This window comes from Formosa sp. Hel3_A1_48, assembly GCF_001735715.1.
GTDB lineage: Bacteria > Bacteroidota > Bacteroidia > Flavobacteriales > Flavobacteriaceae > UBA3537.
On record NZ_CP017259.1, the window covers coordinates 1 to 461,373 of the forward strand.

The 461,373-nt window shown below is 35.9% G+C and carries 396 protein-coding genes, 11 tRNA genes, 1 other RNA gene and 2 pseudogenes (1 of these 410 only partly in view); 179 read left to right on the top strand and 231 right to left on the bottom strand.

What is annotated here, in order from left to right; translation table 11 throughout:
• Positions 1 to 1,119, top strand: coding sequence for a DNA polymerase III subunit beta (dnaN, locus tag FORMA_RS00005; RefSeq protein ID WP_069673730.1), 1,119 nt, complete (start codon positions 1 to 3; stop codon positions 1,117 to 1,119).
• An 87-nt stretch (positions 1,120 to 1,206) separates the two neighbouring features.
• Here the strand turns inward: dnaN and FORMA_RS00010 are convergent, their stop codons facing one another.
• The 8 genes from FORMA_RS00010 to FORMA_RS00045 all read right to left on the bottom strand — a co-directional run bounded on the left by FORMA_RS00010 (position 1,207) and on the right by FORMA_RS00045 (position 9,772).
• Positions 1,207 to 2,823, bottom strand: a complete 1,617-nt coding sequence (locus FORMA_RS00010) for an ABC-F family ATP-binding cassette domain-containing protein (RefSeq protein WP_069673731.1) — start codon at positions 2,821 to 2,823, stop codon at positions 1,207 to 1,209.
• 22 nt (positions 2,824 to 2,845) lie between these two features.
• Positions 2,846 to 3,718: a succinate--CoA ligase subunit alpha gene (gene sucD / locus FORMA_RS00015; protein ID WP_069673732.1), complete on the bottom strand. Its 873-nt coding sequence runs from the start codon at positions 3,716 to 3,718 to the stop codon at positions 2,846 to 2,848.
• Positions 3,719 to 3,780: 62 nt separating this feature from the next.
• Positions 3,781 to 4,716: a UDP-3-O-(3-hydroxymyristoyl)glucosamine N-acyltransferase gene (locus FORMA_RS00020; RefSeq protein ID WP_069673733.1), complete on the bottom strand. Its 936-nt coding sequence runs from the start codon at positions 4,714 to 4,716 to the stop codon at positions 3,781 to 3,783.
• A 6-nt stretch (positions 4,717 to 4,722) separates the two neighbouring features.
• Positions 4,723 to 5,289 (bottom strand): elongation factor P, encoded by a 567-nt coding sequence (efp, locus tag FORMA_RS00025; RefSeq protein WP_069673734.1) that lies wholly within the window; start codon positions 5,287 to 5,289, stop codon positions 4,723 to 4,725.
• A 4-nt stretch (positions 5,290 to 5,293) separates the two neighbouring features.
• Positions 5,294 to 6,079, bottom strand: coding sequence for an acyl-ACP--UDP-N-acetylglucosamine O-acyltransferase (gene lpxA / locus FORMA_RS00030; RefSeq protein ID WP_069673735.1), 786 nt, complete (start codon positions 6,077 to 6,079; stop codon positions 5,294 to 5,296).
• Between the two features lie 15 nt (positions 6,080 to 6,094).
• Complete coding sequence (locus FORMA_RS00035; protein WP_069673736.1) at positions 6,095 to 7,498, bottom strand: bifunctional UDP-3-O-[3-hydroxymyristoyl] N-acetylglucosamine deacetylase/3-hydroxyacyl-ACP dehydratase; 1,404 nt, start codon at positions 7,496 to 7,498, stop codon at positions 6,095 to 6,097.
• On the bottom strand, positions 7,495 to 8,517 hold the full coding sequence (lpxD, locus tag FORMA_RS00040) for a UDP-3-O-(3-hydroxymyristoyl)glucosamine N-acyltransferase (RefSeq protein WP_069673737.1): 1,023 nt from the start codon (positions 8,515 to 8,517) through the stop codon (positions 7,495 to 7,497). Before lpxD ends, FORMA_RS00035 begins: the two co-directional genes overlap by 4 nt.
• Before the next feature lie 25 nt (positions 8,518 to 8,542).
• A complete protein-coding gene (locus FORMA_RS00045; protein WP_069673738.1) occupies positions 8,543 to 9,772 on the bottom strand; it encodes an HD domain-containing protein in 1,230 nt (409 codons plus the stop codon).
• Between the two features lie 98 nt (positions 9,773 to 9,870).
• On the opposite strand from FORMA_RS00045, the gene FORMA_RS00050 reads away from it, so the two are divergent.
• From FORMA_RS00050 to FORMA_RS00065, 4 genes are read left to right on the top strand one after another with little or no spacing between them, the layout of a single operon-like run.
• On the top strand, positions 9,871 to 11,421 hold the full coding sequence (locus FORMA_RS00050) for a T9SS response regulator signal transducer PorX (RefSeq protein WP_069673739.1): 1,551 nt from the start codon (positions 9,871 to 9,873) through the stop codon (positions 11,419 to 11,421).
• 6 nt (positions 11,422 to 11,427) lie between these two features.
• Complete coding sequence (gene tsaE / locus FORMA_RS00055; protein ID WP_069673740.1) at positions 11,428 to 11,847, top strand: tRNA (adenosine(37)-N6)-threonylcarbamoyltransferase complex ATPase subunit type 1 TsaE; 420 nt, start codon at positions 11,428 to 11,430, stop codon at positions 11,845 to 11,847.
• Positions 11,848 to 11,892: 45 nt separating this feature from the next.
• On the top strand, positions 11,893 to 13,092 hold the full coding sequence (locus tag FORMA_RS00060) for an alanine dehydrogenase (RefSeq protein WP_069673741.1): 1,200 nt from the start codon (positions 11,893 to 11,895) through the stop codon (positions 13,090 to 13,092).
• A 9-nt stretch (positions 13,093 to 13,101) separates the two neighbouring features.
• The gene (locus FORMA_RS00065; protein WP_069673742.1) at positions 13,102 to 13,467 is read left to right on the top strand and encodes a hypothetical protein; all 366 of its coding nucleotides are present in this window, start codon (positions 13,102 to 13,104) and stop codon (positions 13,465 to 13,467) included.
• Here FORMA_RS00065 and FORMA_RS00070 read toward each other — a convergent pair.
• A complete protein-coding gene (locus FORMA_RS00070; RefSeq protein WP_069673743.1) occupies positions 13,464 to 14,639 on the bottom strand; it encodes a proline dehydrogenase family protein in 1,176 nt (391 codons plus the stop codon). The genes FORMA_RS00065 and FORMA_RS00070 overlap by 4 nt on opposite strands.
• 74 nt (positions 14,640 to 14,713) lie before the next feature.
• On the opposite strand from FORMA_RS00070, the gene aroB reads away from it, so the two are divergent.
• On the top strand, positions 14,714 to 15,781 hold the full coding sequence (aroB, locus tag FORMA_RS00075) for a 3-dehydroquinate synthase (protein ID WP_069673744.1): 1,068 nt from the start codon (positions 14,714 to 14,716) through the stop codon (positions 15,779 to 15,781).
• Between the two features lie 3 nt (positions 15,782 to 15,784).
• On the opposite strand, the gene FORMA_RS00080 is transcribed toward aroB, so the two are convergent.
• Both FORMA_RS00080 and FORMA_RS00085 read right to left on the bottom strand, forming a co-directional pair.
• A complete protein-coding gene (locus FORMA_RS00080) occupies positions 15,785 to 16,267 on the bottom strand; it encodes an Lrp/AsnC family transcriptional regulator (protein ID WP_069673745.1) in 483 nt (160 codons plus the stop codon).
• Positions 16,268 to 16,368: 101 nt separating this feature from the next.
• The gene (locus FORMA_RS00085; RefSeq protein WP_069673746.1) at positions 16,369 to 17,502 is read right to left on the bottom strand and encodes a M14 family zinc carboxypeptidase; all 1,134 of its coding nucleotides are present in this window, start codon (positions 17,500 to 17,502) and stop codon (positions 16,369 to 16,371) included.
• A gap of 281 nt (positions 17,503 to 17,783) precedes the next feature.
• Between FORMA_RS00085 and FORMA_RS00090 the strand changes: the two genes are divergently transcribed.
• Both FORMA_RS00090 and FORMA_RS00095 read left to right on the top strand, forming a co-directional pair.
• Positions 17,784 to 18,173 (top strand): helix-turn-helix domain-containing protein, encoded by a 390-nt coding sequence (locus FORMA_RS00090; RefSeq protein ID WP_069673747.1) that lies wholly within the window; start codon positions 17,784 to 17,786, stop codon positions 18,171 to 18,173.
• A 28-nt stretch (positions 18,174 to 18,201) separates the two neighbouring features.
• Positions 18,202 to 18,570: a DNA topoisomerase IV gene (locus tag FORMA_RS00095; RefSeq protein WP_069673748.1), complete on the top strand. Its 369-nt coding sequence runs from the start codon at positions 18,202 to 18,204 to the stop codon at positions 18,568 to 18,570.
• Here FORMA_RS00095 and FORMA_RS00100 read toward each other — a convergent pair.
• The 5 genes from FORMA_RS00100 to FORMA_RS00120 form a co-directional block, all read right to left on the bottom strand.
• Complete coding sequence (locus FORMA_RS00100; protein WP_069673749.1) at positions 18,567 to 21,263, bottom strand: DNA gyrase/topoisomerase IV subunit A; 2,697 nt, start codon at positions 21,261 to 21,263, stop codon at positions 18,567 to 18,569. The two genes, FORMA_RS00095 and FORMA_RS00100, sit on opposite strands and share 4 nt — an antisense overlap.
• Positions 21,264 to 23,129 (bottom strand): DNA topoisomerase IV subunit B, encoded by a 1,866-nt coding sequence (locus FORMA_RS00105; RefSeq protein ID WP_069673750.1) that lies wholly within the window; start codon positions 23,127 to 23,129, stop codon positions 21,264 to 21,266.
• A gap of 131 nt (positions 23,130 to 23,260) precedes the next feature.
• Positions 23,261 to 24,355, bottom strand: a complete 1,095-nt coding sequence (gene ychF / locus FORMA_RS00110; RefSeq protein ID WP_069673751.1) for a redox-regulated ATPase YchF — start codon at positions 24,353 to 24,355, stop codon at positions 23,261 to 23,263.
• A 135-nt stretch (positions 24,356 to 24,490) separates the two neighbouring features.
• Complete coding sequence (locus tag FORMA_RS00115; protein ID WP_069673752.1) at positions 24,491 to 25,297, bottom strand: tyrosine-type recombinase/integrase; 807 nt, start codon at positions 25,295 to 25,297, stop codon at positions 24,491 to 24,493.
• Between the two features lie 371 nt (positions 25,298 to 25,668).
• Positions 25,669 to 26,022 (bottom strand): 4Fe-4S dicluster domain-containing protein, encoded by a 354-nt coding sequence (locus FORMA_RS00120; RefSeq protein WP_069673753.1) that lies wholly within the window; start codon positions 26,020 to 26,022, stop codon positions 25,669 to 25,671.
• A 70-nt stretch (positions 26,023 to 26,092) separates the two neighbouring features.
• On the opposite strand from FORMA_RS00120, the gene FORMA_RS00125 reads away from it, so the two are divergent.
• The 7 genes from FORMA_RS00125 (at position 26,093) to FORMA_RS00150 (ending at position 31,481) form a co-directional block, all read left to right on the top strand.
• Positions 26,093 to 27,154: an acyl-CoA reductase gene (locus FORMA_RS00125; RefSeq protein WP_069673754.1), complete on the top strand. Its 1,062-nt coding sequence runs from the start codon at positions 26,093 to 26,095 to the stop codon at positions 27,152 to 27,154.
• Between the two features lie 86 nt (positions 27,155 to 27,240).
• Entirely contained in the window at positions 27,241 to 28,302 is a 1,062-nt protein-coding gene (gene serC, locus FORMA_RS00130; protein ID WP_069675379.1) for a 3-phosphoserine/phosphohydroxythreonine transaminase, read from the top strand.
• Positions 28,303 to 28,308: 6 nt separating this feature from the next.
• Positions 28,309 to 29,259 (top strand): D-2-hydroxyacid dehydrogenase, encoded by a 951-nt coding sequence (locus FORMA_RS00135; protein ID WP_069673755.1) that lies wholly within the window; start codon positions 28,309 to 28,311, stop codon positions 29,257 to 29,259.
• Between the two features lie 151 nt (positions 29,260 to 29,410).
• A complete protein-coding gene (locus FORMA_RS00140) occupies positions 29,411 to 30,196 on the top strand; it encodes a GDSL-type esterase/lipase family protein (RefSeq protein ID WP_069673756.1) in 786 nt (261 codons plus the stop codon).
• A gap of 116 nt (positions 30,197 to 30,312) precedes the next feature.
• Positions 30,313 to 30,642 carry a DUF937 domain-containing protein gene (locus FORMA_RS09160; RefSeq protein WP_157505997.1) on the top strand — a complete coding sequence of 110 codons (330 nt, stop codon included), beginning with the start codon at positions 30,313 to 30,315 and terminating at the stop codon, positions 30,640 to 30,642.
• A gap of 74 nt (positions 30,643 to 30,716) precedes the next feature.
• Positions 30,717 to 30,938, top strand: coding sequence for a hypothetical protein (locus FORMA_RS09320; protein WP_197500765.1), 222 nt, complete (start codon positions 30,717 to 30,719; stop codon positions 30,936 to 30,938).
• 36 nt (positions 30,939 to 30,974) lie between these two features.
• Positions 30,975 to 31,481: a DUF6787 family protein gene (locus FORMA_RS00150; RefSeq protein WP_231924990.1), complete on the top strand. Its 507-nt coding sequence runs from the start codon at positions 30,975 to 30,977 to the stop codon at positions 31,479 to 31,481.
• A gap of 3 nt (positions 31,482 to 31,484) precedes the next feature.
• Here the strand turns inward: FORMA_RS00150 and FORMA_RS00155 are convergent, their stop codons facing one another.
• Both FORMA_RS00155 and msrA read right to left on the bottom strand, forming a co-directional pair.
• Positions 31,485 to 31,763, bottom strand: coding sequence for a hypothetical protein (locus FORMA_RS00155; protein ID WP_069673757.1), 279 nt, complete (start codon positions 31,761 to 31,763; stop codon positions 31,485 to 31,487).
• On the bottom strand, positions 31,732 to 32,292 hold the full coding sequence (msrA, locus tag FORMA_RS00160; RefSeq protein WP_069673758.1) for a peptide-methionine (S)-S-oxide reductase MsrA: 561 nt from the start codon (positions 32,290 to 32,292) through the stop codon (positions 31,732 to 31,734). Before msrA ends, FORMA_RS00155 begins: the two co-directional genes overlap by 32 nt.
• A 95-nt stretch (positions 32,293 to 32,387) precedes the next feature.
• Here msrA and FORMA_RS00165 point away from each other — a divergent pair, with 95 nt between their 5' ends.
• The 3 genes from FORMA_RS00165 (at position 32,388) to FORMA_RS00175 (ending at position 34,843) form a co-directional block, all read left to right on the top strand.
• Positions 32,388 to 33,050, top strand: coding sequence for an ABC transporter ATP-binding protein (locus tag FORMA_RS00165; protein WP_069673759.1), 663 nt, complete (start codon positions 32,388 to 32,390; stop codon positions 33,048 to 33,050).
• Positions 33,031 to 33,825, top strand: a complete 795-nt coding sequence (locus FORMA_RS00170) for a TIGR02757 family protein (protein ID WP_069673760.1) — start codon at positions 33,031 to 33,033, stop codon at positions 33,823 to 33,825. The genes FORMA_RS00165 and FORMA_RS00170 overlap by 20 nt, the downstream gene beginning before the upstream one ends.
• Before the next feature lie 349 nt (positions 33,826 to 34,174).
• Positions 34,175 to 34,843: a DUF2071 domain-containing protein gene (locus FORMA_RS00175; RefSeq protein ID WP_069673761.1), complete on the top strand. Its 669-nt coding sequence runs from the start codon at positions 34,175 to 34,177 to the stop codon at positions 34,841 to 34,843.
• Positions 34,844 to 34,858: 15 nt separating this feature from the next.
• On the opposite strand, the gene FORMA_RS00180 is transcribed toward FORMA_RS00175, so the two are convergent.
• From FORMA_RS00180 to rpsA, 6 genes are all read right to left on the bottom strand, one after another.
• Positions 34,859 to 35,764 (bottom strand): ribonuclease Z, encoded by a 906-nt coding sequence (locus FORMA_RS00180; protein WP_069673762.1) that lies wholly within the window; start codon positions 35,762 to 35,764, stop codon positions 34,859 to 34,861.
• Positions 35,765 to 35,775: 11 nt separating this feature from the next.
• Positions 35,776 to 36,108: a hypothetical protein gene (locus FORMA_RS00185; RefSeq protein ID WP_069673763.1), complete on the bottom strand. Its 333-nt coding sequence runs from the start codon at positions 36,106 to 36,108 to the stop codon at positions 35,776 to 35,778.
• Complete coding sequence (locus FORMA_RS00190) at positions 36,108 to 37,037, bottom strand: aspartate carbamoyltransferase catalytic subunit (protein WP_069673764.1); 930 nt, start codon at positions 37,035 to 37,037, stop codon at positions 36,108 to 36,110. The genes FORMA_RS00185 and FORMA_RS00190 overlap by 1 nt, the downstream gene beginning before the upstream one ends.
• Positions 37,038 to 37,040: 3 nt before the next feature.
• On the bottom strand, positions 37,041 to 37,580 hold the full coding sequence (gene pyrR, locus FORMA_RS00195; RefSeq protein WP_069673765.1) for a bifunctional pyr operon transcriptional regulator/uracil phosphoribosyltransferase PyrR: 540 nt from the start codon (positions 37,578 to 37,580) through the stop codon (positions 37,041 to 37,043).
• Between the two features lie 106 nt (positions 37,581 to 37,686).
• Positions 37,687 to 39,273 (bottom strand): NADP-dependent glyceraldehyde-3-phosphate dehydrogenase, encoded by a 1,587-nt coding sequence (locus tag FORMA_RS00200; protein WP_069673766.1) that lies wholly within the window; start codon positions 39,271 to 39,273, stop codon positions 37,687 to 37,689.
• 151 nt (positions 39,274 to 39,424) lie between these two features.
• Positions 39,425 to 41,251, bottom strand: coding sequence for a 30S ribosomal protein S1 (gene rpsA, locus FORMA_RS00205; protein ID WP_069673767.1), 1,827 nt, complete (start codon positions 41,249 to 41,251; stop codon positions 39,425 to 39,427).
• 269 nt (positions 41,252 to 41,520) lie between these two features.
• Between rpsA and FORMA_RS00210 the strand changes: the two genes are divergently transcribed.
• On the top strand, positions 41,521 to 41,898 hold the full coding sequence (locus tag FORMA_RS00210) for a LysM peptidoglycan-binding domain-containing protein (RefSeq protein WP_197500766.1): 378 nt from the start codon (positions 41,521 to 41,523) through the stop codon (positions 41,896 to 41,898).
• Between the two features lie 50 nt (positions 41,899 to 41,948).
• Here FORMA_RS00210 and cmk read toward each other — a convergent pair whose 3' ends face one another.
• From cmk to FORMA_RS00235, 5 genes are all read right to left on the bottom strand, one after another.
• A complete protein-coding gene (gene cmk, locus FORMA_RS00215; RefSeq protein ID WP_069673769.1) occupies positions 41,949 to 42,632 on the bottom strand; it encodes a (d)CMP kinase in 684 nt (227 codons plus the stop codon).
• Positions 42,632 to 43,651 carry a type IX secretion system protein PorQ gene (porQ, locus tag FORMA_RS00220; RefSeq protein WP_069673770.1) on the bottom strand — a complete coding sequence of 340 codons (1,020 nt, stop codon included), beginning with the start codon at positions 43,649 to 43,651 and terminating at the stop codon, positions 42,632 to 42,634. Before porQ ends, cmk begins: the two co-directional genes overlap by 1 nt.
• Before the next feature lie 84 nt (positions 43,652 to 43,735).
• The gene (gene lon / locus FORMA_RS00225) at positions 43,736 to 46,186 is read right to left on the bottom strand and encodes an endopeptidase La (protein ID WP_069673771.1); all 2,451 of its coding nucleotides are present in this window, start codon (positions 46,184 to 46,186) and stop codon (positions 43,736 to 43,738) included.
• 156 nt (positions 46,187 to 46,342) lie between these two features.
• On the bottom strand, positions 46,343 to 47,659 hold the full coding sequence (locus tag FORMA_RS00230) for an MFS transporter (protein WP_069673772.1): 1,317 nt from the start codon (positions 47,657 to 47,659) through the stop codon (positions 46,343 to 46,345).
• A gap of 56 nt (positions 47,660 to 47,715) precedes the next feature.
• Complete coding sequence (locus tag FORMA_RS00235; protein ID WP_069673773.1) at positions 47,716 to 48,534, bottom strand: M48 family metallopeptidase; 819 nt, start codon at positions 48,532 to 48,534, stop codon at positions 47,716 to 47,718.
• 127 nt (positions 48,535 to 48,661) lie between these two features.
• Between FORMA_RS00235 and msrB (FORMA_RS00240) the strand changes: the two genes are divergently transcribed.
• The 3 genes from msrB (FORMA_RS00240) to lpdA (FORMA_RS00250) all read left to right on the top strand — a co-directional run bounded on the left by msrB (FORMA_RS00240) (position 48,662) and on the right by lpdA (FORMA_RS00250) (position 51,002).
• On the top strand, positions 48,662 to 49,135 hold the full coding sequence (msrB, locus tag FORMA_RS00240) for a peptide-methionine (R)-S-oxide reductase MsrB (protein ID WP_069673774.1): 474 nt from the start codon (positions 48,662 to 48,664) through the stop codon (positions 49,133 to 49,135).
• Entirely contained in the window at positions 49,132 to 49,530 is a 399-nt protein-coding gene (msrB, locus tag FORMA_RS00245) for a peptide-methionine (R)-S-oxide reductase MsrB (RefSeq protein ID WP_069673775.1), read from the top strand. The genes msrB (FORMA_RS00240) and msrB (FORMA_RS00245) overlap by 4 nt, the downstream gene beginning before the upstream one ends.
• A 95-nt stretch (positions 49,531 to 49,625) precedes the next feature.
• On the top strand, positions 49,626 to 51,002 hold the full coding sequence (gene lpdA / locus FORMA_RS00250; RefSeq protein WP_069673776.1) for a dihydrolipoyl dehydrogenase: 1,377 nt from the start codon (positions 49,626 to 49,628) through the stop codon (positions 51,000 to 51,002).
• Positions 51,003 to 51,048: 46 nt separating this feature from the next.
• Here the strand turns inward: lpdA (FORMA_RS00250) and aroQ are convergent, their stop codons facing one another.
• Complete coding sequence (gene aroQ, locus FORMA_RS00255; RefSeq protein ID WP_069673777.1) at positions 51,049 to 51,465, bottom strand: type II 3-dehydroquinate dehydratase; 417 nt, start codon at positions 51,463 to 51,465, stop codon at positions 51,049 to 51,051.
• Between the two features lie 77 nt (positions 51,466 to 51,542).
• A complete protein-coding gene (locus FORMA_RS00260; RefSeq protein ID WP_083236529.1) occupies positions 51,543 to 52,523 on the bottom strand; it encodes an outer membrane beta-barrel protein in 981 nt (326 codons plus the stop codon).
• Between the two features lie 238 nt (positions 52,524 to 52,761).
• Between FORMA_RS00260 and FORMA_RS00265 the strand changes: the two genes are divergently transcribed.
• Complete coding sequence (locus FORMA_RS00265; RefSeq protein WP_069673778.1) at positions 52,762 to 54,276, top strand: M28 family peptidase; 1,515 nt, start codon at positions 52,762 to 52,764, stop codon at positions 54,274 to 54,276.
• Between the two features lie 184 nt (positions 54,277 to 54,460).
• The gene (locus FORMA_RS00270; RefSeq protein ID WP_197500767.1) at positions 54,461 to 55,510 is read left to right on the top strand and encodes a tyrosine-type recombinase/integrase; all 1,050 of its coding nucleotides are present in this window, start codon (positions 54,461 to 54,463) and stop codon (positions 55,508 to 55,510) included.
• Here FORMA_RS00270 and FORMA_RS00275 read toward each other — a convergent pair.
• Both FORMA_RS00275 and FORMA_RS00285 read right to left on the bottom strand, forming a co-directional pair.
• Positions 55,507 to 56,019: a hypothetical protein gene (locus FORMA_RS00275; protein ID WP_069673780.1), complete on the bottom strand. Its 513-nt coding sequence runs from the start codon at positions 56,017 to 56,019 to the stop codon at positions 55,507 to 55,509. The two genes, FORMA_RS00270 and FORMA_RS00275, sit on opposite strands and share 4 nt — an antisense overlap.
• A gap of 310 nt (positions 56,020 to 56,329) precedes the next feature.
• The gene (locus tag FORMA_RS00285) at positions 56,330 to 56,818 is read right to left on the bottom strand and encodes a hypothetical protein (RefSeq protein ID WP_157505998.1); all 489 of its coding nucleotides are present in this window, start codon (positions 56,816 to 56,818) and stop codon (positions 56,330 to 56,332) included.
• Positions 56,819 to 57,450: 632 nt separating this feature from the next.
• Between FORMA_RS00285 and FORMA_RS00290 the strand changes: the two genes are divergently transcribed.
• On the top strand, positions 57,451 to 57,774 hold the full coding sequence (locus tag FORMA_RS00290; RefSeq protein ID WP_069673783.1) for a hypothetical protein: 324 nt from the start codon (positions 57,451 to 57,453) through the stop codon (positions 57,772 to 57,774).
• Positions 57,775 to 57,941: 167 nt separating this feature from the next.
• Here the strand turns inward: FORMA_RS00290 and FORMA_RS00295 are convergent, their stop codons facing one another.
• From FORMA_RS00295 to FORMA_RS00325, 6 genes are all read right to left on the bottom strand, one after another.
• Positions 57,942 to 58,601 (bottom strand): hypothetical protein, encoded by a 660-nt coding sequence (locus FORMA_RS00295; protein WP_069673784.1) that lies wholly within the window; start codon positions 58,599 to 58,601, stop codon positions 57,942 to 57,944.
• A gap of 7 nt (positions 58,602 to 58,608) precedes the next feature.
• Positions 58,609 to 59,034 carry a hypothetical protein gene (locus tag FORMA_RS00300; RefSeq protein ID WP_069673785.1) on the bottom strand — a complete coding sequence of 142 codons (426 nt, stop codon included), beginning with the start codon at positions 59,032 to 59,034 and terminating at the stop codon, positions 58,609 to 58,611.
• Between the two features lie 485 nt (positions 59,035 to 59,519).
• Positions 59,520 to 59,595, bottom strand: a tRNA-His gene (locus FORMA_RS00310).
• Positions 59,596 to 59,664: 69 nt separating this feature from the next.
• Complete coding sequence (bshB1, locus tag FORMA_RS00315) at positions 59,665 to 60,384, bottom strand: bacillithiol biosynthesis deacetylase BshB1 (RefSeq protein ID WP_069675382.1); 720 nt, start codon at positions 60,382 to 60,384, stop codon at positions 59,665 to 59,667.
• A 5-nt stretch (positions 60,385 to 60,389) separates the two neighbouring features.
• Positions 60,390 to 61,547, bottom strand: coding sequence for a trans-sulfuration enzyme family protein (locus FORMA_RS00320; RefSeq protein WP_069673787.1), 1,158 nt, complete (start codon positions 61,545 to 61,547; stop codon positions 60,390 to 60,392).
• Positions 61,548 to 61,663: 116 nt separating this feature from the next.
• Positions 61,664 to 61,849, bottom strand: a complete 186-nt coding sequence (locus FORMA_RS00325; protein WP_069673788.1) for a hypothetical protein — start codon at positions 61,847 to 61,849, stop codon at positions 61,664 to 61,666.
• Between the two features lie 103 nt (positions 61,850 to 61,952).
• Here FORMA_RS00325 and FORMA_RS00330 point away from each other — a divergent pair, with 103 nt between their 5' ends.
• Entirely contained in the window at positions 61,953 to 62,612 is a 660-nt protein-coding gene (locus FORMA_RS00330; protein ID WP_069673789.1) for an HAD family hydrolase, read from the top strand.
• Here the strand turns inward: FORMA_RS00330 and ccsA are convergent.
• Positions 62,609 to 65,800, bottom strand: a complete 3,192-nt coding sequence (gene ccsA / locus FORMA_RS00335) for a cytochrome c biogenesis protein CcsA (protein WP_069673790.1) — start codon at positions 65,798 to 65,800, stop codon at positions 62,609 to 62,611. The two genes, FORMA_RS00330 and ccsA, sit on opposite strands and share 4 nt — an antisense overlap.
• A gap of 151 nt (positions 65,801 to 65,951) precedes the next feature.
• Here ccsA and FORMA_RS00340 point away from each other — a divergent pair, with 151 nt between their 5' ends.
• Genes FORMA_RS00340 through FORMA_RS00350 form a run of 3 tightly spaced genes read left to right on the top strand, consistent with a single transcriptional unit; the run spans position 65,952 to position 67,833 of the window.
• Positions 65,952 to 66,710: a Rossmann-like and DUF2520 domain-containing protein gene (locus tag FORMA_RS00340; RefSeq protein WP_069673791.1), complete on the top strand. Its 759-nt coding sequence runs from the start codon at positions 65,952 to 65,954 to the stop codon at positions 66,708 to 66,710.
• Positions 66,703 to 67,233 (top strand): KdsC family phosphatase, encoded by a 531-nt coding sequence (locus tag FORMA_RS00345; RefSeq protein WP_069673792.1) that lies wholly within the window; start codon positions 66,703 to 66,705, stop codon positions 67,231 to 67,233. The genes FORMA_RS00340 and FORMA_RS00345 overlap by 8 nt, the downstream gene beginning before the upstream one ends.
• A 6-nt stretch (positions 67,234 to 67,239) precedes the next feature.
• Positions 67,240 to 67,833 carry a Maf-like protein gene (locus tag FORMA_RS00350; protein WP_069673793.1) on the top strand — a complete coding sequence of 198 codons (594 nt, stop codon included), beginning with the start codon at positions 67,240 to 67,242 and terminating at the stop codon, positions 67,831 to 67,833.
• Here FORMA_RS00350 and FORMA_RS00355 read toward each other — a convergent pair.
• From FORMA_RS00355 to pabB, 3 genes are read right to left on the bottom strand one after another with little or no spacing between them, the layout of a single operon-like run.
• Complete coding sequence (locus tag FORMA_RS00355; RefSeq protein WP_069673794.1) at positions 67,807 to 68,766, bottom strand: YheT family hydrolase; 960 nt, start codon at positions 68,764 to 68,766, stop codon at positions 67,807 to 67,809. The two genes, FORMA_RS00350 and FORMA_RS00355, sit on opposite strands and share 27 nt — an antisense overlap.
• Positions 68,753 to 70,081: a tRNA lysidine(34) synthetase TilS gene (gene tilS / locus FORMA_RS00360; protein ID WP_069673795.1), complete on the bottom strand. Its 1,329-nt coding sequence runs from the start codon at positions 70,079 to 70,081 to the stop codon at positions 68,753 to 68,755. Before tilS ends, FORMA_RS00355 begins: the two co-directional genes overlap by 14 nt.
• 16 nt (positions 70,082 to 70,097) lie before the next feature.
• Complete coding sequence (gene pabB, locus FORMA_RS00365; protein WP_069675383.1) at positions 70,098 to 71,387, bottom strand: aminodeoxychorismate synthase component I; 1,290 nt, start codon at positions 71,385 to 71,387, stop codon at positions 70,098 to 70,100.
• Between the two features lie 99 nt (positions 71,388 to 71,486).
• Here pabB and FORMA_RS00370 point away from each other — a divergent pair, with 99 nt between their 5' ends.
• On the top strand, positions 71,487 to 72,836 hold the full coding sequence (locus FORMA_RS00370; protein WP_069673796.1) for a DEAD/DEAH box helicase: 1,350 nt from the start codon (positions 71,487 to 71,489) through the stop codon (positions 72,834 to 72,836).
• A 10-nt stretch (positions 72,837 to 72,846) separates the two neighbouring features.
• On the opposite strand, the gene FORMA_RS00375 is transcribed toward FORMA_RS00370, so the two are convergent.
• From FORMA_RS00375 to FORMA_RS00385, 3 genes are all read right to left on the bottom strand, one after another.
• Positions 72,847 to 73,434, bottom strand: coding sequence for an RNA polymerase sigma factor (locus FORMA_RS00375; RefSeq protein ID WP_197500768.1), 588 nt, complete (start codon positions 73,432 to 73,434; stop codon positions 72,847 to 72,849).
• 210 nt (positions 73,435 to 73,644) lie between these two features.
• Positions 73,645 to 75,045, bottom strand: coding sequence for a dihydrolipoyl dehydrogenase (gene lpdA / locus FORMA_RS00380; protein WP_069673797.1), 1,401 nt, complete (start codon positions 75,043 to 75,045; stop codon positions 73,645 to 73,647).
• Between the two features lie 62 nt (positions 75,046 to 75,107).
• On the bottom strand, positions 75,108 to 75,566 hold the full coding sequence (locus FORMA_RS00385; protein ID WP_069673798.1) for an Lrp/AsnC family transcriptional regulator: 459 nt from the start codon (positions 75,564 to 75,566) through the stop codon (positions 75,108 to 75,110).
• A gap of 150 nt (positions 75,567 to 75,716) precedes the next feature.
• Between FORMA_RS00385 and FORMA_RS00390 the strand changes: the two genes are divergently transcribed.
• Positions 75,717 to 76,916, top strand: coding sequence for an aminotransferase class I/II-fold pyridoxal phosphate-dependent enzyme (locus FORMA_RS00390; protein ID WP_157505999.1), 1,200 nt, complete (start codon positions 75,717 to 75,719; stop codon positions 76,914 to 76,916).
• A gap of 4 nt (positions 76,917 to 76,920) precedes the next feature.
• Here FORMA_RS00390 and FORMA_RS00395 read toward each other — a convergent pair whose 3' ends face one another.
• Entirely contained in the window at positions 76,921 to 77,943 is a 1,023-nt protein-coding gene (locus tag FORMA_RS00395) for a metal-dependent hydrolase (protein ID WP_069673800.1), read from the bottom strand.
• A gap of 135 nt (positions 77,944 to 78,078) precedes the next feature.
• Here FORMA_RS00395 and FORMA_RS00400 point away from each other — a divergent pair, with 135 nt between their 5' ends.
• Both FORMA_RS00400 and ppgK read left to right on the top strand, forming a co-directional pair.
• Positions 78,079 to 78,555 (top strand): hypothetical protein, encoded by a 477-nt coding sequence (locus FORMA_RS00400; RefSeq protein ID WP_069673801.1) that lies wholly within the window; start codon positions 78,079 to 78,081, stop codon positions 78,553 to 78,555.
• Between the two features lie 3 nt (positions 78,556 to 78,558).
• Positions 78,559 to 79,302, top strand: a complete 744-nt coding sequence (gene ppgK / locus FORMA_RS00405) for a polyphosphate--glucose phosphotransferase (protein ID WP_069673802.1) — start codon at positions 78,559 to 78,561, stop codon at positions 79,300 to 79,302.
• Positions 79,303 to 79,314: 12 nt separating this feature from the next.
• On the opposite strand, the gene holA is transcribed toward ppgK, so the two are convergent.
• The gene (holA, locus tag FORMA_RS00410; protein WP_069673803.1) at positions 79,315 to 80,316 is read right to left on the bottom strand and encodes a DNA polymerase III subunit delta; all 1,002 of its coding nucleotides are present in this window, start codon (positions 80,314 to 80,316) and stop codon (positions 79,315 to 79,317) included.
• Positions 80,317 to 80,343: 27 nt separating this feature from the next.
• Between holA and FORMA_RS00415 the strand changes: the two genes are divergently transcribed.
• The 4 genes from FORMA_RS00415 (at position 80,344) to pheT (ending at position 85,252) form a co-directional block, all read left to right on the top strand.
• Positions 80,344 to 80,805 (top strand): type I restriction enzyme HsdR N-terminal domain-containing protein, encoded by a 462-nt coding sequence (locus FORMA_RS00415; RefSeq protein ID WP_069673804.1) that lies wholly within the window; start codon positions 80,344 to 80,346, stop codon positions 80,803 to 80,805.
• The gene (locus FORMA_RS00420; protein WP_069673805.1) at positions 80,802 to 81,779 is read left to right on the top strand and encodes a glycosyltransferase family 2 protein; all 978 of its coding nucleotides are present in this window, start codon (positions 80,802 to 80,804) and stop codon (positions 81,777 to 81,779) included. The genes FORMA_RS00415 and FORMA_RS00420 overlap by 4 nt, the downstream gene beginning before the upstream one ends.
• A gap of 91 nt (positions 81,780 to 81,870) precedes the next feature.
• Positions 81,871 to 82,725 (top strand): OmpA/MotB family protein, encoded by an 855-nt coding sequence (locus FORMA_RS00425; RefSeq protein ID WP_069673806.1) that lies wholly within the window; start codon positions 81,871 to 81,873, stop codon positions 82,723 to 82,725.
• Between the two features lie 100 nt (positions 82,726 to 82,825).
• Positions 82,826 to 85,252: a phenylalanine--tRNA ligase subunit beta gene (gene pheT, locus FORMA_RS00430; RefSeq protein WP_069673807.1), complete on the top strand. Its 2,427-nt coding sequence runs from the start codon at positions 82,826 to 82,828 to the stop codon at positions 85,250 to 85,252.
• 16 nt (positions 85,253 to 85,268) lie between these two features.
• On the opposite strand, the gene trxB is transcribed toward pheT, so the two are convergent.
• Positions 85,269 to 86,219, bottom strand: coding sequence for a thioredoxin-disulfide reductase (gene trxB / locus FORMA_RS00435; protein WP_069673808.1), 951 nt, complete (start codon positions 86,217 to 86,219; stop codon positions 85,269 to 85,271).
• A 135-nt stretch (positions 86,220 to 86,354) separates the two neighbouring features.
• Here trxB and udk point away from each other — a divergent pair, with 135 nt between their 5' ends.
• The 11 genes and pseudogenes from udk (at position 86,355) to FORMA_RS00490 (ending at position 97,209) form a co-directional block, all read left to right on the top strand.
• Positions 86,355 to 86,963 (top strand): uridine kinase, encoded by a 609-nt coding sequence (gene udk, locus FORMA_RS00440; protein ID WP_069673809.1) that lies wholly within the window; start codon positions 86,355 to 86,357, stop codon positions 86,961 to 86,963.
• Positions 86,960 to 87,283, top strand: a complete 324-nt coding sequence (locus tag FORMA_RS00445) for an FtsB family cell division protein (RefSeq protein ID WP_069673810.1) — start codon at positions 86,960 to 86,962, stop codon at positions 87,281 to 87,283. Before udk ends, FORMA_RS00445 begins: the two co-directional genes overlap by 4 nt.
• Positions 87,280 to 88,638: a methylmalonyl-CoA mutase subunit beta gene (locus FORMA_RS00450; RefSeq protein ID WP_069673811.1), complete on the top strand. Its 1,359-nt coding sequence runs from the start codon at positions 87,280 to 87,282 to the stop codon at positions 88,636 to 88,638. The genes FORMA_RS00445 and FORMA_RS00450 overlap by 4 nt, the downstream gene beginning before the upstream one ends.
• The gene (scpA, locus tag FORMA_RS00455; protein WP_069673812.1) at positions 88,631 to 90,724 is read left to right on the top strand and encodes a methylmalonyl-CoA mutase; all 2,094 of its coding nucleotides are present in this window, start codon (positions 88,631 to 88,633) and stop codon (positions 90,722 to 90,724) included. The genes FORMA_RS00450 and scpA overlap by 8 nt, the downstream gene beginning before the upstream one ends.
• 75 nt (positions 90,725 to 90,799) lie before the next feature.
• Positions 90,800 to 91,561 (top strand): annotated as a pseudogene (locus FORMA_RS00460) (ParA family protein); the annotation flags it as partial.
• A 428-nt stretch (positions 91,562 to 91,989) separates the two neighbouring features.
• Entirely contained in the window at positions 91,990 to 92,772 is a 783-nt protein-coding gene (locus tag FORMA_RS00465) for a ParA family protein (protein ID WP_069673814.1), read from the top strand.
• On the top strand, positions 92,756 to 93,655 hold the full coding sequence (locus FORMA_RS00470) for a ParB/RepB/Spo0J family partition protein (protein ID WP_069673815.1): 900 nt from the start codon (positions 92,756 to 92,758) through the stop codon (positions 93,653 to 93,655). The genes FORMA_RS00465 and FORMA_RS00470 overlap by 17 nt, the downstream gene beginning before the upstream one ends.
• Positions 93,645 to 94,229 (top strand): DUF5683 domain-containing protein, encoded by a 585-nt coding sequence (locus tag FORMA_RS00475; protein ID WP_069673816.1) that lies wholly within the window; start codon positions 93,645 to 93,647, stop codon positions 94,227 to 94,229. The genes FORMA_RS00470 and FORMA_RS00475 overlap by 11 nt, the downstream gene beginning before the upstream one ends.
• A gap of 3 nt (positions 94,230 to 94,232) precedes the next feature.
• Positions 94,233 to 94,937, top strand: a complete 705-nt coding sequence (dapB, locus tag FORMA_RS00480) for a 4-hydroxy-tetrahydrodipicolinate reductase (RefSeq protein WP_069673817.1) — start codon at positions 94,233 to 94,235, stop codon at positions 94,935 to 94,937.
• Between the two features lie 50 nt (positions 94,938 to 94,987).
• Positions 94,988 to 96,589, top strand: a complete 1,602-nt coding sequence (gene lepB / locus FORMA_RS00485) for a signal peptidase I (protein WP_069673818.1) — start codon at positions 94,988 to 94,990, stop codon at positions 96,587 to 96,589.
• Positions 96,590 to 96,597: 8 nt separating this feature from the next.
• Positions 96,598 to 97,209 carry a WbqC family protein gene (locus FORMA_RS00490; protein ID WP_069673819.1) on the top strand — a complete coding sequence of 204 codons (612 nt, stop codon included), beginning with the start codon at positions 96,598 to 96,600 and terminating at the stop codon, positions 97,207 to 97,209.
• 2 nt (positions 97,210 to 97,211) lie between these two features.
• On the opposite strand, the gene FORMA_RS00495 is transcribed toward FORMA_RS00490, so the two are convergent.
• The 7 genes from FORMA_RS00495 to FORMA_RS00525 form a co-directional block, all read right to left on the bottom strand.
• Positions 97,212 to 98,102: an endonuclease/exonuclease/phosphatase family protein gene (locus FORMA_RS00495; protein WP_231924992.1), complete on the bottom strand. Its 891-nt coding sequence runs from the start codon at positions 98,100 to 98,102 to the stop codon at positions 97,212 to 97,214.
• A gap of 128 nt (positions 98,103 to 98,230) precedes the next feature.
• Positions 98,231 to 99,079, bottom strand: a complete 849-nt coding sequence (locus FORMA_RS09435; protein ID WP_069673820.1) for a rhomboid family intramembrane serine protease — start codon at positions 99,077 to 99,079, stop codon at positions 98,231 to 98,233.
• On the bottom strand, positions 99,080 to 99,901 hold the full coding sequence (locus FORMA_RS00505) for a rhomboid family intramembrane serine protease (RefSeq protein ID WP_069673821.1): 822 nt from the start codon (positions 99,899 to 99,901) through the stop codon (positions 99,080 to 99,082). It abuts the gene before it with no gap.
• Position 99,902: 1 nt separating this feature from the next.
• The gene (mutL, locus tag FORMA_RS00510; RefSeq protein ID WP_069673822.1) at positions 99,903 to 101,729 is read right to left on the bottom strand and encodes a DNA mismatch repair endonuclease MutL; all 1,827 of its coding nucleotides are present in this window, start codon (positions 101,727 to 101,729) and stop codon (positions 99,903 to 99,905) included.
• A complete protein-coding gene (locus FORMA_RS00515) occupies positions 101,729 to 101,920 on the bottom strand; it encodes a hypothetical protein (RefSeq protein WP_231924994.1) in 192 nt (63 codons plus the stop codon). Before FORMA_RS00515 ends, mutL begins: the two co-directional genes overlap by 1 nt.
• A gap of 278 nt (positions 101,921 to 102,198) precedes the next feature.
• Complete coding sequence (gene ribH / locus FORMA_RS00520) at positions 102,199 to 102,684, bottom strand: 6,7-dimethyl-8-ribityllumazine synthase (protein ID WP_069673824.1); 486 nt, start codon at positions 102,682 to 102,684, stop codon at positions 102,199 to 102,201.
• Positions 102,685 to 102,691: 7 nt separating this feature from the next.
• On the bottom strand, positions 102,692 to 103,459 hold the full coding sequence (locus tag FORMA_RS00525) for a tetratricopeptide repeat protein (RefSeq protein WP_069673825.1): 768 nt from the start codon (positions 103,457 to 103,459) through the stop codon (positions 102,692 to 102,694).
• Positions 103,460 to 103,597: 138 nt separating this feature from the next.
• Here FORMA_RS00525 and recF point away from each other — a divergent pair, with 138 nt between their 5' ends.
• Genes recF through FORMA_RS00540 form a run of 3 tightly spaced genes read left to right on the top strand, consistent with a single transcriptional unit; the run spans position 103,598 to position 105,383 of the window.
• Positions 103,598 to 104,677: a DNA replication/repair protein RecF gene (recF, locus tag FORMA_RS00530; protein WP_069673826.1), complete on the top strand. Its 1,080-nt coding sequence runs from the start codon at positions 103,598 to 103,600 to the stop codon at positions 104,675 to 104,677.
• Positions 104,674 to 105,090: a lipocalin family protein gene (locus FORMA_RS00535; RefSeq protein WP_069673827.1), complete on the top strand. Its 417-nt coding sequence runs from the start codon at positions 104,674 to 104,676 to the stop codon at positions 105,088 to 105,090. Before recF ends, FORMA_RS00535 begins: the two co-directional genes overlap by 4 nt.
• The gene (locus FORMA_RS00540; protein WP_069673828.1) at positions 105,087 to 105,383 is read left to right on the top strand and encodes a DUF721 domain-containing protein; all 297 of its coding nucleotides are present in this window, start codon (positions 105,087 to 105,089) and stop codon (positions 105,381 to 105,383) included. The genes FORMA_RS00535 and FORMA_RS00540 overlap by 4 nt, the downstream gene beginning before the upstream one ends.
• A gap of 49 nt (positions 105,384 to 105,432) precedes the next feature.
• Here the strand turns inward: FORMA_RS00540 and FORMA_RS00545 are convergent, their stop codons facing one another.
• Positions 105,433 to 105,852 (bottom strand): nucleoside-diphosphate kinase, encoded by a 420-nt coding sequence (locus tag FORMA_RS00545; protein ID WP_069673829.1) that lies wholly within the window; start codon positions 105,850 to 105,852, stop codon positions 105,433 to 105,435.
• A gap of 88 nt (positions 105,853 to 105,940) precedes the next feature.
• On the opposite strand from FORMA_RS00545, the gene FORMA_RS00550 reads away from it, so the two are divergent.
• From FORMA_RS00550 to FORMA_RS00560, 3 genes are read left to right on the top strand one after another with little or no spacing between them, the layout of a single operon-like run.
• Positions 105,941 to 106,954 (top strand): DHH family phosphoesterase, encoded by a 1,014-nt coding sequence (locus FORMA_RS00550; protein ID WP_069673830.1) that lies wholly within the window; start codon positions 105,941 to 105,943, stop codon positions 106,952 to 106,954.
• Entirely contained in the window at positions 106,954 to 107,481 is a 528-nt protein-coding gene (gldI, locus tag FORMA_RS00555) for a gliding motility-associated peptidyl-prolyl isomerase GldI (RefSeq protein ID WP_069673831.1), read from the top strand. The genes FORMA_RS00550 and gldI overlap by 1 nt, the downstream gene beginning before the upstream one ends.
• Positions 107,482 to 107,506: 25 nt before the next feature.
• Positions 107,507 to 108,676 (top strand): peptidylprolyl isomerase, encoded by a 1,170-nt coding sequence (locus tag FORMA_RS00560; RefSeq protein ID WP_069673832.1) that lies wholly within the window; start codon positions 107,507 to 107,509, stop codon positions 108,674 to 108,676.
• A 47-nt stretch (positions 108,677 to 108,723) separates the two neighbouring features.
• On the opposite strand, the gene FORMA_RS00565 is transcribed toward FORMA_RS00560, so the two are convergent.
• On the bottom strand, positions 108,724 to 110,187 hold the full coding sequence (locus tag FORMA_RS00565) for an aminoacyl-histidine dipeptidase (RefSeq protein WP_069673833.1): 1,464 nt from the start codon (positions 110,185 to 110,187) through the stop codon (positions 108,724 to 108,726).
• 70 nt (positions 110,188 to 110,257) lie between these two features.
• On the opposite strand from FORMA_RS00565, the gene FORMA_RS00570 reads away from it, so the two are divergent.
• From FORMA_RS00570 to FORMA_RS00635, 14 genes are all read left to right on the top strand, one after another.
• A complete protein-coding gene (locus FORMA_RS00570) occupies positions 110,258 to 111,328 on the top strand; it encodes a DUF3810 domain-containing protein (protein ID WP_069673834.1) in 1,071 nt (356 codons plus the stop codon).
• A gap of 69 nt (positions 111,329 to 111,397) precedes the next feature.
• Positions 111,398 to 114,370, top strand: coding sequence for an amidohydrolase family protein (locus FORMA_RS00575; protein ID WP_069673835.1), 2,973 nt, complete (start codon positions 111,398 to 111,400; stop codon positions 114,368 to 114,370).
• Positions 114,371 to 114,380: 10 nt separating this feature from the next.
• Positions 114,381 to 115,682, top strand: a complete 1,302-nt coding sequence (locus FORMA_RS00580; RefSeq protein ID WP_069673836.1) for an amidohydrolase family protein — start codon at positions 114,381 to 114,383, stop codon at positions 115,680 to 115,682.
• A 70-nt stretch (positions 115,683 to 115,752) separates the two neighbouring features.
• Complete coding sequence (locus FORMA_RS00585) at positions 115,753 to 116,550, top strand: TrmH family RNA methyltransferase (protein WP_069673837.1); 798 nt, start codon at positions 115,753 to 115,755, stop codon at positions 116,548 to 116,550.
• 88 nt (positions 116,551 to 116,638) lie between these two features.
• Complete coding sequence (locus FORMA_RS00590) at positions 116,639 to 118,855, top strand: RelA/SpoT family protein (RefSeq protein ID WP_069673838.1); 2,217 nt, start codon at positions 116,639 to 116,641, stop codon at positions 118,853 to 118,855.
• Between the two features lie 27 nt (positions 118,856 to 118,882).
• A complete protein-coding gene (locus FORMA_RS00595) occupies positions 118,883 to 119,338 on the top strand; it encodes a Fur family transcriptional regulator (RefSeq protein WP_069673839.1) in 456 nt (151 codons plus the stop codon).
• 8 nt (positions 119,339 to 119,346) lie between these two features.
• Positions 119,347 to 120,618 carry an adenylosuccinate synthase gene (locus FORMA_RS00600; protein WP_069673840.1) on the top strand — a complete coding sequence of 424 codons (1,272 nt, stop codon included), beginning with the start codon at positions 119,347 to 119,349 and terminating at the stop codon, positions 120,616 to 120,618.
• A 139-nt stretch (positions 120,619 to 120,757) separates the two neighbouring features.
• Positions 120,758 to 122,518: an OstA-like protein gene (locus FORMA_RS00605; RefSeq protein ID WP_157506001.1), complete on the top strand. Its 1,761-nt coding sequence runs from the start codon at positions 120,758 to 120,760 to the stop codon at positions 122,516 to 122,518.
• A gap of 53 nt (positions 122,519 to 122,571) precedes the next feature.
• The gene (locus tag FORMA_RS00610; protein WP_069675386.1) at positions 122,572 to 123,705 is read left to right on the top strand and encodes an aspartate aminotransferase family protein; all 1,134 of its coding nucleotides are present in this window, start codon (positions 122,572 to 122,574) and stop codon (positions 123,703 to 123,705) included.
• An 80-nt stretch (positions 123,706 to 123,785) separates the two neighbouring features.
• Positions 123,786 to 125,189 carry a tetratricopeptide repeat protein gene (locus tag FORMA_RS00615; protein WP_069673841.1) on the top strand — a complete coding sequence of 468 codons (1,404 nt, stop codon included), beginning with the start codon at positions 123,786 to 123,788 and terminating at the stop codon, positions 125,187 to 125,189.
• Positions 125,190 to 125,223: 34 nt separating this feature from the next.
• Positions 125,224 to 126,153 (top strand): DUF368 domain-containing protein, encoded by a 930-nt coding sequence (locus tag FORMA_RS00620; RefSeq protein ID WP_069673842.1) that lies wholly within the window; start codon positions 125,224 to 125,226, stop codon positions 126,151 to 126,153.
• Positions 126,146 to 127,162 carry a DUF368 domain-containing protein gene (locus FORMA_RS00625; protein ID WP_442856318.1) on the top strand — a complete coding sequence of 339 codons (1,017 nt, stop codon included), beginning with the start codon at positions 126,146 to 126,148 and terminating at the stop codon, positions 127,160 to 127,162. Before FORMA_RS00620 ends, FORMA_RS00625 begins: the two co-directional genes overlap by 8 nt.
• Positions 127,159 to 127,887 carry a shikimate dehydrogenase gene (gene aroE, locus FORMA_RS00630; protein ID WP_069673843.1) on the top strand — a complete coding sequence of 243 codons (729 nt, stop codon included), beginning with the start codon at positions 127,159 to 127,161 and terminating at the stop codon, positions 127,885 to 127,887. The genes FORMA_RS00625 and aroE overlap by 4 nt, the downstream gene beginning before the upstream one ends.
• Positions 127,888 to 127,973: 86 nt before the next feature.
• Entirely contained in the window at positions 127,974 to 129,923 is a 1,950-nt protein-coding gene (locus FORMA_RS00635) for a DUF349 domain-containing protein (protein ID WP_069673844.1), read from the top strand.
• Positions 129,924 to 129,926: 3 nt separating this feature from the next.
• On the opposite strand, the gene mazG is transcribed toward FORMA_RS00635, so the two are convergent.
• The 7 genes from mazG to FORMA_RS00670 all read right to left on the bottom strand — a co-directional run bounded on the left by mazG (position 129,927) and on the right by FORMA_RS00670 (position 139,787).
• Positions 129,927 to 130,700, bottom strand: a complete 774-nt coding sequence (mazG, locus tag FORMA_RS00640; RefSeq protein WP_069673845.1) for a nucleoside triphosphate pyrophosphohydrolase — start codon at positions 130,698 to 130,700, stop codon at positions 129,927 to 129,929.
• Positions 130,701 to 131,639: an NAD(P)H-dependent flavin oxidoreductase gene (locus tag FORMA_RS00645; RefSeq protein ID WP_069673846.1), complete on the bottom strand. Its 939-nt coding sequence runs from the start codon at positions 131,637 to 131,639 to the stop codon at positions 130,701 to 130,703.
• Between the two features lie 47 nt (positions 131,640 to 131,686).
• Positions 131,687 to 132,877, bottom strand: a complete 1,191-nt coding sequence (gene mnmA / locus FORMA_RS00650; RefSeq protein WP_069673847.1) for a tRNA 2-thiouridine(34) synthase MnmA — start codon at positions 132,875 to 132,877, stop codon at positions 131,687 to 131,689.
• Positions 132,878 to 132,917: 40 nt separating this feature from the next.
• On the bottom strand, positions 132,918 to 134,789 hold the full coding sequence (yidC, locus tag FORMA_RS00655) for a membrane protein insertase YidC (protein ID WP_069673848.1): 1,872 nt from the start codon (positions 134,787 to 134,789) through the stop codon (positions 132,918 to 132,920).
• A gap of 45 nt (positions 134,790 to 134,834) precedes the next feature.
• Positions 134,835 to 136,454: a CTP synthase gene (locus FORMA_RS00660; RefSeq protein ID WP_069673849.1), complete on the bottom strand. Its 1,620-nt coding sequence runs from the start codon at positions 136,452 to 136,454 to the stop codon at positions 134,835 to 134,837.
• A gap of 130 nt (positions 136,455 to 136,584) precedes the next feature.
• On the bottom strand, positions 136,585 to 137,517 hold the full coding sequence (locus FORMA_RS00665) for a peptidylprolyl isomerase (protein WP_069673850.1): 933 nt from the start codon (positions 137,515 to 137,517) through the stop codon (positions 136,585 to 136,587).
• A gap of 77 nt (positions 137,518 to 137,594) precedes the next feature.
• On the bottom strand, positions 137,595 to 139,787 hold the full coding sequence (locus tag FORMA_RS00670) for a RecQ family ATP-dependent DNA helicase (protein ID WP_069673851.1): 2,193 nt from the start codon (positions 139,785 to 139,787) through the stop codon (positions 137,595 to 137,597).
• Positions 139,788 to 139,927: 140 nt separating this feature from the next.
• Between FORMA_RS00670 and FORMA_RS00675 the strand changes: the two genes are divergently transcribed.
• The 4 genes from FORMA_RS00675 to lptB are packed head-to-tail and all read left to right on the top strand — an operon-like array spanning position 139,928 to position 142,828.
• On the top strand, positions 139,928 to 140,902 hold the full coding sequence (locus FORMA_RS00675) for a KpsF/GutQ family sugar-phosphate isomerase (RefSeq protein ID WP_069673852.1): 975 nt from the start codon (positions 139,928 to 139,930) through the stop codon (positions 140,900 to 140,902).
• Positions 140,903 to 140,904: 2 nt separating this feature from the next.
• Positions 140,905 to 141,708: a twin-arginine translocase subunit TatC gene (tatC, locus tag FORMA_RS00680; protein ID WP_069673853.1), complete on the top strand. Its 804-nt coding sequence runs from the start codon at positions 140,905 to 140,907 to the stop codon at positions 141,706 to 141,708.
• Positions 141,705 to 142,046 (top strand): carboxymuconolactone decarboxylase family protein, encoded by a 342-nt coding sequence (locus tag FORMA_RS00685; protein WP_069673854.1) that lies wholly within the window; start codon positions 141,705 to 141,707, stop codon positions 142,044 to 142,046. Before tatC ends, FORMA_RS00685 begins: the two co-directional genes overlap by 4 nt.
• 41 nt (positions 142,047 to 142,087) lie before the next feature.
• Complete coding sequence (lptB, locus tag FORMA_RS00690; protein WP_069673855.1) at positions 142,088 to 142,828, top strand: LPS export ABC transporter ATP-binding protein; 741 nt, start codon at positions 142,088 to 142,090, stop codon at positions 142,826 to 142,828.
• Here lptB and FORMA_RS00695 read toward each other — a convergent pair.
• Both FORMA_RS00695 and pssA read right to left on the bottom strand, forming a co-directional pair.
• Entirely contained in the window at positions 142,825 to 143,601 is a 777-nt protein-coding gene (locus FORMA_RS00695) for a TerC family protein (protein ID WP_069673856.1), read from the bottom strand. The genes lptB and FORMA_RS00695 overlap by 4 nt on opposite strands.
• Complete coding sequence (pssA, locus tag FORMA_RS00700; protein WP_069673857.1) at positions 143,594 to 144,298, bottom strand: CDP-diacylglycerol--serine O-phosphatidyltransferase; 705 nt, start codon at positions 144,296 to 144,298, stop codon at positions 143,594 to 143,596. Before pssA ends, FORMA_RS00695 begins: the two co-directional genes overlap by 8 nt.
• Before the next feature lie 155 nt (positions 144,299 to 144,453).
• Here pssA and FORMA_RS00705 point away from each other — a divergent pair, with 155 nt between their 5' ends.
• The 7 genes from FORMA_RS00705 to secA all read left to right on the top strand — a co-directional run bounded on the left by FORMA_RS00705 (position 144,454) and on the right by secA (position 153,535).
• Positions 144,454 to 145,485: a PorV/PorQ family protein gene (locus FORMA_RS00705; RefSeq protein WP_069673858.1), complete on the top strand. Its 1,032-nt coding sequence runs from the start codon at positions 144,454 to 144,456 to the stop codon at positions 145,483 to 145,485.
• A 2-nt stretch (positions 145,486 to 145,487) separates the two neighbouring features.
• Positions 145,488 to 146,666: a lipoprotein N-acyltransferase Lnb domain-containing protein gene (locus FORMA_RS00710; RefSeq protein WP_069673859.1), complete on the top strand. Its 1,179-nt coding sequence runs from the start codon at positions 145,488 to 145,490 to the stop codon at positions 146,664 to 146,666.
• Positions 146,667 to 146,676: 10 nt separating this feature from the next.
• On the top strand, positions 146,677 to 148,536 hold the full coding sequence (locus FORMA_RS00715) for an ABC-F family ATP-binding cassette domain-containing protein (protein ID WP_069673860.1): 1,860 nt from the start codon (positions 146,677 to 146,679) through the stop codon (positions 148,534 to 148,536).
• A complete protein-coding gene (locus FORMA_RS00720; RefSeq protein ID WP_069673861.1) occupies positions 148,533 to 149,096 on the top strand; it encodes a hypothetical protein in 564 nt (187 codons plus the stop codon). Before FORMA_RS00715 ends, FORMA_RS00720 begins: the two co-directional genes overlap by 4 nt.
• 31 nt (positions 149,097 to 149,127) lie before the next feature.
• On the top strand, positions 149,128 to 149,691 hold the full coding sequence (locus FORMA_RS00725) for a cob(I)yrinic acid a,c-diamide adenosyltransferase (protein ID WP_069673862.1): 564 nt from the start codon (positions 149,128 to 149,130) through the stop codon (positions 149,689 to 149,691).
• A gap of 143 nt (positions 149,692 to 149,834) precedes the next feature.
• On the top strand, positions 149,835 to 150,056 hold the full coding sequence (locus tag FORMA_RS00730; protein ID WP_069673863.1) for a DUF2795 domain-containing protein: 222 nt from the start codon (positions 149,835 to 149,837) through the stop codon (positions 150,054 to 150,056).
• Between the two features lie 122 nt (positions 150,057 to 150,178).
• Positions 150,179 to 153,535 carry a preprotein translocase subunit SecA gene (gene secA, locus FORMA_RS00735; protein WP_069673864.1) on the top strand — a complete coding sequence of 1,119 codons (3,357 nt, stop codon included), beginning with the start codon at positions 150,179 to 150,181 and terminating at the stop codon, positions 153,533 to 153,535.
• Positions 153,536 to 153,539: 4 nt separating this feature from the next.
• Here secA and FORMA_RS00740 read toward each other — a convergent pair whose 3' ends face one another.
• Positions 153,540 to 154,223 (bottom strand): peptidoglycan DD-metalloendopeptidase family protein, encoded by a 684-nt coding sequence (locus FORMA_RS00740; protein ID WP_231924995.1) that lies wholly within the window; start codon positions 154,221 to 154,223, stop codon positions 153,540 to 153,542.
• A gap of 107 nt (positions 154,224 to 154,330) precedes the next feature.
• Here FORMA_RS00740 and meaB point away from each other — a divergent pair, with 107 nt between their 5' ends.
• On the top strand, positions 154,331 to 155,425 hold the full coding sequence (gene meaB, locus FORMA_RS00745) for a methylmalonyl Co-A mutase-associated GTPase MeaB (protein ID WP_069673866.1): 1,095 nt from the start codon (positions 154,331 to 154,333) through the stop codon (positions 155,423 to 155,425).
• Here the strand turns inward: meaB and FORMA_RS00750 are convergent.
• From FORMA_RS00750 to ruvX, 6 genes are all read right to left on the bottom strand, one after another.
• A complete protein-coding gene (locus tag FORMA_RS00750; protein WP_231924996.1) occupies positions 155,399 to 155,971 on the bottom strand; it encodes a phosphatase PAP2 family protein in 573 nt (190 codons plus the stop codon). The two genes, meaB and FORMA_RS00750, sit on opposite strands and share 27 nt — an antisense overlap.
• Entirely contained in the window at positions 155,968 to 156,198 is a 231-nt protein-coding gene (locus FORMA_RS00755) for a hypothetical protein (protein ID WP_069673868.1), read from the bottom strand. Before FORMA_RS00755 ends, FORMA_RS00750 begins: the two co-directional genes overlap by 4 nt.
• Positions 156,195 to 157,577: an MATE family efflux transporter gene (locus FORMA_RS00760; protein WP_069673869.1), complete on the bottom strand. Its 1,383-nt coding sequence runs from the start codon at positions 157,575 to 157,577 to the stop codon at positions 156,195 to 156,197. The genes FORMA_RS00755 and FORMA_RS00760 overlap by 4 nt, the downstream gene beginning before the upstream one ends.
• Positions 157,578 to 157,600: 23 nt before the next feature.
• The gene (locus tag FORMA_RS00765; protein WP_069673870.1) at positions 157,601 to 158,023 is read right to left on the bottom strand and encodes a DUF5606 family protein; all 423 of its coding nucleotides are present in this window, start codon (positions 158,021 to 158,023) and stop codon (positions 157,601 to 157,603) included.
• A gap of 11 nt (positions 158,024 to 158,034) precedes the next feature.
• Positions 158,035 to 158,628: a peptide deformylase gene (gene def / locus FORMA_RS00770; RefSeq protein ID WP_069673871.1), complete on the bottom strand. Its 594-nt coding sequence runs from the start codon at positions 158,626 to 158,628 to the stop codon at positions 158,035 to 158,037.
• Positions 158,629 to 158,690: 62 nt separating this feature from the next.
• A complete protein-coding gene (gene ruvX, locus FORMA_RS00775; RefSeq protein ID WP_069673872.1) occupies positions 158,691 to 159,101 on the bottom strand; it encodes a Holliday junction resolvase RuvX in 411 nt (136 codons plus the stop codon).
• A 123-nt stretch (positions 159,102 to 159,224) separates the two neighbouring features.
• Here ruvX and FORMA_RS00780 point away from each other — a divergent pair, with 123 nt between their 5' ends.
• From FORMA_RS00780 to FORMA_RS00800, 5 genes are all read left to right on the top strand, one after another.
• Positions 159,225 to 160,040 (top strand): 2,3,4,5-tetrahydropyridine-2,6-dicarboxylate N-succinyltransferase, encoded by an 816-nt coding sequence (locus FORMA_RS00780; protein ID WP_069673873.1) that lies wholly within the window; start codon positions 159,225 to 159,227, stop codon positions 160,038 to 160,040.
• A 176-nt stretch (positions 160,041 to 160,216) separates the two neighbouring features.
• Positions 160,217 to 161,101 (top strand): ATP-grasp fold amidoligase family protein, encoded by an 885-nt coding sequence (locus FORMA_RS00785; protein WP_069673874.1) that lies wholly within the window; start codon positions 160,217 to 160,219, stop codon positions 161,099 to 161,101.
• Entirely contained in the window at positions 161,098 to 162,063 is a 966-nt protein-coding gene (locus FORMA_RS00790; protein WP_069673875.1) for a Stealth CR1 domain-containing protein, read from the top strand. The genes FORMA_RS00785 and FORMA_RS00790 overlap by 4 nt, the downstream gene beginning before the upstream one ends.
• Before the next feature lie 33 nt (positions 162,064 to 162,096).
• Entirely contained in the window at positions 162,097 to 163,173 is a 1,077-nt protein-coding gene (locus tag FORMA_RS00795; protein WP_069673876.1) for a UDP-N-acetylglucosamine 2-epimerase, read from the top strand.
• A gap of 2 nt (positions 163,174 to 163,175) precedes the next feature.
• A complete protein-coding gene (locus FORMA_RS00800; RefSeq protein WP_069673877.1) occupies positions 163,176 to 163,949 on the top strand; it encodes a glycosyltransferase family 2 protein in 774 nt (257 codons plus the stop codon).
• Positions 163,950 to 163,954: 5 nt separating this feature from the next.
• Here the strand turns inward: FORMA_RS00800 and FORMA_RS00805 are convergent, their stop codons facing one another.
• The gene (locus FORMA_RS00805; protein WP_069673878.1) at positions 163,955 to 164,713 is read right to left on the bottom strand and encodes a lipopolysaccharide kinase InaA family protein; all 759 of its coding nucleotides are present in this window, start codon (positions 164,711 to 164,713) and stop codon (positions 163,955 to 163,957) included.
• Positions 164,714 to 164,812: 99 nt separating this feature from the next.
• Between FORMA_RS00805 and FORMA_RS00810 the strand changes: the two genes are divergently transcribed.
• Genes FORMA_RS00810 through FORMA_RS00825 form a run of 4 tightly spaced genes read left to right on the top strand, consistent with a single transcriptional unit; the run spans position 164,813 to position 168,377 of the window.
• Positions 164,813 to 165,382 (top strand): L-threonylcarbamoyladenylate synthase, encoded by a 570-nt coding sequence (locus FORMA_RS00810; protein WP_069673879.1) that lies wholly within the window; start codon positions 164,813 to 164,815, stop codon positions 165,380 to 165,382.
• Positions 165,383 to 165,405: 23 nt separating this feature from the next.
• Positions 165,406 to 166,824, top strand: coding sequence for a CCA tRNA nucleotidyltransferase (locus FORMA_RS00815; RefSeq protein WP_069673880.1), 1,419 nt, complete (start codon positions 165,406 to 165,408; stop codon positions 166,822 to 166,824).
• Positions 166,821 to 167,861: a COX15/CtaA family protein gene (locus FORMA_RS00820; protein WP_069673881.1), complete on the top strand. Its 1,041-nt coding sequence runs from the start codon at positions 166,821 to 166,823 to the stop codon at positions 167,859 to 167,861. The genes FORMA_RS00815 and FORMA_RS00820 overlap by 4 nt, the downstream gene beginning before the upstream one ends.
• Before the next feature lie 12 nt (positions 167,862 to 167,873).
• A complete protein-coding gene (locus FORMA_RS00825) occupies positions 167,874 to 168,377 on the top strand; it encodes an IS1096 element passenger TnpR family protein (RefSeq protein ID WP_069673882.1) in 504 nt (167 codons plus the stop codon).
• Here the strand turns inward: FORMA_RS00825 and FORMA_RS00830 are convergent.
• On the bottom strand, positions 168,374 to 169,438 hold the full coding sequence (locus tag FORMA_RS00830; protein WP_069673883.1) for a hypothetical protein: 1,065 nt from the start codon (positions 169,436 to 169,438) through the stop codon (positions 168,374 to 168,376). The two genes, FORMA_RS00825 and FORMA_RS00830, sit on opposite strands and share 4 nt — an antisense overlap.
• Before the next feature lie 144 nt (positions 169,439 to 169,582).
• On the opposite strand from FORMA_RS00830, the gene FORMA_RS00835 reads away from it, so the two are divergent.
• The 5 genes from FORMA_RS00835 to uvrB all read left to right on the top strand — a co-directional run bounded on the left by FORMA_RS00835 (position 169,583) and on the right by uvrB (position 179,013).
• Positions 169,583 to 170,479 (top strand): ABC transporter ATP-binding protein, encoded by an 897-nt coding sequence (locus FORMA_RS00835; RefSeq protein WP_069673884.1) that lies wholly within the window; start codon positions 169,583 to 169,585, stop codon positions 170,477 to 170,479.
• Positions 170,476 to 171,300: an ABC transporter permease gene (locus FORMA_RS00840; protein WP_069673885.1), complete on the top strand. Its 825-nt coding sequence runs from the start codon at positions 170,476 to 170,478 to the stop codon at positions 171,298 to 171,300. Before FORMA_RS00835 ends, FORMA_RS00840 begins: the two co-directional genes overlap by 4 nt.
• Before the next feature lie 93 nt (positions 171,301 to 171,393).
• On the top strand, positions 171,394 to 175,410 hold the full coding sequence (locus FORMA_RS00845; RefSeq protein ID WP_069673886.1) for a T9SS type B sorting domain-containing protein: 4,017 nt from the start codon (positions 171,394 to 171,396) through the stop codon (positions 175,408 to 175,410).
• A gap of 3 nt (positions 175,411 to 175,413) precedes the next feature.
• Positions 175,414 to 176,934, top strand: a complete 1,521-nt coding sequence (locus FORMA_RS00850; protein ID WP_069673887.1) for a gliding motility-associated C-terminal domain-containing protein — start codon at positions 175,414 to 175,416, stop codon at positions 176,932 to 176,934.
• Positions 176,935 to 177,006: 72 nt separating this feature from the next.
• Positions 177,007 to 179,013, top strand: coding sequence for an excinuclease ABC subunit UvrB (uvrB, locus tag FORMA_RS00855; protein ID WP_069673888.1), 2,007 nt, complete (start codon positions 177,007 to 177,009; stop codon positions 179,011 to 179,013).
• Between the two features lie 74 nt (positions 179,014 to 179,087).
• Here the strand turns inward: uvrB and sucC are convergent, their stop codons facing one another.
• Together sucC and FORMA_RS00865 are read right to left on the bottom strand one after the other, a co-directional pair.
• Positions 179,088 to 180,281, bottom strand: coding sequence for an ADP-forming succinate--CoA ligase subunit beta (sucC, locus tag FORMA_RS00860; protein ID WP_069673889.1), 1,194 nt, complete (start codon positions 180,279 to 180,281; stop codon positions 179,088 to 179,090).
• 127 nt (positions 180,282 to 180,408) lie between these two features.
• Positions 180,409 to 181,074 carry a hypothetical protein gene (locus FORMA_RS00865; RefSeq protein ID WP_069673890.1) on the bottom strand — a complete coding sequence of 222 codons (666 nt, stop codon included), beginning with the start codon at positions 181,072 to 181,074 and terminating at the stop codon, positions 180,409 to 180,411.
• A 107-nt stretch (positions 181,075 to 181,181) separates the two neighbouring features.
• On the opposite strand from FORMA_RS00865, the gene lysA reads away from it, so the two are divergent.
• Together lysA and FORMA_RS00875 are read left to right on the top strand one after the other, a co-directional pair.
• Complete coding sequence (gene lysA, locus FORMA_RS00870) at positions 181,182 to 182,387, top strand: diaminopimelate decarboxylase (RefSeq protein WP_069675389.1); 1,206 nt, start codon at positions 181,182 to 181,184, stop codon at positions 182,385 to 182,387.
• An 89-nt stretch (positions 182,388 to 182,476) separates the two neighbouring features.
• On the top strand, positions 182,477 to 182,668 hold the full coding sequence (locus FORMA_RS00875; protein ID WP_069673891.1) for a cold-shock protein: 192 nt from the start codon (positions 182,477 to 182,479) through the stop codon (positions 182,666 to 182,668).
• Between the two features lie 60 nt (positions 182,669 to 182,728).
• Here the strand turns inward: FORMA_RS00875 and FORMA_RS00880 are convergent, their stop codons facing one another.
• Positions 182,729 to 183,934 (bottom strand): NAD(P)-dependent oxidoreductase, encoded by a 1,206-nt coding sequence (locus FORMA_RS00880; protein WP_069673892.1) that lies wholly within the window; start codon positions 183,932 to 183,934, stop codon positions 182,729 to 182,731.
• Between the two features lie 98 nt (positions 183,935 to 184,032).
• On the opposite strand from FORMA_RS00880, the gene ssrA reads away from it, so the two are divergent.
• Positions 184,033 to 184,426, top strand: a transfer-messenger RNA (tmRNA) gene (gene ssrA / locus FORMA_RS00885).
• Between the two features lie 43 nt (positions 184,427 to 184,469).
• On the opposite strand, the gene FORMA_RS00890 is transcribed toward ssrA, so the two are convergent.
• Entirely contained in the window at positions 184,470 to 185,372 is a 903-nt protein-coding gene (locus FORMA_RS00890) for a histone deacetylase family protein (protein ID WP_069673893.1), read from the bottom strand.
• A gap of 82 nt (positions 185,373 to 185,454) precedes the next feature.
• Between FORMA_RS00890 and FORMA_RS09245 the strand changes: the two genes are divergently transcribed.
• The 3 genes from FORMA_RS09245 to FORMA_RS00905 all read left to right on the top strand — a co-directional run bounded on the left by FORMA_RS09245 (position 185,455) and on the right by FORMA_RS00905 (position 188,610).
• Entirely contained in the window at positions 185,455 to 185,685 is a 231-nt protein-coding gene (locus FORMA_RS09245) for a hypothetical protein (protein WP_069673894.1), read from the top strand.
• A gap of 342 nt (positions 185,686 to 186,027) precedes the next feature.
• Positions 186,028 to 187,152, top strand: a complete 1,125-nt coding sequence (locus FORMA_RS00900) for a vWA domain-containing protein (protein WP_069673895.1) — start codon at positions 186,028 to 186,030, stop codon at positions 187,150 to 187,152.
• Complete coding sequence (locus FORMA_RS00905) at positions 187,153 to 188,610, top strand: AAA family ATPase (protein WP_069673896.1); 1,458 nt, start codon at positions 187,153 to 187,155, stop codon at positions 188,608 to 188,610.
• Between the two features lie 157 nt (positions 188,611 to 188,767).
• Here the strand turns inward: FORMA_RS00905 and FORMA_RS00910 are convergent, their stop codons facing one another.
• The 18 genes from FORMA_RS00910 to FORMA_RS00995 form a co-directional block, all read right to left on the bottom strand.
• A complete protein-coding gene (locus FORMA_RS00910) occupies positions 188,768 to 190,030 on the bottom strand; it encodes a DEAD/DEAH box helicase (protein WP_069673897.1) in 1,263 nt (420 codons plus the stop codon).
• Positions 190,031 to 190,176: 146 nt separating this feature from the next.
• Entirely contained in the window at positions 190,177 to 191,388 is a 1,212-nt protein-coding gene (locus tag FORMA_RS00915; RefSeq protein ID WP_069673898.1) for a carboxypeptidase-like regulatory domain-containing protein, read from the bottom strand.
• 4 nt (positions 191,389 to 191,392) lie between these two features.
• Positions 191,393 to 192,265: an alpha/beta hydrolase family esterase gene (locus tag FORMA_RS00920; protein ID WP_069673899.1), complete on the bottom strand. Its 873-nt coding sequence runs from the start codon at positions 192,263 to 192,265 to the stop codon at positions 191,393 to 191,395.
• A gap of 11 nt (positions 192,266 to 192,276) precedes the next feature.
• Entirely contained in the window at positions 192,277 to 193,950 is a 1,674-nt protein-coding gene (locus FORMA_RS00925; protein ID WP_069673900.1) for a sodium:solute symporter, read from the bottom strand.
• A gap of 14 nt (positions 193,951 to 193,964) precedes the next feature.
• Positions 193,965 to 195,290 carry a xylose isomerase gene (xylA, locus tag FORMA_RS00930; RefSeq protein WP_069673901.1) on the bottom strand — a complete coding sequence of 442 codons (1,326 nt, stop codon included), beginning with the start codon at positions 195,288 to 195,290 and terminating at the stop codon, positions 193,965 to 193,967.
• 3 nt (positions 195,291 to 195,293) lie between these two features.
• Positions 195,294 to 196,784, bottom strand: coding sequence for a xylulokinase (locus FORMA_RS00935; RefSeq protein ID WP_069673902.1), 1,491 nt, complete (start codon positions 196,782 to 196,784; stop codon positions 195,294 to 195,296).
• A gap of 117 nt (positions 196,785 to 196,901) precedes the next feature.
• Positions 196,902 to 198,092 carry a DUF1501 domain-containing protein gene (locus FORMA_RS00940; RefSeq protein WP_069673903.1) on the bottom strand — a complete coding sequence of 397 codons (1,191 nt, stop codon included), beginning with the start codon at positions 198,090 to 198,092 and terminating at the stop codon, positions 196,902 to 196,904.
• A 10-nt stretch (positions 198,093 to 198,102) separates the two neighbouring features.
• A complete protein-coding gene (locus FORMA_RS00945) occupies positions 198,103 to 199,488 on the bottom strand; it encodes a DUF1800 domain-containing protein (RefSeq protein ID WP_069673904.1) in 1,386 nt (461 codons plus the stop codon).
• A 77-nt stretch (positions 199,489 to 199,565) separates the two neighbouring features.
• Positions 199,566 to 200,597, bottom strand: coding sequence for a glycoside hydrolase family 43 protein (locus FORMA_RS00950; protein ID WP_069673905.1), 1,032 nt, complete (start codon positions 200,595 to 200,597; stop codon positions 199,566 to 199,568).
• 5 nt (positions 200,598 to 200,602) lie between these two features.
• Positions 200,603 to 202,042 carry an MFS transporter gene (locus tag FORMA_RS00955; protein ID WP_069673906.1) on the bottom strand — a complete coding sequence of 480 codons (1,440 nt, stop codon included), beginning with the start codon at positions 202,040 to 202,042 and terminating at the stop codon, positions 200,603 to 200,605.
• Positions 202,043 to 202,052: 10 nt separating this feature from the next.
• Positions 202,053 to 203,198, bottom strand: a complete 1,146-nt coding sequence (locus FORMA_RS00960; protein WP_069675390.1) for an endo-1,4-beta-xylanase — start codon at positions 203,196 to 203,198, stop codon at positions 202,053 to 202,055.
• 27 nt (positions 203,199 to 203,225) lie between these two features.
• Complete coding sequence (locus FORMA_RS00965) at positions 203,226 to 205,463, bottom strand: carbohydrate binding domain-containing protein (protein WP_197500769.1); 2,238 nt, start codon at positions 205,461 to 205,463, stop codon at positions 203,226 to 203,228.
• Between the two features lie 202 nt (positions 205,464 to 205,665).
• Positions 205,666 to 207,102: a sulfatase gene (locus FORMA_RS00970; RefSeq protein WP_069675391.1), complete on the bottom strand. Its 1,437-nt coding sequence runs from the start codon at positions 207,100 to 207,102 to the stop codon at positions 205,666 to 205,668.
• Positions 207,103 to 207,122: 20 nt separating this feature from the next.
• Entirely contained in the window at positions 207,123 to 208,781 is a 1,659-nt protein-coding gene (locus tag FORMA_RS00975) for a sulfatase-like hydrolase/transferase (RefSeq protein WP_083236594.1), read from the bottom strand.
• Positions 208,782 to 208,791: 10 nt separating this feature from the next.
• The gene (locus tag FORMA_RS00980; protein WP_083236533.1) at positions 208,792 to 210,192 is read right to left on the bottom strand and encodes a sulfatase family protein; all 1,401 of its coding nucleotides are present in this window, start codon (positions 210,190 to 210,192) and stop codon (positions 208,792 to 208,794) included.
• Complete coding sequence (locus FORMA_RS00985; protein WP_069673908.1) at positions 210,192 to 212,378, bottom strand: T9SS type A sorting domain-containing protein; 2,187 nt, start codon at positions 212,376 to 212,378, stop codon at positions 210,192 to 210,194. Before FORMA_RS00985 ends, FORMA_RS00980 begins: the two co-directional genes overlap by 1 nt.
• A gap of 18 nt (positions 212,379 to 212,396) precedes the next feature.
• On the bottom strand, positions 212,397 to 214,019 hold the full coding sequence (locus FORMA_RS00990; RefSeq protein WP_069673909.1) for a RagB/SusD family nutrient uptake outer membrane protein: 1,623 nt from the start codon (positions 214,017 to 214,019) through the stop codon (positions 212,397 to 212,399).
• Between the two features lie 11 nt (positions 214,020 to 214,030).
• Positions 214,031 to 217,192, bottom strand: a complete 3,162-nt coding sequence (locus FORMA_RS00995) for a SusC/RagA family TonB-linked outer membrane protein (protein WP_069673910.1) — start codon at positions 217,190 to 217,192, stop codon at positions 214,031 to 214,033.
• Between the two features lie 230 nt (positions 217,193 to 217,422).
• On the opposite strand from FORMA_RS00995, the gene FORMA_RS01000 reads away from it, so the two are divergent.
• Positions 217,423 to 221,556, top strand: coding sequence for a hybrid sensor histidine kinase/response regulator transcription factor (locus FORMA_RS01000; protein ID WP_069673911.1), 4,134 nt, complete (start codon positions 217,423 to 217,425; stop codon positions 221,554 to 221,556).
• A gap of 1 nt (position 221,557) precedes the next feature.
• On the opposite strand, the gene FORMA_RS01005 is transcribed toward FORMA_RS01000, so the two are convergent.
• From FORMA_RS01005 to FORMA_RS01030, 6 genes are all read right to left on the bottom strand, one after another.
• Entirely contained in the window at positions 221,558 to 223,495 is a 1,938-nt protein-coding gene (locus FORMA_RS01005; protein WP_197500770.1) for a cellulase family glycosylhydrolase, read from the bottom strand.
• A 51-nt stretch (positions 223,496 to 223,546) separates the two neighbouring features.
• Complete coding sequence (locus FORMA_RS01010) at positions 223,547 to 223,885, bottom strand: hypothetical protein (RefSeq protein WP_069673913.1); 339 nt, start codon at positions 223,883 to 223,885, stop codon at positions 223,547 to 223,549.
• Between the two features lie 2 nt (positions 223,886 to 223,887).
• On the bottom strand, positions 223,888 to 225,207 hold the full coding sequence (locus tag FORMA_RS01015) for a T9SS type A sorting domain-containing protein (protein WP_069673914.1): 1,320 nt from the start codon (positions 225,205 to 225,207) through the stop codon (positions 223,888 to 223,890).
• Between the two features lie 21 nt (positions 225,208 to 225,228).
• On the bottom strand, positions 225,229 to 226,095 hold the full coding sequence (locus FORMA_RS01020) for an alpha/beta hydrolase (protein WP_197500771.1): 867 nt from the start codon (positions 226,093 to 226,095) through the stop codon (positions 225,229 to 225,231).
• A 101-nt stretch (positions 226,096 to 226,196) separates the two neighbouring features.
• The gene (locus FORMA_RS01025) at positions 226,197 to 227,792 is read right to left on the bottom strand and encodes a sulfatase family protein (RefSeq protein WP_083236595.1); all 1,596 of its coding nucleotides are present in this window, start codon (positions 227,790 to 227,792) and stop codon (positions 226,197 to 226,199) included.
• 111 nt (positions 227,793 to 227,903) lie between these two features.
• A complete protein-coding gene (locus tag FORMA_RS01030) occupies positions 227,904 to 230,480 on the bottom strand; it encodes a sulfatase-like hydrolase/transferase (RefSeq protein ID WP_069673915.1) in 2,577 nt (858 codons plus the stop codon).
• A 154-nt stretch (positions 230,481 to 230,634) separates the two neighbouring features.
• Here FORMA_RS01030 and FORMA_RS01035 point away from each other — a divergent pair, with 154 nt between their 5' ends.
• Positions 230,635 to 231,531: an aldose 1-epimerase gene (locus tag FORMA_RS01035; protein WP_069673916.1), complete on the top strand. Its 897-nt coding sequence runs from the start codon at positions 230,635 to 230,637 to the stop codon at positions 231,529 to 231,531.
• 149 nt (positions 231,532 to 231,680) lie between these two features.
• Here the strand turns inward: FORMA_RS01035 and FORMA_RS01040 are convergent, their stop codons facing one another.
• The 3 genes from FORMA_RS01040 to FORMA_RS01050 form a co-directional block, all read right to left on the bottom strand.
• Positions 231,681 to 232,856 carry a hypothetical protein gene (locus tag FORMA_RS01040; RefSeq protein WP_069673917.1) on the bottom strand — a complete coding sequence of 392 codons (1,176 nt, stop codon included), beginning with the start codon at positions 232,854 to 232,856 and terminating at the stop codon, positions 231,681 to 231,683.
• Positions 232,857 to 233,124: 268 nt separating this feature from the next.
• The gene (locus tag FORMA_RS01045; protein WP_157506003.1) at positions 233,125 to 233,994 is read right to left on the bottom strand and encodes an Lcl C-terminal domain-containing protein; all 870 of its coding nucleotides are present in this window, start codon (positions 233,992 to 233,994) and stop codon (positions 233,125 to 233,127) included.
• 7 nt (positions 233,995 to 234,001) lie between these two features.
• Positions 234,002 to 234,475, bottom strand: a complete 474-nt coding sequence (locus tag FORMA_RS01050) for a T9SS type A sorting domain-containing protein (protein WP_069673919.1) — start codon at positions 234,473 to 234,475, stop codon at positions 234,002 to 234,004.
• A gap of 275 nt (positions 234,476 to 234,750) precedes the next feature.
• Here FORMA_RS01050 and FORMA_RS01055 point away from each other — a divergent pair, with 275 nt between their 5' ends.
• Both FORMA_RS01055 and FORMA_RS01060 read left to right on the top strand, forming a co-directional pair.
• Positions 234,751 to 235,335 (top strand): SOUL family heme-binding protein, encoded by a 585-nt coding sequence (locus tag FORMA_RS01055; protein ID WP_069673920.1) that lies wholly within the window; start codon positions 234,751 to 234,753, stop codon positions 235,333 to 235,335.
• Between the two features lie 17 nt (positions 235,336 to 235,352).
• Positions 235,353 to 236,309, top strand: a complete 957-nt coding sequence (locus FORMA_RS01060; protein WP_069673921.1) for an alpha/beta fold hydrolase — start codon at positions 235,353 to 235,355, stop codon at positions 236,307 to 236,309.
• 35 nt (positions 236,310 to 236,344) lie between these two features.
• Here FORMA_RS01060 and FORMA_RS01065 read toward each other — a convergent pair whose 3' ends face one another.
• Positions 236,345 to 236,725, bottom strand: coding sequence for a Fur family transcriptional regulator (locus FORMA_RS01065; protein ID WP_069673922.1), 381 nt, complete (start codon positions 236,723 to 236,725; stop codon positions 236,345 to 236,347).
• Positions 236,726 to 236,806: 81 nt separating this feature from the next.
• On the opposite strand from FORMA_RS01065, the gene FORMA_RS01070 reads away from it, so the two are divergent.
• From FORMA_RS01070 to FORMA_RS01080, 3 genes are all read left to right on the top strand, one after another.
• Positions 236,807 to 237,217 (top strand): MerC domain-containing protein, encoded by a 411-nt coding sequence (locus tag FORMA_RS01070; protein WP_069673923.1) that lies wholly within the window; start codon positions 236,807 to 236,809, stop codon positions 237,215 to 237,217.
• 202 nt (positions 237,218 to 237,419) lie between these two features.
• A complete protein-coding gene (locus tag FORMA_RS01075) occupies positions 237,420 to 239,651 on the top strand; it encodes a SulP family inorganic anion transporter (RefSeq protein WP_069673924.1) in 2,232 nt (743 codons plus the stop codon).
• Positions 239,652 to 239,781: 130 nt separating this feature from the next.
• Complete coding sequence (locus tag FORMA_RS01080) at positions 239,782 to 240,501, top strand: pirin family protein (protein ID WP_069673925.1); 720 nt, start codon at positions 239,782 to 239,784, stop codon at positions 240,499 to 240,501.
• A 28-nt stretch (positions 240,502 to 240,529) separates the two neighbouring features.
• Here FORMA_RS01080 and FORMA_RS01085 read toward each other — a convergent pair whose 3' ends face one another.
• From FORMA_RS01085 to galE, 7 genes are all read right to left on the bottom strand, one after another.
• Positions 240,530 to 244,912: a PEP/pyruvate-binding domain-containing protein gene (locus FORMA_RS01085; protein ID WP_069673926.1), complete on the bottom strand. Its 4,383-nt coding sequence runs from the start codon at positions 244,910 to 244,912 to the stop codon at positions 240,530 to 240,532.
• Positions 244,913 to 245,009: 97 nt separating this feature from the next.
• Complete coding sequence (locus FORMA_RS01090) at positions 245,010 to 245,537, bottom strand: SixA phosphatase family protein (protein ID WP_083236535.1); 528 nt, start codon at positions 245,535 to 245,537, stop codon at positions 245,010 to 245,012.
• 61 nt (positions 245,538 to 245,598) lie between these two features.
• A complete protein-coding gene (locus tag FORMA_RS01095) occupies positions 245,599 to 246,261 on the bottom strand; it encodes a hypothetical protein (protein ID WP_069673927.1) in 663 nt (220 codons plus the stop codon).
• Between the two features lie 76 nt (positions 246,262 to 246,337).
• Complete coding sequence (locus FORMA_RS01100) at positions 246,338 to 247,537, bottom strand: hypothetical protein (RefSeq protein WP_069673928.1); 1,200 nt, start codon at positions 247,535 to 247,537, stop codon at positions 246,338 to 246,340.
• Between the two features lie 334 nt (positions 247,538 to 247,871).
• Complete coding sequence (locus tag FORMA_RS01105) at positions 247,872 to 250,325, bottom strand: DUF5916 domain-containing protein (RefSeq protein ID WP_157506005.1); 2,454 nt, start codon at positions 250,323 to 250,325, stop codon at positions 247,872 to 247,874.
• Between the two features lie 189 nt (positions 250,326 to 250,514).
• On the bottom strand, positions 250,515 to 251,564 hold the full coding sequence (locus FORMA_RS01110; RefSeq protein WP_083236596.1) for a formylglycine-generating enzyme family protein: 1,050 nt from the start codon (positions 251,562 to 251,564) through the stop codon (positions 250,515 to 250,517).
• A 4-nt stretch (positions 251,565 to 251,568) separates the two neighbouring features.
• Positions 251,569 to 252,606, bottom strand: a complete 1,038-nt coding sequence (gene galE / locus FORMA_RS01115; protein WP_069673930.1) for a UDP-glucose 4-epimerase GalE — start codon at positions 252,604 to 252,606, stop codon at positions 251,569 to 251,571.
• Positions 252,607 to 252,696: 90 nt separating this feature from the next.
• On the opposite strand from galE, the gene FORMA_RS01120 reads away from it, so the two are divergent.
• From FORMA_RS01120 to FORMA_RS01135, 4 genes are read left to right on the top strand one after another with little or no spacing between them, the layout of a single operon-like run.
• Complete coding sequence (locus FORMA_RS01120; protein ID WP_069673931.1) at positions 252,697 to 253,695, top strand: GntR family transcriptional regulator; 999 nt, start codon at positions 252,697 to 252,699, stop codon at positions 253,693 to 253,695.
• Positions 253,696 to 253,698: 3 nt separating this feature from the next.
• Positions 253,699 to 254,604 (top strand): aldose 1-epimerase, encoded by a 906-nt coding sequence (locus tag FORMA_RS01125; protein WP_069673932.1) that lies wholly within the window; start codon positions 253,699 to 253,701, stop codon positions 254,602 to 254,604.
• Positions 254,601 to 255,752 carry a galactokinase gene (galK, locus tag FORMA_RS01130; RefSeq protein ID WP_069675397.1) on the top strand — a complete coding sequence of 384 codons (1,152 nt, stop codon included), beginning with the start codon at positions 254,601 to 254,603 and terminating at the stop codon, positions 255,750 to 255,752. Before FORMA_RS01125 ends, galK begins: the two co-directional genes overlap by 4 nt.
• 2 nt (positions 255,753 to 255,754) lie before the next feature.
• On the top strand, positions 255,755 to 256,774 hold the full coding sequence (locus tag FORMA_RS01135) for a UDP-glucose--hexose-1-phosphate uridylyltransferase (protein WP_069673933.1): 1,020 nt from the start codon (positions 255,755 to 255,757) through the stop codon (positions 256,772 to 256,774).
• A gap of 11 nt (positions 256,775 to 256,785) precedes the next feature.
• Here FORMA_RS01135 and FORMA_RS01140 read toward each other — a convergent pair whose 3' ends face one another.
• Together FORMA_RS01140 and FORMA_RS01145 are read right to left on the bottom strand one after the other, a co-directional pair.
• Positions 256,786 to 258,438: a sodium/sugar symporter gene (locus tag FORMA_RS01140; protein ID WP_069673934.1), complete on the bottom strand. Its 1,653-nt coding sequence runs from the start codon at positions 258,436 to 258,438 to the stop codon at positions 256,786 to 256,788.
• Between the two features lie 24 nt (positions 258,439 to 258,462).
• The gene (locus tag FORMA_RS01145) at positions 258,463 to 261,642 is read right to left on the bottom strand and encodes a glycoside hydrolase family 2 TIM barrel-domain containing protein (RefSeq protein ID WP_069673935.1); all 3,180 of its coding nucleotides are present in this window, start codon (positions 261,640 to 261,642) and stop codon (positions 258,463 to 258,465) included.
• Between the two features lie 203 nt (positions 261,643 to 261,845).
• On the opposite strand from FORMA_RS01145, the gene FORMA_RS01150 reads away from it, so the two are divergent.
• The 9 genes from FORMA_RS01150 (at position 261,846) to FORMA_RS01190 (ending at position 270,525) form a co-directional block, all read left to right on the top strand.
• Positions 261,846 to 262,790 (top strand): 2-dehydro-3-deoxygalactonokinase, encoded by a 945-nt coding sequence (locus FORMA_RS01150; protein WP_069673936.1) that lies wholly within the window; start codon positions 261,846 to 261,848, stop codon positions 262,788 to 262,790.
• A complete protein-coding gene (locus FORMA_RS01155; RefSeq protein ID WP_069673937.1) occupies positions 262,787 to 263,428 on the top strand; it encodes a bifunctional 4-hydroxy-2-oxoglutarate aldolase/2-dehydro-3-deoxy-phosphogluconate aldolase in 642 nt (213 codons plus the stop codon). The genes FORMA_RS01150 and FORMA_RS01155 overlap by 4 nt, the downstream gene beginning before the upstream one ends.
• A gap of 6 nt (positions 263,429 to 263,434) precedes the next feature.
• The gene (locus FORMA_RS01160; RefSeq protein WP_069673938.1) at positions 263,435 to 265,081 is read left to right on the top strand and encodes a sulfatase; all 1,647 of its coding nucleotides are present in this window, start codon (positions 263,435 to 263,437) and stop codon (positions 265,079 to 265,081) included.
• A 108-nt stretch (positions 265,082 to 265,189) separates the two neighbouring features.
• The gene (locus FORMA_RS01165; protein WP_069673939.1) at positions 265,190 to 265,705 is read left to right on the top strand and encodes a hypothetical protein; all 516 of its coding nucleotides are present in this window, start codon (positions 265,190 to 265,192) and stop codon (positions 265,703 to 265,705) included.
• Positions 265,706 to 265,729: 24 nt separating this feature from the next.
• A complete protein-coding gene (locus FORMA_RS01170; protein WP_069673940.1) occupies positions 265,730 to 266,527 on the top strand; it encodes a T9SS type A sorting domain-containing protein in 798 nt (265 codons plus the stop codon).
• A 5-nt stretch (positions 266,528 to 266,532) separates the two neighbouring features.
• Complete coding sequence (locus tag FORMA_RS01175) at positions 266,533 to 266,838, top strand: Dabb family protein (RefSeq protein ID WP_069673941.1); 306 nt, start codon at positions 266,533 to 266,535, stop codon at positions 266,836 to 266,838.
• Positions 266,839 to 266,858: 20 nt separating this feature from the next.
• Positions 266,859 to 268,019, top strand: a complete 1,161-nt coding sequence (locus FORMA_RS01180) for a mandelate racemase/muconate lactonizing enzyme family protein (protein ID WP_069673942.1) — start codon at positions 266,859 to 266,861, stop codon at positions 268,017 to 268,019.
• Positions 268,020 to 268,032: 13 nt separating this feature from the next.
• A complete protein-coding gene (locus FORMA_RS01185) occupies positions 268,033 to 269,478 on the top strand; it encodes an NAD-dependent succinate-semialdehyde dehydrogenase (protein WP_069673943.1) in 1,446 nt (481 codons plus the stop codon).
• Positions 269,479 to 269,502: 24 nt separating this feature from the next.
• Positions 269,503 to 270,525, top strand: a complete 1,023-nt coding sequence (locus tag FORMA_RS01190; protein ID WP_069673944.1) for an L-rhamnose/proton symporter RhaT — start codon at positions 269,503 to 269,505, stop codon at positions 270,523 to 270,525.
• Between the two features lie 34 nt (positions 270,526 to 270,559).
• On the opposite strand, the gene FORMA_RS01195 is transcribed toward FORMA_RS01190, so the two are convergent.
• From FORMA_RS01195 to FORMA_RS01215, 5 genes are all read right to left on the bottom strand, one after another.
• Positions 270,560 to 271,441: an AraC family transcriptional regulator gene (locus FORMA_RS01195; protein ID WP_069673945.1), complete on the bottom strand. Its 882-nt coding sequence runs from the start codon at positions 271,439 to 271,441 to the stop codon at positions 270,560 to 270,562.
• 67 nt (positions 271,442 to 271,508) lie between these two features.
• Positions 271,509 to 273,068: a sulfatase gene (locus tag FORMA_RS01200; RefSeq protein ID WP_069673946.1), complete on the bottom strand. Its 1,560-nt coding sequence runs from the start codon at positions 273,066 to 273,068 to the stop codon at positions 271,509 to 271,511.
• 11 nt (positions 273,069 to 273,079) lie between these two features.
• Positions 273,080 to 275,122: a beta-galactosidase gene (locus FORMA_RS01205; RefSeq protein ID WP_069673947.1), complete on the bottom strand. Its 2,043-nt coding sequence runs from the start codon at positions 275,120 to 275,122 to the stop codon at positions 273,080 to 273,082.
• Positions 275,115 to 276,689, bottom strand: coding sequence for a sulfatase (locus FORMA_RS01210; RefSeq protein WP_069673948.1), 1,575 nt, complete (start codon positions 276,687 to 276,689; stop codon positions 275,115 to 275,117). Before FORMA_RS01210 ends, FORMA_RS01205 begins: the two co-directional genes overlap by 8 nt.
• A gap of 5 nt (positions 276,690 to 276,694) precedes the next feature.
• A complete protein-coding gene (locus FORMA_RS01215) occupies positions 276,695 to 278,578 on the bottom strand; it encodes a T9SS type A sorting domain-containing protein (protein ID WP_069673949.1) in 1,884 nt (627 codons plus the stop codon).
• Between the two features lie 216 nt (positions 278,579 to 278,794).
• Between FORMA_RS01215 and FORMA_RS01220 the strand changes: the two genes are divergently transcribed.
• On the top strand, positions 278,795 to 280,348 hold the full coding sequence (locus FORMA_RS01220) for a sulfatase family protein (RefSeq protein WP_069673950.1): 1,554 nt from the start codon (positions 278,795 to 278,797) through the stop codon (positions 280,346 to 280,348).
• 28 nt (positions 280,349 to 280,376) lie between these two features.
• Here FORMA_RS01220 and FORMA_RS01225 read toward each other — a convergent pair whose 3' ends face one another.
• Together FORMA_RS01225 and FORMA_RS01230 are read right to left on the bottom strand one after the other, a co-directional pair.
• A complete protein-coding gene (locus FORMA_RS01225; protein WP_069673951.1) occupies positions 280,377 to 282,251 on the bottom strand; it encodes a hypothetical protein in 1,875 nt (624 codons plus the stop codon).
• Between the two features lie 129 nt (positions 282,252 to 282,380).
• Positions 282,381 to 285,320, bottom strand: coding sequence for a glycoside hydrolase family 2 protein (locus FORMA_RS01230; protein WP_069673952.1), 2,940 nt, complete (start codon positions 285,318 to 285,320; stop codon positions 282,381 to 282,383).
• A 232-nt stretch (positions 285,321 to 285,552) separates the two neighbouring features.
• Here FORMA_RS01230 and FORMA_RS01235 point away from each other — a divergent pair, with 232 nt between their 5' ends.
• Together FORMA_RS01235 and FORMA_RS01240 are read left to right on the top strand one after the other, a co-directional pair.
• Positions 285,553 to 288,876, top strand: a complete 3,324-nt coding sequence (locus FORMA_RS01235) for a SusC/RagA family TonB-linked outer membrane protein (protein ID WP_069673953.1) — start codon at positions 285,553 to 285,555, stop codon at positions 288,874 to 288,876.
• 18 nt (positions 288,877 to 288,894) lie between these two features.
• The gene (locus tag FORMA_RS01240; RefSeq protein ID WP_069673954.1) at positions 288,895 to 290,568 is read left to right on the top strand and encodes a RagB/SusD family nutrient uptake outer membrane protein; all 1,674 of its coding nucleotides are present in this window, start codon (positions 288,895 to 288,897) and stop codon (positions 290,566 to 290,568) included.
• A 264-nt stretch (positions 290,569 to 290,832) separates the two neighbouring features.
• Here FORMA_RS01240 and FORMA_RS01245 read toward each other — a convergent pair whose 3' ends face one another.
• From FORMA_RS01245 to FORMA_RS09250, 5 genes are all read right to left on the bottom strand, one after another.
• Positions 290,833 to 292,233 (bottom strand): sulfatase-like hydrolase/transferase, encoded by a 1,401-nt coding sequence (locus tag FORMA_RS01245; RefSeq protein ID WP_069673955.1) that lies wholly within the window; start codon positions 292,231 to 292,233, stop codon positions 290,833 to 290,835.
• A gap of 199 nt (positions 292,234 to 292,432) precedes the next feature.
• Complete coding sequence (locus FORMA_RS01250; protein WP_069673956.1) at positions 292,433 to 294,286, bottom strand: sulfatase-like hydrolase/transferase; 1,854 nt, start codon at positions 294,284 to 294,286, stop codon at positions 292,433 to 292,435.
• The gene (locus FORMA_RS01255; RefSeq protein WP_069673957.1) at positions 294,279 to 295,688 is read right to left on the bottom strand and encodes a sialate O-acetylesterase; all 1,410 of its coding nucleotides are present in this window, start codon (positions 295,686 to 295,688) and stop codon (positions 294,279 to 294,281) included. The genes FORMA_RS01250 and FORMA_RS01255 overlap by 8 nt, the downstream gene beginning before the upstream one ends.
• A gap of 684 nt (positions 295,689 to 296,372) precedes the next feature.
• Positions 296,373 to 296,585, bottom strand: coding sequence for a hypothetical protein (locus tag FORMA_RS01260; RefSeq protein WP_069673958.1), 213 nt, complete (start codon positions 296,583 to 296,585; stop codon positions 296,373 to 296,375).
• 11 nt (positions 296,586 to 296,596) lie between these two features.
• Positions 296,597 to 296,806 carry a hypothetical protein gene (locus FORMA_RS09250; RefSeq protein ID WP_157506006.1) on the bottom strand — a complete coding sequence of 70 codons (210 nt, stop codon included), beginning with the start codon at positions 296,804 to 296,806 and terminating at the stop codon, positions 296,597 to 296,599.
• A gap of 245 nt (positions 296,807 to 297,051) precedes the next feature.
• Here FORMA_RS09250 and FORMA_RS01270 point away from each other — a divergent pair, with 245 nt between their 5' ends.
• The 3 genes and pseudogenes from FORMA_RS01270 to FORMA_RS09440 all read left to right on the top strand — a co-directional run.
• Positions 297,052 to 297,906 carry a hypothetical protein gene (locus tag FORMA_RS01270; RefSeq protein WP_069673960.1) on the top strand — a complete coding sequence of 285 codons (855 nt, stop codon included), beginning with the start codon at positions 297,052 to 297,054 and terminating at the stop codon, positions 297,904 to 297,906.
• A 65-nt stretch (positions 297,907 to 297,971) separates the two neighbouring features.
• Positions 297,972 to 298,136: a hypothetical protein gene (locus FORMA_RS09255; protein WP_157506007.1), complete on the top strand. Its 165-nt coding sequence runs from the start codon at positions 297,972 to 297,974 to the stop codon at positions 298,134 to 298,136.
• 11 nt (positions 298,137 to 298,147) lie between these two features.
• Positions 298,148 to 298,966 (top strand): annotated as a pseudogene (locus FORMA_RS09440) (recombinase family protein); the annotation flags it as partial.
• 736 nt (positions 298,967 to 299,702) lie between these two features.
• Here FORMA_RS09440 and FORMA_RS01275 read toward each other — a convergent pair.
• The 5 genes from FORMA_RS01275 to FORMA_RS01295 form a co-directional block, all read right to left on the bottom strand.
• Positions 299,703 to 299,779: transfer RNA gene (locus FORMA_RS01275), tRNA-Arg, on the bottom strand.
• A gap of 22 nt (positions 299,780 to 299,801) precedes the next feature.
• Positions 299,802 to 299,876, bottom strand: a tRNA-Pro gene (locus FORMA_RS01280).
• Between the two features lie 42 nt (positions 299,877 to 299,918).
• Positions 299,919 to 299,993, bottom strand: a tRNA-Pro gene (locus FORMA_RS01285).
• A gap of 23 nt (positions 299,994 to 300,016) precedes the next feature.
• Positions 300,017 to 300,100: transfer RNA gene (locus tag FORMA_RS01290), tRNA-Ser, on the bottom strand.
• 102 nt (positions 300,101 to 300,202) lie between these two features.
• Entirely contained in the window at positions 300,203 to 302,251 is a 2,049-nt protein-coding gene (locus FORMA_RS01295; RefSeq protein WP_069673961.1) for an HD family phosphohydrolase, read from the bottom strand.
• A gap of 152 nt (positions 302,252 to 302,403) precedes the next feature.
• On the opposite strand from FORMA_RS01295, the gene FORMA_RS01300 reads away from it, so the two are divergent.
• Both FORMA_RS01300 and FORMA_RS01305 read left to right on the top strand, forming a co-directional pair.
• A complete protein-coding gene (locus FORMA_RS01300) occupies positions 302,404 to 303,579 on the top strand; it encodes an acetyl-CoA C-acyltransferase (RefSeq protein WP_069673962.1) in 1,176 nt (391 codons plus the stop codon).
• Between the two features lie 6 nt (positions 303,580 to 303,585).
• Entirely contained in the window at positions 303,586 to 304,335 is a 750-nt protein-coding gene (locus FORMA_RS01305) for a C40 family peptidase (RefSeq protein WP_069673963.1), read from the top strand.
• Positions 304,336 to 304,451: 116 nt separating this feature from the next.
• On the opposite strand, the gene FORMA_RS01310 is transcribed toward FORMA_RS01305, so the two are convergent.
• Positions 304,452 to 305,702: a tetratricopeptide repeat protein gene (locus tag FORMA_RS01310; protein WP_069673964.1), complete on the bottom strand. Its 1,251-nt coding sequence runs from the start codon at positions 305,700 to 305,702 to the stop codon at positions 304,452 to 304,454.
• A 17-nt stretch (positions 305,703 to 305,719) separates the two neighbouring features.
• Positions 305,720 to 308,257, bottom strand: a complete 2,538-nt coding sequence (gene gyrA, locus FORMA_RS01315) for a DNA gyrase subunit A (RefSeq protein ID WP_069673965.1) — start codon at positions 308,255 to 308,257, stop codon at positions 305,720 to 305,722.
• A gap of 248 nt (positions 308,258 to 308,505) precedes the next feature.
• Here gyrA and FORMA_RS01320 point away from each other — a divergent pair, with 248 nt between their 5' ends.
• Positions 308,506 to 311,058: an ATP-dependent Clp protease ATP-binding subunit gene (locus FORMA_RS01320; RefSeq protein ID WP_069673966.1), complete on the top strand. Its 2,553-nt coding sequence runs from the start codon at positions 308,506 to 308,508 to the stop codon at positions 311,056 to 311,058.
• Between the two features lie 48 nt (positions 311,059 to 311,106).
• On the opposite strand, the gene hutH is transcribed toward FORMA_RS01320, so the two are convergent.
• Positions 311,107 to 312,657 carry a histidine ammonia-lyase gene (gene hutH / locus FORMA_RS01325; RefSeq protein WP_231924998.1) on the bottom strand — a complete coding sequence of 517 codons (1,551 nt, stop codon included), beginning with the start codon at positions 312,655 to 312,657 and terminating at the stop codon, positions 311,107 to 311,109.
• 68 nt (positions 312,658 to 312,725) lie between these two features.
• On the opposite strand from hutH, the gene FORMA_RS01330 reads away from it, so the two are divergent.
• The gene (locus FORMA_RS01330) at positions 312,726 to 313,190 is read left to right on the top strand and encodes a DUF6314 family protein (RefSeq protein WP_069673967.1); all 465 of its coding nucleotides are present in this window, start codon (positions 312,726 to 312,728) and stop codon (positions 313,188 to 313,190) included.
• Positions 313,191 to 313,220: 30 nt separating this feature from the next.
• Here the strand turns inward: FORMA_RS01330 and ytxJ are convergent, their stop codons facing one another.
• Positions 313,221 to 313,598, bottom strand: coding sequence for a bacillithiol system redox-active protein YtxJ (gene ytxJ / locus FORMA_RS01335; protein ID WP_069673968.1), 378 nt, complete (start codon positions 313,596 to 313,598; stop codon positions 313,221 to 313,223).
• Positions 313,599 to 313,720: 122 nt separating this feature from the next.
• Here ytxJ and clpB point away from each other — a divergent pair, with 122 nt between their 5' ends.
• The 3 genes from clpB (at position 313,721) to FORMA_RS01350 (ending at position 319,404) form a co-directional block, all read left to right on the top strand.
• Positions 313,721 to 316,327 carry an ATP-dependent chaperone ClpB gene (gene clpB / locus FORMA_RS01340; RefSeq protein ID WP_069675399.1) on the top strand — a complete coding sequence of 869 codons (2,607 nt, stop codon included), beginning with the start codon at positions 313,721 to 313,723 and terminating at the stop codon, positions 316,325 to 316,327.
• Positions 316,328 to 316,478: 151 nt separating this feature from the next.
• Positions 316,479 to 316,940, top strand: coding sequence for an SsrA-binding protein SmpB (gene smpB / locus FORMA_RS01345; RefSeq protein WP_069673969.1), 462 nt, complete (start codon positions 316,479 to 316,481; stop codon positions 316,938 to 316,940).
• Between the two features lie 4 nt (positions 316,941 to 316,944).
• Complete coding sequence (locus tag FORMA_RS01350; protein WP_069673970.1) at positions 316,945 to 319,404, top strand: DUF5686 and carboxypeptidase regulatory-like domain-containing protein; 2,460 nt, start codon at positions 316,945 to 316,947, stop codon at positions 319,402 to 319,404.
• On the opposite strand, the gene FORMA_RS01355 is transcribed toward FORMA_RS01350, so the two are convergent.
• On the bottom strand, positions 319,401 to 320,042 hold the full coding sequence (locus tag FORMA_RS01355; protein ID WP_069673971.1) for a protein-L-isoaspartate(D-aspartate) O-methyltransferase: 642 nt from the start codon (positions 320,040 to 320,042) through the stop codon (positions 319,401 to 319,403). The genes FORMA_RS01350 and FORMA_RS01355 overlap by 4 nt on opposite strands.
• A 144-nt stretch (positions 320,043 to 320,186) precedes the next feature.
• Between FORMA_RS01355 and FORMA_RS01360 the strand changes: the two genes are divergently transcribed.
• The 7 genes from FORMA_RS01360 to miaA are packed head-to-tail and all read left to right on the top strand — an operon-like array spanning position 320,187 to position 327,088.
• A complete protein-coding gene (locus tag FORMA_RS01360; RefSeq protein WP_069673972.1) occupies positions 320,187 to 321,146 on the top strand; it encodes a Gfo/Idh/MocA family protein in 960 nt (319 codons plus the stop codon).
• Positions 321,147 to 321,159: 13 nt separating this feature from the next.
• Positions 321,160 to 322,047: a 3-hydroxyacyl-CoA dehydrogenase family protein gene (locus tag FORMA_RS01365; protein ID WP_069673973.1), complete on the top strand. Its 888-nt coding sequence runs from the start codon at positions 321,160 to 321,162 to the stop codon at positions 322,045 to 322,047.
• Between the two features lie 34 nt (positions 322,048 to 322,081).
• Complete coding sequence (locus FORMA_RS01370; protein WP_069673974.1) at positions 322,082 to 323,293, top strand: DUF1015 domain-containing protein; 1,212 nt, start codon at positions 322,082 to 322,084, stop codon at positions 323,291 to 323,293.
• A gap of 1 nt (position 323,294) precedes the next feature.
• Entirely contained in the window at positions 323,295 to 323,954 is a 660-nt protein-coding gene (locus FORMA_RS01375) for a YggS family pyridoxal phosphate-dependent enzyme (RefSeq protein WP_069673975.1), read from the top strand.
• A gap of 7 nt (positions 323,955 to 323,961) precedes the next feature.
• Positions 323,962 to 325,329, top strand: coding sequence for an exonuclease domain-containing protein (locus tag FORMA_RS01380; RefSeq protein WP_069675400.1), 1,368 nt, complete (start codon positions 323,962 to 323,964; stop codon positions 325,327 to 325,329).
• A 22-nt stretch (positions 325,330 to 325,351) separates the two neighbouring features.
• On the top strand, positions 325,352 to 326,179 hold the full coding sequence (locus FORMA_RS01385; protein WP_069673976.1) for an ion transporter: 828 nt from the start codon (positions 325,352 to 325,354) through the stop codon (positions 326,177 to 326,179).
• Between the two features lie 6 nt (positions 326,180 to 326,185).
• Positions 326,186 to 327,088, top strand: coding sequence for a tRNA (adenosine(37)-N6)-dimethylallyltransferase MiaA (miaA, locus tag FORMA_RS01390; RefSeq protein WP_069673977.1), 903 nt, complete (start codon positions 326,186 to 326,188; stop codon positions 327,086 to 327,088).
• 6 nt (positions 327,089 to 327,094) lie between these two features.
• On the opposite strand, the gene FORMA_RS01395 is transcribed toward miaA, so the two are convergent.
• From FORMA_RS01395 to FORMA_RS01460, 14 genes are all read right to left on the bottom strand, one after another.
• The gene (locus FORMA_RS01395) at positions 327,095 to 327,796 is read right to left on the bottom strand and encodes a response regulator transcription factor (RefSeq protein WP_069673978.1); all 702 of its coding nucleotides are present in this window, start codon (positions 327,794 to 327,796) and stop codon (positions 327,095 to 327,097) included.
• Positions 327,797 to 327,800: 4 nt separating this feature from the next.
• Positions 327,801 to 329,369 carry a sensor histidine kinase gene (locus tag FORMA_RS01400; protein ID WP_069673979.1) on the bottom strand — a complete coding sequence of 523 codons (1,569 nt, stop codon included), beginning with the start codon at positions 329,367 to 329,369 and terminating at the stop codon, positions 327,801 to 327,803.
• Between the two features lie 80 nt (positions 329,370 to 329,449).
• Complete coding sequence (gene coaE, locus FORMA_RS01405; RefSeq protein ID WP_069673980.1) at positions 329,450 to 330,037, bottom strand: dephospho-CoA kinase; 588 nt, start codon at positions 330,035 to 330,037, stop codon at positions 329,450 to 329,452.
• The gene (locus FORMA_RS01410; RefSeq protein WP_069673981.1) at positions 330,030 to 330,998 is read right to left on the bottom strand and encodes a hypothetical protein; all 969 of its coding nucleotides are present in this window, start codon (positions 330,996 to 330,998) and stop codon (positions 330,030 to 330,032) included. Before FORMA_RS01410 ends, coaE begins: the two co-directional genes overlap by 8 nt.
• Complete coding sequence (locus FORMA_RS01415; RefSeq protein WP_069673982.1) at positions 330,998 to 332,008, bottom strand: glycosyltransferase; 1,011 nt, start codon at positions 332,006 to 332,008, stop codon at positions 330,998 to 331,000. The genes FORMA_RS01410 and FORMA_RS01415 overlap by 1 nt, the downstream gene beginning before the upstream one ends.
• Before the next feature lie 97 nt (positions 332,009 to 332,105).
• A complete protein-coding gene (locus tag FORMA_RS01420) occupies positions 332,106 to 334,829 on the bottom strand; it encodes a fibronectin type III domain-containing protein (protein ID WP_069673983.1) in 2,724 nt (907 codons plus the stop codon).
• 201 nt (positions 334,830 to 335,030) lie between these two features.
• Positions 335,031 to 335,846 (bottom strand): enoyl-ACP reductase FabI, encoded by an 816-nt coding sequence (locus FORMA_RS01425; RefSeq protein WP_069673984.1) that lies wholly within the window; start codon positions 335,844 to 335,846, stop codon positions 335,031 to 335,033.
• Between the two features lie 49 nt (positions 335,847 to 335,895).
• Positions 335,896 to 337,548, bottom strand: a complete 1,653-nt coding sequence (gene recN, locus FORMA_RS01430; RefSeq protein WP_069673985.1) for a DNA repair protein RecN — start codon at positions 337,546 to 337,548, stop codon at positions 335,896 to 335,898.
• A gap of 10 nt (positions 337,549 to 337,558) precedes the next feature.
• Positions 337,559 to 338,449 carry a type IX secretion system protein PorD gene (locus FORMA_RS01435; protein WP_069673986.1) on the bottom strand — a complete coding sequence of 297 codons (891 nt, stop codon included), beginning with the start codon at positions 338,447 to 338,449 and terminating at the stop codon, positions 337,559 to 337,561.
• Positions 338,442 to 339,653, bottom strand: a complete 1,212-nt coding sequence (coaBC, locus tag FORMA_RS01440; protein ID WP_069673987.1) for a bifunctional phosphopantothenoylcysteine decarboxylase/phosphopantothenate--cysteine ligase CoaBC — start codon at positions 339,651 to 339,653, stop codon at positions 338,442 to 338,444. The genes FORMA_RS01435 and coaBC overlap by 8 nt, the downstream gene beginning before the upstream one ends.
• Before the next feature lie 10 nt (positions 339,654 to 339,663).
• Positions 339,664 to 339,987, bottom strand: coding sequence for a DNA-directed RNA polymerase subunit omega (locus FORMA_RS01445; RefSeq protein WP_069673988.1), 324 nt, complete (start codon positions 339,985 to 339,987; stop codon positions 339,664 to 339,666).
• Between the two features lie 5 nt (positions 339,988 to 339,992).
• On the bottom strand, positions 339,993 to 340,805 hold the full coding sequence (locus FORMA_RS01450) for an outer membrane protein assembly factor BamD (RefSeq protein WP_069673989.1): 813 nt from the start codon (positions 340,803 to 340,805) through the stop codon (positions 339,993 to 339,995).
• An 81-nt stretch (positions 340,806 to 340,886) separates the two neighbouring features.
• Entirely contained in the window at positions 340,887 to 341,762 is an 876-nt protein-coding gene (dapA, locus tag FORMA_RS01455) for a 4-hydroxy-tetrahydrodipicolinate synthase (RefSeq protein ID WP_069673990.1), read from the bottom strand.
• Positions 341,763 to 342,281: a DUF6913 domain-containing protein gene (locus tag FORMA_RS01460; protein ID WP_069673991.1), complete on the bottom strand. Its 519-nt coding sequence runs from the start codon at positions 342,279 to 342,281 to the stop codon at positions 341,763 to 341,765. It lies immediately after the preceding gene.
• A gap of 32 nt (positions 342,282 to 342,313) precedes the next feature.
• On the opposite strand from FORMA_RS01460, the gene FORMA_RS01465 reads away from it, so the two are divergent.
• Together FORMA_RS01465 and FORMA_RS01470 are read left to right on the top strand one after the other, a co-directional pair.
• On the top strand, positions 342,314 to 343,069 hold the full coding sequence (locus FORMA_RS01465; protein WP_069673992.1) for a 5'-nucleotidase C-terminal domain-containing protein: 756 nt from the start codon (positions 342,314 to 342,316) through the stop codon (positions 343,067 to 343,069).
• Between the two features lie 4 nt (positions 343,070 to 343,073).
• Positions 343,074 to 343,979: a bifunctional metallophosphatase/5'-nucleotidase gene (locus FORMA_RS01470; protein ID WP_069673993.1), complete on the top strand. Its 906-nt coding sequence runs from the start codon at positions 343,074 to 343,076 to the stop codon at positions 343,977 to 343,979.
• Here FORMA_RS01470 and ligA read toward each other — a convergent pair.
• From ligA to FORMA_RS01485, 3 genes are all read right to left on the bottom strand, one after another.
• Positions 343,976 to 345,967 (bottom strand): NAD-dependent DNA ligase LigA, encoded by a 1,992-nt coding sequence (gene ligA, locus FORMA_RS01475; protein WP_069673994.1) that lies wholly within the window; start codon positions 345,965 to 345,967, stop codon positions 343,976 to 343,978. The two genes, FORMA_RS01470 and ligA, sit on opposite strands and share 4 nt — an antisense overlap.
• 85 nt (positions 345,968 to 346,052) lie before the next feature.
• Entirely contained in the window at positions 346,053 to 346,895 is an 843-nt protein-coding gene (gene prmC, locus FORMA_RS01480; protein ID WP_069675401.1) for a peptide chain release factor N(5)-glutamine methyltransferase, read from the bottom strand.
• Positions 346,892 to 347,380, bottom strand: a complete 489-nt coding sequence (locus FORMA_RS01485) for a GNAT family N-acetyltransferase (RefSeq protein WP_069675402.1) — start codon at positions 347,378 to 347,380, stop codon at positions 346,892 to 346,894. Before FORMA_RS01485 ends, prmC begins: the two co-directional genes overlap by 4 nt.
• 49 nt (positions 347,381 to 347,429) lie before the next feature.
• On the opposite strand from FORMA_RS01485, the gene ribD reads away from it, so the two are divergent.
• Both ribD and FORMA_RS01495 read left to right on the top strand, forming a co-directional pair.
• Complete coding sequence (ribD, locus tag FORMA_RS01490; protein WP_231924999.1) at positions 347,430 to 348,455, top strand: bifunctional diaminohydroxyphosphoribosylaminopyrimidine deaminase/5-amino-6-(5-phosphoribosylamino)uracil reductase RibD; 1,026 nt, start codon at positions 347,430 to 347,432, stop codon at positions 348,453 to 348,455.
• Between the two features lie 7 nt (positions 348,456 to 348,462).
• Positions 348,463 to 349,080: an IMPACT family protein gene (locus FORMA_RS01495; RefSeq protein WP_069675404.1), complete on the top strand. Its 618-nt coding sequence runs from the start codon at positions 348,463 to 348,465 to the stop codon at positions 349,078 to 349,080.
• Here the strand turns inward: FORMA_RS01495 and FORMA_RS01500 are convergent.
• Complete coding sequence (locus FORMA_RS01500; RefSeq protein WP_231925000.1) at positions 349,077 to 349,487, bottom strand: acyl-CoA thioesterase; 411 nt, start codon at positions 349,485 to 349,487, stop codon at positions 349,077 to 349,079. The genes FORMA_RS01495 and FORMA_RS01500 overlap by 4 nt on opposite strands.
• Before the next feature lie 167 nt (positions 349,488 to 349,654).
• Between FORMA_RS01500 and dnaA the strand changes: the two genes are divergently transcribed.
• Genes dnaA through FORMA_RS01515 form a run of 3 tightly spaced genes read left to right on the top strand, consistent with a single transcriptional unit; the run spans position 349,655 to position 352,255 of the window.
• On the top strand, positions 349,655 to 351,082 hold the full coding sequence (gene dnaA, locus FORMA_RS01505; protein ID WP_069673995.1) for a chromosomal replication initiator protein DnaA: 1,428 nt from the start codon (positions 349,655 to 349,657) through the stop codon (positions 351,080 to 351,082).
• Between the two features lie 10 nt (positions 351,083 to 351,092).
• The gene (locus tag FORMA_RS01510; RefSeq protein WP_069673996.1) at positions 351,093 to 351,551 is read left to right on the top strand and encodes a low molecular weight protein-tyrosine-phosphatase; all 459 of its coding nucleotides are present in this window, start codon (positions 351,093 to 351,095) and stop codon (positions 351,549 to 351,551) included.
• A complete protein-coding gene (locus FORMA_RS01515; RefSeq protein WP_069673997.1) occupies positions 351,548 to 352,255 on the top strand; it encodes an SAM-dependent methyltransferase in 708 nt (235 codons plus the stop codon). The genes FORMA_RS01510 and FORMA_RS01515 overlap by 4 nt, the downstream gene beginning before the upstream one ends.
• Before the next feature lie 6 nt (positions 352,256 to 352,261).
• Here FORMA_RS01515 and FORMA_RS01520 read toward each other — a convergent pair whose 3' ends face one another.
• The 3 genes from FORMA_RS01520 to dapF all read right to left on the bottom strand — a co-directional run bounded on the left by FORMA_RS01520 (position 352,262) and on the right by dapF (position 354,831).
• Entirely contained in the window at positions 352,262 to 352,912 is a 651-nt protein-coding gene (locus tag FORMA_RS01520) for a peptidoglycan-binding protein LysM (protein ID WP_069673998.1), read from the bottom strand.
• An 85-nt stretch (positions 352,913 to 352,997) separates the two neighbouring features.
• The gene (gene mltG / locus FORMA_RS01525; RefSeq protein WP_069673999.1) at positions 352,998 to 354,041 is read right to left on the bottom strand and encodes an endolytic transglycosylase MltG; all 1,044 of its coding nucleotides are present in this window, start codon (positions 354,039 to 354,041) and stop codon (positions 352,998 to 353,000) included.
• Entirely contained in the window at positions 354,031 to 354,831 is an 801-nt protein-coding gene (gene dapF, locus FORMA_RS01530) for a diaminopimelate epimerase (protein ID WP_069674000.1), read from the bottom strand. Before dapF ends, mltG begins: the two co-directional genes overlap by 11 nt.
• Before the next feature lie 121 nt (positions 354,832 to 354,952).
• On the opposite strand from dapF, the gene FORMA_RS01535 reads away from it, so the two are divergent.
• The 9 genes from FORMA_RS01535 (at position 354,953) to FORMA_RS01575 (ending at position 365,869) form a co-directional block, all read left to right on the top strand.
• Positions 354,953 to 356,350 (top strand): trypsin-like peptidase domain-containing protein, encoded by a 1,398-nt coding sequence (locus FORMA_RS01535; RefSeq protein ID WP_069674001.1) that lies wholly within the window; start codon positions 354,953 to 354,955, stop codon positions 356,348 to 356,350.
• Between the two features lie 127 nt (positions 356,351 to 356,477).
• Positions 356,478 to 357,926, top strand: coding sequence for a glyceraldehyde-3-phosphate dehydrogenase (locus FORMA_RS01540; RefSeq protein WP_069675406.1), 1,449 nt, complete (start codon positions 356,478 to 356,480; stop codon positions 357,924 to 357,926).
• Positions 357,927 to 357,977: 51 nt separating this feature from the next.
• A complete protein-coding gene (gene trmD / locus FORMA_RS01545) occupies positions 357,978 to 358,655 on the top strand; it encodes a tRNA (guanosine(37)-N1)-methyltransferase TrmD (RefSeq protein ID WP_069674002.1) in 678 nt (225 codons plus the stop codon).
• 113 nt (positions 358,656 to 358,768) lie between these two features.
• Positions 358,769 to 359,119 carry a 50S ribosomal protein L19 gene (gene rplS / locus FORMA_RS01550; protein ID WP_069674003.1) on the top strand — a complete coding sequence of 117 codons (351 nt, stop codon included), beginning with the start codon at positions 358,769 to 358,771 and terminating at the stop codon, positions 359,117 to 359,119.
• Between the two features lie 217 nt (positions 359,120 to 359,336).
• Complete coding sequence (locus FORMA_RS01555) at positions 359,337 to 361,550, top strand: NADP-dependent isocitrate dehydrogenase (protein ID WP_069674004.1); 2,214 nt, start codon at positions 359,337 to 359,339, stop codon at positions 361,548 to 361,550.
• Positions 361,551 to 361,629: 79 nt separating this feature from the next.
• On the top strand, positions 361,630 to 363,990 hold the full coding sequence (locus tag FORMA_RS01560; RefSeq protein ID WP_069674005.1) for a TonB-dependent receptor: 2,361 nt from the start codon (positions 361,630 to 361,632) through the stop codon (positions 363,988 to 363,990).
• Positions 363,991 to 363,993: 3 nt separating this feature from the next.
• Positions 363,994 to 364,794, top strand: a complete 801-nt coding sequence (locus tag FORMA_RS01565; protein ID WP_069674006.1) for a DUF4249 family protein — start codon at positions 363,994 to 363,996, stop codon at positions 364,792 to 364,794.
• A gap of 39 nt (positions 364,795 to 364,833) precedes the next feature.
• Positions 364,834 to 365,649 (top strand): N-acetylmuramic acid 6-phosphate etherase, encoded by an 816-nt coding sequence (murQ, locus tag FORMA_RS01570; RefSeq protein ID WP_069674007.1) that lies wholly within the window; start codon positions 364,834 to 364,836, stop codon positions 365,647 to 365,649.
• Entirely contained in the window at positions 365,642 to 365,869 is a 228-nt protein-coding gene (locus tag FORMA_RS01575) for a DUF6095 family protein (protein ID WP_069675407.1), read from the top strand. The genes murQ and FORMA_RS01575 overlap by 8 nt, the downstream gene beginning before the upstream one ends.
• Positions 365,870 to 366,025: 156 nt before the next feature.
• Here FORMA_RS01575 and FORMA_RS01580 read toward each other — a convergent pair whose 3' ends face one another.
• The 26 genes from FORMA_RS01580 to FORMA_RS01700 form a co-directional block, all read right to left on the bottom strand.
• Positions 366,026 to 366,340, bottom strand: coding sequence for a DUF3467 domain-containing protein (locus tag FORMA_RS01580; RefSeq protein WP_069674008.1), 315 nt, complete (start codon positions 366,338 to 366,340; stop codon positions 366,026 to 366,028).
• A gap of 3 nt (positions 366,341 to 366,343) precedes the next feature.
• Positions 366,344 to 370,651, bottom strand: coding sequence for a DNA-directed RNA polymerase subunit beta' (gene rpoC, locus FORMA_RS01585; protein ID WP_069674009.1), 4,308 nt, complete (start codon positions 370,649 to 370,651; stop codon positions 366,344 to 366,346).
• A gap of 23 nt (positions 370,652 to 370,674) precedes the next feature.
• Positions 370,675 to 374,487, bottom strand: a complete 3,813-nt coding sequence (gene rpoB / locus FORMA_RS01590; RefSeq protein ID WP_069674010.1) for a DNA-directed RNA polymerase subunit beta — start codon at positions 374,485 to 374,487, stop codon at positions 370,675 to 370,677.
• Positions 374,488 to 374,612: 125 nt separating this feature from the next.
• Entirely contained in the window at positions 374,613 to 374,990 is a 378-nt protein-coding gene (gene rplL / locus FORMA_RS01595; RefSeq protein ID WP_069674011.1) for a 50S ribosomal protein L7/L12, read from the bottom strand.
• Between the two features lie 67 nt (positions 374,991 to 375,057).
• On the bottom strand, positions 375,058 to 375,579 hold the full coding sequence (gene rplJ, locus FORMA_RS01600) for a 50S ribosomal protein L10 (protein WP_069674012.1): 522 nt from the start codon (positions 375,577 to 375,579) through the stop codon (positions 375,058 to 375,060).
• 16 nt (positions 375,580 to 375,595) lie between these two features.
• The gene (gene rplA / locus FORMA_RS01605) at positions 375,596 to 376,288 is read right to left on the bottom strand and encodes a 50S ribosomal protein L1 (protein ID WP_069674013.1); all 693 of its coding nucleotides are present in this window, start codon (positions 376,286 to 376,288) and stop codon (positions 375,596 to 375,598) included.
• Positions 376,289 to 376,300: 12 nt separating this feature from the next.
• Positions 376,301 to 376,741 carry a 50S ribosomal protein L11 gene (gene rplK, locus FORMA_RS01610; RefSeq protein WP_069674014.1) on the bottom strand — a complete coding sequence of 147 codons (441 nt, stop codon included), beginning with the start codon at positions 376,739 to 376,741 and terminating at the stop codon, positions 376,301 to 376,303.
• A 70-nt stretch (positions 376,742 to 376,811) separates the two neighbouring features.
• A complete protein-coding gene (gene nusG, locus FORMA_RS01615) occupies positions 376,812 to 377,369 on the bottom strand; it encodes a transcription termination/antitermination protein NusG (RefSeq protein WP_069675408.1) in 558 nt (185 codons plus the stop codon).
• Positions 377,370 to 377,379: 10 nt separating this feature from the next.
• A complete protein-coding gene (gene secE / locus FORMA_RS09180) occupies positions 377,380 to 377,565 on the bottom strand; it encodes a preprotein translocase subunit SecE (protein WP_083236538.1) in 186 nt (61 codons plus the stop codon).
• Between the two features lie 66 nt (positions 377,566 to 377,631).
• Positions 377,632 to 377,704, bottom strand: a tRNA-Trp gene (locus FORMA_RS01620).
• 61 nt (positions 377,705 to 377,765) lie between these two features.
• Positions 377,766 to 378,953: an elongation factor Tu gene (gene tuf / locus FORMA_RS01625; RefSeq protein WP_069674015.1), complete on the bottom strand. Its 1,188-nt coding sequence runs from the start codon at positions 378,951 to 378,953 to the stop codon at positions 377,766 to 377,768.
• A 67-nt stretch (positions 378,954 to 379,020) separates the two neighbouring features.
• A tRNA-Thr gene (locus FORMA_RS01630) sits at positions 379,021 to 379,092 on the bottom strand.
• Positions 379,093 to 379,103: 11 nt separating this feature from the next.
• Positions 379,104 to 379,176, bottom strand: a tRNA-Gly gene (locus FORMA_RS01635).
• 27 nt (positions 379,177 to 379,203) lie between these two features.
• A tRNA-Tyr gene (locus FORMA_RS01640) sits at positions 379,204 to 379,286 on the bottom strand.
• Between the two features lie 35 nt (positions 379,287 to 379,321).
• Positions 379,322 to 379,395, bottom strand: a tRNA-Thr gene (locus FORMA_RS01645).
• A gap of 96 nt (positions 379,396 to 379,491) precedes the next feature.
• Positions 379,492 to 379,797 (bottom strand): ribosome hibernation-promoting factor, HPF/YfiA family, encoded by a 306-nt coding sequence (gene hpf, locus FORMA_RS01650; protein WP_069674016.1) that lies wholly within the window; start codon positions 379,795 to 379,797, stop codon positions 379,492 to 379,494.
• Between the two features lie 22 nt (positions 379,798 to 379,819).
• Positions 379,820 to 380,710, bottom strand: coding sequence for a tyrosine-type recombinase/integrase (locus FORMA_RS01655; protein WP_069674017.1), 891 nt, complete (start codon positions 380,708 to 380,710; stop codon positions 379,820 to 379,822).
• 132 nt (positions 380,711 to 380,842) lie between these two features.
• The gene (rpsU, locus tag FORMA_RS01660) at positions 380,843 to 381,037 is read right to left on the bottom strand and encodes a 30S ribosomal protein S21 (RefSeq protein ID WP_069674018.1); all 195 of its coding nucleotides are present in this window, start codon (positions 381,035 to 381,037) and stop codon (positions 380,843 to 380,845) included.
• 66 nt (positions 381,038 to 381,103) lie between these two features.
• Positions 381,104 to 382,243, bottom strand: coding sequence for an acyl-CoA dehydrogenase family protein (locus FORMA_RS01665; protein ID WP_069674019.1), 1,140 nt, complete (start codon positions 382,241 to 382,243; stop codon positions 381,104 to 381,106).
• 6 nt (positions 382,244 to 382,249) lie between these two features.
• Complete coding sequence (locus FORMA_RS01670) at positions 382,250 to 383,005, bottom strand: ComEA family DNA-binding protein (RefSeq protein WP_083236539.1); 756 nt, start codon at positions 383,003 to 383,005, stop codon at positions 382,250 to 382,252.
• A 104-nt stretch (positions 383,006 to 383,109) separates the two neighbouring features.
• Entirely contained in the window at positions 383,110 to 384,687 is a 1,578-nt protein-coding gene (locus tag FORMA_RS01675; RefSeq protein WP_069674021.1) for an alanine/glycine:cation symporter family protein, read from the bottom strand.
• A 104-nt stretch (positions 384,688 to 384,791) separates the two neighbouring features.
• Positions 384,792 to 385,820: a potassium channel family protein gene (locus FORMA_RS01680; RefSeq protein WP_069674022.1), complete on the bottom strand. Its 1,029-nt coding sequence runs from the start codon at positions 385,818 to 385,820 to the stop codon at positions 384,792 to 384,794.
• A gap of 4 nt (positions 385,821 to 385,824) precedes the next feature.
• Entirely contained in the window at positions 385,825 to 386,052 is a 228-nt protein-coding gene (locus FORMA_RS01685; protein ID WP_069674023.1) for a PspC domain-containing protein, read from the bottom strand.
• 8 nt (positions 386,053 to 386,060) lie between these two features.
• Complete coding sequence (locus tag FORMA_RS01690) at positions 386,061 to 387,335, bottom strand: DUF2851 family protein (RefSeq protein ID WP_069674024.1); 1,275 nt, start codon at positions 387,333 to 387,335, stop codon at positions 386,061 to 386,063.
• 60 nt (positions 387,336 to 387,395) lie between these two features.
• Complete coding sequence (locus FORMA_RS01695; RefSeq protein WP_069674025.1) at positions 387,396 to 388,376, bottom strand: PLP-dependent cysteine synthase family protein; 981 nt, start codon at positions 388,374 to 388,376, stop codon at positions 387,396 to 387,398.
• Between the two features lie 66 nt (positions 388,377 to 388,442).
• A complete protein-coding gene (locus FORMA_RS01700) occupies positions 388,443 to 389,678 on the bottom strand; it encodes an ABC transporter permease (RefSeq protein ID WP_069674026.1) in 1,236 nt (411 codons plus the stop codon).
• A gap of 8 nt (positions 389,679 to 389,686) precedes the next feature.
• Here FORMA_RS01700 and FORMA_RS01705 point away from each other — a divergent pair, with 8 nt between their 5' ends.
• Complete coding sequence (locus FORMA_RS01705; protein ID WP_069674027.1) at positions 389,687 to 390,886, top strand: exo-beta-N-acetylmuramidase NamZ family protein; 1,200 nt, start codon at positions 389,687 to 389,689, stop codon at positions 390,884 to 390,886.
• On the opposite strand, the gene FORMA_RS01710 is transcribed toward FORMA_RS01705, so the two are convergent.
• Entirely contained in the window at positions 390,858 to 391,703 is an 846-nt protein-coding gene (locus FORMA_RS01710; RefSeq protein WP_069674028.1) for a sterol desaturase family protein, read from the bottom strand. The genes FORMA_RS01705 and FORMA_RS01710 overlap by 29 nt on opposite strands.
• 21 nt (positions 391,704 to 391,724) lie before the next feature.
• A complete protein-coding gene (locus tag FORMA_RS01715; protein WP_069674029.1) occupies positions 391,725 to 392,216 on the bottom strand; it encodes a YkgJ family cysteine cluster protein in 492 nt (163 codons plus the stop codon).
• A 29-nt stretch (positions 392,217 to 392,245) separates the two neighbouring features.
• Here FORMA_RS01715 and FORMA_RS01720 point away from each other — a divergent pair, with 29 nt between their 5' ends.
• Positions 392,246 to 392,947 (top strand): class I SAM-dependent methyltransferase, encoded by a 702-nt coding sequence (locus tag FORMA_RS01720; RefSeq protein WP_069674030.1) that lies wholly within the window; start codon positions 392,246 to 392,248, stop codon positions 392,945 to 392,947.
• Position 392,948: 1 nt separating this feature from the next.
• Here the strand turns inward: FORMA_RS01720 and FORMA_RS01725 are convergent, their stop codons facing one another.
• Complete coding sequence (locus tag FORMA_RS01725) at positions 392,949 to 394,685, bottom strand: TonB-dependent receptor (RefSeq protein ID WP_157506009.1); 1,737 nt, start codon at positions 394,683 to 394,685, stop codon at positions 392,949 to 392,951.
• The gene (locus FORMA_RS01730) at positions 394,675 to 397,707 is read right to left on the bottom strand and encodes a tetratricopeptide repeat protein (RefSeq protein ID WP_069674032.1); all 3,033 of its coding nucleotides are present in this window, start codon (positions 397,705 to 397,707) and stop codon (positions 394,675 to 394,677) included. Before FORMA_RS01730 ends, FORMA_RS01725 begins: the two co-directional genes overlap by 11 nt.
• 178 nt (positions 397,708 to 397,885) lie before the next feature.
• Between FORMA_RS01730 and FORMA_RS01735 the strand changes: the two genes are divergently transcribed.
• The 3 genes from FORMA_RS01735 to FORMA_RS01745 are packed head-to-tail and all read left to right on the top strand — an operon-like array spanning position 397,886 to position 400,403.
• Entirely contained in the window at positions 397,886 to 398,569 is a 684-nt protein-coding gene (locus FORMA_RS01735) for a cell division ATP-binding protein FtsE (RefSeq protein WP_069674033.1), read from the top strand.
• A 1-nt stretch (position 398,570) separates the two neighbouring features.
• Positions 398,571 to 399,464, top strand: a complete 894-nt coding sequence (locus tag FORMA_RS01740; RefSeq protein WP_069674034.1) for a glycosyltransferase family 2 protein — start codon at positions 398,571 to 398,573, stop codon at positions 399,462 to 399,464.
• Complete coding sequence (locus FORMA_RS01745) at positions 399,465 to 400,403, top strand: glycosyltransferase family 2 protein (RefSeq protein WP_069674035.1); 939 nt, start codon at positions 399,465 to 399,467, stop codon at positions 400,401 to 400,403. It abuts the gene before it with no gap.
• Positions 400,404 to 400,408: 5 nt separating this feature from the next.
• Here the strand turns inward: FORMA_RS01745 and FORMA_RS01750 are convergent, their stop codons facing one another.
• The 5 genes from FORMA_RS01750 to typA all read right to left on the bottom strand — a co-directional run bounded on the left by FORMA_RS01750 (position 400,409) and on the right by typA (position 406,559).
• Positions 400,409 to 401,497: a glycosyltransferase gene (locus FORMA_RS01750; protein WP_069674036.1), complete on the bottom strand. Its 1,089-nt coding sequence runs from the start codon at positions 401,495 to 401,497 to the stop codon at positions 400,409 to 400,411.
• Positions 401,494 to 402,876 carry a phosphoethanolamine transferase gene (locus FORMA_RS01755; RefSeq protein ID WP_197500772.1) on the bottom strand — a complete coding sequence of 461 codons (1,383 nt, stop codon included), beginning with the start codon at positions 402,874 to 402,876 and terminating at the stop codon, positions 401,494 to 401,496. The genes FORMA_RS01750 and FORMA_RS01755 overlap by 4 nt, the downstream gene beginning before the upstream one ends.
• A 274-nt stretch (positions 402,877 to 403,150) precedes the next feature.
• On the bottom strand, positions 403,151 to 404,440 hold the full coding sequence (locus FORMA_RS01760; RefSeq protein ID WP_069674038.1) for an oligosaccharide flippase family protein: 1,290 nt from the start codon (positions 404,438 to 404,440) through the stop codon (positions 403,151 to 403,153).
• A gap of 85 nt (positions 404,441 to 404,525) precedes the next feature.
• Positions 404,526 to 404,759: a uroporphyrinogen decarboxylase gene (locus tag FORMA_RS01765; protein ID WP_069674039.1), complete on the bottom strand. Its 234-nt coding sequence runs from the start codon at positions 404,757 to 404,759 to the stop codon at positions 404,526 to 404,528.
• Complete coding sequence (gene typA, locus FORMA_RS01770) at positions 404,760 to 406,559, bottom strand: translational GTPase TypA (protein WP_069674040.1); 1,800 nt, start codon at positions 406,557 to 406,559, stop codon at positions 404,760 to 404,762.
• Between the two features lie 115 nt (positions 406,560 to 406,674).
• On the opposite strand from typA, the gene kdsA reads away from it, so the two are divergent.
• Complete coding sequence (gene kdsA / locus FORMA_RS01775) at positions 406,675 to 407,493, top strand: 3-deoxy-8-phosphooctulonate synthase (protein ID WP_069674041.1); 819 nt, start codon at positions 406,675 to 406,677, stop codon at positions 407,491 to 407,493.
• Between the two features lie 9 nt (positions 407,494 to 407,502).
• Here kdsA and FORMA_RS01780 read toward each other — a convergent pair whose 3' ends face one another.
• From FORMA_RS01780 to FORMA_RS01820, 9 genes are all read right to left on the bottom strand, one after another.
• The gene (locus FORMA_RS01780) at positions 407,503 to 408,906 is read right to left on the bottom strand and encodes a M20/M25/M40 family metallo-hydrolase (protein ID WP_069674042.1); all 1,404 of its coding nucleotides are present in this window, start codon (positions 408,904 to 408,906) and stop codon (positions 407,503 to 407,505) included.
• 24 nt (positions 408,907 to 408,930) lie between these two features.
• Positions 408,931 to 410,097: a sigma-54-dependent transcriptional regulator gene (locus tag FORMA_RS01785; protein ID WP_069674043.1), complete on the bottom strand. Its 1,167-nt coding sequence runs from the start codon at positions 410,095 to 410,097 to the stop codon at positions 408,931 to 408,933.
• Between the two features lie 32 nt (positions 410,098 to 410,129).
• Positions 410,130 to 411,434, bottom strand: a complete 1,305-nt coding sequence (locus tag FORMA_RS01790; RefSeq protein WP_069674044.1) for an ABC transporter permease — start codon at positions 411,432 to 411,434, stop codon at positions 410,130 to 410,132.
• 1 nt (position 411,435) lies between these two features.
• Positions 411,436 to 412,362 (bottom strand): ABC transporter ATP-binding protein, encoded by a 927-nt coding sequence (locus FORMA_RS01795; RefSeq protein WP_069674045.1) that lies wholly within the window; start codon positions 412,360 to 412,362, stop codon positions 411,436 to 411,438.
• Between the two features lie 106 nt (positions 412,363 to 412,468).
• Positions 412,469 to 413,587 (bottom strand): molecular chaperone DnaJ, encoded by a 1,119-nt coding sequence (gene dnaJ, locus FORMA_RS01800; RefSeq protein ID WP_069674046.1) that lies wholly within the window; start codon positions 413,585 to 413,587, stop codon positions 412,469 to 412,471.
• Between the two features lie 16 nt (positions 413,588 to 413,603).
• A complete protein-coding gene (locus FORMA_RS01805) occupies positions 413,604 to 414,119 on the bottom strand; it encodes a nucleotide exchange factor GrpE (RefSeq protein ID WP_069675409.1) in 516 nt (171 codons plus the stop codon).
• Positions 414,120 to 414,235: 116 nt separating this feature from the next.
• A complete protein-coding gene (locus tag FORMA_RS01810; protein WP_069674047.1) occupies positions 414,236 to 415,150 on the bottom strand; it encodes a TIGR01777 family oxidoreductase in 915 nt (304 codons plus the stop codon).
• A 98-nt stretch (positions 415,151 to 415,248) separates the two neighbouring features.
• The gene (gene mnmD / locus FORMA_RS01815; protein ID WP_069674048.1) at positions 415,249 to 415,920 is read right to left on the bottom strand and encodes a tRNA (5-methylaminomethyl-2-thiouridine)(34)-methyltransferase MnmD; all 672 of its coding nucleotides are present in this window, start codon (positions 415,918 to 415,920) and stop codon (positions 415,249 to 415,251) included.
• A 5-nt stretch (positions 415,921 to 415,925) separates the two neighbouring features.
• Positions 415,926 to 416,414 (bottom strand): DUF4920 domain-containing protein, encoded by a 489-nt coding sequence (locus FORMA_RS01820; protein WP_069674049.1) that lies wholly within the window; start codon positions 416,412 to 416,414, stop codon positions 415,926 to 415,928.
• 108 nt (positions 416,415 to 416,522) lie between these two features.
• Between FORMA_RS01820 and FORMA_RS01825 the strand changes: the two genes are divergently transcribed.
• On the top strand, positions 416,523 to 417,575 hold the full coding sequence (locus FORMA_RS01825) for a branched-chain amino acid aminotransferase (protein ID WP_069674050.1): 1,053 nt from the start codon (positions 416,523 to 416,525) through the stop codon (positions 417,573 to 417,575).
• A 13-nt stretch (positions 417,576 to 417,588) separates the two neighbouring features.
• On the opposite strand, the gene FORMA_RS01830 is transcribed toward FORMA_RS01825, so the two are convergent.
• A complete protein-coding gene (locus FORMA_RS01830) occupies positions 417,589 to 417,972 on the bottom strand; it encodes a nucleoside triphosphate pyrophosphohydrolase family protein (RefSeq protein WP_069674051.1) in 384 nt (127 codons plus the stop codon).
• A 54-nt stretch (positions 417,973 to 418,026) separates the two neighbouring features.
• Between FORMA_RS01830 and FORMA_RS01835 the strand changes: the two genes are divergently transcribed.
• Positions 418,027 to 418,215, top strand: coding sequence for a hypothetical protein (locus FORMA_RS01835; RefSeq protein ID WP_069674052.1), 189 nt, complete (start codon positions 418,027 to 418,029; stop codon positions 418,213 to 418,215).
• Between the two features lie 56 nt (positions 418,216 to 418,271).
• Here the strand turns inward: FORMA_RS01835 and FORMA_RS01840 are convergent, their stop codons facing one another.
• Positions 418,272 to 420,299 carry a dipeptidyl peptidase 3 gene (locus FORMA_RS01840; protein WP_231925001.1) on the bottom strand — a complete coding sequence of 676 codons (2,028 nt, stop codon included), beginning with the start codon at positions 420,297 to 420,299 and terminating at the stop codon, positions 418,272 to 418,274.
• 197 nt (positions 420,300 to 420,496) lie between these two features.
• On the opposite strand from FORMA_RS01840, the gene crcB reads away from it, so the two are divergent.
• The gene (gene crcB, locus FORMA_RS01845) at positions 420,497 to 420,868 is read left to right on the top strand and encodes a fluoride efflux transporter CrcB (protein ID WP_069674053.1); all 372 of its coding nucleotides are present in this window, start codon (positions 420,497 to 420,499) and stop codon (positions 420,866 to 420,868) included.
• Between the two features lie 2 nt (positions 420,869 to 420,870).
• On the opposite strand, the gene FORMA_RS01850 is transcribed toward crcB, so the two are convergent.
• Both FORMA_RS01850 and FORMA_RS01855 read right to left on the bottom strand, forming a co-directional pair.
• On the bottom strand, positions 420,871 to 421,476 hold the full coding sequence (locus FORMA_RS01850; protein WP_069674054.1) for a DUF1684 domain-containing protein: 606 nt from the start codon (positions 421,474 to 421,476) through the stop codon (positions 420,871 to 420,873).
• A 3-nt stretch (positions 421,477 to 421,479) separates the two neighbouring features.
• Positions 421,480 to 421,920 (bottom strand): Lrp/AsnC family transcriptional regulator, encoded by a 441-nt coding sequence (locus FORMA_RS01855; protein ID WP_069674055.1) that lies wholly within the window; start codon positions 421,918 to 421,920, stop codon positions 421,480 to 421,482.
• 120 nt (positions 421,921 to 422,040) lie between these two features.
• On the opposite strand from FORMA_RS01855, the gene FORMA_RS01860 reads away from it, so the two are divergent.
• Positions 422,041 to 422,433 (top strand): hypothetical protein, encoded by a 393-nt coding sequence (locus tag FORMA_RS01860; RefSeq protein ID WP_069674056.1) that lies wholly within the window; start codon positions 422,041 to 422,043, stop codon positions 422,431 to 422,433.
• Between the two features lie 8 nt (positions 422,434 to 422,441).
• Here FORMA_RS01860 and pyrF read toward each other — a convergent pair whose 3' ends face one another.
• The 4 genes from pyrF to FORMA_RS01880 all read right to left on the bottom strand — a co-directional run bounded on the left by pyrF (position 422,442) and on the right by FORMA_RS01880 (position 427,836).
• Positions 422,442 to 423,260 (bottom strand): orotidine-5'-phosphate decarboxylase, encoded by an 819-nt coding sequence (gene pyrF, locus FORMA_RS01865; RefSeq protein WP_069674057.1) that lies wholly within the window; start codon positions 423,258 to 423,260, stop codon positions 422,442 to 422,444.
• Between the two features lie 5 nt (positions 423,261 to 423,265).
• Complete coding sequence (prfA, locus tag FORMA_RS01870) at positions 423,266 to 424,342, bottom strand: peptide chain release factor 1 (protein ID WP_069674058.1); 1,077 nt, start codon at positions 424,340 to 424,342, stop codon at positions 423,266 to 423,268.
• Positions 424,343 to 424,397: 55 nt separating this feature from the next.
• Positions 424,398 to 425,576: an AIR synthase related protein gene (locus FORMA_RS01875; RefSeq protein WP_069674059.1), complete on the bottom strand. Its 1,179-nt coding sequence runs from the start codon at positions 425,574 to 425,576 to the stop codon at positions 424,398 to 424,400.
• A 73-nt stretch (positions 425,577 to 425,649) separates the two neighbouring features.
• Positions 425,650 to 427,836: a glutamine synthetase III family protein gene (locus tag FORMA_RS01880; RefSeq protein ID WP_069674060.1), complete on the bottom strand. Its 2,187-nt coding sequence runs from the start codon at positions 427,834 to 427,836 to the stop codon at positions 425,650 to 425,652.
• A gap of 254 nt (positions 427,837 to 428,090) precedes the next feature.
• Here FORMA_RS01880 and FORMA_RS01885 point away from each other — a divergent pair, with 254 nt between their 5' ends.
• A complete protein-coding gene (locus FORMA_RS01885) occupies positions 428,091 to 429,107 on the top strand; it encodes a glutamine synthetase beta-grasp domain-containing protein (protein WP_069674061.1) in 1,017 nt (338 codons plus the stop codon).
• A gap of 185 nt (positions 429,108 to 429,292) precedes the next feature.
• Positions 429,293 to 429,862: a PAS domain-containing protein gene (locus tag FORMA_RS01890; protein WP_069674062.1), complete on the top strand. Its 570-nt coding sequence runs from the start codon at positions 429,293 to 429,295 to the stop codon at positions 429,860 to 429,862.
• A 4-nt stretch (positions 429,863 to 429,866) separates the two neighbouring features.
• On the opposite strand, the gene hemL is transcribed toward FORMA_RS01890, so the two are convergent.
• From hemL to FORMA_RS01905, 3 genes are read right to left on the bottom strand one after another with little or no spacing between them, the layout of a single operon-like run.
• Positions 429,867 to 431,153 (bottom strand): glutamate-1-semialdehyde 2,1-aminomutase, encoded by a 1,287-nt coding sequence (hemL, locus tag FORMA_RS01895; protein ID WP_069674063.1) that lies wholly within the window; start codon positions 431,151 to 431,153, stop codon positions 429,867 to 429,869.
• 5 nt (positions 431,154 to 431,158) lie between these two features.
• The gene (locus FORMA_RS01900; protein WP_069674064.1) at positions 431,159 to 431,935 is read right to left on the bottom strand and encodes a glucosaminidase domain-containing protein; all 777 of its coding nucleotides are present in this window, start codon (positions 431,933 to 431,935) and stop codon (positions 431,159 to 431,161) included.
• A complete protein-coding gene (locus FORMA_RS01905) occupies positions 431,932 to 432,822 on the bottom strand; it encodes a 1-aminocyclopropane-1-carboxylate deaminase/D-cysteine desulfhydrase (RefSeq protein WP_069674065.1) in 891 nt (296 codons plus the stop codon). Before FORMA_RS01905 ends, FORMA_RS01900 begins: the two co-directional genes overlap by 4 nt.
• Before the next feature lie 130 nt (positions 432,823 to 432,952).
• Here FORMA_RS01905 and FORMA_RS09325 point away from each other — a divergent pair, with 130 nt between their 5' ends.
• Genes FORMA_RS09325 through FORMA_RS01915 form a run of 3 tightly spaced genes read left to right on the top strand, consistent with a single transcriptional unit; the run spans position 432,953 to position 435,682 of the window.
• On the top strand, positions 432,953 to 433,114 hold the full coding sequence (locus FORMA_RS09325) for a DUF5522 domain-containing protein (protein ID WP_197500773.1): 162 nt from the start codon (positions 432,953 to 432,955) through the stop codon (positions 433,112 to 433,114).
• Between the two features lie 5 nt (positions 433,115 to 433,119).
• Complete coding sequence (locus FORMA_RS01910; RefSeq protein WP_069674066.1) at positions 433,120 to 435,120, top strand: urocanate hydratase; 2,001 nt, start codon at positions 433,120 to 433,122, stop codon at positions 435,118 to 435,120.
• 19 nt (positions 435,121 to 435,139) lie between these two features.
• Positions 435,140 to 435,682 carry a DUF4136 domain-containing protein gene (locus FORMA_RS01915; RefSeq protein WP_069674067.1) on the top strand — a complete coding sequence of 181 codons (543 nt, stop codon included), beginning with the start codon at positions 435,140 to 435,142 and terminating at the stop codon, positions 435,680 to 435,682.
• Here the strand turns inward: FORMA_RS01915 and FORMA_RS01920 are convergent.
• Positions 435,679 to 436,755 (bottom strand): ABC transporter permease, encoded by a 1,077-nt coding sequence (locus FORMA_RS01920; RefSeq protein ID WP_069674068.1) that lies wholly within the window; start codon positions 436,753 to 436,755, stop codon positions 435,679 to 435,681. The genes FORMA_RS01915 and FORMA_RS01920 overlap by 4 nt on opposite strands.
• A gap of 12 nt (positions 436,756 to 436,767) precedes the next feature.
• A complete protein-coding gene (locus tag FORMA_RS01925; RefSeq protein WP_069674069.1) occupies positions 436,768 to 438,870 on the bottom strand; it encodes a carboxy terminal-processing peptidase in 2,103 nt (700 codons plus the stop codon).
• A 150-nt stretch (positions 438,871 to 439,020) separates the two neighbouring features.
• Between FORMA_RS01925 and surE the strand changes: the two genes are divergently transcribed.
• From surE to FORMA_RS01945, 4 genes are read left to right on the top strand one after another with little or no spacing between them, the layout of a single operon-like run.
• A complete protein-coding gene (gene surE / locus FORMA_RS01930) occupies positions 439,021 to 439,797 on the top strand; it encodes a 5'/3'-nucleotidase SurE (RefSeq protein WP_069674070.1) in 777 nt (258 codons plus the stop codon).
• The gene (locus FORMA_RS01935; protein WP_069674071.1) at positions 439,790 to 440,083 is read left to right on the top strand and encodes a hypothetical protein; all 294 of its coding nucleotides are present in this window, start codon (positions 439,790 to 439,792) and stop codon (positions 440,081 to 440,083) included. The genes surE and FORMA_RS01935 overlap by 8 nt, the downstream gene beginning before the upstream one ends.
• Positions 440,084 to 440,085: 2 nt before the next feature.
• A complete protein-coding gene (gene lpxB / locus FORMA_RS01940) occupies positions 440,086 to 441,198 on the top strand; it encodes a lipid-A-disaccharide synthase (protein WP_069674072.1) in 1,113 nt (370 codons plus the stop codon).
• 22 nt (positions 441,199 to 441,220) lie between these two features.
• Entirely contained in the window at positions 441,221 to 443,245 is a 2,025-nt protein-coding gene (locus tag FORMA_RS01945; RefSeq protein WP_069674073.1) for a ComEC/Rec2 family competence protein, read from the top strand.
• Between the two features lie 2 nt (positions 443,246 to 443,247).
• On the opposite strand, the gene FORMA_RS01950 is transcribed toward FORMA_RS01945, so the two are convergent.
• From FORMA_RS01950 to FORMA_RS01970, 5 genes are read right to left on the bottom strand one after another with little or no spacing between them, the layout of a single operon-like run.
• The gene (locus FORMA_RS01950) at positions 443,248 to 443,787 is read right to left on the bottom strand and encodes a thioredoxin family protein (RefSeq protein ID WP_069674074.1); all 540 of its coding nucleotides are present in this window, start codon (positions 443,785 to 443,787) and stop codon (positions 443,248 to 443,250) included.
• On the bottom strand, positions 443,780 to 443,974 hold the full coding sequence (locus FORMA_RS01955; protein ID WP_069674075.1) for a hypothetical protein: 195 nt from the start codon (positions 443,972 to 443,974) through the stop codon (positions 443,780 to 443,782). Before FORMA_RS01955 ends, FORMA_RS01950 begins: the two co-directional genes overlap by 8 nt.
• Positions 443,975 to 443,983: 9 nt before the next feature.
• The gene (locus FORMA_RS01960) at positions 443,984 to 445,732 is read right to left on the bottom strand and encodes a peptide MFS transporter (protein ID WP_069674076.1); all 1,749 of its coding nucleotides are present in this window, start codon (positions 445,730 to 445,732) and stop codon (positions 443,984 to 443,986) included.
• Positions 445,733 to 445,750: 18 nt separating this feature from the next.
• Positions 445,751 to 447,271, bottom strand: a complete 1,521-nt coding sequence (locus tag FORMA_RS01965; protein WP_069674077.1) for a peptide MFS transporter — start codon at positions 447,269 to 447,271, stop codon at positions 445,751 to 445,753.
• Positions 447,272 to 447,314: 43 nt separating this feature from the next.
• Positions 447,315 to 449,498 carry a S9 family peptidase gene (locus FORMA_RS01970; protein ID WP_069674078.1) on the bottom strand — a complete coding sequence of 728 codons (2,184 nt, stop codon included), beginning with the start codon at positions 449,496 to 449,498 and terminating at the stop codon, positions 447,315 to 447,317.
• A gap of 139 nt (positions 449,499 to 449,637) precedes the next feature.
• Between FORMA_RS01970 and FORMA_RS01975 the strand changes: the two genes are divergently transcribed.
• Together FORMA_RS01975 and FORMA_RS01980 are read left to right on the top strand one after the other, a co-directional pair.
• Entirely contained in the window at positions 449,638 to 450,948 is a 1,311-nt protein-coding gene (locus tag FORMA_RS01975; protein WP_069674079.1) for a hydroxymethylglutaryl-CoA reductase, degradative, read from the top strand.
• Complete coding sequence (locus tag FORMA_RS01980) at positions 450,948 to 451,838, top strand: GYDIA family GHMP kinase (protein ID WP_069674080.1); 891 nt, start codon at positions 450,948 to 450,950, stop codon at positions 451,836 to 451,838. The genes FORMA_RS01975 and FORMA_RS01980 overlap by 1 nt, the downstream gene beginning before the upstream one ends.
• Positions 451,839 to 451,842: 4 nt before the next feature.
• Here FORMA_RS01980 and FORMA_RS01985 read toward each other — a convergent pair whose 3' ends face one another.
• Together FORMA_RS01985 and FORMA_RS01990 are read right to left on the bottom strand one after the other, a co-directional pair.
• A complete protein-coding gene (locus tag FORMA_RS01985; protein WP_069674081.1) occupies positions 451,843 to 452,241 on the bottom strand; it encodes a hypothetical protein in 399 nt (132 codons plus the stop codon).
• Positions 452,242 to 452,247: 6 nt separating this feature from the next.
• Entirely contained in the window at positions 452,248 to 452,925 is a 678-nt protein-coding gene (locus tag FORMA_RS01990; protein ID WP_069674082.1) for a hypothetical protein, read from the bottom strand.
• 238 nt (positions 452,926 to 453,163) lie between these two features.
• Here FORMA_RS01990 and FORMA_RS01995 point away from each other — a divergent pair, with 238 nt between their 5' ends.
• Positions 453,164 to 453,388 carry a helix-turn-helix domain-containing protein gene (locus FORMA_RS01995; RefSeq protein WP_069674083.1) on the top strand — a complete coding sequence of 75 codons (225 nt, stop codon included), beginning with the start codon at positions 453,164 to 453,166 and terminating at the stop codon, positions 453,386 to 453,388.
• Positions 453,389 to 453,470: 82 nt separating this feature from the next.
• Here FORMA_RS01995 and FORMA_RS02000 read toward each other — a convergent pair whose 3' ends face one another.
• The 7 genes from FORMA_RS02000 to FORMA_RS02030 form a co-directional block, all read right to left on the bottom strand.
• A complete protein-coding gene (locus tag FORMA_RS02000; protein ID WP_069674084.1) occupies positions 453,471 to 455,618 on the bottom strand; it encodes a SurA N-terminal domain-containing protein in 2,148 nt (715 codons plus the stop codon).
• Positions 455,619 to 455,722: 104 nt separating this feature from the next.
• Positions 455,723 to 457,012, bottom strand: a complete 1,290-nt coding sequence (locus FORMA_RS02005) for a hemolysin family protein (RefSeq protein ID WP_069674085.1) — start codon at positions 457,010 to 457,012, stop codon at positions 455,723 to 455,725.
• A gap of 2 nt (positions 457,013 to 457,014) precedes the next feature.
• A complete protein-coding gene (locus FORMA_RS02010; RefSeq protein WP_069674086.1) occupies positions 457,015 to 457,206 on the bottom strand; it encodes a hypothetical protein in 192 nt (63 codons plus the stop codon).
• Between the two features lie 46 nt (positions 457,207 to 457,252).
• On the bottom strand, positions 457,253 to 457,804 hold the full coding sequence (gene lptC, locus FORMA_RS02015) for an LPS export ABC transporter periplasmic protein LptC (RefSeq protein ID WP_197500774.1): 552 nt from the start codon (positions 457,802 to 457,804) through the stop codon (positions 457,253 to 457,255).
• 1 nt (position 457,805) lies between these two features.
• On the bottom strand, positions 457,806 to 459,185 hold the full coding sequence (locus tag FORMA_RS02020; protein WP_069675411.1) for a hypothetical protein: 1,380 nt from the start codon (positions 459,183 to 459,185) through the stop codon (positions 457,806 to 457,808).
• A gap of 31 nt (positions 459,186 to 459,216) precedes the next feature.
• Positions 459,217 to 460,521, bottom strand: coding sequence for a hypothetical protein (locus FORMA_RS02025; protein WP_069674088.1), 1,305 nt, complete (start codon positions 460,519 to 460,521; stop codon positions 459,217 to 459,219).
• Positions 460,521 to 461,249 (bottom strand): type III pantothenate kinase, encoded by a 729-nt coding sequence (locus FORMA_RS02030; RefSeq protein ID WP_069674089.1) that lies wholly within the window; start codon positions 461,247 to 461,249, stop codon positions 460,521 to 460,523. Before FORMA_RS02030 ends, FORMA_RS02025 begins: the two co-directional genes overlap by 1 nt.
• A gap of 95 nt (positions 461,250 to 461,344) precedes the next feature.
• Between FORMA_RS02030 and FORMA_RS02035 the strand changes: the two genes are divergently transcribed.
• Positions 461,345 to 461,373: transfer RNA gene (locus FORMA_RS02035), tRNA-Phe, on the top strand (it continues 44 nt past the right edge of the window).

Genomic DNA, 461,373 nt, shown 5'->3' on the forward strand with positions numbered 1-461,373 from the left:
ATGAAATTTATTGTTTCCAGCACCTATTTATTAAAACAACTTCAAGTTTTAGGCGGTGTAATTAATAATTCCAACACCCTCCCAATTCTAGACAACTTTTTGTTTGAACTAAATAATAACGCACTTACTGTATCTGCCAGTGATTTGGAAACCACTATGGCATCTGTACTAAATGTGGAAAGCGACAATCAAGGTCAAGTCGCTATTCCTGCAAAACTATTACTCGATACCCTTAAAACATTTCCTGAGCAACCCCTAACCTTTGTCGTAGAATCAAATAACACTATAGAGATTAGTTCCAATCACGGAAAATACGCCCTAGCCTATGCAAGTGCTGATGAATTTCCAAAGACTGTTGCCTTAGACAATCCTAGTCAAACAATAGTACCGTCAGAAATTTTAGCTACTGCTATAAATAAAACAATTTTCGCAGCAGGAAACGATGACCTAAGACCGGTAATGAGCGGTGTATTTTTTCAATTTTCAACAGAGGGATTGACCTTTGTAGCTACCGATGCGCACAAGCTTGTAAAATACTCACGTACAGATGTTCAGTCCAATGAAACTGCGGAATTTATAATGCCTAAAAAACCATTAAATATTTTAAAAGCTATACTAGCAACAAGTGAAGAAGAGGTAAAGATTGAGTATAACGATTCCAATGCAAAGTTCTCTTTTGGAGACACCGAACTAGTTTGCCGATTGATTGATGGTAAATACCCAAATTATGAAGCAGTGATTCCAAAAGAAAATCCAAACCAATTAACCATCAATAGAAATCAATTTTTAAATTCTGTGCGTCGTGTCTCTATTTTCTCAAACAAAACTACACACCAGATTCGTTTGCGTATAGCGGGTGCAGAACTCAACATATCTGCAGAAGATATCGACTACAGCAACAAAGCAGAAGAGCGTTTAACATGTGATTATCAGGGTGATGATATCCAAATTGGTTTCAATTCACGCTTTCTATCAGAAATGCTCAGCAACATAACAGCAGATGACGTTCAACTCGAAATGAGTCTACCCAACAGAGCTGGTATTTTGACACCAGTCGACGGATTAGAACAAGGTGAGCAGGTAACCATGTTGGTAATGCCGGTTATGCTGAATAGCTAAATTATTTGAAGAAAATACCCTGGATTTTAAATTGCTAATCTGTGGCTGCTTTGTATTGCGGTGGATAGACCTATAGCTCTTAAAAAACTAGCTGTACATTTTCTCTCGAAGTACTTTAATTTTATCATCTTGCATGTACTCATCAAACGTTGTGTGGCGATCTATAACTCCTTTAGGTGTAAGTTCCACAACTCTATTGGCAACAGTTTGCGCAAATTCATGATCGTGGGTCGTAAACAATACTGTTCCCTTGAAGTTTTTGAGTGAATTATTGAATGCCGTAATACTTTCCAAATCCAAGTGGTTGGTGGGTTCATCCAACATCAAAACATTAGCGCGAATCATCATCATGCGCGAAAGCATACAACGCACTTTTTCTCCCCCAGAAAGAACATCAGCAGTTTTAAGCGCTTCTTCACCACTAAAAATCATTTTGCCCAAGAATCCACGAATGTAAACTTCCTCGCGTTCTTCTTCAGTGGTGGCCCACTGACGCAACCAATCAACAAGAGTTAGTTTTTCAGAAAAATATTCGCTATTGTCTAGTGGTAAATACGACTGAGAAGTGGTAACCCCCCAAGCATATTTCCCTATCTTGGCCTCTTGTTTCCCATTGATGATTTCATAGAAAGCTGTTGTCGCTCTAGAATCTTTTGAAAAGACAACCACTTTATCGCCTTTATTTAAATTTAAATCGATGTTTTGAAAGAGCACTTCACCATCCAAATCTGCAGAGAGTTTTTCAACGTTTAAAATCTGATCTCCAGCTTCACGTTCACGCTCAAAAATGATGGCTGGATAGCGACGACTCGATGGGCGAATATCCGCAACATTGAGTTTATCAATCATTTTCTTTCGACTTGTCGCTTGCTTCGATTTTGCAACATTAGCAGAAAAACGACGAATAAACTCCTCTAACTCTTTTTTCTTTTCTTCAGCTTTCTTGTTCTGTTGAGCACGTTGCTTGGCGGCCAATTGAGAGGATTCGTACCAGAAGGTATAATTGCCCGAAAAATGATTTATTTTACTAAAATCTATATCTGAAATATGCGTGCAAACCGCATCCAAAAAGTGACGGTCATGCGAGACTACAATCACACAATTGTCGTAGTTGGCCAAAAAGGTTTCCAGCCATGCTATGGTTTCGTAATCCAAGTCGTTGGTAGGCTCATCCATAATCAGTACGTCTGGCGAACCAAAAAGGGCTTGTGCCAAAAGCACACGAACCTTTTGTTTTCCGTCCAAATCGGCCATAGCAGTGTAGTGTGCATCTTCTTTGATACCTAAATTAGATAACATCGCAGCCGCATCGCTATCGGCATTCCATCCGTCCATTTCTTCATACTGCACTTGCAATTCTCCAATGCGATCGGCATTTGCGTCATTGTAGTCGTTGTAAAGTGCATCAATTTCGGTTTTAATAGCATATAATGGCTTATTCCCCATCAATACAGTTTCTAATACTGTGCTGCTATCGTACAAATTGTGATTTTGCTCTAAAACCGACATACGCTTTCCAGGCTCTAGGTGAACATGCCCAGAAGTTGCTTCTTGTTGACCAGAAATAATTTTTAGAAACGTGGATTTTCCTGCGCCATTGGCACCAATAATGCCGTAGCAATTCCCAGCATTGAATGTAACATTGACTTCGTCAAAAAGAACGCGTTTACCAAATTGTACCGATAAGTTTGAAACTGAAAGCATGTATTTATGTAGTTATTTAGAGTTACCCTAAAACTTCGGCAACTTTTTTACCAATTTCTGCAGGAGAATCTACCACATGCATACCGCATTCGCGCATGATGCGTTTTTTGGCTTGTGCAGTATCATCACTTCCACCAACAATAGCGCCTGCATGTCCCATAGTGCGTCCAGCTGGTGCCGTTTCACCAGCAATAAATCCTACTACAGGTTTTGTACTTCCACTGGCTTTGTACCATTGTGCGGCATCGCCTTCGAGTTGTCCACCAATTTCACCAATCATAACGACACAGTCGGTTTCATCGTCGTTGATAAGAAGCTCTAAAGCTTCTTTGGTAGTGGTGCCAATGATGGGGTCACCTCCAATACCAATGGCAGTAGAAACCCCAAGGCCTTGTTTAACGACCTGATCAGCAGCTTCATAAGTCAATGTTCCCGATTTGGAAACTACACCCACTCTGCCCTTTTCAAATACAAATCCAGGCATGATCCCCACTTTGGCTTCTTCAGGTGTAATAACACCAGGACAGTTTGGTCCGACCAAACGGCAGTTTTTATCTTTTATATAATCTGCAGCTTTAATCATATCAGCTACAGGAATACCTTCTGTTATCGTTATAATCACTTCAATGCCAGCATCAGCCGCTTCCATTATGGCGTCGGCCGCAAAAGCAGGTGGTACAAAAATAATAGTTGTATTGGCAGCTACTTGCTTCACTGCTTCTTCTACAGTATTAAATACTGGGCGATCCAAGTGTGTTTGACCACCTTTTCCAGGGGTTACACCACCAACAATACTTGTACCATAGGCAATCATTTGTTCGGCGTGAAAAGTTCCCTCACTCCCTGTAAATCCTTGAACAATTATTTTTGAATCTTTGTTAACTAAAACGCTCATTGAAGTTTATTTTTTAATTGGTGCAAATGTAATTTTTTGAAGTTGATTTTTAAAATCAATTCTTATTTTTCTTTCAACATTTGTAGCAATTTCGGTAATTGGCGTAGAGCGGCCATTTCTTTTAGGCTGGCCCGCGATTCTTGAATAGGGGTACCAAAATATGTTGTATTACCCGCAACAGATTTAGTTACACCTGTTTGACCCAAAATCACTGCTTTTGCACCAATTGTAATACCGCTATTGGTTCCTACTTGGCCCCATATTGTTACTTCATCTTCAATAATACAACAGCCTGCTATACCAGTTTGTGAGGCAATAAGACATTTTTTTCCGATTACAGTATCATGGCCTACTTGAATTTGATTATCCAATTTAGAACCCTGACCAATGGTTGTATCTGCTGTTACGCCTCTATCTATGGTACAGCCAGAACCTATATGAACGTCATCTTCAATAACTACCCGACCACACGAAAGTAATTGATCATAGCCTTCTGGACGATTTTTGTAATAAAAAGCATCTCCACCTAAAACTGTTCCTGAGCCAATCACTACATTATCGCCTACAATAGCATCAGAAACTATTGTAACATTAGCGTGAATCAAACAATTTTTACCAATCTGGACGTTGGGGCCGATATAAACATTTGGTTGAATATGAGTATCATCACCTATTTTAGCTGATGGATCAATACTTACTGAGGAACGCACAAAAGGTTTGAAATGAGAAGTGAGTACGTTAAAGTCGCGGAATGGATCGTCGCTAATCAAAAGCGCTTTTCCTTCTGGGCAATCAACCTTTTTATTAATCAAGACGACCGTAGCATTAGAATTTAGTGCTTTGTCGTAATACTTAGGGTGATCAACAAAAACAATATCACCAGCGGTCACCACATGAATTTCGTTGATCCCTAAAACAGGAAAATCGTCAGCACCTACATAATTACAATTTAAGAGTGAAGCGATGTGTCTTAAGGTCTGCGGTACGGGAAATTTCATAGAAATTTACTCTTTAACTCGTTCTTTGTAAGTGCCTTTAGCAGTTTCGATTTTGATCTTATCGCCTTCGTTTATGAATAATGGGACGTTTATAGTTGCGCCAGTTTCAACTGTAGCAGGTTTAGTAGCGTTTGTTGCTGTATTGCCTTTGACTCCTGGTTCAGTAGAAGTTACTTCAAGTATAACACTCGCAGGCATATCTACAGAAAGTGGCATATCGTCTTCAGAATTAATAATAACAGTTACAACCTCCCCTTCTTTTAAAAGCCCGGGGTTATCTATAGTATTAACGTTTAATGTAATCTGGTTATAATCTTCAACATTCATGAAATGATACATGTCTCCTTCTGGGTATAGGTATTGAAATTTATGTGTTTCAACACGAACATCCACTATTTTATGTCCTGCAGAAAAAGTATTATCAATAACTTTTCCTGTGGTTACACTTTTAAGTTTTGTTCGTACAAAAGCAGGGCCCTTTCCTGGTTTAACGTGTAAAAATTCAATAATTTTAAAAATATCGTGGTTGTAGCGAATGCATAAACCGTTTCTGATGTCTGATGTGTTTGCCATAATATTAATTTGATTTAAAATAACCCTTCATGATTCCACGGTGCGAATTTTTGATAAATTGTAAAATTTCATCCCGCTCCGGTGTGGCCTCCATTTCAGCTTCAATAATGGATGAAGCTTGAGTGTTATTATAATTTTTTTGATAGAGCAATCTGTAAATTCCTTGAATTTCTCTAATTTTCTCTGTGCTGTATCCTCTACGGCGCAGTCCAACAGAATTGATCCCAACGTAAGACAAAGGCTCACGTGCCGCCTTAACAAATGGTGGAACATCTTTGCGTACCAACGATCCACCGGTCACAAAAGCGTGGTTTCCAATAGAACAAAACTGATGTACAGCGGTCATACCAGCAAGCACCACATAATCACCAACATTAATGTGACCTGCTAGAGTACTGTTATTTGAAAAAATACAATTCTTCCCAACAACGCAGTCATGAGCAATGTGACAATAGGCCATGATTAAGCAATTATCACCAATTACCGTTTTCATTCGGTCAGTAGTACCTCTATTGATTGTAACACATTCTCGTATGGTGACATTATCGCCGATAACTGTAGTAGTATCTTCATCATTGTATTTTAAATCTTGAGGATTTGCTGAAATGACAGATCCAGGAAAAATATTACAATTTTTTCCGATCCTTGCTCCTTCCATTATTGTTACATTGGACCCAATCCATGAACCTTCGCCAATAACCACATTATTGTTGATGGTTGTAAAGGGTTCTATGACAACGTTTTTTGCGATTTTGGCGCCTGGATGAACGTATGCTAGTGGTTGATTCATTCGTTTGTTTTTATACTATTTTACCTTAGAAATTTGAGCCATTAATTCGGCTTCTGCACACAATTTACCGTTAGCATAAGCATAGCCTTGCATGTGGCAAATGCCCCTGCGAATTGGCGTTATGAGCGAGCAACTAAATATAAGTGTGTCTCCAGGTACTACTTTTTGTTTGAACTTCACTTTATCTATTTTCATAAAAAACGTGAGGTAATTTTCTGGATCTGGCACTGTATTAAGAACCAGAATACCACCCGTTTGTGCCATTGCTTCAACAATGAGTACTCCGGGCATTACAGGTGCACCAGGAAAATGTCCTTGAAAAAAGGACTCGTTCATTGTAACATTTTTGGAACCAATCACATGATTTGGCGAGAGCTCAAATACTTTGTCAATTAACAAAAATGGTGGACGGTGTGGCAACATATCCATAATGGCATTCACATCCATAACTGGAGTTTGATTCAAATCAACCGCAGGCATTTTATTTCGTCGTTCTATTTTTATAATCTTGGCCATTTTCTTTGCGAATTGAGTATTGACAAAGTGCCCCGGTTTATTAGCAATAACTTTACCCTGCAAGCGAATACCGGTTAGAGCCAGATCACCAATAACGTCTAAAAGCTTGTGTCGTGCAGCTTCATTAGGATAATGTAAGGTTAAATTATCTAAAATCCCGTTTGGTTTTACTGAAATTGAATCTTTATTAAAAGCGACTTTTAGCTTTTCCATAGTTTCTTTCGAGAGCGGTTTGTCAACGTATACAATAGCATTGTTAAGATCCCCACCTTTAATTAAGCCATGCTCAAGGAGCATTTCTAATTCGTGTAAGAAACTAAAGGTTCTAGAAGCCGCAATATCTTTTTTAAAGTTCGAAAGCTTTTGGAGTGTAGCATTTTGCGTTCCTAGTACTTTGGTGCCAAAATCAACCATAGTCGTTACCTGATACTCATCAGATGGAATGATAGTAATATCACTCCCTGTTTCTTCATCAATATACGATATTACATCTTTGACTATGTAAACTTCTCTAAAAGCATCTAATTCCTCTATGCCAGCTTGTTCAAGAGCTTCTATGAAAAATTTAGACGATCCGTCCATAATGGGAGGTTCAGAAGCATTCAATTCAATTATGGCGTTGTCGATTTCCAATCCCACTAAGGCAGCAAGTACGTGTTCGCTAGTTTGAATAGAAACACCATTTTTTTCTAAACAAGTTCCTCTTTGTGTACTCGTTACAAAATTAGCATCAGCCTTGATGATAGGCTCACCCTCCAAATCTACTCTTTTGAAAGCATAACCAAAGTTTGGTTCTGCGGGCAAAAAAGTAAGCCTTACGTTATTACCTGTGTGTAATCCTACTCCTTCTAGCGTAATTGGATTAGAAATTGTTGTTTGTTTAGATTGGGTTTTTGTAATCATTTTTTTATTTGTTTTTCAAGCTCAGTAATTGTTTTTGCAATCTGAGGTAGGTTTTTAAAATGAACATAGGATTTGTAGTAATCACCATAACCAATCGCAGGAGTACCCTGCAAAACTTCGTTGTCTGAAACGTTTTTTGAAATTCCTGATTGTCCCTGGATTTTTACCTTATTTCCTATAGTAATATGTCCAGCAATACCAACTTGGCCACCAATTTGACAATAGGCACCAATTTTAGTTGAGCCTGCAATTCCCGTTTGAGCAGCAATAACAGTATGTTCCCCTATAACTACATTGTGAGCAATTTGGATTTGATTATCCAATTTCACTCCTCTTCTAATGATGGTGGAACCTAAAGTTGCACGATCAATTGTTGTCGCAGCTCCTATGTCTACGTTATCTTCAATAACGACATTCCCAATTTGAGGAACCTTGTCGTAAACTCCTTTTTCATTTGGAGAGAACCCAAAACCATCGGCGCCAATAACAACAGATGCATCAATGTTACAATGATTACCAACTATACAGTCAGAGTATATTTTAACACCCGCCATGACTGTAGTATTATCTCCAATTACGACATTGTCACCAATGTAACAATTAGGGTAAATTTTGACATTATTTCCTATATGAACATTTTCGCCTATTGAAGTAAATGCACCAATATAAATTTGATCTCCATAGACTGCACTATCCGCAATTGAAATTGGCGCTTCGATACCAAGTTTGTTGTTTTTGATCAAATTGTAATGCTCCAAAAGTTTTGAAAATGCAGTATACGCATTGGCAACTTTCACTAGAGTAGTTGAAATTTCTTTCTCAGCAACAAAATCGTGATCTACAATAGTAACAGAAGCGTGGGTGGAATAAATGAAAGGAGTGTATTTAGGATTGGACAAAAAAGTAAGAGATCCGGCTTCACCATCTTCAATCTTAGAAAGAGTGTGGACTTCTACGTTTTCATCGCCAACGACTTCTCCGTTGAGCAATTCGGCTATTTGATTAGCTGTAAATTTCATTCAACTGCAAAAGTAAAAAAAATAATCATAGCAACTCTTTTGGAAAGCAGATATAATGCCTTTTTACTGTTTTAGACAGGCCTTTTAAATTTAGGTTATCGGAAGCATCGATGACATCAGAAATACTACCGTCTTTGTGTAAAATTGATATTCCATCATCGTGAGGTGTGTAGCCTGTATTTTTAATTGACCCTGAAAAAACAAAATATGCAACATCAGCAGCTTGATTGTCTGTTTGTGCTATCCACTGCTTTTTTAATCTGTCAAGCTCACTTTGTATTTGGTTTTTTTTGTAAAATTTAATCTTAAGTAATTTACGTTCTAAAAGGCGAGCAGACATGTTCCTAAGGACATCATCAGAGTGATTTTGCCATGATTTCAGGGCAGCAATAATGTCATAATCGTCCAATTTAGAAAATTGTTCCAAAACAGAAGTGTCAAAATTTGTTGGGTTTATAGTTTCCTCAAGAAAAAATCCAAAGGCGGAACTCACATTTAAGGCTACTGATTGTTGCGCAAGTTGTTTTGCCCGCTTCAATACATTGATGATCATTTGTTCAGCAACTAAACTAGTTTTGTGAAGGTAGACTTGCCAATACATTAAACGACGTGAAGTAAGAAATTTTTCAATTGAATAAATACCTTTCTTTTCAATAACCAAGTGGTCGTCGACAACATTCATCATAGAAATTAAGCGTTCACTATTTATATTTCCTTCTGAAACACCAGTGTAAAAACTATCGCGCTTCAAATAATCCGAACGATCCATATCTAATTGACTTGAAATCAATTGACCAAAAAATTGACGTGAATAATCCCCTTTAAACATTGTAATGGCTAAACTTAATCTACCATCAAACTCATTATTTAAATCTTGCATGAAACGAAGAGATATGGACTCATGGCTTATTTCATGAACAATGCTGTGTTCCATGGCGTGGCTAAATGGACCATGACCAATATCGTGTAATAATATGGCAATATAAAGTGCATTTTCTTCTTGATTAGAAATAGAAATTCCTTTAAACTTTAAAATACGGACTACTTTTTGCATCAAGTGCAAACAGCCTAAAGCATGATGAAATCTTGTGTGGTGCGCACCTGGATAAACTAAATAAGATAATCCCATTTGAGAAATCCTACGCAAACGCTGGAAATAGGGATGCGCGATGAGATCAAAAATTAAAGGATTTGGAATTGTAATAAATCCATATATTGGATCGTTAAATATTTTGAGCTTATTGCTGGTATTCAAACTAATTTAGTTTTATTTTGTGTCCTGAGGGGGAAACATATTTATATTAGCGTAAAAGTAATAAAATCAGAACATATACAATTAATTAGAAGGAGTTTATGAGCAGTATACATATTTTGTGGGTTGATGATGAAATTTCACACCTAAAACCACATATTATTTTTTTGGAACAAAAAAACTATAAAATCACTCCATGTACAAACGGTTCAGATGCTCTTGAAGTATTTGCCGAAAATAATTTTGATATCATCTTTTTAGATGAAAATATGCCCGGGCTTTCTGGATTAGACACCCTGTCTGAACTAAAAAAACTAAATGCAAATATTCCTGTGGTGATGATCACAAAAAGCGAGGAAGAATATATAATGGAAGAGGCCATTGGAAGCAAAATTGCTGATTATCTGATTAAGCCTGTCAACCCTAACCAAATCCTTTTGAGTTTAAAAAAGAATTTAGATCACAGCCGTTTGGTTTCTGAAAAAACATCGTCCAGCTACCTTCAAGAGTTTAGAGAAATTTCACTTGAGATGATGGGGCTTAAAACAACAGAAGATTGGAAGGATTTATACCAAAAGTTGACGTTTTGGGAATTAAAATTGGAGGATTCACAAGATCCCACACTTACAGAAATTCTCGAAGCACAAAAAACGGAAGCCAACCAGCAGTTTGGTAAATTTATTGAAAATAATTATGCCTCTTGGTTTGAAGGTGATGAAGGCCCTACACTATCACATAATCTATTTAAATCGAAGATTGTGCCGCATCTATCCACAAGCCAACCTACTCTACTTGTTGTGGTTGACAATTTGCGCTATGATCAGTGGAAAGCTATTGAATCGAATGTAAACAAGCACTACAAAACAACAGAAAACAGCATGTATTACAGTATTTTACCTACCGCTACTCAATATGCGCGAAATGCACTTTTTTCGGGATTAATGCCCAAACAAATGGAAACACTTTATCCAAATTACTGGAAAAACGACACAGATGAGGGCGGGAAAAATTTATATGAAGATAAATTTTTAGCTGAGCAACTAAAAAGGTTGAATCTTAATCATCTTACACACGAGTATGTCAAAATTACAAATCTAAAGGCCGGTAAAAGATTGGCAGATAATTTTAAGTCAAAAGCGAAAAATGACCTCACGGTTTTGGTCTACAATTTTGTAGATATGCTCTCTCATTCAAAAACAGAAATGGAAGTGGTAAAAGAACTTGCATCTGATGACAAGGGATACCGATCGCTGACGCAAAGCTGGTTCAAAAATTCTCCTTTGATTGATATTATAAAACAAGCGCAAGAACTCAATTTCAAGCTTATTGTCACTACAGACCACGGGACCATAAACGTAAAGACTCCGTCAAAGGTAATAGGAGATCGAGAAACTAGTTTAAACCTTCGCTACAAAACGGGACGTAGTTTGAGTTACGAAAATAGAGATGTTTTGTCGGTAAAAGACCCAAAGTCAATTGGCCTGCCCTCTATTTCAATGAATAGTTCTTTTATTTTTGCTAAAGAAAATTCTTTTTTTGCTTATCCTAACAACTACAATCATTACGTTAGCTACTACAGAAATTCATACCAACACGGAGGAATATCATTAGAAGAAATACTCATTCCATTTGCCGTATTAACCCCTAGATAAAAAGCAATGAAAAAGATCTTTAAATTAGAAAATATAGATCAAATTGCACAGGAACTTAAAGAAATGTTCAGTAGAAAAATTGTGCTTTTTAATGGCGAAATGGGTGCAGGCAAAACCACACTCATAAGCGCTATTGTCCGTGCGCTGGGTCATAGTGAAGAAACCTCTAGCCCTACCTTCTCAATAGTGAATGAATATAAACTTGAAAATGGATACGTATATCATTTTGATTTTTATAGAATTAAAAATCATTACGAAGCATTAGATATCGGAATTGACGACTATTTTTTTTCTGGGTATTGGAATTTTATTGAGTGGCCTGAAAAAATTACGAATTTACTCCCTAAAGAAGTTATGGTTGTCAATTTAGAGATTATAAGTACTACCGAGCGCAGTATAGAATGTTTTGAATCCGAAGTATTATAAATAGGTCTAAAAATAATTGTAATTTGCAATAACATTATAAAAATTATGCAACAACCAATCTCTCCTTTTTCCAAAGCCCAACTACTGCCTAAAGAAGAGCGCCTAGAGGTTTCTAATCACAATGCTAAGCTAAATATCGGGCTACCAAAAGAACGATCATTTCAAGAAAAACGGATTTGCTTGACACCCGATGCTGTTTCAGCTCTAACTAGCAATGGGCATCGAATACTTATAGAATCTGGCGCTGGACTAGATGCCGCATTTGATGATAAAGAATACAGTGAGGCAGGTGCTGAAATTACAACAGATACCGCAAAAGTATTCGCTTGTCCAATGATTCTAAAGGTTGAACCACCAACACTAAATGAGATTGAACTTATCAAACCCAATACTATTTTATTGTCGGCACTACAACTAAAAATGCAACAAAAGAGCTATTTTGAAGCCTTGTCACGAAAGAAAATAACTGCTCTTGGATTCGAATTCATCAAAGATAGTGAAGGAGCATTTCCAGCAGTACGTCAACTTAGTGAAATTGCAGGTACTGCTTCAATTCTAATTGCTTCAGAGATCATGTCTATTACCAACCAAGGCAATGGTTTATTGTTAGGAAATATAAGCGGAGTTCCGCCTACAGAAGTTGTTGTTATTGGCGCTGGTGTTGTCGGTGAATTTGCTACAAAATCTGCTCTGGGACTTGGCGCTAATGTGAAAGTTTTTGATGGATCTATCTCTAAGTTAAGAACACTACAAGCCAATGTAGGACAACGAATATACACCTCTACCATGCAGCCCAAAAACCTAATGAAAGCACTCATGCGTTGTGATGTTGCTGTTGGTGCAACAAAAGGAAAAAACAGGTCGCCTATTTTGGTAAATGAAGCCATGGTAGAATCGATGAAACAGGGGGCTATTGTGATTGATGTAAGTATAGATATGGGCGGATGCTTTGAAACTAGTGAGCTCACCACACATGACAGCCCCACATTTGAAAAACATGGCGTAATACATTACTGTGTGCCTAATATACCTGCACGCTATTCTAGAACATCCTCAGTGTCTCTAAGTAATATTTTTACGTCTTATCTTCTTAAAATTGGAGAGGTTGGTGGACTTGAGAATGCAATCCGTCAAGACCATGGACTTAAAAACGGAATTTATGTCTACCACGGTGTCATAACAAATAAAAGTGTTTCCAACTGGTTCGACTTGGATTGTAGCGATTTGAACCTGTTAATTTTTTAAATTTTAAATATGAAATTTATACATCGCCTTGGATTTTATCTCGGAGGATTCTCAATTGGTTTAGTTTTTTTAATGTTTTTCTTAAGTGGTAAAAAAACCAGTTGTGCCTACGGTCCAAACGCAAGAGTCTTAAAGAATATCACAAGCAAAACACTAGTAATCAATCCAAATGTCAAATCTGATTTATCAGCTCTAAGTGTAGACTCTCTTCAAGTTGATATGATTCTTAAAAAAGGAAATGTAAATTTCGCTAAGAGTGACACTTCTAAGGAACAATGCAAACGCTATACAATTGAATATGACTCTTTAGAAATTCTTGTAGAGAACTGTATTTTAGAAGCAAATTTATTAGAAGTAAGCAAAAAACAAAATTAAGATTTACGGCGTTTCTTTTCTTGTTTGATGAGCGATAATTCTCTGTTGGTCTGACCAGCAACCGAAGTGTTCTCTTCTGCCCTTCGAATCAAATAAGGCATCACATCACGTACCGGGCCATAAGGTAAATACTTTGCGATGTTATAATTAGCTTTAGCCAAATTATAACTAATATGGTCACTCATTCCAAACAATTGTCCAAACCAAATTCGCGGATCATCAATGTCAATCTTCAATTCATGCATAAGTTTAAGTGCCAAATGTGTGCTATATTCGTTGTGTGTTCCCAAAAATACAGCGGCATGATCTAAATTCTTGAGAATATATTTTAAACAATTATTAAACTGATCATCAGTAGCAGATTTTGTGAGGCATATGGGTGAATTATAATTAAGCCTTTTTGCGCGTTCGCGCTCCTTTTCCATATAAGCACCTCGAACTAGCTTAAAGCCAAGCTTAAAACCCTCTTTCTTGGCTTTATGGTTAAGTTTTTTAAGGTACGCTAATCGATCCCAACGATAAGCCTGTATGGTGTTGTATACAACTACTTCATCAGTGTTGTATTGACGCATGAGCTCTAAAAGTAAATCATCAGCTGCATTTTGCATCCAACTTTCTTCAGCATCAACAAGAATAGAAATATTTTTTTCTTGTCCACATTGGCAAATCCGATGAAATCGTTCTTTAATTCGACTCCATTCGATCAGCTCTTTTTCGTCTAAAGGAATAGATGCACTTATTTTTTTATAAATTTCAAAACGGCCAACTGCGGTAGGTTTAAACACCGCAAACGGCATAGCCTCTTTTTGATGAGCAAAATCTACTAGAGCACACATTTGTTCAAGAATAAGATCAAACTGCTCTTCTTCTTGCTTACCTTCAACAGAATAATCCAAAACACTATACACGCCACTTTCAAACATTTGATCAATTTTAGGTATGCAATCCTCAGCATTAACCCCACCACAGAAATGATCAAATACAGTAGCGCGGATGAGTCCTTCAACAGGTAAATGTGTTTTTAGTGCAAAATTAGTTGCTGCAGTTCCAATTCGTACCAATGGCTCATTGGCGATCATTTTGAATAAGAAATAGGCCCGATCCAAGGCAGCATCGGATTTCAGATGAAATGCTATCTCGGTATTGCTAAAATCAACTTTTGCATGTGGCATGCTTAAAAAAACCTTTTTTGTTCGTTCAAAATTATTAAATCTTAATAAATTTCATACTATATTTGGGCTATAAAATGGAATCAATACAAACAGCATCTTACGCCATTCACTTCAATGCCTCTGCATACGAAGCACTCACTGCTTATTTAAGCGAAAATAACTTTTCGAAAATAATAATTCTGGTAGATGAAAATACACACGAGCACTGTTTGAGCCATTTTTTAAGTAATACTCATTTTGATTCCTCACCAGAAATCATTGAAATACCACAGGGTGAGGTAAACAAAACCATTGGGACTTGCTTAGAAGTATGGCGCAGTTTATCTGAACTATCGGCCGATCGCCAGTCACTTCTAATAAACCTTGGTGGTGGTGTAGTCACTGATCTTGGAGGCTTTGTGGCTTCAACGTTTAAACGCGGTATAAAATTTATCAATGTCCCAACATCTCTTTTGGCAATGGTGGATGCATCAGTTGGTGGAAAAACTGGAGTTGATCTTGATCTTTCAAAAAATCAAATAGGTACGATTACTTTTGCTGATATGGTTCTTGTGGATCCAGAATTTTTAGATACACTCCCTCAAAATGAATTACGCTCTGGTTTTGCTGAAATGCTTAAACACGGGCTAATTCGCGATAAAAAATATTGGGAACAGTTGCGTGACCTAAGTGAACTAACACTAGATGACTTAGAGACATTAATCTACCACTCAATTGCAATAAAAAATGAGATTGTAAAGGCAGATCCAAGAGAACTCGGGGCACGGAAATTTTTAAATTTCGGACATACACTTGGACATGCTATTGAATCGTACTGTTTAGACAAAGGTGAAGTCATTACCCTTTTACACGGAGAGGCCATCGCCATCGGCATGGTATTGGAGGGTTATATCTCTAAAAAATTATGTGGACTTCCCGATGAAGAACTTCAACAAATTAAAACTACATTAAAATCAATGTATCCCTCCATGAGGTTTGATGCCGATAGTATCAATCAAATAGTTGCTTTGATGCAATCTGACAAAAAAAACAGCCACGGTCGTGTAAAGTTTGTATTACTGAAGACCATTGGGCAATGCCAAATGGATGTAGAAGTTCATGAAGAGGTACTTATGGAAGCTTTCACATATTACTCCGCATAAAGCCTAGTGTAATTCATTAAAAATAGAGTGCATCAAACGCTTTTTATCGTTAATGCTTTCCTCTAAAGATATCATGGTTTCTGTTCTGTAAATACCTTCAATATCATCTATTTTAAAGATAATTTCTTTAGCATGAGTGGTACTCTTTGCGCGAATTTTACAAAATATATTAAACTTTCCTGTTGTGATGTGCGCAACAGTTACATGAGGGATTTCTTTAATACGTTGCAAAACAAATTTAGTTTGTGATGTGTTTTGAAGAAATATTCCAACGTATGCAATAAAAGTATAGTCAAGCTTTTGGTAGTCCAAAGTCAATGATGATCCTTTTATAATTTTAGCATCTTCCATTTTCTTTACTCTGACGTGAACAGTGCCAGCTGATATGAGTAATTTTTTTGCAATATCTGTAAATGGAATACGCGTATTATCAATAAGCATATTAAGGATTTGGTGATCAATTTCATCTAATTTGAACTTTGCCATATTAATATTTTATAAGTTATTATGATTAAAAGGGCAAAAATAATAAATAAAATGCATTAGAAAAGTATTAATGGTAAAAAATATTTAACAAAACGTTAATTTTAATGTCTTTTAGTAAAAATATCACAAAATCCTATGCCTAACAATTCCCTAGCCTCAGCAGATGAATCGAGTGAACGACTTTGTAAATCTATGGTGCGGTGTCCAAAATAAGCTGACAAATCCCCTTTGCTTATGAGTTTTGGTGTAAATAATATTTTACCATCTTCAAGAGCTTCTTCATATCTTACTCCAACATCAATGTTTATCTTATGCTCATTTTCCAGTACTGCAACATTTTTGAGGAGGATATCAAAAAATAGTTTACCGTTTTCAGGTATCGCCCAGTAGCTACTGTAATCATTTTCAGAAAAATCACTTGAGCCAATTAAAGACAGAGCTTTTAAAATTGAAATTGCTATTAATTTTCGGGTTTCTTCTCTATTGTAGTCATTTTGGTAATGCCCTGCTTCAAATAAAACTGTAGCCACATTCTGTGCTTGAAAGTAATCTCCGACACAATTTATGTTAAACGCATCATCAAAACGCCCCACTTGACCTGGCACCAACTGTTGTAATACTTTGTTCATTTGATGAATTAAAGACATTGCGCGCAATCTGTTTGCGCTCAAAGAGCAAGAATCGTCTTGTGCTGGTGAAAGAAAACTGACAGTTGCTGGCTTGTTGCTCTGCCCTACACTAAAAAGTGTCCTTTGGTCGTGCATATTGAATCCAAAATCAGGCCGAAACGAATCAAATACCCAACGTAAAACCTTACTTTCTTTCTGGGTTAAGTTAACGGCATCTCTGTTTAAATCTACATTATTAGCATTGTGCCGCGTATAAGCTGCTGCACCATCAGGATTAAGAATAGGAATAATTAAGAGAGCGCACTTTGTCAATATAGGTTGGTAGTCCTTGTCATCTAAAAAATTAAATACATCAAACAAGGCCTTTGTACATGTTGATTCATTGCCATGCATCTGCGACCAAATCATAACTTTAGTTGTACCGGTTCCAACACGCAGTCCGTAAATAGGACGCTGTTGTTCTGAATATCCTAATGTCTCTACACTAAATGCTTTAGGAAGAGTTTTAATCAATTGTAAAATTGAATCATTTGTTATGTATCTGCCCTTAAGGCTAGTAGCTTTTAAGTGGCTGTAATTTGAAACCAAATCTTCAAGTGACTGCATCGCTTATCTGTATTGAGTACAAATGTAAACATTATGTTTTTTACATGTGTAAACAACATAAAAACTTATTTTTGTTTACAAATGTGTACGGTTTTGACAGGATTTATTAATACTAAAATCTAAATTTCATAAATTAGTATTAAAATACTGTAAATCAGTATTTTAAATGTATTTAAATAAAGTGATTATTAAATAATTTAATGTTTTAAAAGATAGCTTTTTAATCAAATATTTTACCAATTTACATCTGTGGATAATAATTTTGTATACATTTGTAATCTATGATGAATACTGATGATTTTAGAGCGCGTCTAAGTAAAATTATGTCCTATTATGGATTGTCAGCTTCTGCATTTGCCGAATTAATTCAAGTGCAAAAATCCAGTATTTCTCATGTGCTCAGTGGTCGAAATAAACCCAGTCTAGATTTTATACTGAAGCTCAATGCGGCTTTTCCGGACCTTAGCTTGTATTGGCTCCTCAATGGTGCTGGTGAGATGATATCTATAACCCCTACTCCAATATCATCAGCCCCAACATCAAAAACTAATATACAGCACACTGAAGCTAAAAATGAGCCTGAAGCAGATAGTTCCAAGGCAATAGACCGTATAGTGATTTTTTATAAAGACGGGACTTTTGGGAGCTACGGAGATAAATTATTGAAGTAATTCTTATTTAGTTTTGTATTTTTGTTCTATGAACTATACTTATTTGCTGTTCTCCCTTTTGCTGTGTTCTTGCTACTCAATAGAACGTGACTGTACTTCATTCAAAACAGGTAATTTCGAAAGCAGCATTCTAATAGATGGAAAAACTTTTGTTTCTAAATTCTCTAGGACTAAAAATATTCAAATTGAATATTTTAACTCCAAAACAGATACAGCCTCAGTGCGATGGATCAATGATTGTGAAATGATTTTCAAAACTCTTAATCCAAAAAACAGAGCAGAACAAAAAGATGTACATCTTAAAATCCTTAGCACAACAAAAGATGCTTACACATTTGAATATGGGTATGTGGGTAGCTCGATTAAACAAAAAGGCAGAGCTAAACGAATAGACTAAAACAAAGTAATTTGTCCTTCCTCAGGATCTGTTGAACCCGATGATAAATCATCCGACCGTTGCACTTCTTCATCTTGTGTGGGAGGTAAAGTTTCTTCAAGGGTCTTCTGTTGTTGTAAATGGGCTTCAACTGAAATTTCTACTTCATCAACAACTTCTAACTCATCTGCAGGAATTGCTTCAGGTGCTTGAAATGGCAACGGCTCCAATAAGTCAATTTGGTTTACTTTTTGACGGGATAATTGATTTCCTTGTGCAGAAATACCTTTCACGTCTATAAATTGTGCAATATTAATTTTTTGATTTGGTTTTCGATCTTTTCCCCTGTCCTTGGCGAATGTAAGCTCTGCCATTGGACGCCAATCTGTACTTACAATTTCTAAGGCACTGGAGGCATGGGCAGAAATAAAAACTTCTTCTTTACTTTCATTTTCAATCAGAAAACGCTTTACAAAGTACTTTTCTTTGGCTCCATCATAATAAATAGCAGATATTGGTTTGGAAGGTATCCATTTTTCGAGCACAATCATATCATCACTAAAATGCGTTGTGATTTCTGGGACAATTGTTTTAATCAGCCCAGACTGTGTAATTACCAATAAGCGGTCCTCACCTCTAAACTCACCTATCAAATCGCCACGACCATCAACATTCAAACGTTGTATAGTATCGTCAAACCAAATCTTACGAGGTTTGAGGGTGCTCATCCCCTTTTCTTTTAATTCGATGCGCTTAACAGCGTGCTTAGTTACAATATTTCCTTTACTAGCACGCCCCTTGATAGAGATATCTGAAAAGTCAACATCCCATTTCAATTTTTTAATACTGCCTACTTGACGTAATAAAACAGAAACAATTTCAGCCTCACCATTTGGATTTGCCGAAAAGTACAGCACATTTGTTTGTGGCTTTCCTTTAGTTAGGTCATATTCTCGATCACGGGTAATTGAAGTCACTGCAAAGCGCTTTATATACGATGCACCACCTTTACCATCCTTGTAAATCATATTATATATAGTCCGCGTGTCTTTCTTCTTGAATACCGACACATGAATGATATTTTTACCCACAAAAGTTTTGGTATCTACTTTGGTGACCATCATTTTTCCAGCTTTTGTAAACACAATAATATCATCAATATCACTGCAGTCACAGACGTATTCCTCTCGGCGCATCCCTGTTCCTACAAAACCTTCTTCTCTATTTACGTAAAGCTTCGTGTTTCTGATCACAACTTTAGTTGCATCTACATCAGCAAAAACTTTAATTTCAGTTTTTCGTTCCTTCCCCTTGCCATAATCGGCTTTCAAGCGCTTGAAGTAAGCAATTGCATAATCGATGATTGTGGCTAAATATCCTTTAGTTTCTTCAATTTGATCTTCTAAAGCTTCAATTTTTTGCTGAGCTTTATCAATGTCAAACTTTGAAATTCTTTTAATTCTAATTTCTGTAAGCCGAGTAATATCATCTGTTGTAATGGCACGCTTAAGGTGTTGAATATAAGGTTGTAGTCCTTTGTCAATTGCTGAAATAACTCCTTCCCATGTTTCTTCATCTTCTATGTCGCGATAAATTCTATTTTCGATGAATATACGTTCTAAAGATGCAAAGTGCCACTGCTCCTCCAATTCATTGAGTCTAATTTCTAGCTCTAGCTTTAATAACTCTACCGTAAGATTGGTCGAATGGCGTAGCATTTCCGACACCCCAACGAACAAAGGCTTATTGTCTTCTATGACACAACCTAAAGGCGATATCGATGTCTCACAATTAGTGAATGCAAACAAAGCATCTATTGTTTTGTCTGGTGAAATACCAGATGGTAAATGAATGAGAATCTCAACTTCAGCTGCTGTATTATCCTCAATTTTTTTGATTTTTATTTTACCTTTATCATTAGCTTTGAGGATGGAATCGATCAAGGAAGATGTAGTTGTCCCAAACGGAACCTCGGTAATGACAAGTGTGTTTTTATTCAACTGTCCAATACGGGCTCTACAACGAACTTTACCTCCACGTAGGCCGTCATTATAATTTGAAAAATCCGCTATTCCTCCAGTAGCAAAATCAGGAACTATGGTAAAGCGCTTTCCTTGTAAGTGCTTGATTGAAGCCTCTATAAGTTCAATAAAGTTATGCGGTAAAACTTTCGTTGAAAGGCCAACCGCAATACCTTCAGCACCTTGTGCCAAAAGCAATGGGAATTTTACGGGTAAATTGATGGGCTCTTTACGGCGACCATCGTAAGAGGCCTGCCATTCTGTAGTTTTTGGATTAAAAACAACATCAAGTGCAAATTTTGAAAGACGAGCTTCGATGTATCGCGAAGCTGCAGCTCTATCACCAGTCAAAATATTTCCCCAGTTTCCTTGTGTGTCAATTAATAAATCTTTTTGGCCGATTTGAACCATGGCATCAGCTATACTGGCGTCTCCATGAGGATGGTATTGCATCGTGTGTCCAACGATGTTAGCCACTTTATTGTAGCGCCCATCATCAAGATCTTTCATGGAATGTAAAATACGGCGTTGAACAGGTTTAAATCCATCTTCAATCGCAGGTACAGCACGTTCTAAGATCACATAAGAAGCATAATCCAAAAACCAGTCTTTATACATCCCTGTGACCCTAGTAATGGTTTCTTGTCCTTGTGTATGATCTTCTTCTGGTATATGTCCTTGATCTTCAATCATCTAGGATGGATTTACGGGCTCAATAAGGTCTAATTCGACCTTGAGGTTATCAATAATAAATTTCTGACGTTCAGGGGTGTTTTTACCCATGTAAAATGACAACAACTCACTTATGGACTTATCTGTATCTAACATCACAGGGTCCAAACGAATATCTTCACCAATAAAATATTTAAACTCATTTGGAGAAATTTCACCTAAGCCTTTGAATCGAGTAATCTCGGGTTTTGGTCTTAGCTTTTGAATCGCGTCTACACGCTCTTGTTCGGAATAACAGTAAATGGTTTCTTTTTTATTACGTACCCTAAAAAGTGGCGTTTGTAAAATATACAAATGCCCTTCTTTTATAAGTTCAGGGAAAAACTGTAAAAAGAATGTAATTAACAGTAGCCGAATATGCATACCATCAACGTCAGCATCAGTAGCTATGACGATATTGTTGTAACGCAAATCTTCTATTGATTCTTCGATATTTAGGGCTGCTTGTAGTAAATTAAACTCCTCATTTTCATAAACAATTTTTTTGGTTAAACCATAGCAGTTAAGTGGTTTTCCCTTTAAGCTAAATACAGCTTGAGTATTCACATCTCGTGATTTTGTGATGCTTCCCGATGCTGAATCACCCTCAGTAATGAAGAGCGTTGTTTCTAAGTTTCTATTGTTTTTTGCATCGCCGAAATGTACGCGGCAGTCGCGTAATTTTTTATTGTGTAAGCTCGCTTTTTTAGCGCGTTCTTTAGCTATTTTACGAATTCCTGAGAGCTCCTTGCGTTCGCGCTCTGCTTGCAAAATTTTTCGCTGAATTGCTTCCGCAGTATCAGGGTTCTTGTGTAGGTAATTGTCGAGTTGTGTTTTAACAAAATCGTTGATAAATGTTCGCACGGTAGGCAGTCCACCACCCATATCCGTTGACCCTAATTTAGTTTTGGTCTGACTTTCAAAAACGGGCTCCATTACTTTTACAGCAATCGCAGATATGATAGATTTTCTAATGTCAGAAGCATCATAGCTTTTGCCAAAAAAGTCGCGAATGGTTTTTACAAATGCTTCCCTAAAAGCGGCCAAGTGTGTTCCACCTTGAGTTGTATTTTGTCCGTTAACGAAAGAATGATATTCTTCACTGTATTGAGTTTTACTGTGTGTTAGGGCCACTTCAATGTCATCGGCACGAAGATGGATTGTAGGGTAAAGACGATCTTCTTGTTTGGTATTATCTTCAAGTAAATCTTTTAATCCATTTTCACTAAAAAACTTCTCTCCGTTAAAACTTATAGTAAGTCCTGGATTGAGGTATACATAATTTTTGAGCATACGGGCCACATACTCATTTCTATATTTATAATTTTTAAAAATAGAGGGGTCAGGAACGAATGAGACCTTTGTGCCTTTTCGGCGTGTAGTGTCCTCCAAAATTTCTTCTTGAGTCAATACCCCAGATTCAAATTCAGCTGAGGCAGACTTTCCGTCTCGATTAGATTCGACACGAAAATAAGTGGACAAAGCATTGACGGCTTTAGTCCCTACTCCGTTGAGCCCAACAGATTTCTTAAATGCTCTGGAATCGTACTTCCCTCCAGTATTCATTTTAGAAACCACATCGACTACTTTACCTAAGGGTATACCACGACCATAATCCCGTACAATGACTTTATTTCCTTGAATAGAAATCTCGATAGACTTTCCCGCCCCCATGACGAATTCGTCTATAGAGTTGTCTAAGACCTCTTTAAGTAGAATGTATATTCCATCATCAGCAGAGGAACCATCACCTAGTTTACCAATATACATACCCGGACGCATACGGATATGCTCCTTCCAATCGAGGGATCTAATGTTATCTTCTGTATAGCTGGTATTTTGGGCCATAAAAATTGGTCAGATGAAGTGCTAATATAGCACAACGATTTAAAAAATGAAACCTTTAAAACACAAAATAATTAACAAAAAAAAAGAAGTATTGTTGAGAACATTTTATGTTCAAAAAGAAAGAAATTTTCTTAAACATTAAACAAGAAATGAACCACATCTCCATCCTTGACGACATAGTTTTTTCCTTCTACACGCATTTTCCCAGCCTCCTTAACCTTTAATTCACTTCCAAAATCAACATAGTCATTGTAAGCAATAACTTCGGCACGAATAAATCCTTTTTCAAAATCAGTATGAATAACTCCAGCAGCTTGCGGCGCAGAGGCACCAATAGGAATGGTCCAAGCGCGAACCTCTTTGACCCCAGCAGTAAAATAGGTTTGAAGACTCAAAAGTTTATAGGCCGATCGAATAAGCTTAGCTGAACCTGGCTCTTCTAAACCAATATCTTGTAAAAAGAGTTGACGTTCTTCAAAATCGTCAAGCTCATTAATATCTGCTTCGGTACCAACAGCCAAGACTAGAACTTCTGCTTGTTCTGATGATGTAGCTGATTTAACTTGATCGACATAAGCATTGCCATTGACCGCGGCATTTTCGTCTACATTACATACGTACAGCACAGGCTTTGCTGTAATAAATTGCAATGGTTTAATATAAAGCTCAAAATCATCATCAGATACTTCTAGACTGCGCACAGATTTTCCTGCTTCTAGATGTGCTTTTATTTGCTCTAAAACAGCCGCTTCTTTTTGTGCTTCCTTATTTCCTGTCTTTGCTGTACGCTTTACTTTTTCTAGTTTTTTTTCAACGGTTTCTAAATCTTTGAGTTGTAGTTCCGTATCTATTGTGTCTTTATCCCTAATCGGATCCACACTACCATCGACGTGAACAATATTATCATTGTCAAAACAACGCAATACATGTAAAATTGCATCAGTTTCACGAATATTAGCCAGGAATTGATTACCAAGACCCTCTCCTTTACTCGCCCCTTTAACTAATCCGGCAATATCTACGATCTCAACAGTTGCAGGAATGACTTTTTCTGGATTTACTAAAGACTCTAATTTTGAAAGTCGAGGATCAGGAACATTAACTACGCCTACATTTGGCTCTATGGTGCAAAACGGAAAATTAGCACTTTGCGCTTTGGCATTAGACAAACAATTAAATAGAGTTGATTTACCTACATTGGGCAATCCCACAATTCCAGCTTTCATAGTTTTTTAGATTAGGCTGCAAAAGTAAACAAATGAACGATAAAATGTAAACCCTATTTCTGAATGTTTAAAAAAATATTATTGCTACAAATAGACCTACTATAAATGATCTAATGGGTTTATTTTTATTCTATTTTAACTATTTGCAACATGACTATAAAGCTCGGTTGTTGTTATATTTTTATGTCCCAAAGCAGCTTGTATATATTTAATACTGACTCCATTTTCAAGTTGATGTGTCGCGTATGAGTGACGCAGCATATGCGGCGTAACCTTTTTTTGTATTTTAGCTTTTTGTGCATATTTTTTCACAAACACCTGTATGCTTTTGGGGGAGTAATATTGAGCTTTTTGGCCTTCAAAAACAACTGTTTTGGGTTGATATAATCTATAATAGTGTTCCAAACTCAATAAAAGCGATTTTGGCAAAGCCACTGTTCGGTCCTTTTTGCCTTTCGTATTGCGTATTAAGATGCGCATGTTTCCTGAGTCTATATCTGAAATTTTGAGTGTAATAACTTCTGAAACTCTTAGCCCGCAGCCGTAAAGTAACTTCATAATACACATGTGCTTTAGATTTTCGCAAACATCAATTAAAGCTTTCACTTCTGTAACACTTAGGTGTCTTGGAAGACGTTTTAGTGTTCGCCTTTGATACAATAAAGTCATGTCTAATTTTCTATTGAAATAAAACCCATAGTACTTGTTTATAGCTGAAATAATTTGTCTTTGATAAGTTGGGCTTATTCCTTCTTTGTCGTGCAGTTTGGAAATACAATCTTGGATTTGTCGAATGCTTAGGTGCTTCAAATCTTGGCTGTTAAAGGCCACAAAAAACTTGGATAAAGCATTTTTGTAAGTTTTGATACTGGAAGGCGCATAGCGTTGCTCACGCAACTTTATGACAAAATCTTCCAAAGTGTTGTGTGGATTTGGGAACATCACATTTACTTAGGGATAATTGATATCAGATCAAATTTATATTTATTTTATCGATTTTCAAAACTTTTGATCATCTCATCTAGAACTGACATATGAAAGCTGCAATGATTGGCAGTTAGTTTTCTAGATATACTTACAATAATCGAGTTATTGCACAACATAAAATGTACTTATCGGAGGATGTTGTTGAAATAGAAATTGTGCTAATCGCCGAACCTATTGGGGCATCAAGACATGTGATAGATTTGGGTTAAAAAAAAACCTAAGTGTGTAGTATTTGATATATCATGGGCGCCTATTTAATGATATTCTTTCATAAATAAATAGAAAAAAAAGATTATCAAATAGACGGGACCAAAAAAAGTATCTGCTTAATCCTCGGGATGCATAAAGCGTTGTTTCCCAAGAAGAACTTCTTCTGTCTCAACGTTATTTTCATCTGGTACACAACAATCTACTGGGCATACGGCAGCACATTGTGGCTCTTCGTGAAAACCTTTACATTCTGTACATTTATCAGGAACTATAAAATAATATTCATCACTAACAGGAATTTGTGCTTCATCCGCATCAACTTGTTTGCCATTAGGTAAAATAATTTGCCCTTGTAAACTAGTGCCGTCATTGTAGCGCCAATCGTCCGCACCTTCATATATGGCCGTGTTTGGGCACTCGGGCTCGCATGCTCCGCAATTGATACATTCATCAGTGATTATAATCGCCATAGTCGTTTTTCGATTATTTATTAACTAAATTTGCAACAAAATTAACGCCAAAATTACGGTTTAACAAATTATGAATCATAAAAAAAATATAATAAAAACCTTAGAGCATTTGGGGGTATTTTTAGGACAATTCACATCTGTAGAGCCAAAAAAGTCAAAAGAAGCCCTACACAATGATTTATTTTTCGATGGATTCAAACAGCAGTTAAAATTAGCTCAAGAATACAATGGCTGGTTTACTAAAGCAAACCTAATTTTTGCAATTCAACAATGGTATAATCTTCTACAGAAAAAAATACTTGAGCAATGGCTTAGCGCCTACAAATTACCAGTGCAACATCCCAAAAAAGTAGCCATTATCATGGCGGGTAATATCCCTTTAGTAGGCTTTCACGACTTTATCTCTGCTTTAGTGTCAGGACACAACATCGTAATAAAACAGTCATCAAATGATAAGCATTTATTGCCTTACTTGGTATCTTATGTACAGCATCTAGCACCAAATCTTAAAGGGAAAATAAAATTCACTAACAATAAATTAGAGGATTTTGATGCAGTCATTGCTACTGGTAGTAACAATACAGCACGTTATTTTGAAGCTTATTTTAAAGACTACCCGGCTATTGTACGAAAAAATAGAAATTCAGTAGCAATTCTCACAGGAAAAGAGTCAAAAGAACAGCTAACTGGACTTGCTGAAGACATTTTTAGATACTATGGGTTGGGTTGTCGTAGTGTATCCAAATTATTTGTTCCGAAAGATTATGATTTTGATGGATTTTTTAATGCAATTTACGAATGGCATCCTATCATGAATAGTGCTAAATATGCCAATAACTACGATTACAATAAAGCTGTTTATTTGATGAGTGAATTTAATTTACTCGAAAATGGTTTTTTAATGTTGAAAGAAGATCCACACTACGGCTCTCCTATTGCTACTTTATTTTATGAATTTTATGAAAATTTGGAAACATTAAAAGAAAGATTGAAAAACGACAACAAATACATACAATGCATTGTTTCAGAAGGGTTATTAACTAAAGAAATTCCATTTGGCCACACACAATGCCCTAGTTTAGGTGATTATGCAGACAATGTAGACACTGTTGATTTCCTGTTGAAAATATAACATAACATTATCAATTTTTTTGCAGTTTTATCAATAATTAATTCAGACCTTTACGGCTTAATTTTTTAATGGCTAACACCTACACAATGAAACGACACAATTTTAGCGCAGGACCTTGCGTACTCCCACAAGAAGTTTTGGCTAAATCTGCTCAGGCAGTTTTAGATTTTGACAACGGCCTTTCACTTGTTGAGATATCACACCGCAGCAAAGCGTTTGTAGATGTAATGGAACATGCACGTGCGCTAGCATTAGAACTTTTGGGTCTTGAAGGCATGGGTTACAAAGCGCTTTTTTTGCAAGGTGGTGCTAGTACCCAGTTTTTGGCTGTTGCGCTCAATTTACTAGAAAAACGCGCAGCTTATCTCAACACAGGGACATGGAGCGACAAAGCCATAAAGGAAGCTCAAATTTTCGATGATGTTACTGAAGTAGCCTCATCCAAAGATGCCAACTACAACTATATACCTAAGGGATACGATATTCCCTCAGATCATGATTACTTTCACTGTACCTCGAACAATACAATATTTGGAACCCAAATAAAGGATTTTCCTGAATGTGATATCCCAATGGTTTGTGATATGAGCAGCGATATTTTTTCAAGAACTATAGATTTCTCAAAATTTGACTTAATTTATGCAGGGGCTCAAAAAAATATGGGGCCTGCAGGAACAACTTTAGTTGTTGTCCGTGAGGATGTTTTAGGAAAAGTATCTAGGAAAATACCTTCAATGATGGATTATAAAGTGCATATCAGCAAAGGCAGCATGTTCAATACGCCCCCAGTATTTCCTGTCTACACGTCAATGCTTAACCTTGAGTGGTTGAAAAATAAAGGAGGTATTGCTGCTATTGAAAAAGAAAATGAAAAGAAAGCACAGCTCATTTATTCAGAGATCGACTTAAATCCTTTATTTGACGGATTTGCGGCTAAGGCCGATCGTTCAACAATGAATGCAACATTCACATTGGCTAACGACGATTTGAAAGACTCTTTTGATAGTATGTGTTTGGAAGCTGGAATCAATGGTTTAAATGGACACCGAAGTGTTGGGGGATACAGAGCTTCAATGTACAATGCACTAACTCTCGAAAGTGTACAGGTTTTAGTGGAAATAATGAGTGAATTAGAACGAAAAGCATAAATACGTATGAAAATATTAGCAAATGACGGTATTTCAAAAAATGGCGTTGAAGAATTAGAGGCTGCTGGCTTTGAAGTTAGCACTGTAACTGTAGCCCAAGAGCAGTTAGAAAATTACATCAATAACGAAGGAATTGTAGCACTGTTGGTGCGCAGTGCAACTACTGTGCGCAAAGATTTAATTGACGCATGCCCTAGTTTGAAAATTATCGGTCGTGGCGGAGTTGGCATGGATAATATTGATGTGGAATACGCTCGCGGAAAAGGTTTACATGTCATCAATACACCTGCTGCTTCTTCAGAGTCGGTAGCAGAACTTGTTTTTGCGCACCTTTTCTCTGGTGTGCGTTATTTGTATGATGCCAATCGTAACATGCCGCTTGATGGAGATTCAAAGTTTAAATCTCTCAAAAAAGCATACGCCAAAGGAACTGAGTTGCGCGGAAAAACATTAGGCGTAATTGGCTTTGGTCGTATAGGTCAGGCTACAGCAAAAATTGGTTTAGGGTTGGGAATGAAAGTAATTGCACATGATCCATTTATGGACAAAGCATCTGTAACTGTCCCTTTCTTTGATGGACAATCTCTAACTTTTGATATCGAAATTCAAACTAAAGAAGCGGTATTGAAGCAGGCCGATTTCCTAAGCTTACATGTTCCTGCACAAAAGGATTTTGTGATAGGAACAGCCGAATTAGAGCTCATGAAAGACGGTGCAGGCTTGGTCAATGCTGCACGAGGAGGCGTTGTAGACGAAGTCGCAATGGTTGAAGCACTCAAATCTGGGAAACTGAGTTTTGCCGGAGTTGATACCTTTGAAAACGAACCAACTCCTGCTGTTCAAGTTTTAATGACTCCTAATGTATCATTAACTCCACACATTGGCGCGGCAACCACACAAGCACAAGAACGCATTGGTTCAGAGTTGGCCTCACAAATTATTTCCATATTGAAATAAATAGAATTCATATAATTTTCATTAAACCCAAGCTTTAGTCTTGGGTTTTTTTTGGCATTTTTGAAAAAACAGATTTAACACACAAATTAAAATTTCATGAACTTTTTTTTATATATTTATTGAGGTTAATAAATTAAATACTGCCCAAATCATGCAAATACAAATCAAAAGGAACACCACAAAACACCATACAAGACATCAATATCTACTGTTGTTTATTTTAAGTATTTTAATCACAACTACTATTGCTTGTGTAAGTGATGAAGACACAACCCCACAAGAACCACCAATTTCTTTACAAAACAGAATTTTACCCTTGGGTGCATCAAGAGTGGAAGGGGCTCGCCCCATATACGAAAGCTTTAGATACGAGTTATGGAAAGAACTAAGGGACAATGACTGGTCATTCGATTTTATTGGAACTCAGTCCGATAATGCTCCCTACCCCACTTATAATGGTGAGGCTTTTGATACAGATCATGAAGGCAGAGGCGGTTGGACTTCAGGACAAATTCTAAATGAACTAGATGAGTGGTTGTCAGATACGGGAAGTCCTGATATTGTGTTATTTAGTTCACCAGGTGGTAATGACATACTAGGTGGCCTTCCCTACGATAATGCCATAGCTAACATCAACAGTATTATAGACTTGCTGCAGGATAACAATCCGAATGTCTCTATTCTTATTGAGCAATTGGCACCCGGTAGATCAGATTTTATGACTACTAATTTCATTACACTATTTGAACAAATGAAGGAAGACGTATTAGATATTGCTACCACCCAAACGACATCAACTTCTAAAGTGATTGCCGTAAATATGTACGAAGGATTCAACGACGACTACTTGGCTGACGATGTACATTATAACCAAGCTGGGGCGGATTTTATAGCTACACGCTACTACAACGCACTGACAAATGTTCTAGAGAATTGATCCTTGTAAAAAAAGAAACAAAGACTTAAATTAAGTCTAATATTTTAAAATTTAACTAAATCCCAGCATTTTTGTTGGGTTTTTTAATTAAATTGTTTTTCCCTAAATCAAAAAATATGTCAAAAATCATGAACCTACATGGGAGTGGTTTAGGAAAATCACTCATCAAAGGCCTGTCCAGCCAAACTGGACAATCAAAATCTAAGACCACTGCTCTATTGAATTTAGCCATTCCTGTCATGCTTCAGGCCATGCAACGCAATTCTGCTACTAAAGAAGGAGCCCTGGGATTATTGAATGCAATTACAAACAAACACGATGGGAGTATTCTAAATAACCTCAACAGTATCTTTTCAGACTCATCTCTAAATGCAGTGAAAAAGATGGAGGTAAAATACTTGGCCATGTATTTGGTAAACGCCAGAAGAATATTCAAAATGCACTAAGCAAACAGTCGGGTGTTAGTAATAATTCAGTAACTAAAGTTCTTAAAATTGCTGCCCCTGTTGTCCTGGGCATTTTGGGAAAACAAAAACGAAATTCATCGGTTAATGACACAAAAGACCTATCTAAAATGATCAGTAACTTGTTAAAGAGCCAATCTAAAAAGCAAAGTTTTTTAGAGGCTATTTTAGATGCTGATGACAACGGCTCAATTATAAATGAATTAGCGGGCAGTATTCTTAAAAAAAACAACAGTGGCATAGGAAATTTACTAAGCAAACTGTTTAACAAAAAATAAATAAAATAAGTACAATATTATACTATCTTTGCGGGCATGAAAAACCGCATTAAATCCTTTATATCTCGTTGGGAAATCAGCCAAAATTGGCAGCTACTTTACCCTTTTTTAGGCATTGCCACCTCCTTTTACCTAGGATATAGACTTTGTTTTAAACTTTTCGAATTTTCATTGCTATTGAACATGTTAATTGGATTTGTCTTGGGTATTTTTATATTAAAGTTTTTTGTGTTTAGCATCAAAAAAATGGAATCCAAATGGATAGTGAATGAGCGCTGGGAATTAATCCGAATTTTTATAATATTTGCCATTACGGGTTCATCTTCCGTATTTGTGGGCCGCCCTATTATAAAATTGATAGGGATATCCTCAGAAAACTTTGGCCCGATTTTGTATGGAATCGTTTTTGTCTTTGTGAGTTTGATCTTCTATCAAATCTTGCTTGTCTTTTGGGGCTTTGTGCTTGGGCAATTCAAATTCTTTTGGGATTTTGAAAAAAAAATGCTGAGAAGGTTTGGCCTTGGCCGATTTTTAGATAAATAGTTGTTATTCTGAGTTCCTTTTCGTTAATGTATCCCAGTAGGTATACACCCACATTATGGCAAATGTAGGAACGACATCAATAAATGGAAGAGCCTCTTCAATAAAAACAATAACTGCTGCTATTTTTCCTTGCTTACCCTTGTAGAGTTTAGCCATTAAATAAGCTGAAAGCGGTGCCCAAATAAAATCAAACAGAGGAAAAACAAAAGACACATACCCCATCAGATCGCAAAAGAGGCCAAAAATAAGTTTATGAGATCTTTTTAGGGGGTGTAGGTTCATTAGATTTAAGTTTACTTTTAAAACGTTGTTCTAAAACATTTATTTTGGGGAGTATCACAAATTGACAATAAGATTGGTCAGAATTTTGGTCATAATAATCGCGATGTTCTTGTTCTGCTTCATAAAAAACTTCTAAGGGTTCCAATGTCGTAACAATGGGATCTGGAAACACTTTAGAGGCATTAAGAAGTTCAATATAATGCTGTGCAGACTCTTTTTGACTCAGATTAGTGTAAAAAATAGCAGATCGGTATTGCGTACCAACATCATAGCCTTGTCTATCCAATGTTGTCGGATTATGCGTTGCAAAAAAAACTTCAAGAAGATCCGAGTATGCAACAACCGTAGCGTCGTATTCGATAATGATGCCCTCGGCATGCCCTGTTCTGCCCTGACATACCTCGCGATAAGCTGGGTTTTTAATAAATCCACCTGTATACCCCGAACGGACGGTAAAAACTCCATTAAGACGCTTAAAAACAGCTTCGGTACACCAAAAACAACCCCCGCAAAATACAGCTTGATCCATAATTATAAACTATTAAGAAACAAATTTAATAAAGTTAAATTTAAAAAAATACAATAAGATTGCACATCAACGACATATCCTTTAAATTTACAAACATGATTCAAGGCAGCAACATACATAAATACTACGAAGGTTTACATGTGCTAAAGGGCGTGAATTTAAAAGTAAACAAAGGAGAAATTGTTTCGATTGTTGGTGCATCAGGTGCTGGAAAAACTACCTTGCTTCAAATTCTTGGCACCTTGGATCAACCCACTCCTGACAAAGATTCTAAAATAAGCATCAACAACACGACTATTGGATTACTCAATGAAAAACAGTTGGCAAAATTTAGAAATGATCATCTAGGTTTTATTTTTCAATTCCATCGGCTACTTCCTGAATTTACAGCGCTGGAAAACGTATGTATTCCTGCTTTCATCAAAGGAACTCCAAAAAGCAATGCGCTTAAAAAAGCAAAAGAACTATTAAATTTTTTAGGACTCAGTGAGCGGCTTCACCACAAACCTAATGCGCTCTCTGGTGGTGAACAACAGCGCGTTGCCGTTGCTCGAGCATTAGTCAATGACCCTCTTGTTGTACTTGCTGATGAACCCTCAGGAAATTTAGACAGTAAATCTGCTGCACAATTACATCAATTATTTTTTGACCTCAGAGACGCTTTTGGCTTTACCTTTATCATTGTAACGCACAATGAAGAATTAGCGGCAATGGCTGACCGAAAAATAACAATGACTGATGGACAAGTCTCATCATGAATCCTTTAGCGGATTTAGCTTTATTGAACTCAAACAGTTTTTGGATGAAAAGGTTTTGCAATACAACACCACAAAATTCATTGAAAGCGACCCCATACAAATACCCCACTTATTTTCAAGAAAAGAAGACATTGAAATCGCGGCTTTTCTTACAGCAACAATAGCATGGGGCAACCGCAAGAGTATCATAAAAAATGCAAACCGGCTGATGGCTCTTATGGATCATGCACCTTTTGAATTTGTGATGGCGCATCAAACACAAGATTTAAATATTTTTGAAGGGTTTGTACATCGCACATTTAATGCTACGGACGCCATGCAATTCATTAAAAGCCTAAACCATATTTACACCAAACACAATGGTATGGAAGCACTATTTTCACGCTATGCCAATAAAGATCTTCAATATGCAATTCATAAATTCAAAATGCACTTTTTTGAAATTGAACACAATAAACGAACTCAAAAACATATAAGTGACCCTTTGAAAAACTCCGCGGCAAAACGTATCAATATGTTTCTACGCTGGATGGTAAGACCAAATAATACCGGTGTTGATTTTGGCATTTGGAACAGCATTAAAACAAGTCAACTCTCCTGTCCTTTGGACGTCCATTCCGGAAATGTTGCGCGAAAATTAGGGCTGCTCAATAGAAGGCAAAATGATGCAAAAGCTTTAGAAGAATTAGACCATAATCTTCGAAAAATGGATCATAAAGACCCTGTCAAATACGATTTTGCTCTTTTTGGTCTTGGGGTTTTTGAAGACTTTTAATTTCTTTTTTATAAATTAAAGGACCTTTTGCAAAAAAAATATTATTACTCTATTAGGTAATTCTCATTAATCTCATTAACTTATTTATAAACCTTAGATTCTTCGTTTTGGATTTTAGGAATAGTTTTTGTTAATATTATATAAATTTTGGTCATGAGAAAAATTGATATTATTACGGACATAACTTCAGTTTGCATATATACTTATTTCATCAATATAATTGTAAAAAAGATTCGATATTCAAAAACCAAAAGGTTGTTGTATATAATAACCCTACTAGGAATCACATTTTTACTAAGTCGACGCGTTTATGATTATTTATAATTAATTTAAAATTGAAATCCCAAATATGCAAAACACCTACAAAATGCATTGGCCTGCGCCTTTGACTAAAAAAGCAACTACACAACACCCCAGATGTAACGATGTTCTTTTCTTGCACTACAAAGTCCAAAAAAAACTATTAAGAAAACTTATTCCCAAAAAACTTGAATTGGATAATTTTGACGGAAACTATTGGATCTCAATCATAGGTTTTGAAAAAGTAAATTCTTTCTCTAAGTTATATGATTTAAACATTAGGACCTATGTTAAATTCAATGAACGTGCAGGAATCTATAATTTGAAAATGGAGCGGAATGGTTTATTGCCCTGGCTTTTAATGAAAATTCACCCAATAGTTTTCTTTAAATCTGAAAATATAAGTAACAATCGTTACTTGTTTGAAACAAAAAACCTCAAAGAAAACAGTCTTATTCATATTAAATATGGAATCGGAAAACAAATTAAGGTAAAATCAAAACTAGAAGTATGGCTTACAGAACATTCAGCACTTTATAGAGGTTATAAAAAAGGGGTTAAAAAATTTAATATTCTTCAAAAACCCCCAAATCTAAGAAGATTAAAACCAAAATACATATTAGTTGATTACCCAAAATATCTAAAGGTATTTTCTAGACCTCCTGATGTCATGCATTACGCGGAAAGACTAGTTACGTACTCAATAAACAATAACTAACTAGAGAAGCCAATATTAAATTTGAAAAGTTTTTCCGTCTCTAGCCAGCTCAACTGCTTTAAATATGGCTAAAGCTTCTGTTCTAAATTCTTCCAAATCGCTGTAACGTGATGAATAGTGTCCTAAAATAAGAGTTCCTACTTTAGCTTTTTTGGCAATAGTGGCGGCTTGTTTCGCTGTGGAATGTTTAGTTTTACTACAAAGTTTGGCATGTGCCTCCAAAAAAGTAGACTCATGGTATAAAACATCAACCTCGTTTATTAATGGAATGATATCTTCTTTGTATGCAGTATCACTACAAAAGGCATAACACTTTGGCACTAATCCCTTAGAAGTTACCGCACTGTTTGAAATTAAAATACCATCATTGTTCAGTACATCTTCACCTTGTTTTAACTTTCTGTAATAGGCCACATCTATATTGTTGGCTTCGGCCGCATCAATATCCAATTTGCGGTCAAATGGTTTTTCCTTAAATAAATACCCATTTGTATATACTCTATGATCTAATGGAATAGTGCGGACCTCAAGTTTATCATCCTCATAAATTAGTTCAGATTTGAAGGACTCTATTTCGTGAAAAATTAATTCAAAATTAATCCATGAATTAGAGAGTTTTAACTGAACTAGAATAAGTTCCTTTAGTCCTTTTGGACCATAAATATGAAGATTAGTTTCGCGATTCAATAAGCGGAAAGTAGAAATCAAACCTATTAATCCAAAACAATGATCTCCGTGAAGATGCGAAATAAAAATATGCTTAATTTGATTGAATTTAATCTTGTTTTTTCTCAGCTCCATTTGTGTACCTTCGCCACAATCAATCAAAAAAACATGGCCTCGTGTTTCCAGAATTTGAGCTGTAGTATGGGCAGCAATTCTAGGTGTAGCACTGTAGCAACCTAATATGGTTAATTTCACAACTTATAATTTTAAAATCCTAAATCTCGTTGCATTTCATCCATTTCAATAAGATCTTCAGCCTCTTGCGAAGTGGGGACGACCACAAGTTCGTTAGGGAAATCGTTTATTGACCATTCTGAAGCTACGACAACAAATGATTTTTTTTTGGCTTGGTGAACATGAGATCGCTTCAAAAGAGCCGCTATAAATATTATATCAGGCGGCTGGTTGGATGCTGTATGAACAATAATATTATGAGATTTAAAATCTGCGTAATGAACATCAAATGAATCTATAAAATCAGAATAAACTTGCTGTTCTTGATAGAGTAATGCATTATGAGCTTTTAGTTTGAAATTCATCAAGATTCAATTTTTGAAGCTAACAAATAGGTTACAGCCATACGAATAGCAACACCATTTTCAACTTGGTCTAAAATTATAGCTTGATCAGAATCTGCGACATCACTAGTGATTTCTACGCCTCTATTGATTGGACCGGGATGCATTATAACTATAGGTTGATCTAAATCGTCTAGTAACGCTTTATCTACTCCATATTGCTGGGTATACTCTCGGGTTGATGGAAAATAACTCACCTCCATACGTTCGTTTTGAACACGAAGCATATTAGCCACATCACACCATTGAAGTGCTTTTTTTAGATTGGTTTCGACAATTACTCCTAAGTCTTCAATGTGTTTTGGAATAAGTGATTTAGGACCACAAACCATGACTTCCGCACCAAGTAATTTTAAAGCAAAAATATTAGAAAGAGCTACTCTACTGTGTAAAATATCGCCAACTATTACAACTTTTCTACCAGTTACTGAGCCTAATTTTTCACGAATAGAATAAGTATCCAAAAGAGCTTGTGTAGGGTGTTCGTGGGTACCGTCACCAGCATTGATGATTTTTGCATCCACATGACGCATCAAAAATTCTGCTGCTCCTGGTTTAGGGTGGCGCATTACCACCATATCAACTTTCATAGATAATATGTTGTTGACAGTATCGATGAGCGTTTCACCCTTTTTTAAAGAGGATTGAGCGGCTGAAAAATTAATTACATCAGCCGAAAGTCGTTTTTGGGCAATTTCGAAAGAAAGTTTAGTACGCGTAGAATTTTCGAAAAATAAATTGGCGATAGTGATATCTCTTAAAGAAGGCACCTTTTTTATGGGGCGATTAATAACTTGTTTAAAATGATCTGCAGTTTCAAATATTAAATGAATATCATCTTTTGTGAGGTGTTTAATTCCTAATAAGTGATCTACACTCAATGTACTCATAATCTATTGTTTTATCAAATAAACGTTGTCTTCTCCTTGTGTTTCTTTCCAGTTTACAATAACTTTTTCATCGTCAATGGCATCAACTTGACGACCACGGTAATCGGGCTGAATTGGTAAATGTCTACTGAAACGACGATCAATTAAAATAAGTAACTCTATATTTTTCGGTCTTCCATAGGACTGAATGGCTGTCAAGGCTGCTCGAATACTTCGTCCAGTATATAATACGTCATCAATGAAAATAACTTTCTTACCTTCTACAACAAAATTCATCTCAGTTGCACTAGCCTCCAAAACTTTTTCGGATCGCCTAAAATCGTCTCTGTAAAATGTAATATCTAAGTAACCCACCTGTAGGTCTGCAATATTATAATCTGATTCTAGTACTTGTGTGAGTCGGTCAGCAAGATGCCGTCCACGGGGTTGTAAACCCACTAAAATGGTGTTAGAAAAATCGTTGTGTTTTTCAATAAGTTGACAAGCCAATCTATGGAGGATGATGTTTACTTCTTTTTCGTCCAGTAAAACTTTTTGACTCATAGTAATTTCAACATATTCGTGCGCAAAGGTAATAGAAAAATTTGATATACAAATCTTACTTTAAACTTCAATGCTTAAAATTTAATCCTGAACAATAAACAAACGACTACAACAAATAATCTGTACTTATGAAATTAGATTGTTTCGCATCGAGCATTTCCTTCAAAATTTCACTATTGTAGGGATTGTCCTTAGTTGCTACAAAAGTTCTAATTGAGAACGATCTCAAGGCATCGCGAACGCTTAAGGTGCTGAAAGCAGAATCCTTACGGCCGGTAAACGGAAACACATCCGGACCACGCTGACAAGAACTATTTAAGTTAACACGACAAACAAGATTAACAAGTGTATCGATAAGCGGTGCTAAAGTTGAGGTGTTTTTACCAAAAACGCTTACCTGCTGTCCATAGTTCGATTCTGCCATATCATCAAGGGGTTGCTGTATATCTGTAAAGGTCATCATTGGAATTACAGGTCCAAATTGCTCTTCATGATAAACATCCATGGTTTTGTCAACTGGATAAAGAACAGAGGGGAAAATATAATTTTCGGTGCGTTCTCCTCCTCTAGAGTTTAGAATTGTTGCACCCTTTGATTTAGCATCATCGATTAAGCCTTGAATATAATCTGGTTTATTTTCTTCAGGAAGTGGAGTGAGCATTGCATCTTCTTCCCAGGGATTACCAAATTTAAGTGCATCTACCTCGGCACAAAACTTATCTTTGAATGCATCAAAGATAGTTTCATGAATGTATAATACTTTTAGTGCTGTACAGCGTTGCCCATTAAAGGACAGAGTTCCCGCGATACATTCTCGTACTGCTAAATCTAAATCCGCATCAGGGAGAATAATAGCTGGATTTTTTGCTTCTAAACCGAGGACACTTCTGAGTCTATTTTTCTTTGGGTGGGCGTTCTGAAGCGCATTGGCAGAGTTACTATGCCCAATCAATGCCAACACATCTATTTTACCCGTTTCCATCAACGGAGAGGCTAAAGTTCGACCACGACCAAAAAGGATATTTACAACTCCTTTTGGGAAGCTATTTTGAAAAGCTTCCATCAATGGAGTAAGTAGAAGAACTCCTAATTTAGCTGGTTTAAAAATTGTTGTATTTCCCATGATGAGCGCAGGTATCAATAAAGCAAATGTTTCATTAAGCGGGTAATTATACGGTCCTAAACAAAGCACAATTCCAAGTGGACCTCTTCTAATGTGCGCATATACACCAGAGTGTTTATGAAATTTAGCGGCGTTGCGGTCTAGTTGTTTGTAATCGTTTATGGTATCGAAAATATAATCTACCGTTCTGTCAAATTCTTTTTCCGAGTCTTTTAGGTTTTTGCCAATTTCCCACATTAGATATTTAACCACTTCGGCTCGTTTAGTTTTCATTTGCACTGCAAATTTTTCCATGCAAGCAATGCGATCAGCGACTTTCATAGTTGGCCACAAACCCTGACCATTATTATATGCACTAGAAGCAGCATCCAGAGCTTCCATAGCTTGTTCTTTTTCCAATAAAGGAATAGAACCCAATAGTGTTGGTGCATAATCCTCTGTTGAAGAAATAGTTGAATACACATCGGAAGTAGCGCCTTTCCATTGTTTTAATTCTCCGTCAACTAAATAGGTTTTTTGATGAATTAAAGAGTTGATTTTAAATTGCTCAGGGATGTTCTGGAAACCCATAATTTTTTTGTTTTAATGAATTATAAAATTAAGAATAACGATTTTTTATAAATACAAAAAAAGTTAATTATTTAAAAAATTGAAAATCAAGTTATTATAAATAAAAAAACCCTTCTTTCGAAGAGTTTTTTTTATTTATATCCGGTTGGCACTATTTACCATCCATCTTGTCTTTCAATGCTTGAAGCGCTTCGTTTGCATCACCAAGGGTTGTCTTGGCTTCTGACGCAGCTTTTGCGGCCTTTTTGGCTGCAGCTTTTACATTTTTCACTTCTTCGGCTTTGAACACTGCAGTATGCGACGCAACTACGCGCTTGAATTCTTTGCTGAATTCTATAATAACAAATTCTGCTTCTTCGCCTTTTTTAAGCTTAGAACCATCCTCTTTCTCTAAATGACGAGATGGGATAAATGCAACAATATCATCATTAAATTGTACAGTAGCACCTTTGTCAACAATTTCAAGTAATGGAGCAGTATGCTTGGTATTTAAACCAAACTCAGACTCATACTTGTCCCAAGGATTTTCCTTAGTTTGCTTATGACCAAGACTCAATTTTCTGCCTTCAACATCCAATTCAAGAACAACAACTTCAAGTTGATCACCAACAGCACAGAATTCGCTTGGATGCTTGATTTTCTTTGTCCAGGATAAATCTGAAATGTAAATCAGTCCATCGATACCTTCTTCCATTTCAACAAATACACCAAAGTTTGTAAAGTTTCTTACGACACCAGTATGTTTGAATCCAACAGGGAATTTAGACGTAATGTCTGTCCAAGGATCTTGCGAAAGTTGCTTGATACCCAAAGACATTTTACGATCTTCACGATCGAGGGTCAAAATCTGTGCTTTAACCACATCTCCAACACTCACAAAATCTTGTGCGGAACGCAAGTGCGTAGACCATGACATTTCAGAAACGTGAATTAATCCTTCTACACCTTCTGCAACTTCAATGAATGCACCATAATCAGCAATAACAACAACTTTGCCTTCCACTTCGTCACCAACTTTAACGTCTTCACCAAGTGCATCCCATGGGTGCTTGCTTAACTGCTTAAGACCCAATTGAATTCTTGATTTATTTTCATCAAAGTCAAGGATTACAACATTAAGCTTCTCGTCGAGTTCAACGATTTCACTTGGGTGGTTAATTCTAGACCATGAAAGGTCTGTAATATGTACAAGACCATCGACACCACCAAGGTCCATAAATACGCCGTAAGATGTGATATTTTTGACAATACCTTCAAGTACTTGACCTTTTTCTAGTTGACTGATGATTTCTTTCTTTTGAATTTCAATATCAGCTTCAATTAGCGCCTTGTGCGATACAACAACGTTTTTAAATTCGTGGTTGATTTTCACTACTTTGAATTCCATAGTTTTGTTCACGTATTGGTCGTAGTCTCTAATTGGCTTAACATCAATTTGAGAACCAGGCAAGAATGCCTCAATACCAAATACATCAACGATCATACCTCCTTTGGTACGGCACTTCACAAAACCATTGACGATTTCGCCAGTTTCGTTAGCTGCAATGACACGATCCCATGCTTTGATAACACGAGCTTTTCTGTGCGAAAGTATAAGCTGTCCCGTAGCATCTTCACGAACGTCAATAAGTACCTCAACTTTATCACCAACGCTGAGTTTTGGATTGTATCTAAATTCATTTAGAGAAATCACACCTTCAGACTTTGCGTTGATATCAATGATTGCATCGCGCTCAGTCATGTGAATAACGGTACCTTCGACAACTTGATCGTCAAGGGTTTCTACAAAGTTTTCAGAGACCAACTTCTCGAATTCATCGAGCTTTTCGTCTGCAACAGGGTCTATACCCTCTTCGTAATTGTGCCAATTAAAATCTTTTAAAAATTGCTCGGGATTAGTTTGAGCTTCGTTTGTTGTTTCAACAACTGGAGTGTCTTGGATAGACTCTTCCGTATTTGTAGTTTGTTCTTCAGCCATAGCTGATTAAAATTTGTATTCCATGTGTTCTAATGGTTAGATTTACTGCAAAAACACACAGAAGTGTTAGTTTAATTTTAATTCTTCTCTCCAACCTTTTTGCTAAGAAGAGTGCAATAATACGACTAATCTATAATTTGGACAAATATTTATATCTATGATTTTGAGATAGATAGCTTCTCAAAGGTGAAAAAATAATTTCAAAAAGTTGAAAACTAAAAAAAATAGTCTAATTTTAAAATTAATATAACCCTATAAATCTACTTATTATGATCAAACAAAAATACCAATCTGTGCTGGACTTAGGTACCGAGTTGAATATCCAAAATGGCGATGTTTCTGAAGAAAATGGCGTTCTGAAAATTAAAGGAACAGCCAAAACACAGTACGAAAAAAATATTATTTGGGATGAAATTAAAGCTGTTGGAGGACAAAATCCATCCGACATTAAAGCTGATATTAAAGTTTCCGATGAAAGTGTATACCACCGTCATACAGTAAAAAGTGGCGAAACTTTAGGTAAAATTGCAAGACACTACTACGGGGATCCTATGAAGTACAAACAAATTTTTCAAGCCAATTCGGATATTCTAAAAAATCCAGATTTAATTTACCCTAACCAAGAACTGGTGATTCCTAACCTTTAAAACTATCAAAATAAAGGCCGATAACCTCGGTCTTTATTTTTTTGTAAAGATTAATCTATCAAATCCTTAATCCAGTCCATGACTATTGTGTATTGTTGAGATTGTGTGAGGTTAGTGTTATCTAAAACACGTGCATCTTTGGCTTGTGTAAGTGGGGAATCGGCTCTGGTGGAGTCTTTATAGTCGCGTGAAGTGATGTTTTCATAAACTTCATCAAAAACTACAGTTTCATCTTTGGCGTTAAGCTCGTCATAGCGGCGTTGGGTACGTGTTTGAGCAGAAGCCGTCATAAAAATTTTAAGCTCTGCGTTTGGAAAGACTACGGTTCCAATATCTCTTCCATCCATAACAATGCCTTTTTGTTCTCCCATTCGTCGTTGTTCTCTAACAAGACATTTACGGACTTCGGGCAATGCTGCCACTTTACTAACTAAATTTGAAACTTCCATACCTCTAATTTTTGAGGACACTTCTTTGTTATTCAAAAAAAGAACGGTTGGATTGTTTCCTTGCTTTTTGAATTCAATATTGACGTTTTTAATGTTTGAAATCAAAGCATCGGTATCAAGTTTTTTATCGCTAATAAATCCTTGCTCAAGAGCATACAAGGTAACTGCACGATACATAGCCCCAGAATCAACATAAATGTAATCCAACGCTTTGGCAAGTTGCTTGGCTAGAGTACTTTTTCCTGTTGAGGAGTGCCCATCAATGGCTATAATAATTTTCTTCATTATTGTAAACTTATCTGTACACCTAAAAAACTAGTGTTTGCTGCTGATGAGTAGCGAGCATGAGTGTAACTGAAACGTAATTTATTAAACTTTAAGCCAACCCCAAAAGATAAACCTGAAAAGTTGCGCTGTTCCAAAATTCTCAATTCTTCGGCTCGCCTAAAACTGTAGCCTAAACGAAGGTTAAAGCCCTTGTCCGGAAACAACTCCACTCCTACCAATGTGTGGCGAATTAAGTTGCTAAAAAAACCTACTTTCTCTTGTGTCTGATTTCCGTTTAAATCTGATGTAGCACGAGCAGGATTGGCTGTAGCTATTGGCCATTTTTGCAAGTTTTCGAAAGTTAAATGCCAGCGAATAGGTACAAATTGCAAGGTTTGACTAAATCCCAAGTCCACTTCAAAGGGTAAAGGTTCCCGCAGGCCCGCATAGGTTGTAAATTGTGTTCCAATGTTGCGTACCACAAGCGCTGCATTAAATTCGAGGTATTCATTAAGATAAACCAATCCAAAATCCAAAGCTCCTCCAAAAGAATTGTACTGCTCTAACTTAGACGATATAAGTTTTACATTAGCACCAGCATAAAAGTCTGAGTACCCAATTTGTAAAGCATATCCAAACGAAATAGCCGTTTCATTGCCCGTAAAGGAGCCCGTACTATTCCCAAATTCATCGTACCCATCAAAAGTTCCATAATCAACATAAGTAGCGCCAATATGGAATGTTTGTGTTCTTCTATCAACAGTATAAGCGTAGGCTGCAGTACCGTAGCGTATATCACCAAGATGATTGGCATAATTTAATGCCAGTTGATTATCCATCTCTACATTAATGGAAGCCGGATTGTAAAGCCCTTGAGTAACATCATAGTCTACATTAGTAATCACTTTACCACCAAGTGCAGCTTGTCGAGGAGAGGACATGAGGTTGAGGAACTGATACGTCGCTTCACCACCCAATTGAGCAAAAACTGATGATGGTGCAGCAAAAACTAAAATAAGCGTAACTAATATCCTCATTGGCGTTCAAAAATAACTAATTCAATTACAAAACGAGTTATTGCTTGCTTTATTTTAAACTTAGGGTAGAATAATGCTCTATAACTAAAGTGATTTGGCGTGGGTTACTTTTGTTTTGGTAACGGCCAAATCAATAACCTCGCGCATTTCGGAAACATAATGAAACGTAAGGCCCTTTAAGTAATTTGCATTAATTTCATCCACATCGCTTTTATTAGCTTTGGACAATATGATTTCTTTAATTTTAGCACGCTTTGCTGCCAATATTTTTTCTTTTATACCCCCTACTGGAAGAACTTTACCGCGCAAAGTAATTTCACCAGTCATAGCCAAGTTTTTCTTTACTTTTCGTTGTGTAAATAAAGACACTAAAGAAGTTAGCATAGTAATTCCGGCGCTAGGTCCATCTTTAGGTGTGGCTCCTTCTGGAACGTGAATATGAACATTATAATCACTGAAAACATGATTTTTAATGCCAAAATCCTCAGCGTTTGCCTTGATGTACTCCATGGCTATTGTAGCTGACTCTTTCATGACTTTTCCAAGGTTACCAGTAATATTAAGTGCACCTTTGCCCTTTGAAAGAATTGATTCGATAAATAAAATATCCCCACCAACTCGTGTCCAAGCTAAACCAGTCACTACGCCAGCAACACTGTTGTTTTCGTAGCGGTCTCGTTCAAGCTTAGGAGACCCCAAAATTTCGATGAGATCGTCGTTTGATACTTTAACAGCATAATCGTCTTCCATGGCTATATTTTTAGCGGCATAACGCACTACCTTTGCAATTTGTTTTTCCAAACCACGAACTCCGGATTCCCTTGTATAGCCCTCAACAATCTTCTCCAACTGAGGTTGTGCAATTTTCAAATGTTTTGTCGTTAGCCCATGCTCCGTTAATTGCTTTGGAAGAAGATATTTTTTTCCTATTTGGACTTTTTCTTCAATTGTATAACCATTGACGTTTATGATCTCCATACGATCTAATAAAGCGGGTTGGATGGTATTTAAACTATTTGAGGTGGCAACAAACATGACTTTAGACAAATCGTAACCCATTTCCAAAAAGTTATCGTAAAACTCTGCATTTTGTTCTGGATCTAAAACTTCAAGCATAGCCGAAGAAGGATCTCCCTGATGAGAATTTGATAACTTATCAATTTCATCTAAAACAAAAACTGGATTTGAAGTTCCTGCTTTTTTTAAACTCTGTAAAATTCGACCAGGCATAGCGCCTATGTACGTTTTGCGATGCCCTCTAATTTCTGCTTCATCACGCAATCCACCAAGCGAAATACGAATATATTCACGGCCTAATGCTTCAGCTATAGATTTTCCCAAAGAAGTTTTTCCAACTCCTGGAGGACCGTACAAACATAAAATCGGCGATTTCATATCGTTTCGAAGTTTTAAGACAGCCAAGTATTCGATGATTCTACGTTTTACTTCTTCTAAACCAAAATGATCACGATCCAATATCTTTTGAGCGCGTTTCAAGTCAAAATTATCTTGACTGAAATGATCCCATGGCAGATCTAAAAATAAATCCAAATAATTGCGCTGGATAGAATATTCAGCTACCTGTGGATTCATCCTTTGAAGTTTACCTAATTCTTTATTGAAGTGATTTTTTACTTTCGTGTCCCAACTTTTAGCTGAGGCACGCTTTTTCATATCCTCTATTTCCTCCTCATAACTAACCCCCCCAAGTTCTTCTTGGATGGTTTTAATCTGTTGCTGAAGAAAATATTCCCGCTGTTGCTGATTCATGTCGTGCTGAACTTTAGACTGAATATCATTTTTAAGCTCTAAACGCTGGTACTCAACATTCATGTGCTTCAACGTCTTTAAAGCCCGCTGATGCAAATCATTAACTTCGAGCAAAGCTTGTTTTTCAACAACTGAAACACTCATGTTTGAGGACACAAAATTGATGAGAAACGAATTACTTTCGATGTTTTTGATCGCAAAAGATGCTTCAGACGGAATGTTTGGGCTTTGTTTTATAATTTCTAAAGATAAATCCTTGATAGATTCTATTGCGGCAACAAATTCTACGTCATCTTTTTTGGGAATGAACTCATCAACACTCTTTATTTTAGCGGTCATATACGGATTCTCAGAAACCAATTCAGTAATTTCAAATCTCTTTTTTCCTTGAATGATAACCGTTGTGTTGCCATCTGGCATTTTCAAGACTTTCAAAATTCGTGCAACGGTTCCAATACTGTGAATATCGTCAAAGTTTGGATCCTCTACACTCTCGTCTTTTTGTGCCACCACGCCTATAACTTTTGATCCCTTATTCGCATCATTAATTAGCTTAATAGATTTATCACGGCCAGCGGTAATAGGAATAACTACTCCCGGAAAAAGCACTGTATTCCTCAAGGATAGTATTGGAAGAGAATCCGGAAGGCTTTCATTTTTAATGACCTCCTCATCTTCTGTAGTCATGAGCGGAATCAATTCTGAATTTTCATCAAAATCTTGGAGTGACAAACTGTCAAGTAATTTATATTTTGGGTTATTCATATCAATTATAAGTCATTCTGTCATGTGAAACAGAAAATATTAGATTTTAGTCGTTTAAAAATATTTGTATTGACACACTAACACGAAGTTGATTAGGTCAAATACAACACCTAAAAGACAATTCTTGTGCCAATCTACTGATGAAGTAAACTTTTATTAACGAACATATTTTGTTCTCTTGAGCTTAAAGAGACACAGAAAGGCCATGAAAAAGAAACCGGCAAGAGCTAAGACAGAATATTGCATCGATCCTGTGATGGCGATGAGTAAACCAAAAACAATCATTCCAAGGACAATAGCGATTTTTTCGGTTACATCATAAAAACTAAAGTAGGTGGCGTGGTCTTGTGTTTCGGGTAATAACTTAGAATAGGTAGAGCGTGTTAAGGACTGGGTTGCACCCAAAACAAAACCTAAGACAATGCCCATTGCATAGAAATAATTATCAACATTGGGTTGGTCTTTATCTAAAACAAAAGCTATAAAACAGACTAACCCCCAAATACATAGCGTAATTTTAAGGGTTGAAATATTGCCAATTCTATCGGAAAGTTTTGAAAAAAGATAAGCGCCAAAGATTGCAACAATTTGAACGATTAGAATAGTTAATATCAAATTAAATGTTGGCAGGCCTAATTCTTCACTACCAAAAATACCAGCCATTAATATGATGGTTTGAACTCCGACACTCAGAAAAAAGAAAGCCATTAAAAAATATTTCAGGTGGCTTTGTGAATTTAAAGACTTAAAAACTGATTTTAATTCCAAAAAACCATTCCATATGTATTCCTTATCAGATTTTTGATTAAGTTCATTTTTTGGAAGACGCTTGTAAGTAATTTGGGCAAAACCAAACCACCAAACCCCTACCAATGCAAATGTAATTCGTGGCGCAAACGTTGGGTCAGTAATTCCAAACCATTCTGGTTTTTGAACCAAAACAAGACTAAAAATCAACAATAAAACTGAGCCAACATAACCATAAATAAATCCTTTGGCACTTACCGCATCCTGTTGTTCAGGATAAGCAACTTCAGGCAAATATGCGTTGTAAAAAACAATACTGCCCCAAAACCCAATACTGGCAAAGACAGTGCATAAAAGAGCTATCCAAAGCGTGGACTCGCCTTTAAAGAAAAATAGGGAAATAACTGAGATGGATCCCAATAAGCAAAAACGCTTTAGAAACTTTAGTTTATCGCCTGTATAATCTGCAATACCAGAAAGTATTGGAGAAATAAATGCTACAATTAAAAAAGAAAAAGCTAAGGTGTAGTCGTATAAAGTTGTGGGGTTCCAAAGTGCTCCTAAAAAACCTATTTTACCCTCAATATTAGCAAAAGAGCTCGCCATACTGCTGTAGTAAATTGGAAAGACCGCTGTACTTATCACTAGTGGATAAACTGAGTTGGCCCAATCATAAAAAGCCCAAGCATTGATGAGCTTTTTACTACCTCTTTCAAGTTTCTTCATAAAAAAGCTGCTTTTTTATAAGCAGCTTACAATTTAGTTAATTATTTTAATATAGTTCAATTTTGTCTAAATTGAGTAACCCCAAATTTTTCTGCTTCAGCTTTTGCTTTTGGAGCCAGTGCTGAAAGATTATCAATTCGTGAATCGTTTGACGGATGGGTACTTAAAAATTCTGGTGGTCCTTTTTTACCACTTTTACTGGCTTTCATACGCTCCCAAAGCTTAGAAGCTTCGTAAGGATCGTACCCTGCTATAGCCATGATATAAACCCCAATTTTGTCGGCTTCAGATTCGTGTCCTCTGCTGAAGGGTAAAATACCTCCAACGGTTGTACCTACTCCATAAGCCATATTAAAAATATCTCTTTGTTTATCATCCTTAAAAGCAAAATTCCCTGCTGCTGCACCCGCTTGCTGGAGCAATCCTGCACTCATACGTTGCTGACCATGGTTTGCTAAGGCATGAGCTACTTCGTGCCCCATAATGGCAGCTACACCTGTTTCGGAAGATGCAATTGGCATAATACCTGTGTAGAACACGATTTTACCACCAGGCATACACCATGCATTCACCGTCTCGTCTTCAACCAAATTGTACTCCCATTTATAGTCTTTCAAATAACCAGGAAAATTATTTGCATCTAACCAACGTTTAGCAGCTATTGAAATACGTTGACCAACACGTTTTACCATGTCTGCTTCTGCAGTCCCAGTTACTACCTTGTTTTCAGAAAGAAATTGATTGTACTGTTCAAAAGCCATGGGCAAAATTTGTGAGTTAGGCACTAATGCCATGGTTTTCTTCCCTGTGAAAGGATTTGTAGCACATGAGATCACTACAAAAATCATTAAAAAAAATAAAAAATAAGTTTTCATACATTAATATTAAGTATCAAGAAGTATTCCATTGTAAAACACGACAAACAGGTAATAGTCACAAAGTTTTGTGAAAAAATATAATTTAATTCTAAAAATAGCTAATTTTAATAAATAAAACTTACCCATGTATTATAAAAATTTAACCTTCATTCTCATCAGTGTTTTGTTAGTGTCCTGCAAGTCCGAAGCCCAAAAAAAGGAAGCCTTTAAGATACAAAAAACAGAGATTGAGTGGAAAAAACAGCTCACAGAAATGCAGTATTATGTGTTGCGTCAAGAAGGTACTGAGCGAGCTTTTTCCAGCCCATTGGACAAAAATTACAGCCCAGGAGTCTATGCTTGTGCGGCTTGCGCTACCCCACTTTTCATAAGTGAACACAAATACAACTCGGGCTCGGGATGGCCAAGTTTTGACCGCGAAATAAAAGGAAATGTCGCTTTTTCTATTGATTACAACATAGGGGTTGCACGAACTGAAGAGCACTGTGCAACTTGTGGTGGACACTTAGGACATGTTTTTAACGACGGGCCAAGAGAAACCACTGGAAAACGTCATTGCATCAACGGTGCAGCACTAAAATTTATAGCCAAAAAATGAATCAAAACAAAACTTTAAAATCAGAAGAGGACTGGAAAAAAGAGCTCAATGAAGCTCAATATACCATTCTTCGAAAAAAAGGGACCGAAAGACCTCATACAGGCCAATATAACATGCATTTCGAAAATGGAATTTACCATTGTGCAGGTTGCAAATCACCATTGTTTAAAAGCCAAACAAAATTTGACGCAGGCTGTGGATGGCCAAGTTTTGATGCTTCCATCAAAGGAAATATTAGCTATGTTCTAGATAAAAGTCATGGTATGATGCGTACAGAAATCGTTTGTTCTTCTTGTGAGGGCCACTTAGGGCATGTGTTTAACGACGGGCCAACGGAAACTGGAACCCGCTACTGTGTGAATTCTTTGAGTTTGACTTTTAAAAATTCTCAATAGGGCAAATATCTGTAGCTACTTTAGTTCATTTCTTTTTTATTTATAGATTTAGGTTTTGTAAATTTGCAACTTCTAACAACTAAAGGACTGTACCTATGAGTAAATATGATGTGATTGTTTTGGGAAGTGGACCAGGCGGGTATGTAACTGCAATTCGCGCTTCTCAATTGGGGCTTAAAACTGCTGTTATTGAAAAAGAAAGTCTTGGAGGCGTATGTCTGAATTGGGGCTGTATCCCCACCAAAGCACTTTTAAAATCTGCACAAGTTTTCGAATACCTTAAGCATGCAGGAGATTATGGCCTGAAAGTAAGTGAATACGACAAAGATTTTGATGCTGTAGTCAACAGAAGTCGTAATGTGGCTGAAGGCATGAGCAAAGGCGTTCAATTTTTAATGAAAAAAAATAAAATTGACGTCATTTCTGGATACGGTAAACTAAAAGCTGGTAAAAAAGTTGATGTTGATGGTACAGAGTACAGCGCAGATCATATCATTATAGCTACAGGAGCGCGCTCTCGTGAACTTCCAAGTTTAGCTCAAGATGGAGAGAAAGTGATTGGCTACCGAAAAGCAATGACGTTGGAAAAGCAACCAAAAAAACTTATCATTGTTGGTTCTGGAGCAATTGGAGTTGAATTTGCCTATTTCTACAATGCAATGGGTACTGAAGTAACTGTAGTTGAATACATGCCTCGAATTGTTCCCGTTGAGGATGAAGATGTCTCTAAGCAACTTGAACGTTCGTTTAAGAAAAGTGGAATTACAATTATGACTTCTACTGAGGTCACTGCCGTTGATACATCTGGGAAAGGAGTAAAAGCAACTGTAAAAACCAAAAAAGGAGAAGAAACTCTTGAAGCAGACATCGTACTTTCTGCTGTTGGAATAAAAACTAATATTGAAAACATAGGCTTGGAGGATGTAGGTATAGTAACTGATCGCGATAAAATTCTAGTCAATGATTTTTACCAAACCAATATACCAGGCTATTATGCCATTGGCGATGTTACGCCTGGACCAGCCCTAGCCCATGTCGCTTCTGCTGAAGGGATTTTATGCGTTGAGAAAATCGCTGGACACCATATTGAGGCTTTAGATTACGGTAATATTCCGGGCTGTACCTATTGCAGCCCCGAAATAGCTAGTGTTGGATTGACTGAAGCACAAGCCAAAGAACAAGGAATTGACATAAAAGTAGGTAAATTTCCATTTTCAGCTTCTGGAAAAGCAAGTGCTGGTGGAAATACAGAAGGTTTTGTAAAAGTTATTTTTGATGCCAAATATGGTGAATGGCTGGGCTGTCATATGGTTGGCGCAGGTGTAACTGATATGATTGCTGAAGCAGTATTGGGTCGAAAATTAGAAACTACTGGCCACGAAGTTCTTAAAACGGTTCATCCTCATCCAACAATGAGTGAAGCAGTGATGGAAGCTGTTGCAGATGCTTATGATGAAGTCATACACATCTAATTAAAACCTGAACAAATAACAAAGGCGGTCTTTTGACCGTCTTTTTTTATGTAAAACTTTGAAGCGCCAAAGAATAACTTCCAAGACCAAATCCTAAGATAACTCCTTTAGCGTTGGGTGAAATAAAAGAATGGTGACGAAATTCTTCTCTATTGTATGTATTTGAGATATGAACTTCTATAACAGGAGAAGAAATTCCTTTAACAGCATCACCAATACCGACAGAAGTATGCGTGTAGGCAGCAGCATTAAGAATAATGCCGTCATATGAAAAGCCAACTTCATGTAACTTATCAATCAACTCCCCTTCAATATTGGACTGAAAATATTCAATTTTAAACTGAGGGTATTGAGATTTTAATGTTTCAAAAAAATCTTCAAACGTTTCGGAACCGTAAATTTCTGGCTCGCGCTTACCTAACAAGTTGAGATTAGGACCATTGATAATGATAATTTTTTTCATGTGGTAAAAATACAAAAGTTATGGCATAAAAAAAGCGATGCCGAAGCACCGCTTTTAAATTTATTGTTAAGCAAGTTTTAGAAACTGTAAACAGCAGCTAACATAAATGCTGTTTTACCACCAACAGCATCATTATCGTTATCTGTGAAAATATCCTCACTAGCAGAATCTAATCTTAACTCTGGGATGATTGTAAGATCTCCAACTGAGTAGTTAGCAGTCAATGTTGGTGTAAATACATTTAAGTCATCACCAACAATTGAATCTTTAATCATCATATACTCTAAACGAAGACCCCAAGACAAGTTATCTGACGACTTAATTTGAGGGTAAGCAGATATAGATGTGAATGATTCACCCAAAGCAAAACCTTCGTCACCGAAATCAGCATTATGCACGTTTAACTTTACATTGATGTTTCCAAGATTAACTGCAGTTTTGAAATCGATGTAGGTTCTTTCTTGGCTACTAGCAAAAGAAATACCTGTATCACCTTTAGAAATACCAGCAGCGATAGAATAATCACCAGTAGTATTACCAGTTACTACATCTGTTGGATTCATAACAGCAACACCAAAATTGAAATCGTTGCCAAGGTCAAACTGACCTACTAAACCATTCCAGTTACGAGCAGAATACGTAAACATGTGCGACATACTGTAGTGGAAATTGTTAGCAGCAGAGATTCTTTCATAACCCATCCAAGAGTTGAAACGACCCATCATTAAACTAACTTTTTCGTTAACATTCCAGTAAACATATGCTTCGTTTACTACGCCACCGTTCCACTCATCCGCTCTAGGTCCGTAAGCCATATCGGCTACAAAACCAACTTTTTCTCCTTCATAAGAAAGAGTTACATTGGCCATACCTAATGAGAATCCAGAATCATTAGCGAAAGCACTGTAATCTCCAGTACCATCTTCATCATTAGCTGATGTTAAATTTGCTCTGTAATAAGCATCTACTGAACCAGATACATTGAACTTTGGTTCTTCCTCTTGACCGAATGTTAAACCAACAACGGCTAGAGACATTAAAGTAATTAATTTTTTCATAATTAATTTTTTTTTGTTTATGATTAATGGTACAAAGCTATATAAAATAATTAACGGATTGGCATAAAATCCAATTTTTTTTTTATTTCAACGGTAAAATCGTGCACTTTATGGATTTTTTAAGAAGGAATAGAGGAAAGCGGGTGTTGTAATTATTTTAACTAAATTTTAGCAAATATTGGCTTAAATATCCGAAATTTGCAGCTGTTTAACAGCATACATAAAAAAATAATTTACCATGAAAAACAAACTAACCCTTCATTTTTTATTGCTTTTTGCAATAGTTTTTGCGCAAAACCCCACATCCTACTCTAACAATATAGATGCAAACGGATTAAAAGACAAACTATACACCTACGCCTCTGACAAGTTTAAAGGCAGAGAAGCTGGAACAGAAGGTGAACTTATTGCTGTAGAATACCTCAAAAATAAATACCAAGCCTTGGGAATAAGCCCAGCACAAGCCAATGGAGATTATTTTCAAAATGTACCCTTAAAAGTAATAAAGACACCCAAAGTAAACATCTCAATCGATGGAGCTAATTACATATATTACGATGATTTTATAGCGGTTTCTTCAGGAGAAACAACCACTATTGAAGTTGATGAGTTTACTTTTGCCGGATACGGTATAAAAAGCACACTATATAATGACTACGAAAATTTGGATGTTAGCGGGAAGCTTGTTGTCGCTATTAAAGGAGAGCCAAAAGACGAAGATGGAAAATATCTAGTGACTAGATCTAAAGACAGATCCAAATGGTCTAATGGCCGACAATCATTAAGTTCTAAAAGAAATATTGCTAAAGAATTGGGTGCTAAAGCATTTATATTGATCGACCAAGCCATGTTCAAGCGTTATTCGTCTTATTATAAAGCCGTTGAAGAACGCGGTGGGGAAAGTACTTTAGCGTTAGATGTAGACTCAAAATCCTATTACGGCTTTTTGGGTGGTAAAAAACTGGGAGATCAACTGATTCAAAGTTCTAATGGAACTTTCAAAAAGGATATTAAAATTACATTCAATAATAGTTCAGAACCCATAACATCAAAAAATGTAGTTGCAATACTCCCCGGAACAGAGAAGCCTGATGAATACATAATTTTATCCGCCCATTTAGACCACATTGGAATGCACGATGGTGAAGTTTTTAATGGTGCAGATGATGATGGGTCTGGCACCGTAGCGATTCTTGAAATAGCAGAGGCATTTAAAGCAGCGGCAGAAAATGGTGAAGGCCCAAAGCGCTCTATTGTTTTTTTACACGTTACAGCTGAAGAGAAAGGATTGTTGGGCTCTCAGTACTACACAGACTATAACCCAGTCGTATCTCTAGAAAACACAGTAGCTAATCTCAATATAGATATGATTGGAAGAATTGATCCAAAAAGGAAGAATGGAAAACGGAATTATATTTACCTTATTGGAAGTGACAAATTAAGCACGGATTTGCATAACATCTCTGAGGAAGTCAATAAAAAGTACAGTAACATTGAATTAGATTATACTTATAATGATGAAAATGACCCCAATCGTTTTTACTACCGATCTGATCACTACAATTTTGCCAAAAACAATATTCCTATTATATTTTATTTCAACGGAACGCATGCCGATTACCATAGAGCTACGGACACGCCAGATAAAATTCAATATGATTTACTAGAAAACAGAACACGTCTTGTTTTTTATACCGCTTGGGAACTGGCCAATAGAGCTGACCGCATTGTCGTCGATAAGGCTTCAAAATAATTGGTTTCTAATTAATAAACCAAAAAAGCTTCTCCAAATGGAGAAGCTTTTTATTTTGGGGTGGAAGATCGGTCTCGAACCGACGACCTCCTGAACCACAATCAGGCGCTCTAACCACATAATCACTTGATTTTAAAACACTTAAAGATGCATAAACTAAATGTCTGTCAAAAGTGTGTCAAAAATGAGTGTTAAATACCCTAAAATTAAGTCTGATAACAAGCAACGTTTCTATGTAGTGTTTTATAATAATGGTAAGCGCTATAGGTTGTTTAATGGTTCAAAAATTAATTCTAATCTCTATCCTAATTCGTACCCTGTAGCTAAACGCTATGAGATAGCACAACTATTAGCCGCAGAGGTGTTTAAGTTTATTTCAAGTGGTTTATGTATTCAAGACCCTATAAGAGTTATATGTAAGTCTGATAAGCAGTATTTAAAGTTAGCATTAGACAACAAAATAAAAGGGGAATATTCAGACAAATACAAGTCTATGTTGAGGTTTGCTTATGATGGATTAGTGTCTTACTTAATAGATGAAAATATCACTTCTAACAACGTTAAATCCTATCTTAATCAATATGCTTTAGGCGTGTCGTATAACACCATTAAACGCCACTTAAATGTGCTTATAAATGAAGCAAGGAACATAGGTATGAATAGCAATCCTATGGAAAGCATAAAAGCCAAGAAAACAAAGGCTAAACTGCACAAACCTTACAAGGATATAAACCTCATCCTTAATGAGATTAAGTTGTTTAGTGATAACTTGTATTTGTGTTGTTTAATGACCTATGGATGTTTGTTAAGACCACATAGAGAAATAAGGGAATTAAAGTGGTCTGACTTTAGTGATGATTTAGGTTATATTCATTTATCGGGTCATAGAAACAAATCGGGTAAAAACAGAATAGTTCCTGTGCCTATTTACATAAGAGAATTGCTTGTTAAAGGACAACCTCAACACAATATATTTACAGATACTATAAGACCTTTAAATGAAGACTATTTTAAGACACTTTGGGGGCGTTTTAAGAGGGTTTCTAAACTGCTTGAGCAAGACCAAACACTCTACTCTTTTAGACACACAGGGGCTATAGAAATATTCAAGCGTACAGGTTCAATAACCAAGCTACAGAAAGCTATGGGTCATTCGTCAATAAATGTGTCTTTGACTTACTTAAGAGGTTTAGAAATAGCAGAATTGAAAGAGGAAGATATGCCTATGATTTAGATTTTGATTTTAGTGGAATTAATTTTAAGCAATGTGTTTCCGTCTTTGTCTTTCATAATAATTTCTGAATTAATAACTTCTTCTGATGCAATACTTTCAATAATTTGACCAACGATTCCATTTCCCGAAAAATCTATAAAATCCCAAGTCATAGTTTTGTCTTTCTTATTCCATTCTCCAATCCAAAAAGTATTAGCACCATCATTTTTAAATTCCCATCTATTGAATTTTTTTGAGTTTTGGTCGTAACAAATAATATGTTTTGATGTGTTATCTCCATTATTAATGTTTATCTCAAGGTAATTGTTGGAAAGTATTAAACTTGAGCTTGTTCTCCCACGAGTTTTAACGCTTTCTCGTATCCATACAGATTCTTCAAAAACTGCACTGTTTTTCCATTGCCCTTCCCATTTTGTCAAAACATCGAATACTTCATTAACAGATAATGACTGGGCATTGGAGTAAGTAATGCCTAAAACAATTAAAGCTAACAACAAAAATTTCTTCATAATTAAAATGTTTATATTCTCAAATGTAAGAAATATAAGTCTAATCTACTTAAGAGGTTTAGAAATAGCAGAACTGAAAGAGGAAGATATGCCTATGGTTTAGGTTTTGTAAGTTTTTCCCAAATAAACTTAACAACTTTATACGAAAGCCAAAAACTAATTAAACCCCCAATTCCCGTTATTGGACCAATTCCAAGTGTTCCAAATCTTTCAGCATAAATTATCATATTTATTAGAATGAATAGCCATAGAAATAAAAAATAAAAAATAATATACAGTATAATACTCAGAATAATTAACAGTGCTTTTTTCATAGTGTGAAAGTTTCAAATGTATTTAAAAATTGTTTGTGATAATTAGAAAAGTTTTCAGGGAATGTACTTCCCAACAAAGTATATAATTTGTCTCCTTTAACAAATTGAACAACAACGTTTGTAACTCTAACATTATTGGCATAATAATCCCCACTGTAAATAGAGTAGAAACAATAGCCTAAATTTTTGAAGTACATTTTTTCTTTGATTTGAACCTTAAAATTATTGAACATCATTGAAGAAGCTTTCTCAAACTTGTCAGTTTTTAGCATTTCAGCAATGTAGGTGTTATTTGAAAATGTTGAAAAAGACCAATCATCAGAGTATCGTAATTCAATCATACTTTCGATATCTCCATTAACATATTTAGATGCTGTTAATAAATTATATCCATCTTTATAAACTTCGGTTTCAAAACCTGAAGGTAGTTTAATATCAAATTTAGGATATGGGTCTTTACCACAAGATAAAATTGAAACTGACATTAATAATACAAACAAGTTTTTCATATGTTAAATATAATTAAAATAAGTCTAACCTACTTACGTGGTTTAGAAATAGCTGAACTGAAAGAAGAAGATATGCCTATGGTTTGTAAGTAAATTACTACAAAATGTACATATCTCGTAAATAAGTTTTAGGTGTTTTACAGGTAAGATTACTTGATAATGTGCGAAAAATCTACTAACTTTACACAAGCTTTTATATGAAAGTCTTAATATAATCAGCTTTCTAAACAGACTTTATATTTCATTTACGGGGCGTTTCAGACGCCCATCTAAACATAACTTCAGAAATATAAAAAGACTTAAAATCTACTATACAGGATAACTATGTTTTATTATTAAATATTGGACTTTATATTAAGATTTTAGTTGTTTAAGTACGGCGGTTTTAGACCGCCTTATATCTTTAAAACACAAAATTATCTCTAAATATTTATATACTTATAACATAAAATAACATAGTGTAGAAATGTGATTAAGAATTGATTTCTTTAATCATTGCAACCATCCAAATAGAAACACAGACACTAACAAAGATTGAAAATAAACATACAATATGACAAGCATCCATAAACAACTATTTATTTCAAGTTACAACAAATAAAATAAATATGCCCTTTAATAGTAAAACAGCAAGTAAAGCAGGTAAGATTAGCAAAAGAGGTAAATCATTAAATATAGACTTAAGAAACGACCTTAAAACACTAATAACACATATCTTAAAAGACCTTGACTACAACACATTAAACAACTCACAAAAACTAAAGCTATTAGACATAGCCTTAAAACATTCATTACCTAAACAATCTATAGAACAACATATAGTTGAAGACATACCACAAGACATAAAAATCACTATTGTAGATAGTAATGGAAACGAAAAGGTAAACAGAAAAAGTTTAGACAACTTTAAGTTTAAAGATTTAGCAGGGTAAACAAACAATGGAAACTATAAAGTAGAAGCTTTGCCAATTAGTAGAGTTGAGAAGTTTAAAACAATCTAATTCTAATATAATTAGTTCTGCTAATTCTTAAATCAAAGTATAGTCCGTAGTAATTTATGAAGTTAACTATATGAATAAGTTTATACATCAAACAGGGTTTAATTAAACCTTACAGCACTGAAACTTATTTTTATTGGAACAGGAATGTCGTGATTTGTATCAGAACTTGTCCAACCATTAGCTATGAAATAAAGTACCCCCTCATATGAGCCAGAAAGATTATCGCCATCAAATAAAATAGGGTTACTTGGTGGCGTCCCAATACTTGACAATGTAATATTTGATATTTTACCAACTACACCCTCTGAAATTGCATCAATAGCATTCATAGTAGTGTTTTCAACGAAATTACTGCCAGTTAAGGTAAAATTGTTTTGTTCTGCATAATTGTATAAAAAAGAACCTTGATTTACAGCATCTATAAATTCAATTCTACCATTATTGTTACTACCTAATTGAGGATTATTAATTAACAACATTATTTGAAGTGGTTGACCAGAAACATAATCACTTGCAGAAGCATCACTTAATCTAAATATTACACCTTGAGTACCTCCAACTAATGACGCTGAACACGAGTTTTGCCCATTGGTGCTTATTTCAGTATTAATGCCTTGTATTCGGTGAACTTCATTTCCAATCTCAATTTCAAAGAAATATTGACCGTCAGGAACATTATTATCATCATTCGTATCCGAACTATCATCACTACTACAAGCGAAGATTAATAAAGCGGAGAGTAAGAGTAGTTTTTTCATTTAGTTTTTATTTAGCTGCAATATAGTGTACCATATAATAGGTTTGTTTAAAATAATCTACGCTATATGTAATAAAAATAGGACTTTCAAGCGTATTAAAAATAGTTTTACCGTTAGCAATGAAAGGTTCAACTCCAATTGAAGATTTTTGCCTTTCAATTTCAAGTTCAAGTTCTCTTTCGGCAGAATATTGAGTTGGAAATGCTGTCATTGTCATTATACCATTTAAAACTCTATTTTTAAACAAGAAAGACAACCTACTTCCGTCCTCAACACAATAAGTTATTATTTCATTATTTGTAACTTCACAAGCTGGAATTGAAAATGAATTTTTTACTTCAGAAAAAGATTTTTTCCCCAAATCAGTCACATCAACTTGCCCATATCCAAAAGTGAAGATTAAAAAAGCGGAGATTAAGAGTAGTTTTTTCATTTGGTTAATATTTAAGATTTTGGTTTATGTTGATAGCATTGATAGTCGTTTGAATTACTTACACATCTTTTACAACGCTTCTCCGTTGATTTAGCAATAGCATTACATTGTCGGTATTTACATTCTAAAAAATAATCTTCTTCAACTTGATTAATTTCCTCAAACGAGTTTATAGAAAGCAAAAAGAATGATGCTCCAAAAATTAAAAGTAATTTTCTCATAGTGTATAATTTACAAGTGCAACTAAAGTACAAAATAAATACAAGTTGTTTACTACAAGTATAGTAATTGTTAGCGCAGTTGCTTTGGAACAAAGCGTGTTGAGAAAACAACTAAAAGCCAATGTCTGTCAAATGTCTGTCAGTTTTTAGTAGATTTGAAGTGTTCTTTGAGATGTTTAAAATGAAAGTCGTGAAGTGCTTTTAGGTGCTTTTCGAAACTGGTTAGAGAAGAAAAAAGTCCTCTCTTGCGAAAGGACTTTTAATGGGTGGAAGATCGGTCTCGAACCGACGACCTCCTGAACCACAATCAGGCGCTCTAACCAACTGAGCTACAACCACCGTTTATCACATAAAAATGCGTGTGCAAATGTAGCGCATTTATGATTTTATACAAAGATTTTTTTTTAATTTATTTTAGATCAAATATAGATTCAACTGCCAAAAGACGGTCGCTAGTAAAGCCTTCTGCATAGCTGGTATTTACCAATCGACCTAAATCAGCAGCTCTATATCGTACACTTTCTATGAAATTTTTTGTCGATATAGGTGTTTCTGGAGCCTTACTGTTTGGGTCGAAAAACTGAGATGCATATGCTGCAACTGATGCCATTTTTACGTCTATAGTACTGCTAATATCAACTACAAAGTCTGGAGTGATGTTTTTCCATTGGATATAGCTATACACTGCATTCGGGCGCCAAGACTCTTGCAACCCCCCGCTCGTGTCTAGAGTTTCAATTTTAAGCAAACCGCTCAAAAAGCAAGCATCACGTACTAAAGCACTCGATTTGGCATGATCTGAATGTCGGTCATCTATAGCATTACAAAAAACAATTTCAGGTTGGTATTGACGTATTTTCTTGATGATTTCCAGCTGATTTTCTTTGGTATTGAATACAAAACCGTCTGGAAACTCTAAATTTTCCCTTTTATGTACTCCAAGAATTTTGGCAGCAGTACTCGCCTCTTCTTTTCGAATTTCAACCGATCCTCTTGTACCAAGTTCTCCTCGAGTCAAATCTATGATAACTACGGTTTTTCCTTCATTAATGGCTTTATGAAGTGTACCGCCACAGCTCAATTCAACATCGTCAGGATGGGCGCCAAAGGCTAAAATATCTACTTTCATGCGATTTATTTTTGATTGCTGCAATCAATTGCGCGTTCAATATCGTGAATTAAATCTTTTTTTGATTCAATTCCAAGAGAAAAACGGATCAACTGACTGGAAATCCCCTGTGCTAATCGGTCCGATTCAGAAAGTAAAGCATGTGAAGTTAAAGCAGGTAAAATCATTGTACTCTCTACTCCAGCCAAACTCATAGAGGGTTTTATCAGTTGTAAAGATTTCAAAAACAAAACCGTATCGTATTCTTTAGATAGTTCGAAAGACAACATTGCTCCAAATCCTTTCATTTGAATTTTGGCCAATTGATGTTGTTCGTGCGAAACTAAGCCAGGGTAGTATACTTTTTTTACAGCAGGGTGTTTTTCTAAAAAACGTGCAATTTTTTTAGCATTCTTTTGTTGGGCTCTTACCCGAATTGCCAAAGTTTTCATACTTCGCTCCAGCAACCATACGGTTTGATCACTGAGGTTTCCACCAAAATCTTTAGCTAGATTCCAAATTTTACCCATAATATCTTTAGAGGCAGCAACGGCACCAGCAGAAATATCACTATGTCCACCAAAATACTTTGTGGCAGAATGAATTACAATATCTACACCTAAGGTTATTGGTTTCTGAACAATAGGTGTTGCAAAAGTGTTATCGATAGCGGTGGTGATCTGCTTTGATTTTGCAAGCTTTGCCACTGCAAACAAATCAACAAGTTTCAGAAGAGGGTTTGAAGGCGATTCTAAATAAATAAGCTTTGTGTTGTCTTGCACACATGCTTCAAATGAATTAGCAGATAAATCTTTAGTAAAAGTATAGGCTATTCCGTAAGAATTAAAATGCGCTTCGATAAAATTTCGAGTGCCACCATAGATGTCATTTTGTATCACCGCATGATCTCCTGACTTTAACAAGGTGAGCATCACAGCGGAAATGGCAGCCATGCCAGATGAAAAAAGCATTCCAGCTTCAGCTTCTTCTAATGCGGCCACTTTCTTGCCTAAGAATTCTTGATTCGGTGTGTTGAAATAGCGCGGATAACGTTTTGGATCCTGATCTAAAAAATTGTAAGAAGTTGACATATAGACAGGAGAAACTGCCCCATTGAAGACAGGATCATCCACAGCACCAGTGTGGGTGCAAATGGTACGTTCACCTAGTTTGTTTTTTGACATTAAAAGTGTTTGTTAAACGCTATTTGTTATCTAAATCGTTGAACTGCTTAATAAGAACAAATGCCCATATAGCAACACAAACAGAAACGAAAATGGAAAAATATAATACGATGTCGTTAGCGGCCAAGGCGAAAGAGTTTAAAAAATATCATTAGACCAACAAGCATAGGCGCCCAGATCCCTACAAAAATTCCGTGTAATTGGTCTCCCGAAAAGAAAAGATATTCAGAGACTATAATAATTAGAACACACAACAGCAATAAGAGCGCGTTGGTGATTCCTAATAGTTTTACAAATTTCATTGAAGCATAATTTTAAAAGTTAAAAATAAAAAAAAATAGGATTATTTGTTTAATAAAATGAAAAAAATATAAAGCGAAGAATTAACTTCGCAAAAAATAGAGAATGTTAAAAGCAGTATTGTTTGATATGGATGGTGTTATTGTAGACACTGAACCCCTTCACCACAAGGCTTATAAATTTATGTTTTCCGAAGTAGGCATCAAGGTTTCTGACGTTATGTATGAAGGGTTTACAGGGCAATCTACACATGCTATTTGTTCGTTCCTCTGCAAAAATTTCAAGCTTAAACAAAGCCCAAAGGAATTGGTGCAGCTCAAGCGTGATCGTTTCACTAAACTCTTTCATGAAGATGATGCACTGCAACTATTGCATGGCGTAGAAGAACTTATAAAAGATTATCACGCCAGTGGACTTACCCTTGTTCTCGCCTCTTCAGCATCCATGTTCACCATAAATAATGTCACAAAGCGTTTTGGCTTAGACCAGTATTTTTCGACTAAATTGAGTGGTGCCGATTTAAACGCATCAAAACCTCATCCTGAAATTTTTATCAATGCAGCCAAAGCAGCTGATGCTTTGCCAAATGAATGTTTTGTAATCGAAGATTCAACCAATGGGATCAAAGCTGCAAAACGTGCAGGGATTTATTGTGTGGCCTACAAAAGTGAGCACTCCAAAAACCAAGATTACACTTTGGCAGACATGCTTATTTCTGATTACAAAGAAATTACTTTTGAAAGGATGCACAAAAAGTTTAATTAACTTTTCTGCGTATAGAACTTGCGGTGTTTAAAGTGTGCCATAACACTAGTTGCTGTAATGATAAAAAGGCTAGCTAAAATATATGTAACACTTATTTCTTGGTCATCTTTTGCGTAGGAATGTAATCCTGCAAGATAAAAGTTTACCCCAAAATAGGTCATCAATATACTTCCAAAGGCAAGAACAGAAGCGATGTTGAATATCAAACGGTTTCTAAGACCAGGCACCAAACGCATATGGATAACGAAAGCATAAATCATGATGCTGATTAGCGCCCATGTTTCTTTGGGGTCCCAACCCCAATAACGACCCCAGCTCTCATTAGCCCACATACCCCCTAAGAAATTTCCTATGGTTAACATAACTAAGCCAACAGTAAGTGCCATTTCATTAATGATGGTAAGTTCTTTGACGTTCAATGCCATCTTTTGCTTATTTTTTGAATTCGTAAGAATCATAAGCAATAAACTTATCACTCCTAATATCATTCCCAAAGCAAAAGGGCCATAACTCCCCACTATGATAGCTACATGAATCATGAGCCAGTAACTGTTCAAAACAGGTTGTAAATTCCCAATAGAAGGATCCATCCAATTCCAGTGTGCAATCATTAAAATCATAGCAGTTACAAAGGCTGTTGAGGCAAAAGTGAGGTTACTCTTCTGTCCGAGCATTATACCAAAAGCCATGGTTGCCCAAGCCACATAGATCATAGACTCGTAAGCATCACTCCAAGGTGCATGTCCGGAAATATACCATCGAGCAATGAGTCCGGCTGTGTGTAAAGCAAAACAAACGTAAAGCAAAACCTTGAAAACACTAACTGAAATATTTAAGACTTTACTTTTATCTTTTAGTATTTGAACAATTAAAAGAACAAACATCAAACTACTAGCATACATATACCAACTGAATAGCTTTTTGAAGATATCGTATTTATTGTACTTAATTTCAGTTTTTATTTTTTCCTCCGAGAGCATTGCATCTCCACCATAGCGTTGCTGGGTAGTTTTAAGTGCGCCAAGTAATTTTTGGCTTTGTGAAAAATCAGATTCTTGTAACTTATCGTTTTGCAAAGTAGCGAGATAAGCTAAAAAACCTGTTTTAATGAAATTCGCATATAACGAATCACCTACTGATAAGTTTTGTTGTACAAATTCTTTGGACGATACCCATTTATTATTTTCGTCCTCTGGGATTGGGAAAAGACGCAAAGCATCTCCCTCCAGCGTATTAAATAACAAGCTTACACGCTGGTCTGCTTCTTTAAACTCTTTTTGAATCGCTGTAGGCACTTGAGCACTGTAAGCTTCTTCTAAATATGGACCGAGTTTATAATTCAAGTTCTTGTCTAAAAAATCAATCAGAGCAGCATATTTTTGTTCTTTTGGAATTCCAATTAACTGGCGAATGGTATCTGCTTTTTTTGGCTTTAAATAGATTATTGGAACATTATACCACAGCTGCGGACTTTCTTGCATAGATAAAAACACCTGATTAGCAGAAAAGTCATTGTAAACATCCTTTTTAGATAATTTCCTCAATAGCTCTGAAGCGTAGGTGTTCACGGGTTTCATTCGTCCGTCAGAATCTTGTATAACAAGATGCCCAAATAGATCTGATTGCTCCTGAGGGGTTATATTGACCGATAAAATTGAATCTAGTTGCTGTGCTGTTGGACGCAACATCTGATGATCAGAAGTATGAGTAGTTTGCGCATTGACACCCAAGGAAAAGAAAGCAAATGCTAGAATCGTAAGCTCGGCTTTCTTGCGTTTAATTTTATCTAACTGATTACGTAAAACTTCCATTCTTGCGCCCTTACTCAGCAAAATAGCAAGCAAACCAAAATACAATAAATAATACCCAAGATAAGTAAACCAAGTCCCCCAATAATCGTGGTTTACTGAAAGGATAGTTCCTTTCTCGTCGGGATCAAAAGAGGATTGAAAAAACTTATACCCCTTGTGGTTTAAAATATTATTCATGTAAATATGAAAATCAAATGTGCCTTCTTGTTCATCATAAACGGTGACTTTGCTCTCAAAAGATGAATAGCTTTTTTCAGTTCCTGGATAACGCTCTGCAATAAAATCATTAAGCTTGATATCAAATGGAAGATCAAGTATTTTAGAACCATATTTGAATGCAAAATCTAAACCTCCTACACTCAGTTCTTTAAAAGGGTTATTTACCCCCTGCCCACCAAGTAATTTCACTATTTTAGAATCTCCATTTGCAGTAACTTTAAGCACAACGCCATCTTCATCTCCTTTGAGTAATTTAGATTTTTTCACCACATCAAAAACACCTTTTATCACAGGCTTTGGAAAAACAATGGCTTGATTTCCTATAATGTAACGCGACCTTAACGCTAAAGGTTGAATACTGTCTTTGATAAGTCTACCTTGAAAGCCAGTAGCCATGGTCATATACTCACCTTCAAAAGGAGATTGAATCGTTAAACCCTCTTCAGAATAAGTTAAATTTATGGCGCCTTCAGTAGGCTTATTGAGTGCATACAGCACATTGTGTATACTGCTGACTTCGCCAAGTTTCAAAAAATGATTGTGCGGAGCTCCACTTCCTGCCTCCACTAATTTCAAATAGTATTTCCCATTGTCATTAGGCACAATATCCTCTTCAGCACCCGGAATAAAGTTAATAAGCTCTAAAACAACTCGTGCATCGCCGTAATTAGTTTCTCTTTTGTAGTCGTTTTCTAATCTTGGTGAAAAATCTACATCGTGGTTGAGAACACGACGCTGCAACTGACCATCAATTTTATAATCCCCATCAATGTAGGTAGTTAAGTAAGTTTTTTGTGACAAAAAGGTGTTTTCAGTTGCACCCTCACGAATAGACATCATGCCTTCAAAACCATAATTTCGCGTTATAAAGGCACCAAGAAGAATGAAGATAAATGATAAATGAAGTACTAGGGTTGCCCATTTTTCTTTGCGCAACAATCGGTATCTGAAAATATTTCCAATAAAATTGACCATGAAAATAGCCATGATTGCCTCAAACCAAAGCGCATTATAAATTAAATTTCTAGAATATGGAGTTGGCGAAGTACTTTGCCCCTGATCTAAAAATGTCCCAACGGCCATTGCAACGGCGTAAACAATAAACAAAACTGCAGTGAGGCGTGTTGAAAAAAGAATATTGGCTATTTTTTTGAGCATAAAAAAGTGACAAATTTTATGGACCACAAAGGTAGTTACTTTTTGTATTAAATTAATTTATAAACGCCGCTTTTAACACTAATTTTAATATTTATCTCATAAAGCAGATTGTAAACTTTTAAAAGACCTTATTCTTGTGTAAATTAGCGCTATGATTACTGTTGTTATTTTAGGAGCTGGAAATGTTGGTACGCATTTATGTAAAGCCATACATGCTTCAGAGGGTATTAAGCTTGTTCAATGGTATAACAGGTCTAAAATTAATAGCATAAACCATATGACCGCTGCTGAGCAGTGCAACAATCTAAGTAAGTTAGCTACTGCAGACGTATACATAATGGCAGTTAGTGATAATCATGTTGAAAGCCTATCTAATCAACTTCCTTTTGAAAATCGATTGGTGGTTCACACATCTGGAAGCGTCCCTATGCGCCATTTAAATAAAAAAAATAGACGTGGTGTATTTTACCCGCTGCAAACATTTTCAAAATCAGCAGAATTAGATTTTAAAAATGTTCCGATATGTATAGAAACTACAATTAAAAAAGACCGAATTTTTTTGACGTCCCTAGCAAAAGCTATAGGAAGCCCTAGTTACAAGATCAACTCAGAACAACGCCAAACACTGCATTTATCAGCAGTTTTCGTTAATAATTTCACAAATCAATTATACCGAATTGCACACGAATTAGTGGATAAGCAGGGCTTAGATTTTGAAATTCTTAATCCCTTGATTCTTGAAACTGCAAAAAAAGTACAACTCCTCTCACCCTATATGGCCCAAACAGGCCCCGCAAAAAGACGCGATATCAAAACATTAAAAACTCATTTAAATCTTTTAGAAAAAAACCCGAATTACAAAGAATTATACGAGCAAATTACAAAATCAATCCAAAAAACTCATGGCTAAGAAAAATTACAAAGCATTATTAAACAACATTACAACACTCATTTTTGATATCGATGGGGTGCTTACAGATAGTTCATTGTTAGTTACATCTGATGGTGAACTGCTTCGTAAAATGCACACAAGAGATGGTTACGCGCTTCGCGCTGCTGTAGATTCAGGTTTGACAGTTTGTATCATTTCTGGTGGAAAAAATGAAGGAGTTCGTAAACGTCTAGAAGGTCTTGGGATAAAAGAGGTTATTTTAGGTGCCCATGACAAAGTAAAGCACTACGAAGAATTTATAAAGAAATACAGTCTTACTACTGACGAAATTGTATACATGGGTGATGATATCCCTGATGTACCCGTAATGAAACTCGTTGGATTACCTTGCTGCCCTCAAGATGCAGCGCCAGAAGTGAAAGCTATTTCAGAGTACATATCCCACGTAAACGGAGGCTGTGGTGCAGCTCGTGATATTATCGAACAGGTTATGAAAGTAAAGGGTTTATGGATGAGAGATTTTGATGCTCAAAATGACTAAATTTTAATGTTAAAAAATCGATTAAAATCTAAAAATTTAATTTTAGCATCAGGTTCTCCAAGACGACAAGAATTGCTAAAGTCATTAGGCGTTCCCTTTGAAATTCGATTAAAAGAAATTAACGAAAACTATCCAAAACAGCTTAAGAACAGTGCGATTTCAGACTATCTCGCTAAACATAAATCAAATGCATTTTCAAAGGAAATTAATCCAAATGACCTCCTCATTACTAGCGACACTATCGTTTGGCACCAAAACACAGCATTGGGCAAACCTAAATCTAAGGTCGAGGCCTTTCAAATGCTTCAAAAATTAAGTGGTAAAACACATGAGGTAATTACATCTGTTTGCTTGAGAAGTACAACAAATGAAGATCTATTCAATTCCTCAACTAAAGTCACCTTTAAGATACTATCCGCCCTTGAAATTGAATATTATATTGATAACTACAATCCAATGGATAAGGCTGGAGCTTATGGGATACAAGATTGGATAGGTCAAATTGGAATCACAAAAATTGAAGGTTCATATTTTAACGTAATGGGCTTCCCATTGGATAAGATATATACCCAATTATTGAAATTTTCTGAAAAATTCTAAGGCTCTTTTTTCATTATAATAAACATAGCCCTTTTGAATAAATCCAACATGACCTCCTTTTTCAGGAGTTTCTAAATGTAAATATTTACTCTTTTTAGCCATCTCTAGCGGAAAACAAGAAGGCGTTAGAAATGAATCATTTTTGGCATTGAGTAATAAAACAGGGGTTTTTATAGAGGATAAAAAACCTAAGCTACTTGATTTTTCATAATAATCCGCCGCATTTGTAAAACCATTGGCTTTGGCAGTATATACCTCATCCAATTTTCGAAGAGTCCATACGGAGTACAGAGCTTTTCTCGAAATTTTATCTGGAAATTGCCGTTGTTTTTTCATCAATTTATATTTTAACCCTATCATGAAGTAAATATGAAAAAGGATGTTTTTGAATTGATGCAAGGCTTTTGATGAAGCCGCCAAATCAACAGGAACTGAAACTGCCATTGCTGCTTTAAGTTCTTGAGGAATGTTGTCGTTTTCCCCTAAATATTTCAAAATAATATTACCCCCTAAACTTATTCCTTTCAAAAAAATTGAAGTATAGTTGTAAGTCTTAATAACATGAGCAATTACGTCTTTAATATCATCGGTTTGCCCAGAGTGAAAGCTAGAGAACTTCTTATTTAATTCACCGCTACAACTTCTAAAATTAACACAAACAGCATCAATACCATTGCTGTTGAAGTGCTTTGCTACTCCAGTCACATAGGGTCGTTGCCCATCGCCCTCCATGCCATGCAACAAAATGACAAGCTTATTTGATTGGCCAGCTGTGTAACTCCAGTCTAAGTCTAAAAAATCGCCATCACGCAAAATGATGCGTTCACGTTTTTGTTTGATATTTAATTGCCTAAACAAGCCAGAATACACTGTTGAGATAAAGGCGTTTTTAAATACAAAAATAGGATTAAAGTAAGATTTAACTAAAGGCATTTAATATATTGATTTTCAATAATTTGATTGTTTTTTTATCTGCTAAAAAACGAGCGTCTGAGCGCATTCCTAAAACCCAAATTACTGCATCATTAGAACACAGAAGCAAAACTTTAGATTTTTCTATTATTGATAACTTTTGGTCTTTAAAAAACTTACTCATCTTCTTTTTACCAGACATCCCTGAAGGATAGAAATAATCACCTTCCTTCCAAGTACGCAATACCAGTGGAAACTGAACTTTGTCAGCATCTAAAAACAATGTATTATGATTTGAAACACCCAATTCACTTGGGTTTTCAAGTTTTAATGAGATATCATATTCGTAGATACGCACTGTAGAGTTTTCAGCTTCAATTTTCTGGTAAAATTTTTTATTTAATGATTTTTTAGTAAGAATTAACACAGATCGATCTTTTAAAAGCGAGTGGGTTTTAGAATGAATCTGCTTCCCCGTCTGCGCATCAATCAAATTATAAAGCTCATCAAAATCCGTAAACCCATAACAGCGGAACAGAGGAAATATGTACGAACGTAACGGATTAAGATTTTTTAAAGCGGATACTGAATAATGCTTCTCAGATGTATTCGAATATTCTATAACTTCATCAAAAACGGCTTTAATATGGTTATTTAGCAAGTCTTGGGATGATTTAAGGTAGTTTTGGGTACTTTGCAAGGCATTGATGATTGATGGGTAAATAGTCTTTAAAGCAGGCATCAATTCATGCCGTAGATGATTGCGCTGATAACACAAACTCGCATTGCTACTGTCTTCACGCCATTTGAGTTTATTTTCTGAAGCATATTCAAGAATTTGAGCTCTAGTAAACAACAACAAAGGCCTGATAACATATTTATTTTTGTTGGGAATCCCAACCAATCCATCTAGTCCTGATCCTCGGCTTAAATTGATGAAGAAGGTTTCTAAATTATCATCGGCGTGGTGAGCAGTAAGTACCGCATCAAAAAGGTATTCATCACGAAGCTTATCAAAAAAATCGTAGCGTAATTTTCGTGCTGCCATCTGTACAGACAACTTATTTCTTTCAACATAATCAGCTGTATCGAAATGGTCAGAATAGACTGTCAAATTATTATTTTTTGCATATTCTAGAACAAACCTTTCATCTGCATCACTTTCATCGCCTCGTAATTTGAAATTACAATGTGCGATTGAAATATTAAAATTTGATTTTAAACACAGATCAGCAAGAACCATACTATCCACCCCACCTGAAACGGCCAACAAAATCTTTTGATTCGTTAATCCAGAAAAATTATTTTCTATATGTGTATTGAAAGCTGTTAGCATGCTGCAAAAATACAAATTAATTCTCCAGAGCCTCTCTAAGCGCTTTTGCTTTTACAAGACACTCTTCATACTCAGATTCTGGACAACTTTTTGAGGTAATAGCACTGCCTACAGAAAATGAAACATATGCCTTATCCTGATTATACAAGATACTCCTTATCACCACATTAAAGTCAAAATCTCCATATGGTGTAAAATATCCTATAGCTCCGGAATACAGACCTCGTTTAGAATCCTCTAGCTCCTCTATAAGTTTCATGGCTGCGATTTTTGGAGCACCAGTCATACTGCCCATGGGAAAAGTAGATCTTATAACATCAACCGACGAGTAGTCATCTTTAATTTTGGCAGTTACTGTAGAAATTAGGTGATGTACTTGCGCAAAAGTATAGGATCCACAAAGCTCATCCACCTGTACAGAACCTTTTTTGGCTATTCGAGACAAATCATTACGAACCAAATCGACAATCATGACATTTTCACTACGCTCTTTTGGATTAGACTCTAAGTCTTTTTTCAACCTTGCATCTTCATTTAAATTAGCAGAGCGTTTCGACGTCCCTTTAATGGGTTGGGAAATAACTAGCTCACCTTCTTTCTTCAAATACCGCTCTGGTGAAGCTGAAAGACTGAATTGTTTTCCATTTTTCATGTAAGCTGAAAAGGGCGGTGTAGAGCGCTCTTGAAGCTTGTGGAAAGTAGCCAAAGGGTCGATGTTAGCATGCGCATAAAACTCCTGACAAAAATTAGCTTCATAAACATCCCCTCTATTGATATGGCTTTGAAGTATGTTTACCTTTGTTAAATAAGATTCTTTGGAGGTTCTAGGCACGATATTAATCTTATAACTTGTATGATTTGTATAGCCTAAATGTTGATTATTGATTTTCTCGATATCAGAATGAATTAAATGAGAAAATTCATTGAGGTATCGAACAATAACTTCATCTCCATGAAACATAAATATTTTTTTGGGTTGGAAAAAAACCAAGTCTGAAAAACCAAGACCATCAAAATTTGAAGAATATAACGCTTCAATATCATTTTTCAAATCATAGGAGAGATAACCAAAGACCCAGTCGGACGTCTCCTTGATAAAATCCTCTAATACTTGAAAGCCTTGATCTACGCCTACTTGGATGCTAGACAATCCTTCGACAGCCAAAACCGCATCAAAACTACTATGGGCTTGATTATATTCATTCGAATCAAGCCAAACAACTTTATCAAAAGCGTTTGCCCATTGCAAAAGTTTCTTCTTGAATTCCTTTATATTATCTAACTTGATGTGATGGTCTGTTCTCAAAAAATGAAACAACTTATATTGAAATGTAAATTTAAACAGATATTTGAAATATACTCCTACTTTCTTAGAATACATTACCTTTGAGAAAACATTTTGTACTTGGAACACTTTAGTGAATTTAATTTAACACCAGAGCTATACAGAGCTATTGAACGTTTGGGGTATTCGAAACCAACGCCGATTCAACAAAGCTCATTTTCTAAAATTTGTTCAGGAAGAGACTTAGTGGGTATTGCACAAACAGGGACTGGAAAAACAATGGCATACACCCTACCCTTACTTAGAAACCTAAGTAAACCAACACAAAATTTGCCACGAATACTTATTATAGTCCCCACAAGAGAATTGGTTCTTCAAGTAGTAGAAAGTGTAAACAACTTATGCACTGAACTTTCGTTTAAAACTATTGGAGTTTTTGGAGGAACAAACATTAACACACAAAAAAGAGAAGTTGAAGCAGGTGCAGATATAATTGTTGCTACACCTGGGCGTTTGTATGATTTGGCATTAAGCAGGGCTCTGCGCCTGAAGGGGATTCAGAAACTGGTCATAGATGAAGTCGATGTAATGCTCGATCTAGGATTTAGGCATCAATTAATAAACATCTTTGATGTGTTGCCTGAACAACGCCAAAACATCATGTTTTCTGCTACTATGACAACTGATGTAGATGAACTAATTACTTCATTTTTCAAAGCGCCCAACAAAGTCTCTACCGCAATTTCGGGTACTCCCTTGAAAAATATTAAGCAATATCGTTTTGATGTAGCAAACTACAATACTAAAGTGAATCTATTAAATTTTTTATTGAGGGAAAAAGAACATTATAATAAGGTTCTTGTTTTTGTAGATCAAAAACGTATTGCAGATCGCTTATTTAATCAAATAGCTCTTAACTTTGCCAATGAATGTACCGTTCTGCATTCTAACAAATCTCAAAATTATAGAACTAATGCCATCGAAGAATTCAAAACTGGCTGCAGTCGAATTTTAATTACTACAGATATAATGGCACGCGGAATTGATATCAACGATATATCGCATGTAATTAGCTTCAATACGCCTGCTTTTCCTGAAAATTATATGCACAGAATTGGGAGAACAGGAAGAGCAGAAAAAAAAGGGGAAAGCATCTTATTCTCTACAAAAACAGAACAAGATCAAAGAATGGGAATTGAGACCTACATGGACTTTAAAATTGAATGCTTGGTATGGCCCGATGATGTTGATGTTTCGAACGAACTAATGCCTGAGGAAAAAAACAGCAAGGAACACTACAACCCCCACAAAAATAGAAATGATGATATTCCAGGTCCAGCATTTCACGAAAAGAAAGAAAAAAATAAAAAAGTAAATTTAGGAGGATCGTATAGAAAAACTATTGCAAAAAAATACAAAAAACCTAAAACAAGAGGAGACAAAAATTTTAATCGGCGGAAAAGAAAGTAGTATTCTTAACTTAAAGTCTTTCCAAGTTTAGTTCGTTGTAGCTTTTCATTAACTTAACTTTGATGCGTTTCAACTTCATTTTCACCGCACTTTCGCCTAATTCAAATATCCGTGCAAGCTCTTTAATTGTTATCTGCCTACAATATTTCATCAAAACAAGTTGTTGTTCTTGCTTAGAAAGCAAACTTACAGCATAATTAAGCCTTAAGTGCTGTTGTTGGTCTACTCCACTTGAATCGTAATTATAGTTTAAATAATAAGCACTTAATTCTTCTGGATCGACATAACGATTTTCAAGTTTTCTATACTTTAGCTGTCTAGTGTGATTAATACAATAATTTCGTGTAAAACTATAAAGCCAAGTTGAGAACTTAGATTTGAATGAAAAAGCACTAAGCTTGAGAAAAACCTTGAAAAAGATTTCTTGAGATAAATCCTCAGCATCTTGTTTGTTTTTGAAAAACCGCAAACAATGCCTATATACTGATCCATAATGACGGTCATATAAAGTTTCAAAAAGCTGTGTGTCTTCTTTTTCGATGATAGCACGTACTAGTGCTTCGTCTGATATTTTCAGGTGTTGTTTTTTTAAGTTCAAAGCGATTGGGGTTGCTTTTGCTGATCATTTCTGAAAAGCCCAGTTAATATTTATAAAATTTGTTTAATTACATAATTAAAATGTTAGACAATTCATTGTTTTTCAGTGATTTAAATATACATTTTTTTGAAAAATAAAAAAATAAATACTACTTAAAATAAAAAAACGATCAAAATTGATCGTTTTTTTATTGAAGAAAATACTTTTTCATCAAACATGTAAAGCTCGGTCACCGGTGGCTGCCAGCGCAGCTTCTTTTATGGCTTCTGTAAAGGTTGGATGCGCATGAGATATTCTAGAAATATCCTCAGCAGATGCGCGAAACTCCATAGCCACAACAGCTTCTGCAATCAAATCAGCACAGCGAGCGCCAATCATATGTACGCCTAAAATTTCATCCGTTGCTTCGTCTGCGAGGACTTTTACGAAACCATCTAGGTCCATACTTGCACGGCTTCGCCCAAGGGCACGCATTGGAAATTGCCCACTTTTATAGGCTTTACCTTCACTGGTTAACTGCTCCTCTGTTTTACCCACAGAAGCAACCTCAGGCCAGGTGTAAACGACGCCTGGTATTAAATTATAATTAATATGCGGTTTTTCGCCTGCAATGTGTTCTGCTACAAAAACCCCTTCTTCTTCTGCTTTATGCGCTAACATAGCACCTTTTACAACATCTCCAATGGCATAAATATTAGTCGCTGTAGTCTGCAAATGATCGTTCACTAATACCTGTCCACGCTCATTTAATTGAACTCCTGCAGCATCAGAATTTAAACCAACAGTGTAGGCGCTTCGCCCTACTGAAACCAAGCAGTAATCCCCTTCAAATGTTACTGTTTCCCCTTTTTTATTTTCAGCCTGAACACTAACACGATCGTCAACGCGTTTTACCGAAGCTACTTTATGAGAGGTGTTGATTTTAAACTTTTGCTTTTTGAGGACTTTAGCCAATTCTTTAGATAAGCCCTTATCCATTGAGGGAATGATACGATCCATGTACTCCACCACTGTAACTTCGGAACCTAGCCGCTTGTATACTTGACCAAGTTCTAACCCGATCACTCCTCCTCCAATAATAATTAGGTGTTTAGGAATTTCTTTTAACTTCAAGGCTTCTGTTGACGTTATTACACGTTCTTTATCAATCTTTGCGAAAGGCAAAGTTGAAGGCTTGCTTCCTGTAGCGATGATGGTGTACTTCGCTTCAATTTCTTCATTTTCAGTACCGCTAATAGTAATGTGTGTCGCATCTTTGAACGCACCAACACCCTGAAAAACGTCAATTTTATTTTTCTTCATTAAAAACTCAATCCCAACTGTAGTCTGATCTACAACCGATTGCTTTCGCGCCATCATTTTCTCTAAATTGACCTTAACCTCTGATGGTATTTCTATGCCATGTGTATCAAAATGCTTCACAGCGTCTTCAAAATGATGAGACGAATCCAATAAAGCTTTACTAGGTATACATCCTACATTGAGGCATGTACCACCCATGGTGCTATATTTTTCAATGATTGCGACCTTCATACCAAGCTGTGCGCAGCGAATGGCCGAAACATATCCTCCAGGTCCAGAACCAATTACAGCAACATCAAACGATTTCATAATTATATATTTTAAGTAGCAACAAAAATACAAACTTCCAATCAATAGAAGTGAAGAAAATTCTAAATATTTAGGGCAGTTGTGTGCTTCACTTCATTGATCATGAACATACTGTGTGTACTCCCAATATGATTTAAATTTGTGAGTTTTTCAATCATAAATTTTCGATAAGATTCCATGTCTTTTACATGAACCTTGAGCAAGTAATCATAATCACCACTTAGGTGATAACATTCCAAAACCTCATCAATAGCAATCACTTCACGTTCAAATTGCTTTACGTTATCTTGGGTGTGCTGTACAAGTTTCACATGACAGAATGCTACAAAAGATTTATCTACTTTTTCTTTAGAGACTAAAGCAACATATCCTTGAATAAAGCCCGTTTTTTCAAGTTTTTTGATACGTTCGTACACAGCGGTTACAGAAAGTGCTAAATTTGCAGAAAGCGCTTTATTTGTTAATTTAGCGTCTTTTTGTAAGAGGCGTAAAATTTTCAAGTCTATTTCGTCGAGTTTCATATTGAAAAAAAATCATGATTAAGTTAAATATTGTCAAAAATATAAATTTTTTGTCTAAAAAATTTATATTTTTAGATTTATTTTCTATTTAAATAAATATTCATTGTTTTTATGTCATAATTTTTAGTTATTTGACTTAAAATAATCATAATTATTATGAAACCAGCAGACTTCATTCAAGACTTACAGTATTTCGGTGAATTTGGAGGAATAAATCCTTCCATTTCTGATTCTTCAACCTACACCTTTCTGTCCGCTAAAACCATGTTTGACACTTTTGAAGGCAACGCAGACGGTTGTTATTTGTATTCAAGACATAGCTCCCCGTCAAACCTTTACTTAGGAGAAGCATTGGCTGCAATGGAAGGAACAGAGACTTCAAATGTATCAGCTTCAGGAATGGGCGCAATAACAGCCGTACTCATGCAGCTGTGTGCGGCTGGAGATCATATCGTATCGAGCCGAACAATATACGGAGGCACCTACGCTTTTCTAAAAAACTTTACACCTAAACTTAATATTAAAACAAGTTTTGTTGATATTACAAGTCTTAAATCAGTTGAAGCCGCGATTACAAGTCAAACAAAAGTGCTTTACTGTGAGTCTGTAAGCAATCCGCTTCTTGAAGTCGCTGATATTGAAGCCCTTTCAGTAATTGCTAAAAAACACAACCTTCAACTTGTTGTTGACAACACCTTCTCCCCTTTATCCATTTCGCCAAAACAGCTTGGTGCAGATATAATTATTCATAGCCTAACAAAATTTATCAATGGCGCAAGTGATACAATTGGAGGTGTGGTATGTGGCACACAGGAGCTCGTAGATAACTTACGTAATGTAAACGATGGAGCTGCAATGCTTTTCGGAGCTACAATGGACAGTCTACGCGCGGCGTCTATTCTTAAAAACTTAAGAACTTTACATATAAGAATGAAACAACACAGTGCCAACGCCATGTATTTAGCAAAGCAATTTGAATCTTTAGGCGTCAAAACTGTATATCCTGGACTAGACACACACCCTTCACATAATGTGTTTAAACGCCAAATGAATACAGAATTTGGGTATGGCGGCATGCTAACTATTGACGTTGGAACACTTGAAAAAGCCAATGCCTTGATGGAGTTAATGCAAGGGAAAAATTTAGGGTATTTAGCGGTTAGTCTTGGTTTTTATAAAACGCTCTTCAGCGCACCAGGATCGTCTACATCTTCCGAAATTCCTGAGGATGAGCAAAAGGAAATGGGCTTAAGCCCAGGACTGATTCGCTTTTCTGTTGGATTGGATAATGATATTAAGCGAACATTCAAATCAATGAGCGCTTGTATGAAATCTGTGGGCGTACTTTAAGTATCTAAATTCCTTTAATACGGTTCCAGAAATTTAAAACGTCCTCTTCGTCAGGATTCACTGGGTAAAATGGCGCTGCAATCCAACGCTCATTTACCTTTTCAATTGAAAAACTAAAAACAGATGAATTTGGATCGTTTTCATCCATCAATGGATATCTTAAATCTTTAAAAATAAAAACTCCTCGCTCAGCAGACTCTGTTACACTGTAAAACCCATTACTAAACCAAATTAAGGTTTGAATATCTTTGTCATTTGTAGGAATTAGGTTGTGATTTTTTGGAATGCGCTGCCATTTCTTTGGATAATCCGACTCATCGAATATGGAATAAAGGGCTACATAATAATCAGATTTAGATTCAGCAATACCATACCAAAGTACATTATTCAGGATCGTTGGCTGGCACCTAAACCGACTATATACAATCTTTTGATTTTCTAATGAAGATTTAAATACAGTGGAGATGTATGTCTTATTAATAAAGGTTGTCAGCATATATAACGAACTTACCACTATACCAAAGTTTAATATGGTACGCCTTGGCTTTGAATTGCGTTTGAAAAACAACAACAAAACAAGACTCAACAAAAACGGAACAGTATATAAAGGATCTGCAACAGAAATATTATCAAAAGCTACTCTATAAGATGAGAAAGGAGCAAATAACTGTGTACCATAGGCGGTAAAACAATCCAAAATAGGATGTGTGAAAATCGACCAAAAAAATAAGCTAATCCAATTTTTTCTTGTAGTAAGCCCTTTTCGACTTCCGCGATCAAAAGACCAAAACAGAAAATAGCCTAAAAGAATACTTGAAATAACTGCAAACGGAATAGAATGCATAAACCCTCTATGGAAGGCCATAGCCTGAATTTCATTACTGTAAAGCCATTTTCCTACAAAAACGTCAAGATCAGGGAGCGTACCTCCTATAGCACCAAAAAAAAGGGCTTTATTGCCAATTTTTTTTCCCAAAACTACTTCACCGCAGGCGGCACCCAAAACAATTTGTGTAAGTGAATCCATAAATAAAGACAAAAGTACATATCTGTTGTAGTTTCTGTTGTGGTTTTAACTAAATTTTATTTAAAAAAAATGAAAAAAATAAAATTCAACATCTTTTTGTGATAATTTCTTAAAAATTGTAATATTACAACACATATGAAAGCAGCTAGTGTCGTAGAAATTAGAAAAGAGTTAGCGGGTTTGGATAAAGAAAGTATAAAACAACTTTGTTTACGTCTGGCGCGCTTCAAACTTGAAAACAAGGAACTACTAACATACCTCCTGTTTGAAGCTGACAATGAGGAAGGTTACATAAACAGCATTAAAACTCAACTAGACGATCATTTTAATGAGATCAATACCAACAGCTATTTTTACATTAAAAAGAGTGTACGAAAAATTTTACGTCGTGTCAGAAAGTTTTCTCGTTATTCAAACTGCCCTGAAACAGAAGTTGAGCTACTCCTCTATGTTTGTCATCAAATGCTAAAAATAAAACCCTCAGTTTTGAAGAACAAAACATTAACAAATATATTTAATCGCCAGATTGAATTGATTCAAAAAAAGACATCAAAACTTCATGAAGATTTACAATACGAGTACAATCTTCAGATTGAAGATTTAAAATCATAAACAATGAATATATTAGGAATAGATATTGGTGGGTCTGGGATAAAAGGCGCTATTGTAGACACAAAAAAAGGAGAATTAATTAGTGATCGTATTCGTATACCCACACCAAAACCTGCCACACCTGAAGCTATTTCCGAAGTTATAAAAACCATCTGTCAACAACTTCAATGGAGCAATATTGTTGGGGTTTCGTTTCCGACGATCATAAAGAAAGGTCGAGCGATGCATTTCGGAAATTTAGATAAATCTTGGAAAGGGACACAAGTGGATAAATTGTTTGAACAACACTCCAATAATCCTTTTTTTGTGGTGAATGATGCCGATGCTGCCGCTATGGGAGTTATGGAATTTGGCGTAGGGAAAGCAGAAAAAGGGTTAGTGATCACCATAACGCTTGGAACTGGTATTGGATCTGGAGTATTTTTTAATGGAGAGTTACTATCAAATTTTGAATTGGGGAGGCTTTACGGTAAAAAAGGGGATATAATGGAACTATTTGCTTCAGATGCCGCTCGAAAACGCAACGATTGGGATTTTAAAAAATGGGGTAAACGTCTGAATTTTTTCCTATCACATATTGAAAAAAGCTTTAATCCAGATTTAATAATCATAGGAGGTGGTGTTAGTAAAAAAATAGATCATTTCAAACGCTATATTGACATTGAAACCCCTTTTAAATCTGCAGAACTAAAAAATAATGCTGGTATTGTGGGCGCTGCACTCTTTGCCAAAAGGAGCAGCCTCTGAATTCAGAAAGAATTAACTTAAAATTCGAAAAATAAGTTCTTGGTACAAATCTAATGGTTTTAGATTCGCACCAACCCCTTTGCTTTTGACATCTATGGTGCGTAAGGTCTGAAAAACGCTACTGATGCGGCGCATAGGGAAGTTTTTAGCAGCAGCTGTGTAATCATTTAAAAAATAAGGGTTCACTCCAATAGCCCTAGAAAGCACTTTAGGATTGCGGTCATTTACAGTGTGAAGAATCATTAATTTTGAAAAAAAGCTGTATAAAGTAGCCACCGTAAGGACCATAGGGTGCTGATTTGGATTTTCTGAAAAATAGCGTACAATTTGGTAGGCTTTCTTTTGGTCGAGTTGCGCTATGGCTTTTTGCAATTCAAAATTATTAAAGTCTTTAGAAATTCCAATATTGATTTGAATAAGCTCTGGCGTAATTAAATCATTATCGCCCATGACCAATTGAAGCTTGGATAATTCATTTGAAATTTTAGCTAAATCATTTCCTAGAAACTCACTTAGCAAATAGCTGGCCTTTGGCGTAATCTTAAGATTCATTTTCTGCAATTCTCCACTTATCCAAGAAGGAATTTTACTGTCATATATTTTTTTACTTTCAAAAACAACATGTGCTTTAGATAATGCCTTGTACAAAGCTTTTCTTTTATCAATCGATTTATACTTGTAGCAAATAACCAAAGTAGTTGTGTGTTGAGGGTTTTTAACATAAGGCAGTAAATCCTCTATGGTTCTGCTTAAATTTTGAGCCTCTTTAACAACAATCACTTGACGCTCAGCCAGCATAGGGAAACGCTTTGCACTAGATACAATAGCGTCTATTGAAGTATCTTTACCATAGATTGTCGTCTGATCAAAACCACGTTGTGTCTCATCCAATACAGAAGTTTCAATAAATGTTGAAATTTGATCAATAAAAAATGCTTCCTCACCCATTAAAAAATACAGCGGACGAATATCCCCGGCTTTTATTTCATTTAAAATTGATTGAACGGTATGCATTTAGAAAAAATTTAGCAAATTTGTATTGTGAAAAAACTCAATTTTCCATCTTACAAATTTAGGTTCAAAAATAGCGAAAATAATATGCAAATCTTTGATGAAGTGCGTAAAAAATTTGTAGTGCTACAACCTGAAGAATGGGTTCGCCAACATTGTTTGCACTTTATTTTGAAAGAAAAAAAGTACCCCATTTCACTTGTTAGCATTGAAAAACAACTACTTGTTCACGGGCAAAAGAAGCGTTACGATATTGTTGTTTACAATAAGGACGGCAGCGTGCACTGTATTGTTGAATGCAAAGCGCCTAATATTGAAATCAATCAAGAGGCCTTTGATCAAATTGCGCAATACAATATTAGCTTGAACACCACCTACATGATGATCACTAATGGGGTAAATCATTATTATTGTACGATGCATAAACCATCCAAAACATATCGTTTTTTAGAATCTCTTCCTGAATATTCACAACAACACAAACGTATTTGAAATTAGCGATTATCATACTAAATTGGAATGGAAAAAAACTTTTAAACGAGTTTTTACCCTCTGTGATTGAATTCAGCAAAGGCCACGATATATATGTAGTTGACAATGCCTCAAAAGACGACTCAGTTAAATTTCTTCAACAGAACTTTCCCAACGTCAATGCGATTGAGCTAAGCAAGAATTATGGCTACGCTGGTGGTTACAATAGAGCTGTACAACAAATTGATGCTGAATTATTGTGTTTCCTAAACTCAGATGTTAGGGTAAGTGAAAATTGGCTTAAACCAATTATAAAATCTTTCAAAAAAGACAGGACTATTGCTATTGCACAACCGAAGATACTAGATCAAAAAAATCCAGATCTCTTCGAATATGCTGGAGCAGCCGGAGGTTTTATTGACCAACTTGGATACCCTTATTGTCGCGGTCGGATTTTTGATACCATCGAAGCTGATCATGGACAATACAACGACGAATGTCCTATATTTTGGGCTTCAGGCGCTTGTTTTTTTATCCGAAAAAATATTTTTGTAGATCTTGACGGATTTGATGAGACCTTTTTCGCCCACATGGAAGAGATAGATTTGTGTTGGCGTGCACATAACTTAAAACAAAATGTAAAATACATAGGATGTTCAACGGTTTTTCATTTAGGGGGTGCTAGTTTATCAAAAAACAATCCCAAGAAAACATTTTACAACTTTAGGAACAGTCTTTTCGCCCTAACAAAAAATTCAAATCGTCCCCTATTCACTACTATTTTGTTGCGTTTGATACTAGATGGTTTTGCTGGTATTTATTTTTTACTTTCTGGAAAAATTACACACACACTAGCCATCATTAAGGCCCATGTAAGTTTTTACACTTCAATTCCAGATCTTTTAAAATTTAGAAATAAGCAACAACGCAGCTCATATGATAGCCATTCCTCAATTGTTTGGCGTTATTTTGTCAGAAAAAGAAAAATATTTTAAAGCTACACAAATCGTTAATTAATTTAAATTCTATATAATTTAGAACGTTATTTTTTTTAAATTTGTAAAAGAACTTTTAATATATTTCAAGATGAAAAAGCTATGTACTCTGGGACTAATGTCCGCCCTGATTTTATCCTCCTGTGGACCTAATAAAGAACTTTTGGCAGCACAAGAAGAGCTAAAACAAACTAAAGATTTACTCAATACTACCGCTCTTAAACTAAATGTTTGTCTTTCTGACAAGGCAGCAGCTGATGCTAGTTTATCTGCGCTAAGAGAGCAACTAAAGGATCTTAGGAAAACAAATGACGCCCTTTTTAGCAGCACAAAAGACATGACTGTATTGACCACTAAAGGAGCTGAGAATCTTGAAAAAACTCTTGAAAGCCTTAAAGAAAGAGACCTGAAAATTAGTCGTTTACAAGACGCTGTAAGTAAAAAAGATAGCGTAACATTAGCCTTAATCTCTAGCCTAAAAAAATCAGTTGGTATAGATGATCCAGATATTGAGATTAATGTCGAGAAAGGCGTTGTCTTTATTTCTATTTCCGATAAGCTCTTATTTAAAAGCGGTAGCTATGTTGTCACCGAAAAAGCAAAAACAGTTTTAGGTAAAGTTGCAAAAGTTATTTCCGATAAACCTGATTTTGAAGCGATGATTGAGGGACACACCGACAGCAGAACGTTCAGCGATGGTGTGCTATTAGACAACTGGGATTTGAGTGTTAAACGTTCAACTTCAATAATTCGTGAACTTGAAAAACTAGGCGTTAACTCAGCTCAACTTATCGCCGCTGGAAGGAGTAGCTTCGTTCCACTAGTGGATAATGAAACAGCTGAAAACAGAGCAAAAAATAGACGTACTCGCGTAGTTGTTATGCCAAAAATAGACCAATTTTATGATATGATTGAAAAAGAAATGAAACAACTTTCAGGACAATAATATATCCAATAAAACCACAAAAAAAGCCCGCCTTTTGGATGGGCTTTTTATTTGAAAGCTAATTCGATTGATTTATCTTTGCAATGAATAAAACAAGTTTATGAAAATTTCTTACAACTGGATCAAGCAATATGTTAATACAGAATGGTCGCCCGAAAAAACATCTGAATTACTCACCGACTTAGGTCTCGAAGTTGAGGGTACTGAAGTGTTCCAATCGGTAAAAGGAGGCTTAGAGGGGATTGTTGTTGGAGAAGTTTTGGATTGCACACAACACCCCAATGCAGATCGATTAAAACTAACTAGCGTAAACGTTGGTGACAATGAACCTCTGAAAATTGTTTGTGGCGCTCCAAATGTAGCTAAAGGACAAAAAGTTGCTGTTGCTACAATAGGAGCAACTTTGTACACTGCTGAAGGTGAGCTATGGAAAATCAAAAAAGGGAAAATAAGAGGAGAAGAAAGTCATGGAATGCTCTGTGCAGAGGATGAACTTGGACTCGGGACAGGCCATGAAGGTATACTCGTATTAGACAATGATTTAAAAGTAGGAACAGCATTGTCAGATTATTTTGAAGTAGAAGACGACATTGTTTTTGAAATTGGATTAACTCCCAACAGAGCCGATGCAATGAGTCATTTTGGAACAGCAAGAGATTTACGCGCTGGCCTTATTCAAAATGGCCTCAATCCAGAACTAATGAGCCCGTCAGTTTCTGGATTTCACGTCAATAGCCGTACACTTAAAATAGATATTGATGTCAAAGATAAAATTAAAGCTCCTCGCTACTGTGGCGTGACAATTTCTGGAGTGAAAGTAGACAACTCCCCTACCTGGCTTCAAAATAAGCTAAAAGCTATTGGTTTAGTGCCAATCAATAACATTGTAGATATCACTAACTTTGTATTACATGGCTTAGGACAACCGCTACATGCTTTTGATGCGGATAAAATTACTGACAAAAAGGTGATAGTCCGAACGGCACACAAAAATGAAAAATTTACTACTTTGGATAATGTAGAACGTAAACTACACCAAGATGATTTAGTGATTTGTAATTCAAAACAACCCATGTGTATTGCTGGAGTCTTTGGTGGTTTAAACTCTGGTATTAGTACGACAACTACAAACATTTTTCTAGAATCTGCATACTTTGATCCTGTAAGTATTCGAAAAACTGCCAAAAGACATGGATTAAGCACAGATGCCTCATTTCGATTTGAACGCGGCATAGATCCTAACATTACAAAATATGCGCTAAAGTATGCCGCACTTCTTATTACTGAAATTGCTGGCGGTGAAATATCTAGTGATATTAGGGATGAATATCCCAGCAAAATTGAAGATACTCAAGTACTTTTAAGTTATAAAAACATCACCAATATCATTGGTCAGGAAATCCCTAAGGAGACCATTAAACAGATTTTAACTTCCTTAGAAATAAAAGTCAATAGCGTAACAGAAGCTGGATTAGGACTAACTATTCCTGCCTACAGAAATGATGTACAAAGGGAAATTGATGTAATTGAAGAAATCCTGCGTGTTTATGGTTACAATACTATTGAATTTACAAATAAACTAAATGCTTCCATTTCAAATTCTACAAAAAAAGAACAACATCTTGTAGAAAACAAAATTGCAGATCATTTAGTTAGTCTAGGATTTTATGAAATCATGACTAATTCTCTTACTGCTGAAAAACATATTGGATTAAGTTCCGAATTGGCTGAGGATAATTATGTAAAGATTTTAAACCCGCTGAGCAATGATTTATCCTTGCTGCGTAGATCTGTGTTGTTTTCAGGACTTGAAGCCTTGGCGTTTAATTTGAACCGTCAACAGGCAAACCTCAAGATGTTTGAATTCGCTAAAACATATCATCGATTTGATGACAAACGCGAGGAGTTTAAGCATTTGGGGCTTTTTATGTCTGGTAGCAAAACTACAGAAAGCTGGACCACTTCTCCTTCAAGTATTGATTTCTTTTACCTTAAGGGAATAATATCCTCAATTTTTGAAAAAATAGGCCTCAAAAATTTGAAAGCAAAACCGACAAAAAATGACGTATTTGAAGAAAGTTTAGCATTGGCAATTGGTAAGACTAATGCCGTTGAGTTTGGGATCGTAAAGCAAAGTATATGTAAAGCCTTCGGAATTGAACAGCAAGTACTTTTTGCAGATTTCAATTGGGATTTGGTTTTCAGTTGTATTAAATCAAACAAAGTAAAGTTTAAACCTATTTCTAAATTTCCAGAAGTACGTCGCGATTTTGCTTTACTCATCAACGAGGATATTACTTTTGATACGATTTATCAAATTGCAAAAAAAACGGATAGTAAAATCCTTACAGATATAAACTTATTTGATGTTTATAAAGGAAAGAATCTTCCAGAAGGGAAGAAAAGCTATGCTGTAAGTTTTATGCTAAAAGACGACTCTAAAACGCTTACAGATAAACAAATTGACAAGCTCATGAGTAAACTTCTTAAAAAGTTTGAAAGTGAAATTGGAGCCGTTTTGCGTTAGAATACAATTATTTTAATTAAACCTCTTTGGCAGCTAAGTAACGCTCTGCATCTAAAGCAGCCATACAGCCTGTTCCGGCAGCTGTAACCGCCTGTCTGTATACATGATCTGCTGCATCGCCGCTTACAAAAACGCCAGGAATATTTGTTTTCGAAGTGCCGGGCTCATTTATAATGTATCCTGTTTCATCAAGTTTTAAGAAATCTTTAAAAATATCAGTATTTGGCTTGTGACCTATAGCTACAAAAAACCCAGTTGCTTCAATATCCACTTCTGATCCGGTTTTATTGTTACGCACTTTTACTCCTGTCACCAATTGACCATCTCCAATGACTTCTACAGTTTCAGTATTGAACATTATATCTATATTTTCTGTGTTGATCACCCGGTTAGCCATAATTTTTGAAGCTCTAAATACATCGCGACGAACCAACATTGTAACTTTTGAACATAACTTGGATAAATAATGAGCTTCTTCGCAAGCAGAATCACCTGCACCAACAATAACAACTTCTTGGTTTCGATAAAAGAAACCATCACAAACCGCACAGGCCGAAACCCCTCCACCAAGCTTTAAGTATTTCTGCTCAGACTCAAGGCCTAAATATTTTGCAGAGGCACCTGTTGATATAATAACTGTTTCACAATGGATCTCTTTAGTACCATTAACCCAGACTTTGTGAATATCACCAGAAAAATCAACTTTTGTGATCCAACCATCACGCACGTCAGAGCCAAAACGTTCGGCTTGAGCCTTCAATTCAAGCATCATTTCAGGGCCTGTAACTCCCTCAGGATAACCTGGAAAATTTTCGACTTCGTTTGTAGTGGTTAATTGTCCTCCTGGCTGAGTCCCTTGATACAATACCGGATTCATATTGGCGCGAGCGGCATAAATGGCAGCTGTATAACCCGCAGGTCCAGAGCCAATAATTAAACATTTTAGAGATTCTATAGTTTCAGACATGGTTCAAAATTTAGAGTACAAAAATAGATGTTTTATCCATAAATAAAACCTTAAGTTATCAACAGAATTCACAAACTTATTAATTGTGATGAAGTAAAAAATCTTAACTTTGTTCAAATAGCAAATTGGATTATTATGATTACTATTGGAGTTTATGGGGGTACTGGAAGTGGAAAAACTACCATTGTATCAAAAATTATTTCTGAGTTCCCAACAAACGAAATTCAGGTGATATCTCAAGATTCCTATTATAAAGACACCTCACACCTTACTTTCGAGGAACGTTGTGCCCTTAATTTTGACCATCCTGATGCAATAGATTTCCCATTGCTTTATCAACATGTAAACTCACTCAAAAATGGGGACAACATAGAACAACCGGTTTATTCTTTTGAAACACATAACCGAACAAAAGAGACTGTAACTGTTGTGCCAAAAAAAATATTGATTATTGAAGGCATTCTGATATTGAATTACCCAAAACTTAGAAGTTTATTTGATCTGAAAATTTATATAGATGCAGACAGTGATATGCGTATGGAAAGGCGAGTAAGTAGAGATATTTCTGAACGTGGAAGAACACCAGAAGAAGTTCTAAATCGATACCTAAATACCCTAAAGCCTATGCATAAACAGTTTATCGAACCCATGAAAGTGCATGCTGATATAACTTTAGAAAATCATCAAAATACTCCACTAAACCTCTCTGAGCTCATTGATAAAATAAAAACATTATCCAAATGAAATCAACTTTAAAATTACTTAAGAATACGCTTAAACCCTTCCGAAATATATTTTTAGTAGTTACTGTTATTTTTATAGTCTGGATGCTTTTTTTTGATGCTAATTCTTGGCTAATTCATAGAGAATTAAACAAAGAAATTGAGGCTTTAAATACCAAAAAAGAATTTTATAAGCGTGAAATTAAATCCGACACCAAGGAAATAAAAAAACTTCAAACTCCTCAGGGTATTGAAAAATATGCCCGTGAAAATTACAATATGAAAAAGGAAAATGAAGACATTTATATCATTGCCAGAGACACATTAAAACAATCTGAATGAAATTTGACGAGTTTGAAAGCCAATCTTCAAAAGCATGGAAACAGCGTATTCAATATGAGCTTGACGGTGCGGATTTCAATACCAATCTCGTTTGGAATTCACTAGAAGGCATTGATGTCAAGCCATTTTACCACGCAGATTCAAGCGAACAGCCCCTAGCGATACCTCATCAATCAGACGGATGGAAAATTGGAGAATACATCTATGTTCAAAACACAAAATCAGCAAATAAAAAAGCTCTAAAGTGCTTAAGTAAAGGAACTGAAAGTATTTATTTTATACTTCCAAAAGCATCTATTTGCATTGATGAGCTCCTCAATGGTATCGTTGATTTTACAGTAAGAATTTATCTAGAATTAAATTTTTCTACTGCAGATTTTTTAACAAAAATTGACACTAAATTATTTAAATCTCATTCAACTATTTTTCTTGTAAACGACTCTATCGGACACTTATGTAAAAGCGGAAATTGGTATAAAAATAAGCTTAAAGACTTCAGTGATACATTAGGATTATGCAATGCGACTGAAGGAGTGAACTCTGTGTTTTCTGTTGATATAGCACTATATCAAAATGCAGGTGCGTCAATGGTACAACAACTCGCATATGGACTTGCACATGCACATGAGTATATTCTTGAGTATAAAGATGTTATGCCTGATCAAGTAGTATTTAAAGTTGCTGTTGGGGGAAATTATTTCTTTGAAATTGCGAAGCTTCAAGCCTTGAGATGGTTATGGGATAGCTTAATCAAAGACTACGATTTGAGCGCTAGATGTCATATTATCGCTGAACCGAGTAAACGCAACAAGACAATTTATGAATACAATATGAATATGTTGCGTACAACGACCGAAATCATGAGCGCAGCATTGGGTAGTAGTGATACCATCATAAATTTACCCTATGATGTACTTTACCACAAAGACAATGAATTTGGCAGACGCATCTCCAGAAATCAACTACTGATTTTAAAGCACGAGAGTAAATTTAGTGCTGTAACCAACCCAACGATGGGTGCTTATTACATTGAAGAACTTACTAATCAGTTCGCAGAAAAGGCCTTAGCACTCTTTAAAGACATAGAAAAACAAGGCGGGTTTCTGAAGCAATTAATTGATGGGACAATACAAAAAAAAATAAAGGAATATGCTAAAAAAGAACAAGATAGTTTTGACAACAATAATCAAGAGCTGGTAGGCATACATATTCAACAAAACATCGATGAAAAAATAAAAGCACAACTTGAACTTTATCCCTTTGTTAAACATCAACCGCGCAAAACATTGATTGAGCCTATCATTGCTAAAAGAATTGCAGAATCCATAGAGAAAAAGCGTTTGGGTAATGAGTAGAAAAAATATACAACATATAAAACTCTCCTCCAATCTGAATGTCAAGAACAGTAACAGAGCAAATACAAATATTTATTCAAAGGAAGATTTAGATCACACAAAACATTTGGGTTTTGGCGCAGGAAGCCCGCCGTTCTTGAGAGGGCCCTATTCCACAATGTATGTAAGACGACCTTGGACCATACGTCAATATGCTGGGTTTTCTACAGCTGAGGACTCCAACAACTTCTATAAAAAAAACCTTGCAGCAGGCCAGAAAGGTCTGTCTGTGGCCTTTGATCTACCTACGCATAGAGGTTATGATAGTGATCATGAACGAGTAATTGGAGATGTTGGAAAAGCTGGAGTGGCAATTGACTCCGTTGAAGATATGAAAATTCTTTTTGATCAAATTCCATTGGACAAAATGAGTGTATCAATGACAATGAATGGTGCAGTTTTACCCATCATGGCTTTTTACATTGTAGCAGCACAAGAACAAGGAGTAAATCTCGATGAGCTTAGTGGCACAATACAAAATGACATTCTCAAGGAATTTATGGTTCGCAACACCTACATATACCCTCCAACTCCTTCGATGCATATTATTGGTGAGATTTTTGAATACTGCAGCAAAAACATGCCAAAATTCAACAGCATCAGTATCTCTGGTTACCATATGCAGGAAGCAGGTGCACCGCCAGAAATTGAACTGGCATATACGCTTGCTAATGGCTTAGAATATTTGAAAAAAGGGCTCGAAATCGGATTGGATATTGATAAATTCGCTCCGCGTTTGTCGTTTTTTTGGGGTATTGGAATGGATCATTTTATGGAAATTGCTAAAATGCGTGCCGCTAGGGTATTATGGGCTAAGATTGTTAAACAATTTAATCCTAAAAACCCGAAGTCTATGGCTTTGAGAACCCATTGTCAAACAAGTGGCTGGAGTCTTACAGAACAAGATCCCTTTAACAATGTTGCAAGAACATGTATAGAAGCTACTTCAGCAGTGTTTGGCGGAACTCAAAGCTTACATACTAATGCACTAGATGAAGCTATTGCATTACCTACAGACTTTTCTGCACGAATCGCGAGAAACACTCAATTGTACCTCCAAAAAGAGACCCAAATCATCAAAACTGTTGATCCTTGGGCTGGCAGTTATTACGTAGAGTCATTGACACATCAAATCATTGAAAAAGCTTGGGAGATAATCCAAGATATTGAACAACAAGGTGGAATGACTAAAGCTATTGAAGTTGGAATACCAAAGTTAAAAATTGAAGAAGAAGCCGCTAAAAAACAAGCCCATATTGACTCTGGGCAAAATATAATTGTGGGGGTCAATAAGTTTAAACTAGAAAACGAGGACCCCTTACATATATTGGAAGTCGACAATGACTTGGTAAGAAAGCAGCAAATTAATCGTTTAAAACAGATTAAAGCCAAACGAAATCAAGAGGAAGTAGATCTATGGTTGAATAAACTTAGTACTGCAGCGAGGGATAAAGGAGAAAATTTATTAGCTTTAGCAGTGGAAGCTGCAAGAGTTCGAGCAACTTTGGGCGAAATTAGTACAGCGCTTGAAACAGTATTTGGGCGGTATCAAGCAAAAATTAAATCTATTTCAGGGGTGTATAAAAAAGAATTAAAAAATGATGAGTCTTTTGAAAAAGCCAAGCTATTAGCTGATCAGTTTGCAGAGAGTGAAGGCAGGAGACCGCGCATCATGATCGCTAAAATGGGGCAAGACGGACACGACAGAGGTGCTAAAGTTGTTGCTACTGGCTATGCAGATCTTGGTTTCGATGTTGATATAGGTCCTTTGTTCCAAACAGCAGAAGAAGCAGCAAAACAAGCAGTAGAAAATGATGTGCATATATTGGGTATATCTACATTAGCAGGAGGACATAAGACACTGGTCCCTAAAGTAATAAATCATTTAAGAAAAATGAACCGTGAAGATATTATGGTCATTGTTGGTGGCGTTATTCCCAAACAAGATTATCAAGTACTTTTCGATGCAGGCGCAGTTGCAATATTTGGACCTGGAACAAAAATAAGTGATGCTGCAATAGCTGTTTTGGAAATATTGATTAATTAGCTATATTTACAAGCCTTTACCTACCAATTTCTTCGTCTCAAGATTTTAAAGTGCAAGTTGATCCCCAAATCGATTATGCTGAAATCAAAAACAATTGCAATTGCAAACCAGAAAGGTGGTGTAGGTAAAACCACCACGGCTATTAACCTGGCCTCTGCCTTAGGTATTCTCAACCATAAAGTCCTCTTGATTGACGCTGATCCACAAGCTAATACAAGTTTAGGATTGGGAACAAAAATTCCGTGTGAAAAATCCTTGGTCCATCTTTTTGACGAAAAGAGCAGTGCACTACAACAAATCACGCAAACACATAGCCCAAACCTAGACCTAATCCCCAGTTCAGTGAACTTGGCGGATTTGGAAATCAATAACATAAACAAAAATGTCTTTAAGCTAAAAAAAGCGCTTGATGGAATAAAAAACAAATACGATTACCTAATAATAGACTGTTCCCCTTCACTTGGTTATATATCGGTTAACTCATTTATTGCTGCAGATTCTATTTTAATTCCTATCCAATGCGAATATTTAGCGATGGAGGGTCTAAACAAACTATTGAAAACCATCAAAGAAATAAAAGTAAATTTTAATAAAGAGCTCGAAATAGAAGGCTTTTTGATTACTATGTACGATAAACGCTTAAAACACAATCAACACATCATAAACGAACTCAAAGCGTATTTTGATGATTTAGTTTTCAAAACTGTCATCAAAAGAAACGTAAGTTTGAGTGAAGCTCCAAGCTTCGGAACCAACATTTTTGACTATAAAATTGAAAGTATTGGTTCTGAAGATTACCTAAATCTATCCCGTGAAATAATTACAAACCGAAATAAGATGAAAAACACAACAAAAACACTCGGAAAAACAATCCAGCAAATCATGAACGACAACAAAGAAACTAATGTTGTTGAAACGTCAATACGTAAGAACCATTTAAAACACTTTGAACCTTTTGACGTAAAAAAGAAAAACTTTAATAAACTTAAAAATTTGACCAAGGAAGAGGTTATAAAACGTCTAGGACTAGTTTACAACGACATACACTCAAATATCTGGATGTACCGCGTTTCGGAAAGAGCTACGGTTTTTAGAAAGAATTTCCTATACTTAACTTTCATCAATAATCGAGTTCACTCGATAGAACTAAGACGCTTCAGACGTGGGTAAAATTCAAAGATAAAAATTGTTGAAAACCTTATAAATATTGATTTTAATTCCACGTAAATAATTGTATTTTTGAAGGTACAAAAGGTCTAAACTCCATGGGTAAAATCATAGCAATTGCAAATCAAAAAGGCGGCGTAGGAAAAACTACAACAACGGTCAACTTAGCAGCTTGCCTAGGAGTTCTTGAAAAAAAAGTTTTACTCATCGATGCCGATCCTCAGGCCAATGCTAGCTCAGGACTTGGTATTAATGTTGAAACTGTTGAAAAAGGGACTTATCAATTATTAGAACACGATTGTACAGCAACAGAGGCCATACAAAAAACTACAGCAGCTAATGTTGACATCATACCAGCCCACATAGATCTTGTAGCCTCAGAAATAGAACTCGTTCAAGTTGAGAAACGCGAATATATGCTCCAGAGCGCACTCAACTCTGTAAAAGATCAATACGATTTTATTCTAATCGATTGTGCTCCATCTTTGGGATTGCTAACCTTAAACGCACTGACAGCAGCAGATTCAATTATTATACCCATTCAATGTGAGTACTTCGCTTTAGAAGGCTTGGGAAAACTACTCAACACCATAAAAAGTGTACAAAGAATCCACAACGCTAATTTAGACATTGAAGGCCTTTTGCTTACTATGTATGATTCTAGGCTAAGATTGTCAAACCAAGTAGTTGAAGAAGTTCAAAATCACTTTCATGATATGGTGTTCAAAACTATTATACAACGAAATGTGCGGCTGAGCGAAGCTCCAAGCTTTGGAGAAAGTATAATTAATTACGATGTTAATAGTAAAGGTGCTTCAAATTACTTAAGTTTGGCCAAGGAAATCATCAGTAAAACATTAGCTAATGGCAAAGGCGATTAAAAAACAAGCTCTGGGACGCGGACTTTCTGCACTCTTGAACGAATCTACAAATGATTTTTCAAAAGTTGACCAAAAGGTAGCTAAAACTGCTGTAGGCTCCATCACAGAAATTGAACTAAATTCAATTGAAGTCAACCCTTTCCAACCGCGTTCAAAATTTAATGACGAGCAACTAAAAGAACTTGCAGCATCTATTCAAGAATTAGGGGTTATTCAACCGATTACTGTTCGTAAAATAAATGAAAATAAATTCCAACTACTTTCAGGCGAACGCCGTTTTAGGGCTTCAAAAATATTAAACAAAACAAGTATTCCTGCATACATTCGTCTAGCAAATGATCAAGAGGCTTTGGAAATGGCATTGGTGGAAAATATCCAAAGACAAGATCTTGACCCTATCGAAATTGCTATGAGCTATCAACGACTCATGGAGGAAGTAAAGCTAACTCAAGATCAGATGAGCCAAAGAGTTGGAAAAAAACGATCAACGATTGCCAACTACCTTCGTTTGCTAAAACTTGATCCTATTATTCAAACAGGAATGCGGGACGGCTTTATAAGTATGGGCCATGGTCGTGCCATAATAAACGTTCTAAAATCAACAGACCAACTTTCTATTTACGAACAAATTATCGCCAAAAAATTATCTGTTCGTGCCACAGAAGACCTCGTTAAAAGTCTAAACAATCCCAAATCATTTCCAAATAAAAACGCTCCAAATACTCCAAGCTTTGTCAAAAACGGAATCGCTGTAATATCTGATTTCTTTGGTAAAAAAATTAATATAAAAATGGGGAAAAAGGATAATGGCACCATAAGCATTCCTTTTCATTCCAAAGAAGATTATAAGCGTATTTTAAAACTTTTGAAGGGTGATCAATAGATTTAATGCTACATTATTTTGCCTTTTTATTTGCCTGGCAACTCTAGCGCAGAGCAACAAGGACGAACTAAATGAAACTGTCAGTCAAAACAAAAAAAACACATCTAGAGCATTAGACCCACTTCGGCCTGCTAAAGCAGCATTTTACTCAGCTGTTTTGCCTGGTCTTGGCCAAGCCTATAACAAAAAATTTTGGAAAATCCCTATTGTATATGGAGCAATAGGAACTGGATTGTATTTCTATTTAGACAACAATAAATTATACAAACAATACCGAAATGCGTATAAACGGCGCTTAGCTGGATTTACAGATGATGAATTTTATGGCCCTGGGGATACACCTTTTTTGTCGGACGAAGCCCTTATAAGGGCACAACGCACCCTTAAAAGAAATAAAGAACTTTCTATGTTGGTAACTGTTGGCCTTTATGTATTGAATATTATTGAAGCCAATGTTGATGCACATTTACTGCAATATAATTTAGATGAAAATTTAGCCCTAAAACCTTTTATGGATTTCAATAATCCAAATTATACAACTCAAATAGGTCTTTCCTTAGATATTAAATTTTAAGTTATGAAAATTGCTTTATTAGGCTATGGTAAAATGGGAAAAGTAATTGAAAAAATTGCAATTGACAGAGGACACGATGTGGTATTGAAAATTGACAAAAATGACAAGTCATTTGATATTAGTAAAGCTGACGTTGCTATAGACTTTAGTGTGCCTGCTGCTGCAGTAGGAAACATTAGTATGGCCTTAAACAACAAAGTCCCTGTTATTTCCGGAACAACAGGCTGGCTGGATCAGTTTGAAGAAATAAAAACCCTATGTAAAAAAACAAATGGAGCATTTATATACGCTTCTAATTTTAGTTTAGGAGTAAATTTATTTTTTGAACTCAACAAAGTTTTAGCAAAAATAATCACACCATTTGACGATTATAATGTACAAATTGAAGAAACACACCACACTCAAAAACAGGATGCTCCATCTGGAACAGCCATTACATTGGCTGAAGGCATCGCAGATGTATCTAATTACAAAGGATGGACATTAAGCCCTAAAAATGAGCCTAATAAAATTGAAATTGAAGCCAAACGTATAGAAAATGTTCCAGGCACCCACAAAATCAATTATGGTTCTGAAATCGATTCAATAGAAATTATTCATACAGCACATAATAGAAATGGTTTTGGATTGGGTGCAGTTGTAGCAGCCGAATGGATAGTAGGTAAAAAAGGGATATTTTCAATGAAAGACGTGTTAAATATTAAATAAGTTTGTAACAAATTTTAAAGCCTTACAACAAATATTAAAACTAAAAGAATATGACATCAGTACAGTGGTTTAATTTTATTTTGATTCTGCAACTAATACACGGGCTTGGGACATGGAAGTTATACCAAAAAGCTGGACGAAAAGCCTGGGAGGCCTATGTACCAGTTTACAATGCGCTCGTCCTTTTCAAAATATTAAACAGACCATGGTACTGGATATTCTTTATTTTCTTACCAGTGATTAATTGTGTGATGTTCCCTGTGATTTGGGTTGAAACAGCAAGAAGCTTCGGCAAAAACACAACAAAAGACACTGTATTAGCTGTGCTCTCCCTAGGTTTTTACAACTACTATCTAAATTATTTCTTAGACCTAAATCATATAAAAGATAGAGAACCTGAACCAAAATCAACTGCTGGCCAGTTTGTCAATTCTATTCTTTATGCTATTGTAGTAGCAAGCACAGTTCATATCTATTTTTTACAACCCTTTATAATACCATCCTCTTCTCTAGAAAAATCGCTTTTAGTTGGTGATTTTCTTATAGTGAGTAAAATGCATTACGGACCGAGAATACCAATGACAACTGTTAGTTTTCCGATGGTACACGATACAATTCCTTTAACTGGAAAAAAATCTTATTTGTTTAGTGACAAAATTGAGGAAAAAAACACGTCCTGGAAAAATATGTTTCAACTCCCCTATCTGCGAATTCCAGGGTGGGAAAAAATAAAACGCAATGAAATTGTAGTATTCAATCAGCCCGCTGACACACTTTTGGATATGAACGACTTTACACCTGATCGAAATTATTACAAACCCATAGATAAAAAAACTAATCTAGTTAAGCGCTGCGTTGGTATTTCTGGAGATACACTTCAAATTATTGATGGCTATGTTTACATAAACGGAATAAAGAATGAGCTTCCTGGACGTGCGCGCTTGCAGTTTTCATACAAAGGCAAAATTAAGGAAGGAAAACGCTTTAGTAGATCTATCTATAACCGCTTAAAAACATATTACGATATAACTGATGGTTTTGGCAACAACAGTACTGATTTTGAAGTTTCAGCAGCAACAAAGGAATCTATAGAATTATTAAAAAAGCACCCAAGTGTAGCTAGCATAGAACGAAAAATAAGAGCTAAAGAAGAAATCGATAGAGACATGTTCCCACACGACCCTGAATTCAATTGGAATATGGATCAATTTGGGCCAATTTACATTCCTAAAAAAGGAGCGACCATTGAAGTAAACACATCCAATTTGCCTTTATACAAACGCCTCATCTCAGAATACGAAGGAAACTCTATTTACGCTAAAGGGAATGTGGTATACATAAATGGAATAGAAGCTACATCATATACATTTAATCAAAATTACTACTGGATGATGGGGGACAACAGAAATGGTTCACTTGATGCACGTCGTTGGGGATTTGTTCCAGAAAATCATGTGGTGGGTAAGCCAGTATTTATTTGGATGAGTTGGAATACACATGGCAAAGGACTTAATAAAATAAGATGGGATCGTGTCTTTACTACGGTGCATGCCGATGGTCCAAGAAGATCCTACCTAATTCCTTTTGTTATACTCTTACTCATCAACTACGGCTACAAAAAATGGAAGAACTATAAAAACACAGCGGCCTAATAGCATTGATGAGTCTGATTTATCCTTCTTATATTCCAAGTATTGCAAACTATATCATTTTTGTACAAAACAAAAATATCGTTTTTGAGATGCATGATAATTATCAAAAACAAACTCTTAGAAATCGATGCTACATCTATGGAGCAAATGGCCAATTAGGACTACACATTCCTGTGCATTACTCACAATTAAATAGACAGAAAACGAGTGAGATCCGTATAGATAACAGTACAAATTGGAAAAGTATACATTGGAAATCTATAGAAAGTGCATATCGAACTTCACCCTTTTTTGAATTTTATGAGGATGAATTAAAACCTCTTTTTAGCAAAAAAAGTGACGAATTGACGTTCTTTAACCTTGAATGCATCAGTCGAATTAATGAGTGTTTAGATTTTAAACTCAATTATAGTATGTCAAAAACTTTTAAAAAAAAATACGATGGTAAAGACTATAGATTTTTAATTGAAACAAAAAATAATAATTCGATTAAAACCGAAGCTTACATCCAAGTATTTGAAAACAAACATGGTTATTTACAAAACCTAAGTATCTTAGATTTATTATTTAATTTAGGACCAGAAACACTTCTTTACATCAAAAATCATCCTGCAGTTTAGAGCTAATCGCTTTGTACTAATGTCGAAATTGGGAAATGATCGGAATACTTAACATTATGATTTTTGAAACTTGAAACCTTTAACCCTTCATCGACTAAAATAAAATCGATGCGCAAAGGAAAGTATTGAAATGCAAATGTAGAACCAAAACCACTACCAGCTACTTCAAAAGCGTCGTTTAAATTTGATTTCAAAAGGCGGTATACATAAGAATGAGCAGTATTGTTAAAATCACCACTTAAAATGGTTTTATAAGGAGAGTTGAGCAGGTGATTAGAAACCAACTCGGCCTGGTCTTGTTGAGCTTCAAACGTTTTGCTTAGGCGTTTAAAAAGCCGGTCGGATGTTTTTGAATCTAATCTTTTTACATTTGGGTTTACGCCCGAAGATTGAAGATGAATGTTATAAATTCTGAGTGTATCGGAGTTAATCAGAATATCAGCGTATATTGCCGAGTTCGCAGAATTTGAAAACTTTATAATCCCCTTATCCAAAAAAGGATATTTTGAAAAAATCACTAACTCAGATTTAGTTTTTGAAGCTGAGCTGAACACATATGGGTAATCCAATGGTAGAGCTTCGCTACTGTTGTATTCTTGAACTGATAATATATCTGGTGATTGTTTTTCAATAAAAGCTTGTATTTTTTCTGGGATAGCCTGATCGTTGATCCAATTGTAAAAATTCAGTAAACGAACATTATAACTCATGAGGGTTAGGCCTTCTTCTTCAGCCGAAGTTTCACTACCCGAAAAGTTATATAATGACAATAAATGATTGTATCCAAGACCTAAAACTAGTGCTGATAATAAAAATTGCCGTCTAATTTTAACTAACCAATAGACACAAAATAAAATATTAATGAGAATCAAAAAAGGTACGGTAAGACTCAAAACGGCCAAATGTGAAAATGTTTTAGGTGGTAAAAAAGGTAGAAAATAAGAAAGGAGTAATAGTGTAGAAACTAAACTGTTTAGAAGAAATAAAATTTTATCAAAAAAGTTTAAACGTTTCAAAATAATCACTTTTTTCCTGCACGAAATAAAAAATCTTTTTCCGCTTGTGTTAAACTATCATATCCACTTTTACTAATCTTATCTAATATCAAATCTATTTGTTTTTGCTGTGGGAATGCATTAAACTCTTTTTTTTGTTTTCCGCCCATGGTAGGTGACTTAGATTTGTGAACAGTTTTTAACTTATTTACCGATTTTAAATAATCTAAAACAACATCAAGAAAAGAACCTAAGTCCTTTCCAATTTTAAGTTGTTTTGCATACAAAAAGCCCGAAAGATAACCCCCAATATGAGCAACTGTTCCACCAGAATTCAACGACATCAAACCTGGCAAATCTAAAAGGACCATAGCTATTCCCAAATACTTCAAAGGAAACCTAAAAGAGAAAAATCCTATGGGTTTATTTGGCCAATACACACAAAGGAATAAAATACAAGCACGAACTCCTGCTGACGCACCAACTAAAGGGCCATTTATGCGCAGTAAATCTGGGATGAGCATAGAAACAAATACAAATGCTAAACCGCCAAAAATAACGCCCAAAATGTAAATTTTAAATGAAAGACGAGGTTTAAATAAATTAGCAAAAGATTGCGCTATAAAATACAAGACTAACATATTAAAAAAGAGGTGCCCAAGGCTATGGTGCAAAAACCCATATGTAATTATGCTCCATGGATGTGAAAGAACTTCTGAAAACCTGTATGGTAACGAAAACCAGTCTAAAAGATTGATACCCAATAAATTCAGGATTATTCCTAAAAAAAATAGACTTGTATTTAATACAATTATTTTTTCTAAAACGTGTAAGTGCAAAAACTTTGTTTTTATATCTTGTTTCAGGCTACTCATTTAATTCCAACGGTATTTGTCAAATTGATTTTTTTTCCAAAAGTACATAAGTAAGAATCCAGTAAGCGCACCACCAATATGGGCTATATAAGCCGTATTGCTTGGGCTAAAAATTGAAACTCCAGAGATGGCAGAAAACAAATCCAAAGCAATAATTCCAGGGATAAAATATTTTGCTTTTATCGGAATAGGCAGAAAAATCATCATCAGTTCAGCATTGGGATTCATCATACCAAAAGCCACTAAAATACCCATTATTGCACCAGAAGCACCAACCATGGATGAATTGCTTTTTACATTTAAATCAAATATACTACTAAAGGTGTTTTGATCTATTTGACTCAAGCTGTAGCCAAAATTATCAAGAATAACCTGCATTTTTTGAACTAAAATCTCCCCCTTAAACATATTGTTTTGCAGAATATTTAAACGAGAAGTTTCTTTTATAAATTCGAAAGTAAATCCACGCCCTTCTAATTCGGTTATTAAAGGATAAATCTGAATATAATAAACTAAAAAAGTAAGTGCTACTGCGCCCAAGCCACAACTGATGTAAAATACAATAAACTTTTTTTGACCAAAATAATGCTCGACAGCAGTTCCAAACATCCAGAGCGCAAACATATTGAATAACAAATGCTGAAAACTCCCGTGCATAAACATATGCGAAATAATTTGCCAGGGCTCAAAGTAGCTACTCAATGGATAAAAAAGAGCTAACAGATTGAAAAATAAGTCTTCATTACCCATAAGGTATGTGCCCAGAAATATAATAACATTCAAGATTACTAGGTGTTTGACAGTAGGAGTAATTCTAAGCATATTAATTAAATTTAGATTCTATTTCTGTAATTTCTATGGTCTTAAAAATAGCCTTATTATTCAGAGAGAGCGTCGGTTCTTTACAAGCAAATAATGAGTTAACAATAAACTCTTGCTCAGTCACATTTAGCTTTTTTCCGTTTTTGATTGCAAGACTTTTAGCAAATGTTTTAGCCAATAAATCACTAGAACTGAAATTAAAATCAGGAACTTCATTATGCACATCATCAATAAGCTGGTTAAATACTTTTGCAACATCACTTTCCTTTAACGCTGCGGGTATAGCAGAAATTGTGACCTGTTTATTACTCAATTCATCAAATACAAAACCAGAATGTTCCAATTGCTCCTTTAAGGTTTGAAATACCTCGGAATCTTTTGTTGAAAACTCAAAACTTAGCGGAAACATCAGCTGCTGACGAACCGTACCTTTCAAGGTAATTTGTTTTAAAAAATCTTCATATAAAATACGTTGGTGAGCTCTGTTTTGGTCGATAACAACCATGCCAGATTTAATGGTACTGATAATGTACTTATGTTGTAATTGAAAGGTGTTTTGGACCTTTTTGCTTTCATCTTCGTCAAAAATTGAGGATTGCAGCTCATCAGACTCAAATTGCACTTCGCTAAAATCATTAGTATTGTTCACTGCCGATTTTATGCCCGTATAAAGACTTTCCCATGCAGGTGCACTTGGTGTACTTTTGTTAGGCTTAGAACTAGAAAATGGATTAAAATCTGGATCAACCTCAACTCTTGGGGTTGATACGTTATCGCTTTGTTGATGGTACGGAGTATCTAGAGCCGCATTCCGCTGAAAATCAAGGATAGGTGCAACACTAAATTGTCCTAAACTGTGCTTTACGGCAGCACGTAACAAGGCATAAATAGTGGGCTCGTCGTCAAATTTAATTTCTGTTTTAGTGGGGTGAATATTAATATCAATAGACTTTGGGTCAACTGTCAAATTCAAAAAATAGCTTGGATATTTATTTGGAGCTAATAAACCTTCAAAAGCCGCTTGAATAGAGTGATTCAAATAAGGACTTTTGATGAAGCGCTGATTAACAAAGAAAAATTGTTCTCCCCTTGATTTTTTCGCAAACTCAGGTTTTCCGACAAAACCACTTATTTTTAACAACTCCGTATCCTCATCGACGGGTACTAACTTCTCATTTGTTTTTTTTCCAAAGGTATGTACAATACGTTGTCTAAAATTTTCGGATCGCAAGTCAAATAAATTATTGTCGTTGTGGTACATTGAAAAATTTATTTGGGGATGTGCTAAAACTACTCGATGAAATTCATCGATTATATGGCGCAATTCTACAGCATCAGATTTGAGGAAATTTCGCCGGGCAGGTATATTAAAAAACAAATTTTTGACAGCTATAGATGTTCCTTTTGAAGTAGCAGTAGTCTCTTGTTTTTTTACTATACTTCCTTCTATGGTGATAGCGGTTCCTAACTCGTCATTTTCTTGTTTAGTTTTGAGCTCTACATGTGCAATAGCGGCAATGCTGGCCAAAGCCTCTCCACGAAATCCTTTTGTGTTTAAGGAAAATAAATCTTCCGCAGAATTAATTTTAGAGGTTGCATGACGCTCGAAACTTAATCGTGCGTCAGTATCACTCATCCCCTTACCATCGTCAATAACTTGAATACGAGTTTTTCCAGCATTTTTGATGAATAACTTTACAGTAGTGGATCCGGCATCGATAGCGTTTTCTAGTAATTCCTTTACGACTGAAGAAGGCCGTTGAACAACTTCTCCAGCAGCAATCTGATTGGCTACGTGATCTGGTAAAAGGTTTATGATGTCTGCCATTAGCTAAAAAATAATGAAAGGTCAAAATCAATGATCCACAAAGCGATAAAAACAAGAACCATAATAATAAACCCTATTCGTCTGCTGGTCGCACGATCTGTGTGCTTAGCATCATTAAGCGCATTTTTCAAAGTACCTTTTAAGTTAGTTTTTTGAACGGTCACTCGCTGGTCATCGAACTTGTGTTTCATTTCAAAAGGATTTGAATCCCCTTTATAATAACGTGGCTCGTAATTGAATTTTTTATTTTTTCTGAGTTTAAATAACCCCATATCTAAATATATTTCAAATCCAAAACAAACATTCCAATTAAAATTACAATGACAACTACCACTAACCATGATACTGAGAAGGTTTTTTTACGTTGAGTTCTTGGTCTGAATTTTACCATAAAAAATGTAAGTTCGATTAAATCAAAAATACTTAAAAATTACAGTATAAAAAAGAGGAGTCTAAAATTTAAACTAAATTATATAGATCTGTTAAAATCAATCATTTTTAGAGCGGTTACTGCGGCTTCAACGCCTTTGTTTCCATACTTTCCTCCAGATCGATCTAGTGATTGCTGAAGATTATTATCAGTCAAAACACAGAAAATCACCGGAATTGAATGGTTTATATTTAAATCCTTAATTCCTTGTGTTACCCCTGCACAAACGTAATCAAAGTGTTTTGTTTCTCCTTGAACTACACAGCCTATGGTAATTACAGCATCGACTCCCGAAGTTTGCAGTTTTTTTGCACCAAAAATAAGTTCAAAACTACCAGGAACTTTATGAACAGAAATATTATGATCCAAAACACCACAATCTAACAATGTTTTTAGAGCACCCTGAAGAAGCCCATTGGTAACCTCAGCATTCCACTCCGAAACAACAATACCCAGTTTGAAACTAGATGCATCTGGAAGTGCTGATTTATCGTAATTAGAAAGATTTGTATTTGCCGTTGCCATGCGTTTTTTAGTTAAGCGCTGCTTGTGCTTTTCCTATGAAAACATCAATATCTTTGGCTTCTGTACTATTGGGGAAATCGGATTTTATAGTATTAAAAAAGCTCAAAGCATTTGAGTTTTTACCCAATTTTAAACCGATTACACCTGCTTTATACAAGTACATTGGTGTTGTGTAATTATTAGTTCTGTCATTTGCAGCTTGAACATAATAATCATAGGCCTCGTCAAGTTGTTCGAGTTGAACAAATGCATCTCCAATACCTCCTTTGGCGATTGGTCCCAAAACATCATCCGTGGACTCGAAAGCATTTAAATACTCTATTGCGTTAACGTAGTCCTTCATATTTAGATAAGCCATGCCAACATAATAATTAGCTAAATTCCCAGCTTTTGTTCCGCTGTATGTGTCCACAATATCTAGCATACCGTATTTCCCATCAGCACCATTCAAAGAAAGAGAAAACAATGAATCTTGTTCTGTACCATTGACCGCCTCATTGAAATGTTTTTGCGCAGAATACATATCGTTCATTGCCAAGCGTTCATTGGGTTGTTGTATGTATTTATCATACCCCAAAAAACCTAAAACTAAAACCGCTACAATGCCAACAATAGCAAAAATATATTTTTGATTTGAGGCAACCCATTGCTCAGTTTTGGAAGCATTTTCATCTAGTGATTTGAAGACCTCTGCAGTTGTTGAACCTTCCTCGATTGAGCTTTGTTTTTCTGCTTTTGTTTTTGGCTTCCCGCCGCGTTTCTTATATGTAGCCATAATGTTCTAAAATATGAGGGGCAAAAATATAATTTTATTCTTAAATTAATGATAATTTATTTGTTATTTTTCAATATTTTGCACCATTAATAGTCTAGTTCCTATCAAAAATATAATTTTAAACCAATTTAAATCCAAATGATCCTAAAGTCACTAAATTTAGTAAACTATAAAAATTTTGACAGCAGATCATTTGAATTTAACAAAAAGGTGAATTGCTTTGTTGGACCTAACGGGATTGGTAAAACCAATATTTTGGACGCCATATATCATTTATCGTTTGGGAAGAGCTACTTCAACCCCATCGCGTCTCAAAACATAAAACACGGAGAAGAGTTTTTTGTTGTAGACGGCAATTACTCTAAAGAAGATCGTGAAGAAAAAATAATTGTTTCGCTCAAAAAAGGGCACAAAAAAATCATCAAACGTAATGCTAAAGCATATGAACGCTTTAGTGATCACATAGGGTTTTTACCTCTTGTCATTATATCTCCAGCAGACCGTGATTTAATTACAGAAGGTAGCGACATGAGACGGAAATTTATTGATGGGGTAATTTCGCAAAGCGACAAAATCTATCTTGAGCATTTGATTCAATACAACAAAATTTTAGGTCAACGCAATGCCTTATTAAAGTATTTTTCAAACCAAAATACTTTTGATATTAATGCGTTAGAAGTGTACAATGAACAACTATCCGATTTGGGGGCTAAAATCCATCAAAAAAGAAAGGTATTTATCGAGGCTTTTATTCCAGTTTTCCTAAAACAATACAAGGCAATTAGTAATCAAAATGAAATGGTAAGCTTGGAATATAAAAGTCAATTAAATAATCAGTCACTTGAAATATTACTAAAATCACATATTAATAAAGACCGTGTACTACAATACACTAGTGTAGGCATTCACAAAGATGATATTGAATTAAATATTGGGGAATATCCAATTAAGAAATTTGGAAGTCAAGGGCAACAAAAATCATTTTTAATTGCGCTGAAACTGGCACAATTTGACTTTATAAAATCGCAAAGCGGAACTACTCCCATTTTGCTTTTGGATGATATTTTTGATAAATTGGACGAACAACGTGTAGAGCGTATCATTGGCATGGTCAATGACGATAGTTTTGGGCAGCTATTCATTTCTGACACCCATGCTGAGCGCACCGAAAAGGCCGTGAAAAATGTCCATCAATCTTTTGAAATTTTCCAGTTATGAAAAACTTAATCTGCTTTTCTTTACTTATGATCATGAGTTGTAAAACGGATCCAGCACAATACCTCAGTTTTGTGGAGGGCTATTGGGAAATTGATCAAGTCCATAAGAACGGGGCAAAAATTAAAGCATTCAAAATCAGTACAGGAATTGATTATTTTAAAATCAATTCAGATCGTTCGGGTTTTCGTAAAAAGCTAAAACCAAATTTTCAAGGAACTTTTGAAACCTCTGATGATGTGCTTAATTTTGAAATTAAAACAGAACACAATAGCTTGTTTTTGATATATAATGATAATGCAACTACATACAGTGAAGAAATTATTTCGGCAAGTACCACAGCACTGGTATTAGCCAATACCGAGGGTTTTGTATACACCTATAAACCTTACAAACCTTTAAACTTAGAGGAATGAGTAAACGCCACAACGACCATCAAAAAATAAACGAAGTTTTGGCTTCATTTGTTGAAAATAACAAATTAGAGAAAGGATTGGACAGTGTAAACGTAGCCAATGCCTGGCGCGAACTTATGGGCAATGGTGTAAACAACTACACCAGCAGCATCAAACTACATAAAGGTACTTTGTATGTAGCTTTAAGCTCATCTGTGTTGCGCGAAGAATTGGCCTATGGAAAAGACAAAATCATCGCTATGATCAACGAAGAATTGGGTAAAGAAGTTATTAAAAAAGTGATTTTAAGATAACAAAAAACCACACCTGTGGTGTGGTTTAATTTTGAATTTGAGAAAAGTTTTAAAACATCTCGCGTCCTGAAAAGTGAAAAGCACCTTCAATAGCGGCATTCTCATCACTATCACTTCCATGGACAGCATTTTCGCTAATAGAATCAGCGAACATATTGCGGATGGTGCCATCAGCAGCCTCTGCTGGATTTGTTGCGCCAATCAGTGCTCTAAAGTCTTCAACAGCATTATCCTTTTCCAAGATTGCAGCAACGATGGGACCTCGAGTCATATACGTTACTAAATCTCCAAAAAATGGACGTTCTTTATGAATGTCGTAAAAAGCCTCAGCATCGGCTGTAGTCAATTGAGTTAACTTCATCGCTACAATACGAAATCCGGAAGAGGTTATTTTTTCTAAAATTGGGCCGATGTTTCCCTTTTCAACTGAGTCAGGCTTAAGCATCGTAAAAGTTCTATTGTTTGCCATATTTAAAATTTAATTCGTGCAAAAGTAATGATTTTGAAATGAAAACAGACTGCAGAGCTATTTATAAAAAGTTGTATCTTTGTTTCTTATGAAAAGTTTAACTTTTAACGATGTAAAGTCCTTATTACAATCGCCAAAAAACATAGTGATTGTTTGCCATGTTAACCCAGATGGTGATGCTATTGGTTCATCTTTGGGCCTTTATCACTATCTCATACAAAAAGGACACGTTGCAGATGTTATTGTACCCAATGACTATCCCAATTTTTTAAAATGGATACCAGGAACATCATCAGTGATTCAATTTGAGAAAAATATAAAAAAAGCTCAAAAAAAGTTAGAAGTTGCAGATCTTGTATTTACCCTTGATTTTAACACTTTACACCGCAGTGGATCAATGCAAAAGGTGTTGACTGAAAATACTGCTTTGAAAATTATGATCGATCATCACCAACAACCAGATAATTACGCAGCTTACACCTATTCTGATGTGAATATGTGTTCTACTGCTGAAATGGTTTATAATTTTATCGATCAGCTAGGAGATATAGCTTTGATTAATAAAGCAATCGGGAGTGCACTTTACACTGGTATTATGACGGATACAGCATCGTTCCGTTTTCCAAAAACAACAAGCACAACACATCGTATAGCGGCACATCTAATTGAGATTGGAGTTGAACACTCCGAAATTCACAGCAAAGTGTATGACGCTAATCGTTTTGAACGCATAAAATTGTTGGGGACTGCTCTTAACAACCTCACTGTTATCGCACCATTGCATACAGCCTACATAACATTATCGCAAAAAGAACTCGATAAAATTGGTCAACAAAAAGGAGATACTGAAGGGTTGGTTAATTACGGCTTATCCGTAGAAGGTGTGAAATTAGCGGCAATTTTTATTGAAAATAAAGAAGAAGGAATCATTAAAATATCGTTGCGTTCCAAAGGCGATTTTGATGTCAATCTATTGGCTCGTGAACATTTTAGTGGTGGTGGGCATAAAAATGCAGCTGGTGGCAAAAGCACGCTTTCTTTAGAAAAGACAGTTGAAGAATTTAAAAAATTAGTAAAAGCATTAGCATCAAAATTAAAATAATGTCTGTTTTTCGTTTACTTACCGTAATTATTTTGTTTCTAGGCTGTAAGCCCTCAAATGCTCGACTGCCAGTTCAGCAAAATTCAGGAAGTTTTATTGATACTTCTATTCAAATCAACAAATCCCGAAACGAAAGAGAATACAAACTAATTAAGCAACTTGTAGATAAAGACAATACCTTTATTGCCTCAGATTATGGGTTTTGGTATAAATATAACTTCAAAAACGATAAAGAATTATACACTCCGAAGTTTGGTGATCAGGTCATTTACACCTACAGTATCAAAAATTTATTTGGTGAATGGATTTATTCCATGAATGAAACCAACTTAAAAACATATTTTGTAGATCAAGAAGAATTGTTTTCTGGGCTTAGAGAGGGTATAAAATTAATGCGAAAAGGCGAAAAAATTACCTTTATTTTTCCATCTCAAATGGCGTATGGTTACTATGGAGATGATAATAAAATAGATGCAAATACCCCACTAATATGTGAGGTTATTGTACGCGATATAATTAAAAATTAATAACGACACACTAAACAAAAACATCATGAAAATCACTAAATCTATAACTACCCTATTTGGTATTCTATTATTACTAAGCAGCTCCTCTTGTCAAAACAAATACCCAGAACTAGGTGATGGCGTATTTGCAGAATTTGCCACCACAAAAGATACTATGGTTGTTCAATTATTTTACAAAAAAGCCCCACTTACAGTAGCGAATTTTGTAGGACTAGCAGAAGGAACACATCCACTACTAGCAGATTCGTTAAAAGGTAAACCATATTACAATGGTACTATATTTCACAGAGTCATTGATCAATTTATGATTCAGGGCGGTGATCCAACTGCTACTGGTATGGGTGATCCAGGTTATAAATTTGGGGATGAATTTGATGAAACGTTAAAACATGATAAACCAGGTGTATTGTCTATGGCCAACTCTGGTCCATCAACCAATGGTAGTCAGTTTTTTATTACAGAAGTGCCTACACCTCACCTCGATAATCGACACGCAGTTTTTGGGCAAGTTGTAAAAGGAATGGAAGTACAAGATTCGATTTCGAATGTAGCAGTCGCTCCAGGAAGCAATAAACCTCTTGAAGATGTTGAAATTTTATCAATCAATATTATTCGTCAAGGTTTCAGTGCCAAAGGTTTTGATGCCGCAAAAACTTGGGAAAAAGAATTACCACTTCTTGAAAAAAAACGTCTTAAAAAAATAGAAGAAGCCAAAAAGGAAGCCGAACGTCAAAAGAAAATCGCTGAAGAAAAAATGGAAGCTGCTGCAGCTTCGATTCTTCCTGTTTTAGAAGACTACAAAAGCAAAGCCAAACCTACAGATTCTGGTCTCCTCTCCTACACTATTGTTGAAGGTAATGGCCAAAAACCAGCATTGGGATCTGTTGTAAAACTATATTATGAAGGATATTTTACCGATGGAAAACTCTTTAGTACCAACGTAAAAGATGTTGATGTAAAGTGTGGCACTTACGACCCTCAGAAAGAACAACGAGGGTTATACAACCAAATGCCAATGAAATTTAGTGCCGATGCACAAATGATTCCTGGTTTTAAAGAAGGTGTATTGGCCATGACTAGAGGACAAAAATCATTCTTTTACCTGCCCTCTCACCTTGCTTATGGCGAAAATGGCCGAGGCCCTATAAAACCAAATTCAGATTTGATTTTTATTGTGGAACTTGGTACTGAATAACGCAACAAGTTAAATCATTAAGACACCCCCGCTAATGCGGGGTTTTTTTATAGCTTTTCTGGAATAGCTGCTAAAATCGCCTTAAGAAATACCCAGAATTTCTGTACAGAAGAAATTTGTGCACGTTCGTCTGGAGAGTGTGCGCCTTTTATATTAGGCCCGAAACTAATCATTTCCATACTGGGATAATGTGTGCCCAATATGCCACACTCCAGCCCTGCATGACAAGCAGCAACATGAGGTTCAGAACCATTAAGTTGAACATACAAATCTTTTAAAACTTTTAAAATTGAGGCCTTCATATTGGGCGTCCAACCTGGATAATCTCCAGAAAATTCTACGGCGCATCCAGCCAATTCAAAGGTTGCTTTAAGAGTCTGTGCCAAATCCATTTTGGAACTATCCACAGACGAACGAGTAAGACAGCCTATATGAATTTGTCCATTTTCTATAAGCACACGCGCTACATTATTGGATGTTTCCACCAAATCCTCAATATCAGGGCTCATACGGTATACACCATTGTGCGCCGCACGTAGAGCTTTAAGCAAAGGCTGTTGTACTCCAAGCTCCATCACTGCTTCAGGCAAATTGGTGGGGTTTAGTACAATTTTAAGTTCTGGTTCGATAGTGTCAAATTCTTTTTCAATTGCAGAAATTAAATGTTCTGTATCGCTTTCAAAAGCATCTTTATGCACTGCATCGACCACCACAACAGCCCTGCTCTCTCGCGGAATAGCATTACGTAAACTACCACCATCAATTTTTGAAATGCGAAGTCCATAACGGTCAAAACCATCGTACAACAAACGGCTTATAAGTTTGTTGGCATTGCCAAATCCTTTGTGGATGTCCATACCTGAGTGTCCACCTTGTAGTCCTTTAACGGAAAGATCATAAGCAACTGTGGATTGAGGCCTTGGCTCTTCGCTGTAAGAGCCTGTTGCGGTTATATCAATTCCTCCAGCACAACCCACACCAATTTCATCATCCTCTTCAGTGTCTAGGTTCAAAAGAATTTCTCCTTTTAACAGTCCGGGCTGGAGTCCCATAGCTCCAGTCATTCCGGTTTCTTCATCTACAGTAAATAATGCTTCTAGCGCTGGATGAGGTATGTCAGTACTTTGCAATACGGCCATGATAGTGGCTACTCCCAAACCATTATCAGCTCCAAGTGTTGTGCCATTGGCTTTTACCCAATCACCATCAACATACATCTGGATGCCTTGGGTTAGAAAATCAAAATCTGTATCCATATTTTTTTGATGAACCATATCCAAGTGTGATTGCAAAACCACTGCTTTTCGATCTTCCATTCCTGGAGTGGCTGGTTTTTTGATGATAACATTACCAACTTCGTCCTCTATGGTCTCAAGGTTTAGACCAACACCAAAATCTTTAATAAATGTAATAACGCGCTCTTCTTTTTTGGATGGACGGGGTACCGTATTTAAATCGGCAAAATTTGACCAAATTGCTACAGGGCTCAATTGTCTGATTGTTGTATTCATGGTGTAAAATTAGAGCTACAAAGGTACGGATATCGTCTTAAACCTAAATATAATTTTCTATTTTTGAACTATGTCGAAAACTTTAAGACTATTTATTGCATTTAGTATTTTGCCTCAAATATTCTTCGTCAAAATTTTGTCGAGTTACCCCTATTGGGTAGAGGAAAATTACAGCAACATAGTTTATCCTAAGATTTCAAATGCCTTGCGACTATTGTATGGCTGGGTGCCCTTCTCGGTAGGAGATTTACTGTACATTACAGTTATTGGGTACGTTCTTTGGTGGTTTTTTACACATAGGAAAAAAGTACTAAAAAGTCCAAGAAAAACTATTGTCGATCTGCTTTCAACTGCATCCATTTTATATTTTGTGTTTCATGTGTTTTGGGGGTTAAACTATTACCGTTTACCCCTTCATAAAAAACAAAATATCAATCCAATTTATACTACTGAACAACTAATTCAAACAACAAGAAAAATTACAGCATTTACAAACAAAGTTCATTTAAAATTAGTAAAAGATAGCAGTGCAATCGTCATAATTCCAAATGATTTTGATGTACTGAAAAAAAAATCTGTTAAGGGCTATCTAAACAGCGCTAGAATATATCCTTATTTAAAGTACAAAAATCCAAGTCAAAAATTATCTTTACTTAGCATGCCTCTTACTTATATGGGGTTTAGTGGTTATTTGAACCCCTTTACCAACGAAGCACAAGTAAATTATAAAGCGCCAACTAATTCCTTAGCGTTAACACTTGCCCATGAACAAGCCCATCAATTGGGTTATGCTGCTGAGAGTGAAGCTAATTTTATAGCCTTTTTAGCGACCTATCAACACAGCGATCTACATATTAAGTATGCTGCGTATTCTTTTGCACTGCGCTATTGCCTAGTTGAATTGTCCAATAGAAATAAAAAAGTGTTCGAAGAAATAAAAGAGGAGGTAAATCCGGGAATTTTAACTGATTTTGAAAACCGAAGTATGCACTGGGCCCAATATAAAAACCCTTTAGAACCTTTATTTAAATCGATTTACAATAACTTTTTAAAAGCAAACGCCCAAGACAAAGGCATTAAGAGCTACAGCTATGTTGTTGGTCTAATTGTGGGGCATTTTGAAGCGCAGACTGATCAATAAGAACAACAAAGATTTATGATTTTTTTTAGATAGTTTATTCATATATTTAGCATTGCTAAATTTAAGAAGATGAAAAAAATCAAATTGCTACTTTTTGGGCTCATTTGTTCATTTATTGCACATGCTCAAGATTATTTCCCAAAAAATGATGGTGTAAAAACAAAAGCTTCAAATTACACTGCTATCACTAATGCTAAAATTTTTATTACACCCAACAGTATAATTGAAAATGGCACACTTTTAATAAAAGACGGCATAGTCGTGAAAAGCGGAGCGCATATTGAAATTCCGGAAAACACAGAGGTCATTGACGTAAAGGGCAGTAGCATATATCCCTCATTTATTGATTTGTATTCAACTTTTGGTGTGGATAAACCTAAACGGGAAAGCAATGGCAATAGTCCACAATATGGCCCCTCTAGAGAAGGTTTTTATTGGAATGATCACATTCGTCCAGAACAAAATGCACTCACTGCTTTCAAGTTTAATAAAAAAACTGCCAAATCGATGCTGCAACAGGGTTTTGGAGTGGTTAATACACACATAGAAGATGGAATTGTCCGAGGTAATGGAGCACTGATAGCTCTGGATGTAAATGGCTCAGATGCCAAGAGAATACTTTCTGGTCGCTCAGCGCAATATATTTCGTTCTCGAAAAGTGTAAAATCCCAACAATCCTATCCGACCTCCATCATGGGAGCAATGGCACTATTGCGCCAATTGTACCAAGATGCCGATTGGTACAAAAAAGAAAATAGAACGACGATAGATCGATCAATAGAAGCATTTAACAACAATTCGGATTTAGTTCAAATTATGGCAGCTGGAAGTAGAGCAAATGCGCTTCGAGCAGACGCTGTTGGTGATCAATTTGGAGTTCAATACATTATATTGGGTGGTGGAGATGAATATGAACGCATAAGTACCATAAAAAACACAAATGCAGCATTCATTATACCGGTCAATTTTCCAAAATCGTATGATGTCGAAAATAGTTTTTTAGCCAACAAACTGGAGTTAGAAAGCATGAAAGAGTGGAACCAAAGGCCGACAAATCCTAAAATTTTAAATGATAATGATGTTCCTTTTGCACTAACCACATATGGATTGAAATCAATAAGTGAATTCAAAAATCATGTTAAAAATGCAATTGAACACGGATGGAGTGCTAGCAAAGCACTCGAAGCGCTTACTACAGTTCCCGCACAATTATTAAACAACAATAAAATTGGAAACCTCAAAAATGGCAGTTATGCTAATTTCACCATTACATCTGGAGCATTTTTTGATTCAGACACCTCAATCTTCGAGCACTGGATTCGAGGATCGAGAACAATTTTTAAAGAGTTTAACCAAAAAGATTTAAATGGATCTTACACTTTTAACCTAGACAAGCAAAAATATAAACTTGATATTTCTGGTAAAAGAGGAAATCACAAGGCGAAATTAAAGTCAGACAGCTTAAACCTCAGTTGTTCAATCAAGCAGAATCAAGACTGGGTTCACCTACTATTCACAACAAAGGACACTGTCAATCAACAATTTATGCGCTTTAGCGCTAAACTTGATTCCAATGCTCCGGATTTGAATGGAACTGTTGATTTCTTTGATGGGACAATCAAAAAATTGACCTTAACAAAAAGCAGTTCTAAAAACACAATAAAAACTGAGAAAGATAAAAAAGAAGCTGAAGCCAAAACAGTTTTAGCAGTTAGTTATCCAAATGGTGCATACGGCTCTTTACAATTGCCTGAGTCTGAAACTATTCTTTTTCAAAATGCAACAGTTTGGACTAACGAAAGCGAAGGAATACTACAAAACACTGATGTCTTGGTAAAAGATGGAAAAATTGTAGAAATTGGCCGTAATCTAAAATCTCGTAAGGCAAGAATAATAGATGCAACAGGAAAACACCTCACGTCTGGTATTGTTGACGAGCACTCACATATCGCAGCAGCAAGTATAAACGAAGCTGGGCAAAATTCGTCTGCTGAAGTTAGCATTGAAGATGTAGTTGATGCCGATGATGTTAATATTTACAGAAATTTATCTGGCGGGGTTACTACAATTCAAATATTACACGGATCTGCAAATCCGATTGGAGGGCGTTCTGCACTCATCAAATTGAAATGGGGTGAGTCAGCGCAAAATTTGCTTTACAAAAATGCACCAAAGTTTATCAAATTTGCATTAGGAGAAAATGTAAAGCAATCCAACTGGGGCAGCTACAGTCGTTTTCCTCAAACAAGAATGGGTGTAGAACAAATGTATATTGATTACTTTTCGCGTGCCAAAGCCTATGATCAAAAAAAGAAAAGCGGTCAAGCTTTTAGAGTCGACACTGAGATGGAAGTCCTAGCAGAAATCCTTAATAAAGAACGCTTTATTAGTTGTCATTCTTATATCCAAAGTGAAATCAATATGCTGATGAAAGTAGCAGAAAAATTCGATTTCAATATCAACACCTTTACGCATATTTTAGAGGGTTATAAAGTAGCAGATAAAATGAAAACGCACGGAGTTGGCGCCTCAACATTTAGCGATTGGTGGGCCTACAAATATGAAGTAAACGATGCCATCCCATACAACGCAGCAATTCTAAACGCTGTGGGTGTTGTTACAGCAATAAACAGTGATGATGCTGAAATGTCTCGGCGCCTTAATCAAGAAGCTGCAAAAGCGGTCAAGTACGGAGGAGCTTCTGAGGAAGATGCATGGAAAATGGTGACACTAAATCCAGCAAAACTACTTCATATTGATGATAAAGTTGGAAGCATAAAAATAGGTAAAGATGCAGATCTAGTGCTTTGGAATGAACACCCCCTTTCTGTATATGCAAAAGCTGAACAAACCATAATTGAAGGTGCTGTATATTTTGATATTGAACGTGACCAACAACTTCGAAAAAGTATTCAAAAAGAGCGAAATATATTGATTCAAATGATGCTTAAAGAAAAAAATAAGGGAATGAAAACCCAAGCTGTAAAAGTAGAAACAAAACAGGATATGCATTGTGACACTCTAGATCACGATCAAATTTAATAAAAATATTATGAGAACATTTAAGGTACTGATTATAGTAATTCTTGCCGTTTGTTTCACGCTTAATGCGCAACAAACGCCAGCAAAAAAACAGATGAAAACTATAGCAATTAGCGGTGCTACAGCACATCTTGGAAATGGAAGTTTAATAAAAAATAGTCTTGTTGTATTCGACAATGGTACTATTCAATATGTTGGTAAAATGGATGCTAGCAAACTAAACTCAGAAATAGAAATTATAGATGCCAAAGGAAAACATGTTTACCCTGGTTTTATCATTCCAAACTCAACCCTTGGACTTATTGAAATTGATGCCGTACGCGCTTCAGATGATGATGAAGAAATTGGAACTTGGAACCCCCACATAAGAAGTATAATTGCCTATAATACAGAATCAAGGGTTGTGGAAACAATGCGCCCGAATGGTGTATTAATGGCGCAAATTACTCCACGAGGTGGTCGAATATCAGGCACCTCCTCTGTAGTTCAACTTGACGCTTGGAATTGGGAGGACGCCGTTGTAAAAATAGATGATGGCATTCATATGAATTGGCCTAACACCTTTTCTAGAGGACGTTGGTGGATGGGTGAAGAGCCTGGACTAAAAATCAATAAAAAATATGCTGATGAGCTGCAGGAATTAAACGCATACTTTAATAACGCTAAAGTACACAACATTAAAGCTAGTCCTGGCCTCAATTTGCCATTTGAAGCCATGAAAGGCGTGTTTTCGGGACATCAAACACTATTTATCCATGTAGACGATGAAAAAGGTATCATTGATGCAATAAACTTTACAAAACAATACAAAATCGAAAACGTCGTTTTGGTTGGTGCTTATGAAGCCTACAAACAAACGGAGTTGATCAAAGAAAATGATGTTTCTGTATTGTTAAGACGCGTGCATTCAAGGCCTAGCAAATCCGATGAAGACTATGATCTACCTTTCAAACTTGCCAAGAAGCTAGTTGATGCGGGGGTGACTGTTGCGCTTGAAGCCAGTGGTGATATGGAGCGAATGAATTCCAGAAACTTACCCTTTTACGCTGGAACTACAGTTGCGTATGGGCTTGATAAAGAACAAGCCTTGCAACTTATTACTTTGAATGCTGCAAAAATCCTTGGAATAGATGCGCAATACGGTAGTTTAGAAACCGGAAAAAGCGCTACCCTTTTTATTAGTCAAGGAGACGCTTTGGACATGCGTACAAACCAATTAGAGCATGCTTTCATAGACGGGCGAAATATAAGTCTTGAGAGTCATCAAACAAAGCTATGGAAAAGATATACAGAGAAATATAAAGATCAATAAAAACCTATCTGAGGCCCAAATAAAAGTTTGGGCTTTATTTATGCATGCAAAATAAACCTATTTTTGTACCATGGTAAGAGAGATTAATAGCTTAAAAAACCCTAGAATAAAAAACCTCTTTCAACTGAAGGAAAAATCAAAACAGCGGCGCGCACAAGGACTCTTTATTATTGAAGGCAAGCGTGAGGTTCTTTTAGCGGTTAATAGTGGGTACACAATAAAAACTATTTATTTTGACCCTCTTTTATTTGATCTACAAAAACTTAAGCAATTAGAAAATCATCAAATTGAATGGGTAAAAATTAATACAAAGATTTATGAAAAAGTAGCTTATCGAGGTAGCACAGAGGGAGTTTTTGCTGTTGCACAATCCAAAAATTTAACTTTGGATGAATTAAAAATCGACTCCAAAACCCCATTGATCTTAGTAGCTGAATCGCCTGAAAAACCTGGAAATATCGGAGCATTGCTAAGAACTGCAGATGCTGCAAATGTTGATGCTGTTTTTATAGCGGACCCCAAAACCGATGTGTATAACCCAAATGTGATAAGATCTAGTGTCGGTGGCCTATTTTGCACCCAAGTTGTGGTAGGATCATCCGCTGAACTTATTGATTATTTAAGCGCACAAAAAATTGAAATTTACAGTGCTATTTTACAAGATTCTAAACCCTACACAGCGCTAAATTACAAAAAGCCAACTGCTTTGGTAGTAGGCACTGAATCTGATGGACTTACTGAACAATGGCGTGTTGCTGCAAATCAATGTATACACATACCTATGCTAGGTAAAGTTGATTCTATGAATGTTTCTGTAGCGGCTGGTATTCTTATGTTTGAAGCAAAACGTCAACGTGGATTTAACTAATTCTAGCAGTACAAATTGTTTATACATTTTTTATTAAAAAGTATAAATCACGGTTGTTTGTTACAAATGTTTGTTTTAGATTTAGGGTATGACTGCAGAAGATATTAAAAAAGAAAATGCCGCTATAGCTAAGGAGTACAAAGAACTTCTAAAGATCAGCTACCGCAATTTATCTGCTGCTGATAAAAAAATGATAAGAAAGGCTTTTGATGTTGCAGTTGATGCGCACAAAGACCAGCGTAGAAAATCAGGAGAAGCCTATATTTTTCACCCTATTTCTGTAGCTAAAATTGTAGCATCTGAGATTGGATTAGATGCAACTTCTATTGCTGCTGCCCTTCTCCACGATGTTGTAGAAGATTGTGAAGACTATTCTATCAGTGATATTGAGCAGTTGTTTGGGGAAACTGTAGCACGAATTGTCAATGGGCTTACCAAAATTTCTAGCTTAAAAAAAGATAAGGATATTTCGCTTCAAGCAGAGAATTTTAGAAAAATGCTGCTAACGCTAAATGATGATGTTCGTGTTATTATTATCAAAATAGCGGACCGTATGCACAACATGCAAACAATTCAATCGCTGCGGGAAGATAAACAAATCAAAATTGCCTCTGAAACCCTATATATTTATGCGCCATTAGCCCATAAAATAGGACTGTACAATATTAAATCAGAGCTTGAAGATTTGGCTTTAAAATACACTGAACCAGAAGTTTATGAGTCTATTTTACTAAAACTAAAAGAAAGTAAAGAAGATCAAGACAATTATATAAGTGAAATTAGTACGATTTTAGAAGGAGCCCTGACTAAAGAAAAAATTAGATACGAAATAAAAGGTCGTCCAAAGTCTATTTTTTCCATTCGGCGCAAAATGCAAAAGCAAGGGGTTTCATTTGAAGAAGTATATGACAAGTTTGCTGTCCGAATAATATATAAATCCGGACTAAAAAACGAAAAGTTTTTAGCTTGGAAAATTTACTCCATTGTTACCGATTTTTTCAGGCCAAATCCAACGCGTTTAAGAGACTGGATTTCATCACCAAAATCAACGGGCTATGAAGCGCTTCATATCACAGTAATGGGTCCTAAGGGGCGCTGGGTAGAAGTTCAAATTAGGAGCGAACGAATGAACGAAATTGCAGAAAAAGGGTATGCAGCACACTACAAGTACAAAGAAGGTGAAATTAACAATGATGAAAACCTAGAAAGTTGGATCGGTAAACTGCAAGAGGTAATGGACAATCCAGGTGCAAATGCGGTAGATTTTGTAGAAGAATTTAAACTAAATCTATATGCTAAAGAGATTTTTGTATTTACGCCCGAGGGTGATTTAAAATCCCTACCCAAAGAAGCCACACCATTAGATTTTGCGTTTAGTATTCATACCGAGGTTGGCCTAAAAACAAGAGGTGCAAAAGTCAATGGTAAGCTCGTTCCTCTAAGTCATACTCTAAATAGCGGCGATCAAGTCAGCATTATCACTTCCGAAAATGCCACACCAAATTCGAACTGGTTGGACTATGCAACGACAGCGCGAGCACGCAGTAAAATAAAATCATCGCTCAAGGCAGAAAAGAAGCTTATTGCCCAAGAAGGAAAAGAGATTTTGAGACGAAAACTCAAGCAACTCAAAATCAATTTGGATGAGCGCTCTGTAAATGAATTGGTTAACCATTTTAAGTTGCAAACTAGCCTTGATTTGTTTTACAGGATCGGTATAGGAAGTATTGACAACCCTATGTTGAAAAAGTTTGCCGCATCTAGAAGTAACGTTTTGGTTAGTTTTATTAAAAGTAAAATCCAAAGAAAAAAAGCTACACCTTCAGAAACTATTGATAACGATGAGATTACCTCAAAGTATGACATGCTTGTTTTTGGTAAAGAGGAAGAAAAACTTAACTATAAAGTAGCTTCGTGTTGCAATCCAATTCCTGGTGATAAAGTGTTTGGATTTTTAAGTATCAAAGAAGGAATAAAAGTGCACAAAAAAAACTGTCCAAATGCTGTGAGTCTACAATCCAACTATGCATACAGAATTATATTAGCCAAATGGATTGATTCTTCACAACAAGTATTTAGAGCTGTAATCAAGCTTACTGGTATTGACGAAAAAGGACTCGTTAGTGATATTACAAAATTAATTTCTTCTAACATGAATGTGAACATTAAAAGCATCAAATTTGATTCGGATAGTGGTACATTTTATGGGGAGATAGCCGTAGAAGTCAACAACACAAGCTTTGTAACTAAACTCATGAATCGACTAAAAAAAATAAATGGCATTGAAAAGGTTTCCAGAGTCTAAAAATTAGTTAAATTTGGAGTTTCGATTATGAATATAAAATCAAAAAATAGCGATCAGGAAATTGTAAAAAATGTTTTTACAACTTATCTCGAAGAAAATAGTCAGCGTAAAACGCCTGAGCGTTTTGCCATACTGCAAGAAATCTATGATAATGATGAACATTTCGATATTGAATCTCTGTACATCAAAATGAAAAATAAAAAGTATCGTGTTTCGCGTGCAACTTTATACAACACCATTGAATTATTGTTGGAATGTGGGCTTGTACGTAAACATCAGTTTGGTCTCAACCAGGCGCAGTATGAAAAATCTTATTTTGACAAACAACATGATCACGTGATTTTAACAGATACTGGAGAAGTTATCGAGTTTTGTGATCCAAGAATTCAAACCATAAAAAAAACCATTGAAGAAGTATTTGACATTGACATACAAAACCATTCTCTTTACTTCTACGGAACAAAAAAAAACACTAAAAACTAACATAACACATGGCTGTAGATTTGCTATTAGGACTCCAGTGGGGCGATGAAGGAAAAGGGAAAATTGTTGATGTACTAACCAAAAATTACTATATAATAGCACGATTTCAAGGAGGGCCAAATGCAGGCCACACTCTTGTTTTCAATGGGATGAAACACGTTTTACACACTATCCCATCAGGAATTTTTCACGAAGATGTTAAAAACCTTGTAGGAAATGGAGTTGTTATTGATCCTGTAATTTTCAAAAAAGAATTAGATAAACTAACAGATCAAAATGTAGATTACAGAAAAACACTATTGATTTCTCGTAAAGCACATCTTATTCTTCCTACTCACCGATTGTTAGATGCTGCATCTGAAGCGTCAAAAGGCAAAGCCAAAATTGGGTCTACCCTCAAAGGAATTGGACCAACATACATGGATAAAACTGGAAGGAATGGTATTCGCGTTGGAGATCTAGAATTAGAAAACTGGAAAGCAAAATACAGGCAACTCGCTAATAAACACCAAGCGATGATTGATTTTTACAATATTGAGCTTGAATACGATTTGGATGAATTAGAGATTGAGTTTTTTAAAGCTGTTGAGACTTTAAAATCTTTAGAATTCATTGATTCAGAGGAGTATTTACATCAAGCCCAACGCGATCAAAAATCTGTGTTAGCTGAAGGTGCTCAAGGCTCCTTGTTGGATATTGACTTTGGTACATACCCATTTGTCACTTCGTCTAATACAACTGCTGCTGGCGCTTGTACCGGTTTAGGAGTTGCACCGAACTCCATAAAGGATGTTTTTGGAATTTTTAAGGCCTACACCACACGTGTAGGATCTGGCCCCTTCCCTACTGAACTTTTTGATGAAAATGGTGAAACCATGAGTCGTGTAGGTCATGAATTTGGGGCCACTACAGGAAGAGCTAGACGATGTGGATGGTTAGATCTAGTTGCACTTCGTTATGCTTGTCAGGTCAATGGTGTAACACAACTTATGATGATGAAAGCTGACGTGCTCTCAGGATTTAAAACTTTAAAAGTTTGCACTGCATACAACTACAAAGGCAAAGAAATAAAACATCTGCCCTATAACATAGAGTCAGAAAGTGTTAGTCCAGTATATACTGATTTTAAAGGATGGGAAGAAGATTTGACCAGCATGGACAGTGCCAAAACACTTCCTGAATCACTCATTAACTATATTGAATTTCTTGAGGACGAACTACAAATCCCTATAAAAATTGTTTCTGTAGGCCCTGACCGAAAGCAAACGATTTTTAGGTAAAAATACCGTCCCTAGCTCCAGAGTGCTCTTTTATTTTATATTGATTTAAGCATAAAATTTTAGAGATTCCCTATTTTTGTTGAAATTCGAATCCAAAGCCGTGAACATAAAGCACATCATATTTGTTTATTTTATTTCAATGCCATTCTTCACAAGTGCGCAAGAAAGAAAGCAAATAGAAATTGAATATGCTCCATATATGGACATAGTTGAAGATAAACCAGGGGCGACAATTTTAACGCGTAATAATTCAAGCCAAGTACATGTCAAGCACAAAGGAATCGAACTTTGGTGCAATGAGGCAATTTATTATGGTAATGAGGATTTTATCGAAGCTTATGGTAATGTGCGCGTCAAACAAGGCGATAGCATCAATATGACTTCTAAGTATGTTGAATATAGTGGTAAAACACAATTAGCTTACGCTAGTGGCGATGTCATTTTGATCGATCCCAACTCAAAGTTATATACTGATGTTTTGCATTTTGATCGTATCAGGCAACAGGCGTACTACAATCAAAAAGGTAAGGTAGTTCGCGACACTTCGGGAACGATTACGAGTACAAGAGGTAGATACTACATGACATCAAAAAAATATCAATTTGTAGACAATGTAAAGCTTGTAAACCCAGAATATATTATAGATACTGAACAGTTAGATTTTTACACTGAATCTGGATTTGCATTTTTATACGGACCTACAACTATAACGAGTGAAGCAAGTGTAATTTACTGTGAACGTGGATATTACAACACTAATAACGACACTGGGTATTTTGTTAAGAAATCGAAAATCAATTACAATGACCGCATTGTTGAGGGTGATAGTCTCTATTTTGACCGCAATAAAAGCTTTGCTTCAGCTACAAACAACATCACTGTCACGGACACACTAAACAACAGTATAATCAAAGGGCACTACGCAGAGATTTTTAGAGAAAAGGACTCAGTTTTTATTACCAAAAGAGCACTTGCTATTACTGAACAAGAAAATGACTCTATATTCATGCACAGTGATACATTGATGGTAACTGGCCCAGCTGATAATCGAATTATCCGTGGATACTACAATGCTAAAATGTTTAAGTCTAATCTGAGTGGAAAAGCAGATTCTATTCACATGAATCAAAAATCAGGATTAACGCAACTCATTAATTTCTACGATCTTGATTCAGATGTATTCACAAAGAAAAAACACCCTATTTTATGGCACTTTGAAAGTCAAATTACAGGTGATTCTATCCACTTGATTTCAAATTCTAAGAACGAAACACTTGATTCACTTAAAGTGTTTAACAATGCATTTGTGATAAATAAAGATAGTTTAGGTGAAGGTTATAATCAAATTTCGGGCAAACGCCTAAATGGTTTATTTGTTGATAATGCGTTGGAAACCATTGATGTAATTAAAAATGCAGAAACAATATATTATCTACGTAATAGTGAAGATGAGTTGATTGGCATCGATAAATCAAAATCTGGTGCCATAAAAATATGGATTTCGGAAAATGAGATTGACGAATTAAGGAAGCTTAATCAAATTGGTGGGATGACCTATCCTGAAGAAGATTTTCCTGAAAAAGAACGAAAATTAAAAGGGTTTATTTGGCGGAACGATGAGCGACCAAAAAGTATAGAGGATTTGTTTGCTGATGATCCTCCATTAAATTTACCTAAAATTAAAGGGTTGGAGGAATATAAGCCTCAAAAAGAATTTTTCGATGAAGAACTTCGAAAGCGTATTGATGATGCTGCAACATCAAAAAAGAATAAAAAATCAAATACGGTCAAAAAAGATCAGCCAGTTTTGAAGCCAATCAACAAAGCCGCTCGAAACCTTCCCCCAAAGAAATTAAATCTTGTAAAGAATAAAAAACTTAAAACTATTAAAGAAAATTGAGTAAAAGCGATTTTTTAAGGTTTCAAGCACAAACAACGCCACACCCTATAGCGATGGAAATTTCTCATGCTGAAGGGTGTTATATATATGATAAAGATCAAAAAGGATATCTTGACTTTGTAGCTGGGGTGTCAGCCTGTAGTTTAGGCCATAGACATCCAAAAGTTGTTGAGGCTATAAAGAATCAATTGGATCGCTACATGCATGTAATGGTATATGGTGAGTACATTCAAAAGCCAGCTTTAGAACTCACTCGTCTATTGGCACAACACCTGCCTAAACATATTGATAAAACTTACCTCACAAATTCAGGAACAGAAGCCATTGATGGAGCCTTGAAATTAGCTAGGCGTTTTACAGGAAGATCTGAACTTATTGCAGCACATAGAGCCTACCACGGAAACACCATGGGAGCACTAAGTGTGATGGGGTATGAAGAACGTAAGCAGCCTTTTAGACCCCTGCTCCCAGATATTCGTTTTATTCATTTTAACGAAGAATCCGAACTAAAAAAAATAACTACAAAAACTGCAGCTGTCATTTTAGAAACTATTCAAGGTGGTGCAGGGTTTATAGAACCCCAAAATGATTATTTACATAAAGTTGAAAAAAGATGTAAAGCCATGGGGGCATTATTGATTTTAGATGAAATCCAACCCGGCTTTGGACGAACAGGGAAAGTTTTTGGTTTTGAAAACTACAATTGTACTCCTGATGTTGTAGTGGTAGGAAAAGGACTTGGCGGAGGGATGCCTATTGGTGCATTTTCGGCTTCGGCAAAACTAATGGATAGCTTATCCGATGCGCCAAAATTAGGTCATATTACTACTTTTGGTGGACATCCTGTTATTGCAGCAGCAGCTTTGGCTACGCTCAAAGAAATTACTCAAAGTTCGCTAATGCAAGAAGTTTTGGAAAAAGAGAAAATTATCCGTAAGTCTTTGAAACACCCGCTCATTAAAGAAATCCGTGGCAAAGGATTGATGTTAACACTGATTACACCAAATGCTGAAATTACAAATACAGTTGTTGTAAAAGCAATGGAAGAAGGACTTATTTTATTTTGGCTTCTATATGAACCCAAGGCTATACGAATAACTCCTCCATTGACGATAAGTACTGAAGAATTGGCATTGGGATGTACTACAATATTAAAAATATTAGATTCTGTTTTAGAAGACTGTTAATTAATTTGTTGAAAACATTAAGCAAGACAGTTAAAGCCAGCCTGATATAGCCCTAAATTTATTATAACAAAAATTACTCTATGGAGTTAAGCCCTTCTAACGACAGTCAAAAATTCTCATTGAAAAAATTTGAGTCAATGTTAAAAACAAACAATGTTTTTTTCTTTGATTCAAGTGAATTTGAAAACATCATCCATCATTACCTAGAAATTGGAAAAGTTGCCTTAGCAAAGAAAGCCATCAATTTAGGGTTAGACCAGCATCCCTCATCAATAAATTTAAGGTTATTTCGTGTCGAAATTTTAATTTTTGAAAATGACTTTAATGCTGCCGAAAAGTTATTAAACTCACTTTTCGAACTAGAACCAAACAACGAGGAGCTTTTTATACAACGCGCTAATATTTACTCCAAAAAAGACCAACACCACGAGGCTATTGAAACTTTCAAGGAAGCCCTTAAAATTGCTGATGATTGTTCTGAAATTCATTCTTTAATAGGAATGGAACACCTCTTCTTAAATCAACATGAACAAGCTAAGACACATTTTATGAAATGTGTTAATTTAGACATAGAAGATTACTCCTCTTTGTACAACATTATCTATTGTTACGAATTTTTGAACCAAACAAAAGAAGCTATAAAATATTTGAATTGGTATTTGGATCAAAACCCATACTGTGAGGTAGCTTGGCATCAGTTGGGAAAACAATATTTGGAGGAACAGGAACTAAAAAAAGCACTTACTGCTTTTGATTTTGCAATTATTTCTGATGATACATTTGTTGGAGCGTATTTAGAAAAAGCAAAAGTCTTAGAACGCTTAGACCGCCATGAAGAAGCCATAGAGCAATACACTATTGCGATGGGCATTGAAGGAACTACAGCCTTTACACTGCTTAAAATCGGTTTTTGTTATGAACAAATCAAAAAAAATGATTTAGCTCTTAAGTTTTATAATAAATCAATTGAGGAAGATCCTGCTTTTGATAAAGGTTGGATGAGTATTTCATTGTTTTATTTTACAAAAAAAGATTATTTAAAATCTTTATTCTACATAAACAAAGCCATTGATATTGACAGTGAAAATGCTAATTATTGGTTGTTTTACTCTAAAATTAATGAACGCTTGAACTATCTTGAAGAAGCCGAGCGTGGGTACAAACGAACTCTCGAGCTTGGAGAATGTAGTCTTGAAACCTGGATTTCTAGAGGAGATATACTACTTAAGTTAGGAGAATTAGAAGCTGCGAAATATAATTTTGTTCAAGCTTTAGAGCAGCATCCTAAGAGTGAAGAATTGGAATTTAGAATTGCTGGTATTTGCTTTAAGCTGAATGAGCCAGAAACTGGATATACACACTTACTCACAGCACTTCACTTCAATGCTGAACATGTTTTTATTTTAGAAGAATTATTTCCTGAAATTTACACGCAAAAAGCAGTTTCGCATTTCATTAAAAGCTACAATAAAGCGTCCAACTAATTTATTTATCTTTATCGTTTACTAATCTATTGACATGAAACGTAATTTCGTTGATTATTTCATTCTTGTGTTCAAAGGAATGGCTATGGGTGCTGCGGATGTTGTTCCAGGCGTATCTGGTGGTACAATTGCATTTATTTCGGGGGTTTATGAGGAATTAATAGCTACACTTAACTCCATTAATTTAAATAGTTTAAAAACTTTAAAGTTGCAGGGAGTATCTGCTACATGGAAAAGGATTAATGGTAATTTTTTGCTTGCGCTGTTTGGAGGTATACTTTTAAGCATTCTCTCACTTTCCAAATTAGTTGCTTGGCTTCTTCATGAAGAGCCAGTATTACTCTGGGCCTTTTTTTTCGGTCTTGTGCTTGCAAGTATAATATTTGTACTTAAGAAAATCAATCAATGGAATTCTGCTGTATTCTTAGGCTTGATCTTAGGCGGGGTTTTTGCTTACCAACTCACACAATTGAATGCTTTGGGAAATTCCGACAGCAACTGGTACTTGTTTTTATCTGGAGCTATCGCTATTTGTGCTATGATTCTTCCTGGAATTTCTGGCGCTTTTATCTTGGTTATTTTAGGGAGTTACGCCAATGTTCTACAAGCACTAAATGACAAAGACATAGCGAAAATAACAATATTCATGACTGGTGCTTTAATTGGTATTTTATCATTTTCCAGGTTACTTAAATGGTTATTCAAAAGATTCAAAAATATGACTTTAGCCGTACTGACAGGGTTCATGATTGGCGCGCTTTCAAAAATATGGCCATGGAAAAAAACACTTAGTTTTAGAGAAAACTCAGACGGAATTAGTGTTCCACTCAAAGAACAATGTATCGCACCATTTTCTTTTGATGGTGACCCACAACTATTATCAGCTATTGGGCTAATGCTTTTTGGTTTTCTTATGATCTTCTTTTTAGAAAAAATTGGCGCGAAAAACAAAAAAATTGGCTAAATACAATTCCATAAAAGATAAACTAATTCTCATAGCAAAGGGACTGGCGATGGGAACTGCAAACAAGGTGCCTGGTGTTTCAGGTGGTATTGTAGCTTTTGTTGCAGGATTTTATGAGGAATTTATTTATTCGCTTCAAAAGTTTAACCGCAAAGGATTGATGTTACTTTTTACAGGACGATTTACTGCATTTTTCAATTATGTAAATGGGCGATTTTTGAGTCTACTTTTTCTAGGGATGATCATCAGTTATTTTAGTGTTTCGAAAGCACTAGATTTCCTTATCGTACAGTACGAATTATATGTGTGGAGTGTATTCTTTGGGATGATTATTGGATCTGTTATATACATATATAAAGACTTTAAATCTTGGAATAAAGCTACTATTTTTATCACATTTACAGGTATTTGCTTAGGGCTGGGTATTAGTTTTTTAGACCCGGCTACTGAGAATGATAATTTACTCTTTGTGTTTTTCTGTGGTATGATTAGTATTACGGGAATGACTCTTCCTGGGTTTTCTGGATCTTTTATCCTTATTCTTCTTGGGAATTATGTTTTACTACTGGTCGATGCGGTAAATGCCTTGTATGAAGTAATTATCGCTTTATTTAGTGGGAATTTTCATGTGTTTTCTGATTCTTATTACATAAGCATGCTTAAAATATTACTCGTATTCACAATAGGCTCTATTGTTGGACTTGTTAGTTTGTCGCATTTCTTATCTTATGTCTTAAAGCGCTACAAAAATAACACACTGGCGCTCATTATGGGGTTTATTAGTGGCTCGCTTGGTGTAGTCTGGCCTTGGAAGGAAACAATTTATAAAACAAATCATGAAGGGTTAGTTCAATTAGATTCTAGGGGGAAGCAAATTATTGAAAATTTCGATCGCTTTATCCCCGAAATCAACATAAATACCTTTTATGCTATATGCTTTATTTTACTAGGTATTGGCATTGTTTTAAGCCTAGAATACTATGGAAATAATCAAAATAAAGAACTATGAAGCTATTTGGTTTAATTGGAAAAAATATTGATTATTCTTTTTCTAGAACATATTTTTCTAAAAAATTTGAGCAAGAAAAATTAAACTGTGTTTATAAAAATTTCGACCTACAATCTATAGATGAGTTCCTTAGTATTTTTGAGACCAATACGATTTCAGGACTTAATGTTACAATCCCCTACAAAGAAGTTATCATCCCCTTTTTGGACGAATTAGATGAAGAGGCAAAAGCCATCGGTGCAGTAAACACAGTCAAAATCGAAAATGACAAATTAATAGGTTACAACACCGATCATCACGGGTTTTCAAAAAGCATACAACCTCACCTTCGCAAAACGCACAAAAGAGCACTAATTTTAGGAACAGGAGGAGCATCAAAAGCAATTGCCTATGCTTTGGAATGTCTTGGGATAGAGGTTAGATTTGTTTCGCGTAAAAACCATAACAAAGAAATCTACAAATATGAAGATTTACATACTCAAGTTATTAAAGAGCATACCATCATAATAAATTCTACGCCGCTTGGTACATATCCAAATACCGAAGATTGTCCAAATATTCCATACGGAGAACTCAGTGAAAATCATTTAGTTTATGACTTAATTTATAATCCAATGGAAACTAAATTTTTGAAATATGGAAAAAAAGCAGGTGCAAAAACAATTAACGGTCTAGAAATGCTACACTTACAAGCCGAAAAATCATGGGAAATTTGGCATTTATAATTTAGAGAAATATTTTGAGTTTGTAAATTTAAGGGATAAGTGTATATTTATGGTCTTAAGCAAGACCGAACCCAAAACCTTAGATTATGACAACGCACGACATCCTGCAGGAAGCAGACGGAATATTAGACGAAAAAAAAGAAGAGTCTACAAACTTTGAGTCAACTGATGAGCAAAGCCCAAGCTCTAAAGAAAAGACTGAAAAAGAAAGTACACCAACTTCTGAAAAAGAATTAACTCCAGATAAAACCGAAAGTTCGCCTAAGCCTAAAGAAGCTGCTTCAGAAACAGCACAAGAAAATAACAATATTGAAGAGCAAAAAAAAGACGTTAACTACAATGACTATTCTTTAGAAGCTCTGGTTTCAGACTTTGAAGAATTGCTGAAAAACGATGACCTCTACTCCACCCGAAATAAAATTAACGCCATAAGAAGAGTATTCAATGAAAAGTTTTCAGCAATATTAAATGACAAAAAAGAAGCATTTTTGGCAGAAGGAGGCAACAGTATTGATTTTAGTTTTGACAGCCCAATAAAAAAACAATTTAATGCACTATCAAAACAATTTCGAGATAAGAACGAAAAATACCAAAAGCAAAAAACACAAAATTTTAAGCAAAATTTAGAATCGAGACTTAAAATTATAGAAAATATAAAAGGCTTAATTGATGTTAGTCAAAGCAGTACTACTACCTACAATAAATTTAAAGATTTACAAGAACAATGGCGTAAACTAGGTAAGGTGCCGCCCAAAGATGCTAATAATGTCTGGAACAACTACCGTCATCACGTAGAGAAATTTTATGATTTCTTACACCTAAACAGGGATCTACGTGACCGTGATTACCAACACAATTTAGAGAAAAAACAAAAACTAATTAAAAGTGCTGAAGCACTCGCATCTGAAGAAAATTTAGGCCGTGCTTTTAGAGAACTACAGGCTTTACACAAAATTTGGAAAGAAGAACTAGGCCCAGTAGCTAAAGAATATCGTGAAGTATTATGGGAGCAATTTGGTGCGGCTACAAAGGTTATTAACGATAAACGGCAGGCTTATAATGTCCAAATTGAAAAAGAGTTAATGATCAATTTTGAGGCTAAAGAACTGATTATTGATAAAATAAAAAGTATTTCTGAAATTGAATACGACAGCCATACTGAATGGCAAAAACGAGTGAAAGAAGTTGAAGCACTTCGAGAAGAGTTTTTCAAAATTGGAGGGGTACCAAGAAAAAAAAGAAATCAATCATGGACGGATTTCAAAACCGCTGTGCGTAATTTTAATAAATCTAAAAACAACTTTTATAAACAGCTGAAAAAGGCCCATAGTGAGAATCTTAAAAAGAAAAAAGAGTTAGTAGAAATTGCCGTTCAAAACAAAGACAATGAGGACTTAGAAACTACTGTTGTTTTGATGAAAAACATTCAAAATCAATGGAAGAAAATTGGTCATATTTCAAGAAAAGATAGCAACAAATTATGGAGTGAATTTAGAGCAGCATGTAACCACTTTTTTGACCGTTATCATGAACAAAAGAATACAGGAACTGCTGAAGAAAATGATGCATTAATTCAAAAGGAACAACTATTTGAGGAGGTTAAATCTTTCAAATCAACAAACGACAAAGAAGCAGATTTAAAAGTGGTCAAGCAATGGTCAAAGCAATGGACAGCAATAGGACGTGTTCCTAAAAATAAACACTCTATTGACAGGGAATTTTTTAAGGCCATAAGTAAACAACTTGAAGATATTGGTGTGAGCGAAGATGAATTAAAAGCATTAAAATACACCAACAAAATTCAAGAGTTAAGTAAAGACCCAAAAGCACTTAATAATGAAATTTCATTTGTGCGGAAAAAAATAGATGAAATAAAAGCTGAAATGAACCAATTAGAAAACAACCTCCAATTTTTCTCTAATGTTGCTGACGATAACCCCGTAGTTCTCGATGTACAAAAGAAAATTGAGAGACACAAAACTCAATTAGAGCAATGGACCAAAAAGCTGTCCAACATCAAAAGAACGATTAAGTAAACCCTATACCCGTTTTGCTTCTTCCCAAATGACATCCATCTCACTAAGAGACATGTCTGATAATGTTCGTTTTTTTAACTTGGCCTGTTGTTCCAGATACTGAAACCGCTTAATAAATTTCTTATTTGTGCGTTCCAAGGCGTTCTCCGGATTTACGCCAAGAAAACGGGCGTAATTAATCAATGAAAATAAAACATCACCAAACTCGGCTTCAATAGCTTGTTGATCATTGGTTCTAATCTCATCACGCAATTCATTTAACTCCTCCTCTACTTTTGCAAATACTTGTTCTGGTTTTTCCCAATCAAAACCTACACCTGCTACTTTTTCTTGTATACGTGTTGCTTTAACTAAAGCAGGTAAACTTTTAGGAACGCCTTCTAACACGCTCGACTTACCTTCTTTAAGTTTGATGTTTTCCCAATTTTGTTTCACCTCTTGTTCGCTTTCTACATTAATGTCTCCATAAATATGGGGATGACGCTGAATTAATTTTTCACAAATACCGTTCAATACACTTGTGATATCAAAGTCATTAGATTCGCTTCCAATTTTGGCATAAAATACAATGTGCAACAATAAATCACCCAACTCCCCTTTAACCTCTTCTAAGTTTTGATCTAAAATGGCATCAGCCAATTCATAAGTTTCTTCAATGGTAAGTGGACGCAGAGACTCTAAGGTCTGTTTTTTATCCCAAGGACACTTGGAACGCAATTCGTCCATAATAGTTAATAAGCGGTCAAATGCTTCTAATTGTTGTTTACGTGAGGTCATTTATTCTAATGTTAAATTGCTAATTTCAGCAGCTACAGAGTTAAATTCTTTTACTAAATTTTTTACGATTTCGGACACAGGCAAGATATCATCTATAACCGCTGCTATCTGACCAATTTCTAATTCCCCTTCGTCTAAATCTCCTTCGAACATACCCTTTTTAGCACGTCCCCGTCCGAGATGCGCTTTGAGTTCATCGCTGGTTGGATTGTTTTTGTATAATTCCATCAACTCATTAAAAAATTTATTTTTCAACAAGCGAACAGGGGTTAATTCTTTTAGTGTAAGTTTTGTAGATCCCTCTTGGGCTGAAACTACAAGATTTTTAAATGCTTCATGGGCAGAAGACTCGGTACTTGCTACAAATCGACTTCCTATTTGAACACCATGTGCACCTAAGGTCATTGCTGCTAACATTGCCCTGCCTGTGGCAATACCCCCAGCAGCGATGACAGGAATGGATACGGACTTACAAACCATTGGGATAAGAGCAAAAGTAGTCGTTTCTTCTCTTCCATTATGTCCGCCTGCTTCAAAGCCTTCGGCTACAACAGCATCAACTCCTGCAGTTTCTGCTTTTTGTGCAAATTTCACACTACTGACTACATGCACAACAGTAATACCATGTTTCTTTAACCAAGATGTCCAAACCGATGGATTACCTGCTGAAGTGAACACAATCTTAACGCCTTCATCTACAATAATCTGCATAATTTCTTTAATATTTGGATAGAGTAATGGGACATTAACCCCAAATGGTTTTGATGTAGCAGCAGTACATTTTTGAATATGTTTACGAAGTACTTCTGGGTACATCGAACCAGCACCAATAAGTCCTAAAATTCCTGAGTTTGATGCCGCAGAGGCCAATTTCCAGCCACTATTCCAAACCATTCCGGCCTGAATGATTGGGTACCTTGTATTGAAAAGTTTGGTCATGATATAGTTTTAACGAAAAAATTATTCACTAAAAATGATACCACAATTTAAGAAATTACACCCGAACCAACTAATTCATCATTTAAATACCACGCAACAAACTGTCCTTCTGTTATTGCTGTTTGCGGGTTAGAAAATGTAATGTAAAGCCCTTGCTTGGTTTGATAAAGAGTCGCTGGCTCAAGAGGTTGGCGATAGCGAATTCGTGCCAAAACATTAAGCTCTTCTCCAGAGCTTATTGCTAAACCTGGGCGAACCCAATGAAGATCATGATTAGGTACGAATAAAGATGAGCGTAGTAATCCAGGATGGTTTTTACCCTCACCAACGTAAACTATATTTTCATCAACATCAGTATCAATTATAAAAAGAGGTTCTTTAGTGCCGCCGATTGCCAAACCCTTGCGCTGGCCTTTGGTGAAAAAATGTGCCCCTTGATGAGTCCCTAAAACAGTTCCATCCGTTATTGAGTATGCCGGTTTTGAAGAAGCATAAGCCAAAGCATCTTCCTTAGAATCAAAAATTGGTGGTGGCGTGAGATAAGCTTCAAATTCTTCTGAAATTCCTACTATCGATCCTGTTTTAGGCTTCAATTTTTGTTGCAAAAAATCAGGTAAGCGAACTTTACCAATAAAACACAATCCTTGAGAATCTTTTTTATCGGCTGTTACTAAACTCAAATCCTGCGCTATTTTTCTAACTTCTGGCTTTGTCAATTCACCTATTGGAAAAAGAGTTTTTGCTAATTGTTCCTGAGATAGTTGACAAAGAAAATAAGATTGGTCTTTCGCAGAATCTAATCCGGACAACAATCGATATTCTATTGATTTAGATCCTGAATCTGTAACAGATTTTCTACAATAATGACCAGTGGCAACAAAATCGGCACCAAGAGAAAGCGCAATTTTAAGAAAAACATCAAATTTAATTTCCCTATTGCATAAAACATCGGGGTTTGGTGTGCGGCCTAGTTCATATTCCCGAAACATATAATCCACTATACGCTCCTTGTATTCTTCACTTAGATCTACGGTTTGAAAAGGTATTTCTAGCTTTTCAGCCACCAACATAGCATCATTACTGTCGTCAAGCCAAGGACACTCATCGGATATAGTAACAGAATCGTCATGCCAATTTTTCATGAACAAGCCAATGACATTATATCCTTGTTTTTTCAACAAATGCGCTGCAACACTAGAATCTACTCCACCAGAAAGTCCTACTACAACTGTTTTCATGAAACAAATTTAATAAATATAAATCGAGAAAATTTGTACTCTATTTTTTTCTACGCTCTTGAGCTGCCTTTTGTTTTTCAGCTTGTTCCATAATCTCAGCCATTTTCTTCTGAAAACGGTTTTGTTTCTTTGGCTTGGCTTTACTAACATTAATTTTGGCTAATACCTTTTCTTCATCAATAATATAATTTTTGATCACGAGCATTATACCTATACTGATTAGGTTTGAAACGAAGTAATAAAGACTCAAACCAGAAGCATAATTATTAAAGAAAAACAACATCAGAAGTGGTGAGAAATAGATCATGTATTTCATCATTTTTGCCATGTCTGGCATTCCTTCTTGGACTGGCTGGTTGGCCATATTCTGACCTGTTGTCATCCGCATGTAAAAGAAAATTGCGATGGATGCAAGAATAGGAAACAAACTAATATGATCTCCATAAAATGGAATATTAAAAGGCAACTCTGCTATAGTGTCGTAAGAACTCAAATCTTCAACCCAAAGAAATGGTTTTTGACGCAACTCAAAAGCTATGGGGAAAAACATAAACAAAGAGTAAAACACAGGTATTTGAAGCAATCCGGGAAGGCAGCCACTTATTGGACTAGCACCTGCCTTGTTTTGCAAGGCCAATGTTTCTTGTTGGGCCTTCATCTTGTCTTTCTTATGCTTTTGACGAATGGCATCTAACTCAGGTTTTAAAATCTTCATTTTTGCCTGAGATAAGAATTGTTTGTACTGAACAAATGATAACAAAATTTTGACCATTATAGTCATCACAATAATAGCAATACCATAAGACAAAAAGCTGCTTAACCAAGCATATAAAGGACTAAATACAGCTTTGTTAATCCACCCAAAAATACCCCATCCAAAAGGAATACTTCCTTCAAGGTTTTTATTGTACTTCTCAAGGACCTTATTGTAGGTTGGTCCAAAATAGAAATTCATGTCATACGCCAATTCTCCAGCTGCGTAATTGATAGGAAATTTTGTATTGTAGCGCTTGGTATATACCGTATCAATCGTTTCATCATCAACGAGATCAAAAGAACTTATACGCGCTTTTTTTAGAGGTGAGTCAGGGACCAAGATAGAACTAAAGAAATGCTGTCTGTACGAAATCCAAGAAACATTTTCTAAATCTTCTTCGTCCTCACCAGCTTGAGAAAGTTTGCTTGTTTTGTCACCGTCATACTCATAGGATAAGCGGGTGTACCTGTTTTCAAATGTAATGCTCTGATCTTGCCGAAGTGCTTTAAGATCCCACTCAAAATTTGCAGCTTGGTTTGAGTTAAAAGTACCGGAAAGGCCTTGAGAACGCACGGAAAACCCAAGCATATGATCGTTGGGTTTAAGCGTGTAAATATATTCTAAGTATTGGTCCTCCGAAACTTTTAGTTTCATGGATAAAACTGTGTTATTCCCGTTTGTACTGTAAGATGGCTCAAAGTACAAATCAGAGGTGTTTAATGTTCTATTATCTGCTGTGGAGAAATTCAAATTAAATCGGGCTGTACCTTCTTTTACAAGAAAGACTGGTATGGAATCGTAGTTGACAAAAGTTTTAAGCTTTACTTCAGAAATCGCACCACCCTTATTATTAATTTTTAAAGCCAATAAATCGTTTTCAAATGTAGTAAAATCGTCTTTAGCTGATGGTAATTCTAACGAATAGGCAAAATCTCCTATTTGACTCTTTTGCTGAGCTAGAGCAATATTTTGATTAGAATCAATAGCTTCAGTTCCAAGGTCAGCCTCTGCGTTTTTGTCTATTTGTTCTTGTTGGGCTTCTTTTGCGGCTAATTGCTCAGGCGTGGGCTGATTTTGCCATAACATGTACAATAAAATAGCTCCAATGAGTAAAAATCCAATAAGTGAATTTGTATCTAATTTTTTTTCTTCCATGATTGGTGATTTAATTGGTATTGATCTGCCAATTTAAATAATGTTTTAATTGGATGTTTTGTTTTTCAGCGCTGCTTTAATAAAGGCCTTAAATAAAGGGTGTGGTTTGGCTACTGTGCTTTTATATTCAGGATGGTATTGAACCCCAACAAACCAACAGTGCTTGGGTATCTCTATAATTTCTACAAGACCAGTTTCGGCATTTATTCCTGTAGCAATCATTCCATTTGCCTCTATTTCGGATTTGTAGAAATTATTAAATTCGTATCGGTGTCTGTGCCGTTCGTTTATAGCATTTGATTTGTAAGCATCGTAAGCAATGGATGGCATTGATATCGTACAGCCCCATGACCCAAGGCGCATTGTACCTCCCATTTCCTCGATTTGCTTTTGGTCTTCCATCAAGTCAATTACAGGGTTTTCCGTAGAATCATTCATCTCAGATGAGTTGGCATCTTTGTGACCTAAAACTGTACGGGCAAATTCAATTACTGCCATTTGCATTCCTAAGCAAATACCGAAAAATGGAATATTATTCTCACGAACATACTTGATGGCTTCAATTTTACCCTCTATTCCACGTTCACCAAAACCTGGAGCTACCAGAACACCGTCTAAGTCTGAAAATAGCGCTGAGATATTTGCTGAGTTAATATGCTCTGAGTGGATGGACTTAACGTTAACTTTAACTTCATTTGCTGCGCCGGCGTGGGTAAATGCTTCAAGGATTGATTTGTACGAATCTTGCAACTCGACATATTTTCCAACTAAGCCAATAGTGATTTCATGTGTAGGATTTTTATGACGATGTAAAAAAGTATTCCAAGACGAAAGATCAGGCTGGTGGCGTTGGAGATTAAGTTGATTTAAAACAACTTTGTCTAAGCCTTCGTCAAGCATTAGATTTGGCACATCATATATCGTAGATGCGTCTATAGACTGAATTACGCATTCTTCTTTGACATTACAAAACCGAGCTAATTTAGTACGAATAGACTGACCAAGTTCATGTTCAGTACGACAAACCAAAATATCAGCTTGCACACCACTTTCCATAAGGGTCTTCACGCTGTGTTGCGTGGGTTTCGTTTTCAATTCTCCAGCTGCGGATAGGTAAGGAATAAGCGTTAAGTGAATGGCCAAAGCATTGTCATTACCCATTTCCCATTTTAGCTGGCGTACTGCTTCAACATAGGGTAGAGATTCTATATCGCCAACAGTTCCCCCAATTTCAGTGATGACTATATCGTAGTCGCCGGAAGATCCTAATAACTTAATTCGCTCTTTGATTTCGTCTGTAATATGCGGGATAACTTGTACTGTTTTACCAAGAAAAACACCCAATCGTTCTTTATCAATAACACTTTGATATATTCGCCCAGTGGTAACGTTGTTGGCTTGTGATGTAGATACATTTAAAAACCGCTCATAATGACCAAGGTCTAAATCTGTTTCTGCACCATCGTCAGTGACATAACATTCACCATGCTCATATGGATTTAATGTACCAGGGTCGATGTTGATGTAAGGATCGAGTTTTTGAATAGTGACACGGTAGCCTTGGGCTTGAAGAAGCTTCGCCAAAGATGCAGCTATTATGCCTTTGCCTAGTGATGAACTCACACCTCCAGTAACAAAGATGTATTTAGTTGTAGTTTGTGTCATTCTGCGCTTGTAAACGCAAACAAATTTACAAATAACTATTTAAATTTTACGAATAAAATTAAGTTGTTTGTGAACAATTTAGTTATTTAATTTTGTTAGCGACAAAAAATTAAAAAACAGAGCGAGTAAGCTATTTGATAGCAACTAACTCAACGTCAAAGATCAAATTAGCATTAGGAGGTATTACACCACCAGCACCTTGGCTTCCATAGGCCAACGCACTTGGAATAACAAACCTAGCTTTTTCGCCAACGTGAAGTAAAGCGATACCTTCATCCCATCCAGCAATTACCTGCCCGACTCCAAGAGTAAATTCAATGGGATCATTTCTTTTGTACGACGAATCAAAAACAGTTCCATCAGCTAATTGCCCTTTGTAATGCACAGATACTATATCGTTTTTATGAGCTTTTTTTCCTTCTCTTTGCTGTAAAATTTGATAGCGGAGACCACTTTCAGTTTTATTAAAACCGTTTGCTAATTTTTCAATTTGAGCCTCAATAGCAGCTTTTTCTTCATCAATCCTTTTAGCACGTGACCCCTCAAAAGTTCTAAAGGCCTCTATGGCGTTAAACGTTTCAGCCTCAGCACCAACTGCTAAAATCTCTAGAGAGTCTAAAGAATCGCCTTGTGCGATGCTGTCCACTACAGACTGGCCCTCAATGGTTTTACCAAAAACAGTATGTTTACCATCTAACCATGGTGTTGGAACGTGAGTAATGAAAAATTGACTACCATTAGTGCCAGGACCTGCATTAGCCATAGATAAAATTCCCGGTTGATTGTGCTTAAGCTCTGGGTGAAACTCATCATCGAATTTATAACCTGGATTACCCGTCCCGGTGCCCTGAGGACATCCACCTTGAATCATAAAGTCTGGAATAACACGGTGAAAATTTAAGCCGTTGTAATAAGGTTGACCTTGTTTTCTAACTGCATTTTCTAAGTTTCCTTGAGCGAGTGCAACAAAGTTACCTACTGTTCCAGGTGTTTTTTGATACTCTAAACTTACTAAGATTTCTCCTTTTGAAGTTGTGAATTTGGCATAAAGACCGTCTTGCATTTGTTTTAGATTTTTTGTTTAATTTTTAAAAAAGCAAATGTAAGGAGGTTTTAAAAAAGAAAGAAATTTATGAAAGATTAGTTGGCTACTTCACTAAAAAATTTGATTCGGTACAGACGGAGTTCCTCATCGTCATAATCCCCATCAAATTCTTCGATGGCAGCTTCAATATCGTCTGTATCAGATTCCATGAAGTACTCATGAATTTCTTCTTGCTGGTCTTCGTCCAATACCTCATCGACCCAATAATTAATATTCAACTTAGTTCCGGAAAAAACAATAGATTCTAATTCCTTTATAAACTCATTCATTTCCATTCCTTTAGCGGTAGAAATGTCTGTAAAAGGCAATTTTCGATCGATATTTTGAATAATATAAAGCTTTAAAGAAGAATTTGATCCCGTAGATTTAATAACCAAATCCTCGACTCTAGTAATGTCATTTTCCTTAACATATGCATCAATTAGGGCAACAAAATCTCGTCCGTAGCGCTTGGCCTTACCCTCACCAACTCCGTGAATATTTTGCAGCTCTTCAATGGATATTGGGTATTTGAGTGCCATATCTTCAAGTGATGGATCTTGAAAAATCGCAAATGGAGGTACTCCTATTATTTTTGCACTTGATTTTCTTAAATCTTTAAGCATGCGAAACAAAGTCTGATCAGTTTGGGTTTTTGGTAACTTACCATAGACCCCCGTCGATTGGTTAGAATAGTTGTGGTCCTCAGTCATTTTAAATGACTTTGGCGCTTTCAGATACTCAAGCCCGCTATTTAAAATTTTAACTACACCATATGATTCAATATCCTTTTTTAGTAGCCCTGATACCAAAACTTGCCTAACAAGAGCCATCCAATAATCAACGTCTTTGGATTTACCACAACCAAAAAAGGCTTGTTCATTAGTTTTATGTGATAAAATTAATGCATTCTCTTCACCAATAATTACCTTGACTAAATCTTTTATCTTGTATTTTTCTTTGGTTTGCTGCACTGTGTTAAGCAACAGAACAACATGATCTTTAGCTTCAACTTGGGGCTTAGGATAACGCGCATTGTCATCCATATCTCCTCCATCTCCGCTATAGTTGTCAAATTCTTCTCCGAAATAATGTAGAATAAATTTTCTTCGAGATATAGAAGTTTCGGCTAATGCCACCACTTCTTGGAGTAAAGCAAAACCAATTTCTTGCTCTGCTACGGGCTTACCCGACATGAATTTTTCTAATTTTTCAATATCTTTATATGCATAGTATGCAAGACAGTGTCCCTCACCCCCATCACGTCCAGCACGGCCCGTTTCTTGATAATAGCTTTCTATACTTTTTGGAATATCATGATGTATGACAAAGCGTACATCGGGTTTATCAATACCCATACCAAATGCAATTGTGGCGACTATAACATCTACATCTTCCATTAAAAACATATCTTGATGTTTTGATCGAGTTTTAGCATCTAGACCAGCATGATAAGGGAGTGCTTTTATTTGGTTGACTTGTAGAATCTGCGCTAATTCTTCAACTCGCTTTCTACTCAAACAATATACTATGCCGGATTTCCCTTCGTTTTGTTTAACAAAACGTATAATATCATTATCCACCTGACTAGTCTTGGGAACAATTTCATAATAAAGATTGGGTCGATTGAAGGAAGCTTTGAATGTCTTAGCGTCTGTAATTGATAAATTTTTAAGAATATCTTCTTGAACCTTGGGGGTTGCAGTTGCTGTCAATCCTATTATGGGAACATCATCGCCAATGTGCTGAACTATCTGTCTTAAATTTCGATATTCTGGCCTGAAGTCGTGCCCCCATTCACTAATGCAATGGGCTTCGTCAACAGCCATGAAGGAGATTTTTTGATTTCTTAAAAACTCCTTGTTGTCCTCCTTAGCTAATGATTCTGGTGCGACGTATAATAATTTTGTTGTACCAGCTTCAATATCGGACTTTACTTGTTTAATCTCGGTTTTGTTAAGCGAGGAATTAAGCACATGAGCAACACCTTGGCTTTCAGAGACCCCTCGAATGGCATCCACTTGATTCTTCATCAGCGCAATAAGAGGTGAAACAACAATGGCTGTACCGTCTTGCATAAGCGCCGGTAGTTGATAACACAACGATTTGCCGCCACCAGTTGGCATAATTGCAAATGTATGTTGGCGAGACATTATACTTTGAATAACTTGTTCTTGAAGCCCTTTAAACTGATTAAAGCCAAAATAATTTTTTAAAGCTTTGTGAAGATGTTCGGAAGATGTATTCATTAAAATATTTAAATCGGTAAATGGATCAACAGTATAATAAAAAGTTAACTTGTATTAAAAATAATGATTATCCACTAATTTTTTGTTTTTTTGCAATCCAATTCTAAGATAACTATATTTACTGTACTACACAATAAATTATGAAAACTTTAATATCTAAAAGCGTGATTATTGAAGCAGCAAAACGGTCTATTTCTGAACAAGGAGATGCAATAAAAAATATCGTTAATTTTCTCGACGATTCATTTGCTGAGGCTGTAGAACTAATTCTTAAATCAAATGGGCGTGTCATAATTACAGGGATTGGTAAAAGTGCAATTATTGCCAACAAAATCGTAGCTACACTAAACTCCACAGGAACACCTTCGATCTTTATGCATGCAGCTGACGCTATTCACGGAGATCTAGGCTTGGTACAAAAAAAGGATATTATTATTTGTATATCCAAAAGTGGAAATACACCTGAAATTAAAGTGCTAGTGCCCTTACTCAAACGAGCAGGAAACCCGCTGATTGCCATCACGGGAAATAAAAATTCATTTCTTGGAGAAGAATCTGATTTTATATTTAATTCCTATGTAGATAAAGAAGTTTGCCCAAATAACTTAGCACCAACAACAAGCACTACCGCTCAATTAGTAATTGGTGATGCTTTAGCGGTTTGTTTGTTACAAATGAGAGATTTTTCGAGCGATGATTTTGCAAAATACCACCCAGGTGGAGCGCTTGGAAAAAAGTTATTTCTTACCGTAAGAGACCTTGCCATGAATAATGAAAAACCAAATGTTGGACTAAATTCAAACATCAAAGACGTTATAATCGAAATTTCCGAGAAGCGACTTGGTGTAAGTGCAGTTGTAGAACAAAATAAAATTAAGGGAATAATTACGGATGGTGATTTAAGAAGAATGTTGGCAAAGACTGAAAACTTTACTAATTTATCCGCCATCGATATTATGACCAAGAACCCCAAGTCAATAGACATCAACGCCATGGCAGTAGATGCCATGCAATTGATGGAAAAACATGAAATCACTCAACTACTTGTTACGGATAACGAAATGTACGCTGGGGTCGTTCACCTTCATGACCTAATGAAAGAAGGAATATTGTAATCATGACACAGGAAAAAGAAATGTCATTCCTTGATCATCTTGAAGAACTAAGATGGCACATTATTCGTTCTACCATTGCTATTATTTCAGCAGCAACACTTGCCTTTTTAGGCAAAAGTTTTTTGTTTGATGTTATCATTTTCGGCCCCACAAAACCAGATTTTTTTACATACGACATGCTTTGCAATGCTTCAAATCTTATTGGCTATGACAGCTTTTGTGATACCGTTTTTGATTTTGAAGTTCAAAGCCGAACAATGGCTGGGCAATTTTCTGCTCACATATGGACGTCTATAACATTTGGTTTTATTTTGGCTTTCCCCTATGTATTGTATGAGTTTTGGAAATTTATAAGCCCAGGGCTTTATACAAAAGAACGCAAACACTCCAGAGGATTTTTATTTTTTTCATCGGTACTATTTTTTATTGGTGTTCTTTTTGGATATTATGTAATATGCCCGTTATCTATTAATTTCTTGGGGACTTACAGTGTAGCAAATCAAGTTCATAATGATTTTGATTTAAATTCTTATATCGGTCTTGTTCGGGCTTCGGTTTTAGCCTCAGGATTTATTTTTGAATTGCCTATCGTCATATACTTTTTAACCAAAATTGGTTTGGTTACACCAGCATTTTTAAAGAAAAACCGAAAATACGCCTTGGTAATTGTTCTCATTCTTGCGGCAATCATCACTCCGCCAGATGTCGCTAGTCAAATTATTGTTGCAATACCGGTTATAATACTTTATCAATTCAGTATTCTTATTTCAAAAATTGTCATTAAAAAACAAAAACGTCAATCATGAGCAATCCTGTAGAAGAATTCAATAGTTACAGAGAGAAAATGAACACTCATATTCTAGCTGACAACAATACTGTTATAAAACGTATTTTTAATTTGGACACAAAAGCCTTTCATGAAGGTGCATTAGATGTTCCTACAAAAGAGCTGTTAGGACTGGTTGCCTCTGCTGTTCTGCGTTGCGATGATTGTATAAAATACCACCTAGAGAAATGCCATAAAGAAGGTTTGTCAAGAGCACAAATAGTTGAAGCCTTGAGTATTTCCACGCTGATCGGGGGCACAATTATGATTCCGCATTTAAGGCGTGCATATGAATTTCTTGAAGCATTAGAAGCTTAAGCTAACAGATTTAATTATATTTACAATCGTAAAAGAAAACAATGAAGCTAAGTGTTCAAAACCTGATGAAATCCTACAGCGGCCGTAAAGTCGTTAAGGATGTTTCATTTGAAGTGAAACAAGGGGAAATTGTTGGCCTTTTAGGGCCTAACGGCGCTGGAAAGACCACTTCATTTTACATGACAGTTGGACTCATAAAGCCCAATGGTGGATCTATTTTTCTAGACAATAAAGAGATTACTAACTACCCAATGTACAAAAGAGCTCAAAGTGGAATTGGTTATCTTGCTCAAGAAGCTTCTGTATTTCGAAAACTAAGTATTGAGGATAATATTTTGAGCGTATTGCAAATGACCAAACTATCCAAAAAAGAGCAGCTTGAAAAAATGGAATCTCTTATTGAAGAATTTGGACTTTCCCATATTCGAAAAAACAGAGGTGATTTGCTTTCTGGCGGGGAACGACGTCGTACAGAAATAGCACGTGCTTTGGCAACAGACCCAAGCTTTATTCTTCTAGACGAGCCTTTTGCTGGGGTTGATCCTGTGGCTGTTGAAGATATCCAACGCATTGTAGCACGACTCACTGAAAAAAATATCGGCATTCTCATAACCGACCATAATGTTCAAGAAACCTTGGCAATTACCGACCGTACGTATCTTATGTTTGAAGGGAGTATTCTCAAAGCAGGGGATCCCGAAACTTTAGCTAGTGATGAAATGGTACGTAAAGTGTATTTAGGGCAAAATTTTGAATTAAGAAAAAAGAAATTAGAGTTTTAACCTTCCTTTTTTTTTCTGCTTTGAGCATTAATTATTTTTTTTTGATATCGCCCTTGTACAATATCTATAAGCACTAAAATAACAATGACAAAATAGAATGTTGTCTTGCTCATTGGTACAATTTCTTCACCGAAAAGCTTGAGGTGAGCCAAGTGACCTCCCTCTGTTAGTAACATAATACCCACTATAAATAGAATAAATAGACCCAAAACCTCATACATTCTATTTTTTGTCAAGAAATCTGTTACCTTTTCAGATAACCAAATCATCAACAACCCCCCAATAACTATAGCTGTAGTCATGATCCACAAAACATCTGTTAGCGCCATTGCACTAAGGATTGAATCAAAAGAAAAAACAACATTCATCACGACGATCATAGTTATGATTTTAGATACAGAGCTTTTAGATTCCGAGGAACTAACTGAGAAATCTTGAAAACTCACCATATGCCATATTTCTTTCATGGCTGTAAACACAATAAAAACACCCCCAATTAATACAATAATACTGTGTATATTAAAATGTCCTTCGATCACATTTTCAAATGGGATATGCAACACTGGATCTTGAAAGTAACCTATGAGTTTAACCAATACAAAAAGCAATACAATTCGAAAGATAATAGCCAATCCAATTCCCATTTTTCGGACATAGGATTGACGCTCAATGGGCGCTTTTTTACTTTCTAATGAGATGTACAATAAGTTGTCAAATCCCAATACAGCTTGAAGCATTACAAGCATCAGTAGGGTTATTATATTGTCAAGCATTTTTCGGTGGATTTATTAGAGAGAGCATAATATAAAAAATTATGATTAATGGAATACCCGCAAATTTAAAGAGAATCAAGGCCACAAGTGAAAAAATAATTAAAATATATTTTGAAGCATTTTCCGAAAAATTCCAAGTCTTAAATTTAAGCGCAATTAACTTAACTGGCGCATTCAACAAAAATGAGCTTAGTAGAGTCACTACAACTAAGAAAAAAGGATTTAAAATAAGTGCATTGTACGAATCGCTGTTTTGGTAATCTAGTACAAGGGGTAAACTCATTATAAGTAGTGCATTTGCAGGAGTGGGAAGCCCAATAAAAAATTGGGATTGCTCAGTGGAAATATTAAACTTTGCTAATCTGTATGCAGAACACAACAAAACCAAAAGCCCAAGATAAGGTAAAAAACAGTTAGCATCTTGCCAAGGTAAAATAGACAGTTCTATTAGATTAACTAAGACCAATGCAGGTACTAATCCACTAGTCACTAAATCAGCAAGAGAATCCAATTGAAGTCCCATTTCAGATGATACATTCAACTTTCGCGCTAAAAAGCCATCAAAAAAATCAAAGAAAATTCCGAAAAAAACAAAAAGAGCGGCTGTTGATAAATCTCCTTTGACAGCAAAGATAACAGCAATACCTCCAGACAATAAGTTGAGTAATGTAATGAAATTAGGCACAAATGCTTTCAAATCGAATAATATTTATTTAGTAAAAATAATAAACTATTTTTGTTTCGCACTAGTAAAAGACAATATCAACTGTAAATTATAGTTTTTATAATAACCCATAAGACAAGACATTGAACATTAAGCGCTTTATTTTATTAGTTTTTACTTCATATTCGATGCTAGTAGTAAGTCAGACGACTCGTAACTACTCCAATGAATTTATGAACATAGGAGTGGATGCAGCAGCACTAGCGATGAGTGGGTCAGTGACGGCCACATCCAATGATGTCAACTCTGGGTATTGGAATCCTGCTGGATTAGTTCATTTGGAAGACAATGCATTGGCATTGATGCATTCCAGTTATTTTGCAAATATTGCAAACTACGATTACGTTGCTTTTGCAATGCCTTTGGACGACCGAAGCGCCATTGGCTTATCTGTAATTCGATTTGGAGTGGATGATATTCTGGACACAACCAAACTTATTGACCAACAAGGCAATATTAATTACGACCGAATCAATTTATTTTCTGCTGTTGATTATGGGGTCACCTTTTCGTATGCTAGAAAACTACCAATACCGGGGTTGAATTATGGAGTTAATGCAAAAGTAATTCGTCGAATTATTGGAGATTTTGCATCCTCATGGGGTTTTGGTTTTGATTTGGGTATACAATTCGAAACAAAAAATTGGCAATTTGGATTGATGGCTAGAGACATCACAACAACATTCAATGCATGGGCTTTTGACCAAGACCGCTTGGAGGATATTCAAAATGCGATCCCTGGAGAGAACCAAGAAGAACCAGAAACAAATGAGTTGACGCTTCCTAAGCTACAGTTAGGTATGGCCAAAAGCTTTATTTTCGACTATGATTACAGCTTAAAAACGGAATTAGATTTAATAGTCCGTTTCGAACAAAATAATGACATCATTTCTACATCATTTGCAAGTATTACCCCTGCCTTTGGTTTTGAATTTGGGTACATAGACTTGGTGTATCTGCGCGGCGGTGTTGGCAACTTTCAAAACGAATTAGAGTTTGATAATACTAAAAAATTAAGCTTTCAACCAAACTTAGGCCTTGGGTTCAAATACAACGGGGTTTCTATAGATTACGCTATCACTGATATTGGAGATCAAAGTGTTGCGCTCTACTCCAATGTATTTTCACTAAAAATTGATTTAGGCTTGTTTAGAAGATAACTATGAAGAAATTATACCTAACTCTATTACTGCTCAGTTCTTTTTGCTTAACAAATGCGCAAATCCAGCTTTCAAAATACGCAGAAGTTAGTGTACTGACTATTGGGCCAGGCACCGCCCTAAATGATGCATTTGGCCACAATGCAATCCGCATAAAAGACCCCATGTACAAGCTTGACCTGGTATTTGATTATGGTCGATATAACTTTGAGGCAGAGGGTTTTTATGTGAATTTTGCCAGAGGGAAATTAATATACGAGATTGGGTGGTCCGAGTTTAGCGATTTTATTGAACACTACAAAAACGCTAAAAGAGAAGTGAAATCGCAAACACTGAATCTAACTGCCACTGAAAAACAAACTCTTTTTACTGAGCTTCAAAGAAATATTCAGCCACAAAATAAAAGCTATACCTATGACTTTTTTTATAACAACTGCGCCACTAAGATAAAAGATGTATTTATTTCGGTTTGCAGTAAAAAGATTGTCTTTAATGAGCCAAAAGATTTTGAACCACTAACTTTTCGAGAATTAATACGTTCTGCTGTACCGTCAAATACATGGGGTGGTTTTGGAATTGACCTTGCTCTAGGCTCAGTAATAGATCAAACTGCCACTTCAGAAGAGCATATGTTTCTACCTAATTATATCTACGCTTTTTTTAAAATCGCTACATTCGAAAAACCGCAAAAAAAATTAGTGAAAAAAGAAACTTTTTTGAACGCTGAACAAATTGACGTTCAAACATTTTTCTGGAGCAGTCCATTGTTTGTTTTTGGCGTTTTGGGCCTACTTTTGACATTAATAACCTACAAGGACTACAGCTATAGTTCCAGGACACAATGGGTTGATGTTACTGTTTTTACGCTAACAGGCCTAATCGGTACAATAGTTATGCTTCTTTGGTTTGCAACAGACCATACGGCTACGGCATACAACTACAACAGTTTATGGGCATTTGCTTTCAATCTTTTATTGATTCCAACTGTCCTTAAAAAAAGAGTGAAAAAACGATTTATAGGTTATCTTAAGTTCTTGATTTTACTTTTACTACTTATGCTTCTTCATTGGTGCACAAATGTGCAATCGTTCAATATAGCTGTAATACCTATATGGATAACATTAATGATTCGATACCTTTACCTATGCAAATGGTCTAGTGGTAATTTAAACACCCCTTAAATTTAAGCAATTGAATTACTTAAACGTTGAAGATATATCAAAATCCTTTGGAGAACTATCTCTTTTTGAGCACCTCTCATTTAGTATCCATAAAGACCAAAAAGTAGCATTTATTGCAAAAAATGGTACCGGAAAAACAACCATTCTAAATATTTTGACAGGGTCAGACACTCCAGATTCTGGTAAAATCATATACAGAAAAGATGTGCGTATGGCATTTCTTTCTCAAGAACCAAAATTAAACCCTCTCTTGAGTATTAGAGAATCAATATTTGCTTCCGATAACCCAATCTTAAAAGTTATTGAAAATTACCATAAAGCCTTAGAAAATCCGAATGACACCAAAACATACCAATTTGCTTTTGATGAAATGGAACGCTTTCAGGCTTGGGACTTTGAAAACAAATACACCCAGATTTTATACAAGCTAAAACTCAACGATTTAGATGAAAAAGTAAATGCTCTGTCAGGTGGACAAAAAAAGCGGCTCGCTTTGGCAACAACCCTGCTTAGCAAGCCGGATTTACTGATTTTGGATGAACCTACAAACCACTTAGATTTGGAGATGATCGAATGGCTTGAAGCTTTTTTTGAAAAAGAGAGTATTACACTTTTCATGGTGACGCATGACCGCTATTTTCTTGAACGTGTATGCTCCACAATAATAGAATTAGATCATGGAAAAATTTATTCTTACAAAGGTAATTATTCATATTTCCTAGAGAAAAAAGAAGAGCGCATACAGAATGAAGCTACAGAAACCAATAAAGCAAAACAACTCTTCAAAAAAGAACTCAAGTGGATAAGAAGACAACCTAAAGCCAGAACCACAAAATCCAAATCTAGAATTGACGACTTTCAGAACATTAAAAAACGAGCGCATCAGCGCCGCCAAGACCATGAAATACAACTAGAAATTAACATGGAACGTCTGGGTGCAAAAATTTTAGAACTGCACAAGGTTTCTAAATCCTTTGATGAAAAAATCATTCTTGATGGATTCAGTTATACGATTCAAAAAGGTGAGCGCATCGGTATAATAGGAAAAAATGGAACAGGAAAGTCAACTTTTCTGAACATGATTACAGGAGGGCTAAAACCAGACAGCGGAAAAATTGTATATGGCGAAACACTAAAGTTTGGCTATTACACCCAACAAGGCATCCAACCAAAACCACAGCAAAAAGTTATAGACATCGTAAGAGATTATGGCGATTACATTCCACTTAAAAAAGGACGACAAATAAGTGCGCAGCAACTGTTAGAACGCTTCCTTTTTAGCCGACAAAAACAGTATGATTTTGTGGAAAAACTAAGTGGTGGAGAGCGTAAAAGGCTCTATCTATGTACCGTTTTAATACAAAACCCAAACTTTCTGATTTTGGACGAACCCACAAATGATTTGGATATTGTTACGTTGAATGTTCTAGAAAATTTTCTTTTGGATTTTCCAGGCTGTTTGATTGTAGTGTCGCACGATCGTTATTTTATGGATAAAATTGTTGATCATCTTTTTGTGTTTCAGGGTAATGGTATTGTAGAAAACTTCCCTGGTAATTATACAGATTATAGATTTTATGAAGACAGTAAACCAAATAATAGCCCAACCAAATTAAAGGCAAGTAAAAAACACAACACTGAAGCAGATTCAGTGGCAAAACTAAGTTTTAATGAGCAAAAAGAGCTAAAGAACTTAGAGAGCAAATTGAAAAGTTTAGAATACGACAAAAAACTACTCGAATCTAAATTTGAAGACCTTAGTTTAGATGTAGAGACTATTCAGAAACTTTCTAATGACCTTAAAGATTTAATTGAAAATATTGAGAAAAAAGAAATCCGCTGGATGGAACTAATTGAAAAGTTCGAATGAAACAAATTTGGTTGTATATCAAATTTTTGTGGCACTCCAAAAATCAACATGGTGTTCACTCCCCTTTTGTGTATGCCTTGGTCACCAAATGCTTTTACAATAATCTAAAACTAAAAAGCCATCGAAAACTTAAAACTAATTCCAAAGATTTCAAAAAAGCAAAATTAATCTATCGATTTATAAATTATTATGAATTTAAAACTATTTACCACCCAAATACATTGAGTGAAAATCTAGAAACCGCACTTTCCTTGTCCGACCATGGGCCAATTGTGTCAATTTATTCGGGAAAAATTCCGAAAATTAAAAGTTTTGAGACCACACTACTAATTTATCTAAAGTCCATCACTAATGATTCAGGTTTGGATCGTATTTTAAGTTCATGCAGTAATGATTCTGTAGTAATCATTGAAGGTATACGCCAATCTCCAGAAGACTTTAGACAGTGGAAAGTACTTAAATCCAATCCTTTAGTTCGTGTGAGTATAGATACGTTTTATTTTGGGTTTTTATATTTTCGAAAGGAACAAAACAAAGAACACTTTACAATTCGTGTATAATTTTCTTAACTTTAGAGTCTAATTTCGCTCTATGAAGATTTATACAAAAACCGGAGACAAAGGTAACACCGCATTGTATGGTGGCAGCAGAGTTCAAAAACACAATCTTTTTGTAGAAGCTTATGGAACAGTTGACGAACTCAATGCAAACATCGGTTTGCTAAGAGATCATTTGAATGATGCTGCCCAAATAAAAAGTCTAATTAGTATTCAAAAAGTTTTATTTGATTTAGGTGCACAACTAGCCTCTGGTCCCGTCAATAAGGAAAAAAACAAATCAAGACTTCCTCAAATTAAAAACAGTACCATTGAATTTTTAGAAACTGAAATAGACGAAATGAATATTTTGTTAAGCCCGATGACCCACTTTATACTTCCAGGAGGTCACCTCATTGTGTCGCATTGTCATATCGCTCGTTGTGTTTGTAGAAGAGCAGAACGTAGAGTAAGCCAAATAGCTGAACTTCATGATATCAATTCAAACATACTCATCTACCTAAATCGCCTGTCTGATTATTTATTTGTACTTGCAAGGCTAATTGCCAAACAACATAAAGCTGAAGAATTGAAGTGGATTCCCTCAAAAAACGAATGATTTTCGTTTGATTAATTTGCATTTTTTTCGCCCATAAAATACAAATCAAAAAAAAGTTAATAACTCCAAACTAATTATATGTATTTTTTCTTGCCTTTTTCAGGTAAAAATTTATTTTTGCAAAAAATAAATACATTATAATTATGTACTGGACACTCGAATTAGCATCGTACTTAAGTGACGCACCATGGCCTGCAACAAAAGATGAGTTGATTGATTATTCTATAAGAACTGGTTCTCCGCTTGAAGTTGTAGAGAATTTACAAGCTATAGAGGACGAGGGTGAAACTTATGACTCAATTCAAGAAATTTGGCCAGATTATCCTTCTGACGAAGACTATCTTTGGAATGAAGATGAATACTAAACCAAAAAGTCTCTTTTGAGACTTTTTTTTTGGGTTAATTATTCCCTAAAATTAAGAACAAGCCGTATATTTGACAGTCTTATATTCTGAGAATCAAAGACAGTAATTAGAACAACACCATAATGAGTATACTCAATTCAGTTTTAAAAGTATTTGTTGGTGATAAATCCAAACAAGACGTAAAGGCCATAATGCCTATCGTTAAAGAAATCAAGCTATTTGAGCCCAAAGTTGCCACTTTGAGTCATGATGAACTTCGAGCTAAAACAGAGGAATTTAAATCAAGAATTAAAGTTGCTTGTGCAGAACTTGAAAAGGAAATAGAAGAACTACGCAAAGAAATTAACAACAGTACTGATATTGATCACAAAGAAGAACTTTACGAAGAAATAGATCAATTGAATGATAAAATATACAGTACTACACAAGATGTTCTCAATGCCATTTTACCTGAAGCATTTGCTGTAGTTAAAGAAACGGCAAAACGCTTTGTCCAAAACACTTCAATAAAAGTAAGAGCTAGCGCTGTTGACCGTGAAATAGCTGGAAGAAAACCCTACGTCACTCTTGAAGGTGATTATGCGCTTTGGGCAAACTCTTGGGATGCTGCAGGCAAACCCATCACATGGGACATGATTCATTACGATGTTCAATTGATTGGTGGCGTAGCCATGCATCAAGGAAAAATTGCTGAAATGCAGACAGGTGAAGGTAAAACCTTAGTAGCTACCCTTCCCGTCTATCTAAATGCATTAACAGAAAAAGGGGTACATCTTGTTACTGTGAACGATTACTTGGCGAAAAGGGACAGCGCATGGATGGCACCAATTTTTCAATTCCATGGTATGAGTGTCGATTGTATTGATTTGCACAAACCTAATTCTGCTGAGCGAAAGAAAGCTTATAACGCAGATATTACCTATGGCACAAACAACGAATTTGGTTTTGATTATTTGCGCGATAATATGGCGCACACAACAGATGATCTGGTGCAAAAACCACACCACTACGCAATAGTCGATGAGATTGATTCGGTACTTATCGATGACGCACGAACACCTCTAATTATTTCAGGACCAGTACCCCAGGGCGATCGTCATGAGTTTATGGAACTAAAACCAAAAATTCAGGATATTGTTAGCGTGCAAAGAAAGTATCTTACAGGAGTTTTGGCAGAGGCTAAAAAAAGCATCGCAAATGGAGATACCAAAGAAGGTGGTTTTCAATTATTGCGTGTTTACAGAGGGATTCCAAAAAACAAAGCACTTATTAAATTTTTGAGTGAAGAAGGTATAAAACAACTGTTGCAAAAAACAGAAAACTTCTACATGCAGGACAATAACAGAGAAATGCCCAAAGTGGATGCAGAACTCTATTATGTTATTGATGAAAAAAACAATCAAATTGAACTTTCTGACAAGGGTGTTGATTACCTCTCTGGAGTAGATGATCCTAACTTTTTTGTCATGCCAGAAATGGGAATGGAAATTTCAAAAATTGAAGATCAAAACTTAGCTCCTGAAAAAGAAGCCAAACTCAAAGAAGAATTATTTAGAGAATTTGGTGTGAAATCGGAACGAATTCACACCATGAATCAATTGCTTAAAGCCTATGCTTTATTTGAAAAAGACATCCAATATGTGGTAATGGACAATAAAGTCATGATTGTAGATGAGCAAACTGGCCGAATTATGGACGGACGGCGCTACAGTGACGGGCTACACCAAGCAATTGAAGCAAAAGAAAACGTAAAAATTGAGGCAGCCACACAAACCTTTGCTACCATTACACTGCAGAACTATTTCCGTATGTACCGAAAATTATCGGGGATGACAGGAACAGCGGTTACAGAAGCTGGTGAGTTCTGGGAAATTTACAAACTCGATGTAGTAGAAATTCCAACAAATCGCCCAATTGCAAGAGACGACAGAGAAGATTTAGTATACAAAACTAAACGTGAAAAATACAATGCTGTTATTGATGAAGTAACTGATCTTTCTCAATCTGGACGCCCCGTATTAATAGGAACCACTAGTGTTGAAATTAGTGAATTGCTAGGTAAAATGCTTAGTATCAGAAAGATACCGCACAATGTTTTAAATGCCAAATTACACAAAAAAGAAGCTGATATTGTAGCCGAAGCTGGAAAACCAGGACAGGTGACTATAGCTACAAATATGGCAGGTCGGGGTACAGATATCAAGTTGTCTGAGGAAGTTAAGAAAGCTGGTGGGCTTGCCATTGTAGGGACTGAGCGCCACGACTCTCGTCGTGTAGACCGGCAGCTAAGGGGACGTGCAGGACGCCAAGGCGATCCAGGCAGTTCTCAATTCTATGTTTCCTTAGAAGATAATTTAATGCGCTTGTTTGGAAGTGAGCGTATCGCTAAAATGATGGACCGAATGGGTCTTGAAGAAGGCGAAGTGATTCAGCATTCAATGATTTCAAAATCTATTGAACGTGCGCAGAAAAAAGTTGAAGAAAACCAATTTGGTGTTCGTAAGCGATTGCTTGAATACGATGACGTTATGAATGCACAGCGTGAGGTGGTATACAAGAGAAGATTTAATGCACTGAACGGAGAACGTTTACGAGTAGATTTAGCCAATATGGTGTACGATACCGCTGAAATTATCACACAATATAATAAAGATACAAACGACTTTAAAAACTTTGAATTCGAACTAATTCGCTATTTTTCAATGAGTTCACCATTGGATAAAAGTGAATTTGAAAACGCATCAGCACAAGAAATCACAAGACAAATATATAAAGTCGCTTTTGAACATTATGAAGATAAAATGGAGCGAAATGCTGACCTAGCATTTCCAGTTATCAAAAATGTTTATGAAACACAGCGCGATAAGTTTAAAAGGATTGTAGTGCCCTTTACCGATGGTACCAAAACACTTCAAGTCATTACAGATTTAGAGAAATCCTATGAAACTAACGGTAAACAATTGGTTACAGATTTCGAAAAAAACATTTCATTAGCTATCATAGATGAGTCTTGGAAAACACATCTTCGTAAAATGGATGAATTAAAACAATCTGTACAGCTTGCCGTACATGAACAAAAAGACCCACTACTGATCTATAAGTTTGAATCCTTTGAATTGTTTAAGGCCATGATTGATCAGGTCAATAAAGATGTAATTTCATTTTTATTCAAAGGAGAAATACCTCGAGAGACCGCCAATACGATTCAAGAAGCAAAATCAAGACGCCGTGAAAAAGTTCAAACCTCAAAAGACGTAATTCCAAACATGGACGAGCGTGCAGCGGAATCAAGAGCTGCAGGGAACACACAGCGCAGGTCTCAAGTAGTTGAGACGATTGTTAGAGAGCAACCAAAAATCGGCCGAAATGACCGAGTGGTAATCAAAAATGTAATGAGTGGAGAATCGAAAACTGTTAAATACAAACAAGCTGAACCACTTATTAAAAAGGGGGAATGGATTTTGGTCAAAATTGCCTAAGCCTCTACCCTTCTAACTTCAAAATCAAGCTTGGGTCTGGACAGTTATTCTTGTAAAAATCAAGTGATCTACTGTTACAAACTCCTGGGTAATCTCCAAAGTTTCCTTGCAAATCCTTAATGATTTGAAAATGTAAATGAGGTGGATAATCTCCGTTAATTTTAGAAGAACCCAAAAAACCAATCACCTCCCCTGCTTTTATGTGTTGACCTACCTCAAGAGCTGCAATTGAAGCTAAAGATAAATGGCCGTAAAGAGTAAAAAATTGAAACTCATCAAACTGGTGTTCAATAATAATAGTTGGACCGTAGTCGCCGAAATTTGTGTTGTTTTTAAAACTGTGTATTCTACCACAAAACGCTGCTGTAACAGCTGTATTTACTACACACCACAGGTCTATGCCCAGGTGGATATCACGTTGATGGTTCTTATTTGTGTTGAAATGTATGCTACGACTGTAGAGAAGGCGTCGCTCCAAATACCCACCATAGGCAATCTGCTTAGAATGCGATTCCAAATAAGCATTGATGTAATTTGAAAAAGAAGAAGAGCTCCTTAAATCATTGATACTCAAAGAAGTATTTTGAATTGAAAGATCAATTGAAATATAAGACTCAATCCCTATTTCCGGCGCAATGACCATTACAGGCTTAGTACAAAAATTTACTAATAATTTTTCGAAATTCACTTAGTAAATATACTATATGCCAACAAGATTTTAAAAGTACAGCCCAAAAATTATCCTTAACTTTGGCTTAGACAATTAAAAATAGGGACGCTTTTTAAAATAAAGTATTGGAGAAAAAGAATAAAATTTTTAAAGGAGTAAAAGAACAAAAAGGGGTTTCTTATCAAGAAATAACCAACAAAAATGCTGTTGAAAAACTAAAACAAAAACGGCAAATAAAACGCACTGTAGATGAGCTTTTTAAAGGGATAACTTCAGGCGACACCACTTCGTTGAGTCAAGGAATTACTCTAATTGAAAGTACTAAGGCTGAAGACAGGGTGTTGTCAAATAAACTTATTGAACATTGTTTAAGCATCGAAGCAACCAAATCGATTCGCGTAGGGATTACAGGAGTTCCAGGAGTTGGTAAAAGCACCTTTATTGAAGCCATTGGCAGAACTCTAGCCAAAAAAGGTAATAAAATTGCTGTTCTGGCTGTAGATCCAAGCAGCAGTAAAAGCAAAGGGAGTATTTTAGGAGATAAAACTAGGATGACTGAACTTGTCCGTGAGTCTAATGTCTTTATACGTCCAACAGCTTCCGGAAAAACCTTAGGCGGGGTTGGGCAATATACTAGAGAAGCAATTATCTTGTGTGAAGCTGCTGGATACGACAGAATTCTGGTTGAAACTGTGGGAGTTGGCCAAGGGGAAACTGCAGTTTATGAGATGGTAGACTTTTTTCTTTTGCTTAAACTTGCTGGTGCTGGTGATGAACTTCAAGGAATAAAACGAGGGATTGTAGAAATGGCTGATGCCATATTAATTAATAAAGCAGATGGATCAAATAAAGATGCGGCGAAATTGGCGATGAGTGCTTTTAGAAGCGCATTGCATCTTTACGCTGCTAATGCATCCGGCTGGAGCCCAAAAGTCATGTTGTGTAGTGCACTAGATCATACAGGAATTGATGAAACATGGGCAATGATAGAGGCTTATGTAAAATTTACTTCAACTAATGGCTATTTCCAAAAAAAACGAGAGGATCAAAATGTGCATTGGATGATGCAAACAATCAAAAACCAACTGAATATTGAGTTCTTTCAATACAGTAAAACCAAGAAATTCATAAAGCAACAAATCGAACTTGTGAAAAAAAACAAAGTATCTCCTTTTGTTGCGGCTCAAGCTGTATTAAGACAACACAAATCTTCGCTCTAAGGCTTTAAACAAGTTATAAAACAGATATCCTGAACACAAGCCAAAAATTAGTCCACATATAACATCTAATGGGTAATGCTTTCCCACATAAATACGACTGTATCCTACCATAACACTCCATGGAATCATTAAAAAAATAAACTTTTTATATTTTGTTCGGAGCATTAATATTGTAAATACAGCAGCAGCCATTGAGTTAGAAGAATGGCCGGAAAAGAAACCATATCCAGAACAATCTCCAAGACGCAACAACTCAACAATACCTTCTTGAGCACAAGGTCTCAAGCGCTGAAAACCAGACTTAAAAAGGTTGGTAATTTGATCGGTAAATGTTATCATAGACGCTAATGAAACTACTAACAAAAGAACAGCTCTTTTGGTCATGTTTTTAGACATTAAAAAAAGTAAAAACACATACAAAGGAACAAAAGTAAGTTTATGAGTAACAGCAAACCAGAAAGCATCCAAGCTGGGCGTGCCAAGATTATTTAAATACAATAGTAAACCACTGTCGAGCTCAAGAAGTCGATCGATTAGTTTCATCATTCATTTTTATATTTTGCAACTTCTGAGTCATAAAAAGAAGTTGCCTGTTGAACTGCATTTTCTGCTTCAGACTTAAGTTCTTTTTCGTCTTGTTGATCAAAGTCTTCGAGCCATTCCAATTCATCATTTTCAAGATTAATGATAAATCGAGGAAACTCTGTGTGAATAACATAAATGGCATTGGGATGGTCCGAATGATCTCCGAGAATAAATTTTGGTAGTGTCATGCCTTTAATTCTTTAGCAATAAGTTGTTTTGAAAGATAATTAAATCGAATATATAAAAAAATTGAGGAAGCCGTAAGCCCTGCTAAAAGTCCAATCCAAATCCCAGAGCTACCATATTTGGAAGCGTCTCCAAGGAAATAACTTACCGGAAAGCCTATAATCCAATAGGCAAAAAAGGTAATGAGTGTAGGTATTTTAACGTCTTGTAACCCTCTAAGCGCTCCAAGAAATACAACTTGTGTGCTGTCACTGATTTGAAATAAGGCAGCTATAATAAGAAGACTAGAAGCGATCTCAACCACATTTTGATTGTCTGCAAAGTGTGTAAGATCATTTAAATCTAAATAAAAAGTGGGTAGGACGTTATTAAAAATAAGAAAGATAAGAGCAAATAATATTGCTAAAGCAAGGCCCATTATAAAAATAGAAGTTGCTATCCTTCGAAGCTCAACAGGACGTTTTAACCCCTTCTGGTTCCCCACTCGAATCATGGCAGTAACGCTTAGACCTGTTGCAATCATAAAAGTCATTGAAGAAAGATTGAGAGCTATTTGGTTGGCGGCTTGTGGGTTTTTTCCCAAAGTACCGCTTAACCAAATGGCTGCTGTAAAAAGACCAACTTCAAAGAACATCTGTAACGCGCTTGGCAGACCTAAACTATTTATTTTTTTAAGCATAGAATGCTCAAGAACAAAGAGTTTAAGGTCTTTAACATATGCCTTTGTTTTTTCTAAACGATTTAGAAAATACCACATAAGCATAATCATCACAAAACGCGCTATTAGAGTACCTATTCCAGCACCAACAACACCCATTTTAGGAAATCCCCAAACCCCAAAAATCAAAACATAGTTAAAAAATACATTGATAACATTCGCTATAATGGTAGCATACATCGGAAACTTAGTAAGTGACATGCCGTCGCTAAACTGTTTAAGTGCTTGAAAAATAATAAGCGGAACGAGGGAAATAGCTATAATATCTAAATATGGTAAAGCCAAAACCACAACCTCTTGAGGTTGATTCATCATATACATTAGTGGCTTGGCTAGAAGTATAAGGGCAAACAATACTATAGCCAAAAGGGAACACAAAACAAATCCATGCTTAAAAGCGGATTTTCCTTTAGCGAAATTATGCTCTGAATCGGCCTCTGCAACTAATGGCGTAATGGCTGTAGAAAAACCAATGCCTATTGACATAGCCACAAAGAAAAAACTGTTCCCTAAAGAAACAGCCGCTAACTCTGCCGCTCCTAACTGACCCACCATAAGATTGTCAACCAATCCAACAATAGTGTGGCCAAGCATGCCCATAATAACAGGGGCCGCTAGGCGCCAATTGTAACTAAATTCTTTAGTGTAATCAGAAAACATTATTATATGAGTTTAGGCGTCGTAGGCTATTCTTCTTCATCTTTTGGAGTGTCATCCTTTGAAGCAGTTCCGTAAACTCCTGAAGAAAGGAGCAAATTGTACCAACTCAATAGCTTTTTAATGTCGCTTGGGTAAACTCTATCTTCATCAAAATTTGGGAGAATAGAAAACAAATATTCTTCAAGATCATCTTTTGAAGCATTTGGAGAAGTTGAAGTTTCCTTACCCTTTTCATTATTATAAATTTTATCAAATACGTCAGCTAAAGAAATTTCACCCTCTAAAGTATATATTGAAATATCACTAAGTAAACTAAGGTTTTTATCAGCCTTGACGAATGTTCGTTTCTGATCTAAAAATGACTCAACAATATATCCGCCTCGACTCGGATTTATAAGTTTGTAAAGACCTGGTTTTTTGGAAATGGCTAAAATATTATCTAATGTCATTGAAGTGTGTTTTAAAATCTTTTTTTGGAAACTTTTGGGAAACGCATGCGGTAATCAACATTGATTTTTCCTTTAGATATTGAGCTTAATTTACTTTTTAATAATCGTTTTTTTAGAGATGAGACCTTATCCGTGAACAACACCCCTTCAATATGGTCGTATTCGTGCTGGATTACACGAGCAATAAGACCATTGAATTCCTGAGTATGGGTTTCAAAATTTTCGTCTTGGTAGCGTATTTTAATTTCAGATTTCCTAAGTACATCCTCGCGTACATTGGGGATACTCAAACAACCTTCGTTAAAGGCCCATTCTTCACCAGATTCTTCTAAAATTTCAGGATTAATAAATGTCTTCTTGAATGATTTTAGTACTTTTCTTTCAGCTTCGGAATACGACTCATCTTCAGCAAAAGGTGCTGTATCGACTAAGAATATTCGAACAGATAATCCAATTTGTGGAGCAGCCAATCCTACACCGTAGGCGCCATACATAGTTTCGTACATGTTGGTTATAAGCGATTGTAAATCTGTATAATCTGCTGTTATTTCTGCAGCTCTTTTTTTTAAAACAGGATCTCCATATGCAACTATTGGCAATATCATTCTTTAATTATTTTGATGCCAAAAATACAACTCTCAAATTTTATAAAACAATGGAAGGTAAATTATTTGCGGTTCAAATAGGACTGAAGGATGAGGGTTGCACTAATTTCGTCGACAATAGCTTTATCTTTTCGTTTCTTTTTCTTCATCCCGCTATCGAGCATTGTTTGAAAAGCCATTTTTGAGGTGAAACGTTCATCCTCTCTTTCGATTGCAATCTCAGGGAATGTATTTCTCAAAGTTTTTAGAAACGGTTGTATAAGTTGTTCACTCTCGGAAGGTTGATTATTCATTTGCATTGGTAGACCAACAACAAAACAATCTACTTCACATTTAGTGCAATACTCTTTTAAGAATACTAAAAGGCCATTAGTATCGACGGTTGTCAGTCCAGAAGCAATTAGCTGCAGGGGATCTGTTACTGCTATACCCGTACGTTTTTTTCCAAAATCTAATGCAATGATTATACCCATTTAGACAAAAATACAATTTCATACAATTAGGAAGCTTATAAATAATATATTTTATAAAAACTGACTTGAACCTACATACATTTTTTTAATATGATTTATATTTGTCATTTAAAATTAGATTACATGCACGCATTACAGCAAACCATTGAAGCCGCTTGGGACAACCGCGCACTACTCAAAGAAGAAAAAACACAAGCTACAATACGGGAAATTGTCTCGTTATTAGACATTGGAAGTCTGCGTGTTGCTGAACCTACAGCAACAGGATGGCAAGTAAATGAATGGATAAAAAAAGCTGTGGTTATGTACTTCCCAATTCAAACCATGGAAACAATTGAAGTGGGGCCATTTGAATTTCATGATAAAATTCCATTAAAAAAAGATTACAAAGCTAAAGGGATTCGAGTTGTCCCCCATGCTATTGCTCGCCACGGTGCCTACATTTCAAAAGGCACCATTTTGATGCCCAGTTATGTGAATATTGGTGCTTATGTAGATGAAGGCTCTATGGTAGACACTTGGGCTACAGTGGGTAGCTGTGCGCAGATTGGAAAGAATGTTCACCTCTCTGGTGGTGTCGGAATTGGTGGAGTTTTAGAACCTCTTCAGGCCGCTCCAGTTATTATAGAGGATGACGCCTTTATTGGCTCTCGTTGTATTGTCGTTGAGGGGGTTCGTGTAGAAAAAGAAGCTGTTCTGGGCGCCAATGTAGTTCTTACAGGTTCAACAAAAATTATTGATGTCACAGGTCCAGAACCTATTGAACTCAAAGGGGTTGTTCCATCGCGTTCGGTGGTGATTCCTGGAAGTTATACCAAAACATTTCCTGCTGGGGATTTTAATGTGCCTTGTGCTTTAATTATTGGAAAACGTAAAGAGAGTACGAATAAAAAAACATCGCTAAATGATGCGCTCAGAACGCATAATGTTGCGGTATAAATAAGAGCAAAATAATTCTGTTTTTCATGGAAATTTTTTGATTTTAATATTTAAGAATTTGAATGAATTAAATTCAAAATACAAAATAATATACGCCTTCAAGTATTTAGGATTATGCATGGTGAACTGACTAACTTACTTTAAAAATTTTCTATCTTTACATAAACCGATTTTAAATGATTTATAAGCTAAGGCGTTTCTTCTTAAGACATTTGCGAAAGGTTCGTTTTTTGCCCTCAAAATTGTATGTAAAGATTCATTATGAATATTTTTCAGGAAACAAATTAGATCTAAACAACCCAAAAGACTTCACTGAAAAAATTGCTTGGTATAAAGTTTTTTACAGACCAAAGTCCCTGAATCAGTTGGTTGATAAATTTGCCGTTAGAGCATTTGTTGAAGAAAAAATTGGAAGTCAATTTTTAAATACATTTTATGGAGTATTTGATGATGTCAATGAAATTAAATTCGATGAATTACCTGAGAAATTTGTAATAAAAGCGACACATACAAGTGGTCACAACCTAATAGTGAGAGATAAAAATAAATTAAATCTAGACAAAACAAAGAAGTTGTTGAAAAAATGGCTAAAAATAAATCAATATTATAGAATAGGTCAAGAATGGGCTTACAAAGATGTAAAGCCAAGAATAATAATTGAGAAATATCTAGAACAAATTGATCAGAAGTCTCTAACTGATTTTAAGTTTTATTGCTTTGATGGAAAAGCTAAATTCATTGATATTCACACGGACAGAGAAGATGAACACAAACAAGGTTCTTTTGACTTAAATTTTGAACGTTTACCCTTTGGGGTGTCACGCTTCAAACAAATATATGAATCCCCTGAAAAACCCGTAAATCTAAAAGAAATGATTGAATGCGCTGAAGTACTTTCAGAAAAGCTCCCCTTTGTTCGCGTAGATTTCTATGCTATCGACGGTAAAACAATATTTGGCGAGATGACCTTTTACCCATCTGATGGACGAAAAAAGTTCTATCCCGAAAAATACAATAGAATTATCGGAGATTATTTTACGCTTCCAAAAATAATTAGATGACAAAAAAACATGTAGACAACAAAATTAAATCATCGCACCCAGTAGATGTTGTAATTTTATGGGTTGATGGGGAAGATCAAAATCACAAAGCAAAAATGCTACCCTATCTAGAGCAAAAAGAGAAAATTCAGTCAAAATCATTCAGAACACGTTTTGATCAAGTCAATGAAATACAATACACTATTGATTCTATTCTAAAGTTTGCTCCATTTGTAAGACAGATTTTTTTAGTAACAGATAACCAAATACCAGAATTTTTAAATAATAAAAAAAATCAAGATCAATACAGAACTGTGACTACTGTGGATCATAAAGAAATTTTCAAAGAGCATGAAACTTATTTACCTACTTTCAATTGTAGATCTATAGAAAGTTGTTTATTCCGAATACCAAACTTATCTGAACATTTTATATACTTTAATGACGACTTTTTTTTAATTAACGAAACTAAAATAGAAGATTTTTTTATTATAGGTTTACCCGTTTTAAGAGGGAGATGGAAAAGTTTTGATGAAAATAAGTTTTATAAAAAATTTAAAACTCAGAGAAAAGGACATAAATTTGCACAACAACTTGCTGCAAAATTAGTTGGTTTTAATGCTTATTATAATTTTAGGCATACGCCCCACCCCATGCGAAAATCTACTTTTGAAACCTTTTTTAAAATCAATCCTGAAATATTTCATAGGAATATTAAGTATAGATTTAGAAATATCAATCAATTTACACCTCAAGGTCTAGCAAACCATATTGAAATAAAAAATAAATCGTGCGTTCTAAAAAAAGATAGACGGTTACTTTATTTTAGATCTTACAAAAAACCCCTACTGTGGTACAAATTAAAGCTTAATTTATTTTCAAAAAATAAACTTTTTTTTGCAAGCCAAAGCTTAGATTTATGTCCTCCAAAAAAATGTAAATACATTTTAAATTGGTTGAAAAATAAAATTCACCCGCAATAGACAAAATACAATAAGATTCAAAAAGTAATATAAATGCATTATAAATTTCTGATTTACATTTCATACAGTTATGCTTTACCAATTGGAATGCCCTTGGAAAAAGAAATAATAAAACGAGGTTGGGAAATACAATGGTTTGCAGATTTGGAGGATGGAAAAAAAGCACTAAAACACAAAACTAACCAGCTTAATACTATCGAACAAGTAAGCATCTATAGACCCCATGTAATTTTAGCTGTTACTAATGATATTCCAGATTTTATTAACGCTCTAAAAGTTCAAATTTTCCATGGGTTTTTAACCCATAAAAGGCCTGAAAAAAACACCGAATCACATTTTAGAATACGAGGTTTTTTTGATTTATACTGTACTCAAGGACCAAGTACAACTTCTGTTTTCAAAACCCTTTCTAAAAAACTGAAGCATTTTGAAGTAGCCGAAACAGGCTGGAGTAAAGTAGATCCTTTATTTCCAATAGAAAAACGAGAACGTCACAGCAGCCCAACTGTCATGGTAGCCTCCACATTTACTAAACGATTAAGCTTAGCATATAACGATGCGGTTATTAAAAAAATAAAAGACCTATCTGAAAGTGGATTATTTAAATTCATTGTGGTACTTCACCCAAAAATTCCAAAAGAAATTATTAAACGTTGGGAGAATATTCAAAATAATAATTTGAAATATGAAAACACGACGGACTTGATTCCATTATTCAAAAAAACAGATATAATGCTTGCTGACACGACGTCAGCGATTCAGGAGTATTTATTACAAAAAAAACCTGTGGTTACATTTAGACATAATGTGAAACGCAACTATTTAGTACAAATAGAAGATGTTGAAGATATTGAATCTGCACTAAATAAAGCTCTAGAATACCCTACCTACTTGTTGGATAATATTAATAAATTTACGATGGAACTTCATCCCTATCAAGATGGTCAATCAAGTGCTCGTGTGATGGATGCTTGTATTGACTTACTAACTAAAGACACTTCTTATATGAGGGCAAAGCCGTGGAACCTTATTCGAAAATATAAAATAAGAAAGCGCCTTGGAATTTTTACCTTAAAAAGTTATAATAGACCTTTCAAACCTAAAATGTAAACATGTCAATAAAATTATCAGCAGTAATTATTACCTTCAACGAGGCAGAACATTTAGATAAGTGCCTCTCCTCTTTGGAATCTGTTGCAGATGAAATTTTAGTTGTAGATTCCTTCTCCACAGACCGTACAAAAGAAATTTGCGAAAAACATGATGTTCGCTTTATCAAACAAAAGTTTCTAGGCTATAAAGAACAAAAGAACTTTGCAATGTCAAAAGCTAGATTTAATTATATTCTTTCTGTAGATGGTGATGAAGCACTTTCAGAACAATTAAAAAATTCAATATTAGAAATAAAAAACAATTGGACTCTAGACGGCTATTATTGTAATCGCTTGAATAATTATTGTGGGCAATGGATTAAATACTCTGACTGGTACCCCGATAGAAAATTACGACTATTTAAAAAAAACACAGGTGAATGGAAAGGAATTAATCCACATGACAGCTTTAAGCTCTACCATGGACGTAAAAGCGGAAGATTAAAAGGAGATTTATTGCATTGGATATACAGAGACTATAAAGAACATAAAGAGAAAGTTGAGCGTTTTTCCAGTATTGCAGCTCAGTCGTACTACGATTTAGGAATAAAATCATCTATTGTGAAAATTATATGGCGTCCAAGCTGGGCTTTTTTAAAAGCTTATTTATTTAGGCGTGGATTCTTGGACGGAAAAAACGGTTGGCTAATAAGTAAGGAAACTTTTAATGTCACTTATTTAAAATACACAAAACTCAGAAAAATTTGGAAAACTGAGAAGTTAATTAAAAAATAAAGTGCTTAGTTTTTCCAAAATCTAATGCTCTTCTTTAATCTTTTCTTTTTGTGAAAATTATATTGAAATTTCTTTGTACTAATCCACATCCTTTCAAATATAAAATCAGGGTCAGCTCCAATACAACGCGCATATTCTTTGCTCAGTATTGAAATCACATTTCTATCAGGCGTGAGACGACTAAAATTTTGAATCCTTTCGTTGAAGCTTAATGTCTTAAATTCCATTCTATTTAAATCAACTAGATAAAACTTATAAGAATCACCTGCTATTTTTACTAAGGTATTTCCTGGTGAGTGGTCCAAAAAATAAATTCCTTTTTCATGTAAATTAAATGTGAATCTGGTGAAAGCTTTCAAAATTTGTTCACGATTCTCAAGGTCAATATTCTGCGACAAATCCCTAAAAGTATAATCAGAATCAAGTTGTTCACTAATAAAATAACTTTCTTTAAACGAAAAAAATGATGAATTTTGAACATATGCAACAGGTTTAGGAGTATCTATACCCATATCTAATAGTCTATTAGCATAGTTGAAAGAACGCTCAGCTTTGCTCTTTCTAAAAGTATCATAAATAAATTGATTAACAAGATTTGGAATTTTGAACGATTTAATATTTAGTTTTAGGCCATCTGAGTCAAAAACTTTAATACTATTCCTTTTTGGGGTACCAAGTTGCAGCCCTTGGATTTCAAAATTCTCTATGAAATGCATCACTTTGGAGCGAAGTGGTTCATATGATTTGCTAAATACAATTTTCATAGTGCAAAATTACAATATTTTTTAGCATTTGGATAAAATAGCTAAGTATTCTTAGTGATTTTCACTTTATTTGCATACTGAAACACACTCTAAGAATCAATGGAAGTTGACTATAATTTAGAACTACGGAATGCTATTGACACACTAAAGCGCGGTAAAATAATGCTCTACCCAACCGACACCGTTTGGGGTATTGGATGCGATGCAACAAATTTTGACGCCGTTCAAGATATATTTACTCTAAAAAATCGGGAAGATTCCAAATCTATGATTTGTTTGGTTTCTGATATTCAAATGCTAAATGAATATATTGAAGAAATTCCTGAAACTGCGTATAACATCCTAAAATACGCCAATAAACCAACGACTATTATTTACGATCGCCCCCGCCGTGTTTCAGAAAACTTAATAGCTCAGGACAATTCCTTAGCCATTAGAATGGTACAAAAAGGTTTTTGTGGACAATTACTCAAAAGGTTTAAAAAGCCTATTGTTTCAACCTCAGCAAATATTTCAGGAAAGCCAACACCAAAAGTATTTCAAGAAATTGAAAATGAGATTTTAAAAGGTGTAGACTATGTCGTAACTTTGGAACGAGAAAAAACAGCAGCAAAGCCTTCTTCTATTATTAAATTAAGCACAAATGGGGAAGTGAAAATTGTTCGTTAGTAACCGTAATTACTCAGCATCCTATGAATCTTCAATCCGCTCTGAAAAACCCTATTTTCAAAATTATCTCTGCTTCAGCTGATGAGCTAGGCATGGATAGCTATGTTGTAGGTGGATTTGTTAGGGATCACATGCTCCAGCGAAATACTGGCCAAGATATTGATATTGTTGCTGTTGGAGATGGTGTTGCCTTGGCAAAAAAAGTTGCTGATAATCTTCCCAATAAGCCTAAAGTAAGCGTATTTAAAAACTATGGTACAGCTATGTTGCGGTATGAGGATATTGAGCTTGAATTTGTTGGTGCGCGCAAAGAATCATACACTAAAGAAAGTCGGAATCCAGAAGTAAAAATTGGCACTTTAGAAGATGATCAAAAGCGTCGAGATTTTAGCATAAATGCTTTGGCTATAGGGCTTAATGCATCAAATTACGGAACACTATTAGACCCATTCAACGGTACTGACGATTTGAAAAATAAACGAATTGTTACACCACTTGACCCAGATATTACATTTAGTGATGATCCACTGCGCATGTTGCGAGCTATTCGTTTTGCAACACAACTAGATTTTGAGATTGACCAAAATGCATTTAAAGCCATTTCGGAAAATTACAAACGAATCAATATTATTACAAAAGAACGTATAGTTGTAGAACTGCATAAAATTTTAGAAAGCCCAAAACCCTCTGTAGGCTTTTTGCTACTTGAACAAACAGGCCTTTTAGAGCTCATTCTCCCTGAACTCACAGCACTTAAAGGAATTGATGAAGTTGAAGGACAGCGCCATAAAGACAACTTTTACCATACACTTGAGGTTGTAGATAACATAGCACTGCATACAGATAGCGTTTGGTTGCGTTGGACCGCATTGCTACACGATATTGGAAAAGCACCAACAAAACGGTTCAGTAAAAAGGTAGGATGGACGTTCCATGGCCACGAGCTTAAAGGATCTAAAATGGTGTATCAACTCTTCAAACGCCTAAAAATGCCTTTGAATGATAAAATGAAATATGTGCAAAAATTAGTATTCATGAGTTCACGCCCTATAGCTCTAGCAAACGCAGATATAACTGATTCTGCCGTACGCCGATTGGTTTTTGACGCTGGTGAATATATTGATGACCTAATGACCCTTTGTGAAGCTGACATTACCACAAAAAACCCTCGTAAGTTTAAAAAATACCATAACAACTTTAAAGTTGTTCGTCAAAAAATGGAGGAAGTTGAAGAACGTGATCGAATCAGAAATTTTCAACCGCCAGTAACAGGTGAAGAAATCATGAAAGCTTTTCAATTGAAACCTTGTCGAGAAATCGGACAGATTAAAGAATTTATTAAGGAAGCTATTTTAGAAGGGCAAATCCCAAACGAACATCAGGCTGCATTTGCTCTAATGCTCAAAAAAGGAGCAGAATTAGGACTAACCATTAAAGTATGAAACAAAAATTCAGATCACTTGCTAAAACAGCACTCGTACTGATATATATTGTAATTATTGCTGGTGCCGTAGTCCGAATGACGGGTTCGGGAATGGGCTGCCCAGATTGGCCAAAATGTTTTGGTTATTACATTCCACCAGTTCAAGAAAAACAGTTACTATTCAAACCTAATCACCACTACAACAAAGGGGTCATGATTTTAGTGGACAGCGAAAAGTTTATGGTTGCAAATGAAGATTTCCTTAGCACTCAAAGATTCGATGCTAAAGATTGGACTATCTACAGTACCCATGATTATGTGGTTTATAATCCTGTTCACACATGGATTGAGTACATCAACCGGCTCATTGGTGCATTATCGGGAATACCCATATTGATACTAGGAATATGGTCATTTTGGTTTTTTAAAGAAAATAAATGGATCACATCAGTCGCAATACTAACTCTTTTGGGTATGGGCTTTCAAGCTTGGCTTGGGAAAACTGTTGTTGACTCCAATCTCGCCCCCTATAAAATAACCGTTCATATGGTTATGGCTTTACTAATTGTGGTATTCATACTATACCTGATTTTTAAAACTAAAACACATTTTAAGACACAGCGTTACAATGACTATTTTTATAAAATTTTGGGTGTAGCCTTAGTCTTAAGCTTGGTACAAATAATATTAGGCACACAAGTTCGTCAGTTTGTAGACGAGCAAACTAAAATCATTGGGTACGAAAAGTCGCTTTGGCTAGCCCAACCAGAGCTTAATTTTTATATTCATCGATCGATGTCCATACTTGTTCTACTAATGAATACTTATTTATGGTACACTAACTTAAAATTGAGTTTGGGGTACAAAAAAATTAATTTAGCTATGGGGTGTATTCTCCTCGAAATTTTAACTGGAATTCTGATGTACTATTTTGATTTTCCTTTACTTAGCCAACCATTTCACTTGGTGGTTGCCTCTGTACTGTTTGGAATTCAAGTGTATATTTTTCTGGAAATTTTACATCAAAAACAAAAAATTAATACTGAACGCGCTTAACAATAAACAAATATGATTTACAGATTTAGAGCAATTTTGGATCACGAGAATAAGGAGGATATTTTTCGAGATATCGAAATTCGAAAAACAGACACTTTTGAAGATTTACACAATGTACTTACCCAGTCATTTGGATTTGATGGCAGTGAAATGGCCTCATTTTACGTTAGTAATGACGACTGGCATCAAGGCCAAGAAATTGCATTATTTGATATGGGGCAAAATGAAGACATTAGAATGATGAACGAAACTATCATTGAAGATCTTTTAGATGAGGACAATACAAAACTTATCTACATTTATGATTTTTTAAACATGTGGACTTTTTTGGTAGAATTGGGTGAAATCGTTGAGGAGGCTCAAGGTACAGACTACCCAAATCTACTGTTTGTTTGTGGACAGGTACCTTCAGAAGCTCCAGAAAAGCAATTTGAAGCCGATCAATCTAATGAGGATTTAGACGGCTACCGCTTTGATGATTACGACGAACTGAATTTTGATGAACATTGGAATTAAAAAACAATATCTGTGCTTTCTGTTTTGTAGTTGCGTTTAACAAAATCGAAGGTGTGTTTTAAAATTTCACCCATATTTTTACTTTTGATAAACTTCGGGTCATTGGTATAATCAAAAATTTTAGTTTTCAACAATACTACATTTTCGGGGGTTGATACAGTGTCACTTTGCATACAATCTAAAAGTTTTTTTATTCGCTTATCAAAGCTTATCAAGCGTTTTGCTACCATGGACCGCTCTTCTAGTTTATATTGATTAATAGATTCTTTTTGAAATTGTTGTGAAACAAAATTCACTATGGTGAAATTTTCTTTAAAAAATTGAGGTCTGTACACATTAAATTTCCCTTCATAACATTGTTGGTCGAAATCTATTGCGCGAATTTTATACACTATACTGTCAAAATCGTGCGTCGGTACAATTACATAATTATAGGCTCTCATATCGCCCAAAAGGCGAATCATACAACGCTCGTTAAATTTTACAAATTCCTTTGCAATTTGTGATTTTTCGGAAAGTGTACAATTCGGAAGTAATGATTCAATAAATTCATCGCCAGGAATACCTGTGATATGCTCCTCGATTAGTGTGGTGTTGTACACCAAAAAATTTAAATTAAACGGAGACAGCATATGCTCCAATTCAAGTCCATAAATTCTGGAGGCATCCGCTTTTTTTACATAGAAATATGCATAATTGTCATTAAGAACATTACGAATCTTAATACGAAAAGGTTTTGAATTTCCAAATGTACAAAAATCAACAGCATCAACATTGAGGAATGGAATGGTCTTTTCATTTCCATCGGAGTGCAAAATGGTATATATTTTTTTTAAACTTAAGTCAATATCCAGGCGGTCGGATTCATTATAAAACACACGGGTCCAAAGTGTATCCTTATCATTTTTGTCGTACACCACTACAGAGCCATTAAAGCGCAATAAATCTTCATAAAAAATAGGCAATCGAATATTCCGATTGTATTCATTTAAATACGATTTTAACTTCGAACAAACAGGATAGGACGGTTTTTTTAATGATATTTTTAAATCCTCTTTCATAAAACTGCATTGTTTTAAATATTAAGATTGATACGCAGAGTATATATCAATGCACAAAATATAAATTTAAAGGATTTATTTATAAATTGTAACAATTTTAAATATATCTCGTCTTAAATTCATACTATTTAATTCAACAAATCCTTGACCAATATTTTAAGCATATCAAATCTCACAAAAAAGTTCGGCTACCTTACTGCAGTAAATGATTTATCCTTTACCATAAAAAGAGGAAATATCTATGGTATTTTAGGACCAAACGGTAGTGGAAAATCAACAACTCTAGGAATGATTTTGAATGTTGTGAACAAAACATCAGGCCATTATAATTGGTTTGATGGTGCGCTGAATACGCATCAGGCATTAAAAAAAGTAGGTGCTATCATAGAGCGTCCTAATTTTTATCCTTACATGTCTGCCTATCAAAATCTTAAGCTTGTGTGTAAAATAAAAGGCGTTTCGGCAGAGGCGATTGACAAGGTATTGGAAACTGTAGGTCTTGTAGAACGGAAAGATAGTGAATTTAGGACTTTTTCTCTTGGTATGAAGCAACGCTTAGCTATTGCCTCTGCATTACTCAATGCGCCCGAAGTTTTAATACTCGATGAACCTACAAATGGTTTAGACCCACAAGGCATTCACCAAATTCGAGAAATAATCAAAGGAATTGCCCAAAAAGGAACTACAATTCTTTTAGCTTCTCACCTGTTGGACGAGGTTGAAAAAGTCTGTACCCACGTTGTTGTACTTAGGAAAGGAAAAAAACTCTATGCGGGACGAGTAGATGAAATGATATCAAGCTATGGATTTTTTGAACTGAAAAGCTCTGAGACAAGCAAGCTCATTGAATTTATTGAAAAGCACCCCAAAATAAGTCATCACAAACAAGAAGATAGCCTTATCACAGCTTTTCTCTCAGCTCCGCTTTCAGCTGAAGATTTGATACAAAAGCTGTTCGAAAAAAGAATTATAGTTACACATTTTATTAAACGAAAGGAAAGTTTGGAAGAACAATTCTTACAACTCACAGACCAAGAATGATTCGTCTTTTACAGTTAGAACTACAGAAACTATTGCTTAACCGCACGAGCAAAGTATTGATATTTATATCCTTCATCCTGCCGCTGTGCGTAATTGTATTATCGGCTATTAAAATCAACTTTTTTGGTTTTTTTACTCTTGAATTAGGGGAGTTAGGGATTTTTAATTTTCCAATGGTTTGGCACATTACAACCTATTTTTCCGCCTTATTTAAATTCTTTTTTGCTATTGTGGTAGTTTCAATGATTGGGAATGAGTACAGCAATAAAACACTAAAACAAAATCTTATCGATGGATTGAGTAAAAAGGAATTTATATTATCTAAGTTCTATGCTATTGCTTTTTTTTCTTTAATTTCTACGCTAATTATTTTCTGCATTTCATTGATTTTAGGCCTCGTTTATTCCAGCTACAATGAAATTAATATTATCATCCGAGAAATAGAGTTCCTCCCAGCCTATTTTATAAAATTAGTTGGGTTCTTTTCGTTCTGTTTATTTTTGGGGGTTTTAGCTAAAAGGTCGGCCTTTGCGTTGGCATTTTTATTTGTCGATTTTATTTTTGAGTGGATTTTATTCGGACTAATATCATGGAAATCAGACATGGCATTAGCAATAAAAGTTCAAAACTTTTTCCCACTGACCTCAATGTCTAACCTCATCAAGCAACCATTTCAGCGCGTGGCCATGACTAAGTTTCCTAACAAAAATGATTTAGATTACGATTATGCAGTTCATTTTGATTCGATGCTTATCGTGGCCTTGTGGGTTGTAGTTTTTGTTTACTTATCTTATTATCTTCTTAAAAAAAGAGATTTATAGTGCTATCTTATAGCACTTACAAACACCTTTAAATTTTTGTTAAGTATTTTACTATTCAACCTAATAGTTTTAGATTTACGTATATAATTTTTTATGAAAAATCTTTTTATTTACGCTCTTTTTTTAGTGAGTATTTTGGGCTTCTCACAAGCTGAAGCTTCCCACTGGTATTTTGGTGAAGGTGCTGGTCTTATTTTTGATTTAAGTACAGATACTGTTTCAGCTACTACTGATGCAGAGAATACAATAAATACAAATGAAGGTTGCTCTTCAATTGCAGATTTTAACGGAAATTTATTATTCTACACAGATGGTCGGAATGTTTGGGACAAAAATCATAATATTATGCCTAATGCAAACTACCCAGCAAATGGCCTTTTAGGAGATCCATCGAGTACCTCATCTGGCTTGATTGTACCAAAACCAGGAAACCCAGACCAATATTATGTCTTTACTGTAGACGAACCTCATCACCAAAATGCTTTTGCCTTTCCGAATCAGGGACCAGCAGATCAATCTGGCAATTCTCTGCCAAATTACACTTTTTCTGGTGGTGGTAACGCCGGGGCGGTCCCTGAGGCGGACGATGGCTTTAATAATGGATTGGCCTATTCTTTAGTTGATTTATCGCTCAATGGCGGAAATGGTGACGTTGTTCCATCAGAAAAAAACATACAACTTATTACATATGATCCCACAGATCAAGGACAAGCCAGCTATAAATGTTCTGAAAAAATTACAGCTGTAGAGCATGCTGATGGGGCTTCTTATTGGGTTTTAACTCATTTTATGGATAAGTTTTATGCTTTTAGGATCGACAATTCAGGTGTAAACACATCCCCTCAAGAAACTCAAATTGCCCCACTTATAAACTACACAGGTTACCGTAGAAATGGAATTGGATACATGAAAGCATCACCTGACGGAACTAAAATTGCAGTAGCTCACAGACAAAACGGAAACACTGAAGGTCAAACCGCCAACGCTACAGGAAGCGTTTGGATTTATGATTTTGATAATTCATCAGGAACTTTATCAAATCCTTCAAATTTATTACCTGACTCCGGACCCTATGGTTTGGAATTTTCTCCTGACTCTTCAAAATTGTATGTTTCTAATGATAGCTCCGTTATTCAATTTGATTTATTTTCACCAAGTCCCTCAAACTCATTGGCATTTATTCATACTAATTCCTTTAACCCTTTGCAAAATAGAGTGCCTTTTATTGGAGCTCTTCAGCTTGGCCCTGATGGCAGAATATATATTGCTAATACTGACGATTACAACTCCTTAGATGTGATTAATGAACCAAATGAACTTGGTGTTAATAGTGATTATGTGCAAAATGGTTTGGCATTAGCTCCTGGAACATCGGCTGTGATTGGATTACCTCCATTTATCCAGTCTTTCTTTTTAGCTTCAATTGTATTTGAAAATTCTTGTGTTGATGACGATATACAATTCAGCGTCAATACGACACAAAATTATGACAGTATAAGTTGGGATTTTGGGGATGGTTTGGGCGTATCTAACCTTGACAACCCCTCATACACCTACATAAATCTTGGAACCTATACTGTATCAGCTGAAATTACCATTGGCACTGAAGTCAATACATTTTCTGAAACTATCATCATCACTAGCAATCCCATCGCTAACTTTGTAACAGATATAAATGAGTGTGATGATGATAACGATGGAATTTTGAGTTTTGATTTTACAGTTCCTCAAGCACAGGTTTTTGGCGCGCAACTACCTACAGACTTTACAGTAAGCTACCACCTTTCTCAAGATGATGCAGATGCTAATAGCGCTGCACTTTCATTACCTTATCAAAATACCGACTCCACTGAAGAAATTTTTATTCGTATTGAAAATAATGCCAATGCAAACTGTTTTGACACGACTTCATTTACCCTGAATGTTTTTGACACGCCCATCGCTAATATAGTAGGTACTGTCGAAGAATGTGATGATTTAGACGATGGGGATGATGCCAATGGCCAAAAAGAAATTGATTTAACTGCTTTCGACTCCGATGTTTTGGATACGCAAGACGCTACATTTTTCAGCGTTAGCTATCACCTTACACAAGACGATGCAGATTCAAATACAGGAGCATTACCTTCACCCTACTACAATACCACTGCTTTTAGTTATCAAGTTTTTGCACGTATTGAAAATAATTTAAAAACTGATTGTTACGATACTACAGAATTTACGGTAAATATTTATGCCGCACCAAAGGCCAATCTAGTAAGTGATTTATTTGAGTGTGATGATGATAACGATGGAATTTTGAGTTTTGATTTTACAGTTTCTCAAGCACAGGTTTTTGGCGCGCAACTACCTACAGACTTTACAGTAAGCTACCACCTTTCTCAAGATGATGCAGATGCTAATAGCGCTGCACTTTCATTACCTTATCAAAATACCGATTCAACAGAAGAAATTTTTATCAGGATTGAAAATAACAACAACACCAATTGTTACGATACTACATCGTTCAATCTAAACGTTTTTGATACCCCAACAGCCAACACGGTAGCTACCGTGGAGCAATGCGACGATTTAGACGATGGGGATGATGCCAATGGCCAAAAAGAAATTGATTTAACTGCTTTCGACTCCGATGTTTTGGATACACAAGACGCTACACTTTTCAGCGTTAGCTATCACCTTTCTCAAGCTGAAGCAGATGCGAATACTGGAGCATTATCTTCGCCCTACTACAATACCACTGCTTTTAGTTATCAAGTTTTTACACGTATTGAAAATAATTTAAAAACTGATTGTTTTGATACTACAGAATTTACGGTCAACATTAACCCCATTCCAACGGCGTCAAATACAAATTTAATTCAATGTGATGAAGATGGTGTAAATGATGGGTTGACTGTATTTAATTTAGATGAAGCCAATGACGCATTGACCAATGGAGTTCCAAACCGCAGTACAAAGTTTTACCTCACCCCAGTTGATGCTGAAAATTCAACAGCATCCATTGATGCTGCTCCATTTACAAATACCACCAATCCACAGACCATTTACGTTCAAGTCATTGATGACGACACAGAATGCTTTTCTATTGCAGAGTTATCGCTTAATGTGAGTTTGACTTCTGGACAAGACGCGAGTTTGTTTACATGCGATGATGACGGAATTGAAGACGGCTTTAAAGCATTTACATTGAGTAATGCGACATCAAGTATACTCACAGGACTACCAGCAGATTATGCTTTAATATATTACGAAACCTATGAAGATGCTCTAGTCGAACAAAATGCTTTACCAAATATATTCACCAACAACGAAGCCTACAACCAAACGATTTACGCACGAATAGAAAACAACAATCAATGTTATGGGATAAACGAACTTGAACTGAGTGTGTTTAATCTTCCTCAGTTAGATTTTGGTGATCAAACATTTTTCTGTATTGATTCAAACTCAGATCCTGTTGTGATTGACAGTGGAATTATCGGAAATCCATCAGATTACACCTATTTATGGTCTAATGGAGAATTAACTAATGAAATAGAAATTAACCAAGGGGGTACTTACACAGTTGTTGTGACCAACGCCAATGGATGCTCACAAACAAAAAGCATCACCATAGTGAATTCTAACATAGCAACCATCAATGAAATTGAGGTTAGTGATGTCAGTACCAACAACACCATTACAGTTTTTGCAACTGGAGAAGGCGATTATGAATATGCATTAGATGATGAACTTGGCCCCTACCAAGATGATAGCATATTTTATAACGTTAGTCCAGGCTTCCACACTGTCTATGTACGTGATAAAAATAACTGTGGTATTGCCAATGAAGTTGTTTCAGTAATCGGCTTTCCTAACTTTTTCACGCCCAATAACGATGGTTATAATGACTCGTGGCATGTATTTGGGATAAACACCCCTAGTCAGTCCAATAGCGAAATTTTTATTTTTGATCGCTACGGCAAATTACTTAAACAGCTTTCTTATGATAGTTTAGGTTGGGATGGGACCTACAATGGCAACCTTATGCCGACTTCAGACTATTGGTTTTACATTAAATTAAGTGATAATCGTATATTTAGGGGACATTTCACCCTAAAGCGTTAAGTCATGAGTCCAATTAACAGATTATTTTTTTGCTGTTGTCTTATTTTAGCTACAAAAGGATTTGGGCAATCTATAGCCTTGTATGAGCAACACAACGGCCGATTTGATTACACAGCTATAGGAAACACTCTTAATATTGTCGAAAACGGCGCTCTTTTGGACTGTTCTATTCTAAGCGGGTCTACTGCTGAACTCAACTTATCAAGTGGTCAAATTGTGGAGGCCGCATATTTATATTGGGCTGGATCAGGAACTGGAGATTTTGAGGTAAATCTAAATTCAACCCCTATTATGCCGGAACGAACGTTTTCCTATGCCTTAGATTCAAACCGAGTCTTTTTTGCTGCATTTACCGATGTTACGGATTTGGTGCAAAATTTTGGAAATGGTCTGTACTCCTTAAGCGATTTAGAACAAATTGATATTTCTGAAGATTATTGTTCTACAGGAACAAATTTTGCAGGATGGGCAATTGTCATCATTTATCAAGACGATAGCTTACCACTAAATCAAATAAATGTATATGATGGTTTGGAAGCTGTTCCAGAAGCCATTACTATTGAATTGAACAATCTAAATGTAATGGATGTAGTGGGTGCCAAAATTGGTTTTATCGCTTGGGAAGGCGACTCAAGCTTGGCGGTCAATGAATCTTTACGAATGAATGGTTTTTTATTGAGTAATCCTCCTTTGAATCCTGAGACAAACGCATTCAATGGAACCAATAGTTTCACAGGGGGAACAGATTTGTACAATATGGATATAGATTTCTATCCCATTGAAAATACCATAAACGTTGGGGACAGCTCTGCAAGCATTGAGTTGACTTCGGGTCAAGATTTGGTGATGGTCAACAGTATTGTTACAGTTCTCAACAGTCAGTTGCCTGATGCCAGCATTCAACTGACGGAAACTGCAGAAACTAGTTGTTTTTCAAGAATTATTGAATTGGAATACACAATCTCTAACTTCAATGCTACTGACGATCTTCCATTGGGAACGCCCATCGCTTTTTATGTAGAAAATAATCTCGTAGGCCAAGCACAAACTGAAGCGGAAATTCCTGTAGGAACTTCGATTACATCAGTTATAGAAATTGAAATCGATCCTAATTTTCCAGACCAATTTCAAATCATTGCAGTTGTTGATGATACAGGGGATGGAACAGGAATTATTTCTGAGATTATAGAAAACAACAACAGTGCTTTTAGTGCTGTAGATTTATCAAACGATGGCTGCCCTATTATTATCCCACAGGGGTTTTCGCCCAATGGCGATGGATTTAATGATTGGTTCAATATTCAAGGGCTTTACGATGTATTCATGAATCACCAATTGTTGATTTATAACCGTTATGGAAGCTTGGTTTTTGAGGGCAATAATGATTTGAAATGGGATGGCACTTCTAATCGTGGGCTGAATTCGAGTTCAAAAAAATTAGCGGTTGGAACCTATTTTTACATACTGCATTTAAATGAAGAAGGCTATGGATCAGAAACAGGATGGGTCTATTTAAATTATTGATTTGTTGCTGGGTATGGAAAAAGAATTCTATTGCACGTTGCAGTAGAGCACAGATTGCCTTAATTTTGCAACATGCGTTTTAAACTTACATCAGATTTTAAACCTACTGGTGATCAACCACTAGCAATTGAAGAATTGGTGTGTGGTATTGAATCTAAGGAAAAGTTTCAAACTTTATTGGGTGTAACAGGATCTGGGAAAACATTTACCGTAGCGAATGTAATTCAAAACGTGCAACGCCCCACCCTTGTATTAGCACACAACAAAACTTTGGCTGCACAACTTTATTCGGAATTCAAACAATTTTTTCCAGAAAATGCAGTAGAGTATTTTGTATCGTATTACGATTACTATCAACCTGAGGCCTATATTCCTGTAACTGGAACGTATATAGAAAAAGATTTATCCATTAATGAGGAAATTGAGAAGCTAAGACTAAGCACAACTTCTTCTCTCCTCTCTGGGCGTCGCGATGTCATTGTCGTGGCCTCTGTATCATGCTTATACGGAATTGGAAATCCGGTGGAATTTCAAAAAAATGTGATTTCGCTCAAGACCAATCAAATCATCTCACGAACAGCATTGTTACACAAGCTAGTACAGAGTTTATATGCACGAACAGAAGCTGAATTTAACCATGGGAACTTCAGAATCAAAGGGGATACAGTCGATATTTTTCCCAGTTATGCCGACCATGGTTTTCGTATTCATTTTTTCGGCGATGAAATTGAGGCTATTGAGGCTTTTAATATTAATGATAATTCAGTAATTGAAGTCTATGAAAATGTAAACATATATCCAGCGAATATGTTTGTCACCTCCCCTGATATCTTACAGAATGCCATTAAAGACATTCAAGATGACTTGGTAAAACAGCACGATTACTTTAAAGAGATTGGCAAACATCTGGAGGCTAAACGCCTTAAGGAACGAACAGAATTTGACTTAGAAATGATTCGTGAATTGGGCTACTGTTCGGGAATTGAAAACTATTCACGCTACCTCGATGGACGAGCACCAGGCACACGACCATTTTGTTTGTTGGATTATTTCCCTGAAGACTATTTGATGGTAGTCGATGAAAGCCACGTGACCATTTCGCAAGTCCATGCCATGTATGGTGGCGATCGGAGTCGAAAAGAAAATTTGGTGGAATATGGGTTCCGACTTCCTGCAGCGATGGACAACCGCCCACTTAAATTTGAAGAATTTGAATCATTGCAAAATCAAGTACTTTATGTCAGTGCAACACCTGCCGATTATGAACTCACCAAAACCGATGGTGTATATGTCGAGCAAGTCATTCGTCCTACAGGGCTTTTGGATCCAATCATTGAAGTCCGCCCAAGTTTAAATCAAATTGATGATTTGATTGAAGAAATTCAGCAACGCGTAGAAAAAGACGAACGTACTTTGGTGACGACACTCACCAAACGTATGGCGGAGGAGTTGACAAAATATTTGACGCGTATCCAAGTGCGTTGCCGCTACATCCATAGCGATGTAGACACTTTGGAACGTGTAGAAATCATGCAAGATTTACGCAAAGGATTATTTGATGTTTTGGTGGGTGTTAACCTGTTACGTGAAGGATTAGATTTGCCTGAAGTGTCTTTGGTGGCGATTTTGGATGCCGATAAAGAGGGGTTTTTACGTTCCAACCGATCGTTGACGCAAACGGTAGGCCGTGCCGCACGAAACCTTAACGGAAAAGCCATCATGTATGCCGATAAAGTCACAAAAAGCATGCAACTCACCATAGACCAAACCACCTACCGTCGTGAAAAACAAATCGCCTACAACACTGCGCATAATGTGACGCCTAAAGCCCTCAAGAAAAGTTTGGACAATGCCCTCACCAAAAACTCTGTAAGCAGCTATTATTACGAACAAGAGGCCCTAAAAGCCGCTGAACCTGAAAGCGATTATCTCTCTAAACCCGAATTAGAACAAAAAGTACGTGACACCCGAAAACTCATGGAGTCCGCCGCTAAAGAACTGGATTTCATGATGGCTGCTCAGTTTAGAGACCAAATCACAAACTATCAAAAGAAATTAGAAAAACTGAAGGGTGCTTAAGCTGAAAATAAAACTCTATCAAATAAAATAATCCAGCGACTAGACGCTGGATTATACATTTTAAATCTTATCAATTAGGCCAATACTGCTTGTACTTTATCTGCAGCTTCCTGGAATTCTACCGCACTTTGGACGTCTAAACCAGAATTGTCAATCAATGCTTTGGCAATATCGGCATTGGTCCCTTGTAAACGTACAATAATCGGAACGTTAATGGCGTCACCCATATTTTTATAGGCGTCAACAACGCCTTGTGCTACTCTATCGCAACGGACAATTCCACCAAATATATTGATCAAAATAGCTTTGACACTAGGGTCTTTTAAAATAATTCTGAACGCCGCCTCTACACGTGCTGCATCGGCTGTACCGCCAACATCAAGGAAGTTAGCAGGATCACCACCCGCTTGTTTAATCAAATCCATAGTAGCCATCGCTAGTCCAGCACCATTCACCATGCATCCTACGTTTCCATCAAGATCTACATAATTCAATCCGAGTGCACCAGCTTCAACTTCAATGGGGTTTTCTTCGCGAGTATCACGTAATTCTAGATAGTCTTTGTGTCTAAACATGGCATTATCGTCGATGGTGACTTTAGCATCAACCGCCATGATTTTTTCATCTGAGGTTTTAAGTACAGGATTGATTTCAAACAATGAGGCATCCGATTGAATGTAAGCCGTATACAGTGCGGATACAAATTTAGTCATGTCTTTAAAGGCAGCACCTGATAATCCTAAATTAAAGGCCACTCGACGTGCTTGAAAAGGCAAAAGTCCTGTAGCTGGATCAACTTCTTCAGTAAAGATAAGATGTGGGGTTTCTTCAGCTACAGTTTCGATGTCCATACCGCCTTCTGTGGAATACATAATCATGTTGCGGCCTGTGGCTCTATTGAGCAAAACGGACATATAAAATTCGTCGGTTTCTGTAGGGCCAGGATAGTATACATCTTCGGCTACTAAAACTTGGTGTACGGTCTTCCCCTCGGCAGAGGTTTGTGGAGTGACTAATTGCATTCCTAAAATCTGATTGGCAATGGACTGTACTTCATCCAAGTTTTTGGCGAGTTTTACACCACCGCCTTTACCACGACCACCTGCATGGACTTGAGCTTTAATGACGTGCCAGCCCGTACCCGTTTCTTCAGTTAATTTTTTTGCTGCAGCTACTGCTTCTTCAGGCGTTGTCGCTACTGTACCACGTTGGATTTTTACACCAAATGAGTTAAGAATATTTTTTCCTTGGTATTCGTGTAGATTCATCTTATAAATGCGTTTGTTTTTTGATCATAATCTGTGATAATCACAGAAATTTTGAGCCACAAAAGTAAATAACCTAATGCGGTTTACCAATATTTTTTAATGCTGTTTTTCAACAACTTATCCTAAACTAAAATTCTTGGTTTTTTAGACCCTTAATGACTGAAAAAGCCTTATCAATCAAGTGATCTTCAACGAGAATGGTAAACTCGTTTGTGGTTGATAGTACTTCATATAAAGTTACATTTTCCCAAGCCAGGCGCTTAAATATTTGGTAATATAAGCCCACAATTTTTGAATTCCCTTTAGGTAAATTAATACTTATGGCCGACAATTGGTCTTGGGTCGCAATTTGGGTTTCATGTTCAAAAATTGATTCAATGGTATTTTTTTTGGTACTAGAGACAATAATATTGCTCTCGTGTATGCCACGAGTAAACGCATAAAACACTTGACGGTCGGCGTCAATTTCAGCCAAAACTTTTGAGTGGTTATGAATAAGTGTTTTTGAATTGTAAAAAGTAAAATCAGTGAGGTTGGACCGCACAGTGATGTCACCCAAATCTTTAAAAATCTGCTTCAACTTAAGCTCATTTTTTTTAGATGTCGGGGGGGTGTACCGCCTAAGTGCCATCATAATGGCTCCGTCCTTGACGGGTTTGCGTAAGAGGTCAGAGATCGGTTGATTTAAGTCTTTAGCAAGGGCCGAATAATTAATAATGTCACGTGAAAGTGCTTCCTCTAAAAAGGGACGAGCCACCAAAAGTTCCTGGACACAAGAGGCAATAGTTTTCAATTTGTTTATTATTTAACAATTTGTGCAAAAATAGTAATAATATTAATATTTTCATTGGCAATAGCGCGTTAAACTATATTTTTGCCACTTCAAATTTCAAAAAAAGAATGGAACAAAGCACATTAATAAAAATTGCAAAGGAATATGGGAGTCCAGTTTATGTTTACGATGCCCATAAAATTGAGGATCAATACAAGCGTTTGACCCAAGCGTTCAGTAAAGTAAAGAATTTAAAGATACATTACGCAGCCAAGGCACTTACCAATATTTCAGTATTGAAATTTGTTTCTAAGTTAGGTGCTGCATTAGATACGGTTTCGATCCAAGAAGTTCAGTTAGGTTTAAAAGCAGGATTTGCGGCAGAGCGTATCATATATACCCCCAACGGAGTGTCACTAAAAGAGATTGAAGCAGTAGCGGCACTTGGGGTACAAATCAATATCGATAGTTTAGATTTGTTGGAACAATTTGGCAGCAAACATCCTAAAACACCGGTTTGCATCCGCATCAATCCGCATGTGATGGCTGGCGGAAACACCAATATTTCTGTTGGGCATATCGATTCAAAATTTGGCATTTCCATTCACCAAATACCATTATTACTGCGCATTGTTGAAAACACGAGGATGAATATCAATGGTATTCACATGCACACAGGAAGTGACATCTTGGATATTGATGTCTTTTTGTATGCCAGTGAAATTCTTTTTGAAGTTGCTAAAAAATTTAAAAAATTAAGTTTTATTGACTTTGGGTCAGGGTTTAAGGTCCCCTACAAGCCCAACGACGTTGAAACGAATATTGAAGAATTAGGCGAAAAGCTTACGGATCGCTTCAATACATTTTGTAAAAATTACGGAAAAGAGATTACGCTTGCTTTCGAACCTGGCAAATTCATTGTTAGTCAATCAGGTTATTTTTTAACAAAAGTAAATGCCATCAAACAAACTACCTCCACTGTATTTGCACAGGTAGATTCTGGTTTTAATCATTTGATACGTCCTATGCTCTATGGAGCACAGCACCACATAGAAAACATTTCTAATCCTGAGGGTAAAGCGCGGTTTTACTCTGTTGTAGGCTATATTTGTGAAACCGACACATTTGCCAATAACCGGCGAATTAATGAAATCACCGAAGGCGATATTTTGGCGTTTCACAACGCAGGCGCCTACTGTTTCATGATGTCGAGCAATTACAACTCACGGTACAGACCTGCAGAAGTGCTGTGGTACAATGAGCAAGCGCATTTGATTCGTAAGCGAGAAACTCTCGAGGATTTGATAGCTAATCAAATAGAAATGGAATTTTAAATGTTGTATTTATTAATATATTAACAAAATAATTAGTTTATTTCGTTTATATAACCCTACCTTTGCAGTCTAAAATTAAAATTAATACAGTGAAAAACGGTACAGTAAAATTCTTCAATGCATCCAAAGGATTTGGATTCATCACTGAAGATGATTCAGACACAGAACATTTTGTTCACGTTACAGGATTGATCGACGAGATCAATGAAGGTGACGCGGTGGAATTTGAATTAAAAGAAGGTAGAAAAGGTATGAATGCAGTAAATGTTAGAGTACTCTAATATTTAATAAAACATTATTTTTTTACAAAAAACCTTTCCAAATGGAAAGGTTTTTTTGTGCTATTCCAAGCCGTCTACATATTTTTTTAGGTAAGAAAACGCAGGGGTTAAGGCTCCATTTTCAGTCATTTTCGCACGAGCCAAAATACCATCTTGATCGCCATTAAAAAATGCGGGGATAATGATTTTGGTAAAAGTACTCCCAAACCCTTCACTGGCATCTCTTGGTAATTCACAAGGTAAATTGTCGACCGCCATCACTGCGATGGCCTTTGGGTTCGTGAAATTCACTTCAGATTCTGTGGTTGGATCGTATCCATAAATGGGCTCATCTATGGTAGAGGGGCGAATGGTACAGGCCACCGGTCCGTCTATATCACAAGATATGTCGGCAACCACTTTGAGTTTAAAATTAGCCGCTTTAGCCTCGGCTCTGCTAAAAAAATAGGGTGCACCTTTGCCATAAAAGTGTCCCGCAATAAACACGTCAGCTACTTCTGTATACTTATTAAAAGTGGACTTATACGAAGTAGGGTTAGTGAAAAAATCAGCTTTACTGTCCCCACTTCCATCCTTTCGAGTCACATAGTCCAACACATCTAACTGTACGTAAACAGGGGTTTCGAACGATTGAGATAAAAACGCAGCTACAGAAACTTGTTTGATGTTTACAGCATCGAGGACTTCTTTGGCCCCCTGCCCTACACGACCGGTACCGGTAAGTACTATTTTTAGCGCTGGAAGGGTTATTTTAGTCAAAGCTGCATTGAGTTCATTACGGCCTTTGAATGTTGTAGCCATTGGCAGTTCAAAACAGTTCCATTTCTTACCAATGGTTCGCAAAGCATTATAAGCCCCAACAACGCCAGCATAATAGCCAAAACCGATGAGTCGGTTGTGGTCTTTGTCCACCAGAGTTTCATGATCGTAAAGTGTAATATTTTTAGACAAAATAGCCTGCAATAACTTTCGGTTGTAGGGTTGTTTTTTAATGGTGTGACTAAAGAAAAAATAGCTTTTGTTGGGGATTAGTGCTTCAATTGGGACTTCTTTGACACCAATCATCACATCGGCATCATTGGGCGATTTGCAAACCTCAAGACCAACCTCAATGTATTCTGTATCGGCAAAAGCTCTGATCTCTGAAGCCTCGATTACGATTTCTGCTTTAGGGTGATTTTTAAGAAGACTTTTGCACGATTCTGGTGTTAGGACTACCCTTTTGTCGGGAGGTGATTTACGTTCTTTGATAACGGCAAATTTCATAGGTATACACGGATATATTCACGAAAGTAATAGGATTTGATAGGGTACACAAGTTTTTTTGTAACTTTGCCTTCCTCTTCGGAGGAATTACAATAAAAGGGGTCGACTGGTATTGACAGCAGGATCTAGAGAATTGTAAGCACGTCGTGTAATGATATTGAAACACGAAAAAGGCCATATCAACATTTAAACGGCGAGAATAACTACGCTTTAGCTGCTTAATCCGAATTATAGTAGGATAAGCCTCGGCACACAAGGTGTGCAAGCTTTATGTCTCCTGAAAGCCTTGATTCATGGCGTTCAATTTTGAGGCATCGTAAAAGTGGATCTAGAAACTCTAAGGCTTCGGTAGGGGTTCAAAATTAAAGAAGCTAAGGGGTAAGTGGATTGTTTTTGGTCAGCTTATCTTCGAAAACTAAATGAAAACTAAACGTGTAGAAAGCACTTTTGTAGCTTGTTTGGACCCGAGTTCGATTCTCGGCGACTCCACGACATTATTCCCTAAAATAAAATTTATTTTAGGGAATATTTTATACTAAAAAAACAAATCTTGAGCTAATTCAAAAGTATTAGAATGAGCATCAATAATGTCTTTTAAATGAATAGAATACCCGCCTCCCATACTCACTTGAACTGGAATATTAAGTCGCTTGCAAAAAGTTAAAACAAAGCGATCTCTTGCCTTACAGCCCTCTATTGACAACCCTAATCGACCAAGTTTATCAGTTTTTAAGATATCTACACCAGCCAGATAAAAGATAAAATCTGGTTCAAAAGCATCTACCAAACTTGGCAAGTTATTTTTTAGAGCATTGAGATAAACCTCATCTCCAGTATGATCCTCAAGGGGTAAATCAAAATCACTCTTTTGTTTTTTGAACGGATAGTTTTTTTGACCATGAAAAGAAATGGTATAAACAGAGTCTTGATGTTCAAAAATTGAGGCTGTTCCATCACCCTGATGTACATCCAAATCAACAATCATAACTCTTTTAGCTAAATTATTGTCTAGTAGGTAATTAGCAGCAATAGCCTGATCATTTAGCATACAAAATGCACCGGGTCGGTCTCGATAAGCATGATGGGTTCCACCTGCTATATTCATCGAAATACCATATTGTTGTGCATAATGTGTATTTTGAATGGTACCTTGGGCAATTATACGCTCGCGCTTTATCAAAGTATCAGAAAGCGGAAAACCGATTTGCCTAGCATCTAATTTGGGCAATGATAAATTGATCAAATTATTGTAGTAACCTTCATCGTGTGTGGATAGCAGCAATTGTTTTTCTATAGGAGTTGGGGAGAAAAAATTATCATAATTACAAATATTTTTTCTCAATAATTGCTCTGGTAACAACTCATATTTTTCCATAGGAAATCGATGCCCAACTTTCAGCTGATGTTTGTAGATTGGGTCAAAGGCAATTTTTAACATTTAACATTCATTTATAAAACGTGATAAAATTAGTTGAATTAAAAGTTATAGTATTGTAATTCAGGGACTTTAATTTTTTTTTATGAAAATATTAGTCATCATTGCTGGCATTTTGTTAGTTGGATATACAATAGTACATCTGTTTCCTCTTAAAAGCCAATATAAAATTAAAGGTTGGGCAAACGACAAAAAAAATGTACGTTATAAAAATCAATTAATAGCAACTCTAAAAGGTGAAGGTATTCCGTATTTAAACAAATTTGAGCTGTTTGCTTATAACATACCCTATGAAGTGTTTAATAGACGAAATTAAATTATTGTAGAGCTAAAATAAAATTTTTAATTTTTGAAACAACGAATAAAGCATTGCGCGGTCTGTAATACAGATTTCTCTACCATGTACAGGATACAATACAAAAACCCTAAGGAATGGGTGTTTGTGTGCGAGGACTGCTTACTTAAAGTTAAAGCTAATAACAGTGCTTATAAATATGGAGGTACCTGGAAGAAATGAGAATTAAATCCTACCCAAAATAGTTCGATTTTACGCCTCTTTGCTTCACTTTTTATCTCTAAGATTATTTTATTTTTTAATATTATTTTTAAACATTATTTTAAGAAAATTACAGTACGGTTTTATTAAATTTACATTTCTATGAAACTAAAACTGTCCACTGCTGGAATTACATTTACACAACATATCCCTAAGCACCAAACACCGTTTGAGCGTCTTTTTGAGGTTTTTAAGGAGTTAATTACCCATACCTCTGGCGACTTTGATGAAGCCATTAATTGGCTGCGTGAATTAGATATTGAATATGGCTTAACCACCACAGCATACACAATAGATGATTTTATCGAAGACCTCATAAAACGTGCTTATATACAACCAAAAGGCGATGGTATTGGCGATGAAAAAGGGATGTCCCTCACTGCCAAAACAGAAAAGCTGTTGCGCGAACACGCCTTAAAGCAAATTTTCGGTAAACTCAAAAAAGCAGGCAGCGGCAACCACAAAACAAAAAGCATCGGGCAAGGCGCAGACAATACTGGCGAATTTAAAGCCTATCAATTTGGTGACCCACTAGAGAAAATATCTATGACCGAAAGCCTGCGCAATGCACAAATACGATCTGCAGGAGATGAATTTATATTGCATCACGACGACCTAGTGGTGGAGGACAGTTATTTCAATACGCAAATGAGCACGGTTTTAATGATTGATATCAGCCATAGTATGATTTTGTATGGCGAAGATCGCATTACCCCGGCCAAAAAAGTAGCCATGGCACTGGCGGAGTTTATTACCACTAGATACCCAAAAGACACACTCGACATTTTGGTATTTGGAAACGATGCTTGGCCAATTGCACTCAAAGATATTCCATACTTACAAGTAGGACCTTATCATACCAATACTGTTGCCGGACTTACCTTGGCAATGGATTTGTTACGACGAAGAAAAAACAGTAATAAACAAATATTTATGATTACGGATGGAAAGCCAAGTTGTTTAAAAAACTCCGATGGCACCTATTATAAAAATAGCAATGGACTAGACGATTATATTGTAGATAAATGTTATAATATGGCACGACAGGCGAGAAAAATTCATATCCCCATCACTACTTTTATGATTGCACAAGATCCCTATTTAAAAGAGTTTATTCGGACTTTTACTGAAGCTAATAAAGGAAAGGCATTCTTCACAGGATTAAAAGGCTTAGGCGAAATGATTTTTGAAGACTATGAACAAAATAGAAAAAAACGATTGAGATAAATGAAAAAAAGTACCACACTAGGCGCACTAAAAAAAACGGATTACAAACCCCTTTCTATTCAACAAGAACTGGCACGAAACCTTAGAGCTCGTATGCAAAAAGGCAAGCCAACATTTGAAGGTCTTTTGGGCTACGAAAATACGGTTATTCCAGATGTAGAACGGGCATTGCTTTCGGGGCATAGTATCAACTTACTCGGCTTGAGAGGTCAGGCCAAAACAAGACTCGCGCGACAGCTTACCCAATTATTAAACGAGTGGGTGCCTGTGGTCGAAGGCTCTGAAATAAATGATGACCCACTAGCCCCTATCAGCAATTTTGCCAAAGCACTTATTGCAGAAAAAGGAGATCACACCCCCATCACTTGGCTACACCGAAACGATCGCTTCTTTGAGAAATTAGCTACGCCAGATGTTAGTGTAGCCGATTTGATTGGCGACGTTGATCCCATTAAAGCAGCTAACCTTAAGTTGTCTTATGCCAATGAAAAGGTGATTCATTTTGGCATGATTCCCAGGGCACATAGGTGTATATTTGTCTTAAATGAATTGCCTGATTTACAAGCACGAATACAAGTAGCACTTTTTTCCATTCTACAAGAAAAAGAAATTCAAATCCGTGGATTCAAACTCCGATTACCAATTGAAACCCAGTTTGTTTTTACAGCCAACCCTGAGGATTACACTAACCGAGGAAGTATTGTTACCCCACTGAAAGACCGTATTGGTTCTCAAATTTTGACACACTATCCACACAACCTGGAAACGGCTAAGGCCATAACCCGACAAGAGACTCATACCGACGAGGCAGTTCAGCAGGCTATACACGTCCCTGAATTGGCGCGTGATATTTTGGAACAAATAGGTTTTGAAGCTAGAAAAAGTGAATATGTTGATTCCAAAAGTGGCGTGAGTGCACGGATGAGCATTACTGCTTTTGAAAACCTAATGAGTGCTGCTGAACGCCGTATGCTCATGTCTGGCGAGCAAAGTACCTGCATTAGAATGTCTGACTTTCTAGGAACTATACCTGCTATAAATGGAAAAGTAGAATTGGTCTATGAAGGCGAACAAGAAGGGGCAGAACAAGTTTCTTTTCACTTAATTAGTCAAGCTATAAAAACCTTGTTTCCAGCTTATTTTCCAGAAATAAAAAAACTTAAAAAACAAGAGGAAGAAGGTCCTTATGACCAGCTGTTAGAATGGTTTTACGGCGATAATGAATTGTTTTTGGAAGACAACCTAAGTGATAATGTATACCACGATACCTTAATGAACGTTCCTAACTTAAAAAAACTAATAACAGCTTATAATGTAGATTGTCGCGATGAAGATCTATTGTTTATGATGGAATTTTTATTGTGGGGACTAGAGGCAAACAAAAAACTGAATAAATACAGAACCATGGAAGGCTTTCAATTTAAAGACGGCCTAGGGAATTTATTAGCAGGAATTTAAACTCTAATCTAATTCTACTCAAAATAGTTCGATTTTACGCCTCTTGGCTCCAAGGCATAACTCACTAAAATAAATTTTATTTTGGAAATTCCTGCTACTTAAAAATTTGCTGTTGCAAAGAGTTTACATGAATTAGCAAACAATGAAACTACTAAAGTTAGCGGCGGCGGCGCTTAGAATTAGATCTGTTAGCTCCGGCAGTAGAGCCTTGACGGTTATTACTGGGTCGGCCACCACTGCGTCTTTGGCGACCTCCACCTTGTTTAGGAGGCGCTGTTGAAGCATTAGGATCGGGTTCAAAATCTTCAACAATTTCTTTCTTGAAACGTTGCTTGGTAAGTTTTTCTATAGAAGCTAAGTACGAAGTTTCTTCGGCACAGACTAAAGATAAAGCCACGCCATTTGCTCCTGCTCGACCTGTACGACCTATGCGGTGTACGTAATCTTCAGGAATGTTTGGAAGCTCGTAATTAATCACATGTGGTAACAAAGGAATATCCAAACCACGTGCAGCAATATCCGTTGCAACTAAAACACGAATGTCACGATTCTTAAAACCGGCTAAAGCGCGTGTTCTTGCGCCTTGACTTTTATTTCCATGAATAGCCATTGCTGAAATTTGAGCAGTTTCAAGTTTTTTACAAAGTTTATTAGCGCCATGTTTGGTGCGCATGAACACCAATACTTGTTGCCACTGTCCGTCTTTGATAAGTTTTATAAGAAGCTTTGTTTTTTTCTCTTTTGCCACTCTGTAAATCTGTTGAGTAACCGCTTCAACAGTTGTGTTTTCCGGTGTTGCTTCTACAAGAATTGGCCGTTTTAAAAGGGTCTGTGCTAAACTTTTTATTTCTCTTGAAAAAGTAGCCGAAAACATTAAATTTTGGCGTCTAGAGGGAATCAATGATCGTATTTTGTCGATATCACGTTTAAACCCCATATCCAACATACGATCGGCTTCATCAAGTATAAAGATCTCGACTTGAGACAGTGATAAATGGCCTTGATTTTCCAAATCAATCAATCGCCCCGGAGTTGCTACTAAAACATCAACTCCATTTCGAAGTTGCTTGATTTGCGGGTTTTGATTTACACCACCAAAAATAACAGTAGAACGAAGGTCCAAAAATTTACTGTAGTGTTTAATGTTTGTAAATACCTGATCGGCCAATTCTCTAGTTGGCGTAAGCACCAATGCACGTACAGGACGCCGATGGCGGACTGGGTTTTTTGATAAAATTTGCAGCATTGGCAGGGTAAATCCTGCAGTTTTCCCTGTTCCTGTCTGAGCCGAAGCGAGTACATCAAGGCCTTCAAGAATTGGAGGTATAGCTTTTTGTTGAATTGGAGAGGGTGTTTCATAGCCCTGTAAACGAACTGCTTTAAGTAGGGCTTCAATAAGTCCCAAAGACTGGAATGTCATATATTAGGTTTTAAAAATGACAATATATAACGATACAGGTCATTGTGAACTTTGGAACAAAGGTACACCTTATTCTAAATCAATTCCAAATCTTCAACAAAATACTTAGACTTTACTCCCTTTGCCTCACTTTTTATTCCCAAAAGTTACCTTTTGTTAGAATACAAAAACTGGGTTTCAATAGGAACATCGTAAAGCCCTTCCAATTCTTTTATATTTTTTAAATAAAATTTAGTCTCAGGAGGTAAACTGACACTATTCCAAAATTCCTCGTCGTACGGGATTTTATACAATGTCATATCTTGTTTAATAGACTCGTCATTTAATTTCATTTTACCATTACCATCCTCAAGATCCAATACAAAAACTTCATGACGGTATGAAATAGGAATATATTTACGCTCCTTTTTTCCTTCATTAAGCATAGCTCTTTTTACGTGTTCAGGAGTGGCCACAGCCCCTTCCCATTGACGTTTGTGGTAACTTAAATAAAGTTTACCTTCATTATTTTTTTTGTAGATGTAAAGTGCGTTCAAACTTTTACCAATTTTCATTGAAATTGTATTCTTTTCAATCTTATATATTTTTGAAGAATCGAAGCCAATATATAGCGTTATACTGTTTCCGCTTTTTTGAGTGCCCTGCAATACCAAGACATCTTCTCCTTCATAAAATGTGTCTTCAATTTTTTTCCAATTGTATGATCCTAGTGATGGTCCATTGCGCAGGGGATTATTAAGCGCCATGAATTGTAGGGCATGACGGTCTTGTTCATTTTTTATAAATCTATAATCCGAAGAAGTACGACTTTGAAGCACTTCAAAAGCTTGAATATAAGAAGAAGGACCACGGTCTATAAGATCTATATATTGTTCGATGAAATAACGACATAGTTTATCCTCTACCGACCAGCGCCTATACAGTACGCCTAACTTATGTTTTCGGCTGATGGTATTTGTCTTCAATTTCTTGAAGGCCTTTTTTACTATTTCATTTGGCCTTTCAATAGAAACCTCACCCAATGCTGTAATCTTCTCTTTTAGCACAAAAGTTTTATCTTTCAAGGCAATAAAATTTTGTACAGTAATTTTAAAGGGCTCGTAACCAATTGATGAAATTTCTATGACGTCTGAAATTTCATTATTAGACACATAAAACTTAAATGTCCCTTCCTCAGTTGAACTTGTACCAATATTTTTTTTTATAATTCCTATAGAGGCATAAGGAATCGGATAATCAAATTCGTCGTAAACCACGCCTTCTATATTAATTTTGTTTTGAGCAATTAAAGAAGAGCATAATGAAGACAACACAATAAAGAACCCGATTAATTTTAAATGAAATGAAGACAAATTCATAATTTTAAAAACGTTTTAAAAATTCCCAAACTGGACCATAAAAATTAGGGGTATTAGGCTGATTCAAATTATGTCCTGCATTATTTACTCTATGAAAGCGAATCTCTTTTTCTGATTCACAATCTGTGTAAATTAAAATTTCATCCTCTCCTAACATTTCTACAATTGGTTCTGTCACACAATTAAATGCATTTACCCAACTCAAAGCACTTTCAGGAGCACTTAAGAAATTATGCCCTACTACAGACATACCGCCATTGTATGGAATGATATTATCGGCCGTACCACACATCTGGTAAACAGCAACCGGAGCGGTTGAGCTATTGGGTACCGTCTCAACAATCAATTGACTTGCAAGAGCTGCAATGGCGCTAAAATAAGAGGTTTCTATTGCTAATTTATTGATTAAAGCAGAGCCATTAGACACTCCTATTCCATAAACTTTTGAAGTGTCAAAAAATGAATACGTTTCAAGTTTAGCCATTATTTGATTGAAAAAATAAACCTCATCTGCAGTAGACGCTTCTGCACCTAAATTCCATGAGTTTAAATACCCCTGTGGATATACACCAATAAATTCTCCTGCATCTACAAATTGTGATAATTTATATAACCAGCTATTATTTTGCCCACCATTGCCATGAAAAGCAATAACCATAGGATAAGATTGTGATTGATCAAAATTTTCAGGAAAATGTAAAAGCACTTCGCGTTGTACTTCTACCCCATCTATAGTTTGAGAAATATAAAACACATCCTCAAGAATCGGATCAGGTGGCAATGAGGTATCTGTTGAGTCATTACTTGAACCTCCACAGTTCAATAGTAAAATAAATATTAAATTAAACAATCTTATTGAAATTAGTCTATGAATCATATTAACTTTATTTAACCTGTGAAATAACAAAGTATGCCAATTACTAGAAAAACTAAAACAACCGATAACACCACATCAATAGTATCATAGCTGTTCTTGTAAGCATCCTTTTGTTCATCTGTTAATGTTCCAAAGGACAATCCAGCAATCGTTTTATAATCAGGTGCAATACCAATTAGGCTTACCGAAACACACATTATAACTGAGAAAACAAACATAAAAATAGCCATATGTGCAAAGTTAATTGTTGCAAAACTATAAAGCAATGAGTCAACAAGCACATCAGATGAAATTTGTGGCTGGTAATAAATTTCTGAACCAAGCCTTAGAACTAGAAGAACAAAACCCGATAAAAGTGTTGTGATTGCCGCAGCTGAATTAACGCGTTTCCAAATAATACCCAATAAGAAAACAGCTGTAACAGGAGGCGCAATATACGATTGTACATTTTGCAAGTATTGATACATCACACCGCCACCAATTTTTTCCATAATTGGAATCCAAATAATCCCTAGTACAACAATAAACCCTGTTGCAATTTTTCCAACTTTAAGAAGATATTGTTCCGACTTATTAGGCTTTAATTTTTTATAAATATCAATAGTAAAGATGGTGGAGCACGAGTTAAATACAGAAGCCAAGGAACTCATCAAAGCAGCCATAAGACCACCAGCAACTAACCCTTTTAAACCTACTGGAAGCAAGGTTTTAACTAGCATTGGAAAAGCGCGGTCTGCTTTTTCGACAGAAAAAACTTCTGGGTTTTGAATAGATAAAGCAAATGCAATAATTCCAGGAACCAAAAAAATTAAGATTGGTAACAATTTAAGGTAAGCTCCAAAAATAGCTCCTCGCCTTCCAATTTTAATGTTATTAGCTGCCAAAGTTCTTTGTACGATATACTGATCGGTACACCAATACCAAATCCCCACGATAGTTCCACCAATTAAGAGTCCTGTCCAAGGGAAATCCGGATCGGAAATCGGACGCCACATATTAAAATGGTCTGGACTTACAGCGATTACAGTTTCACGCAATTGCCCCCAGCCCCCGACTTCTTGTAAGCCTAAATATGTAATAATTAATGATCCAAGAATAAGGACAATCGTTTGAAGTGTTTCGGTATATATAACCGCTTTCATTCCACCTACAACAGTGTAGACCCCAGTAAAAACAACAATACCAATAGCGCCATACCAAAAGGGAATACCTAACAGTTCGGAGACTACAATACCACCTGCATATATGGTCACAGAAACTTTTGTGAGCACATAAGCCACTAAAGAAAATAAAGATAAAAACCAACGTGAGCGACTATCAAATCGTTTTTCTAGAAACTCCGGCATGGTAAAAGCACCACTTCTAATATAAAACGGCAAAAACAACCATCCAAGTAATAAAACAATCCAAGCATGAAGCTCGTAATGCGCCATTGGTGTTCCAGACTCAAAACCAGTACCCGCGAGACCAACTACGTGTTCTGACCCAATATTAGAAGCAAATATTGAGGCGCCGATAACAAACCAGCCCACATTTCGTCCTGCCAAAAAATAGTCTTCTGTATTTTTATTTTTTTGTAAGACAACCCAAACAGCTACAGCAATTAATGCTAAAAAATAAATACTCAAAACAAACCAGTCCAGTTTCTCCAAAACAGATGAAGATGATAAGGCAAAATAGTACATAATACTAAAATTAATTAAATGTATTGATTAATGATATTTTCAAAAAGCTCTTGTTTGCCACTTTGTGGAGAAATCTCTCCATTTTCCAGAGCAATTTGATACAAGTCTTGTAGGTTTAGTGATCCGGATTCAAATGCAGCTCCTTTGCCATCATCAAAAGAAGCGTAACGCTCCTTTCTTAGTTTTTTATAAGTTGAAGATGTTATGATTTTATCAGCAGTAATCAATGCGCGAGCAAAAGTATCTGCACCCCCAATATGGGCCAAAAACACATCCTCCATATCCGTTGAGTTTCTTCTTATTTTTGCATCGAAATTAATACCTCCACCTTGCAAGCCTCCTGCTTCTAAAAACACCAACATTGCTTCAGTTGTTTCTTGAATATTATTTGGAAATTGATCGGTATCCCAACCATTTTGGTAATCACCTCTGTTGGCATCAATACTTCCTAGCATATTAGCTTTTGCAGCCACTGCCAGTTCGTGTTGCATGGTGTGTTGTGCAAGTGTGGCGTGGTTTACTTCAATATTTAATTTGAAATCTTTATCCAATCCGTATTCTTTTAAGAATCCAATAGCTGTTGCCGAATCAAAATCATACTGATGTTTCATAGGTTCCATAGGCTTTGGTTCAATAAAAAATGTACCTTTAAAGCCTTGCGCTCTGGCGTAATCCCTTGCCATGGTCAAAAATTGGCCCATGTGGTCCAATTCGCGACCCATATCAGTATTCAACAGTGACATATAGCCTTCACGCCCACCCCAAAAGACATAGTTTTCTCCATTGAGCGCCATGGTCGCGTCTAGTGCCAATTTGACCTGTGCCCCAGCACGTGCAACCACCTCAAAATTTGGGTTGGTAGAGGCACCGTTCATAAATCTTGGATTCGAAAAACAATTAGAGGTTCCCCAAAGAAGCTTTACTCCTGATTGCTCTTGTTTCTGTTTGATGTAGTCTACAATAGCAGAAAGACGATGTTCAGATTCTGATAAAGAATTGGCCTCGGCAACTAAATCATAATCATGAAAACAAAAATAATCAAAGCCCATTTTAGTAATAAACTCAAATGCAGCATCGGCTTTATCTTTAGCCGCTTGAACAGGGTCTGAAGACTGATCCCAAGGAAAATTTTGAGTTCCAGGACCGAACGGATCAGAACCTTGTCCGCAGAAAGTATGCCAATACGCGATAGCAAATTTAAAATGCTCACGCATGGTTTTACCAGCTACAACACGTGTAGGGTCATAATATTTAAATGCAAGTGGGTTATCCGAATCTTTGCCTTCATGTTGAATGGCATCAATCCCTTTGTAGTATTCTTTATTTCCAGTAAGTATCATTATTTAATTTTTAATTTGTTTTTCTAATTCTATTTTCCAGTTTTGGTAAGCATCAAGATATGGATTCTTATTTTCGATGGGTTTAAATGTCATCACATGGTCGTTTTTTGTGATGTTTTGACCGAAGCGATCAAAATCTTTATCGGTCAAACCCGCAGCTCTGGCAGCGCCAATAGCGCCTGTGGTATTGTAAATTTCAATTTCATAACCAATAAGAGTTGATAAGGTTTTGGCAAAAATCTCAGATCTGAAAAGATTGTCATTACCCGCCCGAATAACCTTAATGGCAGCATTGTCGTTTTTAAGGATTTCCATTCCATATACAAATGAAAAAGCTATGCCCTCTAGTGCAGCTCTGTAAAGATGGGCTTTAGAATGCTGATTTAAATTGATGTTACAAAATTGAGTGCCTATATTTTGATTATTTAGCATGCGCTCAGCACCATTTCCGAAAGGTAAAATGACCAAGCCATCAGATCCAATGGGAACTTTAGACGCTTTCCTATTCATCGTTTCATAGGATTCTGCAGAACTTTGATTGCGTAACCAGCGGTACATAATCCCAGCTCCGTTGATACATAACAATTTTCCAATTGTTGGCTTTTCAGATGAATAATTTACGTGAGCAAAATGATTGATTCGACTCGCTTCAATAGAATTTTTACTGTCAGTCACTGCATATATGACTCCTGACGTACCACCAGTGGCAGCAACTTCTCCTCTGTTGAATACGTTTAGTGAAAGAGCATTGTTTGGCTGATCACCTGCACGATAGGTAATCGGGATGCCTTCAGCTAATCCTGTTTCTACTGCTGCTTGTTTTGAAATGAAAGCTTGAGGTGTAAAATTCTCAACAATATCAGGAACCAATTCGGGGCTAAATTCAAAATAATCAAGTAACCAATTGGCAATGGAATCAGATTTATAATCCCAAAAAATACCTTCTGATAAGCCATTTTTGGTGGTTGAAATTTCATTTGTAAGTTTAAATGCAATAAAATCACCGGGTAACATGAACTTATGAATTTTTTTATACAACTCAGGTTCGTTGTCTTTAACCCATTTGAGCTTAGAGGCTGTAAAGTTTGCGGGGGAGTTTAAAAGATTGGAAACACAGCGTTCTTTAGTTAAATCTTCAAAAGCTTGTTTACCAATGTCTACAGCGCGACTGTCGCACCAAATAATTGAATTCCGCAGTGGTTCGCCGTCACCATCAACAAGCACCAAACCGTGCATTTGATAAGAAATTCCAACGGCTTGAATGGATGAAGGATCGATTTTTGATTCTTGTAAAATTCGTTTGGTCCCTTGACACACAAATTTCCACCAATCGTTAGGGTCTTGTTCCGCCCAATCGTTTTGCTCTGAAAGAATAGACATTTCGTGTTGGGGTTCGTGTAGACTCAATATATTTTCACCCGTAGTCGCTTCTACTAAAGCCACTTTAACGGATGAACTTCCCAAATCAAATCCTAGATAATATTTTGTTTGCATAAATTGGTGCTGTATGGAATTCAAAAATATTTTAAATATAGGTTGGTAAGTGATACATATGAAGCAAACACTAATAGAATTGAAGCCAAAATAAATTTATAAATCATTAACAAGAAATTATATAAAATTTAAAGTTTTAAAAGATTTTCCCAATATTTTAGAATGACTGGCATCCAACCATTGATCTAGCAGTGTCGCATAAACAGATCTAAAATCTACAGCATACTTCAAATCGCCATTATCATCTAGATTGACTAAATCGGGACTGGCGTTGTAAAAGCCGGGTTTTTTGAGATTTTTTCCGATAATAAAGAGGTTGCTTGCAGCACCGTGGTCTGTTCCTGCAGCAGCATTTTGTTGTACACGTCTTCCAAACTCTGAAAATGTAACAATCAAGGTGTCTTTAAATGAATCTGAAGCTTCTAGATCTGCTACAAACACATCGATAGCCTGAGCATAAGTCTTGAGGAGCCTGGCTTGTCTGTTGGATTGCCCAGCATGGGTATCAAAGCCCCCCATAGAAACATAATAAACCTTGGTAGCTAATCCAGAATTGATAAACTCTGCTGTAGTTTTTAATTGTTTTGCAAAGGCATTATTGGGATACGTCTTTACACTTTTTGAAGTTTTAGAAGTTTCATATATATACTGGGCAGAAGATTTAGCACTCACCATTGTTTTGTACAAATAGCCTAAATTATGTTCACTTAAATGTGCCGCTGTTTGCGTCTCTAAAACTTTACCAAAGAATGGAGTTTTGGTATTATTAAACATTTTTTTTGCGTCTCTTGTCGCTATACCGTTCATTGATTCACCCTTCATTATTAATGACAAAGAATCATCTACCTCAATACCACTGTAGGGCTTTTTACCATATTGGTCGATATATCTGCCCATCCATCCAGTATCCAAATACTCTGAAGAACTGCTCGCAGTTTGCCAAATATCTGTAGACCTAAAATGAGATCTGTTTGGATTGGGATAACCTACATTGTTTATGATTGATAAATAGCCTTCATCATAAAGAGATTTTAACGGGCCCAGATTTTCATTGAACCCCAACTCACCATTGAGATCAATCAATTTATTTTTAGGAATTGAAAGGCTAGGTCTGTATTTATAATACAAATCATTTCTGTGTGGAATGATGGTGTTTAAACCATCATTCCCACCTGATAGCTGTATGAGAACTAATTTTTTATAGCCCAGTGTTGCAGGGTCTAAGCTTTCAAAAGCTTTCATAAAATTCGGAACCAGCATCAAGCTGCTGGCAAGTGAACTTTTGGCTAAAAAATCTCTTCTTTTCATAAACTACACTTTAACACAATTGATATTCTGGAATAGACATCAATTGAATGCAATATTGATAGGCATTTTGATGTTGGTAAATATTTAGCATCTCATCGGTGTCTTGATCCAACTTTGGCAGGACCAAAATAGCTTTTAACTCCTCTTTGGAGATATTAGCATAATGCGTTTCAAAATAAGCACGTGCTTGATCTGAAACTTTGAACTGTTGACTCTTTTGGTTATAAAAATCACTAAAATCGTCTTCAAATTCTCCTTTAGGCATAAGGCTAATGTTGGCATTATTCAAAAGAACTGAGGGAAGTTTCAACCTGAACATCAATGAATTTGAATCAATCCAATAACGGTCCCCTTTCCACCCTGCAACATTGACAGGATATAAAAGAATTTGTCCCATCATTTTTTGAAGATAGCTGACTTGACGCTGTTTTTTAAAAACTGAGGGTACGATCTTTTGAATCCCTACCATCAATTCTACAGGGGATTTAATTTTAGCGCCGATGTTATTTTCATCGTAAAACCAATCAGACATAAAAATATGCCGCATTAGTTTCTCAATATTATAATCTTTATAAAATAAATCCGTGAGCTCATTTAAATGAGAGGCATCAATACTCGGATTAACAAAATAGGTGTATATTTTTTTACAAATAAACTCCGCACATTGGCGTTGCTTGAGAATGATATCTATAACCTCATCACCGCCTAAATTTCCAGAGACCCCTAAAAATGTCTTGGAGTTTTCATCATGTTTGTTGGTTCTTATAATAAAATCGCCATTGGCTTTAAAATTCCAACCAGTAAAAGCCCTAGCCGCTTCCTTGATGTCATGCTCTGAATAATTCCCCAGACCTAAAGTAAAGAGTTCTAATAACTCGCGTGCAAAGTTCTCGTTGGGTTTGAGCTTTACATTGCGGTTGTTGTTGAGGTATTTCAGCATAGATGGTGTTCTTGCAACTGCTTTGACAAAGGCCCCAAAATCACCCAAAGCGTGTTTGCGCAAAGTGTTATTAAATTGAATTATATGAAATATATGATTGTCTCTACAGACAAATACATTAGCCCAAAAAAGTGTCATTTTCTCTCGAAAAATACAATCGGAGCTAGCAATTTTTTTCAACCATTCAAAGTTCAATTCCCGTACCTTTCTTTGACTCTTTTGTCTCAACTTTGTAGCCGCTTCCGCACCGTGTATATTTTTATACTTTTTGTAGGGCGTCTTTAGAAATTGATCAAATTCAGATAAATCGAGTTGAATAGGTTCAATTTTTTTTGAAATATCAAAAATTGAATTGACATTATTTTGCTTGCTCAAAAATTTGGCCGACTTCAAGTAAGAAGGTGTAATGCCAAATCCGCTGCGCCAATGTAGATGTATAAGATGTCTGTCTTTCATTAGTTAATAATCAAAAAAAAGGATAAGTATACTCAAACATAAGCTTAAATTATAATAACTAAAAATGTTGATTAAAATTAATACGGATTTAAAGTAATGATGGTACCGTCCTGGCGGTATTTTAATTCGGCTACCTTTACAGATCTTAAATGCGTAATACCTTTTGATAGGGAAGAATCGTGGTAAAACAAATAGGTTTTTCCCTCGACTTCACAAACAGAATGGTGGGAAGTCCACCCCACAACGGGGTTAAGAATTCGGCCTGTATAGATAAACGGCCCATAGGGACTATCTCCAATGGCATAACATATAAAATGGGTGTCTCCAGTGGAGTATGAAAAATAATATTTCCCATTATGTTTGTGTAACCAAGCGGCTTCAAAAAAGCGGCGGTCATTATCTCCTGAAAGCAGAAGATCTCCATTTTCGTCAAGAATTTCTAATGCCTTAGGAGTTTCGCCAAATGCCAATAGATCCTCGGACATTTTAGCAACCAATGGCAACAAAGCCGGTTCGTCGTCTGCTGGAAGGAAAGCGGTAGGACTTTCAGGCTGATCGGCATTAAAAACACCTGTTCTCCAGCGTTGTAATTGACCTCCCCAAAGGCCTCCAAAATACATATAATAGGCACCGTCATCGTCTTTAAAAACAGCCGGGTCTATAGAAAAACTGCCCTCAATGGCTTTTGGCTCAGCTTTAAAGGGGCCTGTTGGAGAATCGCTGATAGCTACACCAATTCGAAAAATCCCTTCGTAATCTTTTGCTGGAAAGAAAAGATAAAATTTCCCGTCTTTTTCATTGGCATCGGGGGCCCACATTTGCTGTTTTGCCCAAGGCACATCATCTACGTGCAAGGCCACACCATTATCAACAGCTTTACTGTCTATATTGTCCATGGAAATAACATGGTAATCTTCCATCGCAAAATGACTTCCCAAATCGTCAAAAGCCTCGCCAGCGTCAATGTCATGAGATGGATATATATATATTTTTCCATTGAAATAATGAGCAGAGGGATCTGCGGTGTATATATGAGTTACCAATGGGGCAGACAGTGCCTTTTTGTTTAATGCTTTAAAATCTATATGGTCTATATTATCTTCAGGCATGATTATTAATTATTTCGTCTTTGTTTTAAATCAAATTCAATTTGAGATTCCATACTTTTATTTATTTCGTAGAAAAATAAGAGGGCCACACCGATCAAAAATGGTATGGCAGGATAAACACTAACAAGAAGCTTAGTTCCCAATATAGCTTCTGAAGATTGCCCCAATTCACTGTTGGCAACATAGCCGTAAGATGAAAGAATTTGAGTTACCAGCGAACTTCCAATAGTAAGTCCTAGCTTTAGTCCAACCATCATCGCTGAAAACACAATAGCAGTAGCTCTTCGATTGTTTTTCCATTCAGAAAAATCTGCGACATCAGCAATCATTGCCCACAATAACGGAATGGTAATGCCATAGAAAAAACCGTGCAAAATTTGAGCACCAAAAATAAATGTGATTGCTGTTGGTTTAAAAAAGTAAAAAACAATGATAAAAAGGGTTGAAATAAATAAAAACCATCCAAAGACATTACGTTTTCCATACTTATCAGCTAAAGGCTTTGATAAGCCAATACCGATAATCATAAAAATAATACCACCGGCATTAAACAATCCAAATCCAGCGGAGACTGGATCGTTTCCAAAGAAATTAACACCCATATTAGATAAAAACTCTAATATTGGGCTAATAAAATGAGTTAAATTTGATGCATCTATAAAATTTTCAAAATAATACACATAGCTCCCTCCTTTCATGGCTAAAGAGATAAATGTTAAAGTTGTCAGGACCAACATTATCACCCATGGTTTATTTTTAATCAAATCCAATAAATCATCCTTCACTGTAGATTGTTGTTCTTCGGTAGGAACGACACGCTCTTTTGTCGTGAAAAAAGTAATTAATAACATAATGGTACCAATAACTGCGAGCCAAGTCATCACAATTTCTATCCCAACAGCTTTATCGCCTTCGCCAGCATAAATTATAATTGGTAGCATGAAAACTTGCACAAAAAATTGAGCAAACATCACCGCCACAAATCGATAAGAAGAAATACTATTACGTTCTTTCATATTTCCGGTTATTACTCCGCTCAATGCAGAATATGGAAGGTTACTCGAAGCGTATAATAACAATAATAAGGTGTATGTAATTACAGCATAAATCAACTTCCCTTGATAGCTGAAGTCTGGTGTGCTAAATGCTAAAACTGAGATAATTCCAAGCGGAACGGCAGTCCATAATATCCAAGGTCGAAATTTGCCCCATTTGGATTTGGTACGATCTGCAATAGCACCCACAATGGGATTAAATCCAAAAGCGGCTACAGTTCCCACAACAAACATTAATGCAGTCGCATCGTTTGCTTCAAGTCCATAAATATCGGTGTAAAAGTATGCTAAATAAGTCATTAGGGTTTGAAAGACCAAATTAGCCGCCAAATCACCTAAACTGTAACCAATCTTTTCGGTTATTGACAATTTTTCTGAAATAGATTTCATATAAATATTTTTAGTTTTGTTGATCTGTATTAACCTCTAGGACACTTTTATAGGCTGGTTTTGGATTATAATTTCTATCAAATAACAATGGGTAATTGGTACGCCCTTTAATCGGCCAATCGTTGAGCCAAGAATGTTTGTCCATTACCCCCCAAAAAGTAACTCTATTAATTTTATCACTGTGTTTGACAAAAACATTAAAAATTTCCTGATAACGCTTTGCTAATTTTTCTTGGATATTATCCGGCAATCCATTAGGGTATGGATTCATTTTTGGATCGCCTTCAAACTGTGAGAAATTTTGAGTCACCTCGGCCCCAACCATTTCCCAAGGATTGGGAAGTACAGAGATGTCAAGTTCTGTAAAAGAGACATAAACACCTGCAGCATGTACATCCAAAATAATTTGCTCTATTTCTTCAATACTTGGAGATTTTAAATCCCAATGGGCTTGTACCCCAACTCCGTTAATCTTAGTACCATTAGCTTTAAATTTTTTAACCATTTCAAGAACGGCAGCTCTCTTTTTTGGTTTGTAAAGATTGTAATCATTGTAAATTAAGTCTACATCTGGATCTACTTTCTCCGTCTTTCTAAAAACCTCCTCAATGTAATTTTTGCCCATATTTTTATAAAAAACAGACGCTCTCAAACTTCCATCCTCTTCAAAAGCTTCATTGACTACATCCCAAGCATCAATTTTACCCTTGTAGCGAGACACTAACGTATTGATGTGGTTCTCCACATGTGCTCTGGTCTCAGCACTGTTTTCAAGATTTTGCATGAAATCTGCAAGCTGATTATGCCAAACCAAAGCATGTCCCACAATGTACATGTTGTTTTTGAGACCCATTTCAACATATTTATCTGCTGCTTTAAAATTAAACTTGTTAGGACTGGGTTGAATAAACATCCATTTTAAAGAGTTCTCCGGTGAAATTGTATTGTATTCACTATTTACAATTGTAGCGGATTTTGGATCTAAACCTAAAATAGTGTTTTCGTTAATGGCCGCTCCTAAATAAAATAAATCTTTAAAATGTGTGCCTAATGACAACTTACTGGAAGATTCAGAAACAATTTTACTGGCACAACTGATAAAACAAATAAGACCACAAATAAATGTTAGAAATATTGGTTTTTTTAATTTTTTCATCTTTTTCATTTTTAAATATAGTTGTTGTCAATGCTTCAAAAACTTAAGGGTTTGGAAACTATTGGTATATGAATTTCTAATTTTTACCAAATAAATCCCTTTGCTAAGACTTGAAACGTCCAAGGTTAAGGTTTTATCTAGTGTGTTTTCTTGATTGGAGAGTTGGTAGTATTTCCCTAAAAGGTCCATAACCTCAATCTGATCATTAGCAGTGTATTTTGAAATTGTTATTTGGTTTTTAGCGGGGTTGGGGTAAACAAAGATCTGGCCATTCAGAGTGTCATTATCCCAAACTCCGGCGGTTGTGTTTATAAACTCATAGGCACCAATATCAACAACATCATCGTTGTCAATATTAGAAAAATCTACCTCAGCAGATCCTTGAGGAACCAAAGTAAAATCATCTATGTAAAAATCGCTAACAACTCCATCTCCAACATTCGGTCCTTTGACATACGCAAACATAAGATCACTTGATGGATATGTGAAATCCCCGTTCAAAAGCGTCCAATCCTGGTCATTTACAGCAGTACTGGATGTTACAGATGTATAAGTGTTTAATGTAGTATTTCTAATGGTTATTTGTGCATTTCCAGCACCGCCGCTGGCTAATTTTACCCAAACATAAAACGTATAGGTTTGCCCAACTTCCATAAGATTATCCAATGCCAATTTAGGACTGTGCCAGTTCTCGGTTCGATTGCTAACTGAAAGGCTGTAATCTCCAGATTTTGAGTTTGCCGTGGTAGAAGTCAAAGTGGGAGACCCAAATTGAGACCAGCCGCCCGTCGAATTTTCGAAACTTGAGAAGGAAATTGCATTGGGAAGTGTTGGTCTTGGGTTCCCCAAAAAATCATTTTCGGGAGTATAGCTTGGATCACCTGCATCAATGGCAAGAGAGTTTGGAGTGATTGAAAAATCAGTAGCTGAAATATCAATTGGACCGTTGACAACTGATGGCGATAAAACAAAAAGTGGGTCTTGATTAACAATATTATTTTCTGAAGTTGCTGGCAAAGCATACGACCCGTTCAAAAAGAGATTATTATTTGCGATTCTATTATTGGAGACCTGATTCAATTGAAGTGATGTAAATCCATCTCCATAGTATGAAGGTGCATCTTCTAATGGTCTAGTAACCACAATATTATTAACAACTGTTGAATTTAAAACTTTATTGGATTTTATTCCTGCAACATTCTGGCCTCTATGTGATGGATTACCCTCTGCAACTGATAGGTCTTGAATGTATTCATGAACACCATTAAAATAAAGCGTATTATTTCTAATAATTGCTGATGCAGCTAAAGAATTATCAAAATTAATCCCATTCTTACCATTGTTAACACATACATTATTTTCAAACAAAAAGGTGCCATTATAACTAGGGTCGCTTCTTGTAACATATAATCCCTGACCATCCACTATACTGTTATAATCTGCTGTCCCATAATTTGGATTGGTATTCCCTGAATTATCAGGCAATCGGGTTGTATAAAAAGGAATGCGATTCCAGTTGTTATAAACTAAATTACCACGCATTACCATTTTTACATCCGTTCCATTGTCAGCTTCCGAGGAAGCAATAGTCTGTGCGTATACAACGGCACTTGAGGCCGATGATGTCCACCAAGTGGTATTGTAAACCTCATTGTATTCAATAGTAATATGATCGGAGTCATTGAAGCGAATTCCAGAGCCCGCTGTATCATGAACAATATTGTTTCGAATAATAATGTGATGGTGCGCGCCATAACCACCCCAAATCCCCTTTCCAGAAAAATAAGTATGGTTATAATTGATGTCATCATCAGGATCAGAAGCGGCTAAAACCTTATATTCTCTGTTTGCATATGCTTCGGCATAAGTAATAGAGGCAGCAGGTCCGACCACTTCAAAACCTTCAACAATGATATAGTTCATATCATTTGAAATAACAATTCCACCCCTGCCATCAAATTGGATTATTGGGGTATGACCGGGATAATTTTTTAAAGTGATATAAGCCCCAGCTGTTCCAGACTTATTGATTGTCACAACATGTGGATTGTTCATATTGATGTAGTTAGAAACATCAACAGTACCATAATTCTGGTTTCTGTAAGTGCCTTCCATAACATATACTGTTCCACCAGCTTCAACTTCTGATATCGCTCTGTTTATAGTTTGGAAAGGAGACGTTTCTAAACCATCATTTCCATCAGATCCTAATGCATTTGAAACATAATAATCCTGAGCATGTGAAAACGTGGATAAAAGAATCACAATTAAATAGATATGATTAAAAAAATTGCTTCGTTGTTTTTTACAACTGCTTATTAATGCCATATTATTTCATTCGTTTTAATAGCTTAAATGTAGTTAGGCAGATTGAAATAAATTAAAACATTTGAGTATAACAATGTAATATTTGAGGATAAACATATACAGTTATAGACTAAGGTTTATAGAAATAAAATGTTCTGACTTATTTATTATTTATTGGATCTCTATTGACAAAATCCCTCATAACTTTAAGTTTTTCGCTGTATTTCTTAACCAATTCGGCATTTTCTGCATTTTTTGCTATATCAACATTTTGTTTTAAATCTTTGTTTAAGTCATACAACATATTTCCTAAATACGTCTCGCCTCTGAAGAATTCTGTATAGGAATAATTGGCATCAACTACAGCCTCCCCTTCTTTATATCGGGTATAAATCTCATCTTTTAGTTGAATAGATGGGTTTTTCATAACAGAGGTTAAACTTTCACCATGAATATAATTAGGAGGTTCGATTCCTGTCAATTCACAAAGCGTTGGATAGACATCTATAAGTTCTGTAAATGAGGTTGTAATTTGACCCTTGGCATAACCTGGTGAAGAAATAATAAATGGTATTTTTATGGCTTCATAAAAAGTGCTGTGTTTGCACCAGAATCCATGTTCACCTAGAAAAAATCCATGGTCACTCCATAAAATAATGGTTGTATTTTCTCTGAGTCCTAAATCCTCTAATCCTTGAATTAAATCCCCAATTAGAACATCCATGTAGCTTACGCTTGCATAATACCCATGAACTAAATTTCTTGACATTTCGTCACTCAATAAGCCCTCGCTAGGAATGTCTAAATACATATTTCTTAGCTCAGCAGAATCGTGCTGGGCATGCATCGCTATAAAAGGGGAGTTTTCGGGTTGGTAAGCATTATCCGCAAGCTCTACTGAACTATGATCATACATATCCCAATACTTTTTGGGCTGAATAAACGGCAAATGAGGCGAAACATAACCAACAGCCATAAAAAAAGGTTTTTCTGCCGCTTTTAGTTCCTCCATTTTTTTGATGGCTCTTTTTGTGACTTTGCCATCGTTATAGGCATAATCATCAACTTCAGGAGATTCAAATGCAGGCCCCTTAGGACCGTGTGATCCCTTTTCACCATTACGTTTGCGCTCTTGAGCCACAGGGTCTTGATAATCAGCCTGGTGAGCTCCTCCATCATTTTCAGACCAATATTCTTTGGTATCATCTGGAAAATGATAAATTTTTCCATAGGAAACAGTTTCATAACCATTCTCCATGAAGAGTTGATTTAGAGTTATTGCTTCTGGTGTATCAACTGAGGCACGAGAGGTGTAATCATTAAAACGATCTTGACTTGGCCTTATTCCTGTCATAATACTCGCGCGACTAGCCCCACAAACAGCAATATTGGTAAAAGCATTATTAAATTGAAGTCCTTCAGAAGCTAGTTTATCAATATTTGGGGTAATCATCTTGGATTCCCCGTAAGAGTTAATTTTAGGTCTAAAATCATCAATTGAGATAAATAGAATATTATGCTTCTTAGTGCCCGTTTGACTGATCAAACACTGGGGCATTATAGTGACACAAAAAAGTAAAATCGTAAGTTGTTTCATTGAAATCATTGTTTTAAAATTTAATTAGTTGTTATGCTTGAAGCTTTATAACCAATTCGGATAGCTCTAGCTCTTATTTTTTCATTGGGTTCAGTTTGAACAGGTGTTGTATACAACTTCCAATAATTTGTTCCAACATCTTCTCCCAACTGATAACCTATTGATGCTCCTTTTGTTTCACAGCTAAGCGAAATATATTCTGAATTAATTTGAATATTAACTTTGGCAGTACTAGGCTGTTTCATATTGGGCCAAAAGGATTTAATTAATTCACTTTCCGGAACAAAGCCTTTATCATCAATGGCTTCTTGCCATTGACCAAGTTGTGTTCTTAATTCTTTTAGTTTGAACTCATATTTTGGGTTATCAGCCAAATTATACACTTCATATGGATCATTCTCAAGGTCATATAACTCTTCATTTGGCTTGGATTTCATGAAAATATACGCAGCATTTCCTTCAAGCCTGTTCAAGGAATCAAGTTCAATTAAGTGTTTATTCATAGGAATTTGCTCTCGATATTTGTTTCTGTAAATCAATGGAAGTTCAGGCATAAAATTTTTGATGTACACAAATCGACCATCCAAAACCGAACGTTGCATATCAGTACATTCATCAAAGCGATCTGCGGAGCCGTAAATATATTGTCTAGGCGATTGTTCAAAATCTCCTGCAAAGGCTTTCCCGTCCATATAATCAGGGGGGTTAATTCCTATTAAAGACATTACTGTTGGTCCTAAGTCCATCAAAGAAACTAATCGGTTTTCAGTTTCACCAGCACGGTAGCCATCGGGATAGCGAACGATCAAAGGTACGTGGAGACCGCTATCTCCGACTGCTCTTTTTTGACGTAATAGATTTCCACCATGATCACTCCAAAAGAAGATTATAGAATTATTCAAAACACCATCGCCTTTTAACTGCTCCAATAATTCACCAACCTCTTTGTCTAGAACTTCAATATTTGAATATTTACGAGCAATATCACTTCTAACAATTGGAATGTCTGGATAGTAGTCGGGAACTGGAACTTCTTCTGGGTCAACTGTTATTGGCTTATCCTTTCGCAACCAAATTCGTGATTCATGAGAAGTGTAATAATTTTTAACATAGAAAAAAGGGGCGCCATCTGGTGCATTTTTGTAAGACCCTCCTCCGTACACATCGTCCCATGCTGTGAATGGGGCATTGAATTGGTAATCGCATTTATCATCATTAACACAATAGTACCCCTGTTCTCGAAGATACTCTGTAAACGGTTTGACATAACTTGGTGTAACCACTTCGTAATCTGGAATATTTTCACCTGATTTATCAACCACACCCTTGTTTTGTCTAAATTTCACGTCTTCTGGCCACTTAAAATTGTTATGGTCTCCCGTACGCATGTTGTGCGCACCTAATCGCGCAGGATACATGCTGGTAATAATTGAAAAGCGACTTGGAGCACAAACTCCAACTGTAGCATAAGCATTGGTGTATTTGATGCCTTCATTGGCCAGACGATCTATGTTAGGGGTTTGAATAGATTTATTTCCATAACTACTTAACACGGGCCCCATATCCTCAACGCTTATCCAAATAACATTCAGAGGTTTTTTTGAACTGTTTTGACCAGCTACACTAAAAACAAAACAGAATGCAAAAAGTAAATAATTAATTTTATTTGAAAATTTCATAATCAAAACTTTAGTAATGTAAAGGAGTGTAATCACTTTCATCTAATTTACCTGCCAAGTCTTCACTAACGCTATTCCATTTAGAGTTGCGATCCAATGGGTGTAGTGTTGGTTTAATTAAAGGCATTTTAGAGTTAATTAAAAAATCATTTTGTGTTACCATCCAATCTTCTAATGCTAATGAAAGACGCTCTTTTTGGTCTGAAAATTTAGGGTTATCAATTAAATTTTGTTTTTGATATGGATCAACATTTAAATCATATAGTTCTTCAAAAGGCACATTTGGAAAAGACGCTGCTCCCATTCGAATAAATTCATTAACAACAGGATTTGAACCATAGTTAGAGTTCACAACTTCAATAGAATTATAGTTTCTAATGAATTTATAACGCTCATCCCTTACAGCTCGTGTTGGAAATACTTTACATTGTTGGATATTTTGTTTAGTCGCAAGAGAAAAAATATATTTATGTATAGGTTTTTGATTTCCTTTTAGTACAGACTGAAAGCTCTTTCCGTCAATTTCACTTGGAACCTCAGCACCAAGAATATCAAGAAAAGTTGGTAATACGTCGACAAAACTAAGTAAGTTATGCGAAACAGAATTAGGCTCAACATGGCCAGGCCAGCGCACTATAAAGGGTACTTTCAATCCCTGTTCTGCTACACCCCATTTGCCAGAAATTCCGTGATCGGATGCATAAATGAAAATTGAATTTTCGACAAAATCATTGGCTTCGACCATTTTCAAAACACGTTCTAACTGCGTATTGTCATCGTATATATTTTGATAATAACCTGTTTTGAATTTTCTAAAATTACCTTCATCATATGGAAGTCGAAAAATATCCTCATTGGTGTATTGTGATGTTTTTGGGTAAGGCCCATGAGGAAAGTCTGAAGTAACAAAAACACAGAACGGTTTTTTGACATTCTCTAAATAATTTTCAAGTTTATCAAGTGGTAAATAACGATGATCTACCGATTTAAAATATTTTGACCACTGAAAAACTGAATTTGGTTTTACATGCCCTTTCCCCGCTAAAACAACATCATAGCCTTCGGCTTCTAAATAATCTATAACTGTTTTGAGCTTTGGTTTAACTGGAAGATGATTGGCCATACATCCATTTTTGATCGGATACATTCCAGAAAAAATCTGAGAACGGCTTGGTGCACAAATGGCTTGCGCTGTATAAAAGTTTGTAAAACGCATACCCTCTTGAGCTAGGGCATCTACTGCTGGGGTATGTACTTTTGGATTACCATAGACACCATAGTCTAATAGATCCTGATCATCGGCTAAATAAAAAATGAAGTTTGGCGTTGTTGAGCTATATTGGGCTTGTAGGCTAAAAAAAGAAAATAATGTAACAAGATAAAAACAGCAATAATATTTATTAATTTTCATTAGTTTTCGATTAAAAATTTAGCGGTTTGTTGTTCATCCTCAGTAATTGATTTTATTATATACATCCCATCAGCAAATGATTTTACGTCTATTGAAACACTTTTTACGGTTTGATATTTTTCATTAAAAACCTGAGTACCGTTTAATTGATAGATTATAATTTCACGATTTTGACTCACTGGAAATTTCAATTCCAACAGAGCATTTGTGGGATTTGGAAATACCAAAATTTTAGGTTCATTTAGATTGTTATATCCGATTTGAGAGCTTAATGAACTGTCGATTGTAAACACATAACTATGCATCGACATGGCTGAAAGATTCGAGCCGATGTAGTTAGCACTCAAGTCGTAATTTTCATTTGTTATCAATCTAAAGTTATCGTTCTCAGCATCTGAGGTTATATAATGTTCTATTGAAGTTGTTCCTTGAGGGATTTCGATTTCAAAACTACCAATATCATTATCTGAATACAATTGCAGAATAATTTTAGTTTCGTCTGGGGATTTAAAAGCAACTGCTTTTAGTCCTGAGTCAAAATTATTAAGATGAATTCTTTGAAAACCAGTTTTAACTAAATTTGCAAAATGTTTTAAAACAAAATAGCGTTTAGGCAAAATAATATCCATATTAGAATCCCATAAAACCAAAGCAGATGAGCCGTAATTTTGGCCAGTATTGACTTCTGATTGATACTTATGCTGTTCATAAAATAAATGAAACATGTAAGCAGTAAGGCCTCCAAAGTTAAAGCCATCCATAATACGATCAATATGATAACTAGCGTCTTCCATATCCCAATTTGGACTGTGTAAATTACCAGCTTCTGTTACCCAAATAGGCTTACCAATAGCCGCTGTAGATAGAGAGGACCAATTTGATGGTGTTATAGGGTTTTGATAGGTGTGTGTAGCAACTATATCCGTTGCATCAACTACACTTGAATTTTCAAACATAGTGTTGATGTAATTAGTTGTAGACTTTGTTGCATCGTTTGAAGTGACTCTAAACGTTTCTGGGGATATGATTTTAATAGCACTTAAATTTTCAGCATCTAAGCGCGAATCAAGATTTGAAATTATTGAGGATAATTCTGAGGGGGTTGTATTCATAGACTCATAGGTCACATCATAATCAGGTTCATTGGTTGGTGAAATTGCAGTAATATTAATTCCATAACGCGATTGCATTCCATTGATAAAAGCGATTAAGAACTCGCTATATTCATCCTCTCCATCCGCAATTAGAGTACCACCATCATTGTGCGCTCCATTGGTTTTTAGCCACGCTGGCGCACTATTACAATTGCCTATAATGTGGTCAAATCCATAGGTGCTCAAATTAAACGCATTACTGAGTGCTTCTGCTACATAACGAGATTTCCATAGGGTAGGATCACTGTCATAGCGAGTCCAGTCCAGTCCAGCAGTATTTAGATAAAATGGGTTATTGTTATCGTTAGGATCTTCCAAGTCATGGTATACAAAAAAGCGAATCATATTAGGCTCCAAGTCTTGAAATGCATGTATTTCAATCTGTTCACGCATGCTGTCTTCCAAAGCATATAGATGCTCCGTTCTTCGCTTTATGCCTGCACCAAATCCATCCACAGATTGATAGGTGAAAGCGGGGTTAAATGAGATCGTATTTCCTGCGACTACCTCAACTTCATCCAAGTAATAAGTAACTCCTGCACCCATATACCAAAAACTCAATTTATTTAAATCTGCGTTGTCTTCCACTGTAAAAATGTGGCTGTACTGTTGCCAGTCTTGAGAAATTGTTGTGTCGTTTCCTTGATAGCTTCCAGAAGCATCGGAGGCTTGAAATACAACCTTCATGGTCGCAGAGCTTGACCCACTAACTTTTGCCCAAAATCGGACGGTATAGCTTTGTTCCGCTTCCACTTGAAATAAATAATCACTTTGTGTTTTAACATGCCAACCGCTAGACCCTAATGAAATAATTTGACTTTTCTGTGCCTTCGTACTTCCAGTGATTAAATTTTCGGTTTCTATGGAGTAGTTTACCTGACCGCCATTGATTTGTAAATTGGACCAAAAACTAAAAGTATTTGTTTGCGCGTCAATGCTTTCCAAAGCACCATTAGCAATAGGTAATTCATTTTGGGCATTCATATTGAATGCCCAAAACAAATTTAAAACTACTAAAAATTTATACTTCATTAAATTATTTTACAAAAATTAATTTATTAAGTCATTAGTGTTAATTTCTCTTGTCGGCAGGGGTAAAAACATGATCTGAGAGGGGTCTTCACTTAGCGTCAAATCTTTGTTGTTAAAATTCATAGATTGGCCGTCTGACAATCTTCTATTTGGAGTAATTGGATGCCAACTGCTAGGGTTATGAGGAATAATAATATGTTCTAAAAAATAATCAAAACCTCTACGCCTATTATTATGTGCATCTTCTCCCTCACCGAGCAGCTCATAGCGGTATTCCTTCATTATTTTATTTCGAAAAGTCGTTTGATCCGCACTGGCATATTCTGCATTACTTAATCCAGAACGGTCCAAAACCTGTGTAACATAATTTAATGCACCGGTTGAATTTCCCAGTTCATTGGAAATTTCAGCTAGCATTAGTAAAAGATCCGCATACCTGTAAACAATAATATTTTTACTGTCATATTGATTGCTATGTGTAATGTCTTTATTAGCGAATTTAAAAAGGTAAGGATGAGAATTTCCAAACCAACCTCTATTTCTTGAAGGATAAGTACGAACCCAGTTACCGACGTTATTAGGGTTATTACCATTGTTTCTATATTCACTCATATAAGTAGCACCTTCGAGCCTTGGATCTCCTGGATAAGTTGTAAAATGATCGTCATAAAAATCTGCACCAACACTAAACCAACCAAAGCATTGTCCTGGTTTGTAATTGTTAGGGGTGTAATTTCTTCCCATCTGCGAATTTGTAGCAACTTGACTAATCTGCAGTTCAAAAATAGATTCTGTAGAATTTTCACCTTCTAAAGTAAACAGGGAAGCGTAATCAGATACCAACTGATATTGATCTAAAACTTGAATGGCTTGATCATAGGACATTTGCCAAAAATCAGAACCCAATAAATTATCTGGGATGATGTCATAAGTAGTTGCATATTCATTACTAGCCATGGTCATATAAACTTTGGCCAAAAGCATATTAGCAGCATATTTCTTAGGATAGTAATACTGGTAATCAATTTCTCCATCACCATTATAACCATCATACATCATATCAGCAGCAGCATTGGCATCTGCAATAACTTGCGCATAAACCTCTTTTGCAGGAGTCAATGCGTTCATTACAGCATCATGAGATGGCAAATCTAAAATTAATGGAATATCACCAAATAAACGCACCAACGAAAAATAAGACCAGGATCTTACAAAATGGGCTTGACCAACCACTTCTTTAAAAAGTTTGTCATTAGCTGAATTGCCATCAGGGTCATAATCTTGAACATTGGCGATTAAAGTATTTGCCCTTGCTATGGCTCTGTAAAAACCAAACCACAGTGCATCAGCATCACCATCATTGGCCTGTGGCTTTAATGAGAATAGATTTCTGTTATTTACATTATTTATATTTGGACCCTGTTTTCTTGTAACAAAAAAACCTGAAAAGCCATTTTGTACAAAAAGCCGTCTTTCTTGAGCTTGGTAATTTGCTAACCCCGCATAAACACCATCCAAGGTAGCTAAAATAGACATTGGGTCATTGTAAGCATTATCACCCAAATAAGGAGGATCTTCATCTAAGTCACAAGACGTAAATATGGTAAGGGCAAATAATAAGAATATTTTTAAATTTTTCATTTTAATTAATTTTAAAAGTTAAGATTTACTCCAATAGATATTGTTTTTGCATCAGGTGAACCGTTCCAATCAACACCATTTCTAAGACCGTCGTAAGAAAAACTTGAGATTTCTGGATTGTAGCCACTGTAGTTGGTCCAGGTAAATAAATTTTGAGCTGTTACATAGACATTAAAACGGCTGAATAGACTGGTAGTTTCAACAGGTAAATCATAACCAACCGTAAGATTGTTTAGTCTCAAGAAACTTCCATCTTCAATAATCCGATCGGTAATGGCAGTGTCGCCAATGGTGTTATAACCAATTCTTGGATTTGTATTGGACTGTGCATCAGGTCGCCACGCATTGTAATATGCATCTGAACTAATGTTTTGAAATTGCCCCGCAGCATTACCAATAGTTAAAAGATTACCGTTGGCTATATCGTTTCCATAAACTCCATTAAAAAGCATTGAAATATTAAATCTTTTGTATCTAAAATTTAAATTTAATCCGTATACAAAGTCTGGGTTTGGATTACCAATAAAGGTTCTATCATCATCATTGATTACACCATCTCCATTTTGATCTATAATTCTTGGATCGCCGGGCTCAGCATTGCCTAAGATATCCGTGTCTTCTGTTTGATAAATTCCATTGGTTTCAAACCCATAAAAAAGGCTGGTTTCTTCACCCTGCACAAATACATTTGCAGGTGTTCGGAAAATTTGCCCATTAGAGATTCTATTCCCAAAAAAGAATGAACGCTGTTGAGCTTCTCCGTCAATATAAAAATCATCAACAGGGACTCCAAGAGATAAAATCTTAGTTCTATTAAATGCAATATTACCTCCCAAAGATAGCTCAAGATCATCAGTTGAAATTAAATCAAAATCCAAGCCAAGTTCTACTCCTTTGTTAGAAATTTCTCCTTTATTTATAAGTAAATTCGTGTAACCACTTGATGATGGTATAGGGATATTTTGAAGTAAATCTTTTGTGGTCTTGTCATAAAGATCAAGTGTTCCTGAAATCTTTTCATTAAATAATGAAAAGTCTACACCAAAATTAATTTGCTCAGTGGTCTCCCATGTTAAATTAGGATTGGCTATGTTATTCAAGATAATTGGAATACTGAGGCCATTGACTGGGTCGCCATATTGCACGCCAGAACTTATGCCATAATTAGGTATGGTACCATAAGGACGTATACCATGGTTTCCAATTTGTCCCCATCCAGCTCTCAGCTTTAAATTGCTGATAAAATCAGAATTTTGAAGAAAAGGTTCATTGGTTACATTCCAAGCCAGTGCAAATGATGGAAAGAAACTATAGCGATTTGCCGATGAAAATTTAGAAACCCCATCACGTCTAAAAGATGCAGTGAATACATACCTGTTTTTATAAGAATAGTTTAGACGCCCTAAAAATGAAAAAACCTGTTGCTTAGAATATAAATATGTAAGCGGCGTATCAATAACAGAACCTAAATAAGGTTGATCTGTTGTAAGGTCTAATGCTACAAAATCTTGGACTGCATAGACACTGTTTTGATTATCTCTAACATCGTAAGTAAGTCCTAATGTCGCATTAATTCTGTGTTTCCTATTGAAGCTACGGTTGTATCTCAAAAGATTATTAACCTGATATGTTTTGGAGTCCAGTTCTGAAATCTGCAAAGCACCATTTGCATTTCTTCCTGCAAAAGTTGTCAATCCAAAAAATCGTCTTCGGTCTTTAATCCTAACATTTCCTCCGGTTCTGAATTGATAGCTCAAGCCTTTGATTGGTAATTTATAGGTGAGTGCAACAGATCCAATAAAACGTTTTTCTTTTGAAATATCTGTAAAATCATTGATCCAAGAATAAGGATTTGAAGCATCCAAATCTTCAACAAAACCTTCATCAGCTGAATTAACAATTGGTCTAAAAACAAGCGTACTTCGAACAAAGCTCTGATTCGCTGTACCAATAAGATCACCTGAATTGGCAAAATCCGTTTCAGTAAAAAAGGCCGTAGCACGCGCTTGTAGTTTTAAGTTTTTGTTGAGGTCTTGGTTTAAGTTTATTCTTAAATCTCCTGACTTAACTCCTGAGTTTGCAACAATCCCGCTTTCATCTCCTATACCACCAGAAATATAATAATTGCCATTATCACCACCACCAGAAGCTGAAAAGCCGAGTCTTTGACTCATCGTTTGATCATAAACAATCTGTTGCCAATCAAAATATTCTAACGGATTATCACTAGCATTAGGACCTGTCGCATAAACATTACCACTATTATCTATTTCATAAGGAAAATCTTGATTTCCATTATTAATTTCCCATGCCTCGTTCTGATATCTTGCATACCCAACGCCATCCAACATATCATATTTTTTTCGAATACTTCTAAATGTTGTTGTGTGGAATGCATTAATTTTCACATTGCCTTTTTCCCCTTTTTTAGTCGTAATTAATACTACACCATTAGCTCCTCTTGAGCCGTAAATTGCTGTGGCTGAAGCATCTTTTAAAATTTCAATACTTTCAATATCTCTAGGGTTGATGCCTGTGAGACCGTTTTGTACTTCTTGACCGTCATTTCCAAGACCTCCTGTATGTACTACATCCTCTCCTGCTGATGCAATAATAATACCGTCTATGACATAAAGAGGTTCATTATTTCCTCTCAAACTATTGGTCCCTCTAATTCTAACGCTCACACCTGAGCCCAGGGCACTAGAGTTTTGAGATACTTGAACACCAGCAGCTCTACCCTGTAGGAGCTGATCGATTCCAGTAGTTTGATTAGCAATATTTTCATCAACTTTGACAGAACTAATTGAACCCGTTACATCTTTTTTCAAAACCGTACCATAGCCTACAACAACAACTTCATCTAATTCTGCAGTGTCAATTTCCATGGACAGACGCACCGTCGTCAAATCTGTGACATCTAACTCAATCGTTTGAAATCCAACATATGAAAAAACAAGCACTTGTTTTTTTGTAGCTTGGATTGTGATTGAAAATTCACCATCAAAATTGGTGACAGCGCCTAAATTATCTGTCCCTCTGACTTGAATTGTAACACCCGGAAGTGGTAATCCTTGGTCGTCATTGACTACCCCTGTAACTGTTTTAGATTGCGCAAAGATTGCCAGAGGCAGCAATAAGATTGCGATTAGAATTTTGAGTTTATTTTTCATTTGTTTTAAAATTGGTTGGTAATTAATTTTAGCTATATTTAATTTAAGTATAGAAGTAACTCAAACAAATATATTTGAATCATTAGCTTGACTATGGAACATTTGAAGAAATTTATGTAATTTATGAAGCATTAAAAAAAAATCTTCTCATAATATATTCAATATATTGTAAATTAATTGATCTTTACCCACCCCAATCTTTCATTACTTTTTCTGCGAAATTAAAATCTATGCGCGCAGGTATTATTTTAAACATTTTTGTTTTTTTTATTTTCAATCCAAGTCCAGTCATAGCTCAGCAAGACTATGATAGTGTAAATTTTGAATCACTTGCAGAAGATATTGGAACGAGGGCTGTTTCTTGTATTATTAAAGACCACAAAGGAATAGTTTGGATTGGAACTCAAGGCAATGGCTTGAGTTCATTTAATGGCCATGAATTAAAGAACTATAAGCATATATGGGACGATGATAAAACAATTGACAACTCAGTCATTAATGTTATTTATATAGATAAAAGTAATGATTTATGGGTCGGTACTGAAGAAGGCCTCAACCTATACAACAGGAACTTAGATCAATTCACATACATACCACTTAATGAACTTAATTCAAAAATTCAAATAAAAGCTATTAATGAAACAGATGATAACTCATTACTAATAGGAACGCACAGCTTCGGTGTTTTTAAGGTCAATAAAGAATCTCTTTTGAGCACAGCTGTGGTTTTAGAGAAAAATATAAATACCAACAGATTTCAAGTTAACAGTATTGAGACAACCAAGAGAGGTGCTATTTTAATTGGTTCAAACATAGGGCTACACGGATACAATCCGCTGAGCAATAGCATTAACCAAGCTGAATTTACAACACTTGGAGGTCGAAAAATCATTGAAAATCCAATACAAACCATCTTCAACAAAAAAGACGGAAGTATTTGGCTAGGCACAGTAAGTGATGGATTGATTGAAATTTTGACTACCCCCACTAATTACTATGAGTTCAAATATCACACCATCACCAACAAACGAATCTTGACCTTGGACTCTAATGATGAGGGTTCTCTTTTTTGTGGAACCGAAAATGATGGCCTATTTATTCTAAATAAAGAAGGTAAAATCAACTCACTTAAATACGAAAGATCAAAAACTAAAGGCATTAAATCAAATTCAATTTGGTCAACATTTATTGATGATAAAAATAGAATATGGCTAGGATATTTTAACCAAGGAATTGACATCTATGACAAAGAAAAAGAACGGTTTAAATCTATTGAAAGTATTCCAAACAAAGACCAATCGCTATACTCAAAGTCTGTTACAGCCATAGCTCAAGATAGCCAAAAACGTTTTTGGTTTGGAATTGCTGATGGTGGAGTTGATGTGTATGACCCCTTAACTGAAAAGTTTACACATCTAATTGATCAAAGCAATCCTATTGCTAAAGGCCTTACAAGTAGTAACGTGGTAACAGTTTACATCGATAAACGCGAAAATATATGGGTAGGTACTTGGAATTCTGGTTTGTTTTTATTGGAAAAAGGGAAGAGCGTATTTAAAAATATTAACGTTGACAACAGCAATGGTGTTTTTAAATCCAATAGAATTATGAGCTTTGCCGAAGATTCAATGGGAACCATATGGATTGGTAGTTTTTTAAGTGGTCTTTATTCATACAATCCAAAATCCAAAACGTTTATTCATCATCAAGAGCCAGCCCTAACAGAAAAATATATTGACACAAAAAATATCCGAAAAGTTTTAGTTGATCAAAGTGATAATATTTGGCTCGGCACTAGAACTGGTTTGTTCAAATTGTCAAATATCAATAATTACCCAAAAGTTGAATCATACAATGCACTCATCAATAAAACACTTAAAACAACTGCTAGCTTTAACGTAATTACGACACTTTTTGAAGACCAAAACAATAATATTTGGATTGGCACCGATGGTTATGGTCTTTTCCAATTGAATCCAATAAAAAATACAACTAAGTGGTACAACAGCTCTGATAACTTCATTCACCAATCGATTACCTCATTTATCGAATCTGAACCAGGAATCTTTTGGTTTACGGGTGACAATGGTATGACAAAATTTGATTACACCGCAAATAACTTTACTAATTACAATACCCAAGATGGAATTCTAGCTAATAACTTCAACAAAAACTCTGTATATTTTTCAGAGGATGGCGTCCTATTTTTTGGTTGTAATAAAGGGATTAACTTTTTTGATCCACAAACAATAACAATAAACTATGATGTGCCAAAAGTCTATATATCAGATTTTAAGCTTTCCAATAAAAGCATAAAACCAAGCGATGAAAATTCTCCACTAAGTAAAGTTATTGGAGAAACTTCGAATCTTCAACTTAAGCACAATCAGAGTTTATTTACAATAGGTTTTTTTGGATTAAGCTACACGAACTCAAAGAATTTAGAATACGCCTATTATTTAGACGGGTTTGAGCCTGGTTGGAACTATGTTAAGAAAACCCGAAATGCAACATATACAAATATACCTCCTGGACGTTATGATTTCAAAGTAAAGGCTGCAAATTCAGATGGGATTTGGAATAATGACTACACATCTTTAGAGATTGAAATATTACCACCATGGTGGGAAACCAATCTTGCCTCCTTTATGTTTTTTGTACTTTTTTTAATTGTTATCTATAATATTTATAGATTCATTGATATCCGTGTGAAAGAACGGCTAGAAATAAAAAGAGAACGAGAAGAACGAAAACAACTTGAAGGTCTAAATGATAAAAAAATACAATTCTTTACTAATATCTCTCATGAGTTCAGAACCCCTTTGACACTCATTTTAAATCCATTGGAAGAAATTATTAAAAACACCAATTTAAAACTCCCGGACAGTATCAAGGAGAAACATAAAATTATTTACAAAAACTCAAAACGCTTATCTAGACTAATAAATGAATTAATGGATTTTAGAAAGTTGCAATTTGAGAAAATGGAAGTTAATGTTTCTAAATTCGATTTAATTCCTTTTGCCCAAGAAGTAGCAAGTCATTTTGAAGAAGAAGCGATACAACGCAATATTGAATTGATAATAAAAAATAAAACAAACAACATCAACATATGGGCCGATCCATCAATGCTTGAAAAAATTATTTTCAATCTTTTATCAAATGCTTTTAAGGCCACTCTAGGAAAAGGTAAAGTAGTGTTAGAAATACAAGAAACAAAAGGTGAAATGTATTTCCCTTTAATAAAAAATAAAAAGCTAACAAAAGCGGTATGCATAAGCATCACCGATAGCGGAATTGGAATAAAAGCAGAGGATTTAAATAAAATATTTTCCCGTTTTTTTCAGGTAAAGGAACTGGATAAGCAGTACTATGGTGGTACCGGTATCGGCCTAGAGGTTGTCAAAAGCTTTGTTGATTTACACAAAGGAAAAATTGATGTCAAAAGTAAAAATAATGTTGGTACAGAATTTAAAATTTATCTTCCAAAGGGAAATAAACACTTTAATAAGGACCTATCAAACATGGATATAAATCCAGATACTTCAAATTTTGATCAAATCAATGACGTATTAGACGAGATTGATAGTATTGAGCAAAAAAAGCCTAAATCAAAGAAAACAATTCTTATCGTCGAAGACAATCTAGAACTTAAAAATTATGTCAAAAATGAACTTAAAGAACATTATAAAATTAAAACCGCAGAAAATGGTAAAGAAGGCCTAGAAAAAGCACTTAAATTTATGCCCGATATGATTATTACAGATATAATGATGCCTGTAATGGATGGAATTGAATTTTGCAAAAGAGTTAAAAATGATATAAAAATTAGCCATATCCCCCTACTGATGATGACTGCAAAAGGGATGCAAATTGACAAAATAAAGGGGATAGATTCTGGCGCAGATGCTTACATCACAAAACCATTCAACATGAGTGTGATGAAGTCACACATAAAACAACTTATTACAAGTCGTCAAATCTTATTTGAAAAATATTTTAATGGAATTCAAAATAAAGATTTATCCAACACTACTTCTTTAGACAAACAATTTATCACAAATGTATTGGACTATATCCATAATGATATAGCTAATCCAAACTTAGGTGTTGAGCAACTAGCCGAGGAGCTGTTCCTTAGTAGAAGTAAACTCTACAGAAAAATAAAGGCATTGACAGGGGATACAGCTACTGAATTTATTAGAAAGATTAGATTAGAGAAAGCTAAAGAATTATTAGAAAAAACAGATCTGACCGTAAGTGAAATTGGTTATAAAGTTGGATTTTCTTCTCCGTCTTATTTTACCAAATGTTTTAAAAATCATTTTGGTCGAATTCCAAAAGAAATAAGATTAGAAAAATAGACTAATTTTTTACAAATTTCTTTTCGACAATTGCTCTATTTTCAAATTCAACTTTAGCTATATAAACCCCATTTGACAGATGATTGACAGCAATTAAATTTGTGCGTTTTTTGGATACAATTAAACGCCCTGTACTATCGTATATTTCAATATATAAAATTTTATGGGTAGTATTCAAAAATAGATTTTCTTTAACCGGATTTGGATATAATTTTAACTCTAAATCTAATGGAGGTGCATTGTAGCCAAGAGAATAATCTTCTACTAATACATCAAACAAATCCAAAAAATAGAGCCCTACATCCGCCCCCATCAAGACTTGAACCTGCACATTGGTTATGTTTTGAGGAACTATATATTCAAATGAATAATATTCATAAGAAGTGGACAAAGAAAACGCTGAGGAAGCTGTATAATAAGGATTGTTCAAATTATCCTCTGCTTTTATTCTAAGTTTTAATGATGTACCAAACGTTGGGGATTTTGCATAACAACCTATTGTAATTTTTTTGTTGGTTAAGTCTTGTTCATAATCAATGTTACTCAAAACAACTTTATTGTAGGTGTCTGAAGCTGTAACCTCAATTCTGGCAGCAGAACTTCCAGAAAAAACAGTGTCAGAATGTTCTGAAATTGTGGCTACTGCACTACCAAATGTATTGAAAGTCCAACTTGATGTTACACCACATTCAAAATCGGGATTTAAAATAATTTGTCCCGAGGTCGGACCATAGCATTCTGGCCATATCCCATCCGCTAAAAGCGCTTCTTTTACGTCTTCAACCCAAACTCCTGTATCAGCATTTGAAGTGAATGGGTTATCAGTGCGTAGATGAATGGTCTTATTGGACTTATTACCCGAGCACCATGCTGAAAATGAAAACCCTCTGTCTATGGCTTGTTCAGCAATATAGCGGTGGTACTCCACTCGATCAGAATTAACAGGTCCACCGTTATCTCCATAAACTCCTGTTTGATAATTATAGCCTCCTTCGTTATCCGCACCAAATTCTCCAAGTGTAATAGGGATACTGTTGTTTTCAGACCAAGTTTTAACAGTATTAAAATGTGAGGTTACCGTTGATTTATCGTTAGTTGTTCCCCAATTAAAATCATTATTATTTGCTGTTGACGAGCTCGTAAAATTAAAAGGGATATAATAATGAAATGAAGCTATTAAGTTTGCATCACTGTTTAGAACTGCAGCACCAATAGTGGTTGGTGCTTGATAGGAATTTAATGTACCTCCTGTAATTATGATTGGACGTGTACTATTATTTCCGCCAGTGGATCTAATGGCCTCTATAATCATTAAATTGATTTCGTCCATCTCTTGTGCACTAACTTCAAAATAAGGTTCGTTAACGACTTCAAAAATTAAAGTTGAAGGAGCGTTTACAAAACGATTTGCAATTTGAAGCCAAATAGATTTAAATTTCATTAAATCCGCTGCTCGCTTTGCTGATGTTGGGTACGAATAATTATTGCTTTCAATATTAAAGGTCTCCAAAAATTTAGCTTTTAACTCTGCACCGTGAAAATCAATAATGGTGTACAAACCCTGCCCGATAGACCAATTTACAACGGTTTCAACCCGATTCAAATAAGTTTCACTTACTAAAAAATCTGTAATGCCCCCATCATATTGATCAACAGTATTGGCATTTGATGACCATAGTGAAGTATCATCGCCTGTTGTTCGGGATCCAAAAAAATCCATTGGAATTCTGACATTAGAAAAACCAGCATCAGCAACATCAATAAAATATTGCTCGTAAACAACAGGTGCCCAATTACCTTCCACTGGAGCACTTAAAGTATTACCTAGGTTTACACCTCTACCCATTTGTTCTACAATACCCCAGGAAGAAGTTTGTGCATTGATTAAAGAACTACCAAGCAGGCAAAACACTATTAATATTCTCTTTTGTTCTTTCATAAAAAAAGAGGAGACCATGGTCTCCTCTGTATTAAAAGCAAAACCTTGTCATTATTTTTTAAAACTTTTACGCTCCAAGTCAATAATTTTTTGAACCTCTTCTCTATTAAATCTAGTCATTAATTTCTGACGAGTTTCTTTGGAAGCTGTTTTATAGACTGCTTTTTTTTCATCTTCGGAAAGTCCTTTACCTCGAATTTTTCTTGCATTAGAAGCATATTTATTATACAATGTTTGTTGTATAAACTCTGCGTCTGCATCTGAAATTTCCATTTGAGAGGTGATGAGTGCCACAGCATTCTCAGAACGATTGGCCGCAAATTTATTTTCTTGTGCCTCTACAAATAGAGTAAATAGACATAAAACAGCGGTGAATAAGATTTTTTTCATATTTATTTTTTTAAGAATCGTTTTGATGTTGATTGACCGTTAATAGTCTTCATAGTTATTATATACATTCCTTTAGAAAGATTAGAGACATTAATCGTTTCAAAATTATCAGTTTTGCGAATTATTTTTTGTCCCAATAAATTATTAATTTGAATTTCTATTAAATCAATATTAGACTGTAAATTTAAAATATTATCCGTAGGGTTTGGATAAATATTTATTGAAGAAATATCTAATATTTGTGTTGATAATGTACCTGCACTAGCCCAATTTAAATAATAATCATCAACATAGTAAGTTGTTGAAGATTCTGGAAATTGTAAGATTGGATATATTTTAGTATCAGCAGCTAAAGAAGTTGCATCGACAACTGGTGAATATATTTTTGTCCATTGATTAGCTGGAATTGATGTATCACTAAAATTATTTAAATTTCCAACTTTAAGATTAAACTTAACCGATGTAGCAGTAGGCGACTTAACCCAAACAGAACCTTGATATTCCCTTGCTGCTGTGGTTGTAGGATGTAAATATCGTATACCAAAACTTTCATTATCTTTAAATACCAATACTCCTCTTTGTGAGGCACTAGCATCAGATGTTGTAACATACTTTAAACTATGCAATCCACTGTGAACATTATCTAAATTATCTTCTAAACTTAGGGCTCCATAATTACCACCATTATATCCTTGATGTGCAAAGTAATTAGTATAATCAACAAAAGCAGTTGTGCTATTAAGATTAAAGCCATCTCCTCTGTGTATACTACTTTCAACACTTGAATTTGGATTACCTTGACTCAAAGAAACATCATCAATATAAAAAGAGGATGCACCAGTTGGAGCAAATCTTGGCTTGATTACATCACCTACAACAGCATCATAAAAAATAATCATATATTTCCAATCGGTATCATTAAATGGAATAGTTGCCATTGAATATGTAAAAGAACCATTCGTACCTATTTTATAACCTGCCTTTATAGTAGTATTAGCTGTTGTTGCTTTAATCCAAAAACCAAAGAAATATCGACCTGGTTCAGTTATAGTTATTGAATTTGAAGGTGTGAAATATCCCTTATTACTTACTGTAGCAGTATATAAAACTGAATTTGTGGATAAATTACTGTGAGTGTTTGTTGTTTCTTGGGCGTAAGAAGACTGATTAGTACCATTATTTTCTAGTGTCCAACCTGTTAAAGAACCAGTATCCCAAGTGTCAAATTCTGCATTTGGTAAATAATTTTCTGTTTTTTCTTGAGCATTCAAATAAATTGAAAAAGAAAAAAACAAAATTGATAAAAAGTAAAAATTTCTCATGTGTTTGATTTTATTGGTTAATTAAATTTTGTATTGTTTTTTTATTGTTGACTCGCCTTCTAAATAGCCTAAAGAGACTAAAAAGCGGTCAATTTCGTCAGTTGTTTCAATGAAATATTTCACAGGGGGTTTTGCAAAAAAAGCATGCCCTTGTCCTTCATATAAAACCACATCACAGCGATTACCAGATGACTCCATTTTGGACTGGTATTTTTTCACGGTTGGCACTGGTAAAATTCTATCTTCTGTCCCCACAAGTATAATAGTTGGAGGTGCCTTTTTTGAAATATTATGAATTGGTGAAAGTGATTTATAATCATGACCAAAACGCTTGTGGGCATAATGGTCAGGTCCTAAATCCAGTACAGGATTTAACAACACCAATGCATTAGGTTTTGAACTAATACTTAACTCCTCAGTAAGGTTATCCCACATTTTTAATAATCCACAACTTGCTGCTAAATGCCCTCCAGCAGATCCACCGCCAGCGGTTATTGTATTGGGGTTGATCTTAAATTTATTGGCGTGTTTTCTAATGTATCTTAGAGCAGATTTTGCATCTTCAACAGCATCGTAAGGTGAGGTACCATGCGTATTTTTCAGCCTATATTCTGCCGAAATAGCTACCATCCCTCTAGAAGCAAAATACATCGATTGGCGTTTGAATGCCTTGTGATTGCCATTGTTCCAGCCCCCACCATGAAAGAAAATAATAGCATTGTGTATTTTCTGTTCATCAAATTTTTTGGGATTATAAACATGAAGTTTTAGAGTAATATCCTCAACAGTTTTGTAAACAACAGCGTTTGCATTAATAATTTCAGGAGCTGCATGAGAGAAAGCTGAAATAAGCAAAAATGAAAATATCATTGTTTTTAAAACATTCATAGTCCAAACTTATGTTTAAGAAAACGTTGTAGATGAAACATTTGAAGCAAATACTGTTATTAATGAAGCAAACAGTAAGTTTATTTTATTGAAAATGAAAATTAACGCTGATTCAAATTTTCTTCGTTGTATACCCGCTCGATAACAATGTCTGTCATTTTTCGCATTTCGTCTAGCCCTATATTATCTTTATATTTGATTTGAAGTGCTTTTAATTTTTTCTTTAGCTTTTTTATTAGTTTCTTATACTTGACATTTTCATATAAATTATTTACCTCATTGGGGTCATTATCCAAGTCATATAATTCCCACTCGTCCATTGAATAATAAAAATGAATCAACTTAAAACGGTTGGTACGAATACCATAATGCGGTTGTACCTTATGCCATTTGGGATATTCGTAGTAATGATAATATACTGCGTCTCGAACATCACTAGTTTCTAAATCCAATTGAGAAACAAAACTTGTGCCTTGCATGTCCTCTGGAACAGAAATCCCAGCTAATTCCAACATAGTGGGTGCGAAATCAATATTCAATAATAAATTAAAATTAACTGTACCTGGTTCAATGCGTTTTGGGTATGAGATCATAAAAGGCATTCGAAAAGACTCTTCATACATCCAGCGCTTATCAAACCACCCGTGCTCACCCAAATAAAATCCCTGGTCAGAGGTGTAGATAACAATAGTATTTTCGGCCAATCCACTTGCTTCCAAATAATCGAGCATCTGCCCTACAGCCTTATCAACCCCTGCTACACAACGTAAATAATCCTTAATATAAGTTTGGTATTTCCAGTTTTTCAAGGCAGCTCCTTGCAACGTATCTGATGGGGTCCAAAACTGACCTTGATTACCATAGGAATAATAATCATTCAATTCTCGCTTGTTGAGTCCATCTGGTGGTGGTATTTTTAAATCACGACGATTCATGTGGTTTTCAATCTCCATCCATTGGTCTTTTGCTGCTTTTCTCCCCTCATAATCATCATTAAAATTTGGAGGATGAGGAAAATCACCGTCGTTAAAAAGCGAATGAAATTCTTCCGCTGGCTCCCATGGTCGGTGCGGCGCCTTAAACTGATACATCAGCATAAAGGGTTTTTCTTTATCACGTTCATGATCCAACCACTTTATGGCATCATGAGCAACTTGTGCAGTTGAATGACGCTTGCGCTCAACAATTGTATCCTTTCCATTTTCCAAAAAAACAGGGTTAAAATAAGTACCCTGCCCACCCCAATTAATCATCACCTTAGAATAGTCAAACCCCGTAGGATTTGTCCCTAAATGCCATTTTCCTATCACAGCGGTTTCATATCCTGATTTTTGAAATAGCTTGGGAAATGTCATTTGGCTACCATCAAAATCTCCTCCTTTTTCATTCTTAAAAAACCCATTTACATGACTATACTTTCCGGTCAAAATTGAGGCTCGACTTGGACCACAAATAGAATTGGTATTAAACGTTCTGGTCATTAGCATGCCATTTTCGGCAATGCGATCAATATTTGGAGTAGGCGCCAATTCTGCCAGCCAGTCTTGGTAAGCACTTACGGCACTAACGGCATGATCGTCAGACATTATAAAAACAATATTAGGGCGACTATTGGATGATAAATCAACGTTCGTATTAGTTTGTCCGTTGCAATAGGAAATTACAAGTAGAGAGAATAAAATTTTTAATTTTTTCATACCCATGTTATTTAAAGGATTAATTAAATATGTTCAGTCTTTAGCTCAAAGCTACAACTGCAGTACTGTATCGATATAAAGGGGCAAAATTTGATTAAAAGATTATAGGTTTTATTGATTGTTTGTCAAAGCTTTTTTAATTATACTATAAGCTGGTGTAGGTTCAAAATTAGAATCGTATATGGATTGGAAATAAATATCGGGTTTTTTAAATCGCTCACCCATATCCCATAAATTCAGAGTAACCACACCAGAATTAACTTTAGATTGTAAAACATTTACTATTTTTTGATAAATAATAGCTTGTGTTTGAAATTCCTTAAGTAAATTTGATTTATCAGCTATTTTATAATCCAATTCCGTAATGTGAAAATCTAAATCATTGGCATGAGCCCAATCTATTAAGTCTGATAATTCCATTAAAGCTTGATCTGTTTTTTCAATAAAATTAGCTGTAGTTTTACTTAACTTTAAATGACCTTGCCAGCCAATTCCATCTACACGAAGACCCTTACTTCTGAGATAAAGGATAGTTTCTTTAACCTTGTCCCACATGGGTTTTTGCATGCCAGCGTTTTGATTGTATACTAACTTGACGTTAGGTGCATGTTTCGTTGCTATTTCAAAAGCTTTTACGATATAATTCGGAACACCATTTTCGTCTAGTCCCATAGTTAGCCAAGGGTTTTCCCAGCGATCGGTTCCTGGTTTTGGACCAAACCAACTGCCATCAGGTAAAATAGTTTCATTGACTACATCCATGTAATGTACCGTTGATTCTTCGTTATAGCGTTTGGCTGAAGCTGTCATAAATTCAATCATAACATCCTCTAACTCTTCTGCTGTCCTATGGTCTTCCTTAGCCCATTTTGAAGCTTGTGGGCTGATGGGACCATGAATGCGAACAGAAAGATTGTGAGTTTTTGAAAACTCTAGAAACTCATCTATTCTATCCCATTGCCAAACACCCGGTCTAGGATATACACGTTGCTGTTTAGCAGCATTTGCAGGACATAAGAATTTAAAGTCTTTCAAGAAAAGTTCTTCTTCCTTACCTCCAAGTTCATGATGGTTTAGAGTGGCTCCTATCAATAGTTTATTTTCAGAAGCTTTTACTAAATCTTTTATGGGTGTATTACTTTGAGTGTTGAAAAAATTAGCCGCTAGTTTCTGAAATCGTTGAATCAAAGATTTTGATTTTTCATCTTCTGCAAGATTAACTGTTTCTGCTGGGTCTATTTTGTAATCATAGAGTTCTTCAGCAAAAATATCTTTTTCAAAAACAGGATCTGTGCTTTTCTTTCCATTAAGCCATACCGTATAGCGGTAGCGGTCAGTCCTAAAACTATATCCTGTTTTTTTAGCATTAGTCCATTGACTAACCGCAAAAGGCTTTACAGATATTTGTTCGCCCCTAACTAATGGCATTAAATTTTTTCCATCTAAGTTTTCTGGTATTTTAAACCCAGTAGCAGCACAAAGTGTTGGAAAAATATCAACAAATTCTGTTGGTGATTTAATTTGTATTTTTTTATTAACTCTTGGGTCTAAAATAACAAGTGGTGAACGGGTAGCTTGCTCAAAATTCGAATGCTTATTCCACAGACCATGATCGCCCAAATGCCATCCATGATCGCCCCAAATTACAATAATCGTATTTTTATCCAAACCTGTTGTTTTTAGCTTATCCATAATTTTACCAATTTGCGCATCAATAAAACTAGTACTGGCATAGTATCCATGGATCAGATCTTTTTGAAATTCATCAGAAAGTATTACTCGATTGCTGTTTGAAACTTCATATGAAATTTCTGGAGTGATATAAGATCTCAGTTCTCCAGAGCTATGATAAGCTATTCTAGGACCATTTTTAGAATTCTGTTGAAATTCATTGATTTTAAATTTTGATGGATCATACATGTCCCAATAGCGCTTTGGTGGCGTAAATGGCAAATGAGGCCGCTTAAATCCAACAGCTAAAAAGAATGGTTCACTAGATTCTAATTTATATTCATCAAGAAATTTATTGGCGTATATTGCCAAAGCGCCATCTACATAAGCATCGTCTGGGGCATCAGTCTTTTCGAAAGGGGGTTTAAATGTATCTCTTAAATATTTTCCTAAATTTTTAACCCCATTAGCTTTTGCTTCATTTCTTAATTCTTTAATATGTGCTTTAATTTTTGGGTCTTGGTAAAACCCCATAGCAGGTGGACCATAGTCACTAGGATAGTCAAATTTGTGTTCAGGCATGTATGGGATAGACCATGAGGGTTTATCTCTAAATTGATCTACACAGCGAGGATCAAAAATTTTACCTAGTCCAACAGTTGTGTAGCCGTTATCTCTAAAGAATTGAGGAATGGTAACAATGTCTGGAACCATATCGCGCATCTTAGTTTTTAAGTCTCTAACCTTTGTATAGTCCGGACGCTTTCCAGTCATTAGACTGGCACGAGCTGGACCACAGACAGCTTGTTGGGTGTGGTTATTTAAGAAAACTGTACCGTTTTCAGCTAGTAAATCAATGTTTGGAGTGCGTGCTAAATCGTCTCCAAAAGCACCAATAGTTGGCTTCAAATCATCAACCGCAATGAAAATAATATTTGGAGAAGAATTTGAAACCTGAGCCTGAATTAAACCACAAAAAAAGAAAAATAGAAAAGTAAATTGAATTGTTTTAGTCATGTTATATTTTGATTCAATCAAACTTAATATTTATTTGAACCCACGTATGATAAATTTGTTGCAAATTCTATGACTAATGGGGATGTTTAAACTTAATATGTTGGAATTGTGTGGTAAAATCGTATTTTTAGTAAATAACTATTAAATTATTTCCTTGTTTAGAATAGAAAATATACAAAGCACCATTGAAAACGCAATTGAGTTAATAGACTCTAAAAATGGAACAAAAGCTAGAATTAACCTAAGTTATGGAGCCAGTATTGACGAATTGGTTTTTAATAATATTAAAGTTATTACAAACCTCAAACCATTAGATCATAAAAAAACTTATCCTAGCTCTATATTATTTCCATTTGCAAATAGGATTAAGGATGGGAAATATAGGCATGAAGGTCAAAATTACAGTTTAGATTGTAATGAAAAAGAAGCAAATAATGCACTTCACGGATTAGTTTATGATAAAACCTTTAATGTTGAAGAAAAAAAACAATTTGATGACGAGGTAGAAATTAAACTTTTTTATGAAGAACTAAATCCACCAATTGGCTATCCATTTAAGTTTAGAATCGAACTACTTTATAAACTTACAAAAGACACTTTAATTCTAAAGACAAATATAATCAACATAGACGAGAAAAAGTTTCCTTTTACACTTGGATGGCACCCCTATTTTAACAGCATCGATTTGGAGATGAGCGAGATTGAGTTTAGCAGCACAAAAAAAATTAAATCCAATAAAAACAATATTTCAGTAGGAGTTGAACCCTTTGACTCGGAAATGCCTTTAAGTTTGAGTAAAAAACTATTTGATGATGCTTTTATTTTAGAACAACCGGAAGTTAAATTTTTTACACCAGAATATGACTTGGTTTTGACCTCGTCTGAAAAAGAGAACTTTTTACAATTATATACACCAATGAATACTAATGCAATTGCCATTGAACCAATGACAGGTATTTCAGACAGTTTTAATAACAAAATTGGTTTAAAAGAATTATTACCAGATGAGTGTTATGGGATTGAATGGCAAATATTTATTAAAATTAAATAATAAAATATTCTATTAAAAATAATCAAATCTTCAACAAAATAGTTCGACTTCACGACCTTATGATCTGAAATTATTATTCAAAAAAAACTCTTTAGTCTTGATGATAATTTCTTCAACAAACCACTACCCATCTCAAAATGAAGTAAATACTACAAATTAAGGTCTGTTTGAGTAGATATTTTAGGGATCTCGCGTATCTGCATTTCTTTTTCAAGATTATCTACCTGCTGTTTTAAATCTTTGGTTAGAATCTTCTTGTTTCGTTTTTCCATTGGGGGATTTAATTTCTCAGCATTCTCAAATTTAATTACGTTTTCAAGAATATCTCTGGGTAATTGAGATCCTGCTTTAGTTAGGGTATCTAAAAACTCACGTGCAAAAAACTCATCTACCTGAATACGCCTTTTTGTAGTATGAGCGAACTTACCAATTATTCTACAAACATTATCACGTTCCTCTGGACTCAATTTGTCTGCAAACTCATACTCTTCAATTTTTTTCAAACTAAGCACAATAGGCTCAAGGGCATCTTTGGTGATTACAAACACATTGTAATCACCAATATTGTAATGAAACTGATTAATTACCTCTAAAGTGTTGGAAGGTATCACCAAAAATAAATCATTCTTTACATTATCATGCTTTGCATATTTTTTGAGATTTTCAGTTTGATTTTTTATGTACTTAGGAAAATTAGATAAATCATCATTGGCTGGGCTTTTAGCATCAAAAACAATGAGTTGATCCATAATCTCTATAGAGCTATCTGGCTTGTTTCTTGGGTGTGGAAAATCTTCCTGACTAACGTAAGTTATGACATTATTTCTACATATGAGTTGTAGGTGGTTTTGAACATCTTTTTCATGGTCAGACCATTTGAGTTTCATTTTATTTAATACATCCTCTTTTTCTTGAACGCGCTCATCATTAAGGCGTGATTTCTCAGCTTCTAATGATTCTTGAAGGGTAAGGGCACTAGCAATACTTTTGGTGACTTCTTTTTGACGCCCCTCCTCTGCTTTTTGATAGGCAATGGTTTCATTCTTAAGTGTGTTGCGCTCTCTTTCAACAATTATAAAACGCTCTTCAATCGCTGCCTTTTCAATCCTTATTTGATCAAAATTTTCTGTCCTAGCAGCTGCAATATCTAGTTGTTTATTGAGGTTTGTTATGATAGTGTTTCTCTCACTCAGCTCTTTTTCCAATGCAAGTATCTTTGCATTTTTTTCTTCAAGTTGATGTTCGGGGTTTGACTTTGGCTTCTTTAAATAGATCGCCAAACCTATAAAACCAAATACTATAAATGCTAATATGAAATACTCCATATGATTTGTTATTAAATTGATTTATATGAAAACCTAAAATTAGGTAATAAATATAAAATTAAGTCCTAAAATTATTCAAATCTGTAATACAAAACAAAAGGAGTGTGTAATAATTATATGTTATTTAAGAAAATTAGAGGATATAATATGCTATTTCAAGTAAAAAGTGGTAACTCAATCCAAAAGAAAATTGCGCAAACTATAAAGAGAGCTATGGTTGTGTAAATAATTATTTGAAAATAACGTCTCACTAATATTGAATCCTTACTTAAAACTCTCGTACAGAGCGTACAAAGAAATCGGAAGAACTCAAAGTATATGTAGTACTATTGAACTGACCCCCAGAAAAAAAGTTTTGTCTCCAGGCAGTTTCTTCTGGAAAATCAAAACCACCACCGCCAGAGTTTGCTTCACTTTGTGTAGATGACCAATATGTTTTTGAGCCAAATGAGTTTGAAAACCCAACTGTTTCACCAGCAGCTTGAATAGCATTTTTATAAGAATACATTTGAGCTAACTCATACCTTGTGGGTAGCCTCCAGTCTACAAAACCTTGGCCAGCTTCTGAATGATTGGAAGGATTGGATATTAGATTTTGCGCATTGTACCACGATGTAGGTGCGTCACTTTGATCAACTAATTCACAAACTAAACCATGCTTACCGTCTGTAGAAATCATAAAAACATAACCCCCAAGTTCTGGCCAATATCCAATCGAATATGTTGGCGATGCAACACTCTGAGCTACCTTGGCATGTAATGCAAACGGAACGCTCATTAATTGGCTTACGCCTGTAATGGTGTAATTACTCCCTGCTTCTGGGTCGGTCTCAGTTTTTATAAAATAGGGGCCAGCACTCCAATCTATTGCACTAAAATCATTTGAACTGCTGCCGTCACCAATTTCTAAACTTACTAATCCATTAACATTTGAGGATGGCGTGTGGGTTTCTTGATATACCACTGTTCCTGTCGCTGAGGTTTGTAAAATACTTATACGCATACCTATAGTTTGTTCACTCACTAATTCTCCTGCAGCATCTCTAACAATTGCTTGGTAACTCATTTTTTCTGGTGCTTGCGCAAAGCCCATTGTACTTATTAATATTACGGTTAGGAAGTTGTAAATTCTATTCATCTGATGTTTATTTTTTTAAGATTTTAAACGTTTTTAATTCACTATTATTTTGGTTTATTTTCAACACATAAGTACCTACCGAAAGACGCTCCAAGCTTAACTGAGTGTGTATACTATTTATTTTTTCGTTTGATACCACTTTCCCTTGAATATCCGTAAGAACATAGCTTAAGCCTGTGAGCTCATTATCAATAATATTAAGCATAATATAATCAGAAGAAGGGTTAGGGTAAACAACAGCATCCAAATTAATTGTTGTCGGTTGTGGATTGCTTAATGTAAATAATTCAAAACTTTGTTGAACGCCTTGACTGACACTGCCATTATCGGAGGAGTTTGCGCTGTAAAACACCTGACCCAAAGTATAGCTGGAAGTGCCTCCGCCACCGCTAGCATCTCCACCAGAAATCGACAGCGTATCTTGTGATTGTGCAGAAATTGAAAATAAAAGAACTGACAATAAATATAATGTTGGTTTCATAAACGAAATGTAATTTTATTTTAAATTTACTTTTAATTCAAAAGTAATGAAAAATATAACTAAACAAGACTTGAATCCAATTTAATAGAAGATAATTACTAAAAAAAATAAAACTGCACGCTTTGCACTGATTGTTTTATACGAAACCAAGTAAAAACAGATAAGAAACAACAGCTCCATATTAACAAATTGCTGTTCAAACAATTGGTGAACAAGCTGTGTTTTCTTGAGATTATTATTTTTGATTAACTTACATGAAACTAAATAATTTAATAATGAAAATATTACTAATTATACTTGGAGTCTTAGCCTCTGCGTTTGTGGCTATCCAAATCTTTGCGTTGAATAGTCAGAGGAATATTGAAACCTACCCTTACACTGTTATTAAAAAATACAAGACCTTTGAAACTAGAGCTTATGAAGCGACTTTATTCACCTCAGTAAAACTCTCTGAAAGTGACTTCAAAAAAGCTTCTAGTCAAGGCTTCTCCATTTTGGCAGGATATATTTTTGGCGGTAATGATAGAAATGAAAAAATAGCCATGACCTCTCCGGTGAGCATGTCTTTGGAAGATTCGACAACAATGATGTTTATGGTGCCAAAAAAATTGCACAAAGACATACTACCTAAGCCTAATCAACCAGAAGTAGAGTTTAAGAAAGAACCTGCAAAAACAGTGGCGGCACTACAATTCTCGGGTTGGGCTAGCAACAAGAAAATAAAAAAATACAAACAACAATTACAAACAGCTTTGGCCAAAGAAGGTATTCCCCACACCAACCGCTTCTATTTTTTTGGATATAATGCGCCTTATGAAGTTTTTAATAGGAAAAATGAAATCATTGTGGAACTGTTTTAAAATACTAAATCAAAAACATGAAAAAACTTTATAAAATTTTAAAGGTTAGTGCTTATGTTATTGGCAGTTTAGTAATTGTCGTTTCGGTACTATTTGGATATCAAGATATACCTTTGGATGATCTAAAAGAAAAATATGCTAAATACCCATCTACCTTTACTTCAATCGATGGTATGGAAGTGCATTTCCGAGACGAAGGTGATCTCGCAGTCTCCATTCCAATTGTTTTAATTCATGGCACTGGTTCAAGTCTACATACTTTTGATGATTGGATCGATAACTTAAAACACAAATACCGAATCGTTAGAATGGATCTCCCCGGGTATGGATTGACAGATCCTTTTCCAGACAGTGATTATTCAATTGATAATTATGTCCATTTTGTAAAACAGTTCTTGGATGAGAGAGGGATTGAAAAATGTATAATTGGCGGAAATTCGCTTGGTGGACATATCGCATGGCAATTTACAGCCGAACATACAGAAAGAGTGCAAAAACTAATCTTGATAGACGCTTCGGGATACCCGAACAAAGCAAAGAGTGTACCCCTGGCTTTTAAGATTGCTAAAATCCCAATTCTGAAAAACTTATTCATGTTTATTACACCAAAATTTATAGCGCGCTCTAGTGTTGAAAACGTATACTACGACAAAAGCAAAGTAACCGATGAACTTGCAAATCGCTATTTTGAGCTCACTCTACGCAAAGGAAATCGACGAGCATTTATTGAACGTCTAGCTGTAAACAACAGCTCAGAGTCCTACAAAAGAATACGCAGTATAAAACAACCAACACTTGTCCTTTGGGGAGACCAAGATTTACTTATTCCTGTAGAAAATGCAGAGCGTTTTCATCAAGATCTACCCAATGATACATTAGTTATTATGAAAGATGCAGGGCACATTCCTATGGAAGAACTACCGCTGCAAAGCTTGAGCGTTGTCGAATCATTTCTAGACCAAAATAACGACTAATTAAGCCAGTTTCAAATAGCTTTAAGCTTAGAATTCTAGTTCAAACAGCGGTCACATTGACCCAATACTAAAACTTGAGAATTAATAACTTTACGATTGGGGATTTCAGGAAGGTTAACTTGAATTTCTAAACAATCTACTGTACCACATTCCGTGCATTGAAAATGAGGATGGACATCTGAATGATTAGACTTAGAACACCCCTTACATTTAGCAAACCATTTAACACCCTTAGCATCCAAAAAATAATGAAGCAAACCATCGTCTTCTAGTTTATCTAACAAACGATAAATTGTGGTTTTGTTGACTTGAGAACCAAGGCGCTTGATTAATTCAATTGCTGAAATAGCAGATGACTCTTTTTCAAATTCACTTAATAAAAGTTTCACCGCCAAAGTTTGTCTAATTATGCCCATTACAACAAATTTATTAATTCTTTGTGGCTTCAACAAATGCAATGATTATATTTGCAACCTAGTTGCATTAAAAACAAATTGATGAATTTAAGTTTAAAAAAGCCCGATACAATTGGCGCAATAGCCAGTTCTTTATGTGTAATACATTGTCTTATGACTCCGTTATTGTTCGCAGTACAGAGCTACTCTTCAGTTCATTTGAATACAGCACCATTGTGGTGGAAAAATTTAGATTTCCTTTTTTTAACAATATCTGTATTTGCTGTTTATCGATCTACAAAAAATTCAACAAACACAAAAGTAAAATATGCATTATGGCTGAGCTGGACCTTATTGTTTCTACTGATTGTGAATGAAAAAACAGCTTGGAAAGATTTAGCTGAGGTCACTACATACATTGCAGCTCTAGTGCTGGCCATCTTTCACATTTACAATCTAAATTATTGTCAATGTAAATCAGATGTTTGTTGTCATCAAACAAAAAAGTACTAAACTATACTTTTTAATTGTGTGCTTCAGTGAGTGATTAAAAAACTTTAAATTTAGGCTTTATCATTGAAAATTACCCCTATTCAATATAAAATGAATAGTAATTCCTTAATTTAATAAACAGTGCAAGCTAATCATTATTTATAATTGCGAATATTTACTATTTTAGCTATAATAATTAATTAACCAAGGCCTATTCACATTTATGGAAGCACTACCCAAAAAAGGGATTCAAGGACTAGTTGAGAATTGGAAGAGTGATTTAATTGCTGCAGTTAGTGTTGCACTTATTGCCTTACCCCTTTCGTTAGGCATTGCTCTAGCAGCTGGCGCACCTGCCATGTCCGGTATATTCTCAGCAATTGTTGGCGGTGTAGTAACCACTTTATACCGCGGTGGTCATATTTCAGTGAATGGCCCTGCAAAAGGAGTTATCGGAGTTATTCTTTTAGGCATAACACTTATGGATGATGGTTCTGGGCAAGCTTTTAATTATGTTTTGGCGGCTGTAGTCATTTCAGGATTAATTCAAATGCTGTTGGGCATATTAAAATTAGGGCGCTTAGCAGATATTTTCCACAGTTCAGTAATTCATGGAATTTTAGCGGCTATCGGCATTATTATCTTCGCAAAACAAATCCATGTCGCCATGGGGACGCATTCGGACAGCCCCAGCATCATACAAAACCTTATTGATGCTGTAGTGTTCTTACCAAAAGCAAATCCATTTGTTTTACTTATCGCAATAACAGGATTGTTTTTATTGTTGTTTCATTCAAAAACAAATTCAAGATTTTTTCACCTCTTACCGGCGCCTATGTGGGTGATTGCCCTTTCAATTCCTTTTGTGTATGCCTTCAATTTCTTTGATCAGCAAACCCTATCATTTTTTGGAAAACCTTTTGAAGTAGGACCTCATCTTTTATTGGATATCCCCAACACAATTACAGATTCAATAATGCATCCAAACTTTAGTAAAATCAATACAATTGAGTTTTGGACAACTGTATTTTCAATTTTGATTATCACCAGTATAGAATCCTTAGCCATTGCAAAAGCAGTAGATAAGATTGATCCTTACAAACGAAAAACAGATTTAAACAAAGATTTGACTGGAATTGGAATAAGTACGGTAGCGGCTGGCTTGATTGGAGGATTACCAATCATTGCTGTTATTATTAGAAGTACAGTGAATATACACAATGGTGCGAAAACCAAATGGTCCAATATGTACCAAGGACTCTTGTTGTTGGTTTTTATTGTGATTTTAAGTCCGATAATGAGACAAGTACCACTCTGCGCATTTGCAATCCTATTAGTCTATACCGGATTTAAACTGGCATCACCTGCAGTATTCAAACAAGCCTACAAACAAGGAACTGAGCAACTTATATTCTTTGTCGGAACCATGATTTTAACTCTATATACTAATTTATTGATTGGTTTGCTCGGTGGATTAATATTGGCACTGGTCACGCACATGTTATTGGCAAGAGTATCCATTGCCCAATTTTTTAAAATGGTGTACCATCCGAGAACAAAATTGTTAAAACGACAAGACGGGAGTTTTGATTTAAAAATTAGAGGAATAGCAAACTTTTTAGGAATTCTAAAAGCCAATAAACTAGTGGCACAGATTCCACCAGGCGCAGATGTTAATATCGATTTATCTGAAACAAGATTAGTAGGGATTACCTACATGGACTTTTTAGTAGAATTCTTAAAAACTCAAAGAGCTTCGGGCGGTAAAGCTTTTATCACAGGGCTGGATGCACACGTCTCCTCTTCCACATACAACAGGGCACTTAAAATTAGTTTGACCAGCTCTGCTACCAAATTATCACAAAGACAAAAGCGCTTACGAAATTTAGCAACTGAAAGAGACTATCAATATACTAGTCAAGTTGATTGGGACACCGTATACCTCAAAAAATTTCATTTTTTTGAAATTAGACCTATTGAGCGTAAATACAATTGCCTTAAAGGTACATTTGAAGGCCTCGATGCGTCTTGGGAAATTGCGGATGTTACCTTCAATGAAGGCCAAGCCTTTACTGCAGAAACATTCAATACCACTATGATGGTCTTAAAATTAAATAAGAAAATACCTGTTTTTGCTATGGAAAAAGAGGGTGTTCTAGGCAAAATTTTTGATCGAGTGGTAGCACTCACAGGATACAAAGACATAAATTTTGAGATGTATCCCGGGTTTTCTAAGAAATTCCTACTCATGGGGAATAGCGAGACGGAAATTCGTTCCTTTTTTACAGATGATATCATTCGCTTTTTTGAGAATCACCAAATTTATCATTTAGAAAGTAATGGTGAAGCTCTATTTATTTTTGATAAAATTAAATTGGCAAGAACTGATGAAACCATAGAATTTATTGATTATGCTGAAGAATTAGCGACACTACTGAGCGGAAAAACCGCTTGATACCTACAACCAAAGTAATTAATCAGCGCCATATTATTTAGATCAAATTTATATGCATTTTTAGTTTAATTTCGAATTATTTACAAAATAAATCTTACAACTAGCTTCGCTAGATACTCATCAACAAAATATGAATACTGTACTTCATAAATCAAACACACGAGGGTCAGCCGAGCACGGCTGGTTGCAAGCAAAACACACCTTTAGCTTTGCCAGTTATTTCAATCCAGAACGAATGAGCTTTGGCGTTTTACGCGTATTAAATGATGATGTCATTGCTGCAGGAATGGGCTTCGGTACACACCCACATGATAATATGGAAATCATTACCATACCACTTGAGGGCGATTTGGAACATAAAGATAGTATGAATAATACAGCAGTAATAAAATCGGGGGATATACAAGTACTTAGTGCAGGTAGCGGGATTACCCACTCGGAATACAACAAAAATAAAGATAGGCCTGTAAAATTATTACAAATATGGGTTTTGCCTAACAAACACAATGTGAGCCCAAGATACGATCAGATTTCCCTAAATATTGAGGACAGACACAACAAATTCCAACAAGTTTTATCCCCAAATTCAAATGACTCGGGTGTATGGATTCATCAAGAAGCTTGGTTTAGCATGATCGATATAGACGAAGGTAAATCCATGAACTACAGGCTCAAAAATCCAGAAAAAAACGGAGTATATCTTTTTGTTTTAAATGGAAAAGCTACGATTAATAACCAATTAGTAGAAGATCGAGATGGGTATGGTTTGTGGAATACATCTGAAATTGAAATTGTAGCGAATTCAAATGCTGAACTCCTTCTTATGGAAGTGCCTATGAGCAATCGATAAACTGGCACATGACATTGAATGAAACAATTTAAAACTTTACAATCCGTTTGACTTGGGTTGAATTTTCAGAGGTGATTTTAATTAAATACAACCCACCATTAAAGCCGCCTACTTCAATTTGAGTCACATTCACCACAGACAATACCAATTGTCCTAGTACAGAGAATACCTCAACGTCATAATCCTCAGAATCATCCCCAGTAATATACAAGATATTCTGTACGGGATTAGGATATAAAGTAAGTGAACTGTTTTCTGGATCAACAGATGGCTCGAGACTGTTTATTGCATGAGGACTACCATTAATATTAATACAATTCCAACTCTCCGCTAGGGAATTATCCAAATCAGCAGTAATAAGTTCTAAAGTACTTCCCGTTCCATCTGCACAAACTGGCCATGGTGCTACGGATTGATAATATACCTCATCGACAAGATTTCCATAAGAATTATATAAGCGAACAGCATCTGAACTCCCTAATCCATAACCTAATTCACCAACATACGGAATGTCAGGAAATACAGTAGTAAATTTCAACTCATCCTTAACAAATACTAAATAATCAAACGCTTGTAATTGTGTTCCAGCAGGGATTTCAAAAACATGAGCATCATCACTGTCTTTGACTTCCCAATTTGAAACATTGATTGCTGCAGAACTTGGATTGTACAATTCAATCCAATCTCCAGGGTCAGTTGATGGACTTGATCTATAATTTATTTCATTTATAACTACAGGTTCTTTAACCTCAATTGGCACCTCTTCGTCATAGGAACAAATACCTGAGCCATCTTTCACAACGACGTTATAATTACCAACAGCTAGGTTAGAAAAAACATTAGAATCTACAAAATTTTGCCCCCCATCTATACTGTATTGATATGGAACTATCCCTGATGTGGGTGTAATTTCAATTGAACCATTTGAGCTTACAACTGAAGAAACTGCTGTTGTATTAATTTCTACATCAGTAAAATTACAAGCATCTATAAAAACTGTCTCCTCATAGGTGCACAGTCCATACGCTCCACGAACAAAGACATTATAGTTACCATTAGATAGATTTTCAAAAGTATTGTTGTCAGAGAAACTTTGACCTCCATTAATACTGTATTGAAAAGGACTCAGCCCAGAACTGGTAATTATCCTAATAGAACCATCTTGCGCAGTAGGTGTACTAGTATGAAAGATTGAAATATCAGCCGTAATTGCACAGCCTGTTTCGTTTAGACAAAATACCTCTACGGCTTTAGATCCAAAATCACCGTCATTTGATACAATTGTAGTCCCAGAATTGTCTAGCAACTGAAAATTTCCTTGACCAAAACCACAACAAATCCCATCGCCATAGGAATCGTACATATAGAGTGTAAAACAAGAACTATAATCCACACAAATTTCTTCAGAATAGAACTCTGTATTAAGTTGTAAAGTGCCTTGGGTAACTACTTGACCAGCACTATCATCAATGAGTTTCCAAGAGGTCTCTTGAGGGTAATTATCAGCATTAATCACAAGAGTGATTAGATCATAATTAGACGTTAAATCTGCACTAAATAGTGCTGAATTATTGGATGAATCATCATCAAATTGATTGTTGACCTCCAACAAGTTAAGACGGATATTGTTAGCTGTTTGTTGAAGATTATTATCAATTGAAATGGTGACTGCAGCCTCTTCTTGAAATGGTACATTTACCACAGCATTTATTAGATCAACAGCAACACCATTAACCTCTACTTCAATTTGAACATCAGTTATAGTGTTTTCACCTAAATTGGACAACACAGCATCAAGTTCGATAACATCATTACAAACAACAGAATGGTCTCCTATAGCGATAGCGGCGTCTAAAGCATAAACCTTACGTAGCACATGACTTAAGGTATTGTTGTTTTCGTATTCATCATCAGGGTGACTCAAATTAACCGTGATGTTATAATCTCCAACAGTTGAAAAATCCACAGGAGTGGAAAATTGAACATCAGCAGAACTAAAGGGAGCAATGTTTTGATTAATAGCTATTGTCTGTATTGACTCATTGTCAACCACGAGTTCAAGCTCAAAACTACTCATATCGTTTAAACCATAATTAACGATGTTGACACTCACCAATTCATTGTTGCTTAAAGTTGATGATGATTGTGGGGCTACAACAGAAGCAACACCCAAGTCATAATCCCCTTTTATATCTGCCCAAAATGACACCCAAGGTCTAGCTTGTTTGATTGCTAATTGATCTTGTGCAGTAACCTTATATTCAATATCCATCCCAAAACCTTCAGCGCCATCAACCCCGTAAAGCAGTGCAAATTCGTCGTGAATTATACTCAGAAAATCCCTCATCTGATCCAAATAAATTTGATCCATCACCAACTCCCCAGGATTGACTAAATTTGATAATCTTAGCACTAAGTAGCCTCCTCCTTGAGTAGGATCTTCATATAATAAAATTTCTTCGGGTACTGAGTTCGGATCAGGATTAGTAATGAGCGATTCACCGACTTGCGTATTTAAGTAAAATGTATCTTCTGTGTCATAAATAGGATCAATACTAATACCTACTCCATTGGATTGCTCGTTCTGAAAATTGGGATGACACAATACCCCCATGGCGGCCAAAAAGTGGTCCACACGGTAAAAATCCCGTTCTTCATATGCTCTAAAATTCCACATACTCGCGTAGACTTGTTTAATAGATTTAGATATATGCCCTTCGTCAATATATTGCGTTTTAGAAGTGTACAAACCTGCTCCACTGAATCCCGGTAAATCTTCATTATTCGTGCTCGAACGGCACCTAACAGCTGTTCCTTCTGGGAAATCATCATGCATTGCTTGTAAGTCGTCCAGCATCCATTGAGGCATTGGCGCGTCTTTTATCGATCGTCTAAACGTTTTTAGTCGATCGATCCGAAAGTTGATATCTGTCTGAAAAGTTGGATTGTCAATCATTACTTGTGCCTCTTGGTAAAAGTTATTGAATTGCATGAATTCGTCATAATAATAAAACGGAATACCAAAACCGTTTGGAATCGTTCCCTCGGGAAAGCCAAATGAACGCATGGTCGCTACATTGGAACACTTGGCGCCAAAAGAAGTGGACATTTCAAATGAAATATCATCTAAAGGCATGATTTGAGAGACACTCAAGTCCCTTACAGGAATTTGTGGTTCAGTTGGCCTTAGCTCCTCATACCAGTCATTCACTTCAGCCAAGGTGGCCTCACGAATTTCATACTGTTCATTTTCAACTTTGTAATATATATAACCCCCAAGTAAATTTGCAATAGAGTCTATGGATAAAGGATCGGCTATATAAGCATTTGGGACATTATCTTGAATAGCGCGCAGGTTGACATGCGAAAGTGGCGTTTGAATCACAGAAGTGATAATCCCACCAACCCTAGGTAATGAATTGGGTAAAGCATCGTAAAGTACTATATCACGACTTCCTGGTGTTTCGTTCAAATCTTGCATATGCTTAAAGAATCCATAACCCTCTGCCTCATGAAAAGGGATGTAATTGACTTCAGCAAAGACATCAGACTCCAAAACCACATCAACTCTTGAGCCCTCAAATTCGCTAGCATAATTATTTAAATGATTATTTTCATCAGCCTGACCTATGAAGTGGTTCATGTTATTTTGGAGGAAAGGCATACTTGCAACTAATAACTCATATGTTCTTTGGGTTTCTTCAAAATTATAGGCGTCCCCAAAAGAAAAATTGAACGAATAAGTACCTATAACTCCAGAAGGTAAAATAACATTGGGGTTAAAAACTATTTCTCCAGATCCATCATCCCCAGTTACAGAAGCTCCGATTCCACTCCAAAAACTTGCGTGAATAACATAAGTATTACTGTTAATAAAATACACCTTTGGTTCGTCGGTATCACGATCGAGTATACCAAACTTAACATACAATTGATCATCAAGAAAGGGGGCCCAACCCACATTGTTTACAGTTGCCAAATTCATAAAGGTTTCTGCATCTGGTATAGAAGTAGTACCATCAACGAAATCAATCGCAGAAGCATAATTGAAAGGCGAATCTGTAGGCATGTTATTAAATTCTGTAATATCATCAATACCATCTTCATCATAATCGTCAGGATTTGAAACATCATGTTCAGTGATGGAATACTGCTCAAGAGGATAAGCTCCAGAAGATTCAGAAATAATCATTGTTCCATCAACTCCAATTGTTAGTGAAGTCGCCCAATTGAATGTTGGGCTATGTTGTGCGTGAAGGATATAGTATTTACCCAACTGACCTTCGATAGATAGTTGTACTTGACCAAATCCGTTGATTGAATAATTATCAATAGGCACAACTTGTGAAAGACTACTATTGATAGTAAAAATCGAAGAGATAATTGCAATAAAAAATATCTTAGCTCTCAAAAGGTGATTGAAAATTGGTTATAAAGCATTAATATACAAATGTTTAAACTAAAAGTGGTCAGAAGTGAAAAAAACTTGCAACTTACAAATAGCAAAATTAATCCGTACAGTCAAAAGAAGAATACAGCAAATGAAGTTGCCCTTTATTTTTATAAACCACTACTTTGTAAATGCGCTCGTAAATAGACTCATCGAAAGAGCATAAATTTTCGCCAACAAGAAGTCCCGCCAAAACACCTGTTGTATTGCTATGACCCACTACTAGCACATCTTGCTTGGCCTCTAATAATAATGATGAAAAAGCCTCGAGGTCTCCAGGATTATATATTTTGATTTGCAATCCTTTAGACAAAGCTGTTGGCAGAGCTGTATTTTTTGTACGTAAATAATCTGTGCTGTACACAGCATTTAAATGCACATCATAAAGAAAATTACGTAGGTGCTCCGCTCTTTTAACTCCACAGGAATTAAGAGGTGGATCGGAAGGATTATTAATGTTCAACTCCTTTTCAGAATGCCTAACGAGATATATAGTAAATACATCATCGCCTTTTTGCGCATTTGCTAGATCAACTCTAGAACAGCAAAACAAAAATAAAAAGCTAAGAACAACTACTTTATGCATCGTAAAAAATAATATTGAAATTTATGCTCAAAAAAATAAAAGCATTGAAAAAATGAAATTATTAATTCAAAACTTTACGAGCTATCAAAAGCCCATTGACATCAACACAACTTCCAAAAAAAGCATCACCACCCCAATCCAAATTGAAAGCCATTACATAAGGGTTGTAGCCTTGTTTGGTTGAAGACCAGTAAAAAAGAGATTCGTCAAAATTACCCATGCCTCTTGAGTGAACATGGTCAAAGATTGCAGCCATGGATCCACTACTTGGAATAAACCAATCAGAGTAACCATTGTATTCTAATTCGGTCACAATTTTAAAAGCATAATTATCACTCCCGAACTCAAAACCATCAATACTATGGTCACTCAAATTTCCTTGAACAATATCCTGAGTGTTTTGATCTCCACTCCCAATTTCAGCACTTGTATCCAAACTAAAAACATCCCCCCATGCTACATCACCTATTTCAGAGTAATCTGTAGCAACAATGAGACTGCCGTCATTTTCATCAACATAAAAGATATATCCCCCAAAATATTCAAGTCCGTACAATAAAGAAGAATCATTATTGTTTTCGTTCAAAATATCTAGAACGGACACACCATTACTTAAATTTTCAATAATACTCAGGTTAGAGTTATATAATGATAAATTTACTTGATCATCTTCATTACATGCTAAAAAGCTTAATCCAAAAACTAGAATAACTAATTTCTTCATAGGGTTAATTTTAAAATGTTAAAAGTTATGTTTTTCGTTAATATAATAGCTCATTTTATAGGACTAATAGGTTGTTTTAATCACAGTAATCTTCAAGATAACTTTCCAATTCCTCCTCTGAACTAATTTCAATTGTTTGAAATTGTTGATTGTTTTCTGAATAATATTCTACTGTAATTGGAAATACAATATCAAAATCAAAAGTGCAATCATCTAAATTGTCACAATTATCTGCATACCATTGCTCAACATATTGCGACAGAGCTTCCTCGCTATTTATAGTCACAGTGTCTCCATTAGAATTTACTAAAACAATAGGGTAAACCAAATCAAAACAATCGTTGTCAAAGAGGCCATCGTGGTCATCATAATTTGACGCACAATATTCTTCAACATAACTTTCCAATTCCTCCTCTGAACTAATTTCAATTGTTTGAAATTGTTGATTGTTTTCTGAATAATATTCTACTGTAATTGGAAATGAAACATCAAAATCAAAAGTGCAATCATCTAAATTATTACAATTTTCTGCATACCATTCCTCAATGTATTGCAATAGAGCTTCCTCGCTATTTATAGTCACAGTGTCTCCATTAGAATTTACTAAAACAATAGGGTAAACCAAATCAAAACAATCGTTGTCAAAGAGGCCATCGTGGTCATCATAATTTGACGCACAATCATCTAAAAAATCTTCTTCGGAAAATCCATCAAGGCCAGCATAACAATCATTTGGATAAACCAAAATAATTGTTTCATTGTAGATGTTGTTAATTTCAACACAGACTGGATCATAAATTTCATAACAGACATTGTCGTCGTCTTGATCAAAAGCACAAGCATCCAACAAGCTAGCAAATACTTCATCATTTTCAATTGTCAATGATTCGATTGAATTTGTATCGTCATTAAAGACCAAAACATCAAATGGATAAAAAATGTCATTTATATACAGATCATCACCGGAGTTAATCAATACTTCCACTAATTCTTCGATGGAATTGATTGTAGTGATTGTGTTATTGCTTAGGTAAAAATCAATAGGAAACACAAACTCAAAACAAAAATCCATAACCATATTACCACTTGGGTTTTGCGTATCATCTGAGTCACCATTATCATCAAATTGGCCCATTAACTCAGACATAGACCTCATTAAAAAGGTATTGTCAGTATCCTGATCTTGTGGCGTTTCATCAGTGTTTTCGCAAGTAAAAAGTGTAAGCGTGAAAGCTGCTAGAATTAGTAAAAACGCCTTAAGTTTTATTGATTTCATTTATTTAAATTTAATGGTTCATAGGCCTTAAATTATCTCAAGATTAGGGGCTCGTAGTTTTTGCAATAGTTACAAATTTAATTAATTTAATTATAGTAATTTTTTTAAGTTGTCAATATCATGTTAATTTTCAAACTTTAAATTATTAAAACTCACAAACTTTTAGCTGAAATCAACCATCAAAAGAGAAAAATACAACCTTCCTAAAACAAAATAACCCTCTGAATATCAGAGGGTTATTTGTGACCCAAGCTTACAATAGTTCAAACCTCATGGAGTTTTTTGAACACATTGCTCAGGTTAAATTTAATTGAGTTAAACTGTAAACGTGAACTCAAGTTTTTTTCTTTCGTAAGCGATTAAAGTCAATCAGGTAGTTTATTCTTAGCGAAAATTGATGCTGCGTGGTTTGATCAAAAAGATTGTCTAAGCTTCCAAAGTAATCTAATTCAGTGGTGTTGTCTCTGCTGAATAATTGGTTTCGATACAATAATACCAAATTACTTCCAGGAGCAAACCACCATTCAAAATTAATATCTAAGTTCCATATGTTGAAGTTTGTATCAGGATCAAAATCCAATAAAGAAAAGTCTGATGGAGTTCGTTCTCCATTTTCATTAAGGCTAAACAGAATGTGATCGTATTTGGCTCTGCTCCAATAGTTTCTTAGTTTTAAGTTGATCCATTTTTTACTATCAAAAAAGTAGTTGAAATCAATGTTGTTTTCTACCGTACGGATATCTCTTCTCCCAAAATAAATGTCATCGTTTATGGATTGAAGAAATCCAACATCGTCTGTTACTTGAAGGTGGTTGGACTTTAGTGATAATGAGAATTGCTCTGAAAAGCGATAAAGCGTAGAAACATTAATTCTGTTTCGAGACCAATTTTCATCATAATCCTCATTAAAATAAGCAAAATTATTCCATTGAATTTTATATGAGAAGTCCTTGTTTTTATTGGACTGTACACCCAGCTTTACTTGAAAATTCTCTGGCTCAAGAACAAAACGGTTATAGACTCTAGGTTCATCAAAATTTTTAGTAATGGATTTGTAGGCAAAATCAGCCTCAAAAACCATTAAATTTTGTGTTGAGAAATCGTTTCCAAACCTCAAGCCCCAAAACTTTCTATCAAAAGAGTGAAAGGTACGCGTGTCGTTAAATCTTAAGTAGTTGCTATACTTTCTTAGAAAACCATACTCATTAAGGATTTGATAGCTTATTCGTGCAGCATAACTTTGATGATCTATAAAATTAAAATACCCCAATTCATTTTGTTTGTAATGTTTGTCAACACCCCACCAACTGATATTGTATCTAAAATTTCCCTTTAACTCACTTAGGCTAATCCCCGATCTAAATCCGTTATCATTGTTATTTTTAGGTGTTTTACTGCCAAAAGCTTTTATCTTAATATTGAAGTCTCTGTTGTCATCAAACAAGTCTGCTACAAAAGCTACATTGTTGCCATACAAACCATCACTTCCAGTTTTGTTGGTGTTGAGCAAACTTACCGATGAGTAGTCATTCAACAGTTGTTGAGATAATGAAAGAACGTTGTAATTCACCAAAGGCTGAATGGTTTGTCTTCTTCTTTCATATGATGACAGATTTTCGATTTCAGCATCTACTTTATTGGTAATGGCGTTAAGAAAACCTATACTTAGATTTTTGCTTGTTGTTCCAGTAACCTTAACTGTGTTTAATAGTTGTGGGGTCCTATCAAGATTATATATTTGCTCATCGTCGTCTAATAAATCATCTCCTACCGACACTTTTTCTCCAATCCTTCGGCTGTAAAAAAACGATCCACCGCCCATACCCCCATCTGCAATTTCGAACAAGGTTGCACCTTCAGTAAAAAAGGCCCTATTTTCAGAAAACTGTTGCTCGAATGGGCCTAAATTAAGTTCTACATTATCAAAGGCAACTTGGCCAAAATCTGGAATTAGAGACGCATCTAACGTAAAACTACTGCTCAATCCATATTTTATGTCCATTCCAGCCGTATAAGAAGACGCTGATCTTGCTCCTTTTTGAAGATTTATGGATGACTGAACATAGGGGTAGAAAAACAGCCTTATAGGGGGGCTAATATTCTCAATTCCTGTAAGGGTTCCATTATACTCATGATATTTTAATTCGTTGGCATTAACGGGACTCCACACGTAAGTCTCATCCAAACTTTGAATTTTTCTCCCAAAGTTCAAACCCCATAGTTGCACCTCTTTTTCAGGAAAGCGAAGTGCACTGTAGGGAATTACCATTTCCAAACTCCAACTATCTGAATTGTAATGCACCTTAGCATCAAAAACTGTGTCATATAAAAAATCGTCAGACCCAATGGGACCTGAAGAATATACATCACCAACTGTACCTGCACTGGTGATTTGAAACCCAAAAAAATTCAAATCGTCATTATATGTATTTAGGGTTACAAAAAAAGTCTCCGCATTTACATTCCAGATATCATCCCGCTGACTAAACTGTTTGGGCATCTTGTCGGGATTTGGATGATTAAGAATTGCACCTATATAAATAGCATTGTGGTCGTATCCAACATATGCTGTTGTATTAAATTCTACAGGTATTTTGTTGCCATGACGCGTTTCTGGCCAAATCAAAGTGAAATCAGTAGCAGGGTTTAAATTGTTCCAAATTTCTTCAGAAAGTATCCCATCAATTACGGGAGGATTTTTTATAGGAGATGCTTCTAAATTCTTGCGTACTTGAGCTTGAATAATAACATGAAAAATTAAAAAAACCGAAAGAAATAAATACCTCACTAATATCTTATGATTAGGTGTCAAAATTAAACAAACAACAGTAGAATACTTAATCATTTATTAACCAAATATAATACTGATTTATCTATGTTTTATGTTACACTTATGTTATGGTAAATATTTAAACCTTTTTGACTAATTTTCAGGAAATATGAGCTTTGTGTTGTGAAATTAGTTTTAAATAAAAAACTATTCCGTTTTTAAGTCCATCACCGTTCTAAAACCCAAATGTTCTAAAGACGTATTTGGATCGGTGGCCATTCTTGAAGATACTCTGTAACTGGCACAATAGGAGGCATTGCATAAAAAAGAACCACCTCTAATCACACGCTCATCTATATACGGATTATTAGGATTAAAGGCCTCATTAGGTCCTTTCGGATTATTAGTTATTGAATTTTCTTTACAGTATTGATAGTACTGACTGCTATACCAATCACTAGTCCATTCCCATACGTTGCCAGAAATTTCATAAAGCCCATAACCGTTTGGAGGATAGGTTTTGATCGGTGCACTTTTTTCAAAGCCATCGGCTTGGGTATTATCCACAGGGAACTCCCCTTCCCAGCTGTTGACATAGGATGATAATTTATCCGTTAAATCGCCCCAAAAATAAATCTTATCGCGCTTACCACCACGAGCTGCAAATTCCCACTCTGCTTCAGTGGGTAATCGCCTACCAACCCAATTACAATAAGCCATGGCGTCTTCATAGGATACATGAACAACAGGGTGATTATCTTTTTCATCTATACTGCTTCCCTTCCCTTCTGGTTGTTTCCAATTGGCCCCATTAGTCCATCGCCACCATTGCGAAAAGTCATAGAGATTAGGTACCGATTCTTTTGTTTTTTTAAACAAAAGAGATCCTGGTAATAAAAGTGAATCCTGAGGCTTTGGGGTGCCTGGAGGCAATTGTTGTTTGATTAAATCCCAATCCACTGGTCGCTCTGCGGTTGTTATATAATTTGTTGCTTCAATGAATTTAGAAAACTGTGCATTGGTGACTTCGGTCTCGTCCATATAAAACCCATCCACCTTTACTGTGTGTTTGGGCTTTTCGTGGGGTAGTGCCATACGATCGCCATCAGAAGCCCCCATGTCATAAATACCGCCAGAAATCCAAACCATACCGGGGATTTGTTGTCTATTAGTTGAAATGGTTTCGAATTGATTTGATTGTTTACAACCAACTAATGAGGTGATAAATAAACCGATTAAAAATAATCTTTTGTGCATAATGTTATTTTGCAGTTGTAGTAGCCCTATATTTTTGTTCCCATCGCCACGCTGAGTCAATCATTTCGTCAAGTCCAAGCTCTGCTTTCCAACCTAATTTGTGATGCGCTAAATCTGTTGCAGCAAATAATTGGGGGACATCACCTGGTCGTCGACCAACAATTTCATAATTTAATTTTATCCCCGATACGCGTTCAAAAGATTCGATAACCTCCATGACAGAAAATCCATTTCCAGTACCCAAATTAAAGGTCTCTAAAGCCTGTTCTTGTTTATTTTCTATTAGTCTAAACAAAGCTTTGACATGTGCTTTGGCCAAATCCACTACATGAATATAATCTCGAATTGGTGTACCGTCTGTTGTATCGTAATCATTACCAAACACCATTAATTTTTCGCGAATGCCTGCTGCAGTTTGTGTAATGTAAGGCATCAGGTTATTTGGGATTCCATTAGGTAGCTCTCCTATTTCTCCAGATTCATGAGCACCAATTGGGTTAAAATAACGTAAAGAAATAGCAGAGAAATCAGTATAAGCTTTGGAAAAATCCTCTAAAATTTCCTCAGCCATTTTTTTTGTATTCCCATAAGGAGAAAAAGGGCGTTGGGTCTGATTATTTTCTGTAATAGGTAAGGACTTTGGATTACCATACACAGTTGCTGATGAAGAAAAAATAAAGTTCTGAATTCCATTTTCATGTTGTGCCTTAAGTGTATTCAGCAAAGAATATAAATTATTTTGATAATAATCTAACGGTTTTTGAACGGACTCACCAACGGCTTTGTGCGCTGCAAAGTGAATCACTCCAAAAGCATTTTTATGTTTTAAAATCACCTGACTGGTATGATTTACATCTTTAAGATCTACTTGCTCAAAAACGGGACGTACGCCTGTAATCGATTCAATACGACCTATAGTGTCTTGCGATGAGTTGGATAAATCATCAAAAATAACCACTTGAAAATTATTCTTTATGAGTTCTATTACAGTGTGAGATCCAATGTAGCCGCAACCCCCTGTAACTATAATTTTTTTATTCATGTTCTGTTCTAATTTTAAAAATACAAATGTACAAAAAACATACTAGTTCGTACTAGTTGTTTTTTAATTTCTTTATTATATATTTGTAACATGTCTTTTGCAAAAAAACAAATGAATTCAAAGGTACCGAAATATAAGCAAATTATTAGTTTTGTAGAGAATGCTATAATCATTGGTGAACTTAAAATTGGAGACCAGTTACCTTCTTTAAATGATCTTAGAAACAAATTCAAACTCTCCAGAGACACTGTAATTACTGCTTTCAACGAGTTGAAAGCTCGCGGGGTGATTTATTCTGTTGTTGGCAAGGGGTATTATGTAAAAACAACAGATATTAAAGTACAAGTTAAAATTCTTCTTTTATTTGATGAATTGAATTCTTTTAAAGAAGATCTTTATAATTCATTTTTAGAAGAACTCGAGGACGATTATCAAGTCGATATTTTTTTTCATCATTTCAATTTTGATTTGTTTAAAAAAATAATTGATGAAAGTGCAGGAAATTATGGGTACTATGTCATTATGCCTGCTAATTTTTCTGGGATTGCTCAGATTCTTGAACCTTTGCCCAAGAATAAAACCTATATTTTAGATCAAACTCAGGAAACACTCAGTCATTTCCCTTCAATTTATCAAAATTTTGAGAACTATATCTATGAAGGTTTAACCGTGTTATATAAAAATATTAGACGCTATAAAAAACTAATATTAATATACGATGCGAACAAACAACCTCGAGGGATAAAAAGTGGATTTGAATTGTTTTGTTCAAGAAATAAAATTAAGCACGGAATACTAGGAGGGGTTGATGATAAAGTGATCCAAAAAGGCGAGGTCTATTTTACCTTGGATGATAGAGATTTAATTATAACCATACAAAAATTAAAACAAACGTCTTATCAACTTGGGCAAGATATTGGAATAATTTCATTTAATGACACACTCCTCAAAGAAATCTTAGAGGGCGGTATTACCACAATATCAGCAGATTTTAAATTCATGGGAAGTCATTTGGCAAAAATGCTTAAAAACAATGCTTTAAGTCAAATTGAAAATCCAAAAAAAGTTTTCCTCAGAAAATCGCTATAAATCATGTTTAAGATTCACAAAACTTCTTCTGGAAAAGGGCAAACCCTTCAAATAACAAGCGGTTGTAAAACAACCAAAGCTAACATTAGTTTGAGCAACGGTGGGAGTTTAGAACAATTGGTAATTGGTAATGAAGAGATTATCACAAACCTTTCACATCTACCCTACAATCATACTTATGCGTCCTCGATTTTATTTCCTTTTGCAAATCGAATTAAGGACGGTAAATACCGCTTTATGGGTGAAAATTACAACTTAGAGTGTAATGAAACAGCAGGGAATAATGCTTTACACGGCTTGGTTTACAATAAAAAATTTAATGTTGTAGAGCAAAATTGTAACTCAAAAAGTGCATTGGTAAGATTGTCATATAATGAAATAGAACCTCATTCTGGTTTTACATTTTTATTCACAATTAATCTGATTTATAAAATTTCCCTAAACGCCATGACATTAGAAATCGAAATTACAAATACTGACAGAATCCCCTTTCCTTTCACAATTGGCTGGCATCCTTATTTTGTAATGAATGACACTCAAAGTAGTTTAGAATTTAATAGTACGCAAAAGTTAGAGTCTGATGAACGTAACATTACAACAGGGATTACTGTTTTAAAAACTCCAAACCCTCTATATCTTAACAATATGAGTTTAGACGATGCTTTTGTTTTGGAAGATAACAATGTGGCTTTTGACACGCAGAGATACCGTGCCAATCTAACCATTTCTGATGAATCAAAATACTTACAACTTTATACACCAAAACACGAAAACGCCATTGCAATTGAACCTATGACTGGAGTATCAGATAGTTTTAACAACGGTATTGGCCTGAAAAAATTAAATCCAAAAGAAAAATTTAATATTAAATGGACATTGGACATTTCAATAAAATCAAAAACAATATGAGTAAAGAGTTGATACATAACGTGAAAGAGAGTTTTAAAACGCAATTTCATGGAGATCCTTTAATGGTTTTCTCTCCGGGTAGAATTAACTTAATTGGGGAACACACAGATTATAATGATGGCTTTGTTTTCCCTGCAGCTATTGATTTAGGTATTGTTTTAGCCATAAATAAATCATCATCAAAAACAAGTCGTATTTATGCACTAAATAAAAAAGAAAGTCATGAAATTGACTTGAATCAGATTTCACCACAAAAAAATGGTGGATGGCGAAACTATGTGAATGGAGTAATTGGCGAATTACAAAAACTAGGAATTACTATCGGTAATTTCAATAGTGTTTTTGCTGGTAATATTCCAGGAGGTGCAGGAATGTCTTCCTCTGCAGCCCTTGAAAATAGTTTTGTTTATGGGCTGAATAAACTTTATAATTTGGGTTTAAAAAAGAAAGAAATGATTTTAATTTCTCAAAAAGCTGAACACAACTTTGTGGGTGTTCATTGCGGAATCATGGATCAATACGCTAGTATGTTGGGAAAGAAAAAAAGTGCTTTGTTTTTGGACTGTAGAACCACCAAGTCTGTCCCTTACAAGTTGAAACTTAAATCATTGAAATTAGTTTTAGTTAATACTAATGTAAAACACGACCTTTCGGAGAGTGCCTATAATAATAGAAGAGCTGTTTGTGAAAAAATAGCAAACTTGCTAAACGTAAAATCACTCAGAGATACTACAGAAAAGAGCCTCAATCTAATCAAAGATCAAATTTCAAAATCGGATTACAGCAAGGCCCTTTATGTCATTCGTGAAAATAAACGGGTAAAAGAATTTGCCAAGGCTATTAAAAAACAGAATGTTAAATTAATGGGGGATCTAATGTACAAAACCCACGAGGGCCTTTCAAAAAACTATGAAGTCAGCTGTGAAGAATTGGACTTTTTAGTTGAAACAACAAAATCAATGGATTTTGTTTATGGTTCAAGAATGATGGGGGGTGGTTTTGGTGGTTGCACTATTAACTTAGTAGAACAACAAAATATTGATGATTTTAAAACTACTACAAAACATAAATTTTTGGAAACATTTGGAAAACCCTGTACAATATATGACGTCAATATTTCAAAAGGAACCCATTTAATTAAGATATAAATATGAATCATTTTCTTAAACACAATTCACACCGCAGGTATAATATTTTAACTGGAGAATGGATTCTAGTCTCCCCGCACCGATCAAAACGTCCATGGCAAGGTCAAAATGAGACTGTTGCAAAGAGAAAAACCAAAAAATACGACTCTGAGTGTTATTTATGCCCGGGAAACACCAGAATAAATGGCGAGCAAAATCCAGACTATAATGATGTATTTATTTTTCAAAATGACTTTGCAGCACTAAAAGAAAATTACATTCCTTACAGTGTTAATGAAGGTTTATTAAAAGCCGAGAGTGAAAGTGGTATTTGCAGAGTGATTTGTTTTAGCCCAGATCACTCTAAAAGTCTTGCTGATATGAAAGTCTTGGCCATAGCAAAGGTTATTGAAGCGTGGTGTCAACAGTATGAAGAATTAGGGCAAATGGAGAATATCAATTATGTACAAATTTTTGAAAACAAAGGAGCGGTCATGGGGTGCAGTAATCCACATCCTCATGGACAGATATGGAGTCAGTCTACACTACCCAATGAAATAATAAAAAAAGACGAGCATCAGCAGAAATATTTCAATACCAATCAGCGAAGCATTTTAAAAGATTATTTAACCCAAGAATTGGATTTGAATGAAAGAGTCATTTATAAAAATGATTCTTTTGTTGTACTGACGCCTTTTTGGGCCATGTGGCCATTCGAAACAATGATTTTACCTAAAAAACATTGTCAAAATATAACCCAACTAAGCAAGGACGAGAAAGTAGATTTTGCTGAAGCAATATCAATAATAACCAAAGCGTATGACAAGCTATTTGATTGTTCGTTTCCCTATTCAAGTGGTATTCACCAAGCACCAACTAACAATAAAAATAACAACCACTGGCATTGGCACATGAGTTTTTATCCCCCTCTGCTTAGAAGTGCAACCGTAAAAAAATTCATGGTTGGTTATGAAATGTTTGGGATGCCACAAAGAGATATCACAGCAGAACAAGCAGCAAGAAGACTTCGAAGTTTGATTTAATTTTAATATTTCTAGCTCCAAAATGCAGCGTACAGCGCTGTCAAAATAAGCATCAATGCAAAAGACCCAATATTGAACAAAGGAGATGTTTTGAAAATATTTTCAGTTAAAATAATCCCTTTGCTATCAAACTTATTTTTGTGTTCTAACTTACTGACGACAATAATAATTAGCATCGTAATTAATACCGTGTAACCCATTTGATCCATGAAAGGCACATCAACAAAAAGAGTACTATTTGACCATCCTTTTGGAGCCACTTTAAAATACATAGCCACCGGAATTGAAGCTAATGCACCTACAATAGCACCACGATTACTGGTTTGTTTCCAAAAAAGCCCTAATAAAAATACGGCTAATATTCCAGGACTCACCACACCGGTATACTCTTGAATAAACTGGAATGCTTGTCCAAGGTTTTGCAAAAGAGGAGCAATAAAAACTGCTATCAAAAGTGCAACTGCTGCGGAAATACGCCCCACAGATACAATGGTTTTATCAGAAGTGTCTCTGCCTAAATATTGTTTATAAATATCCATTGTGAAAATAGTTGATGTTGAATTTAGCATTGAGGCCAATGAAGAGACAATTGCTGCTGTAAGTGCCGCAAAAGCCAAGCCCTTAAGTCCAACTGGAAGTAATTGTAATAGCCATGGATATGCTTTGTCAGTGGCATCAGCAGATGGCGTATTTTGTAAAGCTAAGTCTCCCAAAGATGCCATAATGTTTGGATCATTTATAATGACATAGGCAGCAATCCCAGGAATAACTACAATGAGCGGAATAATTAATTTTAAAAAAGCGGCAAACAATATCCCTTTTTGAGCTTCTTTAAGAGATTTAGCTGCCAATGTTCGCTGAATGATGTATTGGTTGAAACCCCAATAATATAAATTTGCAACCCACATGCCGCCAACAAGCACACCAATTCCTGGCAGGTTAACATATTCTGGATTTTCTGGTTTTAGTATCATAGCAAAACGTTCAGGAACAGCATGATATACCGATTTCAATCCTGAAATAAAGCCTTCACCTCCTGAGACTGTATTTAAGGCAAGATAAGTGGTTATTGTTCCGCCTAAAATTAAAAAAACAACCTGAATCACGTCAGTCCATGCCACAGCAGAAAGCCCACCATACAAGGAATAAGCAGCAGCAAAAAGTGCAAGGCCAATTACCCCATAAATCAAGGGTATCCCTAAAATTGTCTCCAAAGCTAAAGCTCCTAGGTAAAGTACGGTAGTTAAATTAACAAAAACATAAAGTCCAATCCAAAATACAGCAAGTATAGTTTTAAGATTTGTCGAATAGCGTTTTTCTACAAATTCGGGAATGGTATATATTCCTTTTTTAATAAAAATTGGAAGAAAATATTTTCCTACAATGATAAGAGTTAAAGCCGCCATCCATTCATAGGAAGCAATGGCTAATCCAGAGGCAAATCCTGATCCTGACATTCCAATAAATTGTTCCGCAGAAATATTAGCAGCTATGAGCGAAGCTCCAATTGCCCACCATGGAAGTGATTTACTGGCAAGGAAATAATCTTCAGCAGTTTTTTGATGTCCTTTTTTGTCTCTGGACATCCAAAGTCCTACTCCTAAAATTAGTATGGCATAGCCCACAAATATGGCATAGTCTAAAAATTGAAAGTTACTGGTCATAAAATGAGTTTTTAAATATGTTTATTAATTGCGTTGGTTAGGAATTAGCCAATATGAGTACTGATAATTATCATATGGTAGTCTGTATTGTTCTAATGGTAAGGCACCCCAACTATTTACACAACCAACACCAGAAGTAAAACCATCTATATTTAGAAAGATATCCTTTTGAGGCTCTAATAATCGGACGTGTTTTTGAGTTAATCTTTTTGAGCTGCCCGAATCTAAATCCTCTTTTTTATGGTGGGAAGCAGAAAAGTTAAAAGGGACATCGCTATAAAAAAGTAAGCCAACTTCAGGCCCAGCAGAAAATTCTACCCATCTGATATCAGTTCTATTACCATTGTCTTGCGGCCTAGCATATAAAGTAAATAAATCTTTTGGGGTACTTTCATAAAGACCAATATCAGCGGATTCTAACCTATCGATGTAATTTTCGTGAGGTCCTCTACCATACCACTTAACAGATGCTAAATCGGAGTTTAAAATAAACTCATTACCGAACTTATAAAAATTAGAATGTAATCCTTCAGGGACTTTAGCCCGCTTACCTTTGAGACCAAAAGTTTTTTCAGATTTACCTCTTAGAGCCAATAGATTATTTGAAATTTGAACAATTCCACTCGAGTGAATTATATAACTTTGAATCAGCTCAGCATCTCCATTTAAAATGTGTTGTTTAAAACTGACTTCAATTTCACTGTAACTTTTTGTTTTTATTTCATATTCAAGATCTGCTTCGGATTGTCCAATGTCTTTCCACTCCTTGTAAATCATTGGAGTATTGGCACCATAATCATTGTCAACTGGTGCACGCCAAAAATTGATTTGACCACCTTGTTTTATCAATTGGACTCCTTTAAAGGTGTAAGAAGTCATTATCCCTTTATCAAGGGCTAAGATGAGTTCAAACTCTTCTGTAGACAATGTTAGGTTAGATTTATTTTCCTTCACTTCTATTATTGAGTTACCATTTTTTGGATAAATTTTTACAAGGGTTTTGTCCTGCAATTTGAATTGTTCTTTGGCCACTTCAAATCCCTTTTCAAGTAATAGTTTTGATTTTTTTAATTTAACAGAAAGATTTAAAAAATATTCTTTGTTAGCGTTCAAATTATTAAACAAAGGTACTTCAACATAGCATTTCTCTTGTGGTTGAGCCTTCAATTCTTTGATAATTCCTTTTGAAACCTCCAAGCCATCTTCAATTATATTCCAGTGTAATTCATAGTTGGATAAGGTTTCAAAAAAATTACCATTTTTAATCTCCAACATACCAGTGTCGACATCAAAGTTTAAAAATTTAATATTTTGCATAAGCTGTTTGGCTTCTTTAAGATGTGGATTAGGCTTTTTATCCGCTTGAATAAGGCCATTATTAAGAAAATTATGGTCACTTGGAACATCTTTTGGACCAAAATCACCACCATAAGCAAAAAATGCTTTTCCATTTTGTTCTGAAAGTAGACCTTGGTCTTGAAAATCCCAAATGAACCCCCCCTGAAGCTTAGGATATTTTTCAAACAAATCCCAATACTCTTTTAGTCCGCCTAAACTATTTCCCATAGCATGAGCATATTCACACAAAATCATTGGTCTTTGTTGAGACTCATCATTGGCATAGTCTTCAATAGTTTGATAATCTGCATACATGGTCCCAATGACGTCAGTATTCCATTCTCTATTAGCGCGTTCATAATGCACAAATCGAGTAGAATCTATTTCTTTGGCTCTCAAGTAAGTCTGATAAAAGTTATACCCATTCCCTGCTTCATTGCCCAGTGACCAAGCAATAATTGAAGGATGGTTTTTATCTCTTATTATCATTCGTTCTGTTCGTTCCATATGAGCGCTTAGCCATTTAGGATCATTCCCTAAGGTCTGAGTAAGATCATAGCCCATACCATGAGATTCAATGTTGGCTTCATCATAAACATAAATACCATACTGATCACATAACTCATAAAAATAAGGATCATTAGGGTAATGACTCGTTCTTACAGCATTAATATTATTTTCTTTGAAGATTTTGATGTCTTCCAACATGCTTTCTTTACTAACTACATGACCATTGATGTAATTATGTTCGTGACGATTGACTCCTTTAATTAGAATTGGTTGTCCATTAACTAAAACTTGACTGTTTTGAATCCTTACATTTCTAAAACCAATTTTTCTTGAAATTACCTCAGTTATTGATCCAGATTGATTCCTAAATTCCATATCAAGGGTGTATAAATTAGGAATTTCAGCCGACCACGACTTCACTTCATCAATTATTGTTTCGTAGTGTAATGATTCATCCTTCATAGAAGAATACTTTTGCGTTTGCTGAAAAATGATTTTATCATTTTTTGATATAACTACGCGCAAGCTACCTTTGATTTTTCTCATAAATTCGTTGGAGAAATCAACTGAAAGTTTAAATATTCCATTTTTGTAAGTGGAATCTAAATCTGCATAAACACTAAAATCTCTAATGTGTACTTTGGGTGTGGCATAAAGATAGACATCTCTTTCAATCCCGGAAAGTCGCCAAAAATCTTGGTCTTCTAGATAACTTCCATCAGACCATCTGTAAACTTCCAACGAAATTGAGTTTTCTCCAATATTTAAAAATTTTGTCAAATCAAATTCTGCAGGTAGTTTTGATCCTTGACTGTAACCAACTTTTTCGCCATTAACCCAAATAAAAAAAGCAGATTTTACCGCACCAAAATGTATTCTAATTTTTTTTCCTTCCCAAGTTTTTGGAATGGTAAAATTACGTTTATATGAACCAACGGGATTATAACCATCTGGAATATCTGGTGGGTTTGGTGTTTTATCAAAACTAAATGGGTAGGGAATATTGCTATAAATGGGAACACCATAACCCTCTAGCTCCCAATTCGATGGTACAGCAATTTGGTCCCAATCCGAAGAATCAAAATTAGGGCTGTAGAAGTCAATTGGTCTTTGTTCTGGGGACTCGGACCATTTAAACTGCCAAATTCCATTTAGTGATTTATAATTTTCAGACAACTCAAGTTTGTTTGACCGAGCAAGATCTAGGCTTTCATAAGAAAAAAATGTTGATCTGGGCGCTAATTTGTTAACCCCTATACATTGTGGATCTTCAATGTATGGTAGTAACTTTTGAGCAAGGCAATTGAATGAAATTAAGACAAAGAAAAAAACAATAAATTGTTTAAAAGTATGCATATTGTGAATTATAACAATTTATTCAAATTTAATTTAAAATGAAGTTCCAAAATTATCAAATTCTATCATTGTTGTTTCAAAAGTTAACCAAAATTTAGCCAATTAAAGTAATAGATTACCACCCCAATTAATGGTAATTTTTGATTAATTCATGCTAAGTGATAAAATCAACTTTTTGGATAAATTTGATAGCTTTGTCTTACATGGAAAATGTAAAATTTATAAGTGTGGATTGGGGGACATCTAATTTTAGATTAAACCTTGTAGACTACAATCTCAATGTAGTAAAAACAATCCAAACTAATAATGGTATAAAATCCATTGCTGAAAATTTAAATAAAATCAATGGAAACCATGTTGATATATTTTTAAACTACATTAAAAATCAACTCAAAAAAATTGAAATATTCAACAATAGCGTTCCTATAATCATTTCTGGAATGGCCTCATCTTCAATCGGAATAGAGGAACTTCCATATGTAAAAATTCCAATCTCCATTAATGCGAATAATCTTATAATTAAATATTTGCCAAATTCAATTTTGACACATCCTATTATACTTGTTTCTGGAATAAAATCTCAAGATGATGTGATGCGTGGTGAAGAAATTCAACTCTTGGGGTTATACCATGATTTAAAAATAAAGGAGAAGTGTGTTTTCGTTTTCCCAGGGACCCATTGTAAGCACATATATTGTGAAAATGGTTTATTAACTAATTTTAAAACCCAGATGACAGGTGAGATGTTTGACATTATTTGCAACCATTCAATACTGTCGGGTTCCATTTCAACAGGTTTATTGAACGCTAGAGCCATTGATGCATTCAAGCATGGTGTTAATCTTGTAAACACCTCAAACTCCATCCTCAATACGCTTTTTTCAATTCGAACGAATACCTTATTCGGTCATAAAGACAATAAAGAAAATTTTTATATCCTGAGTGGTCTTTTAATCGGTGAAGAGTTAAGCGCAATAAATACTAAAAACCAAATTGTTTTGTGTGCTGAAAATTCCCTTTATGATCTCTACAAACTTGCTATTTCACAACTTGGATTATCTTCAAACACTATTTTTGTTGAGCAAGAAAAAGTTAAAAAATCGGTAATCATGGGGCATAATCAAGTGTTTAAAATATTGGAATTATGAAAAAAAACACATTTAACTTAAAATCCTTTAACTCCTTACCAATTATTGGAATTTTAAGGCATTTTAGTCTTGAAGAGATTAGACCTATCATTCCCATTTACCTCGCGGCGGGGTTTACGACAGTTGAGATCACTATGAATACAGAAAATGTTTTGAAAATAATTACTAGTTTAAAACAAGATTTTCCTAGTCTAAACGTAGGAGCTGGTACTGTATGTTCCATATCTGATTTGGAAAAAGCACTTGAAGCTGGTGCTTCATTTATTGTCACTCCTATAACTTCTACAAATATCATAAATCATTGTGTAAAGGAACAGATCCCTATTTTTCCGGGGGCTTACTCTCCTACAGAAATTCACTTGGCTTACAGCCTTGGAGCCACAGCCGTAAAAGTTTTTCCAGCCACTCAACTTGGGCCTACATACATCAAAGATATACTTGGGCCATTAAACAATATTAAATTATTACCGACGGGTGGCGTCACAAAAGAAAATCTAATATCTTTTTTGAATGCTGGGGCTTTTGGCGTAGGAATGGGAAATTCACTTTTTGACAAAGCCTTAATCAAAACCAAAGACTATAATTACCTCGAAAATCATTTCAATCAAATTGCAAGTATTGTAAAATCAAAAATATAAGTCCTTATGAAATTTTATTTTATTTTGCTTTTAAGTGTAAGCTGTCTTTTAGGAGTTAGTTGTCAAAATCAACACACAAAACCCAATATACTGTTGATTATGGTTGACGATTTAAACGACTATCAAGGTGTGTTTGGCGGTCATCCTCAAGCCAAAACTCCTAATATTGATAAACTTACAACAGCCGGAACACGATTTGTTAACGCACATACCAATGTTCCTGTTTGTTCGCCGTCAAGAAATAGTTTTTTTACGGGCGTTTACCCACATCGTTCGAGAGACTTTGGATGGACCCCTCATTTCAAACAACATGTTCTAAAAAACCATAAAACATTTATAGAACTCTTCAAAGAGAATGGGTATAAAACACTTGGTACTGGCAAATTGCTACACGTGAATGTAAAATCCTATTGGGACAAATGGGGGGTTCCAGAAAGATTCAATTACGGCCCTCATGCCTACAGTGGTATAGATCAAAATGGAAAACGACTCATGGGACACTCTTCTGTACCAGAGCCTTTTAGAAGTATTAATATAATAGATGGATCTTTTGCACCATTGTCTGATACGCCTGTTGTGACAGATTCGTTGGGAAAACTCAAAACCACAGGCTGGACCTATGGAAAAAAAACCTATCGATATGTTAACGATAATGACCGCGACTTAATGCCTGACGAGCAACATGCACTGTGGATTTCAGAGCAATTAAAATCTTATCATTCATCTGAACCCTTTTTTATGGCTGTTGGTTTTGTAAATCCACATACTCCTTTGTACGCCCCGAAAAAATACTTTGACCTGTTCCCTTTAGAAGAAATTGTGCTTCCAAAAATTAAAGAAGGTGATATCAATGACACCAATTACAGAAATGTTTATCCAGATACTGAAATGGGAATAAGCTATTTTCAAAAATTGAAACAAGCCTACCCAAATGATAATGAAGGACTAAAACGCTTCTTACAAGCTTATCTAGCTTGTGTTAGCTTTATGGATGATCAGGTTGGAGTGGTATTAGAGGCCTTAGATAAAAGCAAGTTTAAAGACAATACAATTGTTGTTTTAGTTAGTGATCATGGTTGGCAAATGGGGGAAAAAGATTATTTGTACAAGAACTCCCCCTGGGAAAGAAGTACGAGAATACCATTTATAATTAAGGACCCTAGAAACTCTGTTAAAAATACACCTGTATCTCATCCCGTTTCCTTAATTGATATATTTCCGACATTAGTAGATCTATGTCAACTTGAGGGAGATTTAACAAAAAATGAAAAGAAATTTGAATTGGATGGAAATAGTCTGAAACCATTTCTTAATAATCCAAACACAAACCGTTGGAGTGGTCAAAATGGGGTGCTAACCGTTTTGGGCGTTGGTGTCAATACCCCAATTGAGGGATTGGGGTACAACAAAAATAAAGCAGCTCCTTGGCACATCGAAATAGAAGGTGATTTGGATAAATCCTACATCTACAAACAAAACTATTCATACAGAACTAAAGATTGGCGCTATATTCTATACCGCGATGGCTCAGAAGAACTTTATCACACAAGTGTCGATCCTAACGAATGGCACAATCTTGCTAATGATAATAATTTTGATAAAGAAAAAATTAGTTTAAAGGCCCAACTCACCTCTATTATTAACAAAAATTAGAATAACTTTTAATATTGATAATTTTTGACTAGTAATTGTTAAAAATTGAAATTTTCAACAATCCTTTATAGAATACATTGCAGTCATAATAAAAACTCTATTCAATTTATGAAGATTGCAAATACATATCTATTCCTATTTTTTGTAACGATCTCTTTTGCTCAGGAAGAGGTTTACTATGAAGATTTTGAATCACAAGATATAGGCGCTAAACTTACTTCTTGGAAAGGCATGAAGTTTATGGGCTGGAACAAGTCCGTCTGGAAAGTGGTCGAAGAAAACGATAACAAATTTGGGCAAAGTAGTGACCAACAAAAAGTCTTTTTGGTCAAGACTTTCGATTTGGAAGCCGGTGCTACCTACCGCTGGTCTGTTGATACAAAAGTTGTCAATAACGGCCATGGTTGGAAACGCAGTCACACTTTAACGGTCACTGCAAAGGGAGATAATGACAACCATAAATATGGATTTGTCAGTGTTGATGAACCCACTTCAAATAAATGGAATTCATCAACCATTGAATTTACTGTACTTGATGGAAAAACCAAAGTTTCCTTGCAAATATTCAGATTTGCAGAGGGCGCTATCATGGCAGTAGACAATTATAAATTAACTAAACTCTAATATTAAACTTAAAAATTAAATACTATGAAACAATTTTACATTTTTACATTTTTGCTATGTGTTGGGATTACACAAAGGGCTCACGCTCAACAAACTATTTTTTCAGATGATTTTGAAAGCGGTTACACAAATGAAGCTGATTTAGCGGGTGTCAATGGTTGGCAAGTTTTCGCAAATGCTACTGCAATTGTCAAGTCAGTTAATAATAATGGTGCTGGTTTTAATGGTTCAGATTGGTATGCTGATATTAGAAATGATGGACATCAAGTAATTCAACAAGTCCTTGCGTTAATTGCAGGAGAAACTTACGAATTTAAAGCACAAGCCAAGAAAACTGGGGCTTGGGCATCGTTGAAAATTGGAGCTTATGATCTTAGTGGTACTAGTGGTACTAATACAGTTTTGATAATCGAATCTGCTAGTTCAGTCGGTGTGGGATATGCTGAAAAAACAATATCATTTACGGCGGGTTATAGTGGAAATCATGCATTTCGATTTACGAAAGGTGATGGTGCTACTGCTACTGCTCAAGTTCAAATTGATAATGTTGAAATTACATGCACCACGTGTACCCCTGCTTCTGTAGATGACTTCAACAAATTAAAATTTACAATTTCTCCAAATCCAGCACAAGATATTGTAAGAGTGACATCCAATGACATTTTGGAAAAAATGGAACTATATTCTCTTACTGGTGCCAAAATACTTGAAGTCAAAGGGAATAATTATATTAATATGAATGGCATTAGCTCTGGTATTTATTTATTAAAAGTCCACTCTGATAATGGAAGTGTTGCTACAAAAAAATTGATTAAAAACTAAAAGAAATGTACAAACACATAGTCCTTTGGAAATTAAAAAAACAGCCAGAGGAAATGACACATGCAGAGCTTGCGCAAGAGGTCAAACGCCGCTTGGACGAATTACCAACTCATATTCCAGAAATTAAGCAGTATGAAACGGCGATAAATATTGGGGATTACAACGCTTGTTTTTATGATGTTAGTTTGATAAGTAGCTTTGATAACAAAGATGATTTTTGGGCCTACACAAAATATCCAATACACGACAAGGTTGTCCATTACATACAAAGTGTTACTGTAAGTGAGCAGATTGTTGACTATGAGTTGTAAAGCTCGGCAAATAAAAATTTATGAAAATTACAAATGTTGAAACCTTTATCCTAAAAGATAAGTTATCTAAAAGTTTTTTCTTTTCACAATGGGAATACTCTGAGCGTTGCGTCTGTTTAGTCAAAATAACGGCTTCTGATGGCACCATTGGCTGGGGTGAAGGATATGGTCCAGCCGCCGTTATCGAATCGGGAATTAACCTATTGCGTCCTATAATTATTAATCAAAATCCACTTGAGAATGAAGTTATATGGAATCAGATGTACCGCAAAACATTGGATTATGCCCGAAAAGGCGTTTTAGTAGCTTCAATGAGTGCTATAGACATAGCCATTTGGGATTTAAAAGGTAAATTATTGGGGCTTCCCGTTTCGACACTTTTGGGTGGTGCACACAGAAAATCAATTAAGCCATATGCTACAGGACTTTATTTTACGGACAAAGAAAATCCCTCCAAAAATTTTGAAAAAGAGGTTAATGATTATCTCCAACGAGGGTTTAAGGCCATTAAAATGAAAGTTGGTCTCGGGGTAGAAACAGATGTCAAACATGTAAAAAAAATGCGGCAACTTATTGGAGATGACATTCAATTGATGGTCGATTCAAATCACGCCTATACACTGAGTGAAGCGACAGTACTTGCAAAAAAAATTGAACCCTATAATATTTCTTGGTTTGAAGAGCCCATTTCACCTGAGTTTTATGAACAGTACCATGAATTAAGATTAAAGACCTCTATCCCAATTGCTGGTGGTGAGTGTGAATATTTAAGATTTGGATTTCAACAACTGCTTAAACATAAATCTGTTGATATCATACAACCTGATATTTGTGCGACTGGAGGACTTACAGAGGCCAAAAGAATTGCCAGTCTTGCATCCACTTACGGCGTTGATATTGTACCCCATACTTGGGGAACATCCATAGGTATTCATGTAGCACTTCATTTTATTGCTAATCTTGAATCCATTCCAGGGCGTATGAACGATGCTGATTTTTTAATTGAATACGATCAAACTGAAAATTCGCTAAGAGAGGAACTCACAAGTCCACCAATTGAAATGATTAATGGAATGATTAGTATTCCTACCGCACCTGGATTAGGAATTGAAGTTGATGAAAGTGCTTTATTAAAATATTGTATTTCTAAAGATTTAATTCCAAAATTTATTTTGGAGTGATTATATTTAAAATATGAAAACAGAACATTTTGGTTACAAAAAATTATATATCCACGGTCAATTAATTGATGCAGAAAGTGGGAAAAGAGAGTGCGTTATCTGTCCTGCAACTGGCCAATCCATTGCCGAGATTGCTGTTGCTGGTATAAATGACACTCACAAAGCTCTAAATTCGTCAAAAGAGGGCTTTAAATATTGGTCGCGTCTTACCTTAGCTGAGAGAACAGCTTGGATGCATAAACTTAGAACTGCAATACTCTCAAAAGAAAAAGAACTTCGTTTAGCAATCATTCATGAAATGGGTAAAACCTATGCAGGATCTTTCGAAGATATTGAAGCACTAACCAATGCCTTAGAATGGTATCCAAATGCTATGAAAAATTTTAGAGAGGAACAAATTCCAGACTACGAAAACACACACACCCATAAAATGTTTCATCAACCTGCTGGCGTGGCTGTTGCTTACTTGGCTTGGAATTTTCCGTTGCTTAATGTAGGCTTTAAAATTGGTCCTGCACTAGCAGCTGGTTGTTCATTAATTATTAAACCATCCTATAAATCTCCACTATCGGCCTATATTCTTGGTGAAATTTTACACGACATTAAATTTCCGCCCGGCGTCATTAACATCCTATGTGGTCCAAGAGAAGAAGTGGCAAGTATAATGACTAAAAGTAAGATCCCGGCAGTAATCACAATGATTGGTTCCACAAAATCAGGGAAAAAAGTCATTTCTGAAAGTACAACCACAATTAAAAAATTAGGCATGGAATTGGGGGGCAATGCACCATTTATAGTCTTTGAAGATGCAGATTTTGATAAGGCCATAGACATCGGTATTGGCTTGAAATTTGGTAATTCTGGGCAAATTTGCGTGGCAGCTAATCGTTTTTTGATTGAGGAAACTCTACATAAGCGTTTTATTTCAGAATATATTGAGCGTGTAAAACAATTAAAGCTCGGATTTGGATTTGATGAAAATCCAGATATGGGTCCAATGATTGACAAAAGAGCTAGAGACCATATGTTTGAACTAATTCAAGATGCTTTAGAAAAAGGTGCCGTACTAGAATATGGTGGTAAAATACCTGAAAATTATGATGAGGGATTTTGGATGGAACCTACTGTATTGTCTAACGTAACACCAAATATGCGGGTTTTTAGAGAGGAAATATTTGGTCCAATTGCCGCTTTTATGACCTTTAATTCAGATGAAGAAGTTTTAAAATTAGCCAATGATACAGAATTTGGATTGGCATCTTATCTTTTTACCAATGACCACAAAAGAATACAACGATTTAGTGAAGAATTAGAGTTTGGGGAAATTCAAATCAACGGAGTGAAATATGCAATATATCTTCCTCATGGTGGTATAAAAGAGAGTGGGATTGGCCATGACTGTTCACACCTAGCACTTGAGGATTATATCGTAAAAAAACGCATTTCAGCAGCATTATAAACTAACCAAAAAAAACAACCAATTATGGAACTATTTTTTCCTTTTTTACTTATCATATTTGCAAGCGTATTTCAAGGCTCCTTTGGTCTAGGAATGAAGTATATGGAACCCTTAAAATGGGAATCTTGGTGGCTCATCCATGTTACAATTGCAATGATTATTATTCCAGTGACTTGGGCATTCATTGTAGTTCCAGATTTTGCACTGGTATTGAAAGAAGCATTTACAAATCCTGATTTAAGTACTGTGGTATATTCCGCAATGTTCTTTGGTTTTTTATGGGGCATTGGAGGAATATTGTTTGGAGTGAGTGTACCCTATATCGGGCTATCCCTAACAATGGGCATTGTGATGGGGCTTGCAGGTTCTGTTGGCGCTTTGATTCCGTTTTTTCAGATGGAAAATGCCATAGAAAGTGTTCAATTTCCTTATGTGATTTCAGGACTAATCATCACATTGATTGGAGTGGCATTGACCGCAAAAGCAGGAATTGATAAAGATAAATTAGTCAATAGTAATGAGGGGGAAAAATCATCGATTGTCAAGGGAATTTCTATCGCAGTGGCTTGTGGTATTTTATCCGCTTTACTGAACGTTGGTTTTGTCAAAGCAACTCCTGTTGCAGAACTTGCTGAGCGTTTTGGATCAATTGAACGCAATGCTAGTTTAGCGGCTTGGGTTATTGTTTTGCTTGGGGCCTTTCTAATGAATGCTGGATATGCAATTTTTCTACTGTTTAAAAATAATACTTGGTATAATTTTAAGGTTAATCAATCCGCAAAATCATATAAATGGGCCATACTATCAAGTGTCTTTTGGTTTGGCGCACTTGGGGTATATGGACAAGGTGCTGCTTTAATTGGCCCCATAGGACAAGTTATTGGATGGCCTATGTTACTTGGACTATCACTAATTGTTAGTAATTTCTGGGCCTACAAAGCTGGTGAATGGCAAAATGCTAAAAAACCATTTAGAATTTTATTTTTTGGGCTAGTTATTTTAATTCTTGCGAGTGTAGTTCTTGGTTACTCAAACAGTGTAACATAAGATATCTTGGATTACAAATCAGCTTAAATACTAATCAAGCCTTTTCAAAGTGTTTTAAATTCAAATCGGAATACCTTGATTTGTATTCTGAGGCGGAAATATGTTTTAATGACTTAAATACCCTATTAAAACTAGAGAGTGAATTAAATCCAGTATCAAAACAAACTTGAGATACATTTTTTTCACCATTAATTAGCATTTGGCAAGCCTTATTTATCCTATATTCGCGTATAAATTGAAAAGCTGTTTTGCCTGTTCTGTTTTTAAAATATCTACAAAAAGAATTTGTAGTCATGTATGAAACTGAGGCAAGATCTTCAAGTGATATATTTTTATTGTAATTTTCTGATATGTAATTAATTACCTTTTTAGTTCGGTCTTTAGTAGCCGATCCATCTTTCATTATAAAATTGTCAGATGATAATTCATGATAATTTTTATGGCTTGAAAGAGTTTTTAGTATTTTAAGAAGCAAAATAATTCGACTTTCATTTTTACTTTTTGATAATTTTAGCAATTGTTTTTTTAAACTGCGAGCTGTTGATTTAGGAAAAATTAACCCTTTATTAGATCGTTTTAGAAAATTATTTATTGAAGATAGTTCAGGGATTCTGAAAATATCTTGACCGCCAATAGTGCGGTTGAACTTTACCACAATATAATCAACCTCGTCTTGAAAGTTATTCATTTCATTTTTAAAAACGTGAGGTACACCACTGCCTATAAAAACAAGCTCTTCATTGTTGAAATAGTCCATATTATCACCAACAATACGAACTCCGTCCCCTTTAATAATGTACATCAACTCAAATTCATTATGAAAATGCCAATCATTTCCGAAGTAGGGTGATTTTTTTCGTTTGACGTATATGGAATTAAAGTTTGATTCTTCAGTAGATTTATACTTTAGTTTCAAAATAGTTATTTAATGTTAAAATTACCCCAAAATATTAATTTTTTCATAAATAAACAATATTCTAGGCCTATTTCACAAAAAAATTATCCAAAGCAATACGTAATTCAGCTTTAACATCTTGATATTTTGAAACCTCTGAAATATTTGCCCACTCAAACGGGTCAATTCGATGGTCATAGAGTTCCTCTGCACCATTTTGATAACGGATATACCTAAAATTTTTAGATCGTACCGATAAATGTTGATTTTTTGGATTTTTAGATTTCCAACTTGCTATAACGGTTAATGCTACGGAAGGACCTTCCCAAAGACTAGTTTCAGGATTTTCTAAAAATGGTTTTAAGCTGTGGCCATCTATCTCTGCGCCTTTCTCATTAAGCTTTGTATCGCCCTCCAAACCACATAAATCGTTTAATGTTGGGAAAATATCCACAAGGCTTACAGGATGAGACACTGTTTTACCTGCATTGTGGTCATAATCAGAATGCCTAATAATTAGAGGGACTTTAGTACTTTCTTCCCATAGAGAATATTTAAATAAATAATCTTTTTCTCCCAAATTATAACCATGGTCACTAAACAATATAACCATTGTATTTTCACTTAATTTTGATTGATCCAAGGCATTCATGACTTGACCAACCATGTCATCTGCAAAAGCCACACTTGCCAAGTAAGCTTGCGTGTAAGTTCTGAGAGCTAACTCTTTTGTTGAATAGGATTCTGTTAAAGTTCTAAAAGCCATTCGTCCACGGGGTTCTTTGTCTGAACCAACCCCTAAAAACGTATCGTCTTTGTCATTTTGTAATAAAATTGGTATCTGAACATCTTTAATGGGAAATAGGTCAAAATATTTTTGAGGGACGACCAATGGTGTATGAGGTCTAATAATCCCTAAGGCCATTAAAAAAGGTTGGTGGTTTTTTGTAGACTCTATTTTCTGTAATGTATTAATGGCCCATTGTACACTTTTTTCATCCGTCAGTAAATCGCGATCCTCATCGTTATTATAACGAAATGGGCCCCTAGTTTTCCAGTGAGTATTAAACCAGCCAGTATAACCAGAAGTAGAATCAGTCGGTTTTACCATTGGAACATCTTGAAGGGAAGCAAAAGTAGAATCTAATGGCCCAAGCGTTCCCATAGCTTCAGGGCAACTTGGGTGTAATGCTGCATTTTCTCCGTCAAAAGCCATTGGCCCATAATCTGAAACTTGACCAAGCTCATCCCAAACCCCTCTTTTGTCGACATGAAAAACCTTACCAGTTTTGTAGGTACTGTATCCATTTGTTTTAAAATATTCTGGAATGGATTGGCTATTGACTTGTATTTCATTTTTTAGCCAGTTCCCAAAACCCCAATTTTTAGAGGTTGTGGGCAATATCCCAGTCATAAAACTGGCTCTAGAGGGAGAGCAAACAGGGACATTTGAATGCGCATTACTAAATAAAATACCTTGATTAGCCAGTTGATCGATATTTGGTGTTTGGGCTTGTGGATGCCCACCCATGACCCCAACGTAATCGTTAAGATCATCTAAAACAATCATTAGAACATTTGTTTTTTCTTGTGCAAAAGCATTGAAAACAATAAAATAGAATAGTGCAAAGCAGTACTTTGATTTCATAATTAAGTTTATTAGAGTTTATTTTTTCTTTTAACGTATAACGTTTTTGATACTTTTTTTATAGCTTCAACTAATTCACTGTATGGTTGATCTGTAATACTTACGACACCGATTCTAAAATTTTCACCATCCGATCTTCCAGTTGTAGGTTGATCAGACCATTGAAACCAATGGGCACCAATAAATTGAGTATGTTGGCAGGCCTCTTCAATATATTGCATATACAAATTTGCCTGATTTTCAAGAGAGGACGCATTTCTCAAACCACTCCCCCAAACTCCGTGTGATGCAGTGCCAAAATGAAACTCTCCAATTAGCATTGGTTTGTCAATTTTAGACAATAATTTAAAGTCTTTAACACCATAATCATAAATGTTAAAACTAACAACATCGCAGTACTGAGCTGCAATTTCATGTAAGTTTTTATTAAATTTTGATTTACCATATAATCGACTACCTAAGTATAGATGATTGGGGAATATTTTTTTAAATTCGGTAGATACGATATTGTAGTAAGTATCTGCAAAATAACTAAAAAACAGTTCTAAGTCAGCCATAAATTTAGATGAAAACATGGTTTTGTTATCACCCGAAATATTATTAAATGAAGTAAAATTACTGGCCCAAACTGAATTTAAACTATTAATTGAGCCATATTTTTTTTTCAAAAATTTTTCAAAAGCTTTTCTTGCTGGTTTTTTATTTTTAAGGGATAATATTTCATCCATTAAAGAAAATTTATGTTCCCAGTGGATTTCATTGTTTACAAATACTCCTAAAAGCCAGGGGTCTGAATTTTTATGCGCAATTCTTTGCAAGGATTTTTTTAATGCACTGGAAAATTCTGATGAAAATGGGTCTGGTAATTTGTCGATTTTTCCAATCCCTTGTAACTTAGGATGAATAATAATAGTGTATGGATGTTCAATAAAATCTGATTTTTTTGACCATGCACCGTAGGTGTTTACCCCCCAGTTTTTTAAGCGGCCTGCTGTTACATCTTGGTGTTTCTGTATCCAATTTTCCCCATATTTTCGTTTTAAGTTTAGATAATAAAAATTTATTTTGTCGGGTTTAAATATTAAATACTCCTTAGCTTGTCTTTTATGATATGACGCTGCTAAAGTCATGCTATCTTGATATTTTTTTACACTCAATCGTTCTAAACTCAAATCAGAAAACAAAACTTCTCTGGAAGTTGTTTTAGTGGCACTACCTCCTCCAATTCCAGTTATCCCTAAAGACCAAAATAAATATCCATCAGGATCAACAAACCACCACTTACCATCAAACTTTTTGGTATAAAAAAACCCTTTTGCCTCTTGTTTTGGTCCATTTTTCCAACCTCCGTATTTAGATAAATTACTGTTGAATGAAATTCCATGAAAATCTTTATAATCTTGATTTCCTAAAAATTCCAGAGTATCAATACTATGAAGTTTGCCTCTCCATTTCTCAGCATTGAATTGACCCATTTTATCTAAGATTGGATAGCTTAACTTAGAAAGTGTATTGGAATCATACTCAAGTTCACCAATTCCAAATGGGTGGTTAAAACCAATAAAATCTCCTTCCTCTAAAGGTTTACTTAAAGAGATTTTAACAAATAGTTTCTCTATTTTTGAAGAACTAGGTGCAGCCCAATGTGTTACATACCCACCAGGATATCCTCTAACTTTTTCAAAATGTGATTTCCAAGTATCTTCTTGATTTGGTTTTTGTCTGGTGATCATCATTTCGCAAGTTTTAAATTGATTGGGAGCTATTATAAAACGTGCTGAATTTTCAAGATGTGGTTTAGGATCGTGACTGATATCTAAAATTATTTTTGAAGATGAATTATTTTCGATATTAAAACCAATAAACCTGTGACTAGAGAAATCTAATGGACAATCTTTAAAATCCCAAGAAAATTCATAGTTTCTTTCAGAAATTTTATCATTAACAATGCGAATAATTTGATTTTCATCACAAGACTGATAAACTTGAGCAAAAAGGTTAAAATTGAATGCCCCTATTGAAAACAAAAAAAATTGTAAAATCGTTTTATTCATCTACAAATTTATTTATGAGTTGTTGCACTTCCTGATACAATTCCTTTTTGATATTTAGGTACTCTTTATCATATGCAATATTTCGCCATTCGTATGAATCTTTAGTGTGGTAGTACAATTCCTCTTGCCCATTCCCGTATAAAATATAGCGCCATTTTTTCGTTCTATACGAAAAATTTTGAGTTTTCACAGTAGTATTTTTACCAATGTTACCAATTATAGTTAAAGCTCCACTAGGCCCTGTCCATTCACTATTTTCAATTAATGGCCGTAAAGAATGGCCTCCAAGTTTGCCGCCTATTTCATTTATTCTATAATCGCCTTTTAATTTACAATAATCAATAAATGTAGGATATAGATCAATTAAAGAAACTGGTTGTTCAATTTCAGTAGCCATTTGATTATTTGGTAAGCGAATAATGAGGGGTACTCTAGTGCTTTCCTCCCATGGTGCATTTTTAAAAAGTTGATTTTTCTCACCCATTTGCCAGCCGTGATCGCTGGTAAAAACAACAATAGTATTGTGTTTGAGTTTGCTTTGATCCAGTGCATTAATAATCTTTCCAACCTGAGCATCGATAAATGACACACAGGCCATATAGGCTTGTAAAAAATGTTTTATTGCGAGATTACGATCTCCGCCGTAAGATTCTAGTAACATATTGTAGTATTTTGGTCCTTTTAAATCACGATGACCAAAATTTGATTCCCAAAAAGTATCATTAGAGTCATTCTCAATCCACGGCTCAAGATAAATCTCATCTAATGGATACATCTCAAAATATTTGTCAGGAGCATGCATTGGGGTGTGAGGCCGAACAAATCCAATTCCCATAAAAAAAGGTTGATTTAAATTATTGGATTCTAACTCTTTTATTTTAGTGATGGCCCATTCAGCGTGTAACTCATCTTGTAATAAGTCTCGATCATTCTCATTAATGTACCTAAAGGGTGATTTGGTCCAACCATAAACCCATCCTGTTTCGCCTTTCACACCTTTAGAAATCCCAGCATCTGACAAACGTCCATACGAACCATCAATTGGACCTATAGAACTAAATGGTTGAGGGACTTTGGGATTAGAAATATTGCTTTGCCCGTCAAAATAAAAAGGCCCATAATTATTACCTAACTTATTACCCCAAACGTCCCAATCCTCAAGTGATTTACCATGAGTGATTTTTCCAGTACCAAGGGTCAAATACCCGTTTTCTTTGAAATAACGCATGATGGTCTTATTGTGTTTTAACACCTTTTGTTCTTTTAAATCAGTCCATCCGAAATCTTTGGAGGTATGCGGGTATACACCTGTTATAAAACTATTTCTCGACGGAGAGCAGACTGGAACATTAGACTGTGCATTAACAAATCTAATCCCAGAATTAGCCAACCTATCTATATTTGGCGTTTTTATTTGCTTATGGCCACCAAAGGCACCTAAGTAATCATTTAAATCATCGCATACTATGAAGATTACATTGGGGTTTTTTAAGTCCTGCCCTTCACAATTTGGTATGATGAATATCAAAATAATTAGTAAAACAAAATTTTCAAATTTAAGTTTCATTTAATCTAATTTTTAATAAATAGCTGTGATTCATAGCCCTCTAATAAAATAAAATATATTCCCTTTGACAGTTTTGAAATTTCAAGGCCATTATCATAATACTTGTCCATAACAAGCTCCCCTGTTGTATTATAGATTTTTATCCTTGTAGATGGCATAAGGTTGGTAATAAATATTTTATTAGAGGAAGGATTGGGGTACAAGACTAAAGAGTCTGAAATTAATGTCTGATCTGAATGACCAAGAATTTCACCATTTTTTGAATTACATGCTCCAATATTTGGTGTTCCAAAGTCAAAATCTATTGGATTTCCATAAAAATCAACAACGGGGTAACTCGGAACGTGGTTAAAAATTCCTGTTCCTGCTCCAGGAATGGGTGGACCTTGATACGCTATTCCAGCATTAACTGCAGCACTATTGTTGAGTAACTGATACCCCAATTTATCACCTGAATTTTCATTATTGAAATTTGGATTTCCAAATACGGGATGGGTATCTAAGTTTTCAAAACTATTTCTTACATTCCCGAAAAACAAATTATTGCGCATGAACAGTGCAGTTCCATTAGTATTCATAACCATTTGTTTTCCACCAAGAAAAGCACCATTTGTAGCATAAAAAATATTATTAAAAATATAAGTATTCGTGGCTACAACATCAATGGCTGTGGAATAATCATAGTTCATCACGATAGTATTATTATAAATATAATTCTCATTGGAGTAATGTATATTCCCACCTGGCGTATTTTCATTGATCCAAATTGTATGGTTACTATTAACCCAGCCGGGGTTCTCACGCCACCCATCGTTAACACTCACATTAAAACGATAGACAGCATTAACATTTCCTCCTAAAATTTCAACAAATCCGCCTTCACAATCTTCCATATAATTATATTGAACAAAAGTGTTTTCGTTTTCATGGTCAATATGAATGCCATGAGAATCTAGATAGCCTCTAACGTGTAAGCATTGATTGTATTGAATTACCGTATTTATGGAACGCCATGTCCAAACTGAACTCCCACGATTTGGCATTCTGGGGTCTGAGTCGTCCCCTGGATATTCAAAAATATTATTTTCAATCAAACAATTATAAGTCCTTGATGGAAGAATACATGTACCACCAGTTCTAAAAAAATGATTGTTCCTAAATACAAAGTTTTTGTTTCGACTAATATCATTATTTCCATGACCACCACCATGCTTAACATGTACACCAAAGCGCTGCAAATCTGTAAAATAACAATTCTCAACCAGTACATCTTGAATATTTTTGGGATGGTCTTCAGAATTCCAAGAACTAAAAAATCTAAGTCCAGCAACCTCTAAGCCGTTAAAGCTTTCAGGTTCCAAAATAGGTTCTACGGCATAAACATTTTGAAAAATCATATTTCTGAAGGTAAAATTTCTCATAATTTGATTGCCTGTATTGTGAATATGAATCCCATAAGAATCTTTATCATCAATTCCGGTTCTGGAATGTAATCGTTCATTCTGGATTTCAAGACCATCAAAGATAATGTTATCATTGTTGTTCACATAGACCGCTTCCCTATAATCACCCCCACCTGAGGAGCCAACTTCCCCAGTAAGGATTGGTTTTGCTCCATTTCCATATGATGATATTATTATGGGGTGAGATAGCGATCCAGATCCATTTACTATGAAATGTCCATTGAATTGTTCATCAGATTTAAATAATACCTGATCTCCTGGCCCCAAATTTGTTTGTGATATTTTGTTCAATGACTTCCAAGCATTGGCTGGGGTGTCCCCAATATTTGTATCGTCACCGGTTGTAGCATCAAGATAATAAGTTGATTGTGCAAAGGAAAATACACTAAAAAAAACAAAACAAAAGAAATTAAATTTAACCATCATCCACTTTTAATTTTTATTTGGAATTAAAACAAAATGTAAATTTAGAGCTATTATTTAGGTGTACTTTACAACTCTTAACTAATACTAAACTATAATTAACTTAAATATATTTCATCCTTGCCATGGTAACTACTGAAAAACGATTGTTAATTTGGTAGTTTAACGTAACCTTTAATTATCATAAATTTACAATTCAAATAGATAATTTAAACAGGGATGTATTCAAAAAAAATAACATGGGGGCTAATTATAATTGTTTTATTAACTTTTTCTTGTACTGAAAAAAAAGCCCAAAACAAGTCGTCAAAAAACTCAACACCAAATATAGTGATCATTTATACAGATGATTTAGGTTTTGGTGATATCAGTGCAAACGGCGCCACAGAAATTCAAACCCCAAACATAGATAAACTGGCCAATAATGGAATTCGGTTTACTAACGGATTTTCAAGTTCGGCAACTTGTACACCTAGTCGTTATGCTTTGTTAACAGGTATTTATCCCTGGAAAAATAAACGAGCTAGAATTCTCCCAGGGACTGCACCCTTAATTATCGATACCGCTCAAGCAACACTACCAAAAATGCTAAAAAATAAGGGCTACCATACTGGAATCGTTGGCAAATGGCATTTGGGTCTAGGTTCAGGAAATGTAGACTGGAACAAACGCGTTTCGCCTGGACCAAACGAAGTGGGATTTGATTATGCCTACATAATGGCTGCCACTCAAGACCGAGTCCCAACTGTTTATATAGAAAATGGTAATGTTGTTGGATTAGATCCTAATGACCCTATCGAAATTGATTACGCCAATAACTTTGAGGGAGAACCCAATGGATTGGATAATCCAGAACTCATTTCAATGAAATGGCATCACGGTCATAACAATAGTATCGTTAATGGAATTCCTAGAATTGGATTTATGAGAGGCGGAGAATCCGCTAAATGGAGTGATATTGATATGGCAGATCACTTTCTCGTCAAAGCACAAGACTATGTCAAACAGCATAAAAATGAACCCTTCTTTCTATATTATGCCATGCAGCAACCTCATGTACCACGTACTCCTCACCCTCGTTTTGTTGGAACTTCTGGAATGGGTCCAAGAGGAGATGTTATTTTGGAAGCAGATTGGTGTGTTGGAGAATTCATAAAAACGCTTGATGATGAAGGACTCTTAGAAAATACTTTAATCATATTCTCAAGCGATAATGGCCCTGTATTAAATGATGGCTATTTTGACCAAGCTGTAGAAAAAATTGGAAATCATAAACCTAATGGCGTATTTAGAGGCGGTAAATACAGTCTTTTTGAAGCAGGTACAAGAGTTCCTTTTATTGTTTATTGGAAGAATCGTATTGCACCCAAAGTATCAAATGCCTTAATCAGTCAAATAGATATAATGGCCTCAATCGGTACCCTAATAGGTAGTGATATCGAAAATACTGACAGCCAAAAAATGTGGAATGTACTCTCTGGTCAATCTGATCAAGGCAGGAATTCTCTAATTATTGAGGCTACTACACGAACAGCTTACAAGCAAGGCGATTGGGTAATGATACCACCCTATGGTGGACCAGAAGTTTTAGAGCAAGTAAATATAGAGATTGGCAATTCAAGTAATTATCAACTTTATAACCTTAAGGACGATAAAAGTCAACAAAATAATTTGGCAAACTCAAAGCCTGAAAAGCTTCAGGAGTTAATAAAAGCCTTTAATGCAGAGAAAGGGAATGCCAACACCAAGGTTGAAGCTATTGAATTAAAGTAGCTTTTAATGAAAATTATTGTTCTAAGATTTAGGTAATCAGTAGCTTGATGGAAATCTTCTTACTATTTCGTTCCAAAATCATTTCATAAACTCCATGCTTTAATGCTGCAATTGCAACATTAGGGTGTTGTTTTGAAATACGTCCTTCTTGCTTGACTTTTCCCAAAATATCAAGAAGTTTATAGTCATATGTATCCTCTACTCCACCCAAAATAATTAGTCCTGAAGCAATAGGATTTAATACATGGACACCAACACCCTCAAAATATAACGCTCCATTTTTTGAATTATTTGCACCAATATTTGGGGAATAATTCTCATCGATAGGTTGATTAAAAAAATCTTTAGTAGGTGTTTCCTCTACAGATGAAAAAACAAATGAGGCTTCGACAGGAAAACGTGGATGAGCAAACTCACCAATATATGGGGTGCCGGAATTGATTGTATTAGGCAGGTCATTTACATCATTCTCATTCACAGAGCCAGATGATGGTTTTCCCAATAACTTATGGTCGTCTCTGTCCATAAAGCGTTTAGATATTTCCCCCAAGAAAAAATTATTTTTAACGGCAGATAATGAGTCTTTCAATATCATTTGTTTTGTGCCAATTCCCGAACCGTTAACAGCGTAAAAAATGTTATTAAAAATTCGTGTATTCAATGCATTGATATCTATAGCTGTTTGGAAAGGATAATCCTTGCGATCTAAAATTATGGTATTATTATAAATAAAACTATTGTTGGATTCGTGCCCCCCTTTACCGTTTATTTTGTTGTTTAACCAAATGGTGTGATTACTATTTTTCCAGTTTGGGTTTTGGCGCCAACCATCGTTCTTACTAATATTAAAACGATAGGTAGCACGCTCATTATCTCCTAAAATTTCCACGAATCCCCCCTCACAATCTTCCATATAATTATATTGAACCACAGTGTCTTTGTTATGATGGTCAACATGTATGCCGTGTGAATCTAAAATACCTCTAATTCCAATACACTGATTATATTGAATAACTGTATTGACACTATAATAATTCCAAACAGCACTACCTCTACCAATCATTCTATCATTTGTTTTTGCTCCTGGCTGATCAAATATATTGTATTCAATAAGGCAATTTCGGGTTCTAGAAGGTAATATACATGTTCCTCCAATTTTTGAAAATTCATTTCGTCTAAAAATAAGATTAGTATGCCTATGATCTTTTCCTTTTTTACCTTGGGCATGCTTGATATGAATACCAAAGCGCTGCAAATCAGTAAAATAACAGTCCTCCACCAAAACATTATCGATGTGGGCTTTATCCCAATCAGAAAAAAATCGAATAGCGGCGACCTCAAATTGGTTGAAGGCGTTTTGGTTTGAAGGATCAACATAAACTAGAGAATAGACATTCCTGAAAGTCATTCTTCGAAAAATAAAATTGTGCATCACCTTGTTGCTGGAATTGTGAATATATATACCAAAACTATGCGCATTATTATACTCCAATCTGGGCTTCAATCTATTATTTTGAATTTCTAAGTCTTCAAAAACAATATGTTCGTTGTTATTAACATAGATTGCTTCTCTAAAATCACCCCCTTGTTCCTTATCTAATTGCCCCGTCAGAATGGGTTTATCACCACTATCATATGACGTAATCACTATTGGCTGATTAAGATTTCCTGAACCATTAACAACAAAATGGCCTTTGAATGTATCACCGGTTTTAAAAAAAACTGTATCCCCTGGCTTTAATTTCTGTTTACTAATCTTTTCTAAACTCTTCCAGGGCTTTGATTTGTGTCCTTTATTGGAATCACTTCCCATTGAACTCGATAAGTAATAATTGGTTTGTGCATAACCAATTGAGCATAGAATTATGAATATTACAAGGTTAATTTGTTTTATTATTTTCATTTTTGATACAATATTAATTTTACAAAAGTTATGTTTTAATGTTGAAAATGGTTCAAAGTTTTAAATTAAAATTAGTGTAATATGATAGGTATGTATCATATCCTTTTTAAATATTTTATTTGTAAACACTTAATTCTTACTTAGACTATATGAAATTATATTCATCAATATTTTTTCGGCCACTGGATCTTTCCCAAGGTTTTCTATAATCCGTAGTGTGGAAAGTAACATTTGACCTTTTCCATGGTCAGACTCCAAAACATCAGCCGCCCACCAAACCTCACCAGGGCCATTATAATGTCTAAGCATAATGTCATTATTTGGAAAATGATCATAACCGATCATTCCAACAATATAAACCCCCTCCTGTTTTGCCATTGAAGTTATTGGGTGTATGTTTTCATAAACGCCATGCATAATTTGATTAGTGGGAAGTCCCTCAAAAATGGGGTGTTTCTTTATTATGTGTGATTTCGCAGCCCAACCACCAAGAGTGGGCCATTTTCCTAACATTTGAGCATTTGTTGGTAAGCCTTGTTGGGGAATTTCTTTTAAAACTCTGTCAAAATTTTTGGTTGGTTTACCCTTGACCTCTAAAAATACAGCATATCCACCCTTGTTCACATGATTTTGTATCATTTCCGCATCCTCAGCGTATTGCTTTTTATTTTCTGATTGGCCTACAATTACTGGGATATCAACATCTAAAGCTGGTGTAAAGGGAATAAAATTGATTTTTTTAGATACTAAGAAGTTTGTTAAATCCCCCTTTGGATCGTGTAGCGCAAACAATTCTTTTGGTAGTTGATAACTTTCATTATCAAATACATCAAAACTTTCAGAATTTTCAGTAATAGCATTTCCTTTTTTATCTAAAATGACTGCATGAACTTTATAACTTCCATTCATTTTTAGACTAGATAACTTTTTATCGAAAAGAACATTGATGCCACGGTCTAAATCACTTATAGAGGTTTCACTAAAGACAATATTATCCAAGGAATCCTTGATTGAAATTACCGCTTTAACGTCAGAATGATTGTTTTCATTGACGCCATAAACCTTTAAATTAAACCCTTGATTTTTAAAAACATTTCTAGGGAGTATTCGAATTGGAGCAACAGTGGGTTGGTTTGCAGCTTTGGTCATGTCATAAGCCAAAGTTTTTGGATTTCTCCAAAGGTCCAGAAGACCAGCACCTAAAACCCAATCACCTCCAACAAGAGCATGTATGCAATAGCCTTTTATTGAACTATTTAATCGTGAAGCTTCAATCATGCGTTTGTTGGCAATTCCGTGCATTTTTTGCTGCTCCAAGTATAGTAATTCTGTATTTTGATAAATACCATCAAATTCAATTTTTTTCAAGACTGAATGAAACCCTTGGTCTAAGAATTTGTGGTATACAGTAGGGGCTAAAATGGGATTACCCTTTTCTTTAAAGGTGATATTATTTTGAACTAAATTTGGAGTACTTCCATACCCAAGCTCAGAAATATATGACATAATTCCTGGAACAACATTTTTTCCGTACCCCTTAACTTTGGAAAGCTTGAGTTGTTTTTTCTCGGATTGTGTTTTACCCGTAACCAAGTAACCATCAAATTCCATCTGATTAACCTGGGAACCACTGTAATGGTGAATATCATTAAACTTCGTTGGGGTTGTTTCATAAGGGAGATAAATATTTGCTCCTTCACCCCAACCCCCAGATTCATCGAGAATCATTCGACTTGGATCTAGTTCTCTAGCTAAAACAGACATTTCGTTGAGCATTTGTGTTAAAATCGGTCGGTTAATTTCATTAAAAAGCTCCCATTGTACTATAGATGTTCTGTTTCTATTATTCAAAATAGTCTTTTTTAACTCATTTTCTACGACAAACGGTAATCGTGGAGTAGAAATAGGTCGATACATACATTCAACAACAAGACTTCCGACGACTAGCACCCCCAATTCGTCACAAAGCTCTAACCACATTTTTGGAGGTGGTTTTCGCCATGGTCTAATCATATTAAAGCCTGCTTCTTTAGCTAATTTAATTTCTTTTATTGCCATTTCTCTGGAGTCTGGGTAAGCCATACCGACTGGATACAAACCCTCAAAAAATGCAGCTTTTAAATATATTGGCTTGCCGTTTAAATAAAACTCATCATTTTGAACTGTGAACTCTCTAAACCCAAATTTATGTCTCCACTGATCGGAAATTTTTTCTTTTTGTTTTAAAATGATTTTAAGCTCATAAAGATTAGGGTTGTCCACATCCCAAAGCTGAATGTTGTCAAATTTTAACAAATAATTGGTTTGCGTTTTTCCTGGACTCAGTGTCAAAGATTTTGATTTCGATACCACTTGAGCCTCGCCTTGATTAAAAACTTCAAGCTCTAGACTAGCTTCAATAGGCGAAATTTCATGATTGTAGATTTCCAGATTAACTTCTAATGTTTTATTGTCGATATCAGTTTCAATAAAAACATCCTTTAAATGAATAAATCGTTTTCTTAATAAAGAAACAGATTGCCAAATGCCTCCATTAATAGCACCTCTCCACATGGGAACCTCTTGCCTTCCCAAACCATCTATGTTTTTATCGGTCAATATTATTGGGGTAATAACGCGTACAATTATTGAATTCTCTTTATTTAAATCAATAAGTTGGTCTATCCTAAAGCTAAATGGAGTGTATCCCCCTTCATGAAATCCTACAACCTCGTCATTAATCCATATCTCAGATTTGTAATTTACTGCATCAAATTGAAGTTCAATAATTTGGTTGTCCCAGTGTTCAGGAATCGTGAAGGTTTTTCTATAAAAAGCAACACCCTCATAATTTTCATTAAAAGACTCTAATGTAGATGGTACAGAAATAGTTTTTTTGTGAGTGAGTTTATCAAAATTTTCATTCAAATGCCATTTTTCATCAATCCCTATATTTTTATCATCATAAATAACTTCCCATGAACCATCTAAACTTAGTCGTTCTATCCCATGTCCAGCTTGAGCAATAACATTGGTTGAGAGTACTATAAAAAATAGAATCAACGATAAAATAGCTGTCTTGTTAATCATATAAACTTCATATTTTTTTTTTACAAATATCTTTGGCATTTTAAATACTGTATCTACACTAGTTAACAATAATTGGACACAGATTAACATCGAATTCCAATATTTTGGTAATTTTTGATTAAAATATGTTAATTTGAAATTAAACAATTTTTGGTTATGCACTAATTTTACATTGTCAATTTAATAATTACTTAAAAATTGACGTTAAAATTTATTAACTAAGCAAAAATTTATGAGAAATTTTAAGAAATTATATTCGAAAAAAAGAATTTCACTACTCATCATTGTCGTATCTATTTGTACAATATCTGCACAAAAAATAAAAGGTACGGTCAGTGGTGGTGGAATGCCCCTTCCTGGAGCAAGTGTTATTGTTAAAGGAACTACTAATGGGACTGTTACAGACTTTGATGGGCTTTATGAAATTGAAGCCAACGGTAATGATGTAATTGTGATATCTTATGTTGGATTTAAAACCATGGACATAGCTGTTAACAACAGAGCAGTCATTGACGTTCAAATGATTGAAGATACAGCAAAGTTGGATGAAGTCGTAGTCATTGGATACGGAACAAGTAAGCGAAAAGATTTAACAGGTTCAATATCTTCGGTTAAAGCAGAAGAAATTGACAAAATCAAGACGGTATCATTTGAAGGAGCTTTGGCTGGACGTGTTTCAGGTGTTCAAATTGTGTCTTCAGAAGGTGGTCCCGATGCTGCATTTAAAATCAGAGTTCGTGGAGGAACATCTGTGAATGCGAGTAATGATCCCTTGTATGTTGTTGATGGATTCCCTATATCGGGTGGAGGAATTACAACATCAACCGGATTAGGAAACAGTACAACAAGTCCATTAACTACGTTGGATCCTAGTAATATTGAATCGATAGATGTTTTGAAAGATGCCTCTGCTACAGCAATTTATGGATCTAGAGGAGCGAACGGGGTCATCATAATCACAACCAAAAAAGGAAAAAAAGGCCGAATGAATCTAAATTTTGAGACCTACACTGATTTTTCTACTTTATCCAATAAACTGGATGTCCTAACCCCCCAAGAATGGATCGATTACAGAAATGACTTCCAACCTTGGTCACCAGATCTTCAAACGCAAAAAAAATACCTTGCTCAGACCTACCGTATACCTACAGTTGATTCTGATGGCGACGGCGTTTTAGATACAGACTACGTTGGTGTGTCAGCGGATGACCCAAGGCTGTTTGTTGATGATTGGCAAGAAAATATCACGCGAACTGCTTTAGCTAAAAACTATAGAATATCTGCCAATGGTGGAAGTGATAATACGTCCTACTTTGCCTCTTTCTCTTATCTTGACAGAGAAGGTATAATTCGAACATCAGAAATTGAGCGTTATACACTCAACTTAAATGTAACCCAAAAAATTAACGACAGGTTTCGTGTTGGAATTAACTCTAACATTGGCTACACCACAAGAGGCGGAGTTGTAACAGCAGCCACAAATAATGGACAAGGACGAGCAGGAATTGTAACGAGTGCTGCTCTTTTTAGTCCAGTGATGCCAATCAGACCAACCGAACAAGACATGATCGAAGAGGAGACTTCTCTGGGGATTGTTTACGATGAAGATGGCAGAATGATTTCCAATCAAAATGGTGACTTAAATAATCCCATGACAATGTTAACAGAAAACACTAATACTGGTACCAATTTTCAAGGTCGTTTTAATGCCTTTTTGGAATATAATATTTCTGATGATTTAACGTTCAAATCATCAGTAAGAGGATTTGCATCAAATTCAAAAAACAAAGCTTACTACAGTAGTAGGTTTGGTTGGGCAAGAGCCATTGGAGGACAAGCTATCACCAATTTTGGCAACTCAACTAGCATTGTTACTGAACAAAATTTAAATTTTAGAAAAAGTTTTGGGGCTCATAGTATCAATGCAACTTTGGTTGCTGAGCATCAGCAAAATAAATATGAGTATCTACAATCTAGATCTTCTGGATTTGATATTGAAAATCTAAATTTAGATGCTTTACAACAAGCATTAGAAACACAACCCACAGTTTCAAACGCCATTGACTCTTCCTTAGAATCTTACCTTGCAAGAGTTCAATTTAATGGTTTTGACAACCTTCTTCTTCTTACTGCTAGTGCACGATATGATGGATCGTCACGATTTGCTGAGGGAAACAAATGGGGGTTTTTCCCTTCGTTTGGAGCGGCCATCAATTTCTCTGAACAGAACATTTTAAAAAGCAGTATTTTTAATACGGTGAAGTTGAGAGGTAGTTATGGAGAAACTGGTAATACAGAAATTGGATCTTATTTATCATTATCCAGAGCTGGGTTTTCAAGCTATATCTTTAATGGAAATACACTTGAAACGGGAGCATCAATCGACCGCTTACCTAATCCAGATTTGACGTGGGAAACCACTACTCAAACAGACTTTGGTCTATCTCTATCTTTATTAAATAACAGAATTAATTTAGAGGCCGATTACTACAATAAAATAACAAGTGATTTATTACTTGAAGTACCATTACCTGCAACATCCGGATACCAAACAAGCTTTACAAACATTGGATCGGTCAGAAACAGAGGTTTTGAGTTTGCTATTGATGCCGCAGTTGTTCAAAACAATAATTTCACATGGAATACAAATTTTAATATCAGTTTCAATAAAAATAAAGTTTTGGATTTGGGTGGAGCCCAAGAATTTTTTGTCACAGCCATTGGTGATAATCAAATTCAAAACGATTATATCATAAGAGTTGGTGAGTCTTTAGGCTCAATTTATGGACTGCAAGATGATGGTGTGTATAATTTCAATGATTTTGTTGAATTCGATGGTTTAACAGATGCGGAAGCCGCTGAATTACTCTATTCTAATGTTACTGGAACTGAGAACTGGTATTCTGTAAATATTTATAATCTTAAAGACGGAGTTGTAAGAAATTCTCTTGTACAGGATGGAACATATCGCCCTGGGATGACCAAATTTGTGGATCACAATGGAGACGGTATCATAAATGATGAAGACCGCCATATAATAGGAAATACACTACCCATCCATGTAGGTGGTTTTTCAAATAATTTCACCTACAAAAATTTTGATCTTTCCATTCAAACGCAATGGTCCTACGGAAATGATATTTACAACAAAAACATCAAAAAGGGGACAAGTACAGCTAATCCTTGGTCAAGTAAATTGGCTTTAGTCAACCAAAGATGGTCACCAGAAAATCCAAACAATACACTCACCTCTTTTAACACTGGTGCTAGTGGTAACATTAACTCAGCTGCCTATGCCCGTTATATTGAGGATGGATCATATTTAAGATTAAGTAATATTACCCTAGGATATACGCTTCCAAATAAAATAGCCAAATCCGTTGGTCTAAAGTATCTACGACTATATGCTGCAGTTGATAATGTTTACGTATGGACAAAATATAGTGGATGGGATCCAGATGTCAGCGTAGGAAGAAATCAACTGACCCATGGCTTGGACGTGGACTCATACCCAAGAGCTAGAACAGTACGGTTTGGAATAAATGCTAGACTTTAACTATAAATTAAAAAAATTATGAAAACAAAATTTAAATTATTGTGGGCTTTTTCAACGCTTCTGTTGTTAATTAATACAAGTTGTGAAAAAGAATTTTTACATGAAGAAACAACTAGCTTTATCAGCCCCGAGCAACTTCTGCTAAATGAAGAAGGTGCAGAAATATACGTAATTGGAGCCTATGATGCCATTAGAGTCTTAGCTTCTAGCTTCGACGGATGGTTTAGCATGTGGGGAACCCTAGGTGCAGATGAAATTGTGGTCCCAAACTGGGGTACAGACACTAAAGAAATTTACCTCCAATCTGTATCACCTTCAAATGCAACCATAAGAACCATCTGGGAAAATCTTTACCAATCTGTGAACAAAATTAATAGTGTTGTAGACCGATTGTCCGCAATGACAAGCGAGCAAATTAATGATGAAAGAAAAAATAAACTTATCGGAGAAGCTAAGTTTTTGAGAGCCACATTGTACTTTGCGCTTGTTACTACTTGGGAACATATCCCTCTTGTTGATTCTGAAACAACTGATATAAACGATTTATTTGTATCACAAGATAACAACGGTGATGGAACGATTGACAACGCAGACACCAAGTTGATTTACGATCTTATTGAAGCTGATTTATTATTTTCAGAGTCTGTTCTAGATGCCATGCAAGGCCAAGGGAGAGCAACCAAAGGAGCTGCTCAGGCGCTTTTAGCAAAGGTCTACTTGCAAATGACTGGATTCCCACTATTTGAACATAATAAATTTGCACTTGCTGAGGCAAAACTTCAAGAGGTCATTGACAGTGGAGTCTATCAACTTGAAACGCTTTACCCTGATGTTTTTAGTATAGAAAATGAACAAAATAATGAAATGGTATTCGCCATTGGATTTGATGGTCCAGGATTAAATCAAGGAGGTAAGCTCGGAACTTTTTATGGTCCATTAGGAAATACTGAAAATGGTGGTCAAGCTGGAAATAACTGGTTTGTAAATTGGGAATTAGCTGGAGATAGTCAATCCAATGCCAACGGAGGTAGTGGATCGTGGGGTGCAAGAAACAACTTTGCTTTTGCACAAGGTTACCAAGAGGACGACATCCGTTGTCGAAATAACATTGCTAAGCATCGTGTTAATGAACCTCAGGGATGGACACCATATGATGGCCTATACAACGCAACAGCAAGAAAACCACAAGTAGATTGGAGACGAGCAACATGGAAACCATGGAAATGGCATAATATAAGACCTAGTAACTGGGGGACCGATACCCCATTCGATCAACCCTACATACGCTATGCAGATGTACTTTTAATGTATGCTGAAGCCAAAAATGGACAAGGTATATTAACCCAATCTGATGTAGACAATACCGTTAACTTATTACGGGGGCGTGCACGTGTTTTCCCAGACGGAGTAATTATGCCAGACACTGTTGCACCGGATATGGTTTTGGGTGCGCAACAAGCTAATGCAGATGAAATTTTGAGTGAAAGAAGAAAAGAACTTTGTTTTGAAGGGTGGAGACGAAATGATTTAATACGATTTGGAAAATATGCGCAAGCAGTCAGTGTAACACAACCTGCTTGGTCAAATTCTGGAAATCCAGCCACTCAATACTCAGATTTTGAAATTAGATGGCCTATACCTGCATCAGAACTTTTAATCAATCCAAACTTGATACAAAATCCTGATTATTAAATTATCACAAACAGGAGATAAAAGGAACTTGATTACTCAAGTTCCTTTTTTATTTTAAATAATAATTTATGAGCTGGTAATGGATATTCTGCTTTTGGTATAAGTAATGTATCGAGGCCAACAAATCTGATAGAAATAATGACCTAGGATAATGTAATCCAGACGTTGGTTTTAATTTATGAAGGATTGACGACAAATCCTGTACATAAGATTAATGTGTTATTATAGTAAATAATGAAAATAAAACGTATTTAAACATACTGTCTAATTTTCATTTTTAGTCCACCACTCGTCTTCACCCAATGTTGGGAATATTCTGTCTTTATTTTTTTTATTCCAATGATCCCACGCATTTTGCAATTGTTTTTCCAAAACAACGTTGGAGCCTTTAGTGTTTTTTGACTCGGAAACATCAAGTTTCAAATTATAAAATTCTGACTCTGATCTTTTATTTGATTTGAGTAGTTTATGTTCTCCATGAATTACTGCCATGGCGTTTTGTTCCCACTTTCTCCAAAATAAATAATCATGAGGCGCGCCTTGCTTTTGTCCTGTCAGGTAAGGTATGATATTTACACCATCTAATGGTTTTTTTGGATTTGTTTTAATATCTAAAATATCAACCATACTCGCCATGATATCCAATGAAGATACCGATTCTTCATACTTTGTATTGGCAGGAATCAAACCTTTCCACTGTATGGCGAATGGAACCCGAAGCCCACCTTCATAAACATCTCCTTTAAGCCCACTCAAAGGGGCATTAGATGATGCATTATTATGCGCCCCTCCGTTGTCAGATAAAAAAACGATTAGCGTGTTTTCTTCAATTCCATTATCCTTAAGGACTCGAAGTACATTGCCGACACCATCATCAACAGCACTAACCATAGCTGCATAAGTCTTTCTTTTTGTATCCTGTATTTCTGGAAATCTTGAAAGGTATTTTTCAGTGGCATGCATAGGTGTATGTGGAGCATTATAGGCGAGAAATAAGAAAAAAGCTTGGTCACTTTTAGCCTGTTTATCAATAAAGCGAAGGGCTGCCTCGCTGAGCTCATCTGTTAAGTAGTCGGTTTTATAATCCTCAAATTCGAGTGTTTTATGATTTTCCTTTAACTTAGTCCTATACCAAGCCCATTTTGACTTAACATTTTCAAGATTTTCTATAGTCAATTGATTCATAAAGTAATTATGCCCACCAGATAAAAAACCATAGAAATAATCAAATCCTCTATTTAATGGGTGAAAATTTGGATGTGTCCCCAGATGCCATTTTCCAACAACAGCGCTTTTATAGCCTTTGGTTCTTAATACTTCAGCTATTGTTTTTTCGTCGAGTGATAAGCCAGCAATGTTATTGGCTGGGTCTATGGTTGGATTGGTAGTAAAGCCAAATCTATCTTGATATCTTCCAGTAATAAAACCCGCTCGGCTAGGCCCACAAACGGGAAATGACACATAGCCATTAACTATATGAGCGCCGTTGTAAGCAATGGAATCAATATTTGGTGTAGGGATGTCTTTACAACCATTATAACCAACATCTGCATAGCCCATGTCATCGGTCATGATAACAATCAAGTTGGGTTTGTTGTTATTTTGTTGAGCCGAAAGCAACAAACCCGAGAACAAAACAAATGTTAAAAAAATTTTAGACTTCATGCTTATTTTAATATTTGATTAAGTTGATTTCGCAACATTTTTAGTTTTTTTCTATACTTTTTGTTATTAACCACATTGTACCATTCATAAGGATCTTTTTTGTTTTGATACAACTTTTCAAAGAAAACAAAACAATGGAATAGGTAAGATGCTAAAAATTACCCGTGATTTTGTAATAATTAACATATCTTCAATGTTTTTAAAATTGCTTTATATAATCTATTTCAACCAAGTCGTTTTTCTTGCCACGAAACGATATACTCAGCTTTGTTGAACCGCTCAAACTGGTATTTTTATTGAGCGGAATCAACACTTCTTCAAAAGACGAATTACCCGAATATTCTGCACTGCCTAAGTCACCATAATCATTTGCAACAAAAATTTTCAAGCTGGCATTAGATTTCATTTTTATGACTATACTTTTTTGTTGATTGGTTTCTCTAATCTGTAATCCTTCTTTATATATGGTGCCCTTTTTGCTATCAAGTTTAAAATCCAGAAATCCTAGACTACCCGCCAAATTGGAAAAAATGTCTATCGATTTCCAACCCTCGGTTTGCCAACCACCACAATTAAATTCAAAATAAAGAAGTCCATCACTTGGGTCTCTGTTATTGGCTGTTTCCCATCTGTCGGATAGGCCGTCTCCATCTGAATCCACGCGGTATATCTCGTACTCTGGGTTCACCCCTTCTCCCCATTTTTTTCCATCGCCATTTGCTTTTAAAGATGCTATGGATTCTGGAGCTGAGCCCATGTCGCCTGACGCCATCCATTGATTTAGTAATGCCCGGTGCTGTTCAAGCACATTTTGGTATTCCACATTGTCAACAAGGTTAAAAACCATGGCAGGGTCTTCGTAAACATTATATAATTCTTCAGCGGGTCTTTCACCAAAATATATTTGTTGATGAATTTTTGAAAGTTTATTGGTTTCATATAAATGATGAAGATTCCGTATAGCAGGTTTTGAATCTCTGTATTGCGGTTGTAAAAAAATACGGTCTGTTTTATAGTTTTTAACGTACCTAAATTGTTCAGTTCTAAGCGTTCTTACCCTGTCAATTGTATGATCTAATCGGTCTTTGTGTGCAGCAACAAATGCTCGTGGTGTAAAGTTTTTTGAAAATAAATTTTGTCCTTCGTACCAATTTGGCACATCAACACCTGCCCATGAAAGCGTTGTTGCTGAAAGGTCTAACATATTTACCAAGTCATTTCTAACACTATTTTTTGGGACATATTTATCTGGTCCCATAACCATAAAAAGCACATGCAATCCTCCTTCAGTGAGCATTTGTTTATGTCTTGGAAGGTTGTTGGCACCATGGTCTGAAAAATAAACCACAATGGTGTTTTGGTGCAGTCCTGTTTGTTCTAATGCTTGTAAAATCTGCCCAATAATTTTATCATCAACACGAATCGCATCGTAATGTTGCGCCACAATTTTTCTAAATATTTCATTGTCTGGATAATCGGTAGGCACTGAAACCTTATTAGGATCAACTCTAACGCTTTCTTTTAAATAATCAGTATTGTTTTTACCTCCTCTCAATTGGATTTGCCCAAAAAATGGTTGCTTATGAACCAATTCGGAGAAATCTGTACGTTTTTTGAGCTTATAATTGTACGTCTTGGTCATATCCCAAATAAAATTATAATCTGCCTTACCATGGTTAAAGGTGGTATATCCATTTTCAATTAGTATTTCAGGAAGTAATTTGTAGTCTTGAGGTATGAATAAACGGGTCTCTTGGGTACGTGACGAGCGGTGCTGGTGAGCACCAAATCGAATGGCAGATTGACCGACAATTAGAGCTGACCTTGTAGCTGAACACACAGGTGCTGGAACATAGGCTCTGTCAAAACGAACACCCGCCGCAGCTATAGAATCTATGTTTGGCGTGGCATTCGCATTGATTTTATCTCCATAGCAACCCATCCATGGAGACGTGTCTTCTGCATAAATCCAAAGTATGTTGGGTTTTTGAGCCTGTAAAAGTGATGTTTTGGCTACTAAAACAATGAAAAAAAAATAAAAAACCCTATTCATTGGAATTTAAATTATCGGTTCTAAATGATGATACAGGAAGACCATTTCTCCCAAAAAGCGTTGGTAATACACAGTTTTTAAATCCATAACGCACCGCTTTAGGATGGGGTACTTTTTTAGAAAACACCCTAATTTTTTGATCGCTATGATAGGGGCTCGTCATAACTGCATTTGCAGGATAAAAAATCATATCAGCTCCTGCTATTTCAAAATTTTCTGAAGCATCTACATTCTTATTTAAGTGTACACGATCTGAAAAAGTTAAAGTGATCTCTTGGTCTTCTACAAAGTAATTTTTTAATGAGGGTGATTTGAAATCATATCCACTAATCCCATAATCTTTAGCAAGTGCTATATAGGATAGACGCTTGCCAACTTCTGTTTTTTTTGATGGATGGATTTGGGTGCAATCACCAACATCTAATGTAACTACCATCTCTGAATTTTTCAATGAATGACTTGTGTTTAACTGTGCTTCTCTTAAAAAAGCAGAATTTCTTTTTCCGTAATTGAAAGGAGCAATCTGGGCATAATAAAAAGGGAAATCTCTATTATTCCATTTTTCGCGCCACGATGTTACCATGGCATTAATTATTTGTTCATATTGCTCCGCATTATGACGGTTCGATTCTCCTTGGTACCACAAAATTCCTTTCATTCCATAGCCAATTAGAGGATGTATCATGGCGTTGTATAACACACTTGGCGTTTGTTGTTTCATTTTGGCCATTTTTTCAGGTAATTCTAAACCTAAATCGTTTAATGTGCTTGAGTCTGTCCATGCCTCTGCTGAAGAAGCGCCCCAGGCTGTTACAATAATTCCAATGGGAACCTCTAACACTTTCTCAAGTTGTTGAGCAAAGAAGTAACCAACAGCACCGAAGGACCCTGATGTTGAAGGGTCAGCTTTCTCCCATTTACCTTTTATGTTGTCCAAAGGCTTTAAACTTGCATTTTTCTGGACAGTAAAAAATCGAATTCTATCATTTTTTGAATTCACAATTGCATCCAACCCGCCTTCAATGAAATTGCCATCTAACCCCCCTTTAAGAGGTAGTTGCATATTAGATTGCCCCGAGCATATCCATACCTCACCAATCAATACGTCGTTTATTATTATTGAAGATGACCCCTTTATCGTAATCGAATGAGGGCCACCAGCCACAGGGGTTGCTAATTGCAGCTTCCATTTTCCGTTTTTTGATGTGGTTGTTTTGGCTGTCTTTCCCCATGAGCTAACAACATTAATTTTGGTGCCAACATTATCTGTGCCCCATAAATAAATGTCTTTCTGTTGCTGTAACACCATGCCATCGTCAAAAACAGCACCCACAGTGGTTTGGGCGATGGAAATTAAGTTGGAACAAATCAGTAAAAGAAAAACAAGTGTTTTTGTATGCATATTTTTAAAGTCACTTTTTACACAGTTAAAATTATGTAATAAATTAGTTATTTTATAAATAGCTATTACCTGATTGTTAATACATATTATCAAAAAAATAATTTTCAACAGTTCTAAGGTAAAATAACATTATTTAAATTTTTATAGTTTTTTAAATTCAAAGCGTGTGCGTATTGAAGGATATGTGATAGTAGCAAATGTTGATACTTCTATGGTCAATCATAAATTAGTAAGAAAAATAAATTATTGACCAAGCTCTATATAAGATATGAAACTAGGAGATGTAAGTTAAATATATCTAATTATAATTATTAAATAAATGATTTAATTATAAAATCTCGTTGAACTTTTTTAGCATGGATGAATTTTTTCTATAATTTGGTTTGGTTGGACTATTTTTTTGTTTCATTTTAATTTTATAATCCTCAAAAAAAATTGATTTTATACCCTGGTTATCGCTAAAAACAATATCAAAACCGATTTTAATACAGTTTCAGCGGTTCTAATACGGTTTATTACGGTTTACGCTATTTCTGGCCGGTCTGTTTGATTGATATTGGAATATTATTTTATAAAATAATCTTTATTTTCTACAATAATTTTTGTTCGATTAACTTCGTTATATATAAAAAAAAGGCACACATTAGCGTACCTTTTTCAATAACCATTAGAGCTATAATCAATTTATTCTTCCTTAGGATTTCTACTTCTGTTAATATTGAATAGTATAACAGAAACTGCTATGACTGAAATAACTCCAAGTGAAAAATAGAGCATAGCATAATTTGGTTTTGAACTATCGCTATAAACCTCATTATCTTTAATAATGCCCATAATCTGAGCCTGTTGGGTTGATGTTCTTAAACGATCCATACCCTCAAGTTTCAATTGTTCCATCTTGTTATAATTTAAATAAATATTAATTCCTGTTTATTATTAATCATAAATCGAATATCATAGATTCGAGATACCATAATTTTTACACCATTATCATCAATAACAGCTTCATCTTTGTGAAGGTACCCAAATTCAATACCATGACTTTCTAAGGTTTGACAACTTATAGGTCCTAAATCTTTTTGTTTTAATTTTAAAAGTATATGGTAGTTTTGTCGCATTAGCTTGTCCCACTCAAAGAGATGACCATATGTTTGCTGACGCCTTAGATAATTTGCTCTGTTCTTACAGCTATCATTGCAGTATCTCCTCTTTGCGCTTTTTTTGTATATTATCTCCTTTTTACATTCTGGGTTTTTACACGTCATATCTTATATTTAAGATTAATATACAGCAAAAGTAATTTATTTTATTACATATTACTTTATTTTATATTATTTTTTTTACATTTGTGTAAAGTTTGTATATGAACAGCGATTTAGATTTTAAAAAAGACTTATTAGGACAGCACTTTACACTGCCTAAGTATTTTGGTATTAGCCCCCGTATGGTGACTTATTGGAAAACCAAAGAAGTTCTTCCTTTTTTTGATGCGGGTAAAAAAGCCAAAATGAATGTGCCTCAGGCGCTGTGGCTATGTTTAGTTGATGAGCTTAGTGCATTTGGTATCAATACCACAAAACTTGCTGAGCTTGCTAAAATGGTTTGGGATGAGCCACGTGAGAAAGGGTATTTTAAGTCTAAGCTTGAAAAGCATATTGCTTTTTTAAATAAACAAAAGGTTGTTGATTCGTCTTTAGGGATTTATGAATCTATCTTAAACGATCCGCTTCTGCTTCATTTTCATGGCATGGAGATAAACCCGTTTAGTGATGCTGTTATAGATAGCATTTTAATAGACAAAAAGCCGATGTCGTTTTATTACTTTCCTAAAACAGGAGAGTATCACATAAGAGATGGTAATAAAGCCATCACAGAAAAGTTTTTAGAGATGATAAACGATAAGGCTTATATGTGTATTCCTCTTATGCCCTTTATAGAGCAGATAGTATCTGTTGAGTTTGAAAGGGTGAATAAAGATATTGCATACCTCAGCCAAATAGAAAATCAAATTCGAGAGATTGTTATGTTTAAATCTCCAAAGTACATTGAGCTTCTTATAGACAATGATAACATTAAACCACTTATTATTCGTGAAGACCATAAAAAAGCCAAGCAGCTGGCGGATTTCTTTTTAAACAACAAACTGCCCAAAACAGCAAGGCTACTCATTGAGCCAAGAGCACAAGACAATTATAAACTAACCATCTTAACCAAATAGTATGAAGCATTTTGTATCACCACACCGGTCCCTGACGATCCAGCCCGAGTTAATCCTAACTCGATATGGACCAAAAGGATCGTTATGCATTAGAGGATGATGCTATAACCGAGCAGAAAAGAGAAGCTGTCAGACAAAAGCTTTCTCTTATCTGTGATAAGAACGAAAATATAGATAAAATTTTAAAATCACTTGAGGCGTATTGCCTCATCGTTGTAAACAGCCATTAACTAAACGCTTTATGACCACACTTGAAAAATTCAAAGCATTTGCCCCAGCAAAAAACGAACTTGGCCAAAACAACAATGCGATTATCTACACCAGGGTGTCTACCAAAGAGCAGGCCGATACCAATACCTCACTTGAAACACAAAAAAAGTATTGTGAGAACTACGCTAAATCTAATGGTCTTCGCGTGGTAGGCTATTTTGGAGGAACATACGAGTCGGCTAAAAGTGATGAGCGTAAAGAGTTTAAACGAATGCTCAAATACGTAAGACAAAGTGGTTCTGTGGGTTATATCATAGTTTATTCTTATGATAGATTTTCAAGAACTGGAAGTAGTGCAGCGCAGATCTCGCAAGAGCTATTTTCCCAAGGAATACAAGTTAAAGCTGTCACTCAAGAAGTAGATACCACCTCCGCCGCTGGAAAGTTCCAGCAGAACCTGTTTTATATGTTTAGCCAATTTGATAATGAGCTCAGAAGAGATAAGACCATAACAGCCATGACCGATCTTCTTCGAAAAGGCTATTGGCTGTGGAATCCACCCATTGGATACATCAATAAAAAGAAGTATCACAAAGCTGTGGATTGGGAGATTGTGCCTTCAAAAGAAGGCAAGCTGATTAAAAAGGCTTTTACTTGGAAATTAAAAGGAATTTACACCAATGTTGAGATCATAGAAAAGCTTCAGTCTCTTGGATTAATAATTGATGAGCGAAGACTCAGTGAAGTGTTTAAAAATCCGTTTTATTGTGGGGTACTTGTGAGTAAAATGATACCAGGTGAAGTCATTGAAGGAAAACACAAACCTCTTGTATCTAAAGAGGACTTTTTAAAGATTAATGCTATTGAAACGCATCATCCAAAACACCGCAAAGCAGAAAATGAAAATCTTCCCTTAAAACAGTTTATCTATTGCGATAGCTGTAAACTTCCTCTAACTGGATACCTTGTTAAGAAAAAAGGACTCTACTACTATAAATGTAGAACTAAAGGGTGCTCTTGCAACAAATCTGCTAAAGCACTTCACACTACCTTTACTAAAGATTTAAAAACCTATCAATTAGATCCTAAATACAAGGATGTTGTAAAAGAAGTGATGACCTATACTTATGACAATATCACTAAAGAGTTAAGAACTAGGAAGAAGTCCATTAAAAAAACAATTACGGAGCTCAATACAAAAATAGACTCTATTGAAGAGCGGTATGCCCTTGGAGAATTAGACAGCACTATTTACAAAAAGTTTAAAGACAAGTATGAAACTCAAAAAGACGAACTACAGTCAAAAATTGAAAATCCATCACTTAGTAGTTCGAACCTTGAGTTGGCTATTGATAAAGCCCTTACTTTATCCGAATCTCTCGAGAAGATTTGGGAAGATGGAGATTTAAAACAACGACAAAAGCTGCAAAATTTAGTGTTTCCATCCGGATTGGGTTACGACAAGTCAAACGACCGAGTTCGAACCCCAAAAGTGAACGCTATTTTTGGGTCAATTCCTATTTTATCGAAGGAAATCTCAAACATAAAAAAAGGAGAACCAATTCCTGTGAATCAATTCTCCGATTTGGTGATCGCACTAGGATTCGAACCTAGGACCGCCTGCTTAGAAGGCAGGTGCTCTATCCAGCTGAGCTATGCGACCAATCAAAGATCTAGTCTTGATGTCGGGGTGGCAGGATTCGAACCTGCGACCTCCGCGTCCCAAACGCGGCGCGATAACCGGGCTACGCTACACCCCGAATGGTTATCTATTAAATAAAAGTAAAAACTCAAAAACACTGTCGGGGTGGCAGGATTCGAACCTGCGACCTCCGCGTCCCAAACGCGGCGCGATAACCGGGCTACGCTACACCCCGTGTTGTTTTGAATTCTTTACTTGCGGAGAGACCGGGATTCGAACCCGGGCAACACTTACGCGTTGACAGATTAGCAATCTGCTCCATTACCACTCTGGCACCTCTCCTATTTGTTATGAACTTATGCAATAAAATTGCGGATGCAAATGTACCTTTTCATTAGCAACAACGCAAACAATTTATTTAATTTTTTAAATAGATTTCTATTCTTATTCAGGGTACTCTATACGAAGATGGTACATGTTGGCTAACTTGTGCTTCAAAACTTTCTTAATGGATTCAATTTCCTTGAATGTAATGTTGGCGTTCAAAAACTGAGCATTTTCTATTTGACTAGCTACTATGGCATCAACAAACGTATTGATTTTTGTAGATGTTGGATCTTTCAAGCTTTTAGATGCAGCCTCAACACTATCACACATCATTAAAATAGCCGTTTCTTTACTAAAAGGCTGTGGGCCATTGTATGCAAAGTCTAAAGGGTCAAATTCGGCAGTCAACTCCATTTGCTTGTTGTAAAAATAACGGACAGAGCTTGTGCCGTGATGAGTGCGAATAAAATCAATGACACGATCTGGCAAATTGTACTTCTTAGCCAATTCAACTCCCTTGATTACATGCCCTATTATAATCTGTGCACTCTCCTTTGGAGATAGTTCGTCATGGGGATTGGTTCCCGTAGACTGATTTTCTGTAAAATATGTCGGATTAGACATTTTTCCTATGTCGTGGTACAAAGCCCCAACGCGCACCAACATCGCATTGGCTCCAATTTCGTTGGCAGAAGCCTCAGCCAAGTTGGCCACATTCAATGAATGATGAAATGTTCCTGGGGCTTTGTCAGAAAGCTCTTTAAGTAGTTTAGAGTTTGTATCAGATAATTCTAGTAAAGAGACATCAGAAACCAATCCAAATAATTTTTCATAGGCGTAGATCAAAGGCTGAACAAACAATGTAGCTAAACCACAGAGGACAAACAAAAGAAAATTTTCCCACTTCAGACCATCTACACTACCTTCATGAATAACAAAAAAGGCAAAATAAGAAATAATATAAATTAAGGTAATTTGTCCCACTGATATAAATAAATTAGCGCGTTTATACAATTCAGAGACCGTAAGAATAGTTACAATTCCAGCGATAATCTGAAGAAACATATACTCGTAATTGTTGGCAACAACAAAACCCAATAAAAGCACGGTGACAACGTGTGCAAAAAGCCCAAGACGAGCATCAAAAAAGGCCTTGAGTACTAAGGGAAGAATACACAAAGGTACAGCATATATATATGCAGAATTATAGTTCACCACCAAGGTGGTGAGTAAAACCATCAAAGTGATATTGAAAAATATAAACGTGACCTTGGTATTATTAGAAAAAATTTCAATTCTATATTTCCTTAAGAAAAGCAAAAGCATTAACAAAGCTAATGCAACAAGAACAGTATATGCCGCTAAAATCCAAACATAATTGGCTTCGGTCCATACCTGTGAAGCGTACTCAGATTCTAAAGACTTTAAAATAGCCAATTTCTCACCCTGAACTACCTCTCCCTTGGAAATGATCAGAGTTCCCTTGTCCACACGCCCACGAACGAGAACTATCCGCCCAAGACGATCGCTCAAAGCACTTTCTGTAAGTGAAGTGTTGTAGATTGTGTTGGGTTGTACCACATCAAAAAACAAAGACAAATAAGAGGACATATAGTCCTCATAATCAGAGTTTTTAACCTTAGCTTCAATGTGTGCTTTTAAATCTGTTTGAAGGAAAAATTCTGCATATGGAATTGTTTTATTTTGAGTTTTATTCACCAATACCGAAATCAACCGCTCAGAATCAAAATTATACCCCTCTGACAATACACCAGAACTATATAATTCTGAGAAAATTTGTGCACCAAATTGATATAAATTATTCGTTAGTTCAGGCTCGTTAACATCCAAAAAATTTCGGTCGAAAACAGTATCAAAATTTTTGAAAATTTGATTGGTTTTAGCCGTATCGATTTCAAAAAATACAGGAGATTCCTTTGAAATTTGCTGCCGTTCGTCTTCAATGGTCTCAGCAGATTTTTGAATTGCAAAATCAAAAGGAGCATATAAATTTTCAGATTGCCAAGGTTTTCCTTTTTCAAAACTATAACGGAACGTTCCACTTTTGGGAAATAAATAAACAATCAAAAAAGTAGTCACCACAAACAAAACCACTTTATAAAATAAGTTGTGATTTTTGTGAAATTTATTTAAAATACGATCCATATAAAATATTTAAGCAATTTATTACTGAGCAATATAAGCCTAATCAAAAGTAATAAAAAGAACGTCAACAGTAGACTAATAATCAACAATCATCTCTAATATCTGCCAAATTTTATTTACATTAGCAAGAGTAAAACTAAAACTATTTTTAGATGAAAGAAGTTGTCATCGTTTCTGCAGTACGCACCCCAATTGGTAGTTTTATGGGAAGTTTATCATCTGTTGATGCACCAAAACTTGGGGCTATCGCCATTAAAGGTGCATTAGAAAAAATTAATTTAAATCCTAGTTCAATAGACGAAGTCCTTATGGGGCACGTTGTTCAAGCTGGAGCAGGTCAAGCTCCTGCAAGGCAGGCTGCTATATTTGCTGGAATTCCCGATACAGTCCCTTGCACTACTATCAATAAAGTCTGTGCTTCAGGAATGAAATCCATCATGCAAGCCGCACAAAGTATTGCGCTTGGCGATGCTGAAATTATTGTAGCCGGAGGTATGGAAAATATGAGTAAAATTCCGCACTATTATCACGCACGAACAGCCAAAAAATTTGGACCTGCACAAATGGAAGATGGCATGCAAAAAGATGGCTTAGTAGATGCTTACAACAAAGAAGCAATGGGTGTTTGTGCCGATGCTTGTGCCAAAGAATATGATTTTTCAAGAGAAGATCAAGATGCCTTTGCAATTCAATCTTATGAGCGCTCTGCAGCCGCATGGAGTAGTGGAAAATTTGACAGAGAAGTTGTGCCTGTAGAAGTTCCTCAGCGTCGTGGCGAACCTATAGTAGTCACCACAGATGAAGAATTCAGCAACGTTAAATTAGAAAAAATTCCAGCCCTTAGACCTGCATTTACAAAAGACGGGACCGTAACCGCAGCCAATGCCTCTACCATCAATGATGGTGCTGCTGCACTTGTTCTGATGAGTAAAGACAAAGCTAACCAACTTGGCCTGAAACCCTTGGCCACCATAAAAAGTTATGCAGACGCCGCGCGCGAGCCCGAATGGTTTACGGTAGCACCTGCAAAAGCCCTCCCCAAAGCCCTGGACAAAGCCAATATCAACATTGATGATGTTGATTATTTTGAATTTAACGAAGCCTTTTCAGTAGTAGGATTGGCTAACATGAAAATTTTGGGCCTCAGCGGTGTCAAAGTCAATGTCAATGGCGGTGCGGTTTCGCTTGGACATCCTCTGGGGTGTTCTGGTGCGCGAATAGTAGTAACTCTACTTCATGTTTTGGAACAAAATAATGGAAAAATTGGAGCGGCAGCCATTTGTAATGGCGGCGGCGGTGCTTCGGCACTGATCATCGAACGAAACTAGCACTCAATGCAATACGGCCTGTGCAATCTTAGTATTGTCGCATTAAGAAACGAACCCTCAGACAAAAGCGAACTCACATCGCAAGTCCTTTATGGCGAATTGTTTAAAGTCCTAGAGCAACGCAAAAAATGGAGTCGTATCCGATTGAGTTATGACGGATATGAAGGTTGGATTGACAATAAACAATTCCAACTGATCGAAAAAGAAGACTACAAAATATACTCTTCAAAAAAAGAGCAACTCTGCGGCGATTTAGTCAGTTTTATTTCAGATAAAGACCATAAACTTCAACCCATTGTGATGGGAAGTGTGTTGTCTGCACAATCACTATTGAACCATGACTTTGACGGAGAAGTTCTGATTGGGCAACAGCAAAAAAATCAGCTTATAGAAACCGCACTTTTATTCCTTAATACCCCCTATTTGTGGGGTGGAAAAACCCCTTTTGGTATCGATTGTTCGGGCTTTACACAAATGGTATACCGCCTCAATGGATTCAAACTCTTACGCGATGCTTCACAACAAGCCACGCAAGGCGATGCCTTGAGTTTTATTGAAGAAAGTACAGCTGGAGACCTCGCTTTTTTTGATAATAATGAGGGGGACATCATTCATGTCGGCATCATCATGGAAAACCATCATATCATCCATGCCCACGGTAAAGTACGGATTGACCGCATAGACCACACTGGGATTTATAATGTCGATACCAACACCCATTCTCATAAACTTCGCGTGATTAAGAGCATTGTATAGATTTTTTTTATAAATCTAAAAATCAGCATGTAAACTGCTACTGTTCTTACACAAATCCTTTTCCCATAAAAAAAGCCCATACAATGTATGGGCCGTAGGGTGTAAAAATCTAAATGTTATTGTTCTAAACTATTGGCCATATCTTTATATTCTTTAGCTTTAGCATCGTTGCCTGTAGCAGAAAAAATATTGGACAGGGTTTTAGCCGCCTGAAAATTTGCAGGGTCAGCAGCTAACGCCTGTTCCAAATAAGGAATAGCGTCCAAATAGAGTTGGTTTCGTTCTTCACGAAGTTCGTCGTAGCGGCGGTCATCGGCAGCTGAAGTTCCCAAATTGTTCATCTCATCAATAATAGATTCTTCTTGCCCTAAAATCAAGGCTGCCAGATTGATATAAGCATTGGTGTACTTGGAGTTTAGTGCTATCGCACGCTGATAGTATTTTTTTGCATTTTCAAAATCATCAGCATCAGCGGCTATAACACCAAGATTGTACTGTAGTTCGGCGTTATTAGGGTCGCGCTTGGTGGCATATTCCAAAAGTTCTTTGAATTTTTCAGTGTTACCCATAGTGTAATGCACATTGGCTTCGGTGAGTACCAAGTTTAAATCATCAGGATTTTCGGCCCTCGCTTCGCGCATAGCTTCCAAGGCTTTTTCAGTTTCACCACGCTGGTTGTAAATCAAGGCCATATTTTTGATGATTTCTGGGTACTTTGATTTTGTATTTTTATCACTAGGGTTAATGTGTGTTTTTGTTTTTACAGAGATATCGCGCAGCACTTTACTGTCAAAAGATTCTTCTACATTGGTCTCTTTATTTACAGCAAGATATTGTTTTTCAACTCCAGTGAACCCTATGGATTTTAGCTTCTCATACATGGCCAAAGACTTGTCGTATTGCTTAGCATTAACAGACGAAGATGCTGCATAATACAAATAAACAGTATCCTTTTCAGAGAGTTTGTAGGCATTTGAAAAATAATCCGTTGCTGTGGCATAGTCATTATTCGAAACATAGTCAGTTCCTTTAGTTAAAATATGGTTAAGCAGATTTTGCAAATGGATGTTTTTGTCTTGCGTGAGGGCAGTTGAACTGACTTTTACGAAAGCGGCTACAGATTGTTCAATTTCCGAAGGGCTAGCAGCGCCATTTTTATAAAACAATTTACTTTGGAATAAATAGTATTGGCTTTTTTGTTTGTCATCCATCGCATCAAAAACTAATTCTGCGGCAGATAGTGCTGTGGCTGCTTTTTCAAAATTTCCTTTATCCAACTCTTTCCCAGCTGTACGAAGTTCTTTTTTTTGTGCATTTATGGACCAAGCAAATGTAAGTAGGAGTCCAAAAATTAGGTAATTTTTCATGATTTATTGTATTAAAATTATGCTTCTGTTTGTGTGTCGTTTGTAGTGTTTTCTGGGTTTGATGTTTCTTCAGATGTTGAAGCTTCACTGCTTAGATCCTCTGCTTCCTCCTCTTCTTCCTCTTTCATTACTTTAGCAACGGCTGCTATAGAATCATTCCCTTTAAGATTGATGAGCTTTACGCCTTGTGTAGCCCGCCCCATCACTCTTAAATCTTCTACTGCCATTCGAATGGCGATTCCAGACTTGTTGATGATCATTAAATCATCTTCATCCGTTACATTCTTTATCGAAACTAAACTACCTGTTTTGTCCGTTATAGAAATAGTTTTTACTCCTTTTCCACCTCGGTTTGTTATACGGTAATCTTCTAAACTGGAGCGCTTTCCATAGCCATTTTCAGAAACGACTAGTATATTACTTTCCATATCATCTACAGAAATCATACCAATAACTTCGTCGGAATTGTGTGCCAAGGTAATTCCACGTACTCCCGAAGCCCCGCGACCCATAGGGCGGGTTTTTGCTTCCTCGAAACGAATGGCTTTTCCAGATTTCAGTGCTAACATGACTTGACTTTCGCCAGTTGTGAGTTTTGCTTCAAGTAGCTCATCACCTTCTTTAATGGTGATCGCATTGATTCCATTTGTACGCGGACGTGAGTATTGTTCCAATGAGGTTTTCTTGACTTGACCTTTTTTGGTCGCCATGATAACGTAGTGGGCGTTAATGTAGTCCTCGTCTTTTAAATTTTGTGTACATATAAAGGCTTTTACTTTATCGTCTTGTTCTATATTGACAAGGTTTTGTATTGCCCGGCCTTTGGACGTCTTACTACCTTCTGGAATTTCATAAACACGCATCCAGAAACATTTTCCTTTTTGAGTGAAAAACAACATGTACTGGTGATTCGTCCCTACAAAAAGGTGTTCCAAAAAGTCTTCGTTACGCGTGGTTGAGGCTTTCTGCCCTACGCCACCTCTATTTTGTGTACGGTATTCTGTCAATGATGTACGTTTGATATATCCGGCATGAGATATGGTGATTACCACTTGTTCATTTGGTATCATGTCTTCTATAGACAAATCACCTCCAGCGTATTCAATGGTAGAGCGGCGCTCGTCGCCATATTTTTCTTTGACCACAGCCAATTCATCTTTGATGATTTGCATTCGGCGGTCTTTTTTGTCCAAAATATCTTTTAAATCCTCAATGGTCTTCATAAGATCTTCGTACTCTGTACGCAATTTATCTTGCTCTAATCCCGTAAGTTGACGCAAGCGCATCTCAACGATGGCTTTGGCTTGAATTTCACTCAACTCAAAACGTTTGATGAGTTTTTGACGAGCCTCATCTGGGTTAGAAGAACCACGAATGATCGATATCACTTCGTCAATATTATCCGAAGCTATAATAAGCCCCTCTAAGATGTGGGCACGCTCCTCTGCTTTTCGTAGTTCATATTTTGTGCGCCGTACAACAACTTCATGACGGTGCTCGACAAAATGATGAATCATATCTTTTAGATTCAACATTTCAGGACGACCATTAACCAAGGCAATGTTGTTTACACTAAAGGAAGATTGAAGTGCTGTGTATTTAAACAGCTTATTTAATACAATGTTTGGAATAGCATCGCGTTTCAATACGTAAACAATCCGCATACCATTCCGGTCAGATTCATCGCGTATGGTTGAAATTCCTTCCAGTTTTTTATCATTAACAAGGTCAGCAGTCTTCTTAATCATATCCGCTTTATTGACTTGGTATGGAATTTCATTTACAATAATGCATTCTCTACCATTAACTTCTTCAATATTTGCTTTGGCGCGCATTACAACGCGTCCACGACCAGTTTTGAATGCCTCTCTAACACCATCGTATCCATAAATGATACCACCAGTTGGAAAATCAGGTGCCTTTACATGGGTAATTAATTCATCAATTTCAATGGCACTGTTATCAATGTAGGCGTGTATACCATCTACAACTTCTGAAAGATTGTGTGGTGGCATATTGGTTGCCATACCTACTGCAATTCCCGATGCACCATTAACCAAAAGGCCAGGTATGCGCGTTGGAAGTACAGTGGGCTCATGAAGAGTATCGTCAAAATTCAATTTATGATCTACGGTGTCCTTGTCAATATCTGCAAGCATATCCTCAGATATTTTGCGCATTCTTGCCTCAGTATAACGCATTGCTGCAGGGCTATCACCATCAATTGAACCAAAATTCCCTTGGCCATCAACAAGCATATAGCGCAAACTCCATTCTTGAGCCATACGCACCATAGTGTCGTACACAGAAGTATCGCCATGTGGGTGGTACTTACCAAGGACTTCACCAACAATTCTTGCCGACTTTTTGTGTGCAGAACTCGCTCGAACACCCAATTCATGCATCCCAAACAAAACACGGCGGTGAACGGGCTTGAGCCCATCACGAACATCGGGTAAGGCTCTAGAAACAATTACAGACATCGAATAGTCGATGTATGCCGATTTCATTTCATCTTCAATGTTTATAGGAATTAATTTTTCTCCTTCTATCATAGGTCGATTTTATTGCAATTATTATATTCAAGCTAATATAAAACAATCCTCCTTTTTATGCCTAAAAAAAGCCTGTTTTTTTAGGCCCTTTTATCAACAATTTTAAGAGGAAAAGGGTTAATAAAATAAGAGCTAAAAATTTTGATTTTAAATAGTTTTTAATATCATTTGTAATAACAAAATTTATTTGAGGTATGGTTTTTGAATTATGACTCATAAAATTCGTATTTTTATACAAAATATTTTCTATGGATGACAACTTTTCACCCCGAGTTAAAGATGTGATTTCTTTCAGTAAAGAAGAAGCATTGCGTCTAGGACATGATTTTATTGGAACCGAGCATTTGATGCTAGGCTTGCTTCGTGATGGACAAGGCAAAGCAGTAGAAATTCTCAATGCACTCGACATCGACCTTAGCCAGCTGCGCCGCAAAGTAGAAATTTTAAGCCCTGCTAACCCTAACATCAATGTTGCTGCAAATGAGAAAAAAAATCTACACCTTACCCGTCAAGCGGAACGCGCGCTAAAAACAACGTTTTTAGAAGCCAAACTATTTCAAAGTAAATCAATCAATACTGCTCATCTGCTTTTGTGCGTTCTTAGAAATGAAAATGACCCTACAACAAAGCTACTTAACAAATTAAGAGTTAATTATGACAATGTGAAGGAACAATTCAAAAACATGATCACTAGCAGCGATGATGATTATATAGATGCACCTAAAGCAGAGTCTTTTTCTGAGGAAGACCCTAGTGAAGAAAAAGAAAATTTAGGGGATTTTGGACAAATCAGTACTACCAAAAGCAATAAAAAATCGAAAACTCCTGTTTTAGATAATTTTGGACGAGACTTAACGGCCATGGCTGAAGAAGGGAAATTAGACCCTGTTGTTGGGCGTGACAAAGAAATTCAACGGGTATCCCAAATACTGAGCCGAAGAAAGAAAAACAACCCCTTACTCATTGGGGAACCCGGAGTTGGAAAATCTGCAATTGCTGAAGGACTAGCCAATAGAATTGTCAAACGAAAAGTATCAAGAATCTTATTCAACAAACGCGTGGTTACTTTAGACCTAGCGAGTTTAGTAGCGGGCACTAAATACAGAGGGCAATTTGAAGAGCGCATGAAGGCCGTCATGAATGAATTAGAAAAAAATGACGATGTGATTTTATTCATAGATGAAATTCACACCATAGTAGGTGCCGGTGGTGCAACGGGAAGTTTGGATGCTTCAAACATGTTTAAACCTGCTTTAGCAAGAGGTGAGATTCAATGTGTAGGCGCTACCACCCTAGATGAGTATCGACAACACATCGAAAAAGACGGCGCTCTAGAACGACGTTTTCAAAAAGTTATTATCGAACCCACTTCTGTAGAGGAAACTATTGAAATTCTTAACAACATTAAAAACAAATACGAAGAGCACCATAACGTTGACTATACAGACGAAGCTATTGAGGCTTGTGTAAAGTTGACCAGCAGGTATATGTCTGACCGCTTTCTTCCAGATAAAGCTATTGACGCCCTAGATGAGGCTGGATCCCGAGTACACATCACAAACATAGATGTTCCAGATCAAATCACGGAACTTGAAACTGAGCTCGAGGCTGTTCGTGCTACAAAAAATTCTGTTGTTAAAAAACAGAAATACGAAGAAGCTGCCAAACTCAGGGATGATGAAAAACGATTGGAAAGAAGTTTAGCTGATGCCCAAAAAAAATGGGAAGAAGAATCAAAATTGAATAGAGAAATTGTCAGTGAAGAAAACGTTGCAGAGGTCGTTTCGATGATGACTGGGATTCCAGTAAATCGAATTGCACAGACCGAAGGCAACAAGCTCTCATTGTTACCCGAACTCATCAATGGCAAGGTCATTGGTCAAGATGAAGCTGTTTCTAAGGTCGTAAAAGCCATTCAAAGAAACCGTGCTGGACTTAAAGACCCTAACAAACCTATTGGGTCATTTATATTTTTAGGACAAACAGGCGTTGGAAAAACACAGTTAGCAAAAGTTTTGGCTGGAGAGTTATTTGACAATAGTGATGCATTGATTCGCATAGATATGAGTGAATACATGGAGAAATTTGCCATTTCTAGACTTGTAGGCGCACCTCCTGGATACGTAGGATATGAAGAAGGCGGTCAACTCACCGAAAAAGTACGACGAAAGCCTTATGCTGTAATTCTTTTGGATGAAATTGAAAAAGCACATCCAGATGTTTTTAATATGTTGCTACAGGTACTAGACGATGGGTTTTTAACCGATAGTCTGGGTCGTAAAATTGATTTCAGCAATACCATAATTATAATGACATCTAATATTGGTGCGCGGAAATTAAAAGATTTTGGTACTGGGGTTGGTTTTGGGACTGCAGCACAAAAACAACAAGAAAGTGCCAATGCACGTGGTGTAATAGAAAACGCACTCAAAAAGGCATTTGCTCCTGAATTTTTAAATCGAATCGATGATGTTGTTGTTTTTAATACTCTTGAAAAAGAGGATATCGATAAAATTATTGATATCGAATTAGAAAAGCTTTTAGACCGAATTGCAGAACTTGGATACAAAATAAAGTTAACCAAAAAAGCACGTAGCTTCATTGCAGAAAAAGGATTTGACAAGCAATATGGAGCACGCCCACTGAAGCGCGCCATTCAAAAGTATGTTGAAGATACGATTGCTGAGGAAATCATAAAATCAAATATTCAAGAAGGGGATAGTATTACCATGGATATAGGGAAAAATGAAACGGAACTCAAAATCAAAATAACAAGTGCCAAAACTTCGGAAGAAAAATAAATTAAACATAATTTAATTAGCTACACCCTTGCTTTCGCAGGGGTTTTTTTATGCGTCTATCTCCTCAAACAGAACATCGTTGTCAAAATCTAACGAGCTCATGAAAGCAATGGTTTTTTTAATCTCTTTATACAGCGGCTTGTCAGACTCCATGAATTGAACTTCAGATCTGTAGGAGCTAAGAAATTGCATTAAAAAAGGAGAGGTATTCAATGTACGCATAGCCAAAGCTTGAGAGGCATTCATCATCTCAATAGCCAAAATGCGCTCGACATTTTCGACGATTTTTAAGGCTTGAGTTGCAGCATTAGCACCCATACTGACATGATCTTCCTGACCATTGGAAGACACAATAGAATCCACACTTGCAGGAGTTGCCAATTGTTTATTGGCGCTAACAATACTCGCTGCAGTGTATTGAGGAATCATAAATCCTGAATTCAAACCAGGAGATTTGACCAAAAAAGAAGGCAAACCACGCTGACCAGAAATCAACTGATAAGTTCGCCGCTCAGAAATACTCCCAAGTTCAGATAGGGCAATTTTTAAAAAATCTAAACTTAAGGCCAAAGGTTGACCATGAAAATTTCCGCCAGAGATAATCTTATCAGCAGCAACAAAAATATTAGGATTATCAGAAACCGAATTAATTTCTGTTAAGACTACAGAACATACATGTGCCAGGGCATCTTTTGTAGCGCCATGAACTTGGGGCATACAGCGAAATGAGTAGGGGTCTTGAACATGAGCTTTAGGTTGACTAATTAAGGGACTGTCCTTTAAGAATGCACGGATGCGTTGGGCGGTGAGAATTTGACCTTTGTGAGGACGCACCAGTTGCACCAAGGGATCGAAAGGCTCCAAACGCCCATCAAATGCGTCAAGCGATAAGGCACCTAAAAGGTCAGAAAAATAAGAAAGCTTGTACGATTTTAGAAGACAATGTACAGCATAAGCCGACATGAATTGAGTTCCATTGAGCAGTGCTAGTCCTTCTTTTGATTGCAACTTGATAGGCTTCAAATCATACTCTTTCAAAACATCCTGAGTGGGCTTCTGTTCCCCCTCATGCCAGACCTCACCCTCTCCGATAAGGCTCAAAGCCATGTGGGCTAAAGGAGCCAGATCACCAGAAGCACCTAAAGACCCTTGAGTGTATGTTACAGGCAAAATATTTAAATTATAAAAATCCACAAGGCGCTGAACAGTAGCCAGATGTACTCCGCTATTCCCATTACCCAATGATTTAATCTTGAACAAAAGCATCAGTTTTACAATAGGCTTAGGAACCAATTCACCAGTGCCACAAGCGTGTGAACGGACTAAATTTTCTTGAAGCTGAGTTAATTGATCCGTACTAATCTGTACATCACAAAGAGATCCAAAACCGGTATTGATACCATAAATTGGCATATTAGAATGCTTCATTTTCTCGTCCAAATAAGCTCTACAACGGACGATGTTATCACAAACTTCTTTAGACAGCTCAATCTGATCTTGACTGATGGTCAAATTATTGAGAATAGGCAATGTTAAAGGTTGAGATGTAATACTGTGCATAAAGGTGCTTAAGGATTCTCTCAAAATTGCGTTTTTCATTGAATATTTCCAAATAAATGATGCAATTAATTTATAATGTCTAATTTTGATAGGGAGTATTCAAAGAATTGAAAAAGAGATCCACAAATAAAGCTAATCTAAATACAACACACATACACCTTTTAGAAAGGCTTGTGGGATGGTGGCATCTCAAACGCACATACGACAACGGATCCATACTAATGGGCACTGCGCTGATCACAAAAAAAAGCGAACTAAAATTTGACTATCACGAACAAGGCGTAATAACTCTTAATAACGGCAAACAACTACAGTCTTCACGAAAATATATCTACAAACCAAGCAGCAGTGGTTTTGATATTTATTTCTATGAAAATCCTGATAAACTATTTCAAAATATAGTATTAAAAGATAAAAATGGAATGCTTTATGGAGAAGCTACACACTTTTGCGTCAAAGATATTTACGCTTCTTCTTACAAATTTATCACAAATAAGCAATTTGAAATCAATCATGTAGTACGTGGTCCAAAAAAATCATACACCTCAAAAGCCGTATATCTAAAAAAATGATTTTGAAACAATTTAAAATTTTAGATTTAACTAATTCAAAAAACTTGAGAGAGCCAAGGAATTGATTTGCTCATGTGAACCATGGGCTACTACTTTACCGTTTTTAATCACTAAAAGCTGAGGAGATTGATGCGTTACTTCCAACCGTTCGGCCACAGCATTTGAGATGGAACGAAAATTTAGCAAATCTAAATACCACGCCCCGAAATCTGGGGCAGAAAAGCTATATCCTGAAATAAAATCATTTAAAACATACCGACTGATACTACAACGAGTAGAATGTTTAAAAACGAGTTGTGGAATAGAGAAAGAAGACTCAATAAGTTCTTCAAGTTGTGCCATGGACTCTAGTGAGAATCCAGGCCATTTTGGTGTTTCATTGTGTAAAAAGGAGTCAAATAATCCCATATATTGTTGTTATTAATCACTAAAAATGACTATTCGTCAGTAATTTTGTTAAAAATGTGTCGATTTGTCTGATGTTATGCTCTGGTAAGAAAATTGAGCTTATTATCAAAAAAATACCCATTATGAACTTTGACAATTATACAATAAAATCTCAACAAGCACTACAACAAGCGCAGCAAATTGCACAACAATTTGAACATCAACAAATAGAAAACGAACACCTTTTTATAGGAATACAGAAGGTAGATCAAAATGCACTTCCGTTTTTACTTAAAAAACTAGATCTGAACACTAATTTGTTAGAACAAATTATTGACCAAGAAATGAAACGTTTACCAAAGGTAAGCGGGGCTAATCAAATGCTTTCTAAAGCCACTATAAAAACCTTAAACGAAGCAAACTTAATCGCTAAAAATTCTGGAGGTACATTTACTTCAATTGAAGATATTTTCTTAGCAATGTTTAAAACTAAGAACAAAATAGCACAAATATTAAAAGATCAAGGAGTTACACAGAAAGATATACAAGCCAGTATTGCACAACTTCGAAAAGGAGAAAAAGTGACTTCCAAAAGCCAAGAAGATAATTACAATGCTTTGGAGAAATTTGCAAAAAATCTAAATCAATTAGCGCGTGACAATCGATTGGACCCTGTCATTGGTCGCGACGAAGAAATAAGACGTATTCTGCAAATATTATCGAGAAGAACAAAAAACAACCCTATACTCGTCGGTGAACCCGGCACAGGAAAAACAGCGATTGCTGAGGGCTTAGCACATCGAATAATTTCTGGTGATGTTCCTGAAAATTTAAAAGAAAAACAGGTCTTTGCTCTAGACATGGGTGCGCTTATTGCTGGAGCAAAATATAAAGGAGAATTTGAAGAGCGACTCAAATCAGTAATCAAAGAAGTAACAAATAGCGCAGGCGATGTAGTTTTATTTATCGACGAAATTCACACACTTGTGGGCGCAGGTGGCGGAGAAGGAGCTATGGATGCTGCTAATATTTTAAAACCTGCTCTGGCACGTGGAGAACTAAGAGCTATTGGAGCAACCACGAACGATGAATACCAAAAATATTTTGAAAAAGACAAAGCTTTAGAGCGACGATTCCAAAAAGTAATGGTAGATGAGCCTGATGAAGAAAGTGCGATTTCAATTTTACGTGGAATAAAAGAGAAATACGAAACGCACCATAAAGTTCAAATTAAAGACGAGGCCATAATTGGTGCTGTAAAATTATCAACACGTTACATCAGCAATAGATTTTTGCCCGACAAAGCAATTGATTTAATGGATGAAGCCGCCTCAAAACTCCGCATGGAAATTAACTCCAAGCCAGAAGAATTAGATATTTTAGATCGCAAAGTAATGCAGCTAGAAATTGAAATTGAAGCCATAAAACGCGAAAAAGACAAAGAAAAACTTCGTATACTAAGCGCTGAACTAGCTAATATAAAAGAGGACCGTAACACCCTTGAGGCACAGTGGCAAAGCGAAAAAGAAAAAGTAGAAAAAGTGCAAATAGCAAAATCAGAAATTGAAGAATTAAAAATTGAAGCAGAGCGCGCAGAACGAGAAGGCGATTATGGAAAAGTTGCGGAATTGCGCTATGGAAAAATCAAAGAAGCACAAGAGCATTTAAAAAACGTCCAACAAGAACTATCTTCAAACCAAGAACAAGCACTTATAAAAGAAGAAGTTACATACGAAGACATTGCTGAAGTAGTTGCGAAATGGACCGGAATTCCCATCACTAAAATGATCAGTTCTGAACGCGAAAAACTACTCAACTTGGAATCAGAACTACACAAAAGAGTTGTTGGTCAAGAAGAGGCAGTAAGAGCAGTAAGTGATGCTGTGCGCAGAAGTCGTGCAGGCCTTCAAAATCCAAAAAAACCAACTGGATCATTTTTATTTTTAGGAACAACTGGTGTTGGAAAAACCGAGCTTGCTAAAACTTTGGCTGCCTATTTATTTGATGACGAAAATGCATTGACAAGAATTGACATGAGTGAGTACCAAGAACGTCATTCGGTAAGCCGTCTGGTGGGTGCACCACCGGGATATGTAGGTTATGATGAAGGCGGCCAGCTGACCGAAGCAGTGCGAAGAAAACCTTACTCTGTGGTACTTTTAGATGAAATCGAAAAAGCACACCCTGATACGTTCAATATTTTACTGCAAGTCTTGGACGAAGGTCGATTGACTGATAATAAAGGGCGGCTTGCTGATTTTAAAAACACAATCATCATCATGACCTCGAATATCGGGAGTGAAATCATTCAAGCAAAATTTGAAGATTCAACGGATTCCGAATCAGCGCTTGAAACTGCAAAAATTGAAGTCATGGGGCTTTTAAAAAAAATAGTCAGGCCTGAATTTTTGAATCGAATTGACGACACTATTTTATTCAGCCCATTGAACGAAGAACATATTGAATCTATTGTAAAACTTCAACTGAAAAGCCTTTCAAAAACACTGCAAAATCAAGGCATAGTATTTGATTCGACAACAGATGCCATAAAATATTTAGGGCAAAAGGGATACCAGCCAGAGTATGGTGCACGACCTGTAAAACGAGTGATTCAAAAAGAAGTCCTTAATGCATTAAGTACAAAAATACTCTCTGGACAAATTCAATCAGATAATGTTATCTTAATGGATGCTTTTGACAATAAATTGGTTTTTAGAAACCAAAAAGAAAACATTCCTAAGAAAATGTAACAAATTAAAAAACCGAACGTCTTAAAGGTGTTGGTTAGTTGGAAAAGCAGTACTGTGTGTAGAAATATACCTGCACTGCTTTTTTTTGTTCAATAAAATTATCGAACGACAATGGTAAATGAACTGATTAATTGATTAGTTTTGAAATAGAATGAAAAAGTCTGTTAACATACTCAACAAAAAAGCACGTTTTTCTTACGATCTTCTGGATTCGTACACAGCAGGAATTGTGTTGTCTGGAACTGAAATTAAATCTATTCGTGCCAGCAAGGCTTCAATTGCTGAAAGTTTTTGTGAATTTAATGATCATGGAGAGCTATTTGTTATTAATATGACAGTTCAAGAATATGATTATGGAAATCACTTCAATCACAAGCCAAAGGCTCAGCGCAAACTCCTCTTGAATAAAAAGGAACTTAAAAAGTTAGAAAAAGAAGTCAAAAATACAGGGCTTACCATCGTTCCTTTGAAACTCTTTATCAATGAAAAGGGCTTTGCTAAACTGAATATTGCTTTGGCTAAAGGAAAAAAACTGTTCGATAAGCGAGAAAGCATCAAAGATCGCGACAATAAAAGAAACCTTGATCGAATCAAAAAAAATTATAAATCATAAAATTATGAAAAATATTGTAATCTCGTTTGCTTTATTGATGGCCCATTTTGGACAAAGTCAAATACAAGGAACCGTAAAAGACCTCAAAGGTAAGCCACTCCCCTACGTCAATATTTTTATTGAAAATACCTACAAAGGTACCACCTCAAATGAAGATGGTCAGTATGAGCTAAACATATCAAAATCAAGTAATTATGTCATTGTTTTTCAGTTTTTGGGGTACAAGACCCTTACCAAAGAGCTGAAAATTGAGAGCTTACCACACAGACTGGATGTGGTGATGGAAGAAGAAATTATTGACCTTAAAGAAGTGGTGATCGACAGTCAAGAAAATCCTGCAAACCGCATCATTAGAGCGGCCATCGCAAAACGTAAATTCTACTTAGAAAAGCTAGATGCCTTTACAGCAGATTTTTATTCTAAAGGGGTAATCCGAATTGTTGATGCACCAGAAAAATTTATGGGTCAAGAACTTGGAGATTTCGATGGTGCTTTAGATTCTACTAGGACAGGTATTCTCTATCTGTCTGAAACCATGTCAAAAATCAAATATATAAAACCAAGTCTGTTCGAAACTGTTACGGCATCAAAAATCAGTGGAAACTCAACCGGTATAAATTTTAATTCTGCAATGGATGTAGATTTTAATTTGTACAACAACACGGTCAGTATTAATAATGATATTATTTCACCAATTGCAGATTATGCCTTTAATTATTACAATTACAATCTTGAAGGGGAATTTTACGACGACGAAGGGCATTTAATCCATAAAATAAACATCATCCCAAAACGTGAAAATGACCGCGTATTCTCAGGGAGTATATTTATTGTAGAGGACACTTGGGCTTTGTACGGAATTGATATTAAAGTAAATGGCAGTCAAATACAAATACCGCCTGCAGATACCATTCGTATACGTCAAAACCTAACATTTGACGAAACTGCAAATCAATGGTTGTTACGTGCTCAAACTATTGATTTTCAGTACAGCTTTCTTGGCTTCGAAGGGGATGGCAGTTTTGTTGCAAATTACACCAATTACAATTTAAATCCAGAATTTTTTGAACCAAAAAATAAAAATGAAGTTTTAGTTTTTGAAAAAAACGCCAACAAAAAAGACGATTCCTACTGGGGAGATAAACGCCCTGTCCCCCTCACAAAAGAAGAATCTAAAGATTATGTGCGCCGCGATAGTATTGAAACCAAACGATCTTCTAAAGTTTATCTCGACTCTATAGACCAAAAAAATAATCGATTCAAAATTTTAGACTTATTGACGGGATATAGTTTTGATGATTCTTACAATAAAAAAAGTTTTAGCATTTCTGGTCCAATTGAAGGAATACAGTTCAATACTGTTCAAGGATTTAATATTTCTCTGAATGGGAATTTTACAAAACAATATAACGACTTCAAAAAGTTTATTTCGATAACCGGTGGAGTTAATTACAGTATTGAAACAAATCGATTGCGTGGGAGTTTAGCCAGCCGCTACAGATTTAATGCCCTGAACGATGCTGTATTGATAGCTCAGTTTGGAGTGAAAACCGAGCAGTTTAATCGATCGAATCCAATATCAAATCTTCATAACAGCATCAGTAGTCTTCTGTTTGAACGTAATTTTATGAAATTATACGACAAACAATTTGCTAAAATTGGCTACGGAATGGAAGTGTTCAACGGCTTAAGATTCAGTACTAATATGGCTTATGAGAACCGAAAGGTACTATTCAATACTACCGACCATACCATCAGGCCTATCGATGGCCTAAGCTATACCAGCAACAACCCCCTCGACCCAAGTAGTATGGGCTCAGCACCATTTGCAAATCACAATTTGCTTCGATTTGATTTAGATATTGCTATTCGCTTCGGAGAAAAGTACATGTCCTATCCAGACCTTAAATACTCTTTCAGTAACTCGGATTACCCAAAACTTTATTTCAATTACACTAAAGGATTCAATTCAAGTATATCTGCATATAACTTCGATCACCTTGGTGCTCGACTGCAGCAAGAGATTAACCTAAAAACCACGGGGCTACTCAATTACAATATTCTCGCAGGAACATTTTTTGATAATAAAACAGTATCATTTGTTGACTACAAACACTTTAATGGTAACCTCACACATGTGAATACAAAAGGGAATTATTTGTCTAGTTTTAAAAACTTAGGCTACTACGATTACAGCACATCAAATGATTATTTTGAATATCATATTGAACACGATTTCAAAGGGTACATTTTAGGAAAAATTCCTTTAATTAATAAACTCAATTATAATTTATTAGTAGGTCTTCACGGGATTGCTACTGAAAGCCAAACACCATACAGAGAATTCAATATTGGTTTAGCTAATTTAGGATGGAAAAAATACCGTTTTTTACGCATCGATTACGTCCGATCTTATGTAAATGGGCAAACCGATCAAGCTTTAATGTTTGGATTAAATTTCTAGGATTTATCCTCTAGCATGGGTACAAATTTAAATTGCCCAAACTCTTGTTTCTCAAAAGCCTTTGTACTTGTACGTACATAAAGAGTCATGATTTGTTCTTTTTCGCCTACTGGAATCACCAAACGACCTCCAACCTTAAGTTGAGCCAATAGTGCTTTTGGAACAAAAGGAGCGCCGGCAGTTACTAAAATTCGATCAAAGGGGGCCTCTTCTTCAAGGCCTTGATACCCATCTCCAAAAATGAGACGCTTGGCCACGTAGCCAATCTTGGGTAAAAAAATACTTGCTTTTTTAAATAATTCAGACTGACGCTCTATGCTGTAAAGCTCAACTCCTAGCAAACACAGGACAGCAGCTTGATAACCACTACCGGTACCTATCTCCAAAACCTTGTGTTTAGGCTCAACTTCCAATAATTCGGTTTGAAAAGCTACCGTGTAAGGCTGAGAGATGGTTTGATTGGCTGCTATTGGAAATGCCTTGTCTTGGTAGGCATGATCCAAAAAACTTGAGTCCATAAACAAATGGCGAGGTACTTTACCAATCGCATCCAAAACGGCCTCATTACTAATGCCTTTTTCAACCAATACATCGACTAATTTTTGCCGTAAGCCTTTGTGCTTAAATGAATCTATCAAACCTGTTAAATTTCTATTCCAAAATTAAGTAAAGAAAATTATTATTGATATGAAAAAAAGAAAAGAATTTCAAAACTTAAGGTTTTAACACAAATTTAGGCGGAATACTATTTAAATATTTAATTTTGTGGAAAATTATTGTAGATGCTAAAAGTAGGTGTTTTAGGCGCTGGCCATTTGGGTAGAATTCATTTGAAATTACTTCAACAATCTGAAAAGTACGAATTGGTTGGCTTTTATGATCCTGATATCGCCAATGGACAAAGAGTAGCAGAAGAATTTAAGTATCGTTACTTTGATCAACTGGATGCGCTTATGGATGCGGTTGATGTAGTCGATATTGTGACCCCTACCCTCTCACATTACAATTGTGCGATAAAAGCCATAACCAAGGGCAAGCATATTTTTATAGAAAAACCAATTACCAATACCATCGAAGAAGCGGAACACATTCGCTTGTTGGTTTCGGAGAACAATCTGCGCGGACAAGTAGGACATGTCGAACGATTCAACCCTGCTTTTAAAGCAATAAAATCAGAAATCAAAAATCCGATGTTTATAGAAACACATCGTTTAGCTGAATTTAACCCTAGGGGAACTGATGTCCCTGTAGTGCTCGATTTAATGATTCACGATATTGATATCATTCTTAGTGTTGTTAAGTCCCCAGTCCTTTCTGTGCATGCCAGTGGGGTCTCAGTTATCAGTGAAACTCCCGATATTGCCAATGCGCGCATAGAATTTGAAAATGGGTGTGTAGCCAACTTAACAGCGAGTCGTATCTCTTTAAAAAACATGAGAAAAAGCCGATTTTTTCAAAAAGACGCTTATATAAGCGTTGATTTTTTGGACAAAAAAGTAGAAGTTGTAAAAATGAAAGATGCTCCAGAACACCCAGGAGATTTTGATATGGTGTTGCAAAATGCCGAAGGCAAAAGCAAACAAATTTATTTTAAAAACCCCGAAATAACACCCAATAATGCCATCTTAGATGAATTGGAGACTTTTGCTGATGCGATTGAAGGCAACACTAAACCAATTGTGACTCTACGCGATGGGACGGATGCACTCAAATTAGCGCATCGAATTATAGATTGTTTTTAAAAAAAAATAGATCATGAAGAATATAGCAGTTATAGGAGCTGGAACTATGGGTAATGGAATTGCACATACCTTTGCACAGTCTGGATACAAAGTACAATTAATAGATGTCAACAAGACAGCGCTAACACATGCTGCGCAAACTATTTCTAAAAATTTGGATCGAATGATTCAAAAAGAAATCATTACAGAAGCTTTAAAAAAAGAGACGCTCAACAATATCACAATGTTTACAGACATTAGCGAAGGAGTTGAATATGCCAGTTTGGTGGTTGAAGCGGCCACGGAAAACGAGGCACTTAAATTAGAAATTTTCAAAACATTGAATATAGCTTGTCCTGATGACACTATTTTGGCAACAAACACCTCCTCTATTTCAATAACGAAAATTGCAGCTGCAACTACGCGCCCTGGTCAAGTGATTGGTATGCATTTTATGAACCCTGTACCAGTAATGCCTTTAGTAGAAATTATAAACGGTTACAATACCGATAAAGCGGTTACTGATTTCATCGTACAACTCGCCAAAGAGATAGGTAAAACAGCGATACGAGTCAATGACTACCCAGGATTTATTGCCAATCGAATTCTTATGCCAATGATCAACGAAGCAATTGAAGCCTTACAAAGCGGCGTGAGCGGTGTACTTGAAATTGATGGAATCATGAAACTTGGAATGGCCCACCCAATGGGGCCATTAGAATTGGCAGATTTTATTGGATTAGACGTATGTATGTCAATTTTAGAGGTCATGCATGACGGTTTTAAGAATCCAAAATACGCACCTAACCCTCTTCTTGTCAATATGGTAAGAGCGGGTAAACTTGGTAAAAAAACTGGAGAAGGGTTTTATAACTATACTGATGAAAGAAAAGCAGTTGTTCCTGCTGCTCGTTTTCTATAATAATTTGACTGCCCCACATTTAATCTAATCCCTTATGGCACACATAAAACCTTTTTGTGCAATTCGTCCGAATCCAAAAATAGAACTGCAATTCTGCAGTAAGCCCTTTCAGCTCTACAGCAAAAAAGAACTTAAATCAACTCTTGAAAATTGTCCTAATTCTTTCCTACAAATCATCAAATCCAATATAAATAAAACCACTAAAAATTCGAATAAAAAGCGTTTTGAGGATGTCAAGACAGCATATCAAAATTTTAAGGATAAAAACCTTTTACAAAAAGATCAAGACAAAGGATTTTATATACAAGAAATCAAAATAAATGCACACAAATTTACTGGAATAACAGCTGTAGCGAGTGTTGAGGATTATAAGAATGGACGCATAAAAAGGCATGAAAACACCTTGGAAAGCAGGGAGACGATTTTCAAAAATTACCTAAAGACGACACGGTTCAATGCCGAGCCGGTCTTATTGACCTACAAAAATACAGCGGCTCTGTCAGAGGTGATTAAGGACGTCAAAAAATACCCAGAAACAAGTGTTTTAAAGTTTTCAGAAAACGAAACATTAAAGCTGTGGCAAGTGACAAATAAAGAACTAATAGATCAAATAATCAAGGGCTTTGAAAATACTGATGCACTCTATATCGCAGATGGGCATCACCGTTCAGCGTCTTCTGTTATGCTCTCTGAAGAAGAGCCTAAGAAAGCGGAAACAAACTATTTTATGGCATTTCTTATTCCAGAACACGAACTGATTGTTCAGGAATACAACAGAGTTGTAACCGACCTAAACGGTCTTTCGGTTAGCAGCTTTTTGAAAAAAATTAAACTTAATTTTGATAGTACGCCCCACAAGACCTATGCAGGCTCTAAAAAAGGAAAAGGGTTCTGTATGTACCTAGACGGCCAATTTTATTCATTATCTTTGCGTAAAGAGTTCGTAAAACTCCAAGCACCTCTTCACCAACTTGATTCTTATGTGTTGCAAGAACATATTTTGAAACCCATTTTGGGAATAGAGAATGTACGAACTGATAGTCGACTCCAGTACGCACACAAAAGTGACCAAATGAAATGGATAAAAAAACAAATAGACAACAAAACGTACGCCGTTGGTTTTGGCTTAAATCCTGTACTGATTGACCAACTTAAATCCATTGCAGACAATAGTCTAGTAATGCCCCCAAAAAGCACCTATATATATCCAAAATTAAGAAGTGGGACGACCATTTATGAATTTTAAGATGAGTATTAAAAAACAACTTCAAGAACTAAAATCAGTATTGCCAAAGCAGGTGACTTTGGTAGCAGTATCAAAAACAAAACCCGTGCAAGATTTGATGAAAGCATATGACGTTGGACAACGGATTTTTGGGGAAAATAAAGTTCAAGAAATGGTTGAAAAATACCAGCAAATGCCCAAAGACATACAGTGGCATATGATCGGACATGTGCAACGCAATAAAGTAAAGTACATGGCTCCTTTTGTTGATTTGATTCATGGAGTAGACAGTCTAAAATTGTTGTCCGAAATCAATAAACAAGCGCTAAAAAATAATCGATGTATTAACGGTTTGTTACAAATCAAAATTGCTGCTGAAGATTCCAAATTTGGAATGACAAAAAATGATGCAATACAGCTGATGAAATCATCAGAGTTTAAGAATTTAAAAAATATTAAAATTAAAGGAGTCATGGGAATGGCTACTTTCACAGATGACCAAAATAAAATCCGCAAAGAATTTGAAACTCTAAAATCAACATTTAGTGAGCTAAAAAGTATCCAAGACTCAATGCATATTATATCGATGGGGATGAGTGGAGATTATCCACTTGCCATAGAATGTGGCAGTACAATGATTCGTGTGGGTAGTTACATTTTTGGTGCTAGAAATTATCAATAAAAAAAGAATTTACGCAATTGTAGACATAGAAACCACTGGAGGTAAATACAATGAGGAAGGTATTACTGAGATAGCCATATACAAACACGATGGGCAAGCTGTAGTCGACCAATTTATTAGCCTAGTCAATCCAGAGCGTCCTATCCAGCCCTACGTGGTAAACCTTACAGGAATTTCAAGTAAAATGTTGCGCAATGCACCCAAATTTTTTGAAGTTGCCAAACGTATTGTCGAAATCACAGAAGACTGCATTATTGTAGCACACAATGCTAAATTTGACTACAGAATCCTAAAATTAGAATTTGATCGGCTTGGATTTAAATTTGAACGCAAAAACTTATGTACAGTTGAACTTTCAAAAAAACTAATTCCTGATCTTGCCTCCTATAGTCTTGGAAAATTGGTACGTGCGCTTGGAATTCCAATAAGTGATCGTCACCGCGCTTCTGGGGATGCACTCGCTACTACTAAACTGTTTGAGTTATTGATGAGTAAAGATATCGATAAAGAAATCATCAAAGCTGCTATTCGACTGGAACCAAAACGACAAATAGAACCCAAACTAGCCGAAATAATAAGTAGCCTTACCTCAGATACTGGAGTCTATTACATACACGATACTAAAGGAAATATCATCTACATTGGGAAGAGTAAAAATATAAAAAGTAGAATTAATCAGCACTTTAGTGGTCAAACACCAAAATCAAAAAAAATTCAACTCGAAGTAGCCTCAGTGAGTTATGAAAAAACAGGAAGCGAATTATTAGCTTTACTAAAAGAAAGTGAAGAGATAAAATACCATAAGCCCAAATTCAATCGTGCTTTACGCAGGACCGTTTTCACTCATGGATTATTTCATTTTTTAGATGAAAACGGATACCTCAATTTAAAAATTGAGAAAATCAAAGGTACGGCTAAGCCAATCACTACCTTTTCTAATATTCAAAGTGGAAAAAGCTTCATGAATAAAATGGTTGAAAAATACAGCTTATGTCAAAAACTTTGCGGATTATATAAATCCAAAAGCAGCTGCTTTGGCTATACCATCAAAGAGTGTGGTGGTGCTTGTATTAACCAGGAAAACAAAGAAAAATATAACAACAGGGTTAAAAAAATAATTGCAAACAACAGTTTCAAAACAAAAAGTATGATCATTATCGATCAAGGACGTGCAGTAGACGAACGCTCCGCTGTTTGGGTAGATCAAGGCCTTATAAAAGGATTTACCTATTTTAATCTTAATTTTCAAATTACAAATATTGATGTTTTAGCTAATCTCATTACCCCATTAGAGCACAATAAAGATGCACAACACATTATCCAAAGCTATGTAAGGCGAAACAAAAGAATAAAAGTCATTTCTCTTGAAGACTAAACTTTTTTAGTATTTTTGATCTATGCCAAACCAAAAAAAAGAGCCATCTTGGAAGAATAAGCTTCATGAAATCATTTATGAAGCCGATACTCCATCCGGTAAACTATTTGATGTTGTTTTACTAATTTTTATTCTCTTGAGTATTGTTTTAGTAATGCTCGAAAGCGTAGATTATATCGGAAATAAGTATTATGGTATTTTAAATATTCTGGAGTGGATCATCACCATCCTTTTTACATTTGAATACATTGCAAGGATTATATGTGTGAAAAAGCCAAAAGCATATATTTTTAGCTTTTACGGCATTATTGATTTTCTTTCAACAATTCCAAAATATTTATCTCTATTTTTTGTAGGAACGCATTCACTTGTAGCTATTCGTGCACTACGGCTTTTGCGCGTATTCCGTATTTTAAAGCTGACACGATATATTGGAGAAAGCACTAATTTTGGCAGGGCACTAAAACGCAGTCGCGTGAAAGTTGCTGTATTTCTTTCATTTGTATTGGTTTTATGTATCATTTTAGGCACGGTGATGTATTTGATCGAAGGAGATAAAGACAGTGGTTTTAGCAGTATCCCTAGAAGTGTATATTGGGCTATAGTAACCCTCACTACGGTTGGCTATGGGGACATCGCACCCGTGAGTGCACTTGGTCAGTCTATCGCATCGCTTATTATGATTTTGGGTTATGGAATCATCGCAATACCAACCGGAATAGTCACCTCCGAAATGACAAAATCCGAACGCAACAATATACCCAAAAACACCCAATCTTGTACCAATTGCATGGAATCATATCACACCGACGACGCTCAATTTTGCCATAAATGCGGTCATCCTCTTTAGTTGATCATGGATAAATACATCATTTCTATTGTTGGCCCAACAGGCATCGGAAAAACGAGCTTAAGCATCAAACTCGCAACCTATTTCAAAACCGAAATCATCTCAGCAGATTCGCGACAGTTTTACAAAGAAATTCCGATCGGTACAGCCGCCCCATCCAATGAAGAACAAAAAGCTATAACACATCATTTCATTCACAACAAATCTATTTTAGACAAATACAGTGTTGGCGATTTTGAACGAGAAGCGATCGAATGTATCACCACCATACACAAGCACAACCCAATTGTAGTATTGGTTGGTGGGTCTGGCTTGTACGTTCAAGCCGTTTTAGAAGGATTAGATGATTTTCCAGAAGTTAGTGCCAACATAAGAACTCAATTAAATACAGAGTTCAAAACCAATGGAATTCAAGGTCTTCAAAAGGAACTCAAGTCACTCGATCCAATAGCGTACGAAACAATCGCTTTGGACAACCCACATAGAGTCATTCGCGCTCTCGAAATTTGTAGAGCCACTGGAAAAGCTTACAGTAGTTTTTTAAATAAAGAAAAGAAAAAACGCAACTTCAAAACTATTCAAATTGGATTAACAGCTGAACGGTCTTTAGTTTATGAACGAATCAACCGACGTGTTGATTTAATGATTGCACAGGGGCTTGTAGATGAGGTTAAATCTGTCTTAGAATACAAACAGTTGAACGCATTGAATACTGTTGGATACAAAGAAGTCTTTAGATATTTGGAAGGCCATTGTTCACTAGACTTCGCCATAGAAGAAATAAAGAAAAATTCTAGGCGTTTTGCTAAAAGACAAGTCACATGGTTCAAAAGGCAGGAAGAAACCAAGTGGTATGATCACAGCACACCAATTGAAGAAATTCTAGCCTACATCAATAAAATGTTGTGATTTAAACTAAGGATTTATCACCAAACGAAATCCTTCACCATGTATATTCAGAATTTCAACCTTAGGGTCGAGTTTTAGATACTTTCTTAACTTGGCAATATAAACATCCATACTTCTAGACGTAAAATAGTTATCATCGCGCCAAATTTTAGTTAATGCGATTTCCCTTGGCATCAAATCGTTGATGTGCAAAGCCAGAAGACGTAACAAATCATTTTCCTTTGGCGAGAGTTTAATCTGTGTTTCGCCGTGGGTCAAAAATCTAAGTTTAGAATTTAACTTAAAGCTTCCAATTTCAAACTCAAATTGATTGCTATCTGCTACACTTTCAACTGTTTTACGCTGAATTATAGCTTGGATTTTTAATAGCAAAACTTCGCTGTCAAAAGGTTTGTTTAAATAATCATCTGCTCCGACTTTATAGCCTTTAAGCACATCTTCTTTTAGCGCTTTGGCCGTCAAGAAAATTATAGGAACATCCTTGTCCTTTTCTCGGATTTCTTGAGCCAAAGTGAAGCCATCCTTGTACGGCATCATGACATCTAAAATACAAAGGTGAAAATCAGATTTTCTAAATTTTTCAAAACCTTCCATACCGTTTTTGGCAAGTACAACTTCGTAATTGTTAATGCTTAGGTATTCTTTGAGAACTGTTCCAAAATTTGGATCGTCTTCAACAAGTAAAATGCGTTTAATGTTTTCTTCCATGATGTTATGCAATTAGTGGTAATTTTATAATAAAGGTACTACCTTTTCCTTTTTCACTTTCAACAGTGACTGTTCCTTGATGATTTTCTACAATTCTTTTAACATTAGCTAGCCCAAGTCCATGTCCCTTGACGTTGTGAACATTACCCGTATGTTCCCTGTAAAACTCTTCAAAAATTCGTTTCTGAACCGCTTTATTCATTCCTATCCCTTGATCCTCAACAAGCATCACAATATTGTTGCCAACATTTTCTGTAGTAATATCAATTTTTGGTGGACCGTTGGTGTATTTCACAGCATTGTCCAAAATATTAACAATGACATTTGTAAAATATGTACTGTTGGCTAGTATTGAGGACTTTGAAGCCTTGAAATGTGTTTTTATATACCCCTTTCTATCTTCTACAATCAATTCAACATGAGTGATTGCGTCAAAAATAAGATCGTGTAATTTTAAGCGGTCTTTACTAATTAGAAGTTGTTTTTTCTGCAATTGAGAAATACGCAATACATTTTCAACTTGAGCATTCATGCGCTTATTCTCTTCCTTAATCATGGATAAATAATTTTTTACTTTATCCTCATGCTGGAATATTTTTGGATTTCTAATCGCATCTAGAGCTAGATTTATGGTCGCTATTGGCGTTTTGAACTCATGGGTCATATTGTTGATAAAGTCAGACTTCATCTGTGAAATTTTTCGCTGTTGAATGAGCTGGTACAAGGCACTGGTGTAGGCAATTATAATAATAATTGTAAATAAAACAGAAAGTGAAGTTATACCAATGATAGATGACATGATAAAGCGCTTTCTTTTGGGAAAATTAATAAATAACCCATAATTGCTAGCACCGTTTTCATCAATAAAAATAGGCACCCCAATAGTAGGAACAAGTGAGGCTTCAAAATGAGAAGATTGTATAGCGGTAGGTAATTTGTCGTTTAGAATTGCAAATTCATAAGCGATATCTATATTATTTTCTTTGAGTTTGTGGTCCAAAAGACGCTGAATCATTGGTACAGAAACTCGTTCTTCAATGGGTGTGTTTTGAATTTCTGCTTTGTACTGCGCTTCAAAAGTGGCTTTTTGCAAACGGTCCATATTCAGGACTTTGGTTAAAGAGTATTCTAGGTTAGGTATTCCCTGTCCGTCAATACCAGCGGAGGAATAGGCCTGTTGAGTTGTTTTACCTTTGAACTTTTTGAAATTTAGACTATCTGATCCGTCATTTTGCAAAACAGGAATGGTGTAGTTCTCTTCCTTAACTCCAGTATCGTACACAATAATTTGATCGGCATCTTTGTTTTGCTTATAAACTCTTATACTTCGGATGGCACTAGTATCGGGTTCCTGACCCCGCGCTATGAGCGCATTTAGTGCAATTACATATTTTGAATATTCAATATCGGCAACTTCACTGGAAGCATAACTGAGGACTTTTTTGACGTTAAAGGCAAATTGATCTTCCTTGGTCTCTAACGAATAATTGATGTAATAGGCCTGCACAAAAATAATTCCGATAAGCGATAGACTCATCAATATTACAAGCACAGAAAACAACTTCTTATTCATGGCATAAAATTACATTTTTTAAGAATGCTTTAAGTTGTTTTTAACTAATTATTAACCAAAATGTTAAATTTTATAATTTTTTAAATTATTTTAAGAATTTTGACATGAATTTCTTCGACCTCTTTAGCCGTCAATTGGGTGTCAATATTATGGATTACAAAATCAGATTTCTTAATTTTCAGCGCTTCATCCCACTGATTTTTCATTATTGAAAGCACCTCTTCAGATGTTTTAGCATCTCGCTGCATGACACGGTCTATGCGGCTTTGCTTTGGCGCAGTGACCGTAAGAATAAAATCAAACTGGTTTTCTGCACCAAGTTCAAATAAAATGGCAACTTCTTTAACTACATAAGGATAGGTTTGGGTCGCCAACCATGTGGAATAATGGGCTGCAACAGCTGGGTGAATAATTTGATTGAGTGTATCGAGCTTGTTTTTGTCCTTAAAAACCAATTGGGCAATATACGATCGATTCAATAGACCATTGCTGTAGGCATTGACACCAAAAAGCGCGATAAGTTTAGTTCTTATTTTTGGGGATTCATTCATTAATTTTTTGGCTTCATTATCAGCGTTGTAGACCGGAACTCCGAGCGCGAAAAACAGAGAAGCAACAGTGGTTTTACCACTTCCAATTCCTCCAGTAAGACCTAAAACTTTAGTCATTTTTTTCCGTAATTATGTATTCTATACTATTGATTTGTAGTGCCGCTGTTTTGGCCTCAGACGGATACAACACCAACTTAGGAACCATTACACCAGAGGCGTAATCTAGTGTACTAAAATCACATTCAATACGAAAGTCTTCTGGCGTAATAGCGTCATAAGTGCTTAAACTTGTATAGTACACTACAGGAATTTCTTTAGGAAAAATCGAAACCAATATACCATCGGGTATGTTGACAAGTTGAACTGGTACTGAAACAGCACCTTCGGTAAATTTATCGACAGCACCCACCACTTGTACTTGGGTCGTCGAAAATTTTAAATACTGGGGGAAATCGTAAATATCCAAATCCAAAGCCACATCTATATCGGTTTTTACAGCATTCATTTTAAGCCCTTCTGTTGCTACGGCATCAATAGCTTTTAAATACTGTTCTGGCCCTACAATTGTGATGGAATCCGGTTGGGCACGCAAAGGAGTTTTCAAATCGTAACCCACCACAAACTCTGGTTGCAAATTGATTATTACAGGGACTTTTTTGGTAAATTGAGTCGCATACGAAAAGGAAAACGCTGCTGGGCGAATATTTTCAATAACAGTATTGGAGTTGAAATACTGCGCAATTTCTGCACGATGAGCACTTTGCTCCCAATAATAAGCAGTGTCATTTTTTTGAAGTGTCGAAAAATCAACATTCAATTTGAGTTTTTTAAAGGCATATTTTAACAAATTGAATCCATTTGTAGTGATAGTCACATCGACAATAGGCAAACGATCTTCAACAAGTAGAATACGTGAAGGCAACTTTGTGGGTTGAAGTTCAAATTGTAAGGTTTGGGTCGTTGAGCTTGTCAATTTTGAAAGTAAAGAAATAAAAAACGCCAACAGCAAAAACAATACAAAAACGTTGAGTCGTTTTGCACGAATTTTTTGGCCTAGATATTCAAAAATATTTCTCATCAAGGGGTTTTAAAAAATAAGTTGGGGAATAATTCTTCTTCTGATTTTCGCGACAAAAATAGTTTTATTTTAGACTTTAAAAACCCCCAACCATAACCCGAAAATTGAATCAAAATAGCAGGGATACTCAAAATAGCTGCAATAAAATCTAAAGTGGATTGAAAGGCCAAAATTAAAGCTAATAAAAAATATGCACCGTAGACAAAAACGCCGATGTAAACCTCAAAAAAAAGCAATAAAAGACTGATTAGAAAACCCAACATAAAAACTGTAGGAAACCAATAGGTCCATTTTTTGGAATGCGGGTGCCATTTGTTGAGAATTGGACGTACTTGCCCAAACTTGTACACTTGCACCAAAAAGCGCTCAAACGATATTCGGCGTTTGTGGTAAACAAAGGCCTCTGGAATAAGACAAAGTTTATAACCCATCGCTTTGAGTCGAATGGATAAATCGGGATCTTCCCCAGGGTGAATAGCCCCAAAACCACCGGACGCACAAAAGGCCTCTTTTGAAATGCCCATATTAAAACTTCGTGGCTCGTAACCCTCAATTTCTTTTGCCCCTCCTCGTATCCCCCCAGTGGTAAGCACAGAGGTCATCGAAAAATTTATAGCTTTTTGCAGCTCTGTAAAATTATCTTGTGCAGCGTCTGGGCCACCAAAACAATCGATATAATTGGTATTTAAAAAGGACATAACTTCAGTCAAATAGTGTTTTGGCAAGATACAATCGGAATCCAATATGATAAAGTAATTGCCTTTGGCACGTTCCATGCCGTAATTTCTTGAATGTCCTGGTCCAGTATTGTCTTTAAAATAATAGCTGATGTTGAGCTGATCTGCAAAATGCTCCGTAATCAAACGTGCGTCTAAAGTAGAGCCATCTTCCACAATAACGACCTCAAAAGTTTTGGGCGTTTCTAAGGCACAAAAACTCTCCAAAAGTTCGCGCACTTCCTCTGGCCGATTGTATACAGGAATAATAAAAGAAAAATCACTTGCAATCATGTACACAAATTTACATAATGCATTTGAATAATTCGTTTTAAAATAGGGTATAAAAAAACCCCGCAAAGGCGGGGTTTTTGAATGTATTAATCAAAAATTAATTTTTAAGAATACGTACCGTTTCTACAGTGTTTCCAATGGAAACTTGCACAAAATATGCGCCAGTCTGCATTGCAGATAAATCTACAGTACAATCTCTAGTGTTAGGCGTCTGACGCTTAACCACTTGCCCAAGCATATTGAAAACAGTAATATCTTCAACCACTTTTTGTGCCTTGATGGTCAATACATCATTCACAGGGTTCGGGAAGTATGTAAATTGCGAGATACTTGCTTCTTCAATACCAAGTGAGGTGGTTGTGATTTGGAAATTATCTACAAAGAAATCAATATCTTCATTAGACACAGTACTCTCGGCATAAAAAGCAAATTTAGCAAGGGCTGGATAGGCTGACAAATTAATTTCAGGCATTGCAGCTCCAGCTACGCCAGGGTTGTTATTAGCATCCCATCTGTATAATTCAGTCCATGTTGAACCGCCATCTTCTGAAACCATCAAGGTAACAAAATCATCAACTCCCCAAATTGCATCAACAGGGGCGTCAGAACTGAAAATTGATAAATATTCAGTTGCAGCTACATCGACGTTTAAATAGTAATTCACTCCACTAAGGTCAAATGATGGAGAAATTAACCATTCATCTCTATTAGTAGAGAATATATTTATATATGCTGCTGGATCAACAGATCCATGTGCAAAATTACCAGTATCCCATAAAGAAGTAGTCCCAGAAGGTCCAGCATTTAGTGCTCCAGAGCCCACAGACCAAAACTCTCCAGGAAAAGTAGCAAAATCATTTGTATAGTTAGGAACAATTGGTGCAGGTTCGGTTGTGAAATTCACTGGCCCTTCCCATGCACTGGTGTCTCCAGCTCCACAATCCGTTTGAACATAAACTTCATATTCTGTATTGGAATCCAATCCACTAAGTGAATAAGGACTCGTGACTCCAGAATTAGTTGCTGTACCTGTAGCAGTACCGCCTGCGGTAACATCTACAACTTCAACATTGAATGATGAGTCGTCCGATGTCCATGAGATTTCTGCTGAAGTAGCTGTTATGCTCGCTGCTGAAACAGCAGTTGGTTCAACACATGAGGGAATCTCTTCCCAAACAATATTATCTAAATAAACATATGTATAAGTAGATGACAATATTCGTCTAAAACCTATATAATTATCATTTCCACTGTAAGTACTAAAGTCTATAATATATTCCAAGAAGGTTGCACTAAGATCAACTGTTTCAATCAAAGTAAACGTACTACCGTCTGTAGGATCAGAAAGAGTACCAATTTCTAAATCTTGTGTTGAACTTGAATTACTAGCATCTAATTTCAATCTGTGTGTACCACCAGCAAGATTAGATAATTCAGGTGATACTAGTATAATATCCCCACTAGTTGAACTAGAATTGTATAGACTAACACCATTTGGCGAAGAACTATCTGCAGCAGTTGATGTCCCCACAGATGCATAAGATGATGATACATCTAAAATAGAAGACCAACAATTAGGTAAATTTGGTGTGGTAACAGAATCAAAATTTTCTGAAAAATCAGAAACTGCGGAACATGCTGTAGTAAAACTCACAGGCCCGGCCCATGCACTAAATTCAGAACCACAATTTGAACGTACATAAACTTCATAATCTGTATTGGCAACCAATCCACTAGCAGAAACAGTTGTTGCTCCATTTACCGCAGTTCCTGCTGCTGTTGGCTCTCCAGTTCCTGCTGCTTGTACAACATATTCATAGTCTGTTTCTGTACCTCCAGCAGTCCATGAAATTTCTGCTGAAGTAGCTGTTATACTCGCTGCTGAAAGAGCTGAAGGTTCAAGACATGAGGGTGCTTCAGAAATCATAAAGTTGTCTATGTGTGGGTTAGTTGAACCATAAACACTAGTGCCTCTAAATCCAATCTTAACAGTTTGGTTTGCGTATTGCGGCAAATCGACGTTAATGGTTGTCCAAGTAGAAACAACAGACTCGGTTGTGTATACAACCACTGGCCCCGATCCATCATCAACCAAAACTTTAACAACATCAGTACCACTGCTATCCCAATAATCAAAAGAAACTCGAGCTGTAGTAAGTGCCCCAAAATCAAAGTCTGGAGACATCAAATCTCCTGTTGAACCCCCAGAATAATCAAAATCATTAAAAAATACGGAATTAGCACCCTCAGTTACTGAATCAGGTCCATAATCGTCACCCTGATCAATAGCCCAAGCAGCAGACGAATCTGAGTTTGTCCAACAATCTAAATTTTCAAATCCAAAAGAATATGGAAAAGATGATATTGCAGCAGTTGGGCAATTAGCAGGGGCGCTGACTGTACTTGTCAGAGTGTATTGAATTGCATTTGGTGATGGCCAAGTGGAAAAATGAACATAATAAGTAACACCTGCTGTGAGAGGTCCTGAATCAAGGCTAAATGAAGTTCCGTAAGTATCAGAAACAATACATGAACCACCTCCAGACGGACATCCTTCTGAAATTGAAACACCTGTGTAAGCATCACTACTTGTAAGGCTAATGGACAATGATTCACCTTCTTCGTTAGCTGTGTAAGAAAAAAGTCCATCATAGCCACCATCATAAGATCCTAGACATGTGTCACTAAATAGCTCACCAAAAGATGATGTATCGCCTGATTGATCCGTTCCTGGTGTAAGGGCTATTGCAGATTCACATTGCGACCATACATTTGGAACAAAAAATAATAGTGTTAAAAGTAAAAAAGTAATTTTTTTCATAAAAGTAAATTATTGGTTAATTTTTTAAACGTATTTTTAAATATACTTAGATAAGATTAGAAAAGGATTTATTTTCTTCATTTCTCGTTTAAATGTTAAAATATATCGTTTAAACGTTAAACAAAATATAAAATCAACCATTAAAAATAAAAAATCCACGCCGTTTGGTGTGGATTTTTTAAGAGCTACAGAGAGTTTTACTTATTCCTCTGTAAATTTTTCCATGATGGCATCACTCACGCCCATATTGCTAAACCCACCATCGTTATAGAGGTTTTGCAATGTAACACGTTTGGTTAAATCGCTAAACAAGGTGATGGTATAATTGGCACAATCCAAAGCTGTGGCATTACCAAGCGGCGACATTTTTTCAGCATAAGCGATAAAGCCGTCAAATCCTTTTACGCCCTTTCCTGCAGTCGTAGGTGTTGGGGATTGAGAGATGGTATTGACACGAACATTTTTATCGCGCCCAAAGAAATACCCAAAACTACGCGCTATGCTTTCCAAATAGGCTTTATTGTCGGCCATATCATTGTAATCTGGAAAAACACGTTGTGCAGCCATGTAAGACAAAGCGACTATACTCCCCCACTCATTCATCGCGTCGGATTTGTAAAGTGTTTGCATGACTTTGTGAAAAGACATGGCAGAAACGTCGGTTCCCTTTTGTGTCCAATCGTATTTTTGATCGGTATAAGCACGACCTTTACGAACGTTAACAGACATCCCAATAGAATGCAGAACAAAATCTAATTTTCCACCTAAAATCTCAACCGATTGATCGACTAAATTATGTAGATCTTCCAAAGAAGTGGCGTCGGCAGGAATGATTTGCGCACCAGTTTTCTTGGCCAATTCATCAATAGCGCCCATGCGCATGGCAATGGGTGCATTGGTTAAGACAAACGTTCCACCTTCTTCGTGAACACGCTCAGCAGTAATCCACGCAATAGAATTGGGATCTAAAGCGCCAAAAATAATTCCTCTTTTTCCTTTAAGTAACTGATGTGCCATAATATTTTTTAATTATCAAATGTATCTAATTTTGTGGACAAATATACTACTAATTCAACAACTGTTGCGCATGTTGCTTTGCGGTTTCTGTTATTTCTTTTCCACCCAACATTTGGGCAATTTCTTCTAAGCGTTCGTCGGAGTTCAACTTCGCCAACTGTGTGGTTGTGGTGGTTCCAAAATCCTGCTTAAAAACCTTGAAATGATGCGTCCCTTTTGCTGCTATTTGTGGGAGATGCGTAATGGTAAACACTTGCATATACTGACTCATATCTTTCATGATGGATGCCATTTTGTTCGATATTTCTCCTGAAACCCCAGTATCTATTTCATCGAACATAATGGTTGGGAGTTGCTGGTGTTTGGATAAAATGTACTTCACGGCCAGCATGATACGGGACAGCTCTCCGCCAGAAGCCCCTTTGTTTAGTGGTAAAAATTGTCCGCCTTTATTGGCTTTCAACAAGAACTTTAAAACATCCTTGCCATTAAATAAAAAATCTGAACAAGGTTGGAGCTCAATTTTAAACACTGCATTTGGCATACCCAAGTCGGCCAAAAGCAAATGTAACTCGTCTTGTAAATCTATCAATACACAATTTCTTTTTGCGCTTAGAGTTGAAGAAATTTTGTTTAATTTTTTTATATTTTTAAGCAACAAATTATTGACAGATTCTAGCTGTGCATCTAGACTTGTTAAGTGCTTTACTTTTTTTGATAATTCTTCAAAAACAAAATTCAATTCTTCAATGGTCTGCACATTGTGTTTACCAAATAGGTCATTTATTTTTTTGAGTTGATTTTCAGTTTCAAACAAAAGCTGAGGATTGGCTTCCAATATGTTCTGATGGTGCTCTATTTCAGTAAATATATCCTCGAGTTCTATCTGTGTACTTAAAATTCTCTCAAAAAGAGCAGTACACTCAGAAGATACATCTTTCAATTTATTAAACCGTTGTTTTAGCTCGTTTAGTTGAGTAGAAACACCAACATCTTCGTGGCTTAAAATCTGCTGTGCAAATTGTAATTCGCTTTGAATATAATCAACATTACTCAGAGTTTCGTATTGAGATTCCAAAGTTTTCAAATCTAGATTTAAAACTTGGGCTTCTTCAATTTCTTGCAATAAAAAACTATTATAGTCATAGTCTTTTTTCGATTGCTGCTGTTGGTTTTGAAGTGATTCTAACTTTTTCTGATTTTCTTTATAATCTGCTAAAGTGTCTTTATAATTATTGAGCAAATCATGTGTTTGTGCTAAAGCATCAATAATTTGAAATTGAAAGGCATCGTCAGCTAAAGATAAGGTTTCGTGCTGGGCATGAATATCGATAAGTTGTTGTCCTAAGGCTTCCAAAACAGCAAGGGTTACTGGAGAGTCATTTATAAAAGCTCTGGACTTTCCTGAGGGTAAGACTTCACGACGGATAATAGTTTCAGGTTCATATTCAAGATCATAACAATCAAAAAAAGGCGTTAAGTCATAATCTTTTAAACTGAACGTGCATTCGATAATGCTTTTTTTACTGCTGTCTTTAATGTTCGAAAAATCAACTCTTTTGCCTAAAACTAAGGACAAACCACCCAGCAAAATAGATTTTCCTGCACCGGTTTCGCCTGTAATGATGGTAAAACCCTGATCAAAATTCACATCAAGCTCATCGATCAATGCATAGTTTTTTATGTAGAGTTGAGCTAACAAGAAGTCGGTTTTAAAATTTTATGGTCCCCCATTTTTTTGAATGCATGGGTGCAACTCTATTCAGAACAGAAACAAGTTCTGTGATTTTCACGTTTGGACCAGCCGAAAAAACATCGGCGATTTCATCAGATTTTGCATCGAAAAAGGTACGCACTAAAAATGAATTAGGTCGTCTTTTATGCAGCGCTTCAAAGCCTAATAACGCATTAGCTATTTTAGTCTTGGCTTCTTTTGTATCACTAGACATCACATCCAGCCCCAAGCGGTGGTAGTTGTACAAAGCTGTTCTGTATTCTTGATAGGTTTTTGATAAAACATTATCAATAAGGACTCTGCGCGTTTGATCGCCCCCTTTTGGTGGTGCCCATCCTGGAACATTGCCTTGTTGCGAATAATTGGCAATATCTCTTGCTTGTTTGTAATGTATATCCCCTCCATTAAGTTCAAAGGTATCAGCATCCAATCCCAAAATCATATACACGTGAAAAGTCAATACTGAGATTAAATTGGATTGAAATTGTGTTGGATTGAAATTTAAATTTTGATATTCTAAATACTTAAAATTGAAGTCTTTGTCATTGAAGTTATAAACACTACTGACATAATTTGAGTTGTGCACAGGGCGTACCGACTGCACTTGTATACTGGCTTGAAATGCATCGGAATCGTAATTTTGAATATTAATAATCATGCTGCAATCGATACGTTCTTGAAGCGCGAAAGATTTGTCGGTCCAGCGGGTGTTATTTATAAATTCATTAAGCTGTTTTTCAAGAGTTTTAAACACTTGAACATTTTCATTCCCCGTTTGTTGTGCGTTGACAACAAGATTGCAGTTAAGCTCTTGGGCTGAAACAAAAACTGTAGTCAATAGGACAAAATAAATTATAACTTTACGCATGCACTCGTTTTATAAGTTCATTAATTATATCATCAGCGACTTCAGATTTTGATTTTAGGGGGTAGTTTGTTTGGTTTAAATCTTTATCTATTATGGAGATTTTATTTGTAGACCCTCCAAAACCTGCGCCATCGTCGTTCAACGAATTTAATATAATTAAGTCTAAATTTTTAGCTTTAAGCTTTTTTATTGCATTTGCAACTTCATTTTCAGTTTCCAAAGCAAAGCCAATAAGTAGTTGTTTTTCTTTAATTTCTCCTAAAGAAGCCAACACATCTTCAGTTTTTTCTAGCTCTAAAACCAAGGAAGAACTCTTCTTTTTTAGTTTGGAAACAGCGGGAAATTTTGGCCTGTAATCTGCAACGGCAGCCGACAAAATAGCAGCATCAACATCCTTAAAATATTGATGTGCAGCATCATACATATCTCTTGCAGATGTAATTGGAATAGTTTGGATGGAATCGTAAAGCGCCTTGTAGTGAGTTGGACCGCTTATTAGAATGACCTCAGCCCCCAATTGTGCCGCAGTATTTGCGATTTCAAATCCCATTCGCCCAGAAGAATGATTCCCAATATAGCGCACTGGATCTATGGCTTCATGTGTTGGCCCAGCTGTAACAAGAATTTTTTTTCCGTACAAAGGTAGACCTTCGAGTAAATGCTGCTCAATGGTTCCCACAATAGTTTCAGGTTCGGCCATGCGGCCCATACCAACAAGACCACTTGCAAGTTCTCCAAAAGCTGAAGGAATTAAAATATTACCATAAGACTGAAGCTTGTCTAAAGCGTTTTTAGTGGTAGGGTGTTTGTACATATCTAGGTCCATTGCAGGTGCAAAATACACTGGGCATTTTGCTGATAGATAGGTAGCAATCAAAAAGTTATCACTGTTGCCAGAAGCCATTTTCGACAGCGTATTGGCTGTGGCAGGAGCGACTATAAACAAATCAGCCCAAAGACCGAGTTCAACATGGTTGTTCCAAACGGCATTATCGTCATTTTCGTCAGTAAAGTCCGATAAAACAGGGTGATCAGAAAGTGTAGATAAGGTTAGTGGAGTAACAAACTCTTTTGCCGAAGGCGTCATTACGACGCGCACATGTGCACCTGATTTGACAAACAACCGCACAAGAGAAGCAGTTTTGTACGCAGCAATACCAGCACTGATGCCAAGGAGTATATTTTTGCCACGTAGAATAGACATAACGGTAGTCTTAGGACTCGTCAGAAGTTTTTCTGTGGTGAATTTTACCGTCTAACCATTCTTGAACAGCCAAGGCATGTGGTTTTGGTAAACGCTCATAAAACTTAGATACTTCTATCTGTTCTTTATTTTCAAAAACTTCCTCTAAACTGTCGTTATACGTTGCAAATTCTTCCAATTTATCAATCAGTTCTTTGCGGATATCAGTATTGATTTGCTCAGCACGTCTTGAAATCACAGAAATAGCTTCATAAATATTCTCAGTGGGCGCATCAATTTCATTGCGGTTGTAGGTCACTGAACTGGCAGCTGCTTTTACTTTTTTTAAATCCATTTGTATTAACTTTTTGTTGTTAAATTATTTTTGATGTCTAGCAATTCGCTGTGCATAGACTCGGTTTGCTCTAAGTATTTTGTGTCGGGGAAAAAGCGTTTTAAATTTTTATAAAAAACAAAGGCTTTTTCAGTACGCTCGGCTTGCTTCCAAGGAACGCTGTTTATAGCCAATTGATAGGCAGAATCAAATTTGTAGTACAAAACATCTTCTTTGTATTTAGTACCTGGAAATTTTTCAAGAAAATTATCAAACGCTGTTATTGCGGAATTGTAATCTCTGTGGAAGGGAGCTGTTCTGTGGTACTGTAGTGCAATTTCGTATGCCTTTTTTTCTAATTTACCATCAAGTTCTTGCACAAGAGCATTTGCTTCGGCAAAATACTGAGATTCAGGATAGCGGTTGATAAACTCTTGGAGTTTTTCAAGACCTTCAACAGTTTCCGTTTGATCTTTGGGGTAAATTGGAGATAGTTTGTAATAGCTTTTGGCGGCCAAAAAAGCAATTTCATCAACACGTTCACTCTTTGGATACGCTTCGACAAAACGTTCCATTCGGTAGTTTGCAGAAAAATAGTCTTTGGTTAAATAAAATGCTTTGGAATGCATGTACATTAACTTTTCTGCTTGAGGTTTTCCTCTGTATTTGGGTACAATTTGGAGGAATAAGCGATTGGCTTTTTCGTATTTACCAGCATCGTACAGTTCGGTACCCATTTTGAACTTTGCAGCAACATCTTCTTCCTTCAATACACGCTGGTATTCGCTACAAGAGCTAAAAAAAACACATAAGACTAATAAAGATATTAATTTTTTCATATTTCAAAAACGGGATGCAAAAATACATTTTTTAAACGGATAATAAAAACATTTATTATCTGTCCAGAAAGAAACAGGGCTTTATAATTCTGCAAGGGCATTTTTAATTTTTAATTTCAATGCCTCTGTTGCAGTTACCAAAGGCAAACGAACCGTATCGTTACACAAACCTAGTTGCTCTAAAACAGCCTTAATACCAGCCGGATTATTTTCTTCAAAAATCAAACCAATGAGCGGCATTGCGCTTTTTTCTAAAGCTTTGGCAGCTTGCTCATCTCCTGAGATTCCTTTGTGAATCATATTCGAAAATAAGGCTGGTAAAGCTTGACCTATAACAGAGATAACCCCAGAACCTCCAGACAATACAACATCACAAACTAAATCATCATCTCCGGAAATTACCATAAAATCTTTGGGTTTGTTTTGTATAAGTGCTTTATACTGCTCAGGGCTATTTCCTGCTTCTTTTATGGCAACAATATTATCAATATCTCTGGCTAGACGCAGGCTTGTATCTGGCTCCATATTTTTTGCTGTTCGACCGGGAACATTGTATAAAATCACAGGAATGGATGAAGCTTCGGCTACAGCCTTAAAATGTTGATACAACCCCTCTTGGGTAGGTTTGCTGTAATAAGGCGCTACTGACAAAACAGCTACAAAAGGAGATAAATCAGTTGTCTTAAGCTCTTCAATTACTGCCGCGGTATTATTTCCTCCAATTCCAATAACCAATGGCAGACGACCGGCATTGGTTTTTACAATGGTTTCTACAATAGCCCTTTTCTCATCTTTTGTAATTGTGACGCTCTCGCCTGTTGTTCCACTTATTACAAGGTAATCTGTACCATTATCTATGTTAAATGATACAATTTTAGAAAGCGCGTCATGATCTATGGTCAAGTCGCTTTTGAAAGGCGTGACCAACGCTACCCCCATACCTATTAATGAATTCATTTAAATTTTATTTAGGGTTTTTAAATATTTTACAAGTTCCACTTTAAAAGTACTTTGATCCTTAAGAGCCACATCAATAATCAAATCGTGAAGGCGTTCATCCTCGTTTGAAATCCCCACTTTAAAATGCGCCTTAGACATAGCTGAAACAATTTTTAGTTCATAGCGGTTAGGTTTATAAAAACTAACCAACAAATCAAAAGGCTGAGCAACAAATTCTGCTACCTCTGCACTTTTACAATGCCCAAGCCAATCAAAATCTGCAGTGGTGTATGAGGCGTCCCAACTATTGGGTTGATTATTGTCCTTTTGATAAAATGCAATAAACCGCAAGCGGTTATCGTTCAATCCAAGATCTGTAAAGAGCGTTCTAAAAAAATCATAATCATCAAAGTAATCATAATGAAAAAGGATGCCTACAGTTTTAATTTTTTCAGAAGAATAGTGCTTAGAGCGCGTATTCAAAACCGTGGTCAAAAATTTTTCAGACGATATTGTTTTGATTCGATTAAAAAACATGTACTTTTAATATCTATACAAAGTTAATATAAATGACGGTTAAATACGTTAATTTTCTCCTTATAATTTTAGTGTTCATCTCTTGTCGTCAAGTAAAAACCACACAGAAAATTGAAACTCAGCGAATAGCTATAGACCATAACACTGCTAAAGACAGCTTAATTGATGCTTTTATAACCCCCTACAGAAATAGATTGCAAGCTTCAATGAATGAAGTTTTAAGCTTTTCAGTTACTGAACACAAAAAAACAGACGGAGAACTAAACACAGCGGTAGGCAATCTTATGGCAGATGCCGTTTTCGAACGCTGCGCACCAATTCTTAAAAAACGCTACAATCTAGACTTAGATATGGTTTTGCTCAATCATGGAGGCATTCGAGCACCATTACCAAAAGGACCAATCCAAACGAAAACTGCTTTTAATATCATGCCTTTTGAAAATAAAGTGGTTGTCGCACAAATGAAAGGTTCAGTTCTTATGAAACTGGTCAACTATCTTACAAAAGCCAAACGCGCACACCCGATTTCCGGAATGGAACTCGCGATTACCCGCAATGGAACCATCAAAACGCTTCGTGTTCAGGGAAAAGAAATAGAGTCCAACAGAATTTATTTTGTCGCCACAAATGACTACCTCTATAAAGGCGGAGACCGCATGGATTTTTTTCAAAAAAGCGAAACTGTTCTTGACATCGATTATAAAATAAGAAATGTACTGATCGACCATTTTACAACCAAAGATACTTTGAACCCAAAACGCGATCAACGTTTTATATATACCAATTAAAAACATGAAAAGACGTACATTCATCAAAAATACAGCTGCATCAACTGCCCTCCTTTCCGTAGGTGGAATAGCCCTTTCCTGTACTGAGCAAGAGGTAAAGCAAATTACTATTTTACACACCAATGATGTACACAGCCACATCGACCCTTTTGGGCCAAATGATGGACGAAATGCCAACAAAGGAGGAGTTGCCCGTAGAGCTACACTAATTCAGAGGCTACGACAAGAAAATCCAAATACCTTACTGTTAGACGCTGGAGATATTTTTCAAGGCACCCCTTATTTTAACTACTACGGAGGTGAATTGGAGTTTAAACTTATGAGTATGCTCGATTACGACGCTGCAACCATTGGAAATCACGATTTTGATAATGGAATCGACGGCCTTTATGCGCAATTGCCTCATGCCCAATTTGATTTCATCTCGGCTAATTACAATTTCAAAAATACCATCATGGATGGGCATGTTGCACCCTATAAAATTTTTATTAAAAACGGGGTCAGAATTGGCGTTTTTGGCTTAGGTGTTGAACTGGAAGGATTGGTCGGTAAAGACATGTTCAAAGAAACAAAATACCTTGATCCTATCGAAATTGCTCAAGACATGAGCCGTATACTTAAAACTGAAGAACAGTGCGATTTGATAATTTGCTTATCGCATTTGGGTTATGATTATGAAAACCAACAAAAAGTTTCTGACCGAAGCCTGGCACGAAGCACAAAAGATATAGATCTTATTATCGGCGGCCATACCCATACCTTTTTGGATGAACCTACTTTAGAAACTAACACAATTGGCAAAAGTGTTTTGGTTAATCAAGTCGGGTGCTACGGTCTGTATGTTGGAAAAGTCGATTTTTATTTTGAACCTGAAGGCACTTTTTTCTCTAGCCAATCGCTAAGGGTTTAAACCTTATCCAAAAACTCTTGTTCCGTAAGAATTGGCACATTTAGTTGTTCCGCTTTTTGGCGTTTGCTGGGGCCCATATTGGCACCTGCCACCACATAGCTTGTTTTTGCAGAAATAGAGCTTACCACTTTTCCTCCATTGGCTTCAATCAGGGCTTTTAGTTCGTTACGAGAAATGGTTTCAAAAACCCCAGAGACAACAATGCGTTGGCCTGACAAAAGCGTAGTTTGATTGGCTAAGGCTTCTTCTGAGAGTTCGAGTTGCAATCCATAACTCACTAAACGTGATACCAAACGAATACTGTTGTCATCCCGAAAAAAAGCATAGACACTCTCAGCTATTTTAACCCCAATTTCATCGACTGCTTCTAAGTCTTCAAGGCTAGCCTCAGAAAGAGCACCCACATGCTTGTAGTGTTTGGCTAGGGTTTTAGCTACAGTTTCGCCAACATAGCGAATACCCAACCCAAAAAGCACACGCTCAAACGAAATATTCTTAGAAGCCTCAATTCCGTTAACTAAATTTTCTGCGCTTTTTTGAGCCATGCGTTCTAGAGGTAATACATCTTCTATGGTTAATGTATACAAATCTGCTGCATCTTTTATAAGCCCTGCATTGACCAGTAAAGCCACCGTTTCTCCGCCTAAACCTTCTATATCTAACGCTTTTCTCGAAATATAATGTTGAATTCGACCAATGATTTGTGGTGGACACCCCATAGTATTGGGGCAATAATGTTGTGCTTCACCACCTTTTCTTGTTAATGGTGTTTGGCATTCAGGACATTCTGAGAGGTATATGGTGGGAGTTGATTTTGCTAGTCGTTTTGAAATGTCTACCCCTACAATTTTTGGGATGATTTCTCCGCCTTTTTCTACAAAAACCGTATCCCCAATTCGAACATCTAATTTTTCAATTTGATCTGCGTTGTGTAAAGATGCACGTTTGACAACAGTTCCAGCCAATGCAACAGGCTCTAAATTTGCTACAGGTGTTAGGGCACCAGTACGCCCCACTTGATACGAGATATGATTGAGTAAGGTAGACACTTGTTCAGCTTTAAATTTGTAGGCCATTGCCCAGCGTGGGGCTTTGGCTGTAAAACCCAATTCGGCTTGCTGTTGTAAATCATTGACTTTGACTACAATACCATCTATTTCATAAGGTAAATCATGACGAGCTTGATCCCATGTCGTTATAAACTCTAAAACCTCATCAATTGAAGACACACACTTGGCTTCTTTAGGAACTTTAAATCCCCATGAGCGGGCTTTTTCTAAGTTATTGAATTGAGACAAAATACCCGTATTTTCTCCAACAATACTATACAACAGGCAATCTAGAGGACGTCTGGCTACTTCGCTACTGTCTTGCAACTTCAAACTTCCTGAAGCGGTATTTCTAGGGTTTTTGTAGGGCTCTTCACCAGCGGCAACACGGGCTTCATTCATGGCATTAAACCCCTCAAAAGGAAGCACAATTTCTCCGCGAATCTCAAAAAAATTAGGAAAATCACCTTGAAGTTTTAGCGGCACGGATTTGATAGTTTTCACATTGGCAGTTACGTCATCACCTTGGGTACCGTCTCCTCGCGTAAGGGCCTGAAAAAGTACACCGTCTTTGTAGGTAATACTGATGGATGCACCGTCGTATTTAAGCTCACAGGTGTAACGAATCGGACCATCGACTATTTTCTTTATGCGGGTCTCCCAATCCAACAAATCAGCTTTAGAATACGAATTATCTAAAGAATACATACGCTGTGCGTGAACAACAGTTTGAAAGTTTTTGGTAACTGCTCCTCCAACTCGTTGTGTTGGTGAATTAGAGTCATGTAGTTCCGGGTATTGATTTTCTAAAGCCTGAAGTTGTTTCAACTTCATATCAAAATCATAATCTGAAATGCTAGGCATATCCAACACATAATAATTATGGTTATGCTGCCTTAGCTCATCTCTGAGTTGAATGATTAATTCTTTGTCTGTCATTTATGTAATTACACCCTATGTTTTAGTGGCTACTAAAATACTAAATTCAGTCCATAAAATTAGTGTAAAAAACACGAAAAACAGTTTATTTTTTTTGTGCTTTTAGCATACGGTCTTTTCCAAATGTATCTTTTTTTATGACCCTATTTTCAAAGTTAAGTGCATCAAAAAGAGCTTTTGTTTCGTTTCCATATTGCTCATTTATTTCCGCAAAACATAAACCAGAAGACTTGAGGTTATTCAGAGCTATATCTTTAAGCGCTTTGTAAAAAACAAGTGGAGTTTCATCAGGTACAAATAAGGCTAAATGGGGTTCGTATGCCAAGACATTATCTTTCATTAACTCCTGTTCTTGTTTGCAAACATAAGGAGGGTTTGAAACAACTACATCAAAATCTTGATTACTATTCCACTCAAGTATATTGGCTTCGATAAAATTGACCTTAACCTCATTCGCCTTAGCATTAAAATGTGCTAGCTCCAAGGCATCAGGACTTACATCAAGGGCGAAGACTTCAGCATTGGGTAAAGCATGAGCCAATGCAATGGCAATACAACCTGAACCTGTCCCAAGATCAATAATTTTTGGCGCATCGCTGGGATCAAAATGATTTAATATCCAAGCCACCAACTCCTCAGTTTCTGGGCGGGGGATAAGTACAGAAGCGGAAACGGAAAAAGTAAGTCCAAAAAAACTAGTTTGGCCTAGAATATACTGAACAGGCTCATGGTTTTTAAGACGAATCAACGCTTGTTCAAAAGAACTTAAGTCCGATGCAGAAACTTCTTTACCATAATTTAGAACAATTTGATGTGGTTTTAAGTTTAGGTATGCCGCACATAAGCGCTGAAAGAAGACCAAACGTTCTGAGGAGGGAAAAACATGGAGTTCGTCAAGAAAACGTTTCTTTAATAAACTTATTTTCATAGTAAATCTTTTATCATCCATGTACCACAATTATGGTGGCCTGTAGCGCCTAATGGAGCTTGCAGTTCCAAGAAGTCATTACGCCTATAAAGATCAACTGCAGAATGAAGAGCAGGAATTGTTTCTAAATAACATTTTTTAAAGCCAAATGAGCGTGCAGCATCCAAGCAACAATCCATTAATTTCTGTCCTATACCACAACCTCTTATCTTAGTCAGAACATACATTTTTTGAAGTTCACAAACAGCTTGCGAATGGCTTTTCAGAGGTTGAATTCCAGCGCCCCCCAAAATTTCTCCATTTGACTTTACCACGAAATAGATAGACTGTGGTCGGTCATAAGCCTCGTACATCGCTGAGGTTTCAGGATCTTCATAAGCTGTACCTTTTAAAGGAAGGTTGAGTTCTATAAAAACAGATCTGATCACCGATTCAATTTGTGGATTATCGCCTTTAGTAATTTCTTTAATTTGCACGTCTAACATCAACGAAATTCGCCTTATTTTTGTAGTTTCGAAGATACGTATATCGTCCTTGAAAATAAAAATTTTAATTATCGAAGATTCAACATTCATCAAGCGTTGCATAGAAATTGGCAAAAATGGATTTGGTACGGCAGCACCAAACCCAGCTGTGGGTTCTGTTGTGGTTGTTGATGGACAAATTATTGGCGAGGGATGGACGAGTGCATATGGTGGTGCTCACGCTGAAGTCAATGCAATAGCATCGGTAAAGAATAAAAGCCTTTTAGCTAAATCTACGCTTTATGTTAGCCTTGAGCCTTGTTGTCACCACGGAAAAACACCGCCCTGCACAGACCTTATTATTAAACATAAAATTCAAAGAGTAGTGATTGGATGCATTGATTCAAACACAAAAGTTAGCGGGAAAGGAGTAGCTGCACTAGAAGCTGCCGGCTGTAAGGTTAAAGTTGGTATTGAAGAAGAACTTTGCAAAGAACACCACAGACGATTTCTAACATTTCAAAATAAAAAGCGTCCTTATGTAATATTGAAGTGGGCAGAAACAAAAAATGGTTTTATTGCTCCAAAAAAAAAGAAAAACAGAACACCAGTTTGGATCAGCTCATCCGAATCACGTCAATTAGTACATCAATGGCGATCTGAAGAGCACGCTATATTGGTTGGAGGCAATACTGTATTGGATGATAACCCTAGTTTAACTACAAGAATGATTTCAGGAAGAAACCCCATCCGTATCGTCGTCGATCAAAAAGGTACATTACCTAAGTCATTAGCAGTGTTTAGTGAGGATGCTAAAACACATGTATTATCAAATAATGATATTAATTTCAACAATGAAATAGCGAAACAAATATGCAATAAACTTTATGAAATGAGTATCCTTTCAGTACTGATAGAAGGTGGACAAAAAACACTACAATACTTTATTGATGAGAATTTATGGGACGAAATGCGTGTATTCAAGGGGCCAACAGAATTTACAGCCGGAACAAAAAGCCCCGTATTTAAGGATACGCCTAGACACAAAGTAAGTATTGCAGATGACGAATTATGCATCTACAGAAACAAAAAATAGATGTTTAATGCGTGAACAAAACTATGCCTTTAAAACTATTGAGCAATCCTCAGACGTTGAACTTTACAAAGACAAAGGCAGTAAGTTTTATGCATATGCATTCCCTATCCAAAAAGAAACTGATGTTAAAAAACACATTGAAAAATTAAAAGAAAAGCACCGTTCAGCTAGACACTTTTGCTACGCCTACAGACTAGGACCAAGCGCTTCACACAACAGAGTTTCAGATGATGGAGAACCAAACAACAGTGCTGGAATGCCCATATTAGGACAACTTCAGGCCAAAGATCTTACAAACACCCTCGTAGTTGTGGTTCGTTATTTTGGAGGTATAAAGCTAGGGGTTGGCGGACTTATTATGGCCTACAAGACTGCGGCTAAACAAATTTTAGAAACAATTCATATTATCACAATTTATAAAAGTGATAATATTAAAATTAATTTTACGTACAATGAACTAAGCTATGTGATGCGTATAATTAAAAAGTATAATTTAAAAATTATTCAACAGCATCAAGAATTGGCATGTTGGGTTAAAATTTCAGTTAAAAAAAAGGATTTAGAATCAATACTATTGGCGTTTTCAGCGCATCACAAAATTGAAGTCGAAATTTTGAACGATTAATTTTGCAGTTTGTCTAAAAAAAAGTCTGGGCAGCGTATCGGAGATCGTGATTTAGAGTCGACAAAAACCAATTTTGTGTAGGCCGTTGTTAACAACTCGCCGCCCTCGTTATGCAACTCATACTTAAATTCAATAGAGACTTCAGGGGGCTTTATTAGGCTCGTAGTAATGATCAACACATCCTCGTAAAACGCTGGTTTACTGTAATTTATATTTAAAACAACCACAGGAAGCATAATACCTTGTGCTTCCATCTCTTTATAAGAAACACCCAAAGAAGAGAGCCATTCAATCCTACCAATTTCAAAATATTGAGCATAATTTCCATGATATACAACGCCCATTTGGTCGGTTTCTCCATAACGGACTTTAACTTTTGTTTGGTGATTAATCATGAAAAAATTCATATATTTCTTGCAGCATAATTTAGACGAAAAAAAATAAAATTTCCTGCAATTTTAATTTTTTTTTTAGAAATTTTGTTCACATATTTGTGACAGACAAAAAAATAACGTACACCCCCCAAGTGTTTCAATTTTTTAGTCACTAACTAACTAAAAATCTTAAATTAATAATGACTAACACTGCGCAATCGGTATGGGCAAATTGTCTTGATTTTATCAAGGATAATATTCAGCCCCAAGCATACAAAACATGGTTTGAGCCTATTGTAGCGGTTAAGTTAGCAGATCAATCATTAAGCATCCAAGTCCCGAGTAAATTCTTTTACGAGTGGCTCGAAGAGCATTATGTGAAGATACTTAAGGTAGCACTAACAAAAGAATTAGGTGATGACGCCAAATTGGTGTACATTATTAAAATGGAAAACACCTATGGTAATAAACAACCTTTCACCGAAAAAATTCCAAGCTCCAATCGTTCGGCAATAAAATCCCAACGGGCTGACATACCACTCAAGAATAAAAACCCAGAGCTTAAAAATCCTTTCATAATCCCTGGAATAAGAAATGTAAAAATAGAATCTCAACTTAATCCTATTTACACTTTTGAAAATTTTCTTGAAGGTGACTCAAATAGATTAGCGAGAAATGCAGGGATTGCAGTGGCCAACAAACCCGGAGGAACCTCTTTTAATCCATTACTAATATTTGGTGGCGTAGGCTTAGGAAAAACACATTTAGCACATGCTATTGGAGTTGACATCAAAGACAAATACCCTGAAAAAACCGTTTTATATATTTCTGCCGAGAAATTTACGCAGCAATACATAGAATCTGTTAAAAAGAACAACCGAAACGATTTTATACATTTTTACCAAATCATCGACGTTCTTATCATTGATGATGTTCAATTCCTGTCTGGTAAATCTGGAACTCAAGATGTTTTCTTCCATATTTTTAACCACTTGCACCAAAACGGCAAGCAAGTTATACTAACTAGTGATAAAGCACCAGTTGATATGCAAGATATTGAACAGCGTTTGTTGTCTAGATTCAAATGGGGCCTTTCTGCAGAGCTCCAAAAACCGGATTTTGAAACACGAGTATCAATTGTCAAAAATAAACTTTACAGAGATGGTGTTGAGATGCCAGACGACATTGTAGAGTATGTCGCTAAAAATATAAAAACAAATGTTCGTGAATTAGAAGGAGCTATCATCTCTTTGATTGCACAATCTTCATTCAACAAAAAAGAGATTACGCTTTCGCTTGCAAAGGAGATCGTAGAAAAATTTGTTAAAAACACCAAACGCGAAGTCTCTATAGATTACATCCAAAAAATAGTCTCGGACTATTTCCAAATGGATGTAGATACACTTCAGTCTAAAACTAGAAAACGACATATTGTTCAAGCTCGACAATTAGCTATGTTTTTTGCAAAAAAATTCACTAAAGCTTCATTGGCCAGTATTGGCTCCCAAATTGGAAAACGAGATCATGCAACTGTCCTTCATGCTTGCAAAACTGTAGACAATCTCTCTTCAACAGATAAGCAATTTAGAAAATATGTTGAAGATTTGACAAAAAAGCTTTCCGTTTAAACCCCTTTTTATGACCAAGATTTTAATGGTTTGCTTAGGAAATATCTGCAGATCTCCCTTGGCTGAAGGCATCCTAAAATCAAAATTACCGAGCAACGCTTACTTTGTAGACTCTGCTGGCACAAGTGGTTTTCACTCAGGAAACGCACCAGATCCTCGTTCTATTGAAGTCGCTCAGAAAAATGAACTAGATATTAGTCAGCAAAAGTCGAGACCTTTTAGAGCCTACGATTTGGAAGAATTTGATTTAATTTTTGTGATGGATGAAGCAAATTATGACGACATAATTCGACACACAAAAACAGAACAAGAACGGCAAAAGGTAAAACTAATTTTAGACTACCCAGGTTCACAAAAAAAAGAAGTGCCGGACCCATATTACGGAGGTGAAGACGGTTTTCAATATATTTATACGCTGCTGGACGACGCTTGTAACTACCACAGCAATCAGTTAATAAAAAGGGGATGAACGGAAAAATATATTTGATTCCAAACACCCTTGGCGATGTTCCTCCTCTAGAAACAATGCCTTTGTCTGTCAAAAAAATTATTGAAGAAATTGACATATACATTGTTGAAAACGAAAAGTCTGCAAGGCGATTTATAAAATCTGTAAGCAGCTCTAAAGAACAATCTAGCTTAAGACTATTCCCGCTAAATAAATTTACCAACGCTTCAGAAATACCTACTTACTTGGAACCTTGCAAGCAAGGAGTATCCATCGGACTAATTTCTGACGCAGGATGCCCAGGTGTAGCAGATCCAGGTGCTGAAGTTGTACGTCTTGCTCATCAGAACAATATACAAGTTGTTCCATTAGTTGGCCCATCCTCGATTTTGCTTGCGGTGATGAGCTCAGGTATGAATGGCCAAAATTTTGCATTCAACGGCTACCTTCCCATTGACAAAGCAGAACGTAAGGCAAAATTGAAACAGTTAGAGAAGCGTTCTTTTGAAGAACAACAAGCGCAGTTGTTTATTGAAACGCCATATCGAAATCAAAAACTTCTTCAAGAAATGTGTCGGACATTACACCCGAGTACCCGAATTTGTGTTGCAAGTGATTTAAGTCTAAAAACAGAATATATTAAAACGCAAACTGCTTCAGATTGGAAATACACCAAGATTGATTTTCATAAAAGACCAACCATATTTATTCTCCAAAAAGACTAAAAAAAACTACTGAAAATCTACCCTCGGGCGTTTTTCAGCTGTAATGAAAGAAGTGTTGTACGATGAAAATTTTCGCATGTAAGATTCTATATCAGTTCCAAAAGCATCCGAGAAACCAACAGCTCCGTAACTTCTCAAATATCGTTTTACATTTCCTGGACCAGACAGATGAGCAGCGGCCAAAATACCAGACTCAGTAACTAAGGTCCCATTAATACTTTGACCTGAAAAGCGCTTAATATCACGACGTAGAATCCATTTGTTACGTTTGGCGTTGGCTAAAAATGCCTTTTCCTGCAGTACGGGATTGTTCAAAAAATTAGAAGGATTATTAATTCCTATGAGTTTTAAAGTAGATGCACCAAATTGATATTTTCCTAAATACCCAAGAGAATTAACAACAGTATAACGGCCTTGAGATTCTTTAAATGCGATGGCCTCTTTAAAACCAATATAACCACGATCTAAAATTATATAATTAACAAAAACATCAACTGTATTTGCTGTTCGATCAGTTGAAAAATTGTATTTCACGTCAATAGCATCAGCACCAATAACGCTTACAGCCATTGTATTTGGAGAGGAGGTGAATCCTAGAAACAGAAAACACAATAAAACTCTAATCAGTATTACATCCTTAGTTTTGGTTAACCACATGGTATTTAAGTTTAAGCAAAAGCTTATTTAAAAAACAGCGCAAAGGTACATAAAAATAAAAGGTGTTGAAAATCAGCATGTTACACTATTCCCTAATGCCTTTTCGAGATAAATAGTTCTGATAAGATTGGGCATTTTTGTTATGCCCTGAAATCGACTTTGCAAAATTGTGATACCCTGGACGTTCAGGGTTGGCTGCAAAAAAGAAAAAATCGTGACGTTCATAATTAAGTACAGCATCTATAACAGATAAATCGGGCATGGCGATAAGACCTGGAGGTAAGCCTTTGTTTAAATAAGTATTGTAAGGGGATTCTATCTTTTTGTGTTTATTAAGGACTCGCTTAATGACCTTATTTTTATAAGCAGGTAATTGGTAGGCAGCATATTTTAAAGTTGGATCGGCTTGAAGTGGCCATCCATTCTTCAATCTATTAATGTACACACCTGCTACTCTTGGTTGCTCGCTCTTTTGTTTGGATTCTTCTTGAACAATAGCGGCTAATATGGCTATTTCAGTTTGTGACAATCCGATTTCCTTTGCTTGTTCAAGACGTTTTTTGTTCCAAAAAACACGATAGCTTTTGAGCATCTTTGTTCTAAACTTCCGTGGATTTGTATTCCAGAAAAACTCGTAGCTGTTTGGCAAATACATTGAAAGGGCGGTCTCTGCTGTAAACCCATGAGTTTTTAAAAAATCTTCATCTGTAAAAGACTTTATCAGTTCCAAACTATCAGCTTCAATTTGATTAGAAATTCTTTTGGCTAGTTGGTTTAAACTATGTTGGTTATTAAATGCAACCGTAATGGGAACATTTTGACTTCTTAGCGAGTTAATTATATCGTTATTCGTCATGCCCTTTGAGATTCGATAGCGTCCTGGCCTAACATTTGACATGTATTTTTTTTGTTGGGCTAAAACATCAAAATTATCAATGCTTATCAATAAGGGTTCAAGATCGTTACGCACCTCATTATATGAAGCGCCAGTTGGAATATAAACATATGCCTCTTTACTGTTAAAAGCGGTATTGGACACCAACATGATTGAGTAAATGTAATAGGAAAAAGCGGCAATTGCAACAAGCCCAAACAACACAAATGCGACAGCTATTTTTTTAATATTCATTGGATTCAATATTTAAGCTAAAAACGCCTTGAAAAACTAAATTTGCAGCTCCCGACAACCACACATTTGAATATACACCGTCTGCATAATGAAAAGATACATGGAGTGCTCCTCCTTTAGTCTCAAGTACAATGTTATCAGAACTAGATTTTTTCATAAAATGCATAGCAATGGCAGCAGCCGTAGCTCCTGTTCCACATGACAAAGTCTCATCCTCAACTCCACGTTCATAAGTACGTATACCAAAAGTGTTTTGCCTTAATTTTGATACAAAATTTACATTGATCCCTTCATCTTTAAAAAATGAGCTGTTGCGAATTTGACTGCCTTCTTTCTTCATGTCCAATGCATCAATTTCCGATTTGAAAGCAACATAATGCGGAGAGCCTGTATTCAAAGTAACGTAATCAGATGCCGAATGAATTTCAGAAACTGACTGCATTTTCAGGTCAATCGTAGTGTTTTTTACACGTGCTTCATGAGGGCCGTCAACAGCCAAAAACCTTGTTGAATTTTGTATTATTCCAAGATGTTTTGCAAAAGCGACAATACTTCTACCACCATTGCCACACATGCTACTTTGATGGCCATCAGCATTAAAATACACCATTTCGAAATCATAGTTTGAACTATTTTCCAATAAAATAAGGCCATCAGCTCCAATCCCAAAACGACGATCACATAGTGCAGCAACGAGTTTGGTATCATTTTTGTCGAACAATTGTGAACGATTATCAATCATCACAAAGTCATTTCCAGTGGCTTGATATTTATAAAAATTAAGTGTCATTTGCCTTGCAAATATAGCAATATTTATATGTAAATAATCGTTGTTAAAAGTGCGTTAAAATTTAACTAATAATTCAATAAAAATTTAATTTTAAAGTTATCATAACCAAAACATCAAGATCATGAAAAAACTATTCACATTATTGATTGCCTCAGCTATTGGTAGTGTAGTGACCCTTGGCGTCTACACCCAAATTAGTAAGAAAAATAACTCCACACCAATTGAGCACCCCAAAGAAGTTCCATTTGTTAAAACAGTAAATTACCCACCCACACTTTCAGGAGGGACAAACATAGATTTTACAAAGGCAGCAGAAAAAACTCTACATGCTGTTGTACACGTGAAAAACACGACGATGAGCAAGGGTTATACTTCTTTTGAAGATTTATTTTATGGCCGCCCGCAAGCACGAAAACAAATCGGAACAGGATCAGGAGTGATTATATCGCCTGACGGTTACATCATAACCAACAACCACGTGATTGACGGCGCTCAATCTATAGAAGTGACAACCAACGACAACAAAACGTTTGAGGCTAGTCTAGTGGGTACTGACCCAATTACAGATATTGCTTTATTAAAGATCGAAGCTAAACAAAACCTTACGTACACCACTTTTGGAGATAGCGATAGTGCTAAAGTTGGCGAATGGGTTTTGGCCGTAGGCAACCCTTTCAATCTGACATCAACTGTAACCGCTGGTATCATCAGTGCAAAATCAAGAGATTTATCAGGATCCAATACGCAGTCATTTATCCAAACTGATGCGGCAGTTAACCCTGGTAACTCAGGTGGAGCATTAGTAAATATTCATGGTGACCTTATTGGCATTAACACCGCGATTTCTTCACAAACAGGCTCATATATTGGCTATTCTTTTGCTGTTCCAAGTAATATTGCTCGCAAAGTGGTAAGCGATATCATGGAATACGGTAATGTACAAAATGGAATTTTGGGTGTTATCGGTGGGGAATTGAACAGTCAAAACTCGGAAACTTTTGGAGTGAGTGAAACAGAAGGGTTTTACGTTAAAGAAGTACAAGAAAATAGCGGTGCAATGCGCTCTGGCATTAAAAAGGGAGATATAATCAAAAGTGTAAATGGTATTGAAATTGTGAAATTTTCAGATTTGACTGGTTTTCTAAAAACAAAAAGTCCGAACGATGTTGTTGAGGTAGGTTTATTGAGAGATGGAGAGAATAAAGTAGTTAAGGTAACTCTTGAAAAAAGAACAAGTATTGATGTCTCAGTAATCGGAACGTTAAGAGAACTGGAGCCGGAAGATTTGAAAAACTATGAAAGCGATTATGGTCTTGAACTGAAAAGTTTATTTCAAAACAACAAGGCAGAGTGGGAAGCCGATGGTATTAGTGAGGGCGATTTGATAGTAGAGATAAATAATATCAAGGTCAATTCCGTGGTAGATGTACAAAAAGCATTAAGCTCGTATTCAAACAAGGTCTATCAACTTAGTATTTTAAAAAAGAATGGGGAAAAAGTAGCCTATCGTTTTAGATAGTGCACCCCAAATATCTGATGAAAAAAGTGCATTCTGTTTTGGATGCGCTTTTTTTTTAATTTATTTTACGAAAACGTTATAGTTGTTTTACTTTTGCAGTAAATTTGAAAAAAATATTTATATGCATATGCCTACACAAAAGTCCTACGAAAATGAAGTTTCGCTACAAACCAACTGCAGAAAATCTGCAGTAGAATTCATTAAAATTGTAAATGATCTTTGGTACGACGATGCCATAGAACTGGTTATTTTTAGAAATCAGCTCATCGATAAAAATGTTAATGAAATTTTGCGATTGCATAACTATGCCAGTGCATTTGTTAATAAACCCATATCTATTTTTGACGCAGTTGAAGTGGCCAAAGCCATCCAAAACCTACGCCTCCCGCCATCTAAGATTGATATTGGAAAACTGACCTATCAGTTCCATAAAAAAGCACCTGAGCACAACGATGTTTTTACATTCATTTCAAAACAATTAAGAGCCCACAAAAACCAAAAAACCATCACTCCAAGAGATGTTATTTTGTACGGCTTTGGCCGCATTGGCCGGTTGGTTGCAAGAGAATTGATGCTTAAAAATGGTAAAGGGAGTCAATTACGCCTGCGAGCCATTGTTGTTCGTGGACAAATTACCACAGAAGTTTTAGAGAAACGTGCCACTTTGCTCAGCAACGACTCGGTTCATGGCGAATTTCCAGGTACAGTAAAAGTAGATCCCAAAAGAAAAGCACTCATCATAAACGGAACAACAGTTCATGTCATTTCGAGCAACGCACCAGAAGATGTAAACTATACTGATTATGGCATTAACGACGCATTGGTGATTGATAATACGGGGGCATTTCGAACAAAAGACGCTCTAGAACGTCACCTCAAGGCTAAAGGCACCGAAAAAGTATTGCTTACAGCTCCAGGGCAAGGTATTCCTAATATCGTTTATGGCGTTAATCAAAACGAATACAATCCTAAAAAACACAATGTATTTTCGGCAGCATCATGCACTACAAATGCCATCACTCCTATTTTAGATGTTATGGACAACACACTGGGTGTTGAGTACGGTCATTTAGAAACAATTCACGCTTACACTAATGATCAAAATTTGGTAGATAATATGCACAAAAAATACCGCCGTGGTCGTGCAGCCGCACTCAATATGGTAATTACAGAAACTGGTGCTGGTAAAGCTGTGAGTAAAGCATTACCAAATTTGGAAGGAAAACTCACCTCCAATGCCATACGAGTTCCCGTACCAAATGGAAGTCTAGCCATACTAAATTTGGAATTATCTAAAAAGACAACTTTAAGTAAAATTAATAAACTCATTAAAAAACACGCCTTGGAAGGAGCATTGGTAGAACAAATTAAATATGAACTTAGTGACGAATTGGTTTCTAGCGATATAGTGGGAAGCAGCGCACCAGCTATATTTGACAGCAAAGCCACAATAGTTCGTAAAAATGGAACTAATGCAATTTTATATATTTGGTACGATAACGAATATGGGTATAGCCATCAAGTAGTACGCTTGGCAAAATACATGGCTGAAGTCCGTCGATTTACATATTATTAGTGTCCCGGACTAACTATAATTCACTTATATTTGTGGTTAAATTTATGTGGTATGCGCATCGATATTATTAGTGTAGTTCCTGATTTACTCAAAAGCCCGTTTGATGCATCAATACTCAAACGAGCCATTGAAGCAAAACTAGTAGAAGTCCACATCCATAATCTTAGAGATTACACAACAGACAATTACAAATCCGTCGATGACTATCAATTTGGTGGAGGTGCAGGGATGGTCATGACCATTGAACCCATTGATAAGTGTATTTCAAAACTAAAATCTGAGCGTGATTATGACGAAGTCATATACATGACTCCTGACGGTGATGTTTTAAATCAAAGCATAGCTAATCAGTTGTCATTGAAGGGAAACATAATCATTTTGTGTGGACATTACAAAGGAGTTGATCAACGCGTTAGAGATCATTTTATAACAAAAGAAATTTCAATTGGTGACTATGTACTTTCTGGTGGTGAATTAGGAGCAGCTGTACTATGTGATGCTATCATACGGCTTATTCCTGGGGTGTTGGGGAATGAAACTTCGGCACTTACTGACTCCTTTCAAGACAATCTTCTTGCACCGCCCATTTACACTCGTCCTCGTTCCTACAAAGGATGGAATGCCCCAGAACTGCTGTTTAGTGGGAATTTTCCTGCCATTGAAAAATGGCGAGAAGAAAAAGCCCTTGAGCATACAAAAAATAGAAGACCAGACTTACTTAAAGAATAAAAGCAAATAAAATTGTCATAATTTAATTATTGTTTATATTTGCATCCGATTTCGGACTAACCTCTAGCGAAAACCGTGTATGTTGCTTCGAACAAATTCATAAAACAACAACTATGGAATCCTTAATTAAATTCGTACAAGACGAATTTGTAACAAAAAAAGACTTCCCAGAATTCTCTGCTGGTGACACCATCACAGTGTACTACGAAATTCGTGAAGGTCAAAAAGTAAGAACTCAGTTTTTCCGCGGTGTGGTTCTTCAAAAAAGAGGAACAGGTTCTTCCGAAACATTTACCATAAGAAAAATGTCTGGTACAATTGGAGTAGAGCGTATCTTCCCAATCAACTTACCAGCTTTGCAAAAAATCGAAGTTAACAAGCGTGGTAAAGTTCGTCGTGCTCGAATTTTTTACTTCAGAGAATTAACTGGTAAAAAAGCAAGAATTAAAGAACAAACAAGATAATCTTTTATTGATATTACTTCAAAAAAGTGCTGTTTTCAGCGCTTTTTTTTTGTTAAAAAATTACTGATTAATCAAAAAAACTGCAGCGCTTTGAAGATGTTATAATAATGTTAATTTTCCTCTGTTTTTGAGGTTAGAAAAAAATTGATTTTTATATATTTGTGGGCTTTTTATAAGCCAAGCACAAAACAAAAAAAACAAAAAATAATTTCCTGGAATGGCAAAAATAATATATACGATTACCGACGAAGCACCTGCGCTAGCAACACACTCGTTCTTGCCCATTGTTTCATCGTTTGTAGAACCCTATGGTATTTCTATTGATACCAAAAATATTTCACTTGCTGCTCGCATCCTTTCTGCATTTCCAGAGTGTTTGTCTGAGGATCAAAAAGTGGAGGATGCTTTAAGCAGTTTGGGGGAAATTGTTAAGTCCCCTGACGCAAATGTCATAAAGCTTCCTAACATAAGTGCATCTATTCCTCAACTTCGAGAAGCCATTGAAGAATTACAATCCAAAGGCTATAATATTCCAAAATACCCAGAGCAACCAAAAAACGATTCAGAAAAAAACATAAAATCCCGCTATGATAAAATTAAAGGAAGTGCTGTAAACCCAGTTCTGAGAGAAGGTAACTCTGATCGAAGAGCACCAAAAGCTGTGAAAAACTATGCCAAGAAGAACCCTCACAGTATGGGCGCTTGGGCATCAGACTCCAAAACTCATGTCGCAAGCATGCAAACTGGAGACTTTGCACATAACGAACAATCTGTAACCGTTAAAAAGGCTACTAGTGTACACATTATACATACAGATGATGCCAACAATAAAACCGTACTCAAAGAAAATATACCGCTTTTAGAGGGTGAAATTTTTGATGCAACCGTCATGAGTATAGAGGCCTTAAAAATATTTCTTGAAGAACAAATTCAGGATGCAAAATCTTCGGGTGTTTTACTTTCTCTACACATGAAAGCCACTATGATGAAGGTTAGTGATCCTATTATCTTTGGACATGCAATTCGTTTGTTTTTTGCTGATGTTTTTGAAAAATATAATAGTGTTTTTAGAAAAATTGGTGTTAACCCCAACAATGGATACGACAACATTCTACAGAAACTAAATAAGCTTGATGATACACAACGTTTAGAAATCGAAGCAGCTTTCGAAAAGGCATTGACTGATGGGCCAAACTTAGCCATGGTAAACTCCGATAAAGGAGTCACCAATTTACATGTCCCCAGCGATGTGATTATTGATGCATCCATGCCAGCTATGATCAGAAATTCAGGAAAAATGTGGAATGCAAACGGCAAACTTCAAGATACGAAAGCCATTATTCCAGATAGCAGCTACGCAGGTATTTATGCTGCTACAATTGATTTTTGTAAAAAACACGGTGCTTTTGACCCTTCAACAATGGGAACTGTACCCAATGTTGGTTTGATGGCTAAGAAGGCTGAAGAATATGGCTCGCACGATAAAACTTTCGAAATTGAATCCAATGGATCGGTTAAGGTCGTTGATATAGATGGAAATATATTAACAACACACAAAGTTAGTAAAGGAGATATTTGGCGTATGTGTCAAGTCAAAGACGGACCTATTCAGGATTGGGTTAAATTGGCGGTCACACGTGCTCGCGCTTCTGAAACTCCTGCAGTTTTCTGGCTAGATGAAGAACGTGCACATGATGCAGAGCTCATAAAAAAAGTAAAAAATTACTTAACTGATTATGACACAAACACTTTAGAATTTAAAATCTTATCACCCATTGAGGCAACACATTATACTTTGGCACGGCTCAAAGAAGGTTTAGATACGATCTCTGTAACCGGTAATGTATTAAGAGATTATTTAACTGATTTATTCCCTATTTTGGAAGTAGGCACAAGTGCCAAAATGCTATCCATAGTCCCCCTAATGAATGGTGGTGGATTATTTGAAACTGGAGCTGGAGGGTCAGCACCAAAACACGTTGAACAATTTTTAGAAGAAAATCACTTACGCTGGGATTCTTTAGGTGAATTTTTAGCTCTAGCCGTTTCCCTAGAACATTTTAGTCAAGTACATAATCACCCAAAAGCTGCACTACTAGGAGCCACATTAGATGATGCTACAGAACAACTTTTATTACAAAAAAAATCTCCTTCAAGAAAAGTAAACCAACTAGACAATAGAGGGAGTCATTTTTACTTAGCACTTTTTTGGGCTCAAGGTTTGGCTGCCCAAGATGAAGACCAAGAACTCAAAACAGCTTTCAGTACTATTGCTGAGCAATTGAGTACTAATAAAGACAAAATATTAGAAGAGCTTATTGCTGTGCAAGGCAAAGCAGTTGACATAGATGGATACTATTTTCCCAACACAAAAAAGGCTGGAAAAGCAATGCGCCCTAGCGAAACGTTTAATACTGTCTTAAATTTATAAAAAAGCAAACATCAAAGTTATGTTAAAAGCACCTAATTCAGGTGCTTTTTTATTTAGTTTTACGTCATAAGTTTTATTTATGACAACCCGTATTTTTCTTTTATTTTTCCTTTGTTTTTCACTTGGATTTTCCCAAAATACATACACTCTTAGTGGCAGTGTCTATGAAAAGGAAGGACAAGAAACACTAATCGGAGCAAACATCATCATTCCTGCGCTTAACACTGGCACAACAACCAATGAATATGGCTTTTACTCCATCACATTGGAGGCAGGAACCTACGAAGTACTCATAAGCTATATTGGTTTTGACACCCAAAGAGCTGTCGTAACCTTAAGTCAAAATATCAGCCAAAACTTTAGTATAGTTGAGTCCACAGATCAATTAGATGAAGTCGTATTGGAAACTAATGTGGAACGTGTAAATATAAAGAGCCCACAGATGAGTGTAAACGCACTCACTGCAAACAGTATAAAGCAGATTCCCGTAGTATTCGGTGAAGCAGATGTCATCAAAGCGATTACCCTACTGCCTGGAGTTTCAAATGGTGGAGAAGGATCTGGTGGATTTAATGTACGCGGAGGATCTACTGATCAAAACTTGATTTTACTGGATGAAGCCACTCTATTTAATTCCTCTCATTTGTTTGGATTTTTCTCTGTTTTCAATCCTGATGCCATTAAAAATATAAAACTATACAAAGGGGGTATCCCTGCTAAATATGGAGGGCGAGTGGCATCAGTTCTTGATATTTATCAAAAAGAAGGAAATAAAAATGAATTTCATGGCAATGGAGGTATAGGATTGGTCGCCAGTCGTATTTTGTTGGAAGGGCCTTTGAAAAAGGAAAGAGGCTCATTCTTGATTGGTGGACGATCTACCTATGCACATCTTTTCCTTCCTCTTTTTGATATTGATAATATTGCCTATTTCTACGACCTAAATACTAAATTAAGCTACAGACTAGATCCCAATAATAAGATCTATTTATCGGGCTATTTTGGGCGTGATGTATTCAATGTCTCTAACAGCTTTGAAAATACATATGGCAACACGGTCGTTAACTTCCGTTGGAACCATTTATTTTCAGAACAATTGTTTTCAAACTTATCACTAATTTACTCTGATTATTACTACGGATTAGACCTAAACTTTGTAGGCTTTGAGTGGAATTCAGGTATTCAAAACATGAACATCAAATACGATTTAAAGCACTACCTTAACGATCGTTATAGTTTAGAATATGGACTTCATAGTACCTACTACACGTTCAACCCAGGTGTCATTCAACCCAATGGACCAACATCGGGTATAAATAAAGAAGAATTAACTAAAAAATATGCCTTTGAAAATGCTGTATATGTGGACATCAAACAGCAGATCAATGATAAACTTTCTTTGAGTTACGGAGCACGGTTGAGTAGTTTTTTACGTTTAGGGCAAGACGAACTAAATACCTATGATAATGACATTGCAGTAGCATTTAACCCAAATTTACAGATTTACGAATCCGTAGAGCCCAATGGAAGCATCAAGACCTCAAGCGGCAGTATTGAAAAATCCTTTTTGAATATAGAACCAAGGATTGCCGCAGCATATTTGCTTGACGATGACAGTTCTGTGAAATTAAGCTACAACCGGATGGCGCAATACCTACATTTACTATCGAACACAACTGCACCTAATCCACTCGATGTATGGGCGCCAAGTGGCAAATACATCAAACCACAACTTTTGGATCAGTTAGCCATAGGCTATTTCAAGAACTACGCTGATTATAGTTTCGAAATTGAGGCATTTTACAAAAAAACTAAAAACAGGATTGACTATATAGATGGCGCCAATTTGATTGCCAATAAAGCCATCGAACAAGTCTTATTGAATGGACGATCCAGAGCTTATGGTCTTGAATTTTTATTACGTAAAAATAAAGGACGTTTTAAAGGCTGGCTAGCATACACCATATCAAAGGCAGAACAAAAAACAGCAGGCAGGAACGCATCTGAGCCAGGGATCAATAACGGAAAATGGTACCATACCCCTTTTGACAAAACCCACGATTTATCACTTACCGGAAGTTATACTATCAATGAAAAATGGAAGTTAAATACTAATTTACTTTTTCAAACTGGGCAACCAACCACCTACCCTAATGGGCAATATACATATAATGGCTTAGTAATTCCGACATACGAAGCACGCAACTCAAGTCGACTCCCTGCTTACCACAGAATGGATGTTTCGGCGACCTACATTCCAAAACCAGATAAAATTAAAGGTTGGAATGGTGAATGGGTTTTTAGTATTTACAACCTATACAACCGTAAAAATGCACAATCACTAAATTTCAGGCAAAACATAGACACAGGACAAAATGAGGCATTAAAACTTTCTATTTTTGGGGTGGTTGGTGCAGTGACCTATAATTTTAAATTTTAGATTATGAAACGATTTATTTTATATACACTTATTGGCTACACATTGTTTGGCTGCGAAGAAGTTGTACAATTAGACTTGGACACTGCCCCTGCCAGGTTGGTCATTGATGCCCAAATAAAAATATCAGAAAATGAAGAGTCTATACAACGTATCGTACTAAGTTTAACCAATGGATTCTATGAGCAAACACCTATTATGGTGGATGATGCGCTAGTAGAAATTAAAGAGGTAGATAACGACGTCGTCTACACGTTTAGTCATGATGCTAATGAAGTTGGTAACTATACTTCAGATTTTATACCTGACCCAAACACAAACTATAAATTAGTAATTAATTACGACGGAGAGGTTTATGAATCTTCGACAGAGCAACTTGTTCCAGCTGTCCCGATTGATAATCTAACACAAGGTACAGAAACCTTATTTACAGGAGATGAAATCGAAGTTTTGGTTACAATTACTGATGTTGATAACCGAGACGATTTTTATATTTTTGATTTTGGATTCAATAACTTTTTGGCTACCAAAGATGAGTTTTATCAAGGTAATGAATTCACATTCTCATATTTCCTAGATGATTTGGAAGCAGGAGATACTGCTGTAATTTCAATTTATGGTGCAGATGAGGCCTACTTTAACTTTATGACAGCTGTGATTGAACAAACAGAAGAGGGTGGTGATCCGTTCAAAACAACACCCAGCACCGTTCGCGGAAATATATATAACGTTACAAATACGAATCACTACCCTATGGGTTACTTCAGTATTGGAGAAGCTTACACATCTAGTATTCTGTTGGAGTAAAACTTTGAAAAAGTTCGACTAAAAAGACTATTTTTGATTATGGACTTCACAAAAACTACAGAACAGGATTCACATTACAATAACTTAGAGCAAAAGACTATCCGTGAACTCCTTGAGACAATAAATAACGAAGACCAATCTGTACCTAAGGCTGTTGCCAAGGTATTACCACAAATCGAAAGACTTGTGAAAAAAGTAACTGAGCAACTCCATCAAGGAGGACGTCTGTTTTATATTGGAGCAGGCACTAGTGGACGACTAGGTATTTTGGATGCCTCCGAATGCCCACCAACTTTTGGCGTACGCCATGATCTTGTAATAGGACTTATTGCTGGTGGTGATTCAGCCATACGGAAAGCCGTTGAATTTGCTGAAGATGACAATCAACAAGGCTGGAAAGACCTTGAATTCTATAATATTAATTCCATTGATATTGTTGTAGGTATCGCCGCATCAGGTACCACGCCCTATGTGATTGGTGCTCTTAAAAAATGCCAAAAACAACATATTCCTACAGCATGTATAAGCTGTAATGTCGGTAGTCCACTCGCAGCAGTTTCCGATTTTCCAATTGAAGTAGTGGTTGGCCCTGAAGTTGTTACAGGCAGCTCTCGCATGAAAGCCGGTACAGCTCAAAAACTCATTCTAAATATGATTACAACCTCAGCTATGATTCAATTAGGGCGAATTAAAGACAATAAAATGGTGGATATGCAATTAAGTAACCACAAACTTGTAGATCGAGGTATCAGAATGCTAATAAACGAATTAAATATTTCAAAAGCTGAAGCAAAAAAACTTTTAGAAACACACCAAAATGTGCGAGCAGCTATAAATGCACATAAATATGGATAATAAACGCACCAACAGACCATTATTAGTTCGAGGCCTTAAGACCATGGGCGGCACAGTACTTCTACTCTTTTTGGGTCCATTTTTGTTACACGCAGGATTATCAAATCCTGAAAAACCACTTTATATCCCTTTGGTAATAGCTGGGATTGCTGTATGCGCATCGGCAATTTATTTAGGTTTCAAAGGGATTAGAACTATTATGGATAGTATTTTTAAATAATTCCAACTTTACATAAAGTAATCATAAAAACCATGTGTTAAGCATGGAGAATTTATCTATAACGATATTATCATTATAAATCTAACCTCAAGACACATGATTGGATGACACAACAAAACCGTATAAAAAATCCCACAGTATAGTGGGATTTTTTAGTTATGCTTGACCGGTTGGCCCAAAATTTAGTGGAACCGGTGGTTGTTCGTAGTCTTTAATCTCACCGTGAGCCTGCTCAAAACGTTTTACATTGTCGTGTAGAGCTTTAGAGAGACGCTTGGCATGTTGTGGAGTGAGAATAATTCTCGACTTCACTTTGCTTTTAGGAATCCCAGGCATGATGTTGACAAAATCAACAACAAATTCAGACACAGAATGGTTAATGATTGCTAAATTGGAATAGGTTCCTTCTGCAACCGATGCATCCAATTCTATATTTATTTGACCTTTCTGATTTTTCTTTGTCTCGCTCATGGCTTAGATATTAAACTCCTGCTGTTCTTGTTTTGCTTTCATTAAGCTCTCCAATTCTTCACTAGATCCAACAATCATATTGTCGTAAGCTCTAAGACCTGTACCTGCTGGAATTCTATGACCAACAATTACATTTTCTTTGAGTCCTTCTAGTGTATCTACCTTTCCGTTGACTGCAGCCTCGTTGAGGACTTTCGTTGTTTCCTGGAAAGATGCAGCAGAAATGAATGACTTAGTCTGAAGCGAAGCACGTGTTATTCCTTGCAGAATTGGCGTTGCCGTTGCTGGGCGTGCATCACGAGCGGCCACTAATGCCTTGTCTTCACGTTTCAGGATGGAATTTTCGTCTCTGAGTTCGCGCGCAGTAACAATTTGACCCGCCTTAAGTGCTGCAGAATCTCCTGCATCCTCAATGACTTTCTTTCCAAAAATATCATCGTTTTCATCAATGAAATCGGATTTATGAACCAATTGATTTTCTAAGAAAATTGTATCTCCAGAATCTTCAATACGCACTTTACGCATCATTTGGCGTACAACGACTTCAAAATGTTTATCATTGATTTTCACCCCTTGCAAGCGGTAAACTTCTTGAACTTCATTAACCAAGTATTGTTGTACAGCCGATGGCCCTTTGATGTTTAGGATATCGTTTGGTGTAACAGAACCGTCAGAAAGTGGCATACCAGCTTTAACGAAGTCATTCTCTTGAACCAAAATTTGGTTAGAAAGTTTCACTAAGTATTTCTTGATATCTCCAGTTTTTGATTCAATTATAATTTCGCGGTTACCTCTTTTTATTTTTCCAAAAGAAACTACACCATCAATTTCAGAAACAACTGCTGGATTCGAAGGATTACGTGCTTCAAAAAGCTCAGTTACACGAGGAAGACCACCAGTAATATCACCTGCTTTTGATGATTTACGCGGTATTTTAACCAAAATTTTTCCAATGTTGATTTTATCTTTGTCCTCTACCATCAAATGCGCGCCTACAGGAAGGTTGTAAGAACGTATCACACTACCTTTACTGTCTTCAATGTGAAGAGTAGGAATAAGCTTTTTATTTCTAGATTCTGAAATTACTTTTTCTTGGAATCCAGTTTGCTCATCAATTTCAACTTGATAAGTTACGCCTTGTTCGATATTTTCGAAACGTACTTTTCCAGAGAATTCAGAAATGATCACACCATTGTAAGGATCCCACTGGCACACAACAGTTCCTTTTTTGAGACTCTGACCATTTTTAACAAAAATAGTAGAACCATAAGGTATATTATTTGTACTGAGTACAATACCTGTTTTCTTATCCACTAATTTAATCTCAGAGGTTCTAGAAATTACGATATCAACGTCATTCCCATCGTTGTCTTTACCTTTTACAGTTTTCAAATCTTCGATTTCTGCTACACCGTCAAATTTGACAGCAAGATTATTTTCTTCAGAAATGTTACCTGCAATACCACCTACGTGGAATGTACGAAGTGTAAGCTGCGTTCCAGGCTCCCCAATAGATTGAGCAGCAACAACTCCAACAGCTTCACCTTTTTGAACCATCTTACCAGTGGCAAGGTTACGTCCGTAACATTTTGCACAAATCCCTGTTTTAGCTTCACAAGTCAAAGCAGAACGCACTTCAATAGATTCAATTGGTGAGGCTTCAATTTTCTTAGCCACAGCTTCATTAATATGATCTCCAGCAGCAACAAGAAGTTCTTCAGTAAGTGGGTCATAAACATCATTTAAAGATGTACGTCCCACAATTCGTTCTTCTAATTTTTCTACTACTTCCTCATTTTTCTTGAGCGGCTCAACTGTGATACCTCGTAGTGTTCCACAATCGTCAGTATTAACGATTACATCTTGAGAAACATCCACTAGTCGACGCGTAAGGTATCCGGCATCGGCAGTTTTTAGTGCGGTATCGGCAAGACCTTTACGAGCGCCGTGAGTTGATATAAAGTATTCCAAAATCGATAGCCCTTCCTTAAAGTTTGAAAGAATTGGGTTTTCAATAATCTCCCCACCTCCTGCATTGGATTTTTTAGGCTTAGCCATCAATCCACGCATACCGGTCAATTGTCGAATTTGTTCTTTGGATCCACGAGCACCAGAATCAAGCATCATATACACAGAATTGAATCCTTGTTGGTCTTCTCGGATACGCTTCATAGAAAGTTCTGTCAGCTCCGCATTGGTAGATGTCCAAATGTCAATCACCTGATTGTAGCGTTCGTTATTTGTAATCAATCCCATGTTATAGTTAGCCATGATACCATCAACCTGTTTGTTAGCTGAGTCGATCATCGCATATTTTTCTTGTGGGATAATGATATCTCCTAAGCTGAAAGACAATCCTCCTTTGAAGGCGAAATTGTAGCCCAAAGATTTGATTTCGTCCAAGAAAGCAGCTGTTTCGGGAACAGATGTTGCTTTCAAAATACCATGAATTATATCACGTAGTGATTTTTTTGTCAATACATCGTTGATGTAACCTGCAGCTGCAGGGACTTTTTCATTAAAAAGTACACGTCCTACAGTAGTTTCAATAATTTGTGTTGCAAGCTCACCTTCAGCATTAAAATCTACAGTTCGGACACGGATTTGAGCGTTCAAATCAACGCGTTTTTCGTTGTACGCAATAATCACTTCTTCAGGAGAATAAAAGGTTAATCCCTCACCTGTGATCTTTACCTCTTTTGTTGATTTACGCAACTTAGTCATATAGTACAATCCAAGAACCATATCTTGAGAAGGTACAGTAACCGGAGAACCATTGGCAGGATTCAGAATATTATGAGATGCTAGCATCAAAAGCTGAGCTTCCAAGATAGCCTCTGGACCAAGTGGCAAGTGAACTGCCATTTGATCACCATCAAAATCTGCATTAAATGCTGTACACACAAGAGGGTGCAACTGAATAGCTTTACCTTCAATCAGTTTTGGCTGAAAGGCTTGTATTCCCAAGCGGTGTAATGTAGGCGCACGATTTAGGAGTACTGGATGTCCTTTCAAGACGTTTTCCAAGATATCCCAAACCACTGGCTCTTTTTTATCTATAATTTTCTTAGCAGATTTTACGGTTTTAACAATTCCTCTTTCAATAAGTTTTCTAATAATGAAAGGTTTGTATAATTCCGCTGCCATATTTTTAGGCAGTCCACATTCAAATAATTTAAGTTCTGGTCCTACAACAATTACAGAACGCGCTGAGTAATCTACACGTTTTCCAAGTAAGTTTTGACGGAAACGACCTTGCTTACCTTTTAAAGAATCCGAAAGTGATTTCAAAGGTCGGTTAGAATCTGTTTTTACAGCAGAAGATTTACGAGTATTGTCAAAAAGGGAATCAACAGATTCCTGTAACATACGCTTTTCGTTTCTAAGGATAACTTCTGGAGCTTTGATCTCAACCAAACGCTTCAAACGGTTGTTTCTGATGATTACACGTCGGTATAAATCGTTCAAATCTGAAGTTGCAAAACGACCACCATCTAGAGGTACTAAAGGACGTAATTCTGGTGGAATGACAGGTATCGCTTTCATGATCATCCATTCTGGCTTGTTCTCACGATTTTGATTACCATCTTTCAATGCTTCTACAACTTGTAGACGCTTTAAAGCTTCTGTTTTACGTTGTTTTGAAGTTTCAGTGTTGGCTTTGTGACGCAGTTCAAAAGAAAGTTCCTCTAAATTTATGCGTGATAAAAGCTCAATCAAACATTCTGCACCCATCTTGGCGATGAATTTGTTTGGGTCTGAATCCTCTAAATATTGGTTTTCTTGTGGAAGGGCCTCGGCGATATTGAGGTACTCCTCTTCCGTAAGAAAGTCCATTTTCTTAACTGGTTCACTCTCTTCATTTACTGCGGTTCCAGGTTGAATAACAACGTAACGTTCGTAGTAAATAATCATATCAAGCTTCTTGGATGGTAACCCAAGAAGATATCCAATCTTGTTTGGAAGAGAACGAAAATACCAAATGTGCGCTACAGGAACCACCAAATTGATATGCCCCACACGCTCACGACGTACTTTTTTCTCTGTGACTTCCACACCACAACGGTCACAAATAATTCCTTTGTAACGAATACGTTTGTACTTTCCACAAGCACATTCGTAATCTTTAACTGGGCCAAAGATTCGCTCACAAAAAAGACCGTCTCGTTCTGGTTTGTGTGTTCTATAGTTGATGGTTTCTGGCTTTAAAACTTCACCTCTAGAATCAGCTAAAATTGATTCTGGTGAAGCTAGACCAATGGAAATTTTGTTAAACTTCTTTTGTACTGTATTATCTTGTTTTCTTGCCATTTTTATGGTATATGATAATGATTTTATTCCTCTAATCTGATGTCTAATCCTAATCCTTTCAGTTCGTGCATCAATACGTTGAACGATTCTGGTAATCCGGGTTCTGGCATTGGTTCGCCTTTTACGATTGCTTCGTAAGTTTTGGCGCGTCCAACAACGTCGTCAGATTTTACAGTTAGGATTTCTCGAAGTGTACTTGACGCACCATAGGCTTCAAGTGCCCAAACTTCCATTTCTCCAAAACGTTGACCTCCAAATTGTGCTTTACCACCAAGAGGTTGTTGTGTAATGAGTGAGTAAGGACCGATTGAACGGGCGTGCATCTTGTCGTCGACCATATGTCCTAACTTGAGCATATAAATCACACCAACAGTCGCAGGTTGATCGAAGCGATCGCCTGTACCACCGTCGTAAAGATAGGTGTGTCCAAATCTTGGAATACCAGCCTCGTCTGTAAATTCGTTAATCTGATCCAATGTCGCTCCATCAAAAATTGGTGTTGCAAAAGTTCGACCAAGGTTTTTACCAGCCCATCCAAGAACAGTCTCATAAATTTGACCAATGTTCATTCGCGATGGTACACCTAGTGGATTCAGAACAATATCTACAGGCGTTCCATCCTCTAAGAAAGGCATATCTTCATGACGTACAATACGCGCTACAATACCTTTGTTTCCGTGACGTCCAGCCATCTTATCACCTACTTTAAGCTTACGCTTTTTAGCGATATACACTTTTGCCAGTTTGATGATTCCTGCTGGTAATTCATCCCCAACAGAAATAGTGAATTTTTCTCTTCGAAGTGATCCTTGAAGATCATTTTCTTTAATCTTGTAATTGTGAATTAAGTCTTTTACAAGTTTATTTAACTCAGCATCTGTAGTCCACTTTCCTGCAATGAGGTGGGCATAATCGTCAACTGCATTAAGCATTTTGAGCGTGAATTTTTTTCCTTTAGGGAAAACCTCTTCACCCAAGTCATTGAAAATTCCTTGTGCTGTTTTTCCTCCGACAATGGAGAAAAGTTTTTGCACCAACACAGATTTTAAATCTTCAAATTTAATATCGTAAGCATCTTCAAGTTTTGAGATATCTTCTTTGTCTTGAGCACGTTTGCGCTTGTCTTTAACTGCTCTTGAGAATAATTTTTTCTCGATCACAACTCCATGTAAAGAAGGGGATGCCTTGAGAGAGGCATCTTTAACATCTCCAGCTTTGTCTCCGAAGATTGCTCTTAAAAGCTTCTCTTCTGGTGTTGGGTCTGATTCACCTTTTGGTGTAATTTTACCAATAAGAATATCACCTGGTTTGATTTCAGCACCAATGCGAATCATTCCATTTTCATCGAGATCTTTTGTAGCTTCCTCAGAAACATTTGGAATATCATTTGTTAATTCCTCATTTCCTAATTTAGTGTCTCTTACTTCCAATGAGTATTCATCGATGTGGATAGATGTGAAAATATCATCACGAACTACTTTCTCTGAAATCACAATAGCATCCTCAAAGTTATAACCTTTCCATGGCATGAAGGCAACCTTCATGTTACGCCCAAGGGCAAGCTCACCATTTTGAGTAGCATATCCCTCACAAAGTACTTGTCCCTTAGATACCTTATCGCCTTTTTCAACTATAGCTTTAAGATTCACTGAAGTCCCCTGGTTTGTTTTGCGGAATTTAGTTAAAGGGTAAGTGTAAGTATCAGAGTCAAAACTTACAAGATTTTCATTTTCTGATCTATTGTATTTGATAATAATTTTATCAGCGTCTACATATTCTACCACACCATCAGCTTCAGCATTGACCAAAACTCTAGAGTCTGACGCAACTTGACGCTCTAATCCAGTTCCTACAATAGGTGCTTCTGGACGCAAAAGTGGTACCGCTTGACGCATCATGTTTGACCCCATCAGGGCACGGTTGGCATCATCATGCTCCAAGAATGGAATAAGAGATGCCGATATAGATGAAATTTGATTAGGCGCTACATCTGTATAATGCACTTGTACTGGATCAATAACAGGAAAATCTCCTTCTTGACGAGCAATAACTTTATCTAGAGTTATTTTACCATTTTTATCAACAGGGATACTTGCCTGAGCAATGAGTTTTTCTTCCTCTTCTTCAGCGCTGAGGTAAATGGGTTCGCCTTTGATATCAACAACTGCGTTTTCAACTTTTCTGTAAGGCGTTTCAATAAAGCCCATAGAATTTACTTTAGCGTAAACAGAAAGTGAAGAAATTAGTCCAATATTTGGTCCTTCAGGAGTTTCAATCGGACAAAGTCTTCCGTAGTGAGTGTAGTGTACATCTCGCACCTCAAAACCTGCACGTTCTCGAGAAAGTCCCCCAGGTCCAAGAGCCGATAGACGACGCTTGTGGGTGATTTCCGCTAATGGATTTGTTTGGTCCATAAACTGAGATAACTGATTGGTTCCAAAAAATGAATTGATTACTGAAGATAATGTCTTCGCATTGATCAGGTCTATTGGAGTAAAGACTTCGTTGTCGCGGACATTCATGCGTTCGCGAATGGTACGGGCCATACGTGCTAATCCTACACCAAATTGTGAAGATAATTGCTCTCCTACTGTTCGAACACGACGATTGGAAAGGTGATCTATATCATCAATTTCTGCTTTAGAATTAATCAATTCTATCAAATATTTGATAATGGTAATGATATCTTCTTTGGTCAAGACTTGTTTGTCCATTCCTATGTCAAGGCCAAGTTTTTTGTTCATTCTGTAACGACCTACCTCACCTAAGTTATACCGCTGGTCGCTAAAGAATAGCTTATCGATAATACCTCTTGCAGTCTCTTCATCTGGCGGCTCAGCATTACGCAACTGGCGGTAGATGTGCTCGACAGCTTCCTTTTCGGAGTTTGTCGGGTCTTTCTGCAGTGTATTGTGAATGATCGCGTAGTCACCTTGTTGTGATGTTTCTTTGTGTAGTAAAATAGTTTTAGTTCCAGACTCAAGAATTTCGACTGAATTATCTTTATCAATAATTGTATCTCTATCAAGTACAATTTCATTTCTTTCAATAGACACAACTTCTCCTGTATCTTCATCTACGAAATCTTCATGCCATGTGTTAAGAACACGAGCCGCTAGCTTTCTTCCAATGACTTTTTTCAAACCAGATTTGGAGACTTTGACTTCCTCGGCAAGATCAAAAATTTCTAAAATGTCTTTATCGCGCTCGAATCCGATGGCTCTAAAAAGAGTGGTTACCGGTAATTTTTTCTTACGATCGATGTACGCATACATTACACTGTTGATATCTGTCGCAAATTCAATCCATGAACCTTTGAAAGGAATCACACGTGCGGAGTACAACTTAGTACCATTCGCATGGAATGATTGTCCGAAGAATACACCAGGCGAGCGATGCAACTGAGATACCACTACACGTTCAGCACCATTGATACAAAAAGTACCGCTTGGCGTCATGTACGGAATTGTTCCTAAATACACATCTTGTACAATGGTTTCAAAATCCTCGTGTTCTGGATCTGTACAATAGAGTTTCAAACGTGCTTTTAGTGGCACAGAATAAGTTAGACCTCTTTCAATACATTCTTCAATAGAGTATCGAGGTGGGTCAACAAAGTAGTCTAAAAACTCTAAAACAAATTGATTACGGGTATCTGTTATTGGAAAGTTTTCCATGAAGGTATTAAATAAACCTTCATCGGCTCTTTCATCTGATTTTGTTTCTAACTGGAAAAAATCCTGGAAGGATTTTATCTGAATATCTAAGAAATCTGGATATTCTGTTCTATTGACTATAGACGAGAAATTTAATCTTTCAGCTTTTTTTGCTAGCATCGACGGACGAATTATTGATTAAAAAATAAAAATTTATTGGTGCATATGTCTTTATACACAAAAGGGTTTAGGTCTCAGAACGTCTTGTCCTGTGACCTAAACCGTTAAGTTTGGAAAGCTAAAACTTACTTCAGCTCAACCTCAGCTCCAGCCTCTTCTAAAGAATTTTTAAGCCCTTCAGCTTCATCTTTAGAGACACCTTCTTTGATTGCACTAGGTGCTTCATCTACAAGACCTTTAGCTTCTTTCAAGCCAAGTCCTGTAAGCTCTTTAACTAGTTTTACAACTGCAAGTTTAGAACCACCAGCTGCTTTAAGTATAACATCAAATTCAGTTTGCTCTTCGGCGGCTTCACCACCTCCAGCACCACCACCAGCAGCAACTGCAACTGCAGCAGCAGCAGGCTCAATACCATACTCGTCTTTTAAAATTGTAGCAAGCTCGTTTACTTCTTTTACTGTTAAGTTTACTAATTGTTCTGCGAAATCTTTTAAATCTGCCATTTTTCTATCGTTTTAATAATGTGTTTAATAATAATTTATAATTGTATAAGTGCGTACGCGTTTAGGTTTATCCCTCTTTTTGAGATAAAGTTTTAATGATCCCTGAAAGTTTTCCACCACTCGATTGAAGAGCCGAGACCACATTTTTGGCTGGCGACTGAAGTAATCCTATGATTTCTCCAATTAATTCTTCTTTAGATTTGATGTCGACTAACATGTCCAGTTGATCGTCCCCTATGTAAACAGCTTCCTCTATGTAAGCACCTTTCAAAAAGGGCTTTTCAGATTTTTTACGGAAGGCTTTAATTACTTTTGCGGGAGCGTTTCCAGTCTCAGAATACATTACTGAAGTATTACCTTTAAGTGTTGTTGGTAAATCTCCAAAATCTTTATCTGAAGCTTCCATTGCTTTCTCAAGCAAGGTATTCTTAACTACAGCCAGACGCACATTTGCTTTGAAACATGCACGGCGTAATGCTGAGGTAGTACCTGCGTTTAGTCCTGAAATATCGGTCAAATAAAAATTTGAACTTTCAGCTAATTCGGCAGTTAATTCCTTTATTACTTTTGATTTTTCTTCTCTTGTCATAATATATGTTTAACGCCTAACTGACTGCTTTTGAATCAACTGCAATACTAGGGCTCATAGTGCTTGACATGAAAATACTTTTCATGTAAACACCTTTTGCTGCGGTTGGCTTAAGTTTCATTAAAGTCGATAATAATTCTTGGGCATTGCCTTCAATTTTATCTGCAGAAAAAGAAACTTTTCCTATTGCAGCATGAACAATTCCTGTTTTATCAACTTTAAAATCTATTTTACCTGCTTTAACTTCGGACACAGCTTTTGCAATATCCATTGTCACAGTTCCAGTCTTTGGGTTAGGCATGAGTCCTCTTGGTCCCAATACGCGACCTAATGGGCCTAATTTTCCCATTACGCTAGGCATGGTAATAATTACATCAACGTCAGTCCAACCCCCCTTAATTTTATCAAGGTATTCGTTTAGACCAACGTAATCCGCACCAGCGTCTTTTGCTTCCTGCTCTTTATCAGGAGTAACAAGTGCGAGTACTTTAACGTCTTTACCTGTACCGTGTGGAAGAGACACAACACCTCTAACCATTTGGTTTGCCTTCTTGGGATCAACCCCAAGACGAACAGCGATATCTACAGAAGCATCAAATTTTGCATTTGATATTTCTTTTACTAAAGCAGAGGCTTCACTTAGAGAGTAAAATTTACTTTTATCTATTTTAGCTACTGCTTCTTTTTGTTTTTTTGTTAATCTTGCCATTTCAAATACAGTTTATTTGGGTGCTTCACCACCTTTTACAGTTATACCCATAGATCTGGCAGTACCAGCAACCATTTTCATTGCTGATTCAATTGTAAATGCATTTAAATCTACCATTTTGTCTTCAGCAATAGTTTTCACTTGATCCCAAGTGACTTTAGCTACTTTTTTAACATGTGGTTCACCAGAACCTTTTTTTACTTTGGCCGCTTCTAATAATTGTACTGCAGCTGGAGGAGTTTTAATAACAAATTCAAATGATTTGTCTTTATAAACTGATATCACGACTGGTAATACTTTACCAGGTTTATCTTGAGTTCGCGCATTAAACTGCTTACAAAACTCCATGATATTGACCCCAGCAGCACCTAAAGCGGGTCCAACCGGTGGCGATGGATTCGCTGCACCTCCCCTAACTTGTAGTTTGACTACTTTGTCTAGTTCTTTTGCCATTTTTAATTTTTAGTGACTTGTACCCTCTAGTGGAAGCTGAAAATACAAACCGTGTTAATTGTAACAATTATTAAATTTTATCTACTTGCATGTAACTGAGCTCTAGTGGCGTTTTTCTTCCGAAAATCTTCACCATAACTTCAAGTTTACGCTTTTCTTCGTTAATTTTTTCAACAGTACCGTCAAATCCATTAAATGGGCCGTCGATTACTTTGACCGTTTCTCCAATAACAAATGGAATAATAACGTTCTGGTCAGCCTCTAACGCTAACTCATCTACTTTACCTAACATTCTATTGACCTCTGATTTTCTCAATGGAACGGGTTCTCCACCTTTTGTTTCGCCTAAAAAGCCGATCACATTGGTGATGGATTTTATGATGTGTGGTATTTCACCACTTAGATTGGCTTGAATCATGATGTAACCAGGAAAATAGACTTTTTCTTTTTGTACTTTTTTTCCGTTACGAATTTGGATTACATTTTCAGTAGGCACTAGGACTTGGTCCACAAAATTATCTAAACCTAAGCGAGAAATTTCTGTCTCAATATAGTTTTTAATTTTGTTTTCTTGCCCACTTACCGCACGGACAACATACCATTTTTTATCTTCCTTTTGCTCTGCCATGAGTGTAATATTATTTAATCCAATTAAAATATGTTTCCACAACACGTGCAAAAACTGTATCAACACCCCAAATCGCAAGTGAAAATATAATGGAGAATAACGCGACTAAGACTGTTAGACTTTGGCCTTGAGACCATGATGGCCAGCTGACGTTGTTCTTTAATTCTTCAAATGATTCTTTAATGTACTCTATCATTTTTACTGTAATTTGAGTTGACTTGGATTTTAATTAGCTTTTCTTGGTTGCATTTCTAGTACCTTGCACGGGTTGAGAGGCTCGAACTCCCGACACCTGGTTTTGGAGACCAGTGCTCTACCAACTGAGCTAAACCCGTAAATACAAGTGAAGGTATCCTGAATTTTCAGGACACCTTTACCAGTATTAATCTAACAATATTAGTCTAAAATCTCAGTTACTTGACCAGCACCAACTGTTCTACCACCTTCACGAATTGCGAAACGTAGTCCAACATTCATGGCGATTGGCTGAATTAATTCAACCGTGATAGTCAAGTTATCACCAGGCATTACCATTTCTACTCCAGAAGGCAATGCAATGTTTCCTGTAACATCTGTTGTACGCACATAAAACTGTGGACGGTAGTTGTTGTGGAATGGTGTGTGACGTCCTCCTTCTTCTTTCTTAAGGATGTATACCTCAGCTTTAAACTTAGCGTGTGGTGTTACAGAACCTGGCTTGCAGATTACCATACCTCTAGAAATTTGAGTTTTCTCAATACCTCTTAGTAGGATTCCAGCATTATCTCCAGCTTCTCCTCTATCAAGGATTTGACGGAACATCTCGATACCCGTAATTGTAGAGGTTAATTTTTCTGCACCCATTCCGATAATTTCTACTGGGTCACCAGTGTTTGCTATACCAGTCTCAATACGACCAGTTGCAACAGTACCACGACCAGTAATTGAGAATACATCTTCAATTGGCATTAAGAAATCTTTGTCAACGTCTCTTTTTGGTAACTCAATCCAAGTATCAACAGCTTCCATTAATTCCATCACAGTGTCTACCCACTTTTGCTCACCATTAAGTGCTCCGAGTGCAGAACCAGAAATTACAGGTCCGTTATCACCATCATACTCGTAGAAGTTAAGCAAGTCTCTTACCTCCATGTCAACAAGCTCAAGAAGCTCCTCATCATCAACCATGTCTACTTTGTTAAGGAAGACAACGATTCTTGGAATACCGACCTGACGTCCTAAAAGGATGTGCTCACGTGTTTGTGGCATTGGACCATCAGTTGCAGCAACCACTAGAATTGCACCATCCATTTGAGCAGCACCAGTTACCATGTTCTTTACGTAATCCGCGTGACCTGGACAGTCAACGTGTGCGTAATGACGATTTGCAGTTTGGTACTCTACATGAGATGTATTAATTGTAATACCTCTTTCTTTTTCTTCAGGAGCGTTGTCAATTGTATCAAATGAACGTGCTTCTGATAATCCAGCATCTGCCAATACTTTAGTAATTGCTGCTGTTAAAGTTGTTTTTCCGTGATCTACGTGTCCAATAGTACCGATGTTTAAGTGCGGTTTGGAGCGATCGAAAGTTCCCTTTGCCATGATTTAAATTTTAGTCTTTGTTATATTAATAATATTAGTGTTCTTGTTTATGTGTCTTAAAAAAAAGAGCCAATGACGGGATTTGAACCCGTGACCTCTTCCTTACCAAGGAAACGCTCTACCCCTGAGCTACACCGGCCAAAAATTTAGAGCGGGAGACCGGGTTCGAACCGGCGACATTCAGCTTGGAAGGCTGACGCTCTACCAACTGAGCTACTCCCGCAATATTTTTTATCCTATCAATTTAATGTGGGGAGAGCAGGATTCGAACCTGCGAAGTTAAAAAACAACAGATTTACAGTCTGTCCTCGTTGGCCGCTTGAGTATCTCCCCAATTTGAAATTGGTTTCAGTATTTTTAAGAACTTGAGCCGATGGAGGGACTCGAACCCACGACCTGCTGATTACAAATCAGCTGCTCTAGCCAGCTGAGCTACATCGGCTTTTTAATGTTTTTTGCACACAAAAAAGCCCGCTATTTCTAACGGACTGCAAATGTATATATATTTTTTTTGTTTCAAAACATTTTTTAAATATTTTTATGAGGTTTGTTTGCGTAATTTTTCTTTTCGTTTTTTTAGCTGACGTTCTAGAATATGAACCGCTGTATCAACACCCTCTTCAAAGCTTTTGCATTTTTTCTTAACAACCAAACTATCACCAGGGACAGAAAGCTTGGCTTCAAATATTTTATTCTCCTTCTCCGAAGTGTTTTCCACCTTGAGAAATACATCTGACTTAATTATTTTATCATAAAATAAATCAAGTTTATTCATTCGCTTTTGAATGAAATTGATAAGTTTTTGATCAACATTAAAATTGATGGACTGGACATTTACTTTCATAACGGATAAAAATTAATCTTAATTAAACTTTTGTTTGTCTTGGGTGTGCTTTAGCATATACCTTTTTTAGTTCTGAAATATTGTTATGTGTATAGACCTGCGTTGCAGCTAAACTTGAATGCCCCAATAACTCTTTTACAGCATTGAGATCAGCTCCGTGATTCAAAAGATGGGTTGCAAAAGAATGCCTCAATATATGTGGGCTCTTTTTTACTTTTGAGGACACTTCAGAAAAATATGTATTGATAACCCTGTACACAAGTGTCCCGTATATTTTAGTTCCTTTTTGCGTTAGAAAAAGAAAATCATGGGCTTGAATATGTGCTAATTGCTCTCGTACTTTGATGTATGATTTTAAAGTGTCTTGGACTGTAGTTAGCAATGGAATGTAACGCTCTTTATTGCGTTTTCCTAAAACTTTGATTTGGCTTTGCTCAAAATCCAAGTCAATAAGTTTCAAATTGACAAGTTCTGAGCGGCGAATTCCTGTGGAATAAAACAATTCTACAATAAGCTTATTCCTAACGGCTTCAAAATCATGTGAAGGTGCAGCAGTTAAAACTGTCTCAATCTCTTGCTCAGAAAAAGGAATATGAACCTTTTTTTGAACCTTCAATGCTTTGTGCTTAGCCAATGGAGAGTGGGATAGATCACCTATCTTAATTAAGAATTTATAGTAGGTATTAAGCGATGATATTTTTCTATTAACAGATCTATTACTCAAACCACTTTCTACAAGTTGAATCACCCAACTGCGTAAAATGGAATGATTTACTTCTTTTAGATTATCGTCAGAAAACTCTTTGAACAAAAAAGCCTTAAAGTCGTTCAAATCCTTGTGGTATGCTGTTATGGTGTGTGCAGCATATTTTTTTTCTAAGGAAAGATAATCTATGAAAGATTGAATAGACATAAGCATGTACTTGGTCATCCTAAGATACAAAAAAAATAATATCTTTTTGAATGGACTTGAATAGCATCATAAACTATAAACAAAAAAAACACCTCGAAAAGAGGTGTTTTGTATTTTTAAAAAACTCTGTATTTATAAGTTCTCAGCGTCTCTCAGGCCTTGAATATACTGTGCTTTTTGAATTTCTGCTCTTCGCTTTACGGAGGGTTTTGTAAATTGTTTACGTGTTTGTAATGAACGTTTTGTTCCTGTACGATCGAACTTACGTTTAAAACGCTTTAGTGCTCTATCTATGTTTTCTCCTTCTTTTATTGGTATTATTAGCATAAATGTAAACCTCCTTTCTTTAGAATTAGTGTGCAAATATAATCTTAATTATGATATTGCAACAATTTATTTTAAAATATTTCTAGCGATCACAAGCTTTTGGATTTCGGTAGTTCCTTCACCAATGGTACAAAGTTTTGAATCTCTATAAAACTTTTCAACTGGGTATTCTTTAATATAGCCATAGCCCCCATGAATTTGAACAGCTTCGTTGGCAATGCGTACACAAGCTTCACTCGAATACATTTTAGCCATTGCTCCAGTAGTAGTTACTTTTTCGCCTTTGTTTTTCATGGACGCCGCTTTGTGAACTAAAAGCTCTGAGGCTTGTATTTCTGTAGCCATATCGGAGAGCTTAAAAGACACTCCCTGAAAACTTGATATGGGTTTTCCAAACTGAACACGTTCTTTAGAATACTTTAGCGCAGCTTCATAAGCGCCCTTGGCGATACCAAGGGATAATGCACCAATAGAAATTCGGCCACCATCTAAAAGCTTAAGTGATTGTACAAAACCTTCTCCTTCGCTACCAAGCATATTGTCTTTGTGTACTCTACATTGATCAAAAATGAGTTCGGCTGTTTCACTTGCACGCATTCCTAATTTGTCTTCTTTTTTACCTGAGCTAAATCCAGGAGTTCCTCGTTCCACAACAAAAGCTGACATACCATGAGAATCCCCTTTTTCACCAGTGCGCGCTATGACAACAGCTATATTTCCACTGATTCCATGTGTGATAAAGTTCTTTGAACCGTTCAAAATATAGTAATCCCCGTCTTTAGTTGCAGTAGTATTCATTCCTCCAGCATCGCTACCGGTATTGTGTTCAGTAAGCCCCCATGCTCCTATCCACTGACCGCTTGCAAGTTTAGGCAACCACTTTTTCTTTTGTTGTTCATTTCCAAAATAAAAAATATGGCCTGTACACAAGGAGTTGTGCGCAGCAACAGACAAACCAATCGAAGGGTCGACTTTGGATATTTCTTGGATGATTGCTACATATTCGTGATAGCCAAGCCCAGAACCTCCATATTCCTCCGGGATAAAGATCCCCATAAATCCCATCTCGCCTGCTTTGTGAAGGACTTCTTTGGGAAAATGTTGCGCCTCATCCCAATCCATTATATGTGGTCTGATGAACTGCTCAGCAAAATCACGGGCAGAATCTGCAATTAGTTTGTGTTCTTCTGAAAATTCAAAATTCATGAAAATCTATTTTATGTGCAAATATAACTTAATTATGTCTAATTTATTTGTAGGAAAATCTTTAAGTTTTGTTAATTCATCAACCGTTTTAAACCCTTCTCTTAACACACGCATTTCTATGATAGAATATGCCAATTCGTAATCTATGTAAGGAACCTGAACCAAATCTTCTTGTGTAGCTTTATTCAAGTTGATTTTTTTGATATATCTGGGTTGTTTAATATCAAAAATTTTATTTACATTACTAATAACTTCATTGGTTAATCCATAAATACTTTTTAACTCAAACATTGAAGCAAAACCACCCTCAAATCTGTTTCTATAATTTATAATTCGTTCAGCCAATTTGGGACCTATACCATAGACATCTTGGAGCTGCTCATTGGTAGCAGAATTTAAATCTAATTTTTCAATTGGCTGCCTGTTTAGTTTTACCTTGTTTTGGGCTTGAACCCAATCTGGAAATTTAAAATAAGGAGCGATTAATGCCAGCAATGAATCGGAAACCCCTGTAACGGCCTGAAATTCTGCAATAGAATTGATCCATTTATTATCAGACCTGTAATCCTTTAAACGCTGGATCTCTGAAACAGACATCCCCATAACATATCCCTTATGTGGTGTAATAAAATTAGGATTGAATGGAAAGAGTTTCAGATTACCCTTTTTTTGGGTTTTTTGCTTTAAGGCCACAAATTCTTTATTTAAGCGGTTTAATGAAATTTCATCAGGTTGTAGTGACAAAAATTCACTATGTGGCATAAAAAATAATACTAATTGAAGCAACACAATAATCAAAAAGAGGATTAAGGCTCCTATTCGTTGACGTTTTGTGAAATGAGGAAACACATCTAAATAGGTGAATATTATTTACCGATTGCGCTCAAGTATTTATTAAGTTCCTTTTTGACCTTGGGTGCAAGAATTACTATACCAACCATATTAGGCACCATCATGGCAAAAATCATTGCATCTGAAAATCCAATAACAGATCCTAAACTTGCTGCAGAACCAACTACAACAAACAGGCAGAAGATAATTTTGTAGGTATATTCCATTTTTTTGGAACGTCCAAACAAATAAGCCCAACCTTGAAACCCGTAATAAGACCATGATATCATTGTACTAAATGCAAACAAAACTACTGCAACAGTCAGTACATACGGAAACCATGAAATAGCAGACTCGAAAGCCCCTGAGGTAAGCAGTATAGCCTGAGCATCATTTAAGGATGCATTTGCAGCATTCACATTTCCAGTGATGATAAGAACCAAGGCTGTCATAGTACACACGACGACTGTATCAATAAAAGGTTCCAACAAAGCTACCATGCCCTCTGAGGCTGCGTACCTTGTTTTAACAGCTGAATGAGCGATGGATGCAGAACCAATTCCCGCTTCATTCGAAAAAGCAGCTCGTCTAAATCCTTGTACAAGAACACCAACAGCACCACCAGCTACGCCTTCAGGGCTAAAAGCGCCATTGAAAATTTGGACGAATGCATCGCCTATCATATTAATATTTGAAAAAATCACAAAAAGTGAAGCGGTAACATAAATAACAACCATAAAGGGAACAATCTTGTCTGTAACCTTAGCTATTTTTTTTATTCCGCCAATGATAACGATTCCAACCAAAGCAGCCATAACAACTCCAAATAACCATCCTTTTCCATGCAATACCGATGCTTCACCTCCAGTAATATTTTCTACCAATTGAAAGGCTTGATTAACTTGAAACATATTTCCTCCCCCAAAAGATCCTCCTATTACAAAAATAGCAAACAAGACAGCAAGAATTTTTCCAAGTTTTTCTAAGCCTTTAGATTTTAATCCTTTGGTAAGGTAGTACATAGGGCCACCATAAACCACGCCATTTTCATCAATATCTCTATACTTTACACCGAGTGTACATTCCACAAATTTTGAAGCCATTCCCAAGAGTCCAGCAATGATCATCCAAAAGGTTGCTCCTGCACCACCAATGGAAACTGCAATAGCCACACCAGCAATATTTCCAAGTCCTACTGTTGCTGATAGGGCTGCAGTAAGCGCTTGAAAATGTGAAACTTCTCCTTCATGCCCCTCAACAGCTATAGTTTCTACACTATCACCTCCCGGCGTGGCATCTCCAGCAGCTTCTAGTGTTTCATGATGGTCTACACTATCGTATTTCCCACGAACAATATTGATGGATGTTAGTATACCACGAAAATTAATGAACTTAAAATAAATAGTGAAGTACGTTGCTCCTATTATAAGCGGAAACAACACCCAAAATACTTTTATATCCTCAGTAAATTGAATTTGATAAAATATAAAGTTAACAAACCAGCCAGTGGCATCACCAAATTTCTCATCAATAATTTGATCGATCCCCTTGTCTTGGGCAAAAGATAAAAACGGAAAAATTAGAGCAAAAAGTGTTTGTATTTTGAATTTCATAAGAGTGTAGTTATAGACTTAAAAAGTGGCAACAAGATGACAAAAAAAAATGAGTTATTAAAATTAACGATTAATAAATTACGTTCAGAAAAACAAATAATAAACTAACCCACAGCTATATTATACATGGTATTGAGCGTTTGTATTTGCTCAGGTCGTCCCAAAACAATGACTTTAGACCCTGGTACTAACTTCTGGTCTGCTTCTGGATTGATGTGGTATTTCCCATGTTGGTCTTTGTAGCCAATCACATTACAGCCTGTTTTTTTGCGTAAGTCTAATTCCAAAATTGTTTTTTGTTTGGTAGTATCATACAGTTGTTCTACTGAAACTTCTTCAATATTTATTGTTTGATCACCAACAATCGATAGATTATCGACAAATTCCAAAAGATCAGGAACAACAACTAAAGAAGCCATATGATCTCCTCCAATGCGGTCAGGCAGAATAACATTGTTTGCGCCAGCAAGCTTTAGCTTGCTGTAGGATGTTTCTTGTGAAGCGCGACTTATAATCCTAATCTCAGAATTCATTTGGCGGGCGGAAAGGACTACAAAAAGATTTTCTGAATCATTAGGTAAAGCAGAGATTAGGCAAGAAGCTCTTTGAATTCCAGCAGCAATTAGAACTTCATCCTCATTGGCATTTCCATTCACAAAAAGTTTAATGTCATTTAAGTATTTCTGAGTTACAAGTTCGTCCTTTTCAACCACAACAAAAGTGCGGTTGTGTGTTGCTAATTTTTTAGCCGCTTGTTTTCCATTTCTACCAAAGCCACAAATGATGACATGGCCTGAAAGTGCATCAATTTTCTTTTGCATTTTCTTTTGTTTTAATTCATTTATAGTATCTCTTGAAATTATGTATTCTGTAATAACTTTAATGGCATATCCAACTATGATGACACTTGTCAAAATAAGAAATATCGTAAATATTTTCGATTCTTGATCCAAAGGCTGAACCTCTCCAAACCCAACAGTTGTGATGGTAATAACGGTCATATAAGCTGCATCAATCCAAGAAAAATCTGAAATAATTTTAAAGCCAAAAACTCCAATAACAAAAACAAAAGTGAGCAGAATTATAGCTATATTAAGTCTGGATCTGAAAATTTTTACAACAGGACTGGACATAATTCTAGATATCAAAAACTGAGGTGCGTTTAGAAAAAATTATATCCTTGATGCGTAACCAAAATGCCAAAAATAAATACAGCGCAAAACCAAAGCCTACAGTTACAAAGGTGACATAAATAAAAGAGGTGCGTACAACTTTAGCGCGCATTCCAAAACGATCGGCTATGCGCTGACAAACATAAAATCCATGCCGCTGGAAATAAAATAAAAGTTGATAAAATAACTTCACATTGCAAGTTAAGCATTTCGGTTCAAAAGAGCACTACCAATTCCACATTGTACACATTTTACTTGCGTACAATAATTGCTTTTAAGTTGTATTAAAGCTTGGGAATCTAATGCAGTTTTAGCAATCGGTTTAAGCCTATTAAATGCATTAACAATATTATTTTTTTCTGAGGGTATTGTTTTAATTATTGAAATGATGGCGTCTTGATCTACGCCTTTAAACAAGCGATACGCATACATCATTGGTAAAACCGCGTTAATAATGAGTAAATCTGCAAAAGATTTAGATATACGCTTCGTTTTTTCTATAGATGTGTTTTTGAAAGTGTAATGGGATCGCCAAAAATCTGAAGTTTCGCAGATTAGAATTTGATGTAACTTATCATAAGTATTTGCTTGCATTAATTTTGAAAATAAATGTGTGTTTTTGTGGTATAATTGAACCAGTTGTGAGAGTCTAATTGTAGGGAAATTTGGTGGTCTCAATCTAAAAAATTTAAGAGAAAATAATTCAAGCTTGATTAGTTTATATTTTTGTTTTAAAAACTGATAGGTTATAACCAAATCCCTGAAATAAGGGCCTTCAACATCATCATCCAATAAGCCAGATTGTCCAAACAACAAGGCTTCCATGTAAAGGGGATTATTTTGAATTTTCCTAAACACTGAAAAAGGAAAAGACTTTGCTAATTGCCAAAATTCTTCAGCATTTACTTTGGCTCCAAATGCACGTGCCAATTGCCAAAACATCACCGCTTCCCAATCTTGATTTGTCTTTAAAAGTTGTATTTGGATAGGTTTGAATTTGTGTTCTAAACGTTCTAAGTACAGTCGTTCCAACCAGTTTGAAATTTCAAAATCACTGACTGTAGAAAATTGTGTTGCACATGGTATCCATTGATCTTCATTTTTTTTTAAAGCAGTATAATTTTTTAAAAGTTGCAGATGTACAAAGGGTTCAAGAACCAAAGTTGGCACTACAGAGTTATCAGCCCTAAAGACCTCAGTGGTATGCGTCCAAACAACATGTAAAATCACATTGTCATAGGCAGGATTTTTTTCGTGATGATGCACGTACCAATCCGAGGATTGAACATGGATTTCTACTGTCCCTACCCACAATTGATCGTCGATATAAATTTGTGCATTAAAAAAATCGGGGCCTGAATTGCAATTTGGCTGACCAACCGATTTTATTACAATCGATTGGTTTTGTGTAGTATATAACGATTCGAGGGCGAATTTTTTATGCAACCAGACGTAATGTAAAAAGTCTTCTTGCATGATTTAAAATTAACCATTTTAGAAGAATAAAAAAAATCAGCTTAAACAAGCTATGAGAATTTAGTCCAAATAGCCCATTTCGCGCATCCAATCGTCATTGAACATTTTACCGACATAGCGGCTTCCATGGTCATGAAATAGAACCACTACGACATCCTCTGGTCCAAAATGTTCTTTGAGTTGCAATACACCTTTTATGGCTGCACCAGCAGAGTTACCCAAAAACATACCCTCCTCTTTGGCTAAGCGTTGGGTATAGACTGCGGCATCTTTGTCTGTTACTTTGGTAAATCCATCTATTATATCAAAATTTACATTGGCGGGAAGAATATCTTCTCCAATACCTTCAGTTACATAGGGATAAATTTCATTTTCGTCAAAAATACCTGTTTCGTGGTATTTTTTAAAGACACTTCCATAAGTATCGATACCCCAAATTTTGACATTTGGATTTTTCATTTTTAAATAACTACCAACTCCTGAAATTGTACCACCTGTTCCAACACCCACTACAAAATGGGTTACCTTCCCATCGGTTTGTTCCCAAATTTCAGGGCCTGTGCTCAAAAAATGTGCTTTACAATTGCTTGGGTTGTCATATTGATTTACATACCATGAGTTTGGTGTTTCTTTGGCCAAACGTTTAGATACAGAATAATAAGAACGAGGATCTTCTGGCTCAACAGAAGTGGGACAAACGACTACTTCAGCACCAACAGCACGAAGTATATCCATTTTTTCTTTGGACTGCTTGTCCGCTAAAACAAAAATACACTTGTAGCCTTTAACAATTCCTGCCAAAGCTAGACCCATTCCCGTATTTCCTGAAGTCCCTTCGATTATTGTTCCTCCGGGCTTTAAACGGCCATCAGCCTCTGCATCTTCAATCATTTGTAACGCCATACGATCCTTTACAGAGTTTCCAGGATTAAAGGTCTCATATTTTGCTAATACTAAACATGGAAGCTCTGCAGTCAATTTGTTGAGTTTAACAAGTGGTGTTTGACCTATAGTTTCAAGAATATTATTGGCGTAATTCATATTAGAAATTTGCACAAATTTACATCAAATAAAAAATCAGGGCAAACGAATATTGATGAAGTTTAATTAATCAAATTTTATGGCCTGTACAGGGTTTATTTTTGCAATTAGATAAGAAGGAATGACAAGGACAAGAAAACAGACTAAAAAAGTCATCAAATTCAAGCCTAATATATATGTCCAATCTATGTAAACTGGAGCTTTTGTAACATAATAAATTGACGGATCAAGCGTAATTGGGCTAAAGAACTTTTGAATAAACAAAAGGACTAATCCTATAAAATTCCCTATGATCAAACCTGAAATAGCCAAATAGCTTGCAGTGTACAAAAATACTTTTTGAATACGCCAATTGGTACATCCTAGAGCTTTTAAAATCCCTATCATTTGAGTACGCTCGAGAATCAAAACCAACAAGGCTGTAATCATATTGATCACCCCTACTAAAATCATCATTCCAATAATACCATATGTATTTTTATCAAAGATTGAAATCCACTCAAAAATAAGCGCATATTTTTGCTTTATGGTTTCAGCATTTAAAGACGATGGTGTTTGTGCATAAACCTCCTCGCCTTTTTGATCTAAGGCCGAATAATCCTCAATAAAAACCTCAAATTGACCCACTTGATCTTTAGTCCAACGGTTGAGGCGTTGTACATGTTTTATGTCCCCGATCAAAAATGATTGGTCCAATTCTTCAAAACCAGAATTAAAAACTCCAACAATTTCAAACTTAACAATTCTAGGAGGGCGACTTGTATCCGATTTTAAAAAGTACATTTGAAATGTTTGCCCTACAATCAAATTTAATCTACGGCTTAAATAATCTGAAATAATAACCTCCTGACTGTAGTCTTTAGAGTATAATGGTAAGCGTCCGGAAATCAAAAAATCGTCAAAATAACGCCAATTATAATCTTCACCCACACCCTTTACAAAAAGAGCTTCAAAATCAGTTTCTGTTCTAATAATCCCAAATTTATGAGCTACAGCTTGAACGTAATCAACACCAGCTACAGACGAAAATTTAGGATAAAATTCTTGATTTTTAGAAATGGGGATTTGAGCACCTTCTGAGATATTGGTGTCAAAATTAGAAATGGTAATATGCCCGTTGAAAGCTACCGCTTTGTCGCGAATTTTTTGCTGCAGACCTACACTAACTGCAACCGCAATAAGCATTACTACAATACTAATCACAATTGCTGCTATTCCTATTTTTATTATTGGTGCCGAAACACTACTTTTATAGGACTTTGCGCTAATGATGCGTTTTGCGATGAAAAATTCGAAATTCAAATTAAAAAATGAAATTTAAGTTTATCAAAAATACAGTTTTATTATTTGTTGTAGTACTTCTTTCCTGTGGAAACCGACCTTGTGCACAAATTCAAGAAAAAATTGTAGTTGGCGCAAATCAGCTGAACCTTTACCTTCCTTTACTAAAAGAAAAAAATGTAGGTGTTGTAGCCAATCAAACCTCAGTTATTTTTACAAATAATTCATCTGAAGCACATACGCACTTAGTTGATTCCCTCTTAAGCCTTGGAGTCAGTATAAAAAAAGTATTTGCCCCAGAGCACGGATACCGGGGAAAAGCTGATGCAGGCGAATATGTCAAAGACGGCGTAGACATCAAAACAGGACTGCCAATTGTCTCACTTTATGGTTCAAACCGAAAACCCGACCCTGAGGCGTTAAAGGATTTAGATGTTGTTATTTTTGATGTTCAAGACGTTGGGGTGCGGTTTTACACTTTTACTTCTACCCTTCATTATGTAATGGAAACTTGTGCCGCTTTGAATATCCCTGTTTTGGTTTTGGATCGCCCAAACCCCAACAGCCATTACATTGACGGACCTATTTTAGAGCTTGAGCACAAAAGCTTTGTAGGCATGCATCCTGTTCCTGTAACACATGGAATGACCATTGGCGAATATGCAAGAATGATCAATGGAGAAGGCTGGTTGAAGGCTGGGGTTAAATGCTCGTTAAGGATCATCCCTGTGGACAATTACCACCACAAAAAAAACTATAATTTACCTATAAAACCCTCACCGAATCTTCCGAATGGAAAAGCCATAAACTTATACCCCAGCTTGTGTTTTTTTGAAGGGACTAACGTAAGTTCAGGTCGAGGTACAGAAACTCAATTTCAGGTTTTTGGAAGTCCATTTTTAAATCCTGAAAAATTCTCCTATCATTTTACGCCTAAACCAAATAAAGGCGCAAAAAACCCCAAACACAAAGCTATTAAGTGTTACGGAAGGGATCTAAGGAGTTCAGAAGTTTTAGATTCAATTAACCTAACGTGGCTTATAGACGCTTATAAATACAGTAGTAAAAAAGAGGAATTTTTTAATCCATTTTTTACAAAATTAGCGGGGCAAACTAAGCTACAAGCACAAATTAAAAATGGGCTAGATGTAGCTGAAATAAGAAAGAGCTGGCAAAAAGGATTAGAAAAATTCAAAAAGATTAGAGCAAATTACCTTCTGTATCCGTAGTGGGCTTTCTGTAAGGCTGAAAGGGCTGTTTGAGTAAAGATTTTAAACTGCTATTTTCTTTTTCATCCGGAAATGTATCTACGCCATAAACAAGTGCATCACGATCCAAATAGCTGTAGGTGCCAAAAACACGGTCCCATATGGAAAAAATATTGCCATAATTAGAATCTGTATGAGGAAGTTTGTAATGGTGATGCGTCTTGTGCATATCAGGTGAAATCAAAATATAGCTAAGTATTAGATCTGTTTTTTTAGACAGTTTGATATTGGCATGACTGAACTGAGTTGCTACTAAAGATAGAGATTGATACAACATCACAATTGCTATGGGGGCTCCAATAATAAATACTCCAAAAAGCGTAAAGACATAACGAACTACACTTTCTAAAGGGTGGTGCCTGTTTGCCGTAGTTGTATCCACTTTAGGATCCGAGTGATGGACCAAGTGAATCATCCAAAGTGGTCTAATTTTATGTTCTGTAAAATGAGGAAGATAAGCGCCTATTAAATCCATTAATAAAACCCCTAAAACAACAAATAGCCACAAAGGCATTTCTGGAAGCCAATTTAAAACTCCAAATTGATTCTCAACTACCCAATCCGATGAGTTTAGTAATAAAAATGCTAAACTGAAATTCACAACAATGGTTGTCCCAGTGAAAAATAAATTAGGTAAAGCGTGGCTCCATTTATTGTAATTGAACTTGACTAATGGTAAAGCCCCTTCCAAAATCCAAAAAAAGGTCAATCCACCAACAAGAATGATACTGCGGTGAAGCGAAGGAATAGTATCGAAATAATTAAGAATTTGTTCCATAATTAGTTATATACAAAGATACTATTTTATTTTTTTTCGCAGCGCTTCTACAATGTTGTAGGCCGCTGGACAAATCTTAACATTTTTCAATGTTAATGAAGTAATTTGATGAAATTTCCGGCGATCAGTATGTGGAAATTCACGGCAGGCTTTCGGGCGAATGTCATAAATACTACACTTATTATCGGCTCCTAAAAAAGTACATGGTACAGATTGTAAAACATAATCGTTGTCTTCATCAATCCTTAGATAGGATTCTATGAATTTTGAAGGTTTCATTCGAAAAGATTTTGAAATACGCTCAATATCCTTTCCAGTAAAAAGAGGCCCTGTAGTTTTACAACAATTCGCACAATCCAAACAATTGGTTCGCATGAATTCTTGCTCATGCAAGTCCTGCATTAAGTAATCTAACTTTTTTGGGGGGTTCTTTTTTAGCTTTGAAAAGAAATTTTTGTGTGCCTTATGCTTATCTTTGGCGTGCTTAGGTAAATCATTCAGTTGGTCTTGCATAATGCAAAAATACATGAAAAATTCTCTTTATGAACGACGTTTTTGGAACTGCACTTTTAGATTTTCAAACTGGAAAATGCAAAGAGGATATCCTTACTTCTACCAGTATTTCGGATGAAGAACCCCTTAGCGTTTCTTATTTGTTTCGAACTTATGATGAAATGCCCAAGCTAGAACAAACGGCCCTTGAATTGGTTAAAGGCAGTATTTTGGATATTGGCTGTGGTGCAGGAAGTCACAGTTTACATCTTAAAGCAAAAGGCTTCAAGGTAAAATCGATAGACATATCTCCAAAAGCTATTGAATGTTGTCAGCTCAGAGGATTAGATAATTCAGAGGTTTTAAATGTTTTAGATGAAACACAACGCTTTGATACTCTGCTGCTGTTAATGAACGGATCTGGTGTTTTCCAGTCGTTAGAAGAAACTCCAAAAGTCCTGAATCATTTAAAAAAGCTATTAAACAAAAATGGTCAAATCCTTATTGATTCTTCAGATATCAAATACATGTTTGAAGATGATGATGGAGGGGTTTGGTTGGATACGCACAACGCATATTATGGCGAATTGGCATATACCGTTCGGTACAAAGGTAAAGAGGATTCCTTTAAGTGGATGTACCTTGATTTTGATCGATTAAAAACAGCTTGTTCAATTGTTGGTCTGGAGTGTATTAAAATCGAGGAAGGACCTCATCACGATTTTTTAGCACAAATAAAAAAAAAGGAATAGACTAAAAATCAAACTTATAAAAAGCGCCGGCTGAAACTTGAGCTCTCTGAACAGGGAAATCCATCCAACGTTGGTAATTCCTTCCAAGAATATTATTCAATTTTAAAGTTAAAGACCACTTAGGAGTGAGGCTATAAGACGCATCGATGTTCAAATCAATAAAAGCATCTAAAGCAGTTGTTTTAGGCGATTGGTTTTCTTGAGAAATATCCGTTTTTTGAAGATCAAAACGCTTACCAAAATAATAGCCTTGAAACCCTAGATTCAAACGATTTGTAGGTTGATAACGCATTTCTAAACTAGCCTGAATCTTAGGTAAATTCCATGCCTCTTCTTCATTATCCAAACCGTAAGAACTAAAGGATGCTTTGGTCGTTATATTTAACGAGTTGTTGAATTGAAAAAAAAGTGAGCCTTGAACAGTAAGTGTTTCCATATCGTCATATACAACACCAAAAGAATTGCCATATCTGAAGGGCTGGTTATTCAAATTTGATTGTATACCATTTTTCTGAAATAATACTGCATCATTTTGCCGCGAAAAAACAGCACTAGCATCATATGATACACTATTTGCCAACTTTCCCTTAGTCCCCACAAATAGCTTGTACGGCATAGAGGTTGGAAGAATATTTAAGGTGGGTGCAATAAATGGATTTTCGAGATATAAATCTCTGTATGTGTTCTGGTCAAGATCTCCTTCAACTCCTGCATAGGCAATAAAAATTGAATCGACAACATCGTAACTTGTTGTTATTTTTGGATAAACATGAAGGGTCTGTTTTGATCGTTCGTTATCATCAAAATAAACGACCTTAAATCCGGCCGTGATGTTAAAACTGGAAAGATTGAACTTGAACTTAGGAGAAAATGAAACTCCTAAATTCCCATAATCAAAAACTTGGTTTGCTGCAAAACCTTCTTTAAAACTTCCTTTTAAAAAACTCAACCCAAATTGGGTTTCCAAAGATTTGTCTAAAACCTCTAATTTAAGCTGGGTATTAAATTGTGCTCGTGATTCGTTTGAGTCATAATCATCAGAAAGGGTGTAGGCCTCGACCTCAGCGTCTTCAACAAGCCCTTGATTTAAACTCAAACTACCACTGATTTGAAAAACTGAAACAATTTGTTTAGTATCAAAGGATTCAGTAGGTGCAGTGTCAACATTTGTAGACAAGCCATACCAATGAGACATGTAGCGCTGAGCAGCAGCTCGAACGTTCCAATTTTTATTGCCTTGAGTGACATTGTATTTCAATTGAGCGGTGTTTTCTGAAAATAGGTCATCTAAGAACAAATCTTTGATGCCCCCTTGAGAAGACTGATGACTTATATAAGCACTAATTAGTCTTCCCTTTGCTATAGATTTATTCAAAAATAAATCTCCGTTAATATTGGTATAATTCCCTACAGAAAGGGCAGCAATATTACTAAATTTTCGTTCTTTTTTGAGTTGTTCTAAGCCAATAGATTTTGATTTTGCAGGAGTAAAAATAGACGCTACAGGAAATGAAAAAATTGTATAATCTATAGACTTATTATTTAGAATTTCTTGATTTTCCAAGGAAGGTAATTGCTTTAATTTGAAAGCATCAGAGATTTTTGGAGAATAAGGCTTCACTACTCTAACCAGCTGAGGATCTAGGCTATCGTTGACGATCTGCTCTTGAGCCAAACTATGAAAAGACATCAGTAAAGCCAAAGAAAAACAAATGATATGTATGTATTTAGTTCTCATTCTTATTTGTTTTGTCTTGTTGAAGTTCGATTGATGCATTAGATTTTGAAAGTTCTCGTTGATACATATCTAGTAATTGAACTGCTTCCTTAGTTAGAACATCAAAAGAAGAGAAATTTTTAATTATATTTTCTAAGATATATGTAGCTTGAAAAGCATCATTTAGAGCATAATAATTTTTGGCCATAAGTAAAAGACCTTTAGCTGCAAAGGTTCTATTGCTCGGGTGTTGCTGAATCAGTTGTTGAATCAATTCATTGGATTCAGTAAATGCACTGTCTTTATGTTTGAAAAATGCAGCAAAATAATTTGCCTCAGCACCATAAGAAGTAGAGTTTGTCGCAGCTACATTTTCGTAAGATGTTCTCGCCAAATCGTCATTCTCCAAGCTAATAGCAGATCTTGCAGTAATGATATGCGCATCATTTTTTATGTATTGATCAGTGTTTGGGTTCTCTATTATGATTTGAGCATAGTTTAATGCCATAGAAAAATCCTCTTCCTCGTAAGCTATTTTCATCAAATTAGACTGAGCAAATAGAATATTTTGAGGATTTTTGGCTTCCATTTCCAAGCGGTTCAAAGCTTGCTTAGCATCCAATTTAAGTTGAAGCTTAAGCGCACAGACTTTCTGAAGTGCTTGTTCAGTAAATTCATTTTTAGATTGTTCAATAACAAACTCATAATGCGGCAATGCATTTTCTCTAAGATTTTGTTTGAAGTATAAAGCGGCTAAATAGAAATGTGCTTTTGTGATCTGGGCTGCGTTTGGAAATTTAACTATGTAGTCATTAAATAATGAAATCGCTTTATCTGCATTATTTTCCAAGTATTGTTTTTCAGCGGCTTCATAAGCAGTTCTATCCAACTCTTTATCAGAAATAGTTGCATAACTCAGGGTACCCACCCATTTTGCGTAATTATCAACATCAGCGTTATCAACATAAATTGAGCGTGCAGAACTGATGGCCTGAAAAGCCTCAGGAGTAGCAGGATATTCAGCCGCAACTCGTTTAAACACCGCCAATGCTTTTGATGTTTTGTTTATGTTGTAAAGCAACAATCCTTTGCGTAAAAGTGCCTTTGACACTAAGATACTTTTGCTGTAATCTTCTATTACAGTTGTATACGCCTCTAGAGCTTTTTCAGTGTTTCCTAAATTATTGTATGTATTTCCCAATTCAAAATAAACCTGATCCAAATAAGAAGAACTTTTATAAGTAAAAACCTTTTTTAGGGTACTTATCTTGTCTGAAGTTTGTCCTAAAAAACCAAAACTAACTGCCGTTTGAAACATAGCATAATCCGACAATGGAGCTCTATTAGAAATCACTTTTGTATAAGCTTCAATAGCATTTTGATAGGCCTTGGTTACATAATAAGCATCTGCTAAGCGTAGTAAAGCATCATTTACATGATTATTATTTTCTAAATCACTTGAAAGAAATGACTTAAAAGCAGCAATGGCTTTTGAGTATTTTTTTAATTTAAAATAAGCATATCCAAGGTTATAATTCAAATACTCAAACTCTGGAGCAGTTGAACTAATGGTACTGTTTTTAAATCTCAAAAACCCATCAAGGGCGGACTCAAAGTTTAAACTTAAAAACTCAATTTCTGCATTCCAATAGTTTGCTCTTGCTGTGATAAAAGGATCAATTCCTAGTGAAATGGCTTTTTGCAACATTGTTTGTGCTTCATCAAATACATTAGCGCTGTATAGCTCTAATGCCCTATACAAAAGAACTTTCTGATAACTGGACTTTAGCGCATTATTCATATTGGATTCCAATAGCAATAGTGCTTCTTTATAATTTTTGGATGAGATATAGGAGTCTACCAATAAAAGTTCAATAGATTCTTTGAAAGGTGATTTTGGATAATTCTTTAAAAAATTATTTAGGACAATTGGGGTAGACAAATAAGGGTTGCCAATATCGTAACTAAGTTTTGCGTAGTTGAACCAAGCATCCTCTTTAATTTTATCATCAAAACCCATTTCCGAAGCCTTTCGAAAAGCATTCAGGGCTTGTTGTTTTTTGTCTAAATTAATGTAACTCTGTCCTAAGTGATAATATGCATTTTGAGCAACAGAATTATTACCGCCTATAATTTTGTTGAACTCACTTATTGCCTTTTCAAAATCATTTTGCTTGTAATAGGCATATCCCAACTGATAAAAATCAACATTGGTCCACCTCCCCTTATTGCCTTTATAAGCTTTTAAATAAGGGATGGCTTTTTTATATTTCCTCAAGTTAAAATAGCTTTCCCCAATAATTTTTGACAACTCAGAAGTTTCATTTCGATCAGCGTTTTCAAGAGCCCTTTGGGCGACATCAATGGCTTTGTTAAAAGCCCCTAGTTTAAAATTCAAATCAGCCTGAAAATAATTTAATTCGTTTGAGTAGCGTTGATTATTTGAAATTTGATCTAGATATTTTGAGGCATTGTCATAATCATCCCCTTCATATGCTATAAAACCAATATAGTATTTAGCTTGTGACCCATAAACCTCAGAAAATTCAACTTTAGAGAGATTTGTTTTCGCCTGTTTGAAATTCTTTGTTACATAATTTACGTATCCATTATTAAAATAAAACTGATCCTTTATGTCATCGTCCAAGAGCTCAGCTGACACATTCTGATACCATTTCCGAGCATAAGCATATTTTGCGTTAGCAAAGTAGTAGTTACCCGCATCAAGATAAATAGTGTTTTTTCTCGGGCTAGTGGGGTAACGTTCCAAAAAGCGTTCACAGTATTGTTCGGCTTGCTGTTGATTTAATCGAATGGCACAAACTGCATAATAATAGGCCGCATCAGATGCTATTAGTGGGGCGTTTGATTTCTGAAGGTCATCAAATAGCGCCTGTGCAGATGCATAAGCCCCTGCTTCAAAAAAAGATAAAGCAGTTATATATACTTTATTTGGCTGTTCATTTGCCTTCGATTTTTGAGCATTCAAAAAGAACGTAAAATAAAAAAATAAAGTAAAGAAAAAAATACTTTTGTACTTCATAAGATACAGTCTTGTATAAAACTCAAATATAGAATTTATACCATTTATAACGTTGGTTTCTAAATTAAATTATAATACAAAAAATGTATTTTACCACAACCAAGATGTTTAATGTGACTCAAATTTGATTATTGAATTGAATAGTGATACTTTTATAAAATATTAATACTAGTTACCAATGTCCGATTCTGTTTTAAAATTAGAAAAAGCCTCCATTTTTCAAGACAAAAATTTAATTCTTAATGAAGTTGATGTGAATGTGAAAAAAGGAGAATTCGTTTATCTGATAGGTAAAACAGGATCTGGAAAAAGCAGCTTACTAAAAACGCTTTATGGCGATTTGGAACTCACACAAGGCAAAGGACAAATTGTAGGGTTTGATCTCACAGACTTAAAAGATAAAAATATTCCATTTTTAAGAAGAAAATTAGGAATTGTTTTTCAAGATTTCAAGTTGCTAAATGAACTTACTATTGAAAATAACATGGGCTTTGTTTTACGTGCTACTGGATGGAAAGACAAAACTAAAATAAAACAAAAAATAGAAGAAGTGTTGTCTAAGGTAAATATGCAAAAAAAAGGACATAAATTCCCTTATGAACTTTCCGGTGGAGAACAACAACGCGTGGCTATTGCTAGAGCACTGCTAAATGACCCAGAACTTATTTTGGCCGATGAACCTACGGGGAATTTAGATCCGCAAACAAGCATAGAGGTCATGGAAGTTTTACAAGATTTAAATAGTAAAGGAAATACCATTTTGATGGCAACACACGATTATGGTTTATTGCTAAAATACCCAAGTAAAACTCTAAAGTGTGAAAACAATAAGGTGTTTGAAGTGGTGCAACGAAAAGACTAAGATGCTTTCAATTCTAATTCCAACTTTCAATTATGATGTAACGGCTTTGGTCACTGAAGTCCACAAACAATCCATAGCCTGCAAAATAGAATTTGAAATTCTAGTCTATGATGATGCTTCTACAGATTTAAAAGTTAGAAAAAATAACACCTCAATCAATGCTTTAGAAGACACCTCATACACCATTTTGAAATCAAATATCGGAAGAAGCGCCATCCGCAACAAACTTGCAAAAAATGCTCAATATGATTGGTTATTATTTTTAGATGCTGATGTGATGACAGTAAATGATAATTTTGTGTCAAATTATATAAATTCATTATCCGATTCTAAACCAATAATTAATGGGGGAATTTCGTATCAAAAAGAAAAACCAGAGCAATCACAACTGTTACGATGGATTTACGGAAAGAAAAGAGAAGCTCTGAATTCAGAAATAAGAAAAAAAAACCAATATATAAGTTTACTTTCTTCAAATTTTTTAATTAAGAAGGAAATACTGAAAAAAATTAAATTTGATGAGAAAATGGCACGTTTTGGTAATGAGGATACATTGTTTTCATATAATTTAAAACAGAAAAAAATTACAGTTTCACATATTGAAAATCCTGTTAATCATTTGGGTTTAGAAACAAGTGAGGCATTTTTAAAAAAATCTCTTCAAAACATAGATACTTTGAATTTATTTCTAAAACAAAAATTAATTGATGCCAGGTATATGAAGATCTCAAGAGTCAAATATAAAGTTCGGAAATTTAAACTTGATATACTCTTCTCTGTAATTTTTTCTATATTCAAAAAACGATTTGAAAAAAACCTTTTATCCAATAGGCCATCTTTATTCATTTTTGATTTGTACCGATTAAGTTATCTTTGTTATATATCTAGAAAGTAAATGCCATTTTTTTCAGTTGTCATACCGCTTTATAACAAAGAAAACTACATTCAAGACACCATTGAAAGTGCTCTAAATCAAACCTTTGCAGATTTTGAAATCATTGTGGTTAATGATGGATCAACGGATGAGAGTTTGAATGTTGTGGAAAATAATAATGATTCGAGAATCAAAACTCACTCGATAAAAAATAGTGGGGTTTCAAGAGCACGAAATATAGGAATTCAAAAAGCAAAATCGGATTATATTGTGTTTTTGGATGCTGATGATTTATGGGAAAAAAATCATCTGGAAGAGCTTTATAAATTATTAAAAGCCAACCCTGATTGTGGTATTTATGCGATGGGCTACTTAAAGATTTTCAACAACAGTAAGCCAATCAAGGCCAGTTTTCACGGTCATGATAATTTTTGCGGAATAGTTGAGAATTTTTTTCTTGCATCAACCATCGACTGTATTGCATGGACCTCGGCAGTGATGATTCCAAAAACTATTTTTAATACCATTGGGGGATTTAATGAAAATATGAGATCCGTACAAGATACTGATCTATGGATTCGAATAGCATTGAAATATAAGGTTTCTTTTTGTTCAAAGCCAACTACCTATAAGGTTATTAGATATGAAGAAAATCATCTTTCAAATTATGCTTTCAAATATGATGGTGAAGAAATTTATAAAAATTTCAAGAATGAAGAAAAAAACAATCTTCCACTAAAAAAATATTTAGATTTTAATCGGTTTTCCATGGCTATTGAATGTAAAATAAATGGGGATAAAGAAAATTACGAGATTTTAAGAAAATCCATAGATAAAAATCATTTAAATTCAAAACAAAAATTGTTACTTATAATACCTAAAATAGGACTTGTTTTTCTAAAAAAAGTTCAAGTGTGGTTTATCATGATAAATATGTATATGACGCCTTTTAAAAATTGAGTTGCTTATTTAAGTAGGTTTAACCAAGACTTTGAGATAATATCAGCTGAAAATTTTTCAACACTTTTTTTTGCGTTTTGCTTGCAATGACGATACAATTGTTCGTCTTCAATTAAATGATTAAAGGCCTTTGCCAATGCCTTTGGGTTATGGTTTTCTACAATTAAACCATTCATTTCATTTTGAACAACCTCTTTTGGCCCTGATTTGCAATCTACAGAAACAACCGGGATTCCAAACGATAAACTCTCTATAAGCACCATAGGAAATCCCTCGTATTGGCTTGTCAGTACAGAAAATATTGCATTTTTAATAATTGCTGAAGGGTTTGGAACAAACGGTCTAAAATCTATAAAATCTGAAAGTTGAAGTTTTTTTGCATATTGTTGCAATTTTAAAACATCTGGACCATCGCCCAATACAACAAGTTTAATGTTATTTTTTGCTAATTTAGATTGGTTATACCCATCAATAAGCAATGAAATATTTTTTATTTTATCCTCAATTCGCCCAAAGAATAAAATAAATTTTTGAGGTAATTTTAGGGTATCTTGATTTGCAACAAGTTCGCTCTTGGACAAACAATTATAAATCGTACTGACTTGATTAAATCCGTATTTAAGCTGAATCAGATTTTTTATTTCTTGAGAAACGGCAACCAACTGAAATGCGTTTTTGTACAGAACTTTTGCTAAAAACCTACTTTTCGGTATATAATTTTTTAATCTATAGCTATGAACCACATAAATTACTTTCTGATGAGCATACAAGATTTTATTGATGAGTAATTGCTTAAAAAAAATTGGTCGCGCGCGGCTATCAATGATAAAGTCAAAACGTTTTGATTTAAGATATCTATAAAAGACCAAAAATCGTATTAATCTAGCAAAAAATGAATCATCCTTATCTTTTAAAAAACCTAAATTCAAAAGCTGACCTTTATATTCATAGTCAACATAATTTAGTGCTGAAATAAGATGAATTTCAAAACCAAGACCAGATAATAAAATAGAAAGATTAGCTGATGCTTTTTCCTCTCCACCTTTTCCTAAAGAGTGAATAACAATAGCAATTTTCTTATGAATATGTTTCATTTCAGCGAAGAATTTTGATTGTCAATAGAATCAAATTTAACATCATAATCTTCATTACCTAATATAATACGTTGGCGATTTTGAAAATTATGGCTAAAAATACTTCTTTTGGTTTTAACCTCAGTGGCCTTAATTTTTAGCAATTGAGCTAAGCTATGAAACAAATCATCAGTCATATATGGGCGCTGGGCATCAAAAATCAAAGATTTTGATTTTTTGTATTGATCGGATTGCCATAGTACAAAAGGTATGTCATACATGCTTTTTGTAGCAATAGACTCATTGTGCCCTGCCATGTTTTTATCCGTGTACAATTCTTCGCCATGATCCGAGAGGTATAAAACTGTGCTTTGTGTGCTTACTGTTTTTACTTTATTGATTACATCAGTAACAATATAGTCTGTATACAAAACAGCTTGGTCGTAGGCGTTTACATTGTTATGGTTTTCTTTAGAATCATAATTCAATTTTGGAACATTGCTAAAGGCCTTTAAAGAATCTGGATATCTATTTTGATAGTCAAAATGAGTACCCATAAGATGAATGACAATAAACTTAGGTTTACCTGAATTATTTTTTAAAACCTTATCTAATTCTGGTAATAATACTTGATCCAAAACTAGATTGGTGTTCACTGGTGCTACAGTCAAAAATTTAGTCATTGATGCAGAGAGTGCAATTTTAGTCACCAAACTTTCATACATTCCAACAGGCCGTTGATTGGAAAGCCAAAAGGTATCAAAACCAGCAGCATTGGCTAATTGTACGATGGAACCAGATTCAATTTTTTCCGGAGCTTCATAGTTTCCAAGAGTAAGCATTTTCGTAACAGACTCAACGGTTTGGGTGTGCGGACTAATAACATCCGGATATATCCATAATTGATCTGAAATGCTTTTCAACAGTGGGGTGGTTTGGCGTTCATAACCATAAAGCCCCATATGGGTACGGACTGTAGATTCACCTAAAATCAGTACAAAAACGGAATTGTGTTGGTCGGATTGAAATTGTACATTGGTGAAGTTACCTTCTTTATTTTCTACATAGATATCAAAACTTTTGGAAATTTGGGTGTATTCATAAACAGATTTGGCGACAAGATAAGGCAAATTATAAATAATCTGTTTTGATAACTTTAGGTAAACAAGCACCCCAAATAGCGACAGCATATAAACCGCTATTTTTTTTGATGATAAAGGAATTAACTCTTTATAACTCTTTTTATTTCTCTTTAAAAAAAAGAGTGTTAAAAAGAAAAATAAAACCATAAAAAGAACCTCTATAAACCCTACATAAAAACTGAAAAACTCCGAAACTTCTGAGCTATTAGTGTCCAAAATGACATACAATGAAGAGGCGTTAAAAAAAACATGAAACATTAAATAATACACGGTTTCAAACAGCAATAAAAAAGAAAAAATGAGCAATGATAAATACCCATAAATAACCCTAATTTTGTGGTGTTTAATACAAAATGCAGCAACTATAATCAAGAAAGCAAAAAGGCAATTTTCAATGAAATTTAAAAAAAGATCTGTATCAAAACCATAATCCATAAAGATAAACAGACCAGCCACAAAAATCAAAGTAATGTAGCTAAAAAATACGTTCTTAAAAAACTGAAACTCACCCATAAAATCCAATCATTACAACTTAAATTGGTCTATTCTTACCAAAAAGATCGTGTCTTAAAATTAATATGACAGCTAAAAGATAAACTATTTTACTGAAAAACAAGCCCATTACAATACCCTCAACTCCAAAACTCACCATCAAGAGTTGCCCTACAAAATAGTAAAAAACAAGTCCAAAAAGCTGAGTGAACACAAAATAGTTGATTTCATTTTTTGCCAAAAATTTAAACGAAAGAATGTTAGCCACAAAATGTATGAAGTCGGCCATGAGATGCCATTTAAATAAAACGGTCATACCTAGGAACATTTCGTTGTAAATTTTTAGAATTAAAAACTCTTTTGCGAAAAATACCACAATCATACCTGAGATAACCAAAGGTAAAAGTGTCTTGTAAATTTTCTTTATCTCAGTTCGAAACTCTATCGAAAATTTAAGCTCAGCATATTTTGGCAAAATATAAATAGTGAAAACCGTGAGAAGAAACTGCATATAAATTTTTGAAATCGAGGACATAGCCGTCCATACTCCTGCTTCATTTTCACTAATTTGATTAGAAATTATGGTTCGTAAATTAATTTGAACAAAATTATAGCATACTGTAGCTACAAAAGAGATTAAGGTGAATCCTAGAAGATTTTTCAGCATTGGGGTTTGAAAGGAAAGTTTTTTGAAATTTATATACTCGCTTAGTGTTTTACCAAACAATAAAAGTGTTATTAAAAACTGGATTATAGGCGTGATTGCAATAGCAAAGAGTACTCCTTCAATGTTATGAGAATACAAGCAAAAAAGCAACAAAATTGAGGCTAAACTATACCATATAATTTCAATTTTTGAATTGACTTTATAGGCCTTTAGACCGCTAATCACACCGTAAAAAATTCGATTCATGGCGATAAAAGGCGCTGTAACGGCCAACAACTGGAATACAAATGTAAAATCTTCACTAAAAAACAACCAAACCGAAAGCTGAGTTGCACCAAAAAACAAAGCTAATGATAGTATAAATGTCGCTAATAAAGAGAGCACATAAACCGTAGAAAAAAGTTTTTTCAACCCTACTTCATCACTTTTGTACTCAGATACATATTTTACAATTCCATTGAAAACACCGAGTGAGGATAAACTTGAAAGAATCTCAGACAAATTTCGTATTTGCCCCACTTTTGCAATTCCGGCTTGACCTGTAAATTGTGCCAAAAGATTTTGAACTACTAAAGAAATAAGGAGTCTAAAGCCAACAACCACAGAATTTAGCGAAGTGATTTTTAAAATTAAATTATTGGTTATGAACTGTGGTAATTTCACTAATTAAAATTAAACTATTTAACACTCTTCAAGCTGTAAAACTGTTGATGCTTAAAATTCTTAGTGTATGTTTAAAGAAGTGAAGTTACTGATTTTTCTTCAAAAACAAGTAATAGATGTTGATTACAAAAATTGCAGCGTTGGAAATAATGATCGGCCAAGCGTTAGTCAATAAAACTCCATACCCCACAAAAAGCAAACAGGCTACAGAATTGACAATTCTTAGCGTTCTCAATTGCTTCATTGCAAAGGAGGTAAGCAAAACCGCAGTAGCAATATAACCTACCCATTCAGCAGTGTTAACTGATGTAAAATCCATTTATAAAGTTTTATTTCGTTTTCGATCGACTTCCTTGAGGTAAATTTTTCGCAATCTTAGACTATTGGGAGTCACTTCAACATACTCATCCTTTTGAATATACTCTAAAGCTTCTTCCAATGAAAATTTAATAGCAGGTACAATTTTGGCTTTGTCATCGGCTCCGGAACTTCGTACGTTACTTAGTTTTTTAGTTTTGGTAACATTCACTACCATATCATCTCCACGCGAATTTTCTCCAATAACTTGACCTTCATAAATCGATTCACCAGGGTCTACAAAGAATTTTCCACGATCTTGAAGTTTATCTATAGAATACGGAATTGCTGAACCGTTTTCCATAGAAACTAAAGACCCATTTTGACGCTCAGGAATTCCACCTTTAAGTGGCTGATATTCCTTAAATCGATGTGCCATAATAGCTTCTCCTGCTGTAGCAGTAAGCAGTTGATTCCGCAAACCAATGATACCTCTTGAAGGGATGATAAATTGGCATATCATGCGCTGACCTTTGACTTCCATACTTAAAAGCTCTCCTTTACGCATGGTCACCATTTCTACGGCTTTGCCCGATATGTTTTCCGGTAAATCAATAGTCATTTCTTCTACTGGTTCACATTTAACCCCATCAATTTCTTTTATAATAACTTGTGGCTGACCGATTTGAAGTTCATAACCTTCACGACGCATAGTTTCAATAAGAACGGATAAGTGTAATACACCTCGTCCAAAAACCATAAATTTATCTGCACTATCTGTTGCGTCTACACGAAGAGCAAGGTTCTTTTCTAATTCTTTTTCCAGTCGTTCTTTTAAGTGACGTGAAGTCACAAATTTACCTTCTTTTCCGAAGAAAGGAGAATCATTGATGGTAAAAAGCATACTCATAGTAGGTTCATCAATTGCTATTGTTTCCAAGGCTTCGGGTGCTTCGATATCAGCAATGGTATCACCAATCTCAAAACCATCGAGACCAACAAGGGCACAAATTTCGCCTGCATTTATATTCTCGACTTTCTTTCTACCCAATCCCTCAAAAATATGAAGTTCTTTTATTTTAGACTTCAATTTAGAACCGTCTCTTTTAACCAAAGTAACAGCTTGATTTGTTTCTAGTGTTCCACGCTGCAAACGCCCAATAGCTATTCGCCCTGTAAATGATGAATAATCCAAAGATGTGATCAGCATCTGTGTATTCCCTTCATCAAATCTGGGGGATGGAATATGATCAATAACCATATCTAACAATGGTTCAATTGATTCTGTTTTAACAGCCCAGTCATCACTCATCCAATTGAATTTTGCAGAGCCATATACGGTAGGAAAATCCAATTGCCACTCCTCTGCTTCCAATTCAAACATCAAATCGAAAACAGCTTCATGAACTTCATCCGGAGTACAATTTTCTTTATCTACTTTATTGATAACAACACATGGTTTTAAGCCTAAACTAATAGCCTTTTGTAAGACAAAACGCGTTTGCGGCATCGGCCCTTCAAATGCATCAACAAGCAATAATACCCCATCGGCCATGTTAAGCACACGCTCTACTTCTCCTCCAAAATCAGCGTGACCGGGTGTGTCTATGATATTTATTTTTGTGTCTTTGTACACGACAGAGACGTTTTTAGAGGTAATGGTAATTCCGCGTTCACGTTCCAAATCATTGTTGTCCAGGATCAAATCCCCTTTATTCTCATTCTCACGAAACAATTGGCAATGGTATAAAATTTTGTCAACTAATGTTGTTTTTCCATGGTCGACGTGAGCAATAATGGCAATGTTTTTAATCTTATTCATAGTGTACCCTATTTTGAGCGAGCAAAGGTACGCTTAATTTTTAGGACTATTCTGATTTATAAAAACAATCATGTGGTTTTAATTTGTTTATATTTGCATCATAAAAATATTTTTGATGGATCTCCATAGTATTCCAAAGTTAAAACACTCAGATTCCGATCAGTTTTTCTTACTTGCTGGGCCATGCGCAATAGAGGGCGAGGCAATGGCTATGCGTATTGCGGAACATGTCTGTGAGCTCACCGATAAACTCAAAATACCATACATATTTAAAGGAAGTTTTAAAAAAGCTAATCGAAGCCGAATTGATAGTTTTACAGGAATTGGTAATGAAAAAGCACTTGAAATTTTAAGAAAAGTATCAGAAACTTTTGACATTCCAACCGTTACAGACATACATGAAGTAACTGATGCTGCTATGGCCGCTAATTATGTAGATGTTCTTCAAATCCCTGCTTTTCTTGTACGCCAAACCGATTTGGTTGTGGCTGCGGCAAATACAGGGAAGGTTGTCAACCTAAAAAAAGGACAATTCATGAGTCCTGAGGCTATGAAACACGCTGTTCAAAAAGTAAAAGACGTCGGAAACGATAATGTTTGGATTACTGATCGTGGAACAATGTTTGGCTATCAAGATATGATTGTTGATTTCAGGGGCATACCTACAATGCGTAAATTTGCCCCCACAATACTGGATGTTACCCATTCACTACAACAGCCCAACCAAACAAGCGGAGTTACAGGAGGAAGACCTGATATGATTGAAACTGTAGCAAGAGCTGGCGTGGTTAATAATATCGATGGCCTATTTATCGAAACGCATTTTGATCCCGCTAATGCCAAAAGTGATGGTGCAAATATGTTGGATTTGAATCATCTTGAAAAACTTCTAGTAAATCTTGTAGCCATTAGAGCAACAGTAAAAAGCTTATAAGATTAGTTTTTAATCTTTAATTTTATTTTTTTGCTCTATGCTGTTAAATCCATATTTATCAATCAGATAAACAAGTGCGGTCATCGTAGCTGCACCCAATTCTAACTCTCGTTTGTTCACAGCGTCAAAAGTATCATTTGCTGCATGATGATGATCAAAATAACGCTGAGAATCTGGGCGTAACCCAGCCAAAACAAGTTCGTCATTTTTTAGTGGACCAATATCAGCACCACTTCCTCCTTTTTTGAAATAGTGAACAAGATAAGGTTCAAAAAGGGGTTTCCAATTTAGAATTTGATTGATTTTATAGTCAGGACCATCAAAAGAAAATCCTCTAGGTGTAAATCCCCCAGAATCACTTTCTAAAGCAAAAATGTGCTTTTCACCCTTTCTCTTAGCAATCTCAGCATATTTTCTACCCCCACGTAAGCCGTTTTCCTCATTCATAAAAAGAACTACTCGAATGGTTCTTTTTGGGCGTACACCAGTTTCTTTTAAAAGGCGTAAAACATCCATAGATTGTACGCAACCTGCTCCATCGTCATGAGAACCATCACCTAAATCCCATGAATCCAAATGTCCTCCTACAACTATAATTTCGTTGGGGTATTGACTTCCTGTTATTTGCCCTATGACATTGTACGATTGAACATCTTTAAGTTGCTTGCAATTTTGTTTGAAATAAAACTTAACTTTTGGGTCAATTTTTAAAATACCACTTAGACGCTCTGCATCGTTAGTACTGATGGCAGCCGAAGGAATACGTTCATTAACAGGGGTATTGCCATAGGACATTGCTCCAGTATGTGGTAAATCATCCAAACGCAGGTTCATAGACCGTACAATAGTCCCAACAGCGCCTAATTTGGCAGCTTCTTTAGCGCCGTCATAGCGCTGGTCAACACAACCTCCATAGGCCTCAAATGTTGAAATCAAATCGGCTTGCATAGGCCTATTGAAAAACACAATTTTGCCCTCCACATCGGTACGTTTCAATCTGTTTAAATCTGCTATTCCTTGAACTTCTATAAGCTCGGCTTTTAGTCCTTGCGGTGGCGTGGAAACAGAACCCCCTAAGGCACAGAGATTAACAGGAATTGTTTTTCCTGGCGCAGTTTCTATATAGGCAAATTCAGGATTTCCACGCACCCATTTCGGTACCAGGACAGGTTGTAACCAGACTTTATCTAATCCCAATTTTTCCAACTCTTCCTTGGTGTATTCTACAGCTAACTCAGCATTTAATGATCCGGAGAGCCGTCCACCGATTTCGTTAGACAAGTACCTTAGCCATTCATAGCTTTTACCATTGGTCAGTGATGTGCTGTATATGCTTTGAAGTTGAGCAGCATCGTCTTGAGCGGTGCCAATAATACTCAATAAAACGAAAACTAATATTATCTTATTTTTCATAAAAGGAAATAAGGTTGATTTAAATTAAAGTTTGCTTGCAAAAGTACGAACATCATTCTCTGATATTTCATTTGATCCCAGAATGATAAGACGTTCAACTACATTGCGTAACTCTCGAATATTTCCAGTCCAATTGTACCCTTTCAAAAGTTTTAGTGCAGCAACAGAAAAATGTTTTTTTATGGTGCCTTGTTCAGAAGCAATCTTTGCACTAAAAAAATCTACCAAAAGGGGAATATCATCACGCCTATCGTTAAGAGATGGTACATTGATTAGAATTACTGCTAGACGGTGGTACAAATCTTCCCTGAAACGCCCTTCTGAGATTTCTTTTTTTAGGTCTTTGTTGGTTGCAGCAACAACACGAACATTGACATTGATATCTTTATCATTTCCAACACGCTGTATTTTGTTTTCTTGAAGTGCGCGTAAAACTTTAGCTTGAGCAGACAAACTCATGTCACCTATTTCATCCAAAAATAAAGTGCCTTTATTTGCCGCTTCAAATTTCCCAGCTCTGTCCTTTTGGGCGCCCGTAAAAGCGCCTTTGATATGACCAAAAAGCTCACTTTCAATAAGTTCGCTTGGAATAGCAGCACAATTGACTTCTACCATAGGCCCGTTAGAACGTTCACTCTTTTGGTGTAGCCAATGAGCCACAAGTTCTTTACCAGTCCCATTTGGGCCAGTAATGAGGACACGCGCTTCTGTAGGGGCTACCTTTTCAATTATAGATTTTATCTTACTAATGGCAACACTATCTCCAACCATTTCATAGTTCTGACTTATTTTTCGCTTCAAACGCTTATTCTCTACAACCAATTCTTTACGGTCGAGAGCATTTCTTATCGTGTTTAAAAGCCGATTTAAATCGGGGGGTTTAGAAATGTAATCATATGCGCCCAAGCGCATCGTATTTACAGCAGTGTCTAAATCACCGTGACCAGATATCATAACGATAGGTATTTCAGGTTTGATTTTCTTTGCCGCTTCGAGTACCTCAACACCATCCATTTTTGGCATTTTGATATCACATAAAATTAAATCAAAGTCTGATTTTTTTATAGCCTCAGTTCCCGCGAGTCCATCCTCAGCCTCAAATACTTGGTAGTCTTTACTTTCCTCTGTCAAAATTTTGACGAGTACACGGCGGATCGCTTCTTCATCCTCAATGATTAATATTTTAGACATAATTTAATTGTGTGCTTAGTCAAAGGTAAAAATTAATATTTTAACCATTTAATGAGATCTTTATAACTGGGTTTTTTTCCATGCATCAAAATACCAACACGATAAATCTTCGCAGCAATCCATACAGTTACTAAAAATGAAAAAATAAGAACGGATAAGGACAAAATTTGCTCCCAAATTGGAACACCAAAAGGAATTCGGATAAGCATCACAATTGGAGATGTAAATGGGATATATGAAAAAACAACCGAAATAGTACCGTGCGGGTCTTCTAGGGCCGTGAAAAAGCCAACATAAAAACCAACAACCAAAAGAATCACAACCGGCATTAAAAACTGCTGTGTATCTGTTTCATTGTCTACTGCTGCGCCAATTGCTGCATATAGGGAACTGTACAGCAAATAGCCTCCAACAAAAAATAATACAAATGCAACAATCAAATTAATCAAGGGTAAAGAATGAAGTTCTGCGATTAGAGCTTGAAGCTCAGAGTTTGCATTAACATCGGAAACTGCAGCAGTCATCATTTCTTGTTGGGGATTTGCAGATAAATCAATACCAAAAAAATTAGAAGCAGCGAAAGATAAAATAGCGATCAAAATGACCCAAATAGCAAATTGAGTAATACCAGCCAATGAAGTTCCAAAAATCTTACCCAGCATCAACTGTATGGGTTTAACGGAGGAAATTATAACCTCTATAATGCGGCTTGACTTCTCTTCAATAACACTGCGCATTATTAAATTTCCGTAAATTATGATAAACATAAAAAGCAAATAACCAGCAGCAGCTCCAAATATTAACTTTAAAAAACTACCAGCCTTCGATGTCTTAACACCTTCAAAATCTTCTTGATTAATATTGACATAAGTCTTGGAGGCGGAGATTTTACTCAAATCAACTCCCATTTTCTTTAATTTGAGTTCACCAATTCGTTTTTCAATTTTAGATTCTAAGCTTGAGATTAATGATAAAGAAGGTGATTCTTTCGAATAAAATTTAATTTTTTCAGAAACATCCTCTAAAGCTAAATCTGGAACGTGTAAAAGGCCATAAGCCTTATTACTATTGGACGTAGTTTTTGCATCTTCCAAATCCATACCGTTGAGCGATTCGTATAAAATTTGATCACTCGAAATAAGTGTTTCGCTCAAGATACCCGATTCATCCAATACAGAAATTGTACGAACTTTTTCGTTATTTACACTTGTAAGGTAAGCAATTAAAGAAAGAAGCGCTACGATGAATAAAGGACTTAAAAACGTCATGAGAATGAACGACTTGTTCTTCACTTTAGCCAAATATTCTCGCTTGATAATTAAAGGTAAGTGGTTCATACTAATTGTTTTTTACAGTTTGAATAAAAATATCATTTGCAGTAGGAATCACTTCTACAAAATGATTGATTTGAGCATTGGTGTTTAAAAAGGCAAGTAGATCTTTTGGCGTGTCCCCAGCGCCTAACTGAATATTTAATCTTAAATCATCTTCAAGAGATTTGAAGTCAGCTAAACTCACATCAAAACGACTTGAAATTTGTCTTTTTAAATGAGCTGAGTTTGTTGATGACAAGCCCACTTCAAAGGTATTGGTTTTATGATTGCGTTTGATGTCGTTAAGATTACCATCAAGTATTTTTTTCGACTGATGGATCAAAGCAATGTGATCGCAAAGCTCTTCAACAGATTCCATTCGGTGCGTCGAAAAAATAACTGTTGCGCCTTCAGCTCTAAGTTGGAGTATTTGATCTTTTATAAGATTAGCATTAATCGGATCAAAACCTGAAAATGGCTCATCAAAAATAAGCAACTTTGGTTGATGTAAAACAGTTACTATAAATTGAATTTTTTGTGCCATTCCTTTAGAAAGTTCCTGAACTTTTTTGCCCCACCAATCCCCAATTTCAAATTTATCAAACCAGTATTTAAGGCGTTTTTTTGCTTCACCATAGGAAAGCCCCTTAAGTTGAGCTAAATATAATGCCTGTTCACCTACTTTCATCGACTTATAAAGCCCTCGTTCCTCTGGCAAATAACCAATGTATCTTATGTCGTCTGGACTTAATGGTTTACCATCCAAAATCACTTGGCCATTATCTGGCATAGTGATTTGATTAATTATACGTAAAAGGGTGGTTTTTCCAGCACCATTGGGCCCTAAGAGACCGAAAATACTGTGCTTTTTTATCTGAATAGACACATCTGAAAGAGCTTGAAATTCCCCGAATTTTTTGGAAATATTTTTTGCTTCAAGAATATTATTCATATTGGTTGAGATTTATTGTAAGACGTGTTAAAAACCTTTTTGTTACGCTGTAAATCTAAAAAAAATATGAGAAATTACACTTGAGCTACAGAAAATCAATCCTGCATCATGAAAACATATCCTTTACTTTTTCAAAGAAGGATTTATCTGACTGCTCCGGCTTGGGTACAAAATGTTCATTTTCGCGCATTTTTTCAAAAAATGATTTTTGCTCTTTGTTCAGCGTTTTTGGAGTCCAGACGTTGATGTGGACTAACAAATCTCCTTTGTTGTAACCATTGATGTTAGGAATTCCTTTTCCGCGCAAACGAAGTATTTTTCCGGACTGCACGCCCGCTTCAATCTTTAGCCTGACTTTTCCAGTCACTGTATCGATTTCCACTGAGGAGCCCAAAATAGCGTCTGGTAAACTAACATATAAATCGTAATGTAAATTATCGCCCTCTCTTTGCAATTTAGGGTGTGTTTCTTCACTAATTGCAACAAGTAAATCTCCAGAAATTCCATTTCCAGGTGCAGCATTTCCTTTTCCAGAAACTTTGAGTTGCATACCGTCTTCAACACCAGCTGGAATTTTTATAGAGACCGTTTCCTCTTCAACGACAAAACCATTAGCATCAGCATTGGCGGGACGATGGTCAATAATCTGACCTGAACCGCCACAAGCATTACACGGTGAGGCGGTTTGCATACGACCAAGAATAGTATTTGTCACGCGCATCACTTGCCCAGTACCATTACACGTACCACAGGTTTTGTAAGTTACCCCTTTAGCTTGTTTTTTGCGCTTAACTTTAATCTTTTTCTCTACACCATTAGCAATTTCCTCAAGACTAAGTTTAACTCGAATTCTTAAGTTACTTCCTCGTACAGATCTTTGGCGTTGTCCGCCAAATCCACCAAATCCGCCACCACCACCGAAGGCACTTCCAAAAATATCGCCAAACTGACTAAAAATGTCATCCATATTCATGGAGCCACCTCCAAAACCACCTGCTCCTTCAAAAGCTTGATGCCCAAATTGATCGTAACGCGCCTTTTTGTCAGCATTACTCAAAACCTCATAGGCCTCAGCAGCAACTTTAAACTTTTCCTCAGCAGACTTATCGTCTGGATTTTTATCAGGGTGGTATTTAATAGCCATTTTTCTGTAGGCCTTTTTAATCTCTGCCGCAGAGGCATTTTTGCCCACCCCTAATACTTCGTAATAATCCTGTTTTGCCATGAATTAATGGAATTTTTTATTGTCCAATGACTACTTTTGGGAAACGAATCACCTTTTCCCCTAATTTATACCCCTGTTCAATGATGTCTATTACCTTTCCTTTTAAGTCCTCAGTTGGCGCAGGAATTTGAGTGACGGCTTCATGATCATCGGCGTTAAAATCATCACCCTTTTGAACTGCTATGATGCTGAGTCCCTTTTGTTGTAATGTGTTGTTTAATTTATTCTGAATCAATTGTACTCCTTTAGATAATTCTGATTCTTTATGCTTCGAAATTTCTAACATGGCACGATCAAAATCATCCAAAACAGGCAATAGTGCCTGAATAACGTCTTGACTAGCAGTAGAAAACAACTCTACACGTTCTTTAGAGGTACGACGCTTATAATTTTCAAATTCAGCGAATAGACGTAAAAACTTATCTTTTTCTTGAGCTAATTCTTCTTTGAGCTGATCTTCAACAGAAATTTCTACTTCCGGCCCTTTTTGATCCTTTTCTTTTGCCTTTTGCTTTGTTGCCTTTTTGGTCATTTTAAAACAAGTTAATTTATTTGGTTTAATGATGGCAAAAGTACTGCCATTCTGCATATAATGTCATAATGTCACAAAAAAAATTTAAAAAAGTTATCTTAAGCAGGTCTAATATCTTAAGCCAAAAGGTTATCTACAGCTGCTGACAATTCGTGATATGTAAACTTGAACCCTGTTGATTGTATCTTTTTTGAACAAACACGTTGGCTCTCAAGCACCACAGAACTCATACTGCCAAATATTAGTTTGAGCATAAATTCTGGAATATTAGGAAGGAATAGTGGTTTCTTTAAAACATGTGCAATTGCTTTAGTCAATTCAACTTGCTGAACAGGATTTGGTGCTACAGCATTGTAAACACCCTCTAATCTCGATTCAAGACTATGGATAAAAAGACGCACTAAATCTTCTATATGAATCCATGACTGCCATTGTTCTCCTGATGCGAGAACTGCACCATAATATTTTTGAATGGGTGTTGCTATTTTTGGAAGAGCGCCTCCTTTGTTATCCAGTACTATTCCGATACGCAACAAAGTAGTTTTGATGCCCATTGATTGAAATTGATGCGTTGCAGCCTCCCACTGCTGAACAACGTAACTTAGGAATGAAGACCCTTCCGAATTGATGTTTTTTTCTTCGTAATAATGTGTTTTTGAATCTGGGTAAATTCCTATGGCACTGGCAGAAATAAGTTGTTTAATATTAATTTTATGTTCTCTAATAGCATTAGCTAAGGTGTTTAATGATTGTACCCTACTATTTAATATCGAAGATTTTGTTGATTTAGTCCAGCGCTGAGCAATTGGACTACCGGCAAGATTAATTACAGTACTTACCCTATTAAAACATTTTGAATCAATTTCATTAGATTGTGGATTCCAAAAAAAGTAATGGATGTTATTTTTTGAACCCAACAATCGCTTTTGAGTAGTCAGAACATTTATTTCATATCCTTGAACTAACAAGACCTTGGTGAGTGCTTTACCCACCAAACCTGTTGCTCCTGTTATCAAAATAGTTTCAGCCATCGAGCTAAATTATTGATTACTACGCCAGAGTTGTGTTAAAAAATGTGCTTTAACAATTATTTATGCTTATTTGGTTAAAAAATCAAGACCTAATAAGCTTAGGCTGGCCTTGAAGCCCTTAGCATTTCTCTTTTCCCCGGTGGTCCAGGAAGTCGCTCAACCACAAATCCTACTTCTTGCATGGAACGGCGCACACTACCCTTTGCCGAATAAGTAACTAAAATTCCATTAGGACGCATTGCTTTGTACACGCGTTCGAACATATCCGTCGTCCAAAGATCAGGTTGAACACGTGGACCAAATGCGTCAAAATAAACAACATCAAAGAGCTTGGATTCACTCAGCTCAGAAAAAAACTCCTTGCGCTTATTAAGTTGAAAATTAGATGAAATTTTATGAATTTGATTCCAAGGGATTTCATGAAGTTGGTTAAATGTGATCGTTGAATCAAATAAAGCATTATAGTCGAGTGCCTCTAATTCCTTAAGTGAAATTGGGTAGGCCTCAATTCCGTGATAGCTAATTAATGTATGTTGAGTCATTTCATCAATAGCCGTAAGCATAGCATTAAGACCTGTACCAAATCCAAGTTCCAAAACTGATAATTGTTTATGATTTGGGTTATCTTTCAAAAACTGATGTAAACCCATTTTGATGTATACATGCTTGGCTTCTTGAAGCGCACCGTGTACAGAGTGATACTGTTCACTCCACTCTTCAATTTGAATAGTTTTGGAGCCATCTGCCGTGGTAATAATGGAACGCTTCATTGCTATTATTGACTAATTAAAACTCCGTCTGCTTCAAAGTTATAAGAAACTTTTGGAGATACTATGGCAGCAATATCTTCAGCAGAGGCCCCAGCATCTTCTGCATAGTGGCGTAAATCTTCAATCGAGGTTTCTGAAAAAAATGCTTTTCCATTGACAATAACTTCACCACTGGCATCTAAAGGCACAAAAAAACCATAATCTTTGAAACGAACCATCATGTCAGTTTCATTTGGCATAGATAAAGTCATCCAACATCCTTTTTTTGAACATACATCTTTGATGTTTCCTTTAAGAGTCAATTGAAGGGTGTCCCCTAAATTTATGGCTTTTTCAGAGAGCTGTGCTATCGATAAAATTGAATCTGTTTCAAATCCATGGCCGAATAAATTATAGGTGTTGGATTGTAATTTAACCGGAACGCGATTGTTTTGTTTTTCTTTACAAGAAAAAATAAAAATAAAGGTAGAAATGATGATTAGGCTTTTTTTCATTACTCGTCTGTTTGTTAAAGATCTAAAGATAATAACTTTTAGGAATGTTGTGTTTGTTCAGCAGTAATTTTAGTAATTTTGTATTAAATTAGATTTAGAAAAAATAAAATGAGCTCAATAAAGACGACTAAAGTAAAACACTCAAAACTAAATGAAATTGATTTTGAAAATTTAGGTTTTGGCAGTATTTTTTCCGATCATATGCTTGTGTGCGACTACAAAAATGGGGCTTGGGGACAAGCTGAAATTATTCCGTTTCAGCCAATGTCACTTATGCCATCAGCCAAAATTTTTCATTACGGACAGTCCATATTTGAAGGTATGAAAGCATACAAAGATAGTGATGCCAATACATGGCTTTTTCGTCCTGAAGAAAATTTTAACCGTTTAAACAAATCGGCCAAACGTTTGGCTATTCCTGAGCTTCCCAAAGAAGTGTTTTTTGAAGGACTTAAAGCATTACTAAAAGTGGATAATGATTGGATTCCTACAACTGCAGGAAGTTCATTATATATCAGGCCAATTATTTTTGCAACTGGCGAAGGTTTTCATGCTTCACCTGCGGACGGATACCGCTTCTTGATTGCTACGGCACCCTCTGGGCCATATTTTTCCGGAAAAGTTAGTGTTCTTATTGAAGAAAAATACTCAAGATCTGCCAACGGCGGCGTTGGTTATGCAAAAGCAGGTGGTAACTATGCCGGTCAATTCTACCCTACACAACTGGCTATTGAAAGAGGATACAACCAGGTAATTTGGACTGACGACAATACCCATGAATACATTGAAGAGGCCGGGGCCATGAACATCTTTATACGAATTGACGATACACTAATTACTGGTCCAACCAGTGACCGTATTTTAGATGGTGTAACGCGGAAAAGTATTATTGATATTGCAAAATCAGAGGGGATTGCCGTAGAGGTACGGAAGTTTACCGTTTCTGAAGTTATTGATGCATCAAATAATGGAAGTTTAAAAGAAATGTTTGGCGCAGGAACTGCAGCTGTCATTTCTCCAATATCGTCATTTGGTTTTAGAGATCAAGATTATGATCTTCCAGAACTAGAAAAATCTTATGCCAGTTTATTAAAGGAAAAAGTAACATCTATCCAAACCAACACTGCTGACGATCCATTTGGTTGGCGATTTAAAGTTTAATAAGGTCGTTTGACTATTTGAGAATAGATGCTATGTTAGGCTTAAAATAATTTGGGCCTTTTAGAACTTTTCCATCTGCTCTATATATGGGTTGGCCATCTTCTCCAAGTTTACTCATATTACTGCGCTGAATTTCTTCAAAAACAGCTTCTATTTTATGTTGTAATCCATGCTCTATAATAGTACCACAAAGAATATAAAGCATATCGCCAAGAGCATCGGCAACCTCCACGAGATCATTATTCTGTGCCGCTTCAAAATACTCTTCATTTTCTTCTTTCATCAAATCAAAGCGCAGCTGATTTTTTGCAGCACCTAAATCTGCTTTAGGAGCTGTTCTATAGCCAATTTTAAAAGCTTCGTGAAAACGTTGGACAGCTTGTATTTTATTTTTCATCTATTTATTTTTTTGTAATTTTGAATAAGAATTCATCTATAAAAATACACAAATATGTTCAGTCAAGGACAACTTCTTTTTGGAATTGTTTTCGCAATTGTTTTCGCAATTGTCATTTTTATAGCTTATAAAAAAGACGCAGCACAAAATCAAAAATACTACAAAGGAAGTCTTTGGATTCTTATACTTTTTATTGCATTTATTTTAGGCATTGCAGCTATTAAATTTCTTTTAGGTTACTAAAAAACCACCTACTATATTCAATAAGTGGCTCTTTGTAATAAATTTTAAACAATTACTTAATTTACATTAGGTAGAAAGTTATAATGTTCCACATAGTAAAGCATTTGACTAGCGAAATCTTTTGCGTAGTTTACTTTGATTGCTGTAATGGCACCATTTTCATCTGTTACAGGCTCCAGAACAGGGTTGATAAAGCCGCCATAAGGCGCAGACTTAAATTGTTTGTTTCTCTCCAATACCTCAGCGTGAATTTCTGGATCAACCTTTACTCCATATCCTTCAACAAGCGCTTGAACAGCCTCAAAATCGCCCTCAGATTTGATGCGCTGTGTTTCTCTTAATAGTTGTCCAAAAAGCTCATGAAGTTTATCGTAATCGTTGATATTAAAATAGGTTTTACCATCTCTTGTTACTTTTTCAATAACATTGTCTTTTTGTCCTTTTTCAAAAGCCCAAGCACTTACCCATTGTCGGTTGCGCATATGTGCTTCTTCAACATCATCCCCAAGATCCAATCTAATAAGCTGAGTCATTAGGCCATTTCTAATATAACCGTCAAAAGCAGCCCTACCAACAGCTTTCCAATCTTCGACTAAGCCCAATTCTTGCAATTTTGAATCATAGAGGTAGTACAAGCCTACCAAATCGGCACGTCCTTCTTCTAGTGTTGATGCGTAATTTTTTAGTGTTTCTTTTGTTTCGCCGACACCTGGATTCAATTGCCCAGAAGCATGCCCAACAACTTCGTGAAGTGCGGTATGAAGTTTATCGGCTAGCTGACCATGTTTTTTCTCAAGTTCATATTCTTCATCGTCGTGAACAAACTCTTTCAATCGCCCTGAGCTTCCTGAGTTATTGTAAGCATTGGTTATGTTACCCAAAGAAACAGACTTACTTCCAACTTCTGCACGAATCCAGTTTGCATTTGGTAAATTAACGCCTATTGGTGTTGATGGCGATGCGTCTCCTGCTTCACCTGCAACGTTTACAGTTTTATAACTTACACCAACCACATTTTTCTTTTTGTGCTCAGGCATTAGTGGTGAATTGTCTTCAAACCACTGCGCATTTTCAGAGAGCACAGCCATTTTAGCAGACATATCGAAATCTTTTATTTGAACAATTGTTTCGTAAGATCCTCTATACCCCAACGGATCGTTATAAACTTCAATAAAACTGTTGATGTAATCAATATTACCCTCAGTAGCAGCAGTCCATGCCACATTATAATCGTCCCAGGTCTGTAAATCTCCAGTTTTGTAATATGAGATGAGCAGTGCTAGAGCATCGCCTTGTGCTTTGTTTTCGGCCACCCCTTCTGCTAACTCCAACCATTTTACAATTTCATCAATCGCCGTTCCATAAAGCCCCCCAGATTTATAAACGCGTTCTTTGACAACTCCATTCTCTTTGACCAATTGTGAATTCAAACCAAAAGAAAGGGGTTTATTGGGATTGGGTGAGACTCTAGCTGCATAAAATGTTTCTACATCATTGTTGGTAATGTCTGGCCCATAAAAATTAACTGCTGATGCCAAAACATTATCTACGTCCTTTGCCTGATTGACTTTTTTAGCATCTTTTTCATTAAAAATTACATCAAACGCCTCTCCCTCTAACGATGCTGTTGTTGCGTCGAGTAAAGATTTTAGATAGTCTTCTGAAAATTCAGGTTTTAATTTTGCATTGCTGTAATGATGGTGAATCCCATTACTAAACCAAACTCGTTTGAGATAGATTTCAAAAGCTCTCCAATTTTCAGTAGTCTTATCACCATCAAAAGTGGTGTAAATTGTTTCTAATGCTTGGCGGATTGTTAGGTTGTGCCTGTAGTTTTGATCCCACATAATATCTCTTCCAGAGAGACCCGCTTGCGTTAAGTAGTAAACTAATTTCTGCTCGTCTAAAGATAGGCTTTCCCAACCGGGTAATTGATAGCGTAATATTTTAAGATCAGCAAATTGCTCGACCATGTAAGGAAAATTTTCGACATCAACCTCGATGTACAAATCATCTGAAGATGACAACGTACTTTCTGTATTGCATGAAAAAAACAATTGAGCACATGCAAAAAAAATGAACATAAATTTATAAATAGGTTTCATAAGTAATGGTATTAAGATTTTGTTTGAATTATGAATGTGCACGAATATAGGTTTTTTTAAAAAAATAAAAAATTAATTTGTTGATGTGGCATAACAAAGAAAATTATAATTTAGTTTTGTAGTAGCTTTAAGAACATAATTTTTATCCTTTCAAAAAAAATTAAAACAGAAATAATATGAAATACGCTTTGCTGGTATTTTTGGGTGGTGGTGTTGGAAGTATGTTACGTTATCTTGTTGGAAAGGTGTTTCAAAGTCCATTGGGTACATTCCCAACCGCAACGCTATTTGTCAACATCATTGGTAGTATACTTATTGGGGTTTTTATGGGATTGGGGCTTAAAAATGGCGGCCTTTCTGAGCCCCAAACACTACTGTTGGTTACTGGGTTTTGTGGAGGTTTCACCACTTTTTCAGCATTTGCTTTAGAAAATCAAAATTTCTTAAAAACAGGAGATTATACTCAATTTTTGGTTTACACTATCGGATCTCTTTTTTTGGGCGTATTTGCAGTAATTTTAGGATTATTTATATCCAAAAATATTTGATATTACTTGAAGCGCTTTAAGCCTGCTCTAACTTCAATAGGAATATAATTTTGTCGAGGAACAATCGGGCAAGAGTACAGCTCATTATACACACAATAAGGGTTGTAAGCTGTATTGAAATCGAGCCATAAACTATCGCCTTTAGGAATCGTTAAGTCCATGTATCGTCCACCTCCGTAGGTAGTATTACCATTGGTATCGTCCAAAAAGGGAAGGAAAAGATAATCCGGTTTTGATGCTGTCGAGTCGATTCCTTGATACACATTTAGTTCTACATACTGGTTTAATAATTTGAAAGACAATACCCCGTAAATACGCTCCTTGGTCACTAAAGCTGTGGTGGTTTTCATGTCAAAATAATCAGAGTCGGGAGTTGGTGTTAGTTTAGCTTTAACCACAAAAACAGAGTCGATAGGAAAAAAAGAAAGGGAGGTGAACTCTTTCAAATCTTTGGGCTTCAATGGAGACCTTGAAGCATCCTTAAACTGTTCGTTCATTTTCTTTTGAAATTCAGAATTGTACTGTACAGGAATTTTTTTCTGAGTACAAGACAGAGCCACCAAGAACACACAAATAAAAAAAGAACTGAATTTTATAAACGCTGACATCAATTAAATTTTATCAATTGGATGATGTGCAACAACATTGGAGAGGATAATTTGTGTTTTTGTTTCGCCATAAGTTATAAGCTCATCAATGAATATTTCTAAATGCTGTTGGTTCTCAAAAACAACTTCCATAACAATATTTTCATTTCCTGTAATCCTATAGCAATTAATCACTTCTTTATAGGACTTAACTTGATGTAGAAAAGGTTTCAGTCGCCCCATAAAAGCACGAACTGTAATAAGTGCGCGGAGTCCATATCCTAAAGCACTGTAATTTACTTGTGCCATGTATTTAGAAATAACTCCTAAGTCTTCCATCTTTTTAATACGTTCAGCTACAGCTGGAGATGAAATTCCGACTTGTTTTGCTATTTCAGTATTAGAAATACGTGCATTTTTCTGAAGTAAGTTTAAAATTCTAGAATGAATGGAATCTAATTTCATTTTTAAATATATTTAGTTAAAAATAATAAAAAATTAAATAATTATTTTATTAAAACAATAATATTTAAATAAAAGAAGCTGAAAAAAAATTTAATTTTACAGTAGGCCAATCTTTTAAAGATGAATAATAGAACGTATTTAAACTTCAATTCAGCCTTCTACAAAAAGGCTTTAGAGATCAGCTATCTTTCAAAGAAGATTTCCGATTATCTAAATACTGATTTGTCAGTGCTTTCAGATGATGGAACAGAAAATCCGAATATTTATTTTTCTGGTGATATCATTCAACAATCTGTGTCATTATCATCAGAGGTTTTAAAAGCACAACAAACAACTAAAGCCTCACAAAAATACGTTCACGCGCATACGTTGGAGTGGCTGACTTATCGAATGACTCAAAGCTGCAAACGCTTATCCAAATGCAATAGCGATGGCAGAGATTTTATTTTAATTTTAAAAAAAGAAATAAAGAAGTTTAAAAAACTTCAAAAACAATGGGTACTAAGCTTATAAGCAACTCATTATATATGAGATAGAATGGCATTCATTTTTTGTTGTAATTCTTTAGCATTTTGCGCGGCTTGCTCAGCAAAATCCAATCCATTGGAAGCATAAATAATCCCTCTAGACGAATTTACTAGCAAGCCAATATCAGAAGTGAGTCCAAATTTACACACTTCTTCTAAACTTCCTCCTTGGGCACCAACGCCAGGCACCAATAAAAAGCTGTCGGGAACAATTTTCCGAATGGATTTAAAATATTCTGCCTTCGTAGCACCAACAACGTACATCAAGTTTTTGGCATTTACCCATGTTCTGGAAGTTTCTATAACCGACTGATATAATGGCTTAGCATCTGTATTTAGAGTTTGGAAATCATGCGCGCCAGAATTTGAAGTCAATGCCAACAGAATAGTATGTTTATCTTCAAATTTCAAGAAAGGTTCTATTGAATCCTTACCCATGTAAGGCGCTGCTGTAACACTATCGAATCCTAAATCTTCAAAAAATGCTTTAGCATACATATGGCTTGTATTTCCAATGTCTCCGCGCTTTGCATCGGCTATTGTGAAGATTTCAGGGTAATAAGTGTTTAAATAATCAATGGTCAAACTCAAAGCTTCCCATCCTTCTTCTCCATAGGCTTCATAGAACGCAATATTTGGCTTGTACGCTACGCAAAGGTGCTGTGTAGCTTGAATAATGGCTTTATTAAATTCAAAAATTGGTGATGAAAAACCTAAAAGGTGTGTTGGGATTTTAGACTTGTCAACATCTAATCCAATACATAAAAAAGAACGTTTTCTTTTAATTTCTGAAATTAGTTTGTTGGTATTCATTAGAATTATATTAAATCTGAATCAGCCTTAAGTTTCTCAGTGTTTTCCGCCAACATTAGCTCATCTATAATTTTTTGCACATCGCCATTGATAATATTAGAGAGATCATACAAGGTCAATCCAATTCTATGGTCTGTGACCCGACCTTGAGGGTAATTATAAGTTCTTATTTTTGCGCTGCGGTCTCCAGAGGATACCATACTTTTTCGCTTCTCAGAATCAGCAGCTTGTTTTTTAGCCAATTCCATCTCATATAGTCTGGAACGCAAAACTTTGAGGGCTTTTTCTAAGTTTTTATGCGATGATTTTTGATCCTGGCAACTGACAATCATTCCTGTAGGCTCGTGATGTAGCTTAATGGCAGAATAAGTTGTATTGACTGATTGACCACCGGGTCCAGTTGAAGTTGTGCGCTCTATACGCACTTCTGCCATATCCAATTCGACATCAAACTCTTCGGCCTCGGGCAGAACAATTACCGATGCAGCACTTGTATGCACACGTCCTTGTGTTTCGGTCTGAGGAACCCGTTGAACTCTGTGTACTCCTGCCTCGAATTTCATAGTTCCGTAAACATCGGCTCCTGAAACTTCAAATATGATTTCTTTATAACCTCCAGAAGTCCCTTCATTAAAGTCAACCACATCAACTTTCCAGCCTTTAGACTCGCAATATTTTGTATACATTCTATGCAGGTCCCCGGCAAAAATACTGGCTTCATCTCCTCCAGTACCAGCACGTACCTCTACAACAACATTTTTAGCATCCTCAGGGTCTTTAGGGATTAAAAGAAACCGAATTTCATCTTCAATTTCGGGTAATTTTTCTTTAGCCTCTTCGAGTTGCATTTTTGCCATTTCCACCATTTCAGAATCACTACCATCAGCTATGATTTCCTGAGCTTCATTGATGTTTGACGTTAGCTCTTCATAGATTTCTCCACGCTCTAGAATTTTCTTTAGGTCTTTATATTCCTTATTAATTTGAACATAACGTTTTTGATCGGAAATAATATCTGGTTGAATAATAAGATCGCTCACCTCGTCGAAGCGTTGTCTTATGATTTGAATTCTTTCTAACATGGAATATAAATATTGAAACAAAAATACTACTTTAAGGCGAAATGAGCCTTAAAATCTAATATTCAAACGTACCGAAATCACTTTTAATAGTTAATTTTTTGGTTTTTGAAGCTTCAACACGACCTATAATTTGGGCATCAACATCAAATTTTGAGGCGATTTCTATAATGTGCTCTACAATTTCTGGCTGCACATACAGCTCCATTCTATGACCACAGTTAAACACTTGATACATTTCTTTCCAATCTGTTTTGGATTGCTCCTGAATCAATTTAAATAAAGGAGGAATTGGAAACATATTGTCTTTTACAACGTGTAGTTCATCAATAAAATGAAGTATTTTTGTTTGAGCACCTCCGCTACAATGAACCATACCATGAATGGACTCTAAGGCGCAATTATCTAAAATAGATTTGATGATTGGAGCATATGTTCGTGTCGGAGAAAGTACTAATTTCCCAGCGTCGATAGGTGAATTTTCAACAGAATCAGTTAGTTGAACTTGTCCAGAGTAAACTAAATCTTTGGGCACTGCGGCATCAAAAGTCTCGGGGTATTTTTGAGCAATATCCTTGTGAAAAACATCATGTCTGGCAGAGGTCAAACCATTACTACCCATACCGCCATTGTAGTGGTTTTCGTAAGAAGCTTTCCCAAATGAAGCCAAACCAACAATAACATCTCCGGGACGAATATTAGCATTATCGATTACAGCGCTACGCTTCATCCGAGCTGTAACAGTAGAATCTACAATTATAGTACGTACCAAATCTCCAACATCAGCTGTTTCACCACCCGTTGAATGTATTGTGACACCATGGCTTTTTAAGTCAGAAATCAACTCTTCAGTGCCGTTTATAATTGCGGAGATTACTTCACCAGGAATTAAGTTTTTATTGCGCCCAATTGTTGATGACAACATAATATCATCCGTTGCACCAACACAAAGCAAATCATCAATATTCATGATTAGGGCATCTTGAGCGATTCCTTTCCAAACAGATAGATCGCCGGTTTCTTTCCAATAAGCATAAGCTAGAGAACTTTTCGTACCAGCTCCATCGGCGTGCATAACCAAGCAATACTCTTCATCATGAGTTAGGTGGTCTGGAACAATTTTGCAAAATGCTTTAGGAAATAGACCCTTGTCAATGTTTTTTATAGCATTGTGAACATCTGTTTTCGATGCTGAAACACCGCGTTGCGCATAACGTTGACTAACCTCTTTTCCCATAGATTTTTATGAATTGCAAATGTAATACAGTATTTAATGTTTTGACATAAAATCGTCTAAAAAATTTTACGCACTACCTAGTAAATAATAATTCTCTGTATTTTGGTAGTGGCCAAAGCTCATCATCAATTAGCAATTCTAGTTTATCACAGCTGTAGCGAATATCATCAAAAAGTGGTTTTACTTTTGTGCAATACATTTCAGCTTTTTTAATAGAATCTGTAACAACATTGGCTTTCTTTCTTTCATTGATCATGGCCGTCACTTCAGAATTTATTGATTCAATATAAGTCGATATGTCTTTAATTAAAATCAATTGTTCACTGGCGTACTTTTTAAAGTCTTTTCCATAAATATCCTTTAATCCTCGAACATTACTGATGAGTATATTTTGATATTTTACAGCAGTTGGAATAATATGATTACGAGCCACATCACCAAGCACTCTACCTTCAATTTGAATTCTATTAATGTAATCTTCAACTTCAATTTCGTAACGGGCCTCTATTTCAGTTTTGTTCATAACGCCTAGACTTTCATACAATGCGACAGTCTTTGGCGCGATCTTAATTTTCAAAGCTTGCGGAGTGTTTTTATTATTACTTAAACCGCGTTTTTTTGCTTCTTTTTGCCATTCATCCCCATAACCATTACCCTCAAATAAAATAGCTTTAGAAGTTTTGATGTATTCGCGCAATACATTAAAAATAGCTTCATCTTTTTTAAGTCCTTTTTTGTCAATCAAAATATCAGCTTCAGCCTTAAAGTCGATAAGCTGCTTCGCGACTATAGTATTAAGTACCGTCATAGGGTTGGCACAATTGGCTGTTGAGCCAACAGCGCGAAATTCAAACTTATTGCCAGTAAAAGCAAATGGAGAAGTTCGGTTTCTATCGGTATTGTCCAAAAGTATTTCTGGAATTTTACCAACAACATTAAGTTTTAAATCTGTTTTTTCTTTTGGGGATAATTTTCCTTTCGTCACTCCTTCTAATTCACCTAATACTTTTGTTAGCTGCGCCCCAATAAACACAGACATAATAGCAGGTGGGGCTTCATTAGCGCCCAACCTGTGGTCATTACTTGCAGAAGCTATTGAAGCACGTAACAGTTCTTCATTATCACATACGGCTTTGATTGTATTAATGAAAAATGTTAAAAATTGTAAATTACTCATTGGAGTTTTACCTGGCGCTAAAAGGTTTATACCTGTGTCCGTACTTAAACTCCAATTGTTATGCTTTCCAGAACCATTGACACCGGCAAAGGGTTTTTCGTGAAACAAAACTTTAAAATGATGACGGTCGGCCAATTTTTTCATAAGGTCCATAACTAGCGAATTGTGATCGACAGCGAGATTAGCTTCTTCATAGATAGGTGCTAGTTCGAACTGATTTGGCGCAACTTCATTATGGCGTGTTTTTACAGGGATACCCAAAAGAATGGACTCTTTTTCTAGGTCTCTCATAAAGTTAAGAGCGCGGTTGGGTATGGTCCCAAAGTAATGATCATCAAGCTGCTGACCTTTCGCCGAAGAATGGCCGAGTAAGGTCCGCCCAGTTAATTCCAAATCAGGCCGTGCAGCAGCTAAAGATTTATCAATTAAAAAATATTCCTGTTCCCAACCTAAGGAGGCAGATACTTTTTTTACATTTTTATCAAAATAACGTGCTACTGAGGTAGCGGCATCATCTACAGCGTGAAGAGCCCGTAAAAGTGGGGTTTTAAAATCCAGTGCCTCTCCAGTGTAGGCTACAAAGACTGTTGGAATGCATAAGGTTGTACCAAAAATAAACGCTGGAGAGGTGGGATCCCATGCTGTATATCCACGAGCCTCAAAAGTATTTCTAATTCCACCATTAGGAAATGAAGAGGCGTCGGGTTCTTGTTGAACCAACTGATTTCCTTCAAATTGTTCTATCGAATCGCCAGGACCGATGGTTTCAAAAAAAGCATCATGTTTTTCAGCAGTTGCTCCAGTAAGCGGTTGAAACCAATGAGTGTAATGAGTAACTCCTTTGGTCATGGCCCATTCTTTCATAGCTGAAGCGATCTGATCGGCAATATCACGACTTATGGTTTGATTTTTTTCTATTGCTGTAGATAAATTCTTAAATGTAGCTTTAGGCAATGAACTGCGCATAGCTGTTATACCAAAGACATTGGATCCAAAAACTTCGGATCGTTTGGGATTCTCTTGAACAGAAACAGTAGCTCTATTCATTGAGGTTTTCAATGCATGAAATCGTAGGGTTGACATAATAAAAGGATTTAAATTCTACACAAAATTAACTGTATTGGCATAAAAAAAAGCTTCAGATTCGAATTTTTATTAACAATTTAAACAATAAAAGAACTAAAAATTATTGATTTTTTGGATATACCCCAAAAAAAATAGGGTATACATAAAAAAAGCATATATGTTAATAAATTGAACCCTTATTTTACATGACCAAAATAGCTAATTAATATATTTGTGAAAGAATTTTTTTAATTAAAATTAAACGTACAATTATGTCAAAATCAAAATTAGAATACATTTGGTTAGATGGGTACTTCCCAACTCAGAACATGAGAAGCAAAACCAAAGTTGAAGAGAATTTTAGTGGGAAATTAGAAGATTGCCCTATTTGGTCTTTTGATGGATCATCGACGAGACAAGCAGAAGGTGGTTCTTCTGACTGTTTACTTAAACCTGTAGCTATCTATCCAGATCCAGCCAGAAGAGATGGTTATTTGGTCATGACTGAAGTGCTAAACGCAGATGGTACGCCACATGAATCAAATGGAAGAGCGACAATTGATGATGAAGATGATGATTTCTGGTTTGGATTTGAACAAGAATATTTCATAATGGATACCAAAACACAACTTCCTCTAGGTTTCCCTGTAGGTGGTTATCCTGCACCTCAAGGAATGTATTACTGCTCTGTGGGCGGAAAAAACACTCACGGCAGAGATCTTGTTGAAGAGCATGCAAATCTATGTATCGATGCTGGATTGAACTTTGAAGGCATCAATCAAGAAGTTGCTTCAGGACAATGGGAATTCCAATTGTTTGCCAAAGGGGCGCAAAAAGCAGGTGATGAGATTTGGGTAGCACGCTACCTTCTCGATCGTCTTACTGAGAAATACGGATACTACATCGACTACCATCCAAAACCTTTAGGTAAAGATATGGACTGGAATGGTTCTGGAATGCACGCTAACTTCTCAAACACAACCTTAAGAACATGTGGATCTCAAGAAGTTTATGAGAAAATTTGTGAGTCATTCAGACCTGTTGTTAAGGAACATATTGCTGTTTATGGAGAATTTAACGACCAACGTTTGACTGGATTACATGAAACGGCTTCAATCAATGATTTCTCTTACGGGATTTCAGACCGTGGTGCTTCAATAAGAATTCCAATCATCACTGTAGAAAAGGGATGGAAAGGATGGTTAGAAGACAGACGTCCTGCTTCTAATGGAGATCCATACAAAATTGCAGCACGAATCATCAAAACAGTCAAGTCTGCAAAGATATAAACTTAGATTGTGTCATAATTTACAAAGCGGTTGCAGCAAGCAACCGCTTTTTTTTTATATATTTGAATGAGAATAGACCCCAAATCTAATCTTCCATACCAAAAAATACAGTTTATTAAATTACAAAAACGTTTCTGATATTTATTTTCAGCAATGTGATTTTTTTAAATACTTAACCTAAAATCATGAAACAAAACCTCAACAAAATAATGTGCCTGGATTTATATCTTTCAGGAAATGAAAACAACACTGAACTATCCAATAAAAACTCAGTTTTAGACAACCAGTTAAAAACCTTACCATTAATTAGCTGGGATGTATTTAGCGAACGTTACTTCATACAGTTGAATAAGGCAAAAAGAGCAATGGACATAAGAAAAATCAAGGCATATGCCAAACGCCACGACTGGGAAAATAACCTAAACTCGATTTTTAAATCAAATGATTTTGAAGCTATCGTTCTAACAGATAAAAGTCAAAACATAATCTGGGTAAACGAGGGTTTTACAACCATGACTGGGTATTCCAAAAAAGAAACTTTGGGTCAATCACCACGCTTTTTACAAGGAAAGCGGACTTTTAAAAAAGCAATTTCAGAAATTGCTCGTAATTTAAAAAAAGGGGAGCCCTTCCGATCTAATCTAGTAAATTACCGAAAAAACAAAACAGCTTACAACTGTGAAATTTCTATATATCCGTTGTATAGTAATAAAGAAACGACCCATTATATTGCTTTAGAAAAAGAAGTTATTTAAGCGCTTACAACTTACTCGCTACAGATTCAACTGCTGCAATAGTAAAATCCAAATCATCATAAGTCAATGCATCAGTAATGAACCAACTCTCAAAAGCACTTGGAGCAATGTACACGCCTGCAGCTAACATTCCGTGGAAAAATTTTTTAAATTGATCATTATTTCCATGAGCTGCGGATTCAAAATCAACCACAGTATTCTCTGTAAAATGAACAGAAATCATAGACCCAACACGATTAATGGTATGCGTAATTTTATGTCTTTTTAGAGCTTTTGATATACCTTGGTGTAAATAGGCTGTTTTTTCTGCCAATCGATCGTAAACATCAGCATCTTTATTCAGTACCTCCAAAAGTGCATAACCAGCAGCCATGGCCAAAGGGTTTCCACTAAGTGTTCCTGCTTGATAAACAGGACCCTCGGGAGCTAAAAAAGACATAATTTCATCAGAAGCTGCAAATGCACCTACAGGTAACCCACCACCAATCACTTTGCCAAAACAAATAAGATCCGCTTTTATTCCGTAAAGCTCTTGAACACCTCCTTTTGCCAATCGAAAACCCGTCATGACCTCATCAAAAATGAGTGTTGCTTTATATTTATCACACAATGCGCGAAGCCCTTGTAAAAAACCTTCAGCAGGTGGAATACAACCCATATTGCCCGCCACTGGCTCTACAATAATGGCAGCAATTTGGTTCGGGTTAGATTCAAAAATATGTTTTACAGCATTCAAATTATTATAGGGAGCCAATAAAGTATCTTTTGCTGTCCCTTTTGTAACCCCAGGGCTATTGGGGCTACCAAATGTTACAGCACCACTACCCGCTTGAATCAAAAAGGAATCTGAATGCCCGTGGTAACAGCCTGCAAATTTTATTATTTTTTCTTTTCCAGTGTATCCTCTTGCTAAACGAACTGCACTCATACATGCCTCAGTACCTGAGTTAACAAATCTGATTTTATCTACATTAGGAACCATAGAAATAGCTAAAGCGGCAATTTTGGTTTCGATTTCAGTAGGCATACCAAAAGAAGTTCCTTTTTTTGCTTTATCTACCACAGCGTTAACAACGGGCTTAAATGCATGACCCAAAATCATAGGACCCCAAGAATTAATAAAATCAATTAAGCGATTTCCATCTTCATCGTATATGTAAGCACCCTCGGCTTTTTTGACAAAAATTGGAGTCCCACCAACTGCTTTAAATGCCCGCACTGGAGAATTTACACCACCAGGGATGACGGCACTGGCTTCTTTGAATAATTGACTACTGCGTTGGTACTTCATAAGATTTAATTTGATCTAATTACAAGAGTTTGACCGATATCTAATGCATTAGAATTAAGATTATTGGAAGACTTTATGTACTCTACTGTCGTGTTGTAACGCTTAGCTATTGAGTACAAGGTATCTCCTTTTTGAACCCTGTGAGTTTGGAAAGTACGGCCTCGTTCCTTTTTATTTTTTTTCTTCTTGTCGAAAATATCATAACGGTACAATTTGTAGCGTTCTATTAGACTAATCAGTTTTTTAGGGTACTGTGGATCAGTCGCATAACCCGCCTTTTTAAGGCCTCTGGCCCATGCTTTGTAATCTGTTATTTTGTGTTTAAACAAATCGGCATAGCGTTTTCTTTTTGCTAAAAACAAGGAATGATCTCTATACGATTGACTTGGATCATTATATTTTCTAAAACATTCTTGAGCTCGATCATCGTCGTGGTAAATGCGGGGACCTGTCCAATCGTGACATTTGATTCCAAAGTGATTATTAGCTTGCCGCGCCAAACGTCCTTTTCCGGAGCCAGATTCTAAAATCCCTTGAGCTAATGTGATACTAGCAGGAATACCATAAAGTTTCATTTCATGAATGGCAACAGCCTTAAAAAATGCAATATAATCTTCTGTAGAGTTATAAGTAGGGGTTAAAATAATTGATGGCGCATCCGGAGTCGCAATTGAAGGAATATTGACATTTACCTCGGTCTCTTGATTACGATTTGTTTTCTTTCGAGCTCCACAACTCGATAGAAAAGTTCCTAGTACAACTAATATTATTACTCGCCTCATGTAATTAATTCTAAATTATTTTTTTTCAAATAATCGTTCATTCCACTTATTCCCTGTAAGCCTCCAGTATGAATGGCTAAAATCTTAGTAGATCTTGAAAAAAATCCTTTTTTAACTAAATCGTCAATACCAAACATCATTTTGGCTGTGTACACAGGATCTAAAGGAATTCCAAAGTCATTTTTAAACTGATTAATGAATTGAATCAATTCCTGATTGACTTTTGCATACCCTCCAAAACTATAATCAGTACACAACTCCCAGTTAGAATGCTGTGCAAATTTACGAATATCTTCATTTAAAAATGCACCTTTCAAGGCTGGAAATCCAATTATTTTTTGATGAGGAAGACTCGAGTTAATCAGGCCTGAAATGGTACCTCCTGTTCCTACAGCACAACAAATAACATCAAAATCTCGATCCTTTTCTGTTAAAATTTCCGAACAGCCACGAACAGCCCTAGCATTAGTCCCTCCTTCAGGAATAATATAGAAATTAGGGTATTTAATATTTAAACTTTTTAAAAAAGAAACTTCATTTTTGTTACGGTATGCGGCTCGACTGATGAATTCTAAATCCATACCAGATGCTTTAGCATAAGAAAGGGTTGGATTTAAATCGATATCTTTAGCCAATTCCTCACCGCGAATAATACCAACCGTTGAAATATCGAGCAGCTTTCCGGCTGCAGCGGTTGCTGCTATGTGATTAGAAAATGCACCTCCAAAAGTTAAAACCCCTTCAAAACCTTCCCGAACAACTGCCTCTAGGTTATATTTTAATTTCCTGAACTTATTTCCAGAAACTTCAGGATGAATTTCATATTCTGGCTTTAACCAGAGCTGAGAAGTTAATTTTATATTTTGTAGCTGTTGAATATCAAGCATTAATGCAATTGTTGTTCTTCAAAGTGTAAAAATACTAAATCTTTGATGCGTTTTAAAACTGCGGCTCGTTCTATTTCAGACAATGAAAATAAGAAGTCATTAATTGAAAATTACACTATATTTGTTAAGAATGAACAGAAAAATTCCCATAGAAGACGGTGACTTTTATATGACTGCAGAGGGTTACCGCTGTTTTACGGAACAGTATCATTTGAAACGTGGATATTGCTGTCAAAGTAATTGCAGGCATTGTCCATACGGATTTAACACCTCCATAAAAACAGAAAAGTAATGGTCATGAAGCAACAAACAAAAACTTTTGAAGATGAAATTTTAGAAGGAATCCCCAGCGAACTGCCAAGTTCAAAACCTCTAGACCCAACACGAAATCATGCCCCAAAACGTAAAGCAATCCTCAATGATGAAGAACAAAAATTAGCGCTTAGAAATGCTTTGCGCTATTTCGACAAAAAACTCCATTCCGACCTTATTAGAGAATTCAAAAATGAACTAGATGAATATGGCCGCATATACATGTATCGCTTTCGTCCAGAGCACAAAATATATGCACGACCAATAGAAGCATATCCTGCCAAGAGCAAACAAGCCGCAGCCATCATGCTGATGATTCAAAATAATTTGGACGATGCCGTTGCACAACACCCAGACGAATTGATTACATACGGAGGTAATGGAGGTGTTTTTTCAAATTGGGCTCAATACCGACTAACCATGAAGTATTTGTCCGAGATGAGCAACGAACAAACACTAGTCATGTATTCTGGGCACCCAATGGGACTTTTCCCATCACACCAAGGTGCACCTAGAGTTGTGGTAACTAATGGAATGATGATTCCAAATTACTCTAAACCAGATGATTGGGAGAAATTTAATGCCTTAGGAGTTACTCAATTTGGACAAATGACGGCTGGTAGCTATATGTACATCGGCCCACAGGGAATTGTACACGGTACCACGATTACTATTTTGAATGCATTTAGAAAAATAAACAAATTACCTAATGGACATATTTTTCTCACAGCAGGTTTAGGAGGCATGAGTGGTGCACAACCAAAGGCCGGAAATATTGCTGGTTGTATTACCGTTTGCGCGGAAGTTAACCCGAAAGCCATACAAACAAGACACGCTCAAGGTTGGGTCGATGAAGTTATTGACAATGTAGACGAACTTGTAAAGCGTGTGCGACTTGCCAAAAATCAAAAAGAAGTGGTTTCTATTGCTTATCAAGGAAATGTGGTTGAAGTATGGGAAGCTTTTTATGAAGCTAATATTTATATTGAACTAGGAAGTGATCAAACCTCACTTCACAATCCTTGGGCAGGAGGATATTACCCCATGGGGCTCTCGATAGAAAAGGCCAATGAAATGATGCGTAATCAACCCAATAAATTCAAAGAACTTATTCAAGAAAGTTTGATACGGCATGCAAAAATCATTAAAAAACACAGCGATCTAGGAACCTATTTCTTTGACTATGGAAATGCTTTTTTGCTCGAGGCATCAAGAGCGGGAGCAGATATCCTGAGAGAAAATGGCCAAGATTTTGTTTATCCGAGCTATGTCCAAGATATTATGGGTCCTATGTGTTTTGACTATGGGTTTGGGCCATTTCGCTGGGTATGTGCTAGTGGATCTGAAAAAGATCTTGCCAAAACAGATATTATCGCTTGTACTGTTTTAGAGGAAATGAGCGCAACTGCACCCGCAGAAATTCAACAGCAACTAAAAGACAATATTAAGTGGATCAAAGGAGCTCAAGACAATAAATTAGTTGTAGGGTCTCAAGCGCGTATTCTCTACGCTGATGCAGAAGGAAGAATGAAAATTGCCTCTGCATTCAATACCGCTATTGCCAATGGAGAAATTGGTAGCATTATTTTAGGTCGTGATCATCATGATGTTTCAGGAACGGACTCCCCATACAGAGAAACCAGCAATATTTACGATGGATCAAAATTTACAGCCGATATGGCTATTCAAAATGTTATTGGTGATAGTTTTAGAGGTGCCACCTGGGTCAGCATTCACAATGGTGGCGGGGTTGGCTGGGGTGAAGTGATAAATGGAGGGTTTGGTATGGTTCTTGATGGTACATTAGAAAGTGAAAAAAGTTTAAAGTCAATGTTATTTTGGGATGTCAATAATGGTATTTCTAGACGAAATTGGGCGCAAAATAAAGGGGCTACTTTTGCCATAAAAAGAGCTATGGAGCAAGAGCCTAAACTTAAAGTTACCCTCCCTAACAGCGTAGATGAGAATCTTTTGAATCAGGTTTAATGAATTAAATTTTTTTATTATGAAACAATACATATTGACAATTACAATATTACTTTTGACTATTACGTCCTGTGATTCTGTTCGTGTTGCGGCAGACTATGACCGTTCTGTAAACTTCTCCTCTTACAAAACATTTGGATTTTTCAAAGAGGGCATAGATAAAGCAAAAGTTAGCGATCTAGACAAACGTAGAATCTTACGCGCAATCGAATCAGAACTTATCGCCAAAGGGTTTACAAAATCAAAAACACCTGACTTATTAGTAAATATATTCACCAAAGAGCAGCAAGAAGTGAATGTCTACAACCAAAACATTGGAATGTTCGGTTGGGGATGGGGATGGGGCTGGAACCCCTTGATGATGGGCGCTAATCAAGTGAATGTATCCACCACAACCAATGGCACACTTTTCATCGATTTGATTGATGCAAAAAACAAAGAACTCGTATGGCAAGGAGTTGGCGAAGGCTACTTGAGTACAAGGATAGACAAAAAAGAAGAGCGCATCAAAAAATTCACAAGTTCGATATTAACAAAATATCCACCTGACGTAAATGATTAATTTGAAGCCTTAACATCCAACGCTTCCCGAAGCGTATTACCCATCAGCATAAATGCCATGACAAGGGCCATAATGCAAAGCCCAGGAATAATTGCCAAGTAAGGCTGTCCCAAGACAATAGCATTGTAATGATTTTTAATCATAGCACCCCAACTTGCCATAGGAGGCTGAGCACCAATACCCAAAAAGCTTAATCCACTTTCGATGAGAATTGCAGCAGCAAAATTAGCTGCAGAAATAACTATCACTGGAGCCATAACGTTTGGCAAAATATGCCTAAGAATTATTCTAAAATCTGTCATACCTAAGGCACGAGCCGCTGTGATATATTGTTGTTCTTTGACGCTCATTACTTCGCCACGAACAACTCTAGCCACTTCCACCCACATAGTCAGACCTACAGCAATAAAAACTTGCCAATACCCTTTCCCTAAAGCCAATGTTATGGCAATAACCAGCAGAAGTGTTGGTATAGACCAAGTCACGTTAATCAAAAACATAACAAAATCGTCTATCTTACCCCCAAAATATCCTGAAACACTCCCCAAAAAAATTCCGATAATTAATGAAATGAAAACCGCTATGAATCCAATAAAAAAGGAAATTCTTGACCCAACCAAAACGCGGCTAAGAACATCTCTTCCGTAATTATCCGTCCCCAAATGAAAGGTTTTGTCTACTATGTAAGGCTTTGGCGTCGTTGCATAATCAACAACGTTTTCAATACCTTCTAAATCTTTGGCCTCAAATGGAGTATAAATTAGTTTATCGGATTCTATTCTATACGAAGAAATAGGCAATTCGACATCCGGAAATTTAGAACCAAAAAAAAGACGATCTAATTTATTTTGACGTGCTTTGAGCGCATTAGGCTGCACTAACATTTGAACATGAAACCCTGGGGGTTTTGAATGAATACTGAGATGCATTTGATTCGCATACTGACTACGGTCTGGAGACAACACATAGGCAAAAATTGAAACCAATCCTACGCTAGCAATAAAGAAAATACTACCAACCCCCAAATAACTTCGTTTAAATTTGTGGACCGCCAATGCCGTTAATCCCTGCATAATTTTGTGAACTTAATTCTTAGCTGCCGACAGCTTGTCAAGCTTTGGCAGTTTATTCAAATCTGTCAATACATTTAAAGCCTCATCCATATAGATATCTTTGCTCAATGATTCATGCCAGCGCTCTCGTTTGATTCTGAATACAGAGTCATTGGCCATGATTGGTTTTTCGTAAGCTAAAGACTCGAACGATAAATTTGTAGTGTAATCAGATAGAGCATCGAAGCGCTCCGATTCTTTTTCATTTTTTTTCAGTTCTGCAACGTATTCACTGTACTTCAAACTGTAAACGTCTTTGGATCGTGCGTCTTTAATCCATCGAGCGTTTTCATCAATAAGCTTTATTTCCGCACTGCTGTTCATACGCTCTTTACTTTTTTGCACCGTAGTTTCATAATCAATTGAACTTTTCCAAAGTTCATATGATGCAGGTTCAATTTCATCCCATGACAATGGGTTGTCTTGATCTTTTTCGCCTAAATCGATATATGAATAACGATCTGGAACAACAACATCACTTTTGACCCCTTCAAGTTGTGTAGACCCTCCATTGATTCGGTAATATTTTTGAGTAGTAAACTTGAAAGCTCCCATATCACCATTAGTATTGTTTCTTATCATTCTATTTAAATCGATAACATTTTGAACAGTCCCCTTACCGTAAGTTTGCTTGCTTCCAATGACAATAGCACGTTTATAATCTTGCATTGCTGCTGCTAAAATTTCTGAAGCAGAAGCAGAAAACTCATTGACTAAAATAACTAAAGGACCATCCCAGCTTACAGAAGGGTCTCTATCCTTTAGAACCTGACGATCCTCCCCAGTTGATCGCACCTGTACTATAGGCCCTTCTTTTATAAATAAGCCTCCAATTTCGACCGCAGTTTTAAGGGAACCGCCGCCGTTGTTACGGAGGTCTAACACTAAGCCATCCATACCCTCGTCCTTAAGTCGTTCAATTTCTCTTTTGACATCAGTAGTAGAATTTCTACTGTTAACATCCTCAAAATCAATATAAAATTTCGGTAAATTAATAACCCCAAATTTATATTTGCTTTTTTTGACTATACTAGATTTAGCGTAAGTCTCTTCTAGCTCTATTTCATCCCTTGGAATGCTTAAATCTTCTACAGTACCGTCTACTCTTTTCAAAGTTAGAATTACATTTGTTCCTTTGGGTCCTTTGATAAGTTTAACCGCATCATCCAAACGCATCCCTACTATACTCACAGCTTGATCTTCGTCTTCTTGACGAACTTTCAATATGACATCTCCTACTTGCAGTTTATTTTGACGCCAGGCTGAACCACCAGAAATTAATTCAGTAATGCTAATTTTATCCATTTTCTTTTGAAGACGAGCGCCAATACCTTCATATTTACCCGACATCTCAGCGTCAAAACGATCTTTAAATTGTGGCGCAAAGTAGTAAGTGTGCGGGTCAAATGACTCTGAAATGGCATTGATATACATAGCCAACCAATCATCACGCCTCATATCATCGAAATAAACAGACACTTCTTGTAGGTTCTTTAGTGTAGATTTACGCGCCTCCTCTTCAATATCTGCGTTTGACTTATTATCGTTGACAGCGTCAGATAACATATCGTGATAGTCTGTCAAAGTGCTGAATTTTATTTGCTTACGCCAACGGTTAATCATCTCCTTTTTTGATGATACGTATTCCAAGTTTTCAGCATCTGACTGATAAACTTCATCCAACTCATAATTGAAAGGACGACCCAGCACTTCTGTATAAACAGCTTTAGACTCTTCAATTCTTTGTGTTAAACGGTTGTGGACGAGATTAAAAAACGACAAGTCATAATTTTTTATTTGATCATCAAGTAGTGTTTTAAAGGCCTCAAATTCCTTGACGTCAGACTTGTAAAAATAATGCTTGTAAGGATCAATTGTTTTTAAAAACCTACTATATACCTCCTCAGAAAATGGGTCGTCAAAGTCTTTTGGCTGAAAATGTCCTTCCTCAAGTAGATATGTAACCAGCTGCATTAGAAGCTTGTCCTTGTCAGGATCATCAAATGTTTTAGTAGTGAAACTGCATGAAGCAAAGGCGACAAAAACAGACAAAAGAAAAATATTAATATGTTTCATGGACTTGAGATATGTAGATAAAATTAATTCCTAAAGTAGCTGAAAAGTATAAAAATAATTGCTCAGGCACACATAATTTTTTGTTAAAGCAGCCAAAAGCAAATAATCAATCACAAAATACTTACTTTTGTAAAGGAAAACAAAGAAAAAATGCCAAAAAAACCACTTATTTTAGTAACCAATGACGATGGAATTACAGCACCTGGAATAAGAACCTTGATCAAAGTAATGAATAGCATTGGTGATGTGGTTGTGGTTGCCCCAGATAGTCCTCAAAGTGGTATGGGCCATGCCATTACCATCAATGACACGCTATACTGTAAAGAAGAACACATAGACGAGGGTCCTCAAAAAGAATACAGCACGTCTGGTACGCCAGCTGATTGTGTAAAACTAGCAGTACATGAGCTTTTAGGTCGCCAACCAGACCTTTGTGTTTCAGGAATTAACCATGGCTCCAATTCATCAATAAATGTAATTTATTCAGGAACCATGAGTGCCGCGATTGAAGCGGGTATGGAAGGAATTCCAGCTGTAGGGTTTTCTTTACTCAACTACAATTGGGATGCTGATTTTGAGGCAACAGAAACTTATATCAAAAAAATATGCTTGACTGTTTTAAATAATGGCCTTCAAAAAGGAGTAGTACTCAATGTCAATTTCCCAAGTTTAGAAAAAGAAAAAATTAAAGGGATAAAAATCTGTCGTCAAGCTAACGCAAATTGGGTTGAAAAATTTGACAAACGCAAAAGCCCAATGGGCAGAGATTATTATTGGCTGACAGGGGAATTCATCAATCAAGATAAAGGAGAAGAAACCGATGAATGGGCTTTAAAACAAGGCTATGTTTCAATCGTACCCACTCAGTTTGATTTAACAGCGCATCACTACATACAAGAACTGAATAATTGGAATCTAAATGAATAAGACTCAGATATTAAAAGGATTTGTAACTGGAATTTTAGCCAACAGCCTTGGCCTTTTTATTGTAGGGTTTGCTATGAGTAAATCGTCTGGACGTAACGATGGAATCATGCAGGTTTTGGAGGCTGCCCATTCGGAAAATTTTCTTGGTAAACTCATCAGTCTTGGGGCCATACTAAATTTATTGTGTTTTTTTTATTTTATTAAAAAGAGAAAAGATGCCGGTGCTGCTGGTGTTTTAGTAGCTACCATAATTATTGCCATCATCACATTTATCATTAAGCTTTAAAAATGAAGTACTATATCATAGCAGGAGAAGCGTCGGGCGATTTACATGGTGCTAACCTCATCAAAGCCTTGAAAAAAGAAGACCCCAATGGAGAATTTCGCGCATGGGGTGGCGATTTGATGCATGGTGCTGGTGCTAAGCTTGTTAAACATTACAAAGATTTGGCGTTTATGGGCTTTTTGGAAGTGGTGATGAACTTACGCACAATTTTTAAAAATATAAGCTTTTGCAAAAAAGATATTGAAGCTTTTCAACCTGATGTTCTGATTTTTATTGACTATCCAGGGTTTAATATGCGTATTGCCAAATGGGCTAAAGCCAACAATTTTAAAACCCATTATTACATTTCACCTCAAATTTGGGCCTGGAAAGAAAACCGTATTCATCAAATCAAGCGTGATATTGATCAAATGTATGTGATTTTACCTTTTGAAAAAGATTTTTACGAAGTTAAGCACCTAATGCCTGTTACCTTTGTTGGCCATCCCCTAATTGATGCGATTGCAAATCGTCCAAAATTAGATGTAAAGACAGTATACACAAAATACGGCTTGAGCAACCAACCAATAATTGTACTTCTTCCTGGCAGTAGAAAACAGGAAATTAAAAAAATGCTGCGTGTGATGTTGTCTGTAATAGATGACTTTTCAGAATACCAATTTGTGATTGCTGGTGCACCAAGCCAGTCGGAAGAATTTTACCAAACGTTTATAAAAAATAGCAAAATTAAATTTGTGAGCAATGCGACCTACGACTTGCTTAGTGTAGCCGATGCGGCTTTAGTTACTTCTGGAACGGCAACACTAGAAACCGCATTGTTTAAAGTGCCCCAAGTGGTGTGCTACAAATCTAGCTGGTTGTCCTACAAGATTGGAAAACAAGTGGTGAAGCTCGATTATATTTCTTTGGTAAATCTTATTATGGACCGCGAAGTGGTCTGCGAATTGATCCAAAACGACCTCAACACAAAACGCTTAACAAAAGAACTAAACCATATTTTAGACCCTAAAACTCAACAAAACGTAAAAGACGAGTACGATGCGCTTGAAAAAAAACTTGGCGGCCCCGGTGCAAGCCAAAAGGTAGCTAAAGCTGTTTTTCAAGACTTGAAATAACCCCAACCCTACACATGAGAAAATGCAATTTTTTGAGTACCCCATTGCGAGGCTTACTGTTGGCCTTATAATTGGTATTAGACTAGCTAATCAAAACCCTTTAACACTTAACAACTTAATATATTGTGGCCTTTGTTTATTTGTTGCTGTACTGTATTTTCATTACAAATCAAAAGCACACAAATACGATGTAGCAACACTACTATTGATGTTATTATTTGTTATCACAGGGGTTTTAACATCCACATTTCATAATCCAAAGACAGATATTAAACACTATAGTTATTTTTTAAAAAAAAATAATAATGAATTATTGTTGCGGATAACTCATGAAATGAATCCAACTGAATATAGCTACCGCTACATGGCAAAAGTACTACAGATTAATAAAAACAAATCTAATGGTACAATTTTAATACAAACCCTCAATGATTCCATAATGTCGCCATTAGAAGTAGATGAAGTCCTTCGCATTAAAATTGAACCAAAACTTATTAATTCGCCAAAAAACCCACATGCATTCAGCTACAAAGATTACTTGGCTCGAAAAGGGATATTTCATCAAATCAGCATAAATTCTCAAACTAAGTTTGCGCATCTTAAAGGAAAAGAAAGCATAAAAGGTCGAGCGGCTAAAGCAAGACATTATATCGAACAAAAAATAGACGCCCTGGACATCAACTCCACGGCAGCTGGGTTTCTCAAGGCATTCTATTTAGGCAAAAGGAATGAGATTCCTGAAAATATCAAAGTAAATTATAGGGATTCAGGGGTAATACACATCCTTGCACTATCTGGCTTACACGTCGGAATACTGTTAAGTATATTGGGGGTGTTACTGTATCCGTTGTTGAACTTTCGAAATGGCAAAAAAATACGCAGACTAGTTGTTATTATTGTACTGTGGGGATTTGCCTTTATATCAGGACTAAGCCCTTCGATAGTTCGTGCCGTTACGATGTTTAGTTTTTTTGCTTTGGCGCAAGGTTTGAATCGTCAAACGAATAGCATTAATACGCTTTCCATTTCAGCTCTAGTGGTATTGCTTATAGATCCTAATATTGTTTTTGATGTTGGCTTTCAGTTGAGTTACACTGCTGTTTTGGGCATTTTGATCCTAATGCCCATTTTGAATAAAATATGGAACCCAAAAAATATTTTACTTAATCCAATAGCTTCATTAATTAAAGTTTCTTTTGCTGCACAAATTGGCGTTCTACCGCTAAGCTTGTATTATTTTAATCAATTCCCAATATTGTTTTTTATAAGTAATTTACTCGTCATTCCCACTCTCACCCTTTGTCTTTGGATTGGACTTTTCATTGTGTTGTTCGCTGAAATTAAAATCCTCAACAAGCAGCTCATAGATGGATTTGAATTCCTCATTGAACTGATGAATAAAATAACTAAATGGATCTCAAATTTTGATATTTTTATTTTTAAGAACATTAGTTATGATGAAATTCAAATGGTTTTATCATACCTGATTATCACGCTGTTGATTAGTTACTTGAATCGAAAAACAGCTGTAAAAGTCCTTTACTTATGTATTGCTGTGTTGGGTCTTCAACTCTATGTCGCTTTCTTATATAATACAAATTCAACTCAAGATTTTATCGTTTTTCATAAAATGAAAAACTCGATTATTGGAATCAGAAATGGAACCACTTTAGAAATCCAAGAAGCAAATGGAAAAGATATTCCATCTGAATTCATAAAAGATTATATAGCAAAAGAAGGCATTCGCAAAAATTCAAATAAACATATGAAACGTTTCTACAGTATTGGCGGTCGTCATTTACTTATCGTAGATGAAATTGGAATATTTGATTTTAAAACCGAAAGGTTTGATTGGGTGTTGTTGCGCAATAGCCCAAAAATTCATCTTGAGCAGCTTATCAAAACCCTTAATCCAAAATTGATAATTGCTGATGGCAGTAATTACAAAAGTTCTGTTACCCGATGGCAAAAAACCTGCAGGAAAAATAGTGTTCGCTTTCACAATACTTATGAACAGGGTGCTTTTATCTATTCAATAAAAAAATAAGGCTAAAAACTTGATTTGAACGATTTGGCGTAAGCATTGAACGCATCTTGACTATTGATCGTTTTGTAGAGGTCTTCACCAAAAAGTTTAAGGTAAAGCTCGAGTTGTGGTGCAGTTCTATATCCAGGAATGGGTGCTAAAAACTCAGCGTTTTCTCCCAAAAATAAAATGGTTGGATATGACCGTGTACCGAAATATTGAGCCATTTGGTGTTGACTGTTACGACGCTTGGCTTTGGCGGGGTCGTAATTGGGATTAGAAAATGTCTGTCCATTAAAATCTACACCTTCATCGCCTTCAGCATTGAATTTTACAGCATAGTAATTGGCATTCACATATTCGGCAAGTTTTTTATTGGAAAATGTATTGCGGTCCAACATTTTGCATGGCCCACACCATACAGTGTACATGTCAATCATTATTTTTTTGGGTTGTTCTTTTTGTTTAGCTAAGGCTTCATTCATGGTCAACCAATTGATTTCTTGTGCATTAACAAACACAGAAAATAAAAATAATATTAAGATGTATTTTAACTTATACATAGTTTGCGTTGTAATGATTTGTACGCTGGTTTTTGTTCATCCCAACAGTTTCTTCAACAAAAGCATTTCTGTCCTTTCTTGTTTTAAATACCCAAATACATACAGAATCTTTATTGTGGTAAATGGCTTTTAGCTCGTCATCAATTTGACACAAGTCCTCTAGTATTTCAGCATTTATGCAGATCATTTTTTTATACTATCTCACCCCATGCATGAGTTTTTTGATGACAGGATAAAGTACTGCCGAAAGAACGCCTAGTCCTACAGCAACAGCAGTTAAAATCCAAAAGAAATAACTCAAACCATATTCATTTGCAATACCCTCCGAGGCCTCTCCAAAAACACCTGCAAGTTTCATACCAATAGCAACCGCAAGATACCAAATTCCAAACATCATAGCAATCATACGTCCTGGCACCAACTTACTTACATAAGATAAAGCCACAGGTGAAACACATAGTTCGCCCATCGTATGAAAAAAGTAGACCAAAATAAGCCACACCATACTTACTGATGCTGTAGCAGCACCGACTGGTATATCGGATGCGCCTATGGCGACGCATGCCATACCTATCCCTAAAAGAACCATACCAATGGCGTATTTCATATTAGCATTTGGATTGTATTTGCTTTCCCACCACTTAGAAAACAAGGGCGCAAAAGCAATAATGAAGAGTGAATTCAAAACACCAAACCAAGATGCTGGGACTTCAGCAATTTCTTCTTGAAATTCTGCATTGAGCATCCAAATTGAAATGCCCCAAATGATGAGAAAACTTAAAGCTAAAATAATGTTTGATAATGCATATTTAGCAAATGTTTTTCTGAACAGTAAAATCAATACCCAAGTAATGATTCCAAGTGGAATAATGGTCATAAGGGAATTGACAACTTTAAAGATATCAGCAGCATTGCCTTCCAAAATACGTTGGGTGTAATCTCTGGCAAATATGGTTAGACTACTCGGTGCTTGTTCGAAAATAGCCCAGAAGAAAATCGTAATAAAAGCAAAAAACATAACGGCCAACATTCTATCTCTTGTAATTCTATCGTAACGAGGAATACGGATGATAAGCAATACTACAAACAAAAGCAGTGCAGTCAAAATAACAACATTGGAACCCTCTGTGCCAAACATTTTAAAATTGAACAGATTGTATGCTCCTTCTGATATTTTTGAAACAGGATCATTTAGAATCCAAGAAAGTCCAAGAAGCGATGCGACTCCTATAATGGCCAACTGAAAATGAGTAAAAGGATTGAATTTTGGTTCGTTTGCAGAAACTTCTTTGGCAGCATCATTCGTTTTAACGGGCTTTTTACCAATATCACCAAAAATATTTTGTGCAAACCAGAATTGTAATAATCCAAAGAACATAAAAATACCTGCTAGGCCAAAGCCCCAGCGCCAACCTACTTTTTCACCTAAATAACCACACAACAAAATCCCTAAGAAAGCCCCTGCATTTACACCCATATAGAAAATAGTGTAAGCACCATCTTTCTTTTCATCTTTCCCTTTGTACATTTCAGAGATGATGGAAGTCATATTGGGTTTAAAAAAACCACTTCCAAAAACCAAAAGTGTTAGCCCCGTGTAAATAAAAAATGGCGTTTCCAAAGCCATTGCACCATGTCCCAAAGTCATAAGCAAAGCCCCAACGGCTACAGCATAACGATATCCAATGATTTTATCAGCAAAATAGCCCCCCAAAAGTGTTGAAAGATATACGAGGGAGGTGTAGGTTCCAAAAATAGCATAGGCATATTCTCGTGGCCATCCCCAACCTTCATCCATAAGTGAAGCCGTGAAAAACATGACTAGTAGTGCCCGCATTCCATAATATGAAAAACGCTCCCACATTTCTGTAAAAAACAGCACAAATAATCCTGCTGGATGGCCTAAAACTTTGTCTTTAAAAATTTGATCTATTGAAGTACTCATTTTGGTTGGTTTTTGTGATTATGATTCTAAAATTCTTTCGTTTTCTTCAGCGTTATGCGTCAAGCGTTTCAATGGTTTTAAAATCAAAATAAATAATGTTCCTATTATAACTGTAAAAATTAAAATTCCAAAGAAGATAGTGTATTCTCCAAAATCACTAGCGGCTTCACCAACAATTCCTGCAACCTTACTACCAAGACCTGTTGCTGCAAAGTATACACCCATCATAAGTGAAGCGTATTTTACTGGTGTTAATTTTGTTATAAAGGATAACGCTACAGGAGATAAACAAAGCTCTCCGATTGTATGAAATAAATAGGCTAACACTAACCATATCATGCTAGAAGCACCTGATTTTTCGAACTCCATAGCAGCAAATACCATAAATAAAAACCCAAAGCCCATAATAATAATTCCAATTGCCATTTTGAATAATGAACTTGCCTCTCTACCTTTTAATTTTCTCTTAGCCCAAATAGACGCTACAAAAGTTGCAAATATGATGATAAAACCAGCGTTTAGACTTTGAAACATCACTGTTGGTATTTCCCAACCAAACAGCACTCTATCGGTATTTGTCTCAGTATATAAATTCATCAAACCTCCTGCCTGCTCAAATGCGCCCCAAAATACAATCACCATGATAAACGATAATAATAAAACTAAAAATCGGTCTTTATGTGCTTGAGAGTTTAATTCCTTATAAATCATCATTAATAATACAACTACTGCAGTAAGAAATACAAATAAAGGCCCATATCCTGTTTCTAATGCATACCAGCCATAGGCTGATGCTAATAATAAAACTATTGTTATTACCAATTGTAAAGGTGATTTAAAAAGTTTCCCATATAGCTTCCCATAAGAAATTTCATTTGGGTCATTTTCTGTTATTTCTAAATTTCCAACATGAATTAAGTACTTTTGACCATAAATATAATTAATCAATCCTATTACCATAACTATTCCTGCTAAACCAAATCCAGCATGCCAGCCCCATTCATTAACAACTAGCCCTACAATTATTGTAGCTAGAAGTGAACCTAAATTAATTCCAATATAGAAAATACTAAATCCTTTATCTCTTCTAATGTCACCTTCTTTGTAGAGTCCACCAACCATAGTAGAAATATTTGGTTTTAGTAATCCAACGCCTAGTATAACAAGTCCTAAACCTGTATAAAAAGCCCAAATATCTGTGAGGACTAAAACGCCATGACCCAGACATAGAATAACAGCACCATACAAAACTGCCTTTTTCTGTCCTATCAATTTGTCTGCAATCATACCTCCAGGAATAGACATAACATACACCAACATAGTATACCAACCATAAAGCGCAAGCGCTTCTTTACTTGTCCATCCCAAACCTTCACCACGCATATCATCTCCCAGTGTTGAAGCAGTCATATAAAGAACTAGTAAAGCACGCATTCCATAATAGGAAAACCGTTCCCACATTTCTGTTAAAAAGAGAACATACAGTCCTATTGGATGTCCAAAAAGTTGTTTTTGATGTTGAAGTTCTGTTGTTGACATATTGATTTTTATTTATTGGTTAGTTTTTTTGTTTGTTTAATTCTTAATTTTCGCCTAAGCTTCGTTCTATGAAGTTGGTCATTTTTTTATAGAGATGAAGTCGTGTATTACCCCCATAAATACCATGGTTTTTATCGGGGTAAATGCCCCACTCAAATTGTTTATCCGCTTGAATCAAAGCCTCAACCATACGCATGGTGTGTTGCAAATGCACATTATCATCACTCGATCCATGAATCAGTAAATAATCGCCTTTAAGCTTTTCGGGGTAATAAAACGGGGAGTTGTCATCGTATCCTGCTGGGTTTTCTTGAGGGGTACGCATATAGCGTTCGGTGTAAATAGTGTCGTAAAATCGCCAATTCGTAACTGGTGCTACAGCTATAGCCATTTTAAAGATCTCGCTGCCTTTCAATAAGCAATTGGTGCTCATATGTCCACCAAAACTCCAGCCCCAAATTCCAATACGTTCTTGGTCAATGTAGGGTAATTCTGCTAATTTTTTAGCGGCGGCAATTTGGTCTTCAGTTTCATATTTCACCAAATTCATATACGTAACTTTCTTAAAATCTGCGCCTTTGAATCCTGTTCCACGACCATCAATACAAACTACAAAATAGCCTTTTTGTGCCAACATTTGATACCAATAATCATTGGCGCTATTCCAGCTGTTGACAACTTCTTGTGAGCCAGGCCCAGAATACTGATACATAAGGACGGGATATTTTTTATTTGGATCAAAATCAACAGGTTTTATTGTCCACATATTAAGGTCATTGCCATTAATGGCTATGGTACTAAATTCTTTTTCAGATAATTTATAATTGGATAGCTTTTCCGCCAGTTTATCATTGTGTTTGATACGCTTCAAAACTGTTCCATTGTTTGCATCATTTAATGTGTACTCTGGAGGTATGGTCGCGCTCGAAAAGGTGTTGATGTAATAGGTGAAATCTGCACTAAAAGCCGCTGAATTGGTTCCTTCATTTTTGGAGAGACGGCGTTTGTTTTTTCCATTAAGGCCAATGCTGTAGACGTCTCTATTTATGGAACCATTTTCTACAGATTGGTAAAATATTTTTTTCGACTGTTTGTCATATCCATAATATACCGTGACCTCCCAATCTCCAGTGGTCACTTGATTGATGAGTTTGCCTTTTTTACTGTAGTGATAAATATGGTTGTATCCATCTTGCTCACTTGTCCAAATAAAGCTGTTATTTTTTAAAAATGTGAGATTATCTGTTACATCCACATAGGCATCATCTTTTTCTGAGAGCAGAATAGTAGTTGTGCCCTTAGCTGTGTCGATTGCCCATAAATCAAGTTCATTTTGATGGCGATTGATAAACTGAGCACTCAAGACATTCGCATCATTTGTCCATTTGATGCGCGGAATATAAAAATCATCATATGTCTTTTCGACCTCAACTTCATTGGATTTTGAAGAAGACAAATCATAAACATGTAAAGATACATCCGCATTTTTTTCACCTGCCTTTGGATACTTAAAAACTTGTTGGGTTTGATATAAGTCTTGTCCGTACACATCCATTGAAAATTCTGGGACTTCTGTTTCGTCAAATTTTAAATACGCAATTTTAGTGCCCTCAGTGTTCCATTCAAAAGCCCGAACAAAGGCAAATTCTTCTTCATAAACCCAGTCTGTAATGCCATTAATAATTTTATTTTTTTCACCATCGAAAGTAATTTGCTTGGTCTGTTGAGTTTCGAGGTTTTTTATGTAAATATTGTTCCGATAACCATAAGCCACTTTCAACCCATCTGGCGAAAAAGTAGGCTCTTGTATTTTATAATCAGAAATCTTTGTACGCGTTTTAGTTTTAGTATCATAAACAAAAAAAATACCCAAAGTAGAACGTCTATATACAGCTTCTATTTCTGTTGCTAGAATTAGTTTTGTTTCATCAAGACTAAAGTCATAATAAGTAAAGTATTGTATGTCATCAAAGTCTTTTGAATCTACCAAAGTGGATGTCTTAGATTGTGTTTGATAGTCATAGACATCAACAGATGTTGATCGTGTAGCACGATTAAAATTTAAAACAGAGTACTGCTGTCCATTACTCATAGAATTTAGAACTTCCATTCGTTGAGTTGTGAAGGCACCATTCCAAATCTCTTCAAGTGTTATGTTTTGTTCTTGTGAATAACAAAAACAGGAAGCGATAACAATTAGAACGATGTGCAAATTTTTGCGGAGCATACATATATTTTATAAAATGTTACCAATTTTACTAAAAATAATTCATAATTCCTCTTTTCTGAGCGGATTAATATTCAATTTAACAATTCGCTTTTCAGATAATATATAGAATAGTATCTTTGTTTACCAATACACAACTATGCCACAGCAAGTTTCTGGATTTTCAAAACTCTCTAAAACCGAAAAAATAAACTGGTTGATTACCAATTATTTTGGAGGAAATATACATGCCAAAGTCACCTTGGAATCTTATTGGAATTCCGACTCTGAGCTGCAACAATTGCACGACGAGTTCATTGAAAATACCATTACAAACTTTTATATGCCATTTGGTATTGCCCCTAATTTTTTAATTAACGAAAAACTCTACACTTTACCCATGACTATTGAGGAAAGTTCGGTAGTAGCGGCGGCCAGTAATGCCGCTAAATTTTGGTTATCTCGTGGTGGATTTAAGACAAAAATTCTGGCTACTACAAAAATAGGCCATGTTCATTTTATTTATAAAGGAGACCGTAATGGGCTCAGATCATATTTTGAAAAAATCAAAGCTCAACTTTTGCAGGCCATCAAACCACTTACTCAAAATATGGAAAAACGTGGTGGTGGTCTTTTAGATTTAAATCTCATCGATTGTACGCCTAAAATGGCGCACTATTTTCAATTGGAAGCAACGTTTGAAACCAAAGACGCCATGGGTGCCAATTTTATCAATTCGTGTTTGGAACAAATCGCCACTACTTTTGAAACGCTAAGTCAAAATAGTCCAGAACTCCACGGGAACAAACCCAAGGTAGTCATGAGTATTTTATCCAATTATGTCCCCAATTGTGTGGTCCGTGCCGAGGTATCTTGTTCGTTAGACGAACTCACTTTAGAGGGCCACTTTAAAGGGCAAGAATTTGCCGAAAAATTTATTCAAGCAGTACGTATTGCAGAAGTAGAGCCCTACCGTGCTGTAACCCATAACAAAGGCATCATGAATGGTGTAGATGCAGTCGTCATCGCCACAGGAAATGATTTTAGAGCGGTTGAAGCTGGTGTTCATGCTTACGCTGCTAAAGACGGACAATACACCAGTTTATCTCATGCCAGTTTAGAAAATGGTGTTTTTAGATTTTGGATGGATTTACCTTTGGCATTGGGTACTGTAGGCGGGTTAACAGGATTACATCCAATGGTCAAATTAGCGTTGGAGCTGCTAGGAACTCCCTCAGCAACCAAGCTTATGGAAATAGTGGCTGTAGCGGGACTAGCACAGAATTTTGCTGCCTTGCGCTCACTCACTACAACGGGAATCCAAAAAGGACACATGAAAATGCATTTAATGAATATTTTAAATCAAATAGGCGCAACAGATACTGAAAAAGAAACTTTGATTTTACATTTTAAAACCAACGGTGTTTCGCACCGTGCAGTGGCAGAAGCCTTAAATAAACTCCGAGACTGATGCATAAGTTTTATAGTCATGGAAAACTTTTACTGAGCGCCGAATATGCAGTATTAAACGGTGCAAAAGCCCTAGCATTACCCACTAAACTTGGACAATCTCTAGAAGTAAAAACGATTGAACAAGCAGAAATACGATGGAAAAGTTTTGACCACAAAAATAAGCTTTGGTTTGAAACAAATTTGACTATAAATAATTTTAATCCGAGTACAAATACTGAAACTGCTCATCGACTTGCTCAAATTTTTCGTGCTCTTTTTGAATTGAATCCAAAAGTATTTGCATCTACTGGTCTAGAATTCTCTAGCCATTTAGAATTCCCTCAAAACTGGGGTTTGGGCTCCTCCTCTACCCTAGTTAACAATTTAGCGCAATGGGCCAATGTAGATGCTTTTACATTGCTCGAAAACACCTTTGGTGGTAGTGGCTATGATATTGCTTGTGCGCAAAACGCCCAACCGATCGTATACCAACGCCAAAACAGTACACCGCTTATAAAAATTGTGGATTTTGATCCGCCGTTTAAAGATCAATTGTTTTTTGTACACCGCAACCAAAAACAAAACAGCCGTGAGGCCATCGCCCGCTACAACACCCTAAAAACAACACAAACACTCGATTTTTCTGCATTGAATGCCATTACAGAAGCACTTTTGGTGGCTACTACTTTAGAAGAATTTGAAGTACTCATAAGCAAACATGAAAACTTAGTGGGCGCACTTATCCAACACCCCCCATTAAAAACCACACATTTTGCAGACTACCCCGGAGCGATAAAAAGTTTAGGGGCTTGGGGTGGTGATTTCTTTTTGGCAACAAGAACCAATACGCAATATTTTATGGATAAGGGGTATAATACCATTGTACCTTATGGGGTGATGGTAGTTTAATATATTATCCTGTTAATATAAAAAATGCTAAAAAATGAGTTAATATGAGAAACTTATAATTACGGTTTCCCAGCGTTTTTTCATTAGTTGCCAAAGCAATAAAAACCATAAATACAAAATTAACTATAACAAGAATTAAAACTAAAACATCAACCGCTTTAAATAATTGTAAAGCGCCAACTCCGACACATAATGCCAATATGAATGCAGACAATTTTAAATATTTATTGGTATCCAAAAACAATAATTTTACTGGACTAAAGTAAAAGCTAACAAGAACCAAAAATATTAATGTAAAGAGAGTTGGTATGTGTTCTTTTTTGCTAAAGAAGATTAAAAAAATTGAAATGATTATTAGTGATAATTCAATAATCTGTAATAATGCTTTATTCTGTTTTATCATATTTAATTAGCTAGCAAAATGACAGTCATAGATACATTCTCCAGCCATCCAAGCAACCACTGGACCAGGTGCTAATACAAATTCTACCCATCCTCCCCACCAATCAAATTGATCTTCTATAGCATCCTCCATACAATCATCAAAACAACCCTCATTGTAATCACGTGAATTTTCCGACGTAGTTTTACTATTGAAAAATGTATAAACTCCGTATTTAATCCATTTAAATTGTTCAACCATGTTGTTCAAATATTCTTTATGGGCTAAACTACTAATTTTTGAATTAATAAATATTTGATAGTGACTTGATCTTTTAATAAAAGTCTGAAAATTATCGGACTGTAAATCATCAACTAGAAACTTCACAAAATACTTGTCAAATTCATTTGGATTTGAATAACCAAGTTCGTTATTGTAAACATCTGGGATATTTTTCTTATCTATTTTATTTGTAATTAAATTAAAAATACTTTCCTCATAATTTTTAAAATGATCTAACTCATTAATAATTGTTTTATTATTAAAGTTGTCAATAGAATTTTCATTAAAATTAGATAAATGTTCTTTAAGACTTTCAATTAACTCAGCTTGATTAATCTCTAAATCATTGTTAGGGTTTTTAGAACAAGAAAAATAAGTAAATATTAAAATGGTTAAAATTGGCAGGCGGACAAACTTTTTCATAAGTAAAAAATTTAAGTTGTTATATTAACCACTTTAATGGTTTTAAAAATAGATTTGAGGTGGCTGTTCAGCTTTTGAACAATTCAAATATAGAAAAAAAATATAGTATATTATGTCTTTTTATGTTAAATTTTTGAATTATTCGTATAGATTAAGCTATATTATTCTATTGTTGTACCTTTGAGTGCTACTCAATTTAACAACCACAAACGCTGTGCCTACTTTTTAATTAACCAACATGCACAATCGTTCTAATGAAGATTTTTTGAAGGCCTTTGGGCTTAATTTATGTAACATCCGCAAGACCAAGGGCCTCAAGCAATACCATGTCGCAGACCGCTGTGGGATTCATAAAAACAACTATACCAACATAGAACGCGGCAAACGTAATATTACCATTGCCAAAGCAAAAGCTATAGCAACAGCTTTAGATGTTCCTTTAGCAAAGCTGTTTGAGTTTTAGAGCCTTTAAAATACATTTAAAAAAAGGCATAAAAAAAGGGACTGAAAAATCAGCCCCATTAAAATTCTAAATAAATGTATTTCTAGTAAAATACAGCTCTATTGTCTTCTATCTCTGCGGCATCTTTTAAAGCGTTATACAACTGTGTGTTTACAGCACTTTCTTTGGCTTGTCCAACTCTGTTGGCTGCAGCTTGATAGCTGGTCAGTGCTGTAGCATCTGTCCTTTTTGTGACTTGAACTGCATAAACCCCGGCATTCCCTTCTATCAATTCAGAAGTTTCACCCTCTTTTAATCCAAATGCTGTTCCAATGACCAATGGCTCACGACCCGCGCCAGAAAGGGTTGGGTTTTTCATGTTTACTGCAACTGCAGTTTTTACTGTTTGTCCTTCTGCAGCAGCGATATCTTCTAGAGTTGATGCAGTAATTCGATCTATAATGTATGCCGCTTTCTTCTCTTTTCTAACCTCAGGAAGTGCAGTAACCGATCCATCTTGAATAGACATGAGTCCTGCTTCATTTACACCTGTTAGCTTAACGACTACAAAACCTCCAGCGGTAGTACTGAAACTTTTAAAATCTCCTTCTTGAACACCATCTTCAAAAGCCCAGCGTACAATAGCGCGTTGTGCGCCAATACCAGGTATATTTTCTTCTAACTCCTTAACACTATTTACTGTACGAACGTTGTATTTGTTTTCCTCTGCTATTGATTTAAAATCAGCATCAGCCACTGCGATTTCAAATTTAGATTTGTTTTTAAAGACCTCGTCTATAGTTTCAACTGATGGTTCAATTTCTTGAGCTATAGTCGCTACTTTAAATGCATCTTGTTTTTGGCCTTGATCCAAAACTTCGATAACGTGATACCCAAAGTCGGTTCGTACGACCCCAAGACTTCCTTTTGGATTTTCAAAAGAATAGGCCTTAAATTCGGGTGCAAATCCGTCGGTATACGCAAATTCGATAACCCCTTCTTTTTCATTGCTTACTTTGTCTGAAGACAAAGACAATAAAGACTTGAATTTGGAACGACTTCTTCTTAATACTTTATAAATACTATCTGCCGTGGCTTTGGCTTGGGCATCAGTTTTGGTCACCGTCACATCGGCACGAGCACCGCCTACAAAGGGGATCAAAATATGTCTTACTTTAGTAGAATCAGCAATGTCTTTTTTTGCAACCATTTTAGTCAATTTATAAAAGTTGCCTTCTTTGTAAGGGCCATGTATATCCCCCACGTTTAGCTCAGTAATTTTGTCTGCTATTTCAGATGAAAAAGAAGATCTGAAAACGTAGGTATCATTGAATTTTTGCGCCGAATTTGCGTTCACAAAAGCCGCATGGTCTTTTGTGTTTTTGAATCCAACTACAGTTTCATTAGCTTTCGCTGCTTCGTTATATTCCTTCCGATCATCAATTAAAGTGTTTAAGTTATCTTGGATAGCCTGCTCATCAGCAAGAGAAGCCTCCTCTTTGAATTCAACGTATATTAAATCTCTTGAATCTTCAACTTCATATTTTTTAGGAAAGCGCTTCATGTACGCCTTTATTTCAGATTTTTTAACCTCAATTAAGCTATCAGGTACAGCTGAATACGGGATTTGCACATACTTAAGATCTACTTTGTTGTTTTCTAATTGGTAATCCAATTCGCCTTCTGTCAATGTTCCAATAATTCCTGCTTTCACCAAGTTAAAATACGTTTGTTGCACTCCAGAAACAGCAACATTTTGTTCAAAAGTTGTCCATGATTGGTAGTTGATTGGCGTCCCTCCTAATGTTGTAGTTTCAGGGGATATTGCCTTGAGGTTAGCAATAAATTCGTTCAGTTTGTCTTCATCAAAAAACCCTGCTTCGTTATTAAATTCTTCAAAAGAAGTAAGATTTTGTTTTAATAAGTCTCGCATATGATCCCGCTCAACAGATATTCCAACAGCATCGTATTGCGACTGCATTACTTTTGCACGGAGTTCACTTTCCCAAACACGATTCATCGCTTGGGTGTTGGTCATTGAACCTCCAGATTGTCTTTGTGCATTTTCAACTTTCGCCATAAAATCATCGCGTTCAATATCTTCACCGTTGACAACAGCAATTGCCGAATCGTTCGCAGAAGATGAACCAAGATTTTGATAAATATCCCCAATAATAAATGAGAACAATGCGAGTGCAATGATAATGATAAGAAAAATAGATCGTTGTCTTATTTTATTTAATACTGCCATGGTATTTTATTCTTAGATTTTGTAAAAATATAGTGGACGAAAATACCAATTTAATTTGAAATAATAAAAAGGAAATGGTTTTAATTGAAGGTGTTGAAATTATCTCAATCTTGAGGCTCTATTTTAAGAGCAATTAATTCAATTTTTGTATTGGAAACCTCTTGAATTGTAAAAAGGAAACGATCAATACTTATTTGCTGATTTTGTTCTGGAATTTCCTGAGTATGGTGAACAATTAGACCGCCTAAAGTTTCGTAATTTTCATGCTCTGGAAGCTGCAATTTATAGGTTTCGTTCAAGTAATCTACTTCCAAGCGTGCAGAAAATAAAAAATTAAGCTGATCCATTTGTTCTTCAATTAGAGCTACCGAATCATGCTCGTCCTCGATTTCACCGAATAATTCCTCGACAATATCTTCAACCGTAAGAATTCCAGAGGTTCCTCCATATTCATCTAAAACTACAGCTAAGCTTTTGTGTTTTTTAGTCAAAACATTTAAAATATCTTTAGCTAACATAGTTTCTGGAACAAATTCTATGGGCATTAGCATCGATTTGATGGTTTTTGGATTTTTGAATAAATCGAAAGCGTGTACATATCCTAAGATATCATCAATTGTGCTCTTGTACACAACAATTTTTGAATGACCTGTTTGGGTAAACAACTTGCTTAAATTTTCAATTGTATCATGGATTTCAATTGCTGTAAGCTCAGTCCGTGGCACCATTGCTTCACGGGCTTTGACTTCTGAAAATTCTAATGCATTTTGAAAAATGATGATTTCACTATCAACCTCATCATCGGCCTCAACAGATTGCATTTGCTCGCTTATGTAATTGCCGAGATCAACTTTAGTGAATGCCAACTGCACATCATCCCCTTTAGTTTTGAAAAATGTCTTTAATACAAAGTCGGATATCCAAATAACGAAATCTGAAAATAGAGAAAATAAGATATAAAACACGAAAGCAGGAAGCGCCAACAATTTCAATAGTGAATTGGCATAGATTTGAAAAAAAACTTTAGGTAAAAACTCAGCCGAAATCAAAATTACCAAGGTAGATATGATGGTTTGAGTCAGCAAACTAAGCTCATTAAACAGATAGTAAACAAGCGTAGAGTCTGTAGGTAAATGCTGAGAAAACCAAGCCACCAAAACATCCCCCATATACAAGCCATAAACTACCAAAGCGATATTATTTCCAATGAGCATTGTAGCAATAAATTTGGAAGGTTTTGCAGTAATTTTGGTTAACAAAAGTGAAAGAAAACCTCTTTGCTTTTTCTCAATTTCAATATGTATTTTATTGGAAGAAACAAACGCGATTTCCATTCCTGAAAAAAAGGCTGAAAAAATCAAGCTCAATACAATAATTAGGGTATCTAAGGACATGCTTATAACTTACCTCGATCTTTAAAGCGTTTTTGGTACTTGTTTCTGAAAAAGAAAATAAAGATGGCAAAAGCCACGAAAAATAAAGACATGTATGCACCATTTCTATTTGTACTCCATTTTGAAACCGCATCATAAGCAAATAGAACAGCAAAAATGATGTAAAAATATTTGAAATAGGATATAAGTTTCATTGGATATATTAAATTTTATAGTACATACTAAAGGTAAATATACATATTATTCCTCAATGTAGATGCGGCCAGTTACTTCTAATACTTGTGCATTTGTGAAATCTTGATTGGCATCAAAGCCATTGCCGTTAGTGAGGTAGTCTTTTGTCCTAAATTTGACTGGAAAATCAGTAAATAACCATTCCTTTTTTTGGTCGTAATAGAGCTGGTCCGTAAATAGCGTATCATTGGTTGCTGTTGTTAGCACCACATTTCCTCTCAGATCGATTAAATCTGTATTATTGTAAATGACTGCACTATTGGCTATAACTACACTCTCTTGATTTGAGTCATCTAAAAGTGTAAGATCAATCCCATCTGGAAATTGATAGTACGGGAATTTTCTGTTTGAAAAATTAATCATTTTTGGACTTTCTAATATGGAAGTCAGTCGACCCGAATCGGTATGCCTGGTATTGATGTTTTCCGCAATAGAAACGGGCAAATAAGAAACTTTAGATTTATTTTGAATTTTATTTAAACGTTTTTCACATGAAAAAAGCACCACTCCCAGTACTAGGATTACAGTGCTTTTGATTATGTTTTTAAAGAAATTCAAATTACAAACTTGGTACTGTAACATTGCGTTGAATCCAACAGCCAATATTAATCACTTGACCCGCTCGCCCCGATGAGAATATTTCGCTCTTTTGTGGGGCCTTGGCCTTGTAGTTAGCAATAGACTTAGCTGCATTTTTCTTCATGTTTGGATCTACTCGAGCAGCTTTGGCAGCTTCATTTGCAGCTAACCAATATACAGCACGTTTAGAAAAATTATCGGTTCCACAATTGTTTGCACTTTTGGCATACATGGAGGAGATTGCTAAATATGCTTTTCCTAAACTCGGGTTGAATTTGAGGGATTTCATGTAATAGCTTCTAGCTTGACTGTACTGACCTTTTTTCTTGAAATTTGTGGCAATCTTGAACAATATTTTAGATTTGGCAAATTCATCCGTTTCGAGGGTTACCGCCTGGTTATAGTAATTCAAAGCCTCTGCAGACTGCCCAGCTTTTTCTTTTAAAATCCCTAGATAAAACGCAGTATCGGCATTTGGCTCAAGAGCATTTTTTTGTTCTACAATGCGTACAAACAAAGGATCATCATTACACCCTTTTGCATACATTCTGTTCATTGCGCGCTGCAACCATAAACCATCATTTTTGAAGATTTCAAAATCTCTTGTGTACAATGGAATTAGATTTTCACAATTTGCACGTGTTCCAAGTTTGGTATCTATACTGGATGAAATTTGATTGTATGCCTTTAGGTAACTGTTGTAAGATTTTAACTTAGAAGCTTCAGATCTAGAAAGGTCCTTAGATTCACCGTCCTCATCTAAAAATGCGTTACGCTTATTCGTGTAATTTTTAACCTCATTTTCAACCTTTTCACTAATTTCATCGTACATGTTAAACAGCTCCTGTGCCGGTATATTTTTGGCATCATACATATCTACAACTAAAGAAAAATAGGTGTATAAACTTTTTGGGTTTGTAAATGTTTTTGCATCTGCTTTGTAAGCTTGATTAAAAGATGCAAACAACTCATCTTTAGTAAGTCCTAACTCCTTCCGATTATCGTATTGTAATTGACATGCTTTGGCCATGTATGTCCCCTTAGGAGTTACAGAAGGAAAAAAGGTTGCGCGTTCCTCCCAGAGTTTAATCATATCATTGATAAAGGCAGTCTTTTCGGCAGCAGTAGTGTTTTTTATTTTATATTTCAAAATGCGTTCCCCGTAAACAAAAATGGCTTTGTTGAAACGTGGGTTTCTCTGACGAAGCTCCATCCATGGTACATATGCAGAATCATAGTTTTTTGCCTTTACATATTCACTAAAAATAGATAAGGATTGTAAATCTTGCTCATTTTGAGCAAGAACAGGCGAAAAGGCCAAATTTAAAAACGCCAAAAAAAGTGTAAGTTTAAATTTCATCTTAAGATTTGTTATGTATGTTATTATATTTTTAATTAAATTTTCTTTTTTCAAACCATCGGTCATTGAGCGAAAGACTTAAACTAACATTAAAAAAGTTTTCTTGCACCAAATTTGATGATGTGGTTCCACGCTGACCAATTTCAAACCCAATATTTGCATTTGAAAATAAGCGCCCCACTGGTACACCTACTCCAAAAGATATGCCAAGTTCGTCAATAGATTCATTATTAACCACTAGACCAGTTTGTTCTAAGCGCAATCCAGCTCTGTAAACTACACGCTTAAAGTAGCTGCTAAAAGAATCGTATTTAGGAATAAAAAAACCACCAATTGAAATTGATGACGCATCTTCAAAAGAAGCATTATCAATAGATATAAAATTACTGGAGAACTCTGAAGTATTAAGAAGGGTATAATCTATTCCTGCAAACCATTTCCTTGGACGTCCAATGCCAATTCCGAAGGATGTTTTGGACGGAAGGGTTAAATTAGTATTTGCTAAATTAAGTGCTGCTAAGTCGACTTCAGAAGATGTAACCACAAATTCTTTGTCAGTTGAGTCAATTGAAATAGTAGCAAATTGGCTTGTGTTTTCAGAGCTTAGGTTGGCTAGAGGAGTATACGTAGCTGTTGCCATCAACTCTAAGTTATTAGAAATCCTTTTGGTAAAAGCGAGTCCAAAATTAAATGAAAAACCTCCTATATTCGAGCGATTTACTTCGCGGCTTTGGTATTGTAGTAATTGACCTTGGTCGTTGTAACCAAAAGCAATGTTTGTATTGCTGATGCTCCCAAAATTGTAATGTGCATCTACACCAATTTTTAGGTTATCGTGCAATTGATAACCAACTCCAAAAAAAACCTCATTGACACCACCTTCACCTCGATAACGATATTGAATTTGATCGTCAGTATTTCTGGATTGAAGTTTATAACCAACGGATGAAAAAGGAATCAGGCCAAAACCAAACCCAAACTTACCCATGGGCAGCACTAGAGCTAAGTAGTCCACTGATGAGTTTTCGGCTTTGTCTGTAGCCGTATTTGTTTTGAGTTTTATTGACGAAAAACTTGTTCCAATGGCATACTTAACGGGACGTGCTTCGTTGTTGTAGAACGATAAATTTTTACCTGCAAAAGAGGCCGGGTTTCTTAGATTGATGTGAATACTGTCTGTATAAACACTTAAGCCTCCCATCGATTGGTTTTCAACAGTACCCTTGAACTTTAGGCTACCTATACCATAAAATGAGTAGGGAGAACTAGTACCTTGTTGTGCTTGAGAAAATGCAGAACACGCAACAATTGCACAAATTATAAACTTTTTAAACATTAGTTTGATTTATATTCTAGTAAAAAATTAAGCCCTTCTAATAGAAAATTCGAGTTCGCAAATATGCTAATTTTAAATTGTTTACACAAGAAATTAGCATCTCCACCTGTTAAAATAACTGTTAATTCTGGATAATTTGATGAATATGATGAAATTACCCCATTTATTTCTTGGATTGTTCCATGTACCACACCACTGTGGATGGAAGATGCTGTACTGGTACCAATAAAGTGTTCAACAGAAGAGGGGTTTAATATTGGCAGATTTGCTGTATGTTCGTGAAGAGCTGTGTAGCGCATATTAAGCCCCGGAGCAATAGCACCTCCCAAATATTGAGCTTTAGCGTTAACAAAATCATAGGTGATACAAGTTCCAGCATCTATTATCAGTGTGTTGGTTTTTGGATATTGATCTATTGCTGCAGCAACAAGAGCTAGTCGATCAATTCCCAAGGATTCTGGAGTTTTGTATAAATTTTCAAATGGCATTGTGAAGTGTCGACCCAGGACCATTACCTCGCATTGTGTCGACAAATTGGCAATGAGGCCGTCAGGAATAGTTGCTACGGAAGCAACTAGGATTTTGCTTATTTCGCTGTTATTGTTTAGTAATTTTTTTGCAGAGAAAAGCAATTTTGAAGCGCTTGATCGCTCCAAAATCTTGAGTTTATTATGTTCAAAAATAGCAAGTTTTGCACTTGTATTTCCGATGTCAATTATTAAATTCATAACAATTATTAGACTGTAAATTTACAAAACCATTTTTTTAAAATTTTACTTTGGGAATATTAAAATTGCATTATATTTGCAATCGCTATATGTGGGGTACCTTAGCTCAGTTGGTAGAGCAACG

Bases quoted from the DNA above. Each gene is read 5' to 3' on its own strand.
- dnaN (WP_069673730.1), top strand. From the start codon at position 1: ATGAAATTTATTGTTTCCAGCACCTATTTATTAAAACAACTTCAAGTT.
- FORMA_RS00010 (WP_069673731.1), bottom strand. From the start codon at position 2,823: ATGCTTTCAGTTTCAAACTTATCGGTACAATTTGGTAAACGCGTTCTT.
- sucD (WP_069673732.1), bottom strand. From the start codon at position 3,718: ATGAGCGTTTTAGTTAACAAAGATTCAAAAATAATTGTTCAAGGATTT.
- FORMA_RS00020 (WP_069673733.1), bottom strand. From the start codon at position 4,716: ATGAAATTTCCCGTACCGCAGACCTTAAGACACATCGCTTCACTCTTA.
- efp (WP_069673734.1), bottom strand. From the start codon at position 5,289: ATGGCAAACACATCAGACATCAGAAACGGTTTATGCATTCGCTACAAC.
- lpxA (WP_069673735.1), bottom strand. From the start codon at position 6,079: ATGAATCAACCACTAGCATACGTTCATCCAGGCGCCAAAATCGCAAAA.
- FORMA_RS00035 (WP_069673736.1), bottom strand. From the start codon at position 7,498: ATGATTACAAAAACCCAATCTAAACAAACAACAATTTCTAATCCAATT.
- lpxD (WP_069673737.1), bottom strand. From the start codon at position 8,517: ATGAAATTTACAGCTAATCAAATAGCCGAATTGCTCAACGGAGAAGTC.
- FORMA_RS00050 (WP_069673739.1), top strand. From the start codon at position 9,871: ATGAGCAGTATACATATTTTGTGGGTTGATGATGAAATTTCACACCTA.
- tsaE (WP_069673740.1), top strand. From the start codon at position 11,428: ATGAAAAAGATCTTTAAATTAGAAAATATAGATCAAATTGCACAGGAA.
- FORMA_RS00060 (WP_069673741.1), top strand. From the start codon at position 11,893: ATGCAACAACCAATCTCTCCTTTTTCCAAAGCCCAACTACTGCCTAAA.
- FORMA_RS00065 (WP_069673742.1), top strand. From the start codon at position 13,102: ATGAAATTTATACATCGCCTTGGATTTTATCTCGGAGGATTCTCAATT.
- FORMA_RS00070 (WP_069673743.1), bottom strand. From the start codon at position 14,639: ATGCCACATGCAAAAGTTGATTTTAGCAATACCGAGATAGCATTTCAT.
- aroB (WP_069673744.1), top strand. From the start codon at position 14,714: ATGGAATCAATACAAACAGCATCTTACGCCATTCACTTCAATGCCTCT.
- FORMA_RS00080 (WP_069673745.1), bottom strand. From the start codon at position 16,267: ATGGCAAAGTTCAAATTAGATGAAATTGATCACCAAATCCTTAATATG.
- FORMA_RS00085 (WP_069673746.1), bottom strand. From the start codon at position 17,502: ATGCAGTCACTTGAAGATTTGGTTTCAAATTACAGCCACTTAAAAGCT.
- FORMA_RS00090 (WP_069673747.1), top strand. From the start codon at position 17,784: ATGATGAATACTGATGATTTTAGAGCGCGTCTAAGTAAAATTATGTCC.
- FORMA_RS00095 (WP_069673748.1), top strand. From the start codon at position 18,202: ATGAACTATACTTATTTGCTGTTCTCCCTTTTGCTGTGTTCTTGCTAC.
- FORMA_RS00100 (WP_069673749.1), bottom strand. From the start codon at position 21,263: ATGATTGAAGATCAAGGACATATACCAGAAGAAGATCATACACAAGGA.
- FORMA_RS00105 (WP_069673750.1), bottom strand. From the start codon at position 23,129: ATGGCCCAAAATACCAGCTATACAGAAGATAACATTAGATCCCTCGAT.
- ychF (WP_069673751.1), bottom strand. From the start codon at position 24,355: ATGAAAGCTGGAATTGTGGGATTGCCCAATGTAGGTAAATCAACTCTA.
- FORMA_RS00115 (WP_069673752.1), bottom strand. From the start codon at position 25,297: ATGTTCCCAAATCCACACAACACTTTGGAAGATTTTGTCATAAAGTTG.
- FORMA_RS00120 (WP_069673753.1), bottom strand. From the start codon at position 26,022: ATGGCGATTATAATCACTGATGAATGTATCAATTGCGGAGCATGCGAG.
- FORMA_RS00125 (WP_069673754.1), top strand. From the start codon at position 26,093: ATGAATCATAAAAAAAATATAATAAAAACCTTAGAGCATTTGGGGGTA.
- serC (WP_069675379.1), top strand. From the start codon at position 27,241: ATGAAACGACACAATTTTAGCGCAGGACCTTGCGTACTCCCACAAGAA.
- FORMA_RS00135 (WP_069673755.1), top strand. From the start codon at position 28,309: ATGAAAATATTAGCAAATGACGGTATTTCAAAAAATGGCGTTGAAGAA.
- FORMA_RS00140 (WP_069673756.1), top strand. From the start codon at position 29,411: ATGCAAATACAAATCAAAAGGAACACCACAAAACACCATACAAGACAT.
- FORMA_RS09160 (WP_157505997.1), top strand. From the start codon at position 30,313: ATGTCAAAAATCATGAACCTACATGGGAGTGGTTTAGGAAAATCACTC.
- FORMA_RS00150 (WP_231924990.1), top strand. From the start codon at position 30,975: ATGAAAAACCGCATTAAATCCTTTATATCTCGTTGGGAAATCAGCCAA.
- FORMA_RS00155 (WP_069673757.1), bottom strand. From the start codon at position 31,763: ATGAACCTACACCCCCTAAAAAGATCTCATAAACTTATTTTTGGCCTC.
- msrA (WP_069673758.1), bottom strand. From the start codon at position 32,292: ATGGATCAAGCTGTATTTTGCGGGGGTTGTTTTTGGTGTACCGAAGCT.
- FORMA_RS00165 (WP_069673759.1), top strand. From the start codon at position 32,388: ATGATTCAAGGCAGCAACATACATAAATACTACGAAGGTTTACATGTG.
- FORMA_RS00170 (WP_069673760.1), top strand. From the start codon at position 33,031: ATGGACAAGTCTCATCATGAATCCTTTAGCGGATTTAGCTTTATTGAA.
- FORMA_RS00175 (WP_069673761.1), top strand. From the start codon at position 34,175: ATGCAAAACACCTACAAAATGCATTGGCCTGCGCCTTTGACTAAAAAA.
- FORMA_RS00185 (WP_069673763.1), bottom strand. From the start codon at position 36,108: ATGAATTTCAAACTAAAAGCTCATAATGCATTACTCTATCAAGAACAG.
- FORMA_RS00190 (WP_069673764.1), bottom strand. From the start codon at position 37,037: ATGAGTACATTGAGTGTAGATCACTTATTAGGAATTAAACACCTCACA.
- pyrR (WP_069673765.1), bottom strand. From the start codon at position 37,580: ATGAGTCAAAAAGTTTTACTGGACGAAAAAGAAGTAAACATCATCCTC.
- FORMA_RS00200 (WP_069673766.1), bottom strand. From the start codon at position 39,273: ATGGGTTTCCAGAACATCCCTGAGCAATTTAAAATCAACTCTTTAATT.
- rpsA (WP_069673767.1), bottom strand. From the start codon at position 41,251: ATGGCTGAAGAACAAACTACAAATACGGAAGAGTCTATCCAAGACACT.
- FORMA_RS00210 (WP_197500766.1), top strand. From the start codon at position 41,521: ATGATCAAACAAAAATACCAATCTGTGCTGGACTTAGGTACCGAGTTG.
- cmk (WP_069673769.1), bottom strand. From the start codon at position 42,632: ATGAAGAAAATTATTATAGCCATTGATGGGCACTCCTCAACAGGAAAA.
- porQ (WP_069673770.1), bottom strand. From the start codon at position 43,651: ATGAGGATATTAGTTACGCTTATTTTAGTTTTTGCTGCACCATCATCA.
- lon (WP_069673771.1), bottom strand. From the start codon at position 46,186: ATGAATAACCCAAAATATAAATTACTTGACAGTTTGTCACTCCAAGAT.
- FORMA_RS00230 (WP_069673772.1), bottom strand. From the start codon at position 47,659: ATGAAGAAACTTGAAAGAGGTAGTAAAAAGCTCATCAATGCTTGGGCT.
- FORMA_RS00235 (WP_069673773.1), bottom strand. From the start codon at position 48,534: ATGAAAACTTATTTTTTATTTTTTTTAATGATTTTTGTAGTGATCTCA.
- msrB (WP_069673774.1), top strand. From the start codon at position 48,662: ATGTATTATAAAAATTTAACCTTCATTCTCATCAGTGTTTTGTTAGTG.
- msrB (WP_069673775.1), top strand. From the start codon at position 49,132: ATGAATCAAAACAAAACTTTAAAATCAGAAGAGGACTGGAAAAAAGAG.
- lpdA (WP_069673776.1), top strand. From the start codon at position 49,626: ATGAGTAAATATGATGTGATTGTTTTGGGAAGTGGACCAGGCGGGTAT.
- aroQ (WP_069673777.1), bottom strand. From the start codon at position 51,465: ATGAAAAAAATTATCATTATCAATGGTCCTAATCTCAACTTGTTAGGT.
- FORMA_RS00260 (WP_083236529.1), bottom strand. From the start codon at position 52,523: ATGAAAAAATTAATTACTTTAATGTCTCTAGCCGTTGTTGGTTTAACA.
- FORMA_RS00265 (WP_069673778.1), top strand. From the start codon at position 52,762: ATGAAAAACAAACTAACCCTTCATTTTTTATTGCTTTTTGCAATAGTT.
- FORMA_RS00270 (WP_197500767.1), top strand. From the start codon at position 54,461: ATGAGTGTTAAATACCCTAAAATTAAGTCTGATAACAAGCAACGTTTC.
- FORMA_RS00275 (WP_069673780.1), bottom strand. From the start codon at position 56,019: ATGAAGAAATTTTTGTTGTTAGCTTTAATTGTTTTAGGCATTACTTAC.
- FORMA_RS00285 (WP_157505998.1), bottom strand. From the start codon at position 56,818: ATGTCAGTTTCAATTTTATCTTGTGGTAAAGACCCATATCCTAAATTT.
- FORMA_RS00290 (WP_069673783.1), top strand. From the start codon at position 57,451: ATGCCCTTTAATAGTAAAACAGCAAGTAAAGCAGGTAAGATTAGCAAA.
- FORMA_RS00295 (WP_069673784.1), bottom strand. From the start codon at position 58,601: ATGAAAAAACTACTCTTACTCTCCGCTTTATTAATCTTCGCTTGTAGT.
- FORMA_RS00300 (WP_069673785.1), bottom strand. From the start codon at position 59,034: ATGAAAAAACTACTCTTAATCTCCGCTTTTTTAATCTTCACTTTTGGA.
- bshB1 (WP_069675382.1), bottom strand. From the start codon at position 60,384: ATGAAAGTAGATATTTTAGCCTTTGGCGCCCATCCTGACGATGTTGAA.
- FORMA_RS00320 (WP_069673787.1), bottom strand. From the start codon at position 61,547: ATGTCAAAAAACAAACTAGGTGAACGTACCATTTGCACCCACACTGGT.
- FORMA_RS00325 (WP_069673788.1), bottom strand. From the start codon at position 61,849: ATGAAATTTGTAAAACTATTAGGAATCACCAACGCGCTCTTATTGCTG.
- FORMA_RS00330 (WP_069673789.1), top strand. From the start codon at position 61,953: ATGTTAAAAGCAGTATTGTTTGATATGGATGGTGTTATTGTAGACACT.
- ccsA (WP_069673790.1), bottom strand. From the start codon at position 65,800: ATGCTCAAAAAAATAGCCAATATTCTTTTTTCAACACGCCTCACTGCA.
- FORMA_RS00340 (WP_069673791.1), top strand. From the start codon at position 65,952: ATGATTACTGTTGTTATTTTAGGAGCTGGAAATGTTGGTACGCATTTA.
- FORMA_RS00345 (WP_069673792.1), top strand. From the start codon at position 66,703: ATGGCTAAGAAAAATTACAAAGCATTATTAAACAACATTACAACACTC.
- FORMA_RS00350 (WP_069673793.1), top strand. From the start codon at position 67,240: ATGTTAAAAAATCGATTAAAATCTAAAAATTTAATTTTAGCATCAGGT.
- FORMA_RS00355 (WP_069673794.1), bottom strand. From the start codon at position 68,766: ATGCCTTTAGTTAAATCTTACTTTAATCCTATTTTTGTATTTAAAAAC.
- tilS (WP_069673795.1), bottom strand. From the start codon at position 70,081: ATGCTAACAGCTTTCAATACACATATAGAAAATAATTTTTCTGGATTA.
- lpdA (WP_069673797.1), bottom strand. From the start codon at position 75,045: ATGAAATCGTTTGATGTTGCTGTAATTGGTTCTGGACCTGGAGGATAT.
- FORMA_RS00385 (WP_069673798.1), bottom strand. From the start codon at position 75,566: ATGAAACTCGACGAAATAGACTTGAAAATTTTACGCCTCTTACAAAAA.
- FORMA_RS00395 (WP_069673800.1), bottom strand. From the start codon at position 77,943: ATGGATTCACTTACACAAATTGTTTTGGGTGCCGCCTGCGGTGAAGTA.
- FORMA_RS00400 (WP_069673801.1), top strand. From the start codon at position 78,079: ATGAAAGCAGCTAGTGTCGTAGAAATTAGAAAAGAGTTAGCGGGTTTG.
- ppgK (WP_069673802.1), top strand. From the start codon at position 78,559: ATGAATATATTAGGAATAGATATTGGTGGGTCTGGGATAAAAGGCGCT.
- holA (WP_069673803.1), bottom strand. From the start codon at position 80,316: ATGCATACCGTTCAATCAATTTTAAATGAAATAAAAGCCGGGGATATT.
- FORMA_RS00425 (WP_069673806.1), top strand. From the start codon at position 81,871: ATGAAAAAGCTATGTACTCTGGGACTAATGTCCGCCCTGATTTTATCC.
- pheT (WP_069673807.1), top strand. From the start codon at position 82,826: ATGAAAATTTCTTACAACTGGATCAAGCAATATGTTAATACAGAATGG.
- trxB (WP_069673808.1), bottom strand. From the start codon at position 86,219: ATGTCTGAAACTATAGAATCTCTAAAATGTTTAATTATTGGCTCTGGA.
- udk (WP_069673809.1), top strand. From the start codon at position 86,355: ATGATTACTATTGGAGTTTATGGGGGTACTGGAAGTGGAAAAACTACC.
- FORMA_RS00445 (WP_069673810.1), top strand. From the start codon at position 86,960: ATGAAATCAACTTTAAAATTACTTAAGAATACGCTTAAACCCTTCCGA.
- FORMA_RS00450 (WP_069673811.1), top strand. From the start codon at position 87,280: ATGAAATTTGACGAGTTTGAAAGCCAATCTTCAAAAGCATGGAAACAG.
- scpA (WP_069673812.1), top strand. From the start codon at position 88,631: ATGAGTAGAAAAAATATACAACATATAAAACTCTCCTCCAATCTGAAT.
- FORMA_RS00465 (WP_069673814.1), top strand. From the start codon at position 91,990: ATGGGTAAAATCATAGCAATTGCAAATCAAAAAGGCGGCGTAGGAAAA.
- FORMA_RS00470 (WP_069673815.1), top strand. From the start codon at position 92,756: ATGGCAAAGGCGATTAAAAAACAAGCTCTGGGACGCGGACTTTCTGCA.
- dapB (WP_069673817.1), top strand. From the start codon at position 94,233: ATGAAAATTGCTTTATTAGGCTATGGTAAAATGGGAAAAGTAATTGAA.
- lepB (WP_069673818.1), top strand. From the start codon at position 94,988: ATGACATCAGTACAGTGGTTTAATTTTATTTTGATTCTGCAACTAATA.
- FORMA_RS00490 (WP_069673819.1), top strand. From the start codon at position 96,598: ATGAGTCTGATTTATCCTTCTTATATTCCAAGTATTGCAAACTATATC.
- FORMA_RS09435 (WP_069673820.1), bottom strand. From the start codon at position 99,079: ATGAGTAGCCTGAAACAAGATATAAAAACAAAGTTTTTGCACTTACAC.
- FORMA_RS00505 (WP_069673821.1), bottom strand. From the start codon at position 99,901: ATGCTTAGAATTACTCCTACTGTCAAACACCTAGTAATCTTGAATGTT.
- mutL (WP_069673822.1), bottom strand. From the start codon at position 101,729: ATGGCAGACATCATAAACCTTTTACCAGATCACGTAGCCAATCAGATT.
- FORMA_RS00515 (WP_231924994.1), bottom strand. From the start codon at position 101,920: ATGAAACACAAGTTCGATGACCAGCGAGTGACCGTTCAAAAAACTAAC.
- ribH (WP_069673824.1), bottom strand. From the start codon at position 102,684: ATGGCAACGGCAAATACAAATCTTTCTAATTACGATAAATCAGCACTT.
- FORMA_RS00525 (WP_069673825.1), bottom strand. From the start codon at position 103,459: ATGGCTACATATAAGAAACGCGGCGGGAAGCCAAAAACAAAAGCAGAA.
- recF (WP_069673826.1), top strand. From the start codon at position 103,598: ATGATCCTAAAGTCACTAAATTTAGTAAACTATAAAAATTTTGACAGC.
- FORMA_RS00535 (WP_069673827.1), top strand. From the start codon at position 104,674: ATGAAAAACTTAATCTGCTTTTCTTTACTTATGATCATGAGTTGTAAA.
- FORMA_RS00540 (WP_069673828.1), top strand. From the start codon at position 105,087: ATGAGTAAACGCCACAACGACCATCAAAAAATAAACGAAGTTTTGGCT.
- FORMA_RS00545 (WP_069673829.1), bottom strand. From the start codon at position 105,852: ATGGCAAACAATAGAACTTTTACGATGCTTAAGCCTGACTCAGTTGAA.
- FORMA_RS00550 (WP_069673830.1), top strand. From the start codon at position 105,941: ATGAAAAGTTTAACTTTTAACGATGTAAAGTCCTTATTACAATCGCCA.
- gldI (WP_069673831.1), top strand. From the start codon at position 106,954: ATGTCTGTTTTTCGTTTACTTACCGTAATTATTTTGTTTCTAGGCTGT.
- FORMA_RS00560 (WP_069673832.1), top strand. From the start codon at position 107,507: ATGAAAATCACTAAATCTATAACTACCCTATTTGGTATTCTATTATTA.
- FORMA_RS00565 (WP_069673833.1), bottom strand. From the start codon at position 110,187: ATGAATACAACAATCAGACAATTGAGCCCTGTAGCAATTTGGTCAAAT.
- FORMA_RS00570 (WP_069673834.1), top strand. From the start codon at position 110,258: ATGTCGAAAACTTTAAGACTATTTATTGCATTTAGTATTTTGCCTCAA.
- FORMA_RS00575 (WP_069673835.1), top strand. From the start codon at position 111,398: ATGAAAAAAATCAAATTGCTACTTTTTGGGCTCATTTGTTCATTTATT.
- FORMA_RS00580 (WP_069673836.1), top strand. From the start codon at position 114,381: ATGAGAACATTTAAGGTACTGATTATAGTAATTCTTGCCGTTTGTTTC.
- FORMA_RS00585 (WP_069673837.1), top strand. From the start codon at position 115,753: ATGGTAAGAGAGATTAATAGCTTAAAAAACCCTAGAATAAAAAACCTC.
- FORMA_RS00590 (WP_069673838.1), top strand. From the start codon at position 116,639: ATGACTGCAGAAGATATTAAAAAAGAAAATGCCGCTATAGCTAAGGAG.
- FORMA_RS00595 (WP_069673839.1), top strand. From the start codon at position 118,883: ATGAATATAAAATCAAAAAATAGCGATCAGGAAATTGTAAAAAATGTT.
- FORMA_RS00600 (WP_069673840.1), top strand. From the start codon at position 119,347: ATGGCTGTAGATTTGCTATTAGGACTCCAGTGGGGCGATGAAGGAAAA.
- FORMA_RS00605 (WP_157506001.1), top strand. From the start codon at position 120,758: ATGCCATTCTTCACAAGTGCGCAAGAAAGAAAGCAAATAGAAATTGAA.
- FORMA_RS00610 (WP_069675386.1), top strand. From the start codon at position 122,572: ATGGAAATTTCTCATGCTGAAGGGTGTTATATATATGATAAAGATCAA.
- FORMA_RS00615 (WP_069673841.1), top strand. From the start codon at position 123,786: ATGGAGTTAAGCCCTTCTAACGACAGTCAAAAATTCTCATTGAAAAAA.
- FORMA_RS00620 (WP_069673842.1), top strand. From the start codon at position 125,224: ATGAAACGTAATTTCGTTGATTATTTCATTCTTGTGTTCAAAGGAATG.
- aroE (WP_069673843.1), top strand. From the start codon at position 127,159: ATGAAGCTATTTGGTTTAATTGGAAAAAATATTGATTATTCTTTTTCT.
- FORMA_RS00635 (WP_069673844.1), top strand. From the start codon at position 127,974: ATGACAACGCACGACATCCTGCAGGAAGCAGACGGAATATTAGACGAA.
- mazG (WP_069673845.1), bottom strand. From the start codon at position 130,700: ATGACCTCACGTAAACAACAATTAGAAGCATTTGACCGCTTATTAACT.
- FORMA_RS00645 (WP_069673846.1), bottom strand. From the start codon at position 131,639: ATGACCAAACTTTTCAATACAAGGTACCCAATCATTCAGGCCGGAATG.
- mnmA (WP_069673847.1), bottom strand. From the start codon at position 132,877: ATGAAAACAGTTGTAGTAGGACTTTCTGGTGGAGTAGATTCTAGTGTT.
- yidC (WP_069673848.1), bottom strand. From the start codon at position 134,789: ATGGAAGAAAAAAAATTAGATACAAATTCACTTATTGGATTTTTACTC.
- FORMA_RS00660 (WP_069673849.1), bottom strand. From the start codon at position 136,454: ATGACACAAACTACAACTAAATACATCTTTGTTACTGGAGGTGTGAGT.
- FORMA_RS00665 (WP_069673850.1), bottom strand. From the start codon at position 137,517: ATGCAAGACGGTCTTTATGCCAAATTCACAACTTCAAAAGGAGAAATC.
- FORMA_RS00670 (WP_069673851.1), bottom strand. From the start codon at position 139,787: ATGAATACATCTTCCGAACATCTTCACAAAGCTTTAAAAAATTATTTT.
- FORMA_RS00675 (WP_069673852.1), top strand. From the start codon at position 139,928: ATGAAAACTTTAATATCTAAAAGCGTGATTATTGAAGCAGCAAAACGG.
- tatC (WP_069673853.1), top strand. From the start codon at position 140,905: ATGACACAGGAAAAAGAAATGTCATTCCTTGATCATCTTGAAGAACTA.
- FORMA_RS00685 (WP_069673854.1), top strand. From the start codon at position 141,705: ATGAGCAATCCTGTAGAAGAATTCAATAGTTACAGAGAGAAAATGAAC.
- lptB (WP_069673855.1), top strand. From the start codon at position 142,088: ATGAAGCTAAGTGTTCAAAACCTGATGAAATCCTACAGCGGCCGTAAA.
- FORMA_RS00695 (WP_069673856.1), bottom strand. From the start codon at position 143,601: ATGCTTGACAATATAATAACCCTACTGATGCTTGTAATGCTTCAAGCT.
- FORMA_RS00705 (WP_069673858.1), top strand. From the start codon at position 144,454: ATGCTAGTAGTAAGTCAGACGACTCGTAACTACTCCAATGAATTTATG.
- FORMA_RS00710 (WP_069673859.1), top strand. From the start codon at position 145,488: ATGAAGAAATTATACCTAACTCTATTACTGCTCAGTTCTTTTTGCTTA.
- FORMA_RS00720 (WP_069673861.1), top strand. From the start codon at position 148,533: ATGAAACAAATTTGGTTGTATATCAAATTTTTGTGGCACTCCAAAAAT.
- FORMA_RS00725 (WP_069673862.1), top strand. From the start codon at position 149,128: ATGAAGATTTATACAAAAACCGGAGACAAAGGTAACACCGCATTGTAT.
- FORMA_RS00730 (WP_069673863.1), top strand. From the start codon at position 149,835: ATGTACTGGACACTCGAATTAGCATCGTACTTAAGTGACGCACCATGG.
- secA (WP_069673864.1), top strand. From the start codon at position 150,179: ATGAGTATACTCAATTCAGTTTTAAAAGTATTTGTTGGTGATAAATCC.
- FORMA_RS00750 (WP_231924996.1), bottom strand. From the start codon at position 155,971: ATGATGAAACTAATCGATCGACTTCTTGAGCTCGACAGTGGTTTACTA.
- FORMA_RS00755 (WP_069673868.1), bottom strand. From the start codon at position 156,198: ATGACACTACCAAAATTTATTCTCGGAGATCATTCGGACCATCCCAAT.
- FORMA_RS00765 (WP_069673870.1), bottom strand. From the start codon at position 158,023: ATGACATTAGATAATATTTTAGCCATTTCCAAAAAACCAGGTCTTTAC.
- def (WP_069673871.1), bottom strand. From the start codon at position 158,628: ATGATATTGCCAATAGTTGCATATGGAGATCCTGTTTTAAAAAAAAGA.
- ruvX (WP_069673872.1), bottom strand. From the start codon at position 159,101: ATGGGTATAATCATTGCATTAGATTTTGGAAAAAAACGTACGGGTATA.
- FORMA_RS00780 (WP_069673873.1), top strand. From the start codon at position 159,225: ATGCACGCATTACAGCAAACCATTGAAGCCGCTTGGGACAACCGCGCA.
- FORMA_RS00785 (WP_069673874.1), top strand. From the start codon at position 160,217: ATGATTTATAAGCTAAGGCGTTTCTTCTTAAGACATTTGCGAAAGGTT.
- FORMA_RS00790 (WP_069673875.1), top strand. From the start codon at position 161,098: ATGACAAAAAAACATGTAGACAACAAAATTAAATCATCGCACCCAGTA.
- FORMA_RS00795 (WP_069673876.1), top strand. From the start codon at position 162,097: ATGCATTATAAATTTCTGATTTACATTTCATACAGTTATGCTTTACCA.
- FORMA_RS00800 (WP_069673877.1), top strand. From the start codon at position 163,176: ATGTCAATAAAATTATCAGCAGTAATTATTACCTTCAACGAGGCAGAA.
- FORMA_RS00805 (WP_069673878.1), bottom strand. From the start codon at position 164,713: ATGAAAATTGTATTTAGCAAATCATATGAACCACTTCGCTCCAAAGTG.
- FORMA_RS00810 (WP_069673879.1), top strand. From the start codon at position 164,813: ATGGAAGTTGACTATAATTTAGAACTACGGAATGCTATTGACACACTA.
- FORMA_RS00815 (WP_069673880.1), top strand. From the start codon at position 165,406: ATGAATCTTCAATCCGCTCTGAAAAACCCTATTTTCAAAATTATCTCT.
- FORMA_RS00820 (WP_069673881.1), top strand. From the start codon at position 166,821: ATGAAACAAAAATTCAGATCACTTGCTAAAACAGCACTCGTACTGATA.
- FORMA_RS00825 (WP_069673882.1), top strand. From the start codon at position 167,874: ATGATTTACAGATTTAGAGCAATTTTGGATCACGAGAATAAGGAGGAT.
- FORMA_RS00830 (WP_069673883.1), bottom strand. From the start codon at position 169,438: ATGAAAGAGGATTTAAAAATATCATTAAAAAAACCGTCCTATCCTGTT.
- FORMA_RS00840 (WP_069673885.1), top strand. From the start codon at position 170,476: ATGATTCGTCTTTTACAGTTAGAACTACAGAAACTATTGCTTAACCGC.
- FORMA_RS00845 (WP_069673886.1), top strand. From the start codon at position 171,394: ATGAAAAATCTTTTTATTTACGCTCTTTTTTTAGTGAGTATTTTGGGC.
- FORMA_RS00850 (WP_069673887.1), top strand. From the start codon at position 175,414: ATGAGTCCAATTAACAGATTATTTTTTTGCTGTTGTCTTATTTTAGCT.
- uvrB (WP_069673888.1), top strand. From the start codon at position 177,007: ATGCGTTTTAAACTTACATCAGATTTTAAACCTACTGGTGATCAACCA.
- sucC (WP_069673889.1), bottom strand. From the start codon at position 180,281: ATGAATCTACACGAATACCAAGGAAAAAATATTCTTAACTCATTTGGT.
- lysA (WP_069675389.1), top strand. From the start codon at position 181,182: ATGGAACAAAGCACATTAATAAAAATTGCAAAGGAATATGGGAGTCCA.
- FORMA_RS00880 (WP_069673892.1), bottom strand. From the start codon at position 183,934: ATGAAATTTGCCGTTATCAAAGAACGTAAATCACCTCCCGACAAAAGG.
- FORMA_RS00890 (WP_069673893.1), bottom strand. From the start codon at position 185,372: ATGTTAAAAATTGCCTTTGACCCAATCTACAAACATCAGCTGAAAGTT.
- FORMA_RS09245 (WP_069673894.1), top strand. From the start codon at position 185,455: ATGAAAATATTAGTCATCATTGCTGGCATTTTGTTAGTTGGATATACA.
- FORMA_RS00900 (WP_069673895.1), top strand. From the start codon at position 186,028: ATGAAACTAAAACTGTCCACTGCTGGAATTACATTTACACAACATATC.
- FORMA_RS00905 (WP_069673896.1), top strand. From the start codon at position 187,153: ATGAAAAAAAGTACCACACTAGGCGCACTAAAAAAAACGGATTACAAA.
- FORMA_RS00910 (WP_069673897.1), bottom strand. From the start codon at position 190,030: ATGACATTCCAGTCTTTGGGACTTATTGAAGCCCTACTTAAAGCAGTT.
- FORMA_RS00915 (WP_069673898.1), bottom strand. From the start codon at position 191,388: ATGAATTTGTCTTCATTTCATTTAAAATTAATCGGGTTCTTTATTGTG.
- FORMA_RS00920 (WP_069673899.1), bottom strand. From the start codon at position 192,265: ATGATTCATAGACTAATTTCAATAAGATTGTTTAATTTAATATTTATT.
- FORMA_RS00925 (WP_069673900.1), bottom strand. From the start codon at position 193,950: ATGTACTATTTTGCCTTATCATCTTCATCTGTTTTGGAGAAACTGGAC.
- xylA (WP_069673901.1), bottom strand. From the start codon at position 195,290: ATGATACTTACTGGAAATAAAGAATACTACAAAGGGATTGATGCCATT.
- FORMA_RS00935 (WP_069673902.1), bottom strand. From the start codon at position 196,784: ATGCAAACAAAATATTATCTAGGATTTGATTTGGGAAGTTCATCCGTT.
- FORMA_RS00940 (WP_069673903.1), bottom strand. From the start codon at position 198,092: ATGAAAAGAAGAGATTTTTTAGCCAAAAGTTCACTTGCCAGCAGCTTG.
- FORMA_RS00945 (WP_069673904.1), bottom strand. From the start codon at position 199,488: ATGAAAGACAGACATCTTATACATCTACATTGGCGCAGCGGATTTGGC.
- FORMA_RS00950 (WP_069673905.1), bottom strand. From the start codon at position 200,597: ATGCCTGAAGATAATATAGACCATATAGATTTTAAAGCATTAAACAAA.
- FORMA_RS00955 (WP_069673906.1), bottom strand. From the start codon at position 202,042: ATGAAATCTATTTCAGAAAAATTGTCAATAACCGAAAAGATTGGTTAC.
- FORMA_RS00960 (WP_069675390.1), bottom strand. From the start codon at position 203,198: ATGAAAAAATTAAAAAAACCAATATTTCTAACATTTATTTGTGGTCTT.
- FORMA_RS00970 (WP_069675391.1), bottom strand. From the start codon at position 207,102: ATGAAACAACTTACGATTTTACTTTTTTGTGTCACTATAATGCCCCAG.
- FORMA_RS00975 (WP_083236594.1), bottom strand. From the start codon at position 208,781: ATGAAATTTTCAAATAAAATTAATTATTTACTTTTTGCATTCTGTTTT.
- FORMA_RS00980 (WP_083236533.1), bottom strand. From the start codon at position 210,192: ATGAAAATTAATAAATATTATTGCTGTTTTTATCTTGTTACATTATTT.
- FORMA_RS00985 (WP_069673908.1), bottom strand. From the start codon at position 212,378: ATGAAGTATAAATTTTTAGTAGTTTTAAATTTGTTTTGGGCATTCAAT.
- FORMA_RS00990 (WP_069673909.1), bottom strand. From the start codon at position 214,019: ATGAAAAATTTAAAAATATTCTTATTATTTGCCCTTACCATATTTACG.
- FORMA_RS00995 (WP_069673910.1), bottom strand. From the start codon at position 217,192: ATGAAAAATAAACTCAAAATTCTAATCGCAATCTTATTGCTGCCTCTG.
- FORMA_RS01000 (WP_069673911.1), top strand. From the start codon at position 217,423: ATGCGCGCAGGTATTATTTTAAACATTTTTGTTTTTTTTATTTTCAAT.
- FORMA_RS01005 (WP_197500770.1), bottom strand. From the start codon at position 223,495: ATGAAAGAACAAAAGAGAATATTAATAGTGTTTTGCCTGCTTGGTAGT.
- FORMA_RS01010 (WP_069673913.1), bottom strand. From the start codon at position 223,885: ATGAAAAAAATCTTATTCACCGCTGTTTTATGTCTATTTACTCTATTT.
- FORMA_RS01015 (WP_069673914.1), bottom strand. From the start codon at position 225,207: ATGAGAAATTTTTACTTTTTATCAATTTTGTTTTTTTCTTTTTCAATT.
- FORMA_RS01020 (WP_197500771.1), bottom strand. From the start codon at position 226,095: ATGAATGTTTTAAAAACAATGATATTTTCATTTTTGCTTATTTCAGCT.
- FORMA_RS01025 (WP_083236595.1), bottom strand. From the start codon at position 227,792: ATGAAAAAATTAAAAATTTTATTCTCTCTACTTGTAATTTCCTATTGC.
- FORMA_RS01030 (WP_069673915.1), bottom strand. From the start codon at position 230,480: ATGACTAAAACAATTCAATTTACTTTTCTATTTTTCTTTTTTTGTGGT.
- FORMA_RS01040 (WP_069673917.1), bottom strand. From the start codon at position 232,856: ATGGAGTATTTCATATTAGCATTTATAGTATTTGGTTTTATAGGTTTG.
- FORMA_RS01045 (WP_157506003.1), bottom strand. From the start codon at position 233,994: ATGAATAGAATTTACAACTTCCTAACCGTAATATTAATAAGTACAATG.
- FORMA_RS01050 (WP_069673919.1), bottom strand. From the start codon at position 234,475: ATGAAACCAACATTATATTTATTGTCAGTTCTTTTATTTTCAATTTCT.
- FORMA_RS01055 (WP_069673920.1), top strand. From the start codon at position 234,751: ATGAAAATATTACTAATTATACTTGGAGTCTTAGCCTCTGCGTTTGTG.
- FORMA_RS01060 (WP_069673921.1), top strand. From the start codon at position 235,353: ATGAAAAAACTTTATAAAATTTTAAAGGTTAGTGCTTATGTTATTGGC.
- FORMA_RS01065 (WP_069673922.1), bottom strand. From the start codon at position 236,725: ATGGGCATAATTAGACAAACTTTGGCGGTGAAACTTTTATTAAGTGAA.
- FORMA_RS01070 (WP_069673923.1), top strand. From the start codon at position 236,807: ATGAATTTAAGTTTAAAAAAGCCCGATACAATTGGCGCAATAGCCAGT.
- FORMA_RS01075 (WP_069673924.1), top strand. From the start codon at position 237,420: ATGGAAGCACTACCCAAAAAAGGGATTCAAGGACTAGTTGAGAATTGG.
- FORMA_RS01080 (WP_069673925.1), top strand. From the start codon at position 239,782: ATGAATACTGTACTTCATAAATCAAACACACGAGGGTCAGCCGAGCAC.
- FORMA_RS01090 (WP_083236535.1), bottom strand. From the start codon at position 245,537: ATGCATAAAGTAGTTGTTCTTAGCTTTTTATTTTTGTTTTGCTGTTCT.
- FORMA_RS01095 (WP_069673927.1), bottom strand. From the start codon at position 246,261: ATGAAGAAATTAGTTATTCTAGTTTTTGGATTAAGCTTTTTAGCATGT.
- FORMA_RS01100 (WP_069673928.1), bottom strand. From the start codon at position 247,537: ATGAAATCAATAAAACTTAAGGCGTTTTTACTAATTCTAGCAGCTTTC.
- FORMA_RS01110 (WP_083236596.1), bottom strand. From the start codon at position 251,564: ATGCACAAAAGATTATTTTTAATCGGTTTATTTATCACCTCATTAGTT.
- galE (WP_069673930.1), bottom strand. From the start codon at position 252,606: ATGAATAAAAAAATTATAGTTACAGGGGGTTGCGGCTACATTGGATCT.
- FORMA_RS01120 (WP_069673931.1), top strand. From the start codon at position 252,697: ATGTCTTTTGCAAAAAAACAAATGAATTCAAAGGTACCGAAATATAAG.
- FORMA_RS01125 (WP_069673932.1), top strand. From the start codon at position 253,699: ATGTTTAAGATTCACAAAACTTCTTCTGGAAAAGGGCAAACCCTTCAA.
- galK (WP_069675397.1), top strand. From the start codon at position 254,601: ATGAGTAAAGAGTTGATACATAACGTGAAAGAGAGTTTTAAAACGCAA.
- FORMA_RS01135 (WP_069673933.1), top strand. From the start codon at position 255,755: ATGAATCATTTTCTTAAACACAATTCACACCGCAGGTATAATATTTTA.
- FORMA_RS01140 (WP_069673934.1), bottom strand. From the start codon at position 258,438: ATGACCAGTAACTTTCAATTTTTAGACTATGCCATATTTGTGGGCTAT.
- FORMA_RS01145 (WP_069673935.1), bottom strand. From the start codon at position 261,642: ATGCATACTTTTAAACAATTTATTGTTTTTTTCTTTGTCTTAATTTCA.
- FORMA_RS01150 (WP_069673936.1), top strand. From the start codon at position 261,846: ATGGAAAATGTAAAATTTATAAGTGTGGATTGGGGGACATCTAATTTT.
- FORMA_RS01155 (WP_069673937.1), top strand. From the start codon at position 262,787: ATGAAAAAAAACACATTTAACTTAAAATCCTTTAACTCCTTACCAATT.
- FORMA_RS01160 (WP_069673938.1), top strand. From the start codon at position 263,435: ATGAAATTTTATTTTATTTTGCTTTTAAGTGTAAGCTGTCTTTTAGGA.
- FORMA_RS01165 (WP_069673939.1), top strand. From the start codon at position 265,190: ATGAAGATTGCAAATACATATCTATTCCTATTTTTTGTAACGATCTCT.
- FORMA_RS01170 (WP_069673940.1), top strand. From the start codon at position 265,730: ATGAAACAATTTTACATTTTTACATTTTTGCTATGTGTTGGGATTACA.
- FORMA_RS01175 (WP_069673941.1), top strand. From the start codon at position 266,533: ATGTACAAACACATAGTCCTTTGGAAATTAAAAAAACAGCCAGAGGAA.
- FORMA_RS01180 (WP_069673942.1), top strand. From the start codon at position 266,859: ATGAAAATTACAAATGTTGAAACCTTTATCCTAAAAGATAAGTTATCT.
- FORMA_RS01185 (WP_069673943.1), top strand. From the start codon at position 268,033: ATGAAAACAGAACATTTTGGTTACAAAAAATTATATATCCACGGTCAA.
- FORMA_RS01190 (WP_069673944.1), top strand. From the start codon at position 269,503: ATGGAACTATTTTTTCCTTTTTTACTTATCATATTTGCAAGCGTATTT.
- FORMA_RS01200 (WP_069673946.1), bottom strand. From the start codon at position 273,068: ATGAAATCAAAGTACTGCTTTGCACTATTCTATTTTATTGTTTTCAAT.
- FORMA_RS01205 (WP_069673947.1), bottom strand. From the start codon at position 275,122: ATGAATAAAACGATTTTACAATTTTTTTTGTTTTCAATAGGGGCATTC.
- FORMA_RS01210 (WP_069673948.1), bottom strand. From the start codon at position 276,689: ATGAAACTTAAATTTGAAAATTTTGTTTTACTAATTATTTTGATATTC.
- FORMA_RS01215 (WP_069673949.1), bottom strand. From the start codon at position 278,578: ATGATGGTTAAATTTAATTTCTTTTGTTTTGTTTTTTTTAGTGTATTT.
- FORMA_RS01220 (WP_069673950.1), top strand. From the start codon at position 278,795: ATGTATTCAAAAAAAATAACATGGGGGCTAATTATAATTGTTTTATTA.
- FORMA_RS01225 (WP_069673951.1), bottom strand. From the start codon at position 282,251: ATGAAAATAATAAAACAAATTAACCTTGTAATATTCATAATTCTATGC.
- FORMA_RS01230 (WP_069673952.1), bottom strand. From the start codon at position 285,320: ATGATTAACAAGACAGCTATTTTATCGTTGATTCTATTTTTTATAGTA.
- FORMA_RS01235 (WP_069673953.1), top strand. From the start codon at position 285,553: ATGAGAAATTTTAAGAAATTATATTCGAAAAAAAGAATTTCACTACTC.
- FORMA_RS01240 (WP_069673954.1), top strand. From the start codon at position 288,895: ATGAAAACAAAATTTAAATTATTGTGGGCTTTTTCAACGCTTCTGTTG.
- FORMA_RS01245 (WP_069673955.1), bottom strand. From the start codon at position 292,233: ATGAAGTCTAAAATTTTTTTAACATTTGTTTTGTTCTCGGGTTTGTTG.
- FORMA_RS01250 (WP_069673956.1), bottom strand. From the start codon at position 294,286: ATGAATAGGGTTTTTTATTTTTTTTTCATTGTTTTAGTAGCCAAAACA.
- FORMA_RS01255 (WP_069673957.1), bottom strand. From the start codon at position 295,688: ATGCATACAAAAACACTTGTTTTTCTTTTACTGATTTGTTCCAACTTA.
- FORMA_RS01260 (WP_069673958.1), bottom strand. From the start codon at position 296,585: ATGGAACAATTGAAACTTGAGGGTATGGATCGTTTAAGAACATCAACC.
- FORMA_RS09250 (WP_157506006.1), bottom strand. From the start codon at position 296,806: ATGCGACAAAACTACCATATACTTTTAAAATTAAAACAAAAAGATTTA.
- FORMA_RS01270 (WP_069673960.1), top strand. From the start codon at position 297,052: ATGAACAGCGATTTAGATTTTAAAAAAGACTTATTAGGACAGCACTTT.
- FORMA_RS09255 (WP_157506007.1), top strand. From the start codon at position 297,972: ATGGACCAAAAGGATCGTTATGCATTAGAGGATGATGCTATAACCGAG.
- FORMA_RS01295 (WP_069673961.1), bottom strand. From the start codon at position 302,251: ATGGATCGTATTTTAAATAAATTTCACAAAAATCACAACTTATTTTAT.
- FORMA_RS01300 (WP_069673962.1), top strand. From the start codon at position 302,404: ATGAAAGAAGTTGTCATCGTTTCTGCAGTACGCACCCCAATTGGTAGT.
- FORMA_RS01305 (WP_069673963.1), top strand. From the start codon at position 303,586: ATGCAATACGGCCTGTGCAATCTTAGTATTGTCGCATTAAGAAACGAA.
- FORMA_RS01310 (WP_069673964.1), bottom strand. From the start codon at position 305,702: ATGAAAAATTACCTAATTTTTGGACTCCTACTTACATTTGCTTGGTCC.
- gyrA (WP_069673965.1), bottom strand. From the start codon at position 308,257: ATGATAGAAGGAGAAAAATTAATTCCTATAAACATTGAAGATGAAATG.
- FORMA_RS01320 (WP_069673966.1), top strand. From the start codon at position 308,506: ATGGATGACAACTTTTCACCCCGAGTTAAAGATGTGATTTCTTTCAGT.
- hutH (WP_231924998.1), bottom strand. From the start codon at position 312,657: ATGAAAAACGCAATTTTGAGAGAATCCTTAAGCACCTTTATGCACAGT.
- ytxJ (WP_069673968.1), bottom strand. From the start codon at position 313,598: ATGGGATTATTTGACTCCTTTTTACACAATGAAACACCAAAATGGCCT.
- clpB (WP_069675399.1), top strand. From the start codon at position 313,721: ATGAACTTTGACAATTATACAATAAAATCTCAACAAGCACTACAACAA.
- smpB (WP_069673969.1), top strand. From the start codon at position 316,479: ATGAAAAAGTCTGTTAACATACTCAACAAAAAAGCACGTTTTTCTTAC.
- FORMA_RS01350 (WP_069673970.1), top strand. From the start codon at position 316,945: ATGAAAAATATTGTAATCTCGTTTGCTTTATTGATGGCCCATTTTGGA.
- FORMA_RS01360 (WP_069673972.1), top strand. From the start codon at position 320,187: ATGCTAAAAGTAGGTGTTTTAGGCGCTGGCCATTTGGGTAGAATTCAT.
- FORMA_RS01365 (WP_069673973.1), top strand. From the start codon at position 321,160: ATGAAGAATATAGCAGTTATAGGAGCTGGAACTATGGGTAATGGAATT.
- FORMA_RS01370 (WP_069673974.1), top strand. From the start codon at position 322,082: ATGGCACACATAAAACCTTTTTGTGCAATTCGTCCGAATCCAAAAATA.
- FORMA_RS01375 (WP_069673975.1), top strand. From the start codon at position 323,295: ATGAGTATTAAAAAACAACTTCAAGAACTAAAATCAGTATTGCCAAAG.
- FORMA_RS01385 (WP_069673976.1), top strand. From the start codon at position 325,352: ATGCCAAACCAAAAAAAAGAGCCATCTTGGAAGAATAAGCTTCATGAA.
- miaA (WP_069673977.1), top strand. From the start codon at position 326,186: ATGGATAAATACATCATTTCTATTGTTGGCCCAACAGGCATCGGAAAA.
- FORMA_RS01395 (WP_069673978.1), bottom strand. From the start codon at position 327,796: ATGGAAGAAAACATTAAACGCATTTTACTTGTTGAAGACGATCCAAAT.
- FORMA_RS01400 (WP_069673979.1), bottom strand. From the start codon at position 329,369: ATGAATAAGAAGTTGTTTTCTGTGCTTGTAATATTGATGAGTCTATCG.
- coaE (WP_069673980.1), bottom strand. From the start codon at position 330,037: ATGACTAAAGTTTTAGGTCTTACTGGAGGAATTGGAAGTGGTAAAACC.
- FORMA_RS01410 (WP_069673981.1), bottom strand. From the start codon at position 330,998: ATGAGAAATATTTTTGAATATCTAGGCCAAAAAATTCGTGCAAAACGA.
- FORMA_RS01415 (WP_069673982.1), bottom strand. From the start codon at position 332,008: ATGATTGCAAGTGATTTTTCTTTTATTATTCCTGTATACAATCGGCCA.
- FORMA_RS01420 (WP_069673983.1), bottom strand. From the start codon at position 334,829: ATGAAAAAAATTACTTTTTTACTTTTAACACTATTATTTTTTGTTCCA.
- FORMA_RS01425 (WP_069673984.1), bottom strand. From the start codon at position 335,846: ATGGCACATCAGTTACTTAAAGGAAAAAGAGGAATTATTTTTGGCGCT.
- FORMA_RS01435 (WP_069673986.1), bottom strand. From the start codon at position 338,449: ATGCGTAAAGTTATAATTTATTTTGTCCTATTGACTACAGTTTTTGTT.
- coaBC (WP_069673987.1), bottom strand. From the start codon at position 339,653: ATGTCTATTCTACGTGGCAAAAATATACTCCTTGGCATCAGTGCTGGT.
- FORMA_RS01445 (WP_069673988.1), bottom strand. From the start codon at position 339,987: ATGGATTTAAAAAAAGTAAAAGCAGCTGCCAGTTCAGTGACCTACAAC.
- FORMA_RS01450 (WP_069673989.1), bottom strand. From the start codon at position 340,805: ATGAAAAAATTAATATCTTTATTAGTCTTATGTGTTTTTTTTAGCTCT.
- dapA (WP_069673990.1), bottom strand. From the start codon at position 341,762: ATGAATTCATTAATAGGTATGGGGGTAGCGTTGGTCACGCCTTTCAAA.
- FORMA_RS01460 (WP_069673991.1), bottom strand. From the start codon at position 342,281: ATGTTTTTTAATCGAATCAAAACAATATCGTCTGAAAAATTTTTGACC.
- FORMA_RS01465 (WP_069673992.1), top strand. From the start codon at position 342,314: ATGACGGTTAAATACGTTAATTTTCTCCTTATAATTTTAGTGTTCATC.
- FORMA_RS01470 (WP_069673993.1), top strand. From the start codon at position 343,074: ATGAAAAGACGTACATTCATCAAAAATACAGCTGCATCAACTGCCCTC.
- ligA (WP_069673994.1), bottom strand. From the start codon at position 345,967: ATGACAGACAAAGAATTAATCATTCAACTCAGAGATGAGCTAAGGCAG.
- prmC (WP_069675401.1), bottom strand. From the start codon at position 346,895: ATGAAAATAAGTTTATTAAAGAAACGTTTTCTTGACGAACTCCATGTT.
- FORMA_RS01485 (WP_069675402.1), bottom strand. From the start codon at position 347,380: ATGTTAGACGTGCAAATTAAAGAAATTACTAAAGGCGATAATCCACAA.
- FORMA_RS01495 (WP_069675404.1), top strand. From the start codon at position 348,463: ATGCGTGAACAAAACTATGCCTTTAAAACTATTGAGCAATCCTCAGAC.
- FORMA_RS01500 (WP_231925000.1), bottom strand. From the start codon at position 349,487: ATGAATTTTTTCATGATTAATCACCAAACAAAAGTTAAAGTCCGTTAT.
- dnaA (WP_069673995.1), top strand. From the start codon at position 349,655: ATGACTAACACTGCGCAATCGGTATGGGCAAATTGTCTTGATTTTATC.
- FORMA_RS01510 (WP_069673996.1), top strand. From the start codon at position 351,093: ATGACCAAGATTTTAATGGTTTGCTTAGGAAATATCTGCAGATCTCCC.
- FORMA_RS01515 (WP_069673997.1), top strand. From the start codon at position 351,548: ATGAACGGAAAAATATATTTGATTCCAAACACCCTTGGCGATGTTCCT.
- FORMA_RS01520 (WP_069673998.1), bottom strand. From the start codon at position 352,912: ATGTGGTTAACCAAAACTAAGGATGTAATACTGATTAGAGTTTTATTG.
- mltG (WP_069673999.1), bottom strand. From the start codon at position 354,041: ATGAATATTAAAAAAATAGCTGTCGCATTTGTGTTGTTTGGGCTTGTT.
- dapF (WP_069674000.1), bottom strand. From the start codon at position 354,831: ATGACACTTAATTTTTATAAATATCAAGCCACTGGAAATGACTTTGTG.
- FORMA_RS01535 (WP_069674001.1), top strand. From the start codon at position 354,953: ATGAAAAAACTATTCACATTATTGATTGCCTCAGCTATTGGTAGTGTA.
- FORMA_RS01540 (WP_069675406.1), top strand. From the start codon at position 356,478: ATGCCTACACAAAAGTCCTACGAAAATGAAGTTTCGCTACAAACCAAC.
- trmD (WP_069674002.1), top strand. From the start codon at position 357,978: ATGCGCATCGATATTATTAGTGTAGTTCCTGATTTACTCAAAAGCCCG.
- rplS (WP_069674003.1), top strand. From the start codon at position 358,769: ATGGAATCCTTAATTAAATTCGTACAAGACGAATTTGTAACAAAAAAA.
- FORMA_RS01555 (WP_069674004.1), top strand. From the start codon at position 359,337: ATGGCAAAAATAATATATACGATTACCGACGAAGCACCTGCGCTAGCA.
- FORMA_RS01560 (WP_069674005.1), top strand. From the start codon at position 361,630: ATGACAACCCGTATTTTTCTTTTATTTTTCCTTTGTTTTTCACTTGGA.
- FORMA_RS01565 (WP_069674006.1), top strand. From the start codon at position 363,994: ATGAAACGATTTATTTTATATACACTTATTGGCTACACATTGTTTGGC.
- murQ (WP_069674007.1), top strand. From the start codon at position 364,834: ATGGACTTCACAAAAACTACAGAACAGGATTCACATTACAATAACTTA.
- FORMA_RS01575 (WP_069675407.1), top strand. From the start codon at position 365,642: ATGGATAATAAACGCACCAACAGACCATTATTAGTTCGAGGCCTTAAG.
- FORMA_RS01580 (WP_069674008.1), bottom strand. From the start codon at position 366,340: ATGAGCGAGACAAAGAAAAATCAGAAAGGTCAAATAAATATAGAATTG.
- rpoC (WP_069674009.1), bottom strand. From the start codon at position 370,651: ATGGCAAGAAAACAAGATAATACAGTACAAAAGAAGTTTAACAAAATT.
- rpoB (WP_069674010.1), bottom strand. From the start codon at position 374,487: ATGCTAGCAAAAAAAGCTGAAAGATTAAATTTCTCGTCTATAGTCAAT.
- rplL (WP_069674011.1), bottom strand. From the start codon at position 374,990: ATGGCAGATTTAAAAGATTTCGCAGAACAATTAGTAAACTTAACAGTA.
- rplJ (WP_069674012.1), bottom strand. From the start codon at position 375,579: ATGACAAGAGAAGAAAAATCAAAAGTAATAAAGGAATTAACTGCCGAA.
- rplA (WP_069674013.1), bottom strand. From the start codon at position 376,288: ATGGCAAGATTAACAAAAAAACAAAAAGAAGCAGTAGCTAAAATAGAT.
- rplK (WP_069674014.1), bottom strand. From the start codon at position 376,741: ATGGCAAAAGAACTAGACAAAGTAGTCAAACTACAAGTTAGGGGAGGT.
- nusG (WP_069675408.1), bottom strand. From the start codon at position 377,369: ATGGCAGAGCAAAAGGAAGATAAAAAATGGTATGTTGTCCGTGCGGTA.
- secE (WP_083236538.1), bottom strand. From the start codon at position 377,565: ATGATAGAGTACATTAAAGAATCATTTGAAGAATTAAAGAACAACGTC.
- tuf (WP_069674015.1), bottom strand. From the start codon at position 378,953: ATGGCAAAGGGAACTTTCGATCGCTCCAAACCGCACTTAAACATCGGT.
- hpf (WP_069674016.1), bottom strand. From the start codon at position 379,797: ATGAAAGTAAATGTCCAGTCCATCAATTTTAATGTTGATCAAAAACTT.
- FORMA_RS01655 (WP_069674017.1), bottom strand. From the start codon at position 380,710: ATGTCTATTCAATCTTTCATAGATTATCTTTCCTTAGAAAAAAAATAT.
- rpsU (WP_069674018.1), bottom strand. From the start codon at position 381,037: ATGCTAATAATACCAATAAAAGAAGGAGAAAACATAGATAGAGCACTA.
- FORMA_RS01665 (WP_069674019.1), bottom strand. From the start codon at position 382,243: ATGAATTTTGAATTTTCAGAAGAACACAAACTAATTGCAGATTCTGCC.
- FORMA_RS01670 (WP_083236539.1), bottom strand. From the start codon at position 383,005: ATGCCACATAGTGAATTTTTGTCACTACAACCTGATGAAATTTCATTA.
- FORMA_RS01675 (WP_069674021.1), bottom strand. From the start codon at position 384,687: ATGAAATTCAAAATACAAACACTTTTTGCTCTAATTTTTCCGTTTTTA.
- FORMA_RS01680 (WP_069674022.1), bottom strand. From the start codon at position 385,820: ATGTCCAGTCCTGTTGTAAAAATTTTCAGATCCAGACTTAATATAGCT.
- FORMA_RS01690 (WP_069674024.1), bottom strand. From the start codon at position 387,335: ATGCAAGAAGACTTTTTACATTACGTCTGGTTGCATAAAAAATTCGCC.
- FORMA_RS01695 (WP_069674025.1), bottom strand. From the start codon at position 388,376: ATGAATTACGCCAATAATATTCTTGAAACTATAGGTCAAACACCACTT.
- FORMA_RS01705 (WP_069674027.1), top strand. From the start codon at position 389,687: ATGAAATTTAAGTTTATCAAAAATACAGTTTTATTATTTGTTGTAGTA.
- FORMA_RS01710 (WP_069674028.1), bottom strand. From the start codon at position 391,703: ATGGAACAAATTCTTAATTATTTCGATACTATTCCTTCGCTTCACCGC.
- FORMA_RS01715 (WP_069674029.1), bottom strand. From the start codon at position 392,216: ATGCAAGACCAACTGAATGATTTACCTAAGCACGCCAAAGATAAGCAT.
- FORMA_RS01720 (WP_069674030.1), top strand. From the start codon at position 392,246: ATGAACGACGTTTTTGGAACTGCACTTTTAGATTTTCAAACTGGAAAA.
- FORMA_RS01725 (WP_157506009.1), bottom strand. From the start codon at position 394,685: ATGAGAACTAAATACATACATATCATTTGTTTTTCTTTGGCTTTACTG.
- FORMA_RS01730 (WP_069674032.1), bottom strand. From the start codon at position 397,707: ATGAAGTACAAAAGTATTTTTTTCTTTACTTTATTTTTTTATTTTACG.
- FORMA_RS01735 (WP_069674033.1), top strand. From the start codon at position 397,886: ATGTCCGATTCTGTTTTAAAATTAGAAAAAGCCTCCATTTTTCAAGAC.
- FORMA_RS01740 (WP_069674034.1), top strand. From the start codon at position 398,571: ATGCTTTCAATTCTAATTCCAACTTTCAATTATGATGTAACGGCTTTG.
- FORMA_RS01745 (WP_069674035.1), top strand. From the start codon at position 399,465: ATGCCATTTTTTTCAGTTGTCATACCGCTTTATAACAAAGAAAACTAC.
- FORMA_RS01750 (WP_069674036.1), bottom strand. From the start codon at position 401,497: ATGAAACATATTCATAAGAAAATTGCTATTGTTATTCACTCTTTAGGA.
- FORMA_RS01755 (WP_197500772.1), bottom strand. From the start codon at position 402,876: ATGTTTCATGTTTTTTTTAACGCCTCTTCATTGTATGTCATTTTGGAC.
- FORMA_RS01765 (WP_069674039.1), bottom strand. From the start codon at position 404,759: ATGGATTTTACATCAGTTAACACTGCTGAATGGGTAGGTTATATTGCT.
- typA (WP_069674040.1), bottom strand. From the start codon at position 406,559: ATGAATAAGATTAAAAACATTGCCATTATTGCTCACGTCGACCATGGA.
- kdsA (WP_069674041.1), top strand. From the start codon at position 406,675: ATGGATCTCCATAGTATTCCAAAGTTAAAACACTCAGATTCCGATCAG.
- FORMA_RS01780 (WP_069674042.1), bottom strand. From the start codon at position 408,906: ATGAAAAATAAGATAATATTAGTTTTCGTTTTATTGAGTATTATTGGC.
- FORMA_RS01785 (WP_069674043.1), bottom strand. From the start codon at position 410,097: ATGTCTAAAATATTAATCATTGAGGATGAAGAAGCGATCCGCCGTGTA.
- FORMA_RS01790 (WP_069674044.1), bottom strand. From the start codon at position 411,434: ATGAACCACTTACCTTTAATTATCAAGCGAGAATATTTGGCTAAAGTG.
- FORMA_RS01795 (WP_069674045.1), bottom strand. From the start codon at position 412,362: ATGAATAATATTCTTGAAGCAAAAAATATTTCCAAAAAATTCGGGGAA.
- dnaJ (WP_069674046.1), bottom strand. From the start codon at position 413,587: ATGGCAAAACAGGATTATTACGAAGTATTAGGGGTGGGCAAAAATGCC.
- FORMA_RS01805 (WP_069675409.1), bottom strand. From the start codon at position 414,119: ATGACCAAAAAGGCAACAAAGCAAAAGGCAAAAGAAAAGGATCAAAAA.
- FORMA_RS01810 (WP_069674047.1), bottom strand. From the start codon at position 415,150: ATGGCTGAAACTATTTTGATAACAGGAGCAACAGGTTTGGTGGGTAAA.
- mnmD (WP_069674048.1), bottom strand. From the start codon at position 415,920: ATGAAGCGTTCCATTATTACCACGGCAGATGGCTCCAAAACTATTCAA.
- FORMA_RS01820 (WP_069674049.1), bottom strand. From the start codon at position 416,414: ATGAAAAAAAGCCTAATCATCATTTCTACCTTTATTTTTATTTTTTCT.
- FORMA_RS01825 (WP_069674050.1), top strand. From the start codon at position 416,523: ATGAGCTCAATAAAGACGACTAAAGTAAAACACTCAAAACTAAATGAA.
- FORMA_RS01830 (WP_069674051.1), bottom strand. From the start codon at position 417,972: ATGAAAAATAAAATACAAGCTGTCCAACGTTTTCACGAAGCTTTTAAA.
- FORMA_RS01835 (WP_069674052.1), top strand. From the start codon at position 418,027: ATGTTCAGTCAAGGACAACTTCTTTTTGGAATTGTTTTCGCAATTGTT.
- FORMA_RS01840 (WP_231925001.1), bottom strand. From the start codon at position 420,299: ATGTTCATTTTTTTTGCATGTGCTCAATTGTTTTTTTCATGCAATACA.
- crcB (WP_069674053.1), top strand. From the start codon at position 420,497: ATGAAATACGCTTTGCTGGTATTTTTGGGTGGTGGTGTTGGAAGTATG.
- FORMA_RS01850 (WP_069674054.1), bottom strand. From the start codon at position 421,476: ATGTCAGCGTTTATAAAATTCAGTTCTTTTTTTATTTGTGTGTTCTTG.
- FORMA_RS01855 (WP_069674055.1), bottom strand. From the start codon at position 421,920: ATGAAATTAGATTCCATTCATTCTAGAATTTTAAACTTACTTCAGAAA.
- FORMA_RS01860 (WP_069674056.1), top strand. From the start codon at position 422,041: ATGAATAATAGAACGTATTTAAACTTCAATTCAGCCTTCTACAAAAAG.
- pyrF (WP_069674057.1), bottom strand. From the start codon at position 423,260: ATGAATACCAACAAACTAATTTCAGAAATTAAAAGAAAACGTTCTTTT.
- prfA (WP_069674058.1), bottom strand. From the start codon at position 424,342: ATGTTAGAAAGAATTCAAATCATAAGACAACGCTTCGACGAGGTGAGC.
- FORMA_RS01875 (WP_069674059.1), bottom strand. From the start codon at position 425,576: ATGGGAAAAGAGGTTAGTCAACGTTATGCGCAACGCGGTGTTTCAGCA.
- FORMA_RS01880 (WP_069674060.1), bottom strand. From the start codon at position 427,836: ATGTCAACCCTACGATTTCATGCATTGAAAACCTCAATGAATAGAGCT.
- FORMA_RS01885 (WP_069674061.1), top strand. From the start codon at position 428,091: ATGTCAAAATCAAAATTAGAATACATTTGGTTAGATGGGTACTTCCCA.
- FORMA_RS01890 (WP_069674062.1), top strand. From the start codon at position 429,293: ATGAAACAAAACCTCAACAAAATAATGTGCCTGGATTTATATCTTTCA.
- hemL (WP_069674063.1), bottom strand. From the start codon at position 431,153: ATGAAGTACCAACGCAGTAGTCAATTATTCAAAGAAGCCAGTGCCGTC.
- FORMA_RS01900 (WP_069674064.1), bottom strand. From the start codon at position 431,935: ATGAGGCGAGTAATAATATTAGTTGTACTAGGAACTTTTCTATCGAGT.
- FORMA_RS01905 (WP_069674065.1), bottom strand. From the start codon at position 432,822: ATGCTTGATATTCAACAGCTACAAAATATAAAATTAACTTCTCAGCTC.
- FORMA_RS09325 (WP_197500773.1), top strand. From the start codon at position 432,953: ATGAACAGAAAAATTCCCATAGAAGACGGTGACTTTTATATGACTGCA.
- FORMA_RS01910 (WP_069674066.1), top strand. From the start codon at position 433,120: ATGAAGCAACAAACAAAAACTTTTGAAGATGAAATTTTAGAAGGAATC.
- FORMA_RS01915 (WP_069674067.1), top strand. From the start codon at position 435,140: ATGAAACAATACATATTGACAATTACAATATTACTTTTGACTATTACG.
- FORMA_RS01920 (WP_069674068.1), bottom strand. From the start codon at position 436,755: ATGCAGGGATTAACGGCATTGGCGGTCCACAAATTTAAACGAAGTTAT.
- FORMA_RS01925 (WP_069674069.1), bottom strand. From the start codon at position 438,870: ATGAAACATATTAATATTTTTCTTTTGTCTGTTTTTGTCGCCTTTGCT.
- surE (WP_069674070.1), top strand. From the start codon at position 439,021: ATGCCAAAAAAACCACTTATTTTAGTAACCAATGACGATGGAATTACA.
- FORMA_RS01935 (WP_069674071.1), top strand. From the start codon at position 439,790: ATGAATAAGACTCAGATATTAAAAGGATTTGTAACTGGAATTTTAGCC.
- lpxB (WP_069674072.1), top strand. From the start codon at position 440,086: ATGAAGTACTATATCATAGCAGGAGAAGCGTCGGGCGATTTACATGGT.
- FORMA_RS01945 (WP_069674073.1), top strand. From the start codon at position 441,221: ATGCAATTTTTTGAGTACCCCATTGCGAGGCTTACTGTTGGCCTTATA.
- FORMA_RS01950 (WP_069674074.1), bottom strand. From the start codon at position 443,787: ATGTATAAGTTAAAATACATCTTAATATTATTTTTATTTTCTGTGTTT.
- FORMA_RS01955 (WP_069674075.1), bottom strand. From the start codon at position 443,974: ATGATCTGCATAAATGCTGAAATACTAGAGGACTTGTGTCAAATTGAT.
- FORMA_RS01960 (WP_069674076.1), bottom strand. From the start codon at position 445,732: ATGAGTACTTCAATAGATCAAATTTTTAAAGACAAAGTTTTAGGCCAT.
- FORMA_RS01965 (WP_069674077.1), bottom strand. From the start codon at position 447,271: ATGTCAACAACAGAACTTCAACATCAAAAACAACTTTTTGGACATCCA.
- FORMA_RS01970 (WP_069674078.1), bottom strand. From the start codon at position 449,498: ATGCTCCGCAAAAATTTGCACATCGTTCTAATTGTTATCGCTTCCTGT.
- FORMA_RS01975 (WP_069674079.1), top strand. From the start codon at position 449,638: ATGCCACAGCAAGTTTCTGGATTTTCAAAACTCTCTAAAACCGAAAAA.
- FORMA_RS01980 (WP_069674080.1), top strand. From the start codon at position 450,948: ATGCATAAGTTTTATAGTCATGGAAAACTTTTACTGAGCGCCGAATAT.
- FORMA_RS01985 (WP_069674081.1), bottom strand. From the start codon at position 452,241: ATGATAAAACAGAATAAAGCATTATTACAGATTATTGAATTATCACTA.
- FORMA_RS01990 (WP_069674082.1), bottom strand. From the start codon at position 452,925: ATGAAAAAGTTTGTCCGCCTGCCAATTTTAACCATTTTAATATTTACT.
- FORMA_RS01995 (WP_069674083.1), top strand. From the start codon at position 453,164: ATGCACAATCGTTCTAATGAAGATTTTTTGAAGGCCTTTGGGCTTAAT.
- FORMA_RS02000 (WP_069674084.1), bottom strand. From the start codon at position 455,618: ATGGCAGTATTAAATAAAATAAGACAACGATCTATTTTTCTTATCATT.
- FORMA_RS02005 (WP_069674085.1), bottom strand. From the start codon at position 457,012: ATGTCCTTAGATACCCTAATTATTGTATTGAGCTTGATTTTTTCAGCC.
- FORMA_RS02010 (WP_069674086.1), bottom strand. From the start codon at position 457,206: ATGAAACTTATATCCTATTTCAAATATTTTTACATCATTTTTGCTGTT.
- FORMA_RS02020 (WP_069675411.1), bottom strand. From the start codon at position 459,185: ATGAAATTTAAACTTACACTTTTTTTGGCGTTTTTAAATTTGGCCTTT.
- FORMA_RS02025 (WP_069674088.1), bottom strand. From the start codon at position 460,521: ATGTTTAAAAAGTTTATAATTTGTGCAATTGTTGCGTGTTCTGCATTT.
- FORMA_RS02030 (WP_069674089.1), bottom strand. From the start codon at position 461,249: ATGAATTTAATAATTGACATCGGAAATACAAGTGCAAAACTTGCTATT.